The sequence below is a fragment of the Parvibaculum lavamentivorans DS-1 genome (genome assembly GCF_000017565.1).
GTDB classification, from domain to species: domain Bacteria; phylum Pseudomonadota; class Alphaproteobacteria; order Parvibaculales; family Parvibaculaceae; genus Parvibaculum; species Parvibaculum lavamentivorans.
The window spans coordinates 1-452,915 of the sequence record NC_009719.1 but is presented as its reverse complement, the minus strand read 5'-3'; the positions used below and the strand labels follow the sequence as shown (position 1 = coordinate 452,915).

Genomic DNA, 452,915 nt, shown 5'->3' with positions numbered 1-452,915 from the left:
GCGGCGACGCCGACGGAGAAAATCAGGAATGTCGCGACGGAGGCGACATAGAACCAGCCCATCTCATGGATGATCCATGACTGAACCGAAGCGAAAATGTTGGCGGCATTCGCCGGATCGCGGACGGAGAAGACAAGCGCCGCCAGAACGAGGATGACGGACCCGAAAAAGACCGGCGCGTTTGCCTGAAAGAGACGGGATTTTTCCGCGCCCGGTTTTTCTTCGGCCATGGCCGTCTCCTTTCCGACAATATTCAAGGCAAAAATGCGCGTAGGCGGCGAAGGAGATCGCCGCGCGGCATGTTTCGGTTATGTGATTTCATGAACAGCATTACACACGCAGTCCACAAGGCCAACCCCGCAAAGGACCAAAGTCCGCGTTCCGCGCGGGGCTTTTGCTCATATAAACCACACAGAAAGAGGCTCTCCGTGCGCAGCTTTGTTTTCTCTGCTTTTGCGGCCGCACTGCTATTTGCCGGTCAACCGGCATCTGCCGTCACGCTGACGCCGCCCGACACCGGATACAGCGCCACGCGGATCGTGAACGCGTCAGGACGGGAAATTTCCGGGCAGCTTTATTCCGAGAACGGAAATGAACGCTGGGAGATGACGATGCAGGGCATGCGTCAGGTTTCCATTTTGCGGCATGGCGAAGGCCGCATGTTTCTCTACATGCCGGATATGAACATGGCGATGGAAATGGGCCAGGAGGAAGCGGCAAATTACGGCGTCGAAAAATTGCTCGGCGGCGTCGAGGCGGAAGAAATCGGCCGCGAGACGGTCGAGGGTGAGGCCACCACGAAATATCGCGTGCTGCCGGGACAGACGGCGCAGAAAGGCGACGCGACGATCTGGGTGACGGAAGACGGCATACCGGTCAAGGCGGAGGGATCGAGCGCGCAGGGAAATTTTTCGATGCGGCTGACGAACCTGCAGCGCGGACCTCAGGACCCGGGACTGTTCGAGCTGCCCGCCGGTGTCTCGGCGATGAAGATGCCTCAGGGAATGCCCGGTGGAACGATGCCCGGAATGCCGCTGCCCTGACCCGCGATCGCGACGCCGCTCAATCGGCCGATCGCGTGCCGAGGCGTGTCGCCTTTTCTTCCTCGCGGCGTTCTTCTTCCGCCGGCTCGACACGCGTTCGCGGTTGAGCCGGTTCGGTAATGAGCCGGGCGCCGCGCTGCAAGGTCAGATAGTCCCACATCCATTTGTAGGCGACGGCGACGCGGTTTCTCGTGCCGATCAGGAAGAAGACGTGGACGGCGCCCCAGAAAAGCCATGCGGAGACTCCCGTCAGCCGCATGCGGCGCAGCTGCACGATGGCCGATTTGCGGCCTATCGTGGCAAGGTCGCCGCGGTGCCGATAAACGAAAGGACCGGGGAGCGGGCGGCCGCTCACACGCGCGGACAGAAGCTTCGCGACATAACTTCCCATCTGCTTCGCGGCGGGCGCTATTCCCGGCACGGGCTTTTCATCCTGCTGCAGAACAAATGCCGTATCGCCGATTGCGTAAACATCGGGCACGCCCGGCACCGATAAATCCTCGGCGACGCGGACCTGGCCGTTTTTCTGCATGGGCGCCTGCAGCCATACACCGGCCGGAGACGCGACCACGCCCGCGGCCCAGATGATGGTGCCGGCTTCGATGCGCCCGCCCTCGGTATCTACGCCGCCCGCATCGCAGCCGATGACCTTTGTCTCGGTCAACACTTCAACGCCCATCCGCTCAAGCGCCTTTTTCGCGTAACCGGCAAGGGTATCGTTGAAGGCCGGCAGAATTCGCGGGCCCGCCTCCACGATGAGAACGCGCGCGGCGCCCGCGTCGATGTTGCGAAAATCCGCCGCGAGCGTATGGCGCGCCATATCCCTGATCGCACCTGCAATCTCGACGCCGGTCGGGCCGCCGCCGACGACAACGAATGTCAGCAGACGCCGCCGCCGTTCCTCGTCCCGCGCCAGTTCCGCCTTTTCGAAAGCAAGCAGGATGCGGCGGCGAATTTCGGTGGCGTCCTCGATGCGTTTCAGGCCTGGCGCGGCCTCCGCCCAGTCGTCATTGCCGAAATAGGAATGCGTGGAGCCGGTGGCGAGGATCAGGTGATCATAGGGGATGCTCGTCTCGGCGGTTTCGACCACGCGACGGGCGGTATCGATGCCGGTGACGGTATCCAGCAGCACGGTCGCATTTTTCTGGTCGCTCAATATACCGCGGATCGGCCATGCGACATCCGCCGGCGAAAGGGCGGCCGTGGCGACCTGGTAGAGCAGCGGTTGAAAGCAGTGATGGTTCTGCCGGTCGATCAGGACGAGATCGACAGGCGCGTCCGCAAGACCCCGCGCGGCATAAAGGCCGCCAAAGCCTCCCCCGACAATCACCACCTTCGCCCGGCCGCTGGTGCCGGTCTGCCTGCTCTTGCCGGCGCCCATTACAACCCCATCAAAATAAATCAGTACCATAACTTAACGCGTTTTTTCCGATAGAGGTTCCGGATTTTCCCTTTCGCAATGAACCAATGCCCGGTTCGCGGCTTGTAGGCAGGAGGCAGAACCGCAACTCCGGCAAAAAGGGAGATGACAATGCCGGCCAAATCCAAAGCCCAGCAAAAAGCCGCAGGAGCCGCGCTCGCCGCCAAACGGGGCGACATAAAGAAAAGCGAGCTCAAAGGCGCATCGAAATCCATGGTCAATTCGATGAGCGAAAAGGAACTTCACGACATGGCTTCCACCAAGCGCAAAGGGAAGCCCGCCAAAAAGAAATCGTGAAGTCCGCCCGGCTTCGCCTTGCGACGCGCTGAGTGCCGAAGTCACCGTAACCCCGCGAAGTTCCCGCTCGCCTCCTTAGGCAAGCGCAGCCTGGAACCTTTCTCCGTCGCGACGGTTCGGGCTGAAAGGAGAAAATGATGACAAAAAAGCTGAAAGTTCTGGCTCTCAACGGAACCCTGAAATCCACGTCGGGCGATCCCTCCTCGACGGAACGCATGCTCACTCTTTTGCTGGAAGAGTTCGCAAAGGAGAACGCGGAAGGCGAGATCATCCGGCTTGCGGATCATGACATCAAGCCGGGCGTGACATCCGATGAAGGAAAGGGCGACGCATGGCCGGCGATACGCAAGAAAATTCTCGCTGCCGATATTGTCATCGCCGGCACGCCCGTCTGGCTCGGCCAGCCGTCAAGCATCATCAAGCGCGCCATGGAACGGATGAATGCCTTTCTCTCGGAGAAGGACGATGAAGGGCGAATGGTTTCCTATGGCCGCGTCGCAGCCGTCGCCGTGGTCGGCAATGAAGACGGCGCCCATCACATATCCGCCGAGCTCTTCCAGGCCCTGAACGATGTCGGCTTCACCCTTGCGCCAAACGCCATCGCTTATTGGGTCGGCGAGGCGATGGGCAGCACCGACTTCAAGGATCTCGACGAAGCGCCCGAGGCCGTGACCTCGGCCATCCGCATGTTGGCGCGCAATGCCGCGCATCTCGCTCGCCAATTGAAGGCGGAGGGCTATCCGCCGGTGAAGTGAGCTTCAACACTGAAAAGGAACCTTGCTATGTCGCAGAGCAAACCCGCACCTCAACCCCAGGAACAAAGCCATCAGCCCGGCAGTGAAGAGGAGATGCATCCAGCGCCCGATTACATGCCGCGCTTTCCCGGCTCCGGGCGATTGAAGGGAAAGGCCGCGATCATCACGGGTGGCGATTCCGGCATCGGGCGCGCAACGGCCATTCTGTTTGCCCGCGAAGGCGCGAAGGTCGGCTTTCTCTACAAGGACGAAACGGAAGGGGAAGACGCGCAGGAAACCATCGAACGCATCAAGGCCGAAGGCGCCGAATGCTTTTCCATGGCGGGAGACGTCGGCGACAAATCCGTGGCCGAAGCCTTTGTCGCGGAGGCGCTGAAAAAATTCGGCAGGCTCGATGTGGTGGTGAACGGTGCTGCTGAACAGCACCACCGGCCGGAGATGACCGACATTCCCGAAGAACAGATGGAGCGGACTTTCCGCACCAACATCTTTGGCTGCTTCCACATCATCCAGGCGGCGTTGCCTCATCTGAAGCGCGGCGCGTCGGTCATCTGCATCACCTCGGTCACCGCCTATCGCGGGCAACCGGCATTGCTCGACTATTCCTCGACCAAGGGGGCCGTGCTCGCGCTTGTCCGGGCGCTCTCCTCCAATCTGGCGGACAAAGGCATTCGCGTGAACGGCGTCGCGCCCGGCCCGATCTGGACACCGCTTATTCCTGCCTCCTTCCCCGAGGACAAGGTTGCGGAGTTCGGCAAGAGCGCGCCGCTCGGGCGCCCGGGGCAGCCGAATGAAGTGGCGCCCTCGCTTCTCTTCCTCGCTTGCGAGGACGCGTCATACATGACGGGGCAGGTGCTCCATCCGAATGGCGGCGATCTGATTGGAGGCTGAAGCCCGCGAAACCGAAACTAGAGCTGCTTCTTGATGGTTCGCGCCGTCGCCGAGATGTCCTCACCGAGGCCTTCCACGGTGTTGCAGCCGGCCAATCCCAGCAGGGTCAGAAACAGCAACGCGACAGTCAATTTCCTGCTCATCGGCAATGCCAATCCAAAAAGGTGAGAGACTGGAGCGGGTGAAGGGAATCGAACCCTCGTCGTAAGCTTGGGAAGCTTCTGCTCTACCATTGAGCTACACCCGCGCGCCGCTAATTCTCTACGGTTTCGGCGGCCTTGACGCAAGAGGCTACCAGCGGTTCTCGACCTCCTCGGCGAAACCGAGAAAATCCCGGATCTCGATCCGGCTGCCATCATCCAGAACGACGAAGCCGGAAAAGCGGCCAAAGACCTGATGCTGGATCGAGCGCAGGATTTTCAGATCAACGGCGGCGCTGCGATCGATGATCGGCTGGAAAACCATCTCGAAGCGGCCGTCGCTGCTCGAAAAGCGCCAGGGCGCACCGTCATATGTGCCGTCCGGTATGTGAAAGGTCACGTCCGCAAGCTTGTGCGCGACGCCATCCATGAAAATCATGTTCTCCGTCGCGGCCGATGTGTCGCCGAAGCCATAGCCGATGTTGAAGCCAAAGGCATGCCCATCCACGACACCCGAAGCCGAACCCCAATACCATGTATTGTCGTAGGTCCAGACGCCCCGTCCCCAATCGAGTATCCCGAAGGCGGAAGCGGGCGAAAACACGTGCTTGCGGCCATCTATCTCGACAGTGCCTTCGGCCGGCATGCAATTGATTTTCTGATTGTAATAGAAGGCGCGCGGCGCATCCGGGAAGGGGGTGGCAATCACCATCCGGTCCATCGGCGGCTGCGACAGGAAAAAGTCACCCTTCATTCCTCTGCCCTTTGCGAATCCGGGACAATCGACGGTGAGGCGCCTGCCTCCCGGTTCATGGCGGAAGCCGAGCGATATTTTCGGGTGAGACTGAACGATATCCCCGGCATCGGCGCTTTCAGGCATTCCCATGCGTCCTCGAGGGAAAGGGATCGTCACGCTGTCTGTTACCGCTTCAGGCATTGAGAAATCGAGCCAGGAAGCGGACAGGAAGCCCATATAGGCATTGTCGGCGACCGTCAGCGCGATGCCGCATTCCTCGTCGAGAATGCAGTAATAGTCCCATTCCTTGATGCGAAACCAGGGCGCGCGAATATCGGCGCGGCGGTACCGTCGCATTTCGCTGCGCGCCCATCCGGCCTCCCGCAGGCTGCCCTTGCCGTCCAGAAGTTCGCCCGCGCCCAATTCATGCTGCACCGGATAGGTCCCCTTTTTTGTTCGGGCTGAGCCTAATCAGGGGTCGCGGATTTGTGAATGGGCAGAACCGTGGGGAATGCTATTTTCCCGTCATGGTCACGGTCCTTGATAACGCCCCTCGGGAAAAGTTCTCCGATCCCTTGCTCACCGCAAAAGGCGAAACGCGTGCCAGCGTGGGCTTTCGCGAATTGCGGACGCTCTGGATCAACACGGGCACGCTCTGCAATATCGAATGCGCCAATTGCTACATTCATTCGAGCCCGACCGACGACCGGCTGACCTATATCAGCGCGGCTGAAGCGGCGAGCTTTTTCGACGAGGCGGCGGGCTTTTCGGATGCGCTGCCCGAAATCGGTTTTACCGGCGGCGAACCCTTCATGAACCCGGACATGCTGGCCATGACGGGAGATGCGCTCGCGCGCGGACATGCGGTTCTCATTCTCACCAATGCGATGCAACCGATGCTGCGTCCGAGGGTCAAGGCCGGGCTTCTGGCCCTTAACGAGACGTATGGCCGTCAGCTCTCGCTCCGCGTCAGCCTCGACCATTATACCGAGACCTTGCACGACGCGGAGCGCGGCGCGGGCAGCTTCGCAAAAGCGATGGAGGGATTGCGCTGGCTCGCGGAGAACGGCTTTGCGGTTTCCGTTGCGGGGCGAACCGTCACCGGCGAACCGGAAGACGAACAGCGAGGGGGCTATGCAGCTGTCTTCGAACGCGAGAACATTCGTATTGATGCAAATAATGCGGCGATGCTCGTTCTTTTCCCTGAGATGGACGAGAAGGCGGATGTGCCCGAAATCACGACCGCCTGCTGGGGCATTCTTCATGTCGATCCGGCCAACATGATGTGCGCGACGAGCCGCATGGTCGTGAAGCGCAAGGGTGCGGCGGCACCGGCGGTCGTCGCCTGCACGCTATTGCCGGACGATCCGCAGTTCGAAATGGGAACCACCCTCGAAGAGAGCGTCCGCCCCGTACAGCTCAATCATCGCCATTGTGCGAAATTCTGCGTACTTGGCGGCGCGAGCTGTTCAGCAAGCTAGGCTTAGGGCGGCATTCTCCCGATATGCGGCAGGATGTTCCGCGCGGTCTCTATTGACCTTGATCAATGACCTCACGGGATGATTGTCCGAACCTCCTGCTATCTGGACGGAACCCGCAATCTCGCGGGCTTCGCCCTCAAAAAGCAGGAGGCAGATAATGACCGTCAAGTCGCTGTTGATAGCAGGTATTACGATGGTGAGCCTGATTGCCGGTGCCGCCTTTGCCGATGTCTATTTGACAGGTGAAGAGGTCGCGAAGCTCGTTGTCGGCAAGACGATCGAAGGCCAGTATCGCGAATGCGGTGTCGGCAGGAACGACTTCCGCGAATTTTACGAAGAAAGTGGCAGAATTCGCGGCGCTGAGCGTGCCTGCAACGTGGCGGGAAGCTGGTCGAAGTATCAGGGCCAGTGGGAAGTCAAGGACGGCAAGTTCTGTGTCCGGCTGGGCTCGGACCGCCCGAGCGGATGCTTCGACTACAAGGTCGACAAGGACGGAGTGCTGACGCGGTACGACGAAAAAGGCGTCGCGCATGTGAATTTCACCATCTACGACGGAAACCCGGACCACCTTTGAGTTTCCGTTAGCGTTGCGCGGTCGGCCCCTCCCCCCTTGCCCCACAAGTAGCCGGCCGCGCAATTCTTCATCGGGCGCGTGCGATCAACTCGCGAAGAAAAACCAGAGCGCGGGCAGAAGAAGCGCCGTCACGATGCCGTTCAGCGCCATCGCGATGCCAGAGAAGGTTCCCGTTACTTCGTCTTCCTGAAAGGCCCGCGCCGTGCCGATGCCATGAGCGGCTATTCCCATTGCAAAGCCGCGGGCGCGGCGGTCGCGGATGCGGAGCAGGTTGAAGAAGGCCGCGCCGAAGACGGCCCCGATAATTCCCGTGATGATGACGAAAGCGGCGGTGAGCGATGGCAGTCCGCCGATTTCTCCGGCGATGCCCATCGCGATTGGGGTTGTTACGGATTTGGGCGCGAGCGAACGGATCGTATCAATGCTCGCCCCCATCGCCTCGCCGATGACAATGGCGGAAATAACGGCGACCGTTGAACCGACGGCGAGCGAGACAACCATGGGAAGCAGCGCCGAGCGCACCCGGGCGAAGTTCAGATAGAGCGGCACCGCGATCGCTACCGTTGCCGGTCCGAGCAGCCAGAGCAGAACCTGCCCGCCCATCTCGTAACTGCCGATATGGATATCCGCGAACCAGAGCAGCGCGATGATCGGCAGCGCGGGCAGCAGCACCGTGTTCGCGAGCGGGCTGCCGCCTGCCATCTGCTGGATCTTGCGAGCGAGAAGATAAAGCGCGAGCGTCAGCGCGATCCAGAACGCGCCTTCCGGTACATGCTCCCAATAGATGAAGCGGAAACCGATGTCGCTCATTCGCCCTCTCCCTCCCTGCCCTGCAGCTTCGCCGTCCAGCTGAAGGCGAAGGCGGCGGCGAGCATGGCGAGGAAGGTGCTGGCGAAGAGCGCGGCCACAATCGGCCACAGGTCGTCTGCCAGCAGCGCCACATAGGCCATCACGCCGACGCCTGCCGGGATATAGAAGAGATTGAGGTGGGCGAGCAGAAATTCGCCGACGCGTTGCAGATTGGCGGGCACGCGGCGCAGCACGACAAGCCCGGTCAGCAGGATCAGGATGCCGATGACGGTGCCCGGCACGGGAAGGCCCAGCTCATGGACGAAGAGCTTCCCCGCGAGATCGCAGGCCACGAGCACGGCGAAAGCGAGGATGAGGCCGAACGGTGCGCGCAACACTGTTCACTTCGTCCGGAAGTGCTTCGAGAGCTTCAGGCCCTGGCGCTGGTAGTTGGAGCCGAGGCCGGCGCCGTAAAGCACCGTCGGGCGGTCGGTCAGGCGCTCCAGCACGAAGCGGCCGATGATCTGGCCATGCTCAAGGATGAAGGGCACCTCATGCGAACGCACCTCGAGCACGATGCGGCTCCCTGCCCCGCCCGCCTCGCGCGCGCCGAAGCCCGGATCGAAGAAGCCCGCATAATGCACACGGAATTCGCCGACCAGCGGATTATAGGCGACCATCTCGGCCGCATGCGTCGCCGGGATGTGCAAGGCCTCGCGGGAGGCAAGGATGTAGAATTCGTCCGGGTCCAGAATAAGTCCCTTGCCGGGGCGGACATGCACCGGGTCCCAGAAGTCGCGTACGTCATAGACGCCGATCTTGTCGATGTCGATCACGCCCGAATGGCGCTTGGCGCGGTAGCCGACAACCTCGTCCTCCGTCTCGGCGGCAAGGTTGACGGTGAGCGCGATGCCGCCGTCGATATCCGCCTCGCCATCGACGAGCCGCAACTCCTCATGAAGCCGCTTCATCTCGGCATCCGAACTCGTATGCGTGCCGCGCCGGAAGCGTATCTGCGCAAGGCGCGAGCCGGGGCGGACGAGGATCGGGAAAGTGCGCGGGCTGATCTCCAGATAGAGATGGCCCTTGTAGCCCGCCGCCACCTGGTCGAACTCGGCGCAGAAATCGGTGATGAGCCGCGTGAAGACGTCGAGCCGCCCGGTCGAGCTTTTCGGATTGGCGGATGCCGAGGTCCGTTCGGAAAGCGCCAGCGCCTCGACAAGCGGTACGAGATAGACGCAGCCGGTTTCGAGCACCGCCCCATCCGTCAGGTCGATCTTGTGGAGCATCAGCTCCTCGACGCGCTCCATGACGCCATGGTCGGGTCCCGGCAGGAAAGACGCCCTGAGGCGATAGGCGGTCGCGCCCAGCCTGAGGTCGAGGCTCGCCGGCTGGATCTGGGCGGGATCGATCTCCAGCCCGCCCCAGATTTCCTTTTCGCGGATCAGCGCCTGGATGCCATGCGAGGGCAGAATACCGGTCGCGTGCAGCTGGCCGGGCCCGACGCGGCGCGGCTCGTCGCTGTGATTGGGAAAAAGATCGCTCGCCGCTTTGGTCATGACGCCTCGGCCTTGCGGGGGAGGCACAAGCGCCGCCCGCTCCAGATCGCAACGCTCGTTTATAGGCGGCGGCCAGCGGCGGGGAAAGGGGCGAGGCGCGGCAAAGCCTTGACGAATGCCCCTCGCCGCCCTTTAATGCGCCCGAACTCGTGGTGATTTGAGCCGACCGGCTTGCGGCCACGTTAAATAATTCGCTAAAAAGGTCGGGACGCGAGCCCCGATCCGCCAGGTCGGGGTTTTTTTATTGGGGTAGCCCAGATGAGCAAAACGACACGCGACGGCCGGAAGCTGCGGCCCCGGACAGAAGCCGTTCATGGCGGCACGAACCGCACACCTTTCGGCGAGACGAGCGAGGCCATGTTCCTCACCTCGGGCTATGTCTACGAGACGATGGAAGCCGCCGAGCGCCGCTTCAAGAACGAGGAGCCGGGCTTCGTCTATAGCCGCTTCTCCAATCCGACGGTGCGCAGCTTCGAGGAGCGGATGATCGAGCTCGAAGGCGCGGAAGACGCGCGCGCAACCGCGACCGGCATGGCCGCCGTCACCTCCGCCATGCTTTGCTACCTCAAGGCCGGCGATCATGTTCTCTCCTCGCGCGCCCTGTTCGGCTCCTGCCGCTACATCGTGGAGGATCTGCTGCCGCGTTTCGGCGTGACCTCGACGCTGGTCGACGGGCGCGATCTCGACGCGTGGCGAAACGCCGTGCAGCCGAACACAAAAGTGCTGTTCCTCGAAACGCCGTCGAACCCGACGCTCGAAATCATCGACATCAAGGCCGTCGCCGAAATCGCGCATGCGGCGGGCGCGTTGCTCATGGTCGACAATGTGTTCGCCACGCCCGTCCTGCAGCGGCCGCTCGAACTCGGCGCCGATGTCGTCATCTATTCGGCGACCAAACATATCGACGGGCAGGGCCGCTGCCTTGGCGGCATCGTGCTCGCCGGCCAGCAATTCATCTCCGACCATCTCGCGAACTTCCTGCGCCAGACAGGGCCGAGCCTGAGCCCGTTCAACGCCTGGGTCATGCTGAAGAGCCTCGAAACGCTCGACCTGCGCGTGCGGGAGCATGCGCGGAGCGCGGAGGCCGTTTCCCGTTTCCTCGAAGGGCACAAGGGCACCGAGCGGGTTTTCTATCCGGGCCTGCCGAGCCATCCGCAGCATAATCTCGCCATGAGCCAGATGGATGCAGGCGGCAACATGGTCGCCTTCGAAGTGAAGGGCGGCAAGGCGGGTGCCTTCCGCTTCGCCAATGCGCTTCAGGTCATCAAGATTTCCAACAATCTCGGCGACGCGAAAAGCCTCATCACCCATCCCGCGACCACCACCCATCAGCGGCTCACACCGGAAGCAAGGGCGGAGCTGGGGATCGGCGAGGGCCTTGTCCGGCTGTCGGTCGGGCTTGAGGATTCCGGCGATCTGATCGAGGATCTGGACCGCGCGTTGTCCTGACAAGTTGACGCACACGGCCGTTGGGCCCCTTTGCGTTAAGGGGAAGTTAGAGGATGCACGATAGGGTGTTGATCCTGTGGGGGAGAGGTGGCCGGCACTTGCCGGGAAGCCTCATGCGGCACATATCCCTCGCAGGACCGCAACCAGAAGGTGCGGCCCCGCACAACCCGACGCTTTCGCGCAAGGATCGCCGATGTATAGCGCCATGACCCGTTCGATAAATATTCTTGTCGAGCCGACTTATCTCGAGGATCAGTCGGAGCCCGACCAGGATTATTATGTCTGGGCCTATCACGTCACGATTGAAAACAAGGGCCCGGAAACGGTTCGCCTGCGCGCGCGCTATTGGAAGATCACCGATGCGACAGGCCATGTGCATGAAGTGCGCGGCCCCGGCGTCGTCGGCGAACAGCCGCTGCTGCGTCCCGGCGAAAAATTCGAATATACGAGCGGTACGCCGCTCGGCGCCCCGTCGGGCATCATGTTCGGCAATTACGAGATGGAAACGGCTGAAGGCGAAAAATTCGAGGTCGATATTCCGGCCTTCTCGCTCGACAGCCCTCATGCCAAGCGGATGCTGCACTGATCCCCGCCTGCCTCCTTCTTCCATCCCGCCTCGCTTCCCGCTTCCCGCCGCGCTAGACTGACACACACAGTCCTGCCGCCCCCCCTGCCCCCCGCCGGAAGCTTCAGCCAATGCCAGCGCCGCACTATTTCACCCCCCGGGAAATGATCGAGAGGCTCATCGCCTTCGATACGACGAGCCATCTCTCGAACCTCGCGCTCGTCGATTTCGTGGAAAGCTATCTCGCAAGCCACGGCGTCGCTTCAAGGCGGGTGATGAACGAGGACGGCACCAAGGCCAATCTCTTCGCGACCCTCGGCCCCGCCGATCAGCCCGGCGGCATCGTGCTTTCAGGTCATACGGATGTCGTGCCCGTGGAAGGCCAGGACTGGTCGAGCGATCCCTTCCTTGTGGTGGAGCGGGACGGCAAGCTCTATGGGCGCGGCACCAGCGATATGAAAAGTTTCATCGCCGTGGCGCTTGCTTCCGTGCCCGCCTTTCTGAAGGACGGGCCGAAAGTGCCGGTCCATTTCGCGCTTTCCTATGACGAGGAAGTCGGCTGCCTCGGCGTTCGTCCGATGATCGAGAGCATCATCCGTACCCTGCCGAAGCCGCAGGTCGTCATTGTCGGCGAGCCCTCCTCCATGAAGGTCGTGAACGCGCATAAGGGCATCCAGTCCTACAATACCAAGGTGACGGGCCTCGAATTCCATTCGAGCCAGACGCATCTCGGGGTGAGCGCCATTCAATATGCGGCAGAGCTTATTTCTTTCCTGATGCAACTCGCCGGCGAGATGCGCGAGCGCGGCGATGCTTCGGGCCGGTTCAGTCCGCCCTACACCACGATCAGCGTCGGCCTCATCAAGGGCGGCACCGCCGTCAACATCATTCCGAAGAGCTGTTCCTTCCTCTGGGAATACCGCCCGCTGCCGGATGCCGATCCCTCCGAAATCATCACGCGGTTCAATGCCTTCGCGGCGGAAGACGTGCTGCCGCGCATGCGCGCCGTCTTTCCGGGCGCGCAGATCGAAACGGTAACGCGGGCGCAATCTCCCGGCCTCGGCGCCATGGATGGCGATCCCGGCGAGACGCTGGTGATGAAGCTCGCGCAATGCAATTCGGCCGAGGCGGTTTCCTACAATACGGAGGCGGGGCTTTTTCAGCTCGCCGATATTCCGACCGTCGTTTGCGGCCCGGGCGACATCGCGCAGGCGCACAAGCCGGATGAATTCGTGGAATTGTCGCAGATCGCCGAATGCGAGCGCTTCATGAAGCGGCTGGCAGACTATGTGTCAGGCCGGCCGGTTTAAGCCCGGCGCACCGCGCATGTTGCGCGCGGCATAAAGCGATCTCATGAAGGACAAAAGCTCCGGCGACTTTTCTCCCGCCGAAAGAATGGCCGGATTTTGCGAAAGATCGGCAATGTCGAAGGGGAGTTCCTCCCCGGCGGGATCGCCATGGGAGATTTTCTCGAAGCCCATCGACCAGTTTGGAAAGCTGCGCTCCGCGCGCTCCTCCGCCACCACGCGGACCAGGCCGCTATGGCGGCGATCGCGGGAGATTCGGACGAAGGTTTCCTCCACCTGCGCCTGTTCGCCTTCGAGAACCTGAAAAAACACGCCATCGATGAGAAGCAGCATGCCCGACAGCCCGCAGCGGCGATTATTATGCGTGGAGCTGCGCAGAATATCCCGCACGTCTTCGTCGGTCAGTTTCGGCCTGACGGCGCTGAAATAGGCGAGCTGGAATATCATCTTCGTTCCCGGCATGACGCCGTTCAGGGACGCAGGATGTCCCCAAATTGCCGGGAATTGCTTACTGACTGGTTACAAAGCCAGGAAAGGCGGCGCGGCCTTCTAGCGCAGGACCGGCCTCATGCTGCGCTCGACCTCGGCTGTCAGCGCCGCATCGAACTTCTCTGCCAGCGACTGCATCAGCGCGGCATAGGCCGCGTCGCGCTCATTGAGGCTCGCGCTTTCGAGGATCGTGCGTTCCGCGGTGGCGTCCACCTCGGCCATCCAGGAAGCGGGGTTCCCTTCCGCGTCGGGCCTTTCCACGGTCAGCCGCGCCTTGAGGCGCGCCTTGAGCCGCGTATCCAGCTGATCGCCGAAGACGCCGGTGAGGCCGCCTTTCTTGTCGAGCTGTTCCGAGATGACCGTGCCATCGAGAATGGCGAGCGATGCCGTGCCCGGGCCGCCCGTGGCAACGAGCCGCGCCCGCGCCCAGGCGCGCGCTATCGATTCAGGAGAGACCTTGTGCAGATGCTCGACATAGGGAGCGCGGCCGGACGGCGTGAAATAGCTGTCGACAGCGACAAAGGCGACGGGAATCTGGAATGCGGACCGCGCCTCGAAGGAAACATTCGCCGAAGCGGGAGGCGGCGGCGGATCGCCGGCGCAGGCGGCGGCCAGCAGGCCGAGGAAAACAACCGCGCCCAGACGGCGCAGCATGGAGAAGGCGCTCTTCTCGACCAGGTTCAATTTCCATCCTCTTTCAATTCGTCCGGCGCGAAGACATAGACTTCGCTGCAGAACTCGCAGGTCGCGGTGATGACACCATCCTGCACCATTTCGTCGATTTCGTGACCGCCAAAGGAACGCAACACGCTTCCCATCCGCTCGCGCGAACAATGGCAGGCGAACTCGACCGGCGCCGGCTCATAGGCCCGCACCCCATCCTCATGGAAGAGGCGGAAGAGAAGCCGGTTCGGCTCCAGCGACGGGTCGAGAAGCTCATGATCCTCCACGGTATCCAGGAGAATGGAAGCGCGGTTCCAGTTCTCCTCTTCCTCCGTGACCGGACGCTCGTCCTCGTCTTCGCGGTAGCCGGTAAGGCCGCCCTCGCGCGGGATGTGCTGGATCATGATCGCGCCGGCGCGCCAGTTCTTCTCCGGGCCGGTTTCCTCGCGATGATAAAAGGGACCGGCGGCAAGGCGGATGCGCGTCGCCACCTGTTCCGAGCTCGCGAAATATTCATGGGCGCTGTGACTGAGGCCCTTGGGGTCCAGCGCCACGATGCCCTGATAGCGTTCCATGTCCGGCCCCTGGTCGATCGTCAGGGCGAGATAGCCGTCGCCCAGCAGGTCGGCGGGAGAGGTGCGCCCTTCCTTCAACGCTTCCTGCAGGCGGCCGTCATCCATCTGCGCATAGCCGCGCAGTTTGCCGGGCGATTCATAATCGGCAACCAGCAGCGAGACGGGACCCTTGCTCTGCGTCTGCAGGATGAAGCGGCCATCGAACTTGAGAGCGGAGCCGATCATGGCGGTGAGCGCCAGCGCCTCGCCCAGCAGGCGGGAGACGGGTTCGGGATAGGCATGAGCCGTCAGCACGCGGTCGACCAGCGGGCCAAGCCGCACGACGCGGCCACGAATGCCGAGATCCTCGATCTGAAACGGCTGCACAAGATCGTCGATACCGATGCCGCCCTCATTACTCACTGACAATTTCCGGCCTTCTTCCTTTACTGAAAGCACCAGGCGAGCACACCTTTCTGGGCATGCAGCCGGTTCTCCGCTTCATCGAACACGACGGAAGCCGGTCCATCTATCACGTCGACGGTCATTTCCTCGCCGCGATGCGCGGGCAGGCAATGCATGAAGATTGCATCCTTGCCCGCTGCCGCCATCAGGCGCGCGTCCACCTGATAGGGCGCGAGCAGGTTGTGGCGGCGCGCCGCCGTCTCCACGCTGTCGCCCATCGAGACCCATGTATCGGTGTTGACGCAGTCGGCATCCTTCACCGCCTCGAAGGGATCGGTGGTGACGATGATGCTCGCGCCTTTGGACTTTGCCCAATCGAGGGCCTCGGGCACGGGCGAAAGTTCCGGCGGGCACGCAATACGGAGTTCAAACTCAAGCTGCGCCGCCGCCTGTATCCATGACGTGACGACATTGTTGCCGTCGCCCACCCAGGCAACCCGCCGGCCCTTGATCGGGCCCTTGTGTTCCTCGAAGGTCATGACGTCCGCCATGATCTGGCAGGGATGCGAGCGGTTCGTCAGCCCGTTGATGACGGGCACGGTGGCATGTTCGGCAAGCTCCGTCAGGTGTTCGTGGTCGGTCGTGCGGATCATGATGGCGTCGACATAGCGCGAGAGAACGCGCGCCGTATCGGCAATGGTCTCGCCCCGGCCAAGCTGCGTGTCGCCGCCGTTCAGCAGCAATGTCTCGCCGCCGAGCTGGCGCATCGCGACATCGAAAGAAACGCGGGTCCGCGTGGAGGGCTTCTCGAAAATCATCGCGAGGAGCCGCCCATCGAGCGGCCGGTCGCTGTCCGGCACGGCCTGGCCCTTGCCGTTGCGGGCCTGCTTGCGCTTCTTCGAGCTTTCAAGAATGGAGCGCAGATCGACCGGCGCAACGCCGTCGAGATCGAGAAAGTGACGCGGGTTGGCGGCTCTGGTCATGATTTCGCTCCCGCGGCCTTCGCCTCGTTGCCGAGCGCCGCATCGAGCGCCGCGCAGGCATCGGCCAGCTTCTCCATCGCCTCGTCGAGATGGCTTTCCTCGATATTGAGCGGCGGCAGCAGCCGCACGACATTGTCGCCCGCGCCGACCGTCAGCATCTTGCGGCTCCGAAGCGCGGCGACGAGATCGGTGTTCGGCACCTTGCATTTGAGGCCGAGCATCAGGCCTTCGCCGCGCACGCCTTCGACGATGCGGGGATACTGGTCCGCCAGCATGGCGAGTTTCTGGCGCAGCTTCAGGCCGAGCATCCTGACATGCGGCAGGAATTGCTCGTCGAGCGCGAGGTCCATGACCGCGTTCGCCACCGCCATCGCCAGCGGATTGCCGCCGAAGGTCGAGCCATGCGTGCCGGCCGTCATGCCGCGCGCGGCTTCTTCCGTCGCGAGGCAGGCGCCGACGGGGAAGCCGCCGCCAAGGGCTTTCGCGATCGCCATGATGTCGGGCGTGATGCCGGCAAGTTCATGCGCGAAGAGTTTGCCTGTGCGGCCGATGCCGGTCTGCACTTCGTCGAGCACCAGCAGGATGCCTGCCTCGTCGCAGATCTCGCGGATGCGCCGCAGGTCCTCCGAAGGAATGACGCGGATGCCGCCTTCGCCCTGGATCGGCTCGATGAGGATGCCGGCCGTTGCCGGGCCGATCGCCGCCTTCAGCGCCTTCAGGTCGCCGAAGGGCACCTGCGGGAAGCCGGGCATGGGGGGGCCGAAGCCTTCGAGATATTTCTGCTGGCCGCCGGCCGCGATGGTCGCGAGCGTCCGTCCGTGGAAGGCGCCTTCCATGGTGATGAGTTCGTAGCGTTCGGGCGCGCCGCCGGCCGCGTGATATTTCCGCGCCATCTTGATCGCGCATTCAAGCGCCTCGGCGCCGGAATTGGTGAAGAAGACCGTGTCGGCGAAAGTCGCCTCGACGAGACGCTTCGCGAGTTTTTCCTGGCCGGGGATGCGGTAGATGTTGGAGGTATGCCAGACCTTGCCCGCCTGCTCCGTCAGGGCGGCGATGAGGTGCGGGTTCGCATGGCCGAAAGCGTTGACGGCGATGCCGGCGCCGAAGTCGAGATAGCGCTCGCCCCCGGCGGTGATGAGGTAGGGGCCCTCGCCTTTTTCGAATTCGAGGTCGGCCCGCGCATAGGTCGGCAGAACAGGCGTAATCACGGGAATCTTGTCCTTCTCACATATTCTTTCGGGCGCACTGTCCGCTGGAATGACGGGAGGGAATGCCGCGGGGTTTTCGCGCGGCGGGCGGGCTCCGGACAGACCTGGCGAGACAGCAGTTTCCTGCAAACCGCGGCCCTTTCCGGGCGCGGTGTTCTCACTGTCAGCCTCGTCGTTTCCCGCTCAGGATCATGTCGCCGGTTCCCGGAACCGCAAGCCAAATAGAAAAAGCCGCCTGCAAGGGGGCGGCAGTTCGAGAAGCAATGGAGTATTACGGCGAGGGGGCGGGTCTGTCAATCGCTCCCCGCCGCCCTCTCCCGCCCTTTCCGGCCCGCCCTCACGCCTTCAGCCGGTAGCCGGTGCGGAACAGCATGTGGCAGATCACCCAGAGCGCCAGGTTGATCCCCAGCACGAGCGCGACGCCCGTTGCCAGCGATCCGTCGGCATGGCCGGTGACGCCATAGCGGAAGCCGTCGATCAGGTAGAAAACCGGGTTCCACTTCGTCACTTCATGGGCGAGATCGGGGAGTTGCGTCACCGAATAGAAGGTGCCCGAAAGGAAGGTCAGCGGCAGGATGACGAAGTTCGTCACCGCCTGCAGATGGTCGAACTTCTCCGACCAGATGCCGCCCAGCATGCCGAGCAGCGACAGCATCAGCGAGGCGCCGACAGCGTAGAAGATGATGGCCCATGCGTGTTCGATGCCCATATGCACGAAGGGCAGCATGGCAATGGTCGTCACGGCGCCGCACAGCAGCCCGCGCGTCACCCCCGCCATGGCGATGCCGAAATTGAGCTCGCCCGGCGACAGGGGCGGCATCAGCACATCGACGATATTGCCCTGGATCTTCGAAATCAGGATCGAGGACGAGGTATTGGCGAAGGCATTCTGGATCATGGTCATCATGACGAGGCCCGGCGCCAGGAACTCGATGAAGGGCACGCCATGCACATCTGGCCGGAACTTGCCGATGGCGAGCGCGAAAATCGCCAGATAGAGGAGCGTGGTGATGACGGGCGCGGCGATGGTCTGGGTCATCACCTTCCAGAAGCGGCGCACTTCCTTCAGATAGAGCGTCCAGACGCCCAGCCAGTTCACCGCCCCGAAACGGCGGGCACCTTCCTCGGGATAGGGCGTGAGGCTCATGGCTTCCTCTTCTGATGCTTCAGGGGCCGAGGCATACGCCAGAGCGGCCTGCCGGGCAATGCGGGAAGGGGGAGAGCCGGAACCGGCCCTGCCGCCCATGTGAGGCCCCGGAAAGCCCCATACAAGGGCGCTGGTGCCGCCGCGATCGCTCTTTTCTGTGGATAAGGGGCGGTGCGGAAGCCCTGCCGGTTGCGGTTTTGCCCCCTGATATTGTATACTTCCGGTTAACGCCTACGAAATCTAGTGGGGTGCCAAAACCCGTAAAGGGCGAGACAGGGCCGGATTTCAGGGCTGATGCCGGGTTGTTCGGGACCGGGCGTCCAACCGGGCCGGAAACCGGCCCCAAGGGGAGTACCATCATGTGGACCGATGAACGCGTGGAACTGCTGAAGAAGCTCTGGGCCGAAGGCCTGAGCGCCAGCCAGGTCGCCAAGCAGCTCGGCGGCGTGACCCGCAATGCGGTGATCGGCAAGGTGCATCGCCTCGGATTGTCAGGCCGCGCCACGCCCAGCCGCCCTGCCCGCTCGCGCGCCCCGGCGCCCCGCACGCTGGTGCGCGGCCGTCCGGACCCGCTGACGGCGGAAGCGCGCGGCGACGAGCGCCAGCGCGAGGCGGCGGCCGAGCGCGCCGAAGCCGCCCATGTCGAGGAACGCGGCCTCGAGCCGATCCAGCGCGCGACCGTCCTCACCCTCACGGAACATACCTGCAAATGGCCGATCGGCGATCCGGGCCGGCCGGGCTTTCATTTCTGCGGCCGGGGTGCCGAACATGGCGCGCCCTACTGCACCGAACATGCGCGCATGGCCTATCAGCCGGCGCAGGCGCGGCGGAACCGCGAGCGCGACCGGATGCGCAGGGACCGGCTGGTAAGCTGAGCGTTTTTCCGGCTCCACTGTCCCCCTAAAGGCGGGTGGGGGACAGGTCGGGGGGCCCAGGAGGGGAAGGAGCAGGCATCCATGGGCCCATGGATGCCTGCTTTTCGTTAGGCCGGCCTATTCGTGGAACTGCTCGTCCAGCGAGTAGCCGGCGGAACGGACCGTGCGGATCGGGTCTTTCTCGCCCTTGTCGTTAAGCGCCTTGCGCAGCCGGCCGACATGAACGTCGACGGTGCGGGCTTCGACATAGACATCCGAGCCCCAGACCGTATCCAGCAATTGCTCGCGGCTGAAGACCCGGCCGGGATGCTGGATCAGGTGATCGAGCAGGCGGTATTCGGTCGGGCCGAGATGGACCTCGCGGTCGCCCCTGCGCACCCGGTGGGCGGCGCGGTCGATCACGATGTCGCCAAAGGTCACGAGGTCTTCCGTGAGGGCCGGCCGGATGCGGCGCATGACGGCGCGGATGCGCGCCAGCAGTTCCGTCATCGAGAAGGGCTTCGTTACATAGTCGTCGGCGCCGATATCGAGGCCGCGAATGCGGTCCGTTTCCTCGCCGCGCGCCGTAATCATGATGATCGGCACATTGCGGGTTTCGGGGCGGCCGCGCAGGCGGCGGCAAAGCTCGATGCCGGAGAGGCCCGGCAGCATCCAGTCGAGCAGGATAAGGTCGGGGGTCGTCTCGCGGATAAGCAGGTCCGCCTCCTCGCCATCGGCGGCGGTGATGACCTTGTAGCCTTCCTTGTCGAGATTGTACTGAAGCAGCGTCAGCAACGCTTCTTCATCCTCGACGATCATGACGCTCGGTTTCATTCTGCGTTCGAACTGGCTGCGCTCAGGCTGACCCTGCTCTGTGTGAGCGGTCTCAGGCCGAATCTGTTCCAAGTCCAAAGCGTGGCCCTGTTCGCCACGACGGGCAAGTGTTGTTATTGCCATTGCCGCACAAGCCTCCTTTAACTGCCGCTGTGAACGGCGGTGGTGCTGGTCGTATCGCCTTTCGGGCGCTCGTCATGAACCCATTCGCCGGTGACGAGGTAGCCGACGGTTTCGGCGATATTGGTGGCGTGGTCGCCGATACGCTCGATGTTCTTCGCAATGAAAAGCAGATGCGTCGAGACGCCGATGGTCCGGGGATCTTCCATCATGTAGGTGAGAAGCTCGCGGAAGACCGAATTGTACATCGCGTCGATTTCCTCGTCGTCGCGCCATACCTCCATGGCCGCCTGCGCCTCGCGGTTCGAATAGGCGTCGAGCACCTGCTTGAGCTGGCGCTGGGCAAGGCGCCCCATGCGCGAGATGCCCTGGATGAGCCGGTTCGCGCCCTCGAAATCGTTCTGCAGAACCATGGCGCGCTTGGCGATGTTCTTCGCGAGGTCGCCGATGCGTTCGAGGTCGATCGAAATCTTGATCGCCGCGATGGCCTCGCGCAGGTCCGCCGCCATGGGCTGGCGCAGCGCGATGAGGCGGATGGCTTGGTTCTCGATCTCGGCCTCCAGCGTGTCGATGCGCTGGTCCTCGCGGATGGTGCGTTCCGCAAGCTGCGTGTCGCGCTTCACCACGGCTTCGATTGCGGCTTGCAACTGCGCCTCCGTCAGCCCGCCCATCTGGGCGATCTGCGCGGAAAGCCCGTCGAGCTCTTCCTGAAACGACTTCACGATATGCTGGGTCACAGCCGGTTCTCCTGTTGGCCTCTTGGCAGATACATCCGCATCGATCAGCCGAAGCGGCCGGTAATGTAATCCTGCGTGCGTTGATCCGAGGGATTGGTGAACATGCGTTCCGTCTCGTCGACTTCGACCAGTTTGCCGAGATGGAAGAAGGCGGCTTTCTGTGAAACGCGCGCCGCCTGCTGCATCGAATGCGTGACGATGACGATAGTGTAGCGTTCGCGCAGTTCGTCGATCAGTTCCTCGACCTTCGCCGTCGCGATCGGATCGAGCGCGGAGCAGGGTTCGTCCATAAGGATCACGTCCGGGTTCACGGCAATCGCGCGGGCAATGCAGAGGCGCTGCTGCTGGCCGCCGGACAGGCCGGTGCCCGGCTCCTTGAGGCGATCCTTCACTTCGTTCCAGAGCCCCGCGCGGCGCAGGCTCGTCTCGACGATTTCATCCATCTCCGAGCCCGCCTTTGCATGTCCGTGGATGCGGGGCCCATATGAAATATTGTCGTAGATCGACTTCGGAAACGGGTTGGGCTTCTGGAAGACCATGCCAATACGCGCGCGCAGCAGCACGGGGTCGATCTTCGCATCGTAGATATTTGCGCCGTCGATCAGGATGGTCCCTGTCACGCTGCAGATGTCGATCGTGTCGTTCATGCGGTTGATGCAGCGCAGGAAGGTCGACTTGCCGCAGCCGGACGGCCCGATAAAGGCCATGACCTGGCGGGCGGGAATGTCGATCGTCACGTCGAAAAGCGCCTGCTTCTCTCCATAGAAGACGGACACGTTATCGGCGGCGATCTTGACTTCGTGCTCGCCGGCGCGGACCGTTTCCGCGAGCATGCCGGCGCTTTCCGCTGTCTTGTTCATAATCATTCCTGACGCTTCGGAGGTATCGAGCACAGTCATATCACCACCTCTTCTCAAACCGTTTGCGCATATAGATCGCGATCGCGTTCATGCAGACCAGAAAACCGAGCAGAACGACGATGGCCGCCGAGGTGCGCGACGTGAACCCGCGCTCCGGACTGTCCGCCCAGATGTAGATCTGTGTCGGCAAGGCCGTCGACGGATTAAACATGCTGTCCGGGGCAGCGGTGATAAATGCGTTCATGCCGATCAGAAGGAGGGGCGCCGTCTCGCCCAGCGCCTGGGCCAGGCCGATAATGGTGCCCGTGAGGATGCCCGGCATGGCGAGCGGCAGCACATGATGGGCCACCGTCTGCATTTTCGAGGCGCCGACCCCGATCGCGGCCTCGCGGATCGAGGGCGGCACGGCCTTGAGCGCCGCGCGTGTCGCGATGATGATGGTGGGCAGCGTCATCAGCGACAGAACAAGGCCGCCGACGATGGGCGCGGAGCGCGGCATGCCGAAAAAGTTCAGGAAAACCGCAAGGCCGAGCAAGCCGAAGACGATGGAAGGCACGGCGGCCAGATTGTTGATGTTGACCTCGATGAGGTCCGTCCAGCGGTTCTTCGGCGCGAATTCCTCCAGATAGACGGCTGCGGAAATACCCACCGGGAAGCTGATGAGAAAGCAGATCAGCAGCGCATAGAACGATCCGACAAGCGCGCCCCAAAGCCCCGCAAGTTCCGGAAAGCGGCTGTCGGCGTTGGTCAGCAGCCCCCAGTTGAAGGGCGTCGAAATCCTGTCCTGCTCCACCAGCCTGTCATACCAGCCGATCTGGTCGTCGCTGATCCGGCGCTGGTCGCGCGGCAGGTCGCGGTCGATGCCGCCCTTGTGAAGCTGGTCGCCGATGTCCGACAGCGGAAAGGTAAAAGCAACGGTCGAACCGATCATCGAAGGATCTTCTATCACCCGGTCGCGAAGCTGGTATTGCGCGCTGCTGGTGAAGAGCTGGCGCAGCTCGCGCATTTCACGCGGCGTGTCGACTTCGGGAAACATCCGGGCGATGGCGTCGTTTATGAACTTCTGATAGTTCGCCTCGCGCGGGTTCGCGGCGTCGATTGCCTCCGCAGGCAGTTCGACGTCGAGCGTTACCATCGTCTGGGTTATCGCCGGAATTGCGGTCGAGGCGATGGTGAGGACCAGCGTCGCCAGCATACCGAGAGCGAAGAGGATGGCCGCGACGCCGTAGAGACGCAGCCGCTTGTCCGCGGCATAACGGCGCTTCAGCCTTGCATCCGGCTCGTACCATGCATTTGTCTTGGCCGCCGCGGCAGCCGTGGTTTTCTCACTCATAGCGTTCCCGATAGCGCTTGACGACCTGGAGCGCGACGATGTTGAGCGCGAGGGTCGAGAGGAAGAGGACGAGGCCCAGGCCGAAAGCCGCTAGCGTCTTCGGACTGTCGAATTCAGTGTCGCCGATCAGCAGCGTCACGATCTGCACGGTAATGGTGGTGACGCCTTCAAGCGGATTGAGCGTCAGCTTCGCCATGAGGCCGGCGGCCATGACGACGATCATGGTTTCGCCGATGGCGCGGCTCACCGCGAGCAGGACACCGCCGACAATACCGGGCAGTGCGGCGGGCAGCAGCACCTGGCGGATGGTTTCCGCCTTGGTGGCGCCGAGTGCGTAGGCTCCGTCGCGCAGCGATTGCGGCACGGCCGAGATCGCATCATCCGCGAAAGAGGAAATGAAGGGAATGATCATGATGCCCATGACGCCACCGGCGGCAAGCGCGCTGTTCGACGCGACGTCGAGGCCGAGGGAAGTGCCGAATTCGCGGATCATGGGCGCGACGGTCAGAATGGCGAAGAAGCCATAGACGATGGTTGGGATGCCCGCGAGAATTTCCAGCAGCGGCTTCACGACGGAGCGGACGCGGGTGTCGGCATATTCCACAAGATAAATCGCCGAGAAGAGCCCAACCGGCAGGGCGACGAACATCGCGATGGCGCTGATGAAGATCGTGCCCCAGAAGACCGGCACCGCGCCGAAGGCTCCCGCCGAGGCGACCTGGTCGGCGCGGATCGCCGTTTGCGGGCTCCATTCCATGCCGAAGAGGAACGACAGGACCGGTACGCGGGAGAAGAAGGCGATGCTTTCGATCACAAGCGACAGGATGATGCCGAGCGTGGTCAGGATCGCGAGGATGGAGGAGATGATGAGCAGCCAGCGCAGGATGCCGTCCACGCGGTTACGGGCGCGGAATTCCGGCGAGAGGCGCGAACGGGCGAAAACCATTCCGGCGATGGCGGCGGCAAGCGTGCAGACCACCATTGCGAGAGAGGCAATGTTTTGCAGCGAGTTGTAGCGTTCGGCGGCTTCTATGATCGCGGGATCGGGCGTGCCGAAGATACGGCCGGCAGCCACGCTCTTGATCTCGCTCAGAATGAGCGAGATGCGCGAGGCTTCGATACCCTCGGTGATATAGGCCGGAAGGCCGGCAAGAACGATCTGGTCGATGACGGAGGTTTCCGCCGCGATCCATGTCAGCACGATGAGAAAGGCGGGAAGGCCGCAGGAAAGAGCAACGAAGTAGCCGTGATAGGCGGGTATGGAGTGGAGACCGGCGCCGGCGCGCTTCAGCGTGCCCGCGCGTCCGCGGCCCCAGAGATAGCCGAATGCCGAGAGCGTCAGGACGATCAGGAGAAGTGTGATGGCGGACATTCCGATGGTCCCGATGGAGGAATTCACAAGGGCGAAGATCACCCGGCGCCCGAAAGCGCCGGGTGAGATGTCGTCTTACTTCTTCGGCGCCGGCATGTTGGTCGCGTCCTTCGCGGCCTTCTGCACTTCGGCACGGCGGTCGTCGGCGAGCGGGATCAGGCCGCGCTCTTCGAGATAGCCGCCGGTGCCCATGGCTTCGTCGCTCGTGTACTCGGCCACGAACTCGTTGAGGCCGGGGATCACGCCGCGATGAGCGTTCTTCACGTAGAAGAAGATCGGGCGGGAGATCTTGTAGGAGCCGTCCGCGATCGTCTCTTCGTTGGGCGCAACACCTTCGATCTTCACCGGCTGCAGCTTGTCCTGGTTTTCATACAGGAACGAGTAGCCGAAGATGCCGTAGGAGGTCGGATCGGATTCGAGGCGCTGCACGATCAGGTTGTCGTTTTCGCCGGCTTCGATGAACGGGCCGTCGGTACGCATGCGCTGGCAGGCTTCCTTGTGGGCATCCTTGTCGAGCGCTTCGATGGCGGGGAATTCCTTGCAGCCCTCTTCCATCACGAGTTCGACCCAGGCGTCGCGCGTGCCGGAGGTGGGGGGCGGGCCCATGACGGAGATCGCCACGTTCGGGAGCGAGGGGTCGATGTCCGACCACTTCTTGTAGGGGTTCGCGACGAGCTTGCCGTCGACTTCAACCTTGTCGGCAAGCGCCTGGAAGAGCTGCTTCTTCGTCAGGTCGAGCTGCTGGCCGTTGCGCGAAACGGCCATCGACAGGCCGTCGAAACCGAGCAGGACTTCCGTGATGTCGGTCACGCCGTTCGACGTGCAGAGTTCGTATTCCGACAGCTTCATCGCGCGCGAGGCGCCCGTCACGTCCGGGTGGCCGGTGCCGACGCCGCCGCAGAAGATCTTCATGCCGCCGCCGGTGCCCGTCGATTCGACGACCGGAGCGGGGCTGCCCGTTTCATTCGCGAACTGCTCGGCGGCAGCCTGCGAGAAGGGGAACACGGTGGACGAGCCAACAACTTGGATCTGGTCGCGGGCGTGCGCAACGCCTGCCACCGAAAGGGCAGCGACGGCAACCGTCGCGGCCATCGTCAGGGTTTTGAATTTCACGTTCATTCTCCAGTTTGTGAATGCCGGGCACCGGGCAACCACATCAGCCCCCCAGCGCGCCCGAGCCTTTGATCGAATTCGAGGATGAATTCCATGTGGCTTAACCTTCAGGCGGGCGGACGCTAGCGGGCCGTCGCAAAAGCTTTACGACGGTTCGATGACAGTTTTGCGACGGTCGGGGGTTTCGGGGGCTTATTTCGCCGCGGCGGGGGCGGCAAAAATCGGCAAAAGCACAGAGAAAACAGAGCCTTGACCAAGCTCGCTCTCAATCGTCAGGGTGCCCTCATGCCGGTTCACAATATGCTTCACAATCGCCAACCCCAACCCCGTCCCCCCCTTCGCACGGCTCGCCGCAGGATCGACTCGATAGAAGCGTTCGGTGAGGCGGGGTATGTGTTCCTTCGCGATTCCGGGGCCGAAATCGCGGACGGTGAGACGCACGTAAGGGCGACCGCCCTTCTGATCGGGGGCGAGAGAAATTTCGATCCGCTTGCCGGTGCGGCCGTAACGAAGCGCATTTTCTGCGAGGTTCTGAATCACCTGGCCGAGTTCCTCCCGGTCGCCGCGCACGAGAGGAAGGCCGGCCGGCGCATGGATGCCGATCTCGACTTCGTACCGCTCGGAGAGCGGCGTCAGGCCATCCGCAATATCGTTGACGACAGAGAAAAGATCGACAGCATCGGACGGGCGGACATGTTCGCGCAGTTCAATGCGCGAAAGCGAGAGCAGATCATCGATCAGGTGGCGCATGCGCGTCGCCTGGTCGGACATGATACCGAGGAACTTGTCGCGTGCTTCCGGATCATCCTTGGCGTGGCCGCGCAATGTGTCGATGAAGCCGGAGAGCGAGGCGAGCGGCGTTTTCAATTCATGGCTCGCGAAGGCGACAAAATCGGCACGCATGGCTTCGATGCGGCGCGCCTCGGTTATATCGCGCAGCAGCATGAAGATTGTTTTCGATGAGGACGGAGATGGTGTTCCGGTATCCGCTATGACGGACACCATCGCTGTGTAATTGCGCTGCACAGGCACTGGCACCGTATATTCGATGCTGCGTGCCTTGCCGTCCGCGATTACGCCGTCGATAGCCGTGACGAGCGGCGCACTGCGAAGCACGGTGGCGACATGACGGCCTGTGGAGGCGGTACCGACAAGCGCTTCGGCGGCCACATTCGCGAAGAGGACGCGGCCCGTGCCGTCCAGCACGATCAACGGGTCGGGTAGCCGGTTGAGGAGCGCGAGTGCAGTGCCACCCGATGCGAAAGCCGGCAAGCGGCTGTCACCGGTATCGGAGCCGATGCGGATGGGTGTCGTCTCTCCAACCGCGATCCACCGGCTGACCGCGACACCTGCGAGAAAGAGGAATGAAACGAAAGCGGCGATCGGATGCACGCCATCGAAAAGGACCAGCACCAGAAAAACGATGGCAGCCGACACGATAAAAGTGCGGGTGCCGGTCCAGCGGGAAACAAGATCACGCAACCTCTTTCGGCTGATGTCCGCCTTCGAATGCTCGTCCGCCGCCGCCATGTCGTTCCCGATTATACGCCGAAATCCCAGCTCATACCCTCGTGGTAGCACTTGAGCACCGATTTCGCGATGACAATCCGATGAACTTCGTCCGGGCCATCCGCGAGGCGAAGCGTGCGCGCGCCCTGAAACATGCCGGCAAGGGGCGTATCGCCCGAGACGCCAAGCGCGCCGTGAACCTGGATCGCCCTGTCGACCACACGTTCGAAAGCGGCGGGCACGAAGATCTTGATCGCAGAGATATCGACGCGGGCGGCGCTGCCTTCCTCCATCTGGTGTGCGCAATGAATGGTCATTAGGCGCGCGGCCTGAATATCCATGTAGCTGTCGGCGATGAAGCCCTGGATGAACTGCTTCGATTCCAGCTTGCCGCCATGCACGTCTCGTGAAATGGCGCGTTTGCACATCATATCGAAGGCGCGCCACATCTGGCCGATCGAATTCATGCAGTGGAAGACGCGGCCCTCGCCCAAGCGGTCCTGCGCGGCCTGATGGCCGGTGCCGGTGCGGCCGAGCTGGTTTTCGAGCGGCACGCGAACATTTTCGTATTTGATCTCACAGTGGTCGCCATGCGTGTGGCCCCAGACGGGAACGGAGCGGACAATATTCACGCCGGGCGTCGTCATCGGCACGATGATCTGGGTCATCTTGTCCTTGACGCCACCCTTGCCGTCCTTTTCTTCGGTGCGGCACATGACGATCGCAATATCGGCCCCGCGGCCATTCGAGGTAAACCACTTGTGGCCGTTGATGACCCAATGATCGCCGTCCTTCACGGCGCGGGTCTGGATCGCGTAAGGGTCCGAGCCCGGCTGGTCCGGTTCCGTCATGGAGAAGCAGCTCTCAATATCGCCCGCGATGAGCGGCTCGAGCCACTTCTTCTTCTGCTCGGGCGTTCCATATTTCAGCAGGATTTTCTGATTGCCGGAATTGGGCGCGACGACGCCGAAGAGACGCGCGGAGAAAGGCGACCAGGCCATGATCTCGTTCATGTAGGCGTGCTTCAGAAAGCCGATACCCATGCCGCCGTAATCTTCCGGCAGGTGCGGCGCCCACAGGCCTTGTTCCTTTACTTTCGTCTTGATCCCGGCACGGACGACCTCGGCCTCTTCGCCACCTTTGTAAAGGAGCGGCTCCGCGGGGATGATGTCTTCTGTAACGATCTTTGCTGTCATGAGCCGGATGTCGTTGATACCGTCTTCAAGCCCCGGAATCGGCTGCACCTGCATTGGATGTTCTCCCTCGGATCATTTTGTTTGAGCCAGCATAGAGGGGAGCGGCGCGGGAGGTCCAACGGCTTGCGAAAAGCAGATGGACGCTACGTGACATTCGCATGAATTCCCGTAGTCTAGCGCCGGATTTACATATGCTCAGCGAGGCAGAAGCGGCATGACGGCGATCGACGGCAAACTGGCGGTGGTGACGGGAGCGGCGAGCGGCATCGGGCGGGGCACGGCGCTTGCGCTTGCAAAGCGTGGTGCGCGGCTTGCGATTTCGGATCTCGACAGGGACGGGCTTGCGGAGACGGCGGCGCGGATCGAGGCGCTGGGCGCGAAGGTCACGACCTATCTCGTCGACGTCGCCGACAGGGACGCGGTTTACGCTTTCGCGCAGGAGATCGAGGCGTCGCATGGCGGCGCGGACATCGTCATCAACAATGCGGGCGTGGCGCAGATCGCGCGGGTGGACGAGCTTGCCTATGACGATTTCGAATGGGTGATGAATATCGACTTCTGGGGCATGGTCTACGGCACCAAAGCTTTCCTTCCGCAACTGCAGGCGAAGGGCGGCGGACACATCGTCAATGTGTCGAGCATTTTCGGATTGATCTCGGTGCCGACGCAAGCCGCCTACAACTCCGCGAAGTTTGCCATTCGCGGTTTCACCGAAGCACTGCGGCACGAGATGAAAGGCACGGAAATAAAGGTTTCCTGTGTGCATCCGGGTGGTATCAAAACCAATATCGTCCGTAATGCCCGTTTTCTGCAGAGTACGCAGGCGACGGTGCGCGAGGAGGCGGCGTCGGGCTTCGACAGGATCGCAAGGACGACGCCGGAACGCGCGGGCGAGATCATCGTGAACGGAATCGCGCGCAATCGCCCCCGCATCCTGATCGGCGTGGATGCGAAAATTGTCGATTGGCTGCAACGGCTTATGCCGGTTTCCTATGGCCGCATCATGTTCCGCGGCGAGGGCAGCCCGCTTGCCGGAGGCGCGGACGCGAGATAGGGAAACAACGCTCCGCCTACAGAGCAAAGCGGCTTATCCCCGCCCTGAAACGAGCCCGGTTATCCCCGTTTCGGGGGCCATTTATCCCCGGTTTTGCGGTGACTGTCATCAAACTGTCACCGAACCGTCACGAAGCGTTTTCGGGGTGTCTCAGGAGGTCGCGGAGGGGGACGCCAGGACGACTTGTCCCCGCCCGCCTCACTCGCCGGCGGAAGGTTAAAAATCCTCCGGCATCTTGTCCCCGGGGGTGCCGGACGGGGCATCCGGGGATAAGGGCAACCGGATCCTTATCCCGCCCGGGCGGCGCGGGGGACGAAAAAAGCGCGGAAAACTTGTCCCCGGGGGTGCAGGCAGGGGCACAGGGGGACAAGTCCGTTGACAAAGACGCCCGCCTGTACGACCTAATGGGCCATACACAATGACCGGGCCCCTCTGACGGCTTCCACCCCCGCCATGTCGGCATTGTTCATCTTCGCGGATGGCATGGAAGAGCGCCCCGAATTGGACCTCCCGGATTTCCTGTTTCTGTTTTTTCTCGGCAAGCCCATTTGGATGTGGGCGGGCTTCATCGCGCTTGTCATTTCGCTGCTGGCGCTCGACCTCGGCGTGTTCCATCGCAAGCAGCATGCGATCGGCGTTTCGGAGAGCCTGAAACTCTCCGCTTTCTATATATGTCTCGGGCTCGCCTTTGGCGGCTTCGTCTGGTGGTGGATGGGGCCGGATAGCGGGCTCAAATATCTGACCGGCTTCGTGATCGAGAAGAGCCTCGCGGTCGACAATCTTTTCGTCATCGCGATGATCTTCGCGCATCTCGCGATCCCGCGCGAATATCAGCACCGCGTTCTCTTCTGGGGCATTCTCGGCGTGATCGTGCTGCGCGGCATCATGATCGGGCTCGGCGCGACGCTGGTGGAGCGGTTCGAATGGATCCTCTGGTTCTTCGCCGCCTTCCTCGTCTATAGCGGCTTCCGGATGCTCTTTGCCGGCGAGGCGGACCAGGCGGAAGAGGAACACGCCGTCATCGGCTTCATGCGGCGGAACTTCCGCGTGACGAAGCGGCTGCATGGCGACCGCTTCTTCGTGAAGCGGCCGGCGGACCGCGAAGGCAAGACGGTGCTCTTCATCACGCCGCTCTTTCTCGCGCTTGTCGTGATCGAGGTGGCGGATGTCATTTTCGCGGTCGACTCCGTGCCCGCGATCTTCGCCATCACGACGGATGCCTATATCGTCTATACGAGCAATGTCTTCGCGATCCTCGGGCTGCGCGCGCTCTATTTTGCGCTCGCCGCCACCATCGAGCGGTTCCGCTATCTCAAACACGCGATCGCACTTGTGCTGATCTTCATCGGCTCGAAGATCGTGGTGGCCGACATGCTGGACATCGCGAAAATTCCGCCGGCGATCTCGCTCGGCGTGACGGCGGTGCTGCTGGCGGGCGGCGTCGCCTATTCGATGTGGCGGACGCGGGGCGAGACGCCGTTTTGCGCGGAGGATGAGGGTTCGCATCCTCGCGCGTGAGGTCCGGATGTGGCGGCCCCAACAACCAAAGAATGTCATCCCGGCGGAAGCCGGGACCCAATCCACGTTGATGCTTGCTCCATCGCCCCATGCATCATTCTGCGATGCGCCGCGCATAGCCGCTCTTGCTGAGGGACCCAATGGGTCCCGGCTTTCGCCGGGATGACAATTGTTTTTTGGTTTTTGGCAGAGGACGCTCCGATTTTGTCATTCGGAGTTGGGCGGGATATTCTTCGGGACTTCCCCCAAACGGATGGATTTCATGACGGATCAGAACGCCCAGCTCATCGGCCCCGCATCGCGCGTTTATTTTTCGCAGCGGCTTCGGCTTCATTATGTGGACTGGGGGAACGAGGGGGCGCCGCCCTTGCTGATGGTGCATGGCGGGCGCGACCATTGCCGGAACTGGGACTGGACGGCGCAGGCGATGCGCGACCGCTATCACATCATCGCGCCGGATTTGCGCGGGCATGGCGACAGCCAGTGGATGGTGGGGAGCGGCTATGAGCTCAACGATTACGTCTATGACATCGCGCAACTGATCCACCAGAAGGGGCTGGCGCCGCTGACCATCATCGCGCATTCGATGGGCGGCGCGGTGGCGCTGCGCTATGCGGGGCTTTATCCCGAGACGGTGAAGAAGCTCATCGTGATCGAGGGGCTGGGGCCCTCGCCCAAAATGCTCAGTGAGCGGAAGGAAATATCGGCCGACCAGCGCATCCGCAACTGGATCGACGAGGTGCGCAAGCTCTCGTCGCGCCAGCCGCGCCGCTATGACTCGATCGAGGATGCCTACAAGCGGATGCAGGAGGAAAACCCGCATCTCTCGCCGGAACGGGCGCGGCACCTTACCGTGCATGGCGTGAACCAGAACGAGGACGGCACTTACAGTTGGAAATTCGACAATTACGTGCGCGCCTTTTCGCCGATGGGCTTCGACGAGGAAACCTCGACGAAGCTCTGGGGCCGCATCACCTGCCCGACGCTCTTGATCCGCGGCACGGAAAGCTGGGCGAGCGACCCGGTGGCGGACGGACGGGCGAAGCATTTCCAGAATGCGAAGGTGGTGGCCGTCGAAGGCGCGGGGCACTGGGTGCAGCATGACAAGCTGGACGAGTTCCTGCGGCTGACGGATGAATTTCTGGCGGAGTAGGAGGAAGGAAGAAAAGGCCTTCTCACGCAGAGGCGCAGAGCCGCGGAGAAGAGAAGATTGGTTGCGCCTTCGGCGCGAAGAATGAAAGAAGACTAAACAAATGTCATCCCGGTGATCCCGGCTTTCGCCGGGACAGGAGCCGGGACCCATTGGTTCCCTCAGCAAGGGCGGCTATGCGCGGCGCATCGCAGAATGATGCACGGAGCGATGGAGCAAGCATCAACGTGGATTGGGTCCCGGCTTTCGCCGGGATGACAATTTTTATTTGATCTTTTGGCTGAGGGTTTGGTTGCGCCCTGACCCCGCCCAGAAAAATTCATAGGGAATTTTTCGACCCTCCCCCAAGGGGAGGGTGGGAAGGGACCACTGCGCTTTTAATTTTTCGAGGCTTCCTTCAGCGCCGCCAGCGTTTCTTCGGAGACGGGGGCTGTGAGGGCGCCGGCTATGGCGTCGAAGAGGGAGGCGACGAAGAAGGCGCGGGCCGCGGCGTTCGCCGTTGCGTCGGGACGGCGGGTCCAGATGGCGAGCGAGGTGAGCGCCATTTCGATCATCAGGCGCTGGCGCTGGATGGCGATTTCGGGCGGCAGCTCGGCGAGCACCGAAATAATGAGCGCGTTGGCGCGCGTGATGCCCTGGAAGCCGCTGCGGAGCGCCACCGTCGGCAGATCGAAATCGGGATCGTTGAGCACCTGCGCCGCGAAGCGCACAAAGCGCACGCCCTCCTCCGTGTCGAGAAGGCCGGTGAGCGGCTCGAAGGTCGCGCGCAGGATCGCGTGGAGGTCGTCCGCGCCGCCCGCCTCGATGAGCGCGTCGATGCGCGCCGCGCGGCGCTTGTCGATGGCGCCGACGCGGGCATCGAGAATGGCCTGGACCAGACGCTGCTTGGAGCCGAAGTGATAATGCAGCGCGGACTCGTTGCGCTGGCCGGCTTCGGCGTTGATCTCCTTCAGCGTGACGGCATGAAGCCCCCGCTCGCCAAACAGGCGCTCGGCCGCCTCCATCAAACGCGCGCGCGTATCGCCGCGCCGGGAGGTCTTGTCGGGGCTGTCAAGTTTACTCATACCGGCAGCGTAATGAAGGGCATTAGGGAGGGCAAGGGGGGACTTAGCTACCCCACCGGCCATCAAGCATTCAAAGGAAATAGCAGCTGCTGTTCCGGCTCTTCGATCACCGGCCGATCTGCGAATTGCACCCCCGCCATAGCCCCCAAATCGCGGACGACACGAGTAATGTGGTGAAGAGTATTCCACTCGCGCCACATAGATGCAGTTCCCGGACCTACCTTCGCCTGCCCCACCAAAAATATCCGGTTATCCGCGTAAGAAAACGAGCGCCCTTCATAATGGACGCTGTTTGAAATCCGCTGACAAACGTCTCGCATCAGATCAGCGTCACAACCCTCAGATTGCGCCCGAACGACGAACCAATGCGTAGCTGTTGCGTACCGAAGATGACGGATTGCACGACCTCCCCCGCCCTTCTTTTTCTTTTTTGGAAATTTAATCTCGGAACTATCCGCAGCAAAGTCTCCATAGCCAACTCGCTCAGGTGCGACACCACATTCAAGCATCGCCGCATGGAAAGCGGACCACTCGTCGCGGGGAATTAGCACACTTTCTCCGTGTCCAGCCGGATTCTTTGAGGGGAAGTTTGATGCTTGAAAGACTATACGCTGCCACCTGCCGATTTCGTTTGCGGTATCAAATATCGACGCAACTGCTCCCGCAGCAATTTCGGGCTTTAGAGGAGCCCCTTTAAAATCTAGAAAGATAACGCAATCGGAAGCATCAAGCCCCGCCTCTTTAAGTGCGTTGCGGACGGACTCGACTTCGACCTCTTCGTATCCAACCAAAACAGCTAGTTTTATTTTTCCCTTCCCACGCACATCGCGAAGCGAAGGGTTTTGAAGGTCGCGCAAAGTTGCAACAGGAACGATCTCCTGATTGCGGATTTGAGCAAGCTCCAAAATTCGCTTTATTCCAACTTCACCGACTTCATCCGCTATAAAGCTAAGATCCAAGAATGCTCGCCCTATTGGCCAATGCTTGCCGATTCTCTCCCCCGTCAGATAAATGACTTCATCAAGGGTAGGAATCCTTCCCAACTCCGGGTCGTACTCCTTTATGGGAGGAGCGATGAGCCGCGGCTCAACATGACGCTTCATATCCTGAGGCATCCTGTAGAGCGCGTACCGCTCTCCCTGCTTAAAACGCACACTAGGGTAATAAGTAAACATAGCTCTTGTCCTTACGTTGAAGACACGAACAGAGTACGCACTTTTTTTCCCCCAATTTTCTGTGAAAAAATTGAGTAGTCGTTTCTTTCTTTTCTAATTCTGCCAAACACTATTGAAGCGTGTATCCCAAGTTCAGCTGCAAATTTCTCAATCACTGTAGGTGACTGAGCTATTCTTGCCGATGATCGACGCCATAGTTCGTCCGGTATCAAGATGCTTGACGCGAATGCATCAGCCTCTGCCTCCATAGCATCCACTGATTCCGCTTCTATTTGATCGAAAAATCCAACCGCCAACCCCATTCGATAATGGAGAAGCACATGTGCCAGCTCGTGCAGAAGCGTGAACCAAAAATTGTCAATGGAGTCTTTTCGGATGGTCATCCCGATGACCGGAACATCTCCTTGCAAAAAAGCGGCTCCATCAATTGCAAGGCCGGGAATCTGCGGTTCGACCACCAGAATTATTCCATGCTGCAAGAGCATGTTCTGCGCTTCTAGTGGCCCCGCTTCATGAACACTTAGCTTCACCAAATCGGAGAGCCAAGTCAGCTCTAACGGCTCAAACTCTGGACGACTCGCATCAATTATTTCCTGCGCCCTATTCGAGACCCGCGCACGCCAAGCATGAAGCAAAATATCTTCGCTGTAGTCTTTGACGTTTAACCCTGTGCGCAACAAGGACGGGCTGCCAAAATCAATGCGGTTCTCCGCGATTAGCTTACGAAGTTCCTGTTCGTCATTTTCCTCAGAAAACCATCCGTGTTGGCGCCCGTGACTAAGAATCTTCCGTATACTTTGTTTTGAAACATTCTCTATCACTTGGTCGAGACCGCCAAATTCCTGAATGTCGGCGCGCAACTGGACACCAAGCAGAAGGGCAATCTTGGTGTAATTCTTCAAGCTAATAGTACTGTACCGATCAGCTTCATACCGTTGTACTTGCTGTTCTTTAAGGCCAAGCCTCCACGCCAAATCACGCTGAGTTAGCCCTCTAGCAATTCGCGCAACAATTAAGGCCAGGCCGGGATCACCACCGGCCTTTTGGCGCATGTTCTTATAATTTCCGTCGTCCTTAGCTTGCTCATAAGCTTCTACGGAGGATGTTAGTTCTTTGCGCTCAGCCTTTAGGGCGTGCGTCACCTGAAGCACAACTTCAGGTGGAAGCCCTGCAACCATAGGCTCCAAAGCCCGCTCCGAGGACAACGCCTCATTAAGGGCGGAAATTTTTGCGCGCGCTTCTTTAAGTTCGCGTTCGTTGAGAATCATACCGATAGCCATGGACAAGCTATACACAACATTTATGTTGTGTTCAAGGTGCGCCGGCAAAAAGCTTAATTTCAACGGTTCTTAGAGCCTCACCCTTCTCAACCGCAACGCATTCCCGATCACCGACACGGACGACAGCGACATGGCCGCTGCCGCGAAGACGGGGCTCAGTAATAGTCCGAACACGGGATAGAGAAGTCCGGCCGCTATGGGCACGCCGGCGGCGTTGTAGGCGAAGGCGAAGAAGAGGTTTTGGCGGATGTTGCGCATGGTGGCCTGGCTGAGCTCGCGGGCGCGGAGGATGCCGGTCAGGTCGCCCTTCACCAGCGTGACGCCGGCGGACTCCATGGCGATGTCGGTTCCCGTGCCCATCGCGATGCCGACATCGGCCGCCGCCAGCGCGGGGGCGTCGTTGATGCCGTCGCCGGCCATGGCGACGATGCGGCCCTCGGCCTGAAGGCGCTTCACGGTTTCGCTTTTCTGCTCGGGCAGGATTTCGGCTTCGACTTCGGCGATGCCGATTTCGCGCGCCACGGCTTCGGCGGTGCGGCGGCCGTCGCCTGTCAGCATGACGATGCGGATACCGAGCGCGCGGAGGCCCGCGAGGGCCTGGGCGCTGGTGGGCTTTATCGGGTCGGCGACGGCGGCGAGGCCCGCCAGCGCGCCATCGACCGCGAGGAAGACCACGGTGGCGCCGGTGTCGCGCAGCGCGTCGGCGCGGGGGGCGAGCGGGGATGTGTCCAGGTTCAGCTCGCGCATCAGCACGGGATTGCCGAGCGCGACGCGGCGGCCCTCGACAGTGCCCACGACGCCCTTGCCGGAGGGGGCGTCGAAATCTTCCGTGTCCGTCAGTTTCAGGCCTTCGGCTTCAGCGGCTGAGACGATGGCGGCGGCGAGGGGATGTTCGCTGCCGCGCTCGAGACTGGCGGCGAGGTGGAGAAGCTCCGCGCGGGTGAAGCCGGGCGCGGGCTCCAGCGCCTTGAGCACGGGTTTCCCTTCGGTGATGGTGCCTGTCTTGTCGATGACCAGCGTGTCGACCTTTTCCAGGCGCTCCAGCGCGGCGGCATTGCGGATCAGCACGCCGAGCGAGGCGCCCCGCCCCGTCGCCACCATGATGGACATGGGCGTGGCGAGGCCGAGCGCGCAGGGACAGGCGATGATGAGGACCGAGACGGCGGCGACCAGCGCGTGAGCGAGGGCGGGCGCGGGGCCGAAGAGGCTCCATGCGGCGAAGGCGAGGATGGCGACGGCGATGACGGCGGGGACGAAGATGGCGGCGACCTTGTCGGCCAATCCTTGAATGGGCGCGCGCGAGCGGCCTGCCTCCGCGACGAGGGCGACGATGCGGGCGAGCATGGTTTCCTCGCCGATGCCTTCGGCGCGCATGAGGAAGCTGCCGGAGCCGTTCAACGTGCCGGCGATGAGGCGGGCGCCGGGTTCCTTTTCGACGGGGAGCGGTTCGCCGGTGATCATGGATTCATCGACCGCACTGCGGCCTTCGATCAGTTCGCCATCGACGGGGACGCGCTCGCCGGGGCGGACGCGGAGTGTGTCGCCTTTCGCGATTTCTTCGAGGGGGACTTCTTCATCCGCGCCATTCACGACACGGCGGGCGGTGCGGGGGGCAAGGTCGAGAAGGGCGCGGAGCGCGTCGCCGGTGCGCTCGCGGGCGCGGAGTTCCAGCACCTGGCCGAGCAGGACGAGGACGGTGATGATTGCGGCGGCCTCGAAATAGAGCGGCACGGCGCCATGCGCATCGCGGAAGGCGGGCGGGAAAATGCCGGGGGCGAGGATGGCGGCGAGCGAATAGACATAAGCCGCGCCGGTGCCCATGGCGATCAGCGTGAACATGTTGAGGTTCATGGTGCGGAGCGAGGCGAGGCCACGGACGAAGAAGGGCCAGCCCGCCCAGAGGACCACGGGCGTCGCCAGCGCCAGTTGCAGCCAGCCGGAGGCGGCGGGGCTCAAGGGGATGTGGAGGCCGAGGAGGTGGCTGCCCATTTCCATGGCGAAGAGGGGAGCTGCGAGGATGGCAGCGACCCAGAACCGGCGCGTCATGTCCTTCAGCTCTTCATTCTCGGGCTTGTCGCGCGAGACGGTCATGGGTTCCAGCGCCATGCCGCAGATGGGGCAGGAACCGGGACCGTCCGCCACGATCTCCGGGTGCATGGGGCAGGTATATTTGCTGCCGGGGGCGGCGGGCTTCGGCGTGTGGGCGTGGGCATGGCCATGGGTGTGGCAGCAGGAGGCGGGGGCGTTTTCGGTGTTCATCGGGGCTCCGGAGCTTTCCAGCTTGTTTGCGAATTGCCTGTGAGGCGAATATGGGGCTTCCAGTAACGGGAAGGTCAAGGCCGCAAAGGCTTGACGCCCCGGCGCGGGGCTGGCACTTCGCTTGGAGGGGGCCAAACGGGGGGCGTGCGCGGAAGCCCATGAGGAGTGTGTCCGGATGGCGGCAGGAAGACGAGCGGGCGACGCGGCCAAGGGATGCGCATGAGAGGCGTATCGCGGCGCGCACTGGCCATGCTCCTGGCGCTGGGAGCCGGCGCGCTCTGGCTTGAGCCGACGGCGACGCGCGCGGCGGACGAGGACGAGGCTTCGGCCTATTCATGGGACCGGACAGAGGCGGGGCTCGACTTCACCACCGAGGTGCGCGGGCGGCGGATACCCGATTATCTGCGCGACCTGCTGGAGGATGCGCGCCAGGTCCGGCCCGATGTTCAGGACGGGCCGCCGCCGCCGACAACGCTGTCGCAATTGCGCCGCCGCGCGGCCGAGGACGCCAAGCGGCTGGAAGAGGTGCTGGCCTCCGAGGCTTACTACAATGGCAGCGTCGCGCATTCGGTACGGCAGGCGGCGGGCGGCTCGTTCGAGGTGGTCTATTTCGTGATCCTCGGCGAGCGCAGCATGATCCGGAATTTCGACATTGTTTACAGCGGGCACCCGGAGGGCGGCGAAGGACTGCCGCGAACGGGCGCGGAACTCGGGCTCGAACCCGGCAAGGCGGCGCGGGCGGAGCGCATCATCGAGCTGACCGGCGAGGCGGTGCGGCGGCTCCACAATAATGGCTATCCGAACGGCAAGCTCGACCGGCGGCGCGTCACCGTCAACCTGACGTCGAGCGAGGCGGATGTCACGCTCTACATGACGGCGGGAGAACGCTACCGCTTCGGACCTGTGCTGGTGACGAATGAGGGCCGGACGGACCCTGATTATGTGCGGCAGCTGACGACATTCGAGGGCGGCGAGGTCTATGACCGCAGCGAAGTGGACAAGACGACGGAGGCGCTGCGCGACACGGGACTTTTCAGCGGCATCTCGATTTCATCCGCCGAGCCGGAAGATGGAACGCTGCCGCAGCGGATCGAGCTGACGGAGCGGGCGCCGCGCACGGTGCGGCTCGGCGCAAGATGGTCTTCGAGCGAGGGGCCCGGCGTGCGCGGGAGCTGGGAGCACCGCAATCTCTTCGGACGGGCGGAGCGGCTGACGCTCGGGCTGACCATCGCGCAGATATTGCAGGCGGCGACGGCGGATTTCCGCAAGCCGGATTTCCTGCGGCCGGACCAGAGCCTGCTGGCGAGCTTCGAGATCGCGCATGAGGAAAGCGACGCCTATGACGAAAACCGCGTGAAGACCGGCGTGTCGCTGGAGCGCGTGCTGAGCGAGCGGTGGACGGGGACGGCGGGCGTGACCTTTCAGGTGACGGAGACGGAAGATTCCAACGGGCGCATCACCTATCAGCTTTTCGGCGTGCCGGTGACGCTGCGCTATGACAGTTCCAACGATCTGCTCAATCCGACGGAGGGCATAAGGGCGACGCTCGGCGCGACGCCCTATTTCGGCAGCAGCGACGGCAGACCGACGACCTTCACCAAGCTCGAAGCATCGGGGGCGACCTATCTGAGCCTCGCCGACGAACTGGTGCTCGCTCTTCGCGGACGCTATGGCCTGATCGCGGCGGAGGAAACGGTGGATGTTCCGGGCTCTACGCGGTTCTATGCAGGCGGGGGCGGCTCCGTGCGCGGCTATGGCTACCAGATGGCCGGACCGCTCGACGCGCAGGGCGATCCGACGGGCGGACGCTCCGTACTCGAAGCAAATGTGGAAGCGCGCTACCGGGCGACGGAAACGATCGGCCTCGTCGCCTTTATCGATGGCGGCCAGGCCTTCGAGAATATGACCCCCTCGCTCGGCGACCCGCTGCTCTGGGGCGCGGGGCTGGGCGTGCGCTACTACACGCCTATCGGGCCGGTGCGCGCGGATGTCGCGATACCGCTGAACAAGCGGCAGGGCGTGGATGATGATTTCCAGATCTATGTGTCGCTGGGGCAGGCTTTCTGATGGCGGGACAGGACAGAGTAAACGGCGCGGCGGCATGGGTTCCGGCTTTGGGGCGGATCGCACTCGGGGCGGTGTTTGCGTTTTTCGGGCTGGTGCTTCTCCTCATCGTGACCGTTATTGCGGTGCTCAATATCTCCCCGGCACGGCAGGCGCTGCTCGATTATGCGCTCGAGGCGATCAATACCGGGGAGACGCTGATCGAGATCGGCGATATAGGCGGGACCTGGCCCGGACGATTGCGGCTCAGCGATTTCTCGATTTCCGACGCGGAGGGGACGTGGCTCCGGCTGGAGCGCGCGGAACTCGAATGGCGGCCGCTGGCGCTCTGGAGCGGCGAGCTTCATGTGACCGCGCTCGATGTGACGGGGCTCGAGGTTGAGCGTGCGCCGGGCGGCGAGGAGAGCGCCGCCGATGACGATGGCGGCTTCTCGATGCCTGCCCTGCCCTTCGCCATACAGCTCGACCGTTTCGACATCAGGCAGACGCGGCTCGGACGCGAGCTCATCGGCGACGAGGTTCTGTTCGACGCTTCCGGCCAGGCGGGGATTTCGCGGCGCCTGACGGCGTTGCAGATCAATGCCGAACGGCGAGACGACGTGCCCGGTACGGCGGAAATTTCGTTTCGCTATGTCGCGGGACCGGAGCGCGGACAGCTGCGGGCGCGGATCGTGGATGGCGGCGGCGGAAAACCCGGCATCGCGGCGGGCCTGATGGGTGGCGAATTCGAGCGGCTTTCAATCGAGGCGACGGGCGAGAGCCTGGCCGGGCTGATCACCGGCGAGCTGAAAGCGGATGCGGGCGACTACCTGCAAACGGAAATCGACGCGCATGGCGCCGTCGGCGAGCGGCTCAACATCACCTTCAAGGCCGACGCTTCCGGCAGAGTTGTGCGGCGCGAACTCGAAGCCATCGGTTCGCCCGAAGCGATCACGCTGTCGGGCAAGCTGACGGAGACGGGGAACGGCGAATTCACGCTTGAGACGATGACGGCCGAGGCGGGCGAGCTTCGCCTTGCGGGCGCCGCGACGGCGCGGCAACTGACCGCCGACCAATATGGCATCGAGGCCGAGGGAACGCTGAGCGGTCTCGACCGGCTGCTCGACGCGGAGGATGCGGAACTGCTTGCGACGGCGGGCTGGCGGATCAGGGGCGATGTGGACAGCGGCTTCACGGCGGTGACGATCGACGAAGCGGAAGTGACGACGGCGGCGGGCACGGCGCAATTCAGCGGTGCGCTTTCGCTTGGCGATGTCTTCTCGGTATCGGGCGAAGGCGGGGCCGAGATTTCCGACCTGCGCCCGCTCGGCGACCTGCTCGGCCAGCCCCTGCGCGGGACCGCGACGCTCTCGCTTTCGGATTTCACGCTGGAGGGCGAGACGGGCAGCGGCGAGATTTCGCTGACGACCAGCGCCATCGAGACCGACGATGCGGCGCTCGACCGGCTGCTGGCCCGCGGCGTCGAGGGGGAAGCGCGGTTTGAACTTGGAGAGGGCGGCACCATCGCCCTGCCCGGCTTTTCGATTACGGCGGGAGAAGGCTTCAGCCTTGAAGGCAACGGGGCGCTGGCGGCGGATGGCATGCCGAGAGGCGTGGCGTCGTTGCAGGTGACGGAAGTGAGCGGACTGCTGCCGGATGCCGACACAAGCGGCGCGCTGACGGCCCATGCGGCAATAGACGGGCCGCTGGAGACGGCGAATGTGACGCTGACCGCCGAATTGAGCGGCGGCAGGCTGGCCGGCTTCGACGCGCGGCAGGCGCGGCTTGACGCGACGCTCCGCAATGGCAGCGGCCCGGCTTCCTTCCGTCTCAACGGGCGGGAGGGAAGCGCCGCGCTCGATATGCAAGTGACGCTGCCGGAGGAAGGCGGCGTGCGGCTCACCGCAATCGACGCGAATATATTCGGCGCGACGCTGACCGGCGACCTGGCGGTTTCGCCGGAGGGACTGGCGAGCGGCAAGATCGGCGGAGAGCGCGTGCCGCTGCAACCACTGGGCGTGCTGGCCGGACTGCCGCTTGAAGGGCGCGCCGACATGGCGCTGACACTGAGCGCGCAAGGCGGAAAGCAGGATGCGCTGCTGACGCTTGGCTCGCGGCGGATCGACATGGAGCTGACGGACAGCCTGACCATCGAGCGGGTGGAGGTGCGGGCGGCGCTGAGCGATCTCTTCGGAGAAGCGAGCATTGACGCAGGCGCGGAAGCGGCGAGCGGCGGCTCCGGCAATACGCGCTTCACCACACTCAACCTGAAGGCGGCGGGACCGCTGGAGCGCATGGAAATCGAGGCGCATCTGGCGGGCGAACGGCTGACGCTGAAGGCGGAGCCGGTGTCGCTCGACATCGAGGCGCTCTATGAACCGGAGGCGCTGACCCTTCAACGGTTTGATGCCGCGCTTGGCGAGGCGACGGCGCGGCTGACCGAGCCGGCGCGACTGGAGATGGGCAGCGGGCCGATGCGGCTGCGCGATCTCGCGGTCGACTTCAACAGCAAGGCGGGACCGGGGAGGCTGACCGGATCGCTGACACTGCGCGAGCGGGCGGCGCTGGTATCGCTTGATGTGAACCGCCTGCCGCTTGAACTGCTTGTTCCGTTCCTGCCGCTCGAGGCGACGGGCGGCACGGCTTCCGGCACCATCGAGATGGATACCGGCAGAGAACAGGCCGAAGTGGACCTGCAGATTGCAGACCTGGAGCTTGTCGAAGGCGGGATGGAGGCGCGGCCCGATTTCGACACGAAAGTGAATGCGAGCTGGGCACGGCGGCGGCTGGCGCTGCGCGTGAGCGCGCAGGGCGTTTCGGAGGAGCCGTTTCTTCTGCAGGCCTCGCTGCCGCTGATCCGCGACCCGCAAGGCGCATGGCCGATGCTGCCGGAGCGCGGCGCGGTGGACGGCAGCCTGACATGGCGAGGGCCGATCGAGACGCTGATGGCACTGGCCGACCTGCCGGGGCAAAGGCTGACGGGCCAGGCGGAAATTGCGCTGACGGCGGAAGGCGACATTTCCGCGCCGCTTGTCTCGGGGCAGGCACGCATTTCAAACGGCACGTTCGAGAATTTCGAGACGGGAACGGCGATGCGCGACCTCGAGGTCGTCATTCGCGGCGAACGAAGCGAGGCGATGAGCTTCACGATGAGCGCGCGGGACAGCGGCGACGGGCGGCTGACGGGCGAAGGCACGGTGTCGCTGGCGGCGGATGCCTCGCCCGCGGTCGACATCCGCACGCAATTTTCCGATATGCAGGTGGTGCGGCGGCAGGACCTCGTACTCGCGGTGAACGGCGCGCTGGCGCTGACGGCACCGGCGCTGCCGCCAAGCCTCGACCAGCCGATGCTTCTGGAGGGCGAGCTGACGACGACGACCGCGCGCTTCCATGTGCCGGAACAACTGCCGGGCGGAGTGGCGCATATCGACGTCATCCTGGTGCGGGGGCCGGGCGAGGCCGACATCGTGGAAGAGCCGGAAGAAGCGCCGCCGCTGCCGCTGATGCTCGACGTGCGGCTCGCCATCGGCAATCCGCCGGCGCGGGTAACGGGGCGCGGCATCAACTCGCTATGGACCGGTTCGGTGACGCTGACGGGGCTTGCCGAAGACCCGACCGTGAACGGAAGGATCGTCAGCGAGCGCGGCACGCTCGACTTCGCGGGCAAGACCTTCGTGCTGTCGCGCGGGCGGGTGATTTTCTCCGGCGAGAAGCCGATCGACCCGAGGCTCGATATTGCGCTGGATTATTCACGCAGCGATTTCGACGCGACCATCTCCGTGACGGGACGCGGCTCGGCGCCGAAGATCGGGCTCAGCTCCAGCCCGTCGCTGCCACGCGACGAAATCATCTCGCGCATCCTGTTTGAAAATGGTGTGGGGGAACTGAGCGCGCTGGAGGCGGCACAACTTGCCAGCACAGCGGCCGAACTTTCCGGCGGCGGCTTTGGCGGCTTCGGCATATTGAACGAGATACAGAACACGCTCGGCCTCGACGTGCTGCGCCTCGACCAGGGCAGCTCCGGCGGGACCATGGTTTCGGCGGGGAAATATATCCGCGAGGGCGTTTATGTGGGTGTCGAGCAGGGCGCGCTGGCGAGCGACAGCGGCGTGAGAGTCGAGATCGACATCACCGACAATATCAGCGTCGACACGAAACTCGGCAATGACGCGTCGAGCGATGTCGGCGTCAACTGGAAGTGGGACTATTGAGGCCTGTCAGCGCCCGAAAGTGTCCGTCGTCACGCCATCCGTCGTTACCGCGCCGGCGCTGAAATTCTGGATACGTTCGATCTGATCGCGCTTGCGGATTTTATCCTCGCGCTGCCGGCGCTCATATTCCTCGGCATACATTTCCGCATCGTTGAGTTGGGGCGTGTCGAAATCCGCATCGACATCGGAGCGGAAATTGACGGGCGGAGAGTCGACCGGGTCCGACAGCTCATAGACGATGTCGCCCGCTTCGGCGGGGGCGGCATCCTCGGCGTCCTGCGCATGGAGCGGGGCGGCGGCGAGCGCCAGAACGAAGAACGCGCCGAGAGCCCATTTTCCGGCTTCGGGAAAGGGAAATACTGTTCCGGCCATAACCACACCATCTTTCTGCAACGCAAGACCCGCCAAGGACCCGCCGAAAGGGAACTATACAGGAAAGCCGGGAGAGCGGCACTCGGATTTGAATCCGAACCGGGGCGCAGGGCGGAGCGAGGCTCAGGGAGCCTCGGCCACCTTGACCACGAGCTTGCCGATATTGCCGCCGTCGAAAAGCTTGTTGACGGCGACGGGGGCGTTTTCGAGGCCGTCGACAATGGTTTCGCGGTGCTTGAGCTTGCCCTCGGCGACCCAGGTGGCGAGCTGCGTTGCGCCTTCGGCGAACTTCGCCATGAAATCCACGACGATGAAGCCTTGCACCTCGATGCGGCGCATGAGGATGGGCGAGAAGTCGGCGCGCATGGCCGGGTCGCCGGTGTTGTAGCCGGAAATCATGCCGCAGAGGGGCATGCGGCTGAAGAGGTTCATCCGTGCCATGACGGCTTCCATGATCTCGCCGCCGACATTTTCAAAGTTAACGTCGATGCCGTCCGGCGTTGCGGCGGCGAGCTGTTCGCGCCAGTCCTTCCGCTTGTAGTCCACCGCCGCGTCGAAGCCCAAGTCCTCGACGATGTGGCGGCACTTGTCCGGCCCGCCCGCAATGCCGACGGCGCGGCAGCCCTTGATCTTCGCGATCTGGCCGACGATGGAGCCGACGGCGCCGGCAGCGGCGGAGACGAGGACGGTGTTGCCGGGCTCAGGGCGGCCAAGCTCCAGCAGGCCGAAATAGGCGGTGAGGCCCGTCATGCCGCAGGCGCCGAGCATGGTGGGAAGACCGACGGGCAAGCCCTTCGGCAGCACGCCCATCGCATTCATGCCTTCGTCGGCAATGCAGTAGTCCTGCCAGCCGGTGAGGCCGCTGACATGATCGCCTTCCTTGTAGCGGGCGGAATTCGACTTCACGACAACGCCGATGCCGCCGCCGCGCATGACCGCGCCGATTTCGACGGGCGGCATGTATTGATCCATGTCGCTCATCCAGATGCGGTTGGTCGGATCAAGGCTGAGATAGAGGACGCGGATGAGCGCCTCGCCGGGGCCGGGCTCGGGGATCGGCTGCTCGACGAAATCGAAGTTCGAGGTTTCGATGCGGCCGGTGGGGCGCGTCTTCAGGCGAAACTGGCGGTTGACGTCGTTCTTCATGTTTTTTCTCCACGGGCCTCACGGCATTACGATTTCGAACCAGAAGTCGAAGCGGTCGAGCATCGACAGGAGATCGGCGAAAGGCTCGCGCGCGCCTTCGATCGTCATCGACTTGTCGGCAAGCGCGGCGGCGAAGGCGCGTTCACCGATGACGAGCTCGGCCAGCACGGCGCGGGTGAGCGAGACGGAAGGCGCCTTCGGGTCTTTCCTCTCCGGGTAGTGATGCAGCACCGCGTTTTCGAGCGTCACAAGGAATTGCTCGTTGGTGTCGGTGAAATGGATGTTGAGCGCGATTTCACGCGCGCCCGCCTTTTCGCCGTTGAGGCGGACGGAGAGCGAATCGAGGAGCAGCTCGGCGGGAAGCGCGCGCATCTGGCCGGCCGCACCCTGGCGTGGCTCGGCGGCGGGCGGACGCGGATTGCGAAGCTCCATCGCGGCTGTGAGATAGAAGCCGCGCCACGGACCGGACTCCGCCTGATAGCCGAGCTGTTCCAGCGCGTCGGCCTGCAAATGGCGGGCGTCCGCATTGTCCGGGTCGGCGAAGACGAGATGGTTCACGAGTTCGGCCACCCAGCGATAGTCGCCATGCTCGTAGGCGGCGCGTGCCTTTTCCAGCAGCGCGTCGGCGCCTCCCGCGAGATCGACATAACGCTTTCCCGCCTCCACCGGCGGATGCTTGTGGAGGTTGGCGGGGTTGCCGTCGAACCAGCCGAGATATCGCTGGTAGACGGCCTTGGCGTTGTGATTGAGCGTGCCGTAATAGCCGCGCGTGTACCATTCGGAAGCAAGCGTCGGCGGGAGCGTCAGTTCCTCCGCGATCTCCAGCGGCGTCGCCCCATGGTTCGCCATGCGGAGTGTCTGGTCGTGGATATATTTGTAGAGGTCGCGTTGCTTCTTCAGGAAGGCGACCGCCTTCTCGCTGCCCCAGCGCGGCCAGTGATGGCTGGCAAAGAGGACATCGGCTTCCTTGCCGAAGAGGTCGATCGCCTCGTCGATGTACCAGCTCCACGATTTCGCGTCGCGGACCTGCGCGCCGCGCGGCGTGTAGATGTTGTGGAGGTGGCAGGAGCAGTTCTCGGCCATGCAGAGCGCCTTGAACTGCGGGAAGTAGAAATTCATCTCGGCGGGCGCCTCGGTGTCGGGCGTGACCTGGAAGATAATTTCCACGCCGTCGACGACGAGCTTCGTGCCGGTTTCGGAAATGCTTGTCGTCGGCGGCACAAGGCTCACCTGCCCCATCGACACGGTCTTGCCGAGGCCGGCATCGATATGGCCTTTCGCGTTTCGCGGCAGGAGCGCGCCATACATATAAGTGGCGCGGCGGCCCATGGCGTTGCCCGCCAGCACGTTTTCGCTGACGGCTTCTTCCAGAAAGCCTTCGGGGGCGATGATGCGGAGGCCATTTTTTATGTCCTCGTCGCTCAGCACGCCGCGCACGCCGCCGTAGTGATCAACATGGCTGTGGGTGTAGATGACGCCGGTGACGGGCTTGTCGCCGCGATGCTCGCGCAGGAGCGCGAGGGCGGCTGCGGCTGGCTCGGCGGAGATCAGCGGATCGATGACGATGTAGCCGGTTTCGCCTTCGATGAAGGTGATGTTGGAGAGGTCGAAGTTGCGAACCTGATAGATGCCGGGCACGACCTCGAAGAGACCGTGGACGAGATTGAGCTTCGCCTGACGCCAAAGGCTGGGGTTCACCGTGTCCGGGCAGCCGCAGCCGTCGCCCTGAAAGGCGAAGGCGCTCATGTCCCAGACGGCATGGCCCGCTTCGTTGAGGATTTTCGCATCGGGGATCGTGCCCATGAAGCCGCGCGTGACAAGGCCCATGTCCTCGTCCGTATCCGGCGGCAACTGACGCGCGAGGGCGGCATGGGCGCGGCGCGTGGCTTCGGTGGCGTCTTTTGGCTGTTCCATCTTTCCCCTGCTCCCTCTTTACAAGGGCTTTTTCTTTTCCGCGCCGGGCGCGAGGGGGGAGAGTACATGCTTGACGCCGCGGCACAAAGACCCGGCAGCGCTAGAACGAGAGCTCTTCCATCTCGAAATGCGAGACGAGAAAGAACATGTCGATCTCGCTGCCATCATGGCTCAAGGGCGCCATGATGATTTCAAAGCGGATGAAGGTCTTGTCCTGGTGCAGCACGTTACCGGTGAGCCGGAGCGGCGCGGCGAGCTCGACGACGGCGGCGGCGCCGCCGCGCCAGCGTTCCAGTATTTCCGGGGCGAGGACCGTGGCGAGGGGCTTGTTGTGGATCGGGCCGAAGACTTCCTCGAATTTCGCCCCGGCGAGGCGGGGGAAAAGTTCGACGCCGGCCGGCGTTTTACGGAGCTCGAAAAGGCAGAGATGGGGAAGGAGGCGGGCTATTTCCTCCGGCTTGACGTCGGAACGCAGCGGCATCGGCCGTCCGGCTGCTTTCTCGCGCCAGTAGGCAAGCCCCGCCTGAACCTCGGGTGCCTCGCAGGCCAGCGTTACGTCGAGATCGATGGGGGGCAACACAATGCTCTTGTGCCGCGCTGCAGCTCGACCAATGGACATTTCCAGCTCCCCCCGGATTTCGACATCTCCAATCCCGTGTGAATCGTAGTACCAGTGCCGCAAAATGGCAAAATGATCATTTTTAACGATCTTGCCACAGGATCGAGGCGTCTATGTCGGCGAGGGTCCGGCATCCCGTGAGCACCATCGCCACTTCCAGTTCGGCGCGCAGCATGTGGAGCACATGGGCGACGCCCGGCGCGCCGGCGGCGGCGAGACCGTCAATGACCGGGCGGCCGACCAGCACGGCCTTCGCGCCGAGCGCGAGCGCCTTCACAATGTCGGTGCCGCGCCTGACGCCGCCATCCATCAACACCGGCACGCGGCCCGCCACGGCCTCGACGATACCGGGCAAGGCTTCGATGGCGGCGGGAAGCGTATCGAGAGTGCGGCCGCCGTGATTGGAGACGACGATGCCCGAGGCGCCCGCCTCGACGGCGCGGGCGGCATCGGCCGGATGCAGTATGCCTTTCAGAAGGATGGGGAGGTTTGTATGAGCGGCGAGCCAGTTCAGATCCTTCCAACCCGGCGCGGCGGCGAGGAGCGGGCTTGCGAAGACGGCGCTCTCGCCCGGCCCCGCCATGTAGGGCGGAAGCGGGCGCATGGCTTTCAGGTTCACAGCCTCGACATCCGGCGGCAGGGAAAAGCCGGCGCGCTGCTCGCTGTTGCGCGCGCCATGCACCGGCGCATCGACGGTGAGAACGAGCGCGCGGTAGCCCGCTTTCTCGGCACGCCTGACCAGTTGGAGCGTGAAGTCGCGATCGGGCTGGATATAGAGCTGGAACCAGAGCGGGCCCGCCGCCTGACGCGCCAATTCCTCCATGTCCATGCTCGCCTGGGCGCTGACGACCATGCCCGCCTTCAATACGCCCGCCGCCGTGACCGTCGCCAATTCGCCGTCCGGGTGGGCGAGCTTCTGAAACGCAACCGGGGCGACCATGACCGGATGGTCGAAGGCGCAGCCGAAAAGCTCCAGCCGCGTGTGACCACCGGCAAGATCGGCGAGGACGCGATTGACGAGACGAATACGGGCGAAGGCTTTCAGGTTTTCGGCATGGGTCAGCGCGTCGGCGGCGGCGCCGTCCAGATAGGCCCAGGCGCCCTCCTCCACCCGCTCGCGCGCGAAGGCTTCGTAGTCGGCGGCGCAGGCAATTTCCGGCGGGATGCGCTCAAGCGGCGGTTTGCGCGCGGACGTCATGTGTTCGACCAGCGCCGCAGGAGATTGTGGTAGAGCGCCATGAGCTGCGGCAGGGCGGGGCTTTCCGGTGTGTCGAGCGTGACGCGCTGGATCGCGCCATCGAGCTCCCAGAGCATGGCGCGCTGGCTGTCTTCACGCACGAGGCTTTGCACCCAGAAGAAGGAAGCGAGACGCACGCCCTTCGTGACCGGCGCAACACGGTGGAGGCTCGTGCCGGGATAGAGGACCATATGGCCCGCAGGCAGCTTGATCGCGTGGCTGCCATAAGTGTCCTCGACGATCAGCTCGCCGCCTTCATATTCATCAGGCTCACTGAAAAAGAGCGTGGCGGAAATATCGGACCTGATCCGGTGCGGCGTGCCGGGGACGCTGAAAATTGCCGCATCGACGTGATTGCCGTAATTACCGCCGCCGCTATAGCGGTTGAAACGCGGCGGCAGAACCTTCAACGGCAAGGCGGCGGCGATGAAACGATCGGTCTTGCCGAGGCGGTCGAGAAGGAATTCGCCAAGTTCGACCGAGAGGGGATCGTCCTGCGCGAGCTGCTGGTTGTTTTTCGCCTGCGCGGCCATGTGGCCCGCCGTCTGGCGCCCATCCTGCCATGCCGCCTTTTCCAGCGCCTCGCGGCACTGGCGCAGTTGCGCCGATGTCAGCACATCGGGGATTTCCAGCATCATTGTCTGACCACTCCATCGGTGCCGCGCGCGGGCGCGGCCATGATACAGGCGAGGCAAGAGACGTCCAGCGCGCCGGAAAACAAAACGCCCCGGCCGCTTTTGCAGCCGGGGCGCTGACGATGCCGACCCGATGTCAGAACTTGAAGCTGGTGCTGACGATGAAGGTACGGGGATTGCCGAGCATGACGCGGCGGCCATTCCAGTTGGAGGAGGAGATGTAGGTCCGGTCCGTCAGGTTCTCCACGTTGAGGCGGAGGTCGATGCTCTCCGTCACTTCATAGGACACCATCGCGTCGAAGACCGTGTAGCTCGGCACTTCGCCGTAGCGGCTGTTGGCGATGACGCGGAGCGCATCGTCCGGGCGGCCGAGATAGGACGAGCCGACATAGCGCATGCCGCCGCCGAAAGTGAGGCCGACCGGCAGACGGTAGGTCGTCCAGAGGCTGGCGGAGACGTTCGGCGTGAAAGCCAGCTCATCGCCATTGGTGGTCGTGGCGGTGCCATAGTCGCCGGGATTCGCCGCACGGAGAACCGCGTCGAAGGCCGGATCGTGCTTACGCTCGCTATCCATGAGGAGGAGACCGCCAAAGACGTTCCATTCCTCGGTGAGCTTGCCCGTTGCGCCGAGTTCAAGGCCCTGGACGATCTGCTGGCCATAGCCGAGAAGCGCGCCGCCCGAGGAGAAGGCCACATCCTTCTTCTCCGTGCGGAAGAGCGCGGCGGTGGCGAGGAGACGATCGCCGAAGAGATCCCACTTGGTGCCGACTTCGTAATTATAGGCCGTGATGGGCTTGGCACCCGGCACGAAGCCCGGGAAGGCGTTTGCGCCGGTGCGCGAAATATCCGGGTTCGACAGGAACGAGCCGTAGGGCTGTTCCGACATGCCGAAGGAGACATAGACGCTGCCATTGGAGACGGGCTTGTGGACCAGGCCGATCTTGCCGCCGAGAAGCGTTTCGCTGTCGTCATAGGTGTTGCCGCCTGCAATCGATGCATCCGACGACACGATTTCGACCTCGTAACGCTCGGCGCGCACGCCGCCGGTGACTTGCCACTTCGGGTCGATTTCCATCGTGTCATACGCATAGGCGGCGATGGTCTTCACTTCGACATCCGCCGTGGAGGCGGGCACGAAAGGCGCACCCGGCGCGCGGTTCGGATCCGGGTTGAAGGCACTGGTGGTGCTGTTGACGGCGCCGAAGCGGGTGGCTTCGGATTCTTCCTTCGTCAGCTCGATACCGGCCGACACATGATGCCGCAACATGCCTGTGGTGAAACGGAGCGAGAGGTCGGTGAGATTGCTCAGGCTCGTGTTTTCGCGATCGTAGAACTGCGTCTGCGTATTGATGACGCCGCCGCCGGCATTGCCGGTGGGAAGCGTGTAGCGCGCGGTGCGATCCGTGACCGACCAGCGCGTCTGGTTGCTGAGTGTCGCCGTCGGCGCGAGATCATATTCAAAACGCGCGATCACGGCATCGCTGTCGACATCGTCGAAGTCGGAGGAGAGACCGAAGAAGGCGTCGCGCGACATGCCCGCGAGCGCGGGATCGAAGGCGGCCTGTCCATCCGGATTATTGGCGTTCATGTCGGAATAGGCGGCGCCGGGAACGCCCCATTCCGGGAGGTCGTTGCGCTCGACATGCTCATAGGAAAAGATCGCGCGGAATTCCGTGCCGAGGCCGAAAGCGAGCGAGGGCGCAATGCCCCATGCTTTCTGTTCGGCGATTTCGCGGCCCGGAATGCCGCTGTCTTCCATCAATGCATTGATGCGGATGGCGGAATTCTGGCCGATGCGCTGGTTGACGTCGACCGTCGCTCGCTTGCGATCTTCGCTGTCATATTCGTCGAAGCCGTAGCTGACGGTGCCGGCAATGAAGTCGTCGAGCTGCGGCGACTTGGTGACGATGTTCACATAGCCGCCCGCGCCGCCGCGGCCATTATCCGCAGCCGGGCCCTTGAAGACCTCGACCTGCTCGACGTTGAAGACATCGCGCGTGTAGCTGCCGCTATCGCGCGCGCCATCGATGAAGACGCTGCCGCTGGTATCGAAACCGCGCAGCGAGAAATTGTTGGCGGATGTGCCGAAGCCGTTTTCACCACCGTTGAAGCTGATGCCAGGGGTGCTTTTCAGGACTTCCGTGAGGTTGCGGGCGGCCTGTTCGCGGATGACTTCCTGCGGAACGACCGTGACCGTTTGCGGGGTGTCGAGGATCGGTGCCGTCTGCTTGGCGGAGGACAGGTCGTCGACCTTGTAATCCCCCTCGGTGTTGCCCTGGACATTGATCGGGGCCGTTACCGTGGCGCCATCCGCTTCCGCTTCGCTTTGCGGAACGGCGGGCTTCGGTTCCTGGGCGACGGCCGCGAACGACGTAATGGACACGGCCAACCCGGCCATAAGGGCCAGGTGCGAGGCCGATGATTTGAGCAGCTTGGTTCGTGTCATGTGAGTTTTCCCCGCCTTGAGTTTGAGAAGCACTCTTAAAAGAGGGGAAGACAATCGGAAAGCAAGGATTGCCCCGGATTTTGCGAATGCGTCGCAATGTTGCCCATATGTCACGACCTGATTTCATCGGGGATTCGGTCAAGGGGAACAGCGGGAAATGTAGAATGACATTGCGAGGCATTATTATTTGTGCTTGAAGAAGCCATAGATAAATACGAACAAGGGCCAGAGGAGCGAGCCGGCGAAGCGCATTTCGCCGCGGCTGCTGTTTTGGCATTGCGCCGAGTGGGCAGAGGCCGTGAAATCCGGCATCCGTGAGTAGATGGGTAACAGAATGACCAATGGGCCTGCGGGCAAGCTGCGCGCGACATTTTTCCACTTCTCTCTCGCCGCACTTCTGAGCGCTTTTGTGCTGGCCTCCCCGCTGCATGCGCAGGAGGCGCCTGCGGGCGACGGATTTGGCCAGGAAGAGAGCCTGACGCCGCTGGACGGCGCGGCGACGGAAGACGCCATCGGCATTTCCGAAGACCTGACAGCCGAGGAGCTGGCGGCGATGGGCGAGACGGAGGCGCTGCCCGACGATCTTTCGCCCTGGGGCATGTTCCTCGCCGCCGACATTGTCGTCAAAGCAGTGATGATCGGGCTCGTCTTCGCTTCGATCGTCACCTGGACGATCTGGCTGGCGAAGAACACGGAGATTGCACGGGCGCGCAGCCGGGCGAAAAGCGGCTTTGCCGCGCTTGCCGCTTCGAAGACGCTGGACGAGGCGGGAGAAAAACTTCGCTCGGCGAAAGGCCCGGTGCAGCAACTGGCGCAGGCGGCGATACACGAAATGCAGCTTTCGGGCACCGCGCCCGACAAGGAAGGCGTGAAGGAACGCATTGCATGGCGCTTCCAGCGCATCGAGGCGAACACGGCGCGTGAAATCGGCATCGGCACGGGCGTGCTTGCGACCATCGGCGCGACGGCGCCTTTCGTCGGGCTGTTCGGTACCGTCTGGGGCATCATGAACAGCTTCATCGGCATCGCGCATACTCAGACGACGAACCTTGCGGTGGTGGCGCCCGGCATCGCGGAAGCCCTGCTCGCAACGGGGCTCGGACTTGTTGCCGCCATTCCCGCCGTTGTGATCTACAACTCGTTCTCGCGCGCCATTGCCGGCTACCGCGCCATCGTTGCCGACAGTTCGGCGGAGCTGCTGCGCCTCGTCAGCCGCGACCTCGACCACGGCCGCGAACAACGGCTCGCCAAGGCGGCGGACTGAGCCATGGCTGTCCGTCTCGATCACGGCGACGACGACCTCGCCGAAACGCATGAAATCAACGTCACGCCGTTCATCGACGTGATCCTCGTCCTGCTCATCATCTTCATGATCGCGGCACCGCTGGCGACCGTCGACATTCCGGTTGACCTGCCGGCGGCGAATGCGGAGCCGCAGCCGCGCCCGACCGAGCCGATATTCCTCTCGGTGAAGTCCGATCTCAGCGTGGCGCTGGGCGAGGAAACGGTGCCGCCGGGCAGCCTCGGCGCCGCGCTCGACGCGCAGACGCAGGGCGACCGCGAGCAGCGCGTGTTTCTCCGCGCCGACAAGAGCGTTGGTTATGGCGACCTGATGCAGGTGATGAACGATCTTCGCGCCGCCGGTTATCTCAAGATCGCACTTGTGGGGCTCGACGCTTCGGAAGCGCCATGACGGCAGCCAACGGAGCGGAGGGCACAGGCCTGACAGGCGTCAGGCCGGCATGGCGTGCCGGCGCGATATTCGCGCTCGCGGCTCATGCGAGCGTTGCCGCCGCTGTGGTGTTCTGGCCGTTCGGACATCAGGCGCCGCCCGAAGTCGCTTCGGCGATCAGCATCGAGCTTGCGCCCGTGGTGAGCGCGCCGCCGCAGCCACCGACGGAAGCGCCGCCCGGACCGCAGATGGAGGAAACGCCGCCGGAGGAAACGGTGGAGCCGGAAATCCTGCCGGACCCGCCGCTGCCGCGCATCGAACCCGCCGAGCTGCCGCCGCCGCCGGAAAAGACGCCCGAGGAAAAGCCCGAGCCGGTGCGCGAGGTGCAACTCGAAACGACTGCGCCGCAATCGTCGCCCGCGCCGAAGGCGGAGACAGCGGCAGCGCCCGTCAACGCGCCGCCCAGCGCCGCCGAAATGCGCGCCATGCCGACCTTCCAGCAATTGCTGCTGGCGCATCTCGAGCGCCACAAGAAATATCCGCGCAACGCCAGGCGGCGGGCGCAGGAGGGAACGGCGCAGCTTTATTTCGAAATGGACCGCGAGGGCCGCGTGATCGAATACAGGCTGGCGGCGAGCTCCGGCCATGTGCTGCTCGATGAGGAAGTGCTGGCGATGCTGAAGCGCGCCGAGCCCCTGCCCGCTCTGCCGGCGGAGATTCCCGGCAAGACGAAAAGCTTCCGCGTGCCTGTGGTGTTCAACCTGAACTGACGCGGGCTCAGGGCGCGAGCACCACTTTCATCACATTGTCCAGCTTGCCGTCGAAAATCCGGTAGGCTTCCGCGCCATCCTTCAGCGACATTCTGTGGGTGATGAATTTTTCCGGCGTGAGGCGGCCCGCCTGCACGAGCGGGATCAATTCCGGCCAGTGGCTCTGAACGAAACAACCCGCGACGCGGAAAGTGAGCGACTTGTTGAAGGCGGTCCAGAGCGGATATTTGAAGGCCTGGTTCTGGTTCGCGCCGAAGACGGAGATGCTGGCATTTCGGCCGGCGACGGCGATGGCGAGTTCAATCGTCTTGTCGATGCCGACGGCTTCGACCGAACATTCGACCATCGCGCCGTCCGTCGCCTCGCGGACTTCCTCGATGGCGGTTTCGGGCGAAAGCGGGATTGCGCCGAGCGCCGCCGCCGCATCGCGGCGCTCCTTCACGAGGTCGATGGCGAAGACGCGCGCGGCGCCGAGCACAAAGGCCGACTGCACGGCCATGAGACCGATGGGACCGAGGCCGACAATCGCAACCGTCTTGCCGGGCCCGATATCGGCGTTCTTCGCACCCATATAGGCGGTAGGCAGATTATCCGTCAGCAGGAGCGCCTGATCGGTGGAGATGCCTTCCGGAATGCGCGTTGCATTGTTGTCGGCCCAGGGAATGGCGATGCCTTCGGCCTGACAGCCCTGAAGGTTGGTGCTGAGGCCATAACAGCCCCATATCTGCTTCGCGCATTTCGCCGGCGTGCCGGCCCGGCAGGCGGGACAACGGCCGCAGCCGCCGGAGCGGACGGCTGCCGACATCATCACCTCGTCGCCGACCTTCAGCGTCCGCACGTCGCGGCCGACCTCCACCACCTCGCCGACTGCTTCATGGCCGACACAATAGCCGGTGTCCTTGGAGAAGCCGTGGCCGTGATAGATGTGGAGGTCGCTGCCGCAGATGCCGCAGGACTTCATCTTCACGATGGCGCCGTCCTGACCCATCAACACGGGGTCTGGAAAGTCGTCGTAGCGGATGTCTCTTTCACCGTGATAGCCGAGCGCCTTCATGTCGTTGCTCCAGTTCAGGAAAGGATGAGGCCGCCATCGACGATGAGCGTCTGTCCGTAAATATAGGAAGAAAGCGGCGAGGCAAGAAAGAGCGCCGCACCCGCCATGTCCTCCGGCGTGCCGAGGCGGCCGGCGGGAATGCCGCGGATTGCCATTTCGCGGCGCTTCGGGTCTTCAGTCGTCACCTTGGTGAGCTTGGTATCCACGAGGCCGGGGGCGATGCCGTTCACGCGGATGCCATCCGTCGCCCATGCCTCGCCCAGCGTGCGCGTGAGGCCGACGGCGCCCGTCTTCGAGGCGTTGTAGGCGGGATTGCCGCGCGTCGCATGGAAGCCGGCCGTGGAGCTGACGGTAATCAACGCGCCTTTCGCGGCGGCGAGCATGTCGTGGAATTTTATCGCGCAGGCCATGAGGCTGTTGAGGTTGACGTCCATCACCTTCTGAAAGCCATCCATCTTGAATTCGCCGCGCTTGTAGATGACCGTGCCCTGGCAAAGCACAAGAATGTCGAGCTTCGCGAAGGGCGGCCGATATGCTTCGATGGCATCGAAATCGGCCACGTCCATATGGGCATAATGGAGGCCGGTCATGTCCGACCCTTCGCTGCCTTCGTAATCCTTCGCGGATTGCCTCGTACCCCATACATGCACTTCGGCGCCGCGCGTCCGATAGGCGTGGGCGATGCCATTGCCGATGCCGCTGGAGCCGCCAACGACGAGCGCCGTTTTGCCCGAGAAATCCAGATCCTTCATGCCGTTTCCCTCTTCTTTCAATATTCAGCCGATCCAGCGGAGCGCGCGTTCGAACAGACCGATGGTGCTCGCGTGGAGCTGGTCGCCGGTTTCCTTCGGTGCCTTGCCTTCGCAGGCGCGCGCATAGGTTCCCTCGAGAATGATGCCGAGCTTGTAGCAGGCGAGGACGCCGTACCAGCCTATGTGGCTCATGTCGCGCGAGGTGCGGGCCGCATAATGGGCGACAAGTTCATCCGCAGACGGAAAGCCATCCCATGGCGTGACACCCACCGCGCCGCCGCCACGCGGCGCATCGCCCTGCGGCCAGGTCGCCATGAGCCAGCCGAGATCAAGCAGCGGATCGCCAATCGTCGTCAGCTCCCAATCGACGATGGCGGCGAGTTCGCCGCTATCCTTGCGGAACATGACGTTGGCGAGGTGATAGTCGCCATGAATGATGCCGGGCCGAAATGTTTCCGGGCGGTTTTCTTCCAGCCAGCGCGCAACTTTCCCAACGCCGGGAATGCCGCCCGGCCCCGGCCATGACGGAAATTCGCGGTAGCTTTCGAGCTGTGCCTGCCAGCGCGCGACCTGGCGCTCCAGATAATTGTCGGGCTTGCCGAAGCCTGTCAGCCCCACTTTCTCGTAATCGACGGCGCCAAGCGCGGTTATGCCTTCGACAAGGGAGAGGCCCATGCGATGGCGGATGGCGGGATCTCCCGCATGGAGCGGCGGGAGCGCGACCGTCGGATTGAAGCCCTCGACCGGCTCCATCAGGTAGAAGGCGGCGCCGATGACATCTTCTTCAGGGCAGGCCGCGATCAGCCTCGGATGCGGCACATCCGTATCGGCGATGGCGGCGAGCATGCGCGCCTCGCGGCGCATGGTTTCATTCGAGTTCTTGCGAAGATGCGGCGGCGGGCGGCGGAGCACATAAGGACGGGCGTCTCGCACGAAGCGAAGCAGAATATTCTGCGTGCCGCCGCCGAGCAGCTTTGCATCCTCGATGGGCCCCGAGCCCAGCTCCTCACCATCCATCCAGCGCGCGAGCGCGTCGAGATCGACCGGCATTTTTTCGGTCATAGCCTGTCACCTCCCCGGCATCGGCCGATCCGGACTTATCATAAGCCGCCGCACTTCTCCAACAGGGCAGCAAGACGCCTGCCCGCGCGGCGCAAGGACGCTACGGAAAGAGATACCGGACGCGGAACGCGACCGAGAAAAGCGCACCGATTATGCAACAAATAGTTCGAGACACTTGCGGAGAACCGCTTCGGCTTCCAACATCGGACAAAAGATAAAGAAGGACAGCAGGGAGGCCGGCGAAATGAACGAGACATACGACCTGATCGTCGTCGGAGGCGGCATCGGAGGTTCCGCGCTTGCCGCGACGATGGCGAAAGCGGGCCACCGCGTTCTGCTGCTCGAAAAAAGCACCGTCTATGAAGATCACGTGCGCGGCGAATGGATTGCGCCGTGGGGCGTTGCGGAGGTAAAGCGGCTTGGACTCTATGATCTACTCGTAGGCTCGGGCGGACATCACCTCGCCAAGCATGTCAGCTATGACGAGACGCGCGCGCCGGAAGCAGCGGAGGCCGAACCATTACCGCTCGACATGTTCGTGCCGGGCGTTCCGGGGCCGCTTTGTCTCGGCCATCCGAAACATTGCCAGACACTTTATGACGAGGCGCTGCGCGCGGGCGCGACGGGCTTGCGCGGTGTGAACGTGACGAAGACCGAACCGGGCATGAAGCCGCGCGTTGAATTCGTGCATGACGGCCAGACGCGGCAGGCGGAGGCGAAGCTTGTCATCGGTGCGGACGGGCGGGCCTCGGCTGTGCGGGCAGCTTGCGGCATCGAGCTTCATCAGGACAAGCCGCATCACATGTTCGGCGGATTGCTGGTCGAAGGCGCGGATGGCTGGGACGCGACGAAACAGGCGATCGGCACGGAAGGCGACTTCGCCTTTCTCGCCTTTCCGCAAGGCGGAGGCCGCGTACGCGTCTATGGCAACTATTCGCTGAATGAACGGCGGCGCTTTGCCGGCGAGAACGGGGCACGCGACTTCCTCGAAGCTTTCCGCATGAAATGCGCACCGGAGAACAAACATCTCGCCGATGCCAAGCCGGCCGGACCGCTGCTCAGCTATTTCAACAATGATTCCTGGACCGATGCTCCTTTCGTGCAGGGCGCGGTACTTGTCGGCGATGCGGCGGGGTGGAACGATCCGATCAACGGGCTCGGGCTTTCGATCACTTACCGCGATGTGCGGATGGTGAGTGAGCTGCTGAAGGAGAACGAAGAATGGGGCCCCGCGCTCTTCAAGCCTTATGGCGAGGAGCGCTATGAACGGATGCGCCGGTTGCGCTTCGCCGGTCAGCTGCAGGCGACACTCGACGCGGAATTCGGGGAGGAGGCGCGCGAGCGGCGCCGCAGCTACGACGAGCGCAAGGCGGCGAACCCGGCGCTCGGCGCACATGCTTTCGCAATCATGGCGGGGCCCGAGACGCTGCCGCCCGAGATGTTCACCGAAGAGCACCGCGCAAATGTGCTCGGCACGCGCGTGAAGGGAGAGGTCGAATGAGTGTCGATATCGAGAGCTTCAACGCAAGCTGGCTTGCAAAGTGGAGCGAGAAGGATGTGGCCGGGCTGCTGAAATTCTATTCGGCGGATACGGTTTACCGCGATCCGCAGGTGCCGGACGGGCTGAAAGGCGAGAAGGCGCTGGGCGACTATCTCAAGCAGCTTTTCGACAACACACCGCCGATGCATTACGCACCGCACGAGACATGGAAGACGGCGAACGGCTTTTGCGGCCGCTGGTATTGCACGATCTCCGCGCCTGACGGGACGAAGAGCCTGATGCGCGGTTTCGACCTCGTGGTGCTGGAAGGCGACAGGATAAAGCTCAACGAGGTCTATGTGCATAATGTGACGGCGATACCCGAATAATAAGAAACCTGGAGGTCCCAATGGGAGAGGTATCGGAACTGCCGATCGTCGGCTGGACGAAGATCACGCCGGAATGGATGACCGCTGTGCTGCGCGGGGCGGGACACGAGGCGACGGTGGCGGAAATCTCCGGTCAGCGCGTGGGCACGGGCCAGGTTGGCGAGAGCGTGCGCTTCGCGCTCACTTACAATGGGGATGCGAAGGGCGCTCCCGCCACGGTGGTCGGCAAGTTTCCCTCGCCCGACCCCGAAAGCCGCGCGACCGGCGTCAATTTCGGAAACTATATCCGTGAGGTGAATTTCTATCGGCATCTTGCGGACAGCGCGGGCTTGACCACGCCTGTCTGCCTGCATGCCGATGTGGACCCGGAGACGAGCGACTTCGTGCTTATCATGGAAGACCTCGCGCCCGCACAGCCCGGCAACCAGCTGCGCGGCACGTCGCTTGCCGAGACGAAACTTGTGCTGGAAGAAGCTGCGAAATTTCATGCCTCGCACTGGAACGATAATGCGATGGACGACATCCCGTGGCTCTTCGAAACGAAGGCAGCGCCGCGCCGCACCGAACCGAACCTGATCGGCCTTCTCTGGAAAGGCTTTCGCGAGCGCTACGGCGCGCGCATTCCCGCCGACTGCGTCGAGATCGGCGAGGCAATCACCCGGAACTTCCATCATTTCAAGGACGGCTATGACGGGCCGAAATGCCTCACGCATAACGACTTCCGGCCGGACAACATGATGTTCGGGACAGCAGAGGGCGGCTATCCGGTGGCCGTGGTCGACTGGCAATCTGTCGGTTTTGGCTGCTGCATGGCCGACGTTTCCTATTTTCTGAGCGGCGCGATGAAGCGAGAGGACCGCAAGGCGCATGAGCACGAGCTTCTCACGGCCTATCACCGCCGATTGGAAGAGCTCGGGGTTAGCGGCTACTCGTTCGACGAAATGATGAAGCACTATGCGCTTTACAGTTTCTCCCTCTTCAACATGGCCTTTACCGCTTCGATGATCGTCGAGCGGACGGAACGCGGCGACGAAATGTTTTTCCAGATGATGCGCGGCGGCGCGGATCATGTGCTCGATACGAGGGCTCTCGACCTTCTTCCCGATTGAACAGCAAGGAAAGCGGCATGACAGAGACCAGGAAACTGCGGATTGCCATCATCGGCGCCGGCGCTTCCGGCATCATGGCGCTCATCAAGCTGCGGGAAGCGGGGATCGGCGATGTCACTATCTATGAGAAGGCGGACATGCTGGGCGGGACGTGGCGCGACAATCGCTATCCCGGCGTCACCTGCGATGTGCCTTCGCATGGCTATCGCTATTCCTTCGAGCCCAATGCCGAATGGAGCCGCGTCTGCGCGCCGGGAGCGGAAATTCTCGATTACCTGAAGTATGTCGCGCGCAAACACGATGTCGAAGCCGCGATCAGATACGGACACGAGGTTGTCCGCGCCGACTACCGTGACGGCAAATGGCAGATCGAAACGTCGAAGGGACCGCAGGGCGCATTCGATGCCGTCATCACGGCGACGGGCGTGCTGCATCATCCGTCCTATCCCGACATTCCGGGCCTTGAGGATTTCGCGGGCGAGGCGTTTCATACCTCGCGCTGGAAAGACGACGTGGACCTGAAGGGAAAGCGCATCGGGGTGATCGGCACGGGCTCCACGGCGACGCAGATTACCGGCGCGGTGGTGGACGAAGCTGCGTCCTACACGCTTTTCCAGCGGACCGCGCAATGGATCGCGCCGCTGCCGCAGGGCCCGATACCCGAGGAGCAGAAGGCTCTTTTCCGCGCGAGGCCCGAGCTCATGCAATCCGAATATGAGCGCATTTCGCATGAGAATAACTCGAAGTTCGCCGCCGCCATCGTGGGTGCGAATCCGCGCGCCTATGAAAAGCTTGTGGAAGTGTGCCGGGACTATCTCGAGACGGTGCGCGATCCACTGCTCCGGGCGAAACTCACGCCGGATTACAGCGTCGGCTGCAAGCGGCTTATTCTTTCGGAGAATTTCTACGAGGCGATACAGAAACCCAATGCGGAGCTTGTGACCGAGCGGATCGAGCGCTTCGAGGCCGGCGGCATCCGCACGGCGGACGGGCGGCTTCATGAACTCGATGTGATCGTGCTGGCGACCGGCTTCAATACGCACCAGCTGATGCGGCCCATGGAAGTGACGGGGCGCAACGGAAAGACGCTGAACGAAACATGGGAGAAGGGAAACGAGGGCTATCTCGCCGTGACCGTGCCCGGCTTTCCGAACTGGTTCATGATCGGCGGGCCGAACAGCCCGATCGGGAATTTTTCATGGCTGCTGACGGCGGAAAACCAGTTCAATTTCGCCCTGAAGCTGATCCTGCGCCTGCGCGACGGCAACATATCGGAAATCGCGCCGAAACCGGAAGCCGCGAAAGCCTTCAACGAAGCCGTGCGCGCGAAGCTGCCCGACACGGTGTGGGCAACGGGCTGCAAGAGCTGGTACATCGACAAGTTCGGCAACATAGCCTCCTGGCCCTGGACGTTCGAGAAGTTCCAGGAGGATATGAGCGAGCCGGTATGGGACGATTTCGAAGTGGCGTGAGGATCAGCCTCCGAAATTCGGGCGGCGCTTTTCGAGATTGGCCATGATGGCTTCTTTCTGATGCGCGCCGCCCATCAACTTGTCCTGCTCGACGGATTCGGCCAGCAGGATCGCGGCGGCGTCATTGTCCGGCGCGTCGTTGAGGATGCGCTTGGCGGCGCGGATGGCGGACGGGCTCTTGTCGGCAATTTCGCGCGCGACGCTCAGTGCCTCGGCATAAGGGTCGTTGCAGAGCCGCGTCGCAAAGCCATAAGCCAGCGCATCGTCGGCCTCGAAGATGCGGCCCGTATAGGTGAGGTCGCGGATGATGTCCTCGCGCGCGAGGCCCTTCATCAGGAACATGCCGGCCATGTCGGGCACGAGGCCCCATTTGATTTCCATGACCGAGAAGCGCGTGCCGGGCGCGACGAAGCGCATGTCGGCACCGAGCGCGACCTGAAAGCCGCCGCCAAAGGCAACGCCATGAACGGCCGCGATGACCGGAACCGGAATGTCGCGCCAGACGAGCGCCGCATATTGCGCCCGGTTCGCTATGCCGTGCGTGCGCGGCGCGAGGCGGCCGGTGACGCTCGATTCCTTCGCGGGTGCACTTTCGCTGCTGGCCATGCGGCCGAAATTGCTCATGTCGAGGCCGGCGCAGAAGGCGCGGCCTTCGCCGGAGATGACGACGGCGCGCACGGCGCTGTCGGACTTCAGCTTTTCGCCGGTTTCGAGCAGCGCCATGAACATCGCGTCGTCCAGCGCGTTCATCTTGTCGCTGCGCACGAGGCGCACATCGGCGACGCCGTCCGTGATTGTCGTCCTGATGCGATCTTCCATGAGCCGAGCCTCCCGATTGTTTTTCGTATTCAGTTGCAAGAGTCATAACGGGCCGGCGGACGAATACAAGGCCGCGGCGCAGACCGGCCTATTCCCCGACGTCACGATAGAAGAAGGATGCCGTCACCACGCCAATGACGAGCGCGATGCCGAGAAAATCGAGCCAGACCCACTCGGCATCGAAGGGAAGCGGCACGCCCGCGAGGCGGAGCAACGCTTCCGCGCCCACGACCAGCGCCGCGCCCGCCGCGCATGTGAGGACATGCGCGGCGATGCGACGGTGTGTAAGGCGCCAGGTCATGTTCCCTGTCAGGCCGCCAGCAGGCCTTCGAGGCGCTTGCGGATGATCGTCTCCGCTTCCGACATCATGCGGTCGATCAGTTCCTTGCAAGTCGGGACGTCATGGATGAGCCCGGCGACCATGCCGCAGCTCCAGGCGCCGGCGTCCATGTCGCCTTCCTGCATGACGCGCGGATAGACGCCTCCCACGAGTTCGCGAATATCCTCAATGCCGAGGCTTGCACCCTTCTCGCGCTCGATCTCGACAATCTTTTCGACCGCCGGATTGGTCAGCACGCGCTCCGTGTTGCGGAGCGGGCGCATGATGAGACGTGTATCGAGTTCGCTGGCGGCGATCAGTGCCTTCTTTACATTCTCATGCACCGGCGCTTCCTTCGTGGCGATGAAGCGCGTGCCCATGTTGATGCCGTCGGCACCGAGCGCCAGCGCGGCGACGAGCTGCGAGGCGGTGCCCATGCCGCCGGAAGCGACGAAGGGAATTTTCAGTTCTTCCGCCGCGCGGGGCAGCAGGATCATGTTCGGGATGTCGTCCTCGCCCGGATGGCCGCCGCATTCGAAGCCGTCGACGCTGACGGCGTCGCAACCGATGCGCTCGGCCTTCAGCGAATGGCGGACGGAGGTGCATTTGTGGATGACCTTGATGCCCGCTTCTTTCATCGCCGGCATGTAGGCTTCGGGGCTGCGGCCCGCCGTTTCCACGATGCGGACACCGCCGTCGATGATCGCCTTGATGTATTCCGGGTAGGGCGGATTGGCGAAGCCGGGCAGGAAGGTGAGGTTCACGCCGAAGGGCTTGTCGGTCATCTTGTTGCACTTCGCGATTTCCTTCGCGAGCGCTTCCGGCGTCGGCTGGGTGAGGCCGGTGATGATGCCGAGGCCGCCCGCATTGGACACGGCCGCCGCCATTTCGGCGAGACCGACGAAATGCATGCCGCCCTGGATGATCGGGTGCTGGATGCCGAAAAGCTCTGTAATGCGCGTCTTCATATCATTCTCTCCCGGGTGCCCCTGGCTGCGTGACGATGCGCCGAAACGGGTTGGTTTGCGTTCTGCCCGGACGATAGCCCTAACGGCGCGACGGTGGAACTCGTCCCGAGGCAATCTCTCGTTCAAAAGCGAACAACCGGGTGACGGACCTTGCCACCTGCCGCAACGGAAGAATGCCGGTTTCTCTGTCTTGAGTATTGACATGGTGAGTGTCAATATTGTGCCGGGCACTAACCGACGCAAAGGCAGGAGCGGCCAGCATGCAAGTTATCAACGAGGTCTTCCCCACCGATCCGGAGCACATCAAGCAGATGATGGAGCCGGGACCCGAAGGGCCGATCTTCATGGTCAACCTGCTCAAGTTCAAGGAGCGGGCGGAATACAAGGACGGGCGGGCAAGCGACCTCAGCGGGCGCGACGCCTATATGATCTATGGCCGGGCGGTGAGCGAGCTATTGCCAAAATTCGGCGGCGGGCCCGTTTTTGCGGCCGATGTCACATTCCTCGCGCTGGGACAGGCGGAGGAATTGTGGGACGAGATCGCCATCGCCACCTATCCGAACCGGCGGGCGATGATCGAAATGTCGATGTCCGCCGAGTGGCAGGAGATCGCGGTGCATCGCGATGCGGGGCTCGCGGGCCAGCTCAATATCGAGACGGTGTTGCAGCAGGGCTTCGACTCGCCGCTTGCCGCTATGATGAAAGGCATCACGAAGGGAAATCGCTGATGGTGCATACGCCCAAGGCGGAAGACGGGCGGAAGCTTCGCAGCGAGGAAAGCCGGCGCAAGATCGTTGAAGCGCTGTTCGAGATCACGCGCTCCGGAACGATGGCACCGAGTGCGGCGCAGGTTGCTGAGAAGGCCGGCGTCGGCGTGCGCACGGTCTTTCGTCATTTCGAGGAGATGGACAGTCTTTACAGCGAAATGTCGGAGCAGGCCGCGGCGCGCATCCTGCCGGTCGTGAGGGCGCCCTACACTGCCAGCACCTGGCGCGGCCGGCTGGACGAGCTGCTCGAGCGGCGTTTCGGCATCTATGAGGAGATGCTGCCAATCAAGATGGCCGGCGACATCTACCGGTTCCGATCGTCCTTCCTGATGCAGGACTATCAGTACTATCTGCAGGTGGAGCGCGAGACGCTTTACGAGGTGTTGCCCGCGCGCGTCGCGAGAAACAAAAAACTCACGGAAACGCTGCTGCTGCTGGCGAGCTTCCAGACATGGCGCCAGTTGCGGCAGGACCAGGATCTGAGCTCCGGGGAGGCCGCGGAAGCGATCCGGGCGGCCGTCGGCCAGCTTACCGAATAGCACCCGGTCTTGACCCTGCATGTTATGTCACACATAGTGCCAATAATTTAACAGCGAAAATGGGGTGGGGAAATGAACGGGCTCAAGAAGTGGCAGGCCTATGCGCTGGCGGGCGTGGTGGCGCTCGTGGCGATTGCCGGAACGGCCTATGCCTTCCGCAAGGACATGGTCCTCTATTTCGTGGCGACGCGGGCGCGGGATGCGACTGTCGTCGAGCCCAATCGTGAAATCGTCTGGGATCAGGGACCGGCGGTCGCGGCGGAGCCCGCAGGCAACCGTCCGCCCAATATCGTCGTCATCCTCGCCGACGATCTCGGCTTCAACGACATCAGCCATTTCGGTGGCGGCATCGTGCCGACGCCCAACATCGATTCCATTGCCAGGGGCGGCGCGAACTTCACCTCCGCCTATTCCGGCACAGCCGCCTGCGCGCCTTCACGCGCAATGATCATGACCGGCCGCTACGGCACGCGCACCGGCTTCGAGTTCACACCCACGCCGCCCGGCATGACGCGCATCGTCGACATGTTCTACAATGACGGCACGCGAACCCATGAGATGCTCGTCGACCGCGAAGCGGCGGCGAAGGCCCCGCCCTTCAGGGAACAGGGCCTGCCGGGCTCGGAGATCACGCTGGCGGAAGCACTGAAACCCAAGGGCTATCACAACATCCATATCGGCAAGTGGCATCTCGGCAATGCGCCTGAGTTTCTGCCGAACGCGCAGGGCTTCGACGAAAGCGTCATGCTGGAGAGCGGCCTCTTCCTGCCGGAAGACAGCCCGGACGTCGTGAACGCCAAGCTGCCCTTCGATCCCATCGACCAGTTCCTGTGGGCACGCATGCAGTATGCGACATCCTACAATGGCAGTGCATGGTTCGAGCCGAAGGGTTATCTCACCGACTTCTATACGGACGAGGCGATCAAGGCGATCGAGGCCAATCGCAACCGGCCCTTCTTCCTCTATCTCGCGCATTGGGGCGTGCATACGCCACTGCAGGCGTCGAAGGCGGATTACGACGCGCTGTCGCATATCGAGGACGAGCGCCTGCGGGTCTATGCGGCGATGATCGTCGCGCTCGATCGCAGTGTCGGCCGAGTACTGCAATCGCTGAAGGAGAACGGGCTTGAAGAGAACACGCTGGTGATCTTTTCCAGCGACAACGGCGCGCCGGGATATATCGGCCTGCCGGATGTCAACAAGCCCTATCGCGGCTGGAAGCTGACTTTCTTCGAAGGTGGCATCCGCGTACCGTTCTTCGCGAAGTGGCCGGCGCGCATTCCGGCCGGTACCGAGCGCACGACGCCTGTCGCACATCTCGACATGTTCCCGACCATCGTGGCGGCGGCCGGGGGCGAGCTGCCGGCAGACCGCGTGATCGACGGCATTGATCTCCTGCCCTATGCCGCGCGGGGCGAAAAACCTGCGCCGCGTCCGATCTTCTGGCGCGACGGTCATTATCAGGCGGTCCAAGCCGATGGCTGGAAGCTGCAGATGGCGGAGCGGCCGAACAAGACCTGGCTCTTCAACCTCAAAACCGATCCGACCGAGCAGAACAATGTCGCGGACGAGAACCCGGAAAAGGTCGCCGAACTGAAGGCGCTGGTCGAGGCGCATAACGCAACACAGCGGGAACCGCTTTTCCCGGCGGTGGCCGAAATGCCGGTGACCGTCGACAAGACGCTGGAAGAGCCGGTGACCGAAGACGACGAATATATCTACTGGCCGGGCTGAGGCCCTACGCGACTAGACCGCTTCGAGAAGGGCGACCGTGCCCTGCCCGCCATCGGCGCAGACCGAGACGATGGCGCGCGATCCCTTGGCCATGGCGGATAGCTCCTTCACCGCCTGGCTGAGAATGCGCGCGCCCGTCGCGGCGAAAGGATGACCGATGGCCGTCGAGCCGCCGTTCGGATTGAAACGGTCCCACGGAAATTCACCGAGGTCGACATCGACGCGGGCCTTCTCGCGGCGATAGGCGGGATCGGACGCCATCTTGACGTTCGCGGCGGCCTGCGCGGCGAAGGCTTCGTGAATTTCCCAAAGCGCGATGTCCTTGAACTTGAGACCGTGACGCGCAAGGAGGCGAGGGATCGCGCGCGCGGGCGCCATGAGGATGCCTTCGTCGAGACGGAAATCCATCGCGGCGATTTCCCAGTCGACGAGCTTCGCGGCATAGGCGCCGCCGAGGCGCGCGAGGCCTTCCTTGTCGGCCACCCAGAGCGACGACGCACCGTCCGTCAGCGGAGAGGAATTGCCGGCGGTGAGCGAGCCGTTCACGGGATCGAAGGCGGGCTTCAGGGCGGCGAGGCGTTCGGCACTGGTGTCGCGGCGCGGGAAGGTGTCGTGGTCGACATCGCCGAAAGACAGAACGAGATCGGAGAAGAAACCCGCATCCTGGCCCGCGACCGCGCGCTGGTGGCTCCAGAGCGCGATCCTGTCCTGCTCCTCGCGCGTGATGCCGAAGCGCTTGATCGTGTCTTCGGTGTGCTCGCCCATGGAACGGCCGCTGATGCGGTTGGCCCAGCCGCGCACTGGAAGGTTGTAGTCGTCGGGCGTCACGCTTGAGAGCGTCTTCAGTGCGGCTTCCGGGTCTTTCGGGAATTGCGCGAAGATCGTATCGGCGACGGAGGATTTCAGCGCGAGGGGCACATGGCTCATCGTTTCCACGCCGCCGATGAGTGCGAGATGCGTGCCGCCGCGACCGACCATGCCGGACGCCTGAATGGCCGAGCCGAAGCTCGTCGAACAGGCCATCACAGTAGAGAAGGCCGGGATCTCCGGGTCGAGGCCGGCTTCAAAGACAAGCTCCCTGCCGATATTCGAAATCGTCGGATCGGGGATGACCTGACCCCAGATCAGAAAATCCGGCCGCGCCTTCGCCGCCATCGCGGCGGCAACCGGCCGGGAGAGATCGAGCGCGGTATATTTGGCGAAGGCGCCTCCGGCCTTGACGAAGGGAGTACGCAAACCCGAGGAGAAATAGACATCCTGCATGGGAAACTCCTTTGACCCGCGATATGGAAATACCCTCGTCAATATGGGGAGAGGTGTTGACGGACGCTTGTACAAAAAGCATGCATCGAGAGTTCACCGATGGACCGGGCATCCCGCCCCCCATGCCATCGCGGGCCCTCTCTCCGGCAAAGCGGGCCGGAGGCGCAGATCTAGCCTGCTTTCGGACGCAACGGGATGATGCCAGGCCTTGCGTTTCGGGCACGCAACGCCGCTACTTCCGCCAGCAGCGCTTGCGGGCTGAACGGCTTGGTGAGTATGGGGGCATCCCGAAAGGCCGGAGGCAATGCTTCAGCGCCGTAGCCTGTGGCGAAGGCGAATGGGATCCCCTTGCGGGCCAGAGCGACGGCTATTTCATCAACCGGTTCGCCCGACAGGTTGGCATCGACGAGAGCAATATCGAAGACCTTGTCCGCGATGAGCTGCCGGGCTTCCTCTATCGTGGCGGCCAGACCGACAACTTCACAGCCCGCCGAAACAAGATGCGATTCCGTATCCATTGCGATGAGCGGCTCGTCTTCTATGAGCAGTACCCGCGTACCTCTCAGGTCGCGGCTCGAAGCCTCAGCTGCTGTCCGCCTGTGGCCCTCTTCCATGAAGGCGGCTACCACGGAGCCGGCCCGGCCCGCCTCCTCGGACTGCGGCAGAGGCAACCCGATTTGACAGGAAATACCGTCGGCGCCGTAGTGGATCGACGCCTCGCCGCCATGCGCTTCGACGGTACGCTGGATGAGGATGGTCCCAAATCCATGCGATGTCGGAACCCGCACGTTCCTGACGCCGCTTTCCTTCCATTCGAGCACAAGTTTTCGCTCGTCTTGAATGTCTAGCCTCCATTCGATCGAAAGATGTCCGTCCGCGATCGACAAGGCTCCGTATTTACGGGCATTGGTGGCAAGTTCATGCAGCACAAGCGCGACTTGCACCGCGACCCGCGGCTCAAGCCTCACATAAGGCCCGGAGCAGGAGACGCGCGCTCCTTCGGTATCGCCCAGCACGACCTGCTCCCTCACGATACCGGCAACGTCCGCGCCGGACATCTGACCTTGCACGAGAAGCTCATGCGCACGGCCGAGGGCTTCCACGCGCCCGTTGAAGCTCGTGACGAAATCGCTCGGACTGGCGGCTTTCTGAAGCGACTGGCTGGCAATTGCCTGAATGGTCGCCAGCGTATTCTTGACGCGGTGATTCAGCTCATCGAAGAGCAGCCGCTGCATTTCCTCGGCGCGCTTTCGTTCGGTGATGTTGCGCGCCACTTTGGAGGCGCCGACCACCTTTCCGCTTCCGTCGATCAGCGGTGAGACGGTGAGCGATATATTCAAAAGAGTGCCGTCTTTCGCGACGCGCACTGTGTCGTAATGCTCGATGCGTTCACCGCGCTGGATTTTCGCGAGAATGTCCTTCTCTTCGTCCTGCAGATCGGGGGGAATGATGCGCAGGATCGACTGTCCGATAATCTCCTGCGGCTCATAGCCGAAAATCCGGGTCGCCCCCGCGTTCCAGGAGGTGATTTTGCCGGTCAGAGTCTTGCTGATGATCGCATCGTCCGAAGAGGAGACGATCGCGGCCAATTGTGCGCGCTCCGCTTCAGCCTCTTTCCGGTCCGCGACTTCGACCAGCAGGTTGATCGCGCCGGTGACGCGGCCGGCTTCATCTCTCAGCAGTGTCGGATAAGGGAGGAAGAGGACGCGCGTGCCGTCCGGCCGCTCCAAGACGGCCTCCACGCCGCGCACCTCGCGCTGCTCGCGCAGAGTAATGGCCATCGGGCATTCATCATGCGGCAAGGGCCGCCCATCCGGCCAGAAGAGCCGCCAGGATCCGCACCACATGCTGGTGCCGAGCTCGGGCCTGTGACCCCACAAGGCGGCGGCCGCTTCGTTATAAAAGGTGATGCGCCCTTCGGCGTCGGTCGTATAGACCGCTACAGGGAGAGCCTGGAGCAAATTGCCGTCGGAAATCATCTCCGCTTCCTAATGCTACGAGACTGAAAATGTTCTGAATGCCTCCGGCGCGCGCTTCCACAGGCGGCACCGTGAGCCAAGCCATATGCTTGCACTAAAACCGCCAGTATACCCAAGAAAAAACCCACCGTTCCGTGGGATTTTGTCGAAGGAATCATGTTCCCGATTACGGGGGCAGCGAGCAAAAGGCGGGAGAAATGGTGCGCCCGGAACGATTCGAACGTCCGACCCTCAGATTCGTAGAAAGATTTTGGCGCTTTTCATAACTGAACATAGTGTCGCCACAAGTGAATTTTCTTGTTGAAAATCAGATAGTTATAAGAATATACTGGAACATACGAAATCGTCCCTACACGGCCGATGTGAGAGCCTAGGCGGAGCCTAAGAATGCGCCTCACCGACATTTCGCTGAAGACTTTGCAGCCTCCTGTCAAGGGGCAAGTGACGTATGCCGACGACACCTTGCCCGGCTTCGGTGTGCGGGTATCGCAGGGCGGCGTCAAATCGTTCGTTGTCGTTCACGGACGCAATCGCAAGCGGACGACGATCGGCCGTTACCCTACGATCAGTCTCCAAGATGCGAGGAAGGCAGCAAAACAGATACTTGCCGAACGCACGCTCGGCAAACATGAGGCTCCGCCGATTGATTTTGAAGCCGGCCTCAAGCTGTTCCTCGCGGCACATTTCCCTGAGAACTATCCAAAGCCGCGAACGCGGGCCGAAACCAAACGCCAGCTCGAAAAGCACTTTCTTCCATCTCTTCGTCACGAGAAGCTGGAGCATATTCAGGCGCGGGAAATTTCCCGGATCATCGACAAGATGCACAAAACTCCTGGTGAGGCCCGTCATGCGTTTGCTGTGATCCGACTGTTCTTCAACTGGGCATTCCGGCGAGGCTATGTTGATCGCAGCCCGTGCGAACGACTTCAGGCGCCAAAACAATCGCTGCCACGAGACCGCGTCCTTACCCAAGACGAAATCAGGACCGTTCTCGGTCACGCCAGGGAAAGGGATACGACATTCAACAGTATCGTTCAGCTGCTTCTGCTGACCGGACAGCGCAGGGGCGAGATCGCATCACTTCAGGCGGACTGGATCGACTTTGACAGCCGAACGATCACTCTGCCCGCCACGGTTACCAAGAACAAGCGTCAACATGCTTTTCCATTCGGTGAGATGGCGGAAGTAATTCTGAAGCGTGCATTATTGCAAGCGCAGCAATCAAGAGAAGAGCGCCGGGAATACGAGGACGCGGACGAGAAGGCTCTCCTCCTCTTCCCTGCTCGCGGAAAGCATACGGCTTTCGACGGATGGTCAAAGGGAAAGCCGAACTTCGACAAGGGATGCCCGATAGATCACTGGACGCTACACGATCTCAGGCGTACATGCGCGACCAATCTTGCCGCGCTCGGCGTTCCCGTTCATGTAACCGAGAAGCTCCTGAATCATATTTCGGGAACGACAAGCGGGATCGTCGCGGTCTATCAACGGCATGCTTATATGGACGAGATGCGCGATGCCATAGAGCGATGGGAACTGCACTTGCGCTCGCAATAGCAATGTCGAACCGGCCTGATCGAGGTTCGGTGGGGTTTCCGGCGTATCGCCGAACGAAATATCGCCGAAGTTAGCGAAATCGTGGCGACCTGCTTCGGTGAGCTTGACACCTTCGAGCCGGTGTCGCGCGCGGAGTTGAAACGCTGCCTGCGTAACGACAGTGTCCTGGTCCTCGACGTCCGCCCGCGCGACGAGTTCGAAGCGGGGCATATGCCCGGTGCGGTCAATGTGCCGCCGTCCGAACTCGATGCCCGGCTTTCGAGCCTGCCGGTGGACCGCGAGATTCTCGTCTATTGCCGGGGCCCCTACTGCGTTCTGGCATTCGAAGCCGTCGCGTTGCTGCGGGCGGGAGGCTTTCATGTACGGCGGCTCGAAGACAGATTTCCGGAATGGAAGGCTGTGGGTCTCAAAGTGGAGGCGGCCTGACGCAATCCCGCGCCGTCGCCCCTTTTTGTCCAGATGAGCGTTGAGCTTCCGCGAGATATCTCTTGCAGCTGTTCCCTTGTGTGATCGTCGTTGTCGTTCAACCGGCAGTGCCGGCATCGCCTTTCAATAGCCCCATGCCGTGGACGATCGCGTAGATCGCCGGGATCACGACGAGGGTGAGGATGGTGGAGGACACCATGCCGCCGATCATCGGCACGGCGATGCGCTGCATCACCTCGGCGCCGGTGCCGGTCGCCCAGAGGATCGGCAGCAGGCCCGCCATGATGGTGATGACCGTCATCATTTTCGGCCGCACGCGCCCGACGGCGCCCTCCATGATCGCGCCGTTGAGATCGGCGCGGGTGAAGGCGCGGCCCTCGGCCGCGGCGAGCGCCTTCGCGTCGCGAAGCGCGTGGTCGAGATAGAGCAGCATCACGACGCCGGTTTCGGCAGCGACGCCCGCCAGCGCGATGAAGCCGACGGCGGCAGCGACGCTCATGTTGAAATCGAGCGCCGCCATCAACCAGAGCCCGCCGACCAGCGCGAAGGGCAGCGACAACATCACGATGAAGGTCTCGGTCAGGCCTTTGAAGTTGAGATAGAGGAGCAGGAAGATCACCAGCAGCGTGACCGGGATGACGACGGCAAGACGCTGCTGCGCGCGGGCCAGATATTCGAACTGGCCGCTCCAGGCCACCGTGTAGCCGGGCGGCAGCGCGACTTCGCTTGCGACCACGCGCCGCGCCTCGCCGACATAGCCGCCGAGATCGCGGTCGCGGATATCGACAAAAACATAGACGACCGGCTGGCCGCTTTCGGTGCGCACCATGGTGGGGCCGCGCGCCCGCGCGATGTCGGCGATCTCGCCGAGCGGCACTGCGGCGCCGGCGGGCGTCGTGACGAAAACCTCGCGCGCGATCGCGTCCGGATCGACGCGGGAGGCCTGGGGATAGCGCAGCACCACGTCATAGCGCTCGCGCCCCTCGACCGTGGTGGTGAGAGCTTTCGCGCCCAGCGCCATCGCGATCGTCTCCTGTACCGTCTCCATCGAGAGGCCGTGCCGGGCGATGCGGTCGCGGTCGGGCTTGATGTCAAGGAAATAGCCGCCATTGACGCGCTCGGCATAGGCCGACGAGGTGCCGGGAACGGCGCGCAGGGTGGCTTCGATTTCGCGGGCGATCCGTTCGAGCTCGACGAGATCGGGCCCGAAGATCTTGACGCCGACCGGCGTGCGGATGCCGGTCGAGAGCATGTCGATGCGGGCCTTGATGGGCATGGTCCAGGCATTGGAGACGCCCGGAAACTGGAGCGCGGTGTCCATTTCGGCAATCAGCCTGTCGAGGTTCATGCCCGGCCGCCAGTCGCTTTCGGGCTTCAGGTTGATGATGGTCTCGAACATTTCCATCGGCGCGGGGTCGGTCGCGCTGTCGGCGCGGCCCGCCTTGCCCCAGACCGAGGCGACCTCGGGAAAGGAGGCGATGATCCGGTCCTGTGTCTGCAGAAGTTCGGCCGCCTTCGTCACCGAAAGGCCCGGCAGCGTCGTCGGCATGTAGAGGAGCGTTCCCTCGTTGAGGTTCGGCATGAATTCCGAGCCGATGCGGCTGAGCGGCACCACCGTGACGGCGAGCACGACGACGGCAGCGAGGATGGTGGCGCCGCGGGCGCGCAGCACCAGCCGGATCACCGGCCGGTAGAGCCAGATCAGCGCCTTGTTGAGCGGATTTTCGGCCTCCGGCACGATCCGGCCGCGGATGAAGAGCGTCATCAACACCGGCACCAGCGTGATCGAGAGAAGGGCGGCTGCCGCCATCGCGAAGGTCTTGGTGGCGGCGAGCGGCTTGAAAAGGCGGCCTTCCTGCGCCTCCAGCGTGAAGATCGGCAGGAAGGAGACGGTGATGATCAGCAGGCTGAAAAAGAGTGCCGGGCCCACTTCCTGCGCCGCCTCGATGACGACGGCGGTGCGCGAGGCGCCGGGCGGCGCATGTTCGAGTCGCTTGTGGGCGTTTTCGATCATCACGATCGCCGCATCGACCATGGCGCCGATCGCGATCGCGATGCCGCCGAGGCTCATGATGTTGGAGGGGATGCCGAGCACATGGGTGGCGGCAAGCGCCATCAGAATGCCGACCGGCAGCGTGACGATGGCGACAAGCGCGCTGCGCGCGTGCCAGAGAAAGAGAAAACAGACCAGCGCCACGACGATGCTTTCCTCGACGAGCGTGCGCACCAGCGTGTCGATGGCGCGGCCGATCAGCGCCGAACGGTCATAGACCTCGACGATTTCGGTGTTGCCGGGCAGGCTCGGCGCAACGGCCGCAAGCTCCCGTTTGACGTTTTCGATGACGTCGAGCGCATTGGCGCCATGGCGCTGCAGGGCGATGCCGGAAACCGCCTCGCCCTCGCCGCCCATTTCGGCGACGCCGCGCCGCTCGTCGGGTGCGAGTTCGACGCGCGCCACGTCGCGCAACAGAAGCGGCGTGCCGCCCTCGGCGCGGAGCACGATCTTCTCGATGTCCTCGATGCCGGCGAGATAGCCGCGGCCGCGGATCATGAATTCGGTTTCGGCAAGCTCGATGGTGCGGCCGCCGACATCCATGTTGCTGGTGCGTACCGCAGCGGCGATATCGGCCAGCGTCAGCCCCGTGCTTTTCAGCAGCAACGGATCGACGATGATCGCATATTGCCGGACGAAGCCGCCCACCGTTGCGACTTCGGCGACGCCGTCGGCGCGCGAGACGGCGAAGCGAACCTGCCAGTCCTGCAGCGAACGGAGTTCGGCGAGGTTCAGCTCCGAGGATTTCAACGCATATTGATAGACCCAGCCGACGCCGGTCGCGTCCGGCCCGAGCGAGGGCGTCACGCCGTCGGGCAGGCGTTCCGCCGCCGCGCTCAGATATTCGAGGACACGGCTTCGCGCCCAGTAGAGATCGGCGCCGTCCTCGAAGACGACATAGACGAAGGAAACGCCGAAGAAGGAAAAGCCGCGCACGACACGGGAGCGCGGTACGTTGAGCATTGCGGTTGTGAGCGGAAAGGTCACCTGGTCCTCGACGACCTGCGGCGCCTGGCCGGGATAATCGGTGACGATGATGACCTGCGTGTCCGACAGGTCCGGTATCGCATCGAGCGGAATGTGCGCAATCGAATAGATGCCGGCGACGATCGCAAAGAGCGTACCGATCAGCACCAGAACGCTGTTGCGCGCCGACCAGCCGATGATGCCCGCGATCATGGCGCCACCGGTTCGGCGGTGAAGGCCGAAAGCGCGGTCTGGAGATTGCTCTCGGCATCGATCAGGAAGATGCCGGAAGTGACGATCTCCTCACCGGCGGCTAGACCTTCCCTGATTTCGACATCGGCGCCGGCGCGGGCACCGAGACGAACATCACGCGGTTCGAAGAGCCCGTTGCCGCGCGCGACGAACACAACCTGACGGGTGCCATCATCGATGACCGAGGCAACCGGTACCGCAAGAGCCGGTCCGCCGCCGACCAGTGTGTCGATCTCGACGCTCACGAAATGTCCGAGCTTGAGGCGCCCATCCGCATTCGGCACAACCAGCCGGACCCGGCCCGAGCGGGTCGCCATGCCGATATCGGGATAGACGAAATCGACAATCGCTTCGCGCGTATCTCCGGGCATTGCCGGCATCGACAATCGCGCGGTCTGGCCGGGCCTGACAAATGCAAGATCCTGTTCGGCGATTTCAACCATCACCCAGAGCGCCGAGAGATCGGCGATCTTGAAGAGCGTATCGCCGGCCGAAAAGCGCATGCCGTCGAGCGAGGGCTTTTCGATGACGGTGCCGCCGAGCGGCGCGTCGAAAGTCACCACCCGTGCCGGCGCGCGCGTGCGTGCCATTTCCGCGATGACGGCGCTGGAAATGCCGAAGAGGCGAAGATTTTTCGCGGCACGTTCGACATCGCTGCCGCCACGCGACAGCGCCGAGAGGTAGTCGGCCTGTTTGCGCAGCAGCTCGTCGCTTTCGATCCAGGCTGTCAGCAGCGGCTCGCCGGCCGTCACCGTGCCGCCGGTGGTGCGGACATCGAGACGTTCGACGAAGCCGTCGAAGCGAGCCGTTACCAGCGCGACGCGGGCCTCGTCCGCCATCACGGTGCCGGCGCCGCGGACCGCGCGGACAAGGTCGCGGCGTTCGACCGGCGCCGTCCTGACGCCGGCGCGCTGCATCTTTTCGAGGCCGACGCGAACGGTGCCCGCGGGGCCCGCGAAATCGTCCTCATAGACGGGAATGTAATCCATCCCCATCGAGTCCTTTTTCGGCACCGGCGATATGTCGGGCAGGCCCATCGGGTTGCGGTAATAACGTATCTTGCGCTCCCCTGCCGCTGGCGTGGCAGGGGTTGCGTCGGCCTTTTTCTCGACGGCTGTGTAGATAACGATGCCCTTGACGGGCGCCGGCACGCCGTCGATTTCCGCCTCGATCGTGAGCGCCCATCGACCGGCCATCACGATCTTCGTTTCGAAAACGATGACATCCGGCGCGTCGGCCGGAACCGGCTTGAGCGGCGTATCCATCATCGCCATGCCGTCGGGGCCCATGTCGAGCCGCGTCGAGACGATGTCGATATCCCCGGCCGGCACGGGCTTGCCGCTCGGGTCATGCAGCCGGACCTCGATCCGGACGCGCTCGCCGACCGGTATTTCCTCCGACACGGCCTCGAACTTGTAGGTCTGAGATTGGGCGCCGGCGATACTCCATACGCCGATCGCCGCCACGACCGCCGCAAGCGCAGCGATCGCGAACGCTTTGGGCAAGCGAACCATAAGACTCTCCTGAAGTTGATGTGACAGTTGACGCGCAGCCGAAAGGGCCGCGCCGGTCCGTCACACCGGCTTGGGAGGTCGTCGCAAGGGAGAGGGGGAAAGATCGGCCCGGCTACCATCCGGATCGCGAACCGCTTTGATTGCATGCTCGGCCGGGACAAATCCGGACGCAGCAGCGAGTTGAAGCGGCAGCTTGCCGCAAGCGGTCATGCAGAGGGCCGAACGGTCGCAGGTTGTCGCGTCGGCGCGGTCGCAATCGTCGCAGCAGGGGCCCGCCATATCGCCCGCGCCATGCGCCATATGCGTATGGGCGTCCTCACTGGCCATCGCCTGTGCCGATGCCACCATTTCGAGATCGGTCAATGGCGCCACAACCGTCGTCAGAAGAAACGCAACCGCCAGCGCCGCCGCAAGCCAGCGATGGCGGCGTTTTATGCTTCGGCAGCTGATGGACGTCCTCTTCATGACAACAGGCTAACACAGACATCTTTACGGAGGGCTACACAAAAAAAGTCATCGAAAATGGCCCCTCCCAACCTCCTTCTGACGACAGGAGAGTTTACGGCCACCTCACGACATCGGCGTACCGAAGCCACCGGTTCAAAGTTCTCTTTCGGTTCGGAAACAGGTTCCAAGACATCGAACAAGGCCAACCTGCGATCTCATTGCCGTTCAGCTTGATGGTATTTCAAAGCGACCAGTGTACCGGGCGAAAACAGGTCGACTAGATCGATGAAGAAGCATCAGCGTTTCTTCATCGTATGCCCCAGCCACCAGAAGGTCAGTCCCGGCAGGACGATCCACTGGGCGACCGGCGAGAGACCGGCATCGACGAAGGGGATCACCGGCATCAAGTCGCGATAGGCCCATGCGGCGCGAATCTCGATGTTGAACCATTCGCTGAACAGGGTGTAAGCGAGGCCGATGACGACCGTCGCAATCGCAACGCGCCCATAGCTCTGCGCCGGCCAACGGCCATTGCCGAAAAGGAAAAGCGCCGCCATCAGCGCGGCAAGCGCGATCAGGATGTCGCCGCCTGTGCAATGGAGCGCGGCGAAGACGATCTCGCCTCGCGTTCCGGTCTCCCAGAGCGTGTAGAGCGGCATATGCGCAAACTCCCAGGCGAGATTGCCCAGTGCCATCAGCGCGATGTAGCGCCGCAGGAAAGGGAGCCAGTCGTTCCGGCCGTCGTTGAACATCGGCATCCGCCTCACAGCGTGAAGACCTGGTCCTGGCGGGGAACGGCGACATGCCAGCCAAGTTCCCGGCCGATGCGGACGCGCAGGGCTTCGGAGGCATCGGGCTCGCCATGAACGACGAAGGTCTGTTGCGGCGGGCGGCGGAGGGCTGAGAGCCAGCGCATGATTTCATCGCCGTCGGCATGAGCCGACAACATTGGCAATTCTGCAATTTCGGCGCGGACCGGCACCCACTGCCCATGGATCTTCGTTTCGCGGGCACCCTGCAGCATGGCGCGTCCGCGCGTGCCGGCGGCCTGAAAACCGGAAAAGAGGATTGTGTGTTTGCGGTCCGGCGCAAAGGATTTCATGTGATGCAGGACACGGCCGCCGGTCGCCATGCCGCTCGCCGAGATGATAATCTTTGGATGGGCATTGGCGGTGATTTCCTTCGAGTCTTCAACCTCGCGCACATAGGTCGCAATGTCGCAGACCTGTTTGCACAGAGGCGGCGACAGGCGGTGGTCGTCGAGATGGGCGCAAAGGAGTTCGCTCGCATTGATCGCCATCGGGCTGTCGAGATAGACCGGCACATCCCGGATGCGGCCAGCCTGTTTGAGGGCCCAAATGTAATACAGAAGCGACTGGGCCCGGCCGACCGCAAAGGCAGGGATCACCACCGTGCCGCCTCGCGCCACCGTCTTCTCGATCACGGCTCCGAGTTGTTCGACCGGGTCGGCCGTGTCGTGGCTGCGGTTTCCGTAAGTCGATTCAACCACCACATAATCGGCCTTCGAGACAGTTTCGGGGTCGACCATCACCGGATCGCCATAGCGGCCGAGATCGCCCGAAAAAAGGATTTTCTTCCCGCCCCAACCGATTTCTGCCGTAGCGGCACCGAGGATGTGGCCGGCATGGCGGAAGGTCAGCGTGGCGCCGCCGGGAAGCGAAACGGTTTTGTGATACGGAACGGCGGTAAAGGCCTCGACCGCGCGCTCGGCGTCGCGAACGCCGTAAAGAGGCAATGCCGGCTTGTGCTTCGAATAGGACTTCCGGTTGGCGTAATCGGCGTCCTTCTCCTGGATGTAGCCGCTGTCCTTCAGAATGAGCGCTGCCACATTGCACGTTGTGTCCGTTGCGAAGACGCGGCCGCGAAAGCCCTCGCGGACGATCTTCGGCAGATAGCCCGAATGATCGAGATGGGCGTGGGTGAGCACAATCGCATCGATCGAGCGGGGATCGACCGGGAACGGCGCCCAGTTGAGCTCGCGCAGGTTCTTCAACCCCTGGAACAGGCCGCAATCGATGAGGATGCGGTGACCGTCCAGCGTCAGCAGATGTTTGGAGCCCGTAACGGTGCCCGCGCCGCCCAGCGAAGTCAGAGCAAACATGTGACGCCTTCTTTTGTTAGCGGCAGGCTCGCTTGCCGGCCGTGTTTCGACCGGCGTCATCCGCGCCGCCTGTAGAAGCGCAGAAATTGTGCGTTGATGGCGACGATGACGGTGCTCGCCGACATGAAGACGGCGGCAACGGCCGGCGTCATCATGAAACCGGTTCCGAAAGTGATACCGGCCGCCATCGGGATGGCTATGGCGTTGTATCCCGTCGCCCAGATCAGGTTCTGGACCATTTTGCGATAGGTCGCGCGCGACAGGCCGAGGATCGCGGCCACGTCGCGCGGATCGCTCCTGACCAGCACGACGTCGGCCGATTCCACCGCCACGTCCGTGCCGGCTCCGATGGCGATGCCGAGGTCGGCCTGCACCAGCGCTGGGGCATCGTTCACGCCGTCGCCGGCCATGGCGACCTGAAGCCCGCGGTCCTGGAGTTCCCTGATCTTGTCCGACTTCCGGTCGGGCAGCACTTCCGCAAAATACTCGGCGATGCCAAGTTCGTCCGATACCGATTGTGCCACGCCCCTGGCATCCCCGGTCAGCATGACGGACCTGAGGCCGAGACTCGCCAGTTCGGCGATGGCTTCCCTCGACTCCGGCCTGACGATATCGGCCAACGCAATCAGTGCGCGCGGTTGTCCCCCGCGCGTCAGCACCACGACGGTCTTGCCTTGCGCCTCGAGTTGCTTCAGCCGTTCGCCGCCCGCGGCTTTGCCCTGCCGCGCAAGATGCCCGGGGCTGACAATGCGCACATCCTCTCCCTCGACATTTGCCGCGATGCCTTCACCGGTGATATTGCGGACGTCGCTCGCCCGGGGGACAATCAGCTTCCGCCGTTCGGCCTCCGCCGTGATCCCACGGGCTATCGGATGCTCGGACTGGCTTTCGGCGGCTGCCGCGAAGGCTAGCTCCTTCGCTTCGTCGCCATCGTCCAGCATGACGATGTCACTCACGCCGAACCGACCTTCGGTCAGAGTGCCCGTCTTGTCGAAAACCACGACGTTCAGATTGCGCGCGCGCTCAAACGCGGCCCGGTCGCGGATGAGAAGGCCGTTGCTGGCACCGAGTGACGTGCTGACGGCGACCACCAGCGGAACGGCCAGGCCGAGGGCATGCGGGCAAGCGACGACCATCACCGTCACCATGCGCTCGAGAGCAAATTCGGGCGACTGTCCGAGCGCGAGCCAGACAACAAGCGTGCCGAAACCGACAATCAAGGCGATATATGTCAGCCAGGATGCCGCGCGGTTCGCGATATCCTGGGTGTGCGAACGTGTCGCCTGGGCCTTCCTGACAAGATCTATGACCTGGGCGAGGTAGGTTTTATCGCCAGTGGCCGTTACCTCGATCGTGACCGCGTTCGCGCCGTTGATCGCGCCGCCGATCGCACGGTCACCCGTCGATTTGGCGACCGGGCGGGATTCGCCCGTCAGCATCGCTTCATTGAAACCCGAAGATCCCTCAACGATCGCGCCATCCACAGGGACCCTGGCACCCGGCCGAACAAGGACCCTGTCGCCCGGCCGCAGAGCAGAGATCGGCACCTCGCGCATCCCGCCATCGGCGTCGACCTTCGTCGCGCTATCCGGCAACAGCCGCACGAGTTCTTCGAGAGCACGCGACGCGCCCATGACGGAGCGCATTTCGACCCAATGGCCGAGGAGCATGATGGCGACCAGCGTTACCAGCTCCCAATAGAAGGGTTCGCCGGGAAAGCCGAACGTCGTCGCGACGGAGAAGAAGTACGCCGCCGAGATCGCCAACGCGATCAACGTCATCATTCCGGGCTGCCTCTTGCGCAGCTCGGACACGAAACCGATGAGGAAGGGCCAGCCGCCATGGAGATAGACGATAGTGGAAAGCCCGAAGAGCACGAGCCCATCGCCGGGAAACGCGAGCGTTTCGGCAAGGCCGAACCAGCGCTGGATCATCGGCGAGAGCAACAGGACGGGCGGCGTCAGGGTCAACGCAACCCAGAACCGGCGCCGGAAATCCGCGACCATGGCCGTATGATCATGGCCAGCGTGTTCCGCATCAGAAGATCCAGCCGCCGCCACTATCACAACCCCACCTGGAGCGTGACGGTGTCTTCGGGCGCCGGCGGGTTCCCTGTGGTCGTGATCGGGCGGCGCATTGCCATCTTTCGCCATCTTCAGACGGTCCCGGATTTCCCGGCGCGCGCGATGAAGAAATTATGGATCGGCGCGAAGACGACCGCGATGTACCAGCCGAAAACGAAGGACCAGACAAGGCCGATGAAGAAGCTCGGCCATGTGATCCATGTGAAACCGGGCAGCAGGTCGGACAGGAGCCGGTGCATGCCCGCATCCGACACCAGAAGACCGTAAAGCACGCACAGAATGTAGGTAACGACGAGGAATGTGCCGAGGGTCATCCCCAGCGGAACGATTGCAGTACGTCCTGTCCTGTCCATAGCCATTCTCCTTTGTCTCGACACCATCGATATGGCACCGGTTCCGCGTGGGCATCTTTCGATTTTCGAACCTCTCCAACCCCGCCTCACTTGCGCCAGGCGGAGATGGAGAGCTTTGATTCAGATCAAACCGGCCATCTTCATCTTTGCTACCTCTCCCGTCAGTTCACTGCGATCGTTCCCTTCATGCCCACTTCCGAATGGCCGGGTATGTTGCATGAAAACTCGAACGTCCCCGCTTTGGTGAACGTCCAGACGATCTCCTTCGTCTCGCCGATATCGAGCGTGACGGTGTTGCCGGCCGGGGCGTGCATCGCCGCATGCTCCGGCGCGACCGGATCCATTCCCATTTCGGTCATGTGCGTCATCATCCTGCGCGCCGTTTCCTGATAGTCCGCGTCGCCGATGGTGAATTCATGCGGCTGTTCACCATTGTTGACGACCACAAAACGTACCGTTTCGCCAGCCTCGAAGGTCAATCCGGCCGTGTCGAATTTGATGTCGGATGCTTCGATCTCGACGGTCCTTGTGGCTTTCGCCGCGCTGTCCTTGTGACCGAAGGCCGAGGTGTCGGCCATCTGCCGGTCCATCTCGCCCATCATGTCCGTCATGTCGCCCGTCATGCCCGGCATCGATCCGTGGTCGTGACCGGTCCCGGCGGCGATGACCGGGCCCGTCAACAGGCCGAAGGCCGCCGCCATCAACAGTGACTTCCGGATTGCGTGTTTCATTTTTCAAAGCTCCTTGATGTTTGAATGATGCGCCGTCAGAACCAGGCTCTCACGCCGACGCGCAGGGTCGTGTCCTCGACATCCTCGCCGCTTGCGCGCGCGCGCGATGCCGTCTCGCCAAGTTCGCGCTCCCAGACGAGATCGACGTAAGGCGCGAATTTCCGCACCACTTCGTAGCGGAGCTGAAGGCCCGCCTCGATGCTGCTGAAGCCGGCGCCGATCCCCCGCTCGGGGACATCCTGCGCGAAGACATTCAGCTCGACATGCGGTTCGGCGATCAGCTTTTGCGTGATCGGAAGATCGAAACCCTGTTCGAAGCGCGCCGAGAGATCGCCTTCCGTCGAGAGAAAAGCGGTCGCTTCCGTTTCGAAGAAGTAAGGCGCGAGGCCGACGGCGCCGGCGGCGAGATATGTTTCACTGTCCGGCTCGAAATCCTGCCGGATGCCGAGCAGCAGGTCCCAGAAGGGGTGGACATTCCGGCCGTAGAAGATCTGGGCTTCCGCCTTCTCGACATCGCCGTCGGCAATCTCGCCCTCCGACCTTATCCAGAGGCGATCGACATCGCCGCCGACCCAGCCATCGAGGTTCCAGTTCCACAAGCCGTCATGCGCATCGGCATAATCGGCTTCCAGCTTGATCATGTTGAAGAGATCGGGGCCGTGGTCGTCTGGCATGGCTTCCCGCGCGTGCGACGCCGAGGCGGCGCCGACAGCGAGGACGAGAGCGAGCGCAAGAGTGTTTTTCATCACGTGCCTCCATGTCCGGCATGCGCCCCGTGCGCCGGCCCGTCTTTCGTGACGCCAATCGGCACCACCGCGCCATCCGGCGTGATCGCGCTATCGGCCGTCCCGGGCGGTTCGACGATGAAGGTCGTCATCATGCCCGAGACCATGTGGTAGAGCAGATGGCAGTGAAGCGGCCAGCCGCCGACCTCGCGCGCCGCCAGAACGACGGAGACGGACTGCCCCGGCGGCACGATGACGGTATCCTTCAGGGGCCGGCGATCCTTGCTGCCAGTTTCGAGCTCGAAGAACATGCCGTGCAGGTGCATCGGATGCGCCATCATCGTTTCGTTGACGAAGGTGAGACGAACGCGCTCGCCATAGCGCACGCGGACCGGCCAGGCCTCGACGAAGCGCGCATCGTCGAGCGTCCAGACATAACGTTCCATGTTGCCGGTGAGGCGCATTTCGATGGTGCGGGTCGGCTCGCTGTTGTCGGCGTTGGGGCGAAGCGCGCGCAGGTCGCTATAGGCCAGCACTTTCGCGTCCGGCGGAAAGCCCGAAGCCCAGCCGACCGGTCGGGTTTCGGGCGCGTCCGCTTCCGCGGCGTTGCCTGCGGTGGCATGTCCCATGGTGCTGTGATCCATGGTGCTGTGATCCACCGCGCCTGCGTCCGTGGTTCCGGAGTCGGCGGCGCTGGAATCCATCGCTCCCATGTCGTGCCCCTCATGTGCCATACCCATATCGGCCATGCTGAGCAGCGCGCGCGGACGCCGCTCGGGGATCGGCCCCACCTTGCCTTCCGACGTCGCCAGCGTCGCGCGCGCATAGCCCGCGCGGTCGATCGACTCGGCAAAGAGCGTGTAAGGCATGTCTTCCTTCGGCTCGACGATGACGTCGTAGCGCTCGGCGACACCCATCCGGAGTTCGTCGACGGGCACAGGGTTCACATCATTGCCGTCCGCGGCGACGACGGTCATTTTCAAGCCCGGAATCCGCACATCGAAAAGCGTCATCGCCGCGCCGTTGATCAGGCGCAGGCGGATACGCTCGCCTTTGCGAAAGAGAAAAGTCTCGTTCCGTTCGGGCGTCTTGCCGTTGACGAGGAAAGAGTAACCGGTCACATCCGCGAGATCGGTCGGATCCATCCGCATGGCGCCCCAGTCGAGGCGATCCTGGACGGCGGCGCCGACGCCCTCCTCGCCGACATCCGCGAAGAAGTCGAGCAGCGTGCGCTTGTTGTAATTGTAGTAGCCCGGATCGGCCTTGAGATTGCGCAGGACCCGATCGGAATCCTCGGGCGTGGCATCGCCGAGAAGCACGACATAGTCGCGGTCCGCGCTGAAGGGCGACGGCTTTGCCGGTTCGATGACGATCGCGCCGAGCACCGTCTGATCCTGCGTGCCGGAATGGCTGTGATACCAGTAGGTGCCGCTCTGGCGGATCGGGAAGGTGTAGGTATAGGAAGCGCCCGGCGCGATCCCCATGAAGCCGTTGAAACCCGGGGACCCGTCCATGATGCCGGGCAGAAGAATGCCGTGCCAGTGTACCGATGTCGCTTCATCGGTTTTGTTGGCGACCGTGATGGTCGCGTCCTCGCCCTCGCGAAGCCGCAATGTCGGCCCCGGAACGCCGCCATTGATCACCATCTTCTCGACCATCCGGCCGCCGACCTCGAGCTCCGCCGTCTCGACGGTCAGGCGATATTCACCGGCGACAGCCGGCGCGGCGTCGGGCAGCGCCCAGAGCAGCGCGGCGCCGAGGATTGCAATTGTCCGTCCACGCATGAGAGGCGCAGGGCCGGAGAAAATTTTCGGAAACATCGTGAAGCACTCCATTCAATGGCAAAAAGGACGCAAAGGCGTCCCGTTCCAGAGAATAGCGACTCTAGATCAGCAGGCGCCCGGTGCGGGCGAAGGCTTCGGCATAGCTGTGGAGGGAATGCGTTCGTCGGTCCGGCGGCCCGCGCGGGGTGAAGGCGCCCGCCGGCGCGGCGAACGCTGGCGTCGCCGCCGACGTCAATACGACGATCTTCGACAGAGGATCAGGCAGGCTCGTGGGGGCGGGCAGCAGCGCCGGCGACGAGATGGCGATGGCGCAGGCGGTTTCGTCGCCAAGGCATCCTTCGGCGGAGATGCCGTCCGGCTGCCCGTGGCTCCCGTGTGCAACAGCTTCATCGTGCTCGTGAGAGACGGAGGCCGCCGGCGCCGGGGCGGCGTTCGCCGGGGATGCGGGCCAGCAATGGCCGAGCGCGACGAAGATCACGCTCAAGACATACAAAGCCGATACAGGGGCCCGGAACCGTTTCATCTTTTTATAATGCGACCTTCCACCATGGGAAGGTCAAGTAGCAAATCGCACACGGGTAGTTTGCCGCAGCACCACGGACAAGAGACAGGTCATACTAACCAAGATCACGTCTGTCACTGCACACGCTGAACACACGACGCAGTCTAAGTCATTGAGATAAAAAGCCACTCGCTCAAATCGATCATGGGCGCGATAGAGATTTTATTTGTCAGCGTAGTCAATAGTTTACCGGGCTTTGGCGAACCTTCAAGAGGCCTAGTTTACGCTGTTGTACCGCCCGATGCGCTTACTGACACATGAAAAGTTCAATGCGCCGGGCCGAAACCGTCATCCGCGCGACCGACGTCGTCCTGCCGGCAATCGAGATTGTCGACTTCCGCGTCGAGCGCGCGCCCGGTCTTAGCGTCATCGACAACATCGCAGACCTCGCTTTTTGCGGCGCGGTCGTGCTCGGTGCCAACCCGCGCCGTCTCGACCAGATCGACATCCGGCGCGTCAAGGGCGAGATCAGCCGCAACGGTACGAAGGAACTGGAGGACGAGACTTCCGCCGTGCTCGGCAATCCGGTCACCGCGGTCGCCTGGCTTGCGAACAAGCTCGGCGAGTTCGGCACCTCGTTCGAACCGGGCGACACGATCCTCACCGGCTCCTTCGTGCGCGTGCTTCCCATCGAGGCCGACGACGAGTTCGTATGCCGATTCGATCAGGGGCTCGGAGAGGTGTCGACGAGTTTCGTCTGAAGGTTCTCGAAGGCTTTGCGGGCATCATATTCGTTGCGTTGTCTCTATTCGCGCTCATTTGATCGGGTTTTTGTTGCGAGCAACGTCGTGGTCTGCCTTCGCGGTCCTGGCGATGGACATCGGTAACGTCGGCGGGTCGAGACTTGAGTGCGCCGGTTGATCGACCAGAGCTCAATACGGGAGCCGTATCACACTCCGGCGTCCAGAATATCCAACGGAGCATGATCGATGCGTTGCCACGGTTCGCGAGAGAGAGATTCCGGCGGACAGCCATCTTCGTAAGGCAGCTTCCTCGTCGCGACGCTGAACAGAAACGGCGCATGTTCGCCGGTGCGCTTCGACAATGCCGACATAATATGTCTCTTCCGACCCTCAGACGCGGTGACCGTCAGAACGAGGAGATTCGGGATACCCAAATGGGACCGAAGCGCGCCGGTAGCAAGAAGTTCTTCATAGAGTGAAAGCTTGGCGAGATAGGTAGATTGCCCAGCCTTCGCCCGGACAATGGGCATTGTCCCTCGATCGGCTTCGAGAGCGAAAAACCGATAATATTTCGACGCTCCAATGAGATATTCCAACCCGAAAACGGCGTCCGGAACGATATAGCCTCTATACGGAATTCCTTTGTTGTGTTGATCCGGGGATGAACAGGGAATCGGAAAGCGAAGCGGAAAGATCGAGTGTCTCGTCGCTTCCGGCGCCTTGGCGAGAATTTCCGGCCAGGCAACGAAACGCACATCCGGGCGTCCAATCGTTTGCAACTCGATAGAGGCGAGCGTCTCGCAGATCATCAGGGAATGTGAGAATTGCCGGCCCTCCCCGCTTGCTCCATAGGGCATGTGCGGGACGGCCGGTTCCAGCAGACCATCTTCGGCCAGGATATTTCCGGCGAGGTCGGCATTCTCATAGACAACCGGCAGGTAGCGGGAATGCGCTGTCTCCCACTGCCGCTCGGGTCGATTCAGATATCCGCCCTCGTGATAGAGATTGCCGAGCCGTTCCTTGAACCGTGTGACCGATCGTCCACCGACAAAGGCATGGATGAACGTGGAGCGGAGATAGCGATAGCGTTCGAGTAAAATGAAAATATTGAGATCGCGGGGAGTCAAAGCAAGGCGCTTTCCTCTCTTCTGCCGCTTCATGCGAGATCTGCGTTTCGACCGGTCCATGGCCGAAGCGGTAGCACTCTTTGTCTTCTCCGGAAACGTGCACCATGTTCAGGAGCGAACCACTATGTTCGAGAACGTTTCCCGAGGTGAGGGTGAAAATTTTCGGGCTACCGAAAACGCATAGCCGTAAACTGCCTCCCTACCAGTCGCTCGACGGCGCCGTGTCGATCGGAGCGGATCGGATTGCGGGTGTCACCGGTTCGGCATCCTTCTTCGATGTTTCCTTCTCTTCCCTCTCCCGCTCGACCTCCTCCCAGTGAACGGCGTAGCGCGCCCGCATCTCGCCGCGGACGGCTTCGGCCTCTGCCGCAGTCATGCGTGGAAGGGCTTCGAGATGGCCGAAGGGAAAGCCGAGCGAGATCGCGCCCTGGGTCATATTGCGGATCGAGACGGCGAACTGCCCCTTGCCCTGCGCGGTGATGAACTCTGGCGTTGTCCGGAGCATGTGAGCCAAGGCGCGGGCATCCTTCTCCGAAACGCCGCCCGCAAACTTGATGCTGGTATTCGCGGCGAAGCTCTCCTGCAGTTTCGGGGACAACTGACCGATATATTGATGCGCGAGCACCATGCCCACATTGAACTTCCGCGCCTGTTCGAGGATCACCGAGACATTCTGGTCGAGATAGTCGGCGCATTCGTCGACATAGACGAAGGTGGGCAGCCGGTCGCCCCGGGCGAGCGTCGCGCGCTCCTGCGCGGCTTGCGCGATGAGCGCGATGAAAAAGCGGCCGAAGATTTCGGTGCCGTTCTGCTTCAGGAGGTCCTTCGCCGTATTGATCAGGATCACCTTGCCTTCATTCATCTCGCTGAAGAGATCGAGCCTGTTTCTTGGATGCGAGAACATGCGCTCGAAGGTCCGGTTCTCGAGAATGCCCCAGAGGCGGCGCACCACCTGCCGCTTGGTGTCCTCGAACTGCTTGCTGTTGAATTCCGTCTCGAAAAAGGCCCGGGCCGTGCCGTCGAGCTTTTCGATATGGCCCTGATACTTCTCGTAGCCTTTGGGCTCCATCAACTCCCGGAACGTATGAATGGTCGCATCCGGGATATGGAGCATCAGCCGCGTGATATAGCGGAAGATAACACTCTGCTTCTGCGTGAGCTCCGCCGAAAGGAGCGACCCCAGCACGAAATCATAGAGTTCGAGAATCCCGTTCACGAGGCGCTCGCGCTCAAGCGGTGGATAGGAGCCGATCCGCTCCATACCGGCGTCGAAGAGATTGAGCGCGAGCGGATATTCGATATCGGTCGGATCGATCAGGCAGAACTTGCCGGCAAGCGGCTCGCCGGGCGCGAATATCTTCAGACCCGCAATGTTGCGGATGAGGTCGCCTTGGGAATCGATGACGACGACGCTCCCCTCCCCTCGCGCGACCCGGTCGAGGTCATGGGCGATGAGGTATTGGAGCGTCTGGCTCTTGCCATGGCCCGACCCCGCCACGATCCAGTGATGCTCGAACCGGGCGCTGTCCGGGATCTCCAGGGGGATGCCCGCCGAGAAGAGCCCCTCGAAAGGCGTCTCCTTCAAATAGGCATGGACGATCTCGTGAGGGCTGCCTTCATGGTCCGAGGGGTTCACGAGCTTCGGGGAATCGTAGAAGCGGGGCTCATAAGGCAGGCCCGAAGCACCATGCTGGTTCCGCGACAGCCGCTCCCGGAGCCCGGCAAAGAGCCCGGCCTCGATTGCGTCCCGCCGGTAGAACGAGAACGCGAGCGCTTCGACCGCCTCGCCTGTTTTGGGTAGTGCCTCCATCAGCCGGATCGCGAAGGGGCCGGTCATGCGGCCGGCTTCGGCGGCTTCCAGAAGCTCGTCATGGGTCTGGAGCGCGTTCGGTGGCAGGAGCCGACAGAAATCCCAAAGCGCAAGCAGCAGCGTCTCATAGGCCCGCTCGATCACCTCCGGCCGGCCGAACTTCGCGGTCAAATACCCGATCCGGTCGCGGTAACGCGCAAGCTCGATCTCTCCCACCTCCTCAGGCGGCTTCGGAATCTCGCCGGTGAAGCCCTCCGCCCGATACAGCACCTCGATGAGCGTCACCATTTCCGCGGCGATACCAAGCGAGGGATAGCGCTCGTCGAGAAGCTCGTAGAGCCGACCCCAGACCCGCGAGCGGAAGGCTTCCGTCTCCGGGAAACCTTTCGCCTTCTGGAGCGCGAGCGCCGCCTCGTAAAGCCGCTCGGCGTCCGCGCGGCCCCGCGCCATCCGGGCCGCCGGCCGGTTATAGATCGCGGTCACGAGCCAGTAGCCAAGGCCTGCGACCGCAATCAGGATCGCGAAGGGCGCGAGGAAGATCAGCGCGAAAAGCCAGAACGCCGCAACGATGGCGCCGAGAACGACATTCTCCGGCTTCGTGAAATCGAGGCCGCTCACCCCTCAGATCTCGAAGACTTGCGGCTCGGCAAGGCTCGCGCAACTCGCGAGATAGGCTTTGATAGTCTTGAGGCCCTCCACCAGTTGTTCCTGGTAGAGTTTGGCGTCATGCGGGGTGTCGAAGAGATACCGGTCCGGGCCTTGGGTCAGTTGCCCGATCCGCAGATGCTCGTAAGGCGCCTGGGCGCCATACTGATCGCCCTTATGCTTGGCCGCCCGCTGCGCATCCATCTGCCGCTCGACGACGATCACGTCGCCGAGATTCCAGCTGTTGATGATCGCCCGCTCCTCTTCCGAGAACTGGACCACCGCCGTCACCTCGACCTGCGGCACTTTTTTGATGAGACCCGATACCGCTTCCCTATGCTCGATCGCCACGCGCATGGGCGCTCCCCCCCCTGTTTGTCTGAAGAGATCACTCGACGTCGCACTGTCACGGATACGGAAAAGATCGAAGCGGAAGGAAGGCCGCAGAGTCAAGGAGATTGGGTGGCAGGGGTGGGTTATTAGGCAGGATACGGAGTAATAAGTCGGACTGCGGATAAATGACAGCAGCAGGCGCAACGGATTGATTCTGTTTGGATATTTGGAAGAATTCCGTGGGCGGAAGGGCGATACGGTATCGCCCTCTGTATCCCCCAGCCTATCGCCCGGGCAGACGACTGCTGGTGCCCTAAAAAAGATGGGGACCGGGAGCGACCCGGTCCCCAAGGACCCTTCAGAAGGAAGTGTCAGCGGTAGTTTGCGCGTCTCGCAATGCGATCCGCGCGTCCAGCCATGCCTCGACTTCCGACAGCAACCACACAACACGATTCTGGCCGAGTCTGATCCGTTTGGGGAACGCCCCGGCCGCTTCGAGCCGCGCAATATGCTGGCCGGAATACGGGATGCCACAGACAGTCTTCAGCTCCTTTTTGGATACGACCTGCTTTTGGTACTGAGCCATCGAACAACTCCCTTTGGAAAGGGAGCGTCGACGCCCCAGGTTGGCGAAGCCGCACCAGTGGGCGGCTCATGATAAACGAACTCCACCTTCCAGAGCGAGATATCCGAGTACTGACGGTGTTGTCGGCACAGAGCCAACTATGCTTTTTTATGCATTTCTAATGCACTTATTACCAGCGTCCGGAAGGTTGGAGACTCCCTAAGCGCGGAAAGGATTTCCTGCTCCAATTGATCCGTGGTCACATGCTCTCCCTCTTCAATCCTCTCGAGAAACTTGAGCATTCTTCCATTAATTTTGTCGGAAACTAGGGCTTTTTTTGACAACACCTTCGAGAGATGCCCTTGGCTTACACCAAGACGTTTGGCAAGCGAGAGCTGGGAGATACCCAACTCACGCTTGCGTGCCCGCACCGCTTCAATCAAGGATTTCCCGTTGCCTTCTTGCATATAAATGCATATAAATGCATAACATGAAGCATGCCACCATTTTCTACCGCTCCGAATTTGCTCCTGATGATGAGGTTGTCCCGGGTGTTAAATTCGGTCGCCCCGAATGGGTGCCAAGCCCTGCATTTTGGGCTGAACGAGCGCTGCAGGAAGGTCCCTTTGCAGAGAACTACGTCAGCCCGACTGGCACGCCGCTAGTTGAAGATGTTGTTTTCTGCCTACTTGGGGGTTACGGCGTGAAGATGGAAATCAACCGCGCCGCATGGAATCGCCTGAAACGGGCCGATGTACTGGCCCCCCAGAGCTCTCCTTCGGCAGAGGAAATTGAGCTCCTTCTAAGGAAGCCTCTCTCAGTTGCGGGCCGCCAAGTTAGGTACAGATTTCCTCGTCAGCGCGCGGCTAGAGTTGCGGCGGCTATTGCATTTCTGGGCTCGCGGACGTTTTCAACTGAGGCGCCCCTAGAACTACGATCAGAGCTGATGTCACTCCCCGGGGTGGGCCCCAAGACAGCGTCTTGGATTGTTCGCAATTGGACAGGTTCGAACGAGGTGGCAATTTTGGACATACACGTCCTTCGAGCAGGGCAGATCATCGGTCTGTTCCCAACACAAGTGACACTTCCTCGTGATTACCAAAGCCTTGAGATGCGCTTCCTTGAGTTTGCGAGCGCTCTCCAAGTCCCCGCTTCGCTGCTGGATGCGTTGATGTGGCGTGAAATGCGCACACTAACACGGTAACACTCTCTACTGTTCGCAGCCGCAGTTTGTAGCCATAATCAGATCTCCTTTACTTGGGGAGATAGATTCGTTGTCAGGCAAACTTCCACCCGATTCGACACCTCGTCGTCCCCCTCCCGAAGACGTAGACCCGTGCGACATCGAGATCGACATTGATCTTGAGGGGGTGAATGTGGATGTCCTTCGGAACCTTCATATCGGCGATTCCCTCAACGTGACAATCCATCGACGCGGGCAAATACGCTCTGCGGTATGTGTTTCGCGTGACGACGAGATTGTCGGCTCGCTAACCGCGTTCCCAGGCTTAGTCGCACTAATCAATTGCTTGGAACGGGGGGAGTCATACACTGTCGTAGTGACCAGGCTGGGGCCTACCTACTGCCACGTGGCAGGCGGCAGGAATTCTCGATGATAGTGGCGGGGGGCGTATATCGCGAAGAATGCGTTTGGCCGAATTGGTCTCGCATCTTTGGTTCTGGGGGTCGCGCAGCGGCAGCGATATCAAGAATCTCACCCGGCAGCGCCTTATATGCATACGCTTCACGAGAATGGGCCGAAGATGTACGCATCTCAATGACCAACTTCGGAGTAGATCCTCATCTCGTTGAGATCGAGGCAGACATCACCTTCTCCTATTTCCATCCACTCTCGGTACCGGTCCTCACACCGCACCCAATCGCCCACGTAGCAACTCCCCATCGAGTCGAAGGAGCAGCAGTTTTACGCTTCGGTTTTGTTGAGGGTGATGCAATCGTCAAGGCTGATAGAGCTGTCTACGATCCTCAGCACTGGAGTGAGGCGCTCAACTTCAGCAAGAATGGTTCAAAAGCGAACAAGCTTGCCATCGTCCTCAACGAAACTGAATTGGAGTTGAGCACCGGGACTAATGGTGACGCTGCAGCCGAGAAACTCTGTGATATATCTGGCGCAGAAGTCATAGTAGTAAAACGTGGACCACATGGGGCCACCGTTTGGGATGCAGGGACAACAACACCCATTCCCTCCTATCGGTCCAGTGACGTATTCAAAATCGGCTCCGGTGACATCTTCTCTGCGATATTTGCAGCACTCTGGGCCGAACAACGCACCTCTCCGGTTGAGGCAGCCCATCGGGCTTCCTCCGCAGTGTCTCACTATGTGGGCAGCCGTGCCGCCCAAATTTCCCTTGCGGACTGCCAGCCCCAAACCCCTGTATTCGGTGAATATAAGGGACGGCATATTTATGTAGCCGCACCATTTTTCAACCTCGGTCAGCGGTGGGCGGTAGAAGAAATACGCAACGGGCTGCGTTCGGTAGGCGGTCGCGTCTTTTCTCCCCTCCACAATGTTGGTTCGTCAGGAACGTCCAAAGATATCGCCACCCGCGATCTGAAGGGTCTTGAGGAGGCTGGTTCGATTTTAGCAGTCTTGGATGGCGAAGATGCCGGCACACTCTTTGAGATTGGATACGCGCGCCGCTGCAAAATCCCGGTTGTTATCTTATCTGAACTGCCCAGACCGGAGAGCCTCACTATGCTCGAAGGAACAGATTGTCATATTGTCGGCGACATATGCACGGCGGTCTATCACGCCATGTGGGCGGCCATGCGATGAAAGCTTTGTTACTTTCGGGCGGAATCGACTCGTCTGCGCTGGCGCACTGGACGCGCCCAGACATCTGCGTGACCCTGGACTATGGTCAACAAGCGGCACTTGGCGAAGCCGCAGCGTCTCGGGCTATCTGTAGCGAACTTCACCTCGAACATAAACTTATAAGCGTGGATTTATCCTCCTTGGGCTCCGGATCGATGGCAGGACGGGAAACAGCCCTTGGGGGCGCAGCGCCGGAGTTTTGGCCTTATAGGAACCAGATGCTTGTCACACTAGCTGCGATGCTCTTGCAGCCGATAGGCCTCAGAGAACTCATGATAGGGACGGTTGCCACCGATCTCCACGCGGACGGAAGCGTTCGCTTTATTCAAACATTGAATGCCCTAATGCGGCTTCAGGAGGGCTGTGTCACAGTAACCGCTCCGGCCCAGAACCTCACCAGCACCGAGCTTCTCAAGCTATCGAGTTTTCCACGAGAACTAATTGGAGTGACGTTCTCATGTCACTTGCACAGATATGCTTGTGGCCAATGCAGTGGTTGTATCAAGCACAGAGAGGTAGTCGACGAGGCATTCCCGCAAGGCACATCTTAGCTGGTGCGAAGCCAGAACTAGCGCAATATCGGCGGAGGTAACTCATGGGCGGGTACGCTGTTAACAAGGGCAACAGGAACCCCTACCAACCAGAAGATCCCCAAGGAGCGGACGATTGTGACCTCTCTTTCACCGTGGATTTGGTTGGTGTCCAACCCGAGATCACCTCCTCCCTTTCTTTTGGAGACGAGTTGCTAGTCACCCTGAAGACGAATGGCGCGGTGACTAGCGTTGTTTGCGCGGACGAAAGAGGAGAAGTCGCCGGAACACTAGCTGCCTTTCGTGGCTTGGCTCGACTAATAGGCTGCCTTCGTCAAGGGGAATCATACGTCGCGGTCGTACAAGCGGCGTCCCCAACCCGATGCATGGTCTTTGTACGGAGAAGATGACTATGCTGATTGCCGGTGGCATATACGCGGAAAGGTGCCGCTTTCCTCGGTGGAATCAACTTTACGGGTCCGGACTGCGCTCTGCAGTTGCGCTTAGTTCGGTGACAATCAATGTGGAATTGCATGCTTATGCTGCAGAGCCTTGGCACAACGATATTGTCGCAACTTTGGACTCCTTTGGTATCGCGCGACAGTTAACACAAATTGAAAAGGGCGTGACGTTTGACTATCTCCACCCATTCGAGCTTGCAGCCTGCACTGAGCCAACTGAGGCCGCGCAGCGACTCGAAGTTGAAGGACAGTCCGTTCTCAGATTCGGATTAATTGAGGGAGATGCCCGAGTAAGCGGTAATCGCGTGGTCTATGATCCACAGTCACCCAAGCCAGCACCCTTTGCGGCCAACGGGTCAGAGGCAGAGAACCTCGCTCTCATTTTAACAGAGCGGGAGCTATTCTCGCTAGCCGGGCTGCAGTGCGATGAAGATGACCGTTCTAGCTCATTGAGAGAGGCAATCACCGAGTTATTTGACACGAAACCACGAGGTGAATTTCTTCTTCTCCTCAAGGATAGGCTGGGTGGAGCTCGACTTTATACCAGCGACGACAATCCTCTAAGAATACCACCAGTCGCAGCAGAGAGTTATTTCAGGATCGGCTCCGGGGATGTTTTTGCCGCGGCCTTTGCGCATGCATGGGCCGAAGAGAAGAGTTCGCCAATGAACGCGGCAGAATATGCAGCACAGTGCGTAGCGTACTTCGTTGACGGTCCTCGACTTCCCCTACCTCCGAAAGATCGACTTCCGAAGGCAACGCCAGGGATGCCGCAGGCAGGTGTCGTACGTTTGTTGGGGCAGGGCATGCTGGAGTTCGAGACGCTCCTACTGCACACGGCCGACTGGATCGTCGAGCTGGGCGGCAAGGCTACGGTGGACCTATTTGGAGACTTCACCGGAGGAACCGAAGATACAACGTCATTCCTGATTTTGGTCGGCCCTCGCTGGGATCAGGATATGATTGGCAGATATTCCGAGATCACGTCGGGATTACCAACGGTTGTATACTGGCCCGACGCTCCGGGCGGTGTTCAGAACATCCTTCCAAACGCACATATAACTACCGACTACACAACAGCACTTTACCTTACGCTTCGGGGTTTCGACCAATGAAGACGTTGCCCCATTTATCTGCCTCAAGACGACGGCGTGGCGCCGACCGGCGACCACGTCAACACGCCCCCAAATCTACCGCGGAGCTCGCTAGCACCGCCAAGGAAGCTAGGGACGTCTGGATGAACTTCCTGAAATTCATAGATGAACGGAGTCATACGAGGTGGATATTTCGCGGATGTGCCTCGCGGCTGCACAAGTGCATTCCCAGTTTAGGGCGCCTGCCAAATTACGACCTAACAGACGAAATTAGGGTGTTTCGCGCCTTTCAGAAATCTGCAGGATTTTTTCTAACCGTGAGACCTACAGACGACTGGGAATGGCTCGCCTTGGCCCAGCATCATGGTCTCCCTACCCGACTGCTCGACTGGACGACCAATCCTCTAGTTGCCGCATTCTTCGCGGTATCAACTGTCGATGCCAAAAGCGCCAAGGATGGCTCCGTCATCTACGCGCACAGTTTGAGCGACGAAGAGCTTGTCGACACAAAGGTGCAAACGGATCCATTTGATCTGACTAGGTTGCAGTTTCTTCTACCTGCCAAGAGTGTGCCTCGTATCATCAGTCAAAGAGGCCTTTTTTCCGTCCACCCCGAACCGAATGTTCCTTGGGAGCCGGAAGCGTTCGAAAAGAACAGCTTCACCATTCCAGATCATCTACGTGCACGCTTTCGGAGGCGCCTTTTTCGCCTTGGAATCGATGACAGTCACATTTGGGCAGATCTCGACGGTCTCTGTGCAACGCTGAAGTGGCGTTATGAGGCACGGATTGGCATTGGGTCTACAATCATTGGATAGTGGCGATGTCGGAGATTGACGAGGAAAAAGCGCAAGACTTGAAGGAGCGTATCGTCCGTATATTACGCGCGACAGATGTCTCCACCACTGATGCTTGGCAAGACCTATCCGTCTTGTCATTCAATACGGTCGTAGACTCATTGGAGACGTTTGAGGATGAGATATTCGTCACGGACAAACACTTCTTCGGCCCTATCTTGTGGCACGTCACGCTAAATTACGATGACGACGATGGTGGAATTACGATATCAGAGAGTTTCCCAGGAAAATTTGAAGGCGAACTAAGCGACGATGGCGGAACTATCACGGTCTCTCAGGTCACCGCAGATACGTCTTCGTTCTACAAATGAATCCCAACATTCGCTGATGTTCTTCAAATCATACGTTGACGCCAACGCGTTTAGCGTTTGCGTGCTTGATCAAGTATAATTCAATATAGTTTGAACAGAATGAGCAATTCTGTTCACTTAATAGTAATCAGGTCAACCTCTTTCTTCTCTCAGCTTTGAGTGTCGAAAGTCAATTTAGGTTATGATTTATGATCAGAAAGGGCGTCGAAAGTACCTGACGCTTGCCGAGAGAGAGGCGTTTGTGGCCGCAGCTGCTGGGTTGGATCCTAGCGCACGCACTTTCTGCCTAGTTCTGACATACACCGGCGCAAGGATCTCGGAGATTCTGGCCCTCACACCTGAGCGGGTAGATGTCGATGCTGGCGTTGTGATCATCGAAAGTCTCAAGAAGAGGAGGGGCGGCGTGTTCAGATCGATTCCGGTGCCAAGAGCACTTCTGCGGGATTTGAACGAGATCCATGAGCTTTCGCGGGCGCGCCCGCGTACCACTAGAGGCGAAAATCGCGTCTGGCGCATCGGACGAACCACCGCTTGGAGCTGGGTAAAGCAGGCTATGGAAAGCGCCGGCATCGTGGGTAGTCATGCAATGCCAAAAGCGCTGCGCCACGCATTCGGTATCGAAGCAACCCAGCGGAATGTGCCTCTGAGTGTTGTTCAGAAATGGTTGGGGCACTCCCGTCTGTCGACTACTGCTATCTACGTTGACGCTGTTGGCGACGAAGAGAGGGAATTCGCAAGCAGACTGTGGCACAATTTAACCTGACAAAAATGCCTACCGGCGTAGTCGTTCGCTCCCCAGCACGTGTTTCCACGTTGGAGTGACCCAAGGCATTCTCTGCATGATGAGATGAATTGGGATTCGAAGGTCCGTCCCTACTTTTCTCGCAAAATACTTCGGCATAAAGCGAGGTGACGAAGTCGTAAAGAGAGCAGCTGTTCTGACATCGGAGGGACTTTTCTCCGTCGACATTACCTGACGTGCAACCGTATCGAGCGATGTCCCGGAGTCGTTAAAGCATATATAAACTAGCACTTTCTTTCCCGAAAGGGCGTCAGCGTCCAAGGTATAGCCTTGAGCAACAATGGTTTCTCGCGAACCGTCATTCCGCCTACAGCTGATTGTTGCCACACTTATCACTGTTTTAAGACCGAGATTTCCAGCCAATATTCCGCCGGTTATTGTCGAATTTCGGTCAATCGCAACGATGAAGTCGGGAGTGAAGCCGTCATTCTGGAGTTGTTCCGCTAGTTCGAGTACCAAAGCCACGATGCGCCGGAAACTGAAGCGTGCATTGTACTTCGTCGAGATTGCGGTAAAGAGGAGTGCAGCTACAACGCTAGAAGCAATACCCACGAGGAAAGCTGCGGTTTGTGCGATCGCCTCAGGCATAGGTCCCTCCGCACCCTAGTGGATAATTTGGAGGTTTCTTGCCGCCGAAAACGCTTCGGTTGCCGCCTGCCATCCGGCCAGGGTGCGATAGGAGACGCCTATCCTGCAGCTGGTTGGAAATGTCACTAGAGACCAACCATCTTTGATGGACGCGGCTATCGCGGCATTAACCCCGTATTTCTTTTCAATGTCGTGCCAAACTAAAATTCCATCTTGCAAAAGATGAGGCTGCAATCCCGTGTAGTCTAGTACAGGTTGCTCTCCGTAGTGATTGCCATCAATGAACGCAAGGCCCAGTGGCTCTCGAATAACGTGAGAAAGGTCATCGGGGGACTTGCCAGTAAAGAAATGCAGAACCGAATCCAACCCGATGATGTTTGACCATCGTCTGGCGAAATCGAGACCATGTACCCCAAGTCCACCTTCTTGCTGACTGTCAATGCTTCCGACCCATCCCCCTTTGTCGTTCTCGATCACGCCAGCAGCAATCCAGAAGCTGGAATAGCCGAAGCCGGTCCCGATCTCGAAAGCTGTGCGAATGTTCAGCACTCGAACCAGATTGAACAGAAGAAACGCTTCAATGCGCCCAATTGAAACGGGTCGAGTGTATCCCTTAAGCGTAAAGTGTCCGCCATCATTTGGCAGGCACTCAGGATTGCGACCGGTGGGCCAAATCGAATCAAGATCGGCATGCATCGCCGCTATCTTCTCGGGCAGCTCCATGTTGGTATCTCTCCATTAGTTCCGTCCTTGTCGTCATGTAAGGTCGCGAGGCGTCGTAGTGTTTAGAGTCCAGAGTTGTAACCGGGACCGATCTAGACGGATTTCAGAAATGCTACCGACGTCTATCTGCAGCCTACGGAAATGATGCGGCTCTATCCCAAGAACGCACACGCAGAGTAGAATTCTCAGAATCACACCATGCGACACAACAAGGGTCGGGCCCGGAATTTCGATGGTATCCCGAATAAAATCAACGATACGCTCTTTGGCCGTGGAGAAGCTTTCTACTCCTGGGGGAGAGTACGGAACTGTTTCGTCGGTCCAGCGGAAAAATTCGTCTGCAAATGGAGGAGCGGACAGGTCACGACGCGTTTGGCCTTCAAATAGCCCGAAGTTGAGCTCTCGGAGTCGCTCGTCAGTTTCCACCGCCACCCCCAATGTATCGGAAAATATCGCGGCGCTTTCTCGTGTTCTTCGCAACGGTGAGCAGAGAATGTTTTTCACATTGCGGCCTATGACCGTATGGGCAGCCCGCAATATTTCGTCTCTTCCGGCTGGAATAAGAGGTACATCTGTATGCGAATTGTAAAGCCCTTCTTGTGTCCAGTGTGTTGTCCCGTGCCGCGCCAGAAGTATTACTTTTTCATTCAACACGTATAAGTAATCATAACACAGAAGATCCAGATTCAACATCACGGGCGTAGCAGTGGATCGGCTTCTATAGGTCCCGACGGCTGGCTGAACAGAATTGCTCATTCTGTTCAATCGGGGGGTTTCGATGCGTGGATGGGTGGGCACCTGTGAGGATTCCGACACAGTTCGGGCCGGTGGGGCTGAAGGATACCGGACAAGGGGAAGGCCGCTTCCCTCTCTTGTGATCGCGACGGCGGCTTCCCTCCTTCTCAGCGGATGCGCCGCGGCTTTGATCCCGATGACCGTCGGCATGGCTGCCGTTAGCGGCTTCCAGGGATACAAAACCTTCCAGACAACGACCGGTGGCACCGCCGAAGTGGCATTCGAGACGGGCGGCTCCACAACGCCCCTCACGCCGGAGGTTCGTCGGATTGCCGTCTGGCAAAATGGCGTTCGCGAGATACAACTGACCGAACGGCTGCACTCGACGGGCCGCTTCGATGTGTTGTCGCCGAACGCCACCGCCGAGGCGCTCAGCAAGACCGGGAGACAGCCCGTTGGCGGTCTCATGACCGCCCAGGAACAGTCGGCGTTCTACGGCTCGATCTGCAAGGCGACCAAAGCGGATCTCGTCCTCTTTGCCGCCGATCAGGGGATCAACTTCAACAAAAACATGTGGTCGCTCGAGCGCGCCAACAACACGCGGGTGGTCGACCTCTCGGCCTTCTCCTGCAAGACGAACAGCATCACTTGGACGGATCGCATGAACGTCAAGGTAGAGGTCGCCGGCAGCGCGCCGCCCGAAGGCGAGATCGCGCGCATCGCGGGCGATGCCTGGGCGGACCGGCTACTCGGGAGCGTGCCTGCCGCAAGCAAGGCCTGAGGACTGGCAGACCAACGGATCGTCGGCAACAAACGGGTTCCCGCATGAATACGATGCTGAAAGTGGCGCTGCCGCTTCTCCTGGTTTCAGCCGGCTCCGTCGTCTGGGGCGTGCAGTACCGGACGGAACGGCCCATGGCGACGATGAACGCCTTCTTCGGGAAGGTCGACCAGACCTATCTCCTTGCCGGATGGGTCGCCGGTCTCGGGGCACTCGCCTTTCTGGTCGGTATCGCATTTCTGGTCGCGGGTCTGGTTCAGGCTAGCCGCACTTCCCCACCGCCAGGTGACAGCTCTGCCCAATGAGCCGGGACAGATTTACCCCAAACGCCATGGAGTAATAGGAAGCGTCATGCGCGAACACCCACAGGTCGCCAAAGCTCTCAGAATTGTCCTGCTCGTGGCGCTCAGCGGCATCGCGAGCGCTTGCGACAACCCGTCCGCCTCGGCAGCGGAGAACTGCCCGAAGCGCCCATCGGACGAGAATGTCTTACAGGCCCTCAGCGAGGCACGGGCGGCAACAAGCTCCAAGACACCCGCTAAAGTCATCTGGGGCGTGACGAGGGAGACCTGCTCCAAATACATGGTCCTCTATGGCGACGCCAAACACCTGCAGACGCCTGCGCATCTTCTTGCATTCGACGACGGCCGCTGGGGCGTATTCATCACCTATGGCATGGGCGGCTCATCACTCGCCCATGTGGAAACGCAATCGAGCGCCAATCGGCCGCTCCCGACAGCACCCGCAGGCAAGGACACGGTCTATTCGCCGCGCAAAGAGGCCAACTAGCAAAAAACACCCCGCCGGTTGGCGGGGTGTTTGGCTTTGTGCGGAGGATCAATATTCCTCGGCAAGCATGATGGTGAGGACACGGGTCGTGACGTCGGGGTCGCTCGGGTCGGGGGAGCCTGCTTCCATCGTCCGGTCGTAGTAGTCGATCTTCCAGAAGACGAGCGTGCCGTCGACCTTCACCGATCCAAAATCGTGCTCGCCATAGGGGTCGTTGTCCGGCGTGAACGTATCGAACGCCTCGATCGCCGTGAGCACCTTCCGGATAAGGTCCTGGGGCAAGGAGAGGACCCCCTGCGTGATCAGGACCCTGCCGTCCCGGCACTTCTGTCTCAACTCGTCATTCAGCCGGCGAATGACCAGCACATCTTCCCGTGAAGTCATGGGATGTTCCTTCTCTGTCGGCTGGGTCCCAGGATTGAGGCCCAGCCGCCAAAGGCGGACCGCCTGTTGGCCGGATCGCTCATGGTGGCTCCTCCGCACCGGCGAGCGTGTAATAGGTGATCGCGAGCGCCGCCGCCTGGAAGAGCCCCATGCGGGGATGCTCGGGGTCCCAGAGCCTCCGCCGTGCCGGCAGCATGTGCCGGAGCGCGTCGACATGGAGCGCGACCGCCTGAGCGATCTCATGGCGCGTCTTTGCGCCGACGGACCGGAAACAGGCGTTGACGGCCGCGCGCGGGTAGACGCGAACCTCTATCCCGCGATGCGCGGCGAGACGGAGCATGGCGCGGCAGAGCCGCTTTATCCGGGCGCCGCGCCGCGCGGGCTTGTGCTCGAAGTCTTCGAGGATGAGGACGGAGGGGCTGTAGCGTTCGAGAAGCTTTCCGATGCGGGCGAGCGCACGCCGGTTCTTGTCTTCCTTGTAGTTCGAGACGTCGACGACGCCCCAGGTGGCGATAGCGCCGGGCGCTTCGAAGAGCACCCAGCCGAACCCTCGTGAGGTAGGATGAATAGCGATGACGAGCCCGCGGCGCGGGCTGATGGTGGTTCTCATACATAATCGGTGTCGCCCTTCGCCCGCTCGATGATGAGCGAGAGCAGGACGAGTTTTTCTCGTGACTTGGCGTCGGTCTTTCCCTCAAGCGTCTCGTAGAGCGCTTTCGCCTGCCGCATGACAACATCCTCGGCTTCCCGGTAGAGGGCCGGGAAAAGGTCTTGCGGCGTCACGCCGAAGATCAGCTCGAGCTGAAGCGCGGTCGAAAGGTTCGGAGCACGTTGCAGCGCCTCCCAGCGTGAGACCGCGCTTGGCGAAGCCTGGTCGAGCAGCGAGGCAAGCTCCGGCTGGGACAGTCCCCAGCGCCGGCGATGCGTTGCGAGATAGCAATGAAGAAAAGGCGACATGGATAAAGATGCATCTCAGCGGCCAGGACAGTCGCTTTGCATCTTCACCCGGAGGGTCGGTCGTCAGTAGACGTGAAAATTTGTCATTCGGTCACAACTTGCAGCGCCGATGCCCCCGCATTGTAACGGAAACATGAAGAAAACCGCTGTGTATTACGATGTTGTCCCCAGTCTATCCACACCGAAGCGTTTCGCGAGCACATCGATCTTCGGTAGCTCCGATACCGGGATGACATAGACGCCCCGGCTCTTCTGTGTCTGGAGCCGCAGCCGCTTCCTGAGTACCGTGCCGATCGCCTTGTTCGAGAGGAAACGGTTGTAGTCGCTCGCATGACGCGCATTGAAGCCATCCGCGATCTCGCGCAGCGGGATCGATGCGCCATCGCTCTTCTCAAAGGCCTCGATCGTCACTTGCAGCACCTGGGCGGCGATGGTCTGACTCCGTTCATTGATGAGGTCTGCTTGCTGCCGGATAAGGGCATCGGTCATTTCCGCCCGGAGGGCAGGGCTGTCGACCAGGCTGAGGAGCGAGAGTGCCATCTGGTTGAGGCGCGGTTCGATTTCGGGTGTGACGACGCTCGGGTCGGTCGCGACCGAAAACCGGTTCACCAGCCGGAAATGCAGCAGCTTATTGCGGAGCTCCAGCGCTTCCCTCTTCAGACTGTCCGGAAGATGGATCGGAATGCCGGCGCGGAGAGGTCGCTGCCCCGTCTCCTCGGTCAGGAACCGGCTCTCAAGCGCCCGGTCCTCGAAAGATTCGCGCATGCCGATGATCTTCGGCCCGTAGACATGGAAGGCATGCGGGTTGAACTCCTTGGCACGGGTCACGACCGTGCGCAAGACGGGCAGGCCCCGGACATTGCCGTTATTGAGGATCTTCACGATATCGGCCTTCGCGTCCGAGAACCGCAAATCCGCCTCGTCGAAGACGAGCGTGCCGCCGAAGGTATCGAGGGTATGGAATATCGGCGAGACCGTGGAGGCGCCGCTCGCGAAGAAGGGCTTGTAGCAGATCGAGCCGATGGTCATGAGACCCCGGGTCTTGCCGGTCCCGTAATCGCCACGGAATCTGAGGTAGGGCAGTTCGTTGAAAGCATCATGGACCCAGGTCAGGAGCACGTAATAGGTCGCGAATTTCTCGAACTGCGGAGAGAGGTCGGTATAGCGGTGGATGAAGGCGGCGATCTCCTCCAGCAGCCGTTCCTTGCTCCCATAGTCGGTTACGGTCGAGGGCAGTAGGACGCATTCGTTCGCGATCAGGTTGTTCAACGGCGAATACGGCACTAGCCGCTCGCCGGTCTCGATACGAACTTCCTGCTCGATGTTCCAGAGACCGTTATGGCGCGAGACGACGAGGGCTGTCTTGCGCTCGCCGGCGTCATAGACAAGTTCGACGATTGTCCCGTCCTTGCAGGCACGGGAAATCGTCGGGACGCCACTTTTTGATCGTTCCTTAGACTTGGTAGCCGATGTTCGATGCTCGTTCATCGGACGATTGTAAGCGTCGATGAGCGGTTTGAAACGGCGTGAGTTCGTGCTTTCCCGGCAAGACCGCACACCTTCCGAAAGAGTATCGACGGTCTCAGAATGACAGCGTGACTATCGAGAAATCCACATCGCCGATTCGCGCGTTTCGTCCTCATGGGGTAGATTCGAGTCGACCGAACGATGTCTTCCATTTTTTGAGTTGCACCTCGAAAAGGTGTCAGTACCTGCCTCGTATTCAGCTGAACCGTGGACTTGGGGGACGTATCGGCGAGACGCTCAAGGGCGCCACATTTTTCCGCATATGAAATATTTCGTCTATTGCCGCAAATCCTCGGAAGCCGAGGATCGCCAGGTGCTGTCCATCGACTCCCAGCGCGATGAATTGCTCGGGAAATTTCAGAGGCACGAAGGTGTCGAAATTATCGATGTCCTTCTGGAGGCATTCAGTGCAAAGGCGCCCGGCCGGCCGGTTTTCGACGACATGCTCCGGCGCATCGAGCGCGGCGAGGCGGAAGGCATCATCACCTGGCATCCGGATCGACTGGCGCGCAACTCAATCGATGGCGGCCGCATCATCTATTTGCTCGACCGGCAAGCGCTCAAGGACCTCAAATTCGCCACCTTCACCTTCGAGAACAACTCGCAAGGGAAGTTCATGCTGTCGATCATCTTTGGATACTCGAAATACTATGTCGACAATCTAAGCGAGAACGTGAAGCGCGGAAATCGCGCCAAGGTTCAACGGGGTGGGCGGCCGAGCATGGCGCCGATCGGTTATCTGAATGACCGATCAACAAAGACGACGATCCCGGATCCCGATCGCTTCCCGTTGATACGCCGTCTCTTCGAGCTGGCGCTCACAGGAAACTACTCGTTGCGGGCGCTGAGCCGCGAAACTCAGAAATGGGGTCTGCGAACGGTACAAAAGAAGCGTATCGGTGGCCGATACCTGACGGTCAGCGCCGTTCATCACATACTGCGAAATCCCTTTTACGCGGCCCTCGTTGTCTGGGAGGGACAAACTCATCCGGGCGCGCACGCGCCGCTCGTCACCGTGGAGGAATTCCAACGGGTGCAGGATATCCTGAGTGGCAGAGCAAAACCCGTGATCCAAAAGCGCAGCTTCCCCTTTACCGGCCTTATTCGGTGTGGTGAGTGCGGCTTCATGGTCACCGCCGAGGAACGGACCAACAGATATGGAAGCGCGTATTCCTACTATCACTGCACCAAGCGTCGGCCGAACTACCGGTGCCGGCAACCCTTCGTGCCTGCGGACCATCTCCAGACGATGATCGAAAATGAGGTCGGCCGCCTCGCGCTGCCCGAAAAGTATGAGCGATGGGCAGATGCAGAGCGCCAATCTGCGGCGGCTAGGCGCGACCAAGAGAGATCACTGCAGACAAAGGCAACGGAAGGAGAATTGGAAGAAGTTGAAAGAATGCTCTCAACGTTGCTTATGCTGCGCACGCGCGAGACAATCGATGACACGGAGTTCATTACGGAGCGTCAACGGCTTCAGGTGCGAAAGCTGATTCTTAAGGAACGCCTGCATCAAGCTGACAATGGAAAAGATCGGTTTGAACCCGACCGCTTGCTCATTTCGTTTAGCAATAGAGCCATTTTCTGGCTTCAAGAAGGTGACGACGAAATAAAACAGAGAATTGTCCGGGCGGTCGGTTTGAACCTTGTGCTAACAGACAAAAAACTGAGCTTTCAAGCCAGAAAACCGTTCCTCATCCTGTCGAATATCGTCTGTCGTTCAAGCCTGTGCGCGCGGTTGTATGAGGTTCGAACTTTATACGATGCACGCGACCCGGAAATGATCGAAACAATAGAGCTCGTCAAAGAAGTTATTGAGATGATGGAGCGGAAGAGTCAGGAGAAGGAGGCTGCGTAGCTTTCCCCTCTCGTGCGGCACGTTCGCTCGGCAGTGGTTGTGCGAGAAGCGTGAAAAGTTCGACGAGGCGTGCACCCATCTCACTTGCTTCGTCTATCGTCAGATCTTCGTCGTGCTCTTCTTTATGAATCTGGATTAGTTCCTGTAGACGCTCTGGTGAAAATTGCATGCTAGGCATCATAGCGCCATCCTCAGAGAATGCTCGGAGTGGAACCTTGCCGTCTTGGCATCAAGAATGTGAAGACGCCTTCGGTTGTCGATACGTCAGTATGCCTCAATACAAAGTCCACTAAGTCCCCCACGTCCATCTTCACGAAGACGAGCTCGAACTCTTCCTAAAAATATGCTGCAAATACTGGGATGTGATGAGTGATGTGGTTCGGAACAAAGTCCACCAAGTCCTCCAGTCCGCATAGAAACTATTCACTTACGGTGTCTGGCAGGCCCTCAACTGTGATATAATTCAGTGATGTTAGTTTGTTCTGTTTGTCATTTAGTGCGCGTTTTTAAGCAGATATCTGCGAGCCACAATTAGAAAACATACTTATTAGGAAACCCCATGGCGGCAAAAATTGAGTTTTTTCCTGTAGATAACGGAGACATGGCCCTCGTAACGCTCGAAAGCGGTCGCGTCATTTTAATTGATGCCAACATTAGGGCATCCGCCGACGACAAAAATGATGACGAGGTACCTGATGTTGCGACGATGCTCCGAGATAGGCTGCCAACAGACAGTCAGGGGCGCTCGTATATCGATGTGTTTCTGCTCACCCATCCTGACCAAGATCATTGCCGGGGGCTGAGAAAGCATTTCCATATTGGTCCTTCGGATGACTGGGACGAGAGCGAAGACAAGATTTTCATCCGCGAGATGTGGTCTTCCCCTATCGTTTTTCGTCGGAAAGACAGGATTGAATCTCTGTGTGAGGACGCGGCTGCCTGGCGGGATGAAGCGCGTCGTCGTGTAAACCTCTTCAAGAACGCAGCCGACCCGGCCGGCATCCAAGATGGTGATCGTATCTTGGTGCTTGGTGACGATATTGACGGGAAAACCGAGGGCATCGACGACATACACGTCGCGATTGATGAGCATTTCTCGTACATCTGCGGGGAGGAGGATACGTCGTTTTCGTCTCTTCTCCTTGGACCACTCCCCCCATCTGATGACGAAGACACAGAAGAAATTCTTGCGAAAAATCGTTCTAGCGTAATTATGCAAATGTCGATTGGTGCGGACGGCGTGGACAATGCATGTCTTCTTCTGACGTGCGGCGACGCGGAAGTCGCGATTTGGGAACGACAGTGGGAATTGCGGTCAGGCGACCCTTCTTCGCTCGAATTCGATATTCTTCTCGCCCCTCATCACTGCTCTTGGCACGCACTGTCGTACGACAGTTGGTCCGACAACGGCGAAGACGCAGTACTTTCTGAGGATGCTCTGAGCGCATTAAGTCAAGCGCACGACAATGCGGTGATCGTTTCGAGCTCAAAAGCCATTAGCGATGATGACTCCGATCCTCCGTGCGTGCGCGCTGAACGAGAGTACAAGAAAATTGTCGATTCTGTCGGAGGAGACTTTTACTGCACCATGGATGACGGCAAAGATTCCACGGTGCTTCTCTTCGAGATCTGCGGCGATGGACCGGCAAAAAAGAGTGACGGCGGAGGGGACGGGCCCACAAACCCCTCGGCCTTTGGCCCGGGCAGTATTTCGCGTACGGAAAAACGCGGGGGCGGACGATACGCATAGTTACTTAGTCGCCAGATGAATTTTGACGAATCCGCGAAAGATGTTGAGCAATGGTTGCTTGCTACGTGCAATGCGGCGCGAACTTTGTCGCCAACAGAGTGTGCTGCCTACAAGGCGCTTCATATTCGAAAGGGATGGGAAGTCACCATAGGTTTTAAGACGCGCGAAGGAATAGTCCACCTACTGCTTGATTCAGATTTTCCATACTCTCCACCCCGCGTGGCTTACAGATCAGGAGATTGCTATCTGAAGTGGCCGCATGTGGAGGAGAATGGCGTCCTCTGTCTGCCGAAGAACTCTGTTTCCTGGACCGATCCAATCGAGAAAGTGCGAGTAGCGCTGGCTGATGCGTGTGTTTTAGTCGACGGAACCCTTCATCTGGATCCAAGCACGACCGAACTTTCTCGGGAGTTTATTTCCTATTGGAATCGGGCCGTGGATACTTCTGTCCGAAAAATCCAATCACTCTTGGAGCCGACAAGAAGTGCCGGCGAAATCGCCGTATGGTGGGGAAAGGACGAAATCGTAGCTGCCGAGAACGGTGAACAGCTGACCCACTGGCTTAGAAATAGCGGGTCAACCGCTGAGGTTCAGTTCACGCAAGGTATTTTCATTCGTCTCGATGCGCCATGGGTTCCTCCGTATCCGGAATCGCTTCAGCTGGTCGTCGACAAGCTCCGAGCAGTAGACCCTGACGTGCCGGGTAAGCTTGAAACGCATGCGATCGACAACGAGCGCTGCGTCGTCGTAATGGCCGCAAGCGTTGAAACGGGCACCGGCCTTACTGGAATCATCATTGAAGGTGGTATTCTGCGGAAGTTAAACGGCTTCCGCCCCAAACATATTCCCCGGAATTTTAAAATTCCCCATTGGTATCAGAATGCGACCGTAAACCACAGTATCGTCAATCGAGCCGATGCGGCATGGATCCATGGTCGTGACAAGAATGAGGAATTGGCCGAGACTTTGACTAAGAAAGTCACGATCTTGGGCTGCGGCGCCCTAGGGTCTCATGTGGCGGTGCGGCTTGCACAAGCCGGTGTTGGTTCGCTGATGCTCTGTGATCCGGAGACACTTGCGGCGGCAAATGTAGGTCGGCATGTGTTGGGAATGCGATCCGTTGGACGATCGAAGAGTCTAGATCTCGCGAACGAAATTCGACGACGCTTTCCCCACCTGACGGTCGAGGGACATCACACTGCGTGGCAACACGCATCAGATGAAGTTCGGGAGAAGATATGGGCGTCCGACTTGATCATCTGTGCAATTGGAGACTGGTCGAGCGAAGGGCTTTTGAACGAGGAACATCGAGTGCGTGGTGTCCCACCCATTATTTATTGCTGGATGGAAGAGCATGCCACGGCAGCCCACGCCGTAGGAATAGTCAATCAAAGTTCCTGCATCGCATGTCTACTCAACGAAACTGGGAATACAGCTGCGCCGGAGACAATTTGGAATGACGGCGCGGAGGAGGTTTCAGAGCCTGCTTGTGGTGCCTACTTCCAGCCCTTTGGTCCAGTTGATATCGCTTACGCTGAGGGAATTGCTGCCGAGCTAGCGGTCGACATCTTAACCGGGCGTGTTGCCGAGAACGTACATCGGGTCCATGCAACTTCGACACATCGCTTGAAGAAGCTAGGCGGTGACTGGAGTGAGGCACATAAGGAATTCCGCGGTCACTTCGAGGGAGGCTTGCAATTTCAACGACCAATTGAAAATTCAAGCGAATGTCCATTATGCAATCCCGTCCATGATTGACACTCCGCTCGCCTTCGAACTGCCGAACAATCTAGGACGCTTGGAAATCGAGACCACGGCGTTGAAGCATATGTGGCGTCATCGGCAAACAAATCTCCTCAAAAGAGAGGCTGGTGGTCAACTCTTCGCTGCAATCGACGCAGACGCGGTTTGTATTGTCGAAGCGACGGGGCCACGGCCAACGGACAAACGAGGTCGCTACCACTACCATCCTGACAGAACTGCTGAGAAGAGAGAGATAGAAGATCGATATGCTGCCGGCCTACATTTTGTTGGCGATTGGCATACGCATCCGCAAGGCATGCCATCGCCGTCTGATACTGACCTTTCCAACTTTCAGGATATGGTCACGAGAAGCGAGCACAGTCTTCCCGGGTTCATCCTGATTGTTGTTGGCAAGCAGCGCTTCCCATCTGGACTTCATGTGACTTTCGTGACGGCGACAGGCTTTTACGAGCTGACACCGCATGCCCCTGTGTAGCTATTTGTCCGCGCACGACGTTGAGAAGATTTTTCGGTAGAGATTAATCCTTAGTTCGAATCCTCTTCGTGATGTACGCCGTTTGCTTTCGATATGAGAAAAGAAACAGCGACAGAAGAAGCAGTATCAGAACAAATCCGCCGTGCCCGGACAAGATGGGGCATAGACCTTCTATCCAAGCGTAAAGTTTGATGAGGCAGAGTGCCGCGAACACGGCGCAGAGTGTTCTGTACGAGTTGTTGGCCTCAGAGAGAATCTCAATCTTGGGATCGGCCGATGAGGCCTTCACGAAATCGGCATACTCGGCGAACTTTACAAAACCGACGGACTTCAGGATGGGCTCGATAATCAGCGAGCCTAGCCGGCTTATCACCATCCCGATGAAATAATAGACGAAAGCGGCAACCAGGATGTTGTCTTGCGCGAAGGAATAGTCAGTCCACGCCTCTGCGAGAACAACAAAAAGTACGCCCGGAAGCAGGTAGTTGAATAAATTATATGACGATATTTTTGTCAGCAGCTCGTTCATGGTGAGATTATACGCTCAACTCTCTCAACTTTGTAATGGGTCTCCGCACCCGCCCAACAAGGTCGTCCGGCCGCATCGTAAGCTGTAGTGATTCACAGTTGGTTGTGGCGCTATCGTTCCTGATTCCGTGCACATAGAAAAAGGACCGGGATTCCTCCCGGTCCTGAGTAGTTTTATTCCGCCGCCACATCGGCGACGGGTTCTGTTTTGACTTCCTCGGCCTCGCGCCGAAGCGGCACCGGCAGCCAGCGCTTGTCCCGAAGAAGCTCTTCCGCACGTTGGGCCATGTCGGGTTTCTTGAGCTCCGTGAGGTACTTCGCCGTTGAAGCCGAAGTCGCCTCACCGACCACCTCGATAATCTGACCTTTTGTCAGGTGATCGAAGAACTGTGCCCGTGTCGGTTGCCACCAGTCGGTCATGTCGAGGGCGAGTGCCGTCGCGAGGTCTCGGGCTTCGATCATGCGCCGGCCGGGGCTCTCGTTCTTCCGATGCACGGCGTCGAGCGTGAGCGCGACGCAATAGGCGAGAAGATCGAGCAACACCTCCTGCTCGGTTTCGAGAAGCCAGGACCAGAGGTGTTCTGCCTCCGGCAGCCTCTCGCACCACTGCGTATGGCGCGCGAGCAGAGTGGCCGCCGCCCGGCTCTCCCCCACCGTCTTCGAGAAGCTCCCGAGATCGATGAAGGAAGGCTGGAGGTGGAGACAAGGCGAGGCATAGCGTTCGAAGAAGAGATGCTTCGCCAGTCGGTAGACGAGAGCGGCTAATGCCACCTTCGGGTTCCCTGCCAGCATCTCCCGAAGCGCCGCGGTGCGGTGCGCCGAGAGATCGGTCAGCAGCGTGTCGGAATAACCTTCGGGGCGTCCATTGCCTTTCTCTCTCCGCTCAGCGGGACGTGACGGTTCTCCGTCTTCGTCGTCCGTCTCCTCGCGTTTCCGGTCTTCCGGCCGGACGAGACCGGCATTCACCTCAAGCTCGCCGTCGGGTGTGAGGCTCAGGATGACGCCGACAGCCTTCCGGTCCTCGTCGGACCATTGGAGATGCTGCTCTTCGAGGGCTTCCATCTCCTCGACGATCTTGTCGAGTTCGGCCGACTTGGCTTCGTCTTCCTGGTCTTCGAGCGCCGCGACGAGTTCGTCATAGCGTTCGGAGAGGGCGACAAGCCGGGCCTCATCCTCCTCCGACAGGGCGATCTCGCCGGCCTTGACGCGGCCGAACTTCGCAAGGGCGCCATAGTCGGTCTCGGACATCACCTCGACCCAGGACCAGCCTTCGGCCCGAACCTTCGCGGCCTCGGTGTCGAGCTTCTCGGCCACGAGACGGTCGAGAAGCTTGCTGTCCGCGAAATAGCCTTCGGATTCCGGCTGGAAGAGGTCCCGGATCACAGTGCCGCCAGCCGCTTCATAGGCATCAATGCCGATGAAGAGCGCCCGACGATCCCCACCCTCGACAAGGGCACTGGTGAGGTGCCGCCGGATCGCCTGGGGCGAGCGATGGCCATGCGGCGTGTCGAACCAGAACGCTTCCTGGGCCGCATGGTCGTCGGTGATCGCGAAGGCCATGAGCTGGTCGAGCGTCAGCTCTTCCGCCCGGTAGGCCGCCATCAGGCGGGGCGAGACGGCGCCGAGTTTCAACCGTTGGATGACGACTTTCGCCGGCAGTCCGAAACGGGCGGCGATCTCCTCGGCCGTAAGCCCCTCCTTCTGCAGTTTCGCGAAGGCGTCGAACTGGTCGGCCGGATGCAGGGGCGAGCGGACGATGTTCTCGGCAAGTGAGACTTCGACATAGGTCGCAATCTCCGTCTCGCCGAGCACCCGGCACGGGACCGGATAGTCCATCGCGATCTTGTGCTGCTTGGCGAGGAGCTTTAGCGCGTCATAGCGCCTGCCGCCCGCCACGACCTCGTAAAGTGGTTCCGCTTCCTCGCTCCCGACCCGGACCAGCCGGACCACGAGATTTTCGAGGAGGCCGTGCGCTTCGATGCTCGCGGCCAGTTGCGCGATATCGGCCTTGCGGCCGGTCTTGCGCACATTGAGGGTTGCCCGCTTCAACTGGCAAAGCGGGATCGTCATGAGGTTCTCGCTCATGGAAGTTCTCCGATGATGATGGTGAAAATTGCGCCGACGGCCGTGAACCAGCCGCGGACGCGATGCGGACCTGGATCAAAAGGAACAGGTCTCGCTCTATCGTCCCGGAGAAAGTGATGCTCACCTAGGCGTGCAAACTTGCCGATCCGGCAACGGCATGGGGATAACGCAGGTTCATGCCGGGGAGAGCTTCCGCGCCATGCGGCACGTGCAAGATTGCACTCCTACTGGTGCCGCTGCCTGTACCGGACAATGCGCTCATGAAGCGCTCGCCGGACATCTCGTATTTCGCGCAAACGAACTTCCGGAACGACCGGCGGGCTTTCGGCATCAAACAGGATGACCGGCATTCGCATGTCTATGCGATCGGCAAGACCGGCACTGGCAAGACGACCTTCCTGGAAACGCTGGCACGCGGCGATATCGATGCCGGCCGGGGCTTTGCCCTGATCGATCCGCATGGCGACCTCGCCGAACGGGTTGCTGCCTATGCTTGTGATGTGCGTCCCGGCGACCTCGTCTACCTCAATGTGCCCGATCCGGCGCAGCCCTTCGGCTACAATCCGCTGAAGCGTGTGCCGCTCGACCGTGTGCCGCTTGCGGTCTCAGGCCTTATGGAAGCTCTGAAGAAGCACTGGTCGGATGCCTGGGGCGTCCGCATGGAGCATGTGCTCCGGAACGTCCTTTTTGCGCTTCTCGAACATGGCCACGCCAAGCTCGACGATGTCCTGCGCATGTTGAACGACAAGACCTACCGGCAGCAGGTTGCGGGCGCACTCGTCAATGAGCCGGTGCGCAATTTCTGGAAGAAGGAATTCGAGCAATATTCCTGGCGTTATAGGGCGGACGCCACCGCGCCTATCCAAAACAAGATCGGCGCCTTTCTCGCCGACCCCACACTTCGGCGTATCCTGACTGAGCCCAAGGAGATGCTCCGCTTCCGGCGTCTGATGGACGATGGCAAGATCGTCGTCGTCAATCTCGCGCGCGGCAAGATCGGCGACGACAGCGCGGCACTTCTCGGCAGTCTGCTCGTCACCACGATCGGGCTCGCAGCTTTCAGTCGGGCCGATATATCGGAAGCGAAGCGCCTTCCCTTCTTCCTCTATATGGATGAGTTTCAGACTTTCACGACCTTGAGCATTGCCGGCATGATCTCGGAACTGAGGAAATACCGGGTAGGGCTCGTGCTCGCGAACCAGCATCTCCACCAGCTCGACCCGGATGTCGCCCATTCAGTTCTCGGCAATGCCGGGACGCTGGTCTCGTTTCGTATCGGGCCGCATGACGCAGCACTCCTCGCCCGTGAGTTCGCGCCGCGATTCGACATGCTCGATCTGATGAATCTCCCCAACCACCGCATCTATCTGAAGCTGATGATCGACGGCATGCCGTCGCAGCCTTTCAGCGCGACGACACTTTCGCCGGGCGGCACGAAGGCAATTCAGGGATAAAGTTAGGCTTTGTGAGGAAATGGTTCGTGCTATAATTATCATATGAGCGGAACGACCACCAAATCCGGCAAGCGTCCTTCCAAGGGCTTTACCCTTGGCCGGCAGAGCTTTGCGAAAATCAGCGCCGTTGAGGGTATCAAGATGTCCCGGGCGATGGATGCCGAGTTCCGGGAGTTCGACCGGAAAGGGCTCTCTCCGGAACAGCGGCGAAAGGCCATCGCTGCCAAATACGGCAAGACGCGATAGCCGCCTCCTCCATGTACGACGCGGTCGCCGATCCTTACTGCTATCCTGGCACGACCGTCCTCATGAATATTCCCGGCCTGCGCACGCAAGCCGCGCTCGATGCGTTCGAGACAGCAAGCACGACGCAACGCGCAGATGAACCTCTGCCTTCAGGTCGGCTGAGCGCCACGCACTATCGCGCGCTTCATCACCACCTGTTTCAGGATATCTATGCCTGGGCCGGCAAGTTCCGAACCGTCAGGATATCCAAAGACGGCAGCGCTTTCTGCTATCCCGAAAATATTCAGCGGGAAATGTCTGCGCTCTTCGACGATCTGAAGAAGCAGCGCTATTTTCGCGATCTAACAGCCGACGACTTTGCGAAAGCGGCGACGACGTTCCTCGCAACACTGAACGCCATCCATCCCTTTCGCGAGGGCAACGGCCGTACGCAGACAGCCTTTCTGGCGCTCATCGCCGATCAAGCCGGTCATCCGATTGATCTGCAAAGGCTTGAGCCGGAAAGATTCCTGAAGGCGATGATCGCGAGTTTTCATGGCGATGAGAAGCCGCTGCTCCGGCAAATCCAGAGACTCATCGCTCCGTAAAGCCAATTGCACCCAAGGTCTTGAGAACTCGCGGAATTTCCCTTTATGTTCAAAGGCATAGGGAAGTAGAGAGCCTAGGGAGAGCCTAAGTCTTTAGAGGAATTCTCAAAAACACCGTAAGCCTTTGGAAGAAATGGTGCGCCCGGAACGATTCGAACGTCCGACCCTCAGATTCGTAGTCTGATGCTCTATCCAGCTGAGCTACGGGCGCGTGCACTTCCGGGGGCGGCTGTAATCCGCGCCTCAGCGAAGGCGGGCCACTCTTAAAGCGTTGAGGCGTCGAAGGCAAGAGGGCTGAGGAACGGAAAAGATGGCCCTATCCGCCGCTTATGAGCGGCCGTGCCGGGCGCGCCACGAGACCGCGGCGCCGAGGCATTCTGCCTCGTAGACGCCCCGGGCCATGGCCCGCGCCACACAATCCGCCGCAAGCGCGCCGATTCCGATCACGGCCCGGTGCCGCAATTCCGGTCCCAGCGGGTAAGCCCCTGTGGCGAGGACGAAAATCGTGTCGCCATCGACGGGCGTGTGGATCGGCCGGACCGCGCGGGCGAGCCCATCCTGCGCCATGATGGCGACACGGCGGGCCTCTGCCGGTGTCAGATCGGCATTTGTCGCCACGACCCCGATCGAGGTGTTGGAGCCGGGCGCCACATCCGCCTTGGAGCCGGTCATCGGGTCCTGCGCCGCGAAATTCGGCATCGGCGAGGGCCAGCCGAGGCCGCCGAACTCGCCATCCATTTCAAACGGCGCGGCCCAGAAGCAGCCGCTGCCGGGCATGACCGCCGCGCCGAAGGGGTTGGCCGCCATCAGCGCGGCGACGGCAAGGCCGCTTTCGGTGAGAGCGGAAGATGAGCCGAGGCCGCCCTTATATTGCCCGGCCGTCGCACCGAGGCCGGCGCCTGCATTGCCGAGCTTCAAATCCTCGGTGGCCTTCTCGCAGGCATCTCGGCCAAGCGCCCGATAAGGCGGCTCCTCGCCCCATTTCTTGTTTCCGCCATTCGCAAGGTCGAACAGGATCGCAGCGGGGACGATGGGCGAGACGAGGGGGCTCGAGCCGACGCGGAAGCCGCGGCCCCGCGCGCCGAGCCACCCCGCCACGCCGGACGCAGCATCAAGGCCGTAGGAAGAACCGCCGGAGAGCACCACGGCGTCCACCTGATCGACGAGGCAAGCCGGGTCGAGCGCATCGGTTTCGCGTGTGCCGGGGCCGCCGCCGCGCATATCGACGCCCGCCACAGCGCGCGTCTCCGGCAGGACCACCGTGACGCCGGTGCGAGCATCCTCATCCTCCGCGTTGCCCACCAGCAGCCCGCCGACATCGCAGAGGTGGTTGCGCGGTCCCTTCCTGATGGCGCCAAAGAGCATGGGGTAACCTCTCGCGTTAGCTGTGCCGCATGGGAAGCGGACCCGTTGCGGCAAGATGCAGAATCCAGAACATGATTTGCACCGGAAAGTCTGCAACTTTCTGGTGCATGCTCTAGGATGGCGGACGGCCCTGCGGCCGGAACCTCAGCGTGAAAGGGAGACGAAGGGATGAAGCTGACGCGAATTCTGGCCGCATTGGGCGCGTTGACCGTCGTTTTGCTGCTTCTCTTCGCGGGTTTCACCTATTGGGCGCAGGACGAGGAGCCCTCCCCCTTCATCGTCGCCGCCGCGAGCCCCTATGCCAGTGAGGCGGGCGCCGAGATCCTGCGCGCGGGCGGCAGCGCCGTCGATGCGGCCATTGCCGTGCAGGCCGTGCTGTCATTGGTGGAGCCTGAATCCTCCGGCCTCGCAGGCGGCGCCTTCATGCTCCATTTCAACGCCGCACAAGATGATCTGACTGCCTATGACGGACGGGAGACGGCGCCCAAAGGCGCGAGCCCCGATCTTTTCCTCGATGAAAACGGCGAGCCCCTTCCCTTTCTCGATGCGATGATCAGCGGCCGTTCCGTCGGCACGCCTGGCGTCGTAAAGATGCTGTGGCTCGCACATCGCGAGCACGGCAAGCTTGAATGGGCGAGGCTCTTCCAGCCCGCGATCAAGCTTGCGGAAGAAGGCTTCCAGGTCGCGCCGAAGCTTGCGGAAGCCATTGCGCGCGATCCGGTGCTGATGCAGATGCCGGTGGCGCAGGACTATTTCTACCGCCGGGAGAATGACGGCGGACGCGTACCCTATGGCGAAGGCGAAACGCTGACGAACCCCGCCTATGCGGCGACGCTGAAGCTCATCGCGGAGAAGGGCTGGCAGGGCTTCTATGAAGGTCCGGTGGCCGAGGAAATCGTGGCGGCGGTGCAGAATGCGCCCGCGAGGCCCGGCACCCTGACGCTTGAAGATCTTGCCGCCTATGAAGCGAAGAAACGCGAGCCGATATGCGCGCCTTATCGAACATACCGCGTCTGCTCGATGCCGCCGCCCACATCAGGCGGCCTCACGGCGCTGCAGATCCTCGGCATACTTGAGAACTTCGACCTGCGGGGCATGGAGCCGATGTCGCTGACCGCGGTGCACTTCATCGCCGAAGCGGAGAAGCTTGCCTATGCCGACCGCGACAAATATATCGGCGATCCCGATTTCGTCGACGTGCCGGTAGAGGCGATGCTCGACACCGGTTATCTCAAATCTCGGGCAGACCAGATCGACGCCAGCCTGTCGATGGGCAAGGCGGTGGCCGGGCAGTTGAAGGATGAGCGCGCCTTCAATTGGGGACTGAACCAGCCGGTCGACAAGCCCTCCACCAGCCATTTCAGCATCATCGACAGCGATGGAAATGTCGTTTCCATGACCACCACCATCGAGGGGCCCTTCGGCTCACATCTGATGGCGGGAGGCATGATGCTGAACAATCAACTCACCGATTTCTCCTTCTCGCCGGAAGAAGACGGCCGCCCCGTGGCGAATGCCGTGGCCGCCGGCAAACGGCCCCGTTCCTCCATGACGCCCGTCATCGTGTTCGACGAGGACGGCGCCTTCCACGCCGCTGTCGGGTCGCCGGGCGGCAGCCGCATCATCGGCTATGTGACGCAGACGCTGATCGCGGTGATCGACTGGAACATGGGCATGAAGGAAGCGATTTCCCAGCCGCGCTTTCTCGACCGGAACGGTGCGCTGGAGATCGAGGCGGATACCGTTCTCGTGACGATCGCTCCGCAGCTTGAACAACTCGGTCACAAGGTCGAAATAAAGCCGTTGATGAGCGGCTTGCACGGCATTCTGGTCACGCCGCACGGGCTAGCCGGTGGCGCCGACCCACGGCGCGATGGCAATGTGGTTTCGGAATTGCGCTAGAGAGGCGCGCGCGCGGCGCGAGCGAGGCCGAGAAGCGCCGCGTCTGCCCTGCGGATGACGAAGACAGGGATATCGGAAAGATAAGCGTCGAAGCGGCCCTTCGCCTCGAAGCGGGCGCGGAAAAGCGCCTCGTCGAAAAGGCCGGGTCCCGCCGCCAGCCAGCCGGGCACGATGCCGCCGCCGATATAGATGCCGCCCCGGGCGCCGACCGTGAGCGCAAGATCGCCGGCCACGGCGCCGAGCCAGCCGCAGAACAGACGAACCGCTTCTTCCGCCAGGACGCATGTGCCAGCCCGCGCGCGCGCCGCCACTTCCACCGGCGATGGGGCGGGCGTCGCCTCCTCGCCCGACAGTGCGGCAAGAGCGGTGTAAAGCGCGACAAGGCCGGGACCGGACAGAACGCGCTCGACCGAAACATGCCCATAGATCGACTGGAGATGCGCGAGCACCGCCGCCTCCCGCACATTCGAAGCCGCAAGGTCGACATGTCCGCCCTCGCCTGCCACGACAATGTCGCGGCCGCCGTCGAACACAAGCGTCGAGACGCCGAGGCCGGTACCTGCGCCGAGAATGCCGACAGGCGCTCCCGCCACCGCATCGCGTGCAGGACCGACCGCATGAAGATCAGGCCCCGTGAGGGCCGGGATCGAGAGTGCCAGCGCCGCGAAGTCGTTCATCAGGCGCGGATGCTTAATGTCCGTCACCCGCGTCAGCGTTGCGGCCGTCACGTCCCAGGGGCAGTTCGTCATGGCGATATGCGCGGCTGCGCCCGTCCCCTGCACGGGCCCGGCGGCGCAGGCTGCAACGCCGCCAATGAGCGGGCGGCCCGCCTCCTCGAGGAAGCGGCTGAGCGCCAGCTCGAGGCTCGCATAATCCGCGGTCTGGAAGATGATGGGGGGAGAAACCTCGATACGGCCATTGCGCGAGGCCGCCAGCGCAAAGCGTGCATTGGTACCGCCGATATCGGCGACCAGCAGCGATGCCTCCCCCGCCAGGCTCACGATACGGCCGAGATCGTCCGCCGTCGCGTCACGGTAGCGAGCGTCGACATGAAGTCGTCGCGCCATTGGGCGACATCTTCGGCCCTCAGTCTTTTCATCAGCGCCTCAAAGCGTTCGCGGCGTTCCTGCAGGCTCATATAGCGCGCGATCTGCAGGGCATCCGCCACTCCCTTGCTGTCGTAAGGGTTCACGATAACCGCTTCCGGCATCTGATAGGAAGCCCCGGCGAAGCGCGAAAGGATGAGAACGCCCGGATCTTCCGGGTCCTGCGCCGCGACATATTCCTTCGCGACAAGGTTCATGCCGTCGCGGAGCGGTGTCACGAGGCCGATCTTGCTGGCGCGGTAAAGGCCGGCAAGCGCCCGGCGCGGCAGCGGCTTGTTCAGATAGCGCAGCGGCGTCCAGTCGAAATCGCCGAAGGTGCCGTTGATATGGCCCGACAGACCATCGAGTTCCTCGCGCATCTGGCGGTATTCCAGCACCTCGCCGCGCGATGCCGCCGCGATCTGAAGATAGGAAACCTCCCGCCGTGTATCGGGATATTCCTGCAGCAGACGCTCATAGGCCTGAAAGCGTTCGGCAATACCCTTCGTGTAATCGAGCCGGTCCACGCCAACGATCTGGGTGCGATCGCCAAGCCCCTTCGTCACCTTGTCAAATTGCCGGCGCGCATCCTTGTCGTTGGCGGCGATATCGGCAAAGCCCTCCGTATCGATACCGATCGGGAAAGCTCTAATGGTGACGGTGCGGCCGAAGCAGTGGAGCTTGTCGCCATTCGCAATACCGTGCGCCTCTCGCACGACATAGTCGCGGAAGCGTTCGCAATCCTGTTCCGTCTGGAAGCCCAGCACATCATAGGCGAAAAGGCCCCGCACCATGGCGTCGTGGTGCGGCAGGGCCGCCAGTACTTCGCGCGCGGGAAACGGAATGTGAAGGAAAAAGCCGATCGGCTGTTCGGCACCCATCTGGCGGAGCTCGTTGCCGAAGGCCAGGAAGTGATAATCGTGCACCCAGATCGTGTCGTCGGCCCGCAGCAGCGGATAAAGGACGCGGGCAAATTTGGCGTTCACCCGGCGGTAGCCTTCATAGTAGCGGCGGTCGAAGGCCGTGAGGTCGATCCGGTAATGGAAAAGCGGCCACAGGCAGCGGTTGGCGAAGCCGTTGTAATAGTCCTCGTATTCCTCAGGGGTCAGATCGACGGTGGCGAGGGAAAGGCTTTCGGCATCCTCTATCGAGGCGTAATCGACGGCGCGCTTGTCCGTCTTGCCGCTCCATCCGTACCAGAGCCCACCGCGGGCGCGAAGTGCGTCCACCAGCGCCACGGCGAGACCGCCCGCGCGCGCTGCATCCTTGACCGGCCCGACACGATTGGAAACGACGACTAGCCGACTCATACCTGATCTTCCCATTTACGGCTCAAACGCATCGCTGCGTTTATGATGCCGACAAGGGAATAGGTTTGCGGATAGTTTCCCCAAAGCTCGCCGGTGGCCGGATCGATATCTTCGGAGAGCAAACCCAAACTATTGCGGCACGCCAGGATTGACTCGAAAATCTCTCTTGCTTCATCCGTCCTGCCGACTCGGGCGAGGGCGTCTATGTACCAAAACGTGCAAATATTGAATGCGTTCCCGGGCACCCCAAAATCGTCAGCGGTCGCATAACGGAACATGTGCTGCCCCCGGCGGAGCGACTTCTCGATGGCCAGCAGGGTCGACTGGAAGCGTGGATCGGATGGCCGGATGAAGTTGACTTCCGCCATCAGCAAGAGCCCGGCATCGAACTGGTCGCCTTCAAAGCTTTCCGTAAACGCGCCCAGTTCCTCGTTCCAGGCGCGTTTACAGATGGTTGCGTGAATCTCGTCGGCGAGCCTCCGCCAGTGCCGGGCGCGTTCCATCAGGCCGAGATGCTCGGCAATCCGGGCAAGCCGGTCGCAGGCCGCCCAGCACATGACACTTGATGATGTGTGGACGCGGGCGCGGGTCCGCAGCTCCCACATGCCGGCATCCGGCTCCGCATGCATCGCATAGGCCCGCTCGCCTACTTTCTCGTAGCGTTCAAAGTCGGCCATGGTGGCGCGTTGCAGCAGCCGCTCGTCGAAAAAGGATTGCGACGCCGCGAGGATCACATTGCCATAGACGTCGTGCTGGAAGTGCTCATAGGCCTGGTTGCCGCGCCGGACAGGGCCCATGCCCCGGTAGCCCGGAAGCGTTTCGACAATATGCTCGTCGAGGCGGGTTTCGAGGCCGATGCCATAGACGGGCTGGAGATGGCCTTCCTCCGCCGAGCCAACAATGTTGCCGAGATAACGAAGGTAATTTTCCATCGTCTCGACCTCGGCCAGCGAGTTGAGCGCCCGGATCACGAAAAAGGCGTCGCGCAGCCAGCAGAAGCGGTAGTCCCAGTTTCGTTCGCTATCCGCCATTTCGGGAATGCTGGTCGTCAGTGCCGCGACTATGGCGCCGGTTTCCTCGTAGCAGCAGAGCTTGAGAGTAATGGCGGCGCGGATGACGGCCTGTTGCCATTCGAGCGGCAGGGCAAGACGGCGTACCCATCTCCTCCAATAGTCCTCCGTTCGCTCCTCGAATTCGCGTGCGGTTTCCTCCACGCCGCCGGTCAGCGTCTCGTCCGGGCCCATGATGAAGCTCAAGGGGTTGGTCAGATTGAAGATGGTTTCGTCGAGCAGATAAGTGAGAGGCGCGTTGGTCGACAGGCGCAGGGCGAAGCCGCTGTGAAAGAAGCGCACATGATGGCTGCCGCGCGTGATGCTTGGCGCCTGGGCACCGTAGTTGAAGCCGGGCCGGAGCCTGATGCGGATGCGGGGCGAACCGGCCAGCGGGCGGACACGGCGCACAAGGGTCATCGGCTGGAAGATACGTTCCCGCCGGGTGAAGCGAGGCGAAAAATCGCATATCTCGATGGCATTGCCGTCGCGGTCTGTCAGTTCGGTAACGAGGATTGCCGTGTTCGGGCGATAGAACTGGCGCGAGGAGGCGGCGTTTTCGATTTCGATCGACCAGAAGCCCTGGTCCGGGGCGTTCTCGTCTGGAGGTTCGCTGCCGTCCGGGCCCTTGTTCAGGAGATCGTAGAAGACCGGATCGCCGTCCAGCCGCGGAAGGCAGCACCAGACGATGCGGGCCCATTTGTCGATGAGGGCACCATAAGTGCCGTTTCCGATTATTCCGAGATCAAGTGACGACAAAACCACTCCTGTCTTCTGTCTCAAAAACTCAGCCGGTGTCCGACAACACCGACGCCACCTCTTTCAACCAATCAATGAAGGCTTCGACCGAAGCCACCCGGTATTCGGCACGGGAAAGTCCCGGCCCGATCTTTATCGTAACGCCTTTCAGCGCCCTGACGACCCCGAAGCCGTCCTCATCGGTGCGATCATCGCCCGCGAAGACCGGCACCCGGCCTGCAAAAGGCGGGACCTGCATCAGATTTTCGATAGCATAGCCCTTGTTCACATGGTCGGGCTTGGCCTCCAGTACCATCTTGCCGTCGATCACATGGATACCGGTCGTGCCTGCGACTGCCGCTTTCATGGCGGCACGGCACTCCTTTTCGCGTTCAGGCGCGCGGCGGTAGTGAAGCGCGACGGCACCCGGCTTTGTTTCCAGGATAAGCCGCGGATCGGCCTCGACGAGTGGCGTGAGCACACTTGCGATTACGGCAATCCCCTCCGCCTCGGCGGGGGGCCGGATTTCGGCGTCGCGATGCGTCCGCAGTTCAAGCCCATGCACACCGGCGCCCGGAAGGACAACGCCCAGCAGCCGGTCGACCTCCGCAAGGCTGCGGCCGGAAACGACGGCGACAGCACCGCCAAGACCTTCGAGAAGACCGGCGAGAACCTGCGGCATGGCCGGATCGACAACGACGGCATCCGGCGAGGGAGCCAGCTCCGTCAACGTACCGTCAAAATCGAGAAACAGGGCCCAGCCGGGTTGGGGGGCGGGCAAGGGCAGCCCGTCTTCCTTCATCGAATCCATTCCACTTCCATTAATTCCGCTGCGCGGATGCGCATCAATTTCGCTGCGGGAATGCGGCGGCAAGACCTTCGGCCTCGGCGCATTCGTGAGGTGTTCCGGCATCATCCGGAATGCAGATGCGAAAGGTCGTTCCCGACGCATCGCTTTTCAAGAGTTCTATGTGCCCGCCATGCATGCGCGCAAGTTCCGCAGCGATAGCAAGGCCAAGTCCGGTGCCATCCGCGCGCGTGCCGCCCGAGAAAGGCTCGAAAAGATGTTCGCGTGCCTTGGCGGGCAGGCCGGGGCCGGTGTCCGACAAGTCGATATGGATGTGATCGGCAGCGCGGTGGGCGGCGATGCGCATCTCGCCGCCGCGCGCATGCCCCGCCTGGCCATCGGTCAGCGCCTGTGCCGCGTTGCGCGTGAGATTGAGCAGGATGCGAAACAATTGATCGGGATCCGCATCCACTTCGAGATCGGCGGGCACGTCGTTCACCCAGCGCACAAGCTCATGGTCCGGCCAGGCGGCTTCCGCCACTTCGTCGGCGAAAGAAGCGAGCGGGATGCGGCGGCGCTGCGGCGCCGTTTCCTCCGCCCGCCCGAACTTCAGCGAATTGGTGCAAAGATCGATTGCGCGGTCTATGGAAGCAAAGAGGCGTGGCGCCAGATGCTGCACGGTCGGATCGTCCACCGCGCCGAGGCGGTCCGAAATGAGCTGGGCGCTGGCAAGAATGTTCCGCAAATCATGGTTGATCTTGCTGACTGCAACGCCGAGCGAGGCGAGATGCGCCTTCTGGCTCAATGTCGCCCTGATTTCCTTTTGCATCACCGACAGTTCGCGTTCGGCAACGCCGATCTCGTCGGCGCGCAAGGACGGCGCCATGACACGCCGCGCATCTTCCGGATTGTCGCGGAAGGCAACCATGTTTTCGGTGATGCGACGCATCGGCCGGACAAGCACGAAATGAAGGACGACGAAGACGAGGCTCGCCGTGATGATCGAGATGACGAATGAAAGCAGAAAAATATTCTTGCTGTAGCGGAGCATGGCGCGGCGAAGCGGCGTCTCGTCGAGAACGATTTCTATGGACTCGCCCGCGCCGAAATGCGGGTTGCCGGTCACCAGGACGATCCGCCCGTCGCCGGCCAGCAGCGTTTCGAACGCATCCATAACGAGCCGCATCGCCATGGCATCGCGAAGGTCGAAGCTCGTGTCGACCATGGGCGGCATATCCTCGCTCAGCACCAGGCGGCGGGCGTCGTCGCGGCGGAGCGCCACGGCATAGACTTGCGCATTCTTCAGCAGTTCCTCGCGGAGCGCAGGCGAGACCATGTTGTCGGGCCGCGCCTCGAGCGCGAGAGAGGCGATCTGCGCCGCCGCCAGCCGCTGATCGAGCCAGTTCAACCGGAAGTTCGCAACCGACGGTACGAAGATCAGCACTTCGGCCAGCATGACGAAAAGGATCGTGAGCACGAGGAGACGGCGCGAGAGCGAGCCGCGCAGCGGCCGCGAGAGGCGCCGCCACCAGCCCTCCCCGATCCTGCATTCGCCTTCCGCCGTTGCTCTCATTATCCGGCCGCTCTCCGAAACATGGGGCTCCGGGGCGATCTTAACCGAAGAGGCCGAGAAAGCGCACAAGCATCCGCGTCTTCGGGCTGAACAGCGTCGGCGTGTAGTAGCTGCCCGCCACGCGCTTGCTGATCTCGGAGAGCGTCGGGTAAGGCGCGATCACGCTCGCCATGGCGCTCAGTTTGAGGGCCTGCGACTTCGCCAGCACCCAGGGCAGGATCAGTTCGCCCGCATGCGGCCCCACAATCGTCGCGCCAAGGACGCGGGCATGGGTATCGGTGATGACTTTGATGACGCCTTCGGTCTGCCGCTCGGCCTGGGCGCGGTCGTTTTCGCCGAGATGCCAGCGCAGCACGTTGATCTTCATGTTGCGGTCGCGCGCCGAGGCTTCGGTCTCGCCGACATGGGCAAGCTCGGGATCGGTGAAGGTCACCCATGGCACCGCGCTGTGGTCGGCGCGCGCGGGCACGCGGAAGAGCGCGTTGCGGATGACGATGCCGGCGTGATAGCCCGCAACATGGGTGAACTGCAATCCGCCGGCGACATCGCCCACGCCGAAGACGCGCTTGTTCGTCGTGCGCAACCGGTCGTCGAGCTTCAGCCCGCGTGCGTCATATTCGATGCCCGCCTTTTCAAGATCGAGCCCTTCGACATTGGCGCGGCGGCCGGTCGCAATAAGGATGTGCGAACCCTCGATGGTTCGCGTCTCGTCCTTGTCCTCGATGGTGACGGAAATCTTTCCCGCTTCGCCCGACACGCTCAACACCTTCACGCCTTCAAGAATTTCGACGCCGTCGCGGCGAAGCCGGTCGATGACGATGGCGGAGAGTTCCGGGTCGTCGCGGGTGAAGGCGCGCTGTCCCTCCAGCACCGTCACGCGTGCGCCGAGACGGCAATGCGCCTGAGCCATTTCCATTCCGATGGGGCCGCCGCCGACAATGATGAGATGGCTCGGACAATCGCGGTTCTCGAAGAGATTTTCGTTTGTATAGAACGGCACCTTGTCGAGGCCGGGGATCGGCGGCACGGCGGCGCGCGAGCCGGTGGCGACGACGAAGCGCCGGGCGGTGATTTCCGCATTGCCGGCGATCACTGTGCTCGCGTCCCTGAAGCGGCCATGATCCTTGATCACGGTGACGCCTAGCGCCTCGAAGCGGGCCACGGAATCGTTTGGCGCGATGGCGGCGATGACGCTGTGAACGTGATCCTGCACCTTGCCGAAATCGACCTGCGCCTTTGCCGGCGCGATGCCGAAGGGTTCGCCCGCGCCCATGCCATAGGCCTGTTTCGCGGCGGCGAGCAGCGCCTTCGATGGCACGCAACCGGTATTGAGGCAGTCGCCGCCCATCGCGTCGCGTTCGATCAGCACCGTGCGTGCGCCCATCTGCGCGGCGCCCGCCGCGACAGAGAGGCCGCCCGAGCCCGCGCCGATGACACAGATGTCAGCCTTGATCCGTTTGGCCATGAGCCCTCTCGAGAATGTCCCGCCGCCGCTGGCGGGGATGATTTATTCCGCCGCGCCTGTCCGGGCCTTCCCGGAGAAGCGGCGATAGACAACAGGCACAAGTGCCAGCAGCGCGAGGGCGAGAATGGGCCCGATCACCTGCGGCTGGAAAATCAGGCCGAGATCGGGGTCGCGCCCCGCGTCGAAGATTGCGCCGAGCCCATTGCCAAGGCTCGCATAGACGAAGGTGCCGGGCAGGATGCCGAGAAAGGTTGCCACGACATAGGTGCGAAGCGGCACGCCGAGAAAGGCGGGCGCGAGATTGACGAGGAAAAACGGAAAGAGCGGTACGAGGCGCAGCACCAGCATGTAACTGAAAGCGTTCTCACCGAAGCCCTCCTCCAGCTTGCGGAGCTTCGGCCCCGCTTTCGCGCGCAACATGTCGCCAAGGGCGGTGCGGGCGGCGAGGAAGAGCAAAGTCGCGCCGATGGTGGCGCCGACAACCGTCAGCAGACCGCCGAACACCGTGCCGAACAGGAAGCCGCCTGTCAGCGTGGCGACAAGAGCGGCGGGAAGCGAGAAGGCAACAATGGCGATATAGGCGAGCACATAGGCCAGCGCCGCGAGCAGCCAGTTGGCGGCCACCCAATCGGACAGCGCCTGGCGGTTGTCCCGCAGCGTGTCGAGCGTCAGGTAGCGGTGGAGGCCGAGCGCGAAAAACGCTCCAAGCCCCGCCGCCAGCACGATGAGCGGCAGGAGGCGGCGTGCCGAAAACCGGCCGGCGGAGGGATCGGTTTCGGTCATTGCGGTTCCTCGCGGTTCGCGTCGTTGAGCGACCAGTCGTAGCGATAAGACGACACGGCGCCGATGTTTTCCAGTCCGGCGCTCAGCGCCGCATCGGCATATTTGCGGATTTCGGCGAGGACGCCCGCTTCCGAGCCGCCGAAATCCTTGCGGTACCAATCGAAAATGCTGGAGGCGATGAGGCCGCCATCCTCGATCCGGGCGCCGCGCGGACTGTTGATGAAGCCCCGCGCCGCGCCCTCAAGCATCTCTTCGAGCCCGGCGCCCGTATAGGGCCGGGGCGCGAGGTCGGGGCAGCCCCATGAGGCGCAGTTCACGGCGTAATGGACGCGCCGGTCTCCGAATTCCTGCCGGAGGATGCCGTGCTCGATATCGTCGAGCGACAGTTCACGGCCCGCCACGGTCACGAGCTTCTTGCCCCAGGGGCCCTTGGAGAAGAGGCCGGGCGAAATCGAGATGTCGCGGATCGAGGCGACGGGATAATGATCCGTCACCACGTCGACGGTCAGCGCATTATAGAGATTGACCCAATAGGCGAAGCGCTCGTCGCGCGGCAGGCTCTCCGGCTCCACCTGCTCCAGCGCGGCGATATAGGCCTTGAGCGCCGCATGATCCGCCGCATTGGCCTTCAGCGCGCCGTAATCGACCCGGTTGGGCGCACCGCCCTCGCCTTCCGTCAGATAGAGGTCCAGCAATCGGCCCCACTCGCCATGGTTCGGCATAGTCGCTTGTTCCGCCTTCAAGGGCGTCCCCGCTATGCAGAACAGGAACAAAGCGGATACAATGAGTGCCGGGCCCGCCTTCAGGCCACTCCGCCTCATGTAATTTACCCTGTTATGGCCCTGTTTCACGCGGTTCAGCCCATCTTCCTCGTCCGGCCGTGACATTACGCATAAGCGGCGGCAGCGACAGGGGGTATCACTCATTTGTGAGACAAATTCAGGCCCGGTGAAGGAAGCGGGAAATGCCCCGTCACCGTTGACTTCCGCGGGTCTTATCGCTTATACACCCCGCCAGACAGCCGTCGGGTGGCAACGCCTGCGGCTCTTGTTTTTATTGGCACAGACGAGGCGGTTCCAGACCCGCCCGGAGCCCCACCGGCCAGCGGACTGGCAGGTAGCGGGCTCGGCCCAGACCGCCGGAGAAGAGACGTGAAACGGACTTACCAACCGAGCAAACTCGTCCGCAAGCGCCGCCATGGCTTCCGCGCGCGCACCCAGACCGTGGGCGGCCGCAAGGTTCTCGCCGCGCGCCGTTCCAAGGGACGCAAGCGGCTTTCCGCCTGACATCAAACGTCGTGGCATTACCAGCGGACGCGCATCGGAGCTTGGCCGCGATGAGCCAGATCGAGCGCCTACGCAAACGCCGCGACTTTCTCGCCGCCGCCCGCGCATCCAAGCGCGCCGAGCGCGGCCTCGTGCTGCAAGCGAATGAGCGCGGCGACATCGCCCCTCCCCGTGTCGGCTTCACCGTCACCCGCAAGGTCGGCTCGTCGGTTGTCCGCAACCGGGCGAAGCGGCGCTTGCGCGCAGCAGCAGCCGAAATCCTTCCACTCGCCGCAAAAGACGGATACGACTACGTCCTGATCGGACGGCAGGCCACTCTCACGCGGCGCTGGTCCGATCTTCTCGACGATTTGCGCCTTGCGCTGCGCACCATTCACGCCAAAAACGGCGGCGGCACGCGCGCTTCCTCCGCCGCCCCAAAGCCTGCATCTCCGAAAGACGATCCACATGGGTGACAACCGCAACTTCATCATCGCCATCTTCCTGTCGGTCCTCGTCTTTATCGGCTGGCAGTATTTCTTCATCGAACCGCAGATGGAGGCGGAGCGCGCCAGGCAGGAGCAGCTTGCGGCCGATAACGGAACGGCGGAGCCGGCACCCGGCGCCGCACCTTCCGCTCCCGGCGATGCGCGTCTCCCCAGCGTCGATGCCCCGGCAACACGCGCGCCCGGCGTTGCAGCTTCCGGCGCGGTTGCCCGCGACGAAGCCCTGGCCCAGAGCGCGCGCGTTCCGATCCTTTCCGAAGAACTTCAGGGATCGGTTTCGCTGCGCGGCGCGCGTTTCGACGACCTGAAACTTCTCAAATACAATGTGACCGTCGACCCGGAGAGCCCGGAAGTCGAACTCTTCTCGCCGGTGCGGACCGAGCGGCCCTATTTTTCCGAGTTCGGTTTCATCGCCGCCCCCGGCGCCAATATCAACCTGCCGACATCGGCCACCGAATGGGAGCTCGAAGCGGGCGACCGGCTGACGCCGCAGACGCCGGTGACGCTGCGCTGGGACAATGGCCAGGGCCTCGTCTTCCACCGCGAGATCGCGCTCGACGAGCATTTCCTCTTCACCGTCACCGACCGGATCGAGAATCTTTCGGCCAACGAAGTGACGCTCTATCCCTACGGCCTCATCTCGCGCACCGGGCGCCCGGCGGGCAGCTCCTTCTTCATTCTGCATGAAGGCTTCATCGGCGAGTTTCCGAGCGTCGGCGAAAAGGCGATCACCTATGACGATGCCGAGGAAGACGATCCCGTACAGGTAACGGACACCGAAGGCTGGCTCGGCATCACCGACAAATACTGGGCCGCAGCCCTTGTGCCGCAATCGGGCCTGAACTTCGTCGCGAATTTCAGCGAGCATCCCGATCCCGCGATCGTGAACTACCAGGCCGATTTCCGTTATGGCGCACAGACCGTGCCGGCCGGCGGAAGCATCACGCTCAACAACCGGCTTTTCGCGGGCGCAAAGGTCAGCACCGTCATCGACAGCTACCGCGACGCCGGTATCTACAAGTTCAGCCTGCTGATCGACTGGGGCTGGTTCTGGTTCCTGACGCAGCCGATGTTCGACGCGCTGCACTTCATTGCGCTGCATGTCGGCAATTTCGGCATCGCCATTCTCGTCATCACCGTGCTCATCAAGCTCGTCTTCTATCCGCTCGCCAACAAGTCCTATGTGGCCATGAGCAAGATGAAGAAGCTGCAGCCGGAAATGGAAAAGCTGCGCGAGCGCTACAAGGACGACAAGTTGAAGCAGCAGCAGGAGATCATGGAGCTCTACAAGAAGGAGAAGGTGAACCCGCTTGCCGGCTGCCTTCCCGTCCTGATCCAGATCCCCGTCTTCTTCGCGCTCTACAAGGTTCTGTTCGTCACCATCGAAATGCGCCACGCGCCTTTCTTCGGCTGGATCAACGATCTTTCCGCGCCGGACCCGACCTCGATCTTCAACCTGTTCGGACTGATCCCGTGGGATCCGCCCTCGATGCTGATGATCGGCATCTGGCCGCTCATCATGGGCTTCACCATGTTCGTGCAGCAGCGCATGAACCCGCTGCCGGCCGATCCGATCCAGGCACAGATTTTCACCTGGATGCCGGTCATCTTCACTTTCATGCTGGCGAGCTTCCCAGCCGGTCTCGTGATCTACTGGGCGTGGAACAACACGCTGTCGGTGATCCAGCAGGGCGTCATCATGAAGCGGCAGGGTGTGAAGATCGAAATCTTCTCCAATCTCGGTCTCGAAAAGCTCGCCGGTGTCTTCTCCGGCAACAAGCCGAAATCCTGATCCGATGGCGGATGAGGCGCCCGGCGGCAAGGCCCCCGATACGGACAGCGATACGCTGAATGTCGAGGCGGGCCGCTGGCTCTTCGCGCAGGCTTGCGACTTCGTTCGCGGCGTCGTGGCGATGGACGGGTTGCCCTCGACGACGATCACGGAAGTCGCCTTCGCGGGCCGCTCCAATGTCGGCAAGTCGAGCCTCATCAATGCGCTTACCGGCCGCAAGACGCTGGCGCGCACGTCGAACACGCCCGGCCGCACCAAGGAACTCAACTTCTTCGCGCTCGGCACCTCCGGCAATCCCGCGATCATGCTGGTCGACCTACCGGGCTATGGCTATGCGCGCGAAACGAGGACGCGGGTCGATCAGTGGACAGATCTCATCATGGCCTATCTGCGCGGCCGCGTGCCGCTCAGGCGCGTGCTCGTGCTGATCGATGCGCGCCACGGGCTGAAGGATAACGACCATTCGGTCATGACGCTGCTCGACGAGGCGGCCGTTTCCTACCAGATCGTCCTCACCAAGATCGACAAGCTGAAGGCGGGCGAGCTCGAAACCCGGCTCGATGAAGTCCGTGCCGGCATCCGCCGCCACGTCGCCGCCCATCCCCGGATCGTCGCCACCTCGAGCGAGAAAGGCACCGGCATTGCCGAGCTGCGCGCCGAGATCGCCTCGCTGGCCGATCCGGCGGCGCTGGGGTATAAGCGGGCGGAATAGAATTCAGCGGCTGGCGGAAAGCGGAGGCGATCGAAAGCTCATGCCGGATACCGATAAGGGCGCGAAGCCCCAGGACGATTCGAGGCTCGAACGGGCGCGGATACTCTCCGAGGCGCTGCCCTTCATGCAGCGTTACGACAAGCGCACCGTCGTCGTGAAGTATGGCGGCCACGCGATGGGCGACGAGGAACTCGGCGCCGAATTCGCGCGCGACATCGTGTTGCTGAAACAGGCCGGGCTCAATCCCATCGTCGTCCATGGCGGCGGGCCGCAGATCGGCGCGATGCTGAACCGGCTCGGCATCAAGAGCGAATTTTCCGGCGGGCTCCGCATCACCGACAAGGCAACGGTCGAGATCGTCGAGATGGTACTTGCGGGTTCCATCAACAAGCAGATCGTGGCGCAGCTCAACCAGGCGGGCGGACGGGCCGTCGGCCTTTGCGGCAAGGACGGCAACCTCGTCGTCGCCCGCAAGGTGCATCAGAAAGTTCACGACCCGGAATCGAATATCGAGAAGCTCCTCGATCTCGGCTTCGTCGGAGAGCCGGAAAAGATCAATCCGGAGATCCTCGACGTCATCCAGAAGTCCGACATCATCCCGGTCATCGCTCCCGTCGGCGTCTCGCGCGACGGACATACCTACAACATCAATGCAGATACGGTCGCAGGCGCCATCGCAGCCGCAATGGGTGCCGCGCGCCTCCTCCTCCTCACGGATGTGACGGGCGTTCTCGGCAAGGATGGCAAGCTCATCGAGGCGCTCACCGTCGCCGAAGCGAAGGCGCTGATGAAGGATGGCACGATTTCGGGCGGCATGATCCCCAAGCTCGAAACCTGCATCGAATCCGTCGAGGGCGGCGTCGAGGCGGTGGTCATTCTCGACGGCCGTGTGCGTCACGCTGTCCTGCTCGAACTCTTTACGGAGCTGGGCGCGGGCACGCTGATCCAGAAGTAGACGGACAACGATTTCAAAGGTTTTTTCATGCGTCCCCCCGGGCTATGGTTCACTTGGCCGGATCGGGGGGCGGCCAGACGCATGAGAAAGAGCCTGCAGATCGCCGCTGCCGTCCTTTTTGCATGTCTCGCGTTTTCCGCGCCGGCCCATGCCGATTACCGCTTCTGCAACAAGACGAGCTATGTGCTCGACGGCGCCATTGCCGTCGAAGCCGGCGCTGCAGCCACAAGCAGTGGCTGGCTCCGCGTGCAGCCCGGCGAATGCGGCGTCATGCTCGAGGGCGATATCGTCGAGCAGAAATATTACGTCTACGCGCGCACGATCGACGCGCATCTCGGCAGCGTCAAATATTTTTCCGGCAATGAACGCTTCTGCATCGTCGAAGACGAATTCGCCGTTGAAGGCCGCGAGCAATGCGCGATGCGAGGCTACGACTCCGCCGATTTCCTGCAGGTAGCGACCAAGCCCGGCAAGGAATGGACGACGACTTTCTCCGAAGCGAGCGACTACACCGGTGAGCAGGCACGCATCGCAGGCGCGCAGCGGCTATTGAAGGATATCGGTTTCCCGCTCACCAGGATCGACGGTATCGCCGCCCGCAACACGCTCCGCGCCGTCGAGGCTTTCCAGCGTTCGGTGAATGCACCCGTCACCGGCCGCATCGACGAGGCGCTGATCGGGCGGCTGGTCGAGAGGGCGCTGGCGGAGCACGAAAAAGTCGGCCTCAGCTTCTGCAACAAGACGGAGGAACTGGTCTGGGCCGCCGTCGGCTACCTCGACAGCGGCGACGACATGTCGAGCGGCTGGATACGCATCGAACCCGGCACCTGCCGCAAGTCGATCAAGGGCAAGCTCTCGGGCGACACCTATTTCGCCTATGCCGAAGCCATCGACGAGACGGGCGCGGTCGCGCGGCGGAACGGCGAACCCATGATCTGGGGCGGCACGGAAAATTTCTGCACCAAGGCGACCCGGTTTGAAATCAGGGGGCGAGACCGCTGCGCCTCACGCGGTTTCGATCAGCGCGGCTTCATGCGGATCGACACCGGCGGCGCGGCCCGGCTTTCCGTCGATCTCGACTAGCGTTGCCTGCGGCGCGCCATCTCGATGCCGAAATATTGCAGGTGCCAGCGCATCTCGGCTTCGTCCATCGGATAGTCGATACCGTCTCGCGGCAGCACGACAGTTTCCCGGGGCACATGTGCAATATAGGTCTGGATGGCAAGCGCGGTGCGCATGGACAGACCTGCCGTCCAGCACAAGGCGGTAATCCCGCCGCCGCTCTGGGCGGCGATGACCGCCTCGATGCTGGCGGACGGCACGCCCGAGAGCAGCGACAGCGCCAGCACCACCGATGGCTTTTGCGACATGGTGGCGGCCTCGACCACCTGCTCGTCCCCGAGGCGGCCTGCATCATATGCCTCGCGGATAGTGTCGCGTGCGACCTGCGGTTCGGCGCCTTCGGTGTCCCTGTCGATCGCGGCCTTGGCACGCAGCTTCAGCCAGAGCGATATTTCCTCGTCAAGCGCATGGCGGTTCGCCAATTCGTCGATCAGCGAACGGGACACGAAAGTCGCGATGCGGCGCACGGCACGCAGCGACAGTTCCGTGCGCATCACCAGCGGGCGGTGCCAGGCTTCGATGCCGGCGGCGCGCGCGATCACGCTTTCCAGCGTCTCCTCGCGTATCTCGGCGCTCGGATTGGCGAGCAGTTGCGCGACGGCGGGTATATCGAGGGTTGCCACCACCGCATCCGAAACGCGCATGCTGAGGTTTTCCCGCTGCGCGATTGCCTCGACCGCGCCTTCGACGCGGCTCGTCGCGATGATTTCGATCAGGTCCTCATCGGAGAGCAGGGGTGAGTATTTGAGCATCGGCCCGCAAACCGCGATTTCAACATCGTCGGCGAGGCGCCGCGCGAGCCTGCGGGAAATCGTCGGGCAATGCGCCAGTTCATACGAGATGATCGCGCGCACGCGCGGCAACTCATCCTCGGCAAGCCGGTCGAGAAGTGCCACCGTGCGCTGCTGCAGGGCGCTCCGCTCCGTCGCCGGCATGTCGGGCATCAGCCGCGCGATTTTCCGCGCCAGTTCCTCGCGCACTTCGGCGTCGCCATCGGTGCGCAGCAACTCGTTTGCCTGGGCCGGTGCCGCGGGGTTCGCCGCCACCAGGCTCCGCACCTTCAAATCGTCGTCGCAGGCCAGATAGTAGAGCGCCTCCGGGGGCGCGTCGGCGCGGCCCGCCAGTTCGCGCTTCATCGCGCTCTGATGGCTTTCGAGCACCTGGCGCGCGTCTTCATAGCGAAGCTCCGGAGGGAGCTTTCGCCGGCCGAACAGTCTCGACAGCAGACCGGGCGCCATGGCTGATCCGTGGAAGGGCGGTAAAAGGAACGCGGAGACCAGTTTCGGAGCCATGCCGTTAACACTCGCTTAATCCCGGAAGAGGGTTTTGATGCAACCGCCCGGGCTTGTCAGATGCGCGCCCGCAGGGCACATATGAAACATGCCGACAAAGACTTCATTCCCCGCCGAACCTTCAGCAAAACCCGCCGCGCCACGCGGGTTTTCCCATATCGACAGCTGGATCTTCGACCTCGACAACACGCTTTATCCGCCCGCCTGCGATCTCTTTGCCCAGGTCGACGAGCGGATGACGGCCTTCATCGCGCGCTATCTGGGCGTCGATCCGGTCGAGGCACGGCGCATCCAGAAGGATTTCTACATCGAGCACGGCACCACGCTGTCCGGCCTGATGGCGGTTCACGGCATGGAGCCGAAGGAGTTTCTCGATTTCGTGCATGACATCGACGTCTCGGCGGTGATGGCCGATGCCGGTCTCGGCGAGGCGATCGCGCGGCTGCCGGGGCGGAAGATCGTCTTCACCAACGGCTCGGTCGCACATGCGGAAAATGTCGTGCGCCAGCTCGGCATCGGTCATGTCTTCGACGGCATATTCGACATCGTGACGGCGCAGTATGAGCCGAAGCCGCGGCTTCGCGCCTATGAATGCCTGATCGAGGCCACGGGCATCGAGCCCGCGCGCGCCGCCATGTTCGAGGATATCGCGCGCAATCTCGAAGTGCCCCATGCGCTCGGCATGACCACGGTCTGGGTGAGGCCCGGCCTGCCGGGGCCGGAGCGCCATCAGCAATTGTCGCATGAGGGCGCGGACGGGCCGCATGTCCATCACGTGACGGACAATCTCGCCGACTTCCTGAAAGGGATCGCGCCGTCAGCGCCGGCCGAATAGCCGCTCGATATCGGAGAGCTTCAGTTCGACATAGGTCGGGCGGCCGTGATTGCACTGGCCGGAATGGGGCGTCGCCTCCATCTCGCGCAGGAGCGCGTTCATCTCCTCCGCCGTCAGCCGCCGCCCCGCGCGGACCGAGCCGTGGCAGGCGATGGTGCCGCAGACTTCCTCCAGCTTTTCCTTCAGCGACAAGGCCTCGTCGAGTTCGGTGAGGTCGTCTGCGAGGTCGCGCACCAGCGCCTGCACGTCGAGCTTGCCGAAGATCGACGGCACCTCGCGCACAACCACCGCGCCCGTGCCGAAGGCTTCGAGCACAAAGCCGAGTTCGGCAAGTTCGCCCACGCGTGCGGCCAGGCGCTCGGCCTCCGCCTCGTCCAGCTCCACCACTTCGGGAATGAGTAGCATCTGCCGCGACACGCCCTGCGCCGCCATCGCCTTTTTCATCCGCTCATAGACGAGGCGTTCATGCGCCGCGTGCTGGTCGACAATGACGATGCCGTCCGCCGTCTGGGCAATCACATAGGTTTCATGCAATTGCCCGCGCGCGACGCCGAGCGCGAAGCCCGCCGCCGTCTCCGCGCCGCTTTCCGGCAGCGGCTCGACACGGGCCGATTGCGCGGCGAGGCCCGCGAAGGCGCCCTGCCAGGCCCCGCGTTCTTCGGCAAAGCCCGGCCGCGGCTCGGGCCGCCATGTGCCCGTATAGGCAGGCGATGCCGCCGCCATTTCCGGCCGCAGCGCATCGAGCGTCGCGCCCGCCACCGTTGTCGAGGCGCGGTGTCCTGCCTCCGCAAGCGCCCGCTTCAACGCGCCGACGATCAGCCCGCGCACGAGCCCCGCATCGCGAAAGCGGACCTCCGCCTTGGCCGGGTGCACATTCACATCGACATCGCGCGGATCGATGGTGACAAAAAGCGCCACCGCCGGGTGCCGGTCGCGGGCAAGGAAATCCGCATAGGCGCCGCGCACCGCGCCGACCAGCAGCTTGTCGCGCACGGGCCTGCCATTGACGAAGAGATACTGCATCTGCGCCGTACCGCGATTATAGGTCGGCAGTCCTGCAAAACCGGCGAGCCCTATCTCCTCGCGCATGGCGTCGATGGCGATGGCGTTCTCCGCGAAGTCGCGGCCCATGATGGCGCCGAGCCGCATCAGCCGTCCGGCATCGCCCGGCAGTTCCGGTTCAAGCCGCAGCAGGTTCCGCTCCGCGCTTGTCAGCGTGAAGCCGACTTCTGGATGCGCCATGGCGAGCCGCTTCACCACATCCGACACCGCCAGCGTTTCGGCGCGCTCGCTCTTCATGAATTTCAGGCGCGCGGGCGTTGCATAGAAGAGATCCCGCACTTCGATCTGCGTACCCGCCCGGCCGGAGGCAGGCTCGACGTCTGTCACGCGGCCGCCTTCCACCGAGATCCGTTCGGCGCTGTCGGCGTCGCGCGTGCGGCTGACGATCGAGAGCCTCGCCACCGCGCCGATCGAGGGCAGCGCCTCGCCGCGAAAGCCGAGCGTCGCGATGTCGTGAAGATCCTCCTGTCCGCCCGCATCGATGCGGAGTTTCGAGGTCGCGTGGCGCTCGACGGCGAGCGCAAGTTCCTCCGCGTTCATGCCGATACCGTCATCGGTGACACGGATGAGGTCGCGGCCGCCGCCATCGATCACGATGTCGATATGGCGCGCGCCCGCATCGAGCGCGTTCTCGACGAGCTCTTTCACCGCGCTTGCGGGACGTTCCACCACTTCGCCGGCGGCGATGCGGTTGATCGTCCCTTCGCTCAGGCGCCGGATACGGCTCATGTCAGGGTCAGGCTTTCGTTTCCGCCAGATACTTCTTCGCCAGTATCTTACCCTCTTCCACCGCCGGCTGGTCAAAAGGATCGACGCCGAGAATGCGGCCCGCGATGATGGTTTCGAGCATGAAATGCATGAAGAGCGCGCCCAGCGTCTCCTCGTTCAGCTCCTTCAGCGAGAAAATTCTCACCGGCCTGCCGTTTTTCACCAGCGTATCGGCGGTCGCGCGCTGCTCCGCATCGACGAGGTCGCCCACCTTGCGGCCGCCGAGAAAGGCGAATTCGCTCGCACCCGCAATGCTTTCCAGCGCCTCGGGGCCCTTGCCCTTCGCTTCCGTCATGAAAACCGTGAAAAGCTTGTCGCGCGGGCCCGCCAGCCAAAGCTGCAACTGGCTGTGCTGGTCGACAGGGCCGAGCGCCTTCACCGGCGTTGTGCCCTGCCCGTCCTTGCCGAGGCTTTCGGCCCAGAGCTGGCAATGCCAGGCGAGAAAGCGTTCCAGCCGGTCGGCATAGGCGAGGAAAACGGACATCGCCGCGCCCTTCTCGCGCGCCATGGCGACCGAAAGCGCCGCGCCCGCCGCAGGCGCCACGTCCTTCGCCGGCGCGCCTTTCAGCACCGGCTTCAGCGCCGCCGCCGCGCCCGCCCGCACCGCCGCCACATCGAGGCCGAGCAGATAAGCCGGCAGCAGGCCGACATTGGTCAGCACCGCATAGCGCCCGCCGACGCCCGGATCGTGCTCCAGCGTCGGAAAGCCATGGGCTTCGGCGAGCGCCCGCATCGGGTTCGGCTTGCCGTTCTTCGCCGGTTCGGTCAGCACCGCGAAATGCTGCTTCATGTATTTCCCGCCGCCCGCCTTTTCGAGCGCGCTCATGGCCGAGAGCGTCTGGATCGCGGGCTCCACGGTGCCGCCCGATTTCGAGACGACCAGAAAGCGCGTCGTCCGCAGGTCGGCATTGGAAAACACCGCATCCATCGTCACGGGGTCGAGATTGTCGGGAATGTGAATGCGCACACCCTTCTGGATGTTCGCCTGTGTGCCCCAGCCTTTAAGCTGCGCCAGCGCCTGCGCGCCGAGTGCCGAGCCGCCAATGCCGAAAATGAAAATATCGGTCGTGTTGTCGAGCAGCCCCTCGCCCACCTCTTCGATGCGGGCGATGTCGTCGGTCCTTTCCGGCACGCGCAGCAGCGGCAGGTCGCCGCTCTTGTAGGCGGCGCGCAGCCAGTCGAGTGCCTTCTCCGCCTCGCCAAGCGCGGCGTCATAGGCTTTCTTCGTCAGCCCGCCTTCGCCGATCGCGTCGGAAAAGCAGTTGTCGAGCGATTGGCTATAGGGCAGCGCAATATCGGCCATGTGCGAAATCCACCTGAGGAAAAACCCCTGCCCGCCGGAATCGGGGCAGCGAGAAACCGTAACAAGAACGAAAACGCGCGGCCAGCCTTGGCGGTTCCGGCCTTATGGTCAGTGAAGCCCCTCGGAGGGGTGCGTCGAAGGCTTCGGCGCCATGTCGTCGGTCGGCGGCAGGCCTTCCGGCTTGGGCGAGAGATTGGGTTGCCCCACCACCGAAACGAGCAGGTTGCCCGGATGGAGCAGGCGCTGCGCCACCCGCTCGATGTCTTCCCGCGTCACCGCTTCGATCAATGCGTTGCGCCGGTCCACATAATCGATGCCGAGATCTTCCAGCTGGATGCCGAGAAGCTGTCCCGCAATCGAGGCGTTCGATGTGAAGCGCAACGGATAGGAGCCGGTCAGATAGGTCTTGGCGTCATTCAGCTCTTCTTCCGTCACGCCCTTCTCGCGCATCCGTTTCATTTCATCGCGGATGATCGCGAGCGTCTCGCCGACGCGCTCGTTCTTGGTGCCCACCTCGCCCATCAGCATGGAGGCATGCTCCATCGGATTGAGATAGGTGCCGACGGAATAGGCGAGGCCGCGCTTTTCGCGCACCTCTTCCATCAAGCGGGAGGAGAAGCTGCCGCCGCCGAGAATGTGGTTCATCACGAAGGCGGGAATGAAGTCCTCGTCGTCCCGCGGCATGCCCTGAAGGCCGAACAGCACCACGCTTTGCGGATAATTCCGCACCGTAACGATCACCTCCCCCTTTGCGTCGATCGTCGCGTCGGGAATCTCGGGAAGTGACGCCTCGGCGGGCAGCGTGCCGAAGGTCTTGTCGAGCAGCCGTCCGAGTTCGCCGGGCGAGATGGGCCCGACAACGGCAATCTTCAGATTGTCGCGCGCAAGCACATTGCCTGTGAAGGCCAGCAGGTCTTCGCGCGTGATGGCGGCAATCGTTTCCGGCGTGCCTTCCGTGTTCTGCGCATAGGGGTGGCTGCCCAGCGCCGCCTTGTACCAGGCGTCGCTCGCAAGCCAGCCCGGCGTTTCCCGGTTGCGCGCCACGATGGTGTCTATCTGCGCGCGGATGCGCTCCACCGCCTCGCCGTCGAAGCGCGGCGCCGAAACCGCCATCGAGAACAGATTGAATGCCTCGTCCCTCTTGTCGGTCAGCGCCTTCAGCGTGCCGCTGAAATAGTCGCCATCGGCCGAAAAGGAGATCTGCGTCGCCGTCTCGTCCATGCGGCGCTGGAATTCTTCCGAGGAGAGCCCCGCCGCGCCTTCGTCGAGAAGGCCGGACACCATGTTGGCAAGACCGGCCTTGTCGGCGGGGTCGGTCGCGGCGCCGCCGCGCCAGGCGACGTTCATCACTATGATGGGTACGGAATTTTCCTCCACCAGCCAGGCCTCGATGCCGCCGGGGCTCACCACCCGTTCGATGTCCATCGCGCTGGCGGGCAGGGCCCGCAGCAGCAGGATGAAAACCGCCAGCATGGCGGGCTTTGCAAAAGAAGTCCGGGTCATGGCCGGTCCTCCGGCAGCAATTCCCCGGTAATGGAGGGAGTGCCTGTGAAGATGATCTTCGCCGCGTCGATCACATCGTCTTTCGTGACCTTGCGCACAAGTTCCGGCCATTCGTGAATCTCTTCGACGCTCAGCCCCGTCATCAGCCCTTCGCCATAGCTGTAGGCCATGCTGCGCTGGCTGTCGCGCGCATAGACGGTGCTCGCCACGATCACTGTCTTGGCGCGTTCGAGCTCGTCGTCGCTCACGCCCTTGTCGAGCAGCAATGCGACTTCCGCTTCGATGGCGCTCTCCACTTCGGCCAGGTCGCCGCCGACGCGCGGCAACGCATAGAGGCCGAACTTGCCTGCGTCGAGGCGGCTGCCCTCGTACCAGCTCTGGATACCGGCCGCGAGGCCCTGCCGCACAACGACGGAACGGTAGAGGCGGCTTGTCGTGCCGCCGCCGAGAATTTCCGCAAGCACGTCGAAGGCGGCCGTATCGCGGCCTTCGGCGGCCGAATAGCTCGGCGCCGGATAGAAGCGCAGCCATGTCGGTTCGCGCACGCGCTCATCCTGCCGGACGATGCGCTTGCTCTCCTCCGGCCAGACGACAGCGGGGCGCTCGCGGTGAAACACCGGCGCGCGCTCGGCGATGGGGCCGTAATATTCTTCCGCCAGCGGCCGCAACTCTTCCGCGGTGATGTCGCCCGCAACGATCAGCGTGGCGTTTCCCGGCGTATAGAAGCGTTCATAGAATTCAAGCGCGTCCGCCGTGCCGAGCGCGGCGATTTCTTCCTTGTAACCGATGATGTCGCGGCCGAAAGGATGGTCGCCATAAAGCGCCGCGTTCATTTCGGATTGCAGCATCGCTACCGGGTTGTTTTCGATCCGCATCCGCTGCTCTTCCAGCACCACGTCGCGCTCCGGCAGCACTTCGGCGTCGGTGAGCTGCAGATTGATCATGCGGTCCGCCTCCATCTTCATGACGAGCGGCAGGCGGTCTTTCGCGATCACCTGGAAATAGGCGGTGAAGTCGTAGCTGGTGAAGGCATTATCCTGGCCGCCATTCCGCGCCACGATGCGCGAGAACTGGCCGGGCGCGATCTTTTCGGTGCCCTTGAACATCAGATGTTCAAGAAAATGCGCGATGCCGGTCTTGCCCGGCGTCTCGTCGGCCGCGCCGATCTTGTACCAGACCATATGGGTGACGACGGGGGCGCGGTGATCCTCGATCACGAGGACGTTCATGCCGTTGGAAAGCGTGAAACTTTCCGGCACGGGCGCGGGCGTGAGCGTCTCGCCGCCGCGGCCGAACAGCAGGCCGAGGCCGACGGCAAGGATCAAGAGGGCGAAAGGCAGGGCGACGAGAGCGCGGGAACGGAACAAATCTTCCCTCCGGGGGAGAAAGGCGCGCGGGGCGAGAGCGCCGTCAGGCTTCCCGCGAAATGAGGCCGGCGGTTGTTACGCCGCCGGCCCTCATGTCGGCTTGGTCCGGCTCAGAAGATGCCGGAGAACCAGCCTTCTTTCTTCTGTTTCACGGTCGGGGTCTCGCCCTCGGTCACGGGCTTTCCCTCGGCTTCGTTCTGCTGGATGCGCTGGGTCTCTTCCGTCGGGTTGACGAGGCGCTCGTCGGGCGGCGTGCCCGGCTGCTTCCAGAAGATGACGTTGTCCACGAAGGTCTTGTCCTCTTCCACCAGCGAGCGCGTTTCGGCGTTCACGACCTGGCGGATGCGCGGATCGGCTTCGGCGCCGCCGCTCTGGCTGAGCAGGGCCTGTTCGCCGGCCGAAAGCGTGCTGCTGCCGGAAGAGGCCACGGAGGCATCGCCCATCAGGGCGCGCTGCGCGCCGATGCTCGGCTGAATTTCCATTTCCTGCGGCCGGGGGGCGCCGGGCTGCGGCGGGCGCAGCGAATAATCGGGCGGAATGACCAGCGGCGCCTTGGTGACGATGGCGAATTCGTCCGGTGCGGATTTGCCATAACCGAGCGTGTCCCGGAGGCTTTCGCCGCCGCAGGCAGCGAGCGAGACCGAGAGGGCCGCAAAAAGCCCGGCTTTCGCGCCCCAGCCTGCGACCCGGGAGATATTCGCTTCGATGTTCACGTCCGCAGTCTCCTTAACGATGGCGGCTGATCGCGAGAATATGCCGTTCAGACCGGCGTGCCGCCCGTCTCGCCGTCCGGGCCGTCTTTCTTTTTGCCGGCGCCCACAAGGCCCGGCCATACCGATTCAAGGATGATGAGAATGACGCCCAAAGCTATCCACACATCGGCAATGTTGAAGATATACCAGTAAAAACCGAAGGCGTGAAAACTAAAAAAGTCCGCCACGGCGCCGTAGGCGATGCGGTCATAGACGTTGCCTATGGCCCCGCCGAGGATGAGGCCGATGGCGAGCGCCGTCACCTTGTACTCAACCCGGGCAAGCCAGAGCCCGAGGCCGCAGATCACCAGCAGCGCGAAGCCCGCCAGTATCGCGACCCCCGTCGCCGTTTCGGCCTGAAAGAGCCCGTAGCTGACGCCGTTATTCCAGGCCATGACGAGGTCGAAAAAGGACGTCACCTCCACCCGGCCGCGCCCCGCGATGCCATAGACGTCCAGCATCCACCATTTATGCAGCCGGTCGGCGGCAAAGCCCGCCAGCGCGATCAGGGCGCCGAAAAGCGAAAACGGGCCCCAGAAGGTCTCTCGCGTCGGACGCTCCATCGTTCCTCCCTTGCGGCGTGTTCAGCCGCGCGCGTCATATTCCCGCACCGCCGCCGCATCGCGCAAGGACAGGTCGGGATAATCGGGGTCGGTGCCCACTTCCGGCAGGATGCGCCAGGAGCGCGCGCATTTGCGCCCTTCCGCCAGCTTCGCCACCACGGCGACGCCCGGCACATCGTCGAGGCGGAAGGCATCCGCCGGGCCCTCGCCCTCGATCAATGTCGCCTGGCTCGCAATCGCGAGTTCGGCGAGATCGACGCCTTTCAGCGCGGCGACATAGTCGGGCTTCGAGACATAGACATCCGGCGCCGCTTCGAGGCTCGCGCCGATGCGCTTCTCGCGGCGTTCGACTTCGAGCGCGCCAGTGACGACGCGGCGAAGCTCGCGCACCTTGCGCCATTTGGCAGCCAGCGCCTCGTCCCGCCATTCGGCCGGCGTCTCCGGGAAGGTCCGCAGATGCACCGATGCCTCGTCGCCGGGGAAGCGCGTCAGCCAGACTTCCTCGGTCGTGAAACAGAGCACCGGCGCGAGCCATGCGGTCAGGCGCGAGAAGAGTTCATCCAGCACCGTGCGGCAGGCGCGGCGGCGCAAGCTCGACGGCGCGTCGCAATAAAGCGTGTCTTTCCGGATGTCGAAATAGAAGGCCGAGAGATCGACATTCATGAAGTTCGACAGCGTATGCGTCACGCGCTTGAAGTCGTAATCCGCATAGGCCTTGCGCACCAGATCATCGAGTTCGGCAAGGCGGTGCAGGATCGAGCGTTCGAGTTCCGGCATGTCGGCAACGGCGACGCGCTCCGCCTCGTCGAAACCCGCGAGATTGCCGAGCAGATAGCGGAACGTGTTGCGGAGCTTCCGATAGGCTTCGACGTTCGATTTGATGATCTCGTTGCCGATATTGTGGTCTTCCCAATAGTCGGTGGAAGCCACCCAGAGGCGCAGGATATCCGCGCCGTTCTGTTCCACGATCTTTTGCGGCGCGATGACGTTGCCGAGCGACTTCGACATCTTGCGGCCCTTCTCGTCCATGGTGAAGCCATGGGTGAGAACCTGCTTGTAGGGCGCGCGGCCGCGCGTGCCGCAGCTTTCGAGCAGCGACGACTGGAACCAGCCGCGATGCTGGTCGGAGCCTTCGAGATAGAGATCGGCGGGCGAGGGGATGCCGCGCGCTTCCAGCACGAAAGCATGGGTAGAGCCTGAATCGAACCAGACGTCCAGAATATCCGTCACGCGCTCATATTCGTCGGCATTATGCTCATTGCCGAGGAAGTCGCTTGCCGGGCGCTCGAACCAGGCATCCGCGCCTTCCTTCGCCACGGCATCGACGATGCGCGCGTTCACCTTCTCGTCGCGCAGCAGCGTGCCGTCATCCTTCCGTACAAAGAGCGTCAGCGGTACGCCCCAGGCGCGCTGGCGCGACAGCACCCAGTCGGGCCGCGTCTCGACCATGGAATGGATGCGGTTGCGGTTGCGCGCAGGCACCCAGCGCACCTTCTCGATCTCTTCCAGCGCCACCTGCCGGAAGGGCTTGCCGCCCGCCGCTTCCACCTTCGCATCCATCGCCACGAACCATTGCGGCGTGTTGCGAAAGATGAGCGGCGCCTTGGAGCGCCATGAATGCGGATAGGAATGCTTGACCTTGCCGCTCGCGAGCAGCGCGCCCGCCTTTTCCAGTTCCTCGATCACGGCCGCATTGGCGGTGCCTTCCTTGCCCTGCCGCGTCAGCACGAACTTGCCCGCGAAAAGAGGAACGTGATCGTAATAGATGCCTTCCTCGTTCACCGTCTCGGGAATGTCCTTCGAGCCGAAATTTTCCACCCAGATGATGTAGTCGTCCTGGCCATGTCCCGGCGCGGTATGCACGAAGCCCGTGCCCGCCTCTTCCGTCACATGATCGCCCGCGAGAAGCGGCACATCGAAATCAAAGTAGTCGCCTGCTCCTTCAACGCCACGGAAGGGGTGGGCGCAGACCGTTCCTTTCAACTCGAATCCCGGAACGGACCAGAGCACCTTCCACTCCTCTGGATCAAGCTTAGCTTCACTTAGAAACCGTTCGCGCAGAGCCTCAGCAACCAAATAAACTTGCTGACCATCCGGAGCGTTGTGCGCCAAGAATGTGTATTCCATGCGGGGATTGAACGCGATCGCACGGTTCGCCGGAATGGTCCAGGGTGTCGTCGTCCAGATAACAATATTTACCGGTCCAATCGGGAAGTTTGTTTTGGGCGAACTAGTCGTAACCGGAAACTTCACCCAGATCGTGTGGCTCACATGGTCGTGATACTCGACCTCCGCTTCCGCCAGCGCGGTCTTTTCCACTACCGACCACATCACCGGCTTCGAGCCGCGATAGAGCGAGCCGTTCATCAGGAATTTCTGGAATTCCCGGACGATGCCCGCTTCCGCGTCGAAGGACATGGTGAGGTAGGGATTGTCCCACTCGCCGGAAACGCCGAGCCGCTTGAATTCTTCCTTCTGGACATCGACCCAGCCTTGCGCGAATTCGCGGCATTCGCGGCGGAATTCGAGCGCCGGCACCTCGTCCTTGTTCTTGCCCTGCTTGCGGTATTTTTCCTCGATCTGCCATTCGATCGGCAGGCCGTGGCAGTCCCAGCCGGGCACGTAAGCCGCGTCCTTGCCCATCATCTGCTGCGAGCGGACGACGACATCCTTCAGGATCTTGTTCAGCGCATGGCCGATATGGATGTTGCCATTCGCATAGGGCGGGCCGTCATGCAGGATGAAGGTCTCGCGGCCCTTCGCGCTTTCACGCAGCCGCTCGTAAAGACCGAGCTTCTGCCAGCGCGCCAGCCATTCGGGCTCGCGGGCGGGAAGCCCCGCCTTCATCGGAAAATCGGTCGTGGGCAGGAAAAGCGTGTCGCGATAGTCGCGGCCGGTGGGGTTTTCTTCGGTGGACATGAATGGTCCCGGATATTGGGGTTGCGCGATACTCGAACAGAAACACCCGGCTCAGCCCGCGCGGAACCTGTGCGGTCCCTCAGCGGCCGGCCGGGCCTGTAATTCGCGCTATGATGCCGGGGCGGACCCCCCGGAAACCGGAATGAAAATCGGGCGTGCTCATGGGACGGGTTTCTAGCAGCAGGACCCTTTACAGTCCAGTAAAGGCGCCGCTTCCGGCCCCGCTCCGGGCGCCCTATAGTCCCACCCCATGCGCCATTTGCCCCGCCTTCTCGCCCTTTCGGCCCTCGCCCTCCTTCTCGGCCTCGTCCCGGCGGCGGCGGACACGCTCGCCCGCATCGAGGCCGCGGGCACGCTCCGGGTCGGCCTCACCGGCGACTACAAGCCCTTCTCCTGGGAGGCGCCCCAAGGCCATTTCGAAGGCCTCGATGTGGACATGGCCCGGGCGCTCGCGGACAGCCTCGGCCTCCGCCTCGAAATCGTCCCCACAAGCTGGCCCGGCCTGATGGACGACCTCGCCGCCGAAAAATTCGACATCGGCATGGGCGGCATCTCCGTCACGGAGGAGCGGCGGACCACCGCCTTCTTCTCCACGCCCCTCCTCACCGACGGCAAGACGCCCATCGCCCGCTGCGAAGACGCCGCCCGCTTCCAGACCCTGGATCAGATCGACCGCGAAGGCGTGACGCTGATCGTCAATCCCGGCGGCACCAACGAAAAATTCACCCGCGCGAACATCAAGACGGCGGCGATCATCCTCCACAAGGACAATGCGACCATCTTCGAGGAAATCGCCGAAGGCCGCGCCGACCTGATGATCACCGACGCCATCGAAACGCGGATCATGGCGAAGGAGCATCCCGCGCTTTGCGCGATCCATCCCGACGAGCCCTTCGACCGTTCGGAGAAGGCTTACCTGCTACCACAGGACGAAGCCTGGAAAGCGCGCGTGGATGAATGGCTCGCAGCGATGGAGGCGAGCGGAGAGAAGGCAACAATTTTCGGGAAGTGGGTGGAGTAGTCGGACCATAAAAACTATGTCACCCCCGGGCTTGACCCGGGGGTCCAGAAGCCGCCATCGGCGGCGTCCCCCTTCGCAAGACTCAAAAGAGCCCCGGATAGAGATCGTGCCAGGCTGGATTCGCCTCCTCGATCAACGCGATCTTCCACGCGCGTGACCAGTGCTTTAGATTTTTCTCCCGCTGTATCGCCGTCAGTGCTTCGCTATGCACTTCGTACCAGACGAGATGCTTCACGCCATAACGGCTGGTGAAGCCTTTGTCGATTTCCTCTCGATGTTCGGAGACGCGGCGCTGAATGTCGTTGGTCACGCCCGTATAGAGCGTTCCATTTCGTCCGTTCGCAAGAATGTAGACATAGTAGTCCTTCATGCGCCTCACCCGGAACCCTGGACCCCCGGGTCAAGCCCGGGGGTGACATATTTTTGGGTGGGAGCATGAAGCCCGAGCCTCACCCCGCGATAATCCGCTCCACCGCCCTTGCCTTAAGCGCCAGCTTGCCTTCCGCGTTCGTGAACACCGCCTCCACATAGGCCTGCGTCTTCGACACATTCAGCACATGCCCCTCGCAGGACAAAACACCTTCCGTCACAGGACGGAAGAAATGCATCTGCAGATCGGACGTCGTGAAATTCTGGTCGTCCTTCAGCATGGTCATCAGCGCGAAGGAGCAGGTCTGGTCGGCCAGCGTCGCGAGATAGCCGCCGAAGACGGCAACCGGATTGAGGAAGGACGGATCGACCGGCCAGTCGTAGCGGATGCGGCCCGGCTCCAGCACGGTCAGCTTGCCCGCATAAAGCTTCAGCGCGGCAACATGCGGCGGCGCCTTCTCCATCTCGCCCGCTTCGATCCGCTTCAGAATATTCCCCCAGCTCGGCATCACGTCTCCGTCTATTTCTCTGTGTCCCGGGTTATCGCCGCCGCATCCGCCAGCATCTCCGGCAGCCCGATCAATTCATTGTAGCGCTGGAAGGTGACGCGCGCCTCGCCCGCGGGCAAGCCCTCGCCTTTCAGCAGCGTCGCGTAAACGCCTTCGAGCCGCGCGGTGACGGCTAGCAAAGCCGACACCGGAAAAAGCGCGATCTTGAATCCCAACTCCTCCAGCGCCTTCGCGCCGAGATAGGGCGTCTTGCCGTCCTCGACGATATTGGCGACAAGGGGAACACCCTTGAAGGTCTCCGCGACCTTCCGCAACTCGTCTTCGCCCTGCGGCGCCTCGACAAAAAGAATGTCGGCGCCCGCCTTCAGGAAAGCCTCGCCGCGCCGGAGCGCCTCGTCGAGATCATGCGTCGCCCGCGCATCCGTTCGTGCCATCACCTTGAAGTCGCGGCTCCCGCGCGCTTCCGCCGCCGCGCGGATTTTCGCCGCTGCTTCTTCCAGCGCGACGACTTCCTTGCCTTCCATATGGCCGCAGCGTTTCGGAAAAACCTGATCCTCGATCTGGATGCAGGCCGCGCCCGCCGCCTCATAGGCGCGTGTCAGCCGCGCCGCGTTCAAGGGCCCGCCATGCCCATTGTCTCCATCGGCGATCAGCGGCACAGGCGCCGCCGCGCCCGCAATCGCGCGCACGCGCTCGCTCATTTCCGTGGCACTCACAAGCCCGATATCCGGCACACCGAAGCTCGCGCCCGCAACGCCGAAACCCGTCATGTAGACCACGCGCGCGCCCACCTTCGCCGCCAGCTTCGCCGACAATGCATCATAGGCGCCGGGCGCGACCAGAATGCCGGGCGCCGCCAGAAGATCGCCGAGGCTCGTCATGCTTTTTTCTTCTTTCTTCCCTGTACCGGCTTCGCCATCACCGGCGCCTCGCCCCATTCCGCGCTCACGATGCGTGCCAGGTTCTCCACCGTCCTCGCGCCGAGCCGCGCTTCGAGTTCCGCTTCGAGGCCGCTGACGATTTCCAGCGCCTCCGCCCTCACGCCCGCGCCCTCCGGCGCGAAGGTCACGAGCTTGCAGCGCGCATCCTCGGGGTCCGGCGTCATATAGACAAGCCGCTTTTCCTCCAGCTCGCGCAGCGCCGTGTTCATCGATTGCCGCGTGACGCCGAGCAGCCGCGCCAGTTCGCTCGGGCGGCGCACGCCCGCATGGACATAGACCATGGTCATGGATTCGAGCCGGCGCACGCCGCCATGGCCGCGCGCATCGAGGTTCTTCTGCAAGGCGCCGTCGAACCACATGAAGCGGTTGAGCAATTGCGCCATCAACACGCCGGGCTGTCTTTGCGTCATCGGAATCCCCGCTTGAGCCATTCGTCAGTTTATCTTACATTCTTCCCGGTCATGCAACGGGAGGAAACGCATGCCGAGACTGAGACAAGTGGGCAAGGCGGATGCCGGCCCGCTGGCGCAGCAGATTTACACAATGCTGTTCGGCGAGCGCGACCCGGTGAAAGAGCCCGGTACCGCCACGGGCACGCCCGGCAACTGGTGGACCGTCTTCGCGCTGGTGCCGGACGCCTTCAAGCACACGACCGAAGGCTTCCAGTTCTACCGGAGCAAGAATCGCAAGCTCGATCCGAAGCTTCGCGAACTCGGCCAGATCCGTGCCGGTTTCGCGCGCGGCTCGCAATTCGTCTTCTCGCAGCATTGCAAGGCCTGCCGCGATGTCGGCCTCACCGAGGAACAGATACAGGCGATCCCGCATTGGCAGATCGCCGATTGCTACGCGCCCATCGAGCGCGCGCTGCTTGCCTATACCGACTGCCTCGTGCTGCAGGGCGGCCGCGTGCCGGAAGCGATTTTCGATGCGATGAAGAAGCACCTCTCCGACGAAGAGATTCTCGAGTTCACCTACATCACCGCGACCTATGACATGCACGCCACCATGTCGCGCGCGCTCCGCCTCGAATATGACGATGTGGACGAGCGCGTGGTGGAAATCGCCGCGCCCGCAGGCGCGTCGGCGGACGTCATGAGCATGGTCGACAAGCAAGGGAAGGATTGAAGCATGGGCTATCATCATCTGGCGCTTGCCGCGCGCGACATGAAGGCCATTCACGAGTTCTACGAAGGCGTGATGGGTTTCGAGCTAGTAAAGGTCGAAATCGGCCCCTCGCCGGAAGGCGGCTGGGCCAAGCATTTCTTCTACCGCATGGAAGACGACAGCAAGTTCATCGCCTTCTGGGAAATGCACGACATGCCGGGAACGGAGAATTTCGAGACCAATCTCTCCAAGGCCGCCGGCGTGCCCGACCACATCAACCACATCTCCTTCGACGTGAAGGACCGCGCCGACCTCGAACGCCGCCGCCAGCGTTGGCTCGATGCCGGGCTCGACGTGCTGGAGATCGACCACAACTGGTGCCACTCGGTCTACACGAAAGACCCGAACGGCAATTTCGTTGAATTCTGCCTGACGACCGGCAGCTTCAGCGATGCCGACCGCGAAGAAGCCCTGAGGGCGCTCACCGCCGAAAAACCCGCCTTCTCCAAACCGCCCACCAACATCCAGTTCCACAAGCCGGCGGCTGCGTAAGGCCGGAGACGAATTTCTTCCTCCCTCCCCTTGCGGAATGACAGGTTTCACTTCCCACCCTCCCCTTGGGGGAGGGTCGACAATTTGTGAGCGCAAGCGAAACAAATTTCGGGGCGGGGTCACTGCCCCGCCGCACCCGGCCCGCTATCGATGGAAAATGCCGCCCCGCCGCGACCCCGCCCCAAACGGCCTTCAGCCGTTTGACCCTCCCCCAAGGGGAGAGTGGAAGGAAGGAAGAAGGAAGGAAGATAGCCAACGCCTCTTCCCACCCTCCCCCTGCGGGAGGGTCGACAAAATTCGAGCGTAGCGAAGAATTTTTCGGGGAGGGGTGACTTTCGGAGCGCGGCCGCAAGCTCAGAACGAAAACTTCACCCGTCCTGTCACCATGTAATTCGTGAAACCCGTCTCGCCGATATCCTCGATCCCCGTCGCCAGCCGCGCGTCGATCAGATTGCCCAGCGCCTTCAGCAATATGCCGCTTTCCACGTCGCCGCCGAATTCGCTCTTGAGCGGCACATCGGCGAAGCGCGCCTCGCGGTCGATCCGGTCGAAGGTCCAGTGCGTCGCGACGCTGGCGAAGGGTTCCACCTTCGAGAAGAAGTGCGTTTCGGGCAGACTGTAGGTGAAGCCGTTCTTGTAGGTGGCGCGGCCGCGCGAGCGCGCCTCGCCCGCCGCCTCGCCCGATGTCACCTGCAAGCGGCTCATGCTCAGATGCCCGGCCGGCCGGAAGCGCAGCGCGCCGAATTCCCACATCCCCTCGATGCTCGCCCCCGAAAAGAGGCTGCTGCCGCCATAGGCGACGGACTGGTCGCGCGTCTCGACATGATCCGTCCGGTAGCCCGCGCCGCCATAGGCGCGCAGCCTTACATTCTCGCTCATCGCATAGGAGATGAAGGGCGAGACGAGCAGGGACTCGCTGCCCCAGGGCCGCGCCCCATCGCGCCAGCCCCGCCCCCAGGTCATGGTGGCGCCGAGTTTCGTCGCCTCGCCGAGCGGCCAGGCCGCACCGCCACTTACCGCCACGCGCTGCTTCAGCGCCTCCAGCGTCCATTGCCCGCCGGTGCGGCTCCAGACCTGTGTGCCCTCCGGCAGAAAGGCGCGCGCGCTGCCGAGCAGCATGTCGTCGGCATAGCCGGTCGCGATCCGCGCGAAGGGAATGATGTTGCTGTCGCCTTCCACTCCCGCATTCTCGACCACCGGCTTCCCTGCCGGCTGGACGAAGCGTTCCGCGATCCGCTTCGCGTCCTTGTCGGCGAGGCGCTTCTTCGGTTGCCGCACCTTGCCCGCGCGGCGGTCGAGCCAGTCCATCTCCTTGTCGGAGACCCAGCCCGTCCGCATCCGCTGCGGCGCCTGCGGGCGGATGCCGGAAGGCGGCAGCGTCCGGCGCAGCACCGCGTTGAAGCGGTCGGCCTCCGCCTCGCCGATCCTGTTGTTCGCGCGCTGTGTATGAACGACCGCGACCTGCCAGCCATGAACGATGCGGCGGATATAGCGCAGGTAGAAATCGCGGCGCGCTTCCGGCTCGTCGAGATGCGGCGGTGTGGCGCGCGGTGCTGCTGCGCGCATTTCGTCATAGCCCGCGCGCCAGCCTTTCTCGATGGCAAGGCGCAGCGCGTTTTCAAAGACGCCGATGGGCAGGCCCGTGGCTGCCGCCGCGGCGTCCGGCGCGCAGCCGAGGCAGCGGGACTTCTCGATCAGGATGCGCTGCGTGATGCCCTTCGTCTCGTGAATGTCGGGCAGCGGCGGCAGCGACTTTACCGGCGGCTTGAAAACGATGGTGGAGATCGGCGGCGGCTTCGGCCGTCCCGCGGGCGCGCCCTCCAGCGCGCGTTCATGATCCTCGAGCACGGCAAAGTGGTCGGCGAAAATCGCCGCGTCGGGAGTGCCCTGGAAAGCGGCATGGGCGGGCATCGAAAAGAGCCCGCACAGAGCCCCGCAAACTAGCGCATGGAAGATGACAGCGCGGAACCGCCGCACAAATATCGTCATGACGCGACCCTTCGCATCATCGGGTTGTAAGGTGGTCCGGCTATGCGCAGAAGTTCCCGCCCCTGAGCCCGGCTCCGGTATCAATCTAGGAGCGCGCGTGGTTAACAGAAAACTAAAATCTCGCCCCGCACCCTTGCCGGGGTGCATTTTCCGGTCTCCCGGCGGCGCGTGCGGGAGTTAGGTTCCATAAGTTTCATTTCATCTGTATGCGGATTTATTTCGCGGGCTTGCCCCTGCCCTGGCGGCCGCGCGCGGCGCCGCCGGTTTATCCCCGGTATTATGGGACGAGATGGTTGCGCCTGTTGAAAATAATAGGCGCGGGGGATTTCAGCGTGCCCGCCCTTCGCCCTCTCATCGCCTCTCCGAAAAGCCGCGTGACGGTTTCATGACAGTTCGATGACAGTGGACGCAAAAGCGGGGACAAGTATGCCTTGTCCCCGCTGGCCGAAAGGTCTAACCGTCCTTCTACGGTGCTTCAGGAAACCTTGTCCAGAACGCGCCCGAACTTCTCGAAAATCTCGTCGAGATGCGTTTCCTCCGCGATCAGCGGCGGCGACACGGCGATGGTGTCGCCCGAGACGCGAACCATCATGTTTTCCTCGTGGAACGCCACCCGCATCGCATCGAAACCGCGCTTGCCGGGCAATCCCTCGACAGGCGCTAGATCGAATGCCGCAACGAAGCCGATGGTGCGGATGTCCTGCAGCAATGCATGTCCCTTGAGGCTCATCGCCGCTTTCGCGATATAGGGTTCGAGCTTCTTGGCGCGCTCGAATAGGCCTTCCTCGCGATAAAGATCGAGCGTCGCAAGGGCTGCCGCCGCGGCAAGCGGATGTCCTGAATAAGTATAGCCGTGGAAGAGATCGATCACATGATCGGGGCCCGTCTGGAAGGCGTCGTAGACATGCTTCCTGACGACGCAACCGCCCATAGGCACGGTGCCCGACGTGATGCCCTTCGCAAAGGTCATGATGTCGGGCGTGACACCGAAGCGTTCCGATGCCGTCGCATGGCCAAGCCGTCCGAAGGCGGTGATGACCTCGTCGAAAATCAAAAGGATGCCGTGTTTATCGCATAATTCGCGCAGCCTCTTCAGATAGCCGACAGGCGGCGGCAGCACGCCGGTCGAGCCCGCCATGGGTTCGACGATCACTGCCGCGATGGTCGAGGCGTCGTGCAGATCGACCATGCGCTGCAGTTCATCCGCCAGATGCGCGCCCCATTCCGGCTCGCCGATGGTGAAGGCCTGCTCGGCGCGATTATATGTATGCGGAAGATGGTCGGTGCCGGCGAGGAGGGGGCCATAGAATTTCCGGTTCGCCACCATGCCGCCGACCGAGATGCCGCCGAAGCCGACGCCGTGATAGCCGCGCTCGCGGCCGATCAGCCTTGTGCGCGTGCCCTCGCCGTTCGCGCGGTGATAGGCGATCGCCATCTTGAGCGCGGTGTCGGCTGCTTCCGAGCCCGAGTTGCAGAAGAAGACATGATCGAGATCATTGGGGGCAAGCGAGGCGACGCGGCTTGCGAGCTCAAAGACTTTCGGATGGGCGAACTGGAAGGACGGCGCGAAGTCGAGTTCCGCCGCCTGTTCCTGGATCGCCCGCACGATGGGCTCCCGGCAATGCCCCGCATTCGAGCACCAGAGGCCCGCCGTCGCATCCAGCACCGGCGTCCCGTCCGGCTTGAAATAATGCATGTCCTTCGCCCGCGAGACGATGCGCGGCTCGCGCTTGAACTGTCTGTTCGGCGTAAAGGGCAGCCAGAAGGATTCAAGATCGTTCGGCGTAGCGTCGGCGGCACTCATGCATTGCTCCTTGGGAAAACTTTTCGCGATTGAAAGTCGGCGCGGGCGCGAAAGCAAGCGGCTCCGTGCGTGACTCTTATAAATCCGTTTAGTATCTTAAACGAATGGCTGGAGATGCACGACGCGCGCACCGCTCCGCCCCCGGGGCAGACGCTCCTGAGGGCGAAGAAAAAGGCCCGGATATCGGCGCCCGCTTGCGGGAGCTGCGGGTGATGCATGGCTTTTCGCAGCGGGAACTCGCGAAGCGCGCCGGCGTCACCAACGGCACGATTTCGCTCATCGAGCAGAACAGGATCAGCCCTTCGGTCGGCTCTCTGAAGAAGGTGCTGGACGGCTTTCCGATTTCCATTGCCGATTTCCTGACGCTCGACATGAAGCCGCGCGCGAAGGTTTTCTATCAGGCGAAGGAACTGCGCGAGATCGCGGGCGGACCTGTGTCGCTGCGCCTGCTCGGCCGCGATACGCGGGGCCGCGCCATCCAGATGATGCATGAACGCTATGCGCCGGATGCCGATACGGGCGACGAGATGCTTTCCCATGCGGGCGAGGAATGCGGCATCGTCATCTCGGGCGTACTGGAGCTTACCGTGGGCGGAGAGGTTCGCCGCCTGGTCGCGGGCGACGCCTATTATTTCGACAGCCGCCTGCCCCACCGCTTCCATAATCCGGGCACGATAGACTGCGTGGTCGTTTCGGCCTGTACACCGCCAAGCTTCTAAGCCCCTGCATATAAAAAGAAAAATGACGCCCAACGGGCGCGACCGTCCGTCGCAGGGGTATCTCCTTGCGAGGCGCGAAGCCTCTTCCTATCTCCCTATTGTTCCCTCTGATGGCTCGGGCCCTCTCCCTCCCTCCCCCCAGACAGGGCCCGTCAGTTATCTCTTGGCCCTCCCCGCGAAAGCAGGGAGGGCTTTTTTATGCGAGGCGTCAAACTTCGTTCTTCCCTGCCTTTTGCGCGCTTTCGCGTTCGGCCCAGCCGAAGATGCCTTTGGACATAAGCGACAGTTCCGCCTTGCGGCGCGCGCCATAGACATTGGCGCGGGCCATGTGGGCATCGCGGTTTTCCGGCTCGGCGAGGGCGGCGGCTTCGACAAGGTGGCAGGCGAGGCGCATGTCCTCTTCGCGGCCGCTTGCGGCGAGCGTTTCCGCACGGGCAACGAGTTTCGCGACGCCGCCCGCAAGCGCGGCAATTTCGGATGCGAGCGCCGCATCCGGCGCCGGCTTCAGGCGCGAGGGATTGCCGTCATACCAGCCGCCATAGAGCCGCCAGATATTGTGGATGATGAATTCGGGCTCGTCATAGACGGGCTTCAGATAGGGCTTGTCCATGAAGCTCTGCGGCAGCTTGATGCCGTGGATGAGATCGTCGAGGCGGGCGCCCGCATTCATCATTTCGAGCGAGCGCGTAACGAGAATTTCGAGCGCCGACGCAATGGTGTCGAGCACGCCGGCGATACGCGCCTTCCCTGCAATCGGAAGCCCATGGGCGGGCAGCAGCAGCTCCGGCTCCATCGCCGCCATTTCGCGAAGCGCGCGCGCCCATTCGAGCGGGAAACGCTGGACCTTTTGCGGGTTGCCCGCGTTCGGGAAAACCCAGGTGACGAAATCGCCGGAGCAGATCGCCTTGTGTTCTGGCACCCACGCCCAGAGATGATCGTCGGTCTCGCCGATTGCATGGCGCAGCTCGAAGCGCGTGTCGCCAGCGCGGAATTCCATGCGGTCGCGGAAGGTTGTGTCGGGCTGGACCCATGGGTCGGGGCCGAAGCGGCGGGCGGCCGGCTTGCCGCCGGGCCCGCCACTGCCCATGCGGAGTTCGGTCGCGGGCGCAAACTGGCGCGCATTGATGGTGAAGTTGTAGCCATTGGTCAGTTCGTAGCGGCGAAAGCGCGGCGAGACATTTTCATGGCCGATAACCTGCGGGCGCGGCCTGTTGCGGTCGCACGCCTCGCAGAGAATGGCGCCGGTGCCGCCGACATGGTCGGCATGGCCATGCGTATAGCAGACATGGGAGACGGGCTCGTCCGTCCAGCCGCGCAACGACTTCATGACGCCGCCCGCAAAGGCTTCGAGGCTGGTATCGAAAAGCACGATCCCGTCGCCGGTGCGGAAGGCGACCACATGCGAGAAAGCCTCGATCATGGCAATGCCGGGCGCAACCTCGGAGAGTTCCGTCGTCGGACGGTTCACGAGGCCCGCGCCTTCATAGATGTCATTGTCGATGTAGCGCGCGGAAAGCGCGAGAAGATCGGCCATCATTGCCCCCTGTTGGTTTCAGCAAAGGTCAGGCAAAGCAGGGCCATTGTCGACAGGCTCGCGCAGGAATTCCATGAGGCGGAATTCATGCGCGAGCCTGCGAGCCGTCTCTATTTCGGATTGAGCCCCAGCATGTTGGCGATCACCTTGTCGAGCGTGCGCTTGGGGGCGAAGCGCATCAGGGCCTTTTCGGCGAGGCGGCCTTTCACGGCCGCATAGCGGACCTTGGGGCTCGGCGTCGTCAGCGCCTTCAGGATCAGTTGGCCGAGCTTTTCGGCAGGCAGGCCCTCGCGGCCCTGACCGATAAAGACCCTCTGGAATTTTTCGAGGATCGGCAGGTAGGGCGAATTGCCGTAGCGCGAGATGTCGATCTCTTCCGCCTTGTCCCAGATTGCCGTCTTGACCGGGCCGGGGCCGATCACGATGACGTCGATGCCGAAGAGCATCAGCTCGCGGCGCAGCGCCTCGGAGAAGCCCTCCAGCGCGAATTTGGACGCCGCGTAGGGACCGATAAAGGGCATGGCGCGAATGCCGCCAACCGACGAGATATTGACGATGCGGCCGGGCTTGCCCTTCAGCGATTTGTCGGCGCCGAGCAGCGGCGCGAAGGCTTGCGTGACGAGGAAGGGGCCGGTGACGTTCACTTCCATCTGCTTGCGGAAATCGTCCGGGTCCACCTCAAGGAGCGGACCGGAGACGGCGATGCCAGCATTGTTGACGAGGCCGGTGAGCGTTTCGCCCTTGAGCGCCGCGCGGACCTGTGCGGCGCCCTGCTTCACGGCGGCTTCGTCCGTCACGTCGAAGAGAAGCGGTGTGAAGAGGTCGCCCAGTTCCGCCTTGAGGCGCGCGGCATCGGCTTCCTTGCGGACGGAGCCGAAAACATGGAAGCCCGCTTTCGCGGCAACAGTTGCGGCGGCGTGACCGATGCCGGTCGATACGCCGGTGATGACGATGGATTTCATGGCTTGCTCCCCCAATGACCGGAAACGATCAGATGGTCATGTTCTCTCAAAGGTCAAGATCGTATCTGACCCAATTCCCGCGAGAAGCGACCTTATCGTAAAGGGCCTGCGCCGTGGCATTGTCCGAGCCCGTCTGCCAGTAGAGGCGGAGCCAGCCTTCGGCGCGTCCTTTTTCCGCCAGTGCCTCGATAAGCGCGCGGCCGGCACCCCGCCCTCGCGCGTTTTCATTCACGAAGAGGTCCTCGAGATAGCAGACCGGCTTCGGGCTCCAGGTGCCTGGATGGAGGATCGCATGGGCGAAGCCGAGCGGCGCGCCCTCTCCCTCCGCGATGAGGCCGATATGGTTCGGCGCGGGCGCCAGAAAGCGCGCCCATGTGTCGTTGCTCGTTTCAGGCGGCAGGGTGGTTTTGTAGAAAGCAAGATAACCGCCCCACATCGCATCCCAGGCGGCGCGGTCGGATGCGGCGAAGGGACGGATGCGGAGCGATTTTTCCATATGCGTCAGGAGGCGGTCGCGCCGCCATCGATGACCATGGTCTGTCCGGTCATGAAGGCACCGGCCGGGCTCGCCAGGAAGACGGCGGCGCCGGCGATTTCATCCGGCATGCCGATGCGCTTCAGCGGCGCGCCGGCGGTGGAACGTTCGAGAATTTCGGGATTGTCCCACAGCGCCTTCGCGAAATAGGTCTTGATGAGGCCCGGCGCGATGCAGTTCACGCGAATGTTCGAGGGGCCATATTCGACCGCGAGATTACGCGCGAGCTGCATGTCGGCAGCCTTGGAGACGCAATAGGCGCCGAGGATCGGCGAACCGCGCAGGCCGCCGATGGAGGAGACGATGGTGATCGAGCCGTCCTTCCGCTCGACCATCTGCGGCAGCACCATATGCGCCAGCCAGTGGTTCGACTTGATATTGGCGCCCATGATCTTGTCGAAGGCGTCATCGGGCAGGTCCTTCGAGGGGCCGAAATAGGGGTTCACGGCCGCGTTGCAGACCAGGCTGTCGACGCGTCCCCATTCCTTCATCGTCGTGTCGACCAGGCGCTGCAGGTCGGACTTTTCCGAGATGTTGCAGGGGACCGCGATGGCCTGGCCCGCATATTTGGCGTTGATCTCGCCCGCCACCTTTTCGCAGGCATCCGCCTTGCGGCTCGACACCACGACCTTCGCGCCGTGCTCGGCCATGCGATGGACGATGGCCTCGCCGATGCCCTTGGTCGAGCCGGTGACGATGGCCACTTTTCCGCTCAGGTCGAACAATGTCATGTGTCGCCTCCCCTTAATCTTATTGTGGGTTTTCCGTAATCGATTTCCGGTTCTCGCCGGGTTCGCCCTTTGGTAGTCTTGCCGAACCAGCGGGGTACGGGACTTTAGTACACTACCCGACAGCAAACCACAGGCGGGAACTCTCTCGGTCCAAGCCGGTTTTGCTATGCGGGCCATGAGGCGGGCGCCCATCCGGGCGTCCGGACCAACCGATCGGAGCACTACATGCTGATGAAAAAATTTGCCGCTCTCGCGCTCGCCGCGAGCTTCGGCCTCGCTGCCTGCCAGACACAGGATGCCTATACGGGCGAACAGAAGACGAGCAAGGCGACCTATGGCGCGCTTGGCGGCGCCGTGATCGGTGCGCTTGGCGGCGCGCTTATCGGCGGCGGCGATTCAACCGACCGGCGCCAGCGGGCGATGATCGGTGCGGGTATCGGCGCTCTGGCCGGCGGCGGCGTCGGCTACTACATGGACAAGCAGGAAGCCGAACTGACACAGCGCCTGCGCGCGTCGGGCGTCAGCGTCACCCGCGTCGGCAACGACATCATCCTCAACATGCCGGGCAACGTCACCTTCGCCACCAATTCCTCCGACATCAACGCGAAGTTCTACGACGTGCTGAATTCGGTCGCGATCGTGCTGAAGGAATACGACAAGACGCTGATCGACGTGACGGGCCACACGGACTCGACGGGCTCCGACCAGTACAATCTCGAACTGTCGCAGAAGCGCGCGCAGAGCGTGGCCTCCTATCTGATCGGCCAAAGCGTGGACAGCCGCCGCTTCTATATCGTCGGCGCGGGCGAGAGCCAGCCGATCGCGACGAACGACACGCCGCAGGGCCGCGAGCAGAATCGCCGCGTGGAAATCCGCCTGTCGCCGCTGACGACGAGCTGATCTATTCCACACGGAAAATCAAAGGCCCGGCAGCGATGCCGGGCCTTTTTTGTCAGGGTGCGGGAAACTGCGTCAGCGGATTATAGGGAAGGTCAGTATTGCCGTAGTCGATGCCCATATGGGTCAGTTCCGACGTGACCTGCGAGCGGTGATGCGTGCCGTGATTGAAGAGCTGCTCCCACCAGAAGCTGCGCGGCAGGCGGCGGCCCGAAGGCATCACGATCGTCTCGTCGAACCATGAGGGCAACGCGCTTTCGCAGGCAAGACGGAGGCGGGCATCGAGGCCGATCCGCGCGGCGCGAAGATTGTCGAATTCGGTTTCGATGCGGCGCTTCGGATCGAAGGGCGGCGGCGTAATGCCCTGGATGTAGCCGAAGAGATGCGTGTCGACCATGAGGATGTGATCGAGCGTCGAAACGATGTCGCCGAAGAACATGCCGCGTCCGCGCGACGCCTCGCCTTCCGGCAGAGCCGCCACGATCTTGTAGAGCTTTTCGTTCTGCCACTGGTTGTAGCGCGAGAGTTCGATAGCGATGGGCGCGTAGCCGCTCACGCAAGCAGTCTTTCGATTTCATCCACCAGTATTTTGTCGAGCGGGCTCACCTTGCTTGGATAAATTCCGGCAAGCGCGCCATCCGGCCCGACTAGATATTTGTGGAAGTTCCAGCGGGGCCGCGCATCCTCGCCCGCCACTTCACTCACCCAGAGATAGAAGGGATGGGCCTCCGCGCCGACGACCTGCTGCTTTGCGGTCAGCGGAAAAGTGATCGAATAATTCACCTCGCAGAATTCGACGATCTCTTCCTCGGTGCCCGGCTCCTGCGCGCCGAAATCATTGGACGGCACGCCGATGATCGTCAGGCCGCGCGCGCGATACCTTTCCCACAGGCCTTCCAGCTCGCGATATTGCGGTGTGAAGCCGCAGCGGCTCGCCGTGTTGACGATGAGGATGGGCTTTCCCGAAAAGCGCGACAGCGGCAGCGCCTCGCCCTTGATGGTGCGGAATTCGAATTCATAGGCGGACATCGGATGGCTCCTCGCCTTTTCATTGGCGCTCATTATAGCATGGGCGCGAGAGACGGCGAGGGAGAGCGGCTTCACATGTGCGATACGCTGGTGGCGCGGCCGAGAGCGACGGCGACGGGTGCCTTGCTCTTTGCCAAGAATTCCGACCGGGAGGCGAACGAGGCGCAATATCCGCTCTTCGTGCCGGCCGCGTCGCATCCGAAGGACGCCACCCTCCGCTGCACCTATATCGAAATCCCGCAGGCAGCCGCCACCCATGCGGTGCTGCTGTCCCGCCCCTTCTGGATGTGGGGCGCGGAGATGGGTGCGAACGAGCATGGCGTCGTCATCGGCAATGAGGCGGTGCATGCGAAGATCGCACCCGGCGCGGCCCCGGCGCTGATCGGCATGGACCTGCTGCGGCTCGGCCTTGAGCGCGGCGCAAGCGCGGCAGAGGCCGTCGACGTCATCACCGCGCTTCTGGCAACACATGGGCAAGGCGGCAATTGCGCCCATAAGGGCCGCTTCGAATATCACAACTCCTTCATCGTCGCGGATGCGGCGGGTGATGCCTTCGTGCTTGAAACGGTCGGGCGCGAATGGGCGGTGGAGCGCGTTGCCGCGAAGCGCAGCATTTCGAACAGCTACACGATCGGGAGCGGGATCGACCGCGCAAGCCAGGGCGCGGCGGCGCTGGCGGCGGCGCATGGATTTCTGAAAGAGGGCGATACATTTCATTTCGCCGACGCCTTCGCGAACCGGAAACGCTCGGCGCTCGCGAGCGGCCATCAACGCTGGTGCCGGACGAGCGCGCTGCTGAATGCGCGGGCGGGCGGCCTGACGCAAGCCGACATGATGGCCTTCCTCCGGGACCACGGCGCGCAGGCGGCGCGCAGCGCCGGCTGGCGGCCGGATGGCATTCTCGGCGGCGCGGTCTCGGCGCATGCGACCTATGGGCCGGTCAGGCGCTTCGGCCAGACGACGGCATCCTGGGTGGCGGAGCTCGGCGAGGGCCATGATGGTTCGAAGAGGGCGGTCCACTGGCTCACCGCAACAGCAGCCCCCGATACCGGCATCTTCAAACCGGTGTTTTTCGGCCCGGGCTTCGAAGCCGCCGCCCTGCCGGATTTCGGGCCAGCGCCCACCGATCTATTCAATGCGAAGACGCGCTGGTGGCGCCATGAGCGGCTGCACCGGGCGGTGCTGCGGAATTACCCGGCCCGGCTCGCGGCCTACCGGGAGGAGCGCGACAGGCTGGAGGCGAGTTTCGTCGCCCGTGTCGAAGCCTTCCTCGCCCGGGGCGGCGGCCCGGAGGAAGCAGGCGCCCTTTCCCGCGCCATCTGGCGGGAGGCGGACCGGGCCGAGGCGCACTGGCTGGAGCAGGTGCTGAAAGTACCGGAAAACCCCGCCCACCGGCCCTCGCCCTTCATGACGGCGCATTGGCGCAGCCTCGACCGTCAGGCGCGAATGGCGTAAGCCCCGCCCCCTTTTGGTTAACCGTTTCGCAACCGCTTCCCGCTTAGGGTGAAGAAGATGTGAATTTACCGGTGGGCCTTGGGGGGCTCGCGAGACGAGGGACGTTCGGACATGCCATCGCCGATCAAACATCTCGCCGCAACTATGCTTTATGCGCTGCCTTCGGTCGCGCTGGCCTGGGGGGCCACTGCGCTGTTCGGCTTCGATCCGAAGCTGGCGGCGTTGGGCGGTCTCATCGCCTGCCTGCTCGGCGCGGAAGCCCATGCCGCCATATCGCGCAGCGTCGAGCGCAAGGCCGTCCGCAAGGAATTGCAGGAATTGACGAGCCTCGCGGCCGGGTTGTCGCGGGATCTCGACGATGCGGCGGACAAGATCGTCGAACTGGAAGAGCGCTTCGAGCGCGAAACCGCCGAACGCATGGAGCGCATCTTCTCCGAAATCCGCGTGGTCGAAAGCCTCGTGAAACGCCTCGCCGAGACCCGCGAATTCTCCGGCGCCGTCGTTGCCGCCGCGCAACCACCCGCAATCGAAGCCTCGAAACCCGCGCTCGAACTTGCCTCGCCCGCGCCGGACAGCGACGTACCGCCGCCGAAGCCGGAAAAGCGGCTTGAGGAAATGAACGATTCCGAATTGCTGGAAACGATCCGCCGTTCGCTCGAAACGAACCGCGTCGATCTCTATCTGCAGCCGGTGGTCAGCCTGCCGCAGCGCAAGGTGATGTATTACGAGGGCCTGTCGCGTCTTCGCACCGACAAGGGCGAACTCATCATGCCGCGCGACTACATGCGCGTGGCCGAGCCCGCCGGCATGATGCCGACGGTCGACAATATCCTGCTCTTCCGCTGCATCCAGGTGGTGCGCAAGCTCGCCCAGCGCAACAGCAAGGCGGGCGTCTTCTGCAACATCTCCGCCTTCTCGCTGCTGGACGAGGATTTCTTCCCGCAGTTCATCGACTACATGCAGCACAACACCGATCTTGCGCAGCACCTCATCTTCGAATTCAGCCAGATGACGGTGAACGGCGCAGGCCCCGTGGAGCGCGCAAGCCTCGAAGCGCTCGCCGCGCTTGGCTTCCGTTTCTCGATGGATCAGGTGACCAATCTGCGCTTCGACGTGGCGGCGCTGCACGACCGGAACTTCCGCTACGTGAAAGTCTCCGCCGCGACGATGCTCGAAGGCCGCCATACGGCCGGCGACATTCATGCCGGGGATCTCAAGGAATTGCTGCGCCGGAGCGGCATCCAGCTCATCGTCGACAAGGTGGAGACGGAGCGCGAGGTCGTGGACGTGCTCGACCTCGATGTCGAGCTCGGACAGGGCTATCTCTTCGGCGAGCCGCGCCCCGTGCGGGAAAGCGTGCTGCGCGAGGAGCCCCAGCCCGGCATTTCCATCGCGGCGGATTGAAGCCCAGCCCCCTTTTTTCAGGTCCAGCCGCCCTCGGTTGACAGGGGGGTGCCCGGCGCTATCTTGCGCCCTGCCCCCGCCAATCCGAGAGAGCAGTCCCCATGAGCCTTTCCGACCTGAAGCCCGTCATCGAGCGCGCCTTCGAAAATCGCGATCAGATCAATGCCCAGACGAAGGGCGAGGTGCGGGACGCCGTGAACGAGGCCCTGAACGCGCTGGACAGCGGCAAGGCGCGGGTTGCCGAAAAGTTTCAAGGCTCCTGGGAAGTGCATCAGTGGCTGAAGATGGCCGTGCTGCTTTCCTTCCGTCTCAACGACATGTCCACCATCGCGGGCGGACCCGGCGAAAACACCAATTGGTGGGACAAGGTGCCGTCGAAGTTCGAAGGCTGGGGCGAGGCCGAGTTCCGCAAGGCGGGCTTCCGGGCCGTGCCGGGCGCCATTGTCCGCCGCTCGGCCTATATCGCGCCGAACGTTGTGCTCATGCCTTCCTTCGTCAATCTCGGCGCCCATGTGGACGAGGGGACGATGGTCGACACCTGGGTCACCGTCGGCTCCTGCGCCCAGATCGGGAAGAACTGCCATTTGTCAGGCGGTGTCGGCATTGGCGGCGTGCTTGAGCCGCTGCAGGCGAACCCCGTCATCATCGAGGACAATTGCTTCATCGGCGCCCGCTCGGAAGTCGTGGAAGGCGTGATCGTCGGCGAAGGCGCCGTGCTTTCCATGGGCGTCTTCATCTCGGCCTCGACCAAGATCATCGACCGGGCGACCGGCGAGGTCCATATCGGCAAGGTGCCGCCTTATTCGGTCGTCGTGCCGGGGTCGCTGCCGGGCAAGGCAAACCCCGACGGCTCGCCCGCACCCAGCCTTTATTGCTGCGTGATCGTGAAGACGGTGGATGCGCAGACCCGCGCCAAAACCGCCATCAACGAGTTGCTGCGCGACTGACGCTCATTTGACGAGTTGCGGGGCGCGGGGTACCAAGTGAACCCATGACCGCGCCCGCTTCATCCCCCGCCTCCCCCTACGATCCGCTCGACATTGCGGTCGAGCTGATCCGCTGTCCGAGCGTCACGCCGGACGAAGGGGGCGCGCTGGGCGTGCTGGAAAAATGGCTGGCGCCACTCGGCTTCAAATGCGAGCGGATGCGCTTTTCGGCGGAGGGAACGCCCGATGTCGACAATCTCTATGCAAGGCTCGGTTCGGGCCATCCTCATTTCTGCTTCGCCGGGCACACGGATGTAGTGCCTGTCGGCCAGGCGGATGCGTGGAGCGTCGATCCCTTCGCCGCCGACATCAAGGATGGGCGCCTCTATGGACGCGGCGCCGCCGACATGAAAAGCGCCGTGGCAAGCTTCGTCGCGGCGGCCGAGCGTATCTCGCGGGAAGGCTTTCAGGGGTCGATCAGCCTGCTCATCACAGGCGATGAGGAAGGGCCTAGCATCAACGGCACCAGGAAGATGCTGGAAAAGCTCGCCGCGCGAAACGAGACGATCGACCATTGCATCGTCGGCGAACCGACCTCTGTCGAGAAGCTCGGCGACATGATCAAGGTGGGACGGCGCGGCAGCATAAATGGCTGGCTGACAGTGCAGGGCACACAGGGCCATGTCGCCTATCCGCATCTCGCCGACAATCCCGTCCCCCGGCTTCTTGAAATGCTGAGGCGGCTCGATGCCCATGTTCTCGACGAAGGAACGGACCATTTCCAGCCGTCGAACCTTGAAGTGACAACCGTCGATATCGGCAACACGGCGACCAATGTCATTCCGGGGTCGGCGCGGGCGACCGTCAATATCCGCTTCAACGATCTTCATACCGGCGCCTCGCTCGACAAGTGGATGCGCGGCGTGCTCGATGCGGTGACGGCGGAGATGGGCGGCAGCTACTCCTTCAAGACGAGCGTTTCGGGCGAGGCTTTCATCACGGAGCCCGGCGCCTTTTCGGCCCTGATCGCCGAAGCGGCGAAAGAAGTGACAGGCATTACGCCGGAGCTTTCGACAACCGGAGGCACCTCCGATGCCAGGTTCATTCGGGCCTATGCGCCGGTGGTCGAAATCGGCCTGCCGAATGCGACGATGCACAAGGCGGACGAAAACACCGGCGTCAGCGAGATAAGACAGCTTGCCGATATCTACGAGACGGTCTTGCGCGGCTACTTCGCCGGGCGGGCATCTTGAACGCCGCGGAAATCACCAACGGGCTGATCGGCGCGTGGCGCATCGCCACGCGGGACGAGCGGGCAAAGCACTGTTTCGATCTTTCGACGGCGGGTGCGGCGCGCTCCTTCACGGCATTGCTGCTTTCGGTGCCCATTCTCTTTTTCAGCGGCACCGCCTCCTGGCGCATTGCACAGTCGGAGTTCGACCTGACGGGCGACATGTCGTTCGGGCTCTTCATCACTGCCGAGATTGTCAGCACCTTCATCTATTGGGGATTGTTCCTCGCCGCCATGATGCGCGTTGCGCAAGCCTTGTCGCTTCGCCAGCACTATGTCGCCTGGCTTATCACCTATAATTGGGGCTCTCTCCTCACCGCCATCGCCTTTGCCCTGCCGCTCATTCCCTACTCGCTCGGCATTTATTCGGCGCAGGTCGCGGTCATGCTGGCGCTGCCGGCCCTCATCCTGCTCGCCTGGTATCGCTGGCAGATCGCGCGCGAGGTTCTCGGCGCCGACAAGGGCGCTGCGGCGGCGATCCTCGTATTCGATTTCGTGCTCAGCATCTCGGTCGATCAGGTGATCGGCATGATTTTCCTGCCGGGCGTGGGGAGCACTATCGGATGAGCGACAAGAGCGAACGCGCCATCGGCGTTTTCGATAGCGGCATCGGCGGCATCACCGTCCTGAAGGCCCTGCGCGCGGCGCTGCCGCATGAAGACCTCGTCTATCTGGGCGATACGGCGCGCCTGCCCTACGGCACGAAGAGCCCCGAAACCGTGACGGCCTATGCAACGCAGGCGACGAAGCACCTCATGGAGCATGGGGTGAAGATGGTCGTCATCGCCTGCAATACGGCGTCCGCCGTCGCGATCGGGCCGCTGACGGAAGCCTTGAAGCCCTTGCCCGTCATCGGCGTCATCGAGCCGGGGGCGAAAGCAGGCGTCGCGGCGACAAAAAGCGGACGCATCGGCGTCATCGGAACCGAAGCGACCGTGCGGGGCGGCGCTTACATGCGCGCGATCCATGCGCTCGATCCGAAAGCGCAGGTAACGCAGGCGCCCTGCGGCCTCTTCGTAACGCTCGCAGAAGAAGGCTGGACCTCCGGCGAGGTGGCCGAGGCGGCAGCGAAACGTTACCTCGCGCCGCTCTTCAAGGGCCGCAATGCGCCGGACACGCTGGTTCTCGGTTGCACGCATTTTCCCGTGCTCGCGCGCATCATCAAGAAAGTGGTGGGCAAGAACGTCAAGCTCGTCGACAGCGCGGCGACGACCGCCAAGGCCGTTGAGGCGGCGCTTGCCGAACAGGGGCTGGCGTCCCGGCGGCGCGGCAAGGGGAAGACACGCTTCCTCGCCACCGACAGCGCCGAACGCTTCGCCCGCGTGGGCGGCATATTCTTCGGCGAGACGATCCGCCCAAAGGATGTGGAACTGGTGGATATAAGGCCGAGCTGAGGCCTGCTACTCGTAATCGACCTGCAAGAGATAAAGCCCGTCCGGCGGCGCGACAGGGCCGCAGGCGGCGCGGTCCTTTGCGGCCAGCGCTTTTTCCACCTTGCGCCTCGTCCAGCTTCCATCGCCGACCATTTTCAGCGTGCCGACGAAGGAGCGCACCTGATTGTGGAGGAAGCTGCGGGCGCGGCAGACGATCTCGATTTCATCCGCATAGCGCGATACCGAAATCTCGTCGACGGTCTTCACCGGCGATTTCGCCTGACACTGCACCGAGCGGAAGGTCGTGAAATCATGATTGCCGACCAGCGCCTGCGCCGCGTCATGCATTGCGTCGGCGTCGAGCGTCTTGTGGACAAGCCATGCCTGGCCGCGATCGAGCGTCAGCGGCGCGCGGCGATTGACGATGCGATACATGTAGTGCCGCTTCACCGCGGAGAAGCGCGCCTCGAAGCTGTCCGGTACTTCTTCCGCTTCGACAATGGCGACGGGGTGCGGGCGCATATGGGCGTTCACCGCGTCGCGCAGCGTGTCCGGTGCAACGGGGGTCTCGAAATCGACATGGGCAACCTGCCCCAGCGCATGGACGCCCGCATCGGTACGCCCCGCGCCAAAGATTTTCAGTTCCTGGCCGCAAAAGCCCTTGATACCTTCCTCCAGCACCTGCTGGACGGAGCGGCCATTCGTCTGCGCCTGCCAGCCGACAAAGGGTGAGCCGTCATATTCGATGGTGAGTTTGTAGCGCGGCATCAGGCGACACTCTCGCCCGGCTTCAGCGCAAAGCCGCGCAGGAAGTCGCGCGCGGTGACGGCGGCCTTGCCCGCGCGCTGGAGCCCGGAAATCTCCAGTGCGCCTTCCCCGCAGGCGATAATGATGCTCTCCCCGGCATCGAGCACCTTGCCGGGCTCGCCGGATTTAGCGACGGGTTTCGCGCGGAGGATTTTCACGCGGATGGTTTCGCCGCCCCGGGCGATCTCGAAGAAGGCGCCGGGAAAGGGTGTCAGCCCCCGGATATGGCAATCGAGTTCATTCGCCGGGCGCCGCCAATCGATGCGGGCTTCGGCTTTCTCGATCTTTCGCGCATAGGTGACGCCCTCTTCCGGCTGCGGCGCCGCCGCGAGGCCGCCGCGCGAAAGCGCTGCAAGCGCCCGCACCATCAGCGAGGCGCCGATATGGGAGAGCCGGTCGTGAAGGCCGCCCGCCGTCTCGTCCGGCGCAATCGCCACGCGCTCGGCCAGCAGCACCGGGCCTGTGTCGAGCCCTTCCTCCATCTGCATCACCATGACGCCGGTTTCCGCATCGCCCGCCATGATCGCGCGCTGGATGGGCGCGGCGCCGCGCCAGCGTGGCAGCAGCGAGGCATGGAGATTGAGGCAGCCGAGGCGCGGCGCCTCGAGCACCGGTTTCGGTAGGATGAGGCCGTAAGCGACGACGACCGCCACATCGAGATCGAGCGAGGCAAAAGCCTGCTGCTCGGCCTCTCCCTTCAACGAAACCGGCGTGAAGACGGGAATGCCGTGCTCTTCGGCGAAACGATGGACGGGCGAGGGCTGCTCCGCCATCCCCCTGCCCGCCTTGCGCGGCGGCTGCGAATAGACGGCGACGACTTCATGGCCGGCGGCGAGAATTTCGGCAAGCACCGGAACCGAAAAATCCGGCGTCCCCATGAAAGCGAGCTTCAAGCCGGTTCCTTCTGAAGCTTCTTCTGCTTCATCAGCTTCTTCAGCAGCATGGAGCGCTTGGTGCGCGAGAGGTGATCGATGAAGAGAATGCCCTTCAGATGGTCCATCTCGTGCTGTAGGCAGGTCGCGAGCAGGTCGTCGCACTCCTCCTCGCGGATTTCGCCCTGATAGTCGAGATAGCGCACGCGGCAGCGCGCCGGCCGCTCGACATCCTCATAGAATTCCGGCACCGACAGGCAGCCCTCCTCGTAGACGGCCACGTCTTCCGAGGTCCAGAGGATTTCCGGGTTGATGAAATAGCGCGGCTGCGGCTCCTCGCCTTCGCGGGCAAGGTCCATGACGATGACCTGTTTGGGCACCCCGATCTGGATGGCGGCGAGACCGATGCCCGGCGCCGCATACATGGTCTCCAGCATGTCGTCCATGAGCGCGCGCAGATCCGCGTCCACCCGCTCGACGGGTTTGGAGACCTCTTTCAGCCGGGGGTCCGGCGCGGTGATGATTTCGCGTATGGCCATGCTGTGGAGATAAGCCCCGCGCCGGAGACGGTCAAGCCGTGACCGGCTTCGGGCAGAAATTGTTCCGGAATCGGGTGATTTTCGGGAGGCCGGTCAATGCGGGGGAATCGGCTATAGTCGGCCCCACAGGAGACTAAAGCATGAGTGAAAGCCTGATAATTGCCCTCGTCGCGCTGCTCGCGGCCGGCCTTGGCGCCGCCCTGGGCCTCTTTCTCAAGAGCCGGCGGAACGGCGCGGAAGATGCCGTCACGGCGCTTGCCCGGCAGCAGACGGAACTCATGGGCCGGATTGCGGCCATGGCCGAGACGCAGGCGCAAACACGGGTCGAACTCACCACGACGCTGAACGACCGGCTGGAGCAGGTGAGCCTCCGCATGGGCCAAAGCCTCGAGGCGACCGCGCAGAAGACGGCGGAGACGCTGGGCACGCTGACGACGCGGCTGAGCGTGATCGACGAGGCACAGAAGAACATCACCGATCTTTCGACGCAGGTGGTCGGCCTTCAGGACATCCTCGCGAACAGGCAGGCGCGCGGTGCCTTCGGCGAGGTGCAGTTGAACGACATCGTCTGCAACGCGCTGCCGCCATCGGCCTATGGATTCCAGACCACGCTTTCCAACGGCACGCGGGCCGACTGCGTCATCCACCTGCCGAACCCGCCCGGCTCCATCGCCATCGACGCGAAATTTCCGCTCGATGCCTATCACATGCTGCGCAATGCGAAGGACGATGCCGAACGCACCATCGCGCAGCGCCAGTTCCGCAGCGACCTCACAAAGCATGTGAATGCCATCGCCGAAAAATACATCGTGCCCGGCGAGACGGCGGAGTCGGCGTTGATGTTCCTGCCGTCGGAAGCCGTCTATGCCGAGTTGCACGCGAATTTCGGCGATGTCGTGAACCGCTCCTATCAGGCGCGTGTCTGGATCGTCTCTCCGACGACGCTGATGGCGACGCTCAACACGGTGCGGGCGGTGCTGAAGGATGTGGAGATGCGCAAGCAGGCGGGCGTCATCCAGAAATATGTCGGACTGCTGATGCAGGACGTCACGAGACTCGACGGCCGTGTCGGCAATCTGCAGCGGCATTTCGAGCAGGCCGAGAAGGACATCGGCGAGATCAGGAAATCGACCGACTCGATTACCCGGCGCGGGGAAAAAATCCAGGAAGTCGAACTGGGTGAAGAAGAGACCTCCGTGCCCCTCCCCCCGAAGATGACGACAGACCTGCTGACGAACTGATCGTGCCGAAGCGGATTGATCCGTCAAAGTCCGTGCCGATTTTTTGAGGTGCGTGCTGCCTTTTCTTTGCTAGGCTCGCTCCATGTCACGCCCCGGGGGGCGGCTCAAGACAGGGGACGGGGCGATGCAGGCGGTGAACGATTTCATCAATACGCTGAACGGGTATCTGTGGGGCTGGCCGATGCTGATTGCATTGGCCGCGACAGGCGTTTTCCTCACCATCGGGCTCCGTTTCGTTCCCTGGCGCAAGCTGCCGGAAGCCCTCGCCCTCTCGGTCCGTCCCTCCAGGGGTGCCGGCGACATCTCGCCCTTCCAGGCCCTGATGACGGCGCTCGCGGCCACGGTCGGCACAGGCAACATCGCCGGCGTCGCCACCGCGATCTATTTCGGCGGCCCCGGCGCCTTGTTCTACATGTGGGTGATCGCCCTTGTCGGCATGGCGACCAAATATACCGAGGCCGTACTCGCCGTCGCTTATCGCGAAGTAGACGAACTCGGCAACCATGTCGGCGGACCGATGTATTACATCAAGAACGGCGTCGGTGCGAAGTTCCCGACGCTCGCGCTCATTCTCGCACCGGCCTTCGCCGTTTTCACCGCGCTTGCCGGTTTCGGCATCGGCAATGGCGTGCAGGCGAATTCGGTCGCGCATGCACTGGACGAAAGCTTCGGCGTCCCCGTGCTCGTTTCCGGTCTTGTGATGATGGTGCTGGTCGGCCTTGTGCTGGTCGGCGGCATCCGCCGTATCGCCGAAGTAGCAAGCGCGCTCGTGCCGACGATGATCGTTCTTTATGTAGGCACGGCCCTCGTCATCCTCGCCATCAACTATGCAAGCATTCCGGCGGCCTTCGCGCTCGTCTTCCAATATGCCTTCACGCCGACCGCCGTGGAGGGCGGCGCCATCGGCGCCAGCATCATGCTCGCCATCCGCTGGGGTTTTGCCCGCGGCATCTTCTCGAACGAGGCAGGCCTCGGCAGCGCCGCCATCGCCCATGCGGCGGCAAAGACGGATGATCCGATCCAGCAGGGCCTTGTCGGCATGGTCGGCGTCTTCATCGACACGCTGGTCGTCTGCACGCTGACGGGTCTTGTCATCATCACCTCGGGCCTCTGGAGCGAGGGCCTCAACGGCGCGGCGCTGACAAGTGCCGCCTTCGGCTCGGTGCTTCCCTGGGGTGCGGCCATCGTCGCGGCATCGCTCGCGCTCTTCGCCTTCACGACACTGCTCGGCTGGAGCTATTACGGCGAGCGGGCGGTGGAGTTCCTTTTCGGCGTCAAGGCGATCTGGCCCTACCGCATCGTCTGGGTGCTCGCCATTCCCTTCGGCGCCGTGACGAGCCTCGATCTCGTCTGGAACATGGCGGACGCGCTCAATGCGATGATGGCGCTGCCAAACCTCATCGCCCTCTTCATCCTCGCGCCGGCCGTCTTCGCCATGACGCGCAATTACTGGTCGAAGAGCTAGGAACCGTCAGAAAGGCCGTCGCGATTTCATCGCGGCGGCCAGCGTCCCGTCATCGAGATAATCGAGCTCGCCGCCCACAGGCACGCCATGTGCCAGCCGCGAGACGGAGATGCCGAGGCCGGAAATCCGGTCGGTGATGTAATGCGCCGTCGTCTGGCCGTCGACCGTCGCATTCATGGCGAGAACGACTTCGCGCACCTCGCCACCCGTCAGCCGCTCGACCAGCCTGCCGATATTGAGATCGTCCGGCCCGACGCCATCAAGCGCGGAGAGCACGCCGCCCAGCACATGATATCGGCCCTTGTGCGCCCCCGCGCGCTCCAGCGCCCAGAGGTCGCCCACTTCCTCGACGATGCAGAGAATATGCGGGTCGCGCAGCTCATCCGCGCAGATGGCACAGGGGTCCTGCGTATCGACATTGCCGCAGGCCGAGCAAATCCGCGCCTTGGCCATGGCATCGGTCATGGCGGCCGCCAGCGGCCCGAGCAGCGTTTCTTTCTTTTTGATGAGCTGCAGCACCGCGCGGCGCGCGGAGCGGGGTCCGAGGCCGGGCAGCTTGGACAGCAGCGCGATCAGGCGCTCGATCTCCGGACCGGTGACGGCCATCAAACTTTCCTAACTACCCCAGAGAAAAATAAAAATCATCGAAATATGTTTGACCACTCACTCCACTCTTCTGAGGTCAGTCCTCCATCTCGAAGTTTGTCTCTAACGTTTTGAGAATATATATACGGCGGCCACAATCGGCTTGAGCCACCACTTGCGGCTTTCTTGTTTACATCTTGGAAGTAATCAGCAAGCGGCCTCATGCTGATATCTTCCCACGCCATTCGACGATACAGCACCTGCAACAGCGCGCCAATCGGGGTGAAAACTTCGCTGCGTGTACCGTCGTCGACAACGAATTTCGAATAGGTTGTGACAACAGAGCCTTCTTCTCCGTAGAGTTTCTTACTGTTTTCGTCATAAGGCCTAAGCTGCCCCGGCCCGATCAACGGTACTTTCAGGCATGCCCACGTGGCTGTGTCAGCTACACAAATCACGTCAAGCGTCCCACGAGGATGAGTGACGAATTTCACATCATCATCAAAAAGCCTTTGTGAAACAGTTTCTTCGACGGTTTTTTTCGACCAAGAGTGTGAGTGCGCCAAGACGCCAAAAACAATAGGACTGAATATTTCTTTATAGGGGGAACCATATCTCGCCGACAAAAGCGATCTTATCTTAACTGAAGTTTCCATTGCCTCAGCGATGTGGGTTGCTTTCAAAGTGTTCTTGCACTCGAACGCAGCTACTACACCTCCAGCAAGATATAATTTCTTGCCGATCAGAGCTTTCGGATAATTGGGGCTCAGAACTAGCACATCCACTTGCGGGCTGGCCGATCCATCTGGTCCGAGAATCCGGCCCCTTGTAACGACTTGATGAGTGGGAGAAAGCCATTTGTCGAGTATTTCTCTCCAGTTCTCTTCGCCTTGGTCACCAGCCGTGCCTGGGTCTTCAACAGTGCGCGCACGTATTCGGTGATACTCTTGCGCAAGAGAGTTTGTCTCCTGTCGCATGAAGTCGAAGAGATCGTTACTCGCCATGCTCCTCAGAGCCCGAGGCCCGGCGGCAGAGGCAGCCCGCCGGTTACGGACTTCATCTTTTCGGCGGCCATCGCTTCTGCTTTCGCCTTGGCGTCGGCGGCGGCGGCAACGATCAGATCTTCGAGAATTTCGTGCTCTTCCGCTTTCATCAGCGACGGGTCGATGGAGACCTTCTTGATCTCGCCCTTGCCCGACATGACGATAGAGACAAGCCCGCCGCCCGCCCGGCCTTCGACTTCCGCCGCGCTCAATTCCGCCTGCATGTCCTGCATGCGCGACTGCAATTGCTGCGCCTGCTTCATGATGTCGAACATGTTCTTCACTCGTCGGGCTCCATATTTTCAAGGGCTGCAAGGGCGTCGGGATCGGGCGGCAGAAGGCCTTCGCCTTCGGGCAGCAAAAGTCCCGCCTCGCGCACATTGACAATCTCCGCGCCGGGAAATGCGGCGAGCGCGGCTTTCACCAGCGGGTCGGCGCGCGCGGTTTCCCTGGCCGCTTCCTCGCGCGTCTGGGCCTGCTCGCGCAGCGTCGGTGTCGCAGGCGCCGGCCCGCGCGCCACCGAGACGAACCATCTGGTTCCCGTCGCTTTCGAAAGCGTATCGGAAAGCTCGCTGACAATCGTGCTCTGCGTTCCTTCAAGGAGGCTGATCTCGATGCGGCCCGGCTCGAAGCTCACAAGCCGCACGCCCGCCTCCAGCGCATGCTTCAGGCGAATGTCGCGCTGCTTCGAAACCAGCGCCACGACATCCTCGAACGTCCGGACGACTGCTGCAGGCGATGTCGCCGCGACGGCGGGTGTCGCCTCCGCCGGCTGGAAATCCGTACGCAGCGTCGAGACCGAGCGCAATTGCGCGCGCGGTCCTTCGGAAGAGGCGCCCGATGCCGGGCCGGACGAGCGCGCCGTCGCCGAACCGCCGCTCTTCAATTGTTCGACAAGTTCTTCGGGCCCCGGGCCATCCGCCACATAGGCGAGGCGCACCAGCACCATTTCCGCCGCCGCGATGGGCCGCGCGGCGCCCTGCACTTCCGTCAGCCCCTTCAAAAGCATCTGCCAGACGCGCGAGAGAACGCGGATGGGAAGCCGCTCCGCCATGTCGCGGCCGCGCGTGCGCTCGGTTTCGGACATGGCGACATCGTCGCTCGCGCCCTCGACGAGTTTCAGCCGCGTCAGCCAATGCGTGAGTTCGGCGAGGTCGGAGAGAACGACCACGGGGTCGGCGCCGACATCGTATTGCGCGCGAAGTTCCGTCAGCGCGCCGCCGATATCGCCTTTCATCAGAAGGTCGAAGAGATCGAACACCCGCGCACGGTCGGCAAGGCCGAGCATGTCGCGAACATCGCTTTCGAGAACACCGTTCTCGCCATGCGAGATGGCGCGGTCGAGAAGCGACAGGGCATCGCGTGCCGAGCCGTCAGCCGCGCGCGCGACCAGCCGCAACGCCGCATCTTCCGCCTCGACATGTTCTTTCGTCGCGACGCTGCCGAGCAGTCCCGTCAGTTCCTCGACCGACAGGCGGCGCAGATCGAAGCGCTGGCAGCGCGAAAGAACCGTTACCGGCACTTTGCGGATTTCCGTGGTCGCGAAAATGAACTTCACATGCGCGGGCGGCTCTTCAAGCGTCTTCAGCAGGCCGTTAAAGGCCTGCTTCGAGAGCATGTGCACTTCGTCGATGATGTAGACCTTGTAGCGCGCCGAGACCGGCAGGTAGCGCACGCTGTCGATGATCTCGCGAATATCGTCGATGCCGGTGCGCGAGGCGGCGTCCATTTCCATCACGTCGACATGGCGCGATTCCATGATCGCTTCGCAATGCACGCCCAGCCCGTCCATATGGATGGTGGGGCCGCTGCCGTCGCCCTTCGTGGCGCCGGGCTTTTCGTAATTCAACGCGCGGGCAAGGATGCGGGCCGTCGTCGTCTTGCCGACGCCGCGCACGCCCGTCAGCATGAAGGCATGGGCAACGCGGTCCGTTTCGAACGCGTTCGAAAGCGTGCGTACCATGGCTTCCTGACCGACAAGGTCCTCGAAGACGGTCGGCCGGTATTTGCGGGCGAGAACCTGATAGCCGGAGGATGCCGCGCGGGCAGGCGCAGGCGGTACGTCGCCGAGATTGAAACCCGGCTCCGTCGCAGGGTCGGGCCGGTGGGGCACGTCCTCTTCGGCGGCGAGATTTTCCACGCTGTCATTCATGGAAATCGCGCGCTCCTTCATGGCTTGCAGGCGGGAAAGGGTGGGAGACCGGACAACGACCCGAGCGAAACTCGTTACGGCTGCTTCCTTCCGGATCTGACCGGGTTGGCGAGGGACTCGTCCGCCGCCAGCCTCCCGAGGAGGACTATATCAGGGGAAAGGGCGCGCGATGCAAGGCTTGGGAGGCCGATTCGGGGGCTCTTCCGACGGAGATTGAGCAGGCTCCCGCGCTGTGCCAGTCTGCGCCACCCCGATATTCAATAACATAAGCCGGATACACCGATGCCCCTGCCCGAAAATCCCAATATTTTCGCCAACAATCCTCTCGATCGCGCCAGCTACCGCCGTACCGACCAGGCATGGCTCTCGGAGCAGCTCGCGGCGCCGACAAGCCTTTTCGTGCCGTTCCGGCGTCAGCCGAAGCGCGATTGGGAGCCTTTCGTTCTGCCGGAGGCCGCTCCATCGCAAGGCAAGGATATCGGCTGGCTGCCGGGTTCCCTGATGCCGCAGCTTGCGGGCGAGGGCATCGTGGTCTTTCTCGGCATCAACAAGCGCGGCAAGGCGCTTTTCGCGGCGGATGTGAGCGCGCTCAAGGATGCGGAGAATCACCCGGCGCTGAAAGGCCTCGGCTCGTTTGAGGATTTGCGCGGCCTCGCCATGGCCGGCGAGATCACGCCGACAGAGCTCGCGATCATGGCGCAGGCGAAGTCGATGATCGACTGGCACAGCCGCCACGGCTTCTGCTCGGTCTGCGGCACGAAAAGCGAAATGGCGGAAGCCGGTTACAAGCGGCAATGCCCGTCCTGCAAGGCCGAACATTTTCCGCGCACCGATCCCGTGGTCATCATGCTCGCGACCTTTGAAGACAAATGCTTTCTCGGGCGCCAGAAGATCTGGCCGAAGGGGATGCATTCGGCGCTGGCCGGATTTGTCGAGCCGGGCGAATCGATCGAGGAAGCCGTCGCGCGCGAGCTTCACGAGGAAGCGGGTCTCAGCGTCGGCGCCGTCACCTATCACTCGACCCAGCCCTGGCCTTATCCCTCATCCCTGATGATCGGCTGCCACGCCATTGCCGATTCGGAAGATTTCACCATCGACGGCATCGAGCTTTCGGAAGGACGCTGGTTCACACGGGCCGAAGCGCAGGCGATCCTCGCCGGCAAGGGCGACGGCACGGCGTGGTTCCCCCCGCCCTTCGCCATCGCGCATCAGCTCATCAAGGCGTTTGCCGAAGGAAAATAGCCGCAGGTGTCAGCTCAGGCGGCGCGAGGTTAAGAAGGAAGACAGGAAGATCGCCAGGGTACCGAGCGATTCGACGTTCTCCTCGATCATCACGCCAAGATCATGGGCGGCGACGACAATGTTCTTTTCCGAGAGGTCGCCCACCAGGTAAAAGGCGATACCGGCCAACAGCGCCTTTCCGGGCGCGGTCATCAGCCAGCGCCATCCCGACACGATGCTCTCACGGAGGTTTTTGAGGGAGGCCGCGAAAACAGACAGCCACAACAGGCCGAGAAAAACATACTTCAGGCGGTACGTTTCGGCGATCGCCAGATACGACGCAAACCGCGTTCCTTCCATTTCAATTTCCGCTTCACGGAACAGAAAAGTCAGCGCGAAGATCGACAAGGCAAACAGCCTCACAGCGGTCAGCCGGTCGGCGGCCTTCACCGCCGCCCAGAAAAACAGGCCGACCGCCAAAAGCAGGAGCGCGCACTGCCCCAACTCGATTTGGCCATTTTCGTCGTAGTAGGAAATGTCTCCGAAACAGATCGCGAGCTGCACAAGGACCGCCACGACGATCATGCCGGCCAGCCAGTCGGCCAGCCTCCGGGAGATCGTCAATCCGGACGCAGCCGGCTGCGCGGCAACAGCATGTCCCCTTGCAGACAGCGACGGTTCGGCGCGGCTCCTGCCGGCGCGATAACCCAATCCCATTTCTGGAACACCTTCTAGAATATCATTGCCCACCCGCGCCGGTCGTCGACCTGACACCGGCAGCCGCAGGATCGCCTTTTTTGCGGAAAAATAACAGTCTCGTGACGGTTCAATGACGGTTAACGGCTTTTTGCCTGCGTCAGCCGCCTGCGGACAGCGCCGTCCTGTAGGTATGGGCCTTGTAAACGCCCAGAATCCGCAGCTCGTTCGTAAAGAATTCGAGCTCCTCGAGAGCAAGCCTGACATGCCGGGATGCCGGATGCCCTTCTATATCGGCATAGAACTGGCTGGCATTGAACGTGCCCTCAAGCTGGTAGCTTTCGAGCTTGGTGATGTTCACGCCGTTGGTGGCGAAGCCGCCCAATGCCTTGTAGAGCGCCGCCGGAACGTTCCGCACACGGAATATGAAACTGGTAACGACGGGTTCGTCCTCAGGCTCCGCGTCGTTCGGCTCGCGCGCCATGATGAGGAACCGGGTCGTGTTGTGGGTCTCGTCCTCGATGTCGCGACGGATAATATCGAGGCCGTATATCTCGGCGGCGAGTTCGGTTGCGATTGCGGCACGGGAGGGATCGCCGGCTTCGGCCACCTGACGCGCGGAGCCGGCGGTATCCGCACCCGCGACCATGACGAGGCCCAGTTCGCGAATAATCTTGCGGCACTGGCCAAGCGCGGGCGGCTGGCTCTGCACGCTTTTCAGGCCCTCGATTTTTGCGCCTTTCACACCCAGCAGATGAAAGCGGATGCGCAAGAAATGCTCGCCGACGATATAAAGTCCCGACTCCGGCAGCAGGTGATGAATATCGCCAATGCGGCCCGCGAGCGAATTCTCGATCGGCAAGAGCGCGTAGAGTGCGCGGCCTTCCTGCACAGCGAGCACCGCATCCTCAAATGTCGCGCAAGGAAGTCCCACCATTTCGGGAAAGGCTTCGCGGCAAGCAATATGTGAATTCGCCCCGGGCTCGCCCTGAAACGCGATGGTATTATTCGCAGGATTTTGAGGGGCAGCGTCTTTCGCCATCAGACGGATCTCCGGGCAAGCGCCGCGCGGGCTTTTTCAAGGTCGGCGGGAGTATCGACACCGAGAGGAACAGTGTCAACGAGAGCAACCTCAATGGCCATGCCCGCTTCCAGGGCACGCAATTGTTCAAGCTTCTCACGAACTTCAAGCGGCGATGGCGGCAAGGCGACAAACCGGGCGAGCGCCTCGCGCCTGTAACCGTAAAGCCCGATGTGATGATAGAGTGGCCCCTCGCCCCATGGAGCCGTGGCCCGCGTGAAGTAGAGCGCGCGCGCGAGGCGACCCTCGCCGAACGACGCCACCGCCTTCACGACATTGGGATTGGTGCGCTCTTCCTCCACCGTAATGGTCGCGGCGAGCGTCGAAATGTCGGCACCCGGACGAACAAGCGCTTCATAGGCGGTCCGGATGAGAGCCGGGTCCAGCGTCGGCAGATCGCCCTGCACATTCAGGATGACGGTATGGTGCCCTTCCGGATCGACTTCACACACGGCTTGCCAGACACGGTCCGAGCCGGAGGGGAGGTCGGGATCGGTCAGCACTGCCTCACCACCGGCTTCACGGACGGCATCGGCGATTTCCTTTTCGGCGGCGGCCACCACCACCCGCCCCACTCCGGCCTCCATCGCGCGACGCCAGACCTGGACGATCATTGGCGTCCCGCAAATATCGGCCAGCGGCTTTCCGGGCAGACGCGTCGAGGCCATGCGGGCGGGAATCACCACCAAGGGGTGCCCGGCGAGCTCCTTTGCTGCCGGCTGCGCGAGATTTGCCATGGACCCTCCACAAGGTTTCGGAAGAGGCGTTTGCTAGAGGAACAGCGCGGTGCGGCGGATCGCCGCAACCATAATACCCCCTCGCTGCGCAGCCTCCTTACGCACACCGTAAAGCCAGACCCGGCCTATACATTTCCTTGATAAGCGCGGGTTTGGCGCACTTATACGGCTTGCAGCACGGCGGCGGAAGCGGCTAATCTCCGCGCCATTCGCGGGGGCCTTGCAAGAGGCGGAATATCCTTTTCCGTGCGGGGCTTCAGTCCGCACCTCGCCGACCTCTTAACCGAACCGGGCGGAGCAGGAGCCGATGGACTCTTTCGAACTAAATAAAATCGCAGGCGCAGTGCTCGCTTCGGTACTCTTCGTTTTCGGTGTGGCCATCCTTGCCGACATGCTTTACGCGCCGGAGGCCGCCAACCCGCAGGCCTATGCGGTCGCTGCGATGGAAGAGGGCGAAAGCGGTGAAGCTCCGGCCGCCGCCGAGGAAGTGCCCCTCGCCACGCTGCTGGCGAGCGCGGATATCGGCCGTGGCGAACGGGCCAGCAAGAAATGCACTGCCTGCCATACCTTCGAAGAAGGCGGTCCGGCGCGCATCGGCCCCAACCTCTACGGCATTGTAGGCAATACCCATGCCCATGCGCCGGGTTTCGCCTATTCGGCAGCGATGCAAGCCAAGAGCAGCGAGCCTTGGTCTTTTGAGGAGCTTGACCATTTCATAACCGACCCGCGCGGCTATCTGCCCGGGACAGCAATGAGCTTCGCCGGCATCAAAAAGCCGCAGGAGCGCGCCGATCTTCTCGTCTATCTGAATTCGCTCGGCTCGAACGTGGCGCTTCCGGAAGCGCCCGCGCCGGAAGCCGCGACGGAGAATGGCCAGGAAGCAGATGTGGAAGACGCGACGGCCGAGGATGCGACTACCGAAGAGGATGCGCAGCCTGTGGAATCGACGTCAACACCCGAACACGACTAAGGGCTTTGACCAGCCTGGATTGAACGCGCCCGGCACCCGCCGGGCGCGTTTTTCTTTTGGCGGACGAGATGACTTTGTTTTAACGGGCATATCCGGGTAAAAGAGGTCACAGTAAAGATCAGCGAGGGGGCGCGGCACGGCGGCCCGACATGCCCGGTGCGGACCGCCGGGCAAGAGGGAGACATAGTGTGCGTAGGTTCATGACCTGGCCGGCCATGGCCGGATTTGCCATTCTCATCCTGCTGGCGGCGGCGCTTTTTTCCTTTGCCGGAAGTGACGGGGAGCGAAACGTAGCCGGGGACGCCACCTCGAGCGACACCAGCGAAACGCCCTCCCGGACGGGTGTGAGTTCAGCCAACGGCCCGGCTTCCGCCGATGCCGACAGGCGGCCGAACGAGGTCATAGCCTCCTCATCCACGCCAGAAGGTTTCAATCCGGAAATTCCCAGACATGGCTCCTCGCTTTTTGGCGAGTTGAAGTATGGGCCGGACTTCAAACATTTCGACTATGTGAACCCTGAAGCGCCGAAGGGCGGGCTCGTTCGCTATGGCGCCTTCGGCAGCTTCGACAGCCTGAACGGCTTCATCGTAAAGGGACAGACGGCCGCCGGACTCGGCATGATCTACGACACGCTGATGACATCCAGCATGGATGAACCTGCGTCGGAGTACGGCCTTGTCGCGGAGAGTGTCCGCCACCCGGCGGATTACTCCTCCGTCACCTATACGCTCCGCCCGCAGGCGCGCTGGCATGATGGCGAGAAGATCACCCCCGAAGACGTGATCTGGACATTCGAACAGCTGAAGAAAAGCCACCCTTTTTACAACGCTTATTATGCCAACGTAGTGAAGGTGGAGAAAACCGCCGAGCACGAGATTACCTTCTCGTTCAACCAGACCGGAAACCGCGAGCTGCCGCAAATCGTCGGACAGCTGCCTGTACTGCCCAAACATTACTGGACCGGCAAGAACGCAAAGGGCGAACAGCGGGATTTCTCCGCGACCACGCTGGAACCGCCGCTCGGCAGCGGTCCCTACAAGATCGAACGCGTATCGCCTGGGCGGTCCATCACATACCGGCGTGTTGAAGATTATTGGGCCAAGGATCTGCCGGTGAATATCGGCACCAATAATTTCGATGCGATGCGCTACGAATATTACCGCGACGGGACCGTGGCCCTTGAGGCACTGAAGGGCGATCGTGTGGACTTCCGGGTGGAGAACAGCGCGAAGAACTGGGCCACCGAATACGACATACCGGCGGTTCGTCGCGGCGCCTTGAAGATGGAGGAAGTGCGATCGCTCAACCCGCAGGGCATGCAGGCCTTTGCCTTCAATCTCCGCCGCGACAAGTTCAAGGATCCCCGCGTGCGCGAAGCCTTCAATTGGGCTTTCGATTTCGAATGGATGAACAAGAACCTGTTCTATGGACAGTACACGCGGGCCGACAGTTATTTTTCAAACTCGGAGCTTGCAGCACAGGGCCTGCCTGAAGGGCGCGAACTCTCCTTGCTCAGGGAGCTGGAAGAGGACGTAACACCCGATATCTTCAACACGCCATATCGCAATCCCGTCACTGACGGCGGCGGCAACAACCGGGGCAACTTGCGCAAGGCTGCCGCACTTTTGGCGGAAGCAGGCTGGACGGTGAAAGACGGCAAACTCGTCGATGAAACGGGACAGCCGATGACCGTCGAGTTTCTGCTCGACCAGCCGACCTTTGAGCGCGTCGTCGCCCCCTTCAGGCAATCGCTCGACAAGCTTGGTATCCAGTCGACGATGCGCACCGTCGATACCCCGCAGTATCAGAACCGTACTGACAATCGCGATTTCGACATCATCGTCGAAACCTTTGGCCAATCGCTCTCGCCGGGCAATGAGCAAAGAGAATTCTGGGGTTGTGAGGCGGCGGATGCGCCGGGCAGCCGCAATGTCATAGGCATATGCGACCCGGCGGTTGAAAAGCTGATAGAAAAAATAATCTACGCAAAAAGCCGTGACGCACTTGTTGCCGCTTCGCGCGCTCTCGACCGTGTTCTCCTTGCCGGGCATTATGTGATCCCGCAATGGTATTCGCCGAATATGCGCGTCGCTTACTGGTCCCGCCTGAAGCATCCGGAGAAAATGCCGCCATACTCCATTGGCTTTCCGACAATCTGGTGGATGGACCAATCCGCACCCGCACCGCAACCGGCGGCGGAAGAAGCGCGATGAAGAAACCTCTCTCCGTCTCACGGCGGCAGATGCTTGCACTGACCGGTGGCGCTGCTGTGGCGGCGTATCTGCCGTCATCCGGGTTACAAGCCGCACCCGCCCGCCGAAGCCACGGCATGTCGATTTTCGGAGAACTTAAATACGGCGCGGATTTCCAGCACTTCGACTATGTGAATCCGTTGGCGCCGAAGGGGGGCGTGTTTTCGCAGATCGGGCCCGTTGCCGCTTTCAACGCTTCGTTTTATACGTTCGACACCCTTAACGGATATATCCTGAAGGGAAACGCCCCACAGGGTCTGCATCATATCTTCGATACACTTATGGTGCGCGCGTTCGACGAACCCGACGCGCTTTACGGGTTGCTCGCAGAGAGTGTCGAGGCGTCGGACAATGGCAATTTGTACACGTTCCATCTGCGCGATGGGGCACGCTTTCACGACGGAACCAAGGTCACAGCGGAAGATGCCGCCTTTTCATTCGCTCTTTTGAAAGAGAAGGGACACCCGCTCATTGCGCAGAATTTGAAGGAAATGGCCGCTGCCGAGGCGCGCGACGAGGCGACACTCGACATCCGTTTTACCGGAGCGCAAACGCGGGACCTTCCTCTTTTCATCGCAGGCGTGCTGCCAGTGTTCTCGAAGTCGTTTTACACCGAGAATGATTTTTCGGCTGCTTCGCTGAAGGCGCCGCTGGGGAGCGGCCCCTACCGCATCGGGGACTTCCGCGCTTCCCGCTTCATCAACTACCAAAGAGTGGATGAGTACTGGGGCCGCGATCTTCCGGTGAACAGAGGGAAGTGGAATTTCGACCGCCTGCGCTATGAGTATTTTCGTGACCGCACGGCACAGTTCGAAGCGTTCAAGGCGGGGAATTATCTCTTCCGGGAAGAGTTCACATCGAAAACCTGGGCGACGGAATATAACTTTCCTGCCGTCAAGGACGGACGCGTGAAACTTGTGACGTTGCCGGACAATACGCCTTCCGGAGCACAAGGCTGGTTCCTCAACACACGGAGAGAGAAGTTCCAGGATCGCCGGGTGCGGGAAGCTCTTGGCCTTGCTTTCGATTTCGAGTGGACGAACAAGAATCTCTTCTACGGCCTGTACAAGCGCACCGAGAGCTATTTTGAAAACTCTCCGATGAAAGCGAGCGGCGAGCCCGACGGCGCGGAACTGGCTTTGCTGGAACCGTGGCGGGATGACCTTCCGCCTGAGGTATTTGGCGCGGCCATCACGCCGCCTGCGAGCGACGGATCCGGGCAGGACCGCCGGCTGCTCCGGCGCGCAGCAAGCTTGCTCGACGAATCCGGATGGCGCATCGCGCGAGGCGGGCTTCGCCGCAATGAAGCGGGAGAAGTGCTTTCAGTCGAATTTCTCGACGATGAGCCAATGTTCGAGCGGATCGTCGCGCCGCTCGTGAAGAACCTCAAGCTTCTCGGCATTGACGCCCGGATCAGACAAGTCGATACGGCTCAGTATCAAGACCGTATGAATAACTACGATTTCGACGCTTCGATAAGGCGCTATTCTCTCGGATTGACACCCGGCATCGAAATTCGAAGCTATTGGCATTCCGATTTCGCAAATGTCCCGGGCGGCCGCAATCTCTCGGGGATTTCGAATCCTGCAATCGATGCATTGATCGAAAAGATCATCGCGGCGGATAATCGTGAGGACCAGGTCGTCGCGGCGCGGGCTCTCGACCGTGTGCTGCGGGCGGGACATTACTGGATTCCCCAATGGCACAAGAACCTCCATCATCTCGCGTTCTGGGACGTATTTGCATGGCCCGACGTCAAACCGGCCTATGACCGCGGGGTTGAGGCCACCTGGTGGGCCGCCACGGAAGAGGCCATCCCTTCGGGCAGTGAGGACTGACACCCATGTCCGCCTATATCATCCGCCGCCTGCTGCTCATGATCCCGACTATTTTCGGCATCATGCTTGTCAGTTTTATCCTCGTGCAGTTTGCACCCGGTGGTCCCATTGAGCGGATCGTTGCACAGCTTCAGGGTACCGATGTCTCTGCGACCGCACGTATCGGCGGCTCCGGCGGCGGCGACTTCGGCGCGCAAGGGCAGATGTCCGGAGCAGACAGCTCCATCAACAGCAAATATCGCGGTGCCCAAGGGCTGGATCCCGAGTTTATCAAATCGCTTGAGGTGCAGTTTGGGTTCGACAAACCGGCCCACGAGCGGTTCGCCAAAATGATCTGGGATTATGCCCGCTTCGACTTCGGGCAAAGCTATTTCCGCGACGTGAGCGTTCTCAGCCTCGTGCTGGAGAAGATGCCGGTGTCGATTACTCTCGGGCTTTGGACAACGCTACTCACTTATCTCATTTCGATCCCACTTGGGATCCGCAAGGCAATTCGCGACGGGACCCGGTTCGATACATGGACGAGCGGCATCATCATCGTCGGCTATGCGGTGCCCGGCTTTTTGTTCGCGGTGTTTCTGATCGTTCTTTTCTCCGGGGGCTCCTACTGGTCGATCTTTCCCTTGCGCGGTCTCACATCCGACAACTGGGAAAGCCTGAGCCTCGCCGGAAAGGCGCTCGATTATCTTTGGCATGTCGTTCTGCCGGTGACCGCGCTGGTTATCGGCTCGTTCGCGACAACAACACTGCTGACAAAGAATTCCTTTCTGGATGAAATCAAGAAGCAATATGTGATGACCGCGCGTGCCAAAGGGCTGTCCGAACATCAGGTTTTGTATGGGCATGTATTCCGGAATGCCATGCTCATCATCATTGCCGGTTTTCCCGGCGCCTTTGTCGGCGCGTTCTTCACGGGGTCACTCCTCATAGAACAAATTTTTTCGTTGGATGGGCTTGGTCTTCTGTCATTTGAATCCATCGTCAATCGCGATTACCCGGTGGTGTTCGCCACGCTTTATATATTCGGCCTACTCGGCCTCGCGATGACGCTCATCAGCGATCTCACATATACTTGGGTCGACCCGCGCATCGACTTTGAAACAAGGGAGGCCTAAGGCTTGGCCCGCTCCTCCCTGCCCCTTATCGATCTGCGCCGCCGGCCGCTAAGCCCGATCAATCAGCGGCGATGGCGCAATTTCAGAGCCAACAAGCGCGGCTATTGGAGCCTCTGGATTTTCTCGATCTTGTTTGTTCTTTCGCTGTTTGCGGAGTTCATTGCAAACGACAAGCCTCTCGTGGTGACCTATGACGGAGGCATCTATTTTCCGGTTGTCGCTTCCTATCCTGAAACGACGTTCGGCGGCGATTTCGAGACTGAAGCAGATTATCGGGACCCTTTCGTGCGCGATCTCATCCGGGACGCGGGGGGCACCATGATCTGGCCCCTTATCGAATATTCCTATCGTACCATCAACCTCAACCTGCCTGTGCCCGCTCCGGCCCCTCCATCCGGCGAGAACTGGCTGGGCACCGACGATCAGGGCCGCGATGTAACCGCCCGCCTTATCTATGGCTTCCGGATTTCCGTTCTTTTCGGCCTGGTGTTGACGGTGCTTTCCTCGATTGTCGGCGTCGCGGCCGGTGCGGTTCAAGGTTATTTCGGCGGTTGGACCGATCTCCTCTTTCAACGCTTCATCGAAATCTGGACCAGCATTCCGACGCTTTATCTTCTCATCATCATTGCGGCGGTGATTGAGCCCAATTTCTGGATACTGCTCGGCATCATGCTGCTCTTTTCATGGGTGTCGCTCGTCGGTGTGGTCCGGGCGGAATTCCTGCGAGCGCGGAACTTCGAGTATGTAAATGCCGCGCGCGCGATGGGGCTGTCCAATGCAAAGATCATGTTTCGGCATCTTCTTCCGAATGCGATGGTCGCGACGCTGACTTTCATGCCGTTCATTTTGAATTCTTCCATCACCACTCTCACCTCTCTCGACTTTCTCGGGTTCGGTTTGCCTCCCGGCTCGCCGTCACTCGGCGAATTGCTCGCGCAGGGCAAATCGAACCTGCAAGCTCCATGGCTGGGATTGACCGGCTTTTTCTCCATTGCGGTCATGCTGAGTCTTCTGATTTTCATCGGCGAGGCGGTGCGGGATGCGTTCGACCCGAGGAAGGTGTTGCGATGAGCGCGCCGCTGGTAGAAGTGAAAAATCTCTCTGTCGGCTTCCGCATGGACGGCCAAGAAACGATTGCCGTAAACCGCATATCGTTCGACATCAAGCATGGTGAAACCGTAGCGCTGGTCGGTGAATCCGGATCGGGGAAATCCGTTTCCGCGCTATCGATCATGCAGCTCCTGTCCTATCCGCAAGCCTTTCATCCAAATGGCGAAATCTTCTTTGGCGGACAAAATCTCATTGGAGCCGACGAAAAGACCATGCGCCGCATCCGCGGCAACAAGATAACCATGGTTTTTCAGGAGCCTCTTACCTCCCTCAATCCACTCCATACAATCGAACGGCAGGTTGGCGAGGTGTTGAGTGAGCACAAAGGGATGCGCGGTCCTGCCGTGCGCGCGCGCGTACTCGACCTGTTGCGGAAAGTCGGCATCCCCAATGCGGAGGAAAGACTCGACGCCTATCCGCATCAGCTGTCGGGCGGACAACGCCAGCGCGTCATCATCGCCATGGCGCTTGCCAATGAGCCGGACCTGCTGATCGCCGACGAGCCGACAACGGCACTCGACGTTACGGTTCAGGCACAGATTCTTGAGCTGCTGAAGGATTTGAAACGCGAGATGGGGATGGCGCTACTTCTCATCACGCACGATCTCGGCATTGTCAGGAAGATGGCAGACCGCGTCTTCGTCATGACCAAGGGTGAGATCGTGGAGCGCGGGCCGACGGAACAGATATTCACCACACCCAAGCATCCCTACACGCAGCACCTCCTTGCCTCAGAACCGAAAGGACGCTCTCTCGGCGCGCCGAAGGACGGCCCTGTCGTCATGGAAGCCGAAAATCTGAAGGTCTGGTTTCCGATCAGACGCGGTCTGCTCCGGCGTACGGTAGGACATATAAAGGCTGTCGACGACGTCTCACTTACCCTGCGCGAGGGCCGGACGCTCGGCGTTGTTGGAGAATCCGGATCGGGCAAGACAACTTTGGGCCTCGCACTCATGCGGTTGCTTTCAAGTGAAGGCGACATTCGCTTCAATGCAAAATCCATTCAGGGGCTGAAATCCAAAGAGCTAAGGCCGCTTCGCCGGGATATGCAGATCGTCTTCCAAGATCCCTTTGGCTCGCTCAGTCCGCGCATGTCCGTCTCGGATATTGTGAGCGAGGGCCTCCGCATTCAGCAACCGGGGCTCGCGGCAGCCGAGCTGCGAATGCATGTGTCTGAAGCTCTTGGCGAAGTTGGCCTCGACCCGGAAATGCAGGACCGGTATCCGCACGAATTTTCCGGTGGCCAGCGACAGCGCATTGCCATTGCGCGCGCGATGGCACTAAAGCCGCGTTTTGTAATGCTCGACGAGCCTACCAGTGCCCTGGACATGTCCGTGCAGGCCCAAATCGTCGACCTTCTGCGCGATCTGCAGAGGCGGTATAATCTCGCCTATCTCTTCATCAGCCACGATTTGAAGGTGGTGAGAGCGCTTGCGGACGACATCATCGTCATGCGGGGGGGCAAAGTTGTAGAGACGGGGACGGCCGATCAGGTTTTCGATGCGCCGAAAACCGAATACACCAAGGCGTTGATGGCGGCGGCATTCGATCTTGCCGTCACGCCGGCAGGGGCCGTTTCCGAGTAGTCAGCGCCCCGGCAACCTCTTGATCGTCGTGACATGCCCCGCGTCCGAACGGGCAATGCGCGACATCGCTATGTCGAGCCGTTCCACTTCGACGCGCATATGAAATCCGTTAGCATGGATCATGCGTTCTGCATCGACCATGATGCCGACATGGCCTTTCCAGAACACGAGATCGCCCCGATGAAGCGCGGTAAAATCGATCGGCTCCGGTAGCGCTTCGCCCAGTGTCGCTTCCTGCATGTCGGTATCGCGCAGCGAGGAGATGCCCGCCCGCTCCAGCGCCATCTGAACAAGTCCGGAGCAATCCACGCCCAGGCTGTCCCGCCCTCCCCAGAGATAGGGCACACCGATGAACTCCTCGGCAACGGCAACGAAATCCCGCACATAAGACCCGACTGTAGCCAAGTGCGCCGAAAAGACCCACCCGCCACTTTCAATTTCGCTGAAATTACCGCGCGCGCCGACAACTCTCAGCTTTGCGTTCATCGAGACAGGCAGGGCCGGACGCGTTTTCAGATCAGGTTTTGGATAGATGAATGTTCGAAGTGCGGCAACCGTATGTGTTGCCTTTGCAGGACGGGAGACCAGATCCTTCGCTTCGACATAGCCCACATAATCGTCGAGTGCAGATTGGCCCCATGCCCATCCGTTCTTTTCTTCGTAGACGCGGAAGACTTCCCCATAAAGAAGTTGGGTATCCATGGGGGCGGCTAGTTCCGGCCGGCGCAGCAGGGGCAGCGAACATGCCTGCACCTGCCGGTCGACGCCTTCGACGAAGCGGGTTGCCTTGACCTCGCCACGCAAATGCGCCGCTGCCAGATCGTCACGATAGGGATTGAGGCGGTGGTCCGGGCCGCGTTCACGGCTCATGCCTGAAGGCCTCTCGACGAGTTGACGATGAGGTCGGCGAAATCATGCATGAAGGCCGACCCCTTTACGGTTCGCTGCACCAACACATTGCGCCGGTCGGCCTCGTCGCGCGTCCGCTTCAGAAGATCAAGACCGCCCAAGGTGTCGAGTGCGCGTGTGACAGCAGGCTTCGACACGCCCAGCGAAGCCGCAAGACCGCGAACAGTGTGGGGCGGCGGATCGAGATAGACGATGAACATGATGGCGAGTTGCCTTGAAGATAGGTCCGGTCCGTCCCTGCGAACGGACTGAAGCACGACATTGTGCCACAGCGAAAGAGCCTGAACCGGCTTCAGCTCTACGGCCCCTGTCAGAGATAGTCCCGGCATCGACGCCCCCAACGCTGCCAATCCCCCGCCCGGCACTCCATTCCGGGCCCGGATTAGTCTAACGAGAGTCTGCAACGGGGCAAGTGTCACGCCCCGTAACGGCGTTGAAGGAGGTGGTAAAGGGCGCGGATACCCTGGGCTTCTCCGCCGACGGGCCGGCCTGGCCGAGGCTTCGGTGCCCAGCCGTAGATATCGAAATGGACATGAGTGGCGGCCTTCTCGACAAAGCGGCGGAGAAAGAGCGCCGCTGTAATCGACCCCGCGAACGGACCGTCCGAAACGTGGTTCACATCCGCGACCTTGCTTTCGAGCCACGCGTCGTAGGGCTTCCAGAGCGGCATCCGCCAGAGCGGGTCGGCCATGGCTTCGGCGGAAACAGCCATCTCTTCCGCAAACGTGTCGTCATCCGTATAGAAGGGCGGCAGGTCCGGGCCGAGCGCCGTCCTTGCCGCACCGGTCAGTGTCGCCATGTCGATGATCAGCTCGGGTGCTTCGCTATCGGCTTCCGAGAGCGCGTCGGCAAGAACCAAACGCCCCTCTGCGTCGGTGTTTCCTATCTCAACCGTTATTCCCTTGCGGCTCTGGAGGATATCGCCAGGCCGAAATGCATTTCCGGAGACACTGTTCTCCACTGCCGGAATGAGTACGCGCAGCCGCACGTCGAGTTTTGCCTCCATGATGAGCTGTGCGAGAGCCAGCACGCATGCCGCACCGCCCATGTCCTTCTTCATGAGCAGCATCGCATTCGATGGCTTCAAGTCCAGTCCACCCGTGTCGAAGCATACCCCCTTGCCCACCAGCGTCACTTTCGGCGCTTCCGTTCGTCCCCACCGCACATCAATGAGCCGGGGGGCAATGGCGGCGGCGCGACCAACCGCATGGATCATCGGGTAGTTTGCAGCCAGCAGGGCTTCGCCCTCGATCACGTCGAAAGAAGCCCCGTTGTCGGCTGCAACTCTTTCCGCGGCGGCGGCGAGATCGGCCGGGCTCATATCCGCGGCGGGTGTATTGATCAGGTCTCGAACCAGGAAGATGGCGCGCGCAAGACGGCTCACCTCCTCCCCATCCACATTTTCCGGCAGTACGAGACGCGGCCAGTCTCGCGGACTTCCCGAATAACGAGTGAAGCGATAAGTACCGAGCGCGTATCCGAGTACTGCCTTGGATGCGTCACTGCGGCTTTCACCGGCAAATCTGTAGTCCCCCATTGGCAAGGCGGAGGCGAGCGCGCCGGCCACAAACGGATCGCTGCCATCGCCCAATCCAAGGAGAACGCCCGCAAGCCCCCCCGAGCCATCCGGCAGAAGCAGGACCTTGCCGGCTTCGCCCTTGAACCCGGACGTGGCCACCCAGGCCGCCCCTGGGCCCGCATGGGTTCCGCACCATGCCTCGGCTTCGCCCGAACGGATTTGCCAGATGGGCGTCGCCGCCGCGTCTTTCCTGGTGATGAAAATATCGAGCACGCGGTCGCCTTCCTGGGTCAGGATTTAGGTGATTTCGCAGGTCCAAAACCTTATAGAGAGGCCGATGTGGCCGCAACGGCCACGATATCGCAGCAGGGGGAACAAATGGCGACGCCCGATTTCGAGCTTGTGATCGGTGACAAAAACTGGTCGAGCTGGAGCCTGCGTCCCTGGCTGTTGATGCGGCAGGCAGGTATCCCGTTCATCGAAACTTCCATCCGGCTCCGCCAATCCGATACGAAACTGCAAATCCTTGCTCATTCACCAACCGGCTTCATACCGGCTCTGAAATGGCGGGGCGCAGCGATCGGCGACTCGCTCGCCATCTGCGAAACGATGGCCGACCTTTTTCCCGACAAGAGGCTTTGGCCGCAGGACACGCTTGCGCGCGCGCTCGCCCGCAGTGCTTGTGCGGAAATGCATTCCGGGTTTCAAGGACTTCGCCGGGACATGCCCATGGCGGTTTTGGAGCGTCATCCCGGCGAAGGCCACACGGAGGAGGCCATTGCCTGCGCGCGGCGCATAGTCGAAATGTGGCGGGGACTACGCAGCCGCTTCGGGCAGCAAGCTGCAGACGATCACGGCTTTCTCTTCGGCCGCTTTGGCGTCGCGGATGCAATGTATGCACCCGTGGTGACCCGGTTCGAGACCTACGGTGTAGACCTTGCCGCCATGGGCGATGATGGCACCGCGCGAGCCTATATGAATGCAGTGCTCACACTGCCTTCGATGCGGGAATGGATCGCGGGTGCCGAAATGGAAGAAAGAGAAAAGACGGCCTCGTCTTAGGGCTCCTCTTCCACGGTCAATCCCTGTTCACGGTAGTAGCGCTTTGCTCCCTCATGGAGGGGAACGGGAATGGACGACGTTGCGAATTTCGCCCGCTCTCCTTCTTCTCCCGGCAGCAGCCCCGGCAAAACCGGACTCGAAAGCAATGGACGATTGTTTGGGGAAAAAAGCGCTTCGGTAATGTCGTGGATGAGATCCGGGTCGGCCTCTTCATTGACGATCCAGACCATGGATACACCAAGCGTTTGGGTCTCAGGGACGAAACGATAAAGGTCGGCCGGGATCAGAAGCGGCTGAAAGCTTTCGCCGGGACGCGTAAGCTGCCGAACTTCCTCCCCGTCTACAGGGACGATGTTGATCGAACCTCGGTCGGCAAGGCTGGCGATTTCAGTAGACGGCAAGGCATCGACCAGGAAGAAGGCGTCGAGCTGGCCGCGCAGGGTCAGGTCGATCGCGGTCTCTGTGTCGTATTCGGAAATCTGTACAGTCCGGCGGCCGAGACTATGGACCGCGAGCACAGGCAATGCCGCTTCCCGAGTGCCCGAGCCAGGCGGACCGACCGAGACGCGCATATTCTCCAAATCCGCGACAGAACCGATATTGGCGTTGCGACTTGCAACAAGATAGAGCGCTTCACGGTACACGCCGGCAATGGCGCGCAAATTGGTCACCGGCTTCTCGCCCTTGAACGGTGTCTCGCCCCGCGCTGCGAGTTCTAGAATGGGCGCGGCGACAAGGGCGGAATCGAAAAGTCCTGCGCTCACAGCGCGGACATTGGCGACAGGTCCGGCTGAGGATCGCGCCACTGCAAGTAATCCGGCGACGCCGCAAGGCATACCGCGTTCACATCGAGGCGTTCCAGGCGGGCGCCCGATCGCTGCCGCCAGCCGCTCCCCCACGGCGAAATACTCATCGCCCGCGCTCCCGGTTCCGATCTGGAAGAACGTAACCGCTTCAGGCGCTTCCTCCATGCTTGTGGGTGGACGCAGATAGAACAGGAGCAAGGCGGCGAGGACGATAATGGCGCCCAGAGCTGCCGTGATCATTCGGGTGGGCACGCGCGAAAGGACGGTCTTTGCATCCTCAAGCAACCGCCGGGCGGCTTCCGGGATTTTTTTCAGTTCCATGGGCCCTGTCCTGGCGACGGCAAAAATGGCTCTGTGAGGCCCATGATCCGCGAATCCCCCCAATTCTTATAATTAATCTTTTCTTGACCGCTCTGTTTCAAGATCACTTTAGGGCATAGCCCCAGATTCAGGGACTATCCCGACCTCATATACCGGGACCGACCATCATGAGCTGTTTTGCAGACCAAACCCCGCAATTCACCTTCCGCGCAAAGCGCGGCGGCTGGCTTGCCGCGGCATCGCTCTGCTCCGCCCTCGCGCTTTCAGGATGTGCATCAACCAGCACCACCTCGACCGCCCAGACGCCCAGCGAAGCCGCGCAGGCTCAGATCGACACACCGGCGCTCCGGAATGCAGCCATCGAAAGCACAAAGACTCAGGATTATGTCGCCGCCGCCGCGTACTGGGGCGCGCTTTACGAGCGCTCGCCCGACGATGCTGTTACGACCGTCAACTATTCCAAGGCGCTCCGGCAGATAGGTTCGATTGCACAGTCGCTCACCGTGATGCAGCGCGCTCAGATAAAACATCCCGAGAACGCGGATGTGCTCGCCGAAGCCGGCAAGGCTCTGGCCGCGAGCGGCAGGCCGGACCAGGCGGTTGCGATGCTGGAAACCGCCGCCCGCAAATCGCCGCAAGACTGGAGTATTCGCTCGGCCCTCGGCGTAGCGCTCGATCAGACGGGCCGATACGAGGAAGCCAAGAGCCGCTACAACGAAGCGCTCGAACTTTCGCCCGACAACCCGTCCGTACTTACCAACCTCGGCCTTTCCTATGCGCTGACGGGAGATCTCGACATGGCCGAGCGGACACTCCGCAAGGCCGTCGCAGATACCCGCGCCGACGCTTACGCGCGGCAAAATCTCGCCATCATTCTCGGCCTCAAGGGAAACTTCGATGAGGCTGAACGGCTGGCACGCGCCGACCTGCCTGCCAACGTTGCAGACGGCAACATCGCCTATCTCCGTTCCATGCTTGCGCAACCGGCATTGTGGAAACAGCTCGAAGAGCTTGACCGGCAGCCTGACACGACAGCACCCGCACCTCAGCCAACCGGCAAACAACCTGCCGCTGCGAAAGAAAGCCGTAACGAGAAGGAAGACCAGGTATCGTCGCTGCCGCCGGAGACCCGCGTTTCAATTTACTAGGCTCCCGGATCGCTTCCACGCCCAGCTTCGTTCATCGTCAGACAATAAAAAGGCGCCGCCGGCCTTCCGGCAGGCGCCTTTTCCATGAGAAAGAAATGTCAGACGTTGGCGAAGGACTTAATGATGGCGGGCCCTAGGATGACGCCGAAGAGCACCGGAAGGAAGAACAGGATCATCGGCACCGTCAGCTTCGGCGGCAGACCGGCCGCCTTTTTTTCTGCTTCCGCCATCCGCATGTCGCGGTTCTCCTGTGCCATGACGCGCAACGCCTGTCCAAGCGGCGTACCGTAACGCTCCGCCTGTATCAGCGTCGTCGCCACCGCCTTCACCCCCGGCAGGCCAGTGCGTCTGGCTAGGTTCTCATATGCCATGCGGCGCTCCTGAAGGTAGGAAAGCTCCGCCGTCGTCAGCCCCAACTCCTCGGCAAGCTCGACCGACTGGGCACCTATCTCGGCCGCAACTTTCTGGAAGGCCGCTTCGATAGACATTCCCGACTCCACGCAGATCAACATAAGATCGAGAGCATCCGGAAATGCCTTTCGAATCGAATCCTGCCGGCGCGAAATGACGTTCTCGACAAAAAGGTTGGGTAAATAGAAGCCGACAAAAGCCGCGGCACACGAGACGGCAAGACGCGCCATAGGCTGCAGACCGAAATCGTTGACAAACACCATATAAAGCAGCGTCACCACGAAAAGCACTGGCGGCATGACAAAGCGGAAAAAGACGAACGTATACATCGGTCCCGGGCCGCGAAAGCCTGCCTGACGAAGTTTCTCCTTCACAGCAGCATTTTCAAGCATGTTGCCGCTCGCAAACTTCTCGACCACCTGTTTTATGAACCCTTTCGGCGTATGGCGCAGACGGGTCTTTTCCTGGGCGAGAGCCTCGCGCGCACGCGCGCGCATTGCCTCTCGCTCGGTAGAAACATACTTCATGCGGGTGGAGAGCTTGTCTGTGTTCAGGAGCGGTGCCGTCAACGTAAAGATCGTCGCAAACGCCGCTACCGCCGTGAGCAACGTCACCACGTTTTCGATACTGAACATGCTCGCGGCGATTTGAAACACTTTCTCTTCCGATCCTAAAACTTGAAGTCGATCATCTTCTTCATGACGAGAACGCCGATAGCCATCCACATGATGCCGCCGACGATGATCATGTTGCCGGCCGTGGTCGAAAAAAGTACGTCCATGTAGCCCGGCGAGCTGAAGTAGATAAGCAGCATGACGCCGGGCGGAAGCGACCCGATAATGCCTGCCGATGCCTTAGCTTCCTGAGACATCGCCTGGATTTTCCCACGCATTTTTTTGCGCTCACGAAGAACTTTTGAGAGATTTCCCAACGCTTCGGACAGATTGCCGCCAGTCTTCTGCTGAATGGCGAGCACGATCTGAAAGAAATTCACTTCCGGCAATGGCATTCGCTCGTAGATCTTGGCGAGACCCTGCTCCAGGGTGACGCCAACACGCTGGCCTTCTACAATTCCCTGAAACTCGGTCCGTACGGGCTCTGGTGATTCCGTGGCGATGAGCTTCAGACAATCATTGACCGGTAAGCCGGATTTGACGCCGCGCACGATGACGTCGATAGCATTCGCGAATTCTTCGGTAAACGCCTTCTGACGGCGCTTGATAAGGTACGACAATACCCATCGCGGGAAGCCGAAGCCGCCGGCGAAACCGCTCAAGGCCGAAACCAGGAGCGACAGCCCTACAAGCTTGAAGACAAGAAAAAAGGCGATGCCGGTGACGATGCTCGCAATATAGAAATTTCGTGTTGTCATCTCGAGTCCCGCTCGCTCGATGCGGGTGTTCAATGAAACGCGCTTCTTGTGCTCCTGCTGCTTTTCCTCAAGCCCCTTGAGCGTTTCCTGCATTTGCTTGCGGCGCTTTTCGCTATTGTCGACTTCACCATCGACAGCAACTAGGCGTGCATTTCCTGCGCGCGTGACGCGGGCCACCCTTTTCTGTGAGCGGGATTCACCGCCTACAAACAGAAATCCGATGGCGCCTATGCAGAGGGCGGCAAGAACGGCAATTCCAGCGATCATTAGTGTGGACTGGTCCATGTCGATCTCTGCAACCTCCCTCAACCCTGCGCGCGGTCGAGCGCGGCTGCCAGGGCTTGGTGCTGGTTGTAATAGCGCGCGCGATCCCAGAAGGACGGACGCGCGATACCTGTAGATTTGTGCTTCCCGATAATGCGTCCCGTCTCGTCTTCACCTTCGATATCGTAAACGAAAAGATCCTGGGTGATGATGACGTCGCCCTCGGTTCCCAGCACTTCGGTGATATGCGTGATGCGCCGCGAACCGTCGCGCAGGCGCGCGGCCTGAATGACAACGTCGATCGAGCCGCAGATCATTTCACGAATTGTTTTTGAAGGGAGAGCATAGCCACCCATCGTGATCATGCTCTCCAGACGAGACAGTGCCTCACGCGGACTGTTTGCGTGCAACGTGCCCATTGAGCCGTCATGACCCGTATTCATTGCCTGAAGAAGATCGAACGCCTCCGGCCCGCGAACCTCGCCCACGATGATGCGTTCGGGGCGCATGCGCAAGCAGTTGCGCACGAGCTCCGTCATCGTTACCTGGCCCTGCCCCTCAAGATTTGGCGGCCGGGTTTCGAGACGCACGACATGCGGCTGCTGCAGCTGAAGTTCCGCCGCGTCTTCGCAAGTGATGACGCGTTCGTCGGTATCGATGAAGCCGGTAAGACAGTTGAGAAGCGTCGTCTTGCCGGAGCCTGTGCCTCCGGAGATCAAGACATTGCAGCGGACCTTTCCGATGATCCCGAGAACTTCCGCTCCTTCTTGAGATATCGAATTATACTGCACGAGGTCGTTCATCATCAGTTTGTCGCGACGGAACTTGCGGATGGTGAGGGCGGGACCGTCGATTGCAAGCGGGGGAACGATGACGTTCACACGGCTGCCGTCCGGCAAGCGTGCGTCGCAGATCGGGCTCGATTCATCGACCCGGCGGCCGACTTGACTCACGATCCGCTGACAGATGTTCATCAGCTGGCTGTTGTCGCGGAAACGAATATTGGTGAGTTCGACCTTGCCGTTCACTTCGATGAAGGTTCGCTCGCAGCCGTTCACCATGATATCGGCAATGTCATCTCGGGCGAGAAGCGGCTCCAGAGGGCCGTAGCCGAGCACGTCGTTGCAAATGTCCTGCAGGAGCGCTTCCTGCTCGGAGATGGACATGACGACGTTTTTGATCGAGAGGATTTCGTTGACGATGTCACGAATTTCCTCGCGAGCGCTCTCCGAATCCAGCTGGGCCAGCTGAGTGAGATCGATCGTGTCGATCAGCGCGTTGAAGATCGTCGTTTTGATCTGATAGTAATTTTCCGAGCGGTGATCGCTCCGTGCCGGCGCAGCGGGTTTTGGCGCCTGCTTCGGCGGCAATGGCTTCACAGCCGCTGCAGGAGCGGCAACAGCCCCCTCCTGCCGCGGCGCGGGAGACGCGGGCGCTGTTGCCGGCTTACGCGGCGCTGCTGCCTGACCTTCGGTCCGCCTTCCAAACACGTCTAGTTACCTCGCTTATCCCTTGCGGGACAGGAAACTGAAAAGGGATGACTTAGCTGCCTTCGGCGCGCGCAGATCACGACCGCAGAGCTGCTGGGCCAGAAAGCGCAATCCGTCCGTCGTCTTTCCCTTCGGATCCAACTCCTCGATCATCTGCCCATTATTGGCGGCAGTGCCGAAAAGACCGGGATTGAAAGGCAGAACGAGCGTTGCCTCGGCGCCGACGGCTTCGGCGAAATCCTTGACCGGAATTTCCGGCCGCTTCGGCATGCCAACCTGATTCAAAACGATATGCGGCGCGCTGTCGTTCGGACGGGCCTGGCGCACGAGATCCAGGATATTCTTGGCGTTGCGCAGGCTGGCGAGGTCGGGGGTGGCCGTGATGACGATCTCATCCGCCGAAAGCAGGACTTTTTTTGTCCATGGCGCCCAGACATGGGGCAGGTCGACAACGACGCAAGGCACTCCTTCACGGACGATGTCGAGAACACTTTCACAGCTGTCCCCATCCATTTCGAAATCGCGATCGAGGACGGCCGGAGCCGCGAAGAGACTGAGCCGTTCTGTGCATTTTACGAGAAGCCGATCGAGCAGGACGTCATCCAGCCGTTCCGGTGCTGTCAGCGCATCTGCGATGCCCTGAGCTGGATCCTGATTAAAATCGAGCCCTGCGGTGCCAAACGGAAGGTCGAGATCGGTGATGATGACGTCCTCGTCCATTCCGGTCGAGATGCACCAGCCGACATTATGCGCGATCGTGCTCGACCCCGTTCCGCCCTTGGCGCCAATGAAAGCGATGGTGCGACCGATCGGCGGAGCATCGGGATCGACATAAAGACGAGATATGGCTTCGATAACGCCCATCGGGTGAAGTGGCGTTACGAGGTACTCGTTGACACCCTGGCGTATCATCTCCCGGTAGAGGGAGACGTCGTTCATGTGCCCGGCTACGACGACCTTTGTGCCGGCATCGCAGACTTCGGCAAGTGCTGTGAGCTGCGAGAAAAGCTCCTGACCCGCAACACGCGCCTCGACCAGAATGAGATTTGGTGTCGCGTTCTGCTGATACTGCTCTATCGCAGCAGGAATGCCTCCCATATGAACGGTCAGATGAGCCTTTGCGAGACGGCGGTCTTCGCCCGCGCGCTGGATCGCGCTGCCGGTGGACGGCTGCTCGCAGAAGGCGTGAATCGTGATCCTCGGCACGGGCTTCATGACGGCGAGACCATCGGCCTCCTGCACGGGCACAGGAAAGGACTGTGGAGCTGCTTGACGTTCAGGCATCGGCGGCGCTTCCACCGAAGTCTGCTTGTGTGCCAGGTTACTCATTATCTTACCTCACTTACGGCGCCCGAGTCCTGGTCGCTCCGTTCCGTGGCCGTCGCTTCGCCGGCGCGATATTTCTCTAGAACAGTGCCGCGGCGCGCGGCATCGGCGGGGCTCATATTGCGCGGGGCGATCAGATCGCCCGGATCGGCGACCATTGCAGCCAGGTTGTTCTGCGTAGAGCAACCGTGATTGGGCAACAGTCCATTGGACGGATCGTACGAATAGCTGCCCGACCAATCGCCGCATGCTGTCGGTTTGGCTACATAGCGCTTGAAAGAGAGGATCAGGGGCGCAGAATTATCCGTGCCAGAAGCCCGGTAGGGGGTGTACGAAAGATCGTTGCCGCCAACACCATGCTCGGACAGAACCTCGCGGACGTCGCTTAGAGCCACCGCCGCCGCACCAGCATTAGGCGAGCCGGAGGGGGTCGAAATCGTGAGCGGGCCATGGCCACGCTGACGGTAGCCGGCTGCAAATCCTGCAATGGCGTTGCGATCGGTCGACGTGACCCCAGGTTGGCCGGGCACCACATCGATGTTCAGCGTAGCGACATCTGCCTCGACTGAAATCGGGTGCGTGTAATTCGCATCATAATGGGCCTGCTCGGCACCATTGAAGCCACCACAGCCTGCGACACCAAATGCGAGCGCGAGGGCGAACCCCTTGGCCGTGTGAGATCCGATCAACTTTGTCATCTCATTCATCCTTCGCGCCTCAACCCACAATGAAGCCAACTGGCCCCTGCAGCGAATGGTCCCCGGGTGCGGCGCCTCGCGCACCGTATGTGGCATTCAGACGACCCATGAGAATCGTGTCCATGTCACTCGCCGGCGCAAACCCGTCGGTCGGCAGAACGAGGTTCTTGCGCGACGTGGGGTCGACCAGGTAGGGCGTGACGATTACGACGAGTTCGGTTTCGTTTTTCTGGTAGTCGCGGCTTCGGAAAAGCTGGCCGAGTACCGGTACGTCTTTCACGCCGGGCACCCCATCGATGTTCTGCCGCATCGTGTCCGAGAGCAGGCCCGCCATGACGAGCGATCCACCGCTGGGAAGCTCCAGCGTCGTTTCCGCTCTGCGGACCTTCAGCCCCGGTACAGTGACGCCGTCCGCACTTGTGCTCTGGAATACGAACGCGCCTTCGGATGTCAGTTCGCTCACTTCCGTCGAAATCTTCAGGCTGATGCGGCCCTCGCTCAGCACAACCGGCGTGAAATTGAGGCCGACACCGAAAGGTTTGAATTCGAGCTGTACGTTGCCGTCGCGGTCGCGCGATGTCGGTACCGGAAACTCGCCACCGGCGAGGAACTTCGCCGACTCGCCGGAGATCGCAGTGAGGTTTGGCTCGGCGAGTGTCCGCAAGATGCCATCGCGCTCCAGGGCGCGGATAGCCGAATCCACGGTAACGTCGCCGCTCTGATAGCGCGTCGGATCCGCGGCATCCGCCGCAGTCGTCAAGCCACCCAGCGATCCACCCTGGACGCTGAAGGAATTGGACGTTGCGAGACGAAGAGCGAAGTCGCCAAAATTCGCGGCTGTCGAGAGGTCGACGCCCAGCTGCTTTATGACGTTGCGCTGCATTTCCGCAACCGTCACCTTGAGCATCACCTGTTCCTTGCCCTCAATGCCGAGCATGTTGAGGACATGTTCCTTGTCGCCACCGATATAGCGGGCGGCAAAATCCTGTGCCTTGCTGGCGTCGGTGGCGCTTGCCACCATTCCGGAAAGCACCACGTGGTCGTTTATCGATTCTACGTCGATACGAGCTTTCGGAAAGTATTGCCGGAGCGACTCGCGCAAGCCCGTCAGGTCGCGTGCGACACGAATTTCCAGATTGAGGATTTGCTGTCCGGCTTCATTGAAGAAGAAGGCGTTCGTTTGTCCGACCGCCAAGCCGATGAGATAAGTGCGCTTGTTCGTGCGGACCACGGCATCGACAATCGCAGGATTGGAGACCAGGACGTCGCGCGCAGCGATCGGCAGTTCCACAATCGCCGCCTTGTTGAGCCCAAGGACAATGCTGCGCGAGCTCTGACCAATACCGCCTTGATCTATCTTGACCAGACGCGCATCGCCGGCGAACGCGCCGCCCGCCGGGCTCACAGCCATCGCCGCCGCACACAGGAGTGCCGCAGCGATGCGCATCGAGCGCAGCCTCGGCGCGGCGCAGACCGCAGTCAGCTTGTTCCACATATTGCTCATCCCGGGCCCCATCGCTTACTTCACACGCACGTTCTGCGCGGTTCCGTAGCGCACAACTTTCACAACCGAGCCGCCCTCGGCCACGGTCTTCTCACTGCCGGCAAGGTCCTGCTCCGCCATGCTGCGAAGCGAGAGGCCGATCCGGCCTTCCGCTTCGGCGACGGATACCACTTCGACCTGAGCAGGCGTCAGCTCAAGCGTCGCTGTCCTGCCGACCGCAACCTGTTCTCCGGCCTTTTCGTCAAAGCGCTGATCGATCGCGAGAACTCGAATGTTGCGCAAAATCGTTTGACCTTTCGCGAGATCAACGATGTCCACCCGGTCATTGGGCAGGATGAAGCCGCCGGCGCTGGTTTCCGGCGTGATGCTGATCGCGGTCGCGCGCATCCCGGGCTCGATCAAGGCCGACATGAAGCCGGCGCCCGTCAGTGTAACGAGTTTTTCAGAGGTCACCGGCTCCCCGCTGAGAAGGCTCGCGCGGGCGACGCTGCCCGTGTATTCCTCGAGCGCGGCGGGGCTCTGATTGCGAGTGATATAAGCTCCGTTCAGCGAGGTGTCAGGCCAGCGCTGCCAGCGCAGGTCGCCGCCGCCAATACGTTGGCCGAGCTGCAGATTGCTGCTGGCCACGAGCACTTCTGTAGTTGGCGCCTCGACGACCTTCTGTTCGACGGGTTCATCATTGCCCGACACGAGGCCGCGCGCGAGAAGTGCCGCGAGACCTGCGGCAACGAGCGCCAGAACCAGAACTCCTATACGTACGGGGTTCACTTGGGCGTTCCTTTCATCACGCGGCATGCGCCGCAAATTTGAACCAGACGGTCCGCTCGAACATCACAAGGGCTGCGGCGGCGAGCGCAACGCCATAGGGGATGCCGGACTTGCGATCATGGAGGCGCAGAAGCCACTCACGGTGCATGAAGGACGGCAGCGGCATCTTGCGAAAGCCGAGCAGAAGAAGGGTCAAGACCCCTCCGAAAATCGAAGCGAGAAGCAGGTAGCCGAGCAGCTCGGACCAGCCGATCCACAGCGCAATCGCGGACACGAACTTCGCATCGCCGCCACCGATCCAGCCAAGCGCAAAAAGGCCCATGCCGAGAGCGAGCATGACGAGGCCAGCCGCCACGTGAAGTGCAATGTCCTGAAGGGCCAGTCCGACGAAGGGCACAAGTAATGCGAACATCGCGACGAGCGCGATGGAGAGAAGGTTCGGAATGGTCATCGTCGTCAGATCCCACAAGGCGCCGAAGATCATGGCGAGAGGAAAGACAACGAGGAGAAGCATGTTCATCACGGACGATGCCCAGTTTTTCCGGAGGGCGATGCAGCCCCGCGCGCGAAGCGGCCCCATGCCTCTCCACACAAGCTGATCTTGGGCAATGACCGTAAATTTGGAGTAAATGAGGGCCCGGAATGGACCCGAAATCGCCCGATTTGGCACCATCAGCCATGCAGGCGGCACTGGTACCCTCATAAGAAAAACCGCCAGGCGCGATATCGCGTCTGACGGTTTTGGATCGGCCCCGATCTGAACCGGGGAACACGACGTATTAGTTGATCGCAGTTGCGATAGCCGTGAACTGCGTGATCAACGCTGCACCCACGCTGTCCACCGCGACGATGATGACCACGGCGATGCCAGCGGCAATCAGGCCGTACTCGATGGCGGTCGCGCCGGACTCGTTCTTCACGAAAGACTTCAAAAACTGGCTCATACAAGCCTCCTTGTACATTTGACTGTCGACAGCACCAGCCCGCAGACATCCATTTGGATCCATAGGGCGCCCGTAATCGGACTGACGCTGAGCTTAGGCCACCTCCGTTACCTAAACGCTAACGATTACTGTCATTTTTAGCCAAGATGTTCGTTTCTAATATGCTGTTTCATGTATAGAAGCATCTTTTATTGTATTATTTAAATGCACTCTGAATAGAAAATGATTTAAGCCGCGCGCAGACGCCAGAAACCCGGGCTGCAGCATCGTTAATACGGTGTTAAACCCGAGAGAAAAGCGGATTTGGGTGCACGGACCGGCAACGAACAGGGAGAGATTTACTTGGCCTATTATGGTGCAGGAGCCGGGCCGCGAAGACGGCGCGTTTTCCGATTTGGAAACCATCCGCTGCAATTTCGCTAATGTGGCTCACATAGCGTCTTGAAAGCTGCCTGATCGCCGATGCGCAATCCAGGATAGGCACGCGTCGCAATACCGAGGCGCACAAGCTCCGCAATTGCCCGGGCCACAACCTCCTCCGTCGTATCGACCCTTGATGCAAGCTCGCGATGGCGCGGCAGCCGGGCGATGAACAGGCAATCTTCGCCTCCCGCGTCCCTTTGCGGTTCGGCCAGCGCCAGGAGTTCGGCATATACACGCTGGGCACCCGTTCCTTCGGCAGCACTGCGGCCGGGGTAATTGTCAGCCCTGGCGCCCGTATCGGCCGCGCGGAGCAGACGGGCGTATTGGCACAGCAGCGCCCGGGAAACGGATTCCTCGCGGGAAAGGAGCTCCACAAAACGCGCTTCGGGCATCTGAGCTATGAGACCGTCTTCCCGCGCGATGACCGTCAGGTCGACCTCACCGACGCCAAAAACGGCCATCTCGCCGAACTGGCCGCCCGCATCGACATCAATATAGGCAATGCGGCCGGCAGGCCCGAGGCTTCGGGCAAGACGAACACCGCCGCGAACGACAAAAGAGACGCCTTCCAGCTTGTCGCCTTGAGCGAGGTTCAGCACGATTTCGTTTTGCGAGACTTTTCGCCATTCGCACTCAACGGCCAACAACGCAAGTTCCCGCGGCGGCAGCGCTGCAAGAACAGTAATGCCGGCGAGCGTCTGGGCATCGTCGGCTGCCCGGGTTCGATCGCTCATCGCGCCGCCCGTCATTGTTATCTCCTCGAATAAACTGAAGCCAGATTAGGTCTGGGTTTTTAATCCCTCGTTAAAGCGGACGATGTGAACGGCTCTTTACGGTCAATAGATCCTTTACCCCTTGCCGTTAGCCTCTAGATCAACTGGCGTCCATCGGCGCGCCTAATTCCAAAGAGAGTGAACGACATGCGCGTATCCCGCATTGGCAAGAACATCTCCCGTGTCTTTTACACTGCGGCCATTGGCGCCGCGTGTGCCGGGCTGGCGGTGAGTGCCTCCCAAGCGGCCGACTTCCAGGTAGAGATGAACAAGTCGAAGGCGCTTCACCTCGGCCAGCCCGCTTCGACCGTGATGGTCGGCAACCCTTCTATTGCAGATGTAACGGTGGAAGGGTCAAAGCTTCTTTATGTCATGGGCCGTAGCTATGGTCGTACGAACATCATCGCGCTCGACAGTAGCGGCGAAACGATCCTCGATATCAATGTGAACGTCGTCTCGCAAAGCGCATCTACAGTCACGCTGACACGCGGCGGCGGCCAATATACCTATAATTGCACGCCTCGCTGCGAGCGCGTCCCAACAATTGGCGACAGTCCCGAGGCTTTTGACGAACTCATGAAACAAACCTCCGGCGCGGTCGGAGCCGGCGTCAGCTCGAGCCCGAGCTCCAATGGGGGCAGCATCTCTGACAATACGCCACGCTGAACTGCTACAGCCTGAAATGCAAAGGGCCGCCACTTGGCGGCCCTTTCTTTATCTCCACCATCCCGTTTACCTGCTGATGCGCAGGTTGGACAAGGACTGCGCGATCGAAGCGAACACGGATGTCAGCTCGCTCGCCGTCGTGACGCTGTAATACATGCCCGGCTCGGTCGCGCAGTTTCGGATGAGCGTTGCATTTCCCTCGATCACTCGGACCGAATAGACTTTGATGCCGGCCGCCTTGATGTTGTTGCAGATCAGCGTCGTGCGCGCATTGATCGTATTGGAATTGTTGCTCCATCTGTTTCTTGTATTGTCGCCATCGGTCAGAAACACGATCACCTTGTCCAGATTGGCAGCCGGTGCTGCCGCAGAAGACAAGGGCCCGCCCTGCGTCAGCATGTTCCAACCCCAGGCAAGACCAATTGTCGTGTTCGTGTTGCCGGCGGAGGCCATAGCATCAATATGCGAGTTGAGCGCGGACCAGTTGGTTGAAAGCGGCATGATCGTCTGCAGATTGCAGTTACTATTGTCGCTGTCGCTATTGCTCGCCGGATAACGTGTCGCGTTTGAGCCCCCGGGGTTCGGTGGCGGAAAAGTGTTCTGCGCATCATAGTTCTGGTCGCGGTCCATGACGCAACCTTCCCATCCGGCATGCGAATTGGAGTTGTTATTATTGTTACACAGTCCGAGCAGTATCTGGATGATGTTACAGTTGCCGTTGCCGTTTCCGCCGCCACCGCTTGGTGTGAATTCGTCCCAGTGAAGCCAGCTGACATTCTCGTTCGTCGTACCGATGTTGACATCGACATTGAAAGGTACAATCGCAACCTTGACATCGCCCGGGTTAGTCGCCGCGGCAGAGACTGTCGTGATCAGATTTTTGGCCGCTGTCTTCAGTACGGTCATTCGACCTCCGGAAGCCATCGATCCGGTATTGTCGAGTACGAGGGCGACTTCAAGCTTCTTTCCCATGCGGGTAACCTGGGATGTCGCACTGACGTTGAGCGTATTGATGCCGACAACGCCCATGAGGGTTGTGGGAAGCTGGGCATGCACCGACAACGAGACTACATTTCCGGACTGCGAAACGGACAATGTGCCTGGAACGCCGAGTTTCGACGCTGGATAGTTCGCGTTGAAGAAGCTTTGCGCCATCGCCTGCATCTGTGACGTCGTCATCCCCGTCGCGCCTCCAACCGCGAGCGCGGAGGCATCGAGCGCAGCCTTGAGCCGGCTTTCGACGATATAAGCGCGTGAGATATCGACGGTGGCGCCGGCTGCCGCAACCACCGGAATAATTGCTATGGCGAAGATGGCCGCGAAATTGCCACGACGGTCTTGCCACAAAGCTCCGAGAAGTTTTTGAATACGCCGCATCGCAGAATCCGACCTGTTTAAGCCGCCGGTATCCGCCGCTCCACGAGGGCGGATAAGACAGGAAAACCCACACAGCTTTTTATGGCTCTCGGCGTTAAGAAGGTATGAAGCAGACGCGCAATATTGAAAGCGCTTACCTTTTAGTAACTGGCGGGGCCGTATCAAGAAGGCTGTCGTGTCGGAAGACGATCTTCAGCGCGCGAGGGCAAGGCTATGAATGCCAAAAAGGGACGGCAAGGACGGCGGTTCGGCTTCATTCGCGCAAAGGAAGGCAGCGTCGCCGTCGAATTCAGCATGCTCGCGATTCCCTTCTTCGCGCTTCTCTATGCGTTGATCGAAACCTGCATTGTTTATTTTGCGACCTCGAACCTCGACAGCGTCGTCGCGGATGCCGGACGCCTGGTGCGCACGGGACAGGTTCAGGCGGGCGGAATGTCGGAAGCCCAGTTCAAGGGCTACATTTGCGACCGGATGACGCTGGTCAGCAATTGCGCATCCGATCTTCGCGTTGACGTGCGGAATTTCACCAGTTTCAACGGTGTCAGCTTTCCGCCTCTGATCGACGCAAACGGCAATGTCGTCGAAAACACTGTTTTCCAGCCGGGCAACGCGGGCGACATCGTCCTTGTCCGTGTCTACTACACCTGGGGCGTCATGAGCCCCGGACTTATCGGGCTTTCCAACGTGCAAGGTAACGGCCGCCTTATCGCCGCCAGCGTTGCGTTTCGCAACGAGCCCTTCAGCACCGCCGTTCCGACGACGTAGTGATGATGGTCATGCAGCAGAAGGTTTCACCAAAGCAAATGCTCACCGCCCGCGGGCTCAAGCGCTTCCTGCGCAATTGCGCGGGCATCGCGGCAGTCGAGTTCGCCCTCATCTTTCCCGTCATGATCGCGTTCTATTTCGGATCGATCGAAACCACCAATATGCTCACAGCCAACAGGCGTGTGACGTCGGTTGCCTATACGGCTGCGGACATTACCGCCCAGGCAACCTCGATCAGCAATTCGGATCTTGCCGACATCTTCGCCGCCAGCTCCGCCATTCTCGCTCCTTTCAGCACCACTCCGCTCAAGGTGCGGATCACGAGCGTCGTGGCCTATTCGAGCAACATAGCCAAGGTGGCATGGAGCGACGGCCTCAACATTGCGCCGCGATCGACGGGTTCAACCGTCTCTTTGCCCTCCGGTCTCACGACAGCCGGGTCGAGCGTCATCATGGCCGAGGTCACTTATTCCTATGTTTCTCCCATCAGCGAAGCGATTACCGAGACGATCACTTTCACTGACACGGCTTATCTGAAGCCACGCCGCGCCATTTCCGTAGCGCGGACAAACTGACTTCCCGGCTTCGCTCGCGTTAACCATGATTCAGAATTGGCTGTAGCAAATCTGCCGCAACTGGCGGTATTGCCGCTCCGTCTCAGCAGGGCTCTCCCGGAAAATCCCGCACCCGCGTCAGGCGCACTCACTAGAATGCACGGGTCCGGATTTCCTAAATATTTGATTTTACATAACATTCGGGCTGGCGGAGGGAGAGGGATTCGAACCCTCGATACGGTTTCCCGTATACACGCTTTCCAAGCGTGCGCCTTCAGCCACTCGGCCACCCCTCCGGACTCGCCCGTTGAGGGGCGATAGCGCGCGGCACTATACGCGACAAAAGTCCTGAATCAACCGGGATAACCGTCTTTATGCCTTTGATCCTACGAACTTCTTCATATGAGTGTGCTTGTTTGGGACACTCGATACGGGTACGGTTTCCTCCGTTCGTTTCTATAACACTGCGTAGGGCTGGGGGGCTCGAGTGCCATGGTCGTTTTCAGACTGATTGGACTTCTTTTCATTATTGCAGCCCTGATGGCGCTGGGTTCGGATGCGTTACTTTCGCTGGAAGCTGGCGAGGTGACCATGCGGTCGTTCAGCGAATTCTGGGCATTGGTGCATGAAGGAAGTCGCGACGCTTTCGTCTCCTGGATCGGGTCCGGCGCTCCGGAAGGTCTCAAGGGACCGATGGGTGAAGTCATGGCGTTTCCCGCCTGGGGCGTCCTCGGCATCATCGGTATCGTGCTGGCGGGGCTCCTTGCCCTGCTGCGCCGCGGCGACTGAACACCTGACATCGGCAAAGGAAAAGGCCGCCCGTTTCACCGGGCGGCCTTTTCTTGTTCAGGGCAGAAGCCGAGCTGCTAGTTGGCGTCCATTTTTAGTGCCGAGATGAAAGCATCCTGGGGGATTTCGACGCGGCCGAACTGGCGCATCTTCTTCTTTCCCTCTTTCTGCTTGTCCAGCAGCTTGCGCTTGCGGCTCACGTCGCCGCCATAGCACTTCGCCGTCACGTCCTTGCGCATGGCCGAGATCGTTTCACGCGCCACGATGCGGCCGCCGATTGCCGCCTGGATTGGAATCTTGAAGAGGTGCTTCGGGATCAGTTCCTTGAGCTTCTCACACATCACCCGGCCGCGCTGTTCGGCGCGGCTGCGGTGTACGACGGTCGAAAGCGCATCGACCAGCTCCTCATTGACGAGGATGGTCATCTTGACAAGATCGCCCGTCTCGTAGCCCTCGATGTGGTAGTCGAAGCTCGCATAGCCACGGCTGACGGACTTCAACCGGTCGTAAAAATCGAGCACGACTTCGTTGAGCGGCAGGCGGTAGACCAGCATCGCGCGCGAGCCTGCATAGGTGAGGTCGACCTGATGGCCGCGCCGGTCTTCACAAAGCTTCAGCACTGCGCCCAGATATTCGTCCGGCACGAGGATTGTCGCGCGGATCCACGGCTCTTCGATGTGGTCGATCTTCATCGTGTCCGGCATGTCCGCCGGGTTATGCATCTCGATTATCGAGCCGTCGTTCATATGCAACTGATAGATGACCGAGGGCGCGGTAGTGATGAGATCGATGTTGAATTCGCGTTCCAGCCGCTCACGCACAATTTCGAGATGCAGCAGCCCCAGAAAGCCGCAGCGGAAGCCGAAGCCAAGTGCCGCAGAGGTTTCCATCTCGAATTCGAAACTCGCATCGTTGAGCCGCAAGCGGCCCATGGCATCGCGCAGATCTTCGAACTCCGCAGCGTCCACAGGGAACAAGCCGCAGAAGACCACCGGCTGCGCCGGCTTGAAGCCGGGCAGCGCCTGCGCGCAGGGGCGTTTTTCTTCCGTCACCGTGTCGCCGACCCGCGTATCCGCGACTTCCTTGATCGATGCCGTGAAGAAGCCGATCTCGCCCGGTGTCAGGCTGGCGACGGTCTCCTTCTTCGGCCGGAAAATGCCGACATTGTCGATCGTATATGTGCCGCCGGTGCCCATCATCTTGATGCGCTGGCCCTTCTTCAGCTCGCCGTCGATGATGCGGACGAGTACGACAACGCCCAGATAGGCGTCATACCAGCTGTCGACCAGCATCGCCTTCAACGGCGCGGAAAGGTCACCCTTCGGCGGCGGCAAGCGATTGACGATCGCCTCCAGCACGTCCGGAATGCCGATGCCGCTCTTGGCTGAAATCTCCACCGCCTCCGATGCGTCGAGGCCGATCACATCCTCGATCTGCTGGCGTGTCTTCGCGGGCTCTGCGGCCGGCAGGTCGATCTTGTTGAGCACAGGCACGATTTCGTGGTTCACGTCGAGCGCGTGATAGACGTTGGCCAGGGTCTGTGCCTCGACGCCCTGGCTGGCATCCACGACCAGCAGCGAGCCCTCGCAGGCCGCCAGAGAGCGGTTCACCTCATAGGCGAAGTCGACATGGCCGGGCGTGTCGATGAGGTTGAGCTCATACATCTCGCCATTCGCGGCCTTGTAGTCGAGGCGGACCGTCTGCGCCTTGATGGTGATGCCGCGCTCACGCTCGATATCCATCGAGTCGAGCACCTGCTCCTTCATTTCCCGCACGGACAGGCCGCCACAGAGCTGAATCAACCGGTCGGCAAGCGTCGACTTGCCGTGGTCGATATGGGCGATGATCGAGAAATTGCGGATATGAGAGAGATCGGTCATGGGGCCTACTGATGCTCGGAAGCGCCCATATAGCATTGGCTGGGTTGCAAGCCAATTGCGGCCTTTCGGGCGCTTCTAGCCCTGCCACTCGGCCCGGCGCTTCTCCATCCAGGCTTTTACCCCCTCCTTGTAGTCCGGGTGCTTGATCATCTCCTCCAACAGGCGCTCGGCGGCCGTGACAGCGCCTGCCGCATCCCTGTGGAGGTCGGTATAAATCTGCTTTTTGGTCTCCCGGAGGGAACCCGGCGAGACGCCGTCCGCCAGCTTCCGCGCATAATCCATGACATGCGGCATGAGGCCTTCCGGCGGCAGCAGCTTGTTGAGGAAGCCCATTTCCATAGCCTCCTCGGCGGTGAAGACGCGGCTGGAGAGCAGGATGTCATTGGCATGGGTCAGGCCGACGATCCGGGGCAGCACCCAGGAGAGGCCGAATTCCGCCGGGAAGTTGAAACGCCCATGCGCGGCGGTGAATTTCACGCCGGCCGCGCAGAAGCGCAGATCGGCAAAGGTCGCAAGCACGAGACCGACGCCCGCCGCCGCCCCGTTGATGGCGGCGATGACGGGTTTCGTCAGCCCGAAATGATAGGCAAAAGTCGCGTCGAATTCGGGCGCGACGCCGAAGCCCGGCTTTGCAATGTCCGCCGTGGTGCCGCTGTCGTAGCGGCCCTTCTCGGAATGGCCTTCGAGCGCGGCCATATCCGCACCCGCGCAAAAGGCCTGCCCCTCCGGATCTCCCGTCACGACGATGACGCGGACCGCAGGGTCCTTGTCGGCTTCCGCCAGCACCCAGCGATATTCGGTGTGCATCCGGCCCGTCCAGGCATTGCGCCGTTTGGGGCGCGACAGCGTAACCGTCGCGATGCCGTCAGTGAGCTCGTAGCGGATGGTCTTGAGTTCCATGCGACTCCCTCCCGAAGCGCCGCAACCTGTTAGCCGCGCAACGCGCCTCCGGTCGCTTTCTCCACCGCCACGACGATGCGTTTCGACACGGCGTCGATTTCCTCGTCCGTCAGCGTCTTCTCGACCGGCTGCAGCGTCACTTCGATGGCGAGCGACTTCTGTCCCTCGCCAAGCGAGCCGCCTTCGAAGACGTCGAAGAGCGAGACGTCCGTGATGAGTTTCTTGTCCGCACCTTTCGCCGCACGCAGAAGCTGGTCCGCCGTCACGCCCTCCGAGACGACGAAGGCAAAATCGCGCCGCACCGGCTGAAGATCGGAAAGCTCCAGTGGCGGTTTTGCCCGCGTCGGTTTCCGTTTCGGTTCGGGGATCGCATCCGGGAAAATCTCGAAACCGACAATCGGGCCTGCCACGTCCATATCGTCCAGCACGCGTGGATGCAGCTCGCCGAAATAGCCGATGACGTTCTTCGGCCCGAGACGGAAGACGCCCGAACGGCCCGGGTGATACCAGGCGGGTGCGTCGGCGCCGATCTGGAAGTTCGCGACCGGCGCGCCGAGCGCCGCGAGCAGCGCGACGGCATCCGCCTTCGCGTCCATCGCCTCGGCGGGCCCGCTCTTGCCCTGCCAGTGGCGGCCCGCGCCTTGCGGCCGCGCCGTACCGCGCCTTATGCCGCTTGCCGCCAGCACTTGGCCCGAAGGCTCGTCACTCTCGAATTGCTGCCCGACCTCGAACATCCCCACGTCCGGGAAACCGCGCGCCATGTTGCGGCCCGCTGCGGCAATGAGACCCGCGAGAAGGCTCGGCCGCATATGGCTCATATCGGCGGAAATCGGATTGGCGAGTTTCAGCAACGGCGCCGCATTGCCGCCGCCGAAGAGAACCGCATCGCGTTCCGGAATGAACGACCAGGTCACCGCCTCGACCAGCCCACGCGCGGCGAGTGCCCGGCGCGCCATGCGTTCGCGGCGCTGGCGCGATGAGAGCACCGGCTTTGCCACCGCATGAAGCCGTGGCAGGGCGACCGATTTCACTTCGTTGAGGCCGTGCACGCGCACGACTTCTTCCACGAGATCGGCCTGCCCGTCGATATCCGGGCGCCATGACGGGACCGACACCGAAAGCTTCCGGCTTCCCTCTTCGAGAACCTTGAAGCCGAGCGCGGAGAGAATGCGCATCGTTTCCGATTGCGGCAGCGAAAGGCCCGTCAGTTTCTCGATACGCGCGGGATCGAAGTCGATTGTCTTCGACGTATCCGGCTCCTCGCCCGCCACAACGATGTTCGACGGCTCGCCGCCGCAGAATTCGAGGATCATCTTCGTCGCGAGTTCGAGGCCCGGACGCACGAATTGCGGGTCGACGCCGCGCTCGAAGCGGTAGCGCGCATCGGAGATGATGCCTGTGTCGCGGCCTGTCCGCGCCGTGCGATAGGGATCGAAATACGCGCTCTCGATGAAAACGTCCACCGTCTCCGCCGTCGAGCCGCTTTCCTCGCCACCCATCACGCCCGCAAGGCCGAGCACGCGCGCGTCGTCTGCGATGACGCAATAGTCCGGCTTCACGTCGTAGGTCTTGCCGTCGAGCGCAACAAGCTTCTCGCCTTCGCGGCCGAGCCGCGCACGGATATCGCCGGTCAGTTTCGATGCGTCGTAAACATGCAAGGGACGGCCGCGATCGAGCGAAATGAAGTTCGTTATGTCGACCAGCGCATTGATCGGGCGCAGGCCGACAGCCTTCAACCAGTTCTGCAGCCAGTCCGGCGATGGCCCGTTCTTGACGCCGCGAATCAGGCGTCCGGCGAAAACCGGGCAGGCGTTTTCAGCACCCGACGGGAATTCCAGCTTGATGCCGATGGGGCTTTCGAACTTGCCCTGCACCGGCGGGAAATTGCCCTCACGCAAACGTCCGAGGCCCGCCGCCGCGAGATCGCGTGCGACACCGTAGACGCCTAGGCAATCCGGGCGGTTCGGCGTGATCGCGATTTCGATGACGGGATCATTGCGGCCCAAAACTTCAGCCGCCGGCGTGCCGACCTTCCAGTCGCCTTTCAGGTCGATGATGCCCTCATGCTCGTCGGAGAGTTCAAGCTCGCGCTCCGAACACATCATGCCGTTCGATTCGACGCCGCGGATTTTCGTCGGCTTCAGCACCATGCCGTTGGCTGGGATAGTCGCGCCGGGCGGTGCAAACACACCGGTCAGTCCCGCGCGCGCGTTCGGCGCGCCGCAGACCACCTGCAACTGCTTCACTTCGCCTTCGACCAGTGCTTCGACCTTCAGCACCTGCAGCTTGTCGGCGTCGGGATGCGGCTTTGCTTCCAGCACCTTGGCGACGGTGAAGACGCCGAGTTTCTTCGCCGGGTCTTCGACGCCTTCGACCTCGAGGCCGAGCATGGTCAGGCGTTCGACGATCTCGTCGAGCGTTGCTTCCGTTTCGAGCGGCTGTTTCAGCCAGGACAGTGTGAACTTCACGACGAGAGCCCTCCCGCCAGTGTCGGCACATCCAGCGCCGAGAAGCCGTAATGGCGCAGCCAGCGCAGATCGGCCTCGAAGAAGGCGCGCAGGTCCGGGATGCCGTATTTCAACATCGCGATGCGGTCGATCCCCATGCCGAAGGCGAAGCCCTGATATTTTTCCGGGTCGATGCCGGCGGCGCGCAGCACGTTCGGGTGAACCATGCCGCAGCCGAGAATTTCCAGCCAGTCGTCGCCCTCGCCGATGCGGATTTCATTGCCGAGGCGCGCGCAGCGCACATCGACTTCCATCGACGGTTCGGTGAAGGGGAAGAAGGAGGGACGCATGCGCAGTTCGACGCCGTCCACCTCGAAGAAGGCGCGCAGGAATTCCTCCAGCGTCCATTTCAGATGGCCCATATGCGTCGTCTCGTCGACGACAAGGCCCTCGATCTGGTGGAACTGCGGCGTGTGCGTCTGGTCGCTGTCATTTCGATAGGTGCGGCCGGGGCAGATGAATCGGAAGGGCGGCTTGCCCGCTTCCATGGTGCGCACCTGCACCGGGCTCGTATGCGTGCGCAGCAGCATGCGTGAGCCATCCGCCTTCGGCTCGAAATAGAAGGTGTCGTGCATTTCCCGCGCCGGATGGCCTTCGGGGAAATTCAGAGCACCGAAATTATAGTGATCCGTCTCGATGTCCGGGCCCTGCTCCACCGCAAAGCCCATATCGGCGAAAATCGCGACGACCTCGTCCCACACCTGGCTGAGCGGATGAATGCGGCCGGCCTCCAGCGCATTCTCGCGCACGGGCAGCGTCACGTCGATCTTCTCGCCCGCGAGCCGCGCTTCCAGCGCCTGCTCGTGCAGCGCCTGTTTGCGCTGGCCAAGCGCCTCCGTCAGCCGGTCTTTCAGACCGTTGAGCTTCGGGCCCATCTCCTTGCGCTCGTCCGGCGACATGGAGCCGAGGCCCTTCATCAAATCGGAGACGCGGCCCTTCTTGCCGAGCGCGGCCACGCGCACGGCTTCCAGCGTATCGCTGTCCACCGCATCGGCGATGGCTCTCGCGAATTCCGCTTCGAGCTTTTCGAGATCGTCGGTCATGGTTTCACCGGCTCAGGATCGTTTCGCGCAATCGGGTTCACTCAAACCGCCGGGCCCTGCATCTGTGCAGGCATCCCGGACCATGAGGGAAACGGCGTGCGAACGAATGTCGACCGGCGATCCGCCTCACCCCCGAGATGCGCCCGCGCAAAATCGCGCGGGCTCTCGACGGGTGACTGGCTCTGACGTCAGGCTTCAGTCTGTTCCGGCACTCTTACTTGAGTGCGGCCTGCGCCTGCTCGACCAGAGCCTTGAAGGCCTCGGGCTCATGGATGGCGATGTCGGAGAGAACCTTGCGGTCCACCTCGATGCCAGCCTTGGCGAGGCCGTCGATAAATCGCGAATAGGTCAGGCCGTGCTCGCGGACACCGGCGTTGATGCGCTGGATCCAGAGGGCGCGGAAATTGCGCTTTCTGGTGCGGCGGTCGCGATAGGCATATTGGCCGGCCTTCTCGACGGCCTGGTTGGCCGTGCGGAAGGCGTTCTTGCGACGGCCGTAATAGCCCTTCGCCTTTTTGATGATCTTGCGGTGGCGGGCGTGTGCTGTAACGCCCCTTTTGACGCGCGACATGTTTTCAAATCCTCTTCAGGTGTTCCGGTTCACGCGTAAGGCATGAAGTTTTTGATCACGCGCGCGGCATCGGCATCAGCCATAATCGTGGTGCCGCGCTTGTTCCGGATCTGCTTGTTGGTCCGCTTGATCATCCCGTGACGCTTGCCGGTCTGACCGCGCTTGACCTTGCCTGAAGCGGTAAGTTTGAAGCGCTTCTTGGTCCCGCTCTTGGTCTTCAGTTTGGGCATTTTGCTCTCCGTGTTCTAAAGGAACCCGCGCTGAAGACCTTGAATTCATTGAAGAATTCGAGATATGGGCGGGTCCGGGTCTTGGCATACGGGCGGCCACGGCATGCCCTACAAGCCGGGCGGCCCCGAAGGCGCGGATTTATAAGGGAAAAAGCCGCGAGGTCAAGCACGAGGCGGCAGTTTCCAGCCATCCGCATGATTGACGCGCATGAGGCATGCGCATAACATATGCGCATGCCAAAGAAAGCCGTCAATCTCAGCATCGATGCCGACCTCCTCGCCAAGGCGCGGGCGCTGGATATCAATCTTTCCGCGACCTTCGAAGAAGTGCTGCGAACCCGCGCCCGCGAGGAAGAGCGCAAACGCTGGGTAGAGGAAAACCGGGACGCCATCGAAGCTTTCAACCGCCGGATCGAGCGAGACGGTGTATGGAGCGACGGCCTTCGCCGTTTCTAGGAAACGGGTGAATGGCGCAATTCGATGTCTATCGGAACAGGAATGCCGCCAGCCGCGAGGCCATTCCATACTTCCTGCTTTTGCAACACGAGGTGATCGAGACGCGGGCCCTGCGCGTCGTTGTCCCTCTCGTTCCGCTATCGCGGGCTGAACTGCCTATCAGCCGCCTGAACCCGATTTTCGAAATCGAGGGAAGAAAGCTCATTCTCTCGACGCTGGAAATCGCGGGCATATCGACATCGTTCCTCGGCGGCGACATTGTGGCGTCGCTCTCTCACCGCAGGGACGAAATCATCGCCGCTATCGATTTTCTCGTGACGGGTATCTAGAGGAATTTTCATGAGCCGCTTTTTCGGAAATGTCTGCCAGAACGGCTATGTCGTGCGCGACATCGAAGCCGCGTTGAAGCACTGGACGGAAGTGCTCGGCGTCGGGCCCTTCTATTATATCGACCGCGTGCAATGCGACTGGTTCACCTACAAGGGCGAGCCGTCCCCCGTCGAAATGAGCATCGCGCTCGGCAATACGGGCGACCTCCAGATCGAGCTCATCCAGCAGCGCAACGACGCGCCCTCAATGTATATGGATTTCCTGAATGCGGGCCGCGAGGGCCTGCAGCACATGTCCTACTGGACGCAGAATTATCAGGCCGATTACGACCGCGCGCTCGCCGCAGGCTACAAGGTCGGCCATGAAGGACAGATCGGCGGGCCACAGGGCCGCTTCGTCTATTTCGATACCGAGACGCATCCCGGCACGGTGATCGAGATGTCGGATATCAGCGGCGGCAAGGGCAAATTCTTTGAACACATTCGCAAGGCCGCCATCGGCTGGGACGGGACGGATCCGGTGAGGCCCGTCCGCTGACGAGCCTCACCGCCGGTCCGTTTAGCCGCAACGAAGATTCGTGATGTTGCCATCCTCGTCCAGCTCGACATTCAGCCGGTCGTCGCGGAAGTCCTGCGTGACCGCGTCTCCGGGACGGATCACACGCACTGTCTCGATGCCCTCCCGGGCTTCGATCGCGTCCTTGGCCTCTTCATAAGGCTGGCCAACCCATACGCCCAGTCCGTCATCGCCTGCGGCGGCTTCGCAATCATTGGCGGCGTCGCCCGTACCGGCGATTGTCTCGGCGTCGGTGCCTTCGGCGGCAGCTTCCTCACCCATCGACATGTCGCCCGCAGGCAGGTCGCTGCCCGGCGTCTGGCTTTCGGGCATATCTGTCGAAGGCGTCGTGTTGTCCACCATGCCCGTGCTTCCCGGCGCGGCCTGACCAGGCTGGTTCGTCAACGGAACGGCACTGTCCGGAGACTGCATTTCTCCCGGCGCGGTCTGCGCGTTTTCGTTCTCGTTGGGGTCGTCACATGCGGCCACTGCCAGCAGGCCGGCGACCGCCACCGTTCCGAGCAAATATTTCAGCGAATGCTTCATGGTTTTCTCCCGTTTGAGTTGCTCTTCGGAGGAGCGCCCGCGGCGCTATCTAGCCGCATTCCACATCGCGAACGATGGATGCAGCGTCGAGTGTCACATTCAGCCGATGGGGGTCGTAATCCATGGTCACGACGTCGCCCGGACGGATGATGCGAATTCTTTCAATTTCGCCCATCACCACAATGTCGCGCTGGGCCTTTTCGTATGCTTCACCGTGCCAGCGTGCGCGATGGGTCGCCGCGAGGGAATCGCAGCTGCGTTCGGATATCGCGCGCTCGGCACCCGCACCGGGTTTCGCCGTCCGCGCCACCTGACCGCCCGAATGGCAGGCGGCCAAGGATAGAAAAGCCATTGTCATGGCCACAGGCAGGATGACGCCTCCAAGGCCTCTTCCTGTCATCGCACGCCTCCTTCGGCTCTTGCCGGCCCTTGTGAACTGCTCACCATAAATGCGCGCAGCCGCAAGATGTTCCACGACCCTGGCCATTTTGTGGCCGTGGCCGCGAATTTGCTGCGATCCAGGGGGTTGGCGGGGGACGCGTTCTATTCGGCGGGGCCTGCCTTGTCCTCATACATCTCGTCATAACTCCGTTGCCAGATTAGCCTTGAGCCGTCTTCACGGCCGAGCATCCCGATCGGATCGGCATTGTCGACATGACCGTAAAGGCCGCGATAGACCGAATAGCCGCAGAGTTCTTGCAACCGGCGCGGAAATTTCCGCGCTTCCTCAAGCGGGATTCCGAGTTGCTGGTTCTCCTGCTGGCGTATGAAGCCGGCGCAATAGTAGTTCGCAACGCAGAAGCGGCGCTCCTTCGAGCGGTTGTTGCCGCCCGCATGCCAAAGACTGCCATGCCAGAACAACACCGAACCCGCAGGCATTTCACCCGCCACCGTGTCCATCTCCATATCGTAGTCCGGCATGCCGCTCGCCTTGTGGCTTCCGGGCACGAGGCGCGTAGCGCCATTCTCTTCCGTGAAATCGGAGATCGCCCAGACGCAATTCAGCGTGAAAGGCTGGTGCGGTTTCGGCACCGGAATCAGCTGATCGTCAGCATGCAGAGGTTGCGCGCCCTGGCCTGGGCAGAGCGTTATGGAGCTCACCGAAGAGACCTGAAGTTCCTCATCGAGCACCTTCTCGGCAAAAGGCAGTGTTGCTTCATGGATCGGTATCTTCCAGAAGGTGGGTCCATGCGCCAGCAGGTTGTAGATGCGGACCGTCTGCTTGCCCTCGAAGTCGGTATCCCGGAATCCCATGTTGTTATCGCGTTCAACGCGAAGCAGTTCCTCGCGGATTTCCGATACCAGTTCCGGCTCGATCACGTTCTCGAAGATCACATACCCATCACGCTCGAAATCCGCGAATTTCGCTTCGAGATCAATACCCCTTCCCTTGGTCACCGCTTTCCTCCCCTTGTTTTGCGTTTTCCGGCCTTTCCAGGCCGTTCGGCAAAACGCTATCGCCAAAAGCGGAGGTCTGCCCCCGCGTTTCATGCAGGGTCAGAGGCGTTCCGGGCTTTTCAAGTCTTTGCAATCAGCTGCTGCAGCGACTTCTTCACGCCCGTCCAGTTGGCGCCGAGCGCCGTCTCGACGTCATCTTGTGCCTTGCGCCACAGGGGCAGCGCCTGGGTCAGCTTCTTCCGTCCCGCCTTGGTGAGGACGAGCCCGAGCGAACGGCCTTCACCTGTCGGGGCCGCCTCGATCAGCCCGTCATCTTCCAGAAGCTTCACATTGCGCACGAGGCTCGAGCGCTCCAGCGCCAGATGATCCGCAAGCGCCGTCATGGATTTCGCGCTGCCCTCGGCAATTGCAATCAACAGCGTGAATTGCGTGATCTTGAGACCGGAAGGCTTCAGCGCCTTGTCATAGGCGCGTGTCAGCTTTCGCGCGGCCATCCGCGCGCGCAAGGCCGCGCAGTTCTCGCGGACTTCAGCTTCGAGTGCGGCGGTTTCGGTCAATGGATGGCTCCCCCTTCGTGTAGATACACGATACCTTTGCCCGCGCTCCCGTGCAATATGGGGGCGCGGGCGAAGGAGGAGACTAGTCCGCCGCGCTTGTCTGGTTGACCTGTGCCTGCTTCACCGAAGCCTTCACCACCGGCACCTCGTCCCGCTCCAGCGGCTTCATCCAGTTTTTCCGTTTCAGCGCCGCCTCGATGTAAGGCGCAAGCTCCGCCTGTTTCCTTGCCTCGCGCTCGGCCGCTTCCTTCTTGAACTCCGGCATTACCTTGGCGGCGAAGAGCTCCAGCGATTCGCAGATATCCGAATGCTTGTTGCGGCCTGCCTGCTGCATGAAAATCACCTGGTCGACGCCCGCATCCCGGAACGCGCGCAGATGGGCGCGCATGTCGTCCGGCGTGCCGATGCCGGTGGCGATGGCCTCCGCGCGTTTTGCCGCGTCGATCACTTCCTGCGTACGGTTGCCGCGCGCCTTGATGTAGTCGCCCCACATATCCGTCCGGCCCGGTATCGTGTCATGCGCGACAAGCGCGTTCAGCGCATAGCCGAAAAATTCGAAGCCTTCATGGCCGCGGCGGATCGCTTCGGCCCGGTCTTCATGCAGCGAGAAATTCGACACCATGGCGATGTTGGCGTTCACCGTATGGCCGATCGGCTTGCACTCTTCCGATTTGATGATGCCGTAATAGATTTCCGACCAGGCTTTCGCTTCTTCCGGATCGACGAAGGAGAAGGCAAGCGCGCCGACGCCGAGCGATGCCGCGACGCGGATCGTGTCGCGGTTGGTGCAGGCCATCCACATCGGCGGATGCGGCTTCTGCACCGGCTTCGGCAGCACGTTGCGGCAGGGCATGGAGAAGTATTTTCCCTCGAAGCCGGGATAAGGCTCATGCACCATCATGTTGGCGATCTGCTCGCCGGCTTCGATGGCCATGGCGCGCTTTTCTTTCGCGGGAATGTTGAAGCCGCCGAGCTCCAGCCGCGTCGCGCCCTCGCCGATGCCGAATTCGACGCGCCCATTCGACATGATGTCGAGCGTTGCAAGGCCCTCGGCGGTGCGGGCAGGGTGGTTGTAATTCGGAATCACCTGCCGGATGCCATGACCGAGGCGGATGTTCTTTGTCACCGACGCGGCGGCGGCGAGGAAAACCTCAGGCGAGGAGGAGTGCGAATATTCATCGAGGAAGTGATGCTCCACCTCCCATGCGTGGTCGAAGCCGAGCTTGTCGGCCAGCACGATCTGCTCCAGAGCTTCATGAAACAGGCGGTGCTCGTCGCCTTCGTTCCAGGGCCTCGGCAGCTGCAGCTCGTAAAATACTCCGAATTTCATGACGTACTCTCCCCTTCCGCGTTTCTTTCCGCGCGTGCGGCTTCTGGGTCCGCGAGGCGGTTTTGATTGCCGTTCGGCATTTCCGGTGGGAGAGAGTGTAGCCTCAACAAGGCAGGAGGCGACAGGCCGGAGCGCGCATCTATGCGGCGCGCGCGGCAGCTTCCGCAGCGTTAGCGGTCTTCAAGGCGGCTCTTCTAGAGCTGGTGCCGGGCGCGGGAGGCCCGGTTTGCCAGTTCCTGCGCGGCAGCCTGGCGCCGCAAGGCACCCATGTCCGTTTCCAGAACACGGCGCAGTTCGTCGTCCGAATAAAGGCACATGTCCACCGGGCCAGTCGTTTCGATGGCACGGCGCATCACATCGGATGATTCATAAAAGGAACGTCTGCGGCGTTTGCGGCCACTGAGCCTTCGCCAAATTGTCGATATAGCCATCTGTTCACCGGTCTTGTCGTGGACACACATCGCGCCCTACCCAGGTCCGGCGTTCCAATCCCCGCCGCCTGGCACTCAACAAAGCCTCAGGCGATCGAACTTTTCTGGCAGCGATTCAGAATACACCGGGTAGCGCTGCAACGCCAGATGTCAGCATGGGAAAGCTACGAACCCCGTACGGCGATTTCGTGACCGTACTCCGGCGATTTCTTGCCCTGTTTATATGGTGAAAAACCGCGATGGACGGCGGCGGCACGTGACAGATAGTCTCGTTTCGCAACAAATCGGGGAGACATTCATGACGAAGCCGCTTCAGGTAGCGCATCGCGGCGGGGCGGGGCTCTGGCCGGAAAACACGATGGCGGCTTTCGAGCGCGCAATCGACGCTGGCGCCGACGGCATCGAGCTCGATGTGCATCTCACGCGCGACGGCAAGCTCGTCGTGCATCACGACGAGAGCCTGAAGCCCGCCATTGCGCGCGGTCCCGGCGGCGACTGGGTGGCGCGCCCGACCCCTCTCCTCAAGGATCTCACCGCCGCCGAACTCGCCGCCTATGATGTCGGCAGGCTGAAGCCCGGCGCCGGCTACAGCGCGCGCTATCCCGAGCAGATGCCGGTCGACGGCGCGCGCGTGCCGCTTCTCGCCGAGGTCTATGAGCTGGTGAAGGCGCGCGCCGAACCCGGCTTCCGTCTCTATGTGGAACTGAAGACCGCTCTTCTCGATCTCAGCCAGTCCGCCGATCCGGTCGAACTCGCGGATGCCGCCGTCGCGCTGACGCGGGAACATGAACTCGACGAGACCATCACCTTCGTCTCCTTCGACTGGCGGGCCCTTGCCCGGGCGAAGGAAGTGGCGCCCGGCATTCTCAACGCCTTCACGACGCTCCCTTTCTTCCATCTCGATCCGGAAGACCCCTCCGCCGTGCGCGACAAGCCGGGCTCGGAAGACGAGGCCTATCGCCGCGCCTCCGCCTCCGGCGCGCCCTGGGTCGCCGGGTTCGACTGGCGGGCGCAGAAGGGCGCCAGCTTTGCCGAGAGGATGCTGCGCGCCATCGCCGCCGCGCCCGCCGATGGCTGGTTCGCATGGCATGGCGATGCGACAGCCGACACCGCCGCGCTGGCGCACGAGCTTGGCCTCGCCGTCTCCTGCTGGACGGTCGATGAGGAAGCGGAGATGGAGCGGCTGGCGGCGCTCGGCGTCGAGGCAATCCTGACCGACCGGCCGGACCGCCTTTCAAGGCTCTTCGCCAAATGAAAAAAGGCCCGGTGAAAAACACCGGGCCTTCTTTCCTGCCGTCCGGCAGCCGTTATTTCGGCGCCAGCACCATGATCATCTGCCGGCCTTCGAGCCGGGGGTAGAGTTCGACCTTCGCGATCGGCTCGACCTCTTCCTTGACCTTGTTCAGCAGCACCATGCCGAGTTCCTGATGCGCCATTTCGCGGCCGCGGAAGCGCAGGGTGACTTTCACCTTGTCGCCTTCCTCGAAGAAGCGAAGCATCGCGCGCATCTTGACCTCGTAGTCATGCGTGTCGATGTTCGGGCGCATCTTGATTTCCTTGACCTCGACGGTCTTCTGTTTCTTGCGCGCCTCGTTGGCCTTCTTCTGTGCCTGGTATTTGAATTTCCCGTAGTCGAGAAGCTTGCACACGGGAGGCTTCGCGTTCGGCGATACCTCAACCAGATCGAGGCCGGCCTCTTCAGCCATCCTGATCGCTTCATCGGTGGGAATAACGCCGCGCTTTTCGCCCTCGGCGTCAATGAGCAACACGGTCGGCTCATCGATCATGTCGTTTATGCGCGGGCCCTCTCTGGTGGGCGGCGCCTGCATCGGTCTGCGAGCTATGAACTCTTCTCCTTCTGATGGTCCGGCCGCCACTGGCGGCGGCGAAAGCCAAGGGGCTCTCTGCCGGACGTTGTTGTTCCCGCACAGCTATAGATTTGAAGCCGGTTCCCCGCAAGTCAAGAAAGGAGGCCGGTTTCGGCGGCTAAGCGCGGATTTGGCGTCATATGGTGCCATTGTGGCCTTGGCCACACACACAGGCGGAGAAATACCGTCATGCGGCTCCCCTCCAGATCATAGATATGTCCCGGCGATGCCCAGGACAAGCGCCGCGCCCGCGCCAGAAAGGCCGAAGCGCCCCTGACCGCGCCATCGTCCCAGATTTCATCGGCGAGGGCGTGGTGCGCTCCCGCTGCCTCCCGCCTTGTCAGCAGCAGAAGCCGGACGCCGGGGTGGCTTTCGCGGATCGCCTTCAGGCCTGCCTCGGCGTGGGCTTCGCCGCCGGCGCCAAACCAGAGCGCGATGACGGGCTTGCTCATGCGCTCCGCATCCGTCCGATCAGCCCTGCGTAAATCTCGAGCGTCGTCCGGCACATCGTGTCGACGGAATAATGCGTAGCGGCGTTTGCGTAGCCGCGGGCGCCCATCGCCGCGCGGCCCTCCGGCCCCATCGCCAGCATCCGGGCCATTGCATCGGCAAGCGCAGCGGCATCGTTCGGCTTCACGCGGAAGCCCGTCTCGCCCTCGATCACCGTCTCTCGCTGGCCGCCCGCATCGCTGACGATCACCGGCCTCGACGCCGCCTGCGCCTCGACCGCCGTCCGGCCGAAAGGTTCTGGCTCTATCGAGGGCGACAGAACGACATCCGCCAGCGCATAGGCCGCCGCCATGTCGTCGCCATGCCCGGCCAGCCGCACCCGCGCGCCGAGGCCGGCATCGGCAATCGCCTTTTCGAGTTCCGCCGTGTAGCCGTCGCGGCCTTGCGCGTCTCCCGCCAGCAGCAGCGTGAAGTCCGCCCCACCGCGCCCGGCAAGCAGCCGCGCCGCCTCGATGGAAACCGCCTGCCCTTTCCATCGCGTCAGCCGCGCCGGATGGAGAAATACCGTTCCCGCGTCTTCGCCGATCCCCCAGCGCCCGCGCAGTGCCTCCATGCGGGAGGGCGTCACGGCAGCAAAGCTTTCGATATCGACGCCGCGCGGCACCGTGAAGATGCGCGCCTCGTCCGGTGCGTGAACGGCGCGAATGCTGTCGGCTGTATAGGACGAGTTCGCGATCACCGCATCGCCCCGTACCATCACGGAATTGTAGAAAACCTTCAGGCGCGGCTTGGTGTGGACGCGCGAATGATAGGTGGTGACGAAAGGCACGCCCGCGCGCCGCGAGGCCGCCAGCGCGCTCCATGCCGGCGCGCGGCTTCGCGCATGAACGAGATCGACGCCTTCGCGAGCGACGATCCGCGCCAGCCGCTCGACATTGAGCGCCATGACCACCGGATTCTTCGAATGCATCGCCATGTCGATATGTTCGGCGCCTGAGACGATCAGTTCCGGCACCATGCGTCCGCCCCGGCTCGCGACGATGGCCCGCCCGCCGGCCATCATCACGGCGCGCGCCACATCGAGCGTCGTGCGTTCCGCACCGCCGGTTTCAAGGGCGGGAACGACCTGCAGGATCACCGGCTTCGGCGACAGGGTTTCGAAAGGATTGGACACGCGGCTATCTCTGTTGGATGTATGGTTTGTATGCAATGACGGCACGCCAAAAGCGACAATGACCGACAGCACAACGCCCCGCAAGCTCGACCGCCCCGGCCATGATGGCAGCGCAAGCGAAAGCCTCGCCTGTCTGGTCGATGCGCCTCGGCACCCTTCGGGTCCGACAGGCCTCACCTGGCTCGGCGGTTTCAAGTCCGAAATGACCGGCACCAAGGCGGCGGCACTCGCCGATTGGGCGCGCGCGGCAGACCGGCACCTTCTTCGCTTCGATTATTACGCGCATGGCGCTTCCTCCGGCGACTTCGCCCGCGCAACCGTGACGCGATGGCTCGACGATGCGCTCTGCGCCATCGACGCACTCGCGCAAGGCCCGCAAGTGCTGATCGGTTCCAGCATGGGCGGCTGGATGGCGCTGCTCGCGGCGCTGGCGCGTCCCGAACGCGTGAAGGCACTCGTCCTCATCGCTCCCGCGCCGGACTTCACCGAAGAACTGATGTGGAAGGGCTTTTCGGACGAAATAAAATCCGTCCTCGCGCGTGACGGCATCTACCGCGAACCGTCCGACTACAGCGACGAACCCTACGAGATCACGATGCGGCTGATCGAGGATGGGCGGAACCATCTCCTGCTCGGCGAGAAGATCCCGCTCGCCATCCCCGTCCGCATCCTGCAGGGCATGGCCGACCCCGACGTCCCCTGGCAACACGCCATGCGCCTCGTCGATGCGCTTGCAAGCAGCGACGTCACCATCAATCTCGCCAAATCCGGCGACCACCGGCTCTCAACGCCAGTCGACCTCGCAAGGTTGACGGAAACGATTGAAGCTCTGCTGAAAGAGATCGAGCGATAAGAAAACTCCTTCTCTTCCCACCCTCCCCACGGGGAGGGTGGAAGAAAAGGAAGCGAGCAGCGGATCAATCGACCTGGGGCAGCATCCGGTCGGCCTTGCGGAAATAGGCCTTGGCGTAGTTCAGCAATTCGCCGTCGCCCGGATGGTCGACCGTCTCGATGCCGACGACATGATCCGCCACCGAACCATGCTTCGCCTGCAGCCGTTTCAGGAAACCGAGTTTCGCATTTGCCGGACCGACGATCAGAATTTCTCCGATCCCTTCAAGCTTCGCCGCAACTTCATCGAAGAAGCCGGTGTCTTCCGAGGCGCGCCAGCTCGCATGGCCGGAAAACTGTGCATGTTTTCGGGTGGCGGCATGTTTCAACACCACCTTGTCGGTCTTCGCATCGTCGGCATTGAATTCGAGAATGCGGGCTTCGTGATGGTCGATCCAGACGACCGCGTGAAAATGATGGCTCATGACACCTCCGATGAACACGCTTCACTATACGAGGCGAGGAGGCCGCCTATCCTGCGGCAGAATGGCCTGCGTCACAGCGTACCGAGCAGCGCCTTCAAGCCCTCGCGATAGGTCGGATAGCGCAGATCATAGCCCAATTCCTCGTGAAGACGCACATTGGAAACGCGGCGCGAGGCGGCATAGAAGCTCCGCGCCATCGGCGAAAGATCAGCCGTCTCATAAGGCACTTCCAGCGGCGGCTCGCGGCCAAGCAGTTCCGCCGCATAGGCCACAACTTCATGCGCGGGGGCGGGTTCGTCGTCGCAGACATTGTAGATCGCGCCCGGCCGCTTCTTTGCCATCGAGGCTTCGAGCACGCCCGCAATATCCTCCACATGAATGCGCGAGAAAATCTGCCCTTCCTTCACGATCCGCTTCGCCGTGCCGTCGATCACGCCTTGAAGCTGGTTGCGTCCCGGCCCGTATATGCCGGCCAGCCGGAATATATGGAGCGGCAGCCCGGTCTCGCGCGCGAAGGCCTGCCAGCCGGCTTCCGCGCTCGCCCGCCTGTCGCTCCTCGCCACGGCCGGGTCGAGCGGCGTCTCCTCCGTCACCCAGCCGCCCTGCCGGTCGCCATAGACGCCGGTGGTCGAAAGATAGCCCGCCCATTCGATCCGGGGTGCGAGCCGGCGAAGCGCGTCGCGATGCGCGGCCAGCACCGGGTCGCCCGCTTCCGCTGGCGGCGTCGAGATCAGCAGATGCGTGGTGCCGTCAAGCGCCTGCTCCGCGTCCCGCAGCGGCAAGCCGCTGTCGAAAAGAAAAGCCTCGATGCCCGCCTCGCGGAGCCGCGCCGCCTTCTCTTCGCTCCTGCAAGTGCCCGCCACAGCAAAGCCGCGTCCGGCAAGGCGGCTGGCAAAGACCCGCGCGCTGAAACCCATACCGAAACAGAAAAGCCGTTTGCCACTCATTTCGTCTGACCATTCTTTCACTTGCAAGACGTCCGCCGCTGGCAGAGCTTATGCCACATGAAACGCATCCCGTATTTCTTTCCGCCTTTTCTCGCTGTCGTTTTCCTTCTCGGCGCGGCCCGTGCCGAAGCGCCGGAGCCGGATTACGACGCCTGCATCGCGCTCGTCCAGCCGGACCCGACCGCCGCGCTCGAAATGGCGCAGAAGTTGAAGCTCAAGGGCGGCGAGGATGAAGCAGGCGGCATGCATTGCGAGGCCCTGTCTCTGATGGAACTTGGCCGGGCGGATGAAGCGGGCAGCGCCTTTTTCGATCTCGCCGAACGCATGTTGCGCGCGGATGACGAGTTGCGCTCGCCGATCTATGCGCAGGCGGGCGATGCCTGGGCGATTGCCGGTTCGCCGAAACTCGCGCTGCGTGCCTATGACAACGCCATCGCCCGGGTGCCCGACGATCCGACCTATTACGCAGGCCGCGCCCGCGTGAAGGCCATCGCGAAGGATTGGGAGGGCGTGCGCGACGACGCGGCCGAAGCTCTTGCGCTCGATCCCCATTATCCCGAGCCGATGATGCTGCGCTCGGCGGCAAACCGCATATTGGGTCATCCGCGCGCGGCACTGGTCGACGCCAATCGCGCGGTGGAGCTTCGCCCGCACAATCTCGATGCGCTGCTGGAGCGCGGCCTCGTTCACAAGGCACTGGGCGACAAGCCGGGCGCATGGGGCGATTGGAGCACGCTGCTGCGCTATGCGGGGCAGACCGGGCAGGAGAACCATCCGGCCGCCATCGCCGCGCGGGATTATCTCAAGGAATAGCGCCACTCCTCGCGCACCGCCTCGTCGGCTTCCGCTTGCAGCGCCGTCTCTGCGCGGGCGCGCAGAATATCTCCCTGCCCAAGCTGCGCCAGCGCCCATACCGCCATCGCGCGGACAAGCGGCGAGGCATCCTCGAGCAGCGCCGTCGTCACGGGCACAAGCGACGGATCGCCGGAATTGCCGATGGCGATCAGCACATTCCTCACAAAACGATCGCGGCCGATCCGTTTCACAGGCGAGCCCGAAAAGAAAGCGCGGAACGCGGCATCGTCCAGCCGCGCGAGGTCCGAAAGCAGCGGCGCGCGCAATTCATCGCGCGGATGAAACGCTTCCTCGCGCGCGCGGTTCGCGAATTTGTTCCAGGGGCAGACGGCGAGACAATCGTCGCAGCCATAGATGCGGTTGCCCATCGGCTCACGGAACTCGCGCGCGATGTGTCCCTTGTGCTCGATGGTGAGATAGGAAATGCAGCGCCGCGCATCGAGTTCGTAAGGCGCGGGAAAGGCTTTCGTCGGACAGGCATCGAGACAGCGGCGGCACTCGCCGCAGCGGTCGTCATGCCGTTTGTCGGCTTCGAAATCGAGCGTGGTGAAGATCGAGCCGAGAAAGAACCACGAGCCGAGGGTGCGCGAGACGAGGTTCGTGTGCTTGCCCTGCCAGCCGAGCCCGGCCGCTTCCGCCAGCGGCTTCTCCATCACGGGTGCCGTATCGACGAAGACCTTCACCTCGGCGCCGCTCGTTTTGGCGAGCCAGCGCGCCACCTGTTTCAGCCGCTTCTTGACGAGGTCGTGATAGTCGCGGTTCTGCGCGTAAACGGAGATCGCCGCCCGGTCGCGATGGCCGAGAATTTCCAGCGGGTCGGTGTCCGGCCCGTAATTCATCGCCAGCATGATGACGGATTTCGCTTCCGGCCAGAGCGTCGCGGGCGCCGCGCGCCGTGCCGCCGTCTCGGCCATCCAGTCCATGTTGCCGTGGCGGCCCTCCACCAGCCACTCATCGAGCCGCGCCGGCAGATCGCCCCTCGCATCGGCGCGCGCGATGCCGACATCGTCGAAGCCCGCCTCCTTCGCGCGGGCGAGAAGCTCGCCGCGCAATGCGTTCAGGTCTTTCGCGCGATCAGAAATCGAGATTGGCATAGAGTTTCGGCGGCGGCATTCCGGCGACGTGATCGGCGAGCAACTGGCGGAAGCCTGGGCGCGACTTGATCTTCACATACCAGTCCTTCGCGCCCTGATACTGCGCCCAGGGCACGTCGCCGACATAATCGAGGCAGGAGAGATGCGCGGCGGCGGTGAGGTCGGCCAGCGTCATCTCCTCGCCCGCGAGCCAGTTCCGCTCTTCCATCAGGAAGCAGATATAGTCGAGGTGATAGCGCAGATTATGCAGCGCCGCGCGCACCACAACCATGTCGGGCGCGCCGCCGCCTTCGGCCGAACTGAGGAAACGCCGCGTCACCTTCTCGAAGATCAGCCCGTCGGACACCTCCACCGCGAATTTGCGGTCGAACCAGTCGATGAGGCGCCGCATCTCCGCGCGCGCATGCGGGTCCGACGGCATCAGCTTCACATCCGTCGAGGTTTCCTCCAGATATTCCGTGATCGGCGTCGCGCCGCAAATCGGCTCCGCCTCGTCCTCCACCAGCACCGGCACTTCGCCGGCCGGGTTGAGCATCAGGAATTCGCGGCGGCGCTCCCAGTCGCGCTCTTCCACCAGCTCGAATTCGAGGTTCTTTTCCGTCAGGGCAAGGCGCACCTTGCGGCAGGCGGGTGAAATCGGCATGTGGTAAAGCTGGCGCATGGACTCGCGTTTCTATTTGCTTCTTTTGGCCGCCGTCTTTCCGGCGGCGAGTTCGTCGATGATCGGGCAGTCGGGCCTGTCGTCGCCGTGGCATTTCCGGGTCAGGGTGGCGAGGGTTTCGCGCATCGCGCGCAAGCCGTCGATCTTGCCGTCGATTTCCTCCATATGCATCTCGGCGATCGCCTTCACGTCGGCGCTGGAGCGGCTGCGGTCGCGGTAAAGCGCGAGGAGATCGCGGCATTGCGCCACCGTGAAGCCCAGCGAACGGGCGCGCGCAACAAAGCGCAGCGTATGGACATCCTCTTCCGTATAGGCGCGATAGCCGTTGGCGCTCCTGTCCGCGCTCTCGATCAGCGCGATGTCTTCGTAATATCGAATGGTCTTCGCGGGCACGCCGGAGCGTGCCGCCGCCTCGCCGATATTCATGGCCTTGTCTTCAACTCGCGTTGGCGTTCTCGAACTGTCCCGTCCGGCGGAACCTGTAGAGATAAGTGGGCAGCACGACTTCGGCGGCTGTCGGCGCGAGGCCGAGGCCCTGCAGCGTCCGGCCTTCCGCCTTCGCCTCCTCGCTCACCACATTGTCGATGGTGAGAAGGCGCACCTGGTCGGGCGTCAGCGGCGGGTTGGGAATGAACTGCGTGAACATGGCCATCAGCTTCGCGACCCATACCGGCATCGGCAGCAGCAGCGTCCTGCGGCCGATTTCGCGCCGTGTCAATTCCATCAGTTCACGGAAGGTCAGCACTTCCGGCCCGCCGAATTCATAGACGCGGCCGGAAAGCCCCTCGCCTTCGAGAATTTGCACGACGCCTTCGGCGACATCCTTCACGTAAACGGGTTGCAGCCGCATCGTGCCGCCGCCGATCAGCGGCAGCGCGGGAAAGAGCCGCGCCAGCGCCGCGAAACGGTTGAAGAAGCTGTCCCCCGGCCCGAACACGATCGAGGGCCGCACGATCGCCGCATCCGGCATCGCGTCCCGCACCGCCTTCTCGCCCAGCGCCTTGGTGCGCCCGTAATGCGAGGCGCTTTCCTCGTCCGCGCCGATGGCCGAAATATGGATCAGGCGGCCGCAGCCTGCTTCCGCCGCCGCGCGCGCAACGCGGCCCGCGCCTTCCGCCTGCACGGCGTCGAATGTCTGCTTGCCGGTTTCGTGGAGAATGCCGACAAGGTTCACCACGGCGTCGGCGCCCGCCACGGCGGCGCGCACCGAGGCGTCGTCGCGAATATTGGCCTGGATGGGCTCCACCTGCCCGACCACGCCCATCGGGCGCAGGAACAGGGCTTCGTTCGGGCGGCGCACGGCGACGCGGATGCGGTAGCCGCGCTTCGCCAGCGTCTGCACGATATGACGGCCCACAAAGCCCGAACCGCCGAATACCGTGATCGTGCCCGCCACCGGCAATGCGCGTCCCCTGATCCGTCCGTCTCCGGCTTGCGTGCCCATTTCGTCTCGCCTTTCGCTCCAGCCCGTCTCCGGGCCCCCTGGGGGCCCCTTTCGGCTCCCTTGATAGCCTATGCGGACGGCGGGGCAAAGAGCGGGCGCGCCGTCATTGATGCCGCTCCTCCATTGACAATATGACGGGCCCTATTTAAGCAACACGGCACGTGCCCAGGTGGCGGAATTGGTAGACGCACCAGCTTCAGGTGCTGGCGCTCGCAAGGGCGTGGAAGTTCGAGTCTTCTCCTGGGCACCACTCTTTTCTCGCGGCGGCCTCTGCCGCTGCCGCCCTTCGGGGCCAAGCGGAGCCGGAACATGGCGGTCACGCTGCACAGGGGCGATCTCCCCGAGGGGCTTTCCTTCGGCGAAAGCGTCGCTGTCGATACCGAGACGATGGGCCTCCATCCCGAGCGGGACCAGCTCTGCGTGGTCCAGCTCTCGGCGGGCGACGGCAACGCCCATATCGTCCAGCTCGACCGCGGCACCTATAACGCGCCGCGCCTCAGGGCGCTGATGGCCGATCCCGCCATCCTCAAGATCTTCCACTTCGCGCGTTTCGACGTCGCCATGCTGCAGCGTTATCTCGGTGTGGTCACGGCGCCGGTCTATTGCACCAAGATCGCCTCGAAGCTTGTCCGCACCTATACCGACCGTCACGGTCTGAAGGATCTCGCGCGAGAACTGGTCAATATCGACATGTCGAAGCAGCAGCAAAGCTCGGACTGGGGTGCCGCCAGCCTCACCGACGCGCAGCTCAGCTATGCGGCGTCCGACGTTCTCCACCTTCACGAGATCAAGTCGGTGCTTGACGGCATGCTCGCCCGCGAGGGCCGCACCGAACTCGCCAGGGCCTGTTTCGCCTTTCTTCCGGTTCGCGCCGCGCTCGACCTTGCGGGCTGGCCGGAAGAAGATATCTTCGCTCATTGACGCCGCCCGCCCTTGAGGCCGGAGCGGCCCCTTCGTTGACGCATTATGGAGCTTCCGCGCATACTGCGCGCGGGTGGATGTGGAGCGAGAAGGCATGAGCGAGGGTTCCGGCGACGATCCGTCCGGCGGCGATCCGGCCACGGGGCGGAGACGGCCCGCCCCGCGCAGCGCCGCGCCCGTGCCGCCGCGCCCCGTCCAGGACCGCCCCGTCAACAGCCGCTACAGCAGCTTCGTTTCCTTGATGAAGGTGGGCCTGCCCGTCGGCGCCATTGTGCTGCTTGGCGTGGTGCTGGTCTATTCCGGCGTCTTCGACAGCGACGACAGGCTTGAAGTCACCTTCCGCGAAATCGACACGCAGCCGAGCGATCTGCGCATGGTGAGCCCGCGTCTCGACGGCGTCACCAGCGACGGCAAGCCCTATGTCATCACCGCCGACAATGCGACGCAGGACCCGGCCAGCCCGAATTTCGTCACGCTGGACAACATCCAGGCCGATATCAAGTTCAACGAGGAAGAAGACTGGCTGTCGCTGACGGCGACGAGCGGGCGCTACGACTCCGAGGCGCAAACGCTCAATCTCTCGCGGCAGATCGATATCTTCACCACCTGGGGCTATGAGGTGCATGGCGAAGAGGCGACGGTGGATTTCGACCAGGGCATGCTGACGAGCGAAAAGGAAGTCACGGGCCAGGGACCGCTTGGAACGCTGCGCGCCGACCGCATGCGCGCCCATAACGCGACGCAGGTTCTGCGTTTCGACGGCAATGTAAAAATGCTGATCCTGCCGGATCAGCCGAGCGAGGGGGACGAATGATGGGCTGGACGGGTTTGAGGTCGCAGGGCGGGGCCGCGCTTTCCACCCTTGTCTTCGCGGCATTCCTTGCCGGGGGGCTCGCCGTCGCGGTGCCGGCGGATGCGCAGACGGCGGGCGAAGGCGGCGGCGCGCTTGGCGGCTTCCGCACCGATCCGGACAAACCGATCGAGGTCGAGGCCGATTCGCTCGAAGTCGAGGATACGAAGAGCACCGCCACCTTTATCGGCAATGTCCGTGTCGCGCAGGGCGAAATCCGCATGAAGGCAGACCGGATCGTCGTCTTCTATGCGCCGCGCAGCTCGAACGGCTCCGGCATCGAGCGGCTTCGCGCCACCGGCAATGTCTTCGTCTCCTCGCCCGACGAGCAGTCGGCCAGCGGCGAATGGGCCAATTACCTCATTGCCACGCGCGAGATCGAGATGGGCGATGCGGTCGTGCTGCGGCAGGGCGAGAACGTGATCCGCGGCGCGAAACTCTTCGTCGATCTTAACAGCGGCCGTGCCCGCGTGGTCGGCGGGGGCACCGGCGTAAGTGGGGAAACCGGCGGCACCGGGCGCGTAAAAGGTCTCTTCCAGCCCGGCGGGAACTGATTTTATACAAAGAGGGCTTGGTTAATTCCTTCACTTCATACAATTTTAATGCCAAGTGAGTTTGATGGCATTGTTAAGAAGTGGGGATTTGATGGCGAGCGCGACGGGAAAACAGCTTCAGCATGGGGAAACGCAGGCGGAAAACCGCGGCGGACCTCATCTTGTCGCGGATAATCCCGGTCTCTGGGTCGATAAACTCGGCAAGAGCTTCAAGGGCCGCCCGGTCGTTCGCGGCGTCAGCTTTCATGTCCAGCGCGGCGAGGCTGTCGGCCTGCTCGGCCCCAATGGCGCGGGCAAGACCACCGTCTTCTACATGATTACCGGCCTCATCCAGCCCGATTATGGAACCATCTCGCTCGATGGCGACGATGTCACCGGTCTGCCCATGTATCGCCGCGCCCGGCGCGGCATCGGCTACCTGCCGCAGGAAGCGTCCATCTTTCGCGGCATGACGGTCGAACAGAATATCCGCGCCGTGCTTGAAGTGATCGAACCGGACCGCGACCGCCGCGAGGCCGAACTCGACGACCTGCTCGCCGAATTCTCGATCACGCATCTCCGGCGCACGCCCTCCATCGCGCTTTCGGGCGGCGAGCGGCGGCGCGTCGAAATCGCCCGCGCCCTTGCCACGCAACCTTCCTTCATGCTGCTCGACGAACCTTTCGCCGGCATCGATCCGATCGCGATCGGCGACATCCGCGATCTCGTGGCGCATCTGAAGGATCGCGGCATCGGCGTTCTCATCACCGATCACAATGTTCGCGAGACATTGGAGCTCATCGACCACGCTGTCATCATCCATGACGGCACCGTGCTCATGGAAGGCGACCCTTCCGCCATCGTGGGAAACGAGGACGTGCGGCGGCTCTATCTCGGCGAACGGTTCAGCCTCTAGGAATGAGAGCCGGGGGGCCGACAACATCATGGCACTAGCACCGAGACTCGAGATGCGCCAGGGGCAGTCCCTGGTCATGACGCCCCAGCTGCAGCAGGCGATCAAGCTGCTGCAACTGTCCAATCTCGAACTTGCCGACTATGTCGAACAGGAACTAGAGCGTAATCCGCTGCTCGAAGCGACGACCTCCGATCCTTCCGACCGGACGGGCGAAGAACGCGCCGCGCCTGAAACGGATCGCGAAACCGTCACCACGTCCGAGACATCGCTTTCGCTCACCGATGACGGGCCGCTGCCTGGCCGCGACGGCGACATCGACACCGATTACGACAATGTCTATGCGGATGAATCCCGCGCCGACATGCAGAACGATGCAGCGGCGGCGGCCGCCGACGCGCCGGGACCGACGGGCTCCGACTGGCAGAACATGAAGGGCGGCGGCGGCAATACCGGCGACGGCGATTACGACTTCGCTGCCACGCTGACGCGCGAGGCAACGCTTGCCGAACATCTGACCGAACAGATGAACACCGCGCTCAAGACCGCGGGCGACCGTCTCATCGGCGCCTATCTCATCGACCAGGTGAACGAGACCGGCTACATGACCGCCGATCTCGCGGAGGTCGCCGAACGTCTCGGAACCGATGTCGAGGATGTGGAGGCGGTGCTGCAGGTTCTGCAGACATTCGAGCCGACCGGCATCTGCGCGCGCAACCTCAAGGAATGTCTCGCACTGCAGCTCGCGGAGCGCAATCGCCTCGATCCGGCGATGCAGGCCTTTCTCGACAATCTCGAACTCTTCGCGAAGCGCGATTTCGACACGCTGATGAAGCTCACCGGCGCCGACCGCGAGGATATCGCGAGCATGGTGGAGGACATCCGCACCTGCAATCCGAAGCCCGGCCTCGCCTTTGGCGGAGAGCCTGTCGTGCCGGTGATACCGGACGTCTTCGTGCGTTCGCGCGCCGATGGAAGCTGGATGGTGGAAGTCAATTCCGAGACGCTGCCGCGCGTGCTCGTGAACCAGCAATATTATTCGGAAGTGTCGAAGCTTTCGGGCGATCCGAGCGCCAAGGCCTATCTCTCCGAGTGCCTCAACAATGCGAACTGGCTGGTCAAAAGCCTCGATCAGCGCGCGCGGACGATCCTCAAGGTCGCGTCCGAAATCGTGCGCCAGCAGGATGCGTTCCTCGTTCACGGCATTCAGCATCTGAAGCCCTTGAACCTGAAGACCATCGCCGAGGCGATCTCGATGCATGAATCGACGGTCTCCCGCGTCACCGCCAATAAATACATCGCGACGCCGCGCGGGATTTTCGAGATGAAGTATTTCTTCACCTCCTCCATCGCCTCCTCATCGGGCGGCGCGGCGCATTCGGCGGAAGCCGTGCGTCACCGGATCAAGGAACTGATCGATGTCGAGCGCCCGGATGCGGTGCTGTCGGACGACAATCTCGTCGATATCCTGAAGGGCCAGGGTGTCGATATTGCGCGGCGCACCGTCGCCAAGTATCGGGAAGCACTCAACATTCCCTCTTCCGTGCAGCGCAGGCGCGAAAAAAAGGCCTATGCGTGAGTCTCTCCGCGGCCCTTTTCCCTGCTTGCTTCCCGGCCTATACATGCTTGAAATATAAAGGGTTTCCGGCCCCTTCCGGTGCGCGGTTGACACCCATGAGAGGGCCAACTAGTTTCCACGCGCTCAAACGCCCCCCGGGTCGATTTCCGGGTGGTGAGGCGGTGGGTTAGGCCGCGCAGGCGGCATGTGCAATGGCAAGTTCGAACGCAGGCCGAGCCGTCGTTCGGCGAGTGGCCGCCCGGAAACGGCGTGCAAGGTTTCCTTAAGGGCGGAAGGCCCGGACAAATCGTCCGGCAACCGTCATTTGTAGCGTAGTGACCCCGGGAAGGTCTTTCATGCAGGTTCAGGTCAGCGGACATCATCTCGACGTGGGGGATGCACTCCGCACCCATGCGACCGAGCGGCTCGAAGCCGCCGTGACGAAATATTTCGATCGCCCTGTCGACGGCCAGGTAACGCTGACGAAGCAGGGCCACGAATTCCGGGCCGATTGTTCGGCCCATCTCAGCTCCGGCTTGCGCGTCAACGCGCAGGGTACGGCGAACGAGGTCTACGCCTCTTTTGAAGCCGCGCTTGAGCGGCTGGAGAAGCGTCTTCGCCGTTACAAGCGCCGGCTGAAGAACCACAACAATAACAACAAGGTTGAGCTGCCCGCCGAATCCTACCCGTCCTTCGTCCTTCATCCGGGCGACGAGCACGAGGAAGAGGCGGAAGACGCCCAGCCCGTCATCATTGCCGAAGGCACCACATCCATCCCCGTGCTGAGCGTCGGAGACGCCGTCATGCAGATGGATCTCAGCGAGGCGCCCTTCGTTATGTTCCGTACCGGGAAAGCAAACGGCCTCAACCTCGTCTACCGCAGGCCGGATGGAAATATCGGTTGGATCGATACGAGCCGCGATGTTCAGAAGGCTTGAAACAGTGAGGGCAAAACCCGTTCCCGTCGGCGAGAGCAGGCAGGATGGCGGAAATGCCCAGTCCGTCCGGTCAGGCACGCCGCAAAGGCGGGTGCATCTGGCGGCGTCGCAACACAGGATTCGGATTATGGAGCTTGAAGATCTGGTACAGCCGGAGAGCGTCGTCGCTCACCTGAAAGTGACCAGCAAGAAGCAGGCGCTGCAGGACCTGTCGGAGCGCGCCGCGAAACTGACGGGGCTTTCCGAGCGGGCAATTTTCGAAACGCTGCTGGAGCGCGAACGTCTCGGCTCCACGGGCGTCGGCCAGGGCATCGCCATTCCACATGGCAAGCTCGCCGATATCGACCGTCTCCACGGCCTCTTCGCGCGGCTCGATACGCCGATCGATTTCGAGTCCGTCGACGATCAGCCCGTCGACCTCATCTTCCTGCTGCTCGCGCCGGAATCGGCGGGTGCGGATCACCTGAAGGCGCTGGCGCGCATTTCGCGCCTGCTGCGCAATCCGGCCGTGGTGGAAAAGCTCCGCGCCTCGGAAGACGCCTCCGCGCTCTTCGCGATCCTCACGGAACCGGCCGCCACCAACGCCGCCTGACATTCCGGACACTGAGAAACAAAAAGCCCCGCTCTCCCGAGCGGGGCTTTTTTCGTTCGTCGTGCTGCACGCACTCAGTGGACGCTGAGCGGTTCCAGGTCGTATTGGCGGGCGCCCGCGAAGGCGGCGTCGCGGTCGTCGAGCACGGCCATGCGAACGCCGTTGGCGGCATGCACCGCGAAGAGGCGCGTATCTGCGGGAACATCGAGTTCCGAGCCGATCTCGCCGGCGAGTTCGCCCGCCAGCACTTCGCGCACATAGACGACGTTCGGCACGCCGACATTCGCGAACATTTCGGGCGTCAGCTTGCGAAAATCGTTCACGCCCCAGCCCGTCTTCTCTTCGCCTTCGGCGTCGAATTCGGATTCGTTCATGATCTACTCCTTTCAAGCCCTTCCTTGTTACACGGAAGCAAAGGGCCAACTCCGTCGCTTGAGTTCAATCCGCGCTGCGGGACAGCGGCTCGGATGCGGCTTCGGAAATCTCGATGGTTCGCACTGTCCGGCTCGGTTCGGGCTTTTCGAGATCGACCATCAGGAGGCCGTTCTCAAGCATCGCGCCCTTCACTTCGATCCCGTCCGCCAGAACGAACGAGCGCTGGAACTGCCGTGCGGCAATGCCGCGATGGAGATAGGTGCGGTCGGAGTCGTCGCGCTGCCTTCCGCGGATGACGAGCTGGTTGTTCTCCACCGTGACGGCGAGTTCGTCGCGGGAGAAACCGGCCACCGCCAGCGTGATCCGGAGCTGGTCGCCCGCCTCCGTCGAAACCTGTTCGACATTGTAGGGCGGGTATCCGTCCGACGCCTTGGCCACTCGTTCGAGCAGCCGCTCCATCTGATCGAAGCCCAGGAGAAAAGGGCTGTTGAACTGCATCGTTCGCGTCATTTCCAAAGTCCCGTGTCTCAAGCGACTTTGCCATTCGCGGCCCGTTTCCCGGCACCGCGTGAAGGATATGTGGGGACCCTGTTACATTGTTGCAAGCCGTCCGGCTTGACCCTCGAATTCCGTCCTTGGGAGCGACAAAGGCAGCATGCGGCCTTGAAATGCCCCGCCGAAGGCCGAACTCACAGGGTAAGGCTACTGCAAGCGAAAGGACGATGAGCCATGCTCGAACTTCCTCCCCTCCCCTATGCCGAAGACGCGCTCGCGCCGCATGTCTCGGCGGAAACGCTTTCCTTCCATTATGGCAAGCACCATAAGTCCTATGTCGAGAAGGCCAACGGGCTGATCGAGGGCACGGAGCTCGCCGGCCTGGAACTCGTGCCGCTGATCCGCAAGGTGGCGGGCGATGCGTCGCAGAAGTCGCTCTTCAACAACGCCGCGCAGGTCTGGAACCACGATTTCTACTGGAATTCCATGTCGCCCAAGGGCGGCGGCAGGCCGAAAGGCGCGCTGGCGGAGCGTATCGACGCCGATCTCGGCGGTTATGAGAAATTTGCCGAAACCTTCAAGAAAACGGCGATGGGCCAGTTCGGCTCCGGCTATTGCTGGCTCGTGCTGTCGGGCGGCAAGCTCAAGATCTACAGCACCGCCAATGCCGAGACGCCGATTGCCGGCAAGAAGGATGTTCCCATCCTCACCACCGATGTCTGGGAGCACACCTACTATCTCGACTACCAGAACAAGCGGCAGGACTATCTCGACGCTTTCCTGGACCACCTCGTGAATTGGGAATTCGCGGCCGCGAATTTCGAGAAGGCGGACCTCCAGACCGCCTGACCGGGTGCGGCCCGGCGGCGCAGGGGCTGCCGGGCTCCCCGCCCTTTTTCCAGCGATTCAGCCATTTTTTCTCGATCTTCTCTTCGCGCCTGAATACCCACAATTTTCACATGGGAAAATAGCGGTTGCCTGCGCTACTTGCGCATGATACTGCGAGTCATTCTCATGATGGGAAGCAGGAGCCAAGGGGACCGATGACCAGCAGTACCGCTCCGGACCGGACGATCCGCGTCACGGCGGCAGGCGCAACGCCCGCCGTCGCCAGCGCCGATCTTTTCGCCGGCGGACGGGAGCTCATTATCCGGCATGGCGAGGAGCTTTACCGCCTTCGTCTGACCAACAGCAACAAGCTGATCCTCATCAAATAGAGAAGCGTCCGGCAGGGGCCGGGCGGTCATACAAGGCAACCGAGCCAGCCAGACCCGCGAGCAGAGAAGCGGGGGCCAGCCAGCCAGGAATGCTTTTCACGCATAACCGGGACTGGGAAATGGCAACGATCAATACACGACGACTCCCCCTTCTATCTCTCCTCTTCGCAACCACCTCCCTCGCCGCGATCTCCGTGGCGCAGGCTCAGGACACCACCGGCACAGACACCGGGGAAGACGCGCCCAAGGCGACGCAGCTCGACGCCGTCACCTCCACCGCGACGCGCAATCCGACCGCGATCAACGATGTCGCAGGCACCGTCTCCGTCATCACGGCGGAAGAGCTTGAGCGCCGCAACGCGAATTCGATGCAGGACATCGTGCGCTACGAGCCGGGCGTCTCGGTCAGCAATTCGCCGACCCGCGTCGGCGCCGGCAACTTCACCATTCGCGGCATCGGCGGCAATCGCGTGCTGGTGCTGGTCGATGGCTTCACTGCGCCCGATTACATCGACGCTTCCGCGGGCGGCCTCTATACGCGCGACTTCTTCGATCTCGACAGCATGAAGCGCGTCGAAATCATTCGCGGCCCGGCCTCCGCGCTTTACGGTTCCGATGGTCTCGGCGGCGTCGTCTCCTATGTGACGAAAGACCCGTCCGACTATCTCGATATTTTCGACAAGGATTGGTATGCGAGCCTCAAGAGCGGCTATGACAGCTCCGATGAGAGCTTCACGGAATCGGCAACCGGCGCCGTCCGCGCGGGCAATGTCGAAATGCTCGGCCTCTATACGCGCCGCGACGGCCACGAGGTCGAACCGAACAGCAGCTATGTCGCCAATCCGATCGACTATGAGTCGAACTCGTTCCTCGCCAAGCTCGTCTTCAACGGGCCGGACAGCAACAAGCTCACCTTCACCGGCCAGCTCGACAACAAGCAGGCCGATATCCGCCTCTTGAGCGAAGAAACCGGCACCGTCAATCGTTCCGAAGCGACCGACGAGACCGACCGCTACTTCGTCAGCGCCGCCTACTCCCACCGGATGCCGACGCCGATCGCGGACCGCATGGAACTCAAGATCGGCTACACCAAGCTCGACCGCGTCGAGCATACCGAACAGCTCCGCAGCGGCAGCACGGTTCTCCGCCTCTCCGATCTTCACTTCAATCAGGAGATTCTCAGCGGCGACTTCCAGTTCGGCCTGACGCGCGAATGGGCGGGCTTCACGCATGATTTCACCTATGGCGTGACCGCCGACTACACGGAAACCTCGCGCCCCCGCTACCGGACCGAGACCAACCTCATCACCAACACGACCACCAATGTCGTCGGCTTCGAGACATTCCCGAACAAGAACTTCCCGGATACCGAGACGATCAAGGCGGGCGTCTATGTGCAGGACGATATCGGCATCGGCCGGTTGAACATCATTCCGGCGCTCCGCTTCGACTATTATTCGCTCGATACGAAGATCGACCGGATGTTCCTCAACTCGGCGGGCACCAACGTGCCGGTCGACATGACGGAGACGGAAATCTCTCCGAAGCTCGGCCTGACATTCGCGCTTACCGAGGAATACAAGATCTTCGCGCAATACGCGCATGGCTTCCGCGCGCCGCCCTATGACAGCGCAAACTATGCCTGGCAGCACACGACCTTCGGTTATGAAATCATTCCGAACCCGAACCTGAAGCCGGAAACGAGCGACGGCTTCGAGGCGGGCCTGCGCGGCAAGTTCCGCGACGGATCGAGCTTCTCGGTCGCAGGCTTCTACAACACCTATGAAGACTTCATCGACCAGGTCCTCCTCGGCGTGGGCGGCGTGCCGCCGCTGATGCAGTTCCAGTATCAGAACCTCGCCGAAGTCACGATCTACGGCGCCGAAGCCAAGGGCGAATACCGCTTCCTGCCGGAATGGGCGCTTATCGGCAGCCTCGCCTATGCGCGCGGCGAGGACGACCAGACCGGCGACCCGATCGACTCGGTCGACCCGCTCAAGGGCGTTCTCGGTCTCGCCTATGAAGGCGACAGCTGGGGCTCGCAACTCGTCGCCACCCATGCCTGGCGCGACACGCGCAACGCAACGCCCGGCAATTTCGAGGCGCCGTCCTACACGCTGGTCGACCTCATGGCCTATTACGACATGTCGGAACACCTGACCGTGAATGCCGGCATCTTCAACATCTTCGACGAGGAATATTACTTCGCCCAGGATGTCGCCGGCCTTGCCTCCGGCAGCCCGCTCACCGGGCGCTATGCGCAGCCCGGCCGCAATTTCGGCATCAACGCAACCGTTCGCTTCTGAAGACAGACACGGACATGAGCATGACCGCCACCGCCAACGGACGCATGACAGACGAGAGCGACGGTTCCTCCGTTCTCGTCTGGAACCATCGTGCGCTCCGCCGGCCGGTGGCGGTTTCCCTTCTTCTGCACGCGGCCATCTTCACGGGTGCGCTTGCATGGTGGCAGGGCGAAGGCGCCCCGGCACCGAAAGGACATCCAGACGGTTTTTCCGTCACGCTGGTCAATTTCTCCGAGCCCGCGCCAAAAGCGCCGCAGATACAGGCAAAGCCTGTCGTCGCGCCCGCGCAGCCGGAAGTGAAACCCCAACCGAAACCGGTGGTGAAGCCGGCCGTGGTCGAACGGAAAGTCGAACCCGAGCCGCAGATCACGCCCGACGTCACGCCCGAAATCAGCGCCGCCGCGGCAGAGCCGCTACAGGCAGCCGAAGCCGCCGCGCAACCGGTGCAAACGGCCTCCCTCGCGCCGTCCGTCAGCGATGGCCGCGGCCAGGGCGCCGCCAAGGGATTTGAAGACACGCAAGGCCGCGAAAGCGACAAAGTCTTTCTCACCGAGCCGCGTTTCCGCTCGCCGCCGCGCCCGCCGGTCTATCCGCGCCGGGCGCGCGATCTCGAGCAGGAAGGCGAGGCGCTGATCCGCGTCCGGCTCGATCCGAGCGGCAATGCCGCCGAAGTGCTGGTCTGGAAAAGCTCCGGCTTCGCGCTTCTCGACAAGGCCGCCCTCACCGCCGTTCGCGGCTGGCAATTCGAACCCGCGCGGCGCGGCGGCAAGCCCGTCGTCGCCTGGGTTCAGATCCCTGTACGTTTCGCTCTCAACTGAAGCAGATGAAAGGAAAGACTCCATGTCTGCAAATTCGTCCACCGAGGCGCTGATCGCGCGCCGCGCCGCCCTTCTCGCAGAAGAACCGAACCTGCGCGCCCGCGTGCTCGCGGAAAAGCTCGGTATCAGCGAGGCCGAACTCGTGGCCCTCGGCAATGAGCGGAGCACCGTCACGCGGCTCCGTCCCGAATGGCGCGACATCATCGCCGCCGTTCCCGCGCTTGGCCGCGTCATGGCATTGACGCGCAATGAATCCGTCGTGCATGAGCGCAAGGGCACTTACGGCGCGCTTGAAGGCGGCGGCCATGTCGGCCTCATCGTCGGCGACGACATCGACCTGCGCATCTTCTTCTCGCAGTGGAAGTCCGGCTTCGCCATTGTCGAGGAAATGGAAAGCGGCCCGCGCCGCAGCCTGCAATTCTTCGACGCGCAAGGCACCGCGATCCACAAGATCTACCAGACGGAACAATCGGACGCCGCCGCCTTCGACGCGCTCATTGCGCGTTTCGCGACCGAGGCGTCGCCGCTCGACATCGTGCCTGCGCCCGCGCCCAAACCCGCTCTTCCCGACAGCGAGATCGACGTCGCCGGTTTCCGCGCCGCCTGGGACGCGCTGAAGGATACGCATGAGTTCCACGGCCTTCTCATGAAGTTCAAGACCCAGCGCGTGCAGGCGCTGCGCCTTGCGGGGCCGGACCGCGCGCGTCTCGTGCCGGGCTCCTCGCTCCGTGCGGCGCTTCTCGCGGCGCAAGACACGGCCACGCCGATCATGGTTTTCGTCGGCAATCCCGGCATGATCCAGATCCATACCGGCCCGGTCGAAAACCTGAAACCCACCGGCCCCTGGTTCAACGTGATGGACGAGAAGTTCAATCTCCATCTCCGCGAAGATCACATCGACAGCGCCTGGGTGGTCTGGAAGCCGACCGAAGACGGCACCGTCACCTCGCTCGAACTCTTCGACAAGGAAGGCACGCTGATCGCCACCCTTTTCGGCAAGCGCAAGCCCGGCGTCCCGGAAGACAATGCCTGGCGCGCCATCGTCAACGGGTTGACGGAGCGCGAAGCAGCATGAAGCGTCTTGCCGCCATTCTCGCCGCCGCAACAATCACAGCGGCGGCGGTCGCCGCCCATGCCGCCACGCCCGCGCGCGTTGTCAGCGTCGGCGGCTCGACCACCGAGATCGTCTATGCGCTCGGTGCGGGCGAGAGCCTTGTCGGCGTCGACACGACGAGCCTCTATCCGTCAGCGGCGACCGAACTGCCGAATATCGGCTATGTCCGTCAGCTTTCGGCGGAAGGTCTTCTCTCGCTGAAACCCGACCTGCTGCTCACCGGCTCCGAAGCCGGTCCGCCCGCCGCGCTCCAGCAGGCGGAGGCGATCGGCGTTCCCATCGTGAAGATGAGCGAAGGCTACACGCCTGAAGCCGTCGAACGGCATATCGAGACCGTCGGCAAGGCGCTTGGCCGCGAACAGGAGGCCGCCGAATTGCGTGCGGCCTTCGCGGAAGACATCGCCGCCGTCAATGCGGAGATCGCGAAGACGACTTCCAAACCCCGCGTGCTCTTCGTCCTCCAGACGAGCCGGGGCGCCATGCTCGTTTCCGGCACCGATACGGCGGCAAGCGCGATGATCGAGCTTGCGGGCGGCGTCAACGCCGTCACCGAGTTCAGCGGTTACAAGCCCTTCTCGCCGGAAGCCGCAACGCTCGCGGCGCCGGACGTCATCCTGATGTCCGACCAGACGGTCGAGACGCTGGGCGGTACAGAGATCATCCTCGCCGAACCGGCCTTCCAGGCCACGCCCGCCGGACAAAATGGCCGCGTCGTGATGATGGATGCGCTCTATCTCGCAGGCTTCGGTCCACGCCTCGCCCATGCGCTGCATGATCTCGCGGCGGCGCTTCATCCCGAACATGAGTTCGCACCGCTCCCGGCGCGTCCCTGGACAGAGGCGCAATGACCGACATTGCCGAAAGCGCCCCGCCTTCCGCGCGTTCGCTGAAGCGTCCCGCCATTCTCGGCGGGCTCGCGGCGCTTCTCTGTGTAGCCTTCGTCGTCTCGCTGGTAACGGGTGCGGTTCCCGTCAGCGTGCCCGATGTGCTGCGCGCGCTGTTCGGCTTCGATGTCGATGCGCAGACCGCCGCCGTCATCCAGATGATCCGGCTGCCGCGCGCCGTCCTCGCCATCATCGTGGGTGGCGCGCTGGCGGGCGCGGGCGCGGCCTTTCAGGGTCTCTTCCGCAATCCGCTGGCCGATCCAAGCCTGATCGGCGTTTCCAGCGGCGCGGCTCTCGGCGCCGTCTTCGTCATCGTCTTTGGCGGCCTCGTCATCGCCGCCATTCCCGCTGCCGCCTCACCCTTCCTGCTGCCGCTCGCGGCCTTTGGCGGCGGCCTCGCCGCCACCTTCGCCATTCAGGGCCTCGCGCAGTCGCGCGGCGAGGCGGCAACCGCGATGCTCCTCCTCGCGGGCATCGCCATCAACGCGCTCACCTGGGCGCTGACGGGCTTTCTCGTCTATCTCGCCAATGACGCACAGCTTCGCGATTTCACCTTCTGGAGCATGGGCAGCCTCGCTTCCGCCAACTGGAATGCCGTTCTCATGTCGGCGATCCCGATTTCGGCGGCGCTTGCCGTCATCGTCACGCGCGCCCGCTCGCTCGATGCGATGCTGCTTGGCGAGCGCGAGGCGCTTCATCTCGGCGTTCCCGTCCAGCGCCTCAAACATATCGTCATGATCGCCGCCGCCCTCGCCGTCAGTTCCGCCGTCGCGGTCAGCGGCGTCATCGGCTTTGTCGGCATCGTCGTGCCGCATGTCGTGCGCATGATCGCGGGGCCGGATCACCGCATCGTGCTGCCGGGGTCGATCCTCTCAGGCGCGACGCTCCTTCTCGTCGCCGACAGTTTCGCGCGCATCGTCGTCGCACCCGCGGAACTTCCCATCGGTCTCGTCACCGCCGCCATCGGCAGCCCTTTCTTCCTCTGGCTCCTCATGCACCGCAAGAGGTCCGCATGATCCGCGCCCGGGGCATCACCATCCTTGCCGGCCGCAAGCGTCTCCTCTCCGGTGTCGATGCCACCATCCCGCCCGGCCGCGTCACCGCGCTGATCGGTCCCAACGGCGCCGGCAAGTCGACGCTCATCTCCGTCCTTGCCGGCGAGCGCCGTCCGGACGAAGGCGAGGTGTCGCTCGAGGCGGCGCCGCTCGCCCATGCGCCGCAACGCGAACTCGCGCAGCGCCGCGCCGTGCTGTTGCAGAACACGGTGCTCGATTTCGCCTTCACGGCGGAGGAAGTGGTCGAGCTCGGCCGCCTGCCCCATAGCGGCACCATGCGCCAGCTTGACGACGAAACCGCCGTCGCCGCTGCCTGCCGTCTCACCGGCATCGACGAGTTCCGCAACCGCTCCTATCAAACACTCTCCGGCGGCGAGAAGCAGCGCGTCCAGTTCGCGCGTGCCATCGCGCAGATCTGGCGCCGTCCGGGCGAGGCCGATGCGGGCCCGCGCTATCTCCTGCTCGACGAGCCGACCTCGGCGCTCGACCTTCGTCACCAGCGCGCGGTGCTCGACGTCGCCCGCCGCCTCGCGGATGAGGGTGTCGGCGTCCTCGCCGCGATCCACGACCTCAATCTCGCCTCCGCCTATGCGGACGACGTCATCCTGCTCCGCGACGGAAGCGTGCTCGCATCTGGTCCGGCGGAAGAAATATTGACCGGGGATAAGCTCGGCGCCTGTTTCGACGTGAAAATAGAAATCCTCACCCGCGAAAACGGCGCGCGCGCGATTCTCGCCTGACGGTTCGAGGCCGAGGCGGACATGCAAAAGCCGGGGACAAGTTTCCTGCCCCCGGCTCGCAAAACTCTTCATGACGGTTCTGTGACAGTTACGTGACAGTGACCGATTTCGAGGCCCCTTATTTCCATCCCGCCCGGTCGAAAATCCGCACCGCTTCCGCCTGGTTGCGGCCTAGCGCGCTGGCGTTCAGCTCGTCTTCCTTGAACTCGTCCGTACCCGGAACAGGCGAGACTTCCGTCGCGCCCGGTACGGCGGTGTATTCATGGTTCTTTTCGGTAAAGGCTTTCTGGGCCCAGTCGCTTGTCAGGAATTCGATGAACGCGATGGCGTTTTCGCGGTTGGGCGCATGCTTCATCACGCCTGCGCCGCTGAGGTTCACATGCGTGCCGCGGCCATTCTGATCGGGAAACACAAGTCCTACTTTTTCGGCCGCCGCGCGGTCTTCCTCGCTGCCGGAACCGAGCATCCGTCCCACATAATATGTATTCACCAATGAGACCCGGCATTCTCCCGCCGCAACCGCTCTCACATTCGACGTGTCGTTGCCTTCCGGCTGCCGCGCGAAATTCGCAACGACGCCTTCCGCCCATGCTTCCGCTTCTTCCGCGCCTTCATGTTCGATGATCGAAGCGAGCAGTGAGACGTTGTAGATGTTGGACGAAGAACGCATGCACAGCATGCCTTTGTTCGCCGGGTCTGCGAGATCGGCATAGGTTTCGAGTTTCTCCGGGCGCCCCATCTCCTTGTTGTAGATGATGATGCGCGCGCGCTTGGAAAGACCGAACCACAGCCCGTCGGGGTGGCGCAGATGCGCGGGTACGCGCTCTTCGAGTATCTCCGACTTCACGGGCGAGAAGAGGTTCTTCTCTTCCGCGCGCCACAGCCGTCCCGCATCCACAGTGATGAGCATGTCGGCCGGGCTCTGCTTTCCTTCGCGTTCGATACGCGCGATCAGTTCGTCACTGTCGCCTTCGATGAGATTGACGCGGATGCCGGTCTCCGAAGTGAACCTGTCATAGAGTTCGAGATCGGTGTCGTAGTGACGCGCCGAATAGACGTTCACCTCCTTCGTCTCCGCCGACGCTCCGACAGCTGCGGAGAGGGCGAAAGCAAGAACGAGAATGCCGGCAAGAAGACGAAGCATGGTGCGATCCTTATCGTTGCGAACGATTTTCATTTGCACAATATCCGGGGGATGAGGGAGAAGCAAGTGAGGCAAACCGCCGCTTTCTCGCGGTCACGCCGCAAAAATGAACGTCCCGCAAGGGTCGAAGCGGAGCGCGATGGCGGCGCCGGTCTCGAGCCCCTCAAGCGTCGAGACGCGCGCGCGCAGCGGCTCGAGCATCGGCGATTGTGCGTTCGTCAGCAGCACAAGCCAGTCGCGTCCGAGAAAGCGGATGTCGGCGATGTTGAAGGTTTCCTGGCCGCTCTCCGCCGCCGCAAGCGTCACCGCCTCCGGCCGCACGATCACTTCAACCGCCGTTCCATCGGCGAAATTTTCCGCCGGCACCGGACCATAGGCCGTCACCGCTTCGCCCTTGAACACCGTTGCCGGAAAGCGTTGCGCCTCACCGAACAGCGATGCGACAAGCGCGCTCGCAGGCCGCGCATAGAGTTCTTCCGGCGTCGCGCATTGGGCGATGCGGCCCTTCTCCATCACGGCGATACGGTCGGCAATTTCCATCGCTTCGACCGGATCATGCGTGACGACAAGTGTAATGACGCCAGCCGCTTTCAACGCGCGGCGCGCTTCCTCGCGCAGCGCCCGCCTGCGTGTGACATCGACGCTCGCAAACGGCTCGTCGAGCAGCATGGCGGCGGGTGACGGCGCAAGCGCGCGGGCAAGCGCCACGCGCTGCTGCTGACCGCCTGAAAGCGTATGCGGGTAACGATCCTCGAACCCTGCCAGCCCGACAGAGGCGAGCCGCTCCGCGACCACTTGGCGCGCCTGCTCCTTTGGCCTTCCTGCAAGACCGAAGGCGACATTCTCCGCGACCGTCAGGTGGGGGAACAAGGCATGGTCCTGGAAGACCATGCCGAACGACCGCTTCTCCGGCGGCACGTCGCGCCCGGGCGCCGCGAGCAACGCGCCGCCGAGATCGATGCTGCCTTCCTGCAATGCCTCGAGGCCTGCCGCGAGCCGCAGCAATGTCGTCTTGCCGCTGCCGGAGGGGCCGAGCAGGCACAGGATTTCTCCTTGCCGCGCTTCAAGCGAAACGCCGGACAACACCCGATGGTCGCCGAAACTGTGTCCGACGTTTCGAAACGCCAGGGCCATGAATACCTCGCAAACAGCGCTACACGCTGACACAGCTGCAAATGCGTAGCAAAATTACTTTGCCGCCACGGGCGGTATTTGTCACAACTGCGCTATGTCAGTCACGGAAAAAGATCGGTTTCCCCCCGGTCCGACCATCGGGGAGCGGATGAAGCAGCGTTTCGGCTCCGGCTGGACGGTGGCAGCCCTGGCCGTGGCGCTTGTCGCGCTCGCCCCCTCCCTCACCGTGCTGTGGAGCCTGACCGCGCCCGCCAGCGAGAATTGGGCGCATCTGAGCGCAACCGTATTGCCGACCTATGTGTGGAACACGCTCAAGCTGATGGGGCTTGTTGCCCTCATCACCGCCTTTATCGGCGTCGGCACGGCATGGCTCGTGGTTTCGACGCGCTTTCCGGGGCAGCGCATTCTCAACTGGGCATTGGTGATGCCGCTCGCGACGCCCGGCTATATCGTTGCCTATGTCTATACGGATCTTCTCTCCTTCGCAGGCCCGGTGCAGACGGCGCTTCGCGGCGTGACGGGATGGGGCGCCGCCGATTACTACTTTCCGCCCGTGCGCTCGCTGCCCGGCGCCGCCATCATGCTCGGTCTCGTCCTCTACCCTTACGTCTATCTGCTCGCGCGCACGGCTTTCCAGCGTCAATCCGCGGCCCTGTTCGACGCCGCGCGGATGCTCGGCGCGCGTCCGTGGCGCGCGTTTATCCGTGTGGCGCTGCCCTGCGCCCGGCCGGCCATTGCGGGCGGGCTCGCGCTCGTGCTCATGGAAACGATTTCCGATTTCGGTGTCGTCGATTATTTCGCCGTGCAGACGCTTACCACCGGCATCTTCCGCACCTGGTTCAATCTCGGCGATGCGCTTGCCGCCGCGCAGATCGCGGCATGGCTTTTCGTCTTTGCGCTGGCGCTCGTCTTCATCGAGATGGTGAGCCGGCGTGGCCGTGTCGCCAATCCCTTGTCGCGCGACATGGCGGCACAGCCACGGACACTGAAGGGCGTTCGTGGGTGGGCCGCGCTCATCGCCTGCTCGCTGCCGGTGCTGCTCGGCTTCGTGGTTCCGGCGCTTGTGCTGCTTCGCTATGCGATCCTGGAAGGCGATCCGCTATTCGGCAGGCGGTTCCTCGACTTCGCCTGGAACAGCCTCACGGTTGCAGGCGTTGCGGCCGCACTGACCACGCTTCTGGCGCTGCTGCTCACCTATGGTGAGAGGCTGCATCCAACGAGGTTCAACCGTGTGTCGATCCGGCTTGCGACGCTCGGCTATGCGCTGCCGGGTGCGATGATCGCCATCGGCATTCTCACGCTGTCGACCGATATCGACCGTGCCTTCGGTTCCTTCGCGAACAACCATCTCGGCTTCTCGCCCGGCCTCATTCTCACGGGGTCCATTGCCGGTCTCGTCTTCGCCTATGTCGCGCGCTTTCTCACGGCAGCGTTCAATGCAACCCATAGCGGGCTTGAGAAAATTCATCCGACGCTCGATGCGGCGGCGCGCAGTCTCGGGGCGTCGCCGCGGCGGGTGCTTGGCGCCATCCATGTGCCGCTGCTGCGCGGCGCGTTGGCGAGCGCGGCGCTGATCGTCTTCATCGATGTCATGAAGGAACTTCCGGCGACGCTTCTTCTCCGGCCCTTCAACTTCGAGACGCTGGCGACGCGCACCTACCGCCTTGCCTCCGACGAAAGGCTGGCGGAGGCGTCGACGGCGGCGCTTGCCATCGTGGCGCTCGGCCTCATTCCGACGATCCTGCTCAGCCTGTCACTCTTTCGCAGCAGCGCACGGCGGGGCCTCGTGCCGGTCCACACGGAAAAGTGAGGCATCACGCCGCTCGCACGGTCCGGTCTTGCTTGGAAAACAACCGGCGAGCGGTCAAACTGACATATCGTCATAAATCCGCCTGAAGATGGCATTACTGTCTTCCGTTTGAACCCTTCCATGCCGGAGCCTCAATGCGCCGTCTCTTCCTCGTTTTCATCGCAAGCGCCGTCCTCTCCGCTTCGGCCTTCGCAGAGGAGGCACCGCCGCAGAACGTCGTCATCGCCGCCGCCATCGCCGATCGCTTCGTAGACCGCGTGGAAGCGCTCGGCACCACCTTCGCCAATGAAAGCGTCACCATCACCGCCAATATTTCCGACAAGATCGCCGAAATTCATTTCGACGATGGTCAGCAGGTGGAGGAAGGTCAGCTTCTGGTCGCCTTGCAGCGCGACGAACAGCGCGCCGCTCTCGCCGCCGCCGAGGCCGTGCTGGCGGAGCGGCGCACCGCCTATAACAGGGCGCGCCAGCTCGAAAGCCGTCAATACACGGCGACGGCGCAGCTTGAAGAGCGGCAGGCCGCGCTCCGCGAAGCGGAAGCAAATCGCGACGCCGCCGCCTCGCGTCTCGCCGACCGCGAAATCCATGCTCCCTTTGAAGGCGTTGTCGGCTTGCGTAACATCAGCGTCGGCACTCTGGTCACGCCCGGCACCACCATCACGACGCTGGACGATCTCGATCCGATCAAGCTCGATTTCACCGTTCCCGCCGCCTATCTCTCCACCATTCGCCCCGGCCTCGAAATCGCCGCCACCACATCCGCGCTACCCGACAGGATTTTTCGCGGCGAGGTGCGCAGCGTATCGACGCAGGTGGATCGCGTTTCCCGCTCGATCACGGCGCGCGCATTGGTCGACAACAAGGATCAGGTGCTGAAGCCCGGCCTCCTCATGGTTGTCGAACTCATGAAGAACCCGCGCGAGGCGGTGGTCATTCCCGAGGAAGCCCTCGTGCCGTCGGGCACGCAGAATTTCGTGTTCGTGGTCGCGGGCGATGTGGCTGCGCGGCGCGAAGTCCGCACAGGCGCGCGGCGGCCCGGCGAAGTCGAAATCCTGAGCGGCCTCGCCGCTGGAGAGCGCGTCGTCACGCATGGCACGATGCGGCTGCGCGACGGACAAAAGGTCAACGTCATCCGGGAAGAAGCGCGCGAGCGCGCGCTTGGCCGCGTGCATGACGAAACCACGACAGTCAGATAGCGGAGAGGACCAGCCATGAAGCTCTCCGACGTCTCCGTCACCCGGCCCGTCTTCGCCGCCGTCATCAGTCTTCTGCTGGTCGCTTTCGGTCTCGTCGCCTTCGACAGGCTGCCGCTTCGCGAATATCCCGACATCGATCCGCCGATCGTTTCCATCACGACAGATTACCGCGGCGCCGCGGCTGCCGTGGTCGAAACGCGCATCACGGAACGCATCGAAGAGCGCATCGCCGGCATCGAAGGCATTGCCTTCATCCAGTCGTCGAGCCAGGACGGCCGCTCGCGCATTACCATCGAGTTCAATCCCGGCCGGGATGTCGACGCGGCGGCAAACGATATTCGCGACCGCGTCTCCGGCATCCTCGACGACCTGCCGACCGAAGCCGACCCGCCCGACATCCAGAAAGTGGATTCGAGCGACGACGTCATCATGTGGCTCAACGTCGTGAGCGACCGGATGAATGTGCTGGAACTGACGGACTACGCCGAGCGCCACCTTGTCGACCGCTTCTCGACACTGGACGGCGTTGCGCGGGTCCGGCTCAGCGGCGCGCGCAGCTATGCCATGCGGATATGGCTCGACCGGACGGCGCTCGCGGCACGCGAACTCACCGTCGGCGATGTCGAGCAGGCGCTCAGGGCGGAAAATGTCGAGCTCCCCGCCGGCAATATCGAGTCCACGCAGCGGCAGTTCACGGCGCGTGTCGAGCGGTCCTACCGGACGCCGCAGGATTTCAGCGAGATTGTGCTGGCGCAGGGCTCGGATGGCTATCTGGTCCGCCTCGGCGATGTGGCGCGGATCGAGCGCGCGGCGGCGGAAGAGCGTACGTTTTTCCGCGGCAATGAAGTGCCGATGATCGGCCTCGGCATCATCAAGCAATCCACCGCCAACACGCTTACCGTCACAGACGGCGCCAAGGCCGAAGCCGAAAGGCTTGCACCGACGCTCCCCGAAGGGCTCGAGTTCAAGCAAAGCTTCGACAGCAGCGTCTTCATCGAAGGGGCTATTTCGGAAGTCTACAAGACGCTCGGCATCGCGATCGTTCTCGTCGTCCTGACGATTTTCGTCTTTCTCGGCAGCGCGCGGGCGACCCTGGTGCCCGCCGTCACCGTCCCCGTCTCCGTCGTCGCTACCTTCCTTGTGCTCTATATTTTCGGATTCTCGATCAATCTCCTGACCCTGCTGGCGCTGGTGCTTGCCATCGGCCTTGTCGTCGATGACACGATTGTCGTGCTGGAGAATATCTACCGGCGCATGGAAGAAGGCGCGACGCCGCTCGTCGCCGCCTATCGCGGCGCACGGCAGGTCGGGTTTGCCGTCATCGCAACCACGATCGCACTCATGGCGGTATTCGTGCCGCTGACCTTCATCGAAGGCGAGGTCGGCCGGCTGTTCTCCGAATTCGCGATCACGATGGCCGCTGCCGTCGGCTTTTCGAGCCTTGTCGCGCTCAGTCTTTCGCCCATGCTCGCATCGAAAATCCTGAAGCCGACGAGCAATCACACGAAATTCACTATCGTTGTGGACAATGCGTTCGAGCGGACAAAGGCGCTATATGCACGCGCGCTTGAGCGGTCGCTCATGCGCCCTCTTCCCGTCTTCGCCGCCTTTGCCGGAATGCTGCTTCTTGCTTACGGTCTCTTCAGCATCATTCCCTCCGAATACGCGCCGCGCGAAGACCGGGGCACATTCTTCGTGATGGTGAATGCGCCGGAAGGGTCTTCCTACGCCTATACCGAAGCCTATATGACCGAAATCGAAAAGCGGCTGATGCCGCTGGTCGAGGACGGAGAGATCAGCCGGCTTCTCGTTCGCGCGCCGCGCTCCTTCGGCAACACCGCATCCTTCAATGACGGCATAGCCGTGATCGTGCTCGAGGACTGGTCGGTGCGCCGCTCGGCCTGGGATATCATGAACGATATTCGCGCGCGCACCGGCGATCTGCCGGGCGTCACCGTATCGCCCGTGATGCGCGCCGGCTTTGGCGGCGGCACCTCCAAGCCGGTGCAGTTCGTGATCGGCGGCGGCACCTATGAGGAGCTTCGCGAATGGCGCGACATCCTGCTCTCCGCCATAGACGAGGACAATCCGGGCCTGATCAATATCGATCACGACTACAAGGAGACGAAGCCGCAGCTGCGCGTGGAGATCGACCGGAACAGCGCGGGCGATCTCGGCGTGACGGTTGAAAATGTCGGACGCACGCTCGAAACGATTTTCGGCTCGCGGCTCGTCACCACCTATATCGAGGATGGCGAGGAATATGATGTCATTCTTGAAGGCGAGCGTTCGGCTCAGCGTACGCCGAGCGACATGAGCAACATCTTCGTCCGTTCGGAACGCTCCGGCGACCTCGTCCCCCTCGCCAATCTCGTCACCATCAGCGAGATGGCAGGCCCGGCGAGCCTGAACAGGTATAACCGGGTGCGCTCCATCACCATCGAAGCGGATCTTGAAGACGGTCTTACGCTTGGCCAGGCTCTCGACTATCTGGAAGGGCTGGTTCAGGAAGAGCTGCCACCCGGCGTCACCATCGACTACAAGGGTCAGTCCCTGGACTTCGTGGATTCCGGCAGTGCGCTCGGTTTCATTTTCATCCTGGGCATCGTCGTGGTCTTCCTTGTGCTCGCGGCGCAGTTTGAAAGCTTTGTGCATCCCGTCGTCATCATCTCCACGGTGCCGCTCGCGATCACGGGCGGACTGCTCGGCATCTGGCTTACCGGCGGAACGCTCAATCTCTACACCCAGATCGGCCTCATCATGCTGGTCGGCCTCGCGGCCAAGAACGGCATTCTGATCGTCGAATTCGCAAACCAGCTTCGCGACGAGGGGCAGGACTTCCGGGAAGCCCTGGTCGGGGCGGCGGGCATCCGCCTGCGGCCCATCCTCATGACCGCGATCACCACCGCGGCGGGCGCCATTCCGCTCATTCTCTCTTTCGGCCCCGGCGCCGAAACAAGGGCGGCGATCGGCGTGGTCATATTCTCCGGCATCATTGCGACGACCGCCTTCACGCTCTTCGTGGTACCCGTCGCCTATCAGGCCCTTGCCCAGCGCACAGGCTCGCCGGGCGATACGAAGCGGCGGCTGGAAACCGAGATGGACCATGTCGACAGGGGTGGGCTCCGCCCACGGCCCATGGAGGGCGCGGAATAAATCCACCCGCCTTGATTTTCCTTTTCCGCGACCAAGATCACTTTCATGGACTGGAAAGCAGCAAGGCGGGACTATCTGACGCGGCCCATTTTCGGCTGGGCGAAGGGCGTGCTGCCCAGCATGTCCGACACCGAGCGCGAGGCGCTTGAAGCGGGCGATATCTGGTGGGAGGCCGATCTTTTCACCGGAAATCCCGATTGGCAGAAGCTGCTGGATACGCCGAAGCCACTGCTCTCTCAAGAAGAACAGGCTTTCATGGATGGGCCCGTCGAAGAGCTGTGCGATATGCTCGACGACTGGAAGATCACCTGGGAAGACGGCGACCTGTCCCCGGAGGCCTGGGAGTTCATCAAGGCCAACCGTTTCTTCGGCATGATCATTCCGAAGCAGTATGGCGGGCTTGAGTTTTCGGCCTTCGCGCATTCCGAAGTCATCCGCAAACTGTCGAGCCGCTCAGCGGCCGGCGCCGTTACTGTCATGGTGCCGAATTCCCTTGGGCCCGGCGAACTTCTGATGCAGTTCGGCACGGAGGCGCAGCGCGAGTACTGGCTGCCCCGCCTCGCACGAGGCGAAGAGATACCCTGCTTCGGCCTCACGAGCCCCGATGCGGGATCCGATGCCGCCTCGATGGTGGATAGCGGCGTGGTCTGCCGGGGTGTTTTCAACGGCGAGGAAGTGCTCGGCATAAGGCTCAACTGGCACAAGCGTTATATTACGCTCGCGCCCGTCGCGACCGTTCTCGGTCTTGCGTTCAAACTGCGCGATCCGGATCACCTTCTCGGCGAAGAGGAAGAACGCGGCATTACCGTCGCGCTTGTCCCAGCCGGTCTCGAAGGCGTTACCACCGGACGGCGGCATCTCCCCTCCTTCCAGATGTTTCAGAACGGCCCCACGGAAGGCAAGGACGTCTTCATTCCGCTCGATCATGTGATCGGCGGCGCCGAGCAGGTCGGCCAGGGCTGGAAAATGCTGATGTCCGCGCTGGCGGCGGGGCGAGGGATTTCCTTGCCGTCGCTCTCGGCGGCGGCCGCCGCATTCTCCGCCCGCACCACCGGCGCCTATGCGCGGGTACGGGAGCAGTTCAATCTTCCCATCGGCAAGTTCGAAGGCGTGCAGGCGCGGCTCGGCCATATCGCGGGCACGGCCTATCTGCTCGATGCAGGCCGCAGGCTCACCTGCGCTGGATTGGACGAAGGCCGCAAGCTGGCGGTCATTTCGGCGATCATGAAGATGCAGGCAACGAACCGGATGCGCGTTGCGGTGAACGACGCGATGGATATTCATGCCGGCAAGGCCGTGATCGACGGTCCGTCGAACTATATGGGTAATCTCTATCGCGCAGTGCCGGTCGGCATCACCGTCGAAGGCGCGAATATCCTGACGCGCAATCTCATTGTCTTCGGCCAGGGCGCCATTCGCAGCCATCCCCATCTGCTGAAGGAGATGGAAGCCCTCGGCATCGAGGATCGGGACGAAGCACTCGGCCGTTTCGACGAGGCCTTCTGGCGCCATGTCGGCCACAGCATGAAGACAATGGGCCGTGCCTTGCTTCGCAACTGGACAGGGGGGCTTTTATCGCCCGCACCCCGCGCGGGAAAAGTGCGCCCTTATTATCGCCAGCTTTCGCGTCATGCCGCCGGCTTCGCGCTTGTCGCCGATCTGGCGCTTCTGACGCTGGGCGGCGGGCTGAAGCGCAAGGAAATGCTGTCGGCTCGGCTCGGCGATATACTGTCCGAGCTTTACCTGATGTCCGCCGTGCTCAAGCGTTGGGAGGATGACGGCCGGCAGGTGGACGACCTTCCCCTCGTTGCCTATTGCATGGAGGAGAGTTTCGCGGCCATCGATTCCCGTTTCGCGGAGATCTTCGCGAACCTGCCGAACCGTTTCGTGGCTGTCATCGCCAAGCTCATCGTGCAACCGCTCGGCCCCCGCAGGCGCGGACCGAAGGACAAGCTTGCGATGCGTTGTGCCGAACTTCTGCTTGCGCCTTCGGCCACGCGCGACAGGCTCACCTCGGGCCTGCATCTCGGACGGAGCGGCGATCCCGTGGCAAAGCTCGAGAAGGCATTCAGCCTTTCGGTCCTCACCGAGAAGGCGCGCGAGAAGATGCGGGAAGGCGGGACGGACGATCCGGAAACGGCGCTCGCAGGCGGCCGGATAACGGCCGAGGACGCAGCCATGATTGCGGAATTGCAGGCTGTCGTGGCTGAAGTGATCGCGGTCGATGATTTCGCTCCGGAAGAGCTCGCCCTGCACGGCACGGCCGTAAAGGACGAGGATGCAGACGAGCCGTTGACGCGGCGTGCCCAAGGATAGAACCATCCGCATGGAGAGTGCTGCGCCGGGGTGAGGGATACGCTATCCTCGCACTCCTCTTTTGAAATCCGGTGGCGTTTGGTGGCTTCCTCACACATGAAATTTGAAGACGCCACATCATTGGCGGACGCGATCCTTGAACGGACGGGCAAGAAAGTTGTGCTCGCCTTGCCGCTCGGACTTGGAAAGCCTGTTCACCTCGCCAATGCGCTTGTCGAGCGCGCGATTGCCGACCCCTCGATTTCACTGCGTATCTTCACCGCTCTCACGCTGGAAGTGCCGCAGCCGTCGAGCGATCTGGAACGGCGCTTCATGGGGCCGGTTCTTGAACGCCTCTTCGGCGGCTACCCAGGCCTCACCTATGCCAAGGCTCTTCACAAAGGCACCTTGCCGCCGAATATTCAGGTGAACGAGTTTTTCATGCTCGCCGGGCGCTGGCTCAATTCGCCACGGCAGCAGCAGAATTACATTTCAGCGAATTACACGCATGCGCTTCGCTACATACTTGAAACGGGCGTCAACGTGGTCGCGCAGCTCGTTGCGCCGTCGCAAGCGCGAGACCGCTTCAGCCTGAGTTGCAATCCGGACATCTCGCTCGATCTTCTGGCCGCGCGGCGCGAGGGTCGGGCGAATTTCATCGTGGCGGGCGAGACCAATTTCGACCTGCCCTATATGGGTGGCGAAGCGGAAGTGGAGGCAGGCGAGTTCGACTTCCTGCTCGACAGTCCTTCGTTGCAATATCCGCTCTTCGCGCCCCCTCGGGAACCTGTGTCGTCCGCCGATTACGCCATTGGTCTTCACATAGCCGGGCTGATCCCGGATGGCGGCACATTGCAGATCGGTATCGGCTCCATCGGCGATGCGATCGGCAAGGCGCTCGTCCTGCGTCATTCGAACAATGCCGCCTTCTCCGCCATCGCCGATCAGTTGCGCGTGAGCGGGACGGAGCGCGGGCCTTTCGAAGCCGGTCTTTATGGTGCGAGCGAGATGCTGGTCGAAAGCTTCATCGACCTGATGGAAGCGGGCGTGCTGAAGCGCGAAGCCGGCGGAAAACTTATCCACGCCGGCTTCTTCCTCGGCTCGCGCGCCTTCTACGAGAAGCTCCGCGCCATGCCCCAGGAGATGCGGGACAAGATTGCGATGGTCCCGGTGGCCTATGTCAACGATCTCCACGGCGATGAAGAGCGAAAGCGCGCGGCGCGGCAGAAAGCCCGTTTCGTCAACACGGCGATGATGGCAACGCTGACTGGCGCCGTCGTCTCTGACGGGCTCGAAGACGGTCGCGTGGTCAGCGGCGTCGGCGGCCAGTACAACTTCGTCGCTCAGGCTTTCGCGCTCGAGGATGCCCGGTCGGTCATTGCGGTGCGCGCCACCCGCAACAAGGACGGCAAAACGGCGTCCAACATCGTCTGGTCCTATGGACACATGACGATTCCTCGACACTTGCGTGACGTTATCGTGACGGAATACGGCGTGGCGGATCTCCGCGGGAAAACGGATGGCGAAGTCGTCGCGGAAATGCTGTCGATCGCCGACTCCCGCTTCCAGCCGGAATTGCTCGCCCAAGCCAAAAAAGCGGGAAAAATCGCGGAAAACTACCAAATTCCGGCTTCCCACACGACTAACCTGCCGCAGCGGATCGACGCCGCCCTTGGCGATGCAAGGGCACAAGGACAATTGCCGCTCTTCCCCTTCGGCAGCGATTTTACCGAAGAAGAACAAAGGCTTATGCCAGCCCTCGCGAAACTGCGCGGTGCGTCCCGCAGCGACCTCGCCCGGCTCGCCCTCGCCGGCGGCCCCGAACAGGCGGAGGAAACAGCCCTGCTCGAGCGCATGAAACTCGCCACGCCTACCAGCTTCAAGGAACGGCTTTACAAACGCCTTCTCCTCGCTGCGATGGCGCAGACCGGGCAATAATCACAGAATTCTTCGTGAAAATAGTTCCGCGCACTTGATTGGCGTCCCGCCGCATCCCCACTTAAAACGGGACTTGCGTGCAGGGAGGGTGAATTTTTGCGGAGTTCCGTCCTAAAAGCCCGGATTTACCCGTGTTACCGCCATGCCGCATCGCACAAAAAACGGTGCAAATTGCGCCGCTTGCCGCGAGGTCCCCTTGGCAACCCGAAGTGCTCTCCATATATAGGCCCGATATATCGATCCAATATAGTCCCATCGGCCCGGCCAGCTGGGAACAAGGACAGCCTTTCCATGCAAGTGACCACGCTTTGCCTCGGCGCCCTGGTCTTCGGCGAAGCCACTGGCTACGAGATCAACAAGATGTTCGAGGATGGCCCCTTCAGCCATTTCCTCGACGCGAGCTATGGCTCGATCTATCCCGCGCTCACCCGGCTTACCGAAGAAGGTCTCGTTACTTGCAAGGCGGAACCGCAGGAGCGGCGTCCGGACAAGAAAATCTATTCGCTGACCGAAAAGGGGCGAAAGAGCCTCAGCGAAGCGCTGCAGCAGACACTGGCGCCGGACAAGTTTCGTTCCGAATTCCTGTTCACCGTTCTCTTCGCTCATCTTCTGCCGCGGAGCCGCGTCCGCAGTCTGGTCGACCAACGCCTGGCGGCGATGAAAGAAAAAGTCGAGGAAATGGCGCAGCCGGATGAAGGAGATACCCCCGGCATGGACTTTGCCCGGCAATATGGCCTGGCCGTCTACAGCGCCTCCATTCAATTCCTGGAACACCACAGACACCTGATCGAAGAGATCGCAACCGAAGAAGAAGCCCATGTTTGAGCGGCAAAAAGATTTCGCGACGAGGATCACAGGCGGCCGTCTCCACAGGTCGCATTTCATCGCCATCGGCATCGGCGTCGCGATCGCACTATGGTTCCTGACCGGTCTTTTCACCGGCGCGGATAGTTCGGACGGGTCACTGACAGTCGCCGAGCAAGAGCAGGCCGGCAGCACAACACCTCGTGTACGCGTCATGGAATCCACTGCGACGTTGCGGCGCGGCGCCGTGATCATTCGTGGCCGTACTGCTGCCAAACGTGCGGTTGAAGTGCGTGCCGAAACGCAAGGAACCGTAGCCGAACTACCGGTTGAAAAGGGGGCACGCGTCAAAAAGGGCGATGTGCTCTGCCGGATCGCCCTGAACGCGCGCGACGCCCAGCTTTCGGAGGCGCAAGCGCTGGTGACACAGCGACGCCTCGAGTATGACGCTTCGCGCCAGCTGGCCGAAAAGGGTTACCGGGCCCCGACTGTCGCTGCCGGATCGAAAGCTGCCTATGACGCCGCGCAGGCGCGCCTGAAGCAGATGAAGGTAGAGGTCGACCAGACCAGGATATTGGCTCCCTTTGACGGCATTTTTGACGACCGTCCGGTTGAAGTCGGCGACTACATGCGCGTCGGCGACGTCTGCGGTCTTGTGGTGGAACTCGACCCGCTGCTTGTGATGGGGCAAGTGTCCGAGGATCGCGTTGGCGCGCTCCATATCGGCGCACCCGGTACCGCGCGCCTCGTTACCGGCGAAACGGTGGAAGGAAAAATCCACTTTGTTGCGAAGACGGCCGATCCTGCGACCCGTACATTCCGCGTGGAGCTTGAGGTCCCTAACCCAGACTTCACGATGCGAGCCGGAGTTACCGCGGAAATCATTGTGCCCGGGGGAGAGGTGCTCGCGCACCGCATTCCGAGTTCCGTAATCGCGCTTGACGATAGCGGCGTGATTGGCGTGCGCGCCGTGGATGACGAAGGCCGCGTGAAGTTTCATCGTGTGCAGCTTATCGACGATACGCCTCAGGGCCTGTGGATCGCAGGCCTGCCGCAGACGGTAACGGTCATCACCGTGGGGCAGGACTATGTGAAGGAAGGCCAGAAAGTTGAGGCCATACCCGCGAACCAGGTCGGAGCAGCCCTTTGAATTCTCTCATTGAAGCCGCGCTGAGCCATTCCCGCACCATCATGACCAGCATGGTTCTGCTGGTCGCAGCGGGTATCATTTCCTTCATTTCCATTCCGAAGGAAGCGGATCCGGATATTCCGATTCCGATTTTCTATGTCTCTATCGTTCATCAGGGCATCTCGCCTGAAGATGCCGAACGGCTTCTCATCCGACCAATGGAAACCGAACTCCGTTCGCTTGAAGGCCTGAAGGACATAACCTCCATTGCCTCGCAAGGGCATGCCGGCATCCTGCTTGAATTCGACGTGAATTTCGACAAGGACGCCGCCCTGCAGGACGTACGAGAGAAAGTCGACCTTGCGCGTGCTGAACTTCCGAGCGACACGGATGAACCTATTGTCCGCGAGTTCAACACTGCGCTCTTTCCCGTTCTCATCGTGACGCTTTCAGGAGATGTGCCTGAACGCGCCCTTTATAATGCCGCCCGAAAACTGAAAGACGAGATAGAAGCGGTTCCGACCGTGTTGCAGGCTGAACTTGTCGGTCATCGCGAAGAGCTTCTCGAAGTTGTTATCGATCCGGCAAAGCTCGAATCCTACAACATCTCGCAAAGCGAACTTATCAACATCGTGTCGCTCAACAACCGGCTGGTAGCGGCGGGCAACATCGACACAGGTCAGGGCCGCTTTTCGGTAAAAGTGCCGGGACTTTTCGAGACGCGCGAAGACGTTCTCAGCCTGCCAATAAAAGTTTCGGGCGAAGGTGTTGTCACACTTTCCGATATTGCCAGCATCAACCGGACTTTCAAGGATCCGGATGGGTATGCGCGTTTCAACGGCCACCCTGCCATTGCCATAGAAATCACAAAACGCATCGGCACAAACATCATCGACAACAACAACCAGGTACGCGAGGCCGTCGAGAAGTTTACCGAAGGATGGCCGGAAGCCATTCATGTCAACTATACGCTCGATGCGTCCAGCTGGATTTTCCGGGCCCTCGGTTCCCTGCAATCGTCAATTACCACGGCCATCATTCTGGTGATGATCGTTATCGTCGCAGCACTTGGTTTGCGTTCGGCAATGCTGGTTGGCATCTCGATACCGACATCGTTCATGATCGGTTTCTTCTTCCTCGCGTCCGCCGGCTACACGATCAACATGATGGTCATGTTCGGCATGCTGCTCGCTGTCGGTATGCTGGTCGATGGTGCCATCGTCGTTGTCGAATATGCAGACCGTAAAATGTCTGAAGGCCTCGACCGCCGCGAAGCCTATACGCTCGCCGCCAAGCGTATGTTCTGGCCTGTCGCTTCTTCGACAGCCACAACGCTCGCCGCCTTCCTGCCGATGCTGCTGTGGCCGGGGGTGAGCGGAAAATTCATGAGTTATCTGCCGATCACGCTGATTGTGGTGCTTTCGGCTTCACTTTTGACCGCCCTCATCTTCGTCCCAACCATGGGAACCTTGTTCGGCAAGGCAGAAACAGAGAATGATGAGGTTCTGAAGCAACTCGCCGCCACGGAGACCGGCGACATTCGCGGCTTGCCGGGACTTACCGGCGCTTACGTGCGCCTTCTCGAGAAGCTCGTCTATTATCCGGGCCGCGTCATGGCGGCCACCGGTGTCGTGCTTGTCGGCACTATTATGCTTTTCAGCACTTTCAACAACGGCGTCGAGTTTTTCGTCGATACCGAGCCGGAGCAGGCCATCGTTCTCGTCAGCGCGCGGGGAAACCTCTCCGCGCAGGACACATTGGCGCTCGCACGGGATGTCGAAGATATTGTCCTTCGTACGGAGGGGGTGAAAACCGTATTCACCCGCACAGGCCCCGGCCTTGGCTCGGGCTCGTCCGGACGCAACGACGTTCCGAAAGATCTCATTGCGCAGATGATGATCGAGCTCAAGCCTTATGAGGAGCGACGGAAGGGCGCGGTCATTCTCGAGGAGATTCGACAGAACACAAAATCCATTCCCGGCATCAAGGTCGAACTCCGCAAACAGGAGGATGGCCCACCGACCGGCAAGGATATTCAGATCGAGCTCACATCCACCGACTACCAGAAAATGCTCGCCACAACGGCGACGATCCGCCACCACCTCGATACAGAGGTAGATGGCCTTATTGACGTCGAGGATGGGCGGCCCCTACCCGGCATTGAATGGATCATGAGCGTCGACCGTGAAATGGCCGGCCGTTTCGGTGCCGACGTCACCTCGGTCGGTGCAGTCATCCAGCTCGTCACCAACGGCATCATGATCGGCGAGTACCGGCCGGACGATGCTCCAGACGAAGTAGATATCCGCGCGCGCTTCCCGGATGACTACCGCGTTCTCGACCAGCTCGACAGCTTGCGCGTTCAGACTCAGCAGGGTCTTGTGCCAATTTCCAATTTTGTGAGCCGCGAAGCTCAGTCGCAGGTCAGCACGATCGAACGTATCAATGGCTATCGCCGTATCATGGTGAAGGCGAATACCGCCATCGATCCCGCAACAGGCGAAAAGATAAATGTGGACGAGAAGGTCCGCGAAATCTCCGCCTGGATCGCCGATCAGAACATCGACCCTGCCGTGAGAGTCCAGTTCCGCGGCGCCAACGAAGAACAGGCGGAATCAGCCTCCTTCCTCGGCGGCGCGCTTATCGGCGCCTTGTTCCTGATGTTCATTATTCTGCTGACGCAATTCAACAGCTTCTACCATTCGATCCTGACACTTTCGACGGTCATTCTCTCTACCGTCGGTGTGCTCATCGGCATGGTGGTCACTGGGCAGCCCTTCTCCGTCATCATGACGGGTACGGGCATCGTTGCGCTTGCCGGTATCGTCGTAAACAACTCGATTGTTTTGATAGATACATATCAGCGTTTGCGCGAGGATACGGCGGATGCAGTAGAGGCGGTGCTGCGCACCGCAGGTCAACGCTTGCGGCCAATCATGTTGACCACCATAACCACCATGTTCGGCCTGCTGCCGATGGCTCTGCAAATTAACCTCGACTTCGTCACGCGTGAAATCGTCCTTGGCGGGCCCGTGTCGGTCTGGTGGGTGCAGCTGTCGACCGCCATTATTTTCGGTCTCGGTTTCTCCACACTCCTTACTCTCGTTCTGATACCCGTCCTTCTGGCGGCACCTTCCGTTATACGTGCGAAACGAGCAGCACGGCGAGACGGCAACCCCGAATGGCAGATGACCGAACCGACGACACGACGCGCGGCCGAATAGAATTAGATTTCGTTCACGATCGGGTTCGAGAGCAGGCCAACACCCTCGATCTCGACCTCGATCGTGTCGCCCTCTTTCATCCAGAGCGGCGGCGTCCTTGCAAACCCCACCCCTGCCGGCGTTCCCATGACAAGGACGTCTCCAACCTCAAGTGTCATGCACTCGCTGAGAAGCGCGATTGTTTCGTCTACCGGAAAGATCATGTCGCGGGTATTTGCGCTCTGCATTACTTCGCCATTGAGCCGGGACTCGATCTTCAGCCCAGCTGCGCCCGCCGGCAATTCATCCGCCGTCACAAAAGCCGGCCCGAAGGGGCCGGTGGCATCGAAGTTCTTTCCGATCGTCCATTGCGGTGTCCGGCGCTGGTAGTCGCGCACGGATACGTCATTAAAGCATGCATAGCCTGCGACAAAGGTCAGCGCCTCTTCTCTCGCCACATGACGCGGCACCTCGCGGCCGATGATGGCGGCGAGTTCCGCCTCGAAATCGAGCTGGGTTGAGACACGGGGCCGGACAATCGGTATTTGATGTCCGAGCAGCGACGTCGCGCAGCGCATGAAAAAATTCGGATAATCCGGCTTCTCACGTCCGCCCTCCGCAGCGTGGGCCGCGTAGTTAAGGCCGAGACAGATAATCTTTCCCGGCCTTGGCAAGACTGGAAGAAGTTTCAACTCGTCGAGCGGGTATCGCGGGGCGGAAATCGCGGCCTTTCGTGCGGCAGCTAATCCCTCATCGCCCGCAGCGAGAAGCGCGAGAAGCGATGCCGGGGTGCTATCTGAACCGGAGAGATCGGCAACCTCCAAGCCTTCAGCCAGTCCGAGCCTCGCGGTGCCGTTTTTCTCAAAAGTCACAAGACGCATATCAATCTCCGAAAAGCATTGTAGCGGCCAGCTTATTACAGACATCGACGGACGCGAAGCATCGGCGCATTTACAGGGCGACGCCTGGCTGGCAATATTGACATTTGGCGTGTCAATATGATTCCGGGCAAAAGGCCCACTAGTGGTTGGGGAGAGATTCCATGCGGGCAATGCTGGAACAAGTCGTTGCGAGCGCCATAACAAGCGCCCGCCTGCGTACGTTACGTCGGCGAAGGCATGCATTCGTCCGGCAGATACTCCGGCGGCGGCCATTGGTCCGCTTTTTCCATCAGGTTGACGATCCCTATAGCGTTCTCGCTATTCAGGCGGTGCCGCTTCTGAAGGAGCGATATGACATTGACATCGAAGTTCATCCGGTCACCGCTCCGGATATGGCTGCGGCACCGGAGCCAAAGATGCTCGCAGCGTACGGCTTGCGAGATGCCGAGCTTCTCGCGCGGCACACGGGCTTCAGTCTTGACGCGAGCGGCTTGACTGCCATCGCCCCCGCACCCAGCGCCGCCGCTCTCGCGGCTGGAGACGCCCTGCGGAGGAAACTCGGTCATTATCTTGGTGCCACTTTTCACTTCGAAGGAGAGTGGTTCTGGGGTCTCGACCGCTTGAGCTTTCTTGAAGAGCGTCTGGCCCCCTTCCGGCGATCCGATGCGCCGGGCGGCTTCATCGCGCCGCGCCGCGAGATCAAGCTCGAGCCGGTGAGGCGGGCCGAGACGCCACCCCTTCTGGAGGCGTTCATCTCCTTCCGCAGCCCCTATACCTATCTCGCCATCGACCGCCTGGTGAAGCTTGCGAGCCATTATGGCGCCGATTTGCGATTGAGGTTCGTATTGCCGATGGTCATGCGCGGCCTGCCGGTGCCGCTCGCTAAGCGAATTTATATCGTCCGGGACTGCAAGCGCGAAGCCGAACGGCTCGGCCTGCCCTTCGGGCGCATTTCGGATCCTGTGGGGGCAGGCGCCGAGCGCGGCTTGTCGGTGCTCCATCATGCAATCCGCGAAGGGCTCGGGCCGCAGTTTGCGGCATCGTTCCTTCAGGGTGTCTTTGCCGAAGGCATGAACGCAGCATCAAAGACGGGATTAATGCGCATGGCACAAAGGGCCGGCCTGAGCCGGGCCCAGGTCCGGAATGCATTAGGAGATCCTTCATGGCGCGAGGTGGCCGAGGAGAACAGAGAGGCCATGTTTACAGGCGGCGTTTGGGGTGTCCCCGCCTTTCGAGTTCAAGGCGGGGACCTGCTATGGGGCCAGGACAGGCTTTGGGCGATAGAAGATGAACTTCGTGCGGCTTGCGAGAAGGCCTGAGGTTCCCCCTCTAAAGCTGCGAGTGAACTGAACCCGACGGCACAGGCGCTACTTCGGGCAAACCTTCTCGCCGCTTTCGCTTCAGGGAATTTTCGTGAAGATCGACAAGTATGGCGGGCCCTGCACATAGCGCCCAGGTACCGGCGAGGAGAAAAATCGTAATTGCAATCGGATTGACATAGGAGCTTCCGGCCATTGTCATGACAAGCAGGACAGCACCAGATGCAGCTCCTGCCCAGCCGGCGAGCGACCCCCAGATTGCGAGGTTTCCGGTCTTGTCCAGTGCCGCCTGTACAGCCTGAAAATATGGCACGCTGAGTGCCCAGGCAAAGCTCTGAAGCAGCAGCACGACGATGATGATCTCCAGGGAGATTTGTGCCCAAGAGAACAGAACCAGCGCCATGATGTAAATGCCCAGTCCGGCCATCATTGGCCGAAACCGGCCATAACGGTCGCTCAGCAATATCGCCAGGGCTGCTCCCGCAACAGCGCAGAGCGATGCCCATACCGCTACCTGCGAAATTAATCCGCCGGAAGGCTCGGCTATCTGGTCAAAGCGCAACATGCAGCTCCACAGGCCGAACGCCGTGAAGTTGAACACACCGAGGGCAAGCACAGAGAAAACTCGCAATACTTGTGTGCCCCTGACACCCGCTGCGCCTAGCACACGGTTCGCCGCCGGCTTTGCGCCGCCGAGAAACGGGCACAGAGACGCGCAGAAAATGCCGAACAGAAGTAATGCGAGATGCAGGCTGTTCGGGCCTGGATTGATGTCCGGCAGAATAGTGAGCAATGTCACGGCGATGGCCATCTGGATCCCAATATAGATGGCGAACCCTCGAGCGGCCTGTTCATGCGACCCAAACCAACTGATTGTCGCGCCAATTAAGCATCCCACGCCCATCCCTTCCAATGCCCGGAGAGCGCGCAGCTGTGCCACCTCGCTCACTGCAAGAGAGCTGACATCGCCGATAATGGCGAGCCCTACACCTGTAAACGCGACAAGAGGCAACGGCCATCGGGGAGCGAGGAAAAACGACAGGAAGAGACCTACAGCCATCGCCGATATATTGATGCCTGCAATTTCGACGGCCATCTGCTCGGAGATGCCGGGATGCGACGCCCAGCTATTGACGAAGATCGGCAGCGAAGAAACGGCGACCGCCCCATATGCGCCCACAACAGCGACAATGAACAGCTTGACGCTGCGGCGATCAAACCGGGCCCACCATATGTATCGTCGTAGCCTTCCCCGTCCCGCCACCTTAGCCCCCCAATAATCCGCCTCCATATTGGACACCGCGAGCGCCGCCAGCAAGCGGGAGAATTCACCCGCCTTGGCACGGGGAGCCGCAGATAGCCTCAGGAGACCATGGTTGCCGGTGGACGAATTGATAAACTGTCCGCCTTCAGCCGGGGAATCGAGATCATGAAGGTTTTCGACAGATATTTTATCGGCGGTGAGTGGGTGGACGCCCCTTCGCGGGCCAGACAAAAGCTTTTCAACCCCGCGACCGATACGCCTTACGGGGAGATTGCGCTTGGTACGGCGAAGGACGTGGACGCCGCCGTGAGGGTTGCATCGGAAGCCTTTACCAGCTTCTCCGAAACCACGGTTGCCGAGCGGCTGGCCCTGCTCAAACGAATACTCAACATATATGAGCGCCGCCGCCCCGAAATCGCCGGGGCAATCACCGTCGAGATGGGCGCCCCAAGGAGGCTTTCGCGAGAGGCACAAGCTGCGGCGGGGTCAGATCATCTGCGCGCTGCCATAGAAGCCTTGGAAGAGTTTCAAATTGAACGGCCGCTGAGCGGCGGGGTTCTTCGCAGGGAGCCTGTGGGCGTTTGCGGGCTCATCACCCCCTGGAACTGGCCCATGAACCAGATCGCCGGCAAAGTTGCACCCGCCATCGCGGCAGGATGCACGATGGTACTCAAGGCGAGTGAACTGACCCCCATGTCGGCGGTGCTTTTCGCGGAAATCCTGGAAGAGGCCGGCGTCCCCAAAGGCGTGTTCAACCTGCTGCATGGTGAGGGAAGGACCGTTGGCGCGGCGATAGCCACCCATCCGCTCATCGATATGGTTTCGTTCACCGGATCGACGGCGGCAGGTGTTCAGGTCGCGATCAACGCCGCGCCGACCGTGAAGCGCGTGACACAGGAACTGGGAGGCAAATCGCCGAATATCCTGCTGCGCGATGCCGATTTTGACGTCGCTGTCCGCCAGGCGGTCGAAGCCTGCATGGAAAATTCCGGACAATCCTGCAATGCGCCGACGAGACTTATCGTGCCGTCGGACCGTCATGACGAAATCGCCGAACGTGCCGAAGAGGCCGCGAAGGCACTTCGCGTCGGAGACCCGGAGAATGAGGAAACGGATCTCGGTCCCGTCGTATCTCGCGCTCATCTCAAGCGAGTAAGAAATTATATCGAGGTCGGACAGCAGGAAGGCGCTATTTTAATAGCGGGTGGAGCAGAGCCCATCGATGATCTACCGCCTGGCTATTTTGTGAAGCCGACTGTCTTCGCTCACGTCACACCGGACATGACAATTGCCCGGGAGGAAATCTTCGGGCCGGTGCTTTCGATTCTCTCATATGACGATGAGGAAGAAGCCGTGCGGATCGCAAACGATACGCCATATGGGCTTGCGGCCTATGTTTCCTCTCAAGACAGAGAACACGCAATCGCCATCGCGCGCCGGCTGCGCGCGGGGCAAGTCCATGTCAATATGACGATCCCCGGCGCGGATATGCCTTTTGGCGGCTTTCGTCAGTCCGGCAATGGGCGCGAAGGTGGGATTTTCGGCATCGAGGACTTTACCGAGATCAAGGCGATCGCTCTTCCCTGACCCGGCTGTGGCCAAAGAAGGATATGGCGCAAGGCCGCTCCTATCCCCCTTATTGTAAGGGAAAGAAAAAGGGGACTTCCACATGGCCGCCCAGCTCGACCTCGCCTATATGCCTGCCTCCACTCAGCTTCGGCTCTACCGGGCGAAGCAGCTCTCTCCTGTCGAGGTTCTCGAAGCGCAGATTGCGCGGGCAGAGGAAGTCGAGCCGAAGATCAACGCCTTCGCATGGAATTTCCATGAAGAGGCGCGCGAGGCAGCAAAATATGCAGAAGCGCGCTACATGGCCGGTGAAGCCCGGGCGCTCGAGGGCGTAACGCTCGCCGTCAAGGACGATACGGATCTGGCAGGCAAGGTAACGGCCTCCGGCTCCAAACTTTTTCTCGACTATGTAGCCCCCGCCTCGCACCCCATGGTGCAGCGCTTTCTCGATGCGGGTGCAATCGTCCATGCGAAGACGACTGTGCCGGAATTCTGCATATGCACAGTGACGACATCGCTCCACTGGGGCACCACGCGGAATCCGTGGAATCTCGACTACGGTCCGGGTGGCTCTTCCGGCGGCTCGGGCGCGGCACTCGCGGCAGGGACAACGACGCTGGCGACGGGCAGCGATTCCGGTGGCTCGATCCGGATTCCCGCTGGTGTCAACGGGGTTTGCGGTTTTAAAGCACCATTTGGCCGTTTTCCGACCGTTGTACCCTGGACGCTATCGCCGCACTCGGTCTATGGCCCGATGGCGCGGAGCATGACCGATCTCGCGATGATGTATGACATCGGCAATGGACCGGCCTCCTACGATCATACGGCGCTCCAGAAGAATACGCTGCCAAACCCGATGTCGGGCATTGCGGGGATGCGCATTGCCTATAGTCCGGATCTCGGCTTTGCTCAGATTGATCCCGAAGTGCGCGCCAATACGGAACGTGCGCTCAAACACTTCGAGTCGCTTGGCGCCTGTGTCGAGGAAGTGGCGGTTAACTGGACCCATGAGAAAGTGCAGGACGCAGTTTACGGCACCTTGCTCAACGGGGCGTGGCGGATGTTTTTCGACCAGGTACAGGAAATGATTTCCGACCCAAAGCAGGTGTCGGACCAGTATCACAGCCTTTACCGGAAGATGCTTGCACTTCCAAAGGGCGCGGCAGAAGGAGCGGCGATCCTTGCGGCGGAGATGAACACCGAGCTGCACGCAATTTTCAGTGGGGGGTTCGACGCAATCGTGTCGCCGACGACAGGCCTGCCTTCGATCCCGGCGACTACCAATCATGCAACCGATAGCGTCACCATAAACAACGTGACGGTCGATTCGATGACGGGTTGGTGCCTGACGCATCCCTTCAATCTGCTCTACCTTTATCCAATCGCCGTGGCACAGACGGGCCGCGCGTCCAATAATGTGCCAACCTCGATCCAGATCATCGGCGACCGCTACGACGATAATACTGTGTTCGCGCTGACCAGCGCCTATGAGCGCGTGGCGGAGCCTCTCTACAATGGAGATGCGTTCCCGGATTTCCGCAGCGAGATTTAGCTACCGGCCAAGATGCCTTCGGCGGGAGTCGGGCGTTCGCGCCTGTCGGTGACCAGAGCGGGCACCGCCCCCGCCAGCGCAGCAAGGCCGAGAGCCAGAACAGCGCCTCCGAAAGCCATCCCATAAGACGTGCCGTCGATCGCAAATCCGATAAAGGCAGGACCGAGGCCGGCGCCGATGGAGGCGACTATCATGCCCCAGACCGCGAGGCGGCCGCTCCGGTCCAGCGCAGCCTGGACCGCCTGGAAATAGGGCGCGACAACAGCCCAAGCGATATTCTGGACGACGAGGCCAGCGACAAAGATCGCCGCCGCGACATGGGAGACCGCAAAAACGGCGGCGGGGACGGTGTAAATGGCGAGCGCCAACATCAAGGGCAGGAAGCGGCCGTAACGCGCGCTCAGTGCAATAACGAGGATCGTGCCGGGAATGCCGCATAGCGAAGAGATTGCGAGGGTTTGTGCTGCCGCTGCCGACGACAGGCCGACGACTTCGCCATAGCGCAACATGTAGCTCCAGAGACCGATGGCAGCAATGTTGAAGAGGCCGAAAGCGAGAACGGAAAGGAATTTCAGCAGGGCGGGGTAGTCCGTATCGGCGGCGGCGCCGGACTCTTCCGGTTCCTCCGCGGCGGCGGGCCGAAGGGGCACCGCGCCGCCATTGAGACCGAGCAGCGGATAAAGGATGAGGGAAACGGCGGCGAGCGCGAGGAGTGTCACATAAACGCTCGCAGCTCCAAGATAGGGCATGAGCGCCGGGATCGCCGCGATCAGTACCGCAGCCAGGATGAATTGCAGCATGATGTACATGCCGAAACCTCGGGCCGCGTATTCATGTCGTCCGATCCAGTTGGTCGTCGCACCGACGAGCAAGCCAACGCCGACGCCTTGTACAGCACGCAGGAACGAGAGCTGCAACATATCCGACGCGAGAATGGAGAGAAGATCACCCGAGATGGCGAGAAGAAGACCCAGCCGCGCTATCCGTGGCAGTGACCACCGCGAGACGAGGAAGAGCGCAAGACAGAGCCCGAGCGTCGCGGCGAGCACGTTTATCGTCGCGACCTCCCCTGCCATACGCTCGGTGAGGCCAACATCGGCGATCCACGTCCCGACAAGGCTCGGCAGAACGGAGGCGATGACTGCGCCATAGGTGCCGCAAGCAGCTATAAGGAAGAGGGTAGCAGAACTCCGGGGATCCAAACCTCGCCACCAGCCGCGCCTCGCCACGTGTTCTTTCATTCCGCCTCCACCACTCATCCACTTGTCTTTCTAACATAAAAAAGGGCGGGAGTTTCGCTCCCGCCCTGCCCCCTTTTTGCCCTGCGGGACCCTGCAGGGCACCCCAGAACTCTCAGCGTGTTCCCGTCTTCCGAAGGGCGCCGACTTCGAACATGCTGTCCGTTACGCTGGCGGCGGCGTGGAAATTCGGACGGGCATCGTCGTTAAAGACCAGGTCCAGGATGTAGCGACCTGCCTGGAAATCATAAAGCGCCTGGCCGAAACCGAAACAAGTGGGAACGTCATAGGCGTTCACAGTCGTTTCTTCCTGATAACGCCAGAGGCCGCCCCGGCTGTCATACATGTCAGCCGCAACAACACGCCAGCTGTCTTCGTCAATGTAGAAAGTGCGGCGCGGCAAGAGATGGCGCGTGCCCTGTTTCAGTGTTGCCTCGATAACCCAAACACGGTGCAGTTCGTAACGGGTCACGTCCCGGTTGGGAAAGTTTGGTTCGACGAGGTCGGCAACGCTGTGCTTCGAGTTCGCAAACTCGTAGTTGTTGTAAGGAATGTAGAGTTCCTTCTTGCCGACAAGCTGCCAATCATAACGATCGAGACGGCCGTTATACATGTAGAGCTGATCGGCGGTACCGAGGCCTTCATAGCCCGAGACCGGATTGTCATATGAGAGGGTCGGCGCGCGGCGGACGCGGCGCAGACCCGGGCTGTAGAACCAGGCATTACGCTCGCCGTTCAGCGTTTCATGAACGAGGTATGCTTCGCCCGCGACACGAGCCGGTGCGATATAGGTGCTCAGATACTTGAGTTGGACATTCTGGAGTTCCGCGAAGTTCGTGCGGGCGGGATTGTAATAGTTCGAGAGGCGCAGTTCGTCCCATTTTAGAGGCACGAACTGACCGCCGGCATTAACGACGGCTGTGGTTCCGACAACGCTCCGCGCCACTCCCTCATAGGCAGTACGGTGATTCCACATCACCTCGTCGCCAGACTGAGGTAGCGGGAAAGGGAAACCGCCCGGCACCGCATCGGTCAAGTCGTGTGCGACTTTCTCGATCTTTGCCATACCTACATTCGCCTTTGTCTTTTCATAGACATTTGCGGGAAAGGCACAGCTTCTGTGAGTCGGATAGACATCCATGCGATAGCCGGCATAACGATCAAGAAGCGCGATCTGGCCGGCGGCAAGATTGTCGCGATACTGCTCCAGATTGTCTTTGGTGATCGAGAAGAGCTTCTTGTCGTTCGCGTAAGGATCGACGTAATCCTGTCCCTGCACGTAACCCGCCGGCGGATTGACGATACCTCCGCTCCATGCGGGTATCGTGCCGGCAGCGTTGCCCGCCACCTCGGCGCCGATGGGCGTGAGCTTCGCGCCGAGATCAGCGGCGCTGTCTGCCTGTGCCTGGCCTGCGCCCAGAACAATACTGCAGGCAACAAAAGCGGCAGTTGCGGAAACCTTGGTAAACATCGGTGTTCTCCTTTCGCCTTCCGTTACTTCACATGCTGCCTAGAAGGCGTAGGAAACTGTAAAGGTCGCAAAGTCGCGATCTGTCGCGAAGTTGTTGTAGCCGCCGCTGAAGTTGTTTGTGTAGGCGGCGCCGATACTCCACGTCGACTGATAGTCGGCCGTGAGGCGAAGCGTGACCTGCTTGCGATTGTCGATATGCGTATCCATCATCGCATAGTCGAGTGCAGTCCCCGTGATGTCGTAACGGAAAGCGATGCCGGGATAGAGTACCCAGGGCGTACCGAAGATGCCTTGATAGGAGCCGGTGATGTCTGCGATGAATCCGACAGCATTGGTATCGCCAAAGGTGCCGAGCGGCTTGCTGTCGAAATGCGTCCAGGCCATTTCGCCGATGATGGTCATATCGTCCATGCCGAGAGCCTGGATCGCCGTACCGAAGAGCGGTGCAGTCGGACCGGCAGAGTAGATGCCGTTGAAGATGACCTGAGTGCGATTTTCACGGACGAAACCTTCGGAACTGCCAGTTCCGGTGAACCCCACCGGATCGGCGAGGAAGGCTGCGGTCGCCGCAGCGGTGAAGGGATCGGCGAGCGGTACAGCATAGTCCGGCTGGTAGGCAACATCGAGACCGAAGGAAATGTCCTGCCAGACGAAGCTTGCCGATGCGCCGAAGAGGTCCTGATCCGGCACGTAGTTCCGGTAGTAGCCGACCGGATAGCAGCCGAAGACCGGATCGCAAGCCGCGTTGGCGCCCACTACCGGCACCTTCTGGTGATAGCGCATGTAATAGAGTCCAAGTTCGGTTTGCAGCGCCTCGCTGAAATAGAGCGCGGAAACGCCCCACTGGCCTCCATGCGATGGCTGGTCGTCCGCGATGAGCGGAATGCCGGTGCCGAGAAAGAACTGCGTCTGGGCATCGACGCCAGAGGCCGCTGGATCGCCAACGGCGCCGAAGCCAAAGGCCGGGCCGTAGAAAAGGCCGACTGCCCCGGGGCCGACCGCATCCTCCAGCGAGAAGAACGTGCCGACGGGATCGAGTTCCGTCTCATTCCAGCGAAACTGGTAATAGGCCGAGACGTCGAGATTGGTTACTGGCGCGAACCGCACCACCGCCATGGGAGCGGGCAGGTAAGCCTGCTTGATCTCGGCGCCGGCACCGCGCAGCTTCGTCACGTCGAAGGCGTTTGTTTCAGCAATGCCGCCGCCGTAGAAAATGCTTTCGCCCCAGTTGAGCACCTGGTTGCCGAGGCGGAAGTTGACAGGCAGGCCGGCGACATCCACATCGCCATAGACATAGGCGTCAAGAAGGCGGGCTCGGCGGCCGACGCGGCTGACCGCTGCGTCCGTTAGATCGGTGCGCCGGGTTGAGCTCTTGTCCGACTGAATGGCGTCAAAGAAATAGCTGCCGCGCGCGAAGAAGCCGAAATCACCCTGTTTGATCTCGAACTCGCTGATGCCCGAAAGCGGCGCAGAGAAGACGTCCCACTGGTCGTAGTTAAGATTGCCGTCGTCGTAGTTATCCGTCAGCCCATCATTGGCGCAGCCCTGGGGGTTTGTCGCGCTGATGTACATACACTTGCGATCGGAGGTCCGGATCGCCGCGGAAGCAGTCACCGTCGTGTCGATCGAGACGTCGGCCTCGCCGAGCTTGAACTGCATGGCGAAAGCCGGTGAAGCCGCGAGGCCTGCCGCCACCAGGACTCCCGAAAGCACTGAAACGCGAGACCGCCCGTAACGACCCGACATCGAAACCCCCTTTTCCAAACCGCTCTCCCCAGAGCGGCCCCTATACAAGGCCATCAAACCCTCAACGGCCATCCTGAAATGCTAGAACGCATCGTCGCAAGCGGGATATGTCCTAGATAGGACACAGGCTCTAACAGGTCTTTATCCCATCCCGCGTCAACTCGTCGGCCGTATCGAGAATTGCATCGTGGAGCACATCGGCGATGAAATCGATTTCGCCTCTCTCCAGGGTCAGCGGTGGCGAGAGAACATTCAAATGTGCGAGAGGACGCACGAGCAGACCGCGCTTCTGGCAATGACGCCAGATGCGCTTGCCGATGCGGACCTCATCGGCGAAGAGCTCCTTCCGCTCCTTGTCCGCGACATACTCAATGCACATCATGAAGAGGCGGCCGCGCACGTCACCGACCAGCGGCAGCTCCGACAGCGGAGCAAGCCTTTCTTCGAAATAGGGACCTATTTCCTGGACCCGTTCGCAGATGCGCTCGCGTTCGATGATCTCGATATTCTTTAATGCTGCCGCACACGCAACCGCATGCCCCGTATAAGTGAATCCAGTGTTGAAATAGGCACCCGGACGGCTCAGCACTTCATATATCTCATCCGACATGATGACAGCGCCGGCGGGGATGTAACCCGAGGTGAGGCCCTTCGCACAGGTGATGATGTCCGGGACGATGCCGAAATAATCCTCAGAGGCGAAGAAATGCCCGAGCCGGCCGAAGGCGGTCACGACCTCGTCGGCTACATACAGAAGCCCGTATTTGCGGCAGATTTCGAGCATACGGGGGTGATAGTTCGCGGGCGGCACGATAACGCCACCGGATCCCTGAATCGGCTCCGCGATGAAGCAGGCGACGTTCTCCGGTCCGAGTTCGAGTATCTTCGCTTCGAATTCCGCGGCCAGAATATCCGTGAATTCTGCTTCGGTTGTGCCGGCAGGGCGGCGGTAAAGACTTGGCGCCGAGAGATGATGAATAAAGCCGGATTCGGGGCGCCAATCTGTCGAATAGCCTCGGTCGCTCAATGAGGCAGTGAGATAGGTGCTACCGTGATAAGCTTTGTCGCGCGTGATGATGTGTTGGCGCGCGGGCTCGCCGAGGCGAATGAAGTAGTGGTGGATGAGGCGGATGGCACTGTCTGCCGCTGTGGAGCCGCCTGTCGTGAAAAGAACCCGATTGAGCGAGCCCGGGGCACGCGCGGTAAGAGCCTCGGCAAGAGCCGCCATGGGGGCCGAGGTAAGGTCATCAAAAGGCGAGTAATAATCGAGACGGCGTATTTGCTCTGCGATGGCATCCGCCATTTCATCGCGGCCGTGGCCTATGTTCACGCACCACATGCCACCTAGACCGTCGAGGAATTTACGGCCGTCATCGCTATAGACGTAATTGCCCTTGGCTGACTCGATCACCGTGCGCTCGGCGGTCTCCATCACCGCAAGGTCGGTAAATGGATGGATATTGTGGCGGCGGTCGGTCTCTTCGACACTGCGCTGGTTAATTTCGCGCTCTGCCAGGCTCACGGGAATTCTCCTTGCTTGACGACTGTCTCAGCGGAAATCCTTACGCTAAAGAACCTGCGTCATCTGTGGCCTTGGTAGGCTATAGCCCTTCACAGGCTGCGCCGTGGCGCGGCACGTGATAGAAAAACCTCACGCAAGAACCCACAATCAGGATCTATCCACCGGGCATGAAGAACGAGAATGATTTCAAGGGAACATTATCCCTGAGCGCGGTGGCGGGTTGGAGCGGACGGCTTGCGGAGAGTCTGTCGGCCGGCGACGTTCACGTGAGCGCAACGAAGCTTGCAACTGGATTGCGATACCTCGTTCCCGAGACGCAAATCTATATCGGCTTTTACCGCGCCGATGTGCCGCCGATCATCATCGATTTCGATGGACGCGACGAGTGGAATGAAGGTTACACGGACGGCAAGTATCTTCTCGATCCGACCTATGACCAGTTTGTGGCGCGCAGCGAAAGCGTCTGTCTCTCTCCGAAAGAAATGTTTCCGCCGGACTTCCGCAAGAGCGACTATTACCTCTCCTATTACCGGCCCTATGGGATGGTGGACGAGATTTGCTATCTGCTCTATCTGGAGCACGATCTCGCTTGCTATGTGTCGCTGATGCGGCTTGCGGACAAGCCCGCCTTCAGCACGACGGAGTACCGGCGGCTGGAAGCCGTGCTGCCGGCCGTGGAAGCGGCGGCGCAGCATTTTTGGGCACTCCTCGACCGGCAGGACAATGAGGAACAAGACCGCTCATTCCAGCTCCATCAGATCCTCTCCACCGCATATCGCCGTTTTGGCGGAGACAGTTTGAGCGACCGGGAAAAGGAGGTGACCAACCTGCTGCTGAAAGGGCTACCGCCGAAATCCGTGGGCCGTATGCTTGGTATCGCGCCCGGTACGGTACGCAACCACATCAAGCGTATTTACGTGAAGCTCGATGTGCGCTCGCAAGCGGAGCTGCTGGCGCTCTTCTTCGAGACACTGGACGAAGCGGTCACCCATCGCGCGGAGACCTAAGCGGTACACCCTGTCCCATGCAGGGCATTTTGAGGAGCCGCACTGGCCGATAGCCTCTCCCGGAAACGGAGGAGCGCCCAATGTCCGATACCCTTGTCAAATCCAGCCCGGAAACACTGCCCGCCGATTGGTACTGGAGCGAGGACGCTTGGCAAATAGAACGCCGTGAAATCTGGGCAAAGCACTGGTTCCTGATAGCCCGTACGCAACAGTTCGATGTAGCGGGCGATTATGTTTCAGCGACGTTTGCGGGCTACCCGATTTTCGCGATCAAAGGCAAGGACGGCTTGGTGCGCGCCTTTCACAATGCCTGCCGCCACCGCGCTTCCCCCTTGGTGCAAGAATGCGCGGGACATGTGGAGCGACTCAGTTGCCCCTATCACCGCTGGCTTTACGATTTCGAGGGCCGGCTGCGTGGCGCCCCCACCATGGAGATCGACAAGGAGGAGTACGGACTCTTTCCCATCCGCTGCGAGATATGGCGCGGACTGGTCTTCGTGTCGCTCGATCTTGCGGCGATGCCGCTCTCCGGCTGGCTGGCAGATATCGCCACCGCGGCGCTACGCTATCCCCTGGAGGAGATGCAGCTCGCTCGCGAGTTCACGATCGAGGCGGATGTGAACTGGAAAACCTATGGCGACAACTATGCCGAGGCATGGCACATACCTACGATCCATCCGGGGCTCAACGCAGCGATTGACATGGCGAGCTATAAAATCGCGACGGTAGGACATACGCTGCAGAGCCACATGGCGGACGCGCGTGACGGCGGCAAGACGGATGGCTTCTGGGTATGGCGGCTGCCGGGGCTCTTTTTCAATATGTACAACTGGGGAATGAACGTCGCGCAGCTCGAACCTTTGGGGCCTCGCCGCATGAAGCTGACCTATCGCTACTTCGTGAAGGACCTCGATCCGACGAAGCAAGCAGAGCGAGATGCACTTATCGACTGGGCCTACATGGTGGCAAAGGAAGACATCGATATCTGCATTGCCGTACAAAGAAATCTCGAAACCGGCATCTACGAACGGGGACGGCTTTCCTCCGTTCACGAGAATGGTGTCATCCAGTTTCAGGAAATGGTGGCCTCGGCGCATCGTTGAAAACGCGCCGAGGTTTCGTGAAGTTCACATCGAGACGCCGCCGCCAACCACGATCACCTGACCGCTGATGTAGTTCGATTCAGGGGCGCAGAAGAGGTAGACGCCGTCGGCGGCTTCTTCCGGCGTGCCGGCACGGCCGATGGGGATCATCTGCTTTTCCATCGCGTCGATGAAGGCAGGCTGGACACCGACGGCGATCTTCCGGCCCTCGACATCAATGCTCGCGCCCTCGCCCGTGAGCGGCTGGGTGAGGCGCGTCCGGATGAAGCCGAAGGCGACGCAGTTGACATTGACTTTGTAGCGCCCCCATTCCTTCGACATGGTTTTCGTCATGCCGACGAGACCGGCCTTGGCGGAGGAGTAGCTAACCTGGCCTGTGTTGCCGCCGAGACCCGCAACGGAGGAAATATTCACAACCTTGCGGAAAACTTCGCGGCCTTCCTGTGCCTCCTTCTTGGCGAAGACGCGGATCGGTTCCGCCGCTGCGCGCAGGATGCGGAAAGGCGCGGCGAGATGGACGTCGAGCATCGCCTGGAACTGCTCGTCCGACATCTTCTGGATGACATTGTCCCAGGTGTAGCCCGCATTGTTGACGATGATGTCGAGCCCGCCCCATGTGTCGAGCGCGGTCTTGACGAAACGGTCGCCGAAATCCGCTTCCGTGACGCTGCCGACGCAGGCGACGGCTTCGCCGCCGGCGGCGCGGATCGCCTCCACGGTTTCGGCGGCGGGGTCCTTGTCCATGTCGTTGACGACGACGCGGGCACCTTCGGACGCGAGCTTCACTGCCAGCGCGCGGCCGATGCCGCGGCCAGAGCCCGAGACGAGGGCGACTTTTCCTTCGAGTTTCGACACTTTGTTTCTTCCCTGTTCTACCGGAGCGCGACGACGGCTTCGCCCATGAGCTTCACGTCGTTGCTTTTTCTGTCCATGGCGACGAGTTCGAGCTTCGCGCGCTTCTCGCCCGCTTCCTCGAAGCGCTCGACGAGCTTCGCGGTGCAGGAAATTTCGGCGCCAAGCGGCGTGATCGAGGTGAAGCGCGCGCCGAAGCTGCGAAGCGAGGTTTGGGGCGCGAGCTTCGTGAGGAGCCTTCCGAGGAAGGCCATCGAGAGCATGCCGTGCGCGAAGACATCCGGCATGCCGGCGGCCTTCGCGAAATCGATGTCGACATGGATCGGGTTATGGTCGCTGGAAGCACCGCAATAAAGCGCGAGCATGTGGCGGGTGACGGGATCGGCGGTCAGGCTGCCGATCTCCGTGCCGGGGGCGGCGGTTGCGATATCCATTGCGGGCTTCCTTATCCGTTTCGAACGACGATGGAGCGGCGCATATCCGCGACATGGACGCCCTTCTGATTGCGGCATTCGGTGTCCATGACGATGAATTCGAGCGCGCCGTTCTTCTTGTCGTAGATGTCGGAGATGCGCGTGCGGAAGGTGACGGTGTCGCCCGCGCAGACGGGAGCGTGGTAGGTGAAATTCTGCTCGCCATGCAGCACGCGGCCGAGATCGACCTTCAACATACCGAGAAAATCCATCGGATCGTCGCGGTCCATTTCCATGCAGAAGAGGAAGGTGGGCGGCGCGGGAAGGGAGGGATAACCCGCCGCGCGCGCCGCCGCCTCGTCGGAATAGACGGGGTCGGTGTTGCCGGTCGCCCGGGCGAAGAAGCGCAGGCGGCCCTTCTCGAGTTCCGCCGCGACGGGCGCGAATTCGTGGCCGATGAAGGAGCGGTCGATCATCGGCGTCACTCCACGCGTTCGTAGAGCGTGACGACGCAGGCGCCGCCGAGGCCGAGATTGTGCTGGAGCGCGACGCGCGCGCCCTCGACCTGGCGCTTGCCGGACTGGCCGCGCAGCTGCCAGGTGAGTTCGGCGCACTGGCCGAGACCCGTGGCGCCGAGCGGGTGGCCCTTGGAGAGAAGACCGCCGGACGGGTTCGTCACGACCTTGCCGCCATAGGTGTTGTCGCCGTCCCAGACGAATTTCTCGGCGCCGCCTTCCGGGCAGAGGCCGAGACCTTCATAGGTGATGACTTCATTGGTGGTGAAGCAGTCGTGCAGTTCGACGACATCGACATCGTCCGGGCCGATGCCCGCCTGCTCGTAGACGCGGCGGGCGGCTTCCTTCGTCATGTCCGAGCCGACGACCTTGATGAGGCTCTTCTCGGCGAAGGTCGAGGGATAGTCCGTCGTCATGGCCTGGCCGGCGATGACGATGCTCGCGTCGAGACCATGCTTGCGGGCGAAAGCTTCCGAGCAGAGCACGGCGGCGGCGGCACCGCAGCTCGGCGGGCAGCACTGAAGGCGCGTGAGGTTCAGGAACATTTTCGGCGACTGCATGACGTCGTCCACGCTGACGGGCGTGCGGAAGATCGCCCGCTCGTTGTGCTCCGCGTGGCGGCTCGCCTTTTCGCGCACCTTGGCGAAGGTTTCCGTTTTCGCGCCGAAGGCCTGCTGGTACTCGTAGCCCGCGCCGCCGAAGAGACGAAGCGCCATCGGCACTTCGCTTGCACCCTGGAAGCTGTCGTCGGCGACCTTCAGGAAATCGCCGAGCGGGTTCGGACGGTCGTCATACATCGTGCCGAGCGCGCCGGGCGTCATCTGTTCGAAACCGAGCGCGATCGCGCAATCGACGACACCCGCCTCCACCGCCTGGCGCGCGAGAAAGAGCGCGGAAGAGCCTGTGGAGCAATTGTTGTTCACATTGACGACGGGGATGCCGGTGAGGCCGACCTTGTAGAGCGCGGCCTGGCCGGAGGTCGAATCGCCATAGACCCAGCCGACATAAGCCTGTTCCACCTTGTCATAGCCAATGCCCGCATCCTTCAGCGCGAGGCGCGCGGCCTCCGCGCCCATGTCGTCATACGGGGCGCTGGCGCCGGGCTTCACGAAGGGAAGCATTCCGACGCCTGCGACAACCACACGATTTCCCATTGCCGTCACTCCTTCTGTCAGCTGACGTTTCGGCTCTGCCCTTCCCAATAGGGACGGCGCAGATCGGTTTTCAGAATTTTTCCGGCCGCGGATTTCGGCAGCGGTTCGTGCCGGATGTCGGCGCTGCGCGGGCACTTGTATCCGGCGATGAGCGCCTTGCAGTGCGCGAAGAGTTCTTCTTCCGAGAGGTGGCGGCCGGACTTCGGAACGACGACGGCATGCACCCGCTCGCCCCATTTCGGATCCGGCACGCCGATGACGGCACATTCGGCGACGGCATCGTGCTGCATGACCGCGTTCTCGACTTCGGCCGAGAAGACATTCTCGCCGCCGGAGACGATCATGTCCTTCAGGCGGTCGACGATGTAGAGGAAGCCTTCCTCGTCCATGTAGCCGCCGTCGCCCGTCATCACCCAGCCGTCGACAAGCGTCGCGGCGGTCTGTTCCGGCTTGTTCCAGTAGCCGAGCATGGTGTTCGGACCGCGCACCGCGACCTCGCCGACTTCGCCGCGCGGGAGCTCCTTGCCGTCCGGGCCGACGACGCGCAGTTCGACGCAGAGACCGGGACGCCCGGCGGAGCGGAGCTTGCCCGCGTTCGGCCCTTCGAGAACGTGGAATTCCGGGCCGAGCAATGTCGCGATGGGGGCGAGCTCCGTCTGCCCGTAGCCTTGCGTGAAGGCGACACCGGGAAGTTTCGCCAGCGCCTCGCGCAGAAGCGCTTCGGGCATGGGAGAGGCGCCGTAGAAGAGGCCCTTCCACGAGGACAGATCGTGCTGCGCCATGGCCGGGCAGTCGAGCAGCATGCGGATCATGGTGGGCACGAGCAGCGCATAGCTGGCGCGGTGTTGCTCGATGAGTTTCAGAAAGGAAGCGGGCTCGAAGGAGGGCATGAAGACATGCGAGCCGCCATAGATCGTGGTGGCGGTGGACATGGCGAAGTCGGCGAGATGAAACATCGGCGCCGCGTGGAGATAGCGCATATCGGGATTGAACCCCGCCGTGCCCGCGCCGACCGACAGCGAACTTGTCCAGAGCGCCTTGTGGGAGAGCATGACGCCTTTCGGGAAACCTGTCGTGCCGCCCGTGTAGAAGATGCCTGCGAGCTCCTCGCCGCCGCGCCGCGCATCTCCGATTGCGGGACCGGCGGCGATCAGCTCTTCATATGAAAGGCAGGTCTCCGGGGCCGCGCCATCCCCCATGTAGACGGCATGAGCGATCCGCGGGCAGGCGTCGCGCACGGCGAGCCCGGCTTCGCGGAAAGTCTCGTCCATGAGCAGCAGCGCCGCGCCGGCGTCCTCGATCGAATAGACATGCTCGGCGACCGACCAGCGCGTGTTCATGGGCACGATGACGGCATCCGCCCACCAGGCCGCGAAACAGGTTTCGAGATAGCGGTCCGAATTCATGGAGAGGAGGGCGATGCGGTCGCCCGCGCCCACACCGAGGCCGCGCAGGGCGCCCGCGAGACGCGAGACACGGTCATGCAGCTCCGTCCATGTGCGGGTCCGGGTGCCGCAGATCGTGGCGGCGGCGCGCGACGTCACCGCCACGGCGCGGTGAATGGATTGCGTGAGATACAAGGTCTCCTCCCCTGCCGGCCGTTACGGTCCGTTTTCTACTTTTGAGTAACATAGTTTCCATTTAGTATCTTGTCAAAGAGGAATCGGCGCCTATGCTCGGCGCTTCCCGAATCCGGAGACCCCCGCATGGCCAAAGCGGCAATCGCATCGCCCTGGAAGAACGAGACCGAGCGCAAGACCGAGCGCGCGCTGAAGCGCGAGGCGGTGCTTGCCGCAGCGGCGCATGTGTTTTCGGAAAGGGGCTATCACCGCGCCTCGCTGGACGAGGTGGCGCAGGTGCTGAACGTCACGAAGCCTACGCTCTATTATTATTTCAAGAATAAGGAGGCGATGCTCTTCGCCTGCATCCAGCACGGGCTCGATATGCTGGAAGCGGCTGACGGCGCCGCGGAAACGCCGGAGGACAGCGACGGGATGGCACATCTCGTCGCCTATCTCGAGGGCTATGCCGCTGTAATCGAGACGGATTTCGGCCGATGTGCGGTGCGCATCAGCGACAGCGAGCTATCCGAAGGGAGTCGGCAGAAGGTTCGGCGGGTCAAGGGAGTGATCGACCGCAAAATCAGACAACTCGTCTCCGCCGGGATCGCGGATGGCTCGATTGCCTCGTCGGATCCGAAGATCACCGCCTTTGCACTGGCTGGCGCTCTCAACTCCATCGGCCAATGGCACCCGCAGGCGAGTGGCCCGGCGGATAAGAAGCTCATCGACGAGTATATCAATCTACTTTTGAAAGGCCTCGCGCCACGTCGGCCTTAAGCCGTTTTCACGTCCATGAGGACTTTTGCCGCTTGGAGGATTGGTGGAGCCAGACGGAATCGAACCGACGACCTCTTGCATGCCATGCAAGCGCTCTCCCAACTGAGCTATGGCCCCGCAGTGTAGTCCGGCGCGGGATGGGCCCCCGCGCCGACGGTGGCGGAACTTAGGGCCCCTCTTTCCCGCGATCAAGAGAAAGTTCGCCGATTCCGCATTTCATCAATTGACCCTGATCAATCGTCGTCGCCGCCTTTGCCCCCGCGGACTATGCCGGAGACATCGTCATCCTCATCCTCATCATCCGGCAGGAATGCATCATCGGCGTCATCATCTTCGACATCGACGTCATCAATATCGATATCGTCCTCCACATCCGCCGCCAACTCATCGTCTCGCATGGCATCCAGCGAGACATTGCCGTCGTCTTCATCCTCGATGGGCGCACGTTTGATGGGCTTTTCTTTCGGCTTTTCCGCCGGCTTGGCGCGCTTGGCCTTGACCCCACTGTCCGGCACATATTCGTGCTTGCACTTGGGGCATACGACCGGATTCTTGTTCAGATCGTAAAACTTCGCGCCGCAGCTCGGGCAATCGCGCTTTGTTCCCAACTCCGGTTTCGACAAGCTTGGCACTCCCAGCGTCAATATCGCGTCTCGAAGCGCTCCCCACGAGAGCGCATATCTGGTCTTGAAGGATTTTCCCATTGCCACGTTAAATTGCTCCTGTCAAAACCTATTCGCGATGCGCTGCGATACAGAAAGCGGTGGTTCGCCCCACAAGCCGGGATGGGCCCGGCCACGTGCCCCCACATAGCTCGGATACGGACCTCAATTGGCCTCACCATCCAATCATTCGGCCTCAAGTCTCACCGCTGAGCCGTCCGGCGCCCTTTTGGGCTCCATCACGGTGCCTGGAGACAAGTCGATCTCCCACAGGGCACTCATTTTTGGCGCGCTCGCTGTCGGCGAAACGAGGATCGGAGGTCTGCTGGAAGGTGAAGACGTACTGGCGACAGCGGAAACCATGCGGCGGCTGGGCGCGGAGGTCGAAAGGCATGCCGACGGCACATGGTCGGTCCATGGAGTGGGCGTCGGAGGGCTGAAAGAGCCGGACCAACCGCTCGATTTCGGCAATTCAGGCACCGGTGCGCGGCTGGTCATGGGTCTCGTCGCCGGACACCCGATTACGGCGACCTTTATCGGTGACGCTTCGCTTTCCCGGCGGCCCATGGGCCGGGTCATTGCACCCCTGACCGAAACGGGGGCGACTTTCCATGCCCGCGAGGGCGGCCGGCTGCCGCTGACACTGACCGGCGCGGGCCGTGCACTTCCCATCACGTACCGGCTGCCCGTCGCTTCGGCGCAGGTCAAATCGGCGGTCCTCCTGGCCGGTCTCAATGCACCGGGGGTGACGACTGTCATCGAAGAGACCCCGACACGCGACCATACCGAGCGTATGTTGCGCGCGTTCGGCGCCCATATCGAAGTTGAGGACGGCCCACGCGGCCTCATCGTCATTCGGCTTACGGGCGAGCCAGAACTCAAGCCCTGCAGGATCTCGGTGCCGGGCGATCCTTCGTCGGCGGCGTTCCCTGTCGTGGCCGCCCTGCTGACACCGGGCTCGGAGATCACCGTCACGGGCATCACCCTCAATCCACACCGGGCAGGGCTTTATACGACGCTCATGGAGATGGGCGGCGATATCGAGGTCATGAACCAGCGCGAGGAAGGCGGCGAACCTGTCGCCGATCTCAGGGTGCGCGCGAGCCGCCTCAAGGGAATTGAAGTGCCGCCCGCGCGCGCAGCCTCGATGATCGACGAATATCCGGTACTCGCGATTGCCGCCGCCTTCGCCGAGGGAGAAACCCGAATGCTCGGCATTCACGAATTGCGGGTGAAGGAAAGCGACCGCATCGCGGCAACGGCTTCGGGCCTTCGCGCCAATGGCGTGAAGGTGCATGAAAGCGACGACGGCATGGTCGTCGAGGGCCGCAGTGGCGAAGTCGGCGGCGGCGGCCATGTGGCCACGCATATAGACCACCGTATCGCCATGTCCTTTCTCGTCATGGGGCTTGCGGCCCAAAAGCCGGTGACCGTAGACGATGCCGCCATGATCGCGACAAGCTTCCCGAATTTCACAGGACTTATGCGGGGTCTCGGCGCAAGCTTTGTCGGACGCGCGCAGTGAGCCGGGCAGCGAGCACCATCATCGCGATCGATGGCCCTGCCGCTTCCGGCAAGGGGACGCTCGCTCGGCGGCTCGCTCGGCACTACGACTTTGCCTATCTCGACACGGGGTCGCTTTATCGGGCGGTGGGCCAAGCGGTATTGGCGGCGGGCGGCAGCCCCGCCGACGAGGCGGCGGCCCTCGCGGCGGCCGAGGCGCTCGATGTCAACAGAATCGACGAGATGGCCATCCGCAGCAGAGAAGCAGGCGAAGCAGCCTCCGTCGTGGCCGCAATGCCCAAGGTCCGGGCGGCCATCCTTCATTTCCAGCGCGATTTCGCGGCAAATCCGCCGGGCGGCAAAGCAGGGGCGGTCCTGGACGGACGCGACATCGGCACGGTCGTCTGCCCGGATGCAAGGGCGAAACTATTCGTGACGGCAAGCCCCGAGGTCCGGGCGCACCGGCGCTGGCTCGAACTCAAGGGATCGGGGTCGGCGGCCAGCGAGGCACAAATTGTGGACGATATTCGCGACCGCGACCGGCGGGACGCCGAACGGACGGCGAGCCCCATGAAGCCGGCGGAGGACGCATACTTGCTCGACACCTCCAATTTGAGTATAGAAGCGGCGTTCGGCGCAGCCGTCGCGATCATAGACAAAGCAATGAGTTAAGTGCGTTTTCGCCTGCTGGCGACCGCGCCTTTTCCTGTTGGTTCGGAACTGACCGCGCGGGTGCTTTCGTGCGTTGTTTCAACCTCTAACAGACACAGCCCAAATCCACTTGCTCCCGAACGCCTCACGATTTCGGGGGAAGACCCACGGATCCAACCGTCGGCCGGAATAAAGCATCGTCAGGAGACTTTACACATTGGCTAGCACAGCAAGCGCGCTCAATCCGAGCCGCGAAGATTTCGCCGCCCTTCTCGAGCAGTCCTTCATGGACAGCAACATGCAGGAAGGCTCCGTCATTAAAGGGACGGTTGTCGGCATCGAAAACGATCTTGCGATCATCGATGTGGGCCTCAAGACCGAAGGCCGCATCGCTCTCAAGGAATTCGCAACTCCCGGCAAGCCGGCCGCGCTGAATGTCGGCGACACGGTCGAGGTCTATCTCGAACGCATCGAAAACGCGATGGGCGAAGCAGTGCTCAGCCGCGAGAAAGCCAAGCGCGAAGAGAGCTGGGTTCGTCTGGAAGTTGCCTTCGAAAAGCAGGAGCGCGTCGACGGCCAGATATTTGGTCGCGTCAAAGGCGGCTTCACCGTCGATCTCGACGGCGCCGTCGCCTTCCTTCCTGGCAGCCAGGTCGATATCCGCCCCGTGCGCGATGTGACCCCGCTCATGAACATTCCGCAGCCCTTCCAGATCCTCAAGATGGACAAGCGTCGCGGTAATATCGTTGTCTCGCGCCGCGCCGTTCTCGAAGAAACCCGCGCCGAACAGCGCCAGGAACTCGTCGAGAACCTCAAGGAAGGCCAGGTGCTCGAGGGCGTCGTCAAGAACATCACCGATTACGGCGCGTTCGTCGATCTCGGCGGTGTGGACGGCCTGCTCCACGTGACGGATATCGCATGGCGCCGCGTAAACCATCCGACGGAAGTTCTCTCGATCGGCCAGACCGTGAAGGTGCAGGTCATCAAGGTGAACCACGAGACGCAGCGCATCTCGCTCGGCATGAAGCAGCTCGAAGCCGATCCGTGGGAAGGCGTCGAGGCGAAGTATCCGCTTGAGGCGCGTTTCAAGGGTCGCGTCACAAACATCACCGATTACGGCGCGTTTGTGGAACTCGAACCCGGCGTCGAAGGCCTTGTCCATGTTTCTGAAATGAGCTGGACGAAGAAGAATGTGCATCCGGGCAAGATCGTTTCCACCTCGCAGGAAGTGGAAGTGATGGTGCTGGAAGTCGATCCGGTCAAACGGCGTATTTCGCTTGGCCTCAAGCACTGCATGGACAATCCGTGGGCAACTTTCGCGGAACGTTTCCCGGTCGGCACTGTCGTCGAAGGCGAGATCAAGAACATCACCGAGTTCGGTCTGTTCATCGGCCTCGATGCGGATGTCGACGGCATGGTGCATATGTCGGATCTCGACTGGAACAGGGCCGGCGAAGAAGCCATGGCCGATTATCAGAAGGGCCAGGTCGTCAAGGCTCAGGTTCTTGATGTCGACACCGAGAAGGAGCGCATCTCGCTTGGCATCAAGCAGCTCGGCGGCGACCCGATGGAAAGCCTCGGCGAGCTCCGCAAGGGTGCCGTCGTGACCTGCACCGTCACTGGCGTTACCGACAACGGCCTCGAGGTCTCTGTCGGCGACGACAACATGACGGCCTTCATCCGCCGCGCCGAGCTCGCGCGTGACCGTGCAGACCAGCGCCCCGAGCGTTTCGCCGTGGGCGACAAGGTCGACGCCCGCGTGACTCAGTTCGACCGCGCCGGACGCAAGATCCAGCTTTCGATCAAGGCGCTGGAAATTGCGGAAGAGAAGGAAGCCGTGGCTCAGTATGGCTCGTCGGATTCAGGCGCGTCGCTTGGCGACATCCTGGGTGCTGCCCTCAACAAGGCGAGCACCGACGACAAATAAAGCGGTCCCGGGGGAGCGGCAGCGCCGTTCCCCCGGAATCACTCGTTTGAGAATGTCTCCGCACGGTGAAACTGCTTACACTTTTCCTCGTCGCGCTCTAAGCTCCGGACCCTACACCGCCTTGCCCGGAGGAATGCACGTGCCACTCGACGCGGACGCAATCACGGACAGGCGACGTCTCAAGCGTCGCCTCTTTTTTTGGCGCGCCGGCGCGATCGTCGCGGTCGCCCTCGCCCTTCTGGTGCTCGCGGCCGAAAGCGGCATCTACCTCCCGCGCGCCCATATCGCTCGTGTGACCATCGACGGCGTGATCGTGCATGATCGCTACCAGAACGAGATGTTCAAGAAACTCGCCGAGGATTCCAGCGTACGGGGGGTCATTCTGTCCATCGACAGTCCGGGGGGCACGACCACGGGCGCGGAAGCTCTCTACGAAGCCGTTCGAGAGCTGGCTGAAAAAAAGCCGGTTGTGGCTGTGCTGGGCACTGTGGCCGCGTCGGGGGGTTATATTGCCGCCCTCTCCGCCGATCACATCGTATCGAGGGGCAATACGATTACCGGCTCTATCGGTGTCGTCTTTCAGTGGGCGCAGCTCGAGAAGTTGCTTGGCAATATCGGGGTGGAAGTACGAGAGGTGAAATCCTCACCGCTCAAGGCTGAGCCGAGCCCCTTCCATACAACGAACCCCGAAGCACTGAAGGTGACCCGGGAGCTGATCGACAGTTCGTATGACTGGTTTCTGCGTCTCGTCACAATACGGCGCGGGCTGGACGAAGCAACGGCGCGGATGGTAGGCGACGGGCGGGTCTATACCGGTTGGCAGGCGGTCGAGAACGGCCTGGTAGACGAATTAGGCGGAGAGGACGAAGCAATCGCCTGGCTCGCGAAGGAACACAAGATCGACGCCAGCCTGCCGGTGAGAGACCGCACGCCCGCTTATCCCGATCTCGGTATGGCGAGTTTCACCGGGAAGGCACTGGGTGAAGCGGCGGTCACGGCGATAGACGGTCTGACCGGAAAAACACAACAGACAAAAAGACTTACACTTGACGGTCTGACCAGCGTTTGGCAACCTGACCGCTAAATCAAGGGGTTCCCGGTCGCTTCCGGTGGCGAAGACGGGAGTGGCATGGACGAAGCCGGGGGACGCAAAAGATATGATTAAATCCGAACTCGTCGCCCGCCTCGCACAGGCCAATCCTCACCTCTATCAGCGCGACGTCGAACGCATTGTCAGCACCATATTCGATGAAATCAGTGCTGCGCTCGCACGCGGCGACCGGGTGGAACTTCGCGGTTTTGGCGCCTTTTCGGTAAAAAGCCGCCCCGCGCGGACGGGCCGCAACCCGCGAACCGGTGAGCCGGTCCATGTCGATGAGAAGTCGGTGCCGTTCTTCAAAACGGGCAAGGAACTGCGTGAGCGCCTCAATAATGCCGACATCGCTGACGACAAGCTTATGGTCGATGATAGCGACGACGGCGACGACTGAGACTGGGTCGCCGCCCTCTCATTTTCTGAACTGGAATGATGACCGTGAAGCTCTTGCGCTGGATTGTGCTGCCGCCGATTGTTCTTCTGGTGATGGCGCTCGCGGTCGCGAACCGGGGATCTGTGACCTTCAGCCTCGATCCGTTTGATTCCATCTCGCCGTCAATTGGTCTCGAGGTACCACTCTTTCTGATCGTCCTCATATCCGTTCTGGTGGGCATTCTGATCGGCGGCATGGGCGCATGGACGCAAGCCAAACGAAAGGCCGCGCGAAGCAAGGCCTCTTTACCGGAGACAAATGGGCTACCTGTCTTGCGCGAATAGTTCAAAATACCGCCCGAGCGGGTGCTTTATCTGGTATAAGGCGCCGGAAAATCGAAGGGCAAGTGCCTGATGAAACTCGAAAACCCCATATTCTGTGCGTTGGACACGACCGATATCGGCCGTGCGGTGGCGCTTGCGCGCGATCTGAAGGGGAGCGTGGGCGGCGCGAAGCTGGGCATGGAGTTTTTCAACGCGCACGGGCCTGAGGGTTACCGGGCTGTCGCGGAGACCGGGCTGCCGATCTTTCTCGATCTCAAGCTTCACGACATCCCGAATACCGTCGCGGGAGGCATCCGCGCAGTGCTGCCGCTGCGGCCGGCCATCGTCAATGTCCATGCGGCAGGCGGCGCCGCGATGATGCGCGCGGCGGCGGATGCGGCAAGGGAGGCCGGTGATGCGCGGCCCCTCCTCATCGCCGTTACCCTGCTGACGAGCCTCGATGCCTCGGACCTTGCGGATACCGGCGTCACGGGAAGCCCAAGCGACCATGTGCGCCGGCTGGCGGCGCTTGCTGCAGGAGCGGGGCTCGACGGCGTGGTCTGTTCCGCACATGAAATTGAAGCGCTCAGGCGCGACCTGGGACCGGACTTCAAGCTCGTGGTGCCCGGTATCAGGCCCGAGAAGAGCGATGTCGGCGACCAGAAGCGCGTGATGACGCCCTCGCAGGCTCTTGCGTCCGGAGCCGATGTACTGGTGATCGGCCGTCCGATCACGGGTGCCGGTGATCCGCGAGCAGCTGCGGACGAGATCAATCGCTCGCTCGCCGCGTGACGTCATGAGCGTCCAGGTAAAAATTTGCGGGCTTTCCACACCGGAGACAATCGAAGCATCGGTATCCGCCGGTGCGGACTATCTGGGTTTCGTATTTTTTTCCAGAAGCCCTCGTCATTTGAGCTATGAGCTGGCGGCCCGGCTTTCGGGATACGTTCCCGCTTCCGTCCCCAAGGTGGCTTTGACGGTCGATGCCGATGACGCGATGCTCGACGCTGTCGTAGAAGCGCTGCGGCCAGACATTCTGCAGCTCCATGGCGACGAAACGCCGCAAAGGCTGGTCGAAATCAAGGCACGATACGGCCTCACGCTCATGAAAGCGATCTGCGTTGCGCAGCCGGAAGACCCTTTAACGGCGGCTATTTACCGAGATTCCGCCGATTTGTTGCTGTTCGATGCCAAACCACCTAAATCTATGGCGGGCGCATTGCCCGGCGGGAATGGCCTCGTTTTCGACTGGTCGCTGATTGCGGGCCACAGGCCGGAGACGCCCTGGATGCTATCCGGCGGGCTCAACGCGGAGAACGTCGCCGAAGCTGTCCGAATCACGGGCGCGGAAGCCGTCGATGTTTCATCCGGTATCGAGGAAGGGCCCGGCCGGAAAACACCGGAACTTATTGAAGCTTTTATCCGGGCGGCAAAGCGCGCCTGACCGGCACCCGTCAAGAGAGAGAAAGTCGTGAGCGTCAACAAAGCTAATTCCTTCCGCAGCGGACCCGATGAACGGGGCCGTTTCGGTATTTTCGGCGGACGATTCGTTGCCGAGACGTTGATGCCGCTCGTTCTGGAACTCGACAAGGCCTATGCAGCGGCGAAAGCCGATCCGGCGTTCCAGGCCGAAATCGATTTCATGCAGCGCGATTATGTCGGCCGGCCGAGCCCACTCTATCTCGCAGCACGCCTGACCGAGCATTTCGGCGGGGCGAAGATCTATTTCAAACGCGACGAACTCAATCACACGGGCAGCCACAAGATAAACAACTGTCTTGGCCAGATACTGCTGGCGCGGCGCATGGGGAAGACTCGCATCATTGCGGAGACAGGTGCCGGGCAACATGGTGTCGCGACTGCCACCGTCTGCGCGCGTTTTGGCCTGCCCTGCGTGATCTACATGGGCACCACGGACATAGAGCGGCAGAAGCCGAATGTCTTCCGCATGAAGCTCCTCGGCGCGGAAGTCGTTCCCGTCACGTCCGGGACCGGCACGCTGAAAGACGCAATGAACGAGGCGCTGCGCGACTGGGTGACGAATGTCGAGAATACCTACTACCTGATCGGCACCGTCGCAGGGCCACACCCCTATCCCGCCATGGTGCGCGACTTCCAGTCCGTGATCGGCGAAGAGACAAAAAAGCAGATGCTGGAGCGCGAGGGCCGGCTACCGGACTCGCTTGTCGCCTGCATCGGTGGCGGCTCCAACGCCATGGGCCTTTTCCATCCATTCCTCGATGACCCTTCGGTGAAAATATACGGCGTGGAAGCGGCCGGCCATGGCCTCGAAACCGGCGAGCATTGCGCCTCTCTCAAGGGCGGCGCGCCGGGCGTGCTGCACGGCAATCGTACCTATCTGCTCCAGGACGATGACGGGCAGATCAAGGATGGGCATTCGATTTCAGCAGGTCTCGACTATCCCGGTATTGGCCCTGAACATGCGTGGCTTCACGAAACAGGCCGCGCGGAATACGTCTCCGCAACCGATCGGGAGGCGCTTGCCGCATTCCAGCTCTGCTCGAAACTTGAAGGCATCATTCCGGCGCTTGAACCGGCGCACGCGCTCGCCTTCGTAACAAAGATCGCGTCCGCTCTTCCGAAAGATCACCTGATGGTGATGAATATGTGCGGCCGTGGGGACAAGGACGTCTTCGCCGTCGCCGATCATCTGGGGGTAACGCTGTGACGACACGGCTCGAAAAACGGTTCGCGCAATTGAAGGGCGAGGGCCGCGCAGCCTTCATCGCCTTCATCACAGCAGGTGATCCGGACTTTGAAACCTCGCTCGGGATTCTCAAGGGGCTGCCGGCTGCGGGCGCTGACGTGATCGAACTGGGCATGCCCTTCACCGATCCGATGGCGGATGGCCCTGCCGTCCAGGCGTCCACTCAGCGCGCGCTTCGCGGCGGTGCGCGCATGACAAAGACACTTGAACTCGTACAAAAATTCCGCGAGGAGAACACGGAAACGCCGATCGTGCTGATGGGCTATTACAATCCCATCTATCACATGGGTGTCGAAAACTTTCTTGCGAAGGCCATTGATGCCGGAGTGGATGGCTTGATAGTCGTCGATCTTCCGCCGGAGGAAGATGACGAGCTATGCGAACCTGCGTTGAAGGCAGGATTGAATTTCATTCGTCTGGCGACACCTACAACCGATGACAAGAGATTGCCCGCCGTTCTCGCCAACACATCGGGCTTTGTCTATTACGTTTCGATCAACGGCATTACCGGGTCCGCAAGTCCACAGGCGCGGAACGTGGCGGAAGCCGTGGCGCGAATCAAACGGCACACCTCTTTGCCGGTCGCGGTCGGCTTTGGCATTCGCACTCCCGAGCAGGCAGCGGAAATAGCGCGTTCAGCCGACGGAGCGGTGGTTGGTTCAGCAATCGTAGACGCCATCGCTCACGAACTCGACAGCAGCGGCAAGATCAGGCCGGAGGCCGTCGAGCGAGTGCTCGGTTTTGTCCGGTCGCTGGCAGACGGCGTTCACACCGCGCGTGCGGCTACGGCAGAATAGGAAAGAGCGTATGAACTGGATCAACAACGTCGTCCGCCCGAAGATACAGCGTGTTTTCACCAAGAAGTCGACGACTCCCGACAATCTCTGGCACAAGTGTCCGTCCTGCGGCGAGATGATTTTCCATCGCGATCTTGATGCGGCGATGCGCGTCTGTCCCAACTGCGACCATCATATGCGCCTCGGTACCAAGGAGCGCTTTGCTTCGCTATTCGACAATGACGAATACCAGACGATCTCCATCGATGCGGTTGCTCTCGACCCGCTCAAGTTCCGGGACCAGAAGAAATATCCAGATCGCCTGAAAGAAGCGCGGGCAAAGACTGGTCGCGAGGACGCTGTGACCGTGGCGCACGGCCCGCTCGACGGAGTCGAGACCGTAATCGCTGTTGAAGATTTCTCCTTCATGGGCGGCTCGCTTGGAATGGCGGCGGGCGAAGCTATTATCCGGGGCGCTGAAACGGCTCTCGAGAAAAAACTTCCCTATATCCTGCTCACCGCAGCTGGCGGCGCGCGCATGCAGGAAGGCATTCTCTCGCTGATGCAAATGCCCAGAACGACAGTCGCTCTGCAGCTTCTGCGTGAAGCGGGCCTTCCTTTCATTGTCGTCTTGACGGACCCCACAACCGGCGGTGTACTCGCATCCTACGCCATGCTCGGCGACGTGCACATCGCCGAGCCGAAAGCACTGATCGGCTTTTCCGGACGCCGCGTCATTGAACAGACAATCCGTGAAAAACTTCCAGAGGATTTTCAGTCAGCCGAGTTTCAATTCGATCACGGCATGGTCGACATGATCGTTCACCGCCACAAACTGAAAGACACGCTGGCTCGGCTGATACGTCTGATGACCCATCGTCCGCGCAGCGCGAGGCAGCAAAACGCTAACGTGCCGATGGCGGTGGCCACTCAGCGGGCACCGTGAGCGACGAAGCCCTCACATCGAGTGATCTCATTCTGGAGAGGCTTACAAAGCTTCATCCAAAACTCATCGATCTTTCTCTGGACCGTACGTGGCGGCTTCTCAATTCTCTCGGCAATCCGGAGCGGGCATTGCCGCCTGTGTTTCATATAGCCGGGACCAATGGGAAGGGCTCCGTCTCTGCCTATCTTCGCGCCGCGCTCGAGGCTGGGGGATACCTTACTCACAGCTATACCTCGCCGCATCTTGTCCGCTTTCATGAGCGTATTCGGCTTGCCGGCCGCCCCCGAAGCAGCGCGATTTCGGAGCAAGACCTTTCGAGACTCCTCGATGAATGCGAGCGTGCAAACAATGGGGCGCCGATCACGTTTTTCGAGATCACGACAGCGGCCGCACTTCTTGCATTTTCACGCGCTTCGGCAGACGCCCTCATTCTTGAGGTCGGCATGGGCGGGCGCCTGGATACAACAAATGTCGTTGCCAAGCCGGCCGTCAGCATCATCACCCCGGTCGATCTCGACCACCAGGCGTTCCTTGGCAATACGATCGGATCGATTGCGTCCGAGAAGGCGGGAATTCTTCGACCCGGCGTAGCCGCTGTCATCGGCCCACAGGTCGATGAAGCTTTCGCTGCAATCGAGGCCGCTGCGGACAGGGTGGGCGCACGTCTCTTCATTCATGGGCAGGATTTCACCGCGCATGAGGAAGGCGGCGCGCTGACCTATCAGGATGAGGCTGGACTCCTCGACCTGCCCTTGCCGCGCCTCCCCGGACGGCATCAGATCGACAATGCGGGCGTTGCCATATGTGCGCTACGCCAGGCAGGCATGCTTCCGCTTGAGCGCGAGGCGATCGCCAGAGGAATGAGGGAAGTGGAATGGCCGGCCCGGCTGCAGCGACTCACGACCGGGCCGATATTCTCGCACCTCCCCCCGGAGGCGGAAGTGTGGCTGGACGGCGGGCACAATCCGGCGGCGGGGCGTGCGGTTGCGGAAGCAATGGCGGACCTTGCAGAGCGCGAACCGGAGGGCGAAGGCCGGCCGTTGATACTGATTTGCGGAATGCTCGACACGAAGGACGCCGCAGGCTTCTTTGCGCCGTTCCGGGGGCTTGTTTCGCATGTCGAAACCATTGCCATCCCGGGCGCTGACGCGGGCTTACCCGCCGACAGGCTTGCCGCGGCTGCGCAGGAAGCGGGACTGGACGCGACACCCGCCGCACATCTCGACCAGGCCCTTGAAAGAGTTGCGGTCGCTGCGGGAAGAGCAATGCCGCGCCTGCTCATCTGCGGTTCGCTTTACCTTGCGGGTCACATTCTCAAGGAAAACGCCTGAACAAAAAAGCCGGCCTGAACAGGCCGGCTTTTACTTGCTCTCAAAAGGTAGCGCTTAGAGCGAGTTGTCGATCCATTCGACAATCTTGCCCTTCGGCAAGGCGCCGACTTTCGTCGCGGCTACCTGTCCATCCTTGAAAATCATCAGCGTCGGAATGCCGCGAACGCCGTACTTGGTCGGCACGTTTGGATTCTCGTCGATGTTGATCTTGGCGATCGTCAGCTTGCCGCCGTAGTCTTTCGCGATTTCTTCCAGAGCCGGCCCGATCTGCTTGCAGGGGCCGCACCATTCCGCCCAGAAATCGACCAGAACAGGTCCGGCCGCATCAAGCACATCGGCTTCAAACGATGCATCGGTCACTTTGTTGGTCGCCATATTTTCTTCCTTTCTGGCCGCCATCTCCGGAACCGGGGGCGGGTGCGTCCAAGCGGACGCAAATGCGAGGATACAAGTTCACGTTCAGCTGAATCTAGGAACGCCCCTGCTTAAGGTCAAGGCTGCCGGATTGCCACAGGCTTGGCTGCCCTGAGCGCTTTCTCCAGCATTTCAGCGGGTAATTCCATGAGTGCAGGTCCGTCCGTCCAGAGCAAAACACACCGAATCATTCGTTCGGGATAAATCGCCGCGAGCAATGCCCGGTAAGCAGCCATCTGGCCGATATAGGCAGGGACGACCGCTTCGAGCGTTTGCGGCGGCGGCCTGTTGGTTTTGTAATCGATGATCGTGACGCTGTCCTCCGTCACGCAAAGGCGGTCGATCTGGCCTGCGATGAGCAGCGGACGGCCGCCCAATTCTATCGTGCCCGCGACCGGCACCTCCGCACGGCTGCCTTTCCCGAAGACATGGGCAATCGTTGCGTCGTCCAGAACGCGGAAGACGGCGGCTTCGATTTCATTTTGCGCGGCTTCATCGATCCCATGAGCAGGTTGCGCCAGAAAACGCCGCGCGGCCGCCCGCCTTTCGGCCGGCTCCATGTCGGGCAAACTTTCAAGCAGACGATGAATGAGGCTCCCGCGGCGAAAGCGATTCGTGTTGTCGCCGGCCAAGGGCGACAGCACCGAAGGCTCTTCCAAATCTTCCGGCGGCAGACGGGATGGCGCCAAGGGCCTTGAAGGCGTCGGCTCCAACGGCGCGTCACGATGCGCCCATTCCGGCGGCGCCGAGGGTTCCTCCGCTGCCGACGGCGCCTTGCTATCAACTTGCCGCCGTTGCTCTCCTTCGATGCGCCAGACCATGCGCCCGTCGGGCAACACAATTTCACGAGCCGCAGGCTTCAGTGTTTCGCACACCATTTCATACCAGCACTCAGAGGAGGGCGGCGTAGCATTGCGGTAGCCGGATATATAGAGCCGGTCGCGTGCACGGGTCAGTGCGACATAGAGCAAGCGCCGGTATTCGGCAGCCTGGATTTCACGGTGCAATGCGCGCGCTCCCGCGCTCACCTCATCTTCGTCCTTCTTGCGTACAGGCCAGAGGAGGAGCTTCGGGCCATCCTGTTCCAGGGCCGGAAGAGACAGCAAGGCCGGATCATGAGAGCCGCCGGGAGCTGCGCAGGTATCCGGCATGAAAACAATTTCAGCTTCCAGACCTTTCGCGCCGTGAACCGTCATGACGCGAACTTCGTCGCGGCCCTGATCCATGTCGCGTTTGATTTCGGAAGAGCCGCGCTCCAGCCAATGCACAAAAGCTTCGAGAGCCGGTGGATGCTTTCGTTCGAATTCCAAAGCAAGCGACAGAAACTCATCTATGGGATCAGCCGCTTCCGGACCAAGCCGGGCGAGAAGACGCGTACGTCCTCCTTCGCCTCCGAGCACATGCGCAAAGAACTCGTAAGGCGGCTCGTAGTCGGCGCGTTCGAGAAGGCGCAGAAGAAAAGCTGCCGCCTCAGCGTAGCGCGGGTTTCTGGTTGCCTTTTCCTTGAGAGACTGCCAGAGAGTCCCCTTGCGATTCCACGCCAGATCGAAAACTTCTTCTTCGGTGAATCCCGCAAACGGGCTTTTGAGTACCGTTGCCAGAGTCAGGTCGTCTTCCGGCAGCAAAACGAAGCGGGCCAGTGCGAGCAGATCCATGACGGCGAGCTGCTCCGTCAGGACCATGCGATCCGCACCGGCAACAGGAACGCCAAGTTCCTTCAGATGCCGTACCATTTCTCCGACGAATGCGTTACGCCGCCTTACCAGGATCAGAATATCGCCCGCACGGATCGGGCGGCCCTTTGAAATCAGAACTTCCTTGCTGTCGAGCCAATTGCGGATGGTCGCTGCGATACGCGCGGCAAGCTTCGCCATAGGCGCCGCTTCGGTCATGTAGTCGAGCGGTGCATCCCAAGGGCTCGCTTCCTGACCCTCATCGGGCTCTTCAAGCTCCCAAATCTCAACCAGCCCTGCATCAAGCTCACGGTGGGCGATGTGAATGTCGAGATTTCCGGAAGCGGTGAGGCCGCTGCGGGCCTTCAGCGATTCAAACACCTTGTCGACAGCGGCAAGCACTTCGGGCACAGAGCGGAAAGAACGTGTAAGCGGCACATAGTCCCACCTCTGCTCGGATGCTTTAACGCGCCTCTCGAAGTAGATTTTCATGTCGTCGAAGCGCGCCGGATCGGCGCCTTGAAACGAAAAGATGGATTGCTTTTCATCCCCGACCGCGAAAATCGTCCGCACGACTCCACGCGCGCCGCTGCCGGACAGAAACTCATCGGCAAGGCGCGCGATAATGTCCCATTGTTCGGGGCTCGTATCCTGCGCTTCATCAATCAGAATATGATCGATGCCGCCATCGAGCTTGTAGAGCACCCAGGGCGCCATGGCGCGCATGGTGAGGAGATCACGGGTCTTCGAAATGAGGTCATCATAGTCGAGTAACGCGCGCGCATGTTTCGCCTTGTCGAATGTCTCGAGAATTTCGACGGCAAGCGTCACAATGGCTTCGGTCGCCTCGGCGACGCCAATGGCGCGCAGCCGGGCATGAAGGCGGATGATGCGTTCCTGTTCGGCGAGCAATTCCTGCTCGACATCCGGATGCTTCTTTGCGAGGGCTGCCGTTACAAGGCGTGCGCGCGGCTTCATCTCCTTCGTCAGAAAGATACCGAGATAGGTGTCGAGATTTTCTGCCCGGCTGGCACGCGCGCCGAGAAATGCGCGTAGCGCTTCCGCGCATTTGACGTCCGTCTTGGTGCCGCTCGCGAGAACTTCGGCGGCGTTGTGCATTGCCGCCTCGGGAAGAGCCGCAATTTCAACCCGTATGCCCGGCGTGGTTTCATCGGCACCAACAGAGAGTGCGATGCGGATTGCCGCGTGGATACCGGCGAGGCCACCGAAGCGGTCCATCATCTTGGCGAAGTTGCCGCGCTGATCCGTCACTTCCTTCAGCAGCTTGCCGAACGCAAGTTCGTCCACCCGCGAAACGACATGGGACAGCGCCTGGCCAAGAGCGGTATCCGCTTCACCGCCTGCGCGACGAAGGACGGCGTCACGCACCTCGTCCATCAATTCCTGTGCGGCTCGTTCGTCGAGAATTTCGAACTGCGGCGGCACGTCGGCTTCCAGCGGGAAGCGTCCGAGAAGTCTCTCGCAGAAAGCGTGGATCGTCTGGATTTTCAATCCTCCCGGCGTCTCGATGGCGCGGGCGAAAAGTTGGCCAGCCCCTCTGAGCTTCGCCGTATCAGGTGCTGTGCCCTCGACCTCAAGGATTTCTTCGGCGAGCGCCTCATCGGACATCATCGCCCACTCGCCAAGACGCTTGTAAAGCCGGGCGGACATTTCAGCCGCCGCGGCCTTGGTGAAAGTCAGGCAGAGAATGCGCTGAGGGTCGGTGCCGGCAAGCAGCAGCCGCGCCACGCGGGTCGTCAGCGCGTGGGTTTTGCCAGAGCCGGCATTGGCCGAAACCCAAACTGAGGTTTCCGGGTGAGAGGCGCGGCGCTGCGCGTCATCCGTTTCCGAGGGCTTTTTCGTCAGGGAGCTCATTCGCCGTCTCCCCCCGCCGCCGACCACTCCTTCACACGCGCCAGATGGTCGTAATCGCCATAGCGTCCCCAGAACATCGGCCGCGGGCGGGAGAGATAGGGCGTCGTCTCCGCCTCGTACTGGCGCAACAGATCGACGAGCCATGCATAGGTATTGTCCGCGAGATCCGCGCCCTCATCCGGAATCGCGCGAACTTCGCCCGCCGTTTCGCCGCCTGTGAGCCGCAGATATATCAGACTTGCCGCTTTCGCCGGCGGGATAGGCGCGCCGTCCTTTGTCCGGAAACCGCCTCTCGCCATCATCGCCGCCTCAAGGGGAAGCTGCGGCGTCAAACCGATCTCGACCTGCTTTATGCTCGGAACGGTGCCCGTTTTGTAATCCACAATATTGACCATGCCGTCTTCGCGTTCGTCGATCCTGTCGGCCTTGCCGCTCAGGACAACGGGCTGGGCAAGTTCGGCGATCAGTATTTCACCGCGCGTCTCTGCATGTATGTGGCGCAGGCCGGCGCGTTCCTCTTGCTCATAGTCCACAATCCATTTTGCAATCCGCAGGAAGCGCGGCCACCAGAAAGCTGCGACGCCGGGACGGCCGATCGCTTGCCGGAACGCCTCTTCGCCGACATTGATCAGTTCTTGCAGGGCGTTTTCCGGCAGGTCCCTGGGATAGGCTTCGACGAATTTCTCCAGCGCTTCGTGGATGATCGTGCCGCGCTCAGCAGCGGCAATATCCGCGTCGAGAGGGTCCAGCACCTTTAGCCCCAGAATTTTCCTCGCATAGATCGCGTAGGGATCGCGGATCAGCGTTTCTATCTCTGTGACCGAAAATCTTTGAGGCCGCGCTTCGAGTGGCGGCACCGGACGGGGACGGAGCGGCGTGAGCACCTTGGCCGGTTCATCCAGCTTGTGTGCCCATTGCCACCACTGGGGCGCAGAAACCGCTTCTTCTTGTTCCAGTCCCTGCAGGAGACTTGCGAGGCGAAGCCACCAGCGAGAGGCAACCGTCGGTGCGCCCTCGACTTTCAAAGCTCGCGTCAGGAACGCTTCGCCGGCTGACGCTCCTTCCGCAAAATCATGCGCGGCGAGCCCGATGCGGCGTTCAGGCGGTTCGAGCCCCATTGTGGCCCGCATGGGCCGGTTCAGCCAGGGATCAATATTCGCTTCTGCAGGCCAGGTGCCTTCGTTGAGCCCGCCGAGGATCATGCGGTCCGCATGCTGCAGACGCGCCTCGAGCGGGCCCCATATGAAGAGCCGGGAATGCCTGCCCCATCGCGGGCGAAGAACGCGACCGCTCAACAGCACATCGAAGAAGTGCGGGTAGAAGCGCGGGTCGATGTCACCGAAGGCGGGTGTGGCTTCCATCAATTCCCTGATGAAATCCGCCGCCGCCTCACCGGCCTCCCCTTTCCAGAGACGCTCTGCCCCCGTTTCAGTGGCGCTCGCGGCGAGCCGTTCAGCGGCTTCCACATGCGCCTCGACAATGGAAGTTGCTGTACCTTTCTTCGTTGCCGCGTTGAGCAAGGGCGCGATGCTGCGCTCAATCTTGTCAAGCAAGATGGAAATTTCGCCGCTGTCGCCTGGCTTGTCTTCCAGTGCGCGGCAGGCCGCGCGGAGGCCGTCGAGACCGGGAGCAGGACGCGGACCTCGAAGCAGATGCATTTCCAGCCGCCGGACGCGCGCCCTGAACTTCGCCGGCTCTTCGCCTGCCGCAGCGAGAGGATGCTTCAAGCATGCGAGCAACGGAACCGGCGCCAGATCTTCCGTCACCATGTTTGCGACGAGCCGGAGAAAGGCGACCGGCGCCGTCTTTGCGAGCGGTTCGCCTCCGGAATCGTTGACGTCGATTTTCCAGCGGCGAAGCTCCATGGCAACGCGGCGGGCAAGCTTCCGGTCTGGCGTAACGAGAGCAGCGGTCTTGCCCGGCCTTTCGAGAACATCGCGCATCAGAAGCGCGACGGCGCCAGCTTCATCGCGCTCGCTCGGCGCTTCGATCAACGCGAGGCCCTTCAAGCCGTCCTTCACATCCCCGTCCAAGGCGCCGAGACGACCGAGCCATCGCTCCGTGGTTTCGGCCGGCCGCAACGCTTCCGAAAGCAGGCGGCCTCGTGAACGGAGCGCCGCCGATCGTTCGGCGCCTGGCCATATGCCGACATCGGCGCGAGTAGCACGAAGATGAGCGAGAAGTTTTTTCATTCCGTATTGCGGATGGGAGGCGGTTCCCGGCTTGCCGATGATGTTCCAGCTCTCTTCATCAAGATCGAGATCGAGCGCGGGGAGGACGACAGCACCCATCGGCAGATGGGCGACGACGCCGAGAAGAGCCGCCGTGGCGGGGATCGAACCGGTCGAGCCCGCTGCGATAACAGGGCCCGGCGGCGGCGCGGCTGTCCAGGCTTCCGCCTGCGCACGCAGCAGGAGATTGCGCCGTTCCGCCTGTTCCATATGGCCGAGGCGCGCCAGCTCCTCCGGCCAGCGGGCCGTCAGCACTTTCAGGAAGTCGATGGTTATCTGCCAATGATCCGCGAAGTCCTGCGGCACGAGATCCGCGAGGCGTGTGAGGTCGGCGCCTTCGGTCAGAACCATATCGAGGAAATGTCCGAGATCGGCGGCGAGCGCGAGCGCGCGGGTTTCGTCGCCGCCCTGGCCCTCAACAATCATGCGCGCGAGACGTAACTGACGCTCGAGCGCCGGCATTGCCGGCGGCAGTTCGAGTGCTTCGCGTCCGAGACCTCGCGGATCCAGAATGAGATCTTCCTCATCGACGTCGCCAAGCGTGCGTATCGACGGAAGAAGGAGAGGGGCGCCAGCGCCGGCGCGCAGAAAGGCTTCGCCGAGCGCGCGGACGGAACGCCGCGTGGGCAGCAGGATCGTGATTTCGGCGAGCTCGGGACTGCCTTTGAACCGGCCACCGAGTGAGGGATCGTCAAGCAGCGTCGCGGCCAGCCGTTCGAGAAACGGCGTACCGGGCGGCATGGTGAAGAGGTTCAGGGAATCGGCCCGCATGGCGCTTATCGTAGCGCCTTGCGCGTCACAAATCCCGCAGGAAGGCTTCTGCCTCGGCGAGGTCGTCGGGTGCGCCCACATGCATCCAGACGCCACCCATGCGATGGCCGAAAAGCGTGCCTTTTTCGATCAGGCGGTCCCAAATAAGGTTGGTGGAAAAGGGGCCGTCGGGACCCTCGGCGAAGAGGGCGGGCTTGATGATCTGGACGCCCGCGAACATGAAAGGCGCCGTCGTGGAAGGCTCGCGGCGGGCGAGCGCCCCGAACGGGTCCATCGTAAAGTCACCCCTGCCGACATAGCCGATGGTCCGGGCGGCGTCCGCGATCATCAGCAACGCGTCCATGCGCCCGGGATCGAAGGCGGCAATGAGCTCCCGGAGATTGGAGCCGAACCCTTCCGTCCAGACCGAGTCCGAATTGAAGGTGATGACGGGCTCGTCGCCGAGCAGGGATAGCGCCTTCTTCGCGCCGCCGCCGGTATCGAGCAGGCGGGCGCGTTCGTCGGAGATCACGATCCGTGGCGACTTGCGCCTCGTGACGTGAGCTTCCAGCATGTCGGCGAAATGGTGAACGTTGACGATCGCTTCCTCGATGCCTGCTTCCTCGAGCCGGTCGAGCACGTGATCGATGAGCGGCTTGCCGGCAAAAGGGACCATCGGTTTCGGCATTGTGTCGGTAAGAGGCCGCATGCGCGTGCCCTTCCCGGCGGCCATCACCATCGCTTTTGTAATCTTCATCGCGCGCGGCTCAACACATTTGCATCAAGCCAGAGGCGGAGATCGCTCAAGGCCGGATGCGCCAGATTGCGGCGGAGATAATCCATCGTGCGCGGCATGTGAGCCATGTATTGGGGCTTGCCATCCCGCTTCAGGAGCCGGGGCCAGAGACCGATCAGACGAAGCGCACGCTCCGCGCCCAGCGTCGCGTAGGAAGCCCGGAACTGCTCTTCATCGAAACCCTGCAACTCCGCATTCGCCTGAGCGACGTAATGCGCGAGCATGGCCTGTTCGCGCTCAACCGGAACATCGCGGCGCGCATCCTGCAGAAACGACACCACGTCATAGGCACGGTTGCCGATGAGCGCATCCTGATAGTCGATAAGACCGACGCGCGCCGCGCCAGCGCGATCTCCAAGCCAGAGCATGTTGGGCGAATGATAGTCGCGCAGGAAAAGCGTCGGCACGCCGGCATCGACCATTGCCCGAAGCGAAGTCCAGAGCGCGTGATAGTCCTCGCGCATAGAAGGCGACGCTTCGTCCTTCAGAACGACCGGGAAATACCAGTCGAGAATGACGTCGAGTTCAGCGCGGTAAACACTTTCGTCGAAATGCGGCACCTTGTGCTCGCTGCCGTCGCCGACGGGAAGCATTGCAGGCGCTGGAACGGATTGCAGCCGCAGCAGCGTTTCAATACCCGCGCGATAGAGCTCATCGAGCTTTTCGCCGGAAGGACCCGCGCCGCGCGCGATCAATTCGCCATAGACATTGTCGCCCAGATCTTCGAGCAGCAACAGCCCGCGCTCGAGGTCGGCGGCATAAATCTCCGGCGCGGCGAGACCTAGACGACGAAGATGCTCGCCGATGGCGACGAAGGGACGGCAGTCTTCCGCAAGGTGAGCGATACGGCTATAGGCGGCGCGGCCGGGAACGACCGGCGCATCCGGGCCGGACGGCCAGTCCATCAATACCGCCGGGCGGCCATTCAGCGAGAGACGTTCGTAGCGTCGCGTCGATGCGTCGCCCGCGAGCGGGCGCCGCTCGGCGGCGGCCCAGCCTGCCGACGCCAGAAAGGCGCGGATCGTTTCCTCGCGTGATGAACTCAAATCGTCAGCCCCTCTAGCCGCGCGGCCCAACTGCCGGTTGCTTCAATCCGCGCGCGATGCATGCCTTCTGGCATGAGAAAGAGGGAGATGTCGAGACGATCCGGCGTGAGGCGGCGCAATTCTTCTTCCGCACGCTCGGGCCACTCGACCAGCAGTACGCCTTCGTCCAGCATTTCGGCGAGGCCGAGCTCCTGCAATTCGGACGGCTCTTCGATGCGGTAGAGATCCGCATGCGCAATGAGGAGCACAGGGCTTTCATAGGTCTGGACGAGCGTGAATGTAGGCGATGGCACCTCTTCCGCGATGCCATGGGAGGCGAGATGCGCCTGCACCAATGCGCGGGCGAGCGTCGTCTTTCCGGCGCCGAGATCGCCCCGCAGAAGGATGAGGCCGCCGGCTTCCAGGCGTGCCGCAAGGGCCTCCCCGAGGCGGGCTGTGGCCGCTGCATCGGGGAGGTCAAACTCGTGGATTGCCTTGGTTTTTTCGCTCATGACGCTTTGTAGCGTGACAGGCGGGGCAGCAACAAGCGGGCAGCGGTTTTGGAAAGTTCCTTCAGCCCGCCTTGCGCTGCTGTTCTTCCGTTACCGGATGAAGCGTGCGGAAGCCGACGGCGAGCCTGTTCCAGACATTGATCATGCCGATGGCGACGGTGAGGTCGACGATTTCCTGGTCGGAGAACTCTTTCCTGACGGCTTCCCAGGCGGTGTCGGGGATGCCGGTTTCGCTTATCAGCGTTACCGCTTCCGTCCATTCGAGCGCGGCACGTTCGCGGTCCGTGTAGAGCGGCGATTCATGCCATGCGTTGAGAAGATAAAGGCGGGCTTCGCTTTCTCCGGCGGCACGGGCTTCGCGCGTATGCATTTCGAGGCAGAAGGCGCAGCCGTTTATCTGCGAGGCGCGGGTCTTCACGAGCTCGAGAAGGGAGTGTTCCAGACCGCATTTGTCCGTATACGCCTGAAGTTCGAGGAGCGGCTTGTAGGCAGCGGGCGATGCCTTCCAGGGGTTCATGCGGGGGGTGAGATGGGACGACATTCGGGCCTCCTTGGCACTGGGTTTTCACAGAGAAGACGAGGCCAGGGGAGGATTTGTGACCGGGGATAAGCGGGTTTTTCCCGCGACCGTCATCGAACTGTCACTGAACCGTCACAGAGGCTTTTTAGGGACGGAACGGTGCTTCGGCGCTTCGGCCTATCCCCGCTTATATTTACCGTAATGAGTGAGTTTTCAGGCGGGGACAAGTTTCGCCGCACGGGCGGGCGTCATGCCGAGGAGGCGGAGGATGCTGCCGCAGACCTGGCGGGTGATTTCCGGCTCCTGACCATCATGGAGCTGCGCCCGGACGGCGACGCCGATCAGGGCGACGATCTGGTCGAGCAGGAAGGTTGTGACCTCGACGTCGAATTTTTTCTGCGCGACGCCGCGCTCGATGTCCGCGCGGAGGTAGCGGTAGAGGTTTTCGCGGAAGTCGGGGAGACGGTCGGCGCCGCCGAGAAGGACGGCTGCCCAGTCGCGCTCGGCGGTGAGAATGGAGACGAAGCGGGTGGTGGCGGTGACGACGCGGATGGCGGCATCGTCGATCCCTTCCATTTCCGCGTCGAGACGGCCCACGACCTCGAAGGCGATGCCATAGGCGGCTTCGCGGAGGATTTCGTCCTTGTCGTTGAAATGATTGTAGAAAGTGCCGTTGGCGAGGCCGGCGGCGGTGGTGATGTCGCTGATTTTGGCGGCTTCCATGCCTTTTTCGGCGACGACCGCAATGGCGGCGTCGAGCAAGGCCGAGCGCGTGCGCTCGCGCTTGCCCTGCCCTGCCGTCCGATCCTGAAAATGACCATGCCTCATGAAACGAGGATACAGCGCCTCGCGGGTTGACAAAAGTCATTTATGAGGGGTATCTCAAATATGAGACTACTCTCATTTATGAGGCGCGCGCATGTCACGCATCCCCGTCCTGATCGCCGGTGCAGGCCCTGTGGGCCAGCTTTCGGCGCTGCTGCTGGCGCGGCAGGGGATCGCCTCGCGGCTGATCGACAGGCGGCCGCGGCCGGCCGAGGCGCCGAAGGCCCATGCGGTGAACCCGCGGACACTCGAAATCTGCGAAAGCGTGGGCGTATCGGCGGAGGGGCTGCGCCGGGAGGGCGCGAGCGCCAATGATGCCGGGTGGGTGCGTTTCGTCGGTACACTGACGGGTACGGAATTCGGCGCCCTGCCCTATGAGCGGCAGGACGACAGCGCGCTTGCCGATACGCCCTACCCGCTCACCAATATTCCGCAGCCGAAATTCGAGGCGGCGCTGGCGAAGGCGATTGAGGCCGAGCCGCTCATCACCTTTACACGCGGCATCGCCTGCACCGGTCTCGTGGAAGTGCCGGACGGGGTGACGGCGCAACTGGAGGCGGAAGACGGCAGACGCGACACCCTCACCTGCGACTATCTCATTGCGGCGGACGGCGCGGGATCGCGGTTGCGCGACATGCTCGGCATCGCGATGGAGGGGCCGGAGGTGCTGCAGCACAATCTGATGATCCATTTCGAGGCCGATCTCCGCGCGCTCACCGATGCGCGGCCCGGCGTTCTCTATTTCCTGTTCCAGCCGGGCACGAGCGGCGTCTTCATCGCCTATGACCGGGGCAGGACATGGGTGCTGATGCATCCGCACGATCCGGCGACGGAGCCGCGCGACAGTTTCGACGAGGCGCGATGCGGCCAGTTGATCGAAGCGGCGATCGGCACGACGCCGCCCGCCCTCAAGATCCGCCATGTGAGCCCGTGGACGATGTCGGCGCAGGTGGCGGAATGCTATCGCAAGGGACGTGTGTTTCTCGCCGGGGACGCGGCGCACCGCTTTCCGCCGACGGGCGGGCTTGGCCTCAACACGGGCGCGGTGGATACGCAGAACCTTGCCTGGAAACTTGCCGCGGTGCTGAAAGGCGAAGCGGGAGAGGCCCTTCTCGACACTTACGAGACGGAACGGCGGCCCGTGGCGCAGGTGAATTGCGAACAGAGCCTGACCAATGCGTCGAAACTCTTCGAGCTCTTTGGCGCGCTTTACGGCCGCGACCCGGCGCGGATGCAGGCGCATTACGAAGCCGTCGCCGCGAACCCGAAAGCTTCCGCCGAACTTGCCGCCGCCGTGGAAGCGCAGCGGCCGCATTTCGACAGTTTCAACCTGCAGCTCGGCTATCGCTATGCCTCGGCGGCGACCATCGGCGCGCCTGCGCTGCAGGCGGCGGCGGGCGTCGATATCAGCGATTACCGGCCCTGCTGGGAGGCGGGCGCGCATGTGCCGCACCGCCTGGTGAAGACAAGGAGCGGCGAGCGCGTATCGCTGCTGTCGCTCCTCGCCGCCGACCGCTTCGCGATACTGGCAGGACCGGGGGGGACCAGCTGGCGCGAAGCGGCGGCGGCAACGGGCCTGACGGCGCTGCGCGGCGGATGGGACTTCGAGGACGAGGCGAAGGGCTGGACGGAACTTACCGGCCTGCCGAAGGACGGCGCGCTGCTGGTGCGGCCGGATGGACATATCGCCTGCCGCTTCGAGGGCGGAACGGAGAATGCGGCGGCGCTTCTCGGAGAGGCGCTGGCGCAGGTTCTGGCGCGATGAAGAGCAGAGGGAACGGCTGATGGATCTCGGATTGCAGGGACGGAAGGCGATTATCTGCGCTTCGTCGCGCGGGCTCGGCAAGGCCTGCGCCATGGCGCTGGCACGCGAGGGCGCCGATGTCGTCATCAACGGGCGGAACGCGGAGGTGCTGGACCTTGCGGCGCATGAGATTGCCGCCTCGGCCAAGGGATCGGTGACGCCGATTGCCGCCGACATCAACACCGAGGAAGGCCGGGCGCGGCTCGTTGCCGCCTGCCCGGAGGCCGACATTCTCGTGAACAATAATGACGGGCCGCCGCCCGGCGCCTTTCAGCAATGGGACGAGGCCCAATGGCAGGCGGCGCTCAACGCGAACCTGCTCGCACCCGTCTTCATGATCAAGGCGCTGATCGAGGGCATGAAGGAGCGGCGCTTCGGGCGGATCGTCAACATCACTTCCGCGATGGTGAAGGCGCCGCGCTCGGCCATGGGGCTTTCGACGACGGCGCGCTCCGGCCTTACCGCGATTTCGAAGGCGCTTTCCGTCGACGCCGCGCCCTTCAACGTGACGATCAACAACATGCTGCCCGAACGCTTCGACACGGACCGGCAGCAGCAGATGGCGAAGCTCGCCATGCAGTTCAAGAAAATCACCTATGAGGAAGCGCGCGCGGAAATCGCCCAGTCGATTGCCGCCAAGCGCATGGGACAACCTTCCGAATTCGGCGATGCCTGCGCCTTTCTCTGCAGCGCCCAGGCGGGCTTCATTTCCGGGCAGAACCTGCAACTGGACGGGGGCTCCTACCCCGGCCTCATCTGAGGAGATAGAAATGGAAACGCTTTACGACGAGCTTCTTCTGCCGCGTCTTCTCTTTTCGCTGGTTGCCTTCATGATCAGCGCCGGGCCCATTTTCGCCGATTTCAACAAGACCCATGCGACGAACCCGCTATGGACGCCGCATGCGCGGTTTCATGTGGTGTGGCAGGTGCTGAGCCAGACGGGCATTTCGCTCGTCATTCTCTACCTGTTGTGGAGCCCGGCGGCGGACTACCTCACGCATATCTGGGTGGCGGCGATTCTCAACTACGTCTGGGGCGCGAGCTTCTATGCGACGCTGGCCACCATGCCGATCTATGGCGGGGCGCTGAAAGACACGAACGGCATCAAACCGTTCCGCTTCAATATTTTCGGGACCGTCTATCTCGTCGACACGAACCTCTTCGGCGGGACAATCCTGATGATCGTCAATACGATCGGCGTCTGGCTGCTGGTGAACTGAGGATGGGGCAATGGGATTTTCTTTTCGCGCAGGCGTTTTCGTCATGACGCTGCTCGGTTCGACGGCCGCACAGGCCGAGGGGTTCGGCACGGTGGAAATCGCGCCGGTGGCGGAGGCGCTAACCTTCGCGCGGGTGGAGGAAGACGGACACTACCGGCTGCTGCTCGTCTCTTCCTATGAAGGGGGCGTGGTGAGCGGCGTTGACGTGACGGCGGCGCTGGGGGCGGATGATCCGATAGACGCCTATGGGCGACACGGCTATGACGCGATTGCGGCGCTGGCGGCTGGGACGAGCGAACGGATGCCGGTGGAGCGGCTGGCGTTGCCGGCGCGGCTCACCGCGTCGCATATCGCCGTGGGGACGAATTTTCCCGAACATGCGGAAGAGTCGGCGGTGACGGACGGGCCTTTCCTCTTTCCCAAAGAGGTCGAGCCGACGGGTTTCAACGCGCCGGTGCCTGCCGGGGAGGCGCTGCTCGACTATGAAGTGGAGCTTTGCTTCGTGGCGCTTTCGCCTGTCGACCTAAACGGGGCGCTGGACGGCACGGCGCCGGAGCGCATGGGGTTGATGCTCTGCAACGATGTGACGGACCGGGCGGCGCTGATGCGCAATGTCGATCCCTCCGACGTCACTTCCGGCAAGGGCTTCACGACGGGGAAGAGCGCGCCGGGCTTTCTGCCGGTGGGGAACCTCTTCGTCATTCCGCGCGAGCTGCGCCCCTTCGCGGAGGCCGCCGAATTGCGGCTGTGGCGGAATGGCGAGCTGAAGCAGGCGGCGACGCAATCGGAAGCGATATGGGATTTCGATGAGCTGCTGCGGCAGACGAAGGCGCGCGAGGGCGTGACCTGGACGTATCAAGGGCGGGAGGTGGGCCTGCCGGCGCCGGGGGGCAGGATACCGGCGCGGACCGCCATTCTCGCCGGGACACCGGACGGGACCGTCTTTCGCGGCGTCAACAAATCGGCCATGGCGCTGGGGCTCTGGGACTTCGTGGCAGGGGGCTGGGACCGGCCGATCACCGCCCATGTGGTGGAGCGGCATATCGCGCAGGAGAAGGCCTCGGGCGACTATCTGAAGCCGGGAGAGCGGGTGCAGATCGCGGTGCGCTATCTCGGCGAGATCGACAGCCGGATTGTGGAGTGAGGCGAATCACGCTGACACGCAGCGTCTCTTTTCAGTCGCTCTGAGATTGACTGCCTGAGCAGCAAGAACATCGAGTGCCGAAATCGAGCACATATGCACCCCGGAACGTGCATATGTGACCGCCCTAGCAGTCATTTCATCTGCTAGCACAGAATCAGCACAAATTGAGAACAGACTCGCTGGTTAACGCCGCGTAATGGTCATAATATATTTGCGGCTCACAGGGCTATTCCTTGGTCGGAACCCTGTGAGCCGCATTCGTAACCAAATGCCATGGAGATGACAAATGGCTAAACGACACTCCCCGCCTCTTACGCGGGAAATGGCGGCGACCATTAAGTGGTTGGTCACCGAAGAAGGCTTCATGCAACACCAAGCCGCAGCCCGGTTTGGGATCAATCAGGGCCGGGTTTCTGAAGTGATGACTGGGAAGCGATTCCCCGGCATCCCTCCGGCGATGATCCTCAGCTAGAAGACTATTTCTCAATATTGGGCGGGGGCTTTTGCTCCCGTCTTTTTTGATCCATTTGCAGTATGCGGCGGCATGCAGCTGACGGTGTCTGGAGAACTTTAGCTCGTTCTCTTAGACCTAATCGTCGCAGCCTCTCCCTTACTGCGGCACCTCATGTAAAGGCTAGCTTAACAAAGCTGCGGCGCCGCCGTGAGAATAATCTTCCCCTCGCGGATATTTCTTATCCAATGTTGCAGTGCGGACTCGGTCGACGACACCTATAATTGCAGCTGACACCTCAGATTAAAGTTGACGCAGGCGTCATTTTTTGGCGAGGTAGGGACCGGCGCGCGGCCTGCCGGCTGCGCGGCAGATTGCCGGCAAGACCCTGAAAAGAGGGGACAATAACCCCACCGCGTAGTAAAACTCCGCAAAAAATAAGGGTATGTTCCGGCGACGGGGAGCCGCCCGCCCGGGCTTCGGGATGCGGTGAGGCCCATGGGCCCCGGCTTTCGCCGGGGTGACACCGTTTTTGTATCGGGCCTTCCGTGCCGAAGGTCATCCGTGAACGGAAGAAACAACGAGAAGAGCGGGGCGACGGGAGGCATATGGCGGACGACATTCTGATTATCGGGGCGGGACAGGCGGCGGCGCAGGCTGTGCAGAGCTTGCGCGCGGAAGGCTTCGACGGCGCGATCCGTATTTTCGGCGACGAACCCTATGCGCCCTATCAGCGGCCACCGCTGAGCAAGAAATTTCTCTCCGGCGAGATCGGCTTCGACCGCGTGGAGCTGAAGGCGCAGGATTTTTATGCGGGTGCGGGCGTGGAAACGCATTGGGGCACGCGCGTGACGGAAATCGACCGGCGCGAGAAGCGCATTCTCACCGGCGACGGGCGGAGCTTCGACTATGGCAAGCTGCTGATCGCGACGGGAAGCCGGGTGCGCGAGCTCAACGTGCCGGGCTTCGACCTCGACGGCGTTCACTACCTGCGCAATATAGACGATGTGAAATCCATTCAGGCGCATTTCAAGCCGGGCGCGAAGATGGTCGTTGTCGGCGGCGGCTATATCGGGCTCGAGGTTGCGGCTGTCGCCGTGAAGCGCGGGCTCGACGTGACCGTGCTCGAGACGGCGGACCGCGTGATGGCGCGCGTGGTGGACCCGATCGTTTCGCGCTTTTATGAACGCGTGCACCGGGAAGAGGGCGTGAAGATCGAAACCGGCGTGACGGTGGCGAGCTTCGAGGGCGAGGACAAGGTGACGTCGGTTGCCTCGGGCGAGGGGCGGCGCTTTCCTTGCGACTTCGTCGTTGTCGGCATCGGCATTATTCCGAACACGGAGCTTGCAGCGGAAGCGGGGCTGACGGTCGAGAACGGCATCGCGGTGGACGAGCACTGCCGGACGAGCGACCCCGACATCTGCGCGGCGGGCGACTGCACCAGCCATCCGAACGGGGTTTACGGCCACAGGCTGCGGCTTGAAAGCGTTCACAACGCCATCGAGCAGGGCAAGACGGCGGCGGCGACGCTGACCGGCAAGGAGAAGCCCTACAACCAGGTGCCGTGGTTCTGGTCGGACCAGTACGACCTTAAATTGCAGATCGTGGGGCTTTCCGCCGGCTATACCGAGGCGGTGGTGCGCGGCGACCCGGAGACGGGGCGGAGCTTCGCGGTGTTCTATCTGAAAGACGGCGTGCTGGTGGCGGTCGACGCGATCAACCGCGCGCCGGAATTCATGATGTCGAAAATGCTGACGGCGAATCAGGCGCGGCTCGACCCGGCGCGCATTCGCGATGAGGGCGTGGGCGTGAAGGAACTGGCCGGCTGAATTTCAGGCGGCACGACAAGGACAAGAAGAGACAAACATAAATACGTGGAGGCGTTTCGGAGAGATGGCGAAGATTACCTATATCGAACATGACGGCACCGAGCACACGATCGAGGTGGCGAACGGCATCACGCTGATGGAAGCGGCGGTGAAGGCGAGCATTCCCGGCATCGACGGCGATTGCGGCGGCGCCTGCGCTTGCGCCACCTGCATGGTCTATGTGCCCGACGAATGGAAGCCGAAGCTGCCGGAAGTCGAGACGATGGAAGAGACGATGCTCGACTTCTGCGAACACACGGAAGCGAACTCGCGGCTTTCCTGCCAGCTTGTGGCGAGCGACGAGCTGGACGGGATCCGGCTGCAGATGCCGGAAAGCCAGCACTAGATTTTTCTCACGCGGCAAAAAGAAGGCCCGCTTCCTCGGATCGAGGAGCGGGCTTTTATTTTGGGGCGCCCTGTTGCCGGTGCGACGGCCTACCGCTGCCCGGAATGGCCAAAAGCGATCTTTTCACCTTGCGGGGCGAAGTCTAATCTCCTCGCAGGACAATGGATGGAAGCCATGAGCGACGCCATCGGACCCGGCGATCTTGTTCTTTGCGTCAATGCCGCCCCGAACCATGTGACGGGCAGGCCGGTGCCTCTGCAGGCCGGAGAGACCTACTGCGTTCTCGCCGTCCTGGAATTTGCCTGCCCATGCGGGCGTTCCGATGCGCTGCTCGATGTAGGCATCGATTTCGCCTGGTGCCAGAGCCGCTTCCGTCTCCTGCCCAAACCCAAAATGGAAGCCAAGCCCCGGCGCGTTTCGGCACCCAGGGAGAAGGAGAGAGTCCGGTGAACAGCCGGGCGCTCCTTCCCTCTCCCCGAGGGGAGAGGGAGTAGAGGCGTGACTTCCGCTAATCGGCGGCCTGAGCGAGTTTGCCGGGGGTGGGGGTGAGGTCGTGGTTTTTCAGGGGGAGCTGGCGGATGCGTTTGCCTGTTGCCGCGTAGACGCCGTTCCCGACGGCGGCGGAGACGACGGGGGTTGCCGGTTCGCCGAGGCCGCCGATGGGGGCGCCGCTTTCGATGAAGTGGACGTCGATCACCGGCGTCTCCGAGAGGTGGAGCATTTCGTAGTCGGTGAAGTTCGTCTGCGCGACGGCGCCGCCTTCGATAGCGATTTCGCCGTAGAGGGCGGCGGTGAGGCCGTAGATGATGCCGCTTTCGACCTGCTGGGCGGCGGTGTCCGGATGGATGACCTCGCCGCAATCGACGGCGGCGGTGACGCGGTGGACGCGGACGGCGCCGTCCGTCACGGAAATCTCGGCGACTTCGGCGACGATGGAGCCGAAGCTCTGCTGGACGGCGATGCCGTGGAAGCGGCCTTCGGCGAGGGGCTTGCCCCAGCCGGCTTTCTGCGCGGCGAGATCGAGAACGGCCTGATGACGCGGCTGGCCTTCGAGGAGCGCGCGGCGATATTCATATGGGTCGGCGCCGGCGCGGTGGGCGAGCTCGTCGATGAAGCTTTCGTTGAAGAAGGTGTGCTGCGTATGCGCGACGGAGCGCCACGGGCCGCGCGGCACGTGGTTTTCGACTTCGACGAAGCGGATCGACTGGTTGGGGATCGCGTAGGGGATGTGCGGGGCTTCGCCGGGCTCGTCCTTGTGGACATAGATGTTTTCCCAGGCGGTGGGCAGACCCTTGCCGTCAAGCGCGACGCGGAGGCGCGAGCTTGAGGCGATGCGGTAGGCATCGTGCTGGATGTCGTCTTCGCGCGTATAGATGAATTTCACCGGGGCGCCGACTTCCTTGGCGACGATGGTGGCGAAGTCGATCTCGCTCGGGAAATTGAAGAAGCCTTCGCGGATCGGGATGCGGCGGCCAAAACCGCCGCCGAGCAGCATCGGATGGACTTTCACGTTGTCGAAGTCGATGCCGGAAATATCGGCGACGCGGGCGCGGGTGCCGAGGGCGTCCTGCACGCCGACCCAGACATCGGCCTTGCCGTCGCGGATCCAGACGGTGCAGTTCATCGGCTCCATGCAGGCATGGGCGAGATAGGGCACGCGGTAGGAGGCTTCGACGATGTCGGCGCCCTGGGCGGCGAAGGCGGAGGCGGCGTCGCCGATCACCTTGTCTTCCTCGCTCTCGCCCGTGGCGATGGCGGCGTCGTGGCCGGCGAAGATCGATTCCGACGAGACGGTCTCGCCGCCCTTGGTGTCGAAGGTGACGTCGAGCGCGGCGGCGGCTTCCTTGGCGCGCCAGTAATTATCCGCGATGACGGCGACGCCGCCCGGAAACTCGACGACCTGTTTCACGCCTCGGCGGGAGAGAATTTCGCTCGCATCGTAAGAGACAACGGTGGAGCCGAAGACGGGGGCGAGTTTCGGCGCGGCATAGAGCATGCCGGGGACTTCGGCGTCGATGCCGTATTTGGCGGTGCCGTTGACCTTGCCCGGAATGTCGAAGCGGGGGCGGGCCGTGCCGACGATTGTGTAGTCCTTTTTCGATTTCAGGACCGGCGCGGCGGAGGGCGCATATTCGGCGGCATCGGCAGCGAGTTCGCCATAGGTGGCGGACTGGCCGTTCGGGCCCGTGACGATGCTGAGCGCGGCCACGCAATCCGACGGCGAGACGCCCCAGCGGGTGGCGGCGGCCTTGACCAGCATGTCCTTGGCGGCGGCGCCGGTGACGCGCATGCCGTGATGGCCGGTGTAGCGGACCGCCATGGAGCCGCCGGTGATCTGCATGTTCATGAACTGCGCAACCTTGGTCCATGCGGCGGCGTTCAAGCCCTTCAGCATGGGCGGCACGTCTTCGCCGGCGAGGAAGCGATTGCCGAGCGCCTCATTGGCGAAGGCTTTTTCGGCGGGGGCCTGTTCGGCGCGGACGAGCGACCAGTCGGCTTCCATTTCCTCCGCCGCCATCATGGCGAGCGCGGTGATGGTGCCCTGCCCCATGTCGGAATGGGGGACATAGACGGTGACGACATTGTCCGGCGAAATTTTCAGCCAGGTGGTGACGAAGCGTTCGCCGCCTTCGGCCGCCGCGCCTTCAGCGAGCTCGCGGCGCGAGGGGCCGGAGACGGCATAGCCGAGAAGGAGACCGCCGCCCACCGCGACGCCGACGCTGCCGCCGATGAGGAACTGGCGGCGCGAGGGCTTTTTGAATTCCATGGCCATGATGCTCTCTCCCTCAGGCTGCGGTGACGGAACGGATGGCGGCGCGGACGCGCGGGTAGGTGCCGCAGCGGCAGACATTGGTGATCGCCGCGTCGATGTCTTCATCCGTGGGCTGAGGGTTTTCCGCCAGAAGCGCGGAGACGGCCATCAGCATGCCGGACTGGCAATAGCCGCATTGGGGGACCTGGGCGTCGATCCAGGCCTGCTGGACGGGGGCGAGCATGCCTTCCGCCGCGCCGGATGTGGCGGCGAGGCCCTCGATGGTCACGATCTCGGCGCCGTCCACGGCCTCGACCGGCGTGACGCAGGTGCGGGTGGCGACGCCATCGACATAGACCGTGCAGGCGCCGCAGGCGGCGACACCGCAGCCGAACTTGGTGCCGGTGAGGCCGAGCTCGTCGCGCAGCGCCCAGAGGAGCGGCATTTCGGGCTCGATATCGAGCGTATGCGCGGTGCCGTTGACTTTGAGGGTAATGGCCATTGGGCGTGCCTCCCTGGGGTTCGCCCCGGGCGGGGCGTTTGGCCTGTAGAATGACCAAAAATAACATTTCGGTCAGTCAGTCGCCAGTACGCATTTGGGGACTCACGGCTTCGTGAACGGGACTCCGGGATGTTCAATCGCGGGCGCGTTCGTTTAGGCCGCGCCGCGACCCCTCCCCAAACCGCTTGCAGCGGTTTGACCCTCCCTCAGGGGGAGGGTGGGAAGGGGGCGGCTTTTCTGTCTGAACTTTTGCTCTAGGTTCTGGTCAGAAGTTTTTCTCAAGAAGGAGGTTTCCCATGTCCGGTTTTCGTCTCGGTGCGCTGGCGGCCGTGTTTTCGCTGGCCGCCCTGCCCGCCCTTGCCGCCGACACGCCGATTGCCACGGCCACATTCAAAAGCAGCGCGCAGGACGATATCGGCACGGCCGATCTCTCCGAGGGGCCCGAGGGCGTACTCATGCGGGTGAATGTGGAAGGGCTCACGCCCGGCTGGCACGGCATCCATTTCCATGCGACCGGCGACTGCTCGGATGAGGGCTTCAAGAAGTCGGGCGCGCATGTGCAGCATGGCGAGAAGGAGCCGCACGGGCTGCTGAACCCGGAGGGGCCGGATGATGGCGACCTGCCGAACCTCTATGTGGCCGAAGACGGCACGGGCCAGGCGGAAATGTTCTCCGAGCGGGTGACGCTGACGGGCGAGGACGACGACCGGGCGCATCTTCTCGATGAAGACGGCGCGGCGATCGTGATCCACGCCAATGCCGACGATCACATGAGCCAGCCGATCGGCGGCGCGGGCGACCGGGTTGCTTGTGCGGTGATCGAAAAGGTGCAGTGAGGAGGGGGTTTAAACGCGACGGCATTCCGCGCCGCGAGGCCGCGCCCCCTCCCCGAAATTTGCAGAGCAAATTTCGACCCGCCCCCCAGGGGCGGGTGGGAAGATATTTGTCCGGCCGTTTCCGGACCGCTACTTATCCAGCTCCGGGTAGTGGCGGAAGATGTCGCTTTCGTTGAAGGGCTGGCGTCTTTCGCTTTCGAGATAGGCCTTTATGCGCGGGCGTTTTTTCACCGTCTCGTGCAATGACGCGACGAGGGGCCGGCTTTTCAGGAGCCGGCCCGTTGCCTTGGGGAAGGCATATTTCAGCCCATCGACCGTGTGGAAGAGCGAGATGTCGGCATAGGTGAGCGATTTGCCGACGAGGCGGGGCTTTGCTTCCGTCGCGCCGTTGGCGGCGAGAATGCTTTCAAAGTAATCCAGAAATTTCGGGATGCGGGCGGTGCGGAATTCTTCCGCGCGGCGGAGCGCTTCCTTCTTCTGGTCCTCATAATAGAGGCCGACGCCGACGGGGTGATGCACGTCATGCGCCTCGGCGACGAGATCGGAAATCGTGAGTTCGATCTGGTGGGTCCACAGCGCGCCGCTTTCCGACTTCGGCGCGAGGCCGAGACGGGGGCCCAGATAAAAAAGGATCGCGGCGACCTGGCCGACGACGACGCGCCCGTCGCGCAGGAAGGGCGGCGCGAAGGAGGGATGCTGTGTGCCCTCCCCTTCGAGCAGCGCCGTCATCTCCTCCATGCCGCCCTCGCGCTCGCGCGCGACATCGACGTAAGGCGCGCCCGCCTCCTCCAGCGCGAGGCGGACATATTCGCCGCGGCCGGGAATGCCGGGCCAGTAGAAGAGCTCATAAGGTTTTTTCGGCATGGGGGCCTCCTTTGCCAGCTATCTAGGCTCGCCGCTGCGCGGGGAAAGGCCAAGGACTCCCTCGGGATTTCGGCGCCGGGTGCTGTTTCGTGTATTTTGTGATTGTATGATGATGATATTTTGATTATTAAATGAGAACAGGAAGGGTATGGAGCCGGAGGACAGGACATGACCGAGACAAACAGCGGCACTGAGACGGGCAAGGAGAACGTCGCGACGCGCTACCGGGTCGAAGTGGGCGAGGAGTTTCCGCTTTCCGAGCGCGAGCGGCGCAGCGGCTGCGAGATGCATGGGCATTGGCAGGGGCGCGAGTGGAAGGCGGAATGGAAACATGAATGGCGCGGCCGCGAGCGGCATGGCCATGGGCCTGAATGGCGGCTGCCGGGGGCTGTGAAATTCGCACTGGCGCTGGTGGTTCTCGTCGCGCTGGTTTCGGCGGCGGCGAGCTATCCGCTGGCTGTGCTTGCGGTGGTGCTGGTGCTCTTCCTGTTTGCGAGGGGGCCCCGCTCGCGGCGGAGCTGGAACTACAGGGACTGGGACTACAGGGACCGGGACGGAAGGGACGCGGCATGAGCGCGCGCGAGGAAGAAACCGGCGATGCCTGCGCGCCCGGACGGCGCAGACGCCACGGAAGGCACCGGCGCGAAGCCAACGACCGCGACACGACGCGCGTGCAGCTCGAACTGCCGCCACAGGCGATGGAACGGCTGCAGCAATTGAAGGACAAGACGGAGGCGGCCTCCTATGCGGAGGTGATCCGCAATGCGCTCAGGCTTTACGAGGCGCTGATCCAGGAAGCGGATCGCGGCGCGGAATTCCAGGTCAAGGGACCGGACGGCGTGGCGGTGCCTTACAGGATTTTCCTGTAGGCAGCGAAGGACGGCTCCTGCATGAAACACTCGTCACCCCCGGGCTTGACCCGGGGGTCCAGGGCGAGAAGGCACGGCACGCAACGCGCGCCTGTAGCAACGAAGAATTTTGCGAAGAGAGACGGCGCGTTCCGCGCCTACTGGATTGCCGGCCTCCTTGATTTCAAAGGAGGGCCCGGCAATGACAGATTATATAATCTGCAGGCAGATAGTATTTCCTATCCCACTTCCAGCTTTGTCGGCACGGGCGATGTCGAGGATTGGGCGGCCGGCGGGGCGGCGCGGACGGGGAGGTGGCAGGTGACGCGGGTGCCGACGTCGGGGGCGCTTTCGAGCGTTACCCAGCCGCCATGCAGCTCCACGAAGGAACGCACGAGCGAGAGGCCGAGGCCGGCGCCGCGGCGGCGGTCGGATGAGGAGTGGGCCTCGAAGCGGTCGAAGACGTTGGACTGGAATTCCGGCTTGATGCCGTCGCCCGTATCCTCGACATAGAGCTCGACCGAATTGTCGCGGCGCGCGGCGCCGATGACGATGGTGTCGCCGGGGCTCGTGAAGGCGAGCGAATTCGAGAGCAGGTTTATCATGATCTGCTTGATGCGCTTTTCATCGGCGCGGACGATGCCGATATCCTTCGGGCACTCGACCCTCAGCGTGACCTTGTTCTTTTGTGCCGGGCGCTGCGCGAATTCCTCCGTCGCATAGATCACTTCCGACAATTCGACATCCGAGAGATCGAGCGTCATGGCGCCCGCCTCTATGACGGCGAGGTCGAGAATGTCGTTCACGACGTCGATCAGCGTTTCGGAAGATTCCAGGATGCCTTGCATGTATTCATGCTGGCGCGGCGAGAGCGGGCCGAACATTTCGGTTTCGAGGATTTCGCCGAAGCCGAGAATATTGGTGAGCGGCGTGCGGAGCTGGTAGGAGACGTGGCTGATGAATTCGGATTTCAGCCGGTCCGCCGTTTCGAGCGCGTCGTTCCGGTCACGCAGCGCCTGTTCCATGCGCGTCGAATCCGTCACGTCCACATAGGTCATCAGCGTCGCGCCATCGGGCAGCGGCACCTGCGCGTAGTCCACCACCGTGCCATCCGGCCGGTCGAGGCGGCCCGTTATCTGGGTGCGGATGCCCGACATATTGGTGACGCCGTTTTTCAACGTGTCCCATTCGGCCTCGTCGGCGAGGAGCGGACGGCACATCTCGACCAGCTCGTTCACATGCGGCTCGCCGGAGAGTTGTTCGTCCGCGAGGTTCCAGATGTTGGCATAGGCGGGGTTGTAGAGTTTCAGGCGGCCATCGGAGCCGAAGACGGCGACGCCTTCATAGAGATGGTCGATGGTTTCGCGCTGGACGCGGGCGAGCGTGTTGTAGCTGCTTTCGAGATTGAGCCGCTCGGTGACGTTTTCATAAAGATAGATGACGCCGCCGAAGGGATGCGCCTGGGCGAGGAGTTTGATCGTGCGGCCATCGGGCAGGTGCCAGTATTCATCGACGGGATCCGTCGACCGGTAGATTTCCATGCGCGTCTGCTTCCACGCCTGGAAATTCGCCTGTTCGGGAAGGCGGCGGCGGGCGCGAAGCTCGTCCAGTATCTCGCCATCGGAGGGGCCGCCATCGAGCCAGTGCGGATCGAGGCCCCAGAGCGTTTCAAAGGCGCGGTTGCGGAAGGTGAGGCGCTTGTCGGGGCCGCAGATCGCGACCGCCGTCGTGACGCGGTCGAGCGTGGCGGCGTGGCTTTCGATGTGACGGCGAAGCTCGGCCTCGGCGGCATCGAGATCGGAGACGTCGATGGCGATGCCGGAGACGCCATCGCCGAGACGCTGCTCGACGATATCGAGGGCGCGGCGCTCGCCCGCCATGATGGCGTGGCTGCGCGCGCGGGCGCGGGAGCGATCGAAGAGACCGCGGCGGAGAGAAGAGAGCGTTTCCTCGTTCAGGAGTTCGAGGCCGCGCGTGACGGCATCCTCCGGCGAGGCGGCATCGACCGCGCGGGCATAGGCGGCGTTCACCCAGACCAGCGCGCCATCATCGCCACGGCGCCAGGCGGGGAATGGCGCGGAACCGATATGTTCCTCGAAACGGGCACGGGCGAATTCCGCCTGGCGGAGACGTTCCTTCAGGCGCGAGACCTCGGCGCGCTCGCCCGTGACGTCGCGCAGCCAGAGAACGGCGAGCGCGCCGGCGGGACGGCCTTCGGCCTCGAAGGTGCGGCCATCCGTCGACTGGACGTGGAGCGAGAAGCGGGCGCCGCGCGTGCGCAGGCGCTGCACGGCGGTGTTGAGGCGGCCGGCATTTTCAGGCTCGAGGCGCGTCAGCAGGTAGCTGAAATCGAGGTCGCCCGAGGAAGGATCGACCAGCGTTGCCGTCGAGCCGACGATGCGGGGGCGGGCCTGGAAGGTGCCGGGGGCGGCGCGGAGCGTTTCCGGCGTCCAGATGAAGACGGCATCGGGCTCGGCGGCGAGGATCGCCTCGGCGGCATCGAGGCGAGCCTGAAGGACGCCGAGGCTTGCTTCGCGCTCCAGGGCCACGCGGCGCGCGGCGCGGGAGGCGCGCAGGCCCGTGATGGCGGCGAGGGAGCCGGCAAAGGCGATACCGGCGGCAAGGGCATAGAAGGCGGCGAGCGCCGGATCGCCGGCCGCTTCGGGGGGCAGGCCCAAGACAGAGAGGGTCTCAACGAGGCCATCCGTGAGGGGGGCTCCCTGCTGGGCGGCGGCGGAGGCGGGCACGAGGCCGAGCAGAAGGGCGGGCACCGCACCGCCGGCGCGCAGAAAACCCCTCAAGTTCCGGCTTGTCGCCGCCTTCATTACGCAACCCCCGTCGCTCGCCCGCACCTCGTGTGAGCGAGCGCAAATCACCATACCCCTCGCGATACTACACCATGGGTGAGTCAGGGGCGAAAGGTGTCGCGAAAGAGGACGGCAAAGAAAAAGCCCGGTGTTTCCACCGGGCTCGATCTTCTGACGCAGGGGCCTCCCCGCTCAGTAGCGGTAGGTATCCGGCTTGAAGGGGCCTTCGGCGGCGACGCCGATATAGTCGGCCTGCTTCTTGTTCAGCTTTTCGAGCTTCACGCCGATCTTTTCCAGATGCAGGCGCGCGACCTTTTCGTCGAGCTCCTTCTTCAGGACGTAGACCTTCTTTTCGTACTCGTCCGGCTTCGTCCAGAGCTCGATCTGCGCGAGCGTCTGATTGGTGAAGGAGGCGGACATGACGAAGCTCGGATGGCCGGTGCCGCAGCCGAGATTCACGAGGCGGCCTTCGGCGAGCAGGATGATGCGCTTGCCGTCCTGGAATTCGATCTCGTCGACCTGCGGCTTCACATTGTGCCACTTCAGATTGCGCAAGCCCCCGATCTGGATCTCGCTGTCGAAGTGACCGATGTTGCAGACGATGGCGCGGTGCTTCATTTTCCGCATGTGATCGACGGTGATGACGTCGACATTGCCCGTCGTCGTGACGAAGATGTCGCCGCGCGGCGCGGCATCGTCCATCGTCGTCACTTCATAGCCTTCCATCGCGGCCTGGAGCGCGCAGATAGGATCGATCTCGGTGACGATGACGCGGCAACCCGCCTGACGAAGCGAGGCGGCGGAGCCCTTGCCGACATCGCCGAAGCCGGCGACGACGCCGACCTTGCCCGACATCATGACGTCGGTGGCGCGGCGGATGCCGTCCACCAGCGATTCACGGCAGCCATAGAGATTGTCGAATTTCGACTTCGTGACGCTGTCATTGACGTTGATCGCGGGCCAGAGCAGCGTGCCCTTCTTCTGCATTTCGTAAAGACGGTGGACGCCGGTCGTCGTTTCTTCGGTGACGCCGCGCACGCTTTTCGCGATCTGGCTGTAGAAGCCCGGCTTGTGCTTCAGGCGGCGCTTGATCGCGGCGAAGAGGATTTCCTCTTCTTCATTGCCCGGCGTTTCGAGGAAGGCGACGTCGCCCTCTTCCGCGCGCTTGCCGAGATGGATGAGGAGGGTGGCGTCGCCGCCATCGTCGAGGATCATGTTGGGCGCACCGCCATCCGACCATTCGAAAATGCGGTGGGTGTATTCCCAGTAATCCTCAAGGCTCTCGCCCTTGATCGCGAAGACGGGAATGCCGCGCGCGGCGATGGCGGCAGCGGCGTGATCCTGCGTCGAATAGATGTTGCAGGACGCCCAGCGAATGTCGGCACCCAGCTCGGCCAGCGTCTCGATCAGCACGGCGGTCTGGATCGTCATGTGGAGCGAGCCGGCGATGCGCGCGCCCTTGAGCGGCTTCTTCGCGCCGTATTCCTCGCGCGTCGCCATGAGGCCGGGCATTTCGGTCTCGGCGATGTCGAGCTCCTTGCGGCCCCAATCGGCGAGATTGATGTCCTTGATGGCGTAGTCGTGGGTATCGGCTTTGGCGGCTTGGCTCATGGGGCAAGGGCTCCTTGGATTCGGCTGTGAATTTCGACTGCCCGCTAGAGAAGGCAGCGGGACCGGCGCGCAAAAGGGAAGCGCCTGCCGGTCTCCGGCGTCGTTGATGGGGCCTTATAACAAGGCGGGGCCGAGGCGGCAAGAGGATATAAAGAAATCTTTATATGTGATTACCGCAATGTGAAGCCGGCCCCCATTTTCAGCGGATTGGCCCTGATTTGCTTACCTGAAAGGTTATCGACAGGAGGCGCCGGGGCTGCTCAATTCCGGCCAACAGCCACTGCCGGAGCCGAGAACCCGCCATGAACGCCATTCCACCGAACCACCCGCTCGATATCGCCATGCGGCTGACGCCCACCGATGACGGGCGGCTCAAGGGCACGACCTCCGACGAGTACTGGAACATGATGGGGCCCTTCGGGGGGACGACCGCATCGCTGATGCTGAAGGCGGCGCTCGATGCGCCCGCGCGGATCGGCGATCCGGTGGCGCTCACCGTCAATTTCTGCGCCCCGATCGCCAAGGGGGATTTCTTCATCGACCTCAAGGAGACGCGCACCAACCGCTCGACGCAGCACTGGTCCATGGAGCTTTCGCAAGAGAACGGCATCGCCGCGACGGCGACGGCCGTATTCGCCAAGCGGCGCGAGACCTGGGCGTATCAGCCGGCGGCGATGCCCGCGATCCCGCCGCACGAAACGCTGGCGCCGATGAATACGGAAGGCCGCAATGCCTGGCTGTCGCGCTACGATCTGCGCTTCGCGGAGGGGGCGATGAACTTCGAGGCACGGGCGGATGACGACCCCGCCCCTTCGCGTTCGCTGCTCTGGGTGGCCGACAAGCCGGCGCGCCCGCTCGATTTCGTTTCGCTCGCATCGCTCGCCGATACGTTCATCGTCCGCATCTTTCTCGTGCGCGGCCGCATGGTGCCGGCGGGAACCGTTTCGCTCACCACCTATTTCCACACCGACGCGGCGGGGCTGGCGGCGCAGGGCGATGCGCCGCTGGTGGGCATGGCGGACACGAAAACATTCCGGCAGGGCTATTTCGATCAGTCGGCGGAGCTTTGGGGCGGCGACGGGCGGCTTCTCGCGACGAGCGTGCAGACGGTCTACTTCAAGGAGTAGATCAGTCGCGTTCGCCGAAGCCGTCCGCGACAAGGGCGGCCAGGGCTTCAAGCGCGGCTTCCGCTTCGGGGCCCGAGGTTTCGACGCGGATGCAGCAGCCGGGCGCGGCGGCGAGCATCATCAGGCCCATGATCGAAGTGCCGGGAACGGTCTGCCCTTCGCGGGAGACGCGGATTTCGGCATCGAAGGTTTCGGCGAGCTGCACGAACTTTGCCGAGGCACGGGCATGAAGGCCGCGATTATTGACGATTTCGAGTTCGCGAACATGGGCGCCGGGCGCGGCGGGCCTCGCTTCGGCAGAGGACACGCTCAAGCCCCGTCGCCGGCGAGCACGCGGCTCGCGATGGAAATATATTTGCGGCCGGATTCCTGCGCCTGATCCACCGCGTCGCCGAGCGTTGCCGTATCGCGGACGCTGGCGAGCTTGATGAGCATGGGCAGGTTCACGCCCGCAATCACCTCGACCTTAGCCTTGTCCATGACCGAGATGGCGAGGTTGGAAGGCGTGCCGCCGAACATGTCGGTCAGGAGGATGACACCATCGCCGGAATCCGACGTGGCGACCGCCTTCAGGATGTCCTTGCGGCGCTGCTCCATATCGTCATCCGGTCCGATGCTGATGGAGGCGACCTGGGCCTGAGGCCCAACCACATGCTCCATCGCCGCAACGAACTGGCTGGCCAACTGGCCGTGGGTTACGAGTACCAAACCGATCATCAACAGCCCTCAATGCCGCAATTCGCCGCCCCTCGCGCGTCTGGCGCTCCCGGCTACCATTCGCGCCCCCGCGAAGGCGCGTATCGTGACCCCAATCCTGCATCCATGACAAGTGTTGCGACGCAACAATCGGCAGTTTGCCACAGGTTTCGCCCAATTCGGAGGCATTGAGGCCCCGCAAGGGCCGCGAAGGGCGGTCAGCGCGGGCCGAAGCGGCCGTCATCGGAGGGAAAACCGCCATCCGGGAGGGTTTCGAGCGCGAGGCGGAGCTTGGCCGCCGCCGATATATCGAAGGCGTGAAGAGCAATGAGAGGGAGACGGACCCCCAGCATTTCCTCATAGCGGGCCTCGGGCAGGCGCGGCACCTCGGCGCGGGGCACGAGATCGACAATCAGGGAGAGCACGGCCTCGGCACGCGAGGGCATGGCGAGGAGGCCGAGGCCCCTGAGCTCCAGCGCGCCGGCAAGGGCGGCGGGCGCGCGCGCCACGAGCTGCGACCCGTCCAGACGAAGCGCCACCTGATCGTCCGCGACGAGGCGGGTTTCACCGGAAGCATCGTCCCGGATGAGGCGGAAGGCGAGGTCCGACTTGCCGGCGCCCGAGGGGCCGCGCAACAGCACGGCGCGGGCGCCGCAGGCGACACAGGTGCCGTGGATGGTGAGCGGCGCGGCCATGATGCTCAGGCCGCCGCCGGCAGATCGACCGTGAAGGAAGCGCCCGCGACCTTGCCGCCCTTCATCCGATTGCCAGCGCGGATGGTGCCGCCATGGGCGGCAACAATCTGGCGCGAGATGGCGAGGCCGAGGCCGGAATGCTCGCCGAAACTATCCGGCCGGTCGGTGTGGAAGCGGTCGAAGATGCGCTCGACATTTTCCGGCGCGATGCCCGGCCCTTCGTCCTCGACGCGAATGATGACACGGCCGGGAGCGCGGGTGGCGGAAACATAGACCGTGCCGCCTTCGGGGCTGAAGGAGAGCGCATTGTCGATCAGGTTTCGCACGACCTGGCCCAGACGGGTGTCGAAGCCCTTGACGATCATGCTGTCGCGGCCAGGGGCACCTGGATCTATCGAGAGTTTCACGCGGGCGCTGCCGACCACGCCGCTTTCGTTGAAGAGATCGCAGACGGTCTCGAGAAGCGTGGCGATATTCACGTCTTCGAGTTCAGTGCGCGACAGCTCGGCATCGAGACGGGAGGCATTGGAGATGTCGCTCAACAGACGGTCGATGCGGCGCACGTCTTCCTGGATGATTTCCATGAGACGCGCCTTCGACTTCTCATCCTTGGTGATGGTGAAGCTTTCGATGGCGCTTCGGAGCGAGGTGAGCGGGTTCTTGATTTCATGGGCGACGTCGGCGGCGAAACTTTCGATGGCGTCGATGCGGCTGTAGAGGGCGTTGGTCATTTCGCGCAGCGCGCCCGACAATTCGCCGATCTCGTCGCGGCGGGACGTGAAGTCCGGTATCTGGGCGCGCGCATTCTTGCCGCGGCGGACCGTTTCCGCGGCCTGGGCGAGGCGGCGCACAGGCTCGGCGATAGTGCCCGCGAGCACGACGGAGAGCAGGATGGTGACGCCGAGCGCAACGAGGAAGACCTGCAGGATGGCGAACCGTTCCGCACGCACGATGCGGTCGATATCGCCGCCGCGCGTCGAGAGCATCAGCACGCCGAGCACGGCGCGGTAACGCTGGATCGGCACGGCGACGGAGACGATGAGCTCGCCGCGATCGTTCACCCGCTCGCGGCTGTCGGCCATGCCTTGCAACGCCGATACGACTTCGGAATACATGGTGCCGTTCTGGCTGCCGGCCTCGCGGAAACGCTCCAGATTGCGGCCCGGCAGCATGCCGAGCGCCCAATCGGCGATACTGTCGAGCAGGCCGACCTCGTCCGAGCCTTCGGGCGGCGGCAACTCGAAGGCAACGACCTGGCCCGAGGCGCTCAACTGGCGGGAGTCCAGGATGAGGAGCCCTTCCTTGTCATAGAGGCGCGCGCGTGTGCGCGTCGGCAGGACGAGGCGGCGAAGAATGGGCGCGGCATTATCCGGGATGATCGGCACCGTCAGGCCGAGATCGGAATCCAGGTCCTCGGGCGGCGGCGCGAGGATGGTGCCCAGCGCGAGCGGGTCGATCACCTGCGCCCCTTGCGAGGAGGTGGCGCCCTGCGCAACGGCACCGGCGATGATTTCCGCCTGGGTCAGCAGGCTCTGGCGGCGGGCATCGATCAGGCCCTCGCGAAACTGATTGAGATAGAGAATGCCGGACAGGAGGACGAAGAGCGCCGCCACGTTGAAAGCGACGATGCGCCGGGTGAGGCTCGAAAAGCGGCCGCCGGCGAGGAAGCTGCGAAAGCCGAGAAGCGCACGGCTGACCGAATGACCAAGCCGCGAGAGAAAGCCTTGTGGCGGCGGCTGCTTCGGCGGCGCGGCGGGCCCACGGGCGAAGGGCGCGGAGGAGGGCTCGCGGGGGCGCATGGCGGGACTTTCGTCCCCCTCGCCGCGCGTTTCCTCCTCCATCAGGCTCGCCATGATCTGTCACCGGCCTCCCGCGCCCTCACGGGTGCTCTTCGGCATTCAGGCTTCGCGATAGCGATAGCCAACGCCGTAAAGCGTCTCGATCGCGTCGAAGGCATCGTCGACTTCCTTGAACTTCTTGCGAAGCCGCTTGATGTGGCTGTCGATGGTGCGGTCGTCGACATAGACCTGATCGTCATAGGCGGCGTCCATCAACGAGTCGCGGCTCTTCACATAGCCGGGCCGCTGCGCGAGCGCCTGCAGGATCAGGAATTCAGTGACGGTGAGAACGACGGGTTTTTCTTCCCAGGTGCAGGTGTGGCGCTCGGGGTCGAGCACCAGCTTGCCGCGCTCCATCACCTGATTGACCGCGCCCTCGGCGGGCGGGCCCTCGGCCTTGGGCGCGGCACGGCGGAGCACCGCCTTCACGCGCTCGACCAGCAGGCGCTGGGAGAAGGGTTTGCGGATATAATCGTCGGCGCCCATCTTGAGGCCGAAAAGCTCGTCGATCTCGTCATCCTTCGAGGTGAGGAAGATGACCGGGAGATCCGACTTCTGGCGCAGGCGGCGCAGCAGCTCCATGCCATCCATGCGCGGCATCTTGATGTCGAAAACGGCGACATCCGGCGGATTGGCGGCAAGACCGGCCAGCGCGGCGGCGCCATCCGTATAGGTTTGAACGTGGTAGCCCTCGGCCTCGAGCGCGATGCTCACCGAAGTCAGAATATTGCGGTCGTCGTCCACCAGCGCGATGGTCGGCATTGGCCCCTGTCCCTTTTGACTCTCCAGGCCCGCCGGTCGTTCCGGGCCCTCCTCACTTGGCTCGTTCCGGACCTCTTGCATGACATACCCCGCTCTGAAGACGCCGCCCAGCTGGCGTTGAGGCTTAGGTATGCTTTTGGCCCAAAATGTGGCGGCAGTATAAGGGGTTGGAGACCGGAGCGCCATGTGGGCTGGCCATAATACAGGCGGGGGACCGGAAAGGCGGCGAGCGGGCCGCAGCCATAAGAGCTTGGAACATCGGGTGCGGCGGGCGATAACACGGCCGGACGGCCGCGCCCCGGGGCGGGAAGCGGGCCAAAAAAGAAAATTCGGGGGACACATGCTGAAGCGCATTCTGCTCGGGCTCGGGGGGCTTTTCCTTCTTCTGGTGGCCATTATCGTCGTGAGGACGCTGATGGTCCCGGTGGTGACGCCGGGAGAAGCGGGCGCAGCCGCGACAATAGACGCGGAACGGGCGGCGCAGCGCCTGTCCGAAGCCGTGCAGTTCGAGACGATTTCCCACCAGCGCGGCGCGGATGCGGCGGCCGTCGCGCGCTCCGCCGAGGCCTTCACCGGCTTCCGCGACTGGATGGACGAGACCTACCCCGCCTTCACCGGCGCAACCTCGCGCGAAATCGTCGGCGGGCACACGCTCTTCTATACGTGGCAGGGGAGCGATGCCTCGCTCGACCCCGTCCTCATGATGTCGCATATCGACGTGGTGCCGATTGCTCCGGGGACGGAGGATCAGTGGGAGCACCCGCCCTTCTCCGGCGCGATCGCGGACGGCTATGTCTGGGGACGCGGCACGATCGACAACAAGGGCTCACTGATCGCGATGGTCGAGGCGGCCGAGATGCTGGCGGCGCGAGGCTTTCAGCCGGCGCGCACGATCATGTTCGCGTTCGGCCATGACGAGGAAATCGGCGGCGGCGAAGGCAACAAGGCGCTGGCCGGGCTACTGCAGGAACGCGGCGTGCGGCTTGCCTGGGTGAAGGATGAAGGCGGCGTGATCGGGCAAGGATTGCTGCCGGGCGTGAACGCGCCGGTGGCGATGATCGGTGTGGCGGAGAAGGGATCTATCTCGCTCGACATCGTGGCTTATTCGAAAGGCGGGCACTCCTCGATGCCCTCGCCCGCCGCGCAGACCGCCATCGGCAGGCTTGCACGCGCCATAGAGAGGATCGGCAACAATCCGCTCGAAGCACGCGTCGACGGCGCGACGCGCGGCATGATCGAGGGGCTCGCACCTGCCGTGCCGTTCATGCAGCGGATGGTCTATGCCAATTTGTGGCTGTTCGAGCCGGTGGTGCGCCGGGTGATGCAGGGAAGCGAGACGAGCGCGGCGCAGCTGCAGACCACAATCGCCCCGACGATCATCTCGGGCGGTGTGAAGGAAAACGTATTGCCGCCGGAAGCGCGCGCGGTGGTGAATTTCCGCATTCATCCGCGCGACACGGCCGAGAGCGTACTGGCGCATGTGCGCGAGGCGGTGGACGACCCCGAGGTTTCGATCGAACCGCTCGAGGGCGTGAGGGAAGCGTCGGTCGTGTCGAACATGGAGGGCGACGGCTACAAGCTCATCACCCGCGTCATCGGGGAAAGCTTCCCGGGGACGATCACGGCGCCCTATCTGGTCGTCGGCGGCACGGATTCCCGCCATTACCTGCCGATCACGGACAATGTGTTCCGCTTCATTCCCATTCATATGGGGCCGGAGGACATGGCGCGGTTCCATGGCACCAATGAGCGGGTATCGGTGGCCAATATGGGCGAGGCGGTGGCCTTTTATATCAGGCTGATGGAAACGATGGACGCGACCGACCGGGACTGACCTTGCCCCACCCGCCTGCCGCAAATTGCGGCAGGTTCCGGGGCGCCGGACGGGAGATGGACGGCATTTACCGGTTTTTCCGCCTCCTCCCGCCCAGGCGGGCGGCGCGGGATGGCGGAAAACCGGGAGAAAACCTTACCGCCGGGCGCCGGAAAGGGCGCTTCGCCGCACCCTTTGCAAGCGGGTCGCAAAGCGGTTGCGCCCTTCAGGGCCCGGAACTATGTTGACGCCGAAATTTCACGGCGCGGGCCTGCCTGAAAGGGCGCTGGCCCCGCTTTTGCTTTAATTTCCGGCGAAAGTTGCTTTCGCATACCCGCCTCAGGCGGCGTCCTGCCGGAACGGCACGACCGTGATAGACTTCGGCCCTTGTCCGCGAGAGGCGGCGGCGGCAGGCAACAAACGAGTATAAGGCCCGCGCGGGCCGAACAGGACCACGAGGAGAGCAGCGTGAAACAGACCGGGCCTTACATCAGTAAAAATGGCGCCGATAAAAGCGGCTTCAAAAATCTGGCCGCCACCCACTGGAACTACCGGCCCGCCGCGCTTTACGAAGAGGCGATCCGCCGGGGCGAGGGCCATGTCGCCGCCAATGGGCCCTTCGTCGTCAAGACCGGCGTGCACACCGGACGCTCCGCGAAAGACAAGTTCATCGTCCGCGATGCCTCCACCGAAAAGACGGTCTGGTGGGACAACAACAAGTCGATGACGCCGGAAGCCTTCGACCTCCTCCATGCCGACATGCTGAAACACGCCGAGGGCAAGGAACTCTTCATTCAGGATCTCTTCGGCGGCGCCGACCAGACCCACCGCCTCGCGACCCGCATCTACACGGAATACGCCTGGCACTCCCTCTTCATCCAGAACCTCCTCATCGAGCCGAAGCCGGAAGAACTCGGCAGCTTCGATCCGCAGTTCACCATCATCGACCTGCCGAGCTTCGAAGCCGATCCCGAGAAATACGGCGTGCGCACCGGCACCGTGATCGCCTGCAACTTCGCCAAGCGCATCGTGCTCATTGCCGGCACGTCCTATGCCGGTGAAATCAAGAAGTCCGTCTTCTCGATGCTGAATTACGAATTGCCGCCCAAGCGCGTGATGCCGATGCACTGCTCGGCGAATGTCGGCGAGGAAGGCGATACGGCGATCTTCTTCGGCTTGTCCGGCACCGGCAAGACGACGCTTTCCGCCGTCGCGACGCGTACGCTGATCGGCGACGACGAGCATGGCTGGTCGGAGAACGGCGTCTTCAACTTCGAAGGCGGCTGCTACGCGAAGATGATCAAGCTGTCGGCCGAGGCCGAGCCTGAAATCTACGCGGTGACGCGCCGCTTCGGCACCGTGCTCGAAAATGTGGTGATGGACGAGAACACGCGCGAGCTCGACCTCGACAGCGCGGCGCTGGCCGAGAACAGCCGTGGCGCCTATCCGCTCTCCTTCATTCCGAATGCGAGCGCGACCGGCCGCGCGCCGCACCCGAAGAACATCATCATGCTGACGGCGGACGCCTTCAGCGTGCTGCCGCCCGTGGCGCGGCTGACGCCTTCGCAGGCGATGTATCACTTCCTTTCAGGCTATACGGCGAAAGTGGCCGGTACGGAAAAGGGCGTGACGGAGCCGGAAGCGACCTTCTCGACCTGCTTCGGCGCTCCCTTCATGTCGCGCCACCCGACCGAATACGGCAATCTGCTGCGCGACCTCATCGCCCAGCACAAGGTTTCCTGCTGGCTGGTGAACACCGGCTGGACCGGCGGCGTCTACGGCACGGGCAACCGCATGCCGATCAAGGCGACGCGGGCGCTGCTTGCCGCCGCGCTTGACGGATCGCTCAACAATGTCGAATTCCGCACCGATCCGAATTTCGGTTTCGAGGTTCCGGTGGATGTGCCCGGCGTCGACAACAAGATCCTCAATCCGCGCGAGACCTGGGCCGACAAGGCTGCCTATGACGCGCAGGCGCAGAAGCTCGTGAAGATGTTCATCGAGAATTTCGCGAAGTTCGAGGCGCATGTGGACCCGGACGTCCGCGCCGCGGCGCCGGCCGCCGCCCGCGCCGCCGAATAAGCGACGCTTCATACGAACGGAAAGGCCCGGACGGCAACGTCCGGGCTTTTTCTTTTTCATCAATCCGCGTGGGGCTGAGGAAGGCCGCTATAGGATGCTTCGCTCGGGCGGGAGACGAAGTCTTCCATCGTCTTGCCCTTCTCGTCCCTGAATATGTCGTCAGTGACTTTCAATGCCCCGATACGCTCGATGCGGAAAGTGCGGAAGTCCTCGCGCTTTTCGCACCAGGCGGCGAGGATCCAGAAAGGCCCGAAGAAAGCGAGACCGAGCGGACGCAGGACGCGCCGGGATTTCTCGCCCGAGAGCGCCTCGTAGTCGATGGACAGCTTGCGCCGTTCGCGGATCGCACGGCGAACGGGAGAGAGGTGGCGGCTGTAGCCATCCTTCTGGTTGGTGCGGCCCGGCGCGACGGTGACATGCGTTGCGGCGGCAATGCGCTCCAGCCGTTCGGGCAGTACCGCTCTTATCTTTGCGACCGCGGCATCGGCGGCATGGGTAAAGGCGGCGTCACCCCAGGCGCGGACCATGCGCGCGCCGAAGACGAGAGCCTCGATCTCATCTTCGGTGAACATCAGGGGCGGCAACTCATAGCCGGATCGCAAGACATAGCCGAGGCCCGCCTCGCCCTCTATCGGCACGCGGCTCGCCTGCAGGTCGGCTACATCGCGGTAGATGGTGCGGACGGAGACTTCGAGCTTTTCGGCAAGCTCCTGCGCCGTCACCACCCGCTTGTTGCGGCGAAGAAATTCGATGATGTCGAAAAGGCGGTCGGCACGTCGCATGGGACCCTCCATCCAGCAAGCCCACCATCGCAGATCACTGCTGACGGCATGCTGTCAGTAGTGTGTCAGCATAACGGTATCCGTCCAACAACGGAGAGCTGCCATGATCCGCCTTCACATTTTTCCGGCGAGCCTGAAGGGCACGCCCAATCCGAGCCCACTCTGCGTGAAACTGGAGACGGCGCTGCGTCTTGCCGGGGTTCCGCACCGGGTCTGGTACAATACGAATCCCGCCAACGGGCCGAAGGGAAAGCTGCCCTTTATCGAGATCGAGGACCAGCGCATCGGCGACTCGGCGCTCATTCTCTATCACCTGAAAGAGCGGCTTGGCGTCGATCTCGACAGGTCATTGAGCGATGGCGAGCGGGCACAGTCGCATATGCTGCATCAGATGCTGGATGAGCGGCTTTACTGGGTTCTTCTTCACAGCCGCTGGATGGATGAGGCGAACTGGCGGGTCACCAGGCAGTGTTATTTCGGCGGGCTTCCCTTTCCGCTCTCCCTGATCGTGCCGCGCATGGCGCGAAAGCAGATGCGCGCCGCGCTTCACGCCCAGGGCATTGGGCGACACAGCGCGGAAGAAATCTATGAGCTCGGCGCGAAGGACCTTGCGGCTCTTGCCACCCTGCTGGGGGACAAGCCTTTCTTCTTCGGCGATATCCCAACGCTCGCGGATGCGACCGTGTTCGCCTATCTCGTCAATATTGCCGGGCCGGAGCTTCCAAGCCCGCTCAAGGACGCCGCGCTCCGCCACGACAATCTCTTGCGGCACATGGACCGCATGGGCGAACTCTATGCGGCGAAGAGGCAGCCGCAGCGAATCGCGCTGACGCTCGCAGCCTGAACGGCGAGGCCCGGAAGGTTGAAACCTTCCGGGCCGTTTGGCCGCACCGCCTATGAGGCGTTATTTCTTCTGGGAGGGGTCGTGCCCATCGCCCGCATGAGTACCGTTCCATGAGGGCGGATCGGAAGCTGGGAAGCTTTCATCGAGCGTCTCATCGACATCGTCTTCACGATGCTTGCGCTCTCTTTCAGCTTCCTCAGCCTTCCTGACGGCTCTTTTCGCATCTTCCTCCGCAGACGCCACCCCGCTCGTCCAAGCGGGGGGATCGGAAGCGGGGAAAGTCTCCTTCTGAGCCTCATCGACCTTTGTTTTTTTATCGATCTGGCTCTCGTGGTTCTTATCCGGATTAGACAAGGTATTTACCTCCATCTGTGGGGAAAGAACGCGCGGCTCTGCGTCAGAGTTCCATGGTTATGGGATTTTGCTAATGCGCCTCGTCCCAGTTTTTCGCGGCACGGGCATCGACATCGAGCGGCACAGTCAGCGCCACGGCGGGCGCGGCGGCATCCGACATGATGCGCGACACCACCTTGCTCGTCTTCTCGGCTTCCTTTTCCGGCACTTCGAAAATCAATTCGTCATGAACCTGCAGCAGCATCCGCGCGGCGAGCTTCGCATCCGCCAATGCCTGCGGCATGCGGATCATGGCGCGGCGGATGATGTCGGCGGCCGAGCCCTGAATCGGCGCGTTGATGGCGGCGCGCTCCATGAAGCTTTTCTCCGCGGGATTCTTAGAATTGATCGCGGGGAGGTGAATGCGGCGGCCGAAGATCGTTTCGACATAACCGTTCTTGTGAGCGAAATCCCGGGTGTCGTCCATATAGGCGCGGATGCCGGGGAAACGCTTGAAGTAGCGATCGATATATTCTCCCGCCTCCTGCCGCGGGATGCCGAGCTGGTTGGCCAGGCCGAAGGCGGATATGCCGTAGATGATGCCGAAATTGATGGCCTTGGCGCGGCGGCGAACGGAAGACTCCATGCCCTCGATGGGCACGCCGAACATTTCCGATGCCGTCATCGCATGAATATCGAGACCTTCGGCAAAGGCCTTCTTCAGCGCCTCGATATCCGCGATATGGGCGAGGAGGCGCAACTCGATCTGGCTGTAGTCGGCGGAGATGAGAAGATTTCCCTTCTCGGCGACAAAGGCCGTTCTGATTTTCCGGCCGTCTTCCGTGCGCACGGGAATGTTCTGCAGGTTCGGCTCGGTTGACGCGAGGCGGCCGGTCGATGTCGAGGCGAGCGAGTAGCAGGTGTGGATGCGGCCGGTCTCGGGGTTGATATATTCAGGGAGTGCATCCGTATAGGTGCTTTTCAGCTTGGAAAGCCCGCGCCAGTCGAGCACGCGCTGCGGCAGCTCATGGCCTTTCGCGGCCAGCGCCTCAAGCGTGTCGGCGTCGGTCGACCAGGCGCCGGTCTTGGTTTTGCGGCCGCCTTCGAGGCTTTGCTTGTCGAAGAGGATTTCGCCGAGCTGTTTCGGCGAGCCGATATTGAAGCGTTCGCCGGCAAGCTCGTAGATCTCATCCTCATATTGCGCCATCTTCTGCGAAAAATCGCCGGAGAGGCGCGCGAGCACCGCCTTGTCGACCTTGACGCCGGCTCGCTCCATTTCCGCGAGAACGGAAACGAGCGGACGCTCCAGCGTTTCATAAACAGTAACGCGACGCTCCGCGACGAGGCGCGGCTTCAGGATATGCCAGAGGCGGAGTGTGACGTCGGCATCTTCGGCGGCATAGGCGGTGGCGCGGTCCACCGGCACCTGGTCGAAGGTGATCTGCGCCTTGCCCTTGCCCGCGACTTCCGCGAAGGAAATCGGCTTGTGGCCGAGATGCAGTTCCGACAATTCGTCCATGCCGTGGCCATGCACGCCTGCGTCGAGCGCGTAGGACATGAGCATCGTGTCGTCGAGACCTTTCAATTGGATGCCATGCTGACGCAGGACCGTCATGTCGAATTTCAGGTTCTGACCGATCTTCAGGATGGAAGGATCCTCAAGCAGCGGTTTCAGGCGGGCGATAGCCTCCTTAAGCGGAATTTGCGGCTGGCCACCGGCATCCGCGAAGTCGAGGCCGCCGCCAGCGCCATGCTGCAGCGGGATGTAACAGGCCTCGCCGGGCAGCAGCGAAAGGGAGACGCCAACAAGGCGCGCCTGCATCGGGAAGAGGCTGTCCGTCTCCGTATCGACGGCGAGGAAGCCCTGCTCGCGGGCGCGCGCGATCCACTCGTCGAGATCGGCAAGCGCCGTTACCGCAACATAATTCGCATCGTTGAAATCCGCGTCGATGCCCTTCGGAACTGCACCCGGCGTGCCGCCCCGTGCGGTGCGCGCGACCGTCTGCTTTTCCTTTTTCGGCTCCTCGCCCGCGGGGGCAGCGAGCGCGCCATCGGTAATGAGGGCATGCTTTCCGGCAGCGGGAATGGCGTCGACGTCGATGTTGAAACGCTCGCCGACGCGGCGCGTCAGCGTGTTGAATTCCATGTCCTTGAAGAAGCCGATCAGCGTTTCAGGATCGGGCTCGCGGACGCCCATGCCCTCAAGCGGCTCTTCGAGGGGGACGTTATTGTCGAGCTCGACAAGACGGCGGGAGATGCGGGCCTGCTCGGCAAATTCGATAAGGTTTTCGCGGCGCTTCTGCTGCTTGATCTCTCCGGCGCGGGCGAGCAGCGTTTCGAGATCGCCATATTCGCCGATGAGCTGGGCCGCGGTCTTGATACCGATGCCGGGGACGCCGGGAACGTTGTCGGTGGAGTCGCCCGCCAGTGCCTGCACATCGACGACCTTTTCCGGCGGCACGCCGAATTTCTCGATTACCTGTTCGCGCGCGATTGTCTTCAGCTTCATGGTATCGAGCATGTCGACATTGTCGTTCACGAGCTGCATCAGATCCTTGTCGGAGGAGACGATGGTGACGCGGGCGCCCGCTTCATGCGCGAGGCGCGCATAGGTGGCGATGATGTCGTCGGCCTCGTAGCCCTTCTTCTCGATGCAGGGGACACCGAAGGCGCGGGTCGCGTCGCGCACAAGCGCGAATTGCGGGCGCAGGTCTTCCGACGGCTCGACACGATTGGCCTTGTATTCGGGGTAGATGTCGTTGCGGAAGGTCTTGGCGGCGGCGTCGAAAATGACGGCGAGATGCGTCGGCTCGAACTCGTCCTTGGTGTCCTCGATGAGCTTGTAGAGCATGTTGCAGAAGCCGGCGACGGCGCCGACCGGCATGCCGTCCGATTTCCGCGTCAGCGGCGGGAGGGCATGATAGGCGCGGAAAATATAGCCCGAACCATCCACCAGGAAGAGATGGTCGCCTTTTTTCAGTGCTCTTCCGGTCTTTTCCGCCATTGCCGTTTCCGCCTTGCCGCTTGCCACACGCCCTGCCTTTCCTATCTATAGTGCCTCACCGTCCCCGGTCTCGGGGGCCGCCACTATAGCGCGTACCGCGCGTCAAAAAGAACCGGCCCCGAAGCCAAGCCTGAAAAGTTTCAGAAAAGAGCCCGCTCATGGCCCATTCGCTTGCCGACAATGAAGACAGCCTCGAAACGCGCCTGCCGCCGGAGCCGGCGCCCCGCACGGGCGCACGCTATGCCATCGAGGCCCGGAACCTGCGCAAGGTCTACAAGGCGAGCGGCAACCAGCCGGCCAAGGAGGCGCTGAAGGGCATCGACCTTGCGATACCGCGCGGATCGATCTTCGCGCTGCTGGGGCCGAACGGCGCGGGCAAATCGACCTTCATCAATATTCTTGCCGGGCTCGTGACCAAGACCTCCGGCTCGGCCTCGATCTGGGGGTTCGATACGGATGTCAATCCGCGACAGGCGCGCGCCTCCATCGGCGTGGTGCCGCAGGAGCTCAACATCGACCCGTTCTTCACGCCCGCCGAAGTGATGGAGATGCAGGCGGGACTCTATGGCGTGCCGAAGCGCGAGCGGCGGACCATGGAAATCCTGAAAGCGATGGGGCTCGACGACAAGGCGGATGCCTATGCGCGGACGCTTTCGGGCGGCATGCGGCGGCGGCTGCTGGTGGCGAAGGCGATGGTGCACAACCCGCCGGTGCTCATCCTCGACGAGCCCACGGCGGGCGTCGATATCGAGCTCAGGCGGCAGCTCTGGGAGTATGTGAAGGGCTTGCATGCCCGCGGCACGACCATCGTGCTCACGACGCATTATCTCGAAGAAGCCGAGGCGCTGTGCGACACCATCGCGATCATCGACAAGGGGCAGGTGGTGGCTTGCGAACCGAAGGAGACGCTGCTTGGACGGATCAGCGACAAGCGGCTGATCGTGCGGCCTGCGACACCCGCGACGCAACTGCCGGCGGCGCTGGCCGGCATGAAGGCGGAAGTGCGTCCCGGTGGGACGATTTCCGTTCAGTACAATCCGGCGGAAACAAATGTCATGACCATTCTCGGTCGGTTGAGCGCCGAGGGCATGGAGATCATCGACATTTCGACTGAGGAATCGGATCTCGAGGATGTTTTCATGCAGCTGACATCGCACTAGCTCAGGCCGAGGCGCGCTTCACCAGCTCACCCATCACCATATCGACCGAGCCGACGCCCGTGGTCAGCGGCATCAGCACGGCCTCGAGCGCCGTTGCCGGCCCCGCCTGAGCGAACACCGCCTGGCCATGCAACCGCAGCGGGCGGCGCAGCTGGCAGACGATGCCGAAAACCTTGGCGACAGCAGCCGCGGATTTTTCCGACATTTCCTGCTCCAGCGTGCGACCGGTGTAGTCGTTCGCGAAAAGCTCGTTGAGGGCGGTACCCATGAGGCGGACGCGGAAATGCGCGAGCGAGAGCGCGGGCGGGGCCGCATCGACCAGAAAAACCGATGGCAAATGGCTGATAATCTCGGCGGGGCTTACATCCGCGCGAGCGGGCATGGGCCGGCCGGCGCGCTTTGTTTCCCAATAGGCCAGCATTTCACGCAGGCGGCTGTCCTGGAAGGAGAGCAGCGGGTCGATATAAATGTCGAAAGGCGCAAGCCTCAGGGGCTCCGACATGGAACGCAGAACTCTCACGGTGTCCGCCCGCGCGAACGACGTTTCACGCAGGGCCCCCTTCCTATAGGCGGATTCGAGGAGGACGCCAAGGAGGGCGCGGGGCCCAATGGCGGCGATTGTCAGGCGGCCCGGTTTGTTCTACCTTGCGCCCGCTTCGCCGGACGGCCCTTGTCCGGACCGCAGGCACCCGTAGCTCAGCTGGATAGAGCGCTGCCCTCCGAAGGCAGAGGTCACACGTTCGAATCGTGTCGGGTGCACCACTCATCCATAAAAGTAGGTACCATTGAGGGCGGCAGCGGCTTGTCAGCCGTCAGCTGATAGGCCAGCACGTCCTTGCGGCCGGAAATCCTCACCCGGTCCTTGGTGACCGCCACATTCTCCAGCAAGAGCCGGAGATAGGCCTTGCGGAACCCCGGCTCGCCGTCCTCCCGCAACCGGGCCCGAAAACCATTCGCGAAGGCCTCCAGCTTCTCCGGGGTAACGACTGAGAGAGGCGAGTCGATTTCGCGATTTACGAATGAGATAACCCGGTTCACCTGTTCGCGCTCATTCTGGCGCTGGGTAAAGCGGCTCTTGACGGCATCGAGCGGGACACCCTTTTCCAGAGCGTCGGTCAGCTTTGCCAGTTTTTGATCCAGCTCCCGGCGTTCCCGCTTCAATTCCTTCAGCTTCGCTTGCGCTGCCGCGCGCCGCCCCGAATTGCGAGCAAGCAAAGACCCCAGCATATTCTCAAGGCGATCCGCTTGGAGAACCTTATCGCATAGCGCATCGGTTACGATTTCATCGAGCTTGCCCATAGGCACGGTCACGCCAGCGCATCCGCTCTTCCCCATATCAGCCGACCGCGAGCATGTGTAATACCAGTATTGCCCGTTCTTGCCGGTTCGCGTCCGCATCGGAGCGCCGCAATTTTCGCAAGTCGCGACGCCTGTCAGCAATATGCGGCTGCTTGCGATGCGAGGCGGCGTCATTGTCGGATTGCGGGCGTCAAGTTGCGCTTGCACCGCATGGAAGATGCTTTCCTCGACAATCGGTGGCACCGCAATTTCGATCCACTCTTCGCGCGGGCGCGGCTTTCGGGTCCGGCTATCCGTGCGGTTGAAGTAATGCGTTCCGATATAGGCAGAGCGCCGCAAGGCCTCCTGAATGTGCTGGATACGGAAAGGCTTTCCATTCCGGTTATTCACGCCGCGTCCATTCAGGTAGGAAACCAAGTTCTTTATGCCGAGCGGTCCTGTCTTGCCGTCGCCATAGAGATACAACTGGAAAATCAGTTTGACGATTTCCGCTTCCTGCGGCTCCAAATCGAGCTTCTTCTTGTCCTTGTTGCCGTGCCGCTCAACAACGATTGTTTTGTAGCCGTAAGGCGCGGCCGCACCGTTCCAGAAGCCGCGCTTTGCGTTCTCAATCATGGAGCGGGTGACGTGCTTGGCGGTTTCCGCGCTTTGATACTCATCGAACGATGAAAGCATATGGCGCATCAAGTTCGCTTGGGCGCCTTCTCCGGTTTCCTGCGTCATGGACACAAGCCGGGCGCCATGCTTTTCAAGTATCCTCGTATATACAGCGGCACCGCACGCATCCCGAAAGAAGCGCGAAAAGCTATGCACGAGCACCACGTCGACTTGCATCGCCCCAGACTTCACATCATCCATCATGCGCTGGAATTGAGGCCTGTTATCGTCGCGGGCCGATGCACCCGGATCGACATAGGTGCCCACGATCTCTATATCGCGTTCCTTGCAGTAGCGTTCGGCGTGAGCGATTTGATCGGGAATGGACAGGTCATGGTCAGCCTGCCGTGTCGTTGATACGCGCGCATAAACAATAGCTTTCTGTCCCATGACCCGTCCTTTCAGGCCCTATCGGGCCGCTTCCTCTTTCAGCATTTCGGCAATGATATCCCGGAGATAGGTCTCTACGAGAGCCAGCTCATCGGGCGTTACCGGCAGTTCGTCCGGCATATCCAGCGTGACAAGCATGTCAAATTTGCGGCTATCCACTCATGGGGCACCGCCTTTCCTGCCTGTATGGGACCGGCCCATGCCATTCCATGCCTCAAGCCCGTCCTTGCCGCCGTGGTCAAGGAGAGCGGTAATATCCGAACGCAGGCCTTTGTGGCCCAGTGCGTCCAATACGCAGCTCCGGAAAAACTCGAATGTCCGCTCATTCGGAATCGCCAGTTCGGCATATTTGAGAATCTGGTTGGTGCGCTCATTGATCCGCGCTTCGATGTCCTTGCGGTTCACCATTTGCCTGACTCGTAGTCGCGGATGCGCTGCTCTACATCCTGTTGCCATATGCTGGGGATATGATGCGGCTGGAGCATGTCGAGGATTTCTTCGGTCAAATCTTCAAGCGTGACCATCCGCCGCCAATGTCCCGACTCCAGGACGGACAGTGCCGCAAGGGCTTTCATGTTGCCGTACATGGAATTGACGATCTTGAACTTGCGGTATTGAAGCGCGCTATCCGGATCGTAGTGCCGCGCCAATCCGAGTTGGGGCATGTCCCCGATTGCATCCTGAAGCGATTGCCAGAGAGGATGCAGCGGCCAGCGCGATTTGTTGCTGTCGCCTGTCGGCCGTCGAAGCGACGTATGCTCATGGGCGAGCTGCCTCAGAATATCGCCCTGTAGCTCTTCCAAGTCACCGAGCGTCCGGATCGCACCGGCCTTGAGACGTTCGCCCCGTATCTGAAACTCGATACGCCAAACATTTTCGCTTTGGCCCCAAAGCTCGAAGAACCAGACCTTGCCGCTGCTTTGCTCTATCTCGGCAACCTTGTCATAGACGCGGATTACCGTATGGCCGGACCCTAGGCGGAAAGTTTGAACGCGGCCGCCGTCGCGGTACTTGGCGTCCTTATGGGCCCGCGTGGCGAAATGATCCTCATTGAAGTCGACTTCCGGCAAATCGAAGTCGAAGGACCAATCGGCGCGCGATACAGTTTCCGGCGCGATCATGGCCGCGCCTATTGAGCGCGCCCAGTCGACTATCCGTTGATGGAGGGCGATTGCGCCTGACCGCCATAGGGCTTCGGACCGGAACTGGACCCGGAGCGTCGGCTGCATGACTTCCGTCAGGCCAAGCGAGAAGGCCTCATTCTCCAAGAGAAACCGGTAGGGCTTCGCCCCGTAGGGACGCAGTGCGAAGTCTTCGCAGCCGAGCGTCAGCGCCTCGAATTCGCGCTGCCCGTCGCGGATCATTTCTTTGCGGTATTCGAGGTCCGGGAAATCAAGCTTTGAAGTCCGCATATCGAGCGAGTAACAGACATAGAGACTGTCGAGCCCGCTCAACAGAAGCCGGGGGGTGCCCGTTTTTGCTGTGCCGCCAATTGTGTCCCTGTTCATGTCGCGCTCCCTATGTCTGCCTGAGGGCTCAAGCAGTCACGGCATATGGAGCGGGCGCAAGCAGGGCCCCGGAAATTCGGCCTTCCCATATATACATATGGAGACTGAACTCGAATGCCGATTTCGGTCAGTTGCCGAAAGCCGGTTTTGTGCATTTCTGTCGAATCACCGGCTGAAAATCGGCTGACCATTTCACGCCTCCATATGGCGTTGAAACCGGTGTCAGCATTGGCGGCTCGCCTAAAACTCCCTAAGGAAAAACCGACCCCATATGCAAAACTTCCATATGGAAATCAGCCGCTTTCAGAAATTCCGGCTATGGGGATTTCCCGCATATGTGCATTTTGGGCGAATCAGTGTGCTTCAAGCGATGCCAAAGGAATGATCGGATCGCCCGCCGCTCGGTCCGCCTCAAGGCCACGCGCCGCTAACGCGGCGTGGCTTCGCCAGCCTTGACCCGGCCCGCCCGGCAGGCAAAGGGCCCGGCATGGCCTTCAAGCCGCAATGCGGCCTGAAGGCCGGTCTTTGAGGTGAGGGGACTTGCTCAATGGGGCGCTATCGGAGGCCAGACCACCCCATGTATCGAAAGCCCCCCGTGTTACCAATCACGGGGGACAAGCAAAAAGGCCCACGCGCTGCTTGCGGTGGGCCTTTTCGATAATAACCGGCAGCTGACCTTGGGATGCCGAGCCCGCACAAGGGGTCAATTTGCTTGCGAAAAGCGACCGCCTCTCGATTTGCTACAGAGCAGAGGCTAGCCTTTACCCCTATTTGACGCAAGGGGGATCGGGCATGGAGCGGATTTTCGGCTTCGATATTGGCACTACATCCATCGGATTTTCGGTTATTGACTACAGTTCAACGCAATCGGCCGGGAATATTCAGAGACTTGGCGTCCGGATATTTCCGGAAGCCCGCGATCCGGACGGGACCCCTCTAAACCAGCAACGCAGGCAAAAGCGGATGATGCGCCGTCAGTTGCGGCGGCGGCGGATACGGAGGAAGGCGCTCAACGAGACACTGCATGAAGCGGGCTTTCTGCCCGCCTATGGTTCTGCCGATTGGCCAGTTGTCATGGCGGATGAACCTTACGAGTTGCGCAGGCGAGGTCTGGAAGAAGGCTTGAGCGCATATGAGTTCGGGCGAGCGATCTACCATCTTGCGCAGCACCGCCATTTCAAGGGCCGCGAACTTGAAGAAAGCGATACTCCCGACCCTGACGTCGATGACGAAAAGGAGGCGGCGAACGAGCGGGCAGCAACCCTGAAGGCTCTCAAGAACGAGCAAACCACATTGGGCGCGTGGCTTGCACGCCGACCGCCATCGGACCGCAAACGCGGAATCCACGCGCATCGCAATGTAGTTGCGGAAGAGTTCGAAAGACTTTGGGAAGTTCAATCGAAGTTTCATCCGGCGCTCAAAAGCGAAGAAATGAGGGCAAGGATTAGCGACACGATCTTTGCCCAGCGGCCGGTATTCTGGCGCAAGAACACTTTGGGCGAATGCCGCTTCATGCCGGGCGAGCCTCTATGTCCGAAAGGCTCCTGGCTTTCGCAACAGCGACGGATGCTGGAAAAGCTGAACAATCTCGCGATAGCAGGTGGCAATGCCCGGCCGCTGGACGCCGAAGAGAGGGATGCAATTCTCTCCAAGCTTCAGCAACAAGCCTCCATGTCGTGGCCGGGCGTCCGAAGCGCATTGAAGGCGCTGTATAAACAGCGGGGCGAACCCGGCGCGGAGAAAAGCCTCAAATTCAATCTGGAACTGGGTGGCGAGAGCAAACTCCTTGGCAACGCACTCGAAGCCAAGCTAGCCGACATGTTCGGGCCAGACTGGCCTGCGCATCCTCGCAAGCAGGAAATCCGCCATGCCGTCCATGAGCGCCTATGGGCGGCGGACTATGGCGAAACGCCAGACAAGAAGCGCGTGATTATCCTCTCGGAGAAAGACAGGAAGGCGCATAGGGAAGCCGCTGCAAATTCGTTTGTGGCCGACTTTGGGATTACCGGGGAGCAAGCAGCCCAACTGCAGGCGCTCAAGCTGCCGACCGGGTGGGAACCCTATTCAATCCCGGCCCTGAATTTGTTTCTTGCAGAACTTGAAAAGGGTGAGAGATTTGGCGCCCTTGTAAATGGCCCGGATTGGGAAGGTTGGCGGCGCACCAACTTCCCCCATCGCAATCAGCCAACCGGCGAAATTCTAGACAAACTGCCAAGCCCGGCCTCGAAAGAAGAACGCGAGCGGATTTCCCAACTCCGAAATCCAACGGTTGTCCGCACTCAAAACGAACTCCGAAAAGTCGTGAATAATCTTATCGGGCTTTACGGGAAGCCCGACCGAATTCGCATTGAAGTCGGCCGCGACGTCGGAAAGTCGAAGCGGGAGCGCGAGGAAATTCAGAGCGGGATTCGCCGCAACGAAAAACAGCGAAAGAAAGCGACTGAAGACTTAATCAAGAATGGCATCGCTAATCCGTCTCGCGACGACGTTGAGAAATGGATTCTTTGGAAGGAAGGACAGGAACGCTGCCCATATACTGGCGACCAAATTGGCTTCAATGCGCTGTTTCGCGAAGGCCGGTATGAAGTTGAACATATATGGCCCCGTTCACGCTCCTTCGATAACAGCCCGCGCAACAAAACGCTTTGCCGAAAGGATGTGAACATCGAGAAAGGCAACCGGATGCCCTTCGAGGCATTCGGCCACGATGAAGACCGCTGGTCCGCTATCCAAATACGCCTGCAAGGCATGGTGTCTGCGAAGGGTGGAACCGGCATGTCACCCGGCAAGGTAAAGCGATTTCTTGCCAAGACTATGCCCGAGGATTTTGCAGCCCGCCAATTGAATGACACTCGCTATGCGGCAAAGCAAATTCTTGCGCAGCTCAAACGCTTGTGGCCCGACATGGGCCCCGAAGCGCCTGTCAAAGTCGAGGCCGTCACCGGCCAAGTGACCGCGCAACTTCGGAAGTTGTGGACGCTCAACAACATACTTGCGGACGACGGGGAAAAGACACGAGCGGATCACCGGCATCATGCAATTGATGCCTTGACGGTTGCCTGCACTCATCCGGGCATGACCAACAAGCTTTCACGCTATTGGCAGTTGAGAGACGATCCGCGCGCAGAAAAGCCGGCGCTTACGCCTCCTTGGGACACCATCCGCGCAGATGCAGAGAAAGCCGTGAGCGAGATAGTAGTGTCTCATCGCGTCCGGAAGAAAGTTTCCGGCCCGCTCCACAAGGAAACGACATATGGCGACACAGGAACCGACATAAAAACCAAGAGCGGAACCTATCGTCAGTTTGTCACGCGCAAGAAAATCGAATCTCTATCGAAAGGCGAACTTGACGAAATACGCGATCCGCGCATCAAGGAGATTGTTGCGGCGCATGTTGCCGGGCGCGGCGGCGATCCCAAAAAGGCGTTTCCGCCATATCCATGCGTATCGCCCGGCGGACCGGAGATTCGAAAGGTGAGACTCACGTCAAAGCAACAGCTGAACCTCATGGCCCAAACTGGCAATGGATATGCCGACCTTGGCTCCAATCATCATATAGCGATCTATCGCTTGCCGGACGGGAAAGCTGATTTTGAGATTGTGAGTTTGTTCGATGCCTCTCGGCGACTGGCCCAAAGAAATCCCATCGTTCAAAGAACGCGGGCTGATGGGGCGAGCTTTGTCATGTCTCTGGCCGCCGGCGAAGCAATAATGATTCCGGAAGGAAGCAAAAAGGGAATTTGGATCGTTCAGGGTGTTTGGGCCAGCGGCCAAGTAGTTTTGGAGCGCGACACTGATGCTGACCATTCAACTACCACCAGACCCATGCCAAACCCGATACTAAAGGATGACGCAAAGAAAGTTTCAATTGACCCAATCGGTCGAGTTCGGCCATCGAACGACTGAGAGTTGCGATGATCCGTAAAACCGTCGAGTTCGCAACGCCGGGGACGCGCCTTTCCGTTGCCAACAAGCAGCTGGTAATCGAGCGACCCGATCTTCCGAAGGCAACGCTGCCGATTGAGGATCTGGGCGTCGTCATTGTCGACGACTTGAGGGCGACATATACGCAAGCGGTTTTTATCGAACTGCTTGAAGCCGGTGCAACTGTCATGGTGACAGGGCGGGACCACCTGCCCGCCGGAATGATGCTCCCGCTTGATGCGCACCATATACAAACGGAGCGGCACCGGGCGCAGGTGGAAGCGAGCGAACCGACGAAAAAGCGCGCTTGGCAGGCATTGATCCGAAGCAAGATTGCGCAACAGGGCATAGTTCTTGCTCATTTCACAGGCGAGCATGGCGGCCTTCTTCCAATGGCGCGGCGCGTCCGCTCCGGCGATCCCGACAATCTGGAGGCGCAAGCCGCACAACGTTATTGGCCCCGCCTGTTCGGAAAAGATTTTCGGCGAGACCGCGATCTGGAAGGCGTCAATGCCTTGCTGAATTATGGTTATGCAGTTGTCCGCGCCGCGACGGCACGCGCGACTGTTGCGGCCGGGTTAATTCCGTCACTTGGCGTATTCCATCGAAACCGCGCGAATCCGTTTTGCCTTGCCGACGATCTTCTGGAGCCTTACCGGCCCTATGTGGATTGGCGGGTCCGATTGCTTGCCAATCAAATGGGCGAAGAGGCGCCAAGCCTCGATGATCGTGACACGCGGGCGGCGCTGCTTTCCATTTTCAATGAGACTGTTCTTGTTGGGGGCAGGCGAATGCCGCTCTTGCTTGCACTTCACGCAAGCGCCGCTTCGCTGTGCCGCGCGTTGACGGGAGGTGAAGCGGCACTGGCATTGCCCGAAGGCATGCCGCTTGCGCCCGATCTTCTCGACAATGATGGAGAGGGATGATGGCCCATTCGCGCCCTATTCCTCAATTGCCTTGGGGGTGGCGCTCAATGTGGGTTATCGCCATGTTCGATCTTCCAACCGATACACCGAAGGCCCGCAAAGCCTATGCGCGCTTCCGGAAGGACTTGCTGGAAGACGGCTTCACCATGATGCAGTATTCGGTCTACTCGCGGCATTGCGCTTCAATCGAGAATGCGGAAGTTCATGTGAAGCGAATGGGTGCTGTTGTGCCCGCTCAAGGTGAGGTCAGATTCCTGACGATTACCGACAACCAATTCGGAAGGATCAAGGTCTATGTCGGGAAAAAGCGGCAACCAACAACACAATCACCCTCCCAGCTTCAGCTTTTTTGAAGCATGGAAGGGCGAAAGCGTGTGCCATTTCAATGGCTTGCCGGAAGGGCAGCAAATCGAGAGACGGCCGCAATCCGCAGCGCGAGGTGCTGACCTACCGCAACGGCGTCAAGAGTAGCAAATCGAGAGACGGCCGCAATCCGCAGCATTATGCGGACATCATTGCGAGCGAGGCGCAGAGTAGCAAATCGAGAGACGGCCGCAATCCGCAGCAGTTGAGATTGCGTGTCTCACCCATTGCTACAGAGTAGCAAATCGAGAGACGGCCGCAATCCGCAGCGCGGCGTAATCGGCTTCCGAAACCTCGACGAGAGTAGCAAATCGAGAGACGGCCGCAATCCGCAGCGCGCTTCACGAGCGCCTCTATAGTCGGCGTAGAGTAGCAAATCGAGAGACGGCCGCAATCCGCAGCATGGCGGCAAGGTGGAGCGCGACCTGCACCAGAGTAGCAAATCGAGAGACGGCCGCAATCCGCAGCAGCGCATGGCGGCAGGCGTGGCTCGGGGCTAGAGTAGCAAATCGAGAGACGGCCGCAATCCGCAGCGCGACACGCTGCTCGCCATCCGGGCGTCCGAGAGTAGCAAATCGAGAGACGGCCGCAATCCGCAGCATGAGGCGATGATCCTCAAGGATGCAGAGAAGAGTAGCAAATCGAGAGACGGCCGCAATCCGCAGCGCGTCTAGGTGGTCAATGTCGCAAGTGACCAGAGTAGCAAATCGAGAGACGGCCGCAATCCGCAGCGGCACCAGGGCGATGGCGGCATGGTGGCCGAGAGTAGCAAATCGAGAGACGGCCGCAATCCGCAGCCATAAAGAGTGAGCAGGCAATGTTGAGTCGAGAGTAGCAAATCGAGAGACGGCCGCAATCCGCAGCGTACCAGCCGCTATGTCTCGCTTGAGGGACAGAGTAGCAAATCGAGAGACGGCCGCAATCCGCAGCGCCTGCTCCGATGCAATCTCCGCAACCAGCAGAGTAGCAAATCGAGAGACGGCCGCAATCCGCAGCCTTACAAGTAATTACTGATCCTTCAGGAAGAGAGTAGCAAATCGAGAGACGGCCGCAATCCGCAGCGTGTCGGGTTATCCGACACACCGAGGTAGGAGAGTAGCAAATCGAGAGACGGCCGCAATCCGCAGCCCTGCCTCGCCGAGGGTTTCTTCAAGCTCGAGAGTAGCAAATCGAGAGACGGCCGCAATCCGCAGCTGCCGCATCAGGGCATGCGCGAGTGTGCGCAGAGTAGCAAATCGAGAGACGGCCGCAATCCGCAGCGCGGTTACGTCCGCCAACGTGCGGAGCGGGAGAGTAGCAAATCGAGAGACGGCCGCAATCCGCAGCCGTCATCCGTCGCAAGCGTTCAAACGCTGGAGAGTAGCAAATCGAGAGACGGCCGCAATCCGCAGCGCCGCGAGTACAAGAGCGACACTCACGCTCAAGAGTAGCAAATCGAGAGACGGCCGCAATCCGCAGCGAGGGCTCGCGGGGATGCGCGAGGTGACGCAGAGTAGCAAATCGAGAGACGGCCGCAATCCGCAGCCTTGTCGCGGAGGGGCAGACCGTGGCGCTCAGAGTAGCAAATCGAGAGACGGCCGCAATCCGCAGCGCCGAAGAGATTGAAGCGATACGGAAGCGGAGAGTAGCAAATCGAGAGACGGCCGCAATCCGCAGCGAGAAAGCCGAAGCCCTCTGCTTGTTCACGAGAGTAGCAAATCGAGAGACGGCCGCAATCCGCAGCCCCTGTATCGCGGTCAAAGCCTCTAGGGCGAGAGTAGCAAATCGAGAGACGGCCGCAATCCGCAGCCCAGTATTCCGGCTTCAGAACATCCTCAAGAGAGTAGCAAATCGAGAGACGGCCGCAATCCGCAGCGGCCGCGATATCGGCTATCTGTCGCGCACCAGAGTAGCAAATCGAGAGACGGCCGCAATCCGCAGCGACGACACGAAAGCTTCCATCGCCGCGCCTAGAGTAGCAAATCGAGAGACGGCCGCAATCCGCAGCGGAACGCCGTTCGCTTGGTCTGCGAGCCGCAGAGTAGCAAATCGAGAGACGGCCGCAATCCGCAGCCAGGGTGTTGTTCTGTGCGGAGAGGGTGAAAGAGTAGCAAATCGAGAGACGGCCGCAATCCGCAGCGCCGCGGCATAGGCGGCCACGTCCTCGCGGAGAGTAGCAAATCGAGAGACGGCCGCAATCCGCAGCAGTGCCGCCGATCCATCGTTTTCCGCGCTAAGAGTAGCAAATCGAGAGACGGCCGCAATCCGCAGCCAGAGAGCCGTGATAGGAGCCGTGGGCGGAAGAGTAGCAAATCGAGAGACGGCCGCAATCCGCAGCGAGCCGGAATGCTTCTCGGTATTGGCCGCAAGAGTAGCAAATCGAGAGACGGCCGCAATCCGCAGCAGCGGCGGGGCTTTCCGCAGACGAAGCTAAAGAGTAGCAAATCGAGAGACGGCCGCAATCCGCAGCCGGTCCACGATTGGGCCTCGCATTACGGCGAGAGTAGCAAATCGAGAGACGGCCGCAATCCGCAGCGGGTGCGCGCTCACATGCCGGTCGTGCAAGAGAGTAGCAAATCGAGAGACGGCCGCAATCCGCAGCATGAGGCGAAGTTGCTGCTGCAGGTGCTGAAGAGTAGCAAATCGAGAGACGGCCGCAATCCGCAGCGGCTTTGTCGATCTCTCCAAACTCGATATTAGAGTAGCAAATCGAGAGACGGCCGCAATCCGCAGCGAGGTGGCTTGGGGATCGTCACCGGGCTTCAGAGTAGCAAATCGAGAGACGGCCGCAATCCGCAGCATGAGGCGAAGTTGCTGCTGCAGGTGCTGAAGAGTAGCAAATCGAGAGACGGCCGCAATCCGCAGCGGCTTTGTCGATCTCTCCAAACTCGATATTAGAGTAGCAAATCGAGAGACGGCCGCAATCCGCAGCGAGGTGGCTTGGGGATCGTCACCGGGCTTCAGAGTAGCAAATCGAGAGACGGCCGCAATCCGCAGCCCCGATCAAGAGACAGACGAACGCTGGGCGAGAGTAGCAAATCGAGAGACGGCCGCAATCCGCAGCGGGCCGAACGTATTCCCGCCGCCTCTTCTGAGAGTAGCAAATCGAGAGACGGCCGCAATCCGCAGCGTAATCTCTTTTGAGTGAACGTGTCTGCCTAGAGTAGCAAATCGAGAGACGGCCGCAATCCGCAGCCGAAGCTGGCGGGGATGCTGAACTGCGCCGAGAGTAGCAAATCGAGAGACGGCCGCAATCCGCAGCGAAAACGGCTCTACCGCCTGATCCGCCCGCGGACAGGCCAGAGAGCCGTTCCGCGCTAATCGCGCGACATTTGCAGGCAAATAGTCCAGTACGTATCCTCACCTTCCCCGGTGCACCAACTTCCGCCGATTGCCCTCCATAGTACGTATAGCCGCCGGGGTACGGTACGCCTTGGCATGGCAGAGGAGGACCGCGTTCCATCCGTGCCGGGAATAGGCCGGTCTCGAAATCCATGCCGGAGGCCCATGCGGACGTTTGACGCCGTCTCCCGGAGAGCCCTCGCGCAGGATGCGACACAGGTCCCCCGCACCGCAGTGAAGTCAATCACTCGCCGCGCCGCCTTCATGACCGATCACGTGAAACGGTTCAATCGAGCCGTCACTGTCTCACCAGACGAGTTTAGCTCACTTTACGCTATCGACAACCGGTGCGCATGTGTCACGCTGTTCTGAAGCGTACCTGCAAGGCAGACCGATTGACGCCCGTATTCCGCATATAGCCATACAATAGTCCTGCCGTTCGAGCGGCAGGTCGGCGCTCCGATCGTTTAGCCGCGGGGGTTAGAACGCAAGGAGGAGCGCATGGCTTTCGTCGGTGACATATTCCGGCATTCTCCCGAGATCGCATTGTTTCTCGCATTGGCCCTGGGCTACTGGATTGGAAAATTCCAGTTCGGCAAGTTCCAGCTCGGCGGCGTGGCCGGAACGTTGCTGGCCGCTGTGGCGATCAGCCAGTTCGGGGTGCATATCGACGACGGCATCAAGGCCGTTCTCTTTGCTCTATTCATCTATGCCGTCGGCTTCGAGAGCGGCCCTCAGTTCTTCCGTTCTCTCGGCAGACACTCGATCCGCGAGATCGTCATGGCGGCGGTTCTGGCGATTAGCGGATTGGCAACGGTGATCGTGCTCGCCAAGCTCTTCGAGCTGGACAAGGGCATTGCGGCCGGCATCGCCGCTGGCGGTCTCACCCAGTCGGCGATCATCGGCACTGCCGGCGCGGCGATCGAGAAACTTGGCCTTGCCGCGGACGAAGCGCAGCGGCTCCAGGCCAACGTCGCGATCGGCTATGCCGTGACCTACATTTTCGGTTCTTTCGGCGCGATTATCATCTGCGTCAACATTCTTCCCTGGTTCATGGGACGAGGTATTCGCGACGATGCCGTGAAAGCCGAAGCTGAAATGCTGAAGGGCGCGCGCATTTACGGCGCGGGGGAAGCGCCGGCTTTGCCCGAACTTTTCGGCCGCGTCTATCGCATCCAGAAGGCGTCAGGCCAAACCGTATCGGCAATCGAGAGCGCCGCCACCAACGGCCCCATCACCATCGAACGCGTCAAGCGCAAGGGAAAGATCATCGGCATCGAACCAGATCTCAAGCTGGAGACGGGCGACTTCGTCCTTGTTGTCGGCCGCCGGTCCGGCATCGTCGGCCTGGACGACAGGCTAGGCCCGGAATCGCCGGGGACGGAAGGCATGGAACTGGTCATGACGACACGCGATATCGTAATCACCGGCAAGAATTTCGTCGGCCGGTCCGTCGGGCAAATCATTGCCGAAAACAGCAGCCTGCGCCACGGCATCTATGTGCTGGCCGTGACGCGCGGCGGGACGAAGCTGGACCTGAAGAACGACACCATGATCCGGGCGGGCGACATCGTTACTATCCATGGCGTCCAGGAAGACCTGCAACGGCTGGTGGGCGAGGTCGGACCCGCCATCATTCCCAGCGACAAGACAGATTTCGTCTTCCACGGGCTCGGGCTGGTCGCTGGACTGTTGATCGGCCTGCTGGTCCTGCGCATCGGCTCCACACCGCTTACGCTCGGAGCCGGTGGCGGCGCGCTTCTCGCCGGCCTGATCTTCGGCTGGTACCGCAGCCGGCATATGACAATGGGCAACATGCCGACGGCTGCGTCCACCTTGCTGCGTGACCTCGGCCTTGCCGGCTTCGTCGGCGTGGTCGGGCTGCAGTCGGGGCAGCAAGCGGTGCAGACGGTCATGGAAAGCGGGCTTTCGATCTTCCTGATCGGGGTGGTCGTCACCGTCCTGCCGCTCCTCATCACGATGATCGTAGGCCGTTATGTTCTGCGTTACGAAAACGTAGCGGTGTTCGCAGGCGCGCTGTCTGGATCGCGGAGCGCCAATCCAGCATTCGGCGAAATCCTGGACAAGGCCGGCAACTCCGTCCCCACCGCGCCCTTCGCCATCACCTATGCCCTCGCAAATGTTTTCCTGACGCTGCTTGGCCCGCTGGTCGTGGCGTTCGTCTGACATAAATGGAGTGGGACATGACCGACTACAGCCAGTTCGCGAAACTCAGCCCCTTCGAACTGAAGGACGAACTCATCAAGCTGGCGTCCGGACAGAAGAACCGGACGATGCTCAATGCCGGGCGCGGCAATCCCAATTTTCTCGCCAGGCTGCCGCGTCGCGCCTTCTTTCGGCTCGGCCTGTTCGCGACGGCGGAATCGGAACTCTCTTTTTCCTACATGCAACAGGCGGTGGGCGGTCTGCCTCGCATCGACGGCATCGAGGCGCGTTTTGAGCGTTTCACAAGTGAAAACCGCGATCAGGAAGGCGTCGAGTTCCTGCGCCGCGCCCTGAGCTATGTGCGAGACCAGATGGGGCTTTCGGCCTCCGATTTCCTGCATGAGATGGTCGAAGGGGTCCTGGGCTGCAATTACCCGATGCCGCCGCGCATGCTGCGCATGAGCGAGGAGGTCGTCCGCCACTACCTGATGAAGGAGATGGCCGGTGGACGCGTTTCAGCCAAGGACGTCGATGTCTTCGCCGTCGAAGGCGGTACGGCGGCGATGACCTATATCTTCGACTGCCTGAAGCAGAACCGGCTCGTGACAGCGGGCGACAAGGTAGCTATCGGAATGCCGGTCTTCACGCCCTACATCGAAATACCGGAACTGGACGTCTACGGCCTGAAGGAAGTCGCCATCAACGCCGACCCGGATGCCGGCTGGCAATATTCCGATGCCGAGCTGGAGAAGTTGAAGGACCCGGCGATCAAGATTTTCTTTTGCATCAATCCGAGCAATCCACCCTCGGTGAAGCTCGACGGGCGCAGCATGGAAAAGATCGGCAAGATCGTGAAGAAAGACCGGCCCGATCTGATGATCCTGACCGACGACGTCTACGGCACATTCGCCGACGATTTCCAGTCGCTGTTCGCCGCGTGTCCGCGCAACACGATCCTGGTCTATTCCTACTCGAAGTATTTCGGCGCAACGGGATGGCGCCTCGGCGCCGTGGCGCTTCATCGGGACAACGTTCTCGATAAAGCCCTCGCCAAGCTGCCGAAAAATGCCAAAGCGACGCTCGACCGGCGCTATTCGTCGATCGTGACCGACGTCTCCGCATTGAAATTCATCGACCGGCTGGTCGCGGACAGCCGCACGGTGGCGCTCAACCACACGGCCGGCCTGTCCACACCGCAGCAGGTGCAGATGGCGCTGTTCTCGCTGTTCGCGCTGATGGACGAGAAGGACAGCTACAAGGCGACGCTGAAGGCGCTCATCCGCAGAAGGCAGGCCGCGCTCTATGCCGAACTCGGCGTCGAGATGCCGGACAACGGAAATTCCGCGGACTACTACACTCTGCTCGACCTGGAAAAGATTTCGAGCAAGCTCTACGGCAAGAAATTCGCCGCATGGGTGAAAAAGGAGTTCTCGGCCAATGAGCTCCTGTTCAGGATCGCCGAAGAGACGGGCACCGTGCTCCTGCCAGGCCGCGGCTTCGGCATGGACCACCCTGCCGGGCGGGCTTCGCTTGCCAACCTGAACGAGTACGAATATGCCGCAATCGGCCGTTCGCTTCGCAAGATGGCTGACGAGTACTACGCCGAGTACATGAAGAAGAACCGCCACTAGCGGCGGTTTATCCCCGAATGGAACCCACGGCGAGACGGCCATCGTCCGGCGCCAGCCTTTGTCCTATTATGGGATCCTGTTGTGGGGATAAATATCGGCCTGCGCGCCGACCGATTTTCCGCTGGAGCCCCGGTTGCCGAAAATTTTCTACCTCATCGCCGGTTTCGTCGCGCTCGGACTGGGCGGGCTCGGCGTGCTTCTGCCGCTGCTGCCGACGGTGCCCTTCATCATTCTCGCGGCGTTCTGTTTCGCGCGCAGCAATGAGCGGCTGGAGCGGTGGCTTGTCGAGCACCGGACATTCGGCAGCCACATCCGCGCGTGGCGGGAGCGGGGCGCGATTTCGCGCAAGGGCAAGCAGGCGGCACTCGCCGCCTTCGCGGTGAGCATCGTCCTCGCGCTTCTCCTCGCGCCGCTGCCCTGGTCGCTCGCGCCGATGGCGGCGGCGCTGATCGGCGGCAGCTGGATCTGGACGCGGCCCGACGCATGAACGGTTGAGCGCGCCCCGCGAAAAGCCTATCCTCAAGGCATGCTGCGTTTTCCCGCTCACGCGTCCAACCGGCTACCCACCCGATGAAGCCTTGGCAGATCGTCCTGACGATCACCGCCGTGAGTTTCGGCCTCACCATGATCGAAATTCCCGCAGGCACGTGGCTCAGCACCGCGGCGCTCAGCCTCGCATGCGGCGTTGCCGCGCTCTCGCTCATGGCGGCGGCCGCCATCCTTGCCGGCCGCTGGGGCTGGCCCGAGACCGCCCTTGGCGGGCTGGACCGCGTTTACGCCGCTCACAAATGGCTCGCCGTCTACGCGCTGGCGCTCGCCTCGGTGCATTTTCTCTTCAAGGCCGGCGATCCCTCATGGGCGGCCGAAAGCATCATGGCATTGCCGCAGGGCTGGACCCGCCTCGCGCGGCAGGCGAGCTTCGTCGCGCTGATGAGCATCGTCATTCTCGCGCTCAACCGGAACATTCCCTACAGCACATGGCGCTGGTGGCATCGCCTGTCGGGGCCGCTCTTCCTGATCGTGATCGTCCATTGGCTGAGCATCAAATCGCCCCTGGATCTCGTCAGCCCGGCCGGGCTGTGGCTGGCCGGCCTTTCCGCACTCGGCATTGCCGCCGCCGCCTACAAGCTGCTGCTCTATCCGTTTCTCGCCCGCCACGCCGACTACCGCGTTGTGAAGGTTCTGCGCGGACCCTCGGCCGCCGAGATCGAGTTCGAGCCGGTAAAGCGCGGCATCGATTTTCATGCGGGCCATTTCGGGTTCCTGCGCATGAAGGTGGACGGCCTGCGCGAGCCCCATCCCTTCACGATCGCCGCCGCTCCGGCACCGGACGGCAGGATCACCTTCGTGATCCGCGCACTCGGTGATTACACGGCGAAACTGATCGCCGATGTCGAGCCGGGCATGGAGGCCGATGTCTATGCGCCTTACGGGCGCTTCGAACGCAAGCCCGATTGCCGCCGCGAGATCTGGATCGGCGGCGGCGTCGGCATATCGCCGTTCATTGCCTGGATGCGGGATGAGCAGAAAGGCGGCTTCGCAAACGTATCGCTCTTCTACTTCTTCACGCCCGGCCGTGTATTTCCCGACATCGATGTGTTGCGGAAGATGGCCGAAGAACGCGGCATCGAATTCGTTCCCGTTTCCGGCGGTCCCGGGTCACGCGACTTCATCGACAGATTCGGCGAGATCGTCCGGGATACGGCGCCGGGCACGCCCGACATCGCCCTCTGCGGTCCTGCGGGACTGCTGGAGAGCGTGCGCGGGCTGGCCAGGGAGAATGGCCTCGATCCCGCCTGCATCCGCCATGAACTCTTTCAGTTCCGTTGAGGCTCGATAGAGCCCGGCGAATGGCCGTTGCCATGGAAGACCGACGGGCGAAGATGCCCGGGGATGACCGAGCGAGGCGCGTTTGCGCCTCACTCGGTCATTTTGCCATGTTGACGATCTTCAACTGCGTGAATTCCGCCAAGCCTTCTTCGCCGAGTTCTGTGCCGAGGCCGGACATGCGGGCGCCGCCGAAGGGGATGTTGGGGGCGAGGTCGGCGTGTTTGTTGATCCAGACGGTGCCGCTGTCGAGCTTCTCGGCCAGCGCGTAGGCGCGAGCGGGATCGGACGACCAGATGGAGCCGCCGAGGCCATAGGGCGAGGCGTTGGCGCGGGCGACGGCGTCGTCGGCGTCGGAATATTTGATGACGGGGAGGACGGGGCCGAATTGTTCCTCGTCGACGAGGCGGGCGCCATCCGTTATGTCGCGGACGATGGTGGGGCGGATGAAATAGCCCTTGTCTTCCGGCGTATCGCCGCCGGCGATGATCTTGCCGTGTTTTTTCGAATCCTCGATCAGTTCCTTCACCTTGTCGAACTGCATCTTGTTTTGCAGCGGCCCGAGCTGCGTGCCCTGCTTCAGCCCATCGCCGACAATGGTGTTGTTGGCGATGGCGGCGAGCTCGTCGCAGATTTCGTCGTAGATCTTTTCATGCACATAGAGCCGCTTCATGGCGATGCAGACCTGGCCGGAATTCTGGAAGGCGCTCTGGAAGAGCTTGGGCGCGGCTTCCTTCGGGTTCACATCGTCGAGCACGATGCCGGCGTCGTTGCCGCCGAGTTCGAGGGTGATGCGCTTGAGAAGTCCGGCGGCGCCCGCCATGACCTTGGCGCCGGTCGCCGTGGAGCCGGTGAAGGAAATCTTGCGGACGTCCGGATGCGCGGTGAGGGCGGCGCCGAGGTCGTTTGCATCGGCGATGATGTTCACCACGCCGGCGGGGACGATGTCCTTGATCAGCTCGCCGAGTTTCAGCGAGGTGAGCGGCGTTGTCGGCGCGGGCTTCAGCACCACCGTGTTACCGGCAAGCAGCGCCGGCGGCAGCTTGAAGGCCATGAGGATCATCGGGAAGTTCCACGGCACGATGGCGCCGATGACGCCGAGCGGACGGCGATGCGCCTCGACGCGCTTGCCCTCGCTGTCCTCGATCAATTTCACCGGCATGTCGAGCATGGTGAAATAGCGGAAGAAGGCGGCGGTGCCATAGACCTCGCCCGTGGCGTCGCCGATCGGCTTGCCCTGTTCCTGGGTGAGGAGCCGCGCGAGATCGGCGGCGTTCGCCTCGATCGCGTCGGCGATGGCGTTCAGCACCTTCTTGCGCTCGGCGATGGGCGTTGCGCTCCAGCCGGGGAAGGCGGATTTGGCGGCGGCAACCGCCTCGTTCAACTGCGCCTCGCAAGCGCGAGGGCAAGAGGCCACGACTTCCTCCGTGGCCGGATTGATGACGTCCATCGATTTGGCGCCGGCGACCAGTTTGCCGCCGATGAGGAGCTTGAATTCGCTCATCTCTACTCTCCCTGAATGTGCCCTCTTGTCGAGGTGTGCCGATTATATGCTTAGCGGGTGCCGGTGCGGAGCTGCCTTGTTTCCTTGTGCCGGGAAATCGAGGGCATGAGTTTCGGGCTGTCGAGCCGCTGGCATGCTTCCTCGAGTTCGACGATCTGGGCGTCGACACGCGCGCGCAATTGCCTTGCGGCTTCGAGGCGCTTGCGGAAGAGGGAAAGGGCGAGCCTGTATTGCTCCTCGCAGCCGCTGCCGGACTGATAGAGATCGAGGATCTGGCGGATTTCATAAAGCGTCAGCCCGACATCGCGGCCGCGCAGGATGAGCTGCAGGCGGGCGCGCTCGCGCTTCGAATAGAGACGGGCCTGGCCCTGACGTTCGGGCTCGATCAGACCCTTTTCCTCATAGAAGCGGAGGGCGCGGTGGGTGATGCCGAATTCGGTGGCAAGGTCGGTGATTGTGTAGGCCATTGAATGTAAACCTCCGACGAGAGAGGCGGACATGACGCGCGCGCCATGCCCGCCCTCGGACAGAATTACTGCATACGTTCGATAATGACGGCAGGGGCCATGCCGCCCGCCGCGCACATGGTCACGAGGCCGTAACGCTTGTCCTGACGCTCGAGCTCGTCCAGCACCGTGCCGATGAGGATCGAGCCGGTGGCGCCGATCGGATGGCCGAGCGCGCAGGCGCCGCCATTGACGTTCACCTTGTTACGGTCGAGCTTCAGGTCGCGGATGAATTTTTCCGCGACGACGGCGAAGGCTTCGTTGATCTCGAAGAGGTCGATGTCCTCGACCTTGAGACCGGCCTTTTCCAGCACCTTCTTCGCGGCGGGAACGGGCGCGTTCAGCATCAGAGTCGGGCAGTCGCCCATATTGGCGGTGGCGACGATGCGGGCGCGCGGCTTCAGCCCGTTCTTCTCGGCATATTGCTTCGAGGCGAGCAGGATGGCGGCGGCGCCATCCACGACGCCCGAGGAATTGCCGGCATGGTGGATGTGGTTGAACTGCTTGAGGTGGGGATACTTCTGGCGGATGAGATCGCCATAGGTGGTGCCCTTCTCGTCCACCGGAATGCCGGCCCAGGCTTCGAAGGTCGCCTTCAGATTGCCGAGGCCTTCAAGCGTGGTGCCGGGGCGGGGAAATTCCTCGCGGTCGAGCGCGACGGAACCGTCGTCATTGTAAACCGTGACGAGCGACTTATTGAAACGGCCTTCCTCGATGGCCTTGGCGGCGCGCTGCTGCGAGGTGAGCGCCAGTTCGTCCACGGCCTTGCGGTCGATGCCTTCAAGCGTCGCGATGGCATCGGCGCAGACGCCCTGCTGCGACTGCGGATGCTGGGCCCGCAGATGCAGATTGCCCGCATCCATCATCGGCGGCGTCTTCGGGTCGGCGGTGGCGGAGGTGTAGCTCATCATTTCGGTGCCGCCGGCGATGATGAGGTCTTCCATGCCGGACATGATCTGCGCCGCGGCGAGATTTACGGTCGTGATGCCCGAGCCGCAGAAGCGGTCCAGCGTGACGCCGGAGGCGCGGATGTCGAAGCCGGCGTCGAGCGCGGCCATGCGGCCCATGTCACCGCCCTGCGCGCCGCGCTGCGAGGAGGTGCCCCAGATCACGTCGTCGACTTCGGCGGTGTTGAGGTCGTTGCGCTCCGCCAGCGCGGCCATGACCGTGCGGGCGAGATGCTGCGGATGAAGATGGGCGAGCGAGCCCTTGCCGACCTTGCCGATGCCGCGCGGGGTGCGGACCGCGTCGATGATATATGCGTCAGACATTCACTATCTCCCTGATGTCCTGTTCTTCGGATTGGATTTTCAATTCTGGCCGGTGAGCAACACAACTTTCACGCAATCGCCATGATGCTGATCGGCGATGGCGCGGTTGATCTCGCTCAACGGATAGGTTTTGACGAGCTTGTCGAAGGGCAGTCTGCCCTGCCGGTGAAGCTCCATCATTTCGGGAATGAAGGTATCGGGATCGCTGTCGCCCTCGATGATGCCCTTCACCGTATGGCCGAAGGTGACGGCCTGCATGAGATCGCCGGGCATGGGCGTTCCGGGCGGCGCGATGCCGACAATGCCGAAGGTGCCATGCGGGCCAAGGCACTGCATGGCGGATTGCAGCAGCGGCGGAATGCCCGTGGTGTCGAAGGCATAGTCGACGCCGATGGGAACGATGGCGCGTATAGCGGCGGCGAGATCCTTTGCTTCGGCGGGGTCGAGCGCGTGGGTGGCGCCGAGTTCAAGCGCGAGCTTGCGGCGCGCCTCATGCGGCTCCAGCACGATGATGGTTTCGCAGCCCTGCACGACAGCGCCCATGACGGCGGAGAGGCCGACGGCGCCGCCGCCGAGAATGAGAAGCGAGGAACCCTTTTCGCAGGCGAGCGAGCGCATGATGCCGCCGGCGCCTGTCTGGATGCCGCAGCCGAGGGGGCCTGCGAGTTCGAGCGGAAAATCCTCCGGCACCTTCACGACATTGCGCTCATAAGTGATGCAATGGCTGGCGAAGGAGGACTGGCCGAAGAAATTGCTCGCGACGTCGCCGCTCTCTCCATGCAGCGCCTTCGAGCCGTCGGTGCGCATGCCCGCGTAGTTCAGCATCGGCATGGTGTGGCAATAGGCGGGATCGTGCTTCTCGCAGCGCGGGCAGGTGCCGCAGGAGCGGAAGGTGATGGCGACGCGGTCGCCCGGCGCCACTTTCGTCACCGCCGCGCCGACTTTTTCAACGATGCCCGAGCCCTCATGGCCGAAAACGGCGGGGAGCGGGATGGTCTGGCTGGCCTTGAAGACGAGATCGGTATGGCAAAGGCCGACGCCGACCACGCGGACGAGGATCTCATCCTCGCGCGGGTCGTCGAGCTCCAGCTCCTCGATGCTGAAATCCGCCTCGGGCGCATGTGCGACCGCCGTCGTGACCTTCATATGCCGCCTCCCCGGATGCCCGTCTTTCGCGGGTATTTTTTAATGGCGCATTTAAGTATTTAAATCTACATTTAAATCGAAAAAAGAAGAGATGCAAGGAGGCGTTGTGGAGGCGCAGGAGAAGGGCAAAGCCCGGGCGGCCCCCGCCAGGCCGGCGGCGCGGGACCTGCTGCTGCAAGCGGCAAGCGAGGTCATGAGCGAGCGACAGACCATCGACGTGCCGCTGAGCGACATCGCGGCGCGGGCGGAAGTGAACGTGGCGCTGGTCAGCTATTATTTCGGCGGCAAGGACGGGCTTTTGCTGGCGCTGGCGAAGCGCGACGCGGCGACGGCGCTGGGCGAGCTCGACCGGCTGCTGTCGCTCAATATCAGCCCCGAGGAAAAGCTCAGGCGGCATCTCGCCGGCGTCATCAAGACCTTCTTTCGCTATCCCTATCTCTACAGGCTGCTGGCGGCGCTGATGCGCGATGCCTCGGACGAGACGGCGCGGGACATTGCGCAGTTCTTTGCCCAGCCGCTGGCACGCGCGGCGCAGGGACTGATGGAAGCGGGCATCGCAAATGGCAGCATCCGGCCGCTCGATCCGCAGCTCTTCTATATTGCGGCGCTGGGCGCCTGCGAGCAGATCTTCGCCAATCGCGCGATCCTGAAATTCGTGCATGGCATCGAGGAGATCGACGAGACGCTGCAGCGCCGCTATGCCGAAGTGGTGCTGGAAACGCTGATGCGCGGCTATCTCGCGCCGCAGGGCGACTGAGGCCGGATGCAGGACGGCCCGCCCCCGGATATCCGGGAACGGGCCGCGATGCGAGGCCGGATGGGGGGCCTCAGGTCGAGAGTGGCCTCTCTCAGAACGTGTAAGACGCCGTCATGCTGACGAAATCCTTGTCGAAGGAGCCGTTGCGATATTTCGCACCGAAGTTGTTGGTGTAGTCGACGGTCAGCCGGTAGCTGTCCAGATAGCTCGCGGTCACGCCAAGCGTCACCGCCTTCTTGCCTTCGACGAAGCCGGGGCCGATGGGGCCGGCGGAATAGCCGTTCACGTCATGGCTCCAGACAACCATGGGGCTGAGCGTAACCGGCGTGCCGAAAGCGGTGTGATAATCCATCATCGCCATCATGCGATAGCCCCAGGAGAAGGTGCTGGCGTAAAGCGGCGAGATGCTGCAGGTGCCGGCCTTGTTGCAATTGTCGCCGAAGGTGGCGGCGGTGCCGAAGTTCGGGTGGGTTTCGCCCGAGCGCGGAATGGCGAAGCGGTTGCCGCTCGCATTCGGCAGATACTGGAAGCCGACATTGCCGACCAGGATCAGGAGGTCGCCGCCGAGCGTGCTCACGATCGGATCCGACGGGGTGAGTGTGCTGAGGGTATAGACCTGGCCGTGCAAGGCTTCCGTGGTGCGGTAGCCCGGAATGACGGCGCCGAAGGGCACAGGCGGGCCGTCATAATATGATGCTTCTCCCGGACCCGGCGTGTAGCCGAAGTTCTGGATGTCCGCGCCAACGATCTCGTTCGTGTCGAGCTGGAACGGCATGTCCGGGAAATAGGCGAGTTCGCCGGAGAGGGCCGTCGCATCGCCGATGACCGGGATGGTCGTGTTGAAGCTCGTGCCGAACATCTCGATGTCTTCAGGAAACTGGACGATGAGATTCTTGTTGGCGCCCGCGGCCTGGGCGAATATGCCCTGGCCGTAGGATACGGGACGGCCGAAATCGTCCTGAAGCGCGGGTGCGGCGCCGGTACATCCCGGGCCCGACAAAGAGCCGGGGACGGCGGGATTACAGATCAGCTGCAAGGCGGCCGTCGTCGTGGTCGGCGTCGAGGCGGTGGTCGTGCCGAAGGGCAGCTTGCTGTGGAAGTTGACGTAGTAGGCGGACAGCTCCGTACCCTGATTAAGCCATTCCGCATAGTAGCGCAGAGCCAGGCCGAACTGGCCCTGATCGCGCGCTTCCTGATCGCGGCCGCGCGGCACAAAGGCGGTGGGGGAATAGCTGGTGCCATTGCCGAAATTGTAGACTTCGCCGCCGGACACGGCATAACGGCAACCGCCCGCCGCCGCATCGCTGGGCGAGAAGAAACTGCCGCAAGCAGGCAGGATGGACCTTTCCCACTCGAAGACATATTGCGCTTCGAAGGTGAGATTGGCGGGGAGGCCGACGCTGGCGAAGAGCGAATTCTGCGGCAGGAAGACTTCCTTCAGCTCAACGCCGGGACGCACCAGCGCCGACACGTCGAGCGGCAGATAGGCCGAGACGCCGCCGGGAATGAAAAGGCTTTCGCCCCAGTTTACCGCCTGACGGCCGAGACGCAGGGTGAGCGGCATGTCGGCGACGATGAAATTGCCGTAGGCGAAGGCATCCAGGAGGTCGAAGGAGCGGGCCTGCCTGTTGAGCGCATCGTCGCCACGGAACTGGTCGTCGAGAGGACGGCGCTGACCGAAGGGCGCGGCGACCGGGCCGTATTTGCCGTCGCCATGGCCGAGAACCTGATCGCCGACATAGTCGTAGAAGGCTTTCGCACGCACGAAGAAGCCGAACCTGTCCCACTTCAGATCCGCCTCGGAGATGACCTTGACGGGAGCGGAGATGAATTCCCATTGCTCGACATTGACGTTGCCGTCATCGGCGTTCACGTCGTAATCCGTTCCGCCCGGCGCCGTGCAGCCGCCGTTAAAGACGGAGATATATTCGCAGCCCTGCTTCGACACACGCATGCTGGCGGAGGCCGACACGGTGGTCGCGATGTCGATATCGACCGCGCCGAGCTTGATCTGCGCCGCGTGGGCCGAAGCCGACATGGCGAAGAACAATGCCAGCGTGACCAGCGGTGGCAAAATCCGGAACTTCATACTTTCAATCCTCCCTCAAACTTATTCATCGCCCGCGCCCCTCAACGCGGCGGTTACGGCATCACGCCGACAAGCGTGTCGTTGACTTGATCCAGCGGCAGCGTGCTGTCGAGAATGCCGGTGACCGGACCGAACACGACCGGAAAGACGACGTCATAGGCAGTGGTGCCGTTCGGCAGCAGCGGCGTTGCCAACAGCGGCACCGCAGCCTCCGTTACCGGCACGAGGACCGGCGAGAGCTGCTCGATCGGAAGCGCCGGCAATTCGACGCCGGGGACGGGACCGCTGCCTTCGCCGCCGACGCCGAGCAGACCGAGAACGACGGGGCTCAGCAGCGGCGAAAGATCGCCCAGTTGATCGTTGTTCGATGTTGCCTGCGCGCCGGTGATGACGCCGGCGACGAAATCGCCGACGGGCGCGAGCGGCGCGCTGTCCGCCGGTGCGATGTCGCCGAGCTGTGCGTCATTGCCGCCGGTGAGAAGATTGGGGACGAGGCCGCCTTCGGTGCCGACGAGCATGCCTGTGAGGTCATGGCCGAAGAGATCCTCGCCGAGGCCGCCCTGGCCGGAGACACCGAGCGGCGGCACCTGCGATTCGACCTGTGCAAGACCGTCGGTGAGCGGCGCAAGGGCGCCTTCGGGGACAAGGCCGCCGGCGGGCACATTGCCCGCCAGCATGCCATCCGAACCGCCGCCAAGCGTGGTGCCTACCAGGCCGCCGCCGCCGAGAAGCGGCGAGACCAGATCGACGCCGAGCAGCTCTTCCGAGGCGCCGCCCTCACCGGAGACGCCCATCTGCATGCCGCCGAGAGCCATGGCGGTTGGCGCCGATTTCGGGCTTGTGGCAACCGGCGAACCGCTTCCCGAACTGCATCCGGCAAGCAGGCCCGCTGCGCAAAGTGCAATGATCGATGATCTCATGGTGTCGTCCTCCCGTGTGAACCTGCGTAGCAAATTCGCCGGAAGCGACGGTGTAGAGAAATGTGGCGATATGTTTGGTATCGGGAAGCGGCGTCATTTGTCCGCATACGAAGTTCCCGGGCGTAAACGGGAAGAGGCGGGACCCGGGGTCCCGCCTCTTTATCCGTGGAGCGACTGTCGCCGCTAGAGGAGCGCGATCCCTTTCCGATCAGCTGCCGGGCAAGGCCGGGAGGCCGCCGAGCAGATCGGTGACGGGTGCTAGCGGATCGTCGCCGCCACCGCCCGGAAGGGCATCGGCCGGGACGATGCTTCCCAGCAATCCATCGCTGCCGCCGCCGAGCAGATCGGCAACGGGGCCGAGCGGTGTGATCGCCGGGCCGACAGGATCGTCACCCAGGAGGCTGGAGAGGACGCCGCCATCGCCCGTTACGCCGAGGCCACCCGCACCACCGAGAAGATCGGTGACGGGGGCGAGAGGATCGTCGCCGCCGCCAGGAAGACCGGGCAGGCCGCCGCCAAGGAGATCCGTGATCGGGGCAAGCGGATCGCCGCCATCGCCGCCGCCGGGAAGACCGGGGACCGCGCCCGCGGGGACCACATCTCCTAGCGCGCCGTCATTGCCGCCGCCCAGAAGCATCGGAACCGTCCCATTGCCGCCAAGCAGCATGCCGACGGGGTCCTGGCCGGCGAGGTCATAAACGAGGCCGCCTTCACCTCCGATGCCGAGGGAGGGAATCTGGTCCGTGACCGTGCCGACGGGCACGCTTCCGCCGACCGTATCCACAACGGGAGCGAGCCCGTCGCGGAGCGGCGCGATAGCATCGGTCAGCTCTGCCGGCAATTGACCGCCGATCGCGCCTTCGCCGCCGCCGCCGAGCACGCCTTCCGTGCCGAGCAGGGGATCGGTGAGGGCCGCAATACCGAGCGTCTCCGTCACGCCGCCTTCGCCCGTTACGCCGAGCGACGTGATGGAGCTCGGCGTGCCGCCGCCCCCGCCACCGCCGCCGCCGAACGACGAACCATCCGAATTGCATGCAGCGACGAGAAACATCGCGCTTGCCGCCAAGGCTATCTTTGCTGAATTTCTGGCCATCAGCCCAATCCTCCTCGCAAACGTTGAACTGCGGTCAGCCTAGATCACACGAACGTTTTATGGTGTGGAGGCATGTGCAATTGCGTGCGCGATTGTTCACCGCGGCGAGGTTCCCTCTCCGGCGCCTGGCGTGTGCCAATATGGGCACCGCTCCGCAGACGGAATTCCTGCGGGGTGCAGCCATTCCATTTTTTGAAGGCGCGCCTGAAGTTTGCGACATCGTCGAAGCCGAGAAGCGAGGCGACGTCGGCGACGCAGAGCGGCGTTTCGCCGAGATAGCCGCGCGCCAGATGGTTGCGCACATCGTCGACAATCCCGCGATAGGACGTTCCCTCGGCGGCAAGACGGCGCCTTAACGTGCGCTCACTCATGTTCAGGTGGCGGGATGCCTCTCCCAGAGCAGGTAAATGGCCGCGCGCGCCGAGGATCATGCGGCGGACATTGCCGCTCATTCCGCCCGCCGCGTTCATCTCCCGCAGGAGGCGCTCGCATTGCAGACGGTACATTTCCGCAACGGGAATGGCGGCGGCCGAGAGCGGCTGGTCGATGCGGCTGTTCGGACCGATGAAGCGATTTACCGAATGGCCGAAGGAAACCTCGACACCGAGGAAGCGGCGATACACTTCTTCCGGCATTTCCGGCGCATAGGCGAGTTCCAGGCGGCATTCATCCGGCAACGGACCGATCAACTGGCGCAGGGCGGCGAGGACGCCCGCGAAGAAAAGCTCGACCAGAAAATGCGGTGCACCGCGCACGGCGAAGGGCGGCTCGAAGGTGAGAACTGCGTGATCCGGCGTGAATGCGAGGTGGATGCGGCCCTTGGTGCCCTGGAGGGGGCTGTACTGGATCAGCAACCCCGCCGCCTGCCGGAGGCTTCTGCTGCTGAGGATCGCATGGCCGAGGAGGCCGTGTGTGCCAAGATGCATGCTGGCGCCGAGGCGAAGCGCGATCGACCTGTCGTCGGCAAGGGCGACCAGGTTTTCCGACATGATGCGGAACTCGTCTTCCGAGACGGCGCCGGTGGGAGGCAGGGGGAAGGCGGCGGGATCCTTTCCCACTTCCTTCAGGACCGAAGCGACGATCTCGACATAGCCAGGTTCAATTCGCATTCGACTTGTCCGCTCGTGACCCCCCGCTTGGCCGGAAATGACCTCCCACCGCCGCTGGAAATCTCTATCTAGAACTTCAACACGCGTCCCGACGGCGCGCCCCCCAGCGAAGCAGGTCCAAGATGCACAACTCAACCCTCTCCCGCACGCCGGAAAATGTCGAAATTGTACCGCGCAACCGCCACTTCAATATCGACGAGACGCTGGCGACGAACTGGCACAGCGACGATCCTTTCCGCACCGCCTTTTTCGATGCGATGTCGATCCTCTTTCCGCTTGGCGAACAATTCTTCATCGACAGCGTGAAAGCCTTCCGCGGCCAGATCGACGATCCGGAACTTCAACGGCGCGTGCGCGGCTTTACCGCCCAGGAAGCCGTTCACCGCCGCGAACACCAGCACTACAACGAAGCCCTGTGCCGGGCGCGCGGCGTATCGCTGGAGCTGATGGAACGCGCGGTAAGCCGCCGCCAGGCCTTTGCGCGGCGCGCGCTTTCTCCCATGCAGCAATTGAGCGGTACCGTTGCCTTCGAACATCTGACGGCGATCCTTGCCGATGCGACCTTCCGCAACCCGGAAGGACTTGAAGGCGCGCATCCCGAAATGAAGGCGCTCTGGCACTGGCACGCGCTGGAGGAGACGGAACACAAGTCGGTCGCCTTCGACGTCTTTGTGGCGGTGGGCGGCAAGACCTGGCGGCGGCGCGTTTCTATGGCGCTTGTCACGGTCGAATTCACCACACATGTCATCCGGAACATGCGGCTGCTGCTGCGCGACTACGAAGGCTCGCGCCTTGCACTGTGGAGCGGTGGAATGAAATTCCTCTTCGGCGAGCGCGGCGCCTTGCGCGGCCTGATGCGGCCCTATCTCGACTTCTACAAGAAGGATTTCCACCCCTGGGACCATGACAACCGGGAACTTGTCTCCTCGGTCATGGATGAATTCGGCGGAGCGGCGGTGAACCCGGTCTGAGCCGCGTAGAGGGAGGAAACGAAATGGCGATGCGGGCCGAGAGATTTGACGAGGAAGCGCCGGAGATTTTCATTCCCGCCCGGCCCGTGCCGCCGAAGGAAGCGCCCGGCATAGGCGCGGCGGTTTTCAGACCGCAGCTTCTTGCCAACCTGATCGCGTCCTACCCGGAGTTCTGGTACAGCGCGAGAAGCTGTCCCTTTCGCGTCGGCATTGCGCGCGGCGGGCGCGGCATGCTGGTGAACGACCCGGACGCCATCCGCCGCATCCTTGTCAGCGATGCGGAACATTTTCCCAAGGACGACAATCAGCTAGCGATCCTGAAGCCCTTGCTGGGCAACGGCCTTTTGACCGCCGAGGGCGCGACGTGGCGCCGGAACAGGAAGCTTGCGGCGCCTATTTTCCAGCATTCGAGCGTGCGCGATTTCGCACCTCTCTTCGTACGCGCGGCGGAACGCTCCGCGCGGCGCGCGCTTGAGCAGCAGGGATTTTTCCCGCTCGACCGGGAAATGACCAAGCTCACACTCGAAATCATCGGCGAGACGGTGCTGAGCGCCAATCTCGAGGACGACATAGACGGCATATCGCACACCGTCACATCCGTGCTCGACAAATTCCCGGCGATGTTTCTCGCCTCCGCCTTTCTGCCCGGGCAGTTGCGAAACCGGGTGATCGACACGGTGGTGCGGCCGGGGCGGCGGGCGCTCGACGTTTTCGCGCGCCGGATCATCGACGAGGCGCGGAAGAGCGGCGAGGAAACGACGCTGCTGCAACGGCTGATGGTGTCACAAAGCAAGGCCGGTCACGAGATGACGCTCGACCAGGTGCGCGACGAGGTGGCAACCTTCCTGCTTGCCGGCCACGAGACGACGGCGACGACGATGAGCTGGGTCTGGTATCTGCTGACGGTTCATCCCGAATGGCAGGAGCGTCTTTACGAAGAAGTATGGGCCGTGACCGAAGGGCGGCGGCTGACCATCGACGACGTGCCGGCACTGGTCGAGACGCGCGCCGTGATCGAGGAGGCGCTGCGGCTTTATCCGCCGGTTGCAAACCTCATGCGCAGGGCGATAAAGACCACGGAGCTGACGCCCGACATCACCATAGAGCGCGGGCAGACGGTTCTGATCTCGCCCTGGCTGCTGCATCGCCATCGGTTTTTCTGGCGCGAGCCCGACCGCTTCGATCCCACGCGCTTTCTCGGCGAGGAAGCCGCGACGCGGCCACGCCACCTCTATATTCCCTTCGGCGGCGGCCCGCGCATCTGCATCGGGGCGAGCTTTGCGCTGCTCGAAGCCGTTCTCATCCTCGCCACTTTCATGCAGCGGGCGCGCGTCAAGGTGATCAATGCCGATCAGGTGATGCCGCAGGCGCGCATCGTCTTGCGGCCGAACGTGGCTCTTCAGGCCGTCGTCACGCCGCGCCGCCCCGGCGGATGAGGCCTCGCCCCACACAGACGTCGACAAAACCCCACAACATTAGAACACGTTGTTTGAGTCAGCTTGCTAGATTTTCTTCCGGAATGACGATGCCGGAATATGCCGGCGAAATGACCGGAGGAACAGCATGAACGGAAGCGGGAAGTACTCGGTAGCGGCCGGGTTGGCGATTGCAGGCCTGATAATGGCCGGGGGCAGCGGACCCGCCGCGGCGGCGGAACGCTATGCGCTGCAGACAGGCGCCGATCTTGCGGCGGTGTGCGCCAATCCCGCGAATGCGGAGAGCGTTACCGAGGCGGAGCGGCAACGGCTCAATGTGTGCGGGGCGTATATTCAGGGCTTTCTCGGCCATTACGCCGTCGCGCGGCGCGAGATCGGCAAGCCTGTCTTCTGTCTTCCGGCAGGGGGCGTGAGCGCCGAGAATGTACGTCAGCTTTTTCTGGCACTTCTGGAGCAGCGGCCGCAGATCAGAGACCTGCCGGCCAATCTCGATCTCGCGACGAGCCTTGCATGGGGCTATTCGTGCGACAAGAAAGCCGCGGAGTAGAAAATGAAGCAGCGGGCTGAAGCGCGACGATCAATTGGGGAAGGCCTCATTTACGTCGCAGCGCTTCCGCCACTCCGAAAGGAGGGCGACCAGAAGGTCACGGAGCTCCTGATCGCTCAGGCTTTCGACAGCGCCCGCGAGATCCGTCGTCCGATCGTCGATCGGGCTCTGGCCGCCTTCTTTGATTTCGCATTCATAGTTCATGGGCGTAACCCTCGATCTGATTCTACTCATGCCGTCCGGCGCTTAACATGTGTTCGACCTTGCCGGGAAAAACAGGCCGCAAGGTGTAGAAAACTGTACGGATTGGTAAACCGGGGCGAGACCGGGGGCCGCCAGACAAAGCCCAGTGCGCAGACGCACTTGCAAGAAATCGTCCGGCCCTTGTGTGCGTAAACTGCGAAGAATGGAACTCTCGGGAAGGCCAGGAGATACTCTTCCCATTGTGGATTTTATATAGGATTCGGAAAGACCAGAGGTCTAGACTTGGCAGGATCGATTGGTTGAGTGAGGGAGCGCTCTTGTCTTGAATTCGCAAGGCCGAATTGGCTGGAATTCAAGTGGCTATCAATCGCGTGGGATTTTGCGGGAGGGAATGACATGGCAATGACGGTGGAGCAGAGCGGGTCTGCAAACACATCCGGCACACACGCGGCCTCGCTACTGCTTGTGGATGACGACCCGGATATTCGCGAAGAGATGAGGACATATCTCAGCGCGAACGGCATGATCATAACGGAGGCCGCCGATGCTGCCTCCGCGCTCGAAATGTTTTCAGGCGGCAAGTTCGATCTCGTCATTCTCGACCTGCTGCTGGGCGCCGATAACGGCTTCGACGTGTTGCGCGAAATCCGGCAGACACATTCCACCCCCTGCATCATGGTGACGGGACAAAGCGAGGCAACTGACAAGGTTGTCGGTCTCGAACTCGGCGCCGACGATTATGTAGTGAAGCCCGTCAACCTGCGGGAGCTGCTTGCGCGCATCCGGGCGCTGTTGCGCAGGACGGCAAATTCCGGCGGCTCGGGAGCGCGGACAAACGCCGGTGCGGCGGATAGCGACGAAGCCGCCGCGCAATGGAAGTTCGACCCGCATCGCCGCCGCCTCTGCGCGCCGGACGGCGCGCTGGTGCCGCTGACGACGGCGGAATGCGACCTGCTGATCGAACTGGTGGCGCATGAAGGAAACCCGCAGACAAGGGAAGAACTCTGCCGCCGCGTCTTCAACCGGCAGTGGCAGCCTTACGACCGCAGCCTGGACAGCATCGTGGTGAAGCTGCGGCGGAAACTCGAACCCAATCCTGATCATCCGATGGTCATCAAGACCATTCGCGGCAAGGGCTATCTGTTCACGGGGTTTCCGAGCGGCGACTGAGGACCGGCAAGATCACGCCGGCTGGCGCGGCAGGACGATCTGGACAAAGCCGCCTGCGGCGTGATTGCCGATTTCGATGCGGCCACCGCTTTCACGGATGATGGCGTCGCAGATGGCGAGCCCAAGGCCAGTACCGTGCTCGGCCGATTTCGTCGTGAAGAACGGCTCCAGCACACGTTCCGCGATTTCGGGCCGGAAGCCGGGGCCGCTATCCTCGACACGCAGCACCGTCATGCCCTTTTCGTCCGGCGAGGGAGAGGCTGTGATTTTTATCAACCCCTCGGCGCGCTCATGCTTCGCACCGATGCCGGAAATGGCATCGACGGCATTCTGCAACAGGTTGCCGATCACCTGTTCCAGCTGAAGCTGATCCGCATAGGCTGTGACGTCCGGCGAGATTTCCACCTCGAGGCGAACGCCGGCGCGCAGCAGAACGTGATGCATGATCGCCTCGACATTCTCGATGACATTGCGCAGCACAAGCGAGGCATGTTCGCCGACGCTTTTGCGGCCGAAGCGGCGCATGCGGTCGATGACGTCGCTTGCGCGCTCGACCTGCGCGAGAACGCGCTTTGTCTTTTTTGCCGCCGCTTCCCTGTCGAAATCCAGCGATTCCAGCAGGAATTCGAGGTTCTGCACGGCGAGCGAAATGGTATTGAGCGGCTGGCGCAGCTCATGCGCGATGCTGGCGGACATCTGTCCGAGCGCCGCCATCTTGGCCGTTTGTGCCAAATGCGATTGCTCCTCGCGCAGAAGCAAGGCCTGGCGGAGGAGCAAGGCGAACCTGTCTGCAAAATCGAGATCGGCGGGAGCGAACCCTTCCGCGCGGCGCGTGACGCAAACAAGAAACGCGGCATCGCCCCGCAGCGGCAGCGCGAGGGCCGCGACCTGACAGCCCTCAAGGCCGAAGGCATCGGCGATATTGCGCCCCTCCGCCGCATCGATGTCGTAGACGCCGACGACACCTCGCGGCGCGCCGGCGGCGATGAAATCGAGGGCGGCGGCCGCTCCCGGTCCCGGCGATTTTTGCTGCGGAACCAGAATGCGTACTTTTCCATCGAGCCCTTTTTCAGCGACGCAGGCATCGCTGCTGCCGATGCATTCGCCGACAAGGCCGACAAGGCGCGACATCTTTTCGCGCGAGGAATCCTGACTGAGCAGGAGGCGCAGTCCCTGGAGCATGGCTTCGGCTTCGCGCCGATGCTGTTCTTCGCGGATGCGGGCGCCCCGCATCTGTAAAAGCATGGTGGCGGTTTCCCGCGTTCCATCGGATGGTGCATCGCGGCCGATGGCGGTGAAGGTGCCTATATAGGGAGCGTCCTCGTCCGGCGAGCGGCGCGCCGTTGCGGAGACATAAAGCGTTTCGCCGGTCGACATGCGGCCTTGCGCGTCCTCCGGCAGGTGGGCCCGCATGTGACGGACGCTGCCTTGCTGTTCGAGGAAGTCCAGCAGGCTCTGGCCGCCGCCGCCGATGCGCAACGATCGCAAATCCATGCCATCGACCAGGCGGCTGATGTCGCCACGCCGATTGAGAATGCGGCGGCAACGGAGGATGCCCTCCGGCGATGCTTCCCAAACAATATCGGCACCAAGCTCCAGCCAGGCCCTTGTCGTCTCATACATACCATCGAAGCGGCGCCGCTCGAGTGCGGCCGCCTTTTGCTTTCGGATGCGCAATGCGACAGCGGCCGCGATATCCGCGAGGCCATAGGCATGTGCCGCCAGCTCTTCCTTCATCTCGTCGAATTTCAGGAAAATCGCCACGCGGATGCCGGTTTCATCATTGAGCGTATCGGCGGAGAGAAGTCCATACCAGATATGCCCGCGTGCGGGGGTCATCTCGCCGCCCATTCGGGAAGCGCGCGTGTACCATTCAGCGAAGAGACTGTCTTCGCCGATCGACAATCCGCCCCGGGACGATTGCCAGAGGATGAGCGCCCGTCCGTTGGGCGACATGCCGAGCTCGCAGATGGAGACGCGGCCGGACGAAAGAGCGGCAAGGCGGTGGGCGGCCATATCAAGCGCCGCATAAGCCTCGCCTTCGGAGGCTGCACGCGCGAGGGCCAATGACGCTTCCGCGAGCGAGGAGACAAGATCGGCGGGCGATGCTTCGGGTTTTTCGTTCGGGCGATCCTGCAGAGCCATGCCGCGCCCTCAGCCCGACGGGTCGGCGACGACGAATGTTGTCTGCACCCGCATGGTTCCCGGGATCGCGGGAACGAAAGGAAGGAAGGTGAACCGCGCATCGGTATATTCGATGGCGATATCGCCCGTGCGACCGACTTCCGTCTCCCTCCATTGAGGATCGAGCAGCGATATTCCACCACGGTCGATAAGCGGCGCATAGGCATCGACCACGGCATAGATCGCGTCCGCCGCGCGTTGTGTGCGCTCCTGATCGCTGAGGCCGGCGACAGCGGCGCGGCCGCCTTCCGTCACGGCATAGGACAAGGCGATGCGCGTGGCGAACTGGAAGCCGTAGGAAATGGTGCCAAAGAGAATGGCGAGGAAGACGGCGGCGATGAAGGCGAATTCTATCGCCACGGAGCCGCGCTCATCGCGACCAAAGCGCGACAATGCGGGCGCTCCCCCGTGAGAGGGAGCGCCGCGCAGACCGAAACTCATGTCACGCAAACAGGCGAACATCTGCGAGCAGGCGGCGGATCAGCCGCCACTCGCCGGCGCGGCCTCGGACAGATCGTCACTCACGCTCTCGAAGACACCCTGCAGGGTGCCGCCGATACCGTCGGGGCCTACAAATGCCCACAAGCCAACCGCAATGCCGGCCGCGAGCAGCCCGTATTCGACCGCGGAGATGCCGCTTTCATCTTTCATGAAGCGACGAAGAAAAACCTTGCTGCTTTCAGACATAGAACCCTCCTTTATTGCCGTTTCCGGCACCCATCCTCGACTTTGCACTATTCCGGCACTCCCACTCCCCGCCGAAATTCCCAAATTACCAAGTCACCCCAATAAACTATGCCCCTGAACTCGTTATCAAATGTCCTAATAACCACTTATTCTATTCAATAATCAGGTTTGTTTTCATTCAATAGAAAATGATTATTTTATACATAACTCATCAGTCGTTCCCATAACTCACGGAGAGGCATTTGGTTCCCGCGCCAGAGGCTTTCCGATGTTCTCCAGATACTCATCATAGATGCGGCTTCCTTCCGTCCCGCTCATGGGCTTTGCCTTCCCCTTCGCGGCATATTGCGCATCGAGGACGGTGTCAGCGCCGGAAGCGGCCGGGGCGGGCGGCGGGCTCTGCGTCTCGCAGGCCGCCAGCAAGAAAAACGCGGCGACAATGAAGACCGGCCGCACTTGATCCATGGTCATTACATATCCTCCCTGGCCTCGCCGCCCGCAGGCTGATGGTTCCTGACCCAGGACGCGGCAAAATCACGAACCTCGGCACGCTCGCGCGATGCGGGAATGCCTGCGAGCAGGCGGCGCGCCTCCGCGTCCTTTCCCGCCATCATCAGCGCGATGAGCAAATTGTTGCGGATCGAACCGGAGGCCGGGTCGAGCTCCTGCGCCTGACGCAGATTGAATTCAGCCGCCTGAAGCTCGCTGCCGCCGATGCTGAGCTGCGCATAGCCTAGATTGTTCAAGAATTCCGCACTTGACGGGCGAGCCGCGACGGCCCGGGCGAATTCTTCGGCGGCGCCCGGCCAATCGCCCTGAGCGGCCTTCACACGGCCCAATCCATTGAAGCCGTCCGGCGCAAGGGGGGTGGTGCGGAGTGTGGCGAAGGCGGCGCCCGCCTGCTCATACTGTTCGGTGCCGAGCAGGGCCTCTCCGTAGAGCTGCTGAAAATAGGGCGTCTTCTTTTCCTTCACCGCATATTGATCGAGATAGGCCAGCGCGGCGCGGTAGCGGCCCTGGCTGAGCAGGCCGTTCACCACGCTCAGATAAAGCTGCGAGGTCGACGTACTGTCGAGCGACTGGACTTCGCTTGCCTTTGGCGACACGGCGGTCATTGGATCGAAGCCATATTCGGCGCATGCGCCGAGGGCCAGACAAAGAGAGAGTGCCGAAATCCGTTTCATGGCGCGTTGCCCCGCTTGCCTATCTGTTCGCCCGCAACCTCCAGCGCGCCCTGCAGCGTGACCACTGCGGGGCCTGCCAGCACGATCAACAGCACCGGCATGAAAAACAATATCATCACCAGGGTGAGCTGCGGCGCCTTGCGGCCAACCTGTTCGCGCGCCATGCCCATGCGCTTGTCGGACAGATCCACGGAGAAGCGGCGCAAGGTAGTGCTGAGCTCGCCGCCCTGAAACAAGGCCTGCTTGATGGTCGCCGCAAGATCCTGCCCTTCGTCGAGACCCAGCCGCTGGCCCAGGCGATCCAATGCGGCGTCATAGGGCATGCCTGCGTCGATGTCGGCTATGTGGCGGCGCAATACCTTGCCGGTGACGGGCGCGGTGCGGCGGACGACACCTGCCACGTAGCGCATGCACTGGTCGACGCTCACTCCCGCGTCGAGCGCCATCAACATGATGTCGAGAACAGGCGGCAGCTCGCGGCGAATGGTGTTGGCGCGGCGATCCGCATAGACGCCGAGCGCGATGAGGACATAGCGGTAGAAAAGATATCCGAAGAAAACGCCGTAGAGAATGTCGGCGACGGCGGGTACACCGCCATCCGAACGGGCGAGGACGATGACAAGGCCGATCGCCAAGGCGACGCCATATCTCAAGGCGACGAAGACATAAACGGAGGACGGCTGGAAGAAGCCGGCGCGGAGAGCAAGCTGCCGAAGCTCCCGATTGACGCGCGTTCCTTCTATGCGGCGGCCGAGACGTTCCAGCAGGACAAGTGCCGTCTCCGTCAGCGTGCCGTATTCACGTTCGGGCGTGAAGAGAAGCGACAGCCGGGCCGAAACCTCGCGATGGCGGACGAGAAGCGTAAGTGACGAGACAAAGACGAGCGCGCCTGCCGCCAGGGCAAGTCCCGCGATCATCCATGTCAGGCCGTCAAGCACCGCCATCCCTCCTAATAATTCGCGCGAACGACATTGCGCATCATGAATGCGCCGAATATCTGCGACAATGCACAATAGATCAGAAGCTTCCTGCCCGCCGGCTCCTCGATGAACCAGCGCATGTAGTCCGTGCTTTGCACCATGACGACCGAAGCGACTATCATCGGCAGCAGGCCAAGAACCCAGGCGCTGGCGCGAATCTGCGACGTGCTGCCCCGCACCTCGCGCATGACAGCCGCACGGCGGCGAATATTGTCGATCAGATTTGACAGGATCGAGGTAAGCGATCCGCCGAACCGGAGATTTGTTTCTATCGCCGTTCCGAAGAGGCGGAGTTCATAGAGATCCGTTTCGTCGGCGAGCTGGTTGACGCTCTCGGCCACGCCGGCACCATTTGCGATCCGCCGGATCGTGGGCGAGAAGAACTCGATGACGATGGGGGGCGAGGACTGCGTGGCGCGGGCCAGCGCAACAGAGAGGCTGTTTCCGACAACAAGCAACTGACGGACACGATCGAAATAGCCGAGCATCGCGTCGGAAAGCGCGTTCATGCGCTTCCTTGCCCGGTAGTCGATAATGGCGGCGACGACGAGAAGAGAACTGAGAACCACGACAGTCGCGACGATCAAGCCGGAGAGGATGACGAGCGAGGACCAGACGCATAGAACGAATATCAGTATCGCCGTGAGCCGGTCGGCAGGCAATTCGATGCCGGCTTGATAGAGACGGTTGCTGGCGACGGTCGGCAGGAGGCGCGTCGGGTCCGGCCAGCCGCCGAAGAGAAGCGCCGGCGCTTCGGCGCCGTGCGGCCGGCCGACGACATCGCCGAGACGAAGGTTCACCTCCATGTCGCGGCGCGCGCGGCGCAACATAAACAAGGCGGCCAATCCGCCTCCGAGGCAGAGCAAGGCAAGAAGAATGGTAGAGATCTGAATCAACTATGCCGAACCTTTCTAGACAACCCGCTTCGTCTCGACTTCCTCATCCGAGAATATCTGGCGCATGGAATAGGTCGGACCTTCCATGCCCGTCACTTCGCATATTGAAACTATTCGCCGCTTGCCGTCGGACTGCCGCGCGGTCTGCACCACGATGTGAATGGCGCCCGCGATGAAGCGCCTGACAGCCTGAAGATCGGCCGAGAACCCGTGCAGGCCGATCAGCATTTCGAGACGCTCAAGCGCATCGCGCGGGCCGTTTGCGTGGAGCGTGGCCATGGAGCCGTCATGCCCGGTGCCCATCGCCTGCAGCATTTCGATTGCCTCACTCGACCTGACTTCGCCGAGAATGATCCGGTCCGGGCGCATGCGCAGGACGTTGCGCAGCAAATCGCGCGCCGTGACCTCGTTCGCGCCATCGGGGGAGGAGGGCCTCGTTTCCAGACGGACAACATGAGACTGCTGGAGCTGCAACTCGGCCGCATCCTCGATCGTGACGAGCCGTTCCTTTATGCCGATATAGGAACTGAGGACATTCAACAGCGTGGTCTTGCCGGAGCCCGTACCGCCGCAGATCAGAATGTTGCGCTTTCCCCGCACCGCACCGGAGAGAAATTTCAACATCTCGGGCGTCATCATATTGCTGCGCACGAGATCGTCACCCGTCAGCGGAATATGCTTGAACTTGCGGACCGAGAGAATCGGACCGTCCAGCGCGACAGGCGGAATGATCACGTTGACACGGGAGCCGTCGGGCAATCTCCCATCCACATAAGGCGTGCCTTCGTCCACGCGGCGCCCGATCGGACTGACGATCCGCTGGATCACATTCATCAGGTGAGTGGTGTCCCGAAACCGGGTTTGCACCAGTTCAAGCTCACCATGCCGTTCGACATAGATGCGGGCGGGTCCGTTGACGATGATGTCGTCTATCGTCGGATCGCGAAGCAGAGGCTCCAGCGGCCCGAAGCCGACGATTTCGTTTTGCACGTCCTCGATGAGCTGCGCGCGCTCGCGCATGTTCAGCGCGATGCCTCGCGACATGAGAACGACTGCGATGGCACGGGCTATTTCATCCTGCAGCGCGGTCAAGGAGATCGCCTCTCCTTCGACGCCCTGCTGATCCAGATATTCCAGCGTCAGATCGAAAACGCGAAACTTGATCTCCTGGTAGCGGTCGGAAATGCCGATGTCGCTGGGAGGACTATCCGTGCCGAGCGTATATGGCTGCATGGACTTCATGGCAGCACTCCGAGAAGTTTCCGGGCCCAGGCCTTGATCGGCTGTCTGCGCTCGTCATCCACTGCCTGTTGCGGCAGAAGGGAGAGGTTCGCGAGATGGCGGGACAGACTTTGTGCGTAAGGCGTGGAGCTGTCGAGCCCGAGCGGTTCTCCCCGGTTTACGCTTTCCGCGAGCTGATGCCAGCGCACGGGAAGTTCAATTGCCTGTCTGGCGCCGACGGCGCTTTTGATGCCCGTGGCGTCCGGCGCCATGCCGGGTGCGAACTCATGAACGACGAGAACCGGCTCGCCATTGTCGGACCGAAGCTGCCGCACGAAGCGGAGCATTTCGGCGGCACCCTTTATCGAGGTGAAGCGCTGATTGCAGGGAAGGAAGAAAAGCGCGCCATCGCCGGGAAGGCCGACAAGTTCTTCCTGCCGCGAGAAGGGACCGTAGGAGACGATCACCACGTCATAAAGAGCCTGGCATATTTCGAGCAGCGCCCGGAGGTCCTGCACGCTCACCAGCCAGTCTTCCGCATCCCCGTGAACCGCGAGAGGCAATACATAGAGGCCCGACCGCGGACAGCGCGCTAGCGCGGAATCGAGAAGCGCACGGTCAAGCCGGGACATTTCCTTTACCGCTTCCTTCACCCGAAAGGAAAGCTCAAGGCCGAGCGATATGGCGGTATTGCTGGCCGGCAAAGCGAGATCGACGAGAAGTATCCCCTCTCGCGGACGCGCGGCGGCCACGGATACACCGAGATTGACGGCAAAGTCGCCATCCTCTTCGCAGGAGCCGGCACTCAGAACGCTGACGATATGCGAGGATCCGCCGCGCGGGCGCCCGCTGGCGATATGGCGTGCCACCACGTTGCGGACATCTTCATCCGCCGCATCGCGGTCGAGAAAATCCTGTGCGCCTGCACGCATGGCGGTCAGAATCAGATGAGCACCCGACTCGTTTCCGATGACGACCATCGGCAGGTCGGGGAACCATTCACGCACGATGGAAAGCCGCTCGAACGCGGTCCGCGCGCCCAGGCGGATATCGCTATCCACCAGAACCATCTCGGGCCGGAACTGTCCGGCCACATCTTGCACATTGTCGATTGCAGGATCGGCCGACATGACGGTCGACGTCGAATCAAGCGCCTGCTTGACCTGCGCTGCCAACGGCTTGTCGCCACATATGAGGAGAACACGGTGCATCGGGCGCTACCTCATCAGACCGTGTTTGACGATGTGCTTGTCGAGCGTGTTCACGTTGAGAAGGTTTTGCCCGAGGTCCGAATCGTAGACATGGCCTTCACCGGGCAGAGGGGGCACCTCTCCCGCCTCCATCGGCGAAACGAGCCGAGGTGTTGCGACGATGATCAACTCCTGCCGTTCGCGCGCATTCTGTGTGCGCTTGAAAAATGTGCCGATGACAGGCAATTCACCGATGCCGGGAATACGATCCTCGATATTTCCCGAGGTGCTGTACATCAACCCTGCCAGCACGAAGCTCTGGCCATCGCCCAGCTCGATCGTGGTCCGCGTCGAGCGCGTCCGGAGGGCTGGAATGCGAAAGCCCTGAACGACAAGCGCGTTGGTGTAATCGAGTTCGCTCACTTCCGGGCTGACCTTGAGAACGATCCGATCATTGTCGAGAACGGTGGCGGCAACGCCCAGCTGCACACCGAATTTCTTGTATTCAATCGTCACGGTGCCATTGCCGACGCCGGATTGAGGAACGGGAATCGGTATCTCGCCACCGGCCAGAAAATCCGCGTCCTCGCCGCTTCTCACAAGCAATGTGGGCTCCGCCAAAAGCTGAGCGAGATTGGCGCTGCTCAATGCGCTGATGACGCCGAGAAGATTGCTTCCCGGCCATGCCAGAAAGAGATTGAAAGCCTGGCTGAGCGGCAGGCTCGTATCCGGATCGAGACCTGCCCCCGGCGTGTAGCCGAAGCTCGAAGAGGCGTTCGGCCCGATGGCGGCAAACTGAAAACTGTTGTCCAGACTCTGGAAGTTCAATCCCAGTGCTTTCAGGGTGCTGGTGGAGACGGCGGCAAACCGCACTTCGACCGCCACCATCCGCCGGTCGGCGACGGTCAGCATGTCTCCAGCGTCCTTGCCTAGATAAGAGCGCGCGATCTCGCGGGCGCGCTGCTGCGCTTCGAGGCTGTAGACCTGACCTTTCAGGACCACGCCCTTGCCCGTTTCCGTCGCCTTCACATCCGCAAGCGCCGGATCGCGCGCCAACTCCGATTGGAGGCCGGTAATGTCGGCACCCACCACCACGTAATAGGATTTGGACGCACCGCCGGCAAACCAGATGTCGAGATCGGTCGTGCCCTCGCTCTGGCCGAGAATGCGCAGCTCACGCGAGGAAATGACCTTGACGTCGACGATCGAGGGATTTGCGATCGCAATCCGGTCCACGGTCTGGCCAAGCTTCAGGATACGCTGTCCGCCAATCGAAATGCTGAGCGTTTCGGCGGCAAGGACCGGACCTTGCGGCAGGAGAAGAGCGGTCAGAAGAACGGCGAGCATCGGCCAGCGCACCGTCCTCAATCGATGGAACACCTGCCTCACACTGCCACCCCTTTCCCTCATCATCTATTCGAAGGCCCCCTCAGCGCGGCGTTTCGACGACGCTTTGATTGGCGCCGGAGTAAATTGTAATCCGGTGTCCCCCGGGACGGCCGGATTCGCCTTCGGATTTTGCCTCTACCGGCGCAACGGCCGCCCCCGCCGGACGCAGATCATCAAGCGCAACAAGCTCGCCGGGAGCGACTTCGCGGTCGCCCGGATTGCGGATGGCAAGCGTGATGTGGCCGAGCCGGCCGGCAAGCGCCAAACGCGCCAGCGCATTCGGCGGCGCGGCGACGGTGACCGTTCGCGCACCGGCATTCACCTGCCCGGCCTGATGCGAGAGCGCCGGCCCGACGGCCAGCACCTGCATATCCTGCAGCAGAAGCGCGCTTTTGCTTTGATCGCCTTCGCGCTGACCGAGGCCCCCTTGCTGCCCGTAGACGGCGCCCGGGAAAGTGGCAAAGACATCCACCCTGTCTCCCGCCTGGAGAAAGCCGCCGACTATGTCTTCTTCCGCAATGCGAATCGCAAAGGCACGCTGCCCCTCCGGCACCAGAGCGGCGATGCCCGCTGCCGCCGGCTCCGAACTCAGCGCCTGCTGAAAAATAATCTGCGAAGAACGGATATCGTCGGTCGCCACGCGGCCGATTGCCGATTGCGCGTCGGCAAAGCTGCCGGAGGGCGCCGGACCCTCCATTCTGCGGAGACCCAAATCGGCTTCGGATATTCTTTGCCCCCGGACGACATCGCGCGCCGCGACAAGGACCGTTACGGCGTTTTCCGCGGCGAGGCCCCTGCCGTCGTCAACCCCTGCCGGCGCGCGCGCGGACGTCGCGTCCCTGCTGGAAATGTTGGACCAGATGAGAGCAAGCGCCGCGATGATGAGGGCAATGCCAAGCCCGAGGAGAAGCAACGGACTGCGCTGCATTCGCTGCACGAGATTCATCTTGCCTTCTCCCTCACACCGACCGGCAGCGCCCCAAGCTGCCCGCATCTCCCACCTTCACCGGCATTACTGCCGCTCCCGTTCACCAGTGTACGAATCGCACCGGCGAATAAAGTCCTAACACTATAGATTCATTTTAAATCCTTTGACGCAATCACACTGACCACTTGTAAACACGGAGGGTTTCTTCGCATTGACCATGACAGCAATATGGAAATGTTGCTGACCAATATTCCCGTCTCTTTCCTCTGATCGAAGCAGCACGAAATCACACAAGTTCAGTCACACAGCTTGACGGCCATTATGGCGATATTGTGCTCAACGCACCCCTTGCGCTGCCATTCAAGACGGCAGACCGCCGGATGTATCGCGCCAAATGGTGGAAAATTCCGTTCGACAGGAGCTCACCTGCCGCCACAGAGGTCGACAAACCGTACACGGATAGTTCCGTGTTACTCAAATTAAAGACAGTACTCGTCTTTATTGTCCCCCCCTCCCCTGTACGATCTGACCTGTGGAATTCGAGGTCAGCGACCTCACAACGAGGCAGAGGGGATGATGTTCCGGAAAAAAATCAATTTTCTTGTCACGGCTTCGGTCCTTGCCATGGTTGCCCATCCGGCACTTGCGCAGGGCGTTCCCCCCCTTTCGGCGCCTTCGCCCGGTACGGTTCTTTCGCCGCCGCCCCCCTCGCCGGAACTGCAAAGGCGAGAAGTGCCGGAATTGCGCGAGGATCTGGGACTGCCGGACGGATCGGAGAAGGTGCTCAACTTCCGCGTATCGAGCGTTCGGGTGGTGGGCGCAACAGTGATCGATGAAAAGGTTCTTTCCGCGCAGTTCGACCCCTTGCTCAACCGCCAGATTACCGCGGCCGACCTTCGCAGCGCCCTCGACAGAACCAACGCGCTTTATACCGAGGCAGGCTATGCGCTTGGCCGGGCCTTTGTTCCCGTGCAGGTTCTCCAGGGCGGCGTGCTGATCGTCCGCGTCGTGGAAGGCTATATCGGCGAGATTCAGATCGACGCGGCGGACCCCGCCGTACGGAAAATGGTCGAGGGGTTCAGCCGGCGGATCGTCGCGGAGCAACCTCTTCGCACAGCGTCTCTTGAGCGCTATCTGTTGCTGATCAGCGATATTCCGGGCGTGACGCTTGGTGGCCAGCTGCAGTCGATGGATGTCTATTCGGGTGCCGCCACTCTCGCCCTCAAGGTCGAAAGCAAGAAGTTCACCGTCTCGTCGGCGGTCGACAACAGGGCCAATCTGGACGACGCACCGTTTCAGGCCTATCTGACCGGCGCACTGAACAACATCTTCGGCTTTGGCGACGAGGTTTCCATCACGGGTCTCGCCACGCCGGAGCTTGAATCGCAGCAGTATTTCCGCGGCGCTTTCTCGACCTTTATCGGAACCGATGGCCTGCGGGCTTCCGTCGGCGCGGCCTACGCCAAATCGGAAGCGGCCGACATGCCGCCCGGCATCGAACTCATCAGCACCAGCACACAGGTCGATTTCCTGATGAGCTATCCGATCATCCGCGCGACCGCTCAGACCCTCACTGCCTTTTTCGGGGCCTACATCACGGACGCGGAGAACGAACTCAACGGCTTCACCTTCAGCAAGGATGCGATCCGGGCCGCGCATATCGGGGGCAGCTATGTCGCGAAGCTCGACGAGCGCACCTCGCTCAGTTCGCATATGCGCGTGACGCAGGGATTTTCGATATGGGATGCGGGGCCGGAGAACACGCTGCACTCGCGGCTCGGCGCCACAGCCAATTTCACGAAGCTGCAGAGCGGCGCGAGCCTCGCTTACGCCGCAACCGAGCGGCTTTTACTGAGCTTCCGCGTCGAAGGCCAGTACAGCCCGGACTCTCTGTTCAGCTCCGAGGAGATCAGCTTCGGCGGCGCGCGGTTTGCGCGCGGCTACAACAACTCCGAGATTTCCGGCGATAGCGGCCTCGGCGCTTCGGTTCAGGCGAGCTACCGCTTCGATGTCGACCTGTTCGGCGGCTGGTCGGTAACGCCCTACACGTTCCTCGATCATTCGCAGGTGTGGAACACGGATGTGGACCGGCAAGGCGATGCGCGACTGCTCTCCACCGGCATCGGCGTCACGCTTTCCAACCGCCGCTGGCTGTCGGTCGGTCTTGAGCTCGACAAGCCGATAAACCGCACCCCGATCTCGCAAGACAACAAGGACCCCCGGCTTTTCGTCTCGTTCGAAGTCCGGTTCTGAAGCCCGCGAGGGAGGCCCCCATATACAAAAAAGGCCCGGCGTTTCCGCCGGGCCTTTTCGCGTGAGGGCCCCGATCAAGGGCCCCGGGGGGTTCAAAACCTATTGTCCGCGCAGAAGACCGCCCACGATGGGCAGGCCGCCGACAATACCTGTGACCGGCGCGAGGGGGCCGGAAGCAGGAGCAGGAGCGGGAGCCGGAGAAGAGCCGCCAGACGACGGTGTTCCGCCCACCGGCAGGCCGCTCAGCGCGCCTGTGACGGGCGCAATCGCACCACCGATGGTGCCGGCTCCGGTGCCAAGGATGTTGTCGAGCACGGGCATGGCTGGCGCGAGAATGCCCGAAACCGGGCTTGGCTCATTGCCGCCCACTATGTTGAGAAGACCCGTTCCCGCCTGGCCGACCTGACCCAGCGGCGGCTGGCTCGCAGGCACGAGATTTCCAAGAAGACCGCCATTGCCGCCACCAGCCGGCGTGCTCTGACCCAGCAGATTGCCCGCCACATCGGTGCCCGTCAGATCCGCGACCAGCCCGCCGCTGCCCGTCACTCCCAGCGCGGGCAGCCCGGCAAGGGCGTCCGCCAGGACCGAAACGGGCAGTGCCGATGCAACCGGGCCAGCAATGGGCGCGAGCGGCGGGTTTGCCGCCTGGCTGTTCAGCAATGCCCCGAGAAGACCGTCATTGCCGCCGGCAATGCTGGCGCCGACGAGCCCCCCGGTGTCGAGCATTCCACCAAGCATATCCGTGCCTGCAAGATCGGCCAGAAGGCCGCCCTCGCCCGCAATGCCCAATCCTGTTACCTCCGCATCGGGATCGCCCGCAAGCATGGCGGCAGCGGAGGGAACGAGACCTGAACCGCCGGAGGAACCGAGAATGGCAGTGACGGGATTGCCCGGCCCGAGCAGCTCGTCGACATAGCCGCCGACGGGATCCGTGCCGACGATGTTGTCGAGCGCACCGCCGCCGCCGGTGACGCCCAGGCCGCCGCTTCCTCCCGCCCCGGCGCCGCCACCACCGGAATTATCCGCGCGGGCGGCGACGATCCGGCTGCTGCCCCCACCGCCCACTTCCGACGACATGGCGATTTTGTCCGTTCCGCACGCGGCGAGCCCCAGACAGACGACGGAGGCCATCAATGATTTTCCCGACACGCTTCCTCCTCCCTTTCCAGCTCGCGGCCCATAAAGGCCGCCGCGGCGCTCTCTCCCTGCTCTTTTTCTAAAACGGCACGCTATGAAAGGGTGTGTGGTTATGTCTTTTTGTGTGCACTTGCTTAACCGGCCCGGTATGGCCGGCCTAGTCTTGGTGCGCATGCGGAGGATTTTCGTTTATCCTCGAGTAATGTTCAGACGCTCTGATGGAGGGCAGCGGGAGACCGGATGCGGAGGAGAAAGATGCCGCTTTCACTGACAGGGCTTCTCGGCCGCTACAGGCGCGACGAGCGGGGCGTCATTTCGGTGATGGCGGTCGGCGCGTTGTTCCTCGTTCTCGCGGTCGCCATGGTCGTGATCGACACCGGCTCGATGCTCTATGCGCGGCGCGATCTTCAGGCGGCAACGGACGCGGCGGCTCTCGGCGCCGTGCGGCAGATCGGCAATGCGGAGAACGCCGCCCGCTCCATTCTCGATCTCAATGGCTATTCCCCCGGCGACGCGCCACAAGTCGTCACCGGCATCTACAGCGCCGATCCCTCGCTCGCTCCCCGCGACAGATTTGTCGAAGCGGACGGCGCCACCGAGGCTTCACAGATCAACGCCGTGCGTGTCATCAAATATGCCGAGGCGCCGACATATTTTGCGAGCCTGTTCGGGTTCGAAAACCTGACGCGGATCAACGCGGTTTCCACTGCCGCCTACACCAAGACCGTTTCCTTTTCGGCGGGTACGCGCGTTGCCGAGCTGAACAGCGGCTTGGCCAATCAACTGCTCGGAGGCCTTCTGGGAACGACGCTGAACCTCTCCCTCGTCGACTATAACGGGCTCGCGAATGCAAATATCGACGCGTTGATGTTTCTGGACGCACTTGCTACGCAGGTTGGCCTGGAGGCCGGGTCCGACACCTATGGCGATTTGCTGAGTGGCAACGCAACGGTTGCCGATCTGGTGCGCGCCGCCGTCGATGTGCTCAACAGCGAAACTTTCGACGGAAATCCGGCGGTTGCACGGGGCGCCCTCGAGGCAGCCCTCAATCCCGCCGGAAATATTTCCGTGCCATTGAACGACATCCTGAACGCCACGCCTTTCCTTAACCGGACCATTGGATCCGTTGCCTCAGGCGCCAGCGAGGGGCAGAGCTTCAATCTGCTGGATCTTGTCTCCGGCACGGCCATGGTCCTCGGCCAGGGGAATGCCGTGAACTTCAATGTCGCCGGCGGCGTGCCGCCCCTCGCCTCCGTCTCCGGTTCCGTTACGGTTGGTGAGCCGATGGCGCGGATGGCCGTAGGAACGGTTGGGGATTTCGTGCGGACGTCGCAGGTGACTATTCAGCTGGATGCGTATATCGACACCGGCATTACGCTGCTGGCGGACGCCCGCGTCAGGGTTCCGATCCACATCAGCATGGCTGAGGGGACAGCTACCGTGTCCAACATTCCGTGTACGGAGGCTGGAACAATGACGGCGCTGGAAGGCATGACCGGTACTCTCGCGGCTCGCTACGGCACAATGGCAAACTCGACGCCCACAATCGCGACCATTCGCCTTAACGTGCCTCTCCTCGGGAATGTTAACGTCATCGATCTCACAGCCAGCGGGTCTTATCCGGTCGGCAGCAGCACCCAGGTAGTGAACTTCACGCAGATAGATGTCGAAAACCAGTCTGTGCGAACCGTATCCGCCGATACGGCAGTATTCTCCGGTCTCGCCGGTGCCCTTCAGATCGGGCAAGTTGTTTTGCTGGGTGGAATTCCGGTGCCGGGGCTTGCGGGACTGCTGACAACTATTCTGTCTGCAGTTGGCAATGGACTGGCGGTCCTCGACCCGATCATCAGCTCCCTGCTGACCACACTCGGCATAAAACTCGGCGTCATGGACATGACTGTTCACGGCGTTCGCTGCAATTCGCCGACGCTGGTGCTCTAGGCGACACTTCTCTTCAATTCGGCTCACACAAACACAGCCCGAGGGCCTAGAAGTTTCGGCGGCACAACAAGGCGACGGATGGAGACTTCGATGCGCGTGCTCATCTATGACGATGACGAGGACCTCGCGCAGGAATGCGCGGACGCTCTCACGCGGCGGGGCCACAAAACGACAACGCGGAACGGGCAAGCGAATTTCTCCGCGCTGGTGGCGGCGTTCGAGCCCGACCTGATCCTGCTCGATGTGCATATGCCGGAATTCAACGGCTTCGAAGCATTGCAGGCGCTCGCGCGGAACACCCGGAAGAGCGATATTTCGGTCATCATGATGTCCGGCGCGCGGGACAATCTGCTCGGCGCCACGACGGCCTTCTGCGAGGCGCATGACATAGGTCTGCTCGGCACCTTGCCAAAGCCCTTCGGTCTGAAGGAGCTGGACGAGCTTCTGGACAGGGCGGGAGCCGTTCGGCCGGCTTCCTGAGAAGCCTCTCTCACAAAACTCTACACAAGCGCGCCATAGCGGGACGCCTGAATTTACCGGGGGTTAAGCCGGTGGCTCTTTGATAAGGGCCGTCCGCAATCGTTGTCCTCCTGGAGTTTCCAATGCGTGCTTGTGTGCTTGTCGCCGACGACGATCCGGTGCAGTTGCAGGAGATGGTGGAGTTTCTGCAATCCATCAATGTCGACGTCATCACGGCAGTCGATGGTCACGATGCCATCGAGCAGATCACGCGGGAGCGCCCGCGCATCCTCATGCTGGATGTTAACATGCCCGGCTGGGACGGCGTTCGGGTCGCCGAAGCCGCGCGAAATCTCAATCATAAGGTCATCACCATGCTGATGACCGCCGAAAGCGAGACCTATCACTACGCCAGCCTGGCCGATTGCGGCGCGGTCGCGGTTTTCCGTAAACCGGTGCAACTCGCAAAAATCAGCGATTTCCTGCGCTCCGCGCTGGGGGAAGCCACCGCGGCCTGAGCCCGTTAAGCTTTGAACACCAAGTTCGACGCTCTTAACCTGTTGAAAAGTGGTAGGTTCTGACTAACTTCTGTCATTGAAGGACGGACAGGATGGTCAGGTTTGCGATCAAATCTCTGGTGGTACTGGTCCTGATCGGGCACGCCATCAAACTTGCAGAACCGGCGGAATCGGCGCCAGATGGCGATGTGCGCTTCATCCCGGCCAGCTATTCCGAAGAACCTGTTGCCCCCGTGGAGCAGCAGGAGATCGCCAGCCATCTTTCAGCTTTCACCAATGCCCAGATCGTTGTGTCACACACGGCGAGCGATGCTGCCGGCTTTTGCGACCGGCAGCCGCTGGCGTGCCAGTCAGGTCGCGAACTTCTCGTTCGCGTCGCGACCAGCGTGAGGGATGTCGCCGGGAGTTTTGTCAGCCGGATGGATGGAGAAGAAGAAGTTCAGGCGCGAAGTGATCCCGATACTGAATATCGTCCTCTTGACGGTTATCGCGGGTCCTACCCTCTTCTTCCCGCCGAACCGCCCGCGCGGTCCGGCGCTTTCTGAGGACCGCTCGCTTCGTCAGTTCTGGCTGGAGCCAGCCGCCAGTCTTCGCAGCTGTGTTTCCAGGCGCATTGCCATTTCGGGCATCTCGCGCTTCAGCGCCTCGACGCGGCGAAGCATGCTCTTTGCCGTCAGGTATGCGACATCGAAGCGCCGGCTGACCTGGGACGCGGTCAAGCGCTGCCCACGTATCTCGATGGCGTAAAAAAGCTTTACCCATGCGGACACGGGAAGTCGCGAGCGGTGCAGCTGCGTACCGGATGTGACGCTGTATTGACAGCGACGGCACGCCTTGCATGTCCACAGACCAGGCCTCGTCGTCAGACGGCTTGCCGCGCCTTCTGCACCGCAGTTCATGCAAACGGGGCCGGAAGGCCAACGGGCCTTTTCGAGAAGACCCCGGCAGAGCTCCTCGGATTCAAGCGTTTCCGCAATCGACCGTGTGGAGCTGCCCGTTTCCACGGCCCGGGGTTGATAGCTTCGCATCGCATATTGGGGCTCATGGGTCATTCGTTCACTCACTAGCCATTTCTTTGAGCCTGGACGAGGAGTCCCGAGGCCGCATTACGGGTTTGCGTTCCACAACGCGAACCCCGGGGAGGGATGCCGGCGAAGATGCGGCGGGGTGAGCGTTCGGTTCCGGCAAGTCCTGCGGCCCCGTGCGAGTTGGGGGGCTCTCTGCTGGCCTTCAGATTTGCAGGTCTCCTGAACTCTTCACCTCTCCGCCAAGGTCAGCCCCGGCAAACCAGATTTACTCCGTTCAACTCTCATCAATTGTCGCAACGCCCCGGGCCAAGTCATGGAGAATTAGGTCGATTTATGTAACCGCGCACTCTAGGAGTGCCGATGGCGGCTTGCCCGGCCTCCCCGCACCCGCTATCGGTTGAGCGCGGCAAAACAAGCGGAGCGGACATGACCGGGACAGTTGTGGCGGTATCGCTGAGCGACCGGCATGCTTTCAGCAAGGCGCAACTTCGCGTCATTCATCTGCTTGCGGGGCTCGGTGTCGAGGGCGATGCCCATTGCGGCAAAAACGTCCAGCATCTTTCCCGTGTCGCGCGCGATCCCTCACAGCCCAATCTCAGGCAAGTGCATCTCATCCATGCCGAACTTCACGACGAACTCGCCAAGCGCGGCTTCGAGGTGCCGCCTGGCTCCATGGGCGAGAATATTACGACGCGGGGCATCGATATTCTTGCTTTTCCCACGGGAACGCGGCTGTCGTTCGGAAAGGCAGTCATTGAAATTACCGGCCTGCGAAACCCCTGCGTCCAACTGGACCGGTTTCAACCGGGGCTATTGGCGGCCGTTCTCGGCCGGGGTGCCGATGGCGCCCTCATCCGCAAGGCGGGCGTCATGGGAATCGTGGTTGCGGGCGGCCCCGTGAAACCGGGCGACGCGATCGAGATGGAGCTGCCTGTCGCGCCGCACATACCTCTAGCTACCGTGTAGCTCGCCGCTGGCAGGCATCTCTCCGGTCAGACCCTGCCCGTCAGAAGCAGCACGATCAGCACAATGAGCAATACGCCGAGCAAGCCGCTCGGTCCGTAGCCCCAGCCACGGCTGTAGGGCCATGACGGAACCGCGCCGATAATCAGCAGAATAAGGATGACAAGCAGGATTGTACTCATGGACAGCGATCCCGATCCGGTTTGCGATAATATGGAAACGCCGGCGGGGGCTTCAGGTTCCATCATTCTCTTGCACATTTCTTTTGCTTCGGTGCGCGAGTTGAATGGGCATCATTAAATTTATACCCCCCTGCCCCTGCTCATTATTTTTTCCCAGAAGTGCTGCAACCGAATCGCGCTCGCCGCGTTTTCGCCACAGGTCTTTCACTTTTTCACCGCATCCGCACGGGAGACAGAGACATGAGCTTCATTTCCGAGGCGACGCAGCGCAAATGGGAACGCCGGCTGCGTTCGTTCTGGGTTGGCGGAGGTCTTCTCTTCATCGCTGGCATCCTGGTCGCACGGCCTCTGACAGAATCGTTCGACATGATGCGGTGGGCGTTTCCGCTTGCTATCATGGGACTCTTTTCAACGCTCACGCTGAGTGGCGTCGCGTGGCTCATGCTTCAGCTCGCGCTTGCGCAGCGCGCCGAGCGGGACATGCATATTCGTCCGCGGCCGATGAGCGTCCGGTAGACACCGAAGTTCGACTGTCACCCGCGAAGCTCCGACGCAGGCTGACATGCCGGACAACATCAGATGGACATCGGCTATCTTTTTGAGACCTACGGCGCGCTCGACTATCTCGCGCGTCTGGGGGCTGCGGCGGCGATGGGCGGTGTCATCGGCCTCGACCGCGAGGCGCATGACCGCCCGGCTGGCCTCCGCACGCATATGATGACGGCGATGGCCGCCGCGATCTTCACCATTCTCACACTTGAACTCCATGAAGAGTTCGTGCTGCGCGGTGCGCATGGCACCGCCGACCCGATCCGCATCATCGATGCGGTGACGGCCGGCGTCGCCTTCCTCGCGGCAGGCGCCATCATCCATATGCGCGGCCAGGTGCGCGGCCTCACCACCGGCGCGGGAATGTGGCTTGCCGGCGCGCTGGGCGTCGCGTGCGGCATGGAAAAATACATGCTTGGCGGGGTAGCCCTGGCGCTCGCCGCCATCGTTCTCATGGCTTTGCGTCCTCTCGAAGCGCGCCTGAGCCATCGCCGGGGGAATGCGCGGGAAAATGAAGACCAGGCGGAACGGGATGACGCCCCTCCCCGGTAGAAGCCCGCCTTCGGACACCGATGGAACTTTTTGTTCTGCGTCTCGTTATTTTCCCATCCCGGGCCGGTAACGGCTTTTCATACATGAGGTTGATTGCCATGAAACACGTTTTCGCCATGCTCGCGCTTCTCGTGGCCGGATTTGGCCTTGCTGCCTGCAACACCGTTGAAGGTGCCGGTCAGGACATCCAGCGTGGCGGCGCGGCGATCGAAGATACCGCCAACGACGCGAAGTAACGTCCTTTTAGGGACGCGCCGCGACCGTACCCATCGACAATAATCCAGAGGTGAACAAATGCTCTATTGGGCAGCAGTTTTCTTTATCATCGCGGTCATCGCGGCGGTTCTCGGCTTTGGCGGCCTCGTTTCGGCTTCCGCCAGCATCGCGCAGATCTTGTTCTTCATCTTCCTCGTTCTTTTTGTCGTCAGCCTCATCTTCGGGGTCGTACGCCGGCCTGGTCCGCCCCGGTAAATCAAGGCTGCAAAACCACCGAAAACAAGAGACGAGGGGCCTTGCCGGGCACCTCGTCTCTTGTCTTTTCCGAACGAGTGGAACCTTTCCATCAGCCTGCCGGTTTTACTTAACAGCTGCGGCTCACGCCCGGCACAGCTTCACAAACGTACCAAGGGAGACCGGCAAATGAATTGGGATCAGGTTGAAGGCAACTGGACGCAGATGAAGGGTCGCATCAAGGAAGCCTGGGGCGACATCACGGATTCGGATCTGCAGAAGGTGGAAGGAAAACGCGACCGCCTTGCGGGCCTCCTCCAGGAGCGCTACGGCAAGCAGAAAGAAGCCGCGGAACGCGAGATCGACGAATGGCTTTCGCGCCATTAAAATCGGCTGAGTTTTTACCGCCAAACCGCCGCCGCTCATCCGAGCAGGCGGCGGATTTGTCTCCTCTACAGATGCAGCCCCGTCCGTTCACGGAGTTAGTTCGATCAAGCGAAAACGCCCAAGCGCAAGACGAAGATATGCCGCGTGCGGAGCAGCTATGCCGTTGACATTGCTGAAAATATCTGAACTTTTCAAAAGCTTGGGCGTTGATATGAAGACAGGACCATAAAGGATAGCGAATGCCGTATTCGCGCCCAAAGATCGTTAGTTTCAACATGATAAATGAACGCTTAAAGCAGCAGAACACGGGTGATGGCGGTCTAGCCAAACGGGATGCCGTCGTTCGCAGTTCCATCCTCGGCCGGCGGCTGCGCGAGATGTATCGCGAAGTCGAGCAGGAGCCCATCCCTGACGAATTCAAAGCATTATTGGCTAAACTCGAATCCGGCGAAAAGAACTGAGGCCCATGAAGGACGAAAAAGAAGAGCAGCTGCCAGAGCCGCTGAGCGACGCTGAGTTCAAGAAAGAACTCGAGCAGTTGATCCCGCATCTTCGTGCCTTCGCCCGCAACCTTTGCGGCAAGCCGGATATGGCGGACGATCTGGCGCAGGATGCGCTCTTGAAGGCGTGGGGTGCGCGAAAGAGATATCGCGCTGGTACCAATATGCGCGCTTGGGCATTCGTGATCCTGCGCAACCAGTTCCTTTCTCAAATGCGCCGGTCCCGATTTACAGGCGAGTGGGACGACAGTGTTGCCGAACGCAAACTCGCCACGCCCGCGCATCAGGACCACCAGATGCAGCTTTCAGATTTGCAGCGGGCGCTGATGCGTTTGCCTGCCGCCCAGCGCGAGGCGCTTATTCTCGTAGGCGCCGGCGGCTTCTCCTATGAAGAGGCCGCCGATATCTGCGACTGCGCAGTGGGCACGGTGAAAAGCCGCGTTGCGCGGGCACGCGTCGCGCTGGAAGAGATGATCGATGGCGGGGTTTTACCCGCACGGGCAGAGAGCATGCTTACGGCAGGCGAGACGACGGATGCGATCATGAGCGCGATGGACAAGCTCACGCGATAACAAGCGCCGCAGCCGTTTCTTCTTGAAACAAAAAAGGCCGCCCTGTGGGCGGCCTTTATCATTTGCAGCGTACAACAAGAGGACGGGCCTCAGGCGGCTTCCGCTTCTTCATCATTGAAGAACAATGCCTGCCCGATAGCCGCTTTTACGGTGCTCGGAAGGAAAGGCTTCGTGATGAGGAATGTCGGCTCCGGACGTTCACCCGTCAGCAACCGTTCGGGATATGCGGTGATAAAAATCACCGGCACCCTGAAGCGCGCAAAAATGTCCTTTACGGCGTCGATACCGGAACTGCCATCGGCAAGCTGAATATCCGCGAGCACCAGCCCAGGCTTGTTCTTGCTGATCGCGCTCACGGCCTCTTCGCGCGTGACGACGGTCGCCATGATGTCGTGCCCGAGGTCTCTGACAATCTGCTCAAGATCCATCGAAATGATGGGTTCATCCTCGATGATGAGCACCGAGGTGGCCACTTGATTGTCGATTTCCTTCAACGCGGCATCGATCAGCGTCGCCACTTCGTCCGAGCTGACATCCAGCACCTGGCCCGTTTCGTGGTTGCTGAAGCCTTCCATCGCCGTCAGCAGCAAGGCCTGCCGATTAATCGGAGTCATCTGGGAGAGGCGCCCGGCGGCGATCCTTTCCATCCCGGTCGCTTCGTCCAACTGTGTGAGTTCCGGATTGGCAGTGGCCCAAATGGCGTGAAAAGCGCGGTAAAGACCTACGCGCGGGTCCATTTTCCGGTCAATGATACTATCGTCCGCAATTATTCCCTCCAGCAGGGAACGGACATATGCATCGCCGCGTTTCTGACTACCAGTTAGCGCACGGGCGTAGCGGCGCAAATGGGGGAGAAGGGGGGCGATTTTGTCTGCTAACGACATTACTTTCAGAACTCCATGGTGTAGGGGGCGATCATAACCGAGTTGCGATGCGGGAGTCTGCGAATTATCATTCGCAAAAAAGTGGCCGTTTTAGGGAACTCTCGGAAAACAAAAGAGTTTCACCACCTGTAGAAAATATTTACTCGCCTTCGGCGTTTGCCGCCGCTGCGAACGCCTTGAAGTCGACGCCTATTATGCGGTGAGAGAGTGGAAGATGAGACAGACAAGCAGGTAGGGCCAGAAGATGGCAAATCTGCGAAAGCGCGTGACAAGGTCGAGCAGAGCGCCAGACGAGAGGCGCTCGGCACGGGGCTGAGGCGTGCCTATCAAAAAGTGTTGAGTGAGCCGATTCCCGACGAATTTTCGCAATTGCTCGACCAGTTATCGAAGTCTGAACCGGAGAGTGAGCCGGAATAACGGGCGCCCCCCGGGCCCGTTCAGCCAGAATTGGGGCCTACGTTTGCCATCGCAAGTTGTACGGACGAACTGGCTCAAGCGTGTGGAACGCTGGCGCCGTACTCGCCCCACATTGAGGACGCGCATCGCCGTCCGCCTCGCCATAGCGCTGCTTCCTCTTTGTCTGGCGGCGGAGATAGCTCAGTACACCATTGCCGTTCATAACCAGTCGCTGCGGGACAAGGCGCTGGTTGCGCGCGGGGAAACCATTCTTGCGAGCCAGGGCGGCGTTCTCCAGGAGATGAATGCCCTTCTCGACACGGTTTCGATACTGCTCGCAAGCTCACCCTCCAGCCCCGCCTCCTGCAACGAGACGTTCCGCCGGATCGTGGCGCAGCACCGGGATATCTCCTCCCTCCGGTTTCTGGCGCCTGACGGAAGCACGATCTGTCGCGGCCCCACTCCTATCCTGGAAGGAACGGAGATAGAGCCCGCGCCCACATGGATAGCAACCGCCCTTGAGGCGCAAAACTTCACAGTTTGGGCCTGGAGCGAGCTGGCCAGCTCTGATGTGCCTGCCGGAGAGATGGCCCTTGTTGCAGCTTTGCCGGTCTATGATGCCGACAAAAGCGCGAAAGGCGTCCTGGCCCTGACCTTTTCTTTCAGGGCGCTGGCCGTCACGACGCAGGTTGTGGAACTGCGGGACGCATCCGCGCTGGCGCTTCTCGATGCGCGGGGAACCGTGCTGACCCAGCGCACCAAAGGCGCACCTGTGGGCTCCTGGTTGCCGCGTTCGCTGGTGGCGGAAACGCGGCCGAGCCTCATGTCGGGGACGTTTGTGCAAAAAGGGCTCGACGACGCTACCCGAACCTATGTCATCAGTTCATTGCCGGGCAATATTTTCGGGCTCTACGCTGAAGAGCCTGATGATCCTTCAATCGCGGCGCGGGCGCTCCTCTATTTTGTCATCGCCTTCCCCCTTCTTGTCTGGATTGCCGCGAGCTTTCTTGCGGGACGCGCCGCGGAGCGCAGCGTCATCGATCCGCTCAATCGCGTGAGAAAGGCCATACGCCGCTATATCGCGGGCGACGAGACGGCGAGGGTGGATGAAGATCCGGATGCACCGGAGGAAGTGCAAGCCGTAGCGAACAAGTTCAACACCATGGTCGAAACGATCCAAGCGCGGGACGATGCCTTGCGGGCAGCGCTGGAACATCAGAAAGCACTGGTGCGCGAGGTCAATCACCGGGTCCGGAACAATCTTCAAGTCATGAACAGCCTTCTCAACCTGCAGAGCCGGCGCGCGAAGACGCCGGAGCAGATGGCGATATTCCTCGACATCCAGCGGCGCCTGAACGCGCTCGGCATCGTCCATGCGGCTCTCTACAAGGGCGACGATTTCCGCGCGGTGGATCTTGGCGTGCTGTTGAAGGATCTTTGTCAGTCGACGGAGCGGCATCTCTCGACGGAATGGGGCCGGCCGGTCCTTACAATGCGTTCGTCGTCGACCATTTTTGCCCTGCCCGACGCCGCCCTGACGCTTGCGTTCCTTGTGACCGAGCTCATTGCCGCCGCAACCGTCGGCCTTTCACCCGAGGGGCACCCCGCAACCCAGATCGATTTCGACCTCAATGAACGTCCTGAAGGGGGTTCGACCCTCGTCATGAAGGTGGATCAGCCGGTTCTCGGAGGGCTGCTGGAAAGCCGGCCGGATGAGGGGCATATCAACCTCTTTCGTGGTCTGATCCGCCAGTTGCGGGCGCATATGGACGTGGATGCCGATCATTGCCTGGTCACCGTTACGATGCCGGTCCTGGTCTGAAGACGCGGTTCCATTTATATGCCGATTTTTCCATTTATTTGCACAGGAGGCGGGAACCACTTTCGAGCATGGCCGTTCTTGAGGGGCAATCATGATGATGGCGTCTCTCAAGACCCGTAATCGTTGCAAGCCCCCGGTCCAGATTTCCCCGCCCCCCAAGCCCCACTGGACCGGGGGTACCCCTTCCCCCTCCACCCCTGTTCATCATGTCCAACCGGCCCGCTTCGTGCGGGCCCTTTCATGGATGCGCTCAAAAAAGGCCCGGCTGCGGAAAGCAGCCGGGCCGTAGCGGTCTGTCGAGGACGTCCGCTTAGAGGTCGCTGGCGGACGCTACATCGTCGGCATCATAGTGAAACACCGGGGCCTGGCGCAGTTCCTCCTCCGTCATCGAAAGAGAGAACGGCTCTTCGGCCGAGGCCGTTGTCAGGCTGTCGATCTCGACGGCGAGCTGGCTGTCGATTTCCAGCAGGCCACCGAACTCGACCACGGCATATTTCGCGGCGCCGCTGTCGTCGAGAATGAGGTCGTGAAGTTCACCGGAGCGATCCTCCGCCGATGCGAGCCTCACTTCTCTGTCGATATAGGCGCTGCCCAGCCTGTCGCCCGCATCCGTGTAGGGCGTCTTGTCGAATTCGGCGACGCCTTCGATCGCCTCGGCGGTCATGCCGATGCGCACTTCGGGATCATCACCCTCGCCGCGCGTGACAGTAGCGCCTTCAAAGTCCACGGCGACTTCCTTGCCACCGAAGCCGAGGATGCCGCCATCGCTGACAACCACCTGCTCGAGTGCATTGTCGTCATCGAAGACGAGATCGCTTACGGAACCAACTTCGTCACCGGTCGGACCGACAACTGTTGCGCCGATCAAATCCCGCGCCGAAATGGCACTATCGCTCATCACGGCAGCATTGCCGTTTATCGAAACCACATCCGAACTGTTGATGGAACCGGTTTCGAGATTGTCATTCGCGTCCATCGCAGCGCCTTCAGTCTGCGCCGGAGGCGCCATTTCGCGCGGTGCATTATCGACGCTGTCGGAAGCCGCCGCTGTTCCGAGGGCCATCGAAGCAACAAGTGCTGTGGTCGTGAAAAGCCGCTTCATAGTGTCTCTCCTTTTGCTTTGGGGCCGCGCTGGTTCGCACCAGGCGCCGCATACGTGTTCAACGGATACAAAAAGGAGCCGTTCCGAATCTTATTTTTGCTTTATTCACATCCCGGTTCGCCTTATGGCGATCACATTTCCGGTTCCGTTTGCCGCTCTGCCGTGGTCGGATGAGGAGGAAAGTTCCCTACGACCCGCAGAAGGCCCATAATCATGGCAATCCGTTCGACCAAGGTGGTTTTCAACGGTGCGCAAGGCGATGAGCTTGCAGCCTTGCTCGACCTTCCGGCGAGTGCGCCGAAGGCCTACGCCGTCTTTGCTCATTGCTTCACCTGTTCGAAAGACATCTTTGCAGCACAGCGCATTGCAGGCGCACTGGCGGAGCGCGGTATCGGCGTATTGCGTTTCGACTTCACCGGCCTCGGCATGAGTGGCGGCGAATTCGCCAACACGAATTTCTCGTCAAACATTGCCGATCTTCTGCAGGCGGTGGATTTTCTGCGGCGGGAATACGAAGCGCCTTCAATTCTTATCGGCCACAGCCTCGGCGGCGCGGCCGTTCTTGCGGCGGCGGGCGAAGTGCCGGAAGCGAAGGCGGTTGCGACGATCGGCGCACCAGCGGATACCGAACATGTCATCCATAATTTCCACGCCGACCTTTCCAGGATCGAGGAAACAGGCGAAGCGGAAGTGACGCTTGCGGGCCGGACTTTCTCTATCCGCAAGCAGTTTCTTGACGATGTGCGCGCACAGAACATCGCCGCCCGCGTCGCGTCGCTCAGAAAGGCGCTGCTGATCTTCCATGCGCCGCTCGACCAGACAGTCGGCATCGAGAATGCCGCACGGATTTTCGATGCGGCCAAGCACCCGAAGAGTTTCGTCTCACTGGATACGGCAAGCCATCTTCTCGCCAAGCGAAGCGATGCCCTTTATGTCGCGGAAGTGCTCGGGGCATGGGCGACACGTTATATCGGCGCAAGCGAGGAGGCGCGCGACGCAGACAGCACCGAGGACGTCACCGTGTCGGAGACCGGCAAAGGCAAGTTCCAGCAGCGTGTTTCGAGCGGGCCTCATCGTCTGATCGCCGACGAGCCCGAAAGCTATGGCGGCATGGGCAGCGGCCCGACCCCCTACGACTTTCTGTCGATCGCGCTTGGGGCCTGCACCTCCATGACGTTGCGCATGTATGCGGACCGCAAGGGTCTCGATCTCGGCCGCATCTCGGTCACGGTCGAGCACGACAAGGTCCATGCAAAGGATTGTAAGGAATGCGCCGAGGGCCGTGACGGCCATGTCGACCGGTTCCAGCGCACTATCCATATCGAAGGCGGAGCCGATCCGGCGCTGAGAGAGAAGATCGTCGAAATTGCCGGCAAGTGTCCCGTCCACCGGACACTCGAAAGAGGGGCCGCAGTGGTCACAAAGCTCGCCTGAGATCGCGCCTCCGCCTGCCCCCGCACACTCAACGGGCTTTTTGGCGGATAGTGTGGCGGGAATGACGCAAGCCTTTGCGCGTCACGCAAGTCATTGTTTCAGCTTCATTTTTTAACAACTGCGAGGGGCTGCCCGCCGGCGGTTGGCCGCGGGCGCGCCACAGAACGCGGCCGTCATTTCACTGTCACAAAAGTGGAAACTAACCGTCACATAGCTCTGTTACGAGCGACGGCATGGGGGGTGTTCGCGGCGTCGTCGCGGCTGCCAATCCTGCAACAGAAGCTCATCCATTGAACACGGAGAACGTCAAATGACGTTGAAAAACATTCTGCTGGCCGGCACCGCGCTGGGCGCCGCCGTCTTCATGACGGCTCCCGCTTTTGCCGCCAGTAACACCCAGGCCGAGCTCGACGCCCTGAAAGCGCAGATCGAAGCGCTTCAGCGGAAGGTCGACGACGTCCAGATCCAGCACGGCAATGCGATCAAGTCGCTCGAGGAACGCAAGAGCGACGTGGAAGTGAGCCTCAAGGATGGCCGCCCGGTCTTCAAATCGGCCGACGGCAACTTCACCTTCGGCATTACCGGCCGCGCCCATCTCGACGTCGGCGGCTACGACATGAGCGACAGCGACGAAGCGAACATGATCGCCGCGACCGGCAACCCGGACGGCCTGAGGGGCAACGCAAACTTCCGCCGCCTCCGTCTCGGCTTCAACGGCACCTTCGCGAAGGACTTCGGATATAACATCGAGTTCAACTTCGGCGACAGCGGCACGGAATCCGATGCGCGCATCTACGAAGCCTTGCTGACCTACAAGGGCATCGAGGGCGTGAACCTCGTTCTCGGCGCGACCAAACCGAAGATGACGCTGGACGATTCCACGTCGTCGAACGACATCACCTTCATCGAACGCGCGACGGCGGTGAACCTCGCCATCACACCGGCGGCAGGCGAAGCGCGCATGACGGCGGGCGGCACCTTCAATACCGACAACTTCTTCGGCGCCACCTACTACACGGCCGGCTCCGCGGCGAGTGGCGGTGGCCTTGACGACTATGACAGCTCGAATGTCGTCGGCCGTCTTGCCTATGCGACATCGCCCAAGGAAGGCCTGAACGTCCATATCGGCGCCTCTGCGTCGCACTCGTTCAACCTGCCGGGTGACAGCGTACGTTTCCGCGACCGTCCAGAACTGCGCGTCGACGCCGATCGCTATATCGACGCGAACTTTGCCGGTGCTGCCGACACGGCGACAGTCTATGGCCCCGAACTCGCGTTCAACTACGGCCCGTTCCGCGCACAGGGCGAGTACTACCGCTATGAAGTCGACGGCATTGCCGGCGGCAGCGCCGACATGGATGCCTGGTATCTGCAGGCGTCGTGGATTCTCACCGGCGAGTCCTACAAGTACGACATCAAGAAGGCGGCTTACTCCGGCGTGAAGCCCGACAATCCGTTCGGCTTCGGTGGCGGCGGTGCGGGTGCGTGGGAAGTGGCGGCGCGTTACAGCCATGCCAATCTCAACGATACCAGCATCGGCCTCAATGGCGGCGAACAGGACATCATCACGGTGGGCCTGAACTGGTACGCCAACAACAACCTCCGCTTCATGCTCAACTATCTTGACGTGGATGTTGAAGATCGCGGCGCCGCACAGCTCGATTTCGGGCATCAGGCACTCGCGCTGCGCACTCAGTTCGCGTTCTGAGAATACGTCCGAACCGGTCCTCGCAGATCGTCAGACGGGATCCCCCGGCGAGCAATCGCCGGGGGATTTTCTTTGGGTTTCAGGCCGACTGTCATCGAACCGTCACCGAACCGTCATCGAGTGCCGGGACGGGGTGACTTGTCCCCGGTGTGGCCGCGCGGCGCGGGCCTGTGCAAATGCGCAACGGCAGCAAAGACACACATCTTCGATGCGGAGAAGTGACAGGGGGGATAAGGGGACGAGGTCAATCGAGTCCGAGTTTCGTCCGTTCCTCGACCGCGAATATCCACGGGAGGGGATAAAAGCCCGCGATGGTCGCGTCGTGCTGGCCTTCGCTCGAAAGAACGTAATCGAAGAAGGCGCGGCCGGCCTCGCTCGCCGGCCCTTCGAGATGGACGAGGCGCGCCAGAGGATAAACCGCCCGCTGCACGCTGGCAATGGAAGGCGCGGCGCAGTCGCCGCCGTCGGAGATTTTCAGTGGACGGACGTTTTCACCTCGATAGCCGGCAGGCGCGTAGCCGATGCCGCCGGGGCGGGACTGAAGCGCGCGGAGGAGCCGCGTTGCGCGCGTCACCGTTTCGGCGTTAGCGGGAAGGGCGGCGCCGCCCAGAACCTTCTCTGCGAAGAAGCCGTTGTCGCTTGATCCCGGCTCGCGGACAAAACGCTCGACCGGCCTCGCCGCCCATTCGCCGGTTGCGCCGGCATCGCCCCAGACCGGGTTCTCGTTTGCATAGACGGCCCTCAGCTTCGAGAGCGGCAGGCAGTCGAGCGGGTTGTCCTTGTGGACGAGAATGGCGAGCGTCTGCATGGCGGCGCGGATTTTCACCTCTCCCCTGCCCGGCTCCGTTTCGACGAGCGATACATCCGGCTGGAGCATGCGGAAACTTTCCGTCCAGAGCAGCATCAGGCTCCGCGGCGCGGGCGCGCCCGCGATTTCCACCCGACCGGAAAGCTCCGTATACGGCTTATAGGAGGGGTATCGCTCGTCCAGCGCATGGGCGGGCGAGAGAAGGGCGGCGGAGAAGAGGACGAACAAGGCGGCGTGCTGTTTCATGCTAATTCCGGCAAAGCCGGTCCCGAGAGGAGGAAGCGTCAAGCCATGACCGGCTTTTGCAACAAGCGCATGACACTCACTCCATCACCAGCACGGCCGCGCCTGTGAGCCGGCCGTCGCGGAGCCGCGCCAGAGCTTCATTCGCTTCGGCCAGCGGGACGGTTTCGACCGTCGTCACAATGGGCACTTTCGGCGCGAGGGACAGAAACGCCTCGCCATCGGCGCGGGTGAGATTGGCGACGGAATGCACCGACCGCTCGCGCCAGAGAATATCGTAGGGAAAGGACGGGATGTCCGACATGTGGATGCCGGCGCAGACGACGCGGCCGCCCGGCGCAACCGTCTTGAGCGCGGCGGGGACGAGAGGCCCCGCAGGCGCATAGATGATGGCGGCGTCGAGAGGTTCCGGCGGCGTCTCATCGGAGCCGCCTGCCCATTCGGCGCCGAGCGAAAGGGCGAATTCCTTTGCCTTCTCGTCACCGGGCTTCACGAAGGCGAAGAGCCGCCAGCCTTCGTGGCGCGCTACCTGCGCCACGATATGCGCGGCAGCGCCGAAGCCGTAGATGCCGAGCAGGCCTGCCTCTCCCGCCATGCGAAGCGAGCGATAGCCGATCAGTCCGGCGCAGAGGAGGGGAGCCGCTTCCGCCGCGCCATAGCTTTCGGCGACGGGAAAGCAGAAGCGCGCATCGGCGAGCGCATATTCGGCATAGCCGCCATCGCGCGTGTAGCCCGTGAAGAGCGCGTTCTCGCAAAGATTTTCCTTGTCCGCGCGGCAATAGCGGCAGGCACCGCAGGTCCAACCGAGCCAGGGAATGCCGACACGCGCACCGGGAGCGAGGGCGGTGACGCCTTCGCCAAGGGCTGCGACGCGGCCGATGATTTCGTGGCCGGGAATGAGGGGGAGTTTCGGTTCCGGCAACTCGCCATCAACGACGTGAAGATCGGTACGGCAGACGCCGCAGGCCTCGACCTTCACCAGCACTTCGCCGGGACCGGGACGCGGCACGGGAAGCGATGCCAGGCGCAGCGGCTTTCCCGGCGCATCGAGCAGCATGGCGCGCATCTTGTCTGGCAGGGAGGCGGACATGACGAGGCTCCTTTGCGGCTCATGTTTTCACAAAGGAGGCCGGCGTTCGAGAGGGGCGGTGTCGCAGAGGGGCGGGATGACGCCGAATGATTGACGAGGGAAGGGTTTCCCCTCCCCGAACGAGCTTCCGCCCGTTCGGGGAGGGGAAAGGACTATCTCAGGCTATGCGCCTTGGCGCGGGCGAGGTCTTCCTTCAGCGTTTTTGCCGCCAGCACGAAATGCACCGCTGCCCAGGGCCAGACCACCATGACGGTGAGGAGCGCGTAGCGGAGCGATTCCGCGCCGTAGAGCGGATTGTAGAGATCGCTGACGATGCCCACGGCCTGCGGCCCGAGGCCCATGCCGATGAGGTTCAGGATCAGGAACAGCACCGCCGAGGCGACGGCCCGCATGCGCAGGGTGACGAGGCCCTGCGTCATGGCGAGGCTCGGCCCGATATAGGCCGCGCCCGCGAAGGCCGGCACAAGGAAGAAGGCCAGTGCCCAGTATTTGTCCATCGACAGATACATGCCGACCGCGAAGGGGAAGCAGACCAGCATGACGATGGCGACCACCCACATGTTCCAGCGCACATCGCCCTTGCCATAACGATCGGCAAGCCAGCTTGTGAGATAGGTGCCCGCACCGCCGACAAAGCCGATGATGAGCGCGAGCCAGGTGCCGATTTCGCCCGGCGACATCTGGAAGGAGCGCATCAGGAAGGCAGGTATCCAGGTGACGCCCGCATAGCCGCCGAAGGCGGCGAGCGCGCAGCCAATGGAAATGTGCCGGAAGGAACGCTGCGACCAGAGCAGCTTCCAGACTTCCATGACCTTGGGCGCGGCGGCCGATGCCTGCGAGGCGATGCCATCCGCATGGCCGCGCTCAGGCTCCTTCAAGGTGAAGCGGACGAGGAGCGCGATGAGGAGGCCCGGCGCGCCGACAATGAAGAAGGCCGCGCGCCAGCCATACCACTGGCTGACCCAGCCGCCGACGAGGAAGCCGATGAGAATGCCGATATTGATGCCGAGCGAATAAATGCCCATGGCGCTTGCGCGCTTTTCCGGCGGGAACATGTCGGAGATCATGGAATGGGAAGGCGGGCTCGACCCGGCCTCGCCGATGCCGACGCCGATACGCGCCAGCGCGAGCTGCGCGAAGTTGGTGACGAAGCCGCAGACCACCGTCATGCTGGAGAAGATGGTGAGCGCGAGCGCCACGATATTGCGCCGGTTCGTGCGGTCCGCCCACATGGCGATCGGAACGCCGAGCGTTGCGTAGAAAATCGCGAAGGTGATGCCGGAGAGGAAACCGAGCTGCGTGTCGTTGAGGCCGAGATCCTGCTTGATCGGCTCCAGCAGGATCGCGAGGATCTGCCTGTCGACGTAATTCGCCGTGTAGGCGACCATCAGTATAAAGAGGGCATAGTTCCGGTAGGCGGGCGTGAAGCCTGCCGACGGCGCAACGCCGGTGGCGGCGCCGCCCGCGGCGTCCACACGGTCTGTCATTATCGTTCCTCCTCGAATTCCCCTTCCGGCCGCGCGCAAGGCTGCCGGATATGTTCCCTGTTATCGTTTTTTCTTTTTCCGTTGCGCGAAAGCCTATCAGCGGCAAAGGGGAACTCAAACCGCGCAATCGGGTAGGGCGGTCATATTCATGTGAGGGGGCGATCGTGACGGCGGCGTCACCAATCGCGCCGGAAAAGCCGGCAAATGGCCATGTCCGATTTTGGCGAGCGGTGCCGGCCGCGACGACCTAGACTGCCTGCCATGAAACACGCAATCGACATGGACCCCGTTCCCTATCCGCTCGACCCGGACGCCTGCTACCGCGCCATCGAGGCGAAGGATGCACGCTTCGACGGGCGCTTTTTCGTCTGCGTCTCGACGACCGGCATCTATTGCCGCCCGGTCTGTCCCGCCCGCGTGCCGAAGCGGCAGCATTGCAGCTTCGTGCCGAGCGCCGCGGCAGCGGAAGCGGCGGGGTTTCGCTCCTGCCTGCGCTGCCGCCCGGAAGCGGCGCCCGGCACGCCCGCCTGGGCCGGGACGGCGGCGACGGTCTCGCGCGCGCTGCGGCTGATCGAGGAAGGGGCGCTGGACGAGGGGCGGCTCGAAGATCTCGCCATGCGTCTCGGCCTTGGCGAGCGGCAGTTGCGCCGGCTCTTCCTCGCGCATGTCGGCGCGGGGCCGCAGGCGGTGGCCGCGAACCGCCGGTTGCTGACCGCGAAGCAGCTCATCAGCGATACGAACATGCCTCTTGCCGAAGTCGCCTTTGCGGCCGGCTACCGGAGCCTTCGCCGCTTCAACGATGCGATCCTCACCGCTTATGGCGTGGCGCCGGGCGAAATCCGCCGCGCCTCGGAGAAGCAGGCGGGGGGCAGCATCCGCATTCGGCTCGGCTATCGCCCGCCTTTCGATTTCGACCGTATTCTCGCCTATCTCTCGTCACGCGCGCTGCCGGGCGTCGAAAGGATTTCGGAGGGCCGCTATGCAAGGAGCTTCCATCTCGGGGGCGTCAAAGGCCTTGTCACCGTTACGCCCGCCGCGACGGGAAGCGCGCTCGATGCGCGCATTGCCGTTCTCGACGCGAAGGGCGGCACGGTGCCTGTGCGCGCGATTGCCGCGCGGCTTCGCCGGTTGTTCGATCTCGATGCGGAGCCCGGCGCCATTGCCGCCGCCTTTGCCGGCGATCCGGCAATCGGCCCCCGCTTCGCGCGCGTGCCGGGCTTGCGCGTGGCCGGCGCCTTTGACGGCTTCGAGCTGGCGGTGCGGGCCGTGCTCGGCCAGCAGATTTCGGTGAAGGGGGCGACCACCATTGCAGGCCGCATCGTGGCGCGGCTTGGCGAGGAGGTGACGACGGAGGAGCCCGGCATCACGCATTTCTTTCCCGCGCCGCGCGCGCTTGCCCGCGCCGATCTATCCGGCCTCGGCCTGACGGGCGGACGCATCGCGACACTGACATCGCTCGCACAGGCGGTTGCCTCCGGCGCGCTCGACTTCACGCCGCGCGAAAGCCTTGACGCGAAGCTCGCCGAGCTGACGGCCTTGCCCGGCATCGGCGAGTGGACAGCGCATTACGTGGCGCTGCGGGCGCTGGGCGAACCCGATGCCTTTCCGGCCTCCGACCTCGGTCTGCGCAAGGCAGTGGGCAAGGGCGAGCCGGTTTCGACAAAGGAGCTGGAGCGGATGGCCGAAAGCTGGCGCCCCTGGCGCGGCTATGCGGCGCTGGCGCTCTGGACGATTGATGGAGAGTGAGATGAAGCTGCCCGACGACACATCCCTTGCAACAGACATTCTCGACACGCCGATCGGAAGGTTGCGCCTCGCCGCCACCGAGGCGGGGCTCGCCATGGTGGTCTTTCCGAACCAGAAGGATATCGGCTTCCCGAAAAGGGACGGAAGCGCGACCGCGCGCAAACATCTCGCGGCGGGCCTCAAGGCGCTCGACCGCTATTTCGAAGGCAAGCAGAAGAGCTTCAGCGAAATCGTGCTGGCGCCTTCCGGCACGGCATTCCAGATGAGCGTGTGGCAGGCGCTGGCGCGCATTCCCTTCGGCGAGACGCGCAGCTATGCGGATATCGCGAGGGAGATCGGCAATCCGAAGGGCATGCGCGCTGTCGGGCTTGCCAATGGGCGCAATCCCATTCCCGTCATCGTGCCCTGCCACCGGGTGATCGGCGCGAATGGCGCGCTTACCGGCTTCGGCGGCGGCTTGCCGACCAAGAAATGGCTGCTCGATTTCGAGGGGATCGGAACGGCGCGGCTTATCTGAGCGTTATTCCGGAACCGGCCGCGCAAAATTTTACCTGTGGCGGCAAATCACGCTACGCTCCGGCGGGGGCTTGCTTCACGTGGAGAGAATGAATGTTCGGCAATGGCTATGGCGGCATACTCGGCATACTGATCCTGATCGCGGATATCTATGCGATTGTCCGGATCGTGCAAAGCGGCGCTGAGCCGCTGTGGAAGGCGATCTGGGTCGTGATCGTCATCCTGTTGCCGGTGCTCGGCCTCATCCTCTGGTTCTTTTTCGGGCCCAAATAGCTCACACGAGCCGGTTGTGTTCATCCGTCCCCTGCATAAAGTGGGGGACGGGCGCACCCCTATGAGAGGACATCATGCGGTTTCAGGATTTTCTGACGTTCGACAAGCTGATAGCAGGCAGCATCGTCAAGTTTCTCTACTGGCTCGGGGTCGTCATCATTCTGCTGTTCGGCTTCGGCACCATCGCCGGCTCGATCAACACGATGGGCTATAATGCCGGGCTCGGATTGCTGCAACTTGTCGTGGGGCTGGTCGGTGTCGCCTTCGGCATTCTGCTGTGGCGCGTGGTCTGCGAGATCTATCTGATTTTCGTCGCCATGAACGACAAGCTCGGACAGATCAGGGACAAGCTGCCGGGCGCCTGAGCTAGAGCAGGGCAGCGAGCGGCACGGCGCCACCGCGCGGCAAGGCACGCACGGGAACGCCGCCCGCGAAGCGCGCGATCGTCTCCGCCGTTTCCTCGACCGGCACGGGGCCGGGCTCCCTCTCACTCACCACGATGACGCGCGGCAGGAGATTTTCCGCGCGCATGACGGCAAGCGTCGTCAGCGTGTGACTTATCGTGCCGAGATAGGCGCCGACGACGAGGACGGGGGCGAGGCCGGTTTTCGCATCGAGCGCCTTCATCCAGTCGAGCACCATGTGCGTGGCATCGAGCGGCACCATCAATCCGCCGACGCCCTCTATGAGGAGGGGGCCGGGCATGGCAGCGGCGGCGAGACATTCTTCCAGCAGCTCATCGAAATTTATCTCGCGGCCCTCGCGCCTTGCCGCCATGTCGGGCGAGAGCGGCTCGCGAAAGCGCCAGCGCGAGACGAGGCCGGCGTTCTCGTAAGTCACCTTCTCGCCCATGGCCGCGAGCAATTGCGCGGGATCGCTTTCCGCGAATGTCGCCTCGTCAAGGCCGCTTACCAGCGGCTTCAGGGCGCGGGCCTTCAGCTCGCGCGTCAGCATGGCGGAGACATAGGTCTTGCCGATTTCCGTGCCGGAGGAGGTGACGAAGACAGGGCGCATCTATTCGGCGGCCCGGCGCTGGATGATCCGTTCACGGACGAGGGTGGCGAGGCGGGCGATGTCGGCGTCGTCATGTTCGGCCGTGAAGGTGAAGCGGAGGCGGGCGGTGCCTTCCGGCACGGTGGGCGGGCGGATGCCGGTGACGAGATAGCCTTCGGCTTCCAGCAAGGCGGAGGCGGCGAGCGTGACTTCCGCGTCGCCGAGGATCAAGGGCACGATGGGGCTGACGGGATCGGCGAGGCCGAGAGCGCGGGTGAAGCTCCGCGCCTTCTCGACCGGACGCTTGCAGTAATCCGGGTTGCCACGAATGAAATCCAGCGCGGCGATGGAGGCGGCGACGGCGGCGGGCGGCAGGCCGGTCGAATAGATGAGCGTGCGGGCGCGGGTGCGGATGAGATCGACGACCGGCGCGCTCGCGCAGAGATAGCCGCCATAGCCGCCGACGGCTTTCGACAGCGTGCCCATCTGCAGCGGCACGGCGGCCTTGCGCTCGCCCATGAAGCTCGAGCCGCGGCCTTCATGGCCGACGACGCCGATGCCATGCGCATCGTCGGTCATCAGCCAGGCATCGTGTTGCGCGGCGAGGGCGGCGAGGGCTTCGACCGGCGCGGCGTCGCCATCCATGCTGAAAATGCCGTCGGTGAGGATGAGGCAATGTTTCGCGCCGCCGCGATGGGCGCCGAGGAGCTCTTCCAGATGCGCGATGTCGTTGTGACGGAAGATCGCGACGCGGGCGCCGGAGAGTTTCGAGCCGGAGAGCAGGCAGGCATGGGAGAGTTCGTCGGCGATGATGAGATCGCCTTCGCGCACAAGCGAGGGAATGATGCCCATATTCGCCATGTAGCCGGAGCCGAAGACGACGCAATCCTCCGTCTGCTTCCAATCCGCGAGGCGGCGCTCAAGCTCGCCGAAAAGGGGGTGATTGCCGCTGACGAGGCGCGACGCGCCGGAGCCGGTGCCGTATTTTCCGGTCGCCTCCACGGCGGCGCGCTTCACATCCGGGTGCTGCGAGAGATTGAGATAATCATTGCAGCAGAAGGAGACCAGGCGGCGGCCTTCGCGGAAGGCGATGGCGCCCTCGCGCCGGTCCGTCTCGACCAGGCGGCGGCGCAGCGCCTGCGCCTCCAGCGCATCGAGTTTCTCGCGCGCGAAACCGTCGAGTGTTTCCATCGGCGTTGCTGAAGCCATTGCCTCACTCCTCGTTACGGGAGGAGGTATGGGCCGCGCGGGCGGCACCGCGCAAGCCCTTTCTCGTTTCCGCCTAGAGGCTGCTGGCTTTGAGCGAGATGCGGGAGCTGGCGGCGAAGAGCGTGCCCGGCTCGACGCCAGAGCCTTCCGGCCTTTCGACACCCTTGTAAGCAGTGGCGAAAACTTCGCCGGCGGTGCGGATTTCCCCGGCCAGGTCCTCATGATCGGCGCCGAGACGCGGCAGCAGGGCCTCGGCGCGCCTTTCCGCCGTCTTCCAGAAGCCGTAGCCGTCGATCCAGGCTTCGTCGGTGCCGGTGGCGGAGAGCGCGGCGTCATATTGCCTTGCCGCCCGGTCGAACATGTCGGCCGTCAGCGCCGCTTCGATGGCCGTCGCATCCTTGCCGCTTGCGGGGGCCTTCTTCTCGGCGGCGTCGAGCGCGGCATAGACCTTCGCCACCGCCGCCTCGACCTCTTCCTTCGGCGCATCGCCGAGCGCGAGGTCGACGGCGTTGGTCATCTCGTCCATGAAGGGCTGGACGCCCTGCGCCGAGAAGACGTCTTCGAGGTCGATATAAACTTCGGAAATCGGGTGCGCGAACATTTCGCCCGCCGCCTGACGGCCACCTTCGACCTCCAGCATGGCGGCGCCGGCCAGATAATGCGCGCGGATGATGTCGAGCGCGGAGAGGAAGACGACCGGGTCCTTGGCGGCGGCCGCGGGGTCGATATTGCCTTCTCCACCCTCACCGCCTTCGCCGCCCTCGCCTTCACCCTCGCCCTCGCCGGCCTGGGCGACGAGGAAGGAACCGGCGGCGTCCTTGCCGAGCTTGGCCCCTTCGGCACCGTCATGCGATGCTCCGGCGCTTGCCATGCCGCTCACGGCGCTCGACGCCGCGATCAGGGCGGCGGCGCTGATGCTGGTCCAGAGTTTCGTGCGGTATTTCATGGCATTTCTCGCTGCTGGCGGAGACTGATGGCCTCGACCTTTAACGCGGCGGCGGCTATTTTGCAAACGCTTTGCATTAGCACAGGATGCGGCCTTGTTTATTGAAATCGCAGGGATACTGGGCGCGGCCGATCTCAGGCTCGCCGATACGGTTTTCGCGCAAAAAGACGCTTTCGAGAGCGGCGCGCGGACGGCCGGACGGATTGCCAGGGCCGTCAAGAATAATGAGCAGGCGAAGCCCGCCGGCCTTGCCGCCGACCTGACCATGCTGGTCGAGAAGCGGCTGATGAAGAACGACGTCTTCCGGGCGGCGGCGCGACCGCGAAACTTCATCCGCATCCTGCTCTCCCGCTACACGCAAGGCATGGCTTACGGCCTGCATTCGGACGATGCCTTCATGGAGCGCCAGCGGGTCGACCTTTCCTTCACGCTTTTCCTTTCTCCGCCAGAGAGTTACGAGGGGGGCGAGCTGATCGTGGAGGAGCCCGCGGGCGAGCGGCTGGTGAAGCTCGAAGCGGGGTCGCTGGTGCTCTACCCCTCGGCGACGCTGCACCGGGTGGCGGAAGTGACCAGCGGCGAGCGGCGGGCCGCCGTGGGCTGGATCCGGAGCCTTGTCAGGAGCGCCGAGGACCGCGAAACGCTCTTCGACGTGGCGCTGGCGCTGCGTCAGGCGGAGGCGGCGGGCGACCGGGCGCTGACAGACCGGCTGCTCAAGATACAGGGCTCGCTGCTTCGGCGCTGGGGCGAGGATTAGAGGATAGAGCCGCCCCAATCTTGCATTGCGGGACGAGCCGCCTATGCTGCCCGAAACCTTCCGACCGGCCAGAGAGTGGTGCTTGCCCATGACCATCCAGACCCGCATCGAAGAGACGAAAACAAGGGACATCGTGACCGCGCGCACCGACCCCGGCGCGCTGCGGCATGACTGGACGCGGGAAGAGCTGCAGGCGCTTTTCGACCTGCCCTTCAACGATCTTCTCTTCGAGGCGCAGCTCGTTCATCGCCGCTGGTTCAAGGCCGACGAAGTGCAGATGTCGACGCTCTTGTCGATCAAGACCGGCGGCTGCCCGGAAGATTGCGGCTATTGCGCGCAAAGCTCGAAATTCGACACCGGCCTCAAGGCGTCGAAGCTGATGGAAGTCGAGAAGGTGCTGGCGGAAGCGCGCAAGGCGAAGGAAGCGGGCGCCACGCGCTACTGCATGGGCGCCGCCTGGCGCGAGCCCAAGGACCGCGACATGGACATGGTCTGTGCCATGGTCGAGGGCATCAAGGACATGGGCATGGAAACCTGCATGACGCTCGGCATGCTTTCCGGCCAGCAGGTGCACCGCCTCGCGCAGTCGGGCCTCGACTATTACAACCACAATATCGACACGTCGGAAGAATATTATCCGAAAGTCATCAGCACACGGACCTATCAGGACCGGCTCGAAACGCTGGAGCGGGTGCGCAATGCAGGCATCAATGTCTGCTCGGGCGGGATCGTCGGCATGGGCGAGAGCCCGTCGGACCGGATCGGCATGCTGATGACGCTCGCCAATCTGGAAGAACATCCGCAGAGCGTGCCGATCAACATGCTGATGCCGGTCGAAGGCACGGCGCTCGGCGCGAGCGAGAAGATCGACCCGATCGACTTCGTGCGCCTGATCGCCGTCGCGCGCATCGCCATGCCGCAATCGGTCGTGCGTCTTTCGGCGGGCCGCGAGCACATGTCGGAAGAGACGCAGGCGCTCTGCTTCCTTGCCGGTGCGAACTCGATCTTCATCGGCGAGAAGCTGCTCACCACGAAGAACCCGGAAGCCGACAAGGACCAGCGGCTGTTCGCGAAGCTCGGCATCAGGTCGATGCCGGCGCATAGCTGCCCGTCGGAGAAGGACGTTTCAGCCGACCGCAAGGCCGGCTGACAGTTCCTTCCGCCAGAAGGCCAGACGCTCTTTCAGCAACGATTGCAGCAGATAGGGCGTCATGTCCGCATCCTCCATGCGCTCGACGATCTCATAGACGAGGTTCTCCTCGCCATGCGCATTCCACGCGGCCTGCATCGCCGTGACGCGGTGGTTGCCGAGACGCAGCTGAAACCAGATGCTGTTCTGCTGCGCTTCAAGGTTCCGGCTCGGGCCGATCCAGACTTCGCCGGTCGCGAGACACCGCACGGCAAAAATGCCGGGCAGAGCTTCGCGCTTCTTGAAGTCGCGCACGAGTTCTTTCCTACGGCTCTTCTCCATCGTCATTTCTTCCTCGCACGCCGCCGCTCCGGCAGTGGCGGAACGATGCGGACCAGTTTCTGGTTGAGGCGGTAATGAGCCTGCGTATCGAGCGGCTTCACCCAATCGTGTCCGATAGCCTCCCAGTCGGGATCGTTCGTATCGATACCGAGGCTCTTCAGAAGCCCCGCCTCGCACACCACGAACTGGTGCCTGAAGGGAAAGAGAAAACGGTCCTTGCGTGTCAGCGCGGCCTTCGCTTCTTCGTAAGTGACAAACCAGGCATTCAGGTAGAAGCCCGCCTTCTCGGAAAAGAGTCTCGATGTATCGAAGGCGGGCAGCTCGATATGCGCTTCCTCGGTGAGATGCTGCCAGTCGCGGAAACCCATCTCGCGCGCGATGACGGCAAGCGCGTGCTTGCGCTGGACGCGCGACTTGTCGGCCAGCAAATCATTCGCGTTGCCGTCCGGCCACAAGCTCGCCAGCCGGTAGGCGGCGCCGAACGCGCGGCGCTTGTCGTCGCTCGCGAAGTCCTTCAGAAGCTTGCTCGCACGGATCTTGTATTCGGCGAGAGCGTCTATCGGGCCGGACGGGGGTGTGGGTGACGAAGACGGGTCCGATCGCACGGAATCCTCCTGTTGTTTGACTGTCGTCGGTCCGAAGCGACGGCAAACAATGAAGGCTATGCGAACGCGAGGCGTCGTCTCAGCACGTCAGGCGAAGGTGAGTTCCTCTTTCTCGGACGGCGGCGCCCTTCGCGGCACCGGCGGCATCCTATGTCAGCGCGATTTCGCTTGCAATCTCGGCTTTTGGCTCTTGCCATCGCCTCGCGAAACGCGACTATCTGCCAACGAAAAAAGCCGAAGCGAGGCCGCCCCCATGTCCATTCCTCCCGCCAATCCGCTGACGCCCCATCCGCCTGCATGGCTTGCGGAGGGCGCGCCGCATTTGTGGCTGCCTTATACGCAGATGCAGACGACGCCGATGGCGCTGCCGGTCGTGAAGACGGACGGCGCGCGGCTGACGCTGGCGGATGGGCGCGAGCTTGTAGACGGGATTTCGTCCTGGTGGACGGCGGCGCATGGCTACAATCATCCGCATATCCGCACGGCGGTGACGGCGCAGCTCGAGAAGATGCCGCATGTGATGCTGGGCGGGCTTGCGCATGAACCGGCCTGCCGGCTTGCAACGCGGCTTTCGGAAAAGCTGCCGGGCGATCTCGGCCATGTGTTCTTTTCCGAGTCCGGCTCGGTCTCGGTCGAGATCGCGATGAAGATCGCGGTGCAATACTGGATCAACAAGGGCGTGCGGGGACGGACGCGCTTCGTCAGCTTCAAGGGCGGCTATCACGGCGACACGCTTGCCACCATGTCGGTCTGCGATCCGGACGAGGGGATGCACACGCTCTTCAAGGGCGCTATCGCCGAACAATTCATCTGCGAGCTGCCGACGGATGCGGAAAAGGAAGCGGCGCTCGACGCTTTTCTCGCGGCCCATGCGCATGAGGTGGCCGCTGTCGTCACCGAGCCGCTGGTGCAGGGCGCGGGCGGCATGCGCTTTCACGATGCGGCGACGCTGAAAGTGCTGCGCGCGCTTTGCGACAAGCATGACATGCTGCTGATCCTCGACGAAATCTTCACCGGCTTCGGCCGCACCGGCTCGATGTTTGCCTGCGAGCAGGCGGGCATCGTGCCCGACATCGTGACGCTGTCGAAGGCGCTGACCGGCGGCACCATGGCGCTTGCCGCGACCATCGCCCGCGCGCCGATCTTCGAGGCGTTTCTCGGCGACGATGCCGGCCGCGCGCTGATGCATGGGCCGACCTATACCGGCAATCCGCTTGCCTGCGCGGCGGCCAATGCCTCGCTCGATCTCTTCGAGCGGGAGCCGCGGCTGGAACAGGTGGCGGCGATTTCCGCCCAGCTCTCCCGCGAACTCGAACCGGCCCGCGACATACCCGGTGTGAAGGATGTCCGCGTCAAAGGGGCGATCGGTGCCATCGAACTGGAGCGGATGGGCGACCTCAACCTGATGAAGCGCCGCTTCGTGGAGGAAGGCGTCTGGATCAGGCCGTTCGGCAATATCGTCTATACGACGCCGCCGCTTGTGACCGGCGAGGAAGATCTCGCGCGGCTGACCTCGGCAATGCTGAAAATAACGGCAGAAACCACCGCCGCCTGACCGGAGGTTACGGGGAATTGTGTCGCTCTCAACACATTTTGTGGGGTAGCGCGGATTTTTCACTCCCACATGTTGAGCCAAAATGGGTCACACATTACTCTGACCTCGGGGGCTGATTCGGCCTTTTCGATATTCGATCACGCACATGCCGGCGGATCGCGGGGGGCGCGAAAGCTCTTTCCCCGATTGCGGCTGGCGCGTCATTTTATGCGGAACCCGGCAAGGGAGTTGTGCCGGCGGCCGGTCATCAGGAATACGAAAGCCATGCACGTCATTGCGTTTGCGTCCCAGAAGGGTGGCTCCGGCAAGACTACGCTTGCAGGCCACATTGCCGTCGAAGCCGAGCGCAGGGGCGCGGGGCCGGTGGCGCTGATCGATACCGACCCGCAGGGGTCTCTCTCGCAGTGGTGGAATGCCCGCGAGGCGGAACGCCCCTTCTTCGTGCGCGCCTCGAATGAAGGCCTCGAAGCCGATCTGCAGCGGCTGCGCGACGGCGGCGTCCGGCTCGTCATCATCGACACGCCGCCCGCCATCACCTCGACCATCGGCCATGTCGTGAGCCTTTCCGACCTCGTGGTCATTCCGACAAGGCCGAGCCCGCACGATCTGCGCGCGGCGGGGGCGACCGTTCGCATCTGCGAGGAAATCGGCAAGCCGCTGGTCTTCGCGGTCAATGGCGCAAGCCCCAGGGCCCGCATCACCACCGAAGCCGTGATCGCGCTGTCCCATCACGGCCCCGTGGCCCCCTCGATCCTTCACCAGCGGATCGACTTCGCCTCCAGCATGATCGACGGCCGCACCGTCATGGAAATCGCTTCCCAGACGAAGTCGCCGGAAGAGATTGCCGAGCTCTGGAGCTTCCTTGAAGACCGCCTGACAGGCCGGGAAACCGCGCCTCTCAGCTCCGGTTCGTTCCTTCCCGGCAGCGGCGCCGGCAAACCCGACAGCGCCCTGCGCGGAGCCGCCTGATGTCCAAGAAGCCTGCCTCATTGACGAGTGACCTGCTTGCGCGCAAGGGTGATGCCGGGCCTTCCTCGGTCGACCCGATTTCGCGCGTGACGCTTTCACCCGGGCGGCAGCCGCATTTGAGTGGAATCGGTGTAAATTCAGGCCCGTCCCAGGGGCTCTATGCGAGCCCCGCCACGGAGAGGCCGGAGATGCATGGAATGGACGAAGACGAGCGGCCCCGGCCGCCCGAACCCGAGATCATCTATACGCCGGAGGAAGAAGAAGGCGGCGGCCGCGCGCGGCTGATCGCCGGCGCCTTTGTCGGTATCGCGCTTCTGGGCGGGGTGCTGGTGGCGCTGTCGCTGAACGAGGGCGACAGGGGCGTTGCGCCGGTTTCTCCCGCCATCACCGCGGCGCCGGAAGCGGCGGCTCCCGCACAGACGGCGCAGGCGCCGCAACAGACGCCGCAACAGGCGGAAGCGCCCGGCGCCACCCCCGACGAAGCAACCGTGCCGGATGTCGCGGCCGATCTTCGCCCCGCCGCGCCCGAAGCGGCGGCGCCGGAGGCGAGCCCGCCCGCCAGCGCAGGGGTCGAGGTGCGCGAGGCGCCAGCCGCCCAGGCGCCGCAATCCATCGTACCGCCCGCCGCGGCGCCGCAGCAGGCCGCGCCCGAGGCCGATGTTCCGCAATCGCGCGCCGCGGAACCGGCAGCCGCGCCGGAGCCCGCGCCCGTGCAGGCCGCGACGCCCGCACCGGCCGCCGCCCCCGCAAGCGGCGGCGCGTGGCTCGTGCAGATCATGGCGCTGCGCGACGAGGCAGGCGCGAAAAGCGCCTGGGCCGCATTGCAGAAGAAGCATCCCTCGCTTCTCGGCAATCACGCGCTCGACGTGGAACGCGCCGATCTCGGCGACAAGGGCGTCTATTACCGCGTCCGCGCCGCCGGCTTCGAGACGAAGAGCGCCGCGCAATCGACCTGTGCGAGCCTCAAATCCGCCGGTCAGGACTGCCTCGTCAAATCACGCTGAACCGCTGCATCCGCCCGCGCTTGGCGCGGGCGGGCGCGAGCGTGTAGGTTCCCGCCAAACGACATTCAAGAAAGGCGAGGACTGATGGTCGAAGCGGTTATCTGGGATTTTGGCGGCGTGCTCACATCGAGCCCGTTCGAGGCGTTCAACCGCTACGAGACGGAACGCGGGCTGCCGAAGGATTTCATTCGCGGCATCAACGCGGTCAATCCCGACACCAATGCCTGGGCGCTGTTCGAGCGCAGCGAATGCACGCTGGACGATTTCGACCGTTTGTTCGCCGAAGAATCCGAGGCGCGCGGCACGCGCATTCCCGGCCGCCACATCATCGAGCTTCTGTCGGGCGACATTCGCCCTGAAATGGTGACGGCGCTGAAACGCTGCAAGGAACGCGCGAAGGTCGGCTGCATCACCAATAATGTGTCGGCGGGCGAAGGCGCGGGCATGGCGCGCTCCGGCGAGAAGGCGGCCGCCGTTGCCGAAGTCATGTCGCTGTTCGACCATGTGATCGAGAGTTCGAAAGTCGGCATCCGCAAGCCCGATCCGCGCATCTACGAAATGGCCTGCGAGGCGCTCGGCGTTTCCCCTGCGTCATCGGTTTATCTCGACGATCTCGGCATCAACCTGAAGCCCGCCAGACTGCTCGGCATGACGACGATCAAGGTCGTGACGCCGGAACAGGCGCTGAAGGAACTGGAAGACGCGGTCGGCTTTCCCCTTTCCTGATCCGGCGCGAGGGGCCTAAGCTTCTTCTCAAAAGAACAAGAGGAGAGGGACCCATGCTCAGGCCGCAGGCGAAGGCGATCGATCTCAACGGCAAGCCGGATCTGAAAGACCCGGACCTCTATCTGCATGAGCAGCATCACGAGGCCTTTCGCCGCTTGCGCGCGGAAGAGCCCGTCTACTGGAACCCGGAAGCGGACGGCCCCGGCTTCTGGGCGGTGACGCGCTATGACGACATCGAGGCGGTGTCGAAAAATCCGAAGCTCTTTTCCTCCGCCAAGCATAATGGCGGACACCGCATCTTCAACGAGAACGAGATCGGCGGGAACGACACCGACGCGAGCATGATCTCGATGGACCCGCCGGCCCATGCGGGCTACCGGCGGATGGTGACGCCGGGCTTTGTGCCGAAGCGCATTTCCAATATGGAAGAGCGCATCCGCGCGCGCGTGACGCGGCTGCTCGATGCGATGCCGAAGACGGGCGAGGCGGAGTTCATTTCCGCCGTGGCCGCCGCGCTCCCCATCGAAGTGCTGGCCGAACTTTTCGGCGTGCCGGAAAGCGACGGGCCGAAGCTCTTCGAATGGTCGAACGCGACGGTAGGCGAGGACGACCCGGAGCTGCGCGTCTCCGACGAATATATGCAGAAATGCATCATGGAGATGGCGGGCTATGCGGCGGGGCTCTGGCAGCAGCGGCTGGAGACGCCGGGCGACGATCTCATTTCCATGCTCGCCCATTCGAAGATCGGCGGCGAGGCGATGAACTTCCCGACCTATATCGGCACCTTCATCCTGCTTGTCGTGGCGGGCAACGAGACGACGCGCAATTCGATCTCGGGCGGGCTGCTGGCGCTTTCGGAAAATCCGGGGGAGCGGCAGAAGCTCCTCGACGATCCATCGCTGATCCCGAGCGCGGTACAGGAAATCGTGCGCTGGGTGAGCCCCGTTCTCCATATGCGCCGCACGGCGACGGAAGATACGGAATTGCGCGGCCAGAAGATCCGCAAAGGCGACAAGGTGGTGATGTGGTATGCGTCCGGCAATCGCGACGAGGCGCAATGGGCCGATCCCTACCGCTTCGACGTTGCACGCTATGCGGCGCCGGGCGTGCCGGCGCAGATCGGCTTCGGCGTCGGGCAGCATTTCTGTCTCGGCTCGCGGCTCGCGGAATTGCAGCTCACGATCCTGTTCGAGGAATTGCTGCGCCGCTTCCCGGACATCAACGTCTCGGGGCCGATCCGGCGGCTGCGCTCGAACTTCATCTACGGCATCAAGGAAATGCCGGTGAGCTACACGCCGGAGGGCTGAAGCTCAAAGCGGCGCGCGGGTGAAGGGGATTTTAAGCTGGCCGATGAAATCGGCGGGCATCTCGTGCTCGATGCCGATATCGGCGGGCGGACGGCGGCGCGGATTGATATAGGTGCCGAAGAGCATGTCGAACAGCATCAGGTTCTCGCCATAGTTGCGATTGCCCTCGTCGAGATTCTTCGAGTGATGCCAGCGATGCGTTTCCGGCGTGTTGAAGACATAGCTCAAGGGCCCGCAGCGCATTTCGATATTGCAATGGGTGAGGATGCCGATGACGGCCGTCACCGCGCTCACCATCAGCAATACGGGCTGCGGCGCACCGAGGAGCAGAAGCAGCGGGATGCCGACCAGCAACCCCGTCACCGTGTCGACGGGATGGAAGCGGCCGGTATTGAAGAACCAGAGCCGCGTTACGCTGTGATGAACGGCATGGAAGCGCCAGAGCCAGGGCCATTCATGGGCGAGCCGGTGCTTCCAGTAGAGCCCCGCCTCGACAAGCACGAGGCCGAGCGCGACCTGCGCGGCGAGCGGCCAGCTCTCCGGCCAGAGGGGACTGTCCGCAGGCTTTACCCATTCCGCGATCCCCATGAACACAATCACCGTGACGATGACCTGCGCGATGCCCTTGCTGAGCAGCGTATGCGCGAGGTCGGGGCCCATCTGCCCGTCATTGGCGAGCCAGCCGCGCTCATGCGGCATCGCGCGCTCCAGCACGGCGATGGTCAGCGCCAGGCCGAGATAGCTCAGATTGAACGCGAGAATGCCGTGGCCCGCCTCCATGCCGAGATAGATCAGCGATAGCGAGCCACCCGCCAGCAGCGGCCAGAGCAGGCGCGAAATCAGAACGTGCATAGCCCTTATCCCCATGGCGTCACTGTAACAGCGTCGGGGCGGCGGGGCATGAAAAAAGGCCGCCGGGTGAGCGGCGGCCTTTTCGTCTGTCTGTGATGCGGGCGTCAGTGAACCGGCGCGCTCTGGCGGGCGACGGGACGCTTGCGCGGGAACAGCATTTCCAGAACGACCGCGAGTGCCGGCAGCACCGTGATCGCCATGATCATGTTGACCATGAACATGAAGGAAAGCAGCAGGCCCATATCCGCCTGGAACTTCAGATCCGAGAAGGCCCAGGTGGAAACGCCGACCGCCAGCGTGAGCGCCGTGAAGAAGGTCGCCATGCCGGTTTCGAGGAGCGCCTGCCGGAAAGCGTCGGTCACGTTCATCCCCTCGCCGAGGTAATAGGGGATGCGGTTGTAGATGTAGTAGGCGTAGTCGACGCCGATGCCGACCGCGAGCACCATCACCGGCAGCGTCGCCACGGTCAGGCCGATCTGCAGCACTTCCATGAACCAGTAGCCGAAGAAGGTGCCGAAGGTGAGCGGCAGGCAACAGGCGATGACGGCCCGCCAGTCGCGATAGGTGAGCGTGACGAGCGCGATGATGACGGCATAGACCCACATCATCATCGGCAGTTCGGTTTCGGTGATCTCTTCGTTCACCGCCGCCTGCACGCCCATATTGCCGGAAGCGAGGCGAATATTGACGCCTTCCATCGGATGAGCGGCGCGCCATTCCTTCACCGCATTGATGGCGGATTTGATGGTCGTCGCCTTCGCGTCCTTCAGATAGATCATGTGCGGAAGGATGGTGCAGGTCTGGTTATAGAGTGCGCCCGCACCCGGCACCGTGTTCGACGCCTGCGCCAGCGCCGGACGGTTGCGCGGAATATCCTTCCATTTGAGGTTGCCCTCGTTCCAGCCGGCCGCCGAACCCTTGATCGCGAAGGGCAGCGAGACGACGAGCGTCACGTCGGGGACGTTCTGCATCGCCCAGGAGAACTGGTTGAGATATTTCATGTAGGAATAGGTCACGCAGCTGTCCGGCGGCGTTTCGACCACCACCGTCAGCACGTTGAGGCCAAGCGCGAAGCTGTTGGCGATCTCCGTCGAGTCCACATTGTAGCGCGCGTCGGGCCGAAGCTCCGGCGCACCGGCGTGAAGCGCGCCGACATGGCGGTTCATGCCCTGGTAGACGGCGATGCCGAAGAGCGTCGTCGAGCCGATCAGGATGATGACGGCCCAGCGCGGACTGGCCACGAAACCGAGCCCGCGCATGATCTTGAGGCGCACTTCGCGCGAACGCGTCACGCGGTCGCGGAAGTTCTCGCCGAACTTCAGATAGCTGACGAGAAGCGGCAGCATGATGAGGTTGGTCGCGATTTTCAGCACCACGCCGATCGAGGCGGTGATGGCGAGTTCGCGGATCATCGGTACGGGGATCAGGTAGAGCGTGCCGAAGCCGACCAGCGTCGTGATGAGGGCCATGGAGCCCGGCACCAGAAGACGCGAGAAGGCGACGCGCGCCGCCTGTTCGGCATTGGCGCCGGCGCTGATCTCGGCCGTAATGAGGTTGATCTGCTGCACGCCGTGACTGACGCCGATGGCGAAGACGAGGAAGGGCACCAGCACCGCCAGCGGATCGAGACCGTAGCCGAGCAGATTGAGCAGACCGAATTGCCAGACCACCGAGGTCAGCGAGGCAAAGAGCGTTGCCGATGTCAGCAGCACCGAGCGCGAATAGAGATAAAGCGCCAGCGCCGTCAAGATGAAGGCGACGATGAAGAACTTCACGACAGTGCCGGCGCCGTCGGCGATGTCGCCGATCAGCTTGGCGAAGCCGATGATGCGGACGGTGTATTGATCGCTCTCGTATTTGTCGCGGATCTGCTTTTCGAGCTTGGCGGCGAGGTCGAAATAGTCGAGCGGCTGGCCGGTCGAAGGATCGTAATCCTGCAACTCGGCGACGACCATGGCGGACTGGAAGTCGTCGGCGACGAGGCGGCCGACGAAGCCGCCGCGAATGACGTTGCTCTGGATTTTCTGAAGGTTCGCGGGTGTCATCGAGTCGGCGGTGACGCGGCCGGAAATGACGTCGTCGGCGCTGATGCCGTCCTCGGTGATTTCAATGTAGCGGGTGTTGGGCGTCCAGAGCGATGTCACCGTGTGGCGGGAAACGCCGGGCAGGAAGAAGATGTCGTCGGTGAGTTCCTTGTAGGTCTTGAAGAACTCTCGGGTCCAGATCGTGCCTTCGTTCGGCGCCAGCACCACGATGATGCGGTTCGAGCCGAAGAGCTGGTCGCGATATTCCTGGAACGTCTGAATATATTCGTGGCCGACCGGAAGCTGCTTGTCGAAGCCGGCGGTCATGCGCAGGCCCGTCGCGTAATATCCGGCAATGACCGTGAAGACCAGAAGGCCCAGCAGGATCAGCGCGCGGAGCCGGAAGACAACATTTTCGAGAAATCCAATCATCGACTCTACCTATCGTTCCCCTCGCCGCTTTCCCGTTGCCGGTTGGGCGACACAGTTGCAAATCGCAGTCCGCCGGAACGCAGGGACGGCACCGGCAAGGGACGCGGTGTCTTCGGCTGCGACCGTGACCGGTCTTGTCTTCTGGAGGATCGCCGCCTGAAAGGCGGACATGCGGCCCCGAAGGACCACCCTCCCCGATTTAAGGGGTTCCGCGCAGGCCGGAGCCGGTTGCACATCGCCCGTTCGTTTCCGTCGGGGGTTTGCCCCCTCCCTGGATGCCACATCTCTTGTCTCCGCCGCACAGCCCCCGCGCGATGGAACGGATTGATCATCCACTTTCTCAAATATCACATACAGACGCCGTTTGTAACCAGTGCGTAGTTGCAATCCGCGAAGTTTACGATGTTGTTACCGTTCCGGTTTAAAGTTGACGCCTCCGTCATTTTTCCCTTGACCCGGGGACACCCGGCCCTATTCTTTCCTGAAACAGAACAGACCGGCAGGGGGGCGCTCGCCTTCGAAGTCCGGCTTCCCGCGTTCCCGGCGACCCCTCGTCCCGGCTGACCCTCTGGAGAACCCTTGATGACCGAAATTCGGCAGATCACCAAAGACGACGCCTATGATGCCGTCGCCCCCCATGATTTCCCGGCGATGATGCAGCCGGAACGTTACGGCGCCCGCTCCACCGCCTTCGACAAGATCATTTCCGCGACCCACGACCATTTCTGGGATCCGCTGGACGAGAAGTACATCGACTTCGCCGAACCCTTCGATCTCGAAAACCAGATGGTGATGCCGGGCGAGTTGATGCCGGAGCTGCGCCTGCCCTGCTTCGAGAAGCTGACGGAAAAGCAGCGCGTGAAATTCGCGAATGAGAGCGCGCGCTGGATGCTCTCGTCGATCCTGCATGGCGAAGCCGGCGCGCTGGCGCTTTCCGCCTCGCTCTGCCACATCCTGAAGGATCCGGGCGCGCAGGAATATGCCGCCAACCAGACCCGCGAAGAAGCCCGCCATGTGACGGCCTTCGCGAAATACATCCAGGCGCGTTGGGGCAAGCCCCTCGCCGTCGGCCCGACGCTGGGCGGCCTGCTCACCAACATCGTCAACGCACCGGAGGTCTACAAGAAGATCGTCGGCATGCAGATGCTGGTCGAAGGCCTTGCCATGGGCGCCTTCGCGACGCTTTACGCGAAGTCGAACGATCCGCTCCTCGTCAAGCTGACGCAGCTCGTGATGACGGACGAAGCCTTCCATCACAAGTTCGGCAAGATCTGGGCCGACCGCACGATCCCGAACCTCTCGGAAGAAGAGCAGAACATCATCGAGGACTGGGCGGCCGAGTGCTTCCAGACCCTGCTGTTCAACCTCGTGAACCCCGAGCAGAAGCAGGCGATCTACGGCGAGTTCGGTCTCGAATGGCAGCAGGTGCAGCTCGAGATGCTCGAAGCCTTCGGCGATGAAGACCGCCGCGAGAGCATGAAGGAAGGCACCAACATCTTCCGCGTGCTCATCAAGACGCTGCTCAAGGCCGGCATCATCACCGACCGCACCAAGGCCTTCTACGCCACCTATGTGGACATGGAAGAGCTGCGCCATGAAGGCGACCGCATGGTCGGCGACGATATCGCCGAGGACGGCATCCGCTATCTGCAGCAGATCAATTTCGGCACCAATGCCGATGCGCTGAAGAATGTAAGCGTCTCCGCCGCGGAATAAGCGCCGGACGACAAGTTGCGTAAAGCGTAGACGGAGTAGAGTTCCCTCAACTCGATCCCCTCGAACAAACTGGGCGGCTTCTTCGGAAGCCGCCCTTTTTGTTTCCACCCGCTGGAGAGGGCGCATGAAAAAGCCGGGCGCGGATGTCTCCGGCCCGGCTGTTCCTGGTGCGGCTGTTCCTGGTGCGGCGGTTGCCTCAGTGCTTGCGCTTCGGCAACTCGACCATCATTTTTTCGTAGCCCTTCACGAAGCTCGAATGCACGCGCTGCGGCTCGCTCAGCACACGGATCGGCTGGTCCCAACGCTTCAGGATTTCTTCCCAGATGATGCGGAGCTGCATCTCGGCGAGACGGTTGCCCACGCAGCGGTGAATGCCGAAGCCGAAGGAGAGGTGCTGGCGCGGACGTTCGCGGTCGATCACCAGTTCGTTCGGGTTCTGGATCACGCTTTCGTCGCGGTTGCCCGAGACATACCACATCGCAACCTTTTCACCCTTGCGGATCGTCTGGCCGCCGACTTCCGCGTCCTGCAGCGCGGTGCGGCGCATATAGGCGAGCGGCGTCTGCCAGCGGATGATTTCCGGTACCATGTTCGGAATGATGCCCGGATTGGCGAGGAGCTTCTTGTACTGGTCCGGGAACTTGTTGAGCGCGTAGAGGCCGCCCGAGATCGAGTTGCGCGTCGTGTCGTTGCCGCCGACGATCAGCAGGATCAGGTTCCCGAGATATTCCATCTTGTCCATGTTGCGGGTCGACTCGCCATGCGCGAGCATGGAGATGAGGTCGTTGCCCGGCTCACGCGCGTTCACGCGCTCATTCCACAGACCCATGAAATATTCGGCGCATTCGAGAAGTTCGGCGCGGCGCTGCTCCTCGGATTCGATGATGCCGGATTCTTCCGTGGCCGTCGCAACGTCGGACCAGCGCGTCAGCTTGCGGCGTTCCTCGAAGGGGAAGTCGAACAGCGTCGCCAGCATCTGCGTCGTGAGTTCGATGGAGACGCGATCGACCCAGTCGACCGGCTCGCCCGTCGGCAATTCGTCGAGGATCTTGCCGGCGCGTTCGCGGATCGTGCCTTCGAGCTTCGCCAGGTTGCCGGGCGCCACGATGGGGCTCACGACTTTCCGCTGGTCGTCATGCTTGGGCGGGTCCATGGCGATGAACATGGGCAGCTTGAAGTCCTCGTCCTGGTCGCGCAGCGTGATGCCGCCTTCCGAGGAGAAGACCTGGTGGTTCGTATCCACCGACATGATGTCGTTGTAGCGCGTCACCGACCAGTAGGGCCCGGTGTCCTCATTGCCCTGGCTGTAGTGAACCGGGGCCTCCGCGCGCAGCCGCTCGAAATAGGGCCACATCTTGTAATCCCGGAAGAGCGACGGGTCGGCCACATTGATCTCCGCGAGGGGGATCGAATAGGCCTCGTCGCGTGCCTCATCGGCTTCGTATTTTACCGCTGCGTCGCTCATGGGGTTTTCCTCCGGCTTTTTTCTGAATTTCCGTTGCGTCAAGGATAGTCCGTAAACGCGGACTTGTCATACGCAAAGTGACGCTGGTGTCATTTTCAGTTGTTTCACTCAAAAGCCTAGCATGGGAAAAATCCCTTGAAAATGACGGAGGCGTCATTTTTTGCACAAATCTGACTCTTTTTCTGCTTTCGGTCAGTCCCCGAAACGCTGCCTCGCGGCAAGCGCGAGCCCCGTCGCGACCGAGGTCAACTCGCCGCCGCCGGCCAGCTTTTCCGCGCCGAAGCGGGCCGCGAAGAGCCTCCTGACCGCGGGAATGAAGGAGGAGCCGCCGGTCAGGAAGACGCGGTCGACGCGCCCGGGGGACGTCCCCGTCTCCTCCAGCAGGCGGTCGACACAGGTCGAGATTTCCGCAAGCTCCGGCGCGATCCAGCTGTCGAATTCGGCGCGCGTCACGCGCGCGTCGATCGTCACCGGATCGAGATCGAAATGAAGCGTCGTTTCGGGAGAGGATGAAAGCGCGACCTTCGTCGCCTCCACGGCCTGGTAAAGCGCGAAGCCGCGTTCCTCCGAAATGAGCCGCGACAGCGCCGCCACCTCGTCCGCCGCTTCTGCCGTCTGGCCGATCTCTTCCAGCATTCGCCGCGTCTTGCGGGTGTTGATGAGGCTCAGTTCGTGCCACCGCTTCATCGTGTCATAGGGCCAGGACGGAACGGGAAGCGTCTTGCTGCCGCTCTTGTAATTCGTGCCCTTGCCGAGGCGCGGCGCGACGCAATGTTCGATCAGGCGCGCATCGAAAGCATCGCCCGCAAGACCGACGCCCGAAACGCCGACAATCGTTTCGCCGCGCGCCTTCACCTCGCGCATGCCGGGGCCGACATGCAGCAGGCAGAAATCCGACGTGCCGCCGCCGAAGTCGCCGATCAGCACAAGCTCGTCGCGGGCGAGAGATGCCTCGTAGCTATAGGCTGCGGCCACCGGCTCGAATTCAAAATGGACATCCGGGATGCGGACGCCGCGCAGCGCCTCGCGCAGCCGCGCCACCGCCAGATCGTCATGCGCGCCGTCGGCCACGCCCAGACTGTTGCGCACGAAGCGCGCCGGACGGCCGACGACAACCGGCCCCGCCAGCATCTCGCCCGACAGCTCTTCCGCTTCCGCCGTCGCATCGACGAGCCGGGCGACGATGAAGCCGACGAGATTTTCCAGCGTGAAGCGGCTGTTGAAAATGCTCGTCGAGGTGAAGTTCGGATTGGCGAGATAGGATTTCACCGACTGGATCAACCGGCCTTCGGCGCCGCGCTCCAGATAGGCGTCCATTGCGTCCGGCCCGGCAAAGGCATGCGGCCGTCCGTTCGGATCGCGCTCCTCATCGTCGAAATAGAGGATCGAGCGGAAGGTGTTCAGGAGTTCGTTCCTGTGGCGCACCGGTACGAGACGCGCGGCGCCCTCGGGCGAGGCGACGGCGAGCGCGCTGTTGGTGGTCCCGAAATCGAGACCGATGAAACGTGGGGACATGAGATCACCTCGTATCCGTCTGGCGGCTGGCCACGGCGATACATCTGAGGGTTGAACGGGATTTTCCGGCGAAAGGGCGGCGAGAAATACAGAAGCGGCGGGGACTTGTCCAGACGGTCCGCGTTCCCGGTGGCGTCTGCGCAAAATGACGCAGGCGTCATTTTTGAATTGTTGTGCGTCGCACCAATACCCACAATCCGAGTGTGGCTAAAGACCGGCCTCCGCCGGCACCGCAAAGGGAGCGTGGAGAGACAGATGACCGACATTCGCCAGATCACCAAGGACAATGCCTATGACGCCGTCTCGCCGGACGATTTCGAGGCGATGATGAATACCGAGCGCTACAACCGGCGCTCCTCCGCCTTCGACAAGATCATCTCGGCGACCCATGACCATTTCTGGGACCCGATGGACAAGCGCTATATCGACTTCACGGACAGCTTCGACAGCGAAAATGAAATGCTGATCGATCCCGAGCTTGTGCCGGAACTGAAGCTTCCCTCCTTCGAAAAGCTTTCCGAAAAGGAGAAGGTGCGCTTCGTCAACGAGACCGCGCGCTGGATGATGTCGGCGATCCTGCATGGCGAGCAGGGCGCGCTCAATCTCTCCGCCTCGCTCTGCCACATCCTGCTCGATCCGGGCGCGCAGGAATACGCCGCCAACCAGGCGCGCGAGGAAGCGCGCCACGTCACCGCCTTCGCGAAATATGTGCAGGCCCGGTGGGGCAAGCCGCTTCCCTGCGGCGAGACGCTGGCGAACCTTCTGGCCGAAATGGTCAATGCGAAAGAGGTCTACAAGAAGATCGTCGGCATGCAGCTTCTCGTCGAGGGCCTGGCGATGGGCACCTTCGCGACCTTCTTCAACACGGCGCGCGACCCGCTTCTCGTGAAGCTCTGCCAGCTCGCCATGACGGACGAGGCCTTCCACCACAAGTTCGGCAAGATCTGGGCCGACCGCACGATCCCCAAACTCTCCCAGGAAGAGCGGGACATCATCGAGGACTGGGCGGCGAGCGTCTTCCAGACGCTGCTCTTCAACCTCGTGAACCCTGAACAGAAGAAACTGATCTATGCCGATTTCGGCCTCGACTGGAAACAGGTGCAGGCGGAAATGCTTGAAGCGGTGACGGATGAAGACCGGCGCGAGGGCATGAAGGACGCGGCGAATGTCTTCCGCGTGCTGGTGAAGACGCTGCTCAAGGCGGGCATCATCACCGACCGCACCCGCGCCTTCTACGCGACCTATGTCGACATGGAAGAACTGAAGAACGAAGACGACCGCATGGTCGGCGACGACATCGCAGAGCAGGGCATCGACTTCCTGAAGACGGTGAACTTCGCCAAGAAGAACCTGCTGGCGAACGTCGCGGCCGACTAGAACAGAACTTCCCCGAAGGGTCCTCTCAACCGTGAACGCGGGTCGGGGAAAAACTCAGGGCGGCTCGCAAGAGCCGCCCTTTTTTCACGCGCTTTGCTGCTACACTCCGCCGATGAGCAATCTTCCCGACATTCCCGATCTGCCGGACGGCCCCTGGCCGCTGATCGGCGAGGGCCTGTGGAGCAGCGTCCACGATCTCGGCGACGGCAGCGTGCTGAAGCTTGTGCGCAGGCATGGCGGCCTCGGCTCGGGCGAGAGCAAATATTTCCGCGAAGCCGCCGCGCTCGGTCTTCTCGGCGGCCTCTCTCTTTCCGCGCCGCGCCTGCCGCGGCTGATCGCATCGGGCCGGTTTGAAAATGCCTATGCGCATTCCGGGCCGCCGCTCGCGGGCTGGCTGCGGCTTGAAAAGCTGCCCGGCCGCCCCATCGACGAAGGCGGGCTCTACGCTCTCAAAAGCGAGGAGCGCGAAAGGCTCGGCGAGGAGATCGGCGCCGCCATCGCCCGCTTCCATGAGGCAAGCGCGGCGCTTGCGGGCGAGGCATCTAAGCTCGGCTCCAGCAGCCTTCGCAGCATCGACGAGGCCTTGTCGCGGATCGGCGCGCCGGAGCAGCGCGCCCGCCTCGAACGGTTGAAGGAGATGCTGCGCGGCGAGGAAGGAACGCCCGTGCTGCTTCACGGCGACCTCAATCTTTCCAATATTCTTTCGGCGCGTGGCGAGGCTCTCGGCTTCATCGACTTCGCGGAAGCCGGCACCGGCTTTCGCGAGGAGGATCTCCGCCATTTCGACAATCCGGGGCCGATGCGCGACGCCATCTTCCGCTCCTATGCCGCCGTTTCCGGCCGCGCCGTCGACATGCAGCGTTTCCGCATGAGCGTCGCCGTCAATGCCGCCATCTCGCTCGCCATAGGCGGCAATAGCGGCCATCCACGCGAAGCCATGCGCCGCACCAGCTTTCTCGACGAGGCATTGCGGCAGGCGGGCATCGAAGCGTAGTTTGCGAGCCATGGCGAAAGACGATCTTCCAGAGCTGCCCGACGTGATGGCGGATGAGTTCCGCCTCTTCGACGGCCGTCAATCCGCGATCGCGGCAAGCGTGCAGCGCGGCTGCTGCCGCCTGCTCGCGCAGATGGGCTATGCGGCGGTGACGGAGTTCTCGCTCGCAACCGGGCGGCGCGTCGACATCATGGCGCTCGGGCCGAAAGGCGAAATCATCGTGCTCGAAATCAAGTCGAGCCTGATCGACTACCGGACGGATGCGAAGTGGGAGGAGTATCTGGATTTCTGCGACCGCTTCTATTTCGCGGTGCCGCCGGAATTTCCGCGCGAGATCATTCCCGGAGAAGTCGGCCTCGTCATCGCCGACCGCTTCGGCGCGGAAATCCTGCGCGAAGGCCCGCACACGCCGCTGCCGCCCGCGCGCCGCAAGAAACTGACGCTCCATGCGGCCCGCGTCTCGGCCCGCCGCGTCCACCGCTTTCTCGATCCGGAGTGAGCCGGCCTCTTGACGTTGTACGTATAACGTACTAGTTTTCTGCTGTGATAGGAAGCTTCGCGGACAAGGACACCGAGCGCCTGTGGGGACGGCAATCCGTCGCCCGCTTTCGCGCCTTCGAGCGAATTGCGCTGCGGAAGCTGGCTCAGCTCGACGCAGCACGCTCCCTGGAAGATCTGAAATATCCGCCGGGGAACCGGCTGGAGGCACTCAAGGGTAACCGCAAGGGCCAGATGTCGCTCCGCATCAACGATCAGTGGCGTATCTGCTTCGAATGGCGGGAAGGCGGCCCGGAGAATGTCCAGATTGTCGATTATCACTGAACTGAAGATTGTCGAGTGAAACCCATGACCAAAATTGCACCCATTCATCCCGGCGAGGTGCTGGCGGAAGATTTCATGAAGCCGCTTGGGCTCAGCGCCAATGCGCTGGCGCAGAAGCTCGGCGTGCCCGCGAACCGCATCAGCACCATCGTGGCGGGGCGGCGCGACGTATCGCCGGACACAGCCTTGCGGCTCGAGCGGGCTTTCGGATCGTCAGCCGAATTCTGGCTCAACATGCAGGCGCGTTACGACCTCGAAACGGCCCGCGACCGGATCGACAGGAAGGAACTTGCTTCCATCAAAACGATCAGGGCCGCCTGAGCCTATTTCGGCGCGCGTTTCGCCAGTATCCGCTGCAGAGTGCGGCGGTGCATGTTGAGGCGGCGGGCGGTTTCCGAGACGTTGCGGTCGCAAAGCTCGTAGACGCGCTGGATGTGTTCCCAGCGCACACGGTCCGCCGACATCGGGTTTTCAGGCGGGTCGGCCTTGTCGCCGCCGGTGGCCAGCAGCGCCGCCTCGATCTGGTCGGCGTCCGACGGCTTCGCGAGATAGTCGACCGCGCCGAGCTTCACCGCCGTCACCGCCGTCGCGATATTGCCGTAGCCGGTCAGCACGACGATGCGCGCATCGGGCCGCACCTCTTCCAGCGTCGCCACCACGTCGAGCCCGTTGCCGTCTTCGAGCCGCATGTCGACAACCGCGAAGCCCGGCTTTTTCGAGCGGGCAAGCTCCTTGCCGTCCTTCACTGTGCTGGCGGTCGTCACCTCGAAGCCGCGGCCTTCCATCGCCCGGGCAAGCCGCGTCAGAAAGGGGATGTCGTCATCGACCAGCAGCAAGGTGCGGTCTTCGGGAATGGTGGGGGTCTCGCCCTCGGGCGCCTCGGCAGAATCTGTCACTTGGTCGTCCAATCTCTGTCGGAATTGGCCGGATTCTAGGCCGGATGGCTCCATTTAGCCAGCCTTGTGGGCCGCTTCCCCCTGCTCCGGAAAGGCCGGATCGGCCTCGATGGCGCGGCGCGGCCAACGCATGGCGAGACGTGCACCCGCCCTGGCATCGTTGCGGTTGCCGATCTCGACGGTGGCCCCCGTCCGCTCCAGCAGCGTCTTGCCGATGAAGAAACCGAGCCCCATGCCCTCATGGCCGCTATCCGGGTCGGCAAGGGCGGTGCGCTTGCGGGGCCGCGTGGTGACATAGGGCTCGCCGAGCTTTTCCAGCACGTCCGGCGCGAAGCCCGGCCCGTCATCCGTTATCACAATCGAGATATGGCCCTTGCCGTAATGCGCGGTCACGGACACTTCCTCGCGCGCGAAATCGGCGGCGTTCTCGATGAAATTGCCGAGCCCGTAGAGCATTTCCGGGCGGCGCCAGATTTCCGGCTCGCTCGCGCCGTCCTCGTCGGCGATGACGTCGATATGGAAGACCACATCCATGTCGCGATGCGGCGCGACGACCTCGTCCAGCAGCGCGTGGAGCGGCAGCCGCGAATAGATCACATCGGCGCCATCCGGCTGGCGCGACAGGCGCGAGAGAATGTCCTTGCAGCGTTCCGCCTGGCTGTGAAGAAGCGCGAGGTCTTCCTTCATCTCCTGTTCGCCCATCTGGCCGCGCATCAGTTCCTTCGTGACAAGCGAGATGGTGCCGAGCGGCGTGCCGAGTTCATGCGCGGCGGCGGCGGCAAGCCCATCCAACGCGGAGAGGCGCTGCGCACGTGCCAGCACGAGCTGCGTCGCCGAGAGCGCCGCCGACATGCGGCGCGATTCCTGCGAGATGCGCCAGGCATAGGCCGCCATGAAGCCGAGGCCGAGCAGCAGCGCCAGCCAGTGGCCGGTCACATAGAGCGAGGGCAGTTGCGGCTCCTCGCCCGGCCGCCAGGGCAGCGGCATATGGAACCAGGAGAGCAGCGTCACATAGGTGAAGGCCTGTGCGAGCAGGAAGCCGGTGCTGCGGAGCGAGAGTGTCGTCGCCGAAATCGTCACCGGCGCCATGAACAGAAGTGCGAAAGGATTCTGCAAGCCCCCCGTCAGGAACAGCAGGATCGCAAGCTGCGCGAGATCGATGGCGAGATAGACCGCCGCCTGCCAGTCGGGCAAGCGCGTCGCCGAGCGGTATCGGAGCGTCAGGAAAACATTGAGCCAGGCGGAAGCGGCGATCACCGCGAGACAGAGGCCGAGCGGCAGCGGAAAACCCATGCCGAAATGAACGACAAGCACGGCGGCGAGCTGTCCGGCGATGGCGAGCCAGCGCAGGATGACGAGCGTCTGCAGGCGCACCTGCCCGCTTGGATCGCCGGGCATGCGCCCCGCCAGAAAATTCCGGCGCAGCCAATGCATGGAGCTCCGGTCTTCGGTCATGGCCATGAATTTTCTCTCCGCCGCCTGGTCCCGCGCGCAGTCTAGGGCCTCGCGGCCTCCGCGTCATGAAGGGCAGGACGTCGCAGGGGAGAAGCGGGAAGGCGTCAGACGTTGGACGGCCAGGCGCCGGCAAGCGGGCGCGTTTCGCCGATCCGCATGATCCAGGTGTTTTCCGGCTCATAGCCTTGTTCGGCGGCCGCTTTCACGAAGCGTTCCGGCGGCTCGAAGGGCGGCTCCACGGTCAGGAGCACCGTCCCCCAATGCATCCCGACGATGCGGCGTGCCTTGAGGTCGCGGCCCATCTGCACCGCTTCTTCCGGTGTTGCGTGAGAAGCCTTCATCATCACGCGCGGCTCATAGGCGCCGATGCCGAGAAGCGCCGTATCGAAGGGGCCATAGGCATCGCCGATATCGCTGAAGATCGGCCCATAGCCGCTGTCGCCGCCGAAGAAGAGGTGGTGTTCCTCGCTCTTGAGCGCGAAGCCCGCCCAGAGCGTCCTGTTGGTGTCGAAACCCGAGCGCCGCGACCAATGCACCACCGGCAGCGCCGTCACCGAGACGCCGCGTGTTTCGTAGCGCTGGTGCCAGTCGAGTTCGACGACATTCGGGAACCCGCGATCGCGGAAAAACTTCGCCAGCCTGAGCGGCACGACCACCATCATGCTTTTCTTGTTCGGCAGCCGCGCCAGCGCGCGCTCATCGAGATGGTCGTAGTGATTGTGGCTGACGACGAGAATGTCGATGGGTGGCAGCGCCGAAATCGGTACGCCGGATTTGACGTAGCGGCGCGGGCCGAGGCCCGCAGGGCCGGCAAAGGTGGTGAGATAGGGGTCGGTGAGAACAGTGAGGCCGCCGATGCGGATCAGGAAAGAGGCATGGCCGAGCCAGGTCAGGAAATCATCCTCACCCTTCACATAGGCCTGCAGGTCGCGCACCGCCTCGCCGCGCGGCACGACATGCCCTTCCGGCACCTCGACCTTGCGCGCACCCATCTTCAGCATTTCGAGAAAGAAGGGCCCGGCATGACGCATACGGCCCTGGCCGCGGCTGTCGCAGCCCTCGGGATTACGGAAGGTTCCGTCCGGCATGTGATGCCACGGGCGCGGCTCCGCGTCGGAAGCTGCGGCGGCGGTGCCCGCTTTCGCGGCTTTCGGCGATGCGCGACGCTGTTTCATTCCTGCCTGAGGTTCAAGTTTCGATACCCATAAGATAGGTCGATCCTGCCTCCCAACAAGGGAGCGGCCCGCGCAAGCTCCCGCGTTGCCGCGCGTCAGGCGCCGGCGCCGCGCAGCAGCGCCGCTATTTCGCCGAAATGATTTTCCTCGGCCAGATCCAGCGCCGTCCGGCCGGTGACGTCGGTATCGTAAATATCGACATCGTGGCGGATCAGCACTTCGACGATGGCGCTATGGCGGGCGCGCGTGGCGATGAGAAGCGGCACTTCGCGGTTGGCGCCGGGCCGGTTCGGATTGGCACCGGCCTCGAGCAGTGCCTCGGCGATTTTGGTGCGGCCGGCCAGCGCCGCCAGCGACAGGGGCGTGGTGCCGTCGGGCGCGCGGCGGTCGGGATCGGCGCCGTTTTCGAGCAGCATCTTCACCGTCGAGAGATGGCCATTGCCGACGGCGAGGATGAGCATCGGTATGCCGTCGCGGCCGCTTTCATTGGGTGAAACGCCTTTGACGAGGGCGGCGCGCAGCTTCTCATTGTCGCCGGTGCGGGCGGCCTGAACCGTCTCATTGTCGATGATGTAGTTGGTCGGCCCGCCAGGCTGCATCGCCTGCACGGGCGCCGCGGCGAAGAGCGCCGCCAACAGCAGAGAGGCTGACAGGAGAAATGCGGGCAGGACGCGTGTCATTTTGCCGCCACCGGCAGGTTCGCGATATCGAAACATTTCTCTAAAGGCTCATTTGACGCTAGACAGACAACCGGGCCCGGCTCTTCGTCCGCGCCCCCCAGACCGCAAGTATAGACCATCGAGGGGCGCGCGTCCCGCAATCGCGCGCCGGACGGAAAAGGAGAAGTGGATGTCGCGCAACGGCCTGATCGCTCTCATCGTCGGCATTTTCGTGGCAATCGGCCTCGGACTCCTGATTTCCGAGGTCGCCATCGACATGGCCGAGGGCGAGAAGCCCGTTGCATCGAGCGGGGAAGCGCGTGTCGGCGGGCCCTTCACACTTGTCGACCAGACCGGCAAGACAGTGACGGAGGCGGATTTCCGTGGCCGCTACATGCTGATCTATTTCGGCTTCACCTTCTGTCCCGACGTCTGCCCGACCGAACTTGCCATCATGGCGGCGGCTCTCGATGCATTGGGGGACGACGCCGAAAAGGTCCAGCCGATCTTCATCACGGTCGATCCCGAACGGGACACGCCTGAAGTCATGGCCCGTTACGTGCCGCTCTTTCATCCGCGCCTGATCGGCCTTACCGGCTCGCCCGAACAGATCGCCGAGGTCGCGAATGCCTATCACGTCTTCTATCGCAAGGCCGAAGACGAGAGCTCGTCCCAGGATTACACGATGGACCATTCCTCCATCGTCTTCCTGATGGGACCGGACGGCGAATATCTGAAGCTCTTCCCGCCGGCCACGGCGCCGGAAAAGATGGCGGCCGATATCGCGTCCCATATCGAGTGACGGTAAGGTGAGGGTTGCTGTCCTAATTGCACCTTTCGCCGCGCCCCTTCGTCAGTGTCTTGACGGTTTTCCGGTATCGCCTTATGTTCCCGGCCCATGGAATGCAACCGGCATATCGCCCTCGGCCAGACGCTCGGCCTTGACCTCGCCCTTCTTCGGGGCGCGCTCCTCTGCGCCTGAGCGCAGAAAACATTTACCTTCCGACATCTTCCTAGTTCTCCCTGCGCCCATGAGCGCCACGAAAGCCCATGCCGCGCGCCGTTCCGTTGAGATGTGAGACACATCATGCTGAAGAATCCTTCCGTCAAATACCGCGCCTTCGCACCGGTGCCCTTGTCCGACCGGCAATGGCCGTCGAAGACGATCACCAAGCCGCCGATCTGGATGAGCACCGATCTCCGCGACGGCAATCAGGCCCTTTTCGAGCCGATGAACGCGGAACGGAAGCTCCGCATGTTCGAGATGCTGGTGAAGATCGGCTTCAAGGAAATCGAAGCCGGTTTCCCTTCCGCCTCGGACACGGATTTCGGTTTCATCCGCAAGCTCGTGGAAGAAGGCCGCGTGCCGGACGATGTTCATATCGAAGTGCTGACGCAGGCGCGGCCCGAACTCATCGCGCGCACGATGGAATCGCTGAAAGGCGCGAAGAACGCCATCGTCCACGTCTATAACGCGACGGCGCCGAATTTCCGCGAGGTGGTTTTCCAGCAGGGCAAGCAGGGCGTGAAAGCCATTGCGACGGAAAGTGCCCGCCAGATAAAGGAAATAGCGGCCACGCAGCCCGAGACCAACTGGACCTTCCAGTACAGCCCGGAAGTCTTTTCCGGCACCGAACTCGACTTCGCGAAAGAGGTTGTCGATGCGGTGACGGAGATATGGGAAGCGGGACCGGAGCGAAAAGTCGTCATCAACCTGCCGGCGACGGTGGAAATGGCGACGCCGAACATCTATGCCGACCAGATCGAATGGATGCACCGCAATCTCGAACGGCGCGACGGCATCATCTTGTCCGTACACCCGCATAATGACCGCGGCACGGCGGTGGCGGCGGCGGAGCTGGCGATCATGGCGGGCGCCGACCGCGTGGAAGGCTGTCTCTTCGGCAATGGCGAGCGGACGGGCAATGTCGATCTCGTCACGCTGGCGCTCAATCTCTACAGCCAGGGCATCGATCCGGGACTGGATTTCGCGCAGATCAACGAGATCGCGCGCACGGCGGAATATTGCACGCAGTTGCCGATCCATCCGCGCCACCCCTATGTCGGCGATCTCGTCTTCACGGCTTTTTCCGGCTCGCATCAGGATGCGATCAAGAAGGGACTTGCCGCCTACAAGGCGGGCGACATCTGGCAGGTGCCCTACCTGCCGCTCGATCCGAAGGATCTGGGCCGCACCTATGAGTCGATCATTCGCGTGAACAGCCAGTCCGGCAAGGGAGGCGTGTCCTATCTGCTGGAAGCGGAATATGACCTTCGACTGCCGCGCCGGCTGCAGGTCGAGTTCAGCTCCGCCGTCCAGCGCGTGACGGACGATACGGGCAAGGAAGTGCGAGCGGCCGACATCTGGCGGATATTCGAAGAGGAATATCTCACCCGCGCGGAGCCCATCGAGTATCTGTCCCATTCTCTCTATGACGAGAGCGGCAAGCAGGGCGTGAAGATCCGTATACGGCGCTTCGGCAAGGAAGAGGAACTCTCCGGTTCCGGCAACGGCCCAATCGACGCGGCGATGGATGCTCTGAAGCTCGGCGTTGAACTCCGTCACTATGAAGAGCATTCGATCGGATCGGGCACCGACGCGAAGGCGGTCGCCTTCATGGAGGTCGCGGACCCCGAACATCCGGGCGATCTTTTCGGTGTCGGCATCGACGCCAACATCATCACCGCCTCGTTCAAGGCGATGCTGAGCGCCGCCAACCGGGCGGCGGCGCGGCGGCCGAAATCCGAATGGGCGCGGCTCTGCGGCGGCGCCGAATAGAGGGGTTTATCCCCGCTTTCGGGCCGACTGTCGTCAAACCGTCACAAAACCGTCATGAAGCGCCAAAAGCGCCTCATGACGGTCTTGTGACAGTTACGTGACACTCCTCGACTATTCGCCGTAATCACCCGAAAAAATCCGCTTTGACAGGCTGCACTCGAAGCCTACATTAATTGTTGCGCCGCAACATAAGGCGCGGGGGCGGGACGGCTGATGCGAGGTGTAGCGTGCTCTATCACATCTACGAATTGAACCATGCGGCGGTGGCGCCTTTCCGGGCAGCGGCCGAGGTTGGCCTGTGGGCGCTGCGGCATCCGCTCAACCCCTTCGCGGAGACGCTGCCGAGCAAGACGCTGGCGGCGGCCTTCGATGTTTTCGAGACGACGACGCGGCGTTACGGCAAACCGGAATTCGGACTTCACGAGACGACCATCGACGGCAAGCCGGTTCCGATCACCGAACGGATCGTGTGGGAGCGGCCTTTCTGCAAGGTGATCCATTTCGAACGCGAGCCATCGGCGATGAAGGGCGTGGCGCCGCAGCAGAAGCTTTTGATCGTCGCGCCGCTTTCCGGCCATTACGCGACGCTGCTGCGCGGCACGGTGGAAGCGATGCTTCCCTATCACGAGGTCTACATCACCGATTGGGTGGACGCGCGGAAAGTGCCTTTGACGGAAGGCTCTTTCGATCTCGACGACTATATCGACTATGTGATCGAGATGTGCCACGCACTGGGGCCGGACCTGCATCTGCTCGCCGTCTGCCAGCCCTCGGTGCCGGTCTTCGCGGCTGTCGCCGTGATGCATGACAATGACGACGCCTATGTGCCGCTCAGCATGACGCTGATGGGCGGACCCATCGACACGCGCGAAAGCCCGACCGAGGTGAACAATCTCGCCACCGAGCGCGGCACCGAATGGTATGAACGCCACGTCATCACCACCGTTCCCTGGCCGCATCCGGGCGTGATGCGCCGCGTCTATCCGGGCTTCGTGCAGCTTTCGGGCTTCATGGCGATGAACCTCGACCGCCACATGGACGCGCATTGGAACTATTTCGACCACATGGTCGAGGGCGATGGCGACTCGGCGGAGAAGCATCGCGAGTTCTATGACGAATATCTCTCGGTCATGGACATGACCTCGGAGTTCTATCTCCAGACGGTCGACGAGGTGTTCGTGAAACACTCGCTGCCCAAGGGCGAGTTCACCCATCGCGGCAAGACGGTGCGGCCCGACGCCATTACCAGAACGGCGCTGATGACTGTCGAGGGCGAGAAGGACGACATCTCGGGCGTCGGCCAGACGAAGGCGGCGCACAAGCTTTGCAAGAACCTACCGGCCAGCATGAAGGCCCATTGGGAGCAGCCGGGCGTCGGACATTACGGCGTCTTCAACGGCACGAGATGGAAGAGCGAGATTGCGCCGCGCGTACGCGAATTCATGGCCGCCCACGCCAAGAGGTAGATCAGAACTCGCGGGCGAAGATGCGGCTCTCGTCCTGGAACGCCTTGAACTCCAGCGCATTGCCGGAGGGGTCGCGGAAGAACATGGTTGCCTGTTCGCCGGGTTCGCCCGCAAAGCGGATATGAGGTTCGATCACGAAGGACGTGCCCGCCGCCTTGAGCCTTGCGGCCAGCGCATGCCAATCCTCCCAGGCGAGGATCAGACCGAAATGCGGAACCGGAACGTCGTCGCCATCGACCGCGTTTCTTATCTCGTCGCCTGCGGCATCGCCGCGCTCGCGCGCCGGGCCGAGATGCGCAACTATCTGATGGCCGTAGAGATCGAAGTCTATCCAGCTTGCGGCGGAGCGGCCTTCGGGGCAGCCGAGAAGGCTTCCGTAAAATTCTCTTGCGGCGGAGAGATCATCGACCGCGAAAGCCAAATGAAATCGTGGCATCCTTGACATGATTCGACCCTATCTTTTTTGCCTTCGGACAGGAACCAGACCGTCGTCATCGCCCCGCCAGCATGTTTGGCGGGTTTTGGGCTCGACCGCATTATGAACAAACCCGTGAAGCCTGCCTCTCTTCATTTCGACTATCTCCAGATCGACGGGCGCACCGTGCCCGTAACCGTCCGGCACAACCCGCGCGCCAAGCGCGTCATCGTGCGGGTCGACCTTGCCGCCGGATCGGTGCAGGTCACGGCGCCGACGCGGCGCGGCCTCGACAAGGCGCTGCTGTTCGCCCGCGAGCAGCGCGAATGGATAGCCGAGCGGCTGCATCAGGTACCGATCCCCGTTCCCTTCAAGAACGGCGCGCATATTCCCCTGCGCGGCAAGGAACACATCATCCGCTATGTCGGCGTGAGGCGGGAAGACGCGGCGACGCGTGGGCCGGTCTGGCGGGTGCGCTCGGCCGATACGGGCGGTCTGCCGGAAATCCGCGTGACGGGACATCCCGATTTCGTGCAGCGGCGCGTGACCGACTATCTCAAAATGAAAGCACGTGAAGAGCTGAACGAGCAGGCGCTGCATTATGCCGAGCTTTTCGACGTGCGCCCGTCGCGCATCACGGTGCGCGACACGACCACGCGCTGGGGCTCCTGCTCGCCGAGCCGCGCCCTTTCCTTTTCGTGGCGGCTCATCCTCGCGCCGACTTATGTGCTCGATTATGTGGCGGCGCATGAGGTTGCCCATATCAGGCATATGAACCACGGGCCGCGCTTCTGGGCGCTGGTCGCGGAGGCCATTCCGAATTACGAGCCGGCCAAGCACTGGCTCGAAACCAACGGCCCGGGCCTTCACCGCTTCGGCGCGGACCCGGTCGGCATTTTCGCGGGCGGCTACCGCGGGAACCATCCGGCCCGATGAAGCTGGCGCCCGGCACGGCGGCTTTCACCGTGTTCCTGGCGTCGCTTACCGCGGTCGGCCCTCTGTCGACCGATATGTATCTGCCGTCGCTGCCGGCTATCGGCGAGGATTTCAACGCCGATGCGGGCACGGTGCAGCTTACGCTCAGCACGCATCTCATTGCCTTTGCCGGTTCGCAGCTTTTCTACGGGCCGCTTTCCGACCGCTACGGGCGGCGGCCGGTACTGCTTGGCGGCTTCCTGCTTTTCATGGCGGGCTGCTTTGCCTCGCTTTTCGTCACCAGCATCGAACAGCTGATCCTTGCGCGCCTGTTGCAGGCGGTGGGCGGCGGCGCCTCCGTGGTGCTGGCGCGCGCCATTGTGCGCGATCTCTTCGAGGGGCCGGAAGCCGGACAGATGCTCGCCAAGATGGCGGCGATCATGGGGCTCGTGCCCGCGCTTGCGCCGATGCTTGGCGGCGTGGTGCAGGATCTTTACGGCTGGAAGGCGAACTTCATCGCCATGGGCGCCTTCGGCGCGGTGCTGGCGCTGATGGTGGCGGTCAATCTCGACGAGACGCTGCCGCGTGACCGGCGGCAAAGTGCTGCCCCGCTCTCGATCCTGCGTTCCTACCGAAGGCTCCTCGCCGACCGGCACTTCCTCAAATATCTCGCCATTGCGACCGTCGCCTTTTGCGGGTTGTTCGCTTTCGTTTCCGGCTCTTCCTTCGTGCTGCAGGGCCTTTATGGCTATTCGCCCATCGCCTATGGGCTCTGCTTCGGCGCGATGGCGGGCGGCTTCGTTGCCGGGTCGCTGGCGGGCGGACGGCTGGTGCGGCGGCGCGGCATCGACGGCACACTGCGCTTCGGCGGTTTCTGCGCGGCGCTTGGCGGGTTGCTGATGCTGAGCGGGTTGTTCCTGACGCCTTCGGCCATGGCGATCGTGCTGCCGGTCGTCATCTATGGTTTCTCGATGGGCGTGACCATGCCACAGGCGATGGCGGGCGCGCTGACGCCTTTCCCCGATATTGCAGGCACGGCATCGTCGCTGCTCGGTTTTCTGCAATCCTTCGCGGGCGCGCTGGCGGGGCTTTATGTCGGGTATGGCGCGGAGGCAAGCGCACTGCCGATGGCAGGCACCATCGCGGCGGGGGGCGTGCTGAGTTTCGTCATTGCGATGAGCGGCAGGCGGAAGACGATCTAGCGGCGGCCGCCCGCACGGAGCGTGGAGTCCTCGTTGCCGCCGATGCCGAAGAGGCGCTCGAAGAAACCCGGCTGTTCCCACTCATATTCGGCGGGCGCTGCTTCCTGCATGGCGGCGGGCGCGGCGATGCTGGCGGAGGCGGTTGCCACCGGCATTTCCTCCGGCAGCTGCGCTATCGGCACGCCTTCCTGCGTCTTCATCATGAAGTCGTGCCAGATGTGAGCCGGAAGGGTGCCGCCCGTTACCTTTTCCATCGGCGCGCCATTGTCGTTGCCGACCCAGACGCCGACCACGAGATCGGCGGTGTAGCCGATGAACCAGGCATCGCGGAAATCCTGGCTGGTGCCCGTCTTGCCGCCGCTCGGCCGCGCGCCCAAGGCAGAGTTGCGGCCCGTGCCATAGGCCATGACGGCCTGCAGCATGTTGTTCATCTGGCCGACGGTGCGGCCATCGACGACGCGGCCGATGCCCGAACCCTGGCGCCGGTAAAGTTCCTCGCCGGATTCGGAGCGGACTTCCTCGATGCCATGCGGAATGACGCCATAGCCGCCATTGGCGAAGGTGGCGTAAGCCGCGGTGAGTTCCAGAAGATTGACGCTGCCGGAGCCGAGCGCCAGCGACAGGTTTGACGGCAGGTCTTCCTGCAAGCCGAGACGCCGCGCGGCGGCGATGACATTGCGGATGCCGGTTTCACGTGCGACCTGGACGGCGACCGTGTTGACCGACTTCGCCAGCGCGGTGCGGAGCGTCATCTCGCCCTCGAAGCGGCCGGAATAATTCGCCGGCGCCCAGCCGCCATATTCGATGGGGCGGTCGACGCGCAGCGTATCCGGCGTGAGGCCGCGCTCGAGAGCGGCGAGATAGACAATGGGCTTGAAGGCGGAGCCGGGCTGGCGCTTTGCCTGCACCGCGCGATTGAACTGGCTTTGCGCGTAGGAACGGCCGCCGACCATGGCGCGCACCGCGCCATCCGGCGTCATGGCGACGAGGGCGGCCTGTGTCGCATTCACGGCCGCGCCCTCGCCCGCCAGCATGGCGTCGATCACTCTTTCGGCCTCGCGCTGGAGGACGGGATCGATTGTCGTCATCACATTGACGTCGGTATCCGGGCGGCCGGCATAATCCGGTACGGCTTCGGCGACCCAATCGACGAAATAATTGATCGAGCCGCGCGCCGCATAGCCTTCAAGCCGCGCCGGACTGACATTCGCGGTGCGCGCTTCTTCCTGCGTGATGTAGCCGGCATTGACCATGTTCTGCAGCACGATGGCGGCGCGATTGCGCGCGAGCTCGATATTGTTTGTCGGCGAGTAGCGGGACGGCGCCTTCAAAAGACCGGCGAGCATGGCGGCTTCCGGCAAAGTGAGGGCGCGGGCGGGCTTGCGGAAATAACGCTCGGAGGCGGCTTCGAGGCCATAGGCGCCGCCGCCGAAATAGACGCGGTTCAGATAGAGCGTCAGGATTTCTTCCTTGGTGAAGCGCAGCTCCAGCCAGACGGCCAGCACCATTTCCTCGATCTTGCGGGCGATGGTGCGATCGGGCTTCAGGAAGATGTTCTTCGCCAGCTGCTGCGTCACCGTCGAGCCGCCCTGCACATAGGCGCCAGCGCGAATATTGGTGATGGTGGCGCGGGCGAGACCGATGGGGTCGACGCCGAAATGCCAGTAGAAACGCTGGTCCTCCGTGGCGAGGACGGCGGCGGGCACCCAGGGCGGCAGATCGGAGAGAGAGGCATAGCCGCTCATCAGATCGCCGCGATGGCTCAGCACCTCGCCATTGGTGGCGACGATGGAGAGGGAGGGCGTGTGCTTGACGTTATAGAGGCCCGACGTATCCGGCAGATGGAGCCCATACCAGAAGAGGAGGCCGCCAAAGGCGATGACGCCCCAGAGCATGAGGACGGCGCCGCCATAGGCGAGGCGGCCGAGAAGAGTGGGCTTTCCCTTGCGGGGCGGGGCGCCGCGGCGCGCGGATTTGCGCGGCGGGGTGCGGGAGCCGGGCCGCTCATCTTCTGTCGGCGCGCGCAGCACCGGCGGCTTCTTCGGACGGGATTTTTTCGCGGCGGGTTTCTTCGCCGGTTTGGCTGTGGGCTTGCGGGGCTTGCCACGCGTGAATGTAGGCTCGGTGCGGCGCATGCCGGGGCCTTCCCAGTCGTCGTCCCAGCCCATGTCGTCGCCGTCGCCTTCCTCGTCGAGCCGTGCATCGGCGTTGGCGTTTACGCCGAGGCGGACCGGACGCAGACCGGCCATCCGAACGATGGTCCAGTCTTCTTCCTCCGCGCCGCCTCGTTTGCCAGGGCCGGATTTGCCCTTCCGGGATGACATCGAACCCGAAGCCTCACGCTCTGCCCTTGCGCGCCCGAGGCGCGGGGAACCATGTCCAGAAACTAGACAGCGATGGTTAACGCCTTGTTAACGATTGGCGCACCCGAAGACCCCTGTCTTGCGGACAAAACGGTCAAGAATGAGGCGCCGGCCTCAGATATCCAGATTGGCGACGTTCAGCGCGTTTTCGCGGATGAAATCGCGGCGGGGTTCCACGACATCGCCCATGAGCTTCACGAAGAGGTCGTCGGCATCGTCCAGCTCGCGGATCTTCACCTGCAGGAGCGAGCGGGCGTCGCGGTCGAGCGTCGTTTCCCAGAGCTGGCCGGGGTTCATTTCGCCGAGGCCCTTGTAGCGCTGCACCGTGTTCCCTTTGGTGCCGGCGGCCATGACCGCGTCGAGAAGCTGGGAGGGCGAGCGGATGATGTGGCTGTCGTCCTTGCGGCGGAGCGTGGCGGCCTTCACATAGACCTCCTGCAGATGCTCCGTATAGCTGTCGAGACGGCGGGCATCGGCGCTGGCGATGAGGGGGCCGTCGATCGAGACTTCCTCGCGGACGCCACGCACCTCGCGGGCGAAGCGGAGACCGCCATCCTGCGTCGTCTCGCCGGTCCAGCCGCGCTCGGTTTCTTCCGACAGAAGATCGAGACGCCGCGCGATATAGGCGGCGGCTTCCCTTGCATGTTCGGGTTCGGCGAGCGCCTTCGGATTGAGCGCGCCGGCAATCGCCGCCTGTTCGACGACGAAATGCGGATATTTGGTCGGCAGACCTTCCAGCACGGCACGGACCGAGCGCGCCCTGGCGACGATGTCGCTCAAATCGGGACCGGCGCGCTGCGAACCGTCATGCAGCGTCAGCACCATGTCTTCGAGGCCGGTCGAGATCAGATAATCGCCGAGCGCCTTTTCGTTTTTCAGATAGGTCTCCGAGGTGCCGCGACGCACCTTGTAGAGCGGCGGCTGCGCGATATAGAGGTGGCCGCGCTCGATCACCTCCGGCATCTGGCGATAGAAGAAGGTGAGAAGGAGCGTACGGATATGAGCGCCGTCGACGTCGGCGTCGGTCATGATGATGATCTTGTGGTAGCGGAGCTTGTCGATATTGAAATCGTCGCGGCCGATGCCCGCGCCGAGCGCGGTGATGAGCGTGCCGATTTCATTCGAGGAGAGCATCTTGTCGAAGCGCGCGCGCTCGACGTTCAGAATCTTGCCGCGAAGGGGAAGCACGGCCTGGTTGGAGCGATCGCGCGCCTGTTTCGCGGAGCCGCCGGCCGAGTCACCCTCGACGATGAAGAGTTCGGATTTCGCGGGATCGCGTTCCTGACAATCGGCGAGCTTGCCGGGGAGGCTCGAGACATCGAGCGCGCCCTTGCGGCGCGTCAGCTCGCGCGCCTTGCGGGCGGCTTCGCGCGCGGCGGCGGCTTCCACGACCTTGGTCACGACCTGGCGGGCTTCGGCGGGATGTTCCTCGAGCCAGGTGGAGAGCGCATCGTTGACGAGGCCTTCGACGACAGGGCGGACTTCCGACGAGACGAGCTTGTCTTTCGTCTGCGAGGAGAATTTCGGATCGGGCACCTTGACCGAGAGGACGCAAGTGAGGCCTTCGCGGGCGTCGTCGCCGGTGAGGCTTACCTTCTCCTTCTTCGCGATGCCGCTTTCATTCGCGTAACTGTTGATGACGCGAGTGAGCGCGCCACGGAAGCCCGCGAGATGCGTGCCGCCATCGCGCTGCGGGATGTTGTTGGTGAAGCAGAGCACGTTCTCGTGGTAGCTGTCGTTCCACCACATGGCGACTTCGACGGTGATGCCTTCGCGCTCGGCGCGGATGGCGATGGGCTTCTGGATGAGCGGCGCCTTGGTGCGATCAAGGAAGCGGACGAAGGCTTCGAGGCCGCCCTCATACATCAGCTTCACTTCTTTCGGCTCGACGCCGCGATGGTCGGTGAGGTTGATCTTCACGCCGGAATTGAGGAAGGCGAGTTCGCGCAGCCGGTGTTCGAGTGTTGCGAAATCGAACTCGGTCTGCGTGAAGGTTTCGCTCGACGGATGAAAGGTGATCTCGGTGCCGGTGACGGGCTTGCCGTCGGCGCCGATGGGAGCGGGGCCGGTGGCTTCGAGCGGGGCGTCGGGCACGCCATGCTGGAAGCGGATGCGGTGTTCCTTGCCGGCGCGCCAGATGCGCATTTCGAGCCAGTCGGAAAGCGCGTTCACCACCGACACGCCGACGCCGTGGAGGCCGCCCGAGACCTTGTAGGAATTCTGGTCGAACTTACCACCGGCATGAAGCTGCGTCATGATGACTTCGGCGGCGGAGACGCCTTCGCCCTTGTGTATCTCCACCGGAATGCCGCGGCCATTATCCATGACGGTGACGGAGCCGTCGGCATTGAGACGCACGTTCACCGCGTCGCAATAGCCGGCCAGCGCCTCGTCGATCGAATTATCGACGACTTCATAGACCATGTGATGAAGGCCGGAGCCGTCATCGGTGTCGCCGATATACATGCCCGGCCGTTTGCGCACGGCATCGAGGCCCTTCAGGACCTTGATCGATTCCGCACCATATTCCTCGGGTGTATCGTCGGCGGGGGTCGTCATTTTCTTTTTTCCTTACGTGACTCAGGCGATTTCGGCGGCGGAGCGAATGATCTTTCCGACGACGCCGTATTCCTTGGCTTCTTCCGCGTTCATCCAGTGATCGCGGTTGGTGTCCTTGACGATCTTTTCGATCGGCTGGCCGGTGGCTTCGGCAAAGATCTTGTTGAGGCGTTCGCGCATCTTCAGCACTTCGCGCGCCTGGATGTCGATCTCGGTGGCGGAACCGCCGACGCCGCCGCGCGGCTCATGAAGCAGGAAGCGCGTGTTGGGCAGGCAGTAGCGGTCCTCGCGGTCGGCGGCGACATAGATGAGCGCGCCGGCCGAGGCGACCCAACCGGTGCCGAGAACGCGGACGCGCGGTTTGATGTATTTGATCATGTCGTGGATCATGTCGCCGGATTCGACATGGCCGCCGGGCGAGGAGACGATCACCGTGATCGGGTCGTCGCTCTCGCCGGCCATCGCCAGCAGGCGCTCGGAGACGGCGCGCGCCTGGCGGTCGTTGATCTCGCCGGTGACGAGCACCGTGCGCGACTTGAAGAGGCCATGCTCGACCAGCGGCATGAACTGGCCCTTGAGGGCGTCGATATCGGGCGTTCCAGGCTTTTCGTCGTTTCTCATCACTTTTTTCCTTCCACGGGGTACCGGGTGGCGCTCTGTATCGTGCCATGCGCGACACGAAGGTCTTGCGCCCGCTCGCCCAGCGTTTCAAACAGCGACGGGTCCGTGCCCGTCATGAAAGCCTGCAAACCGAGGCTCACGATTTCGTCGAACAGCGCGGCGCGACGGCCGGCATCGAGATGCGCGGCGACCTCGTCCAGCAACAGCAGCGGCGCGCGGCCCATGGCGGCGAGAAGCCGGGCATTCGCCAGCACGATGCCGATCAGCAGCGCCTTCTGCTCGCCGGTCGAACATTGGCGCGCCTCGCGATCCTTCGCGGTGTGGCGCACCAGGAGATCGCTCCTGTGCGGACCATCGAGCGCGCGGCCCGCAGCCGCATCGCGGCCGCGCATTTCGGCGAGGCGGGCGCGAAAGCCATCCTCGACATCGACGGCGGCAGCTTCCGCCAGCGCCGTTTCGAGCGAACCTTCCAGCGCCACATGGGCACGGGGGAAAGGCCCTTCGGGCGCCACATCGAGCGCACCGCGAAGCCGCGCCACGATTTCGAGCCGGGCGGCGGCAAGCGCCACGCCATGCTCAGCCATCTGGCTTTCGAGGCCCGACAACCAGGCATCGTCGAAAACATCGTCGGCGAGCAGCTTGCTGCGCTCGCGCAGGGCCCGTTCATAGGCCGCGGCGCGCGTGCCATGGGCCGGATCGAACCCCATCACCAGCCGGTCGAGAAAGCGGCGGCGTTCGCTCGCGCCCTCGACGAAAAGCCTGTCCATGGCCGGCGTCAGCCAGACGATCCGCAGATGCGCCGCAAGCGCGGAAGGACCGGCAGGCTCGCCATCGATACGGACCGAGCGGCTGCGCGAGGAAGGCGCCATGCCCGGCTCGATGCCCGTGCCGAGACGGACGGGGCCATGCTCGGCTTCGAGCGTCGCGGCGACGGCCCAGCCGCCCTCGCCATTGTCCCGCGCGATTTCCGCATAGGCCGCGCCGCGAAGGCCGCGACCGGGCGAGAGCAGGGAGACGGCTTCGAGCAGATTGGTCTTGCCGGCGCCGTTTTCGCCGGTCAGGACCACCGGGCGCCCGTCCAGCGCGAGCTCGGCGCGCGCATAGGAGCGGAAATCGGTGACGACAAGACGGCTCAGCCTCGCGCGCGGAGACGCAAGAGGGGCCGTCACGACGGCACCGGATATTTCCGGCGCGGACGCAGACCGTTCGAGCGCGAGCAACTCACTCGTTCGAGGCACTCCCTATCCTCTGTCTTCTGTCACAGGGCTTTGGCGCCCTACACGCGCATCGGCATCAGCACGTAGACCGCCATGCTGTCCTCGCTGTCGCGGACAAGCGTGGGCGAGCCGGAATCGGCGAAGGCGAAGCTTGCCTCCGCCCCGTCGAGCTGGCCGGTAATATCGAGCAGGTAACGCGCGTTGAAGCCGATTTCGATGGCAGGGCTCGAATAGGAGACGGAAAGTTCCTCCGTGGCGCTGCCGGAATCCGGATTGGTTACGGAGAGGGTGAGCTTGCCCTCCTCGATATTGAGCTTCACCGCGCGCGATTTCTCGGTGGAGATGGTCGAGACGCGATCGACCGCTTCCGCGAAACGCTTGCCATCCACCTGCAGCATCTTGTCGTTGCCGACGGGAATGACGCGGCCATAATCGGGGAAGGTGCCGTCGATCAGTTTCGAGGTCAGCACGATGCCGCCGAATTCGAAGCGGATCTTCGTTTCCGACACGCCGACCGAGAGGGCGCCGCTGTTGCCTTCCAGCAGCTTCTGCAATTCGAGCACGGTCTTGCGCGGGACGATGACGCCGGGCATGCCGGCCGCGCCTTCCGGCAGGTCGTGATCGACCTGGGCGAGGCGGTGACCATCGGTCGCGACGGCGCGCAGCGATTTCTGCTTCGGCCCGTCGACGGCGTGGAAATAGATGCCGTTCAGGTAGTAGCGCGTCTCTTCCATCGAGATCGCAAAGCGGGTCTTGTCGATGAGGCGGCGCATGGCCTCCGCCGGAAGCTCGAAGCGGTGCGGCAGCGAGCCCGCCGCCATGACCGGAAAGTCTTCCTGCGGCAGCGACTGGAGGGCGAAGCGCGAGCGGCCCGCCGTCAATTGCAGGCGGCCTTCATCGGCGCCGGTCGACAATTCGACCTGCGCGCCTTCGGGCAGCTTGCGCACGATGTCGTAAAGCGTGTGCGCAGAGGCGGTGGTGGCGCCGGGCTGGGCGACATCCGCGTCGATCGCTTCCACGACTTCGATGTCGAGATCGGTCGCCGTCAGGCTCAGCTGGCCGTCCTCGGCCTTGATGAGCACGTTGGAGAGAATGGGTATGGTGTTTCGGCGCTCGACGACCGACTGCACATGATTGAGAGACTTGAGTAGCGCGCCCCGCTCGATCGTGATCTTCATGGCCTCTCTTCAGTCCCCCGTTGGGCTTGCTTGCGGCGGCCCTTGGCGGGCGGCGCCTTTTTGAATTTCATCTGAATTTCGCAGACATGTTCCGTCCCGGCCAGTCGGTTGCAGTGTATCCGGGGCTGAGGCGCGACCTGACAGGCGCGCCGTTTTCTCCAGTTTCACTGCGAACAGGGGATCGGATGACGGCCCTTCACAGGCGCCGGGACCTCATGGTCCAGACCCTGCTCGGGGCACGTTCCGGCGGCTGCCGGAATTCCGCAGAAATTCGCTGGCCGAGTATACCAGATCGTCGCGCGGATGCACGTTTTTCGAGGAAATCCGGGGCGAATCCCCGCCCGATCCGCGGGCGATCAACCCACTGATTCGCAAGGGCTTTTTCCGGCCGAACGGCTCAATTCGGCCCGTGGCCGCCCTCAAGCATGCGGCGGAGCAGATCGACATCCTCCTCGATGCCTGAATCGACCAGGCAAAGCTCGTCGATCTTGCGCACGGCATGGATGACCGTGGTGTGATCGCGGCCGCCGAACTTGCGGCCGATCTCGGGCAGCGAACGGGTGGTAAGCTGCTTCGACAGATACATGGCGACCTGACGGGGACGCGCGACGGCGCGGGCGCGGCGGGCGGACAGCATGTCGGCGAGGCGGACGTTGTAGTACTCCGCCACGCGGCGCTGGATTTCCTCGATGGTGATCTTGCGATCGTTGGAGCGCAGCAGATCGCGCAGCACTTCCTGCGACATGTCGAGGGTGATCGGACGGCCGACCAGCGAGGCATAGGCGACGACGCGCTTCAGCGCCCCTTCCAGCTCGCGCACATTCGAGACGATGCGGTGCGCGAGGAATTCGAGAACGCCGGGCGGGATCGAAACCGGGCCGTTCCTCTGCATCATCTCGTCGGCTTTCGCCTGGAGGATGCCGAGACGCAGCTCGTAATCGGTCGGATGGATGTCGGCGGCAAGGCCCCAGCCGAGACGCGAGCGGATGCGCTCCTCGATGCCTTCGAGATCGGAAGGCGAGCGGTCGGCGGAGATGATGACCTGACGGTTATGGTCGATCAATGCGTTGAAGGTGTGGAAGAACTCTTCCTGCGTCGAATCCTTGCCGGAGATGAACTGCACGTCGTCGATCATCAACACATCGACGGAACGGAACTGCTGCTTGAAGGCCATCGTGTCCTTGAAGCGCAGCGCCCGCACGAACTGGTACATGAATTTTTCGGCGGACAGATAAAGCACCTTGCGCTCCGGCTGGCGCTTGCGGATTTCCCACGCGATCGCATGCATGAGATGCGTCTTGCCGAGGCCGACGCCGCCATAAAGGAAGAGCGGATTGAAGGTAACGTCCGTTGCTTCGGCGACGCGGCGCGCGGCGGCATGCGCGAGCTCGTTCGACTTGCCGACCACGAAAGCATCGAAGGTGAAGCGCGGATCGAGCGGCGCGCCGACGCCTGCATCCTCGAAACCATGCGGCACCGCGGTCGCCAGCGGCGTATCGGCACGGATGGCGGAAGGAGCCTGCGCGGCCGCAGTCTCGACCGGTGCGGCATCGCTCACGGGCGCGGCATCCTCCGTCCTCGCCTCGGCCCCGACCAGCACATCGACGCGGCAGAAGGACGGATCCTCATCGGCCCAGAGCTTCGCGAGACGATCGGCGTAATGGGAGACGATCCAGTTGCGGATGAAGCGCGTCGGCACGGAGAGCATGACGCGGCCCTCGGACACACCGTTCATCTCCACCTGCTTGAACCAGCTGTTGAAGGTCGCCTCGCCCAGTTCCGCCTGAAGCCGCGCGCGCACGCGCCGCCATTGTTCCGCAAGGCTCATCGCGGGGGCGCGCCGCAGAGCGGCACCAGGTGCTTCTTCCGAAAGCCGCGCGGCTTTCGCAACATCCTGCGGCCGCCTTTCAGCCGGAGATGGCGCCATATCTTCCTCGTTCAAAACTTCATGCCTCATTTTGCCCCCGGCCCTCAAAAGGCACCGTGAGCTACCCACATATCTCCGGACGCCGCCGTCCGTTCCGCCGTCTCGTTCGGACCCCTGCCCGCCCCCTACGACTGAACCCAGGGAAGCGCCGCCGCCTTCCAGCCGGTGCGTCCGCCGCGATGGCGTTCGCTGTCCAGATCGCCCTCAAACCCGCCAGCCACATTGAAGCACTGGCTGAAACCCGCCGCCGTCATCGCGATCGCCGCCGAACGGCTTCGCGCGCCGGAGCGGCACAGAAAGAAAACCGGCGCCTGCTTGCGCGACGCGCCGAGGGATGCCGCCAGATCGTCCACGAAGCCGGGATTGAGCGCCATCGCCGGAAACTGTTGCCATTCCATGAGGAGCGGCTCCTTGCCCGCACTGGACAAATCCGGCAGCCCGACAAAGGACCACTCCGCGCGCGTGCGCACATCGACGAGGACGGCATCCGGGTTCGACTGGAGAACCCGCCAGGCATCGCCAGGCGCCACATCGCCCGCGTAATTGTCCGGACGAGGCCCGATCAATTCCGGCATAGCGTCACCCTTCGCCTTGTCCGACATGAAGCCCCGCCATCCGCGACCCGATTGCCCTGATCCCCGGCCGCCGCCGGGACCCCTCCGGACATGCTGCGCACCCCCGGGGTAATAACGGAATTACCCCTGCTCGTCCACGCGCATTCTGTCTGGATACTTGTTTTTGCCTTTGGAGGAGAAAAATCAATACTGTATTCAGTAAAACTTTACTCAAAAAATACAGTATTCATTGGCTCCTCCGAGGTTGTTAAACATACCGGCTGGGGGAGGTCTAAGCAAGCGGAAGAATCGTTTTCGTCACAAAAATTTTGCCGTTTGTGACGCGCAAACACTCACCCGCAACATGATGTGTCAGCCGCAACGCACACATACATGCGCGGCGCGCAAGTACCGTCATGCAAGGCTTCTTTCGCTTCGCGGGAAAACCGCGCGCCGCATATTCGTTTGCGATGCAACTTGTCTCGCAGCGATACGCGATGCGAAAAAGGAAAAGCCCGCGTGGTGTTTCGCGGGCTTCATCCAGATCGTTTCGTCGAAAATTTTTCGCGATTATTTATTTTGTAATCGCGGGAAGTGCCTGTCAGGAAAGGGCTTTCACGCGCTGCGTGAAACGCGACACCTTGCGGGAGGCGGTGTTCTTGTGGATCACGCCCTTCTGCGCGGCGCGCATGATCTCCGGCTGCGCGGCGCGGAGCGCTTCCTGCGCTGCGGTCTTGTCGCCGCTTGCGAGAGCTTCTTCGACCTTGCGGACGAAGGTGCGCATGCGGCTGCGGCGGTCCTTGTTGACTGCCGTCTTCTTTGCAATCACGCGGATTGCCTTCTTTGCGGACTTCGTGTTCGCCATCGATCTTCGGACCTTTGTCGGCACGGCCGAAAGGGAGCTTGTCCCGAAACGGCCGGCGGAAATCTGTTTGAAGAAAAGCCGGCACACGCAATGGCGAGCCGACCCCTCGAAAGCGGGCGTTATACGCGCCCCTCCTTCATTCGTCAACAAGCGAAAAAGGCTGAAAAACCGGGCAAAA

Annotated in this window: 425 protein-coding genes, 6 tRNA genes, 1 other RNA gene, 1 pseudogene, 1 CRISPR repeat array and 1 riboswitch (1 of these 435 running past the window's edge); of the genes and pseudogenes, 195 read left to right on the top strand and 238 right to left on the bottom strand. The window is 62.2% G+C overall.

Going from position 1 to position 452,915, the window contains the following annotated elements:
* Positions 1-230, bottom strand: partial view of a BCCT family transporter gene (locus PLAV_RS02145; protein ID WP_011995335.1) — the 5' end (the start) only. The gene continues 1,756 nt to the left of window position 1, outside the view; only the first 230 of its 1,986 coding nucleotides appear in the window; it begins with the start codon at positions 228-230; the stop codon falls past the left edge of the window.
* A 198-nt stretch (positions 231-428) separates the two neighbouring features.
* Between PLAV_RS02145 and PLAV_RS02140 the strand changes: the two genes are divergently transcribed.
* A complete protein-coding gene (locus PLAV_RS02140) occupies positions 429-1,043 on the top strand; it encodes a hypothetical protein (RefSeq protein ID WP_041535807.1) in 615 nt (204 codons plus the stop codon).
* Between the two features lie 19 nt (positions 1,044-1,062).
* On the opposite strand, the gene PLAV_RS02135 is transcribed toward PLAV_RS02140, so the two are convergent.
* Positions 1,063-2,424, bottom strand: coding sequence for an NAD(P)/FAD-dependent oxidoreductase (locus tag PLAV_RS02135; RefSeq protein ID WP_011995333.1), 1,362 nt, complete (start codon positions 2,422-2,424; stop codon positions 1,063-1,065).
* Positions 2,425-2,574: 150 nt separating this feature from the next.
* On the opposite strand from PLAV_RS02135, the gene PLAV_RS02130 reads away from it, so the two are divergent.
* The 3 genes from PLAV_RS02130 (at position 2,575) to PLAV_RS02120 (ending at position 4,406) form a co-directional block, all read left to right on the top strand.
* Entirely contained in the window at positions 2,575-2,760 is a 186-nt protein-coding gene (locus PLAV_RS02130; RefSeq protein ID WP_011995332.1) for a DUF3008 family protein, read from the top strand.
* A 137-nt stretch (positions 2,761-2,897) separates the two neighbouring features.
* On the top strand, positions 2,898-3,515 hold the full coding sequence (locus PLAV_RS02125) for a flavodoxin family protein (protein ID WP_011995331.1): 618 nt from the start codon (positions 2,898-2,900) through the stop codon (positions 3,513-3,515).
* 27 nt (positions 3,516-3,542) lie between these two features.
* A complete protein-coding gene (locus tag PLAV_RS02120) occupies positions 3,543-4,406 on the top strand; it encodes an SDR family oxidoreductase (protein WP_011995330.1) in 864 nt (287 codons plus the stop codon).
* A gap of 17 nt (positions 4,407-4,423) precedes the next feature.
* On the opposite strand, the gene PLAV_RS19750 is transcribed toward PLAV_RS02120, so the two are convergent.
* The 3 genes from PLAV_RS19750 to PLAV_RS02110 all read right to left on the bottom strand — a co-directional run bounded on the left by PLAV_RS19750 (position 4,424) and on the right by PLAV_RS02110 (position 5,717).
* Complete coding sequence (locus PLAV_RS19750; RefSeq protein WP_202943997.1) at positions 4,424-4,549, bottom strand: entericidin; 126 nt, start codon at positions 4,547-4,549, stop codon at positions 4,424-4,426.
* 30 nt (positions 4,550-4,579) lie between these two features.
* Positions 4,580-4,653: transfer RNA gene (locus PLAV_RS02115), tRNA-Gly, on the bottom strand.
* Between the two features lie 44 nt (positions 4,654-4,697).
* A complete protein-coding gene (locus PLAV_RS02110; protein ID WP_011995329.1) occupies positions 4,698-5,717 on the bottom strand; it encodes a DUF2804 domain-containing protein in 1,020 nt (339 codons plus the stop codon).
* 140 nt (positions 5,718-5,857) lie between these two features.
* Here PLAV_RS02110 and PLAV_RS02105 point away from each other — a divergent pair, with 140 nt between their 5' ends.
* Positions 5,858-6,763, top strand: coding sequence for a radical SAM protein (locus tag PLAV_RS02105; RefSeq protein WP_245545203.1), 906 nt, complete (start codon positions 5,858-5,860; stop codon positions 6,761-6,763).
* Positions 6,764-6,920: 157 nt separating this feature from the next.
* Complete coding sequence (locus tag PLAV_RS02100; RefSeq protein WP_011995327.1) at positions 6,921-7,337, top strand: hypothetical protein; 417 nt, start codon at positions 6,921-6,923, stop codon at positions 7,335-7,337.
* An 84-nt stretch (positions 7,338-7,421) separates the two neighbouring features.
* On the opposite strand, the gene PLAV_RS02095 is transcribed toward PLAV_RS02100, so the two are convergent.
* Genes PLAV_RS02095 through PLAV_RS02085 form a run of 3 tightly spaced genes read right to left on the bottom strand, consistent with a single transcriptional unit; the run spans position 7,422 to position 9,685 of the window.
* Complete coding sequence (locus tag PLAV_RS02095; RefSeq protein ID WP_011995326.1) at positions 7,422-8,147, bottom strand: LrgB family protein; 726 nt, start codon at positions 8,145-8,147, stop codon at positions 7,422-7,424.
* Entirely contained in the window at positions 8,144-8,524 is a 381-nt protein-coding gene (locus PLAV_RS02090; protein ID WP_083762462.1) for a CidA/LrgA family protein, read from the bottom strand. The genes PLAV_RS02095 and PLAV_RS02090 overlap by 4 nt, the downstream gene beginning before the upstream one ends.
* A gap of 3 nt (positions 8,525-8,527) precedes the next feature.
* Positions 8,528-9,685: a 2'-deoxycytidine 5'-triphosphate deaminase gene (locus PLAV_RS02085; RefSeq protein ID WP_011995324.1), complete on the bottom strand. Its 1,158-nt coding sequence runs from the start codon at positions 9,683-9,685 to the stop codon at positions 8,528-8,530.
* Between the two features lie 139 nt (positions 9,686-9,824).
* A riboswitch (SAM riboswitch) is annotated at positions 9,825-9,904 on the top strand.
* 39 nt (positions 9,905-9,943) lie between these two features.
* On the opposite strand from PLAV_RS02085, the gene metZ reads away from it, so the two are divergent.
* The 3 genes from metZ (at position 9,944) to argE (ending at position 13,009) form a co-directional block, all read left to right on the top strand.
* On the top strand, positions 9,944-11,134 hold the full coding sequence (metZ, locus tag PLAV_RS02080) for an O-succinylhomoserine sulfhydrylase (protein ID WP_011995323.1): 1,191 nt from the start codon (positions 9,944-9,946) through the stop codon (positions 11,132-11,134).
* 193 nt (positions 11,135-11,327) lie between these two features.
* On the top strand, positions 11,328-11,720 hold the full coding sequence (gene apaG / locus PLAV_RS02075) for a Co2+/Mg2+ efflux protein ApaG (protein WP_011995322.1): 393 nt from the start codon (positions 11,328-11,330) through the stop codon (positions 11,718-11,720).
* 110 nt (positions 11,721-11,830) lie between these two features.
* Positions 11,831-13,009, top strand: coding sequence for an acetylornithine deacetylase (gene argE, locus PLAV_RS02070; protein WP_011995321.1), 1,179 nt, complete (start codon positions 11,831-11,833; stop codon positions 13,007-13,009).
* Here argE and PLAV_RS18640 read toward each other — a convergent pair.
* The 6 genes from PLAV_RS18640 to PLAV_RS02040 form a co-directional block, all read right to left on the bottom strand.
* Positions 12,992-13,468 carry a BLUF domain-containing protein gene (locus PLAV_RS18640; RefSeq protein WP_049767679.1) on the bottom strand — a complete coding sequence of 159 codons (477 nt, stop codon included), beginning with the start codon at positions 13,466-13,468 and terminating at the stop codon, positions 12,992-12,994. The two genes, argE and PLAV_RS18640, sit on opposite strands and share 18 nt — an antisense overlap.
* An 87-nt stretch (positions 13,469-13,555) precedes the next feature.
* The gene (locus tag PLAV_RS02060) at positions 13,556-14,179 is read right to left on the bottom strand and encodes a hypothetical protein (RefSeq protein WP_011995319.1); all 624 of its coding nucleotides are present in this window, start codon (positions 14,177-14,179) and stop codon (positions 13,556-13,558) included.
* Positions 14,176-15,135 (bottom strand): Hsp33 family molecular chaperone, encoded by a 960-nt coding sequence (locus PLAV_RS02055; protein ID WP_342612961.1) that lies wholly within the window; start codon positions 15,133-15,135, stop codon positions 14,176-14,178. Before PLAV_RS02055 ends, PLAV_RS02060 begins: the two co-directional genes overlap by 4 nt.
* 23 nt (positions 15,136-15,158) lie before the next feature.
* The gene (argF, locus tag PLAV_RS02050) at positions 15,159-16,100 is read right to left on the bottom strand and encodes an ornithine carbamoyltransferase (protein WP_011995317.1); all 942 of its coding nucleotides are present in this window, start codon (positions 16,098-16,100) and stop codon (positions 15,159-15,161) included.
* Complete coding sequence (locus PLAV_RS02045) at positions 16,097-17,308, bottom strand: aspartate aminotransferase family protein (protein WP_041536212.1); 1,212 nt, start codon at positions 17,306-17,308, stop codon at positions 16,097-16,099. The genes argF and PLAV_RS02045 overlap by 4 nt, the downstream gene beginning before the upstream one ends.
* A gap of 337 nt (positions 17,309-17,645) precedes the next feature.
* Entirely contained in the window at positions 17,646-18,455 is an 810-nt protein-coding gene (locus PLAV_RS02040; RefSeq protein ID WP_041535805.1) for an ABC transporter permease, read from the bottom strand.
* 359 nt (positions 18,456-18,814) lie between these two features.
* On the opposite strand from PLAV_RS02040, the gene PLAV_RS02035 reads away from it, so the two are divergent.
* Positions 18,815-19,330, top strand: a complete 516-nt coding sequence (locus PLAV_RS02035) for a GcrA family cell cycle regulator (RefSeq protein WP_011995314.1) — start codon at positions 18,815-18,817, stop codon at positions 19,328-19,330.
* 117 nt (positions 19,331-19,447) lie between these two features.
* On the opposite strand, the gene phoB is transcribed toward PLAV_RS02035, so the two are convergent.
* From phoB to PLAV_RS01995, 8 genes are all read right to left on the bottom strand, one after another.
* Complete coding sequence (gene phoB, locus PLAV_RS02030; protein ID WP_041535804.1) at positions 19,448-20,143, bottom strand: phosphate regulon transcriptional regulator PhoB; 696 nt, start codon at positions 20,141-20,143, stop codon at positions 19,448-19,450.
* A 140-nt stretch (positions 20,144-20,283) separates the two neighbouring features.
* The gene (gene phoU, locus PLAV_RS02025; protein ID WP_011995312.1) at positions 20,284-21,000 is read right to left on the bottom strand and encodes a phosphate signaling complex protein PhoU; all 717 of its coding nucleotides are present in this window, start codon (positions 20,998-21,000) and stop codon (positions 20,284-20,286) included.
* Positions 21,001-21,044: 44 nt separating this feature from the next.
* Complete coding sequence (pstB, locus tag PLAV_RS02020; RefSeq protein ID WP_245545261.1) at positions 21,045-21,833, bottom strand: phosphate ABC transporter ATP-binding protein PstB; 789 nt, start codon at positions 21,831-21,833, stop codon at positions 21,045-21,047.
* Positions 21,834-21,900: 67 nt separating this feature from the next.
* Complete coding sequence (gene pstA, locus PLAV_RS02015; RefSeq protein ID WP_011995310.1) at positions 21,901-23,193, bottom strand: phosphate ABC transporter permease PstA; 1,293 nt, start codon at positions 23,191-23,193, stop codon at positions 21,901-21,903.
* Positions 23,186-24,565: a phosphate ABC transporter permease subunit PstC gene (gene pstC / locus PLAV_RS02010; protein ID WP_011995309.1), complete on the bottom strand. Its 1,380-nt coding sequence runs from the start codon at positions 24,563-24,565 to the stop codon at positions 23,186-23,188. The genes pstA and pstC overlap by 8 nt, the downstream gene beginning before the upstream one ends.
* Positions 24,566-24,640: 75 nt before the next feature.
* Positions 24,641-25,684, bottom strand: a complete 1,044-nt coding sequence (locus tag PLAV_RS02005; protein ID WP_041535803.1) for a substrate-binding domain-containing protein — start codon at positions 25,682-25,684, stop codon at positions 24,641-24,643.
* Positions 25,685-25,870: 186 nt separating this feature from the next.
* Positions 25,871-27,208, bottom strand: coding sequence for an ATP-binding protein (locus PLAV_RS02000; protein WP_011995307.1), 1,338 nt, complete (start codon positions 27,206-27,208; stop codon positions 25,871-25,873).
* Positions 27,209-27,219: 11 nt separating this feature from the next.
* Positions 27,220-28,437 (bottom strand): acyl-CoA dehydrogenase family protein, encoded by a 1,218-nt coding sequence (locus PLAV_RS01995; RefSeq protein WP_011995306.1) that lies wholly within the window; start codon positions 28,435-28,437, stop codon positions 27,220-27,222.
* 160 nt (positions 28,438-28,597) lie between these two features.
* On the opposite strand from PLAV_RS01995, the gene PLAV_RS01990 reads away from it, so the two are divergent.
* From PLAV_RS01990 to PLAV_RS01980, 3 genes are all read left to right on the top strand, one after another.
* Positions 28,598-29,437, top strand: coding sequence for an SDR family NAD(P)-dependent oxidoreductase (locus PLAV_RS01990; protein WP_011995305.1), 840 nt, complete (start codon positions 28,598-28,600; stop codon positions 29,435-29,437).
* A 483-nt stretch (positions 29,438-29,920) separates the two neighbouring features.
* Positions 29,921-30,955, top strand: a complete 1,035-nt coding sequence (locus tag PLAV_RS01985) for a TerC family protein (RefSeq protein WP_049767841.1) — start codon at positions 29,921-29,923, stop codon at positions 30,953-30,955.
* 262 nt (positions 30,956-31,217) lie between these two features.
* Positions 31,218-32,108 carry an alpha/beta fold hydrolase gene (locus PLAV_RS01980; protein WP_041536206.1) on the top strand — a complete coding sequence of 297 codons (891 nt, stop codon included), beginning with the start codon at positions 31,218-31,220 and terminating at the stop codon, positions 32,106-32,108.
* Positions 32,109-32,482: 374 nt separating this feature from the next.
* On the opposite strand, the gene PLAV_RS18635 is transcribed toward PLAV_RS01980, so the two are convergent.
* The 4 genes from PLAV_RS18635 to PLAV_RS01960 all read right to left on the bottom strand — a co-directional run bounded on the left by PLAV_RS18635 (position 32,483) and on the right by PLAV_RS01960 (position 37,883).
* The gene (locus tag PLAV_RS18635; protein WP_168713168.1) at positions 32,483-33,169 is read right to left on the bottom strand and encodes a TetR/AcrR family transcriptional regulator; all 687 of its coding nucleotides are present in this window, start codon (positions 33,167-33,169) and stop codon (positions 32,483-32,485) included.
* 62 nt (positions 33,170-33,231) lie between these two features.
* Positions 33,232-34,344: a beta family protein gene (locus PLAV_RS01970; RefSeq protein WP_011995301.1), complete on the bottom strand. Its 1,113-nt coding sequence runs from the start codon at positions 34,342-34,344 to the stop codon at positions 33,232-33,234.
* 11 nt (positions 34,345-34,355) lie between these two features.
* Positions 34,356-35,612, bottom strand: a complete 1,257-nt coding sequence (locus tag PLAV_RS01965) for an XRE family transcriptional regulator (protein WP_245545201.1) — start codon at positions 35,610-35,612, stop codon at positions 34,356-34,358.
* An 81-nt stretch (positions 35,613-35,693) separates the two neighbouring features.
* Complete coding sequence (locus PLAV_RS01960; RefSeq protein ID WP_011995299.1) at positions 35,694-37,883, bottom strand: copper-transporting P-type ATPase; 2,190 nt, start codon at positions 37,881-37,883, stop codon at positions 35,694-35,696.
* 219 nt (positions 37,884-38,102) lie between these two features.
* Here PLAV_RS01960 and PLAV_RS01955 point away from each other — a divergent pair, with 219 nt between their 5' ends.
* The gene (locus tag PLAV_RS01955; RefSeq protein WP_011995298.1) at positions 38,103-39,950 is read left to right on the top strand and encodes an autotransporter assembly complex protein TamA; all 1,848 of its coding nucleotides are present in this window, start codon (positions 38,103-38,105) and stop codon (positions 39,948-39,950) included.
* Positions 39,950-44,137 carry a translocation/assembly module TamB domain-containing protein gene (locus tag PLAV_RS01950; RefSeq protein ID WP_011995297.1) on the top strand — a complete coding sequence of 1,396 codons (4,188 nt, stop codon included), beginning with the start codon at positions 39,950-39,952 and terminating at the stop codon, positions 44,135-44,137. The genes PLAV_RS01955 and PLAV_RS01950 overlap by 1 nt, the downstream gene beginning before the upstream one ends.
* 6 nt (positions 44,138-44,143) lie before the next feature.
* On the opposite strand, the gene PLAV_RS01945 is transcribed toward PLAV_RS01950, so the two are convergent.
* From PLAV_RS01945 to PLAV_RS01915, 7 genes are all read right to left on the bottom strand, one after another.
* On the bottom strand, positions 44,144-44,509 hold the full coding sequence (locus PLAV_RS01945) for a hypothetical protein (RefSeq protein ID WP_011995296.1): 366 nt from the start codon (positions 44,507-44,509) through the stop codon (positions 44,144-44,146).
* A 123-nt stretch (positions 44,510-44,632) separates the two neighbouring features.
* Complete coding sequence (locus tag PLAV_RS01940) at positions 44,633-45,655, bottom strand: NADP-dependent oxidoreductase (RefSeq protein WP_011995295.1); 1,023 nt, start codon at positions 45,653-45,655, stop codon at positions 44,633-44,635.
* A gap of 18 nt (positions 45,656-45,673) precedes the next feature.
* A complete protein-coding gene (locus tag PLAV_RS01935) occupies positions 45,674-47,569 on the bottom strand; it encodes an alkyl/aryl-sulfatase (protein WP_011995294.1) in 1,896 nt (631 codons plus the stop codon).
* Between the two features lie 100 nt (positions 47,570-47,669).
* Positions 47,670-48,188 carry a PAS domain-containing protein gene (locus PLAV_RS01930; protein ID WP_011995293.1) on the bottom strand — a complete coding sequence of 173 codons (519 nt, stop codon included), beginning with the start codon at positions 48,186-48,188 and terminating at the stop codon, positions 47,670-47,672.
* A gap of 82 nt (positions 48,189-48,270) precedes the next feature.
* On the bottom strand, positions 48,271-49,386 hold the full coding sequence (locus PLAV_RS01925) for an alpha-hydroxy acid oxidase (protein ID WP_011995292.1): 1,116 nt from the start codon (positions 49,384-49,386) through the stop codon (positions 48,271-48,273).
* A complete protein-coding gene (locus PLAV_RS01920; RefSeq protein WP_011995291.1) occupies positions 49,383-50,063 on the bottom strand; it encodes a Fe2+-dependent dioxygenase in 681 nt (226 codons plus the stop codon). The genes PLAV_RS01925 and PLAV_RS01920 overlap by 4 nt, the downstream gene beginning before the upstream one ends.
* 133 nt (positions 50,064-50,196) lie before the next feature.
* Complete coding sequence (locus PLAV_RS01915; protein ID WP_011995290.1) at positions 50,197-52,506, bottom strand: TonB-dependent receptor; 2,310 nt, start codon at positions 52,504-52,506, stop codon at positions 50,197-50,199.
* Between the two features lie 334 nt (positions 52,507-52,840).
* Here PLAV_RS01915 and exbB point away from each other — a divergent pair, with 334 nt between their 5' ends.
* The 3 genes from exbB to PLAV_RS01900 are packed head-to-tail and all read left to right on the top strand — an operon-like array spanning position 52,841 to position 54,948.
* Complete coding sequence (gene exbB / locus PLAV_RS01910) at positions 52,841-53,770, top strand: tonB-system energizer ExbB (RefSeq protein ID WP_011995289.1); 930 nt, start codon at positions 52,841-52,843, stop codon at positions 53,768-53,770.
* Between the two features lie 3 nt (positions 53,771-53,773).
* Entirely contained in the window at positions 53,774-54,199 is a 426-nt protein-coding gene (gene exbD / locus PLAV_RS01905; protein ID WP_011995288.1) for a TonB system transport protein ExbD, read from the top strand.
* A complete protein-coding gene (locus tag PLAV_RS01900; RefSeq protein WP_011995287.1) occupies positions 54,196-54,948 on the top strand; it encodes an energy transducer TonB in 753 nt (250 codons plus the stop codon). The genes exbD and PLAV_RS01900 overlap by 4 nt, the downstream gene beginning before the upstream one ends.
* Positions 54,949-54,955: 7 nt before the next feature.
* Here PLAV_RS01900 and PLAV_RS01895 read toward each other — a convergent pair whose 3' ends face one another.
* From PLAV_RS01895 to PLAV_RS01885, 3 genes are read right to left on the bottom strand one after another with little or no spacing between them, the layout of a single operon-like run.
* Entirely contained in the window at positions 54,956-56,002 is a 1,047-nt protein-coding gene (locus PLAV_RS01895; protein ID WP_011995286.1) for an alcohol dehydrogenase family protein, read from the bottom strand.
* 14 nt (positions 56,003-56,016) lie between these two features.
* Positions 56,017-56,754 (bottom strand): SDR family NAD(P)-dependent oxidoreductase, encoded by a 738-nt coding sequence (locus PLAV_RS01890; protein ID WP_011995285.1) that lies wholly within the window; start codon positions 56,752-56,754, stop codon positions 56,017-56,019.
* Between the two features lie 24 nt (positions 56,755-56,778).
* Positions 56,779-57,816: a phosphotransferase family protein gene (locus PLAV_RS01885; RefSeq protein WP_011995284.1), complete on the bottom strand. Its 1,038-nt coding sequence runs from the start codon at positions 57,814-57,816 to the stop codon at positions 56,779-56,781.
* Positions 57,817-58,060: 244 nt separating this feature from the next.
* Here PLAV_RS01885 and PLAV_RS01880 point away from each other — a divergent pair, with 244 nt between their 5' ends.
* From PLAV_RS01880 to PLAV_RS01865, 4 genes are read left to right on the top strand one after another with little or no spacing between them, the layout of a single operon-like run.
* On the top strand, positions 58,061-59,317 hold the full coding sequence (locus PLAV_RS01880; protein ID WP_011995283.1) for an FAD-dependent oxidoreductase: 1,257 nt from the start codon (positions 58,061-58,063) through the stop codon (positions 59,315-59,317).
* Positions 59,314-59,685 (top strand): nuclear transport factor 2 family protein, encoded by a 372-nt coding sequence (locus PLAV_RS01875; RefSeq protein WP_011995282.1) that lies wholly within the window; start codon positions 59,314-59,316, stop codon positions 59,683-59,685. The genes PLAV_RS01880 and PLAV_RS01875 overlap by 4 nt, the downstream gene beginning before the upstream one ends.
* Before the next feature lie 20 nt (positions 59,686-59,705).
* Positions 59,706-60,794, top strand: coding sequence for a phosphotransferase (locus PLAV_RS01870; protein ID WP_011995281.1), 1,089 nt, complete (start codon positions 59,706-59,708; stop codon positions 60,792-60,794).
* Between the two features lie 17 nt (positions 60,795-60,811).
* A complete protein-coding gene (locus PLAV_RS01865) occupies positions 60,812-62,266 on the top strand; it encodes a flavin-containing monooxygenase (protein WP_011995280.1) in 1,455 nt (484 codons plus the stop codon).
* A gap of 3 nt (positions 62,267-62,269) precedes the next feature.
* On the opposite strand, the gene PLAV_RS01860 is transcribed toward PLAV_RS01865, so the two are convergent.
* The 3 genes from PLAV_RS01860 to PLAV_RS01850 form a co-directional block, all read right to left on the bottom strand.
* Positions 62,270-63,085: a crotonase/enoyl-CoA hydratase family protein gene (locus PLAV_RS01860; protein ID WP_011995279.1), complete on the bottom strand. Its 816-nt coding sequence runs from the start codon at positions 63,083-63,085 to the stop codon at positions 62,270-62,272.
* Positions 63,086-63,173: 88 nt separating this feature from the next.
* Entirely contained in the window at positions 63,174-63,386 is a 213-nt protein-coding gene (locus PLAV_RS01855; protein WP_011995278.1) for a hypothetical protein, read from the bottom strand.
* Positions 63,387-63,394: 8 nt separating this feature from the next.
* Positions 63,395-64,576, bottom strand: coding sequence for an NAD(P)H-dependent flavin oxidoreductase (locus tag PLAV_RS01850; protein WP_281032309.1), 1,182 nt, complete (start codon positions 64,574-64,576; stop codon positions 63,395-63,397).
* A gap of 56 nt (positions 64,577-64,632) precedes the next feature.
* Between PLAV_RS01850 and PLAV_RS01845 the strand changes: the two genes are divergently transcribed.
* The 3 genes from PLAV_RS01845 (at position 64,633) to PLAV_RS01835 (ending at position 67,412) form a co-directional block, all read left to right on the top strand.
* Entirely contained in the window at positions 64,633-65,100 is a 468-nt protein-coding gene (locus PLAV_RS01845) for a DUF1330 domain-containing protein (protein ID WP_011995276.1), read from the top strand.
* Positions 65,100-65,678 (top strand): TetR/AcrR family transcriptional regulator, encoded by a 579-nt coding sequence (locus PLAV_RS01840; RefSeq protein ID WP_011995275.1) that lies wholly within the window; start codon positions 65,100-65,102, stop codon positions 65,676-65,678. Before PLAV_RS01845 ends, PLAV_RS01840 begins: the two co-directional genes overlap by 1 nt.
* Positions 65,679-65,750: 72 nt before the next feature.
* Positions 65,751-67,412 carry a sulfatase-like hydrolase/transferase gene (locus PLAV_RS01835; protein WP_011995274.1) on the top strand — a complete coding sequence of 554 codons (1,662 nt, stop codon included), beginning with the start codon at positions 65,751-65,753 and terminating at the stop codon, positions 67,410-67,412.
* Positions 67,413-67,424: 12 nt separating this feature from the next.
* Here PLAV_RS01835 and PLAV_RS01830 read toward each other — a convergent pair whose 3' ends face one another.
* Entirely contained in the window at positions 67,425-68,675 is a 1,251-nt protein-coding gene (locus tag PLAV_RS01830; RefSeq protein WP_011995273.1) for a thiolase family protein, read from the bottom strand.
* Between the two features lie 170 nt (positions 68,676-68,845).
* On the bottom strand, positions 68,846-70,654 hold the full coding sequence (locus PLAV_RS01825; protein WP_011995272.1) for a PAS domain S-box protein: 1,809 nt from the start codon (positions 70,652-70,654) through the stop codon (positions 68,846-68,848).
* A 387-nt stretch (positions 70,655-71,041) separates the two neighbouring features.
* Here PLAV_RS01825 and PLAV_RS01820 point away from each other — a divergent pair, with 387 nt between their 5' ends.
* Both PLAV_RS01820 and PLAV_RS01815 read left to right on the top strand, forming a co-directional pair.
* A complete protein-coding gene (locus PLAV_RS01820) occupies positions 71,042-72,211 on the top strand; it encodes a tyrosine-type recombinase/integrase (protein WP_011995271.1) in 1,170 nt (389 codons plus the stop codon).
* An 81-nt stretch (positions 72,212-72,292) separates the two neighbouring features.
* Complete coding sequence (locus PLAV_RS01815) at positions 72,293-72,637, top strand: rhodanese-like domain-containing protein (RefSeq protein ID WP_011995270.1); 345 nt, start codon at positions 72,293-72,295, stop codon at positions 72,635-72,637.
* A 97-nt stretch (positions 72,638-72,734) separates the two neighbouring features.
* Here the strand turns inward: PLAV_RS01815 and PLAV_RS01810 are convergent, their stop codons facing one another.
* The 11 genes from PLAV_RS01810 to PLAV_RS01760 form a co-directional block, all read right to left on the bottom strand.
* Positions 72,735-75,869 carry an efflux RND transporter permease subunit gene (locus PLAV_RS01810; RefSeq protein WP_011995269.1) on the bottom strand — a complete coding sequence of 1,045 codons (3,135 nt, stop codon included), beginning with the start codon at positions 75,867-75,869 and terminating at the stop codon, positions 72,735-72,737.
* Entirely contained in the window at positions 75,866-77,413 is a 1,548-nt protein-coding gene (locus PLAV_RS01805; RefSeq protein WP_206769803.1) for an efflux RND transporter periplasmic adaptor subunit, read from the bottom strand. The genes PLAV_RS01810 and PLAV_RS01805 overlap by 4 nt, the downstream gene beginning before the upstream one ends.
* A 69-nt stretch (positions 77,414-77,482) precedes the next feature.
* On the bottom strand, positions 77,483-77,887 hold the full coding sequence (locus PLAV_RS01800; protein WP_011995267.1) for a hypothetical protein: 405 nt from the start codon (positions 77,885-77,887) through the stop codon (positions 77,483-77,485).
* 278 nt (positions 77,888-78,165) lie between these two features.
* Positions 78,166-78,621: a hypothetical protein gene (locus PLAV_RS01795; RefSeq protein ID WP_011995266.1), complete on the bottom strand. Its 456-nt coding sequence runs from the start codon at positions 78,619-78,621 to the stop codon at positions 78,166-78,168.
* An 11-nt stretch (positions 78,622-78,632) separates the two neighbouring features.
* Positions 78,633-79,991 (bottom strand): MBL fold metallo-hydrolase RNA specificity domain-containing protein, encoded by a 1,359-nt coding sequence (locus PLAV_RS01790; protein ID WP_041535801.1) that lies wholly within the window; start codon positions 79,989-79,991, stop codon positions 78,633-78,635.
* 56 nt (positions 79,992-80,047) lie between these two features.
* Entirely contained in the window at positions 80,048-81,997 is a 1,950-nt protein-coding gene (locus tag PLAV_RS01785; protein WP_143710148.1) for a copper-translocating P-type ATPase, read from the bottom strand.
* Between the two features lie 149 nt (positions 81,998-82,146).
* Positions 82,147-82,428 carry a DUF5676 family membrane protein gene (locus PLAV_RS01780; protein WP_011995263.1) on the bottom strand — a complete coding sequence of 94 codons (282 nt, stop codon included), beginning with the start codon at positions 82,426-82,428 and terminating at the stop codon, positions 82,147-82,149.
* A gap of 161 nt (positions 82,429-82,589) precedes the next feature.
* Positions 82,590-83,159, bottom strand: coding sequence for a cupredoxin family protein (locus PLAV_RS01775; RefSeq protein WP_011995262.1), 570 nt, complete (start codon positions 83,157-83,159; stop codon positions 82,590-82,592).
* A 35-nt stretch (positions 83,160-83,194) separates the two neighbouring features.
* Positions 83,195-83,905 carry a copper resistance protein B gene (locus PLAV_RS01770; RefSeq protein ID WP_011995261.1) on the bottom strand — a complete coding sequence of 237 codons (711 nt, stop codon included), beginning with the start codon at positions 83,903-83,905 and terminating at the stop codon, positions 83,195-83,197.
* Entirely contained in the window at positions 83,905-85,704 is a 1,800-nt protein-coding gene (locus PLAV_RS01765) for a copper resistance system multicopper oxidase (protein WP_011995260.1), read from the bottom strand. The genes PLAV_RS01770 and PLAV_RS01765 overlap by 1 nt, the downstream gene beginning before the upstream one ends.
* A gap of 64 nt (positions 85,705-85,768) precedes the next feature.
* Positions 85,769-86,191, bottom strand: a complete 423-nt coding sequence (locus PLAV_RS01760; RefSeq protein ID WP_011995259.1) for a hypothetical protein — start codon at positions 86,189-86,191, stop codon at positions 85,769-85,771.
* Positions 86,192-86,499: 308 nt separating this feature from the next.
* Here PLAV_RS01760 and PLAV_RS01755 point away from each other — a divergent pair, with 308 nt between their 5' ends.
* Complete coding sequence (locus tag PLAV_RS01755; RefSeq protein WP_049767675.1) at positions 86,500-86,931, top strand: 2-keto-4-pentenoate hydratase; 432 nt, start codon at positions 86,500-86,502, stop codon at positions 86,929-86,931.
* A gap of 188 nt (positions 86,932-87,119) precedes the next feature.
* Here PLAV_RS01755 and PLAV_RS01750 read toward each other — a convergent pair whose 3' ends face one another.
* From PLAV_RS01750 to PLAV_RS19225, 5 genes are all read right to left on the bottom strand, one after another.
* Positions 87,120-88,073, bottom strand: coding sequence for a replication-relaxation family protein (locus tag PLAV_RS01750; RefSeq protein ID WP_041535798.1), 954 nt, complete (start codon positions 88,071-88,073; stop codon positions 87,120-87,122).
* A gap of 166 nt (positions 88,074-88,239) precedes the next feature.
* A complete protein-coding gene (locus tag PLAV_RS01745; protein WP_011995256.1) occupies positions 88,240-90,468 on the bottom strand; it encodes a type IV secretory system conjugative DNA transfer family protein in 2,229 nt (742 codons plus the stop codon).
* 3 nt (positions 90,469-90,471) lie between these two features.
* The gene (locus PLAV_RS01740) at positions 90,472-90,852 is read right to left on the bottom strand and encodes a hypothetical protein (RefSeq protein WP_011995255.1); all 381 of its coding nucleotides are present in this window, start codon (positions 90,850-90,852) and stop codon (positions 90,472-90,474) included.
* A gap of 334 nt (positions 90,853-91,186) precedes the next feature.
* Positions 91,187-91,414 carry a helix-turn-helix transcriptional regulator gene (locus tag PLAV_RS01735; protein ID WP_011995254.1) on the bottom strand — a complete coding sequence of 76 codons (228 nt, stop codon included), beginning with the start codon at positions 91,412-91,414 and terminating at the stop codon, positions 91,187-91,189.
* Between the two features lie 137 nt (positions 91,415-91,551).
* Complete coding sequence (locus PLAV_RS19225; RefSeq protein ID WP_168713167.1) at positions 91,552-91,836, bottom strand: helix-turn-helix domain-containing protein; 285 nt, start codon at positions 91,834-91,836, stop codon at positions 91,552-91,554.
* A 47-nt stretch (positions 91,837-91,883) separates the two neighbouring features.
* Here PLAV_RS19225 and PLAV_RS01730 point away from each other — a divergent pair, with 47 nt between their 5' ends.
* The 7 genes from PLAV_RS01730 to PLAV_RS01700 all read left to right on the top strand — a co-directional run bounded on the left by PLAV_RS01730 (position 91,884) and on the right by PLAV_RS01700 (position 98,245).
* Positions 91,884-92,597: an 8-oxoguanine DNA glycosylase gene (locus PLAV_RS01730; RefSeq protein WP_143710147.1), complete on the top strand. Its 714-nt coding sequence runs from the start codon at positions 91,884-91,886 to the stop codon at positions 92,595-92,597.
* Positions 92,598-93,170: 573 nt separating this feature from the next.
* Positions 93,171-94,190 carry a PfkB family carbohydrate kinase gene (locus PLAV_RS01725; RefSeq protein ID WP_245545199.1) on the top strand — a complete coding sequence of 340 codons (1,020 nt, stop codon included), beginning with the start codon at positions 93,171-93,173 and terminating at the stop codon, positions 94,188-94,190.
* Entirely contained in the window at positions 94,148-94,780 is a 633-nt protein-coding gene (locus PLAV_RS20000) for a 7-cyano-7-deazaguanine synthase (protein ID WP_342612915.1), read from the top strand. Before PLAV_RS01725 ends, PLAV_RS20000 begins: the two co-directional genes overlap by 43 nt.
* Before the next feature lie 391 nt (positions 94,781-95,171).
* Positions 95,172-96,335 carry a hypothetical protein gene (locus PLAV_RS01715; RefSeq protein WP_011995247.1) on the top strand — a complete coding sequence of 388 codons (1,164 nt, stop codon included), beginning with the start codon at positions 95,172-95,174 and terminating at the stop codon, positions 96,333-96,335.
* Positions 96,336-96,457: 122 nt separating this feature from the next.
* Positions 96,458-97,132, top strand: coding sequence for an FRG domain-containing protein (locus tag PLAV_RS01710; RefSeq protein WP_011995246.1), 675 nt, complete (start codon positions 96,458-96,460; stop codon positions 97,130-97,132).
* Positions 97,133-97,137: 5 nt separating this feature from the next.
* Positions 97,138-97,482 (top strand): pPIWI-associating nuclease domain-containing protein, encoded by a 345-nt coding sequence (locus PLAV_RS01705; protein ID WP_011995245.1) that lies wholly within the window; start codon positions 97,138-97,140, stop codon positions 97,480-97,482.
* 181 nt (positions 97,483-97,663) lie between these two features.
* The gene (locus PLAV_RS01700) at positions 97,664-98,245 is read left to right on the top strand and encodes a tyrosine-type recombinase/integrase (protein ID WP_011995244.1); all 582 of its coding nucleotides are present in this window, start codon (positions 97,664-97,666) and stop codon (positions 98,243-98,245) included.
* Between the two features lie 9 nt (positions 98,246-98,254).
* Here PLAV_RS01700 and PLAV_RS01695 read toward each other — a convergent pair whose 3' ends face one another.
* From PLAV_RS01695 to PLAV_RS20045, 3 genes are read right to left on the bottom strand one after another with little or no spacing between them, the layout of a single operon-like run.
* On the bottom strand, positions 98,255-98,872 hold the full coding sequence (locus PLAV_RS01695; protein WP_011995243.1) for a phosphoribosyltransferase: 618 nt from the start codon (positions 98,870-98,872) through the stop codon (positions 98,255-98,257).
* A gap of 15 nt (positions 98,873-98,887) precedes the next feature.
* On the bottom strand, positions 98,888-99,595 hold the full coding sequence (locus tag PLAV_RS18630; RefSeq protein WP_011995242.1) for a class I SAM-dependent methyltransferase: 708 nt from the start codon (positions 99,593-99,595) through the stop codon (positions 98,888-98,890).
* 33 nt (positions 99,596-99,628) lie between these two features.
* Positions 99,629-100,288 (bottom strand): histidine phosphatase family protein, encoded by a 660-nt coding sequence (locus tag PLAV_RS20045; RefSeq protein ID WP_425357298.1) that lies wholly within the window; start codon positions 100,286-100,288, stop codon positions 99,629-99,631.
* A gap of 229 nt (positions 100,289-100,517) precedes the next feature.
* On the opposite strand from PLAV_RS20045, the gene PLAV_RS19580 reads away from it, so the two are divergent.
* The 3 genes from PLAV_RS19580 to PLAV_RS19470 are packed head-to-tail and all read left to right on the top strand — an operon-like array spanning position 100,518 to position 101,900.
* Positions 100,518-101,111, top strand: a complete 594-nt coding sequence (locus PLAV_RS19580; RefSeq protein WP_168713165.1) for a hypothetical protein — start codon at positions 100,518-100,520, stop codon at positions 101,109-101,111.
* 44 nt (positions 101,112-101,155) lie between these two features.
* Positions 101,156-101,416, top strand: a complete 261-nt coding sequence (locus PLAV_RS01680; protein WP_011995240.1) for a hypothetical protein — start codon at positions 101,156-101,158, stop codon at positions 101,414-101,416.
* Positions 101,417-101,462: 46 nt separating this feature from the next.
* Positions 101,463-101,900, top strand: coding sequence for a hypothetical protein (locus PLAV_RS19470; protein ID WP_011995239.1), 438 nt, complete (start codon positions 101,463-101,465; stop codon positions 101,898-101,900).
* A gap of 48 nt (positions 101,901-101,948) precedes the next feature.
* Here PLAV_RS19470 and PLAV_RS01665 read toward each other — a convergent pair whose 3' ends face one another.
* The 4 genes from PLAV_RS01665 to PLAV_RS18625 form a co-directional block, all read right to left on the bottom strand.
* A complete protein-coding gene (locus PLAV_RS01665) occupies positions 101,949-102,284 on the bottom strand; it encodes a DUF3768 domain-containing protein (RefSeq protein ID WP_011995238.1) in 336 nt (111 codons plus the stop codon).
* A gap of 79 nt (positions 102,285-102,363) precedes the next feature.
* Positions 102,364-102,894: an SGNH/GDSL hydrolase family protein gene (locus PLAV_RS01660; protein ID WP_011995237.1), complete on the bottom strand. Its 531-nt coding sequence runs from the start codon at positions 102,892-102,894 to the stop codon at positions 102,364-102,366.
* On the bottom strand, positions 102,891-103,241 hold the full coding sequence (locus PLAV_RS01655; protein ID WP_011995236.1) for a helix-turn-helix transcriptional regulator: 351 nt from the start codon (positions 103,239-103,241) through the stop codon (positions 102,891-102,893). Before PLAV_RS01655 ends, PLAV_RS01660 begins: the two co-directional genes overlap by 4 nt.
* A gap of 153 nt (positions 103,242-103,394) precedes the next feature.
* Positions 103,395-104,729: a hypothetical protein gene (locus PLAV_RS18625; RefSeq protein ID WP_011995235.1), complete on the bottom strand. Its 1,335-nt coding sequence runs from the start codon at positions 104,727-104,729 to the stop codon at positions 103,395-103,397.
* Positions 104,730-105,030: 301 nt separating this feature from the next.
* Here PLAV_RS18625 and PLAV_RS01645 point away from each other — a divergent pair, with 301 nt between their 5' ends.
* The 4 genes from PLAV_RS01645 (at position 105,031) to PLAV_RS01630 (ending at position 110,615) form a co-directional block, all read left to right on the top strand.
* Positions 105,031-106,626, top strand: a complete 1,596-nt coding sequence (locus PLAV_RS01645; RefSeq protein ID WP_011995234.1) for a recombinase family protein — start codon at positions 105,031-105,033, stop codon at positions 106,624-106,626.
* Between the two features lie 559 nt (positions 106,627-107,185).
* Positions 107,186-108,376, top strand: a complete 1,191-nt coding sequence (locus PLAV_RS01640; protein ID WP_011995233.1) for an anti-phage 6A-MBL system MBL-fold protein — start codon at positions 107,186-107,188, stop codon at positions 108,374-108,376.
* A gap of 15 nt (positions 108,377-108,391) precedes the next feature.
* Positions 108,392-110,134, top strand: coding sequence for a ThiF family adenylyltransferase (locus PLAV_RS01635; RefSeq protein WP_011995232.1), 1,743 nt, complete (start codon positions 108,392-108,394; stop codon positions 110,132-110,134).
* On the top strand, positions 110,127-110,615 hold the full coding sequence (locus tag PLAV_RS01630) for a Mov34/MPN/PAD-1 family protein (RefSeq protein WP_011995231.1): 489 nt from the start codon (positions 110,127-110,129) through the stop codon (positions 110,613-110,615). The genes PLAV_RS01635 and PLAV_RS01630 overlap by 8 nt, the downstream gene beginning before the upstream one ends.
* A 43-nt stretch (positions 110,616-110,658) precedes the next feature.
* Here PLAV_RS01630 and PLAV_RS01625 read toward each other — a convergent pair whose 3' ends face one another.
* Positions 110,659-111,144 (bottom strand): hypothetical protein, encoded by a 486-nt coding sequence (locus tag PLAV_RS01625; RefSeq protein WP_011995230.1) that lies wholly within the window; start codon positions 111,142-111,144, stop codon positions 110,659-110,661.
* A gap of 173 nt (positions 111,145-111,317) precedes the next feature.
* Positions 111,318-113,228, bottom strand: a complete 1,911-nt coding sequence (locus tag PLAV_RS01620) for a ParB/RepB/Spo0J family partition protein (protein ID WP_011995229.1) — start codon at positions 113,226-113,228, stop codon at positions 111,318-111,320.
* Positions 113,229-113,488: 260 nt separating this feature from the next.
* On the opposite strand from PLAV_RS01620, the gene PLAV_RS01615 reads away from it, so the two are divergent.
* Genes PLAV_RS01615 through PLAV_RS01605 form a run of 3 tightly spaced genes read left to right on the top strand, consistent with a single transcriptional unit; the run spans position 113,489 to position 115,515 of the window.
* A complete protein-coding gene (locus tag PLAV_RS01615) occupies positions 113,489-114,682 on the top strand; it encodes a type IV secretory system conjugative DNA transfer family protein (protein WP_168713164.1) in 1,194 nt (397 codons plus the stop codon).
* A 42-nt stretch (positions 114,683-114,724) separates the two neighbouring features.
* Positions 114,725-114,928: a hypothetical protein gene (locus PLAV_RS01610; RefSeq protein WP_011995227.1), complete on the top strand. Its 204-nt coding sequence runs from the start codon at positions 114,725-114,727 to the stop codon at positions 114,926-114,928.
* A gap of 11 nt (positions 114,929-114,939) precedes the next feature.
* On the top strand, positions 114,940-115,515 hold the full coding sequence (locus PLAV_RS01605; protein ID WP_011995226.1) for a Fic/DOC family protein: 576 nt from the start codon (positions 114,940-114,942) through the stop codon (positions 115,513-115,515).
* Positions 115,516-115,649: 134 nt separating this feature from the next.
* Here the strand turns inward: PLAV_RS01605 and PLAV_RS01600 are convergent.
* Together PLAV_RS01600 and PLAV_RS01595 are read right to left on the bottom strand one after the other, a co-directional pair.
* Positions 115,650-115,726, bottom strand: a tRNA-Arg gene (locus PLAV_RS01600).
* Between the two features lie 116 nt (positions 115,727-115,842).
* On the bottom strand, positions 115,843-116,880 hold the full coding sequence (locus PLAV_RS01595) for a P1 family peptidase (RefSeq protein WP_011995225.1): 1,038 nt from the start codon (positions 116,878-116,880) through the stop codon (positions 115,843-115,845).
* Positions 116,881-117,048: 168 nt separating this feature from the next.
* Between PLAV_RS01595 and ggt the strand changes: the two genes are divergently transcribed.
* Complete coding sequence (gene ggt, locus PLAV_RS01590; protein ID WP_011995224.1) at positions 117,049-118,782, top strand: gamma-glutamyltransferase; 1,734 nt, start codon at positions 117,049-117,051, stop codon at positions 118,780-118,782.
* Here ggt and glk read toward each other — a convergent pair.
* Genes glk through PLAV_RS01550 form a run of 8 tightly spaced genes read right to left on the bottom strand, consistent with a single transcriptional unit; the run spans position 118,779 to position 128,315 of the window.
* Positions 118,779-119,849, bottom strand: coding sequence for a glucokinase (gene glk / locus PLAV_RS01585; protein WP_049767673.1), 1,071 nt, complete (start codon positions 119,847-119,849; stop codon positions 118,779-118,781). The genes ggt and glk overlap by 4 nt on opposite strands.
* Positions 119,780-121,177, bottom strand: a complete 1,398-nt coding sequence (gene otsA, locus PLAV_RS01580; protein WP_011995222.1) for an alpha,alpha-trehalose-phosphate synthase (UDP-forming) — start codon at positions 121,175-121,177, stop codon at positions 119,780-119,782. The genes glk and otsA overlap by 70 nt, the downstream gene beginning before the upstream one ends.
* A complete protein-coding gene (locus PLAV_RS01575) occupies positions 121,174-122,985 on the bottom strand; it encodes a glycoside hydrolase family 15 protein (RefSeq protein WP_011995221.1) in 1,812 nt (603 codons plus the stop codon). The genes otsA and PLAV_RS01575 overlap by 4 nt, the downstream gene beginning before the upstream one ends.
* 28 nt (positions 122,986-123,013) lie before the next feature.
* Positions 123,014-123,775: a trehalose-phosphatase gene (gene otsB, locus PLAV_RS01570; RefSeq protein ID WP_011995220.1), complete on the bottom strand. Its 762-nt coding sequence runs from the start codon at positions 123,773-123,775 to the stop codon at positions 123,014-123,016.
* 34 nt (positions 123,776-123,809) lie between these two features.
* Positions 123,810-125,324: a sensor histidine kinase gene (locus tag PLAV_RS01565; protein WP_011995219.1), complete on the bottom strand. Its 1,515-nt coding sequence runs from the start codon at positions 125,322-125,324 to the stop codon at positions 123,810-123,812.
* A gap of 40 nt (positions 125,325-125,364) precedes the next feature.
* Positions 125,365-126,789, bottom strand: coding sequence for a dihydrolipoyl dehydrogenase family protein (locus tag PLAV_RS19575; protein WP_011995218.1), 1,425 nt, complete (start codon positions 126,787-126,789; stop codon positions 125,365-125,367).
* 42 nt (positions 126,790-126,831) lie between these two features.
* Positions 126,832-127,572 (bottom strand): TVP38/TMEM64 family protein, encoded by a 741-nt coding sequence (locus tag PLAV_RS19570; RefSeq protein ID WP_011995217.1) that lies wholly within the window; start codon positions 127,570-127,572, stop codon positions 126,832-126,834.
* Positions 127,569-128,315, bottom strand: coding sequence for a DUF547 domain-containing protein (locus tag PLAV_RS01550; protein ID WP_168713163.1), 747 nt, complete (start codon positions 128,313-128,315; stop codon positions 127,569-127,571). Before PLAV_RS01550 ends, PLAV_RS19570 begins: the two co-directional genes overlap by 4 nt.
* Before the next feature lie 408 nt (positions 128,316-128,723).
* Here PLAV_RS01550 and rpmH point away from each other — a divergent pair, with 408 nt between their 5' ends.
* The 6 genes from rpmH (at position 128,724) to PLAV_RS01520 (ending at position 133,885) form a co-directional block, all read left to right on the top strand.
* On the top strand, positions 128,724-128,858 hold the full coding sequence (gene rpmH / locus PLAV_RS01545) for a 50S ribosomal protein L34 (protein WP_011995215.1): 135 nt from the start codon (positions 128,724-128,726) through the stop codon (positions 128,856-128,858).
* Positions 128,859-128,908: 50 nt separating this feature from the next.
* Entirely contained in the window at positions 128,909-129,313 is a 405-nt protein-coding gene (rnpA, locus tag PLAV_RS01540; protein WP_011995214.1) for a ribonuclease P protein component, read from the top strand.
* The gene (gene yidC, locus PLAV_RS01535; RefSeq protein ID WP_011995213.1) at positions 129,306-131,135 is read left to right on the top strand and encodes a membrane protein insertase YidC; all 1,830 of its coding nucleotides are present in this window, start codon (positions 129,306-129,308) and stop codon (positions 131,133-131,135) included. The genes rnpA and yidC overlap by 8 nt, the downstream gene beginning before the upstream one ends.
* A 4-nt stretch (positions 131,136-131,139) precedes the next feature.
* A complete protein-coding gene (gene yihA, locus PLAV_RS01530; protein WP_011995212.1) occupies positions 131,140-131,847 on the top strand; it encodes a ribosome biogenesis GTP-binding protein YihA/YsxC in 708 nt (235 codons plus the stop codon).
* Positions 131,848-131,887: 40 nt separating this feature from the next.
* On the top strand, positions 131,888-132,802 hold the full coding sequence (gene argB / locus PLAV_RS01525; RefSeq protein ID WP_011995211.1) for an acetylglutamate kinase: 915 nt from the start codon (positions 131,888-131,890) through the stop codon (positions 132,800-132,802).
* 81 nt (positions 132,803-132,883) lie between these two features.
* Complete coding sequence (locus PLAV_RS01520; protein ID WP_011995210.1) at positions 132,884-133,885, top strand: DUF1036 domain-containing protein; 1,002 nt, start codon at positions 132,884-132,886, stop codon at positions 133,883-133,885.
* On the opposite strand, the gene PLAV_RS01515 is transcribed toward PLAV_RS01520, so the two are convergent.
* The gene (locus PLAV_RS01515; protein WP_041535792.1) at positions 133,882-135,162 is read right to left on the bottom strand and encodes a DUF2336 domain-containing protein; all 1,281 of its coding nucleotides are present in this window, start codon (positions 135,160-135,162) and stop codon (positions 133,882-133,884) included. The genes PLAV_RS01520 and PLAV_RS01515 overlap by 4 nt on opposite strands.
* Positions 135,163-135,304: 142 nt before the next feature.
* On the opposite strand from PLAV_RS01515, the gene PLAV_RS01510 reads away from it, so the two are divergent.
* Complete coding sequence (locus PLAV_RS01510; RefSeq protein ID WP_011995208.1) at positions 135,305-136,051, top strand: pyrimidine 5'-nucleotidase; 747 nt, start codon at positions 135,305-135,307, stop codon at positions 136,049-136,051.
* Here PLAV_RS01510 and mutL read toward each other — a convergent pair.
* The 7 genes from mutL to ileS all read right to left on the bottom strand — a co-directional run bounded on the left by mutL (position 136,034) and on the right by ileS (position 146,288).
* The gene (gene mutL / locus PLAV_RS01505; RefSeq protein WP_011995207.1) at positions 136,034-137,842 is read right to left on the bottom strand and encodes a DNA mismatch repair endonuclease MutL; all 1,809 of its coding nucleotides are present in this window, start codon (positions 137,840-137,842) and stop codon (positions 136,034-136,036) included. The two genes, PLAV_RS01510 and mutL, sit on opposite strands and share 18 nt — an antisense overlap.
* Before the next feature lie 7 nt (positions 137,843-137,849).
* The gene (locus PLAV_RS01500) at positions 137,850-139,184 is read right to left on the bottom strand and encodes a hypothetical protein (protein ID WP_011995206.1); all 1,335 of its coding nucleotides are present in this window, start codon (positions 139,182-139,184) and stop codon (positions 137,850-137,852) included.
* A gap of 108 nt (positions 139,185-139,292) precedes the next feature.
* Complete coding sequence (locus tag PLAV_RS01495) at positions 139,293-140,687, bottom strand: M16 family metallopeptidase (RefSeq protein ID WP_011995205.1); 1,395 nt, start codon at positions 140,685-140,687, stop codon at positions 139,293-139,295.
* Positions 140,684-142,054 (bottom strand): M16 family metallopeptidase, encoded by a 1,371-nt coding sequence (locus PLAV_RS01490; RefSeq protein ID WP_011995204.1) that lies wholly within the window; start codon positions 142,052-142,054, stop codon positions 140,684-140,686. The genes PLAV_RS01495 and PLAV_RS01490 overlap by 4 nt, the downstream gene beginning before the upstream one ends.
* A 110-nt stretch (positions 142,055-142,164) precedes the next feature.
* Positions 142,165-142,767, bottom strand: a complete 603-nt coding sequence (locus PLAV_RS01485; RefSeq protein WP_011995203.1) for a DUF3035 domain-containing protein — start codon at positions 142,765-142,767, stop codon at positions 142,165-142,167.
* A 47-nt stretch (positions 142,768-142,814) separates the two neighbouring features.
* Positions 142,815-143,369, bottom strand: a complete 555-nt coding sequence (gene lspA, locus PLAV_RS01480; protein ID WP_011995202.1) for a signal peptidase II — start codon at positions 143,367-143,369, stop codon at positions 142,815-142,817.
* A 21-nt stretch (positions 143,370-143,390) separates the two neighbouring features.
* Positions 143,391-146,288 (bottom strand): isoleucine--tRNA ligase, encoded by a 2,898-nt coding sequence (gene ileS / locus PLAV_RS01475; RefSeq protein ID WP_011995201.1) that lies wholly within the window; start codon positions 146,286-146,288, stop codon positions 143,391-143,393.
* 250 nt (positions 146,289-146,538) lie between these two features.
* Here ileS and PLAV_RS01470 point away from each other — a divergent pair, with 250 nt between their 5' ends.
* Entirely contained in the window at positions 146,539-147,309 is a 771-nt protein-coding gene (locus PLAV_RS01470) for a transporter substrate-binding domain-containing protein (RefSeq protein ID WP_011995200.1), read from the top strand.
* A gap of 82 nt (positions 147,310-147,391) precedes the next feature.
* Here PLAV_RS01470 and PLAV_RS01465 read toward each other — a convergent pair whose 3' ends face one another.
* The 4 genes from PLAV_RS01465 to PLAV_RS18620 form a co-directional block, all read right to left on the bottom strand.
* On the bottom strand, positions 147,392-147,679 hold the full coding sequence (locus PLAV_RS01465) for a GIY-YIG nuclease family protein (protein ID WP_011995199.1): 288 nt from the start codon (positions 147,677-147,679) through the stop codon (positions 147,392-147,394).
* Positions 147,680-147,758: 79 nt separating this feature from the next.
* Entirely contained in the window at positions 147,759-148,187 is a 429-nt protein-coding gene (locus tag PLAV_RS01460) for a PaaI family thioesterase (RefSeq protein WP_011995198.1), read from the bottom strand.
* A gap of 11 nt (positions 148,188-148,198) precedes the next feature.
* Complete coding sequence (locus PLAV_RS01455; protein ID WP_011995197.1) at positions 148,199-149,068, bottom strand: isocitrate lyase/PEP mutase family protein; 870 nt, start codon at positions 149,066-149,068, stop codon at positions 148,199-148,201.
* Entirely contained in the window at positions 149,065-149,538 is a 474-nt protein-coding gene (locus tag PLAV_RS18620; RefSeq protein ID WP_011995196.1) for a MarR family winged helix-turn-helix transcriptional regulator, read from the bottom strand. Before PLAV_RS18620 ends, PLAV_RS01455 begins: the two co-directional genes overlap by 4 nt.
* Before the next feature lie 70 nt (positions 149,539-149,608).
* Here PLAV_RS18620 and PLAV_RS01445 point away from each other — a divergent pair, with 70 nt between their 5' ends.
* Complete coding sequence (locus PLAV_RS01445) at positions 149,609-150,253, top strand: carboxymuconolactone decarboxylase family protein (protein WP_011995195.1); 645 nt, start codon at positions 149,609-149,611, stop codon at positions 150,251-150,253.
* Positions 150,254-150,256: 3 nt separating this feature from the next.
* Complete coding sequence (locus tag PLAV_RS01440) at positions 150,257-150,784, top strand: VOC family protein (RefSeq protein ID WP_011995194.1); 528 nt, start codon at positions 150,257-150,259, stop codon at positions 150,782-150,784.
* 354 nt (positions 150,785-151,138) lie between these two features.
* On the opposite strand, the gene PLAV_RS01435 is transcribed toward PLAV_RS01440, so the two are convergent.
* Together PLAV_RS01435 and aptA are read right to left on the bottom strand one after the other, a co-directional pair.
* The gene (locus tag PLAV_RS01435; protein ID WP_041535791.1) at positions 151,139-152,773 is read right to left on the bottom strand and encodes a hypothetical protein; all 1,635 of its coding nucleotides are present in this window, start codon (positions 152,771-152,773) and stop codon (positions 151,139-151,141) included.
* 475 nt (positions 152,774-153,248) lie between these two features.
* On the bottom strand, positions 153,249-154,577 hold the full coding sequence (gene aptA, locus PLAV_RS01430; protein WP_011995192.1) for an omega-aminotransferase AptA: 1,329 nt from the start codon (positions 154,575-154,577) through the stop codon (positions 153,249-153,251).
* 104 nt (positions 154,578-154,681) lie between these two features.
* Here aptA and PLAV_RS01425 point away from each other — a divergent pair, with 104 nt between their 5' ends.
* Complete coding sequence (locus tag PLAV_RS01425; protein WP_011995191.1) at positions 154,682-155,296, top strand: cupin domain-containing protein; 615 nt, start codon at positions 154,682-154,684, stop codon at positions 155,294-155,296.
* A 208-nt stretch (positions 155,297-155,504) separates the two neighbouring features.
* Here the strand turns inward: PLAV_RS01425 and PLAV_RS01420 are convergent, their stop codons facing one another.
* From PLAV_RS01420 to PLAV_RS01405, 4 genes are all read right to left on the bottom strand, one after another.
* The gene (locus PLAV_RS01420; protein ID WP_202943995.1) at positions 155,505-156,833 is read right to left on the bottom strand and encodes an alkyl sulfatase dimerization domain-containing protein; all 1,329 of its coding nucleotides are present in this window, start codon (positions 156,831-156,833) and stop codon (positions 155,505-155,507) included.
* A gap of 107 nt (positions 156,834-156,940) precedes the next feature.
* On the bottom strand, positions 156,941-157,792 hold the full coding sequence (locus PLAV_RS01415) for an SDR family oxidoreductase (RefSeq protein ID WP_011995189.1): 852 nt from the start codon (positions 157,790-157,792) through the stop codon (positions 156,941-156,943).
* A 46-nt stretch (positions 157,793-157,838) separates the two neighbouring features.
* Positions 157,839-158,288, bottom strand: a complete 450-nt coding sequence (locus PLAV_RS01410) for a GNAT family N-acetyltransferase (RefSeq protein WP_011995188.1) — start codon at positions 158,286-158,288, stop codon at positions 157,839-157,841.
* Between the two features lie 5 nt (positions 158,289-158,293).
* On the bottom strand, positions 158,294-159,058 hold the full coding sequence (locus PLAV_RS01405) for an SDR family oxidoreductase (RefSeq protein WP_011995187.1): 765 nt from the start codon (positions 159,056-159,058) through the stop codon (positions 158,294-158,296).
* Between the two features lie 228 nt (positions 159,059-159,286).
* Here PLAV_RS01405 and PLAV_RS01400 point away from each other — a divergent pair, with 228 nt between their 5' ends.
* Positions 159,287-159,958 carry a YiaD family glycine zipper/OmpA-like lipoprotein gene (locus PLAV_RS01400; protein ID WP_041536172.1) on the top strand — a complete coding sequence of 224 codons (672 nt, stop codon included), beginning with the start codon at positions 159,287-159,289 and terminating at the stop codon, positions 159,956-159,958.
* Between the two features lie 52 nt (positions 159,959-160,010).
* Here the strand turns inward: PLAV_RS01400 and PLAV_RS01395 are convergent, their stop codons facing one another.
* Together PLAV_RS01395 and PLAV_RS01390 are read right to left on the bottom strand one after the other, a co-directional pair.
* On the bottom strand, positions 160,011-160,511 hold the full coding sequence (locus tag PLAV_RS01395; RefSeq protein WP_011995185.1) for a DinB family protein: 501 nt from the start codon (positions 160,509-160,511) through the stop codon (positions 160,011-160,013).
* Complete coding sequence (locus tag PLAV_RS01390; RefSeq protein ID WP_011995184.1) at positions 160,508-160,984, bottom strand: glutathione peroxidase; 477 nt, start codon at positions 160,982-160,984, stop codon at positions 160,508-160,510. Before PLAV_RS01390 ends, PLAV_RS01395 begins: the two co-directional genes overlap by 4 nt.
* Before the next feature lie 39 nt (positions 160,985-161,023).
* Between PLAV_RS01390 and PLAV_RS01385 the strand changes: the two genes are divergently transcribed.
* From PLAV_RS01385 to murI, 6 genes are all read left to right on the top strand, one after another.
* A complete protein-coding gene (locus tag PLAV_RS01385) occupies positions 161,024-162,439 on the top strand; it encodes a peptidase C69 family protein (protein ID WP_143710145.1) in 1,416 nt (471 codons plus the stop codon).
* A gap of 111 nt (positions 162,440-162,550) precedes the next feature.
* Positions 162,551-163,843 carry an EAL domain-containing protein gene (locus PLAV_RS01380; RefSeq protein ID WP_011995182.1) on the top strand — a complete coding sequence of 431 codons (1,293 nt, stop codon included), beginning with the start codon at positions 162,551-162,553 and terminating at the stop codon, positions 163,841-163,843.
* A gap of 101 nt (positions 163,844-163,944) precedes the next feature.
* Positions 163,945-164,790, top strand: a complete 846-nt coding sequence (gene dapD / locus PLAV_RS01375; protein ID WP_011995181.1) for a 2,3,4,5-tetrahydropyridine-2,6-dicarboxylate N-succinyltransferase — start codon at positions 163,945-163,947, stop codon at positions 164,788-164,790.
* A gap of 44 nt (positions 164,791-164,834) precedes the next feature.
* Positions 164,835-166,022: a succinyl-diaminopimelate desuccinylase gene (gene dapE, locus PLAV_RS01370; protein ID WP_011995180.1), complete on the top strand. Its 1,188-nt coding sequence runs from the start codon at positions 164,835-164,837 to the stop codon at positions 166,020-166,022.
* Positions 166,019-166,627 (top strand): hypothetical protein, encoded by a 609-nt coding sequence (locus tag PLAV_RS01365; RefSeq protein WP_011995179.1) that lies wholly within the window; start codon positions 166,019-166,021, stop codon positions 166,625-166,627. The genes dapE and PLAV_RS01365 overlap by 4 nt, the downstream gene beginning before the upstream one ends.
* Complete coding sequence (gene murI / locus PLAV_RS01360; protein WP_011995178.1) at positions 166,624-167,454, top strand: glutamate racemase; 831 nt, start codon at positions 166,624-166,626, stop codon at positions 167,452-167,454. Before PLAV_RS01365 ends, murI begins: the two co-directional genes overlap by 4 nt.
* A gap of 6 nt (positions 167,455-167,460) precedes the next feature.
* Here the strand turns inward: murI and truA are convergent, their stop codons facing one another.
* The 3 genes from truA to def are packed head-to-tail and all read right to left on the bottom strand — an operon-like array spanning position 167,461 to position 169,651.
* The gene (gene truA / locus PLAV_RS01355; RefSeq protein WP_011995177.1) at positions 167,461-168,201 is read right to left on the bottom strand and encodes a tRNA pseudouridine(38-40) synthase TruA; all 741 of its coding nucleotides are present in this window, start codon (positions 168,199-168,201) and stop codon (positions 167,461-167,463) included.
* Positions 168,201-169,133: a methionyl-tRNA formyltransferase gene (fmt, locus tag PLAV_RS01350; protein ID WP_011995176.1), complete on the bottom strand. Its 933-nt coding sequence runs from the start codon at positions 169,131-169,133 to the stop codon at positions 168,201-168,203. Before fmt ends, truA begins: the two co-directional genes overlap by 1 nt.
* Positions 169,130-169,651, bottom strand: a complete 522-nt coding sequence (gene def, locus PLAV_RS01345) for a peptide deformylase (RefSeq protein WP_011995175.1) — start codon at positions 169,649-169,651, stop codon at positions 169,130-169,132. The genes fmt and def overlap by 4 nt, the downstream gene beginning before the upstream one ends.
* Positions 169,652-169,791: 140 nt before the next feature.
* Here def and PLAV_RS01340 point away from each other — a divergent pair, with 140 nt between their 5' ends.
* Positions 169,792-170,892: a DNA recombination protein RmuC gene (locus PLAV_RS01340; protein ID WP_011995174.1), complete on the top strand. Its 1,101-nt coding sequence runs from the start codon at positions 169,792-169,794 to the stop codon at positions 170,890-170,892.
* 124 nt (positions 170,893-171,016) lie between these two features.
* The gene (locus tag PLAV_RS01335; protein WP_011995173.1) at positions 171,017-172,357 is read left to right on the top strand and encodes an alanine/glycine:cation symporter family protein; all 1,341 of its coding nucleotides are present in this window, start codon (positions 171,017-171,019) and stop codon (positions 172,355-172,357) included.
* A 6-nt stretch (positions 172,358-172,363) separates the two neighbouring features.
* Here PLAV_RS01335 and recR read toward each other — a convergent pair whose 3' ends face one another.
* The 5 genes from recR to ffs all read right to left on the bottom strand — a co-directional run bounded on the left by recR (position 172,364) and on the right by ffs (position 176,273).
* Positions 172,364-172,963 (bottom strand): recombination mediator RecR, encoded by a 600-nt coding sequence (recR, locus tag PLAV_RS01330; RefSeq protein ID WP_011995172.1) that lies wholly within the window; start codon positions 172,961-172,963, stop codon positions 172,364-172,366.
* 35 nt (positions 172,964-172,998) lie between these two features.
* Complete coding sequence (locus PLAV_RS19460) at positions 172,999-173,946, bottom strand: DUF6602 domain-containing protein (protein ID WP_011995171.1); 948 nt, start codon at positions 173,944-173,946, stop codon at positions 172,999-173,001.
* Positions 173,947-173,951: 5 nt separating this feature from the next.
* Positions 173,952-174,269: a YbaB/EbfC family nucleoid-associated protein gene (locus tag PLAV_RS01320; protein ID WP_202943994.1), complete on the bottom strand. Its 318-nt coding sequence runs from the start codon at positions 174,267-174,269 to the stop codon at positions 173,952-173,954.
* On the bottom strand, positions 174,266-176,137 hold the full coding sequence (locus tag PLAV_RS01315; RefSeq protein WP_011995169.1) for a DNA polymerase III subunit gamma/tau: 1,872 nt from the start codon (positions 176,135-176,137) through the stop codon (positions 174,266-174,268). Before PLAV_RS01315 ends, PLAV_RS01320 begins: the two co-directional genes overlap by 4 nt.
* Before the next feature lie 40 nt (positions 176,138-176,177).
* An RNA gene (gene ffs / locus PLAV_RS19170) (signal recognition particle sRNA small type) lies at positions 176,178-176,273 on the bottom strand.
* Between the two features lie 146 nt (positions 176,274-176,419).
* Here ffs and nudC point away from each other — a divergent pair.
* Positions 176,420-177,379, top strand: a complete 960-nt coding sequence (gene nudC, locus PLAV_RS01310) for an NAD(+) diphosphatase (RefSeq protein WP_011995168.1) — start codon at positions 176,420-176,422, stop codon at positions 177,377-177,379.
* A gap of 9 nt (positions 177,380-177,388) precedes the next feature.
* On the opposite strand, the gene PLAV_RS01305 is transcribed toward nudC, so the two are convergent.
* The 3 genes from PLAV_RS01305 to PLAV_RS01295 all read right to left on the bottom strand — a co-directional run bounded on the left by PLAV_RS01305 (position 177,389) and on the right by PLAV_RS01295 (position 179,872).
* Positions 177,389-178,075: a hypothetical protein gene (locus PLAV_RS01305; RefSeq protein WP_011995167.1), complete on the bottom strand. Its 687-nt coding sequence runs from the start codon at positions 178,073-178,075 to the stop codon at positions 177,389-177,391.
* Between the two features lie 139 nt (positions 178,076-178,214).
* The gene (locus PLAV_RS01300; RefSeq protein WP_011995166.1) at positions 178,215-179,096 is read right to left on the bottom strand and encodes a prephenate dehydratase; all 882 of its coding nucleotides are present in this window, start codon (positions 179,094-179,096) and stop codon (positions 178,215-178,217) included.
* Complete coding sequence (locus tag PLAV_RS01295; protein WP_011995165.1) at positions 179,096-179,872, bottom strand: 3-deoxy-manno-octulosonate cytidylyltransferase; 777 nt, start codon at positions 179,870-179,872, stop codon at positions 179,096-179,098. Before PLAV_RS01295 ends, PLAV_RS01300 begins: the two co-directional genes overlap by 1 nt.
* A gap of 307 nt (positions 179,873-180,179) precedes the next feature.
* On the opposite strand from PLAV_RS01295, the gene PLAV_RS01290 reads away from it, so the two are divergent.
* The 6 genes from PLAV_RS01290 (at position 180,180) to PLAV_RS01265 (ending at position 188,743) form a co-directional block, all read left to right on the top strand.
* A complete protein-coding gene (locus PLAV_RS01290) occupies positions 180,180-180,842 on the top strand; it encodes a c-type cytochrome (RefSeq protein WP_011995164.1) in 663 nt (220 codons plus the stop codon).
* 149 nt (positions 180,843-180,991) lie between these two features.
* Positions 180,992-183,055, top strand: coding sequence for an extracellular solute-binding protein (locus tag PLAV_RS01285; RefSeq protein ID WP_143710144.1), 2,064 nt, complete (start codon positions 180,992-180,994; stop codon positions 183,053-183,055).
* Positions 183,052-184,932, top strand: coding sequence for an extracellular solute-binding protein (locus PLAV_RS01280; RefSeq protein WP_011995162.1), 1,881 nt, complete (start codon positions 183,052-183,054; stop codon positions 184,930-184,932). The genes PLAV_RS01285 and PLAV_RS01280 overlap by 4 nt, the downstream gene beginning before the upstream one ends.
* A gap of 5 nt (positions 184,933-184,937) precedes the next feature.
* Complete coding sequence (locus PLAV_RS01275) at positions 184,938-186,047, top strand: microcin C ABC transporter permease YejB (protein ID WP_011995161.1); 1,110 nt, start codon at positions 184,938-184,940, stop codon at positions 186,045-186,047.
* Between the two features lie 3 nt (positions 186,048-186,050).
* On the top strand, positions 186,051-187,118 hold the full coding sequence (locus PLAV_RS01270) for an ABC transporter permease (RefSeq protein ID WP_011995160.1): 1,068 nt from the start codon (positions 186,051-186,053) through the stop codon (positions 187,116-187,118).
* Positions 187,115-188,743, top strand: a complete 1,629-nt coding sequence (locus PLAV_RS01265; RefSeq protein ID WP_011995159.1) for an ABC transporter ATP-binding protein — start codon at positions 187,115-187,117, stop codon at positions 188,741-188,743. Before PLAV_RS01270 ends, PLAV_RS01265 begins: the two co-directional genes overlap by 4 nt.
* On the opposite strand, the gene PLAV_RS01260 is transcribed toward PLAV_RS01265, so the two are convergent.
* The 3 genes from PLAV_RS01260 to PLAV_RS01250 form a co-directional block, all read right to left on the bottom strand.
* Positions 188,744-189,613 (bottom strand): C40 family peptidase, encoded by an 870-nt coding sequence (locus PLAV_RS01260; RefSeq protein WP_011995158.1) that lies wholly within the window; start codon positions 189,611-189,613, stop codon positions 188,744-188,746.
* Entirely contained in the window at positions 189,610-189,981 is a 372-nt protein-coding gene (locus tag PLAV_RS01255; RefSeq protein ID WP_011995157.1) for a MarR family winged helix-turn-helix transcriptional regulator, read from the bottom strand. Before PLAV_RS01255 ends, PLAV_RS01260 begins: the two co-directional genes overlap by 4 nt.
* An 86-nt stretch (positions 189,982-190,067) precedes the next feature.
* The gene (locus tag PLAV_RS01250; RefSeq protein ID WP_011995156.1) at positions 190,068-191,444 is read right to left on the bottom strand and encodes a leucyl aminopeptidase family protein; all 1,377 of its coding nucleotides are present in this window, start codon (positions 191,442-191,444) and stop codon (positions 190,068-190,070) included.
* Between the two features lie 105 nt (positions 191,445-191,549).
* On the opposite strand from PLAV_RS01250, the gene PLAV_RS01245 reads away from it, so the two are divergent.
* Positions 191,550-192,233, top strand: a complete 684-nt coding sequence (locus PLAV_RS01245; protein WP_011995155.1) for a glutathione S-transferase family protein — start codon at positions 191,550-191,552, stop codon at positions 192,231-192,233.
* Here PLAV_RS01245 and PLAV_RS01240 read toward each other — a convergent pair.
* Entirely contained in the window at positions 192,230-193,360 is a 1,131-nt protein-coding gene (locus PLAV_RS01240; protein ID WP_011995154.1) for a TAXI family TRAP transporter solute-binding subunit, read from the bottom strand. The genes PLAV_RS01245 and PLAV_RS01240 overlap by 4 nt on opposite strands.
* Before the next feature lie 167 nt (positions 193,361-193,527).
* Between PLAV_RS01240 and PLAV_RS01235 the strand changes: the two genes are divergently transcribed.
* Positions 193,528-194,508, top strand: a complete 981-nt coding sequence (locus PLAV_RS01235; RefSeq protein WP_011995153.1) for a tetratricopeptide repeat protein — start codon at positions 193,528-193,530, stop codon at positions 194,506-194,508.
* Positions 194,509-194,606: 98 nt separating this feature from the next.
* Here the strand turns inward: PLAV_RS01235 and PLAV_RS01230 are convergent, their stop codons facing one another.
* From PLAV_RS01230 to PLAV_RS01185, 10 genes are all read right to left on the bottom strand, one after another.
* On the bottom strand, positions 194,607-195,575 hold the full coding sequence (locus PLAV_RS01230) for a type II secretion system F family protein (protein ID WP_011995152.1): 969 nt from the start codon (positions 195,573-195,575) through the stop codon (positions 194,607-194,609).
* 14 nt (positions 195,576-195,589) lie between these two features.
* Positions 195,590-196,576: a type II secretion system F family protein gene (locus tag PLAV_RS01225; RefSeq protein WP_011995151.1), complete on the bottom strand. Its 987-nt coding sequence runs from the start codon at positions 196,574-196,576 to the stop codon at positions 195,590-195,592.
* Between the two features lie 20 nt (positions 196,577-196,596).
* A complete protein-coding gene (locus PLAV_RS01220) occupies positions 196,597-198,045 on the bottom strand; it encodes a TadA family conjugal transfer-associated ATPase (RefSeq protein WP_011995150.1) in 1,449 nt (482 codons plus the stop codon).
* A 15-nt stretch (positions 198,046-198,060) separates the two neighbouring features.
* Positions 198,061-199,374 (bottom strand): CpaE/TadZ family protein, encoded by a 1,314-nt coding sequence (locus tag PLAV_RS01215; RefSeq protein WP_011995149.1) that lies wholly within the window; start codon positions 199,372-199,374, stop codon positions 198,061-198,063.
* Positions 199,374-200,069: a CpaD family pilus assembly protein gene (locus PLAV_RS01210; protein WP_168713162.1), complete on the bottom strand. Its 696-nt coding sequence runs from the start codon at positions 200,067-200,069 to the stop codon at positions 199,374-199,376. Before PLAV_RS01210 ends, PLAV_RS01215 begins: the two co-directional genes overlap by 1 nt.
* Positions 200,070-200,088: 19 nt before the next feature.
* Entirely contained in the window at positions 200,089-201,573 is a 1,485-nt protein-coding gene (locus tag PLAV_RS01205; RefSeq protein WP_202943993.1) for a type II and III secretion system protein family protein, read from the bottom strand.
* Positions 201,574-201,588: 15 nt separating this feature from the next.
* A complete protein-coding gene (gene cpaB / locus PLAV_RS01200) occupies positions 201,589-202,341 on the bottom strand; it encodes a Flp pilus assembly protein CpaB (RefSeq protein ID WP_011995146.1) in 753 nt (250 codons plus the stop codon).
* A gap of 16 nt (positions 202,342-202,357) precedes the next feature.
* On the bottom strand, positions 202,358-202,861 hold the full coding sequence (locus PLAV_RS01195; protein ID WP_041536160.1) for an A24 family peptidase: 504 nt from the start codon (positions 202,859-202,861) through the stop codon (positions 202,358-202,360).
* A 259-nt stretch (positions 202,862-203,120) separates the two neighbouring features.
* Positions 203,121-203,285: a Flp family type IVb pilin gene (locus PLAV_RS01190; RefSeq protein ID WP_011995144.1), complete on the bottom strand. Its 165-nt coding sequence runs from the start codon at positions 203,283-203,285 to the stop codon at positions 203,121-203,123.
* A gap of 419 nt (positions 203,286-203,704) precedes the next feature.
* Positions 203,705-204,457, bottom strand: a complete 753-nt coding sequence (locus PLAV_RS01185; protein WP_011995143.1) for a Crp/Fnr family transcriptional regulator — start codon at positions 204,455-204,457, stop codon at positions 203,705-203,707.
* 171 nt (positions 204,458-204,628) lie between these two features.
* Between PLAV_RS01185 and PLAV_RS01180 the strand changes: the two genes are divergently transcribed.
* Positions 204,629-205,147, top strand: coding sequence for a pilus assembly protein N-terminal domain-containing protein (locus PLAV_RS01180; RefSeq protein WP_011995142.1), 519 nt, complete (start codon positions 204,629-204,631; stop codon positions 205,145-205,147).
* A gap of 66 nt (positions 205,148-205,213) precedes the next feature.
* Here PLAV_RS01180 and PLAV_RS01175 read toward each other — a convergent pair whose 3' ends face one another.
* Positions 205,214-206,524, bottom strand: a complete 1,311-nt coding sequence (locus PLAV_RS01175; protein ID WP_011995141.1) for a TadE/TadG family type IV pilus assembly protein — start codon at positions 206,522-206,524, stop codon at positions 205,214-205,216.
* A gap of 213 nt (positions 206,525-206,737) precedes the next feature.
* Between PLAV_RS01175 and PLAV_RS01170 the strand changes: the two genes are divergently transcribed.
* Together PLAV_RS01170 and PLAV_RS01165 are read left to right on the top strand one after the other, a co-directional pair.
* A complete protein-coding gene (locus tag PLAV_RS01170; protein ID WP_011995140.1) occupies positions 206,738-207,289 on the top strand; it encodes a TadE/TadG family type IV pilus assembly protein in 552 nt (183 codons plus the stop codon).
* Between the two features lie 38 nt (positions 207,290-207,327).
* Complete coding sequence (locus PLAV_RS01165) at positions 207,328-207,864, top strand: TadE/TadG family type IV pilus assembly protein (protein ID WP_206769802.1); 537 nt, start codon at positions 207,328-207,330, stop codon at positions 207,862-207,864.
* A gap of 185 nt (positions 207,865-208,049) precedes the next feature.
* Here PLAV_RS01165 and PLAV_RS01160 read toward each other — a convergent pair.
* Positions 208,050-208,139: transfer RNA gene (locus PLAV_RS01160), tRNA-Ser, on the bottom strand.
* Positions 208,140-208,335: 196 nt separating this feature from the next.
* Between PLAV_RS01160 and PLAV_RS01155 the strand changes: the two genes are divergently transcribed.
* Entirely contained in the window at positions 208,336-208,632 is a 297-nt protein-coding gene (locus PLAV_RS01155) for a hypothetical protein (protein ID WP_011995138.1), read from the top strand.
* Between the two features lie 77 nt (positions 208,633-208,709).
* On the opposite strand, the gene lepA is transcribed toward PLAV_RS01155, so the two are convergent.
* From lepA to rpmI, 6 genes are all read right to left on the bottom strand, one after another.
* Positions 208,710-210,512: a translation elongation factor 4 gene (gene lepA / locus PLAV_RS01150; RefSeq protein WP_041535786.1), complete on the bottom strand. Its 1,803-nt coding sequence runs from the start codon at positions 210,510-210,512 to the stop codon at positions 208,710-208,712.
* Positions 210,513-210,587: 75 nt separating this feature from the next.
* Positions 210,588-211,412: an enoyl-CoA hydratase-related protein gene (locus PLAV_RS01145; RefSeq protein WP_011995136.1), complete on the bottom strand. Its 825-nt coding sequence runs from the start codon at positions 211,410-211,412 to the stop codon at positions 210,588-210,590.
* Between the two features lie 29 nt (positions 211,413-211,441).
* Positions 211,442-213,880 (bottom strand): phenylalanine--tRNA ligase subunit beta, encoded by a 2,439-nt coding sequence (pheT, locus tag PLAV_RS01140; protein ID WP_011995135.1) that lies wholly within the window; start codon positions 213,878-213,880, stop codon positions 211,442-211,444.
* The gene (gene pheS / locus PLAV_RS01135) at positions 213,877-214,962 is read right to left on the bottom strand and encodes a phenylalanine--tRNA ligase subunit alpha (RefSeq protein WP_011995134.1); all 1,086 of its coding nucleotides are present in this window, start codon (positions 214,960-214,962) and stop codon (positions 213,877-213,879) included. The genes pheT and pheS overlap by 4 nt, the downstream gene beginning before the upstream one ends.
* A gap of 214 nt (positions 214,963-215,176) precedes the next feature.
* Positions 215,177-215,533 carry a 50S ribosomal protein L20 gene (gene rplT / locus PLAV_RS01130; protein ID WP_011995133.1) on the bottom strand — a complete coding sequence of 119 codons (357 nt, stop codon included), beginning with the start codon at positions 215,531-215,533 and terminating at the stop codon, positions 215,177-215,179.
* 29 nt (positions 215,534-215,562) lie between these two features.
* A complete protein-coding gene (rpmI, locus tag PLAV_RS01125) occupies positions 215,563-215,763 on the bottom strand; it encodes a 50S ribosomal protein L35 (RefSeq protein WP_011995132.1) in 201 nt (66 codons plus the stop codon).
* Between the two features lie 234 nt (positions 215,764-215,997).
* Between rpmI and PLAV_RS01120 the strand changes: the two genes are divergently transcribed.
* Genes PLAV_RS01120 through PLAV_RS01110 form a run of 3 tightly spaced genes read left to right on the top strand, consistent with a single transcriptional unit; the run spans position 215,998 to position 217,086 of the window.
* The gene (locus PLAV_RS01120; protein ID WP_202943992.1) at positions 215,998-216,219 is read left to right on the top strand and encodes a type II toxin-antitoxin system CcdA family antitoxin; all 222 of its coding nucleotides are present in this window, start codon (positions 215,998-216,000) and stop codon (positions 216,217-216,219) included.
* An 11-nt stretch (positions 216,220-216,230) separates the two neighbouring features.
* Positions 216,231-216,548 carry a CcdB family protein gene (locus tag PLAV_RS01115; protein WP_041535785.1) on the top strand — a complete coding sequence of 106 codons (318 nt, stop codon included), beginning with the start codon at positions 216,231-216,233 and terminating at the stop codon, positions 216,546-216,548.
* Between the two features lie 10 nt (positions 216,549-216,558).
* On the top strand, positions 216,559-217,086 hold the full coding sequence (locus PLAV_RS01110; protein WP_011995129.1) for a VOC family protein: 528 nt from the start codon (positions 216,559-216,561) through the stop codon (positions 217,084-217,086).
* 21 nt (positions 217,087-217,107) lie between these two features.
* Here PLAV_RS01110 and PLAV_RS19745 read toward each other — a convergent pair whose 3' ends face one another.
* From PLAV_RS19745 to PLAV_RS19565, 6 genes are all read right to left on the bottom strand, one after another.
* Positions 217,108-217,650, bottom strand: coding sequence for an I78 family peptidase inhibitor (locus PLAV_RS19745; protein ID WP_011995128.1), 543 nt, complete (start codon positions 217,648-217,650; stop codon positions 217,108-217,110).
* Between the two features lie 49 nt (positions 217,651-217,699).
* Positions 217,700-218,050, bottom strand: coding sequence for an I78 family peptidase inhibitor (locus PLAV_RS01100; protein ID WP_168713161.1), 351 nt, complete (start codon positions 218,048-218,050; stop codon positions 217,700-217,702).
* 143 nt (positions 218,051-218,193) lie between these two features.
* Positions 218,194-219,048, bottom strand: coding sequence for a phytanoyl-CoA dioxygenase family protein (locus PLAV_RS01095; protein ID WP_245545197.1), 855 nt, complete (start codon positions 219,046-219,048; stop codon positions 218,194-218,196).
* Between the two features lie 119 nt (positions 219,049-219,167).
* Positions 219,168-219,605 (bottom strand): MarR family winged helix-turn-helix transcriptional regulator, encoded by a 438-nt coding sequence (locus PLAV_RS01090; RefSeq protein ID WP_011995125.1) that lies wholly within the window; start codon positions 219,603-219,605, stop codon positions 219,168-219,170.
* An 82-nt stretch (positions 219,606-219,687) separates the two neighbouring features.
* Complete coding sequence (locus PLAV_RS01085; protein ID WP_011995124.1) at positions 219,688-220,935, bottom strand: LLM class flavin-dependent oxidoreductase; 1,248 nt, start codon at positions 220,933-220,935, stop codon at positions 219,688-219,690.
* A 194-nt stretch (positions 220,936-221,129) separates the two neighbouring features.
* Positions 221,130-221,291: a hypothetical protein gene (locus PLAV_RS19565; protein ID WP_168713160.1), complete on the bottom strand. Its 162-nt coding sequence runs from the start codon at positions 221,289-221,291 to the stop codon at positions 221,130-221,132.
* A gap of 373 nt (positions 221,292-221,664) precedes the next feature.
* On the opposite strand from PLAV_RS19565, the gene PLAV_RS01080 reads away from it, so the two are divergent.
* A complete protein-coding gene (locus tag PLAV_RS01080; protein WP_011995122.1) occupies positions 221,665-222,621 on the top strand; it encodes a glycerophosphodiester phosphodiesterase family protein in 957 nt (318 codons plus the stop codon).
* Between the two features lie 52 nt (positions 222,622-222,673).
* On the opposite strand, the gene infC is transcribed toward PLAV_RS01080, so the two are convergent.
* The 3 genes from infC to PLAV_RS01065 all read right to left on the bottom strand — a co-directional run bounded on the left by infC (position 222,674) and on the right by PLAV_RS01065 (position 224,858).
* Positions 222,674-223,195 carry a translation initiation factor IF-3 gene (gene infC, locus PLAV_RS01075; RefSeq protein ID WP_011995121.1) on the bottom strand — a complete coding sequence of 174 codons (522 nt, stop codon included), beginning with the start codon at positions 223,193-223,195 and terminating at the stop codon, positions 222,674-222,676.
* A 131-nt stretch (positions 223,196-223,326) separates the two neighbouring features.
* Positions 223,327-223,686 carry a hypothetical protein gene (locus tag PLAV_RS01070; RefSeq protein ID WP_011995120.1) on the bottom strand — a complete coding sequence of 120 codons (360 nt, stop codon included), beginning with the start codon at positions 223,684-223,686 and terminating at the stop codon, positions 223,327-223,329.
* The gene (locus PLAV_RS01065) at positions 223,683-224,858 is read right to left on the bottom strand and encodes a glycosyltransferase family 4 protein (protein WP_202943991.1); all 1,176 of its coding nucleotides are present in this window, start codon (positions 224,856-224,858) and stop codon (positions 223,683-223,685) included. Before PLAV_RS01065 ends, PLAV_RS01070 begins: the two co-directional genes overlap by 4 nt.
* A gap of 58 nt (positions 224,859-224,916) precedes the next feature.
* Here PLAV_RS01065 and PLAV_RS01060 point away from each other — a divergent pair, with 58 nt between their 5' ends.
* Complete coding sequence (locus PLAV_RS01060; RefSeq protein ID WP_011995118.1) at positions 224,917-225,711, top strand: alpha/beta hydrolase; 795 nt, start codon at positions 224,917-224,919, stop codon at positions 225,709-225,711.
* Positions 225,712-225,775: 64 nt separating this feature from the next.
* Here the strand turns inward: PLAV_RS01060 and PLAV_RS01055 are convergent, their stop codons facing one another.
* Positions 225,776-226,174 carry a hypothetical protein gene (locus tag PLAV_RS01055; protein ID WP_011995117.1) on the bottom strand — a complete coding sequence of 133 codons (399 nt, stop codon included), beginning with the start codon at positions 226,172-226,174 and terminating at the stop codon, positions 225,776-225,778.
* 71 nt (positions 226,175-226,245) lie between these two features.
* Positions 226,246-227,121, bottom strand: a complete 876-nt coding sequence (locus PLAV_RS01050) for an SDR family oxidoreductase (protein WP_011995116.1) — start codon at positions 227,119-227,121, stop codon at positions 226,246-226,248.
* Positions 227,122-227,178: 57 nt separating this feature from the next.
* Here PLAV_RS01050 and PLAV_RS01045 point away from each other — a divergent pair, with 57 nt between their 5' ends.
* The gene (locus PLAV_RS01045; protein ID WP_011995115.1) at positions 227,179-227,934 is read left to right on the top strand and encodes a tetratricopeptide repeat protein; all 756 of its coding nucleotides are present in this window, start codon (positions 227,179-227,181) and stop codon (positions 227,932-227,934) included.
* Here PLAV_RS01045 and queG read toward each other — a convergent pair.
* Genes queG through PLAV_RS01025 form a run of 4 tightly spaced genes read right to left on the bottom strand, consistent with a single transcriptional unit; the run spans position 227,919 to position 231,175 of the window.
* Positions 227,919-229,070, bottom strand: coding sequence for a tRNA epoxyqueuosine(34) reductase QueG (gene queG, locus PLAV_RS01040; RefSeq protein ID WP_011995114.1), 1,152 nt, complete (start codon positions 229,068-229,070; stop codon positions 227,919-227,921). The genes PLAV_RS01045 and queG overlap by 16 nt on opposite strands.
* Positions 229,051-229,731, bottom strand: coding sequence for a glutathione S-transferase family protein (locus tag PLAV_RS01035; RefSeq protein ID WP_011995113.1), 681 nt, complete (start codon positions 229,729-229,731; stop codon positions 229,051-229,053). The genes queG and PLAV_RS01035 overlap by 20 nt, the downstream gene beginning before the upstream one ends.
* Positions 229,732-229,743: 12 nt before the next feature.
* Positions 229,744-230,157, bottom strand: coding sequence for a Cu(I)-responsive transcriptional regulator (cueR, locus tag PLAV_RS01030; protein WP_011995112.1), 414 nt, complete (start codon positions 230,155-230,157; stop codon positions 229,744-229,746).
* A gap of 10 nt (positions 230,158-230,167) precedes the next feature.
* Positions 230,168-231,175 (bottom strand): complex I NDUFA9 subunit family protein, encoded by a 1,008-nt coding sequence (locus tag PLAV_RS01025; RefSeq protein WP_049767669.1) that lies wholly within the window; start codon positions 231,173-231,175, stop codon positions 230,168-230,170.
* A gap of 163 nt (positions 231,176-231,338) precedes the next feature.
* Here PLAV_RS01025 and PLAV_RS01020 point away from each other — a divergent pair.
* From PLAV_RS01020 to ptsN, 8 genes are all read left to right on the top strand, one after another.
* Positions 231,339-231,425: transfer RNA gene (locus tag PLAV_RS01020), tRNA-Leu, on the top strand.
* A 59-nt stretch (positions 231,426-231,484) separates the two neighbouring features.
* On the top strand, positions 231,485-232,096 hold the full coding sequence (locus PLAV_RS01015) for a ribonuclease D (protein ID WP_011995110.1): 612 nt from the start codon (positions 231,485-231,487) through the stop codon (positions 232,094-232,096).
* A gap of 94 nt (positions 232,097-232,190) precedes the next feature.
* Positions 232,191-232,910 (top strand): LPS export ABC transporter periplasmic protein LptC, encoded by a 720-nt coding sequence (lptC, locus tag PLAV_RS01010; protein WP_011995109.1) that lies wholly within the window; start codon positions 232,191-232,193, stop codon positions 232,908-232,910.
* Complete coding sequence (gene lptA / locus PLAV_RS01005; RefSeq protein WP_011995108.1) at positions 232,907-233,500, top strand: lipopolysaccharide transport periplasmic protein LptA; 594 nt, start codon at positions 232,907-232,909, stop codon at positions 233,498-233,500. Before lptC ends, lptA begins: the two co-directional genes overlap by 4 nt.
* Positions 233,501-233,591: 91 nt before the next feature.
* Positions 233,592-234,395: an LPS export ABC transporter ATP-binding protein gene (lptB, locus tag PLAV_RS01000; protein ID WP_011995107.1), complete on the top strand. Its 804-nt coding sequence runs from the start codon at positions 233,592-233,594 to the stop codon at positions 234,393-234,395.
* A 28-nt stretch (positions 234,396-234,423) separates the two neighbouring features.
* Entirely contained in the window at positions 234,424-235,971 is a 1,548-nt protein-coding gene (gene rpoN, locus PLAV_RS00995; RefSeq protein WP_011995106.1) for an RNA polymerase factor sigma-54, read from the top strand.
* A gap of 335 nt (positions 235,972-236,306) precedes the next feature.
* On the top strand, positions 236,307-236,888 hold the full coding sequence (hpf, locus tag PLAV_RS00990) for a ribosome hibernation-promoting factor, HPF/YfiA family (RefSeq protein WP_011995105.1): 582 nt from the start codon (positions 236,307-236,309) through the stop codon (positions 236,886-236,888).
* A 127-nt stretch (positions 236,889-237,015) separates the two neighbouring features.
* Complete coding sequence (gene ptsN / locus PLAV_RS00985) at positions 237,016-237,480, top strand: PTS IIA-like nitrogen regulatory protein PtsN (RefSeq protein ID WP_011995104.1); 465 nt, start codon at positions 237,016-237,018, stop codon at positions 237,478-237,480.
* A gap of 74 nt (positions 237,481-237,554) precedes the next feature.
* Here the strand turns inward: ptsN and PLAV_RS00980 are convergent, their stop codons facing one another.
* Both PLAV_RS00980 and PLAV_RS00975 read right to left on the bottom strand, forming a co-directional pair.
* Positions 237,555-237,854, bottom strand: a complete 300-nt coding sequence (locus PLAV_RS00980; RefSeq protein ID WP_011995103.1) for a DUF1150 domain-containing protein — start codon at positions 237,852-237,854, stop codon at positions 237,555-237,557.
* A 64-nt stretch (positions 237,855-237,918) separates the two neighbouring features.
* The gene (locus PLAV_RS00975) at positions 237,919-238,365 is read right to left on the bottom strand and encodes an Hsp20 family protein (protein ID WP_011995102.1); all 447 of its coding nucleotides are present in this window, start codon (positions 238,363-238,365) and stop codon (positions 237,919-237,921) included.
* Positions 238,366-238,584: 219 nt separating this feature from the next.
* Here PLAV_RS00975 and PLAV_RS00970 point away from each other — a divergent pair, with 219 nt between their 5' ends.
* The 8 genes from PLAV_RS00970 to PLAV_RS00940 all read left to right on the top strand — a co-directional run bounded on the left by PLAV_RS00970 (position 238,585) and on the right by PLAV_RS00940 (position 246,484).
* Entirely contained in the window at positions 238,585-239,199 is a 615-nt protein-coding gene (locus PLAV_RS00970) for a superoxide dismutase (protein ID WP_011995101.1), read from the top strand.
* 194 nt (positions 239,200-239,393) lie between these two features.
* Positions 239,394-239,567: a hemin uptake protein HemP gene (gene hemP, locus PLAV_RS19205; RefSeq protein ID WP_083762447.1), complete on the top strand. Its 174-nt coding sequence runs from the start codon at positions 239,394-239,396 to the stop codon at positions 239,565-239,567.
* Between the two features lie 89 nt (positions 239,568-239,656).
* Positions 239,657-241,873 carry a TonB-dependent hemoglobin/transferrin/lactoferrin family receptor gene (locus PLAV_RS00965; protein ID WP_049767668.1) on the top strand — a complete coding sequence of 739 codons (2,217 nt, stop codon included), beginning with the start codon at positions 239,657-239,659 and terminating at the stop codon, positions 241,871-241,873.
* 20 nt (positions 241,874-241,893) lie between these two features.
* Entirely contained in the window at positions 241,894-242,691 is a 798-nt protein-coding gene (locus PLAV_RS00960; protein WP_168713159.1) for an energy transducer TonB, read from the top strand.
* Positions 242,692-242,713: 22 nt separating this feature from the next.
* Complete coding sequence (locus tag PLAV_RS00955; RefSeq protein WP_011995097.1) at positions 242,714-243,766, top strand: hemin-degrading factor; 1,053 nt, start codon at positions 242,714-242,716, stop codon at positions 243,764-243,766.
* Positions 243,763-244,653 carry a heme/hemin ABC transporter substrate-binding protein gene (locus tag PLAV_RS00950; protein WP_011995096.1) on the top strand — a complete coding sequence of 297 codons (891 nt, stop codon included), beginning with the start codon at positions 243,763-243,765 and terminating at the stop codon, positions 244,651-244,653. The genes PLAV_RS00955 and PLAV_RS00950 overlap by 4 nt, the downstream gene beginning before the upstream one ends.
* On the top strand, positions 244,650-245,705 hold the full coding sequence (locus tag PLAV_RS00945) for a FecCD family ABC transporter permease (protein WP_011995095.1): 1,056 nt from the start codon (positions 244,650-244,652) through the stop codon (positions 245,703-245,705). Before PLAV_RS00950 ends, PLAV_RS00945 begins: the two co-directional genes overlap by 4 nt.
* On the top strand, positions 245,702-246,484 hold the full coding sequence (locus PLAV_RS00940) for a heme ABC transporter ATP-binding protein (protein WP_011995094.1): 783 nt from the start codon (positions 245,702-245,704) through the stop codon (positions 246,482-246,484). Before PLAV_RS00945 ends, PLAV_RS00940 begins: the two co-directional genes overlap by 4 nt.
* Before the next feature lie 118 nt (positions 246,485-246,602).
* Here the strand turns inward: PLAV_RS00940 and PLAV_RS00935 are convergent, their stop codons facing one another.
* Positions 246,603-247,661, bottom strand: a complete 1,059-nt coding sequence (locus PLAV_RS00935) for a Fe(3+) ABC transporter substrate-binding protein (protein ID WP_245545193.1) — start codon at positions 247,659-247,661, stop codon at positions 246,603-246,605.
* 60 nt (positions 247,662-247,721) lie between these two features.
* Entirely contained in the window at positions 247,722-248,762 is a 1,041-nt protein-coding gene (locus PLAV_RS00930) for an ABC transporter ATP-binding protein (RefSeq protein WP_011995092.1), read from the bottom strand.
* Between the two features lie 148 nt (positions 248,763-248,910).
* Here PLAV_RS00930 and PLAV_RS00925 point away from each other — a divergent pair, with 148 nt between their 5' ends.
* From PLAV_RS00925 to PLAV_RS00890, 8 genes are all read left to right on the top strand, one after another.
* The gene (locus PLAV_RS00925; protein WP_011995091.1) at positions 248,911-250,572 is read left to right on the top strand and encodes an ABC transporter permease; all 1,662 of its coding nucleotides are present in this window, start codon (positions 248,911-248,913) and stop codon (positions 250,570-250,572) included.
* A gap of 134 nt (positions 250,573-250,706) precedes the next feature.
* Entirely contained in the window at positions 250,707-251,768 is a 1,062-nt protein-coding gene (locus tag PLAV_RS00920) for an efflux RND transporter periplasmic adaptor subunit (RefSeq protein ID WP_011995090.1), read from the top strand.
* A gap of 15 nt (positions 251,769-251,783) precedes the next feature.
* Positions 251,784-254,924, top strand: a complete 3,141-nt coding sequence (locus tag PLAV_RS00915) for an efflux RND transporter permease subunit (protein ID WP_011995089.1) — start codon at positions 251,784-251,786, stop codon at positions 254,922-254,924.
* 45 nt (positions 254,925-254,969) lie between these two features.
* Positions 254,970-257,240, top strand: coding sequence for an acyl-CoA dehydrogenase (locus PLAV_RS00910; protein ID WP_011995088.1), 2,271 nt, complete (start codon positions 254,970-254,972; stop codon positions 257,238-257,240).
* A gap of 96 nt (positions 257,241-257,336) precedes the next feature.
* A complete protein-coding gene (locus PLAV_RS00905; RefSeq protein ID WP_011995087.1) occupies positions 257,337-259,157 on the top strand; it encodes an acetyl-CoA hydrolase/transferase C-terminal domain-containing protein in 1,821 nt (606 codons plus the stop codon).
* Between the two features lie 291 nt (positions 259,158-259,448).
* Positions 259,449-259,982, top strand: coding sequence for a PadR family transcriptional regulator (locus PLAV_RS00900; RefSeq protein ID WP_041535783.1), 534 nt, complete (start codon positions 259,449-259,451; stop codon positions 259,980-259,982).
* On the top strand, positions 259,975-261,111 hold the full coding sequence (locus PLAV_RS00895) for an efflux RND transporter periplasmic adaptor subunit (protein ID WP_011995085.1): 1,137 nt from the start codon (positions 259,975-259,977) through the stop codon (positions 261,109-261,111). Before PLAV_RS00900 ends, PLAV_RS00895 begins: the two co-directional genes overlap by 8 nt.
* The gene (locus PLAV_RS00890) at positions 261,108-264,314 is read left to right on the top strand and encodes an efflux RND transporter permease subunit (protein WP_011995084.1); all 3,207 of its coding nucleotides are present in this window, start codon (positions 261,108-261,110) and stop codon (positions 264,312-264,314) included. The genes PLAV_RS00895 and PLAV_RS00890 overlap by 4 nt, the downstream gene beginning before the upstream one ends.
* Before the next feature lie 2 nt (positions 264,315-264,316).
* Here PLAV_RS00890 and PLAV_RS00885 read toward each other — a convergent pair whose 3' ends face one another.
* Complete coding sequence (locus PLAV_RS00885; RefSeq protein WP_011995083.1) at positions 264,317-265,174, bottom strand: fumarylacetoacetate hydrolase family protein; 858 nt, start codon at positions 265,172-265,174, stop codon at positions 264,317-264,319.
* A gap of 221 nt (positions 265,175-265,395) precedes the next feature.
* Entirely contained in the window at positions 265,396-265,548 is a 153-nt protein-coding gene (locus tag PLAV_RS19740; protein ID WP_202943990.1) for a hypothetical protein, read from the bottom strand.
* Positions 265,549-265,590: 42 nt separating this feature from the next.
* Between PLAV_RS19740 and PLAV_RS00880 the strand changes: the two genes are divergently transcribed.
* Positions 265,591-266,493, top strand: coding sequence for a DsbA family protein (locus PLAV_RS00880; protein ID WP_202943989.1), 903 nt, complete (start codon positions 265,591-265,593; stop codon positions 266,491-266,493).
* Between the two features lie 10 nt (positions 266,494-266,503).
* On the opposite strand, the gene PLAV_RS00875 is transcribed toward PLAV_RS00880, so the two are convergent.
* A complete protein-coding gene (locus tag PLAV_RS00875) occupies positions 266,504-267,811 on the bottom strand; it encodes an MFS transporter (RefSeq protein WP_041535782.1) in 1,308 nt (435 codons plus the stop codon).
* 111 nt (positions 267,812-267,922) lie between these two features.
* On the opposite strand from PLAV_RS00875, the gene PLAV_RS00870 reads away from it, so the two are divergent.
* Complete coding sequence (locus PLAV_RS00870; RefSeq protein WP_011995080.1) at positions 267,923-269,344, top strand: aldehyde dehydrogenase family protein; 1,422 nt, start codon at positions 267,923-267,925, stop codon at positions 269,342-269,344.
* An 82-nt stretch (positions 269,345-269,426) separates the two neighbouring features.
* On the top strand, positions 269,427-270,875 hold the full coding sequence (locus PLAV_RS00865; protein ID WP_011995079.1) for an amidase: 1,449 nt from the start codon (positions 269,427-269,429) through the stop codon (positions 270,873-270,875).
* Here the strand turns inward: PLAV_RS00865 and PLAV_RS00860 are convergent.
* The 4 genes from PLAV_RS00860 to PLAV_RS00845 all read right to left on the bottom strand — a co-directional run bounded on the left by PLAV_RS00860 (position 270,872) and on the right by PLAV_RS00845 (position 276,852).
* Positions 270,872-272,116 carry an MFS transporter gene (locus PLAV_RS00860; protein WP_011995078.1) on the bottom strand — a complete coding sequence of 415 codons (1,245 nt, stop codon included), beginning with the start codon at positions 272,114-272,116 and terminating at the stop codon, positions 270,872-270,874. The genes PLAV_RS00865 and PLAV_RS00860 overlap by 4 nt on opposite strands.
* Positions 272,117-272,228: 112 nt before the next feature.
* Positions 272,229-273,584, bottom strand: coding sequence for a DUF1329 domain-containing protein (locus tag PLAV_RS00855; RefSeq protein ID WP_011995077.1), 1,356 nt, complete (start codon positions 273,582-273,584; stop codon positions 272,229-272,231).
* A gap of 39 nt (positions 273,585-273,623) precedes the next feature.
* Entirely contained in the window at positions 273,624-275,330 is a 1,707-nt protein-coding gene (locus PLAV_RS00850) for a DUF1302 domain-containing protein (RefSeq protein WP_168713158.1), read from the bottom strand.
* A gap of 130 nt (positions 275,331-275,460) precedes the next feature.
* Positions 275,461-276,852, bottom strand: a complete 1,392-nt coding sequence (locus PLAV_RS00845; RefSeq protein WP_011995075.1) for an aminotransferase — start codon at positions 276,850-276,852, stop codon at positions 275,461-275,463.
* A gap of 167 nt (positions 276,853-277,019) precedes the next feature.
* Here PLAV_RS00845 and PLAV_RS00840 point away from each other — a divergent pair, with 167 nt between their 5' ends.
* Both PLAV_RS00840 and PLAV_RS00835 read left to right on the top strand, forming a co-directional pair.
* Entirely contained in the window at positions 277,020-277,859 is an 840-nt protein-coding gene (locus PLAV_RS00840; protein ID WP_011995074.1) for a helix-turn-helix transcriptional regulator, read from the top strand.
* Between the two features lie 80 nt (positions 277,860-277,939).
* Entirely contained in the window at positions 277,940-278,962 is a 1,023-nt protein-coding gene (locus tag PLAV_RS00835) for an aromatic ring-hydroxylating oxygenase subunit alpha (protein ID WP_011995073.1), read from the top strand.
* Between the two features lie 24 nt (positions 278,963-278,986).
* Here the strand turns inward: PLAV_RS00835 and PLAV_RS00830 are convergent, their stop codons facing one another.
* From PLAV_RS00830 to PLAV_RS00810, 5 genes are read right to left on the bottom strand one after another with little or no spacing between them, the layout of a single operon-like run.
* A complete protein-coding gene (locus PLAV_RS00830; RefSeq protein ID WP_011995072.1) occupies positions 278,987-279,817 on the bottom strand; it encodes an SDR family NAD(P)-dependent oxidoreductase in 831 nt (276 codons plus the stop codon).
* A 17-nt stretch (positions 279,818-279,834) separates the two neighbouring features.
* The gene (locus PLAV_RS00825) at positions 279,835-280,248 is read right to left on the bottom strand and encodes a MaoC family dehydratase (RefSeq protein WP_011995071.1); all 414 of its coding nucleotides are present in this window, start codon (positions 280,246-280,248) and stop codon (positions 279,835-279,837) included.
* An 11-nt stretch (positions 280,249-280,259) separates the two neighbouring features.
* On the bottom strand, positions 280,260-280,703 hold the full coding sequence (locus PLAV_RS00820) for a MaoC family dehydratase N-terminal domain-containing protein (protein WP_011995070.1): 444 nt from the start codon (positions 280,701-280,703) through the stop codon (positions 280,260-280,262).
* A 5-nt stretch (positions 280,704-280,708) separates the two neighbouring features.
* The gene (locus PLAV_RS00815) at positions 280,709-281,896 is read right to left on the bottom strand and encodes a lipid-transfer protein (protein WP_011995069.1); all 1,188 of its coding nucleotides are present in this window, start codon (positions 281,894-281,896) and stop codon (positions 280,709-280,711) included.
* Positions 281,897-281,913: 17 nt separating this feature from the next.
* A complete protein-coding gene (locus PLAV_RS00810) occupies positions 281,914-283,476 on the bottom strand; it encodes an acyl-CoA synthetase (protein ID WP_011995068.1) in 1,563 nt (520 codons plus the stop codon).
* A 126-nt stretch (positions 283,477-283,602) separates the two neighbouring features.
* Here PLAV_RS00810 and PLAV_RS00805 point away from each other — a divergent pair, with 126 nt between their 5' ends.
* Positions 283,603-284,235 carry a TetR/AcrR family transcriptional regulator gene (locus tag PLAV_RS00805; protein WP_011995067.1) on the top strand — a complete coding sequence of 211 codons (633 nt, stop codon included), beginning with the start codon at positions 283,603-283,605 and terminating at the stop codon, positions 284,233-284,235.
* 41 nt (positions 284,236-284,276) lie between these two features.
* Here the strand turns inward: PLAV_RS00805 and PLAV_RS00800 are convergent.
* Both PLAV_RS00800 and PLAV_RS00795 read right to left on the bottom strand, forming a co-directional pair.
* Positions 284,277-284,352 (bottom strand) — tRNA-Ala (locus PLAV_RS00800).
* A gap of 116 nt (positions 284,353-284,468) precedes the next feature.
* Positions 284,469-284,939: a TIGR02300 family protein gene (locus tag PLAV_RS00795; RefSeq protein ID WP_342612912.1), complete on the bottom strand. Its 471-nt coding sequence runs from the start codon at positions 284,937-284,939 to the stop codon at positions 284,469-284,471.
* A gap of 127 nt (positions 284,940-285,066) precedes the next feature.
* Between PLAV_RS00795 and aroA the strand changes: the two genes are divergently transcribed.
* From aroA to PLAV_RS00735, 12 genes are all read left to right on the top strand, one after another.
* Entirely contained in the window at positions 285,067-286,422 is a 1,356-nt protein-coding gene (gene aroA / locus PLAV_RS00790) for a 3-phosphoshikimate 1-carboxyvinyltransferase (RefSeq protein ID WP_011995065.1), read from the top strand.
* Entirely contained in the window at positions 286,419-287,072 is a 654-nt protein-coding gene (gene cmk, locus PLAV_RS00785; RefSeq protein ID WP_011995064.1) for a (d)CMP kinase, read from the top strand. The genes aroA and cmk overlap by 4 nt, the downstream gene beginning before the upstream one ends.
* Before the next feature lie 196 nt (positions 287,073-287,268).
* Positions 287,269-288,978 (top strand): 30S ribosomal protein S1, encoded by a 1,710-nt coding sequence (rpsA, locus tag PLAV_RS00780; RefSeq protein WP_011995063.1) that lies wholly within the window; start codon positions 287,269-287,271, stop codon positions 288,976-288,978.
* Positions 288,979-289,117: 139 nt separating this feature from the next.
* Positions 289,118-290,062 (top strand): signal peptide peptidase SppA, encoded by a 945-nt coding sequence (gene sppA, locus PLAV_RS00775; protein WP_011995062.1) that lies wholly within the window; start codon positions 289,118-289,120, stop codon positions 290,060-290,062.
* Positions 290,063-290,135: 73 nt separating this feature from the next.
* Positions 290,136-290,468 (top strand): integration host factor subunit beta, encoded by a 333-nt coding sequence (locus PLAV_RS00770; RefSeq protein ID WP_011995061.1) that lies wholly within the window; start codon positions 290,136-290,138, stop codon positions 290,466-290,468.
* 35 nt (positions 290,469-290,503) lie between these two features.
* Complete coding sequence (locus PLAV_RS00765; RefSeq protein WP_011995060.1) at positions 290,504-290,791, top strand: LapA family protein; 288 nt, start codon at positions 290,504-290,506, stop codon at positions 290,789-290,791.
* Positions 290,792-290,860: 69 nt separating this feature from the next.
* A complete protein-coding gene (pyrF, locus tag PLAV_RS00760) occupies positions 290,861-291,562 on the top strand; it encodes an orotidine-5'-phosphate decarboxylase (RefSeq protein ID WP_011995059.1) in 702 nt (233 codons plus the stop codon).
* Between the two features lie 4 nt (positions 291,563-291,566).
* Complete coding sequence (locus tag PLAV_RS00755; protein ID WP_011995058.1) at positions 291,567-292,214, top strand: phosphoribosylanthranilate isomerase; 648 nt, start codon at positions 291,567-291,569, stop codon at positions 292,212-292,214.
* A 27-nt stretch (positions 292,215-292,241) separates the two neighbouring features.
* A complete protein-coding gene (gene trpB, locus PLAV_RS00750) occupies positions 292,242-293,459 on the top strand; it encodes a tryptophan synthase subunit beta (protein WP_011995057.1) in 1,218 nt (405 codons plus the stop codon).
* Complete coding sequence (gene trpA, locus PLAV_RS00745; protein ID WP_011995056.1) at positions 293,456-294,295, top strand: tryptophan synthase subunit alpha; 840 nt, start codon at positions 293,456-293,458, stop codon at positions 294,293-294,295. The genes trpB and trpA overlap by 4 nt, the downstream gene beginning before the upstream one ends.
* 10 nt (positions 294,296-294,305) lie before the next feature.
* Positions 294,306-295,220 (top strand): acetyl-CoA carboxylase, carboxyltransferase subunit beta, encoded by a 915-nt coding sequence (accD, locus tag PLAV_RS00740; RefSeq protein ID WP_011995055.1) that lies wholly within the window; start codon positions 294,306-294,308, stop codon positions 295,218-295,220.
* Positions 295,217-296,551 (top strand): bifunctional folylpolyglutamate synthase/dihydrofolate synthase, encoded by a 1,335-nt coding sequence (locus tag PLAV_RS00735; protein ID WP_011995054.1) that lies wholly within the window; start codon positions 295,217-295,219, stop codon positions 296,549-296,551. The genes accD and PLAV_RS00735 overlap by 4 nt, the downstream gene beginning before the upstream one ends.
* Before the next feature lie 54 nt (positions 296,552-296,605).
* Here PLAV_RS00735 and trxA read toward each other — a convergent pair whose 3' ends face one another.
* From trxA to PLAV_RS18615, 8 genes are all read right to left on the bottom strand, one after another.
* Positions 296,606-296,926, bottom strand: a complete 321-nt coding sequence (trxA, locus tag PLAV_RS00730; protein WP_011995053.1) for a thioredoxin TrxA — start codon at positions 296,924-296,926, stop codon at positions 296,606-296,608.
* Between the two features lie 116 nt (positions 296,927-297,042).
* Positions 297,043-300,513: a double-strand break repair helicase AddA gene (gene addA / locus PLAV_RS00725; protein ID WP_011995052.1), complete on the bottom strand. Its 3,471-nt coding sequence runs from the start codon at positions 300,511-300,513 to the stop codon at positions 297,043-297,045.
* Positions 300,510-303,515, bottom strand: coding sequence for a double-strand break repair protein AddB (gene addB, locus PLAV_RS00720; RefSeq protein ID WP_011995051.1), 3,006 nt, complete (start codon positions 303,513-303,515; stop codon positions 300,510-300,512). The genes addA and addB overlap by 4 nt, the downstream gene beginning before the upstream one ends.
* 25 nt (positions 303,516-303,540) lie before the next feature.
* A complete protein-coding gene (locus tag PLAV_RS00715) occupies positions 303,541-304,251 on the bottom strand; it encodes a nucleotidyltransferase family protein (protein ID WP_011995050.1) in 711 nt (236 codons plus the stop codon).
* Positions 304,248-305,336, bottom strand: coding sequence for an aminoglycoside phosphotransferase family protein (locus PLAV_RS00710; RefSeq protein WP_011995049.1), 1,089 nt, complete (start codon positions 305,334-305,336; stop codon positions 304,248-304,250). Before PLAV_RS00710 ends, PLAV_RS00715 begins: the two co-directional genes overlap by 4 nt.
* Entirely contained in the window at positions 305,333-305,827 is a 495-nt protein-coding gene (tsaE, locus tag PLAV_RS00705; protein ID WP_011995048.1) for a tRNA (adenosine(37)-N6)-threonylcarbamoyltransferase complex ATPase subunit type 1 TsaE, read from the bottom strand. The genes PLAV_RS00710 and tsaE overlap by 4 nt, the downstream gene beginning before the upstream one ends.
* 61 nt (positions 305,828-305,888) lie before the next feature.
* Positions 305,889-306,368: a carboxymuconolactone decarboxylase family protein gene (locus PLAV_RS00700; RefSeq protein WP_011995047.1), complete on the bottom strand. Its 480-nt coding sequence runs from the start codon at positions 306,366-306,368 to the stop codon at positions 305,889-305,891.
* Between the two features lie 192 nt (positions 306,369-306,560).
* Complete coding sequence (locus PLAV_RS18615) at positions 306,561-307,175, bottom strand: TetR/AcrR family transcriptional regulator (RefSeq protein ID WP_011995046.1); 615 nt, start codon at positions 307,173-307,175, stop codon at positions 306,561-306,563.
* A 91-nt stretch (positions 307,176-307,266) separates the two neighbouring features.
* Here PLAV_RS18615 and PLAV_RS00690 point away from each other — a divergent pair, with 91 nt between their 5' ends.
* From PLAV_RS00690 to PLAV_RS00655, 8 genes are all read left to right on the top strand, one after another.
* The gene (locus tag PLAV_RS00690; protein ID WP_011995045.1) at positions 307,267-308,937 is read left to right on the top strand and encodes an FAD-dependent monooxygenase; all 1,671 of its coding nucleotides are present in this window, start codon (positions 307,267-307,269) and stop codon (positions 308,935-308,937) included.
* 19 nt (positions 308,938-308,956) lie between these two features.
* Positions 308,957-309,736, top strand: a complete 780-nt coding sequence (locus PLAV_RS00685; RefSeq protein WP_011995044.1) for an SDR family oxidoreductase — start codon at positions 308,957-308,959, stop codon at positions 309,734-309,736.
* Positions 309,737-309,746: 10 nt separating this feature from the next.
* On the top strand, positions 309,747-310,196 hold the full coding sequence (locus PLAV_RS00680) for a DUF6640 family protein (RefSeq protein WP_011995043.1): 450 nt from the start codon (positions 309,747-309,749) through the stop codon (positions 310,194-310,196).
* A 10-nt stretch (positions 310,197-310,206) separates the two neighbouring features.
* Complete coding sequence (locus PLAV_RS00675; protein WP_011995042.1) at positions 310,207-311,340, top strand: fumarylacetoacetate hydrolase family protein; 1,134 nt, start codon at positions 310,207-310,209, stop codon at positions 311,338-311,340.
* Between the two features lie 286 nt (positions 311,341-311,626).
* Positions 311,627-311,812, top strand: coding sequence for a helix-turn-helix domain-containing protein (locus PLAV_RS00670; protein WP_041535779.1), 186 nt, complete (start codon positions 311,627-311,629; stop codon positions 311,810-311,812).
* A gap of 587 nt (positions 311,813-312,399) precedes the next feature.
* A complete protein-coding gene (locus tag PLAV_RS00665; protein ID WP_011995041.1) occupies positions 312,400-313,620 on the top strand; it encodes an NAD(P)/FAD-dependent oxidoreductase in 1,221 nt (406 codons plus the stop codon).
* A 64-nt stretch (positions 313,621-313,684) separates the two neighbouring features.
* The gene (locus PLAV_RS00660) at positions 313,685-314,005 is read left to right on the top strand and encodes a 2Fe-2S iron-sulfur cluster-binding protein (protein ID WP_011995040.1); all 321 of its coding nucleotides are present in this window, start codon (positions 313,685-313,687) and stop codon (positions 314,003-314,005) included.
* Between the two features lie 174 nt (positions 314,006-314,179).
* The gene (locus PLAV_RS00655; RefSeq protein ID WP_143710141.1) at positions 314,180-314,455 is read left to right on the top strand and encodes a hypothetical protein; all 276 of its coding nucleotides are present in this window, start codon (positions 314,180-314,182) and stop codon (positions 314,453-314,455) included.
* 58 nt (positions 314,456-314,513) lie between these two features.
* Here the strand turns inward: PLAV_RS00655 and PLAV_RS00650 are convergent, their stop codons facing one another.
* Both PLAV_RS00650 and PLAV_RS00645 read right to left on the bottom strand, forming a co-directional pair.
* Positions 314,514-316,778 (bottom strand): xanthine dehydrogenase family protein molybdopterin-binding subunit, encoded by a 2,265-nt coding sequence (locus tag PLAV_RS00650; RefSeq protein ID WP_011995038.1) that lies wholly within the window; start codon positions 316,776-316,778, stop codon positions 314,514-314,516.
* Positions 316,779-316,791: 13 nt separating this feature from the next.
* The gene (locus tag PLAV_RS00645; RefSeq protein ID WP_011995037.1) at positions 316,792-317,259 is read right to left on the bottom strand and encodes a (2Fe-2S)-binding protein; all 468 of its coding nucleotides are present in this window, start codon (positions 317,257-317,259) and stop codon (positions 316,792-316,794) included.
* A gap of 296 nt (positions 317,260-317,555) precedes the next feature.
* Between PLAV_RS00645 and PLAV_RS00640 the strand changes: the two genes are divergently transcribed.
* The gene (locus tag PLAV_RS00640) at positions 317,556-318,095 is read left to right on the top strand and encodes a superoxide dismutase family protein (protein WP_011995036.1); all 540 of its coding nucleotides are present in this window, start codon (positions 317,556-317,558) and stop codon (positions 318,093-318,095) included.
* Between the two features lie 129 nt (positions 318,096-318,224).
* On the opposite strand, the gene PLAV_RS00635 is transcribed toward PLAV_RS00640, so the two are convergent.
* Positions 318,225-318,959 (bottom strand): glutathione S-transferase, encoded by a 735-nt coding sequence (locus PLAV_RS00635; protein ID WP_011995035.1) that lies wholly within the window; start codon positions 318,957-318,959, stop codon positions 318,225-318,227.
* Between the two features lie 168 nt (positions 318,960-319,127).
* Between PLAV_RS00635 and PLAV_RS00630 the strand changes: the two genes are divergently transcribed.
* Positions 319,128-319,532, top strand: a complete 405-nt coding sequence (locus PLAV_RS00630; protein WP_011995034.1) for a hypothetical protein — start codon at positions 319,128-319,130, stop codon at positions 319,530-319,532.
* Positions 319,529-319,828: a ribbon-helix-helix protein, CopG family gene (locus tag PLAV_RS00625; protein WP_011995033.1), complete on the top strand. Its 300-nt coding sequence runs from the start codon at positions 319,529-319,531 to the stop codon at positions 319,826-319,828. The genes PLAV_RS00630 and PLAV_RS00625 overlap by 4 nt, the downstream gene beginning before the upstream one ends.
* A gap of 218 nt (positions 319,829-320,046) precedes the next feature.
* Here PLAV_RS00625 and PLAV_RS00620 read toward each other — a convergent pair whose 3' ends face one another.
* Together PLAV_RS00620 and ahcY are read right to left on the bottom strand one after the other, a co-directional pair.
* A complete protein-coding gene (locus PLAV_RS00620) occupies positions 320,047-322,632 on the bottom strand; it encodes a PAS domain-containing sensor histidine kinase (protein WP_011995032.1) in 2,586 nt (861 codons plus the stop codon).
* A gap of 174 nt (positions 322,633-322,806) precedes the next feature.
* Entirely contained in the window at positions 322,807-324,225 is a 1,419-nt protein-coding gene (gene ahcY, locus PLAV_RS00615; protein WP_011995031.1) for an adenosylhomocysteinase, read from the bottom strand.
* Positions 324,226-324,527: 302 nt separating this feature from the next.
* On the opposite strand from ahcY, the gene PLAV_RS00610 reads away from it, so the two are divergent.
* On the top strand, positions 324,528-325,352 hold the full coding sequence (locus tag PLAV_RS00610) for an acyl-CoA thioesterase (protein WP_011995030.1): 825 nt from the start codon (positions 324,528-324,530) through the stop codon (positions 325,350-325,352).
* A 1-nt stretch (position 325,353) separates the two neighbouring features.
* Here PLAV_RS00610 and PLAV_RS00605 read toward each other — a convergent pair whose 3' ends face one another.
* From PLAV_RS00605 to PLAV_RS00585, 5 genes are all read right to left on the bottom strand, one after another.
* On the bottom strand, positions 325,354-325,659 hold the full coding sequence (locus tag PLAV_RS00605; RefSeq protein WP_011995029.1) for an HPr family phosphocarrier protein: 306 nt from the start codon (positions 325,657-325,659) through the stop codon (positions 325,354-325,356).
* A gap of 2 nt (positions 325,660-325,661) precedes the next feature.
* The gene (locus PLAV_RS00600) at positions 325,662-326,069 is read right to left on the bottom strand and encodes a PTS sugar transporter subunit IIA (RefSeq protein ID WP_011995028.1); all 408 of its coding nucleotides are present in this window, start codon (positions 326,067-326,069) and stop codon (positions 325,662-325,664) included.
* A gap of 197 nt (positions 326,070-326,266) precedes the next feature.
* Complete coding sequence (locus tag PLAV_RS00595) at positions 326,267-326,743, bottom strand: HPr kinase/phosphorylase (protein ID WP_011995027.1); 477 nt, start codon at positions 326,741-326,743, stop codon at positions 326,267-326,269.
* Positions 326,744-326,748: 5 nt separating this feature from the next.
* Positions 326,749-328,596 (bottom strand): sensor histidine kinase, encoded by a 1,848-nt coding sequence (locus tag PLAV_RS00590; protein WP_011995026.1) that lies wholly within the window; start codon positions 328,594-328,596, stop codon positions 326,749-326,751.
* Between the two features lie 45 nt (positions 328,597-328,641).
* On the bottom strand, positions 328,642-329,343 hold the full coding sequence (locus tag PLAV_RS00585) for a response regulator transcription factor (RefSeq protein WP_011995025.1): 702 nt from the start codon (positions 329,341-329,343) through the stop codon (positions 328,642-328,644).
* Between the two features lie 340 nt (positions 329,344-329,683).
* Here PLAV_RS00585 and PLAV_RS00580 point away from each other — a divergent pair, with 340 nt between their 5' ends.
* On the top strand, positions 329,684-331,177 hold the full coding sequence (locus tag PLAV_RS00580) for a M20 family peptidase (RefSeq protein WP_041535777.1): 1,494 nt from the start codon (positions 329,684-329,686) through the stop codon (positions 331,175-331,177).
* Between the two features lie 447 nt (positions 331,178-331,624).
* A complete protein-coding gene (locus tag PLAV_RS00575) occupies positions 331,625-333,238 on the top strand; it encodes a phosphoenolpyruvate carboxykinase (RefSeq protein WP_011995023.1) in 1,614 nt (537 codons plus the stop codon).
* 59 nt (positions 333,239-333,297) lie between these two features.
* On the opposite strand, the gene PLAV_RS00570 is transcribed toward PLAV_RS00575, so the two are convergent.
* Complete coding sequence (locus PLAV_RS00570; protein WP_011995022.1) at positions 333,298-334,020, bottom strand: helix-turn-helix transcriptional regulator; 723 nt, start codon at positions 334,018-334,020, stop codon at positions 333,298-333,300.
* 103 nt (positions 334,021-334,123) lie between these two features.
* Between PLAV_RS00570 and PLAV_RS00565 the strand changes: the two genes are divergently transcribed.
* The gene (locus PLAV_RS00565) at positions 334,124-334,864 is read left to right on the top strand and encodes a glutathione S-transferase family protein (RefSeq protein WP_011995021.1); all 741 of its coding nucleotides are present in this window, start codon (positions 334,124-334,126) and stop codon (positions 334,862-334,864) included.
* Between the two features lie 60 nt (positions 334,865-334,924).
* Here PLAV_RS00565 and PLAV_RS00560 read toward each other — a convergent pair whose 3' ends face one another.
* Together PLAV_RS00560 and polA are read right to left on the bottom strand one after the other, a co-directional pair.
* Positions 334,925-335,233: a hypothetical protein gene (locus PLAV_RS00560; protein WP_011995020.1), complete on the bottom strand. Its 309-nt coding sequence runs from the start codon at positions 335,231-335,233 to the stop codon at positions 334,925-334,927.
* Between the two features lie 55 nt (positions 335,234-335,288).
* Complete coding sequence (gene polA / locus PLAV_RS00555) at positions 335,289-338,177, bottom strand: DNA polymerase I (RefSeq protein ID WP_041536130.1); 2,889 nt, start codon at positions 338,175-338,177, stop codon at positions 335,289-335,291.
* Positions 338,178-338,359: 182 nt separating this feature from the next.
* Here polA and PLAV_RS00550 point away from each other — a divergent pair, with 182 nt between their 5' ends.
* Positions 338,360-339,361, top strand: a complete 1,002-nt coding sequence (locus PLAV_RS00550) for an ABC transporter ATP-binding protein (protein WP_011995018.1) — start codon at positions 338,360-338,362, stop codon at positions 339,359-339,361.
* Between the two features lies 1 nt (position 339,362).
* On the opposite strand, the gene PLAV_RS18610 is transcribed toward PLAV_RS00550, so the two are convergent.
* Positions 339,363-339,863 carry a PAS domain-containing protein gene (locus PLAV_RS18610; RefSeq protein ID WP_011995017.1) on the bottom strand — a complete coding sequence of 167 codons (501 nt, stop codon included), beginning with the start codon at positions 339,861-339,863 and terminating at the stop codon, positions 339,363-339,365.
* A 183-nt stretch (positions 339,864-340,046) separates the two neighbouring features.
* Between PLAV_RS18610 and PLAV_RS00540 the strand changes: the two genes are divergently transcribed.
* A tRNA-Arg gene (locus PLAV_RS00540) sits at positions 340,047-340,123 on the top strand.
* On the opposite strand, the gene PLAV_RS19200 is transcribed toward PLAV_RS00540, so the two are convergent.
* The 3 genes from PLAV_RS19200 to PLAV_RS00520 form a co-directional block, all read right to left on the bottom strand.
* The gene (locus PLAV_RS19200; protein WP_011995016.1) at positions 340,094-341,707 is read right to left on the bottom strand and encodes a recombinase family protein; all 1,614 of its coding nucleotides are present in this window, start codon (positions 341,705-341,707) and stop codon (positions 340,094-340,096) included. The genes PLAV_RS00540 and PLAV_RS19200 overlap by 30 nt on opposite strands.
* A gap of 159 nt (positions 341,708-341,866) precedes the next feature.
* Positions 341,867-342,115, bottom strand: a complete 249-nt coding sequence (locus tag PLAV_RS00525) for a hypothetical protein (protein ID WP_011995015.1) — start codon at positions 342,113-342,115, stop codon at positions 341,867-341,869.
* Entirely contained in the window at positions 342,109-343,215 is a 1,107-nt protein-coding gene (locus PLAV_RS00520) for a hypothetical protein (protein ID WP_011995014.1), read from the bottom strand. Before PLAV_RS00520 ends, PLAV_RS00525 begins: the two co-directional genes overlap by 7 nt.
* Before the next feature lie 792 nt (positions 343,216-344,007).
* On the opposite strand from PLAV_RS00520, the gene cas9 reads away from it, so the two are divergent.
* The 7 genes from cas9 (at position 344,008) to PLAV_RS00480 (ending at position 357,376) form a co-directional block, all read left to right on the top strand.
* Complete coding sequence (gene cas9, locus PLAV_RS00515; protein ID WP_011995013.1) at positions 344,008-347,121, top strand: type II CRISPR RNA-guided endonuclease Cas9; 3,114 nt, start codon at positions 344,008-344,010, stop codon at positions 347,119-347,121.
* A gap of 8 nt (positions 347,122-347,129) precedes the next feature.
* Positions 347,130-348,065, top strand: coding sequence for a type II CRISPR-associated endonuclease Cas1 (gene cas1, locus PLAV_RS00510; RefSeq protein ID WP_011995012.1), 936 nt, complete (start codon positions 347,130-347,132; stop codon positions 348,063-348,065).
* A complete protein-coding gene (gene cas2 / locus PLAV_RS00505; RefSeq protein ID WP_342612909.1) occupies positions 348,062-348,418 on the top strand; it encodes a CRISPR-associated endonuclease Cas2 in 357 nt (118 codons plus the stop codon). The genes cas1 and cas2 overlap by 4 nt, the downstream gene beginning before the upstream one ends.
* A gap of 45 nt (positions 348,419-348,463) precedes the next feature.
* A CRISPR array of direct repeats spans positions 348,464-351,669; the repeat unit is 36 nt; unit sequence AGAGTAGCAAATCGAGAGACGGCCGCAATCCGCAGC.
* A gap of 581 nt (positions 351,670-352,250) precedes the next feature.
* Complete coding sequence (aspT, locus tag PLAV_RS00495; RefSeq protein ID WP_011995010.1) at positions 352,251-353,936, top strand: aspartate-alanine antiporter; 1,686 nt, start codon at positions 352,251-352,253, stop codon at positions 353,934-353,936.
* 17 nt (positions 353,937-353,953) lie between these two features.
* On the top strand, positions 353,954-355,546 hold the full coding sequence (locus PLAV_RS00490) for a bifunctional aspartate transaminase/aspartate 4-decarboxylase (protein ID WP_011995009.1): 1,593 nt from the start codon (positions 353,954-353,956) through the stop codon (positions 355,544-355,546).
* Between the two features lie 133 nt (positions 355,547-355,679).
* Positions 355,680-356,033, top strand: a complete 354-nt coding sequence (locus PLAV_RS00485) for a YbaN family protein (RefSeq protein WP_011995008.1) — start codon at positions 355,680-355,682, stop codon at positions 356,031-356,033.
* Between the two features lie 83 nt (positions 356,034-356,116).
* On the top strand, positions 356,117-357,376 hold the full coding sequence (locus PLAV_RS00480; RefSeq protein WP_011995007.1) for a ferredoxin reductase family protein: 1,260 nt from the start codon (positions 356,117-356,119) through the stop codon (positions 357,374-357,376).
* Positions 357,377-357,473: 97 nt separating this feature from the next.
* On the opposite strand, the gene PLAV_RS00475 is transcribed toward PLAV_RS00480, so the two are convergent.
* From PLAV_RS00475 to PLAV_RS00460, 4 genes are all read right to left on the bottom strand, one after another.
* A complete protein-coding gene (locus tag PLAV_RS00475) occupies positions 357,474-358,877 on the bottom strand; it encodes an aldehyde dehydrogenase family protein (RefSeq protein WP_011995006.1) in 1,404 nt (467 codons plus the stop codon).
* 50 nt (positions 358,878-358,927) lie between these two features.
* A complete protein-coding gene (locus PLAV_RS00470; protein ID WP_011995005.1) occupies positions 358,928-359,344 on the bottom strand; it encodes a MerR family transcriptional regulator in 417 nt (138 codons plus the stop codon).
* A 65-nt stretch (positions 359,345-359,409) separates the two neighbouring features.
* Positions 359,410-360,654, bottom strand: a complete 1,245-nt coding sequence (locus tag PLAV_RS00465; protein ID WP_011995004.1) for an acetyl-CoA C-acetyltransferase — start codon at positions 360,652-360,654, stop codon at positions 359,410-359,412.
* A gap of 39 nt (positions 360,655-360,693) precedes the next feature.
* On the bottom strand, positions 360,694-361,800 hold the full coding sequence (locus PLAV_RS00460) for an NAD(P)-dependent alcohol dehydrogenase (protein ID WP_011995003.1): 1,107 nt from the start codon (positions 361,798-361,800) through the stop codon (positions 360,694-360,696).
* A gap of 91 nt (positions 361,801-361,891) precedes the next feature.
* Here PLAV_RS00460 and PLAV_RS00455 point away from each other — a divergent pair, with 91 nt between their 5' ends.
* The gene (locus PLAV_RS00455) at positions 361,892-362,557 is read left to right on the top strand and encodes a TetR family transcriptional regulator (protein WP_011995002.1); all 666 of its coding nucleotides are present in this window, start codon (positions 361,892-361,894) and stop codon (positions 362,555-362,557) included.
* Between the two features lie 91 nt (positions 362,558-362,648).
* On the opposite strand, the gene PLAV_RS00450 is transcribed toward PLAV_RS00455, so the two are convergent.
* The 4 genes from PLAV_RS00450 to PLAV_RS18600 all read right to left on the bottom strand — a co-directional run bounded on the left by PLAV_RS00450 (position 362,649) and on the right by PLAV_RS18600 (position 367,768).
* Positions 362,649-364,646 carry a DUF1302 domain-containing protein gene (locus PLAV_RS00450; protein WP_011995001.1) on the bottom strand — a complete coding sequence of 666 codons (1,998 nt, stop codon included), beginning with the start codon at positions 364,644-364,646 and terminating at the stop codon, positions 362,649-362,651.
* A 53-nt stretch (positions 364,647-364,699) separates the two neighbouring features.
* Positions 364,700-365,566: a hypothetical protein gene (locus PLAV_RS00445; protein WP_011995000.1), complete on the bottom strand. Its 867-nt coding sequence runs from the start codon at positions 365,564-365,566 to the stop codon at positions 364,700-364,702.
* Between the two features lie 208 nt (positions 365,567-365,774).
* Positions 365,775-366,659, bottom strand: coding sequence for a hypothetical protein (locus tag PLAV_RS18605; protein WP_011994999.1), 885 nt, complete (start codon positions 366,657-366,659; stop codon positions 365,775-365,777).
* A gap of 44 nt (positions 366,660-366,703) precedes the next feature.
* On the bottom strand, positions 366,704-367,768 hold the full coding sequence (locus PLAV_RS18600) for an AraC family transcriptional regulator (RefSeq protein WP_011994998.1): 1,065 nt from the start codon (positions 367,766-367,768) through the stop codon (positions 366,704-366,706).
* Positions 367,769-367,890: 122 nt separating this feature from the next.
* On the opposite strand from PLAV_RS18600, the gene PLAV_RS00425 reads away from it, so the two are divergent.
* The 3 genes from PLAV_RS00425 to PLAV_RS00415 all read left to right on the top strand — a co-directional run bounded on the left by PLAV_RS00425 (position 367,891) and on the right by PLAV_RS00415 (position 370,722).
* Complete coding sequence (locus PLAV_RS00425; protein ID WP_011994997.1) at positions 367,891-368,739, top strand: metal-dependent hydrolase; 849 nt, start codon at positions 367,891-367,893, stop codon at positions 368,737-368,739.
* A 23-nt stretch (positions 368,740-368,762) separates the two neighbouring features.
* Positions 368,763-370,175, top strand: a complete 1,413-nt coding sequence (locus tag PLAV_RS00420) for a cytochrome P450 (RefSeq protein ID WP_011994996.1) — start codon at positions 368,763-368,765, stop codon at positions 370,173-370,175.
* 127 nt (positions 370,176-370,302) lie between these two features.
* Positions 370,303-370,722, top strand: a complete 420-nt coding sequence (locus PLAV_RS00415) for a Rap1a/Tai family immunity protein (protein WP_011994995.1) — start codon at positions 370,303-370,305, stop codon at positions 370,720-370,722.
* A gap of 30 nt (positions 370,723-370,752) precedes the next feature.
* Here the strand turns inward: PLAV_RS00415 and PLAV_RS19560 are convergent, their stop codons facing one another.
* Positions 370,753-370,926, bottom strand: coding sequence for a hypothetical protein (locus PLAV_RS19560; RefSeq protein WP_168713156.1), 174 nt, complete (start codon positions 370,924-370,926; stop codon positions 370,753-370,755).
* A 396-nt stretch (positions 370,927-371,322) separates the two neighbouring features.
* On the opposite strand from PLAV_RS19560, the gene PLAV_RS00410 reads away from it, so the two are divergent.
* On the top strand, positions 371,323-372,096 hold the full coding sequence (locus PLAV_RS00410; protein ID WP_011994994.1) for a response regulator transcription factor: 774 nt from the start codon (positions 371,323-371,325) through the stop codon (positions 372,094-372,096).
* A gap of 12 nt (positions 372,097-372,108) precedes the next feature.
* Here the strand turns inward: PLAV_RS00410 and PLAV_RS00405 are convergent, their stop codons facing one another.
* The 11 genes from PLAV_RS00405 to cpaB (PLAV_RS00355) all read right to left on the bottom strand — a co-directional run bounded on the left by PLAV_RS00405 (position 372,109) and on the right by cpaB (PLAV_RS00355) (position 382,773).
* The gene (locus PLAV_RS00405; RefSeq protein WP_011994993.1) at positions 372,109-374,241 is read right to left on the bottom strand and encodes a sensor histidine kinase; all 2,133 of its coding nucleotides are present in this window, start codon (positions 374,239-374,241) and stop codon (positions 372,109-372,111) included.
* Positions 374,242-374,250: 9 nt separating this feature from the next.
* A complete protein-coding gene (locus PLAV_RS18595; protein WP_011994992.1) occupies positions 374,251-374,673 on the bottom strand; it encodes a TadE/TadG family type IV pilus assembly protein in 423 nt (140 codons plus the stop codon).
* Positions 374,674-374,760: 87 nt separating this feature from the next.
* On the bottom strand, positions 374,761-374,967 hold the full coding sequence (locus PLAV_RS00395; RefSeq protein WP_041535770.1) for a Flp family type IVb pilin: 207 nt from the start codon (positions 374,965-374,967) through the stop codon (positions 374,761-374,763).
* Positions 374,968-375,195: 228 nt separating this feature from the next.
* The gene (locus PLAV_RS00390) at positions 375,196-375,438 is read right to left on the bottom strand and encodes a hypothetical protein (RefSeq protein ID WP_011994990.1); all 243 of its coding nucleotides are present in this window, start codon (positions 375,436-375,438) and stop codon (positions 375,196-375,198) included.
* Entirely contained in the window at positions 375,438-376,151 is a 714-nt protein-coding gene (locus PLAV_RS00385; RefSeq protein WP_011994989.1) for a tetratricopeptide repeat protein, read from the bottom strand. The genes PLAV_RS00390 and PLAV_RS00385 overlap by 1 nt, the downstream gene beginning before the upstream one ends.
* Positions 376,148-377,089: a type II secretion system F family protein gene (locus PLAV_RS18590; RefSeq protein ID WP_168713155.1), complete on the bottom strand. Its 942-nt coding sequence runs from the start codon at positions 377,087-377,089 to the stop codon at positions 376,148-376,150. Before PLAV_RS18590 ends, PLAV_RS00385 begins: the two co-directional genes overlap by 4 nt.
* An 11-nt stretch (positions 377,090-377,100) precedes the next feature.
* The gene (locus tag PLAV_RS00375; protein ID WP_011994987.1) at positions 377,101-377,976 is read right to left on the bottom strand and encodes a type II secretion system F family protein; all 876 of its coding nucleotides are present in this window, start codon (positions 377,974-377,976) and stop codon (positions 377,101-377,103) included.
* Positions 377,977-378,042: 66 nt separating this feature from the next.
* Positions 378,043-379,269 (bottom strand): TadA family conjugal transfer-associated ATPase, encoded by a 1,227-nt coding sequence (locus PLAV_RS00370; protein ID WP_011994986.1) that lies wholly within the window; start codon positions 379,267-379,269, stop codon positions 378,043-378,045.
* A complete protein-coding gene (locus PLAV_RS00365) occupies positions 379,266-380,459 on the bottom strand; it encodes a CpaE/TadZ family protein (RefSeq protein WP_011994985.1) in 1,194 nt (397 codons plus the stop codon). Before PLAV_RS00365 ends, PLAV_RS00370 begins: the two co-directional genes overlap by 4 nt.
* 6 nt (positions 380,460-380,465) lie before the next feature.
* On the bottom strand, positions 380,466-381,827 hold the full coding sequence (locus PLAV_RS00360) for a type II and III secretion system protein family protein (RefSeq protein ID WP_168713154.1): 1,362 nt from the start codon (positions 381,825-381,827) through the stop codon (positions 380,466-380,468).
* Between the two features lie 40 nt (positions 381,828-381,867).
* Positions 381,868-382,773 (bottom strand): Flp pilus assembly protein CpaB, encoded by a 906-nt coding sequence (gene cpaB, locus PLAV_RS00355; RefSeq protein WP_041535767.1) that lies wholly within the window; start codon positions 382,771-382,773, stop codon positions 381,868-381,870.
* A 558-nt stretch (positions 382,774-383,331) separates the two neighbouring features.
* Here cpaB (PLAV_RS00355) and PLAV_RS00350 point away from each other — a divergent pair.
* Complete coding sequence (locus PLAV_RS00350; protein ID WP_168713153.1) at positions 383,332-385,008, top strand: ShlB/FhaC/HecB family hemolysin secretion/activation protein; 1,677 nt, start codon at positions 383,332-383,334, stop codon at positions 385,006-385,008.
* Positions 385,009-385,107: 99 nt separating this feature from the next.
* Here the strand turns inward: PLAV_RS00350 and PLAV_RS00345 are convergent, their stop codons facing one another.
* Positions 385,108-386,157, bottom strand: coding sequence for a hypothetical protein (locus tag PLAV_RS00345; protein WP_143710140.1), 1,050 nt, complete (start codon positions 386,155-386,157; stop codon positions 385,108-385,110).
* Between the two features lie 243 nt (positions 386,158-386,400).
* Here PLAV_RS00345 and PLAV_RS00340 point away from each other — a divergent pair, with 243 nt between their 5' ends.
* The 4 genes from PLAV_RS00340 to PLAV_RS00325 all read left to right on the top strand — a co-directional run bounded on the left by PLAV_RS00340 (position 386,401) and on the right by PLAV_RS00325 (position 389,608).
* Complete coding sequence (locus PLAV_RS00340) at positions 386,401-388,086, top strand: pilus assembly protein TadG-related protein (protein ID WP_041535766.1); 1,686 nt, start codon at positions 386,401-386,403, stop codon at positions 388,084-388,086.
* 90 nt (positions 388,087-388,176) lie between these two features.
* A complete protein-coding gene (locus tag PLAV_RS00335; RefSeq protein ID WP_011994979.1) occupies positions 388,177-388,566 on the top strand; it encodes a response regulator in 390 nt (129 codons plus the stop codon).
* Between the two features lie 122 nt (positions 388,567-388,688).
* Complete coding sequence (locus tag PLAV_RS00330) at positions 388,689-389,063, top strand: response regulator (RefSeq protein WP_011994978.1); 375 nt, start codon at positions 388,689-388,691, stop codon at positions 389,061-389,063.
* A 92-nt stretch (positions 389,064-389,155) separates the two neighbouring features.
* Positions 389,156-389,608 (top strand): DUF5330 domain-containing protein, encoded by a 453-nt coding sequence (locus tag PLAV_RS00325; RefSeq protein WP_011994977.1) that lies wholly within the window; start codon positions 389,156-389,158, stop codon positions 389,606-389,608.
* Between the two features lie 15 nt (positions 389,609-389,623).
* Here the strand turns inward: PLAV_RS00325 and PLAV_RS19825 are convergent, their stop codons facing one another.
* Together PLAV_RS19825 and PLAV_RS20040 are read right to left on the bottom strand one after the other, a co-directional pair.
* Positions 389,624-389,782, bottom strand: a complete 159-nt coding sequence (locus PLAV_RS19825) for a hypothetical protein (RefSeq protein ID WP_245545189.1) — start codon at positions 389,780-389,782, stop codon at positions 389,624-389,626.
* A gap of 114 nt (positions 389,783-389,896) precedes the next feature.
* A pseudogene (locus PLAV_RS20040) lies at positions 389,897-390,091 on the bottom strand (transposase); the annotation flags it as partial.
* 426 nt (positions 390,092-390,517) lie between these two features.
* Between PLAV_RS20040 and PLAV_RS00315 the strand changes: the two are divergent.
* Complete coding sequence (locus PLAV_RS00315) at positions 390,518-391,057, top strand: MOSC domain-containing protein (RefSeq protein WP_049767667.1); 540 nt, start codon at positions 390,518-390,520, stop codon at positions 391,055-391,057.
* 26 nt (positions 391,058-391,083) lie between these two features.
* Here PLAV_RS00315 and PLAV_RS19195 read toward each other — a convergent pair whose 3' ends face one another.
* The gene (locus PLAV_RS19195; protein WP_041535765.1) at positions 391,084-391,236 is read right to left on the bottom strand and encodes a DUF3309 family protein; all 153 of its coding nucleotides are present in this window, start codon (positions 391,234-391,236) and stop codon (positions 391,084-391,086) included.
* A 240-nt stretch (positions 391,237-391,476) separates the two neighbouring features.
* On the opposite strand from PLAV_RS19195, the gene PLAV_RS00305 reads away from it, so the two are divergent.
* From PLAV_RS00305 to PLAV_RS00280, 7 genes are all read left to right on the top strand, one after another.
* Positions 391,477-391,752: a hypothetical protein gene (locus PLAV_RS00305; RefSeq protein ID WP_011994973.1), complete on the top strand. Its 276-nt coding sequence runs from the start codon at positions 391,477-391,479 to the stop codon at positions 391,750-391,752.
* Positions 391,753-391,815: 63 nt separating this feature from the next.
* Positions 391,816-392,337 (top strand): MgtC/SapB family protein, encoded by a 522-nt coding sequence (locus PLAV_RS00300; RefSeq protein ID WP_011994972.1) that lies wholly within the window; start codon positions 391,816-391,818, stop codon positions 392,335-392,337.
* A gap of 98 nt (positions 392,338-392,435) precedes the next feature.
* Positions 392,436-392,573, top strand: coding sequence for an entericidin A/B family lipoprotein (locus PLAV_RS19190; RefSeq protein ID WP_083762432.1), 138 nt, complete (start codon positions 392,436-392,438; stop codon positions 392,571-392,573).
* A gap of 58 nt (positions 392,574-392,631) precedes the next feature.
* Positions 392,632-392,808, top strand: a complete 177-nt coding sequence (locus PLAV_RS19185) for a DUF1328 domain-containing protein (protein WP_011994970.1) — start codon at positions 392,632-392,634, stop codon at positions 392,806-392,808.
* Between the two features lie 168 nt (positions 392,809-392,976).
* The gene (locus tag PLAV_RS00290; RefSeq protein WP_011994969.1) at positions 392,977-393,174 is read left to right on the top strand and encodes a CsbD family protein; all 198 of its coding nucleotides are present in this window, start codon (positions 392,977-392,979) and stop codon (positions 393,172-393,174) included.
* Positions 393,175-393,413: 239 nt separating this feature from the next.
* Positions 393,414-393,635 carry a NepR family anti-sigma factor gene (locus PLAV_RS00285; protein WP_011994968.1) on the top strand — a complete coding sequence of 74 codons (222 nt, stop codon included), beginning with the start codon at positions 393,414-393,416 and terminating at the stop codon, positions 393,633-393,635.
* A 5-nt stretch (positions 393,636-393,640) separates the two neighbouring features.
* The gene (locus PLAV_RS00280; protein WP_011994967.1) at positions 393,641-394,246 is read left to right on the top strand and encodes a sigma-70 family RNA polymerase sigma factor; all 606 of its coding nucleotides are present in this window, start codon (positions 393,641-393,643) and stop codon (positions 394,244-394,246) included.
* 89 nt (positions 394,247-394,335) lie between these two features.
* Here PLAV_RS00280 and PLAV_RS00275 read toward each other — a convergent pair whose 3' ends face one another.
* On the bottom strand, positions 394,336-395,130 hold the full coding sequence (locus tag PLAV_RS00275) for a response regulator (RefSeq protein ID WP_011994966.1): 795 nt from the start codon (positions 395,128-395,130) through the stop codon (positions 394,336-394,338).
* A 207-nt stretch (positions 395,131-395,337) separates the two neighbouring features.
* Here PLAV_RS00275 and PLAV_RS00270 point away from each other — a divergent pair, with 207 nt between their 5' ends.
* Positions 395,338-395,547: a NepR family anti-sigma factor gene (locus PLAV_RS00270; RefSeq protein ID WP_041535764.1), complete on the top strand. Its 210-nt coding sequence runs from the start codon at positions 395,338-395,340 to the stop codon at positions 395,545-395,547.
* Positions 395,548-395,590: 43 nt separating this feature from the next.
* On the top strand, positions 395,591-397,348 hold the full coding sequence (locus PLAV_RS00265) for a sensor histidine kinase (RefSeq protein ID WP_011994965.1): 1,758 nt from the start codon (positions 395,591-395,593) through the stop codon (positions 397,346-397,348).
* A 310-nt stretch (positions 397,349-397,658) separates the two neighbouring features.
* Here PLAV_RS00265 and PLAV_RS00260 read toward each other — a convergent pair whose 3' ends face one another.
* The gene (locus PLAV_RS00260; protein WP_011994964.1) at positions 397,659-398,450 is read right to left on the bottom strand and encodes a PRC-barrel domain-containing protein; all 792 of its coding nucleotides are present in this window, start codon (positions 398,448-398,450) and stop codon (positions 397,659-397,661) included.
* A 213-nt stretch (positions 398,451-398,663) separates the two neighbouring features.
* On the opposite strand from PLAV_RS00260, the gene PLAV_RS00255 reads away from it, so the two are divergent.
* Together PLAV_RS00255 and PLAV_RS00250 are read left to right on the top strand one after the other, a co-directional pair.
* Positions 398,664-399,884, top strand: a complete 1,221-nt coding sequence (locus tag PLAV_RS00255) for a bifunctional alpha/beta hydrolase/OsmC family protein (protein WP_011994963.1) — start codon at positions 398,664-398,666, stop codon at positions 399,882-399,884.
* A 310-nt stretch (positions 399,885-400,194) separates the two neighbouring features.
* Positions 400,195-401,592, top strand: coding sequence for a porin (locus tag PLAV_RS00250; RefSeq protein WP_011994962.1), 1,398 nt, complete (start codon positions 400,195-400,197; stop codon positions 401,590-401,592).
* A gap of 244 nt (positions 401,593-401,836) precedes the next feature.
* On the opposite strand, the gene PLAV_RS00245 is transcribed toward PLAV_RS00250, so the two are convergent.
* The 3 genes from PLAV_RS00245 to PLAV_RS00235 form a co-directional block, all read right to left on the bottom strand.
* Positions 401,837-402,646 carry a PstS family phosphate ABC transporter substrate-binding protein gene (locus PLAV_RS00245; protein WP_011994961.1) on the bottom strand — a complete coding sequence of 270 codons (810 nt, stop codon included), beginning with the start codon at positions 402,644-402,646 and terminating at the stop codon, positions 401,837-401,839.
* 76 nt (positions 402,647-402,722) lie between these two features.
* On the bottom strand, positions 402,723-403,709 hold the full coding sequence (locus PLAV_RS00240) for a zinc-dependent alcohol dehydrogenase family protein (RefSeq protein ID WP_041536117.1): 987 nt from the start codon (positions 403,707-403,709) through the stop codon (positions 402,723-402,725).
* A 176-nt stretch (positions 403,710-403,885) separates the two neighbouring features.
* Positions 403,886-405,220, bottom strand: coding sequence for a spinster family MFS transporter (locus PLAV_RS00235; RefSeq protein WP_011994959.1), 1,335 nt, complete (start codon positions 405,218-405,220; stop codon positions 403,886-403,888).
* Positions 405,221-405,481: 261 nt separating this feature from the next.
* Here PLAV_RS00235 and PLAV_RS19995 point away from each other — a divergent pair, with 261 nt between their 5' ends.
* The 4 genes from PLAV_RS19995 to PLAV_RS00215 all read left to right on the top strand — a co-directional run bounded on the left by PLAV_RS19995 (position 405,482) and on the right by PLAV_RS00215 (position 408,120).
* Positions 405,482-406,966 carry an AlkA N-terminal domain-containing protein gene (locus PLAV_RS19995; RefSeq protein WP_342612908.1) on the top strand — a complete coding sequence of 495 codons (1,485 nt, stop codon included), beginning with the start codon at positions 405,482-405,484 and terminating at the stop codon, positions 406,964-406,966.
* 1 nt (position 406,967) lies between these two features.
* Positions 406,968-407,483 (top strand): methylated-DNA--[protein]-cysteine S-methyltransferase, encoded by a 516-nt coding sequence (locus PLAV_RS00225; RefSeq protein WP_011994957.1) that lies wholly within the window; start codon positions 406,968-406,970, stop codon positions 407,481-407,483.
* A 92-nt stretch (positions 407,484-407,575) separates the two neighbouring features.
* Entirely contained in the window at positions 407,576-407,755 is a 180-nt protein-coding gene (locus PLAV_RS00220) for a PLD nuclease N-terminal domain-containing protein (RefSeq protein WP_011994956.1), read from the top strand.
* Between the two features lie 74 nt (positions 407,756-407,829).
* The gene (locus tag PLAV_RS00215) at positions 407,830-408,120 is read left to right on the top strand and encodes a DUF4282 domain-containing protein (RefSeq protein ID WP_011994955.1); all 291 of its coding nucleotides are present in this window, start codon (positions 407,830-407,832) and stop codon (positions 408,118-408,120) included.
* Position 408,121: 1 nt separating this feature from the next.
* On the opposite strand, the gene bioD is transcribed toward PLAV_RS00215, so the two are convergent.
* The 3 genes from bioD to PLAV_RS00200 form a co-directional block, all read right to left on the bottom strand.
* Positions 408,122-408,769: a dethiobiotin synthase gene (gene bioD / locus PLAV_RS00210; protein WP_011994954.1), complete on the bottom strand. Its 648-nt coding sequence runs from the start codon at positions 408,767-408,769 to the stop codon at positions 408,122-408,124.
* Complete coding sequence (gene bioF, locus PLAV_RS00205) at positions 408,770-409,957, bottom strand: 8-amino-7-oxononanoate synthase (RefSeq protein WP_011994953.1); 1,188 nt, start codon at positions 409,955-409,957, stop codon at positions 408,770-408,772.
* 73 nt (positions 409,958-410,030) lie between these two features.
* Entirely contained in the window at positions 410,031-410,903 is an 873-nt protein-coding gene (locus PLAV_RS00200; RefSeq protein ID WP_011994952.1) for a hypothetical protein, read from the bottom strand.
* Between the two features lie 94 nt (positions 410,904-410,997).
* On the opposite strand from PLAV_RS00200, the gene PLAV_RS00195 reads away from it, so the two are divergent.
* Together PLAV_RS00195 and bioB are read left to right on the top strand one after the other, a co-directional pair.
* Positions 410,998-411,657, top strand: a complete 660-nt coding sequence (locus PLAV_RS00195) for a Fe2+-dependent dioxygenase (RefSeq protein WP_011994951.1) — start codon at positions 410,998-411,000, stop codon at positions 411,655-411,657.
* Positions 411,658-411,745: 88 nt separating this feature from the next.
* Entirely contained in the window at positions 411,746-412,807 is a 1,062-nt protein-coding gene (gene bioB, locus PLAV_RS00190; protein ID WP_143710139.1) for a biotin synthase BioB, read from the top strand.
* On the opposite strand, the gene PLAV_RS00185 is transcribed toward bioB, so the two are convergent.
* Positions 412,784-413,134: a GIY-YIG nuclease family protein gene (locus tag PLAV_RS00185; protein WP_011994949.1), complete on the bottom strand. Its 351-nt coding sequence runs from the start codon at positions 413,132-413,134 to the stop codon at positions 412,784-412,786. The two genes, bioB and PLAV_RS00185, sit on opposite strands and share 24 nt — an antisense overlap.
* A complete protein-coding gene (locus PLAV_RS00180) occupies positions 413,131-413,733 on the bottom strand; it encodes a hypothetical protein (RefSeq protein ID WP_011994948.1) in 603 nt (200 codons plus the stop codon). The genes PLAV_RS00185 and PLAV_RS00180 overlap by 4 nt, the downstream gene beginning before the upstream one ends.
* A gap of 253 nt (positions 413,734-413,986) precedes the next feature.
* Between PLAV_RS00180 and PLAV_RS00175 the strand changes: the two genes are divergently transcribed.
* From PLAV_RS00175 to PLAV_RS00155, 5 genes are all read left to right on the top strand, one after another.
* On the top strand, positions 413,987-415,288 hold the full coding sequence (locus PLAV_RS00175; RefSeq protein WP_011994947.1) for an adenosylmethionine--8-amino-7-oxononanoate transaminase: 1,302 nt from the start codon (positions 413,987-413,989) through the stop codon (positions 415,286-415,288).
* 264 nt (positions 415,289-415,552) lie between these two features.
* Positions 415,553-416,257 carry a ParA family protein gene (locus PLAV_RS00170; protein ID WP_011994946.1) on the top strand — a complete coding sequence of 235 codons (705 nt, stop codon included), beginning with the start codon at positions 415,553-415,555 and terminating at the stop codon, positions 416,255-416,257.
* Positions 416,257-417,261, top strand: coding sequence for an SPOR domain-containing protein (locus PLAV_RS18585; RefSeq protein ID WP_011994945.1), 1,005 nt, complete (start codon positions 416,257-416,259; stop codon positions 417,259-417,261). Before PLAV_RS00170 ends, PLAV_RS18585 begins: the two co-directional genes overlap by 1 nt.
* Before the next feature lie 84 nt (positions 417,262-417,345).
* Positions 417,346-417,987 (top strand): HAD-IA family hydrolase, encoded by a 642-nt coding sequence (locus tag PLAV_RS00160; protein WP_011994944.1) that lies wholly within the window; start codon positions 417,346-417,348, stop codon positions 417,985-417,987.
* 53 nt (positions 417,988-418,040) lie between these two features.
* Positions 418,041-419,294, top strand: coding sequence for a cytochrome P450 (locus PLAV_RS00155; RefSeq protein ID WP_011994943.1), 1,254 nt, complete (start codon positions 418,041-418,043; stop codon positions 419,292-419,294).
* Between the two features lie 3 nt (positions 419,295-419,297).
* Here the strand turns inward: PLAV_RS00155 and PLAV_RS00150 are convergent, their stop codons facing one another.
* Entirely contained in the window at positions 419,298-420,146 is an 849-nt protein-coding gene (locus PLAV_RS00150; protein ID WP_011994942.1) for a sterol desaturase family protein, read from the bottom strand.
* 104 nt (positions 420,147-420,250) lie between these two features.
* Entirely contained in the window at positions 420,251-422,602 is a 2,352-nt protein-coding gene (locus tag PLAV_RS00145; RefSeq protein ID WP_011994941.1) for an efflux RND transporter permease subunit, read from the bottom strand.
* A 582-nt stretch (positions 422,603-423,184) separates the two neighbouring features.
* On the opposite strand from PLAV_RS00145, the gene PLAV_RS00140 reads away from it, so the two are divergent.
* Entirely contained in the window at positions 423,185-424,318 is a 1,134-nt protein-coding gene (locus PLAV_RS00140) for a ferritin-like domain-containing protein (RefSeq protein WP_041535759.1), read from the top strand.
* Between the two features lie 196 nt (positions 424,319-424,514).
* Here PLAV_RS00140 and PLAV_RS00135 read toward each other — a convergent pair whose 3' ends face one another.
* Entirely contained in the window at positions 424,515-425,783 is a 1,269-nt protein-coding gene (locus PLAV_RS00135; RefSeq protein WP_011994939.1) for a cytochrome P450, read from the bottom strand.
* Positions 425,784-425,975: 192 nt separating this feature from the next.
* Entirely contained in the window at positions 425,976-427,298 is a 1,323-nt protein-coding gene (locus PLAV_RS00130) for an Hsp70 family protein (RefSeq protein ID WP_011994938.1), read from the bottom strand.
* Positions 427,299-427,553: 255 nt separating this feature from the next.
* On the opposite strand from PLAV_RS00130, the gene PLAV_RS00125 reads away from it, so the two are divergent.
* The 5 genes from PLAV_RS00125 to PLAV_RS00105 all read left to right on the top strand — a co-directional run bounded on the left by PLAV_RS00125 (position 427,554) and on the right by PLAV_RS00105 (position 430,812).
* A complete protein-coding gene (locus PLAV_RS00125) occupies positions 427,554-428,675 on the top strand; it encodes a ferritin-like domain-containing protein (RefSeq protein WP_011994937.1) in 1,122 nt (373 codons plus the stop codon).
* Positions 428,676-428,787: 112 nt separating this feature from the next.
* Positions 428,788-429,669 carry a phosphotransferase family protein gene (locus PLAV_RS00120; RefSeq protein WP_041535757.1) on the top strand — a complete coding sequence of 294 codons (882 nt, stop codon included), beginning with the start codon at positions 428,788-428,790 and terminating at the stop codon, positions 429,667-429,669.
* Positions 429,670-429,679: 10 nt separating this feature from the next.
* Entirely contained in the window at positions 429,680-430,168 is a 489-nt protein-coding gene (locus PLAV_RS00115) for an MmcB family DNA repair protein (protein ID WP_011994935.1), read from the top strand.
* Between the two features lie 44 nt (positions 430,169-430,212).
* Entirely contained in the window at positions 430,213-430,491 is a 279-nt protein-coding gene (locus PLAV_RS00110; RefSeq protein ID WP_011994934.1) for a type II toxin-antitoxin system RelE/ParE family toxin, read from the top strand.
* Between the two features lie 24 nt (positions 430,492-430,515).
* A complete protein-coding gene (locus PLAV_RS00105) occupies positions 430,516-430,812 on the top strand; it encodes a HigA family addiction module antitoxin (protein ID WP_011994933.1) in 297 nt (98 codons plus the stop codon).
* Positions 430,813-430,814: 2 nt separating this feature from the next.
* Here PLAV_RS00105 and PLAV_RS00100 read toward each other — a convergent pair whose 3' ends face one another.
* From PLAV_RS00100 to PLAV_RS18580, 4 genes are all read right to left on the bottom strand, one after another.
* Entirely contained in the window at positions 430,815-431,441 is a 627-nt protein-coding gene (locus PLAV_RS00100; RefSeq protein ID WP_011994932.1) for an ActR/PrrA/RegA family redox response regulator transcription factor, read from the bottom strand.
* Positions 431,442-432,848 carry an ActS/PrrB/RegB family redox-sensitive histidine kinase gene (locus tag PLAV_RS00095; RefSeq protein WP_011994931.1) on the bottom strand — a complete coding sequence of 469 codons (1,407 nt, stop codon included), beginning with the start codon at positions 432,846-432,848 and terminating at the stop codon, positions 431,442-431,444.
* Positions 432,849-432,946: 98 nt separating this feature from the next.
* Positions 432,947-434,017, bottom strand: a complete 1,071-nt coding sequence (locus PLAV_RS00090) for an MBL fold metallo-hydrolase (RefSeq protein ID WP_011994930.1) — start codon at positions 434,015-434,017, stop codon at positions 432,947-432,949.
* A 95-nt stretch (positions 434,018-434,112) separates the two neighbouring features.
* Positions 434,113-434,697 carry an ankyrin repeat domain-containing protein gene (locus PLAV_RS18580; RefSeq protein WP_011994929.1) on the bottom strand — a complete coding sequence of 195 codons (585 nt, stop codon included), beginning with the start codon at positions 434,695-434,697 and terminating at the stop codon, positions 434,113-434,115.
* A 169-nt stretch (positions 434,698-434,866) separates the two neighbouring features.
* Between PLAV_RS18580 and PLAV_RS00080 the strand changes: the two genes are divergently transcribed.
* The 3 genes from PLAV_RS00080 (at position 434,867) to PLAV_RS00070 (ending at position 438,921) form a co-directional block, all read left to right on the top strand.
* Positions 434,867-435,478, top strand: coding sequence for an SCO family protein (locus PLAV_RS00080; RefSeq protein WP_011994928.1), 612 nt, complete (start codon positions 434,867-434,869; stop codon positions 435,476-435,478).
* A 285-nt stretch (positions 435,479-435,763) separates the two neighbouring features.
* Positions 435,764-437,455 (top strand): 2-isopropylmalate synthase, encoded by a 1,692-nt coding sequence (gene leuA / locus PLAV_RS00075; RefSeq protein WP_011994927.1) that lies wholly within the window; start codon positions 435,764-435,766, stop codon positions 437,453-437,455.
* A 227-nt stretch (positions 437,456-437,682) separates the two neighbouring features.
* Complete coding sequence (locus PLAV_RS00070; RefSeq protein ID WP_011994926.1) at positions 437,683-438,921, top strand: polyhydroxyalkanoate depolymerase; 1,239 nt, start codon at positions 437,683-437,685, stop codon at positions 438,919-438,921.
* Position 438,922: 1 nt separating this feature from the next.
* Here the strand turns inward: PLAV_RS00070 and PLAV_RS00065 are convergent, their stop codons facing one another.
* Entirely contained in the window at positions 438,923-439,357 is a 435-nt protein-coding gene (locus tag PLAV_RS00065; RefSeq protein ID WP_202944012.1) for a VOC family protein, read from the bottom strand.
* Between the two features lie 102 nt (positions 439,358-439,459).
* Between PLAV_RS00065 and PLAV_RS00060 the strand changes: the two genes are divergently transcribed.
* The gene (locus PLAV_RS00060) at positions 439,460-440,272 is read left to right on the top strand and encodes a M48 family metallopeptidase (protein WP_011994924.1); all 813 of its coding nucleotides are present in this window, start codon (positions 439,460-439,462) and stop codon (positions 440,270-440,272) included.
* Positions 440,269-441,453: a multidrug effflux MFS transporter gene (locus tag PLAV_RS00055; protein ID WP_011994923.1), complete on the top strand. Its 1,185-nt coding sequence runs from the start codon at positions 440,269-440,271 to the stop codon at positions 441,451-441,453. The genes PLAV_RS00060 and PLAV_RS00055 overlap by 4 nt, the downstream gene beginning before the upstream one ends.
* Here PLAV_RS00055 and PLAV_RS00050 read toward each other — a convergent pair.
* From PLAV_RS00050 to rpsT, 8 genes are all read right to left on the bottom strand, one after another.
* Positions 441,450-443,777, bottom strand: a complete 2,328-nt coding sequence (locus PLAV_RS00050) for a transglycosylase domain-containing protein (protein WP_011994922.1) — start codon at positions 443,775-443,777, stop codon at positions 441,450-441,452. The genes PLAV_RS00055 and PLAV_RS00050 overlap by 4 nt on opposite strands.
* A 153-nt stretch (positions 443,778-443,930) precedes the next feature.
* Entirely contained in the window at positions 443,931-446,375 is a 2,445-nt protein-coding gene (gene gyrB / locus PLAV_RS00045) for a DNA topoisomerase (ATP-hydrolyzing) subunit B (protein WP_011994921.1), read from the bottom strand.
* Between the two features lie 21 nt (positions 446,376-446,396).
* Entirely contained in the window at positions 446,397-446,996 is a 600-nt protein-coding gene (locus PLAV_RS00040; RefSeq protein ID WP_011994920.1) for an ATP-dependent Clp protease proteolytic subunit, read from the bottom strand.
* Entirely contained in the window at positions 446,996-448,234 is a 1,239-nt protein-coding gene (recF, locus tag PLAV_RS00035; protein WP_011994919.1) for a DNA replication/repair protein RecF, read from the bottom strand. The genes PLAV_RS00040 and recF overlap by 1 nt, the downstream gene beginning before the upstream one ends.
* A gap of 38 nt (positions 448,235-448,272) precedes the next feature.
* Entirely contained in the window at positions 448,273-449,391 is a 1,119-nt protein-coding gene (dnaN, locus tag PLAV_RS00030) for a DNA polymerase III subunit beta (RefSeq protein ID WP_011994918.1), read from the bottom strand.
* A 397-nt stretch (positions 449,392-449,788) separates the two neighbouring features.
* The gene (gene dnaA, locus PLAV_RS00025) at positions 449,789-451,219 is read right to left on the bottom strand and encodes a chromosomal replication initiator protein DnaA (protein ID WP_041536102.1); all 1,431 of its coding nucleotides are present in this window, start codon (positions 451,217-451,219) and stop codon (positions 449,789-449,791) included.
* Between the two features lie 224 nt (positions 451,220-451,443).
* Positions 451,444-451,920, bottom strand: a complete 477-nt coding sequence (locus PLAV_RS00020; RefSeq protein WP_245545187.1) for a rhodanese-like domain-containing protein — start codon at positions 451,918-451,920, stop codon at positions 451,444-451,446.
* Positions 451,921-452,473: 553 nt separating this feature from the next.
* The gene (rpsT, locus tag PLAV_RS00015) at positions 452,474-452,737 is read right to left on the bottom strand and encodes a 30S ribosomal protein S20 (RefSeq protein WP_011994915.1); all 264 of its coding nucleotides are present in this window, start codon (positions 452,735-452,737) and stop codon (positions 452,474-452,476) included.
* Positions 452,738-452,915 lie beyond the last annotated feature (178 nt).

What these genes read in the sequence shown, in the direction of transcription:
- PLAV_RS02135 (WP_011995333.1), bottom strand. Translation starts at nt 2,424, where the DNA reads ATGGGCGCCGGCAAGAGCAGGCAGACCGGCACCAGCGGCCGGGCGAAG.
- PLAV_RS02130 (WP_011995332.1), top strand. Translation starts at nt 2,575, where the DNA reads ATGCCGGCCAAATCCAAAGCCCAGCAAAAAGCCGCAGGAGCCGCGCTC.
- PLAV_RS02125 (WP_011995331.1), top strand. Translation starts at nt 2,898, where the DNA reads ATGACAAAAAAGCTGAAAGTTCTGGCTCTCAACGGAACCCTGAAATCC.
- PLAV_RS02120 (WP_011995330.1), top strand. Translation starts at nt 3,543, where the DNA reads ATGTCGCAGAGCAAACCCGCACCTCAACCCCAGGAACAAAGCCATCAG.
- PLAV_RS19750 (WP_202943997.1), bottom strand. Translation starts at nt 4,549, where the DNA reads ATGAGCAGGAAATTGACTGTCGCGTTGCTGTTTCTGACCCTGCTGGGA.
- PLAV_RS02100 (WP_011995327.1), top strand. Translation starts at nt 6,921, where the DNA reads ATGACCGTCAAGTCGCTGTTGATAGCAGGTATTACGATGGTGAGCCTG.
- PLAV_RS02095 (WP_011995326.1), bottom strand. Translation starts at nt 8,147, where the DNA reads ATGAGCGACATCGGTTTCCGCTTCATCTATTGGGAGCATGTACCGGAA.
- PLAV_RS02085 (WP_011995324.1), bottom strand. Translation starts at nt 9,685, where the DNA reads ATGACCAAAGCGGCGAGCGATCTTTTTCCCAATCACAGCGACGAGCCG.
- metZ (WP_011995323.1), top strand. Translation starts at nt 9,944, where the DNA reads ATGAGCAAAACGACACGCGACGGCCGGAAGCTGCGGCCCCGGACAGAA.
- apaG (WP_011995322.1), top strand. Translation starts at nt 11,328, where the DNA reads ATGTATAGCGCCATGACCCGTTCGATAAATATTCTTGTCGAGCCGACT.
- argE (WP_011995321.1), top strand. Translation starts at nt 11,831, where the DNA reads ATGCCAGCGCCGCACTATTTCACCCCCCGGGAAATGATCGAGAGGCTC.
- PLAV_RS18640 (WP_049767679.1), bottom strand. Translation starts at nt 13,468, where the DNA reads ATGCCGGGAACGAAGATGATATTCCAGCTCGCCTATTTCAGCGCCGTC.
- argF (WP_011995317.1), bottom strand. Translation starts at nt 16,100, where the DNA reads ATGACCAGAGCCGCCAACCCGCGTCACTTTCTCGATCTCGACGGCGTT.
- PLAV_RS02040 (WP_041535805.1), bottom strand. Translation starts at nt 18,455, where the DNA reads ATGAGCCTCACGCCCTATCCCGAGGAAGGTGCCCGCCGTTTCGGGGCG.
- PLAV_RS02035 (WP_011995314.1), top strand. Translation starts at nt 18,815, where the DNA reads ATGTGGACCGATGAACGCGTGGAACTGCTGAAGAAGCTCTGGGCCGAA.
- phoB (WP_041535804.1), bottom strand. Translation starts at nt 20,143, where the DNA reads ATGAAACCGAGCGTCATGATCGTCGAGGATGAAGAAGCGTTGCTGACG.
- pstB (WP_245545261.1), bottom strand. Translation starts at nt 21,833, where the DNA reads ATGCTCGCGGAAACGGTCCGCGCCGGCGAGCACGAAGTCAAGATCGCC.
- pstA (WP_011995310.1), bottom strand. Translation starts at nt 23,193, where the DNA reads ATGAGTGAGAAAACCACGGCTGCCGCGGCGGCCAAGACAAATGCATGG.
- pstC (WP_011995309.1), bottom strand. Translation starts at nt 24,565, where the DNA reads ATGTCCGCCATCACACTTCTCCTGATCGTCCTGACGCTCTCGGCATTC.
- PLAV_RS02005 (WP_041535803.1), bottom strand. Translation starts at nt 25,684, where the DNA reads ATGAACGTGAAATTCAAAACCCTGACGATGGCCGCGACGGTTGCCGTC.
- PLAV_RS02000 (WP_011995307.1), bottom strand. Translation starts at nt 27,208, where the DNA reads ATGGCGGCGGCGGACGAGCATTCGAAGGCGGACATCAGCCGAAAGAGG.
- PLAV_RS01995 (WP_011995306.1), bottom strand. Translation starts at nt 28,437, where the DNA reads ATGCAGGTGCAGCCGATTCCGGGGCTTGAAGACGGTATCAACGACATC.
- PLAV_RS01990 (WP_011995305.1), top strand. Translation starts at nt 28,598, where the DNA reads ATGACGGCGATCGACGGCAAACTGGCGGTGGTGACGGGAGCGGCGAGC.
- PLAV_RS01985 (WP_049767841.1), top strand. Translation starts at nt 29,921, where the DNA reads ATGGAAGAGCGCCCCGAATTGGACCTCCCGGATTTCCTGTTTCTGTTT.
- PLAV_RS01980 (WP_041536206.1), top strand. Translation starts at nt 31,218, where the DNA reads ATGACGGATCAGAACGCCCAGCTCATCGGCCCCGCATCGCGCGTTTAT.
- PLAV_RS18635 (WP_168713168.1), bottom strand. Translation starts at nt 33,169, where the DNA reads ATGAGTAAACTTGACAGCCCCGACAAGACCTCCCGGCGCGGCGATACG.
- PLAV_RS01970 (WP_011995301.1), bottom strand. Translation starts at nt 34,344, where the DNA reads ATGTTTACTTATTACCCTAGTGTGCGTTTTAAGCAGGGAGAGCGGTAC.
- PLAV_RS01965 (WP_245545201.1), bottom strand. Translation starts at nt 35,612, where the DNA reads ATGATTCTCAACGAACGCGAACTTAAAGAAGCGCGCGCAAAAATTTCC.
- PLAV_RS01960 (WP_011995299.1), bottom strand. Translation starts at nt 37,883, where the DNA reads ATGAACACCGAAAACGCCCCCGCCTCCTGCTGCCACACCCATGGCCAT.
- PLAV_RS01955 (WP_011995298.1), top strand. Translation starts at nt 38,103, where the DNA reads ATGAGAGGCGTATCGCGGCGCGCACTGGCCATGCTCCTGGCGCTGGGA.
- PLAV_RS01950 (WP_011995297.1), top strand. Translation starts at nt 39,950, where the DNA reads ATGGCGGGACAGGACAGAGTAAACGGCGCGGCGGCATGGGTTCCGGCT.
- PLAV_RS01945 (WP_011995296.1), bottom strand. Translation starts at nt 44,509, where the DNA reads ATGGCCGGAACAGTATTTCCCTTTCCCGAAGCCGGAAAATGGGCTCTC.
- PLAV_RS01940 (WP_011995295.1), bottom strand. Translation starts at nt 45,655, where the DNA reads ATGAAGAACGACGTCAACCGCCAGTTTCGCCTGAAGACGCGCCCCACC.
- PLAV_RS01935 (WP_011995294.1), bottom strand. Translation starts at nt 47,569, where the DNA reads ATGGAACAGCCAAAAGACGCCACCGAAGCCACGCGCCGCGCCCATGCC.
- PLAV_RS01930 (WP_011995293.1), bottom strand. Translation starts at nt 48,188, where the DNA reads ATGTCCATTGGTCGAGCTGCAGCGCGGCACAAGAGCATTGTGTTGCCC.
- PLAV_RS01925 (WP_011995292.1), bottom strand. Translation starts at nt 49,386, where the DNA reads ATGACGTCCGCGCGCAAACCGCCGCTTGAGCGCATCCCGCCGGAAATT.
- PLAV_RS01920 (WP_011995291.1), bottom strand. Translation starts at nt 50,063, where the DNA reads ATGATGCTGGAAATCCCCGATGTGCTGACATCGGCGCAACTGCGCCAG.
- PLAV_RS01915 (WP_011995290.1), bottom strand. Translation starts at nt 52,506, where the DNA reads ATGACACGAACCAAGCTGCTCAAATCATCGGCCTCGCACCTGGCCCTT.
- exbB (WP_011995289.1), top strand. Translation starts at nt 52,841, where the DNA reads ATGACCAATGGGCCTGCGGGCAAGCTGCGCGCGACATTTTTCCACTTC.
- exbD (WP_011995288.1), top strand. Translation starts at nt 53,774, where the DNA reads ATGGCTGTCCGTCTCGATCACGGCGACGACGACCTCGCCGAAACGCAT.
- PLAV_RS01900 (WP_011995287.1), top strand. Translation starts at nt 54,196, where the DNA reads ATGACGGCAGCCAACGGAGCGGAGGGCACAGGCCTGACAGGCGTCAGG.
- PLAV_RS01895 (WP_011995286.1), bottom strand. Translation starts at nt 56,002, where the DNA reads ATGAAGGCGCTCGGCTATCACGGTGAAAGAGACATCCGCTACGACGAC.
- PLAV_RS01890 (WP_011995285.1), bottom strand. Translation starts at nt 56,754, where the DNA reads ATGAAGGATCTGGATTTCTCGGGCAAAACGGCGCTCGTCGTTGGCGGC.
- PLAV_RS01885 (WP_011995284.1), bottom strand. Translation starts at nt 57,816, where the DNA reads ATGACCGAAAAAATGCCGGTCGATCTCGACGCGCTCGCGCGCTGGATG.
- PLAV_RS01880 (WP_011995283.1), top strand. Translation starts at nt 58,061, where the DNA reads ATGAACGAGACATACGACCTGATCGTCGTCGGAGGCGGCATCGGAGGT.
- PLAV_RS01875 (WP_011995282.1), top strand. Translation starts at nt 59,314, where the DNA reads ATGAGTGTCGATATCGAGAGCTTCAACGCAAGCTGGCTTGCAAAGTGG.
- PLAV_RS01870 (WP_011995281.1), top strand. Translation starts at nt 59,706, where the DNA reads ATGGGAGAGGTATCGGAACTGCCGATCGTCGGCTGGACGAAGATCACG.
- PLAV_RS01865 (WP_011995280.1), top strand. Translation starts at nt 60,812, where the DNA reads ATGACAGAGACCAGGAAACTGCGGATTGCCATCATCGGCGCCGGCGCT.
- PLAV_RS01860 (WP_011995279.1), bottom strand. Translation starts at nt 63,085, where the DNA reads ATGGAAGATCGCATCAGGACGACAATCACGGACGGCGTCGCCGATGTG.
- PLAV_RS01855 (WP_011995278.1), bottom strand. Translation starts at nt 63,386, where the DNA reads ATGACCTGGCGCCTTACACACCGTCGCATCGCCGCGCATGTCCTCACA.
- PLAV_RS01850 (WP_281032309.1), bottom strand. Translation starts at nt 64,576, where the DNA reads ATGTCAATACTCAAGACAGAGAAACCGGCATTCTTCCGTTGCGGCAGG.
- PLAV_RS01845 (WP_011995276.1), top strand. Translation starts at nt 64,633, where the DNA reads ATGCAAGTTATCAACGAGGTCTTCCCCACCGATCCGGAGCACATCAAG.
- PLAV_RS01840 (WP_011995275.1), top strand. Translation starts at nt 65,100, where the DNA reads ATGGTGCATACGCCCAAGGCGGAAGACGGGCGGAAGCTTCGCAGCGAG.
- PLAV_RS01835 (WP_011995274.1), top strand. Translation starts at nt 65,751, where the DNA reads ATGAACGGGCTCAAGAAGTGGCAGGCCTATGCGCTGGCGGGCGTGGTG.
- PLAV_RS01830 (WP_011995273.1), bottom strand. Translation starts at nt 68,675, where the DNA reads ATGCAGGATGTCTATTTCTCCTCGGGTTTGCGTACTCCCTTCGTCAAG.
- PLAV_RS01825 (WP_011995272.1), bottom strand. Translation starts at nt 70,654, where the DNA reads ATGATTTCCGACGGCAATTTGCTCCAGGCTCTCCCTGTAGCGGTCTAT.
- PLAV_RS01820 (WP_011995271.1), top strand. Translation starts at nt 71,042, where the DNA reads ATGCGCCTCACCGACATTTCGCTGAAGACTTTGCAGCCTCCTGTCAAG.
- PLAV_RS01810 (WP_011995269.1), bottom strand. Translation starts at nt 75,869, where the DNA reads ATGATCGCGGGCATCATCGGCTGGTCGGCGCGCAACAGCGTTCTGGTG.
- PLAV_RS01800 (WP_011995267.1), bottom strand. Translation starts at nt 77,887, where the DNA reads ATGAAGAGGACGTCCATCAGCTGCCGAAGCATAAAACGCCGCCATCGC.
- PLAV_RS01795 (WP_011995266.1), bottom strand. Translation starts at nt 78,621, where the DNA reads ATGTTCAACGACGGCCGGAACGACTGGCTCCCTTTCCTGCGGCGCTAC.
- PLAV_RS01790 (WP_041535801.1), bottom strand. Translation starts at nt 79,991, where the DNA reads ATGTTTGCTCTGACTTCGCTGGGCGGCGCGGGCACCGTTACGGGCTCC.
- PLAV_RS01785 (WP_143710148.1), bottom strand. Translation starts at nt 81,997, where the DNA reads ATGGTCGCGGATTTCCGGCGCCGGTTCTGGGTTGCGTTGACCCTGACG.
- PLAV_RS01780 (WP_011995263.1), bottom strand. Translation starts at nt 82,428, where the DNA reads ATGGACAGGACAGGACGTACTGCAATCGTTCCGCTGGGGATGACCCTC.
- PLAV_RS01775 (WP_011995262.1), bottom strand. Translation starts at nt 83,159, where the DNA reads ATGAAACACGCAATCCGGAAGTCACTGTTGATGGCGGCGGCCTTCGGC.
- PLAV_RS01770 (WP_011995261.1), bottom strand. Translation starts at nt 83,905, where the DNA reads ATGAAAAACACTCTTGCGCTCGCTCTCGTCCTCGCTGTCGGCGCCGCC.
- PLAV_RS01765 (WP_011995260.1), bottom strand. Translation starts at nt 85,704, where the DNA reads ATGTTTCCGAAAATTTTCTCCGGCCCTGCGCCTCTCATGCGTGGACGG.
- PLAV_RS01760 (WP_011995259.1), bottom strand. Translation starts at nt 86,191, where the DNA reads ATGAAACGGTTCCGGGCCCCTGTATCGGCTTTGTATGTCTTGAGCGTG.
- PLAV_RS01755 (WP_049767675.1), top strand. Translation starts at nt 86,500, where the DNA reads ATGCGCCGGGCCGAAACCGTCATCCGCGCGACCGACGTCGTCCTGCCG.
- PLAV_RS01750 (WP_041535798.1), bottom strand. Translation starts at nt 88,073, where the DNA reads ATGAAGCGGCAGAAGAGAGGAAAGCGCCTTGCTTTGACTCCCCGCGAT.
- PLAV_RS01740 (WP_011995255.1), bottom strand. Translation starts at nt 90,852, where the DNA reads ATGCGCGTGGCGATCGAGCATAGGGAAGCGGTATCGGGTCTCATCAAA.
- PLAV_RS01735 (WP_011995254.1), bottom strand. Translation starts at nt 91,414, where the DNA reads ATGGCTCAGTACCAAAAGCAGGTCGTATCCAAAAAGGAGCTGAAGACT.
- PLAV_RS01730 (WP_143710147.1), top strand. Translation starts at nt 91,884, where the DNA reads ATGAAGCATGCCACCATTTTCTACCGCTCCGAATTTGCTCCTGATGAT.
- PLAV_RS01725 (WP_245545199.1), top strand. Translation starts at nt 93,171, where the DNA reads ATGACCAACTTCGGAGTAGATCCTCATCTCGTTGAGATCGAGGCAGAC.
- PLAV_RS20000 (WP_342612915.1), top strand. Translation starts at nt 94,148, where the DNA reads ATGCACGGCGGTCTATCACGCCATGTGGGCGGCCATGCGATGAAAGCT.
- PLAV_RS01715 (WP_011995247.1), top strand. Translation starts at nt 95,172, where the DNA reads ATGCTGATTGCCGGTGGCATATACGCGGAAAGGTGCCGCTTTCCTCGG.
- PLAV_RS01710 (WP_011995246.1), top strand. Translation starts at nt 96,458, where the DNA reads ATGAACTTCCTGAAATTCATAGATGAACGGAGTCATACGAGGTGGATA.
- PLAV_RS01705 (WP_011995245.1), top strand. Translation starts at nt 97,138, where the DNA reads ATGTCGGAGATTGACGAGGAAAAAGCGCAAGACTTGAAGGAGCGTATC.
- PLAV_RS01700 (WP_011995244.1), top strand. Translation starts at nt 97,664, where the DNA reads ATGATTTATGATCAGAAAGGGCGTCGAAAGTACCTGACGCTTGCCGAG.
- PLAV_RS01695 (WP_011995243.1), bottom strand. Translation starts at nt 98,872, where the DNA reads ATGCCTGAGGCGATCGCACAAACCGCAGCTTTCCTCGTGGGTATTGCT.
- PLAV_RS18630 (WP_011995242.1), bottom strand. Translation starts at nt 99,595, where the DNA reads ATGGAGCTGCCCGAGAAGATAGCGGCGATGCATGCCGATCTTGATTCG.
- PLAV_RS20045 (WP_425357298.1), bottom strand. Translation starts at nt 100,288, where the DNA reads ATGTTGAATCTGGATCTTCTGTGTTATGATTACTTATACGTGTTGAAT.
- PLAV_RS01680 (WP_011995240.1), top strand. Translation starts at nt 101,156, where the DNA reads ATGAATACGATGCTGAAAGTGGCGCTGCCGCTTCTCCTGGTTTCAGCC.
- PLAV_RS19470 (WP_011995239.1), top strand. Translation starts at nt 101,463, where the DNA reads ATGCGCGAACACCCACAGGTCGCCAAAGCTCTCAGAATTGTCCTGCTC.
- PLAV_RS01665 (WP_011995238.1), bottom strand. Translation starts at nt 102,284, where the DNA reads ATGACTTCACGGGAAGATGTGCTGGTCATTCGCCGGCTGAATGACGAG.
- PLAV_RS01660 (WP_011995237.1), bottom strand. Translation starts at nt 102,894, where the DNA reads ATGAGAACCACCATCAGCCCGCGCCGCGGGCTCGTCATCGCTATTCAT.
- PLAV_RS01655 (WP_011995236.1), bottom strand. Translation starts at nt 103,241, where the DNA reads ATGTCGCCTTTTCTTCATTGCTATCTCGCAACGCATCGCCGGCGCTGG.
- PLAV_RS18625 (WP_011995235.1), bottom strand. Translation starts at nt 104,729, where the DNA reads ATGAACGAGCATCGAACATCGGCTACCAAGTCTAAGGAACGATCAAAA.
- PLAV_RS01645 (WP_011995234.1), top strand. Translation starts at nt 105,031, where the DNA reads ATGAAATATTTCGTCTATTGCCGCAAATCCTCGGAAGCCGAGGATCGC.
- PLAV_RS01640 (WP_011995233.1), top strand. Translation starts at nt 107,186, where the DNA reads ATGGCGGCAAAAATTGAGTTTTTTCCTGTAGATAACGGAGACATGGCC.
- PLAV_RS01635 (WP_011995232.1), top strand. Translation starts at nt 108,392, where the DNA reads ATGAATTTTGACGAATCCGCGAAAGATGTTGAGCAATGGTTGCTTGCT.
- PLAV_RS01630 (WP_011995231.1), top strand. Translation starts at nt 110,127, where the DNA reads ATGATTGACACTCCGCTCGCCTTCGAACTGCCGAACAATCTAGGACGC.
- PLAV_RS01625 (WP_011995230.1), bottom strand. Translation starts at nt 111,144, where the DNA reads ATGAACGAGCTGCTGACAAAAATATCGTCATATAATTTATTCAACTAC.
- PLAV_RS01620 (WP_011995229.1), bottom strand. Translation starts at nt 113,228, where the DNA reads ATGAGCGAGAACCTCATGACGATCCCGCTTTGCCAGTTGAAGCGGGCA.
- PLAV_RS01615 (WP_168713164.1), top strand. Translation starts at nt 113,489, where the DNA reads ATGAAGCGCTCGCCGGACATCTCGTATTTCGCGCAAACGAACTTCCGG.
- PLAV_RS01610 (WP_011995227.1), top strand. Translation starts at nt 114,725, where the DNA reads ATGAGCGGAACGACCACCAAATCCGGCAAGCGTCCTTCCAAGGGCTTT.
- PLAV_RS01605 (WP_011995226.1), top strand. Translation starts at nt 114,940, where the DNA reads ATGTACGACGCGGTCGCCGATCCTTACTGCTATCCTGGCACGACCGTC.
- PLAV_RS01595 (WP_011995225.1), bottom strand. Translation starts at nt 116,880, where the DNA reads ATGCTCTTTGGCGCCATCAGGAAGGGACCGCGCAACCACCTCTGCGAT.
- ggt (WP_011995224.1), top strand. Translation starts at nt 117,049, where the DNA reads ATGAAGCTGACGCGAATTCTGGCCGCATTGGGCGCGTTGACCGTCGTT.
- glk (WP_049767673.1), bottom strand. Translation starts at nt 119,849, where the DNA reads ATGGCGCGACGACTTCATGTCGACGCTCGCTACCGTGACGCGACGGCG.
- otsA (WP_011995222.1), bottom strand. Translation starts at nt 121,177, where the DNA reads ATGAGTCGGCTAGTCGTCGTTTCCAATCGTGTCGGGCCGGTCAAGGAT.
- otsB (WP_011995220.1), bottom strand. Translation starts at nt 123,775, where the DNA reads ATGGATTCGATGAAGGAAGACGGGCTGCCCTTGCCCGCCCCCCAACCC.
- PLAV_RS01565 (WP_011995219.1), bottom strand. Translation starts at nt 125,324, where the DNA reads ATGAGAGCAACGGCGGAAGGCGAATGCAGGATCGGGGAGGGCTGGTGG.
- PLAV_RS19575 (WP_011995218.1), bottom strand. Translation starts at nt 126,789, where the DNA reads ATGGCCAAACGGATCAAGGCTGACATCTGTGTCATCGGCGCGGGCTCG.
- PLAV_RS19570 (WP_011995217.1), bottom strand. Translation starts at nt 127,572, where the DNA reads ATGACCGAAACCGATCCCTCCGCCGGCCGGTTTTCGGCACGCCGCCTC.
- rnpA (WP_011995214.1), top strand. Translation starts at nt 128,909, where the DNA reads ATGAGCCAGATCGAGCGCCTACGCAAACGCCGCGACTTTCTCGCCGCC.
- yidC (WP_011995213.1), top strand. Translation starts at nt 129,306, where the DNA reads ATGGGTGACAACCGCAACTTCATCATCGCCATCTTCCTGTCGGTCCTC.
- yihA (WP_011995212.1), top strand. Translation starts at nt 131,140, where the DNA reads ATGGCGGATGAGGCGCCCGGCGGCAAGGCCCCCGATACGGACAGCGAT.
- argB (WP_011995211.1), top strand. Translation starts at nt 131,888, where the DNA reads ATGCCGGATACCGATAAGGGCGCGAAGCCCCAGGACGATTCGAGGCTC.
- PLAV_RS01520 (WP_011995210.1), top strand. Translation starts at nt 132,884, where the DNA reads ATGAGAAAGAGCCTGCAGATCGCCGCTGCCGTCCTTTTTGCATGTCTC.
- PLAV_RS01515 (WP_041535792.1), bottom strand. Translation starts at nt 135,162, where the DNA reads ATGGCGCCCGGTCTGCTGTCGAGACTGTTCGGCCGGCGAAAGCTCCCT.
- PLAV_RS01510 (WP_011995208.1), top strand. Translation starts at nt 135,305, where the DNA reads ATGCCGACAAAGACTTCATTCCCCGCCGAACCTTCAGCAAAACCCGCC.
- mutL (WP_011995207.1), bottom strand. Translation starts at nt 137,842, where the DNA reads ATGAGCCGTATCCGGCGCCTGAGCGAAGGGACGATCAACCGCATCGCC.
- PLAV_RS01500 (WP_011995206.1), bottom strand. Translation starts at nt 139,184, where the DNA reads ATGGCCGATATTGCGCTGCCCTATAGCCAATCGCTCGACAACTGCTTT.
- PLAV_RS01495 (WP_011995205.1), bottom strand. Translation starts at nt 140,687, where the DNA reads ATGACCCGGACTTCTTTTGCAAAGCCCGCCATGCTGGCGGTTTTCATC.
- lspA (WP_011995202.1), bottom strand. Translation starts at nt 143,369, where the DNA reads ATGGAGCGTCCGACGCGAGAGACCTTCTGGGGCCCGTTTTCGCTTTTC.
- ileS (WP_011995201.1), bottom strand. Translation starts at nt 146,288, where the DNA reads ATGTCCACCGAAGAAAACCCCACCGGCCGCGACTATCGCGACACGCTT.
- PLAV_RS01470 (WP_011995200.1), top strand. Translation starts at nt 146,539, where the DNA reads ATGCGCCATTTGCCCCGCCTTCTCGCCCTTTCGGCCCTCGCCCTCCTT.
- PLAV_RS01465 (WP_011995199.1), bottom strand. Translation starts at nt 147,679, where the DNA reads ATGAAGGACTACTATGTCTACATTCTTGCGAACGGACGAAATGGAACG.
- PLAV_RS01460 (WP_011995198.1), bottom strand. Translation starts at nt 148,187, where the DNA reads ATGCCGAGCTGGGGGAATATTCTGAAGCGGATCGAAGCGGGCGAGATG.
- PLAV_RS01455 (WP_011995197.1), bottom strand. Translation starts at nt 149,068, where the DNA reads ATGACGAGCCTCGGCGATCTTCTGGCGGCGCCCGGCATTCTGGTCGCG.
- PLAV_RS18620 (WP_011995196.1), bottom strand. Translation starts at nt 149,538, where the DNA reads ATGACGCAAAGACAGCCCGGCGTGTTGATGGCGCAATTGCTCAACCGC.
- PLAV_RS01445 (WP_011995195.1), top strand. Translation starts at nt 149,609, where the DNA reads ATGCCGAGACTGAGACAAGTGGGCAAGGCGGATGCCGGCCCGCTGGCG.
- PLAV_RS01440 (WP_011995194.1), top strand. Translation starts at nt 150,257, where the DNA reads ATGGGCTATCATCATCTGGCGCTTGCCGCGCGCGACATGAAGGCCATT.
- PLAV_RS01435 (WP_041535791.1), bottom strand. Translation starts at nt 152,773, where the DNA reads ATGACGATATTTGTGCGGCGGTTCCGCGCTGTCATCTTCCATGCGCTA.
- aptA (WP_011995192.1), bottom strand. Translation starts at nt 154,577, where the DNA reads ATGAGTGCCGCCGACGCTACGCCGAACGATCTTGAATCCTTCTGGCTG.
- PLAV_RS01425 (WP_011995191.1), top strand. Translation starts at nt 154,682, where the DNA reads ATGGCTGGAGATGCACGACGCGCGCACCGCTCCGCCCCCGGGGCAGAC.
- PLAV_RS01420 (WP_202943995.1), bottom strand. Translation starts at nt 156,833, where the DNA reads ATGATGGCCGATCTTCTCGCGCTTTCCGCGCGCTACATCGACAATGAC.
- PLAV_RS01415 (WP_011995189.1), bottom strand. Translation starts at nt 157,792, where the DNA reads ATGAAATCCATCGTCATCACCGGCGTATCGACCGGCATCGGTCACGCC.
- PLAV_RS01410 (WP_011995188.1), bottom strand. Translation starts at nt 158,288, where the DNA reads ATGGAAAAATCGCTCCGCATCCGTCCCTTCGCCGCATCCGACCGCGCC.
- PLAV_RS01405 (WP_011995187.1), bottom strand. Translation starts at nt 159,058, where the DNA reads ATGACATTGTTCGACCTGAGCGGAAAAGTGGCCATCGTCACCGGCTCG.
- PLAV_RS01390 (WP_011995184.1), bottom strand. Translation starts at nt 160,984, where the DNA reads ATGTCCGCCTATGAATTCGAATTCCGCACCATCAAGGGCGAGGCGCTG.
- PLAV_RS01385 (WP_143710145.1), top strand. Translation starts at nt 161,024, where the DNA reads ATGGGCGCGAGAGACGGCGAGGGAGAGCGGCTTCACATGTGCGATACG.
- PLAV_RS01380 (WP_011995182.1), top strand. Translation starts at nt 162,551, where the DNA reads ATGCCATCGCCGATCAAACATCTCGCCGCAACTATGCTTTATGCGCTG.
- dapD (WP_011995181.1), top strand. Translation starts at nt 163,945, where the DNA reads ATGAGCCTTTCCGACCTGAAGCCCGTCATCGAGCGCGCCTTCGAAAAT.
- dapE (WP_011995180.1), top strand. Translation starts at nt 164,835, where the DNA reads ATGACCGCGCCCGCTTCATCCCCCGCCTCCCCCTACGATCCGCTCGAC.
- murI (WP_011995178.1), top strand. Translation starts at nt 166,624, where the DNA reads ATGAGCGACAAGAGCGAACGCGCCATCGGCGTTTTCGATAGCGGCATC.
- truA (WP_011995177.1), bottom strand. Translation starts at nt 168,201, where the DNA reads ATGCCGCGCTACAAACTCACCATCGAATATGACGGCTCACCCTTTGTC.
- def (WP_011995175.1), bottom strand. Translation starts at nt 169,651, where the DNA reads ATGGCCATACGCGAAATCATCACCGCGCCGGACCCCCGGCTGAAAGAG.
- PLAV_RS01340 (WP_011995174.1), top strand. Translation starts at nt 169,792, where the DNA reads ATGAGTGAAAGCCTGATAATTGCCCTCGTCGCGCTGCTCGCGGCCGGC.
- PLAV_RS01335 (WP_011995173.1), top strand. Translation starts at nt 171,017, where the DNA reads ATGCAGGCGGTGAACGATTTCATCAATACGCTGAACGGGTATCTGTGG.
- recR (WP_011995172.1), bottom strand. Translation starts at nt 172,963, where the DNA reads ATGGCCGTCACCGGTCCGGAGATCGAGCGCCTGATCGCGCTGCTGTCC.
- PLAV_RS19460 (WP_011995171.1), bottom strand. Translation starts at nt 173,946, where the DNA reads ATGGCGAGTAACGATCTCTTCGACTTCATGCGACAGGAGACAAACTCT.
- PLAV_RS01315 (WP_011995169.1), bottom strand. Translation starts at nt 176,137, where the DNA reads ATGAATGACAGCGTGGAAAATCTCGCCGCCGAAGAGGACGTGCCCCAC.
- nudC (WP_011995168.1), top strand. Translation starts at nt 176,420, where the DNA reads ATGCCCCTGCCCGAAAATCCCAATATTTTCGCCAACAATCCTCTCGAT.
- PLAV_RS01305 (WP_011995167.1), bottom strand. Translation starts at nt 178,075, where the DNA reads ATGGGATTGGGTTATCGCGCCGGCAGGAGCCGCGCCGAACCGTCGCTG.
- PLAV_RS01300 (WP_011995166.1), bottom strand. Translation starts at nt 179,096, where the DNA reads ATGGCGAAAGACGCTGCCCCTCAAAATCCTGCGAATAATACCATCGCG.
- PLAV_RS01295 (WP_011995165.1), bottom strand. Translation starts at nt 179,872, where the DNA reads ATGGCAAATCTCGCGCAGCCGGCAGCAAAGGAGCTCGCCGGGCACCCC.
- PLAV_RS01290 (WP_011995164.1), top strand. Translation starts at nt 180,180, where the DNA reads ATGGACTCTTTCGAACTAAATAAAATCGCAGGCGCAGTGCTCGCTTCG.
- PLAV_RS01285 (WP_143710144.1), top strand. Translation starts at nt 180,992, where the DNA reads ATGCCCGGTGCGGACCGCCGGGCAAGAGGGAGACATAGTGTGCGTAGG.
- PLAV_RS01280 (WP_011995162.1), top strand. Translation starts at nt 183,052, where the DNA reads ATGAAGAAACCTCTCTCCGTCTCACGGCGGCAGATGCTTGCACTGACC.
- PLAV_RS01275 (WP_011995161.1), top strand. Translation starts at nt 184,938, where the DNA reads ATGTCCGCCTATATCATCCGCCGCCTGCTGCTCATGATCCCGACTATT.
- PLAV_RS01265 (WP_011995159.1), top strand. Translation starts at nt 187,115, where the DNA reads ATGAGCGCGCCGCTGGTAGAAGTGAAAAATCTCTCTGTCGGCTTCCGC.
- PLAV_RS01260 (WP_011995158.1), bottom strand. Translation starts at nt 189,613, where the DNA reads ATGAGCCGTGAACGCGGCCCGGACCACCGCCTCAATCCCTATCGTGAC.
- PLAV_RS01255 (WP_011995157.1), bottom strand. Translation starts at nt 189,981, where the DNA reads ATGCCGGGACTATCTCTGACAGGGGCCGTAGAGCTGAAGCCGGTTCAG.
- PLAV_RS01245 (WP_011995155.1), top strand. Translation starts at nt 191,550, where the DNA reads ATGGCGACGCCCGATTTCGAGCTTGTGATCGGTGACAAAAACTGGTCG.
- PLAV_RS01240 (WP_011995154.1), bottom strand. Translation starts at nt 193,360, where the DNA reads ATGGAACTGAAAAAAATCCCGGAAGCCGCCCGGCGGTTGCTTGAGGAT.
- PLAV_RS01235 (WP_011995153.1), top strand. Translation starts at nt 193,528, where the DNA reads ATGAGCTGTTTTGCAGACCAAACCCCGCAATTCACCTTCCGCGCAAAG.
- PLAV_RS01225 (WP_011995151.1), bottom strand. Translation starts at nt 196,576, where the DNA reads ATGGACCAGTCCACACTAATGATCGCTGGAATTGCCGTTCTTGCCGCC.
- PLAV_RS01215 (WP_011995149.1), bottom strand. Translation starts at nt 199,374, where the DNA reads ATGAGTAACCTGGCACACAAGCAGACTTCGGTGGAAGCGCCGCCGATG.
- PLAV_RS01210 (WP_168713162.1), bottom strand. Translation starts at nt 200,069, where the DNA reads ATGACAAAGTTGATCGGATCTCACACGGCCAAGGGGTTCGCCCTCGCG.
- PLAV_RS01205 (WP_202943993.1), bottom strand. Translation starts at nt 201,573, where the DNA reads ATGAGCAATATGTGGAACAAGCTGACTGCGGTCTGCGCCGCGCCGAGG.
- PLAV_RS01195 (WP_041536160.1), bottom strand. Translation starts at nt 202,861, where the DNA reads ATGAACATGCTTCTCCTCGTTGTCTTTCCTCTCGCCATGATCTTCGGC.
- PLAV_RS01190 (WP_011995144.1), bottom strand. Translation starts at nt 203,285, where the DNA reads ATGAGCCAGTTTTTGAAGTCTTTCGTGAAGAACGAGTCCGGCGCGACC.
- PLAV_RS01185 (WP_011995143.1), bottom strand. Translation starts at nt 204,457, where the DNA reads ATGACGGGCGGCGCGATGAGCGATCGAACCCGGGCAGCCGACGATGCC.
- PLAV_RS01180 (WP_011995142.1), top strand. Translation starts at nt 204,629, where the DNA reads ATGCGCGTATCCCGCATTGGCAAGAACATCTCCCGTGTCTTTTACACT.
- PLAV_RS01175 (WP_011995141.1), bottom strand. Translation starts at nt 206,524, where the DNA reads ATGCGGCGTATTCAAAAACTTCTCGGAGCTTTGTGGCAAGACCGTCGT.
- PLAV_RS01170 (WP_011995140.1), top strand. Translation starts at nt 206,738, where the DNA reads ATGAATGCCAAAAAGGGACGGCAAGGACGGCGGTTCGGCTTCATTCGC.
- PLAV_RS01165 (WP_206769802.1), top strand. Translation starts at nt 207,328, where the DNA reads ATGCTCACCGCCCGCGGGCTCAAGCGCTTCCTGCGCAATTGCGCGGGC.
- PLAV_RS01155 (WP_011995138.1), top strand. Translation starts at nt 208,336, where the DNA reads ATGGTCGTTTTCAGACTGATTGGACTTCTTTTCATTATTGCAGCCCTG.
- lepA (WP_041535786.1), bottom strand. Translation starts at nt 210,512, where the DNA reads ATGACCGATCTCTCTCATATCCGCAATTTCTCGATCATCGCCCATATC.
- PLAV_RS01145 (WP_011995136.1), bottom strand. Translation starts at nt 211,412, where the DNA reads ATGGAACTCAAGACCATCCGCTACGAGCTCACTGACGGCATCGCGACG.
- pheS (WP_011995134.1), bottom strand. Translation starts at nt 214,962, where the DNA reads ATGACCGACGATCTCGAAAAGCTCGAAGCGGAATTCGCGAGAGCCATC.
- rplT (WP_011995133.1), bottom strand. Translation starts at nt 215,533, where the DNA reads ATGTCGCGCGTCAAAAGGGGCGTTACAGCACACGCCCGCCACCGCAAG.
- rpmI (WP_011995132.1), bottom strand. Translation starts at nt 215,763, where the DNA reads ATGCCCAAACTGAAGACCAAGAGCGGGACCAAGAAGCGCTTCAAACTT.
- PLAV_RS01120 (WP_202943992.1), top strand. Translation starts at nt 215,998, where the DNA reads ATGCCAAAGAAAGCCGTCAATCTCAGCATCGATGCCGACCTCCTCGCC.
- PLAV_RS01115 (WP_041535785.1), top strand. Translation starts at nt 216,231, where the DNA reads ATGGCGCAATTCGATGTCTATCGGAACAGGAATGCCGCCAGCCGCGAG.
- PLAV_RS01110 (WP_011995129.1), top strand. Translation starts at nt 216,559, where the DNA reads ATGAGCCGCTTTTTCGGAAATGTCTGCCAGAACGGCTATGTCGTGCGC.
- PLAV_RS19745 (WP_011995128.1), bottom strand. Translation starts at nt 217,650, where the DNA reads ATGAAGCATTCGCTGAAATATTTGCTCGGAACGGTGGCGGTCGCCGGC.
- PLAV_RS01100 (WP_168713161.1), bottom strand. Translation starts at nt 218,050, where the DNA reads ATGACAGGAAGAGGCCTTGGAGGCGTCATCCTGCCTGTGGCCATGACA.
- PLAV_RS01085 (WP_011995124.1), bottom strand. Translation starts at nt 220,935, where the DNA reads ATGAAATTCGGAGTATTTTACGAGCTGCAGCTGCCGAGGCCCTGGAAC.
- PLAV_RS01080 (WP_011995122.1), top strand. Translation starts at nt 221,665, where the DNA reads ATGACGAAGCCGCTTCAGGTAGCGCATCGCGGCGGGGCGGGGCTCTGG.
- infC (WP_011995121.1), bottom strand. Translation starts at nt 223,195, where the DNA reads ATGCAGGCGCCGCCCACCAGAGAGGGCCCGCGCATAAACGACATGATC.
- PLAV_RS01070 (WP_011995120.1), bottom strand. Translation starts at nt 223,686, where the DNA reads ATGAGCAAGCCCGTCATCGCGCTCTGGTTTGGCGCCGGCGGCGAAGCC.
- PLAV_RS01060 (WP_011995118.1), top strand. Translation starts at nt 224,917, where the DNA reads ATGACCGACAGCACAACGCCCCGCAAGCTCGACCGCCCCGGCCATGAT.
- PLAV_RS01055 (WP_011995117.1), bottom strand. Translation starts at nt 226,174, where the DNA reads ATGAGCCATCATTTTCACGCGGTCGTCTGGATCGACCATCACGAAGCC.
- PLAV_RS01050 (WP_011995116.1), bottom strand. Translation starts at nt 227,121, where the DNA reads ATGAGTGGCAAACGGCTTTTCTGTTTCGGTATGGGTTTCAGCGCGCGG.
- PLAV_RS01045 (WP_011995115.1), top strand. Translation starts at nt 227,179, where the DNA reads ATGAAACGCATCCCGTATTTCTTTCCGCCTTTTCTCGCTGTCGTTTTC.
- queG (WP_011995114.1), bottom strand. Translation starts at nt 229,070, where the DNA reads ATGCCAATCTCGATTTCTGATCGCGCGAAAGACCTGAACGCATTGCGC.
- PLAV_RS01035 (WP_011995113.1), bottom strand. Translation starts at nt 229,731, where the DNA reads ATGCGCCAGCTTTACCACATGCCGATTTCACCCGCCTGCCGCAAGGTG.
- cueR (WP_011995112.1), bottom strand. Translation starts at nt 230,157, where the DNA reads ATGAATATCGGCGAGGCGGCGGCACGCTCCGGCGTGCCCGCGAAGACC.
- PLAV_RS01025 (WP_049767669.1), bottom strand. Translation starts at nt 231,175, where the DNA reads ATGGGCACGCAAGCCGGAGACGGACGGATCAGGGGACGCGCATTGCCG.
- PLAV_RS01015 (WP_011995110.1), top strand. Translation starts at nt 231,485, where the DNA reads ATGGCGGTCACGCTGCACAGGGGCGATCTCCCCGAGGGGCTTTCCTTC.
- lptC (WP_011995109.1), top strand. Translation starts at nt 232,191, where the DNA reads ATGAGCGAGGGTTCCGGCGACGATCCGTCCGGCGGCGATCCGGCCACG.
- lptA (WP_011995108.1), top strand. Translation starts at nt 232,907, where the DNA reads ATGATGGGCTGGACGGGTTTGAGGTCGCAGGGCGGGGCCGCGCTTTCC.
- lptB (WP_011995107.1), top strand. Translation starts at nt 233,592, where the DNA reads ATGGCGAGCGCGACGGGAAAACAGCTTCAGCATGGGGAAACGCAGGCG.
- rpoN (WP_011995106.1), top strand. Translation starts at nt 234,424, where the DNA reads ATGGCACTAGCACCGAGACTCGAGATGCGCCAGGGGCAGTCCCTGGTC.
- hpf (WP_011995105.1), top strand. Translation starts at nt 236,307, where the DNA reads ATGCAGGTTCAGGTCAGCGGACATCATCTCGACGTGGGGGATGCACTC.
- ptsN (WP_011995104.1), top strand. Translation starts at nt 237,016, where the DNA reads ATGGAGCTTGAAGATCTGGTACAGCCGGAGAGCGTCGTCGCTCACCTG.
- PLAV_RS00980 (WP_011995103.1), bottom strand. Translation starts at nt 237,854, where the DNA reads ATGAACGAATCCGAATTCGACGCCGAAGGCGAAGAGAAGACGGGCTGG.
- PLAV_RS00975 (WP_011995102.1), bottom strand. Translation starts at nt 238,365, where the DNA reads ATGACGCGAACGATGCAGTTCAACAGCCCTTTTCTCCTGGGCTTCGAT.
- PLAV_RS00970 (WP_011995101.1), top strand. Translation starts at nt 238,585, where the DNA reads ATGCTCGAACTTCCTCCCCTCCCCTATGCCGAAGACGCGCTCGCGCCG.
- hemP (WP_083762447.1), top strand. Translation starts at nt 239,394, where the DNA reads ATGACCAGCAGTACCGCTCCGGACCGGACGATCCGCGTCACGGCGGCA.
- PLAV_RS00965 (WP_049767668.1), top strand. Translation starts at nt 239,657, where the DNA reads ATGCTTTTCACGCATAACCGGGACTGGGAAATGGCAACGATCAATACA.
- PLAV_RS00960 (WP_168713159.1), top strand. Translation starts at nt 241,894, where the DNA reads ATGACCGCCACCGCCAACGGACGCATGACAGACGAGAGCGACGGTTCC.
- PLAV_RS00955 (WP_011995097.1), top strand. Translation starts at nt 242,714, where the DNA reads ATGTCTGCAAATTCGTCCACCGAGGCGCTGATCGCGCGCCGCGCCGCC.
- PLAV_RS00950 (WP_011995096.1), top strand. Translation starts at nt 243,763, where the DNA reads ATGAAGCGTCTTGCCGCCATTCTCGCCGCCGCAACAATCACAGCGGCG.
- PLAV_RS00945 (WP_011995095.1), top strand. Translation starts at nt 244,650, where the DNA reads ATGACCGACATTGCCGAAAGCGCCCCGCCTTCCGCGCGTTCGCTGAAG.
- PLAV_RS00940 (WP_011995094.1), top strand. Translation starts at nt 245,702, where the DNA reads ATGATCCGCGCCCGGGGCATCACCATCCTTGCCGGCCGCAAGCGTCTC.
- PLAV_RS00935 (WP_245545193.1), bottom strand. Translation starts at nt 247,661, where the DNA reads ATGAAAATCGTTCGCAACGATAAGGATCGCACCATGCTTCGTCTTCTT.
- PLAV_RS00930 (WP_011995092.1), bottom strand. Translation starts at nt 248,762, where the DNA reads ATGGCCCTGGCGTTTCGAAACGTCGGACACAGTTTCGGCGACCATCGG.
- PLAV_RS00925 (WP_011995091.1), top strand. Translation starts at nt 248,911, where the DNA reads ATGAAGCAGCGTTTCGGCTCCGGCTGGACGGTGGCAGCCCTGGCCGTG.
- PLAV_RS00920 (WP_011995090.1), top strand. Translation starts at nt 250,707, where the DNA reads ATGCGCCGTCTCTTCCTCGTTTTCATCGCAAGCGCCGTCCTCTCCGCT.
- PLAV_RS00915 (WP_011995089.1), top strand. Translation starts at nt 251,784, where the DNA reads ATGAAGCTCTCCGACGTCTCCGTCACCCGGCCCGTCTTCGCCGCCGTC.
- PLAV_RS00910 (WP_011995088.1), top strand. Translation starts at nt 254,970, where the DNA reads ATGGACTGGAAAGCAGCAAGGCGGGACTATCTGACGCGGCCCATTTTC.
- PLAV_RS00905 (WP_011995087.1), top strand. Translation starts at nt 257,337, where the DNA reads ATGAAATTTGAAGACGCCACATCATTGGCGGACGCGATCCTTGAACGG.
- PLAV_RS00900 (WP_041535783.1), top strand. Translation starts at nt 259,449, where the DNA reads ATGCAAGTGACCACGCTTTGCCTCGGCGCCCTGGTCTTCGGCGAAGCC.
- PLAV_RS00895 (WP_011995085.1), top strand. Translation starts at nt 259,975, where the DNA reads ATGTTTGAGCGGCAAAAAGATTTCGCGACGAGGATCACAGGCGGCCGT.
- PLAV_RS00885 (WP_011995083.1), bottom strand. Translation starts at nt 265,174, where the DNA reads ATGCGTCTTGTGACTTTTGAGAAAAACGGCACCGCGAGGCTCGGACTG.
- PLAV_RS19740 (WP_202943990.1), bottom strand. Translation starts at nt 265,548, where the DNA reads ATGAACTTCGATGTCAATGTCATATCGCTCCTTCAGAAGCGGCACCGC.
- PLAV_RS00880 (WP_202943989.1), top strand. Translation starts at nt 265,591, where the DNA reads ATGCTCGCAGCGTACGGCTTGCGAGATGCCGAGCTTCTCGCGCGGCAC.
- PLAV_RS00870 (WP_011995080.1), top strand. Translation starts at nt 267,923, where the DNA reads ATGAAGGTTTTCGACAGATATTTTATCGGCGGTGAGTGGGTGGACGCC.
- PLAV_RS00865 (WP_011995079.1), top strand. Translation starts at nt 269,427, where the DNA reads ATGGCCGCCCAGCTCGACCTCGCCTATATGCCTGCCTCCACTCAGCTT.
- PLAV_RS00860 (WP_011995078.1), bottom strand. Translation starts at nt 272,116, where the DNA reads ATGAAAGAACACGTGGCGAGGCGCGGCTGGTGGCGAGGTTTGGATCCC.
- PLAV_RS00855 (WP_011995077.1), bottom strand. Translation starts at nt 273,584, where the DNA reads ATGTTTACCAAGGTTTCCGCAACTGCCGCTTTTGTTGCCTGCAGTATT.
- PLAV_RS00850 (WP_168713158.1), bottom strand. Translation starts at nt 275,330, where the DNA reads ATGTCGGGTCGTTACGGGCGGTCTCGCGTTTCAGTGCTTTCGGGAGTC.
- PLAV_RS00840 (WP_011995074.1), top strand. Translation starts at nt 277,020, where the DNA reads ATGAAGAACGAGAATGATTTCAAGGGAACATTATCCCTGAGCGCGGTG.
- PLAV_RS00835 (WP_011995073.1), top strand. Translation starts at nt 277,940, where the DNA reads ATGTCCGATACCCTTGTCAAATCCAGCCCGGAAACACTGCCCGCCGAT.
- PLAV_RS00825 (WP_011995071.1), bottom strand. Translation starts at nt 280,248, where the DNA reads ATGGATATCGCAACCGCCGCCCCCGGCACGGAGATCGGCAGCCTGACC.
- PLAV_RS00820 (WP_011995070.1), bottom strand. Translation starts at nt 280,703, where the DNA reads ATGATCGACCGCTCCTTCATCGGCCACGAATTCGCGCCCGTCGCGGCG.
- PLAV_RS00815 (WP_011995069.1), bottom strand. Translation starts at nt 281,896, where the DNA reads ATGGGAAATCGTGTGGTTGTCGCAGGCGTCGGAATGCTTCCCTTCGTG.
- PLAV_RS00805 (WP_011995067.1), top strand. Translation starts at nt 283,603, where the DNA reads ATGGCCAAAGCGGCAATCGCATCGCCCTGGAAGAACGAGACCGAGCGC.
- PLAV_RS00795 (WP_342612912.1), bottom strand. Translation starts at nt 284,939, where the DNA reads ATGGGAAAATCCTTCAAGACCAGATATGCGCTCTCGTGGGGAGCGCTT.
- PLAV_RS00770 (WP_011995061.1), top strand. Translation starts at nt 290,136, where the DNA reads ATGATTAAATCCGAACTCGTCGCCCGCCTCGCACAGGCCAATCCTCAC.
- PLAV_RS00765 (WP_011995060.1), top strand. Translation starts at nt 290,504, where the DNA reads ATGATGACCGTGAAGCTCTTGCGCTGGATTGTGCTGCCGCCGATTGTT.
- pyrF (WP_011995059.1), top strand. Translation starts at nt 290,861, where the DNA reads ATGAAACTCGAAAACCCCATATTCTGTGCGTTGGACACGACCGATATC.
- PLAV_RS00755 (WP_011995058.1), top strand. Translation starts at nt 291,567, where the DNA reads ATGAGCGTCCAGGTAAAAATTTGCGGGCTTTCCACACCGGAGACAATC.
- accD (WP_011995055.1), top strand. Translation starts at nt 294,306, where the DNA reads ATGAACTGGATCAACAACGTCGTCCGCCCGAAGATACAGCGTGTTTTC.
- trxA (WP_011995053.1), bottom strand. Translation starts at nt 296,926, where the DNA reads ATGGCGACCAACAAAGTGACCGATGCATCGTTTGAAGCCGATGTGCTT.
- addA (WP_011995052.1), bottom strand. Translation starts at nt 300,513, where the DNA reads ATGAGCTCCCTGACGAAAAAGCCCTCGGAAACGGATGACGCGCAGCGC.
- addB (WP_011995051.1), bottom strand. Translation starts at nt 303,515, where the DNA reads ATGCGGGCCGATTCCCTGAACCTCTTCACCATGCCGCCCGGTACGCCG.
- PLAV_RS00715 (WP_011995050.1), bottom strand. Translation starts at nt 304,251, where the DNA reads ATGAAGATTACAAAAGCGATGGTGATGGCCGCCGGGAAGGGCACGCGC.
- tsaE (WP_011995048.1), bottom strand. Translation starts at nt 305,827, where the DNA reads ATGAGCGAAAAAACCAAGGCAATCCACGAGTTTGACCTCCCCGATGCA.
- PLAV_RS00700 (WP_011995047.1), bottom strand. Translation starts at nt 306,368, where the DNA reads ATGTCGTCCCATCTCACCCCCCGCATGAACCCCTGGAAGGCATCGCCC.
- PLAV_RS18615 (WP_011995046.1), bottom strand. Translation starts at nt 307,175, where the DNA reads ATGAGGCATGGTCATTTTCAGGATCGGACGGCAGGGCAGGGCAAGCGC.
- PLAV_RS00690 (WP_011995045.1), top strand. Translation starts at nt 307,267, where the DNA reads ATGTCACGCATCCCCGTCCTGATCGCCGGTGCAGGCCCTGTGGGCCAG.
- PLAV_RS00685 (WP_011995044.1), top strand. Translation starts at nt 308,957, where the DNA reads ATGGATCTCGGATTGCAGGGACGGAAGGCGATTATCTGCGCTTCGTCG.
- PLAV_RS00680 (WP_011995043.1), top strand. Translation starts at nt 309,747, where the DNA reads ATGGAAACGCTTTACGACGAGCTTCTTCTGCCGCGTCTTCTCTTTTCG.
- PLAV_RS00675 (WP_011995042.1), top strand. Translation starts at nt 310,207, where the DNA reads ATGGGATTTTCTTTTCGCGCAGGCGTTTTCGTCATGACGCTGCTCGGT.
- PLAV_RS00670 (WP_041535779.1), top strand. Translation starts at nt 311,627, where the DNA reads ATGGCTAAACGACACTCCCCGCCTCTTACGCGGGAAATGGCGGCGACC.
- PLAV_RS00665 (WP_011995041.1), top strand. Translation starts at nt 312,400, where the DNA reads ATGGCGGACGACATTCTGATTATCGGGGCGGGACAGGCGGCGGCGCAG.
- PLAV_RS00660 (WP_011995040.1), top strand. Translation starts at nt 313,685, where the DNA reads ATGGCGAAGATTACCTATATCGAACATGACGGCACCGAGCACACGATC.
- PLAV_RS00655 (WP_143710141.1), top strand. Translation starts at nt 314,180, where the DNA reads ATGAGCGACGCCATCGGACCCGGCGATCTTGTTCTTTGCGTCAATGCC.
- PLAV_RS00650 (WP_011995038.1), bottom strand. Translation starts at nt 316,778, where the DNA reads ATGGCCATGGAATTCAAAAAGCCCTCGCGCCGCCAGTTCCTCATCGGC.
- PLAV_RS00645 (WP_011995037.1), bottom strand. Translation starts at nt 317,259, where the DNA reads ATGGCCATTACCCTCAAAGTCAACGGCACCGCGCATACGCTCGATATC.
- PLAV_RS00640 (WP_011995036.1), top strand. Translation starts at nt 317,556, where the DNA reads ATGTCCGGTTTTCGTCTCGGTGCGCTGGCGGCCGTGTTTTCGCTGGCC.
- PLAV_RS00635 (WP_011995035.1), bottom strand. Translation starts at nt 318,959, where the DNA reads ATGCCGAAAAAACCTTATGAGCTCTTCTACTGGCCCGGCATTCCCGGC.
- PLAV_RS00630 (WP_011995034.1), top strand. Translation starts at nt 319,128, where the DNA reads ATGACCGAGACAAACAGCGGCACTGAGACGGGCAAGGAGAACGTCGCG.
- PLAV_RS00625 (WP_011995033.1), top strand. Translation starts at nt 319,529, where the DNA reads ATGAGCGCGCGCGAGGAAGAAACCGGCGATGCCTGCGCGCCCGGACGG.
- PLAV_RS00620 (WP_011995032.1), bottom strand. Translation starts at nt 322,632, where the DNA reads ATGAAGGCGGCGACAAGCCGGAACTTGAGGGGTTTTCTGCGCGCCGGC.
- ahcY (WP_011995031.1), bottom strand. Translation starts at nt 324,225, where the DNA reads ATGAGCCAAGCCGCCAAAGCCGATACCCACGACTACGCCATCAAGGAC.
- PLAV_RS00610 (WP_011995030.1), top strand. Translation starts at nt 324,528, where the DNA reads ATGAACGCCATTCCACCGAACCACCCGCTCGATATCGCCATGCGGCTG.
- PLAV_RS00600 (WP_011995028.1), bottom strand. Translation starts at nt 326,069, where the DNA reads ATGATCGGTTTGGTACTCGTAACCCACGGCCAGTTGGCCAGCCAGTTC.
- PLAV_RS00595 (WP_011995027.1), bottom strand. Translation starts at nt 326,743, where the DNA reads ATGGCCGCGCCGCTCACCATCCACGGCACCTGTGTCGCCTGCGGCGCC.
- PLAV_RS00590 (WP_011995026.1), bottom strand. Translation starts at nt 328,596, where the DNA reads ATGGCGAGCCTGATGGAGGAGGAAACGCGCGGCGAGGGGGACGAAAGT.
- PLAV_RS00585 (WP_011995025.1), bottom strand. Translation starts at nt 329,343, where the DNA reads ATGCCGACCATCGCGCTGGTGGACGACGACCGCAATATTCTGACTTCG.
- PLAV_RS00580 (WP_041535777.1), top strand. Translation starts at nt 329,684, where the DNA reads ATGCTGAAGCGCATTCTGCTCGGGCTCGGGGGGCTTTTCCTTCTTCTG.
- PLAV_RS00570 (WP_011995022.1), bottom strand. Translation starts at nt 334,020, where the DNA reads ATGCGACGTGCCGACCGCCTTTTCGACATCATCGAATTTCTTCGCCGC.
- PLAV_RS00565 (WP_011995021.1), top strand. Translation starts at nt 334,124, where the DNA reads ATGATCCGCCTTCACATTTTTCCGGCGAGCCTGAAGGGCACGCCCAAT.
- PLAV_RS00560 (WP_011995020.1), bottom strand. Translation starts at nt 335,233, where the DNA reads ATGGAGGTAAATACCTTGTCTAATCCGGATAAGAACCACGAGAGCCAG.
- PLAV_RS00550 (WP_011995018.1), top strand. Translation starts at nt 338,360, where the DNA reads ATGGCCCATTCGCTTGCCGACAATGAAGACAGCCTCGAAACGCGCCTG.
- PLAV_RS18610 (WP_011995017.1), bottom strand. Translation starts at nt 339,863, where the DNA reads ATGTCGGAGCCCCTGAGGCTTGCGCCTTTCGACATTTATATCGACCCG.
- PLAV_RS19200 (WP_011995016.1), bottom strand. Translation starts at nt 341,707, where the DNA reads ATGGGACAGAAAGCTATTGTTTATGCGCGCGTATCAACGACACGGCAG.
- PLAV_RS00525 (WP_011995015.1), bottom strand. Translation starts at nt 342,115, where the DNA reads ATGGTGAACCGCAAGGACATCGAAGCGCGGATCAATGAGCGCACCAAC.
- PLAV_RS00520 (WP_011995014.1), bottom strand. Translation starts at nt 343,215, where the DNA reads ATGAACAGGGACACAATTGGCGGCACAGCAAAAACGGGCACCCCCCGG.
- cas9 (WP_011995013.1), top strand. Translation starts at nt 344,008, where the DNA reads ATGGAGCGGATTTTCGGCTTCGATATTGGCACTACATCCATCGGATTT.
- cas1 (WP_011995012.1), top strand. Translation starts at nt 347,130, where the DNA reads ATGATCCGTAAAACCGTCGAGTTCGCAACGCCGGGGACGCGCCTTTCC.
- cas2 (WP_342612909.1), top strand. Translation starts at nt 348,062, where the DNA reads ATGATGGCCCATTCGCGCCCTATTCCTCAATTGCCTTGGGGGTGGCGC.
- aspT (WP_011995010.1), top strand. Translation starts at nt 352,251, where the DNA reads ATGGCTTTCGTCGGTGACATATTCCGGCATTCTCCCGAGATCGCATTG.
- PLAV_RS00490 (WP_011995009.1), top strand. Translation starts at nt 353,954, where the DNA reads ATGACCGACTACAGCCAGTTCGCGAAACTCAGCCCCTTCGAACTGAAG.
- PLAV_RS00480 (WP_011995007.1), top strand. Translation starts at nt 356,117, where the DNA reads ATGAAGCCTTGGCAGATCGTCCTGACGATCACCGCCGTGAGTTTCGGC.
- PLAV_RS00475 (WP_011995006.1), bottom strand. Translation starts at nt 358,877, where the DNA reads ATGAGCGAATTCAAGCTCCTCATCGGCGGCAAACTGGTCGCCGGCGCC.
- PLAV_RS00470 (WP_011995005.1), bottom strand. Translation starts at nt 359,344, where the DNA reads ATGGCCTACACAATCACCGACCTTGCCACCGAATTCGGCATCACCCAC.
- PLAV_RS00465 (WP_011995004.1), bottom strand. Translation starts at nt 360,654, where the DNA reads ATGTCTGACGCATATATCATCGACGCGGTCCGCACCCCGCGCGGCATC.
- PLAV_RS00460 (WP_011995003.1), bottom strand. Translation starts at nt 361,800, where the DNA reads ATGAAGGTCACGACGGCGGTCGCACATGCGCCCGAGGCGGATTTCAGC.
- PLAV_RS00455 (WP_011995002.1), top strand. Translation starts at nt 361,892, where the DNA reads ATGCAAGGAGGCGTTGTGGAGGCGCAGGAGAAGGGCAAAGCCCGGGCG.
- PLAV_RS00450 (WP_011995001.1), bottom strand. Translation starts at nt 364,646, where the DNA reads ATGAAGTTCCGGATTTTGCCACCGCTGGTCACGCTGGCATTGTTCTTC.
- PLAV_RS00445 (WP_011995000.1), bottom strand. Translation starts at nt 365,566, where the DNA reads ATGAGATCATCGATCATTGCACTTTGCGCAGCGGGCCTGCTTGCCGGA.
- PLAV_RS18605 (WP_011994999.1), bottom strand. Translation starts at nt 366,659, where the DNA reads ATGGCCAGAAATTCAGCAAAGATAGCCTTGGCGGCAAGCGCGATGTTT.
- PLAV_RS18600 (WP_011994998.1), bottom strand. Translation starts at nt 367,768, where the DNA reads ATGCGAATTGAACCTGGCTATGTCGAGATCGTCGCTTCGGTCCTGAAG.
- PLAV_RS00425 (WP_011994997.1), top strand. Translation starts at nt 367,891, where the DNA reads ATGCACAACTCAACCCTCTCCCGCACGCCGGAAAATGTCGAAATTGTA.
- PLAV_RS00420 (WP_011994996.1), top strand. Translation starts at nt 368,763, where the DNA reads ATGGCGATGCGGGCCGAGAGATTTGACGAGGAAGCGCCGGAGATTTTC.
- PLAV_RS00415 (WP_011994995.1), top strand. Translation starts at nt 370,303, where the DNA reads ATGAACGGAAGCGGGAAGTACTCGGTAGCGGCCGGGTTGGCGATTGCA.
- PLAV_RS19560 (WP_168713156.1), bottom strand. Translation starts at nt 370,926, where the DNA reads ATGAACTATGAATGCGAAATCAAAGAAGGCGGCCAGAGCCCGATCGAC.
- PLAV_RS00410 (WP_011994994.1), top strand. Translation starts at nt 371,323, where the DNA reads ATGGCAATGACGGTGGAGCAGAGCGGGTCTGCAAACACATCCGGCACA.
- PLAV_RS00405 (WP_011994993.1), bottom strand. Translation starts at nt 374,241, where the DNA reads ATGGCTCTGCAGGATCGCCCGAACGAAAAACCCGAAGCATCGCCCGCC.
- PLAV_RS00395 (WP_041535770.1), bottom strand. Translation starts at nt 374,967, where the DNA reads ATGTCTGAAAGCAGCAAGGTTTTTCTTCGTCGCTTCATGAAAGATGAA.
- PLAV_RS00390 (WP_011994990.1), bottom strand. Translation starts at nt 375,438, where the DNA reads ATGACCATGGATCAAGTGCGGCCGGTCTTCATTGTCGCCGCGTTTTTC.
- PLAV_RS00385 (WP_011994989.1), bottom strand. Translation starts at nt 376,151, where the DNA reads ATGAAACGGATTTCGGCACTCTCTCTTTGTCTGGCCCTCGGCGCATGC.
- PLAV_RS00370 (WP_011994986.1), bottom strand. Translation starts at nt 379,269, where the DNA reads ATGAAGTCCATGCAGCCATATACGCTCGGCACGGATAGTCCTCCCAGC.
- PLAV_RS00365 (WP_011994985.1), bottom strand. Translation starts at nt 380,459, where the DNA reads ATGCACCGTGTTCTCCTCATATGTGGCGACAAGCCGTTGGCAGCGCAG.
- cpaB (WP_041535767.1), bottom strand. Translation starts at nt 382,773, where the DNA reads ATGAATCTCGTGCAGCGAATGCAGCGCAGTCCGTTGCTTCTCCTCGGG.
- PLAV_RS00350 (WP_168713153.1), top strand. Translation starts at nt 383,332, where the DNA reads ATGTTCCGGAAAAAAATCAATTTTCTTGTCACGGCTTCGGTCCTTGCC.
- PLAV_RS00340 (WP_041535766.1), top strand. Translation starts at nt 386,401, where the DNA reads ATGCCGCTTTCACTGACAGGGCTTCTCGGCCGCTACAGGCGCGACGAG.
- PLAV_RS00335 (WP_011994979.1), top strand. Translation starts at nt 388,177, where the DNA reads ATGCGCGTGCTCATCTATGACGATGACGAGGACCTCGCGCAGGAATGC.
- PLAV_RS00330 (WP_011994978.1), top strand. Translation starts at nt 388,689, where the DNA reads ATGCGTGCTTGTGTGCTTGTCGCCGACGACGATCCGGTGCAGTTGCAG.
- PLAV_RS00325 (WP_011994977.1), top strand. Translation starts at nt 389,156, where the DNA reads ATGGTCAGGTTTGCGATCAAATCTCTGGTGGTACTGGTCCTGATCGGG.
- PLAV_RS00315 (WP_049767667.1), top strand. Translation starts at nt 390,518, where the DNA reads ATGACCGGGACAGTTGTGGCGGTATCGCTGAGCGACCGGCATGCTTTC.
- PLAV_RS19195 (WP_041535765.1), bottom strand. Translation starts at nt 391,236, where the DNA reads ATGAGTACAATCCTGCTTGTCATCCTTATTCTGCTGATTATCGGCGCG.
- PLAV_RS00305 (WP_011994973.1), top strand. Translation starts at nt 391,477, where the DNA reads ATGAGCTTCATTTCCGAGGCGACGCAGCGCAAATGGGAACGCCGGCTG.
- PLAV_RS00300 (WP_011994972.1), top strand. Translation starts at nt 391,816, where the DNA reads ATGGACATCGGCTATCTTTTTGAGACCTACGGCGCGCTCGACTATCTC.
- PLAV_RS19190 (WP_083762432.1), top strand. Translation starts at nt 392,436, where the DNA reads ATGAAACACGTTTTCGCCATGCTCGCGCTTCTCGTGGCCGGATTTGGC.
- PLAV_RS19185 (WP_011994970.1), top strand. Translation starts at nt 392,632, where the DNA reads ATGCTCTATTGGGCAGCAGTTTTCTTTATCATCGCGGTCATCGCGGCG.
- PLAV_RS00290 (WP_011994969.1), top strand. Translation starts at nt 392,977, where the DNA reads ATGAATTGGGATCAGGTTGAAGGCAACTGGACGCAGATGAAGGGTCGC.
- PLAV_RS00285 (WP_011994968.1), top strand. Translation starts at nt 393,414, where the DNA reads ATGCCGTATTCGCGCCCAAAGATCGTTAGTTTCAACATGATAAATGAA.
- PLAV_RS00280 (WP_011994967.1), top strand. Translation starts at nt 393,641, where the DNA reads ATGAAGGACGAAAAAGAAGAGCAGCTGCCAGAGCCGCTGAGCGACGCT.
- PLAV_RS00275 (WP_011994966.1), bottom strand. Translation starts at nt 395,130, where the DNA reads ATGTCGTTAGCAGACAAAATCGCCCCCCTTCTCCCCCATTTGCGCCGC.
- PLAV_RS00260 (WP_011994964.1), bottom strand. Translation starts at nt 398,450, where the DNA reads ATGAAGCGGCTTTTCACGACCACAGCACTTGTTGCTTCGATGGCCCTC.
- PLAV_RS00255 (WP_011994963.1), top strand. Translation starts at nt 398,664, where the DNA reads ATGGCAATCCGTTCGACCAAGGTGGTTTTCAACGGTGCGCAAGGCGAT.
- PLAV_RS00250 (WP_011994962.1), top strand. Translation starts at nt 400,195, where the DNA reads ATGACGTTGAAAAACATTCTGCTGGCCGGCACCGCGCTGGGCGCCGCC.
- PLAV_RS00245 (WP_011994961.1), bottom strand. Translation starts at nt 402,646, where the DNA reads ATGAAACAGCACGCCGCCTTGTTCGTCCTCTTCTCCGCCGCCCTTCTC.
- PLAV_RS00240 (WP_041536117.1), bottom strand. Translation starts at nt 403,709, where the DNA reads ATGCGCGCCATGCTGCTCGATGCGCCGGGAAAGCCGCTGCGCCTGGCA.
- PLAV_RS00235 (WP_011994959.1), bottom strand. Translation starts at nt 405,220, where the DNA reads ATGACAGACCGTGTGGACGCCGCGGGCGGCGCCGCCACCGGCGTTGCG.
- PLAV_RS19995 (WP_342612908.1), top strand. Translation starts at nt 405,482, where the DNA reads ATGAAACACGCAATCGACATGGACCCCGTTCCCTATCCGCTCGACCCG.
- PLAV_RS00225 (WP_011994957.1), top strand. Translation starts at nt 406,968, where the DNA reads ATGAAGCTGCCCGACGACACATCCCTTGCAACAGACATTCTCGACACG.
- PLAV_RS00220 (WP_011994956.1), top strand. Translation starts at nt 407,576, where the DNA reads ATGTTCGGCAATGGCTATGGCGGCATACTCGGCATACTGATCCTGATC.
- PLAV_RS00215 (WP_011994955.1), top strand. Translation starts at nt 407,830, where the DNA reads ATGCGGTTTCAGGATTTTCTGACGTTCGACAAGCTGATAGCAGGCAGC.
- bioD (WP_011994954.1), bottom strand. Translation starts at nt 408,769, where the DNA reads ATGCGCCCTGTCTTCGTCACCTCCTCCGGCACGGAAATCGGCAAGACC.
- bioF (WP_011994953.1), bottom strand. Translation starts at nt 409,957, where the DNA reads ATGGCTTCAGCAACGCCGATGGAAACACTCGACGGTTTCGCGCGCGAG.
- PLAV_RS00200 (WP_011994952.1), bottom strand. Translation starts at nt 410,903, where the DNA reads ATGAAATACCGCACGAAACTCTGGACCAGCATCAGCGCCGCCGCCCTG.
- bioB (WP_143710139.1), top strand. Translation starts at nt 411,746, where the DNA reads ATGACCATCCAGACCCGCATCGAAGAGACGAAAACAAGGGACATCGTG.
- PLAV_RS00185 (WP_011994949.1), bottom strand. Translation starts at nt 413,134, where the DNA reads ATGACGATGGAGAAGAGCCGTAGGAAAGAACTCGTGCGCGACTTCAAG.
- PLAV_RS00175 (WP_011994947.1), top strand. Translation starts at nt 413,987, where the DNA reads ATGTCCATTCCTCCCGCCAATCCGCTGACGCCCCATCCGCCTGCATGG.
- PLAV_RS00170 (WP_011994946.1), top strand. Translation starts at nt 415,553, where the DNA reads ATGCACGTCATTGCGTTTGCGTCCCAGAAGGGTGGCTCCGGCAAGACT.
- PLAV_RS18585 (WP_011994945.1), top strand. Translation starts at nt 416,257, where the DNA reads ATGTCCAAGAAGCCTGCCTCATTGACGAGTGACCTGCTTGCGCGCAAG.
- PLAV_RS00160 (WP_011994944.1), top strand. Translation starts at nt 417,346, where the DNA reads ATGGTCGAAGCGGTTATCTGGGATTTTGGCGGCGTGCTCACATCGAGC.
- PLAV_RS00155 (WP_011994943.1), top strand. Translation starts at nt 418,041, where the DNA reads ATGCTCAGGCCGCAGGCGAAGGCGATCGATCTCAACGGCAAGCCGGAT.
- PLAV_RS00150 (WP_011994942.1), bottom strand. Translation starts at nt 420,146, where the DNA reads ATGCACGTTCTGATTTCGCGCCTGCTCTGGCCGCTGCTGGCGGGTGGC.
- PLAV_RS00145 (WP_011994941.1), bottom strand. Translation starts at nt 422,602, where the DNA reads ATGATTGGATTTCTCGAAAATGTTGTCTTCCGGCTCCGCGCGCTGATC.
- PLAV_RS00140 (WP_041535759.1), top strand. Translation starts at nt 423,185, where the DNA reads ATGACCGAAATTCGGCAGATCACCAAAGACGACGCCTATGATGCCGTC.
- PLAV_RS00135 (WP_011994939.1), bottom strand. Translation starts at nt 425,783, where the DNA reads ATGAGCGACGCAGCGGTAAAATACGAAGCCGATGAGGCACGCGACGAG.
- PLAV_RS00130 (WP_011994938.1), bottom strand. Translation starts at nt 427,298, where the DNA reads ATGTCCCCACGTTTCATCGGTCTCGATTTCGGGACCACCAACAGCGCG.
- PLAV_RS00125 (WP_011994937.1), top strand. Translation starts at nt 427,554, where the DNA reads ATGACCGACATTCGCCAGATCACCAAGGACAATGCCTATGACGCCGTC.
- PLAV_RS00120 (WP_041535757.1), top strand. Translation starts at nt 428,788, where the DNA reads ATGAGCAATCTTCCCGACATTCCCGATCTGCCGGACGGCCCCTGGCCG.
- PLAV_RS00115 (WP_011994935.1), top strand. Translation starts at nt 429,680, where the DNA reads ATGGCGAAAGACGATCTTCCAGAGCTGCCCGACGTGATGGCGGATGAG.
- PLAV_RS00105 (WP_011994933.1), top strand. Translation starts at nt 430,516, where the DNA reads ATGACCAAAATTGCACCCATTCATCCCGGCGAGGTGCTGGCGGAAGAT.
- PLAV_RS00100 (WP_011994932.1), bottom strand. Translation starts at nt 431,441, where the DNA reads ATGGAGCCATCCGGCCTAGAATCCGGCCAATTCCGACAGAGATTGGAC.
- PLAV_RS00095 (WP_011994931.1), bottom strand. Translation starts at nt 432,848, where the DNA reads ATGGCCATGACCGAAGACCGGAGCTCCATGCATTGGCTGCGCCGGAAT.
- PLAV_RS00090 (WP_011994930.1), bottom strand. Translation starts at nt 434,017, where the DNA reads ATGAAACAGCGTCGCGCATCGCCGAAAGCCGCGAAAGCGGGCACCGCC.
- PLAV_RS18580 (WP_011994929.1), bottom strand. Translation starts at nt 434,697, where the DNA reads ATGACACGCGTCCTGCCCGCATTTCTCCTGTCAGCCTCTCTGCTGTTG.
- PLAV_RS00080 (WP_011994928.1), top strand. Translation starts at nt 434,867, where the DNA reads ATGTCGCGCAACGGCCTGATCGCTCTCATCGTCGGCATTTTCGTGGCA.
- leuA (WP_011994927.1), top strand. Translation starts at nt 435,764, where the DNA reads ATGCTGAAGAATCCTTCCGTCAAATACCGCGCCTTCGCACCGGTGCCC.
- PLAV_RS00065 (WP_202944012.1), bottom strand. Translation starts at nt 439,357, where the DNA reads ATGCCACGATTTCATTTGGCTTTCGCGGTCGATGATCTCTCCGCCGCA.
- PLAV_RS00060 (WP_011994924.1), top strand. Translation starts at nt 439,460, where the DNA reads ATGAACAAACCCGTGAAGCCTGCCTCTCTTCATTTCGACTATCTCCAG.
- PLAV_RS00055 (WP_011994923.1), top strand. Translation starts at nt 440,269, where the DNA reads ATGAAGCTGGCGCCCGGCACGGCGGCTTTCACCGTGTTCCTGGCGTCG.
- PLAV_RS00050 (WP_011994922.1), bottom strand. Translation starts at nt 443,777, where the DNA reads ATGTCATCCCGGAAGGGCAAATCCGGCCCTGGCAAACGAGGCGGCGCG.
- gyrB (WP_011994921.1), bottom strand. Translation starts at nt 446,375, where the DNA reads ATGACGACCCCCGCCGACGATACACCCGAGGAATATGGTGCGGAATCG.
- PLAV_RS00040 (WP_011994920.1), bottom strand. Translation starts at nt 446,996, where the DNA reads ATGAGAAACGACGAAAAGCCTGGAACGCCCGATATCGACGCCCTCAAG.
- dnaN (WP_011994918.1), bottom strand. Translation starts at nt 449,391, where the DNA reads ATGAAGATCACGATCGAGCGGGGCGCGCTACTCAAGTCTCTCAATCAT.
- dnaA (WP_041536102.1), bottom strand. Translation starts at nt 451,219, where the DNA reads ATGAGCCTTGCGGAACAATGGCGGCGCGTGCGCGCGCGGCTTCAGGCG.
- PLAV_RS00020 (WP_245545187.1), bottom strand. Translation starts at nt 451,920, where the DNA reads ATGTCGGACAAGGCGAAGGGTGACGCTATGCCGGAATTGATCGGGCCT.
- rpsT (WP_011994915.1), bottom strand. Translation starts at nt 452,737, where the DNA reads ATGGCGAACACGAAGTCCGCAAAGAAGGCAATCCGCGTGATTGCAAAG.